This is a genomic window from Winogradskyella sp. PG-2, assembly GCF_000828715.1.
Classification (GTDB): Bacteria; Bacteroidota; Bacteroidia; order Flavobacteriales; family Flavobacteriaceae; genus Winogradskyella.
In genome coordinates, this window is record NZ_AP014583.1 from 2,352,472 (window position 1) to 2,813,844 (window position 461,373).

Annotated in this window: 435 protein-coding genes, 5 tRNA genes, 1 other RNA gene and 3 pseudogenes (2 of these 444 cut by a window edge); 158 read left to right on the forward strand and 286 right to left on the reverse strand. The window is 31.9% G+C overall.

From position 1 onward, the window contains the following. The 13 genes from WPG_RS17470 to WPG_RS10500 form a co-directional block, all read right to left on the reverse strand. Positions 1 to 203 carry the 5' portion of a S8/S53 family peptidase gene (locus WPG_RS17470; protein WP_171817174.1) on the reverse strand. It extends 1,354 nt beyond the left edge of the window, so 203 of the gene's 1,557 nt are visible here — the first part of the coding sequence; its start codon is at positions 201 to 203; its stop codon lies off the left edge, out of view. 459 nt (positions 204 to 662) lie between these two features. Next, positions 663 to 1,427 (reverse strand): DUF3667 domain-containing protein, encoded by a 765-nt coding sequence (locus tag WPG_RS10445; RefSeq protein WP_052471223.1) that lies wholly within the window; start codon positions 1,425 to 1,427, stop codon positions 663 to 665. Positions 1,428 to 1,866: 439 nt separating this feature from the next. Beyond that, complete coding sequence (locus tag WPG_RS10450) at positions 1,867 to 2,718, reverse strand: IS3 family transposase (RefSeq protein ID WP_045472254.1); 852 nt, start codon at positions 2,716 to 2,718, stop codon at positions 1,867 to 1,869. After that, positions 2,718 to 3,089 carry a transposase gene (locus WPG_RS10455; RefSeq protein ID WP_045472257.1) on the reverse strand — a complete coding sequence of 124 codons (372 nt, stop codon included), beginning with the start codon at positions 3,087 to 3,089 and terminating at the stop codon, positions 2,718 to 2,720. Before WPG_RS10455 ends, WPG_RS10450 begins: the two co-directional genes overlap by 1 nt. Before the next feature lie 356 nt (positions 3,090 to 3,445). Continuing rightward, positions 3,446 to 4,852, reverse strand: coding sequence for a DUF1254 domain-containing protein (locus WPG_RS10460; RefSeq protein ID WP_052471224.1), 1,407 nt, complete (start codon positions 4,850 to 4,852; stop codon positions 3,446 to 3,448). A 280-nt stretch (positions 4,853 to 5,132) separates the two neighbouring features. Then, the gene (locus tag WPG_RS10465; protein WP_045475451.1) at positions 5,133 to 5,984 is read right to left on the reverse strand and encodes an IS3 family transposase; all 852 of its coding nucleotides are present in this window, start codon (positions 5,982 to 5,984) and stop codon (positions 5,133 to 5,135) included. Between the two features lie 13 nt (positions 5,985 to 5,997). Further along, on the reverse strand, positions 5,998 to 6,354 hold the full coding sequence (locus WPG_RS10470; RefSeq protein ID WP_045472260.1) for a transposase: 357 nt from the start codon (positions 6,352 to 6,354) through the stop codon (positions 5,998 to 6,000). 197 nt (positions 6,355 to 6,551) lie between these two features. After that, entirely contained in the window at positions 6,552 to 8,291 is a 1,740-nt protein-coding gene (locus WPG_RS10475; RefSeq protein ID WP_045472263.1) for an amidohydrolase family protein, read from the reverse strand. Between the two features lie 179 nt (positions 8,292 to 8,470). Continuing rightward, complete coding sequence (locus WPG_RS10480; RefSeq protein ID WP_171817175.1) at positions 8,471 to 9,217, reverse strand: trypsin-like serine protease; 747 nt, start codon at positions 9,215 to 9,217, stop codon at positions 8,471 to 8,473. 298 nt (positions 9,218 to 9,515) lie between these two features. Next, positions 9,516 to 10,175, reverse strand: a complete 660-nt coding sequence (locus WPG_RS10485) for a hypothetical protein (protein ID WP_045472265.1) — start codon at positions 10,173 to 10,175, stop codon at positions 9,516 to 9,518. A 4-nt stretch (positions 10,176 to 10,179) separates the two neighbouring features. Next, positions 10,180 to 10,686 carry an RNA polymerase sigma factor gene (locus WPG_RS10490; RefSeq protein ID WP_045472269.1) on the reverse strand — a complete coding sequence of 169 codons (507 nt, stop codon included), beginning with the start codon at positions 10,684 to 10,686 and terminating at the stop codon, positions 10,180 to 10,182. A 119-nt stretch (positions 10,687 to 10,805) separates the two neighbouring features. Beyond that, entirely contained in the window at positions 10,806 to 11,267 is a 462-nt protein-coding gene (locus WPG_RS10495; protein ID WP_045472272.1) for a hypothetical protein, read from the reverse strand. Between the two features lie 483 nt (positions 11,268 to 11,750). After that, the gene (locus WPG_RS10500) at positions 11,751 to 12,299 is read right to left on the reverse strand and encodes a hypothetical protein (protein WP_045472275.1); all 549 of its coding nucleotides are present in this window, start codon (positions 12,297 to 12,299) and stop codon (positions 11,751 to 11,753) included. Between the two features lie 345 nt (positions 12,300 to 12,644). On the opposite strand from WPG_RS10500, the pseudogene WPG_RS10505 reads away from it, so the two are divergent. Continuing rightward, positions 12,645 to 13,612: pseudogene (locus WPG_RS10505) on the forward strand (IS110 family transposase). A gap of 144 nt (positions 13,613 to 13,756) precedes the next feature. Here the strand turns inward: WPG_RS10505 and WPG_RS10510 are convergent. Continuing rightward, complete coding sequence (locus tag WPG_RS10510; RefSeq protein ID WP_045472278.1) at positions 13,757 to 15,091, reverse strand: S41 family peptidase; 1,335 nt, start codon at positions 15,089 to 15,091, stop codon at positions 13,757 to 13,759. A gap of 708 nt (positions 15,092 to 15,799) precedes the next feature. Between WPG_RS10510 and WPG_RS10515 the strand changes: the two genes are divergently transcribed. Next, complete coding sequence (locus tag WPG_RS10515; protein ID WP_144374452.1) at positions 15,800 to 16,519, forward strand: hypothetical protein; 720 nt, start codon at positions 15,800 to 15,802, stop codon at positions 16,517 to 16,519. Between the two features lie 777 nt (positions 16,520 to 17,296). On the opposite strand, the gene WPG_RS10520 is transcribed toward WPG_RS10515, so the two are convergent. The 38 genes from WPG_RS10520 to WPG_RS10715 form a co-directional block, all read right to left on the reverse strand. After that, complete coding sequence (locus tag WPG_RS10520) at positions 17,297 to 17,680, reverse strand: hypothetical protein (protein ID WP_045472284.1); 384 nt, start codon at positions 17,678 to 17,680, stop codon at positions 17,297 to 17,299. 214 nt (positions 17,681 to 17,894) lie between these two features. Then, positions 17,895 to 18,722 carry an alpha/beta hydrolase gene (locus WPG_RS10525; RefSeq protein ID WP_045475453.1) on the reverse strand — a complete coding sequence of 276 codons (828 nt, stop codon included), beginning with the start codon at positions 18,720 to 18,722 and terminating at the stop codon, positions 17,895 to 17,897. Positions 18,723 to 19,103: 381 nt separating this feature from the next. Further along, positions 19,104 to 20,396 carry a sensor histidine kinase gene (locus WPG_RS10530; RefSeq protein ID WP_052471226.1) on the reverse strand — a complete coding sequence of 431 codons (1,293 nt, stop codon included), beginning with the start codon at positions 20,394 to 20,396 and terminating at the stop codon, positions 19,104 to 19,106. A 265-nt stretch (positions 20,397 to 20,661) separates the two neighbouring features. Further along, positions 20,662 to 21,831, reverse strand: a complete 1,170-nt coding sequence (locus WPG_RS10535; protein ID WP_045475457.1) for an acyltransferase family protein — start codon at positions 21,829 to 21,831, stop codon at positions 20,662 to 20,664. Between the two features lie 83 nt (positions 21,832 to 21,914). Continuing rightward, positions 21,915 to 22,799, reverse strand: coding sequence for a LytR/AlgR family response regulator transcription factor (locus WPG_RS10540; RefSeq protein WP_045472287.1), 885 nt, complete (start codon positions 22,797 to 22,799; stop codon positions 21,915 to 21,917). Positions 22,800 to 23,204: 405 nt separating this feature from the next. Next, positions 23,205 to 24,116 carry a glyoxalase III HchA gene (gene hchA, locus WPG_RS10545; RefSeq protein WP_084221563.1) on the reverse strand — a complete coding sequence of 304 codons (912 nt, stop codon included), beginning with the start codon at positions 24,114 to 24,116 and terminating at the stop codon, positions 23,205 to 23,207. 8 nt (positions 24,117 to 24,124) lie between these two features. Continuing rightward, the gene (locus tag WPG_RS10550; RefSeq protein WP_045472290.1) at positions 24,125 to 24,754 is read right to left on the reverse strand and encodes a nitroreductase family protein; all 630 of its coding nucleotides are present in this window, start codon (positions 24,752 to 24,754) and stop codon (positions 24,125 to 24,127) included. Between the two features lie 70 nt (positions 24,755 to 24,824). Next, entirely contained in the window at positions 24,825 to 25,400 is a 576-nt protein-coding gene (locus WPG_RS10555; RefSeq protein WP_045472293.1) for a Crp/Fnr family transcriptional regulator, read from the reverse strand. A gap of 387 nt (positions 25,401 to 25,787) precedes the next feature. Further along, positions 25,788 to 26,249, reverse strand: a complete 462-nt coding sequence (locus WPG_RS10560; RefSeq protein WP_045472296.1) for a hypothetical protein — start codon at positions 26,247 to 26,249, stop codon at positions 25,788 to 25,790. 560 nt (positions 26,250 to 26,809) lie between these two features. After that, entirely contained in the window at positions 26,810 to 27,583 is a 774-nt protein-coding gene (locus WPG_RS10565) for a LytR/AlgR family response regulator transcription factor (protein WP_045472299.1), read from the reverse strand. Position 27,584: 1 nt separating this feature from the next. After that, positions 27,585 to 28,616, reverse strand: a complete 1,032-nt coding sequence (locus WPG_RS10570; protein WP_052471229.1) for a sensor histidine kinase — start codon at positions 28,614 to 28,616, stop codon at positions 27,585 to 27,587. A 53-nt stretch (positions 28,617 to 28,669) separates the two neighbouring features. Next, on the reverse strand, positions 28,670 to 29,599 hold the full coding sequence (locus WPG_RS10575; RefSeq protein ID WP_045472302.1) for a DUF6268 family outer membrane beta-barrel protein: 930 nt from the start codon (positions 29,597 to 29,599) through the stop codon (positions 28,670 to 28,672). Further along, positions 29,584 to 29,949 (reverse strand): DUF2147 domain-containing protein, encoded by a 366-nt coding sequence (locus WPG_RS10580; RefSeq protein ID WP_045472305.1) that lies wholly within the window; start codon positions 29,947 to 29,949, stop codon positions 29,584 to 29,586. Before WPG_RS10580 ends, WPG_RS10575 begins: the two co-directional genes overlap by 16 nt. Positions 29,950 to 29,982: 33 nt before the next feature. Further along, positions 29,983 to 30,654 carry an ABC transporter ATP-binding protein gene (locus WPG_RS10585; RefSeq protein ID WP_045472308.1) on the reverse strand — a complete coding sequence of 224 codons (672 nt, stop codon included), beginning with the start codon at positions 30,652 to 30,654 and terminating at the stop codon, positions 29,983 to 29,985. A gap of 12 nt (positions 30,655 to 30,666) precedes the next feature. Next, entirely contained in the window at positions 30,667 to 31,905 is a 1,239-nt protein-coding gene (locus WPG_RS10590) for an ABC transporter permease (protein ID WP_045472311.1), read from the reverse strand. 3 nt (positions 31,906 to 31,908) lie between these two features. Next, positions 31,909 to 32,973, reverse strand: a complete 1,065-nt coding sequence (locus tag WPG_RS10595) for an efflux RND transporter periplasmic adaptor subunit (protein WP_045472314.1) — start codon at positions 32,971 to 32,973, stop codon at positions 31,909 to 31,911. A 44-nt stretch (positions 32,974 to 33,017) separates the two neighbouring features. Next, complete coding sequence (locus WPG_RS10600) at positions 33,018 to 34,355, reverse strand: TolC family protein (RefSeq protein WP_045472317.1); 1,338 nt, start codon at positions 34,353 to 34,355, stop codon at positions 33,018 to 33,020. A 549-nt stretch (positions 34,356 to 34,904) separates the two neighbouring features. Then, the gene (locus tag WPG_RS17780) at positions 34,905 to 35,780 is read right to left on the reverse strand and encodes a DUF2867 domain-containing protein (protein WP_084221565.1); all 876 of its coding nucleotides are present in this window, start codon (positions 35,778 to 35,780) and stop codon (positions 34,905 to 34,907) included. A gap of 396 nt (positions 35,781 to 36,176) precedes the next feature. Further along, on the reverse strand, positions 36,177 to 36,971 hold the full coding sequence (locus WPG_RS10610; RefSeq protein WP_045472320.1) for a cation transporter: 795 nt from the start codon (positions 36,969 to 36,971) through the stop codon (positions 36,177 to 36,179). Between the two features lie 164 nt (positions 36,972 to 37,135). Next, the gene (locus WPG_RS10615; protein ID WP_045472323.1) at positions 37,136 to 37,435 is read right to left on the reverse strand and encodes a type II toxin-antitoxin system RelE/ParE family toxin; all 300 of its coding nucleotides are present in this window, start codon (positions 37,433 to 37,435) and stop codon (positions 37,136 to 37,138) included. Continuing rightward, positions 37,428 to 37,679, reverse strand: coding sequence for a type II toxin-antitoxin system ParD family antitoxin (locus WPG_RS10620; RefSeq protein WP_045472327.1), 252 nt, complete (start codon positions 37,677 to 37,679; stop codon positions 37,428 to 37,430). The genes WPG_RS10615 and WPG_RS10620 overlap by 8 nt, the downstream gene beginning before the upstream one ends. 431 nt (positions 37,680 to 38,110) lie before the next feature. Then, positions 38,111 to 38,950, reverse strand: coding sequence for an alpha/beta hydrolase (locus WPG_RS10625; protein ID WP_231850170.1), 840 nt, complete (start codon positions 38,948 to 38,950; stop codon positions 38,111 to 38,113). A 34-nt stretch (positions 38,951 to 38,984) separates the two neighbouring features. Next, the gene (locus tag WPG_RS10630) at positions 38,985 to 39,548 is read right to left on the reverse strand and encodes a helix-turn-helix domain-containing protein (RefSeq protein WP_045472329.1); all 564 of its coding nucleotides are present in this window, start codon (positions 39,546 to 39,548) and stop codon (positions 38,985 to 38,987) included. Positions 39,549 to 39,837: 289 nt separating this feature from the next. Beyond that, positions 39,838 to 40,896, reverse strand: a complete 1,059-nt coding sequence (locus tag WPG_RS10635) for a serine hydrolase domain-containing protein (RefSeq protein ID WP_045472332.1) — start codon at positions 40,894 to 40,896, stop codon at positions 39,838 to 39,840. A gap of 154 nt (positions 40,897 to 41,050) precedes the next feature. Further along, positions 41,051 to 41,785, reverse strand: a complete 735-nt coding sequence (locus WPG_RS18615; protein ID WP_231850171.1) for a helix-turn-helix domain-containing protein — start codon at positions 41,783 to 41,785, stop codon at positions 41,051 to 41,053. 822 nt (positions 41,786 to 42,607) lie between these two features. Continuing rightward, positions 42,608 to 43,129: a hypothetical protein gene (locus WPG_RS10645; protein WP_045472336.1), complete on the reverse strand. Its 522-nt coding sequence runs from the start codon at positions 43,127 to 43,129 to the stop codon at positions 42,608 to 42,610. A 32-nt stretch (positions 43,130 to 43,161) separates the two neighbouring features. Then, entirely contained in the window at positions 43,162 to 43,398 is a 237-nt protein-coding gene (locus WPG_RS18620) for a hypothetical protein (RefSeq protein WP_231850172.1), read from the reverse strand. A gap of 606 nt (positions 43,399 to 44,004) precedes the next feature. After that, entirely contained in the window at positions 44,005 to 45,012 is a 1,008-nt protein-coding gene (locus tag WPG_RS10655; protein ID WP_045472342.1) for a DUF4421 family protein, read from the reverse strand. A gap of 164 nt (positions 45,013 to 45,176) precedes the next feature. Then, positions 45,177 to 45,689, reverse strand: a complete 513-nt coding sequence (locus WPG_RS10660; protein ID WP_052471230.1) for a hypothetical protein — start codon at positions 45,687 to 45,689, stop codon at positions 45,177 to 45,179. A 158-nt stretch (positions 45,690 to 45,847) separates the two neighbouring features. Next, positions 45,848 to 47,080 (reverse strand): S41 family peptidase, encoded by a 1,233-nt coding sequence (locus WPG_RS10665; RefSeq protein WP_045472345.1) that lies wholly within the window; start codon positions 47,078 to 47,080, stop codon positions 45,848 to 45,850. A 167-nt stretch (positions 47,081 to 47,247) separates the two neighbouring features. Then, positions 47,248 to 47,898, reverse strand: a complete 651-nt coding sequence (locus WPG_RS10670) for a hypothetical protein (protein ID WP_045472348.1) — start codon at positions 47,896 to 47,898, stop codon at positions 47,248 to 47,250. A gap of 215 nt (positions 47,899 to 48,113) precedes the next feature. Continuing rightward, the gene (locus WPG_RS17475; RefSeq protein WP_052471231.1) at positions 48,114 to 48,623 is read right to left on the reverse strand and encodes a YybH family protein; all 510 of its coding nucleotides are present in this window, start codon (positions 48,621 to 48,623) and stop codon (positions 48,114 to 48,116) included. A gap of 942 nt (positions 48,624 to 49,565) precedes the next feature. Next, positions 49,566 to 49,937: a hypothetical protein gene (locus WPG_RS10690; protein ID WP_045472356.1), complete on the reverse strand. Its 372-nt coding sequence runs from the start codon at positions 49,935 to 49,937 to the stop codon at positions 49,566 to 49,568. Beyond that, positions 49,937 to 50,122, reverse strand: coding sequence for a hypothetical protein (locus tag WPG_RS10695; RefSeq protein WP_045472359.1), 186 nt, complete (start codon positions 50,120 to 50,122; stop codon positions 49,937 to 49,939). Before WPG_RS10695 ends, WPG_RS10690 begins: the two co-directional genes overlap by 1 nt. Before the next feature lie 456 nt (positions 50,123 to 50,578). Next, positions 50,579 to 51,475, reverse strand: a complete 897-nt coding sequence (locus WPG_RS10700) for a DUF6624 domain-containing protein (protein ID WP_045472363.1) — start codon at positions 51,473 to 51,475, stop codon at positions 50,579 to 50,581. A 1,005-nt stretch (positions 51,476 to 52,480) separates the two neighbouring features. Further along, a complete protein-coding gene (locus tag WPG_RS10705) occupies positions 52,481 to 53,077 on the reverse strand; it encodes a mobile mystery protein B (protein ID WP_045472366.1) in 597 nt (198 codons plus the stop codon). Further along, the gene (locus WPG_RS10710) at positions 53,068 to 53,529 is read right to left on the reverse strand and encodes a mobile mystery protein A (protein WP_045472369.1); all 462 of its coding nucleotides are present in this window, start codon (positions 53,527 to 53,529) and stop codon (positions 53,068 to 53,070) included. Before WPG_RS10710 ends, WPG_RS10705 begins: the two co-directional genes overlap by 10 nt. A gap of 337 nt (positions 53,530 to 53,866) precedes the next feature. Then, entirely contained in the window at positions 53,867 to 54,607 is a 741-nt protein-coding gene (locus WPG_RS10715; RefSeq protein WP_144374453.1) for a DUF6090 family protein, read from the reverse strand. Between the two features lie 302 nt (positions 54,608 to 54,909). On the opposite strand from WPG_RS10715, the gene WPG_RS10720 reads away from it, so the two are divergent. Genes WPG_RS10720 through WPG_RS10730 form a run of 3 tightly spaced genes read left to right on the forward strand, consistent with a single transcriptional unit; the run spans position 54,910 to position 55,696 of the window. After that, a complete protein-coding gene (locus tag WPG_RS10720; RefSeq protein WP_045472375.1) occupies positions 54,910 to 55,134 on the forward strand; it encodes a hypothetical protein in 225 nt (74 codons plus the stop codon). 51 nt (positions 55,135 to 55,185) lie between these two features. Then, positions 55,186 to 55,434 carry a hypothetical protein gene (locus tag WPG_RS10725; protein WP_045472378.1) on the forward strand — a complete coding sequence of 83 codons (249 nt, stop codon included), beginning with the start codon at positions 55,186 to 55,188 and terminating at the stop codon, positions 55,432 to 55,434. A 31-nt stretch (positions 55,435 to 55,465) separates the two neighbouring features. Then, positions 55,466 to 55,696, forward strand: a complete 231-nt coding sequence (locus WPG_RS10730) for a hypothetical protein (RefSeq protein ID WP_045472381.1) — start codon at positions 55,466 to 55,468, stop codon at positions 55,694 to 55,696. Positions 55,697 to 55,895: 199 nt separating this feature from the next. Here the strand turns inward: WPG_RS10730 and WPG_RS10735 are convergent, their stop codons facing one another. From WPG_RS10735 to xerA, 31 genes are all read right to left on the reverse strand, one after another. Beyond that, the gene (locus WPG_RS10735; protein ID WP_144374454.1) at positions 55,896 to 56,567 is read right to left on the reverse strand and encodes a hypothetical protein; all 672 of its coding nucleotides are present in this window, start codon (positions 56,565 to 56,567) and stop codon (positions 55,896 to 55,898) included. Positions 56,568 to 56,932: 365 nt separating this feature from the next. Beyond that, entirely contained in the window at positions 56,933 to 57,970 is a 1,038-nt protein-coding gene (locus tag WPG_RS10740; protein WP_144374455.1) for a hypothetical protein, read from the reverse strand. A gap of 229 nt (positions 57,971 to 58,199) precedes the next feature. Next, the gene (locus WPG_RS10745) at positions 58,200 to 58,946 is read right to left on the reverse strand and encodes a hypothetical protein (RefSeq protein WP_045472388.1); all 747 of its coding nucleotides are present in this window, start codon (positions 58,944 to 58,946) and stop codon (positions 58,200 to 58,202) included. A 219-nt stretch (positions 58,947 to 59,165) separates the two neighbouring features. After that, positions 59,166 to 59,615, reverse strand: a complete 450-nt coding sequence (locus WPG_RS10750; protein WP_045472391.1) for a hypothetical protein — start codon at positions 59,613 to 59,615, stop codon at positions 59,166 to 59,168. Between the two features lie 25 nt (positions 59,616 to 59,640). Next, positions 59,641 to 60,120, reverse strand: coding sequence for an ASCH domain-containing protein (locus tag WPG_RS10755; protein ID WP_045472393.1), 480 nt, complete (start codon positions 60,118 to 60,120; stop codon positions 59,641 to 59,643). Between the two features lie 450 nt (positions 60,121 to 60,570). Next, positions 60,571 to 61,608: a hypothetical protein gene (locus WPG_RS10760; RefSeq protein ID WP_144374456.1), complete on the reverse strand. Its 1,038-nt coding sequence runs from the start codon at positions 61,606 to 61,608 to the stop codon at positions 60,571 to 60,573. 164 nt (positions 61,609 to 61,772) lie between these two features. Beyond that, a complete protein-coding gene (locus tag WPG_RS10765; protein WP_052471232.1) occupies positions 61,773 to 63,209 on the reverse strand; it encodes a serine hydrolase domain-containing protein in 1,437 nt (478 codons plus the stop codon). A gap of 163 nt (positions 63,210 to 63,372) precedes the next feature. Further along, on the reverse strand, positions 63,373 to 64,527 hold the full coding sequence (locus tag WPG_RS10770) for a serine hydrolase domain-containing protein (RefSeq protein WP_045472398.1): 1,155 nt from the start codon (positions 64,525 to 64,527) through the stop codon (positions 63,373 to 63,375). A 161-nt stretch (positions 64,528 to 64,688) separates the two neighbouring features. Further along, positions 64,689 to 65,456 (reverse strand): DUF6090 family protein, encoded by a 768-nt coding sequence (locus WPG_RS17480; protein WP_052471233.1) that lies wholly within the window; start codon positions 65,454 to 65,456, stop codon positions 64,689 to 64,691. Positions 65,457 to 66,301: 845 nt separating this feature from the next. Continuing rightward, positions 66,302 to 66,835, reverse strand: a complete 534-nt coding sequence (locus tag WPG_RS10780; protein ID WP_045472401.1) for a GNAT family N-acetyltransferase — start codon at positions 66,833 to 66,835, stop codon at positions 66,302 to 66,304. A gap of 164 nt (positions 66,836 to 66,999) precedes the next feature. Next, positions 67,000 to 67,629: a hypothetical protein gene (locus WPG_RS10785; protein ID WP_045472404.1), complete on the reverse strand. Its 630-nt coding sequence runs from the start codon at positions 67,627 to 67,629 to the stop codon at positions 67,000 to 67,002. A gap of 145 nt (positions 67,630 to 67,774) precedes the next feature. Then, positions 67,775 to 68,506 carry a DUF6090 family protein gene (locus WPG_RS17485; RefSeq protein ID WP_052471234.1) on the reverse strand — a complete coding sequence of 244 codons (732 nt, stop codon included), beginning with the start codon at positions 68,504 to 68,506 and terminating at the stop codon, positions 67,775 to 67,777. A 287-nt stretch (positions 68,507 to 68,793) separates the two neighbouring features. Next, positions 68,794 to 69,282 carry a hypothetical protein gene (locus WPG_RS10795; protein ID WP_045472407.1) on the reverse strand — a complete coding sequence of 163 codons (489 nt, stop codon included), beginning with the start codon at positions 69,280 to 69,282 and terminating at the stop codon, positions 68,794 to 68,796. 159 nt (positions 69,283 to 69,441) lie between these two features. Beyond that, on the reverse strand, positions 69,442 to 70,173 hold the full coding sequence (locus WPG_RS17490) for a DUF6090 family protein (protein WP_052471235.1): 732 nt from the start codon (positions 70,171 to 70,173) through the stop codon (positions 69,442 to 69,444). A 371-nt stretch (positions 70,174 to 70,544) separates the two neighbouring features. Then, positions 70,545 to 72,728, reverse strand: a complete 2,184-nt coding sequence (locus WPG_RS10805; protein ID WP_045472409.1) for a TonB-dependent receptor — start codon at positions 72,726 to 72,728, stop codon at positions 70,545 to 70,547. A 45-nt stretch (positions 72,729 to 72,773) separates the two neighbouring features. After that, on the reverse strand, positions 72,774 to 73,091 hold the full coding sequence (locus WPG_RS10810) for a DUF6660 family protein (protein WP_045472412.1): 318 nt from the start codon (positions 73,089 to 73,091) through the stop codon (positions 72,774 to 72,776). A gap of 389 nt (positions 73,092 to 73,480) precedes the next feature. Next, positions 73,481 to 74,218: a DUF6090 family protein gene (locus WPG_RS17495; RefSeq protein ID WP_052471236.1), complete on the reverse strand. Its 738-nt coding sequence runs from the start codon at positions 74,216 to 74,218 to the stop codon at positions 73,481 to 73,483. Positions 74,219 to 74,379: 161 nt separating this feature from the next. Further along, complete coding sequence (locus WPG_RS10820; protein ID WP_045472415.1) at positions 74,380 to 75,117, reverse strand: DUF6090 family protein; 738 nt, start codon at positions 75,115 to 75,117, stop codon at positions 74,380 to 74,382. 164 nt (positions 75,118 to 75,281) lie between these two features. Next, a complete protein-coding gene (locus tag WPG_RS10825) occupies positions 75,282 to 75,776 on the reverse strand; it encodes a hypothetical protein (protein WP_045472418.1) in 495 nt (164 codons plus the stop codon). A 157-nt stretch (positions 75,777 to 75,933) separates the two neighbouring features. Further along, positions 75,934 to 76,767 carry a hypothetical protein gene (locus tag WPG_RS10830; RefSeq protein ID WP_045472421.1) on the reverse strand — a complete coding sequence of 278 codons (834 nt, stop codon included), beginning with the start codon at positions 76,765 to 76,767 and terminating at the stop codon, positions 75,934 to 75,936. 641 nt (positions 76,768 to 77,408) lie between these two features. Then, on the reverse strand, positions 77,409 to 78,197 hold the full coding sequence (locus tag WPG_RS10835) for a hypothetical protein (protein WP_045472424.1): 789 nt from the start codon (positions 78,195 to 78,197) through the stop codon (positions 77,409 to 77,411). Positions 78,198 to 78,334: 137 nt separating this feature from the next. Continuing rightward, positions 78,335 to 78,976 (reverse strand): hypothetical protein, encoded by a 642-nt coding sequence (locus tag WPG_RS10840; protein ID WP_045472427.1) that lies wholly within the window; start codon positions 78,974 to 78,976, stop codon positions 78,335 to 78,337. Positions 78,977 to 79,281: 305 nt separating this feature from the next. Beyond that, a complete protein-coding gene (locus tag WPG_RS10845) occupies positions 79,282 to 81,906 on the reverse strand; it encodes a DEAD/DEAH box helicase family protein (RefSeq protein ID WP_052471237.1) in 2,625 nt (874 codons plus the stop codon). Continuing rightward, positions 81,906 to 83,771: a DNA methyltransferase gene (locus WPG_RS10850; RefSeq protein ID WP_045472430.1), complete on the reverse strand. Its 1,866-nt coding sequence runs from the start codon at positions 83,769 to 83,771 to the stop codon at positions 81,906 to 81,908. The genes WPG_RS10845 and WPG_RS10850 overlap by 1 nt, the downstream gene beginning before the upstream one ends. Beyond that, positions 83,772 to 83,975 (reverse strand): helix-turn-helix transcriptional regulator, encoded by a 204-nt coding sequence (locus WPG_RS10855; protein WP_045472433.1) that lies wholly within the window; start codon positions 83,973 to 83,975, stop codon positions 83,772 to 83,774. Positions 83,976 to 84,281: 306 nt separating this feature from the next. Further along, positions 84,282 to 85,007 (reverse strand): hypothetical protein, encoded by a 726-nt coding sequence (locus tag WPG_RS17500; RefSeq protein ID WP_052471238.1) that lies wholly within the window; start codon positions 85,005 to 85,007, stop codon positions 84,282 to 84,284. A gap of 177 nt (positions 85,008 to 85,184) precedes the next feature. After that, entirely contained in the window at positions 85,185 to 86,180 is a 996-nt protein-coding gene (locus WPG_RS18060) for a DUF6090 family protein (protein ID WP_144374457.1), read from the reverse strand. A 193-nt stretch (positions 86,181 to 86,373) separates the two neighbouring features. Continuing rightward, entirely contained in the window at positions 86,374 to 87,096 is a 723-nt protein-coding gene (locus tag WPG_RS17505) for a DUF6090 family protein (protein ID WP_052471239.1), read from the reverse strand. Positions 87,097 to 87,299: 203 nt separating this feature from the next. Beyond that, on the reverse strand, positions 87,300 to 88,376 hold the full coding sequence (locus tag WPG_RS10875; RefSeq protein ID WP_045472439.1) for a two-component regulator propeller domain-containing protein: 1,077 nt from the start codon (positions 88,374 to 88,376) through the stop codon (positions 87,300 to 87,302). Between the two features lie 157 nt (positions 88,377 to 88,533). Continuing rightward, entirely contained in the window at positions 88,534 to 89,769 is a 1,236-nt protein-coding gene (locus tag WPG_RS10880) for a hypothetical protein (protein ID WP_144374458.1), read from the reverse strand. Positions 89,770 to 89,941: 172 nt separating this feature from the next. Further along, on the reverse strand, positions 89,942 to 91,069 hold the full coding sequence (xerA, locus tag WPG_RS10885; protein ID WP_045472444.1) for a site-specific tyrosine recombinase/integron integrase: 1,128 nt from the start codon (positions 91,067 to 91,069) through the stop codon (positions 89,942 to 89,944). Between the two features lie 247 nt (positions 91,070 to 91,316). Here xerA and WPG_RS18890 point away from each other — a divergent pair, with 247 nt between their 5' ends. From WPG_RS18890 to era, 3 genes are all read left to right on the forward strand, one after another. Further along, entirely contained in the window at positions 91,317 to 91,541 is a 225-nt protein-coding gene (locus WPG_RS18890; protein WP_316929937.1) for a hypothetical protein, read from the forward strand. Between the two features lie 235 nt (positions 91,542 to 91,776). Beyond that, positions 91,777 to 92,235 (forward strand): RNA methyltransferase, encoded by a 459-nt coding sequence (locus tag WPG_RS10895; protein ID WP_045472448.1) that lies wholly within the window; start codon positions 91,777 to 91,779, stop codon positions 92,233 to 92,235. Between the two features lie 21 nt (positions 92,236 to 92,256). Beyond that, positions 92,257 to 93,138: a GTPase Era gene (gene era, locus WPG_RS10900; RefSeq protein ID WP_045472450.1), complete on the forward strand. Its 882-nt coding sequence runs from the start codon at positions 92,257 to 92,259 to the stop codon at positions 93,136 to 93,138. On the opposite strand, the gene WPG_RS18625 is transcribed toward era, so the two are convergent. Next, complete coding sequence (locus tag WPG_RS18625; protein ID WP_231850173.1) at positions 93,129 to 93,443, reverse strand: GTP-binding protein; 315 nt, start codon at positions 93,441 to 93,443, stop codon at positions 93,129 to 93,131. The genes era and WPG_RS18625 overlap by 10 nt on opposite strands. A gap of 298 nt (positions 93,444 to 93,741) precedes the next feature. Between WPG_RS18625 and der the strand changes: the two genes are divergently transcribed. The 3 genes from der (at position 93,742) to WPG_RS10920 (ending at position 100,372) form a co-directional block, all read left to right on the forward strand. Further along, positions 93,742 to 95,046 carry a ribosome biogenesis GTPase Der gene (gene der, locus WPG_RS10910; protein ID WP_045475488.1) on the forward strand — a complete coding sequence of 435 codons (1,305 nt, stop codon included), beginning with the start codon at positions 93,742 to 93,744 and terminating at the stop codon, positions 95,044 to 95,046. Positions 95,047 to 95,062: 16 nt separating this feature from the next. Beyond that, positions 95,063 to 97,498 (forward strand): T9SS type B sorting domain-containing protein, encoded by a 2,436-nt coding sequence (locus WPG_RS10915; protein WP_045475490.1) that lies wholly within the window; start codon positions 95,063 to 95,065, stop codon positions 97,496 to 97,498. 90 nt (positions 97,499 to 97,588) lie between these two features. Next, the gene (locus tag WPG_RS10920) at positions 97,589 to 100,372 is read left to right on the forward strand and encodes an outer membrane beta-barrel protein (protein WP_045472453.1); all 2,784 of its coding nucleotides are present in this window, start codon (positions 97,589 to 97,591) and stop codon (positions 100,370 to 100,372) included. Between the two features lie 2 nt (positions 100,373 to 100,374). Here the strand turns inward: WPG_RS10920 and WPG_RS10925 are convergent, their stop codons facing one another. Genes WPG_RS10925 through WPG_RS10950 form a run of 6 tightly spaced genes read right to left on the reverse strand, consistent with a single transcriptional unit; the run spans position 100,375 to position 104,082 of the window. Next, complete coding sequence (locus WPG_RS10925; RefSeq protein ID WP_084221566.1) at positions 100,375 to 100,884, reverse strand: TPM domain-containing protein; 510 nt, start codon at positions 100,882 to 100,884, stop codon at positions 100,375 to 100,377. A 42-nt stretch (positions 100,885 to 100,926) separates the two neighbouring features. Further along, complete coding sequence (locus tag WPG_RS10930) at positions 100,927 to 101,733, reverse strand: TPM domain-containing protein (protein ID WP_045472456.1); 807 nt, start codon at positions 101,731 to 101,733, stop codon at positions 100,927 to 100,929. Continuing rightward, on the reverse strand, positions 101,733 to 102,170 hold the full coding sequence (locus tag WPG_RS10935) for a TPM domain-containing protein (protein WP_045472459.1): 438 nt from the start codon (positions 102,168 to 102,170) through the stop codon (positions 101,733 to 101,735). Before WPG_RS10935 ends, WPG_RS10930 begins: the two co-directional genes overlap by 1 nt. Positions 102,171 to 102,179: 9 nt before the next feature. Then, positions 102,180 to 102,767 carry a LemA family protein gene (locus tag WPG_RS10940; RefSeq protein WP_045472462.1) on the reverse strand — a complete coding sequence of 196 codons (588 nt, stop codon included), beginning with the start codon at positions 102,765 to 102,767 and terminating at the stop codon, positions 102,180 to 102,182. Between the two features lie 12 nt (positions 102,768 to 102,779). Beyond that, a complete protein-coding gene (locus WPG_RS10945; RefSeq protein ID WP_045472465.1) occupies positions 102,780 to 103,109 on the reverse strand; it encodes a MerR family transcriptional regulator in 330 nt (109 codons plus the stop codon). Position 103,110: 1 nt separating this feature from the next. Next, positions 103,111 to 104,082, reverse strand: a complete 972-nt coding sequence (locus WPG_RS10950; protein ID WP_045472468.1) for a M23 family metallopeptidase — start codon at positions 104,080 to 104,082, stop codon at positions 103,111 to 103,113. A gap of 230 nt (positions 104,083 to 104,312) precedes the next feature. On the opposite strand from WPG_RS10950, the gene alaS reads away from it, so the two are divergent. Beyond that, positions 104,313 to 106,928 (forward strand): alanine--tRNA ligase, encoded by a 2,616-nt coding sequence (gene alaS, locus WPG_RS10955; protein WP_045472471.1) that lies wholly within the window; start codon positions 104,313 to 104,315, stop codon positions 106,926 to 106,928. Between the two features lie 35 nt (positions 106,929 to 106,963). Then, positions 106,964 to 107,917 (forward strand): GSCFA domain-containing protein, encoded by a 954-nt coding sequence (locus WPG_RS10960; protein WP_045472474.1) that lies wholly within the window; start codon positions 106,964 to 106,966, stop codon positions 107,915 to 107,917. 8 nt (positions 107,918 to 107,925) lie between these two features. Here WPG_RS10960 and WPG_RS10965 read toward each other — a convergent pair whose 3' ends face one another. The 3 genes from WPG_RS10965 to WPG_RS10975 form a co-directional block, all read right to left on the reverse strand. Further along, positions 107,926 to 108,372, reverse strand: coding sequence for a HEAT repeat domain-containing protein (locus WPG_RS10965; RefSeq protein ID WP_231850174.1), 447 nt, complete (start codon positions 108,370 to 108,372; stop codon positions 107,926 to 107,928). A gap of 167 nt (positions 108,373 to 108,539) precedes the next feature. Beyond that, complete coding sequence (coaD, locus tag WPG_RS10970) at positions 108,540 to 109,001, reverse strand: pantetheine-phosphate adenylyltransferase (RefSeq protein ID WP_045472477.1); 462 nt, start codon at positions 108,999 to 109,001, stop codon at positions 108,540 to 108,542. A 102-nt stretch (positions 109,002 to 109,103) separates the two neighbouring features. Beyond that, on the reverse strand, positions 109,104 to 110,081 hold the full coding sequence (locus WPG_RS10975) for a D-alanine--D-alanine ligase (RefSeq protein ID WP_045472480.1): 978 nt from the start codon (positions 110,079 to 110,081) through the stop codon (positions 109,104 to 109,106). 134 nt (positions 110,082 to 110,215) lie between these two features. Here WPG_RS10975 and WPG_RS10980 point away from each other — a divergent pair, with 134 nt between their 5' ends. From WPG_RS10980 to WPG_RS10995, 4 genes are all read left to right on the forward strand, one after another. Further along, a complete protein-coding gene (locus tag WPG_RS10980; RefSeq protein ID WP_045472483.1) occupies positions 110,216 to 110,767 on the forward strand; it encodes a PASTA domain-containing protein in 552 nt (183 codons plus the stop codon). 5 nt (positions 110,768 to 110,772) lie between these two features. Then, on the forward strand, positions 110,773 to 111,810 hold the full coding sequence (locus tag WPG_RS10985; RefSeq protein ID WP_045472485.1) for an RluA family pseudouridine synthase: 1,038 nt from the start codon (positions 110,773 to 110,775) through the stop codon (positions 111,808 to 111,810). Positions 111,811 to 111,889: 79 nt separating this feature from the next. Further along, positions 111,890 to 112,648: a peroxide stress protein YaaA gene (yaaA, locus tag WPG_RS10990; protein WP_045472488.1), complete on the forward strand. Its 759-nt coding sequence runs from the start codon at positions 111,890 to 111,892 to the stop codon at positions 112,646 to 112,648. Continuing rightward, positions 112,648 to 113,325 carry a uracil-DNA glycosylase family protein gene (locus WPG_RS10995; protein ID WP_045472491.1) on the forward strand — a complete coding sequence of 226 codons (678 nt, stop codon included), beginning with the start codon at positions 112,648 to 112,650 and terminating at the stop codon, positions 113,323 to 113,325. Before yaaA ends, WPG_RS10995 begins: the two co-directional genes overlap by 1 nt. Before the next feature lie 135 nt (positions 113,326 to 113,460). Here the strand turns inward: WPG_RS10995 and WPG_RS18630 are convergent, their stop codons facing one another. From WPG_RS18630 to WPG_RS11010, 3 genes are all read right to left on the reverse strand, one after another. Continuing rightward, positions 113,461 to 114,912 (reverse strand): nuclear transport factor 2 family protein, encoded by a 1,452-nt coding sequence (locus WPG_RS18630; RefSeq protein WP_231850175.1) that lies wholly within the window; start codon positions 114,910 to 114,912, stop codon positions 113,461 to 113,463. A 17-nt stretch (positions 114,913 to 114,929) separates the two neighbouring features. Further along, complete coding sequence (locus WPG_RS11005; protein WP_052471241.1) at positions 114,930 to 115,559, reverse strand: O-methyltransferase; 630 nt, start codon at positions 115,557 to 115,559, stop codon at positions 114,930 to 114,932. A 98-nt stretch (positions 115,560 to 115,657) separates the two neighbouring features. Then, positions 115,658 to 116,533, reverse strand: a complete 876-nt coding sequence (locus WPG_RS11010) for an AraC family transcriptional regulator (RefSeq protein ID WP_144374459.1) — start codon at positions 116,531 to 116,533, stop codon at positions 115,658 to 115,660. A gap of 167 nt (positions 116,534 to 116,700) precedes the next feature. On the opposite strand from WPG_RS11010, the gene WPG_RS11015 reads away from it, so the two are divergent. Genes WPG_RS11015 through WPG_RS11025 form a run of 3 tightly spaced genes read left to right on the forward strand, consistent with a single transcriptional unit; the run spans position 116,701 to position 118,444 of the window. After that, positions 116,701 to 118,002: a DEAD/DEAH box helicase gene (locus tag WPG_RS11015; RefSeq protein WP_045472497.1), complete on the forward strand. Its 1,302-nt coding sequence runs from the start codon at positions 116,701 to 116,703 to the stop codon at positions 118,000 to 118,002. Next, positions 118,003 to 118,218, forward strand: a complete 216-nt coding sequence (locus WPG_RS11020) for a DUF6500 family protein (RefSeq protein WP_045472500.1) — start codon at positions 118,003 to 118,005, stop codon at positions 118,216 to 118,218. 1 nt (position 118,219) lies between these two features. Next, positions 118,220 to 118,444 carry a VF530 family DNA-binding protein gene (locus WPG_RS11025; RefSeq protein ID WP_045472503.1) on the forward strand — a complete coding sequence of 75 codons (225 nt, stop codon included), beginning with the start codon at positions 118,220 to 118,222 and terminating at the stop codon, positions 118,442 to 118,444. A gap of 12 nt (positions 118,445 to 118,456) precedes the next feature. Here the strand turns inward: WPG_RS11025 and WPG_RS11030 are convergent, their stop codons facing one another. The 14 genes from WPG_RS11030 to WPG_RS11080 all read right to left on the reverse strand — a co-directional run bounded on the left by WPG_RS11030 (position 118,457) and on the right by WPG_RS11080 (position 128,835). Continuing rightward, positions 118,457 to 119,341 (reverse strand): alpha/beta hydrolase, encoded by an 885-nt coding sequence (locus WPG_RS11030; RefSeq protein WP_045472506.1) that lies wholly within the window; start codon positions 119,339 to 119,341, stop codon positions 118,457 to 118,459. A gap of 64 nt (positions 119,342 to 119,405) precedes the next feature. Next, complete coding sequence (locus tag WPG_RS18770; RefSeq protein ID WP_262507846.1) at positions 119,406 to 119,540, reverse strand: hypothetical protein; 135 nt, start codon at positions 119,538 to 119,540, stop codon at positions 119,406 to 119,408. 128 nt (positions 119,541 to 119,668) lie between these two features. Beyond that, complete coding sequence (locus WPG_RS18065; protein ID WP_144374460.1) at positions 119,669 to 120,037, reverse strand: hypothetical protein; 369 nt, start codon at positions 120,035 to 120,037, stop codon at positions 119,669 to 119,671. Positions 120,038 to 120,060: 23 nt separating this feature from the next. Beyond that, positions 120,061 to 120,516, reverse strand: coding sequence for a tRNA (cytidine(34)-2'-O)-methyltransferase (locus tag WPG_RS11035; RefSeq protein ID WP_045472509.1), 456 nt, complete (start codon positions 120,514 to 120,516; stop codon positions 120,061 to 120,063). Positions 120,517 to 120,537: 21 nt separating this feature from the next. Continuing rightward, entirely contained in the window at positions 120,538 to 120,900 is a 363-nt protein-coding gene (locus tag WPG_RS18635) for a T9SS type A sorting domain-containing protein (protein WP_231850176.1), read from the reverse strand. A gap of 42 nt (positions 120,901 to 120,942) precedes the next feature. After that, on the reverse strand, positions 120,943 to 121,605 hold the full coding sequence (locus WPG_RS18640) for a hypothetical protein (RefSeq protein WP_231850177.1): 663 nt from the start codon (positions 121,603 to 121,605) through the stop codon (positions 120,943 to 120,945). A 76-nt stretch (positions 121,606 to 121,681) separates the two neighbouring features. Further along, the gene (locus WPG_RS11045) at positions 121,682 to 122,524 is read right to left on the reverse strand and encodes a hypothetical protein (protein ID WP_045472512.1); all 843 of its coding nucleotides are present in this window, start codon (positions 122,522 to 122,524) and stop codon (positions 121,682 to 121,684) included. Beyond that, positions 122,521 to 123,288: a tryptophan synthase subunit alpha gene (gene trpA, locus WPG_RS11050; protein ID WP_045472515.1), complete on the reverse strand. Its 768-nt coding sequence runs from the start codon at positions 123,286 to 123,288 to the stop codon at positions 122,521 to 122,523. Before trpA ends, WPG_RS11045 begins: the two co-directional genes overlap by 4 nt. A gap of 3 nt (positions 123,289 to 123,291) precedes the next feature. Beyond that, entirely contained in the window at positions 123,292 to 124,473 is a 1,182-nt protein-coding gene (gene trpB / locus WPG_RS11055; protein WP_045472518.1) for a tryptophan synthase subunit beta, read from the reverse strand. Then, positions 124,457 to 125,092, reverse strand: a complete 636-nt coding sequence (locus WPG_RS11060) for a phosphoribosylanthranilate isomerase (protein ID WP_045472521.1) — start codon at positions 125,090 to 125,092, stop codon at positions 124,457 to 124,459. The genes trpB and WPG_RS11060 overlap by 17 nt, the downstream gene beginning before the upstream one ends. Then, the gene (gene trpC / locus WPG_RS11065; RefSeq protein ID WP_045472524.1) at positions 125,089 to 125,874 is read right to left on the reverse strand and encodes an indole-3-glycerol phosphate synthase TrpC; all 786 of its coding nucleotides are present in this window, start codon (positions 125,872 to 125,874) and stop codon (positions 125,089 to 125,091) included. The genes WPG_RS11060 and trpC overlap by 4 nt, the downstream gene beginning before the upstream one ends. Beyond that, complete coding sequence (gene trpD / locus WPG_RS11070) at positions 125,871 to 126,863, reverse strand: anthranilate phosphoribosyltransferase (RefSeq protein WP_045472527.1); 993 nt, start codon at positions 126,861 to 126,863, stop codon at positions 125,871 to 125,873. The genes trpC and trpD overlap by 4 nt, the downstream gene beginning before the upstream one ends. A gap of 3 nt (positions 126,864 to 126,866) precedes the next feature. Then, on the reverse strand, positions 126,867 to 127,433 hold the full coding sequence (locus WPG_RS11075; protein ID WP_045472530.1) for an anthranilate synthase component II: 567 nt from the start codon (positions 127,431 to 127,433) through the stop codon (positions 126,867 to 126,869). Position 127,434: 1 nt separating this feature from the next. After that, entirely contained in the window at positions 127,435 to 128,835 is a 1,401-nt protein-coding gene (locus WPG_RS11080) for an anthranilate synthase component I family protein (RefSeq protein ID WP_045472533.1), read from the reverse strand. Positions 128,836 to 129,126: 291 nt separating this feature from the next. Here WPG_RS11080 and WPG_RS11085 point away from each other — a divergent pair, with 291 nt between their 5' ends. The 5 genes from WPG_RS11085 to WPG_RS11105 all read left to right on the forward strand — a co-directional run bounded on the left by WPG_RS11085 (position 129,127) and on the right by WPG_RS11105 (position 133,246). Continuing rightward, positions 129,127 to 129,675 carry a TlpA family protein disulfide reductase gene (locus WPG_RS11085; protein ID WP_045472536.1) on the forward strand — a complete coding sequence of 183 codons (549 nt, stop codon included), beginning with the start codon at positions 129,127 to 129,129 and terminating at the stop codon, positions 129,673 to 129,675. Between the two features lie 7 nt (positions 129,676 to 129,682). Next, positions 129,683 to 130,294, forward strand: coding sequence for a thioredoxin family protein (locus tag WPG_RS11090; protein WP_045472539.1), 612 nt, complete (start codon positions 129,683 to 129,685; stop codon positions 130,292 to 130,294). A 102-nt stretch (positions 130,295 to 130,396) separates the two neighbouring features. Further along, positions 130,397 to 130,708: a rhodanese-like domain-containing protein gene (locus WPG_RS11095; RefSeq protein ID WP_045475503.1), complete on the forward strand. Its 312-nt coding sequence runs from the start codon at positions 130,397 to 130,399 to the stop codon at positions 130,706 to 130,708. A gap of 15 nt (positions 130,709 to 130,723) precedes the next feature. Next, entirely contained in the window at positions 130,724 to 131,134 is a 411-nt protein-coding gene (locus tag WPG_RS11100; RefSeq protein WP_045472541.1) for a rhodanese-like domain-containing protein, read from the forward strand. Between the two features lie 138 nt (positions 131,135 to 131,272). After that, positions 131,273 to 133,246, forward strand: a complete 1,974-nt coding sequence (locus WPG_RS11105; RefSeq protein ID WP_045472543.1) for a protein-disulfide reductase DsbD family protein — start codon at positions 131,273 to 131,275, stop codon at positions 133,244 to 133,246. Here the strand turns inward: WPG_RS11105 and WPG_RS11110 are convergent, their stop codons facing one another. Then, complete coding sequence (locus WPG_RS11110; RefSeq protein WP_045472545.1) at positions 133,247 to 133,975, reverse strand: nitroreductase family protein; 729 nt, start codon at positions 133,973 to 133,975, stop codon at positions 133,247 to 133,249. Positions 133,976 to 134,078: 103 nt separating this feature from the next. Here WPG_RS11110 and WPG_RS11115 point away from each other — a divergent pair, with 103 nt between their 5' ends. After that, complete coding sequence (locus WPG_RS11115) at positions 134,079 to 134,798, forward strand: hypothetical protein (protein WP_045472548.1); 720 nt, start codon at positions 134,079 to 134,081, stop codon at positions 134,796 to 134,798. A gap of 287 nt (positions 134,799 to 135,085) precedes the next feature. Here the strand turns inward: WPG_RS11115 and WPG_RS11120 are convergent, their stop codons facing one another. Further along, positions 135,086 to 136,429, reverse strand: coding sequence for a sensor histidine kinase (locus WPG_RS11120; protein ID WP_045472550.1), 1,344 nt, complete (start codon positions 136,427 to 136,429; stop codon positions 135,086 to 135,088). Continuing rightward, positions 136,419 to 137,768 carry a sigma-54-dependent transcriptional regulator gene (locus WPG_RS11125; RefSeq protein WP_045472553.1) on the reverse strand — a complete coding sequence of 450 codons (1,350 nt, stop codon included), beginning with the start codon at positions 137,766 to 137,768 and terminating at the stop codon, positions 136,419 to 136,421. Before WPG_RS11125 ends, WPG_RS11120 begins: the two co-directional genes overlap by 11 nt. Before the next feature lie 207 nt (positions 137,769 to 137,975). On the opposite strand from WPG_RS11125, the gene WPG_RS11130 reads away from it, so the two are divergent. The 12 genes from WPG_RS11130 (at position 137,976) to WPG_RS11185 (ending at position 160,146) form a co-directional block, all read left to right on the forward strand. Then, positions 137,976 to 139,226 (forward strand): efflux RND transporter periplasmic adaptor subunit, encoded by a 1,251-nt coding sequence (locus tag WPG_RS11130; RefSeq protein WP_045472556.1) that lies wholly within the window; start codon positions 137,976 to 137,978, stop codon positions 139,224 to 139,226. Positions 139,227 to 139,253: 27 nt separating this feature from the next. Next, entirely contained in the window at positions 139,254 to 139,931 is a 678-nt protein-coding gene (locus WPG_RS11135; RefSeq protein WP_045472559.1) for an ABC transporter ATP-binding protein, read from the forward strand. Between the two features lie 134 nt (positions 139,932 to 140,065). Further along, the gene (locus WPG_RS11140) at positions 140,066 to 142,468 is read left to right on the forward strand and encodes an ABC transporter permease (RefSeq protein ID WP_045472562.1); all 2,403 of its coding nucleotides are present in this window, start codon (positions 140,066 to 140,068) and stop codon (positions 142,466 to 142,468) included. Positions 142,469 to 142,512: 44 nt separating this feature from the next. Further along, positions 142,513 to 144,927, forward strand: coding sequence for an ABC transporter permease (locus WPG_RS11145; protein ID WP_045472565.1), 2,415 nt, complete (start codon positions 142,513 to 142,515; stop codon positions 144,925 to 144,927). 28 nt (positions 144,928 to 144,955) lie between these two features. Next, positions 144,956 to 147,388 (forward strand): ABC transporter permease, encoded by a 2,433-nt coding sequence (locus WPG_RS11150; RefSeq protein ID WP_045472568.1) that lies wholly within the window; start codon positions 144,956 to 144,958, stop codon positions 147,386 to 147,388. Positions 147,389 to 147,420: 32 nt separating this feature from the next. Next, positions 147,421 to 149,805, forward strand: coding sequence for an ABC transporter permease (locus tag WPG_RS11155; protein WP_045475505.1), 2,385 nt, complete (start codon positions 147,421 to 147,423; stop codon positions 149,803 to 149,805). A gap of 28 nt (positions 149,806 to 149,833) precedes the next feature. After that, entirely contained in the window at positions 149,834 to 152,239 is a 2,406-nt protein-coding gene (locus WPG_RS11160) for an ABC transporter permease (protein ID WP_045472571.1), read from the forward strand. A 64-nt stretch (positions 152,240 to 152,303) separates the two neighbouring features. Then, positions 152,304 to 154,706 carry an ABC transporter permease gene (locus WPG_RS11165; protein WP_316929938.1) on the forward strand — a complete coding sequence of 801 codons (2,403 nt, stop codon included), beginning with the start codon at positions 152,304 to 152,306 and terminating at the stop codon, positions 154,704 to 154,706. A gap of 173 nt (positions 154,707 to 154,879) precedes the next feature. Beyond that, a complete protein-coding gene (locus WPG_RS11170) occupies positions 154,880 to 157,237 on the forward strand; it encodes an ABC transporter permease (protein WP_045472579.1) in 2,358 nt (785 codons plus the stop codon). 45 nt (positions 157,238 to 157,282) lie between these two features. Beyond that, complete coding sequence (locus WPG_RS11175; protein ID WP_045472582.1) at positions 157,283 to 158,026, forward strand: GIN domain-containing protein; 744 nt, start codon at positions 157,283 to 157,285, stop codon at positions 158,024 to 158,026. Positions 158,027 to 158,039: 13 nt separating this feature from the next. Next, the gene (locus WPG_RS11180; RefSeq protein ID WP_045472584.1) at positions 158,040 to 158,714 is read left to right on the forward strand and encodes an ABC transporter ATP-binding protein; all 675 of its coding nucleotides are present in this window, start codon (positions 158,040 to 158,042) and stop codon (positions 158,712 to 158,714) included. Between the two features lie 13 nt (positions 158,715 to 158,727). Continuing rightward, a complete protein-coding gene (locus tag WPG_RS11185) occupies positions 158,728 to 160,146 on the forward strand; it encodes a TolC family protein (protein WP_045472587.1) in 1,419 nt (472 codons plus the stop codon). Positions 160,147 to 160,152: 6 nt separating this feature from the next. On the opposite strand, the gene WPG_RS18775 is transcribed toward WPG_RS11185, so the two are convergent. The 17 genes and pseudogenes from WPG_RS18775 to WPG_RS11255 all read right to left on the reverse strand — a co-directional run bounded on the left by WPG_RS18775 (position 160,153) and on the right by WPG_RS11255 (position 173,332). After that, positions 160,153 to 160,275, reverse strand: a complete 123-nt coding sequence (locus tag WPG_RS18775; protein ID WP_262507847.1) for a hypothetical protein — start codon at positions 160,273 to 160,275, stop codon at positions 160,153 to 160,155. A gap of 24 nt (positions 160,276 to 160,299) precedes the next feature. Next, positions 160,300 to 161,640: a hypothetical protein gene (locus WPG_RS11190; protein ID WP_052471242.1), complete on the reverse strand. Its 1,341-nt coding sequence runs from the start codon at positions 161,638 to 161,640 to the stop codon at positions 160,300 to 160,302. A gap of 36 nt (positions 161,641 to 161,676) precedes the next feature. Continuing rightward, a pseudogene (locus WPG_RS18990) lies at positions 161,677 to 161,889 on the reverse strand (DUF5060 domain-containing protein); the annotation flags it as partial. Between the two features lie 233 nt (positions 161,890 to 162,122). After that, entirely contained in the window at positions 162,123 to 162,287 is a 165-nt protein-coding gene (locus WPG_RS18390; protein ID WP_197539913.1) for a hypothetical protein, read from the reverse strand. After that, entirely contained in the window at positions 162,278 to 162,763 is a 486-nt protein-coding gene (locus tag WPG_RS18395) for a Kelch repeat-containing protein (RefSeq protein WP_197539914.1), read from the reverse strand. Before WPG_RS18395 ends, WPG_RS18390 begins: the two co-directional genes overlap by 10 nt. Beyond that, positions 162,764 to 162,940: a hypothetical protein gene (locus WPG_RS18400; protein WP_197539915.1), complete on the reverse strand. Its 177-nt coding sequence runs from the start codon at positions 162,938 to 162,940 to the stop codon at positions 162,764 to 162,766. Between the two features lie 298 nt (positions 162,941 to 163,238). After that, positions 163,239 to 164,195 (reverse strand): aldo/keto reductase, encoded by a 957-nt coding sequence (locus tag WPG_RS11205; protein WP_045472592.1) that lies wholly within the window; start codon positions 164,193 to 164,195, stop codon positions 163,239 to 163,241. Continuing rightward, a complete protein-coding gene (locus WPG_RS11210) occupies positions 164,174 to 164,422 on the reverse strand; it encodes a glutaredoxin family protein (RefSeq protein ID WP_045472595.1) in 249 nt (82 codons plus the stop codon). The genes WPG_RS11205 and WPG_RS11210 overlap by 22 nt, the downstream gene beginning before the upstream one ends. Continuing rightward, a complete protein-coding gene (gene msrA / locus WPG_RS11215) occupies positions 164,422 to 164,970 on the reverse strand; it encodes a peptide-methionine (S)-S-oxide reductase MsrA (RefSeq protein ID WP_045472598.1) in 549 nt (182 codons plus the stop codon). The genes WPG_RS11210 and msrA overlap by 1 nt, the downstream gene beginning before the upstream one ends. Next, positions 164,970 to 165,422, reverse strand: a complete 453-nt coding sequence (gene msrB / locus WPG_RS11220; protein ID WP_045472601.1) for a peptide-methionine (R)-S-oxide reductase MsrB — start codon at positions 165,420 to 165,422, stop codon at positions 164,970 to 164,972. The genes msrA and msrB overlap by 1 nt, the downstream gene beginning before the upstream one ends. A gap of 196 nt (positions 165,423 to 165,618) precedes the next feature. Then, entirely contained in the window at positions 165,619 to 165,870 is a 252-nt protein-coding gene (locus WPG_RS11225) for a hypothetical protein (protein ID WP_045472604.1), read from the reverse strand. Positions 165,871 to 165,909: 39 nt separating this feature from the next. Beyond that, a complete protein-coding gene (locus tag WPG_RS11230; protein ID WP_144374461.1) occupies positions 165,910 to 166,677 on the reverse strand; it encodes a DUF6252 family protein in 768 nt (255 codons plus the stop codon). Between the two features lie 18 nt (positions 166,678 to 166,695). Further along, the gene (locus WPG_RS11235) at positions 166,696 to 167,757 is read right to left on the reverse strand and encodes a DUF6252 family protein (protein ID WP_045472610.1); all 1,062 of its coding nucleotides are present in this window, start codon (positions 167,755 to 167,757) and stop codon (positions 166,696 to 166,698) included. Between the two features lie 298 nt (positions 167,758 to 168,055). Continuing rightward, positions 168,056 to 168,598, reverse strand: a complete 543-nt coding sequence (locus tag WPG_RS11240; protein WP_045472613.1) for a hypothetical protein — start codon at positions 168,596 to 168,598, stop codon at positions 168,056 to 168,058. 157 nt (positions 168,599 to 168,755) lie between these two features. Beyond that, a complete protein-coding gene (locus WPG_RS11245) occupies positions 168,756 to 169,220 on the reverse strand; it encodes a hypothetical protein (protein ID WP_045472616.1) in 465 nt (154 codons plus the stop codon). A gap of 385 nt (positions 169,221 to 169,605) precedes the next feature. After that, positions 169,606 to 170,481 carry an alpha/beta hydrolase family esterase gene (locus WPG_RS11250; RefSeq protein ID WP_045472619.1) on the reverse strand — a complete coding sequence of 292 codons (876 nt, stop codon included), beginning with the start codon at positions 170,479 to 170,481 and terminating at the stop codon, positions 169,606 to 169,608. Between the two features lie 439 nt (positions 170,482 to 170,920). Further along, on the reverse strand, positions 170,921 to 173,332 hold the full coding sequence (locus WPG_RS11255) for a beta-glucosidase (protein WP_052471243.1): 2,412 nt from the start codon (positions 173,330 to 173,332) through the stop codon (positions 170,921 to 170,923). 91 nt (positions 173,333 to 173,423) lie between these two features. On the opposite strand from WPG_RS11255, the gene WPG_RS11260 reads away from it, so the two are divergent. Further along, positions 173,424 to 174,140, forward strand: a complete 717-nt coding sequence (locus tag WPG_RS11260; RefSeq protein WP_045472622.1) for an NUDIX hydrolase — start codon at positions 173,424 to 173,426, stop codon at positions 174,138 to 174,140. A gap of 471 nt (positions 174,141 to 174,611) precedes the next feature. Here the strand turns inward: WPG_RS11260 and WPG_RS11265 are convergent, their stop codons facing one another. The 19 genes from WPG_RS11265 to WPG_RS17515 form a co-directional block, all read right to left on the reverse strand. Further along, a complete protein-coding gene (locus tag WPG_RS11265) occupies positions 174,612 to 175,697 on the reverse strand; it encodes a serine hydrolase domain-containing protein (RefSeq protein WP_045472625.1) in 1,086 nt (361 codons plus the stop codon). Positions 175,698 to 176,160: 463 nt separating this feature from the next. Beyond that, positions 176,161 to 176,826, reverse strand: coding sequence for an NmrA family NAD(P)-binding protein (locus WPG_RS11270; protein WP_316929940.1), 666 nt, complete (start codon positions 176,824 to 176,826; stop codon positions 176,161 to 176,163). 27 nt (positions 176,827 to 176,853) lie between these two features. Continuing rightward, the gene (locus tag WPG_RS18895; RefSeq protein WP_316929941.1) at positions 176,854 to 176,997 is read right to left on the reverse strand and encodes a hypothetical protein; all 144 of its coding nucleotides are present in this window, start codon (positions 176,995 to 176,997) and stop codon (positions 176,854 to 176,856) included. A gap of 11 nt (positions 176,998 to 177,008) precedes the next feature. After that, complete coding sequence (locus WPG_RS11275; protein WP_045472628.1) at positions 177,009 to 177,494, reverse strand: DUF1772 domain-containing protein; 486 nt, start codon at positions 177,492 to 177,494, stop codon at positions 177,009 to 177,011. Next, a complete protein-coding gene (locus tag WPG_RS11280; RefSeq protein ID WP_045472631.1) occupies positions 177,491 to 177,886 on the reverse strand; it encodes a DUF5367 family protein in 396 nt (131 codons plus the stop codon). The genes WPG_RS11275 and WPG_RS11280 overlap by 4 nt, the downstream gene beginning before the upstream one ends. Positions 177,887 to 177,977: 91 nt before the next feature. Continuing rightward, on the reverse strand, positions 177,978 to 178,829 hold the full coding sequence (locus WPG_RS11285) for a helix-turn-helix domain-containing protein (protein ID WP_045472634.1): 852 nt from the start codon (positions 178,827 to 178,829) through the stop codon (positions 177,978 to 177,980). 442 nt (positions 178,830 to 179,271) lie between these two features. Next, positions 179,272 to 179,931 (reverse strand): hypothetical protein, encoded by a 660-nt coding sequence (locus WPG_RS11290; protein ID WP_045472637.1) that lies wholly within the window; start codon positions 179,929 to 179,931, stop codon positions 179,272 to 179,274. Positions 179,932 to 179,935: 4 nt separating this feature from the next. After that, positions 179,936 to 180,202, reverse strand: a complete 267-nt coding sequence (locus WPG_RS18780) for an RNA polymerase sigma factor (protein WP_316929992.1) — start codon at positions 180,200 to 180,202, stop codon at positions 179,936 to 179,938. Further along, positions 180,160 to 180,444, reverse strand: coding sequence for an RNA polymerase sigma factor (locus WPG_RS18785; RefSeq protein WP_262507848.1), 285 nt, complete (start codon positions 180,442 to 180,444; stop codon positions 180,160 to 180,162). The genes WPG_RS18780 and WPG_RS18785 overlap by 43 nt, the downstream gene beginning before the upstream one ends. Positions 180,445 to 180,459: 15 nt before the next feature. Next, positions 180,460 to 181,500, reverse strand: coding sequence for an alpha/beta hydrolase (locus WPG_RS11300; protein ID WP_052471244.1), 1,041 nt, complete (start codon positions 181,498 to 181,500; stop codon positions 180,460 to 180,462). A gap of 65 nt (positions 181,501 to 181,565) precedes the next feature. After that, positions 181,566 to 182,027: a hypothetical protein gene (locus WPG_RS11305; RefSeq protein ID WP_045472640.1), complete on the reverse strand. Its 462-nt coding sequence runs from the start codon at positions 182,025 to 182,027 to the stop codon at positions 181,566 to 181,568. Between the two features lie 226 nt (positions 182,028 to 182,253). After that, positions 182,254 to 183,105: an IS3 family transposase gene (locus tag WPG_RS11310; protein WP_045472642.1), complete on the reverse strand. Its 852-nt coding sequence runs from the start codon at positions 183,103 to 183,105 to the stop codon at positions 182,254 to 182,256. Continuing rightward, the gene (locus WPG_RS11315; protein WP_045472257.1) at positions 183,105 to 183,476 is read right to left on the reverse strand and encodes a transposase; all 372 of its coding nucleotides are present in this window, start codon (positions 183,474 to 183,476) and stop codon (positions 183,105 to 183,107) included. Before WPG_RS11315 ends, WPG_RS11310 begins: the two co-directional genes overlap by 1 nt. 208 nt (positions 183,477 to 183,684) lie before the next feature. Then, complete coding sequence (locus tag WPG_RS18215; RefSeq protein ID WP_171817176.1) at positions 183,685 to 183,855, reverse strand: hypothetical protein; 171 nt, start codon at positions 183,853 to 183,855, stop codon at positions 183,685 to 183,687. Positions 183,856 to 183,900: 45 nt separating this feature from the next. Continuing rightward, positions 183,901 to 184,956, reverse strand: a complete 1,056-nt coding sequence (locus WPG_RS11320; RefSeq protein WP_144374462.1) for a DUF6090 family protein — start codon at positions 184,954 to 184,956, stop codon at positions 183,901 to 183,903. A gap of 496 nt (positions 184,957 to 185,452) precedes the next feature. Continuing rightward, on the reverse strand, positions 185,453 to 188,092 hold the full coding sequence (locus WPG_RS11325) for a CHAT domain-containing protein (protein WP_045472648.1): 2,640 nt from the start codon (positions 188,090 to 188,092) through the stop codon (positions 185,453 to 185,455). Next, the gene (locus WPG_RS18220) at positions 188,040 to 188,216 is read right to left on the reverse strand and encodes a hypothetical protein (RefSeq protein WP_171817177.1); all 177 of its coding nucleotides are present in this window, start codon (positions 188,214 to 188,216) and stop codon (positions 188,040 to 188,042) included. The genes WPG_RS11325 and WPG_RS18220 overlap by 53 nt, the downstream gene beginning before the upstream one ends. Before the next feature lie 177 nt (positions 188,217 to 188,393). Further along, a complete protein-coding gene (locus WPG_RS17790; RefSeq protein WP_084221568.1) occupies positions 188,394 to 188,915 on the reverse strand; it encodes an IS30 family transposase in 522 nt (173 codons plus the stop codon). Next, a complete protein-coding gene (locus tag WPG_RS17515; RefSeq protein WP_052471246.1) occupies positions 188,894 to 189,397 on the reverse strand; it encodes an IS30 family transposase in 504 nt (167 codons plus the stop codon). Before WPG_RS17515 ends, WPG_RS17790 begins: the two co-directional genes overlap by 22 nt. Positions 189,398 to 190,080: 683 nt before the next feature. Here WPG_RS17515 and WPG_RS11340 point away from each other — a divergent pair. The 3 genes from WPG_RS11340 (at position 190,081) to WPG_RS11350 (ending at position 192,675) form a co-directional block, all read left to right on the forward strand. Further along, positions 190,081 to 190,566, forward strand: a complete 486-nt coding sequence (locus WPG_RS11340) for an RNA polymerase sigma factor (protein ID WP_045472653.1) — start codon at positions 190,081 to 190,083, stop codon at positions 190,564 to 190,566. A gap of 4 nt (positions 190,567 to 190,570) precedes the next feature. Then, positions 190,571 to 191,179, forward strand: a complete 609-nt coding sequence (locus WPG_RS11345; RefSeq protein ID WP_045472656.1) for a hypothetical protein — start codon at positions 190,571 to 190,573, stop codon at positions 191,177 to 191,179. 98 nt (positions 191,180 to 191,277) lie between these two features. Next, positions 191,278 to 192,675, forward strand: coding sequence for an alpha/beta hydrolase family protein (locus WPG_RS11350; RefSeq protein ID WP_045472659.1), 1,398 nt, complete (start codon positions 191,278 to 191,280; stop codon positions 192,673 to 192,675). Positions 192,676 to 193,371: 696 nt separating this feature from the next. On the opposite strand, the gene WPG_RS11355 is transcribed toward WPG_RS11350, so the two are convergent. From WPG_RS11355 to WPG_RS11370, 4 genes are all read right to left on the reverse strand, one after another. Next, on the reverse strand, positions 193,372 to 194,103 hold the full coding sequence (locus tag WPG_RS11355; RefSeq protein ID WP_045472662.1) for a CPBP family intramembrane glutamic endopeptidase: 732 nt from the start codon (positions 194,101 to 194,103) through the stop codon (positions 193,372 to 193,374). A 124-nt stretch (positions 194,104 to 194,227) separates the two neighbouring features. Then, positions 194,228 to 195,040: a LytTR family DNA-binding domain-containing protein gene (locus tag WPG_RS11360; RefSeq protein WP_045472665.1), complete on the reverse strand. Its 813-nt coding sequence runs from the start codon at positions 195,038 to 195,040 to the stop codon at positions 194,228 to 194,230. A 137-nt stretch (positions 195,041 to 195,177) separates the two neighbouring features. Continuing rightward, positions 195,178 to 196,359, reverse strand: coding sequence for an integrase core domain-containing protein (locus WPG_RS11365; RefSeq protein WP_045472232.1), 1,182 nt, complete (start codon positions 196,357 to 196,359; stop codon positions 195,178 to 195,180). Positions 196,360 to 196,583: 224 nt separating this feature from the next. After that, complete coding sequence (locus tag WPG_RS11370; RefSeq protein ID WP_045472667.1) at positions 196,584 to 197,096, reverse strand: DUF6933 domain-containing protein; 513 nt, start codon at positions 197,094 to 197,096, stop codon at positions 196,584 to 196,586. Positions 197,097 to 197,287: 191 nt separating this feature from the next. Here WPG_RS11370 and WPG_RS18070 point away from each other — a divergent pair, with 191 nt between their 5' ends. Further along, positions 197,288 to 197,473 (forward strand): hypothetical protein, encoded by a 186-nt coding sequence (locus tag WPG_RS18070; protein WP_144374463.1) that lies wholly within the window; start codon positions 197,288 to 197,290, stop codon positions 197,471 to 197,473. 582 nt (positions 197,474 to 198,055) lie between these two features. Here WPG_RS18070 and WPG_RS17795 read toward each other — a convergent pair. The 29 genes from WPG_RS17795 to WPG_RS18225 all read right to left on the reverse strand — a co-directional run bounded on the left by WPG_RS17795 (position 198,056) and on the right by WPG_RS18225 (position 228,156). Beyond that, positions 198,056 to 201,553, reverse strand: a complete 3,498-nt coding sequence (locus WPG_RS17795; protein ID WP_084221569.1) for an adenylate/guanylate cyclase domain-containing protein — start codon at positions 201,551 to 201,553, stop codon at positions 198,056 to 198,058. 275 nt (positions 201,554 to 201,828) lie between these two features. After that, a complete protein-coding gene (locus WPG_RS11385; RefSeq protein WP_231850178.1) occupies positions 201,829 to 202,335 on the reverse strand; it encodes an acyl-CoA thioesterase in 507 nt (168 codons plus the stop codon). 498 nt (positions 202,336 to 202,833) lie between these two features. Further along, on the reverse strand, positions 202,834 to 203,787 hold the full coding sequence (locus WPG_RS11390; protein WP_045472672.1) for a Fic family protein: 954 nt from the start codon (positions 203,785 to 203,787) through the stop codon (positions 202,834 to 202,836). A gap of 439 nt (positions 203,788 to 204,226) precedes the next feature. After that, positions 204,227 to 204,754 (reverse strand): hypothetical protein, encoded by a 528-nt coding sequence (locus WPG_RS11395; protein WP_045472673.1) that lies wholly within the window; start codon positions 204,752 to 204,754, stop codon positions 204,227 to 204,229. 342 nt (positions 204,755 to 205,096) lie between these two features. Then, entirely contained in the window at positions 205,097 to 206,773 is a 1,677-nt protein-coding gene (locus WPG_RS11400; protein WP_052471247.1) for a MutS-related protein, read from the reverse strand. Positions 206,774 to 207,273: 500 nt separating this feature from the next. Next, positions 207,274 to 207,999, reverse strand: a complete 726-nt coding sequence (locus tag WPG_RS11405) for a hypothetical protein (protein WP_045472676.1) — start codon at positions 207,997 to 207,999, stop codon at positions 207,274 to 207,276. A 371-nt stretch (positions 208,000 to 208,370) separates the two neighbouring features. Next, entirely contained in the window at positions 208,371 to 209,618 is a 1,248-nt protein-coding gene (locus tag WPG_RS11410; RefSeq protein WP_144374464.1) for a metallophosphoesterase, read from the reverse strand. A gap of 281 nt (positions 209,619 to 209,899) precedes the next feature. Beyond that, positions 209,900 to 210,439, reverse strand: a complete 540-nt coding sequence (locus tag WPG_RS11415) for a hypothetical protein (protein ID WP_045472682.1) — start codon at positions 210,437 to 210,439, stop codon at positions 209,900 to 209,902. Positions 210,440 to 210,587: 148 nt separating this feature from the next. Further along, positions 210,588 to 211,199 (reverse strand): hypothetical protein, encoded by a 612-nt coding sequence (locus tag WPG_RS11420; protein ID WP_045472686.1) that lies wholly within the window; start codon positions 211,197 to 211,199, stop codon positions 210,588 to 210,590. Between the two features lie 184 nt (positions 211,200 to 211,383). Then, positions 211,384 to 211,926: a hypothetical protein gene (locus tag WPG_RS11425; RefSeq protein WP_045472688.1), complete on the reverse strand. Its 543-nt coding sequence runs from the start codon at positions 211,924 to 211,926 to the stop codon at positions 211,384 to 211,386. A gap of 211 nt (positions 211,927 to 212,137) precedes the next feature. Further along, complete coding sequence (locus tag WPG_RS11430) at positions 212,138 to 212,671, reverse strand: GNAT family N-acetyltransferase (protein WP_045472401.1); 534 nt, start codon at positions 212,669 to 212,671, stop codon at positions 212,138 to 212,140. A gap of 163 nt (positions 212,672 to 212,834) precedes the next feature. Continuing rightward, positions 212,835 to 213,791 carry a hypothetical protein gene (locus WPG_RS11435; protein ID WP_045472691.1) on the reverse strand — a complete coding sequence of 319 codons (957 nt, stop codon included), beginning with the start codon at positions 213,789 to 213,791 and terminating at the stop codon, positions 212,835 to 212,837. Between the two features lie 154 nt (positions 213,792 to 213,945). After that, entirely contained in the window at positions 213,946 to 214,575 is a 630-nt protein-coding gene (locus WPG_RS11440) for a hypothetical protein (protein ID WP_045472404.1), read from the reverse strand. Between the two features lie 143 nt (positions 214,576 to 214,718). After that, a complete protein-coding gene (locus WPG_RS17520) occupies positions 214,719 to 215,402 on the reverse strand; it encodes a DUF6090 family protein (protein WP_171817136.1) in 684 nt (227 codons plus the stop codon). 204 nt (positions 215,403 to 215,606) lie between these two features. Further along, positions 215,607 to 216,059 (reverse strand): YybH family protein, encoded by a 453-nt coding sequence (locus tag WPG_RS17525; protein ID WP_052471249.1) that lies wholly within the window; start codon positions 216,057 to 216,059, stop codon positions 215,607 to 215,609. A gap of 203 nt (positions 216,060 to 216,262) precedes the next feature. Continuing rightward, positions 216,263 to 216,982 (reverse strand): DUF6090 family protein, encoded by a 720-nt coding sequence (locus WPG_RS17530; RefSeq protein ID WP_144374465.1) that lies wholly within the window; start codon positions 216,980 to 216,982, stop codon positions 216,263 to 216,265. A gap of 165 nt (positions 216,983 to 217,147) precedes the next feature. Continuing rightward, positions 217,148 to 217,603, reverse strand: a complete 456-nt coding sequence (locus WPG_RS11460) for a RidA family protein (protein ID WP_045472694.1) — start codon at positions 217,601 to 217,603, stop codon at positions 217,148 to 217,150. Then, positions 217,603 to 218,346, reverse strand: coding sequence for a methanethiol S-methyltransferase (gene mddA, locus WPG_RS11465; protein WP_045472697.1), 744 nt, complete (start codon positions 218,344 to 218,346; stop codon positions 217,603 to 217,605). The genes WPG_RS11460 and mddA overlap by 1 nt, the downstream gene beginning before the upstream one ends. Positions 218,347 to 218,357: 11 nt before the next feature. Next, on the reverse strand, positions 218,358 to 218,936 hold the full coding sequence (locus tag WPG_RS17535; protein ID WP_052471251.1) for an OsmC family protein: 579 nt from the start codon (positions 218,934 to 218,936) through the stop codon (positions 218,358 to 218,360). 105 nt (positions 218,937 to 219,041) lie between these two features. Then, positions 219,042 to 219,908, reverse strand: a complete 867-nt coding sequence (locus WPG_RS11475) for a helix-turn-helix domain-containing protein (RefSeq protein WP_045472700.1) — start codon at positions 219,906 to 219,908, stop codon at positions 219,042 to 219,044. Between the two features lie 624 nt (positions 219,909 to 220,532). After that, on the reverse strand, positions 220,533 to 221,357 hold the full coding sequence (locus tag WPG_RS11480; RefSeq protein ID WP_045472703.1) for a formyltransferase family protein: 825 nt from the start codon (positions 221,355 to 221,357) through the stop codon (positions 220,533 to 220,535). 83 nt (positions 221,358 to 221,440) lie between these two features. Beyond that, positions 221,441 to 222,139, reverse strand: coding sequence for a hypothetical protein (locus WPG_RS11485; RefSeq protein ID WP_045472706.1), 699 nt, complete (start codon positions 222,137 to 222,139; stop codon positions 221,441 to 221,443). A 786-nt stretch (positions 222,140 to 222,925) separates the two neighbouring features. Further along, positions 222,926 to 223,879, reverse strand: a complete 954-nt coding sequence (locus tag WPG_RS11490) for a Fic family protein (protein WP_045472709.1) — start codon at positions 223,877 to 223,879, stop codon at positions 222,926 to 222,928. Between the two features lie 242 nt (positions 223,880 to 224,121). Continuing rightward, on the reverse strand, positions 224,122 to 224,538 hold the full coding sequence (locus WPG_RS11495; protein ID WP_144374466.1) for a hypothetical protein: 417 nt from the start codon (positions 224,536 to 224,538) through the stop codon (positions 224,122 to 224,124). Positions 224,539 to 224,840: 302 nt separating this feature from the next. Next, positions 224,841 to 225,452: a hypothetical protein gene (locus WPG_RS11500; RefSeq protein WP_045472715.1), complete on the reverse strand. Its 612-nt coding sequence runs from the start codon at positions 225,450 to 225,452 to the stop codon at positions 224,841 to 224,843. 173 nt (positions 225,453 to 225,625) lie between these two features. Further along, on the reverse strand, positions 225,626 to 226,195 hold the full coding sequence (locus WPG_RS11505; RefSeq protein ID WP_045472718.1) for an RDD family protein: 570 nt from the start codon (positions 226,193 to 226,195) through the stop codon (positions 225,626 to 225,628). A gap of 967 nt (positions 226,196 to 227,162) precedes the next feature. Then, complete coding sequence (locus tag WPG_RS11510; RefSeq protein ID WP_052471252.1) at positions 227,163 to 227,483, reverse strand: peroxiredoxin family protein; 321 nt, start codon at positions 227,481 to 227,483, stop codon at positions 227,163 to 227,165. Then, positions 227,483 to 227,716 (reverse strand): hypothetical protein, encoded by a 234-nt coding sequence (locus WPG_RS11515; RefSeq protein ID WP_045472721.1) that lies wholly within the window; start codon positions 227,714 to 227,716, stop codon positions 227,483 to 227,485. Before WPG_RS11515 ends, WPG_RS11510 begins: the two co-directional genes overlap by 1 nt. 293 nt (positions 227,717 to 228,009) lie before the next feature. Further along, on the reverse strand, positions 228,010 to 228,156 hold the full coding sequence (locus WPG_RS18225) for a hypothetical protein (RefSeq protein WP_171817178.1): 147 nt from the start codon (positions 228,154 to 228,156) through the stop codon (positions 228,010 to 228,012). A 186-nt stretch (positions 228,157 to 228,342) separates the two neighbouring features. Between WPG_RS18225 and WPG_RS11520 the strand changes: the two genes are divergently transcribed. The 9 genes from WPG_RS11520 (at position 228,343) to WPG_RS11560 (ending at position 236,629) form a co-directional block, all read left to right on the forward strand. Beyond that, on the forward strand, positions 228,343 to 229,353 hold the full coding sequence (locus WPG_RS11520; RefSeq protein WP_045472724.1) for a transporter: 1,011 nt from the start codon (positions 228,343 to 228,345) through the stop codon (positions 229,351 to 229,353). Then, positions 229,298 to 230,731, forward strand: a complete 1,434-nt coding sequence (locus WPG_RS11525) for a DUF1254 domain-containing protein (RefSeq protein ID WP_052471253.1) — start codon at positions 229,298 to 229,300, stop codon at positions 230,729 to 230,731. The genes WPG_RS11520 and WPG_RS11525 overlap by 56 nt, the downstream gene beginning before the upstream one ends. Positions 230,732 to 230,750: 19 nt before the next feature. Continuing rightward, the gene (locus tag WPG_RS11530) at positions 230,751 to 231,830 is read left to right on the forward strand and encodes a DUF1254 domain-containing protein (protein ID WP_045472727.1); all 1,080 of its coding nucleotides are present in this window, start codon (positions 230,751 to 230,753) and stop codon (positions 231,828 to 231,830) included. 19 nt (positions 231,831 to 231,849) lie between these two features. Next, on the forward strand, positions 231,850 to 232,392 hold the full coding sequence (locus WPG_RS11535; protein WP_052471254.1) for a glycine zipper family protein: 543 nt from the start codon (positions 231,850 to 231,852) through the stop codon (positions 232,390 to 232,392). A 25-nt stretch (positions 232,393 to 232,417) separates the two neighbouring features. Continuing rightward, a complete protein-coding gene (locus WPG_RS11540; protein ID WP_045472729.1) occupies positions 232,418 to 233,470 on the forward strand; it encodes a BamA/TamA family outer membrane protein in 1,053 nt (350 codons plus the stop codon). A 170-nt stretch (positions 233,471 to 233,640) separates the two neighbouring features. Further along, complete coding sequence (locus tag WPG_RS17540) at positions 233,641 to 234,234, forward strand: outer membrane beta-barrel protein (protein WP_052471256.1); 594 nt, start codon at positions 233,641 to 233,643, stop codon at positions 234,232 to 234,234. An 18-nt stretch (positions 234,235 to 234,252) separates the two neighbouring features. After that, positions 234,253 to 234,930, forward strand: coding sequence for a hypothetical protein (locus WPG_RS11550; RefSeq protein WP_045472732.1), 678 nt, complete (start codon positions 234,253 to 234,255; stop codon positions 234,928 to 234,930). Positions 234,931 to 235,011: 81 nt separating this feature from the next. Further along, entirely contained in the window at positions 235,012 to 235,566 is a 555-nt protein-coding gene (locus WPG_RS11555) for a Crp/Fnr family transcriptional regulator (RefSeq protein WP_052471257.1), read from the forward strand. Between the two features lie 49 nt (positions 235,567 to 235,615). Beyond that, the gene (locus WPG_RS11560) at positions 235,616 to 236,629 is read left to right on the forward strand and encodes a DUF481 domain-containing protein (RefSeq protein ID WP_084221571.1); all 1,014 of its coding nucleotides are present in this window, start codon (positions 235,616 to 235,618) and stop codon (positions 236,627 to 236,629) included. A gap of 95 nt (positions 236,630 to 236,724) precedes the next feature. Here the strand turns inward: WPG_RS11560 and WPG_RS11565 are convergent, their stop codons facing one another. The 3 genes from WPG_RS11565 to ssrA all read right to left on the reverse strand — a co-directional run bounded on the left by WPG_RS11565 (position 236,725) and on the right by ssrA (position 239,149). After that, positions 236,725 to 237,618, reverse strand: coding sequence for a hypothetical protein (locus WPG_RS11565; protein WP_045472738.1), 894 nt, complete (start codon positions 237,616 to 237,618; stop codon positions 236,725 to 236,727). Between the two features lie 121 nt (positions 237,619 to 237,739). Then, positions 237,740 to 238,357, reverse strand: coding sequence for a porin family protein (locus WPG_RS11570; RefSeq protein WP_262507868.1), 618 nt, complete (start codon positions 238,355 to 238,357; stop codon positions 237,740 to 237,742). Positions 238,358 to 238,754: 397 nt separating this feature from the next. Next, positions 238,755 to 239,149, reverse strand: a transfer-messenger RNA (tmRNA) gene (gene ssrA, locus WPG_RS17805). Between the two features lie 127 nt (positions 239,150 to 239,276). Between ssrA and WPG_RS11575 the strand changes: the two genes are divergently transcribed. Together WPG_RS11575 and WPG_RS11580 are read left to right on the forward strand one after the other, a co-directional pair. Next, entirely contained in the window at positions 239,277 to 240,482 is a 1,206-nt protein-coding gene (locus tag WPG_RS11575; RefSeq protein WP_045472741.1) for an NAD(P)-dependent oxidoreductase, read from the forward strand. Beyond that, positions 240,469 to 241,263 (forward strand): SDR family NAD(P)-dependent oxidoreductase, encoded by a 795-nt coding sequence (locus WPG_RS11580; RefSeq protein ID WP_045472744.1) that lies wholly within the window; start codon positions 240,469 to 240,471, stop codon positions 241,261 to 241,263. Before WPG_RS11575 ends, WPG_RS11580 begins: the two co-directional genes overlap by 14 nt. Positions 241,264 to 241,267: 4 nt before the next feature. Here WPG_RS11580 and WPG_RS11585 read toward each other — a convergent pair whose 3' ends face one another. Genes WPG_RS11585 through WPG_RS11630 form a run of 10 tightly spaced genes read right to left on the reverse strand, consistent with a single transcriptional unit; the run spans position 241,268 to position 249,422 of the window. Further along, complete coding sequence (locus WPG_RS11585; RefSeq protein ID WP_045472747.1) at positions 241,268 to 244,015, reverse strand: MSEP-CTERM sorting domain-containing protein; 2,748 nt, start codon at positions 244,013 to 244,015, stop codon at positions 241,268 to 241,270. Between the two features lie 19 nt (positions 244,016 to 244,034). After that, entirely contained in the window at positions 244,035 to 244,484 is a 450-nt protein-coding gene (gene xrtK / locus WPG_RS18995; RefSeq protein WP_084221572.1) for an exosortase K, read from the reverse strand. A 48-nt stretch (positions 244,485 to 244,532) separates the two neighbouring features. Continuing rightward, entirely contained in the window at positions 244,533 to 245,204 is a 672-nt protein-coding gene (locus WPG_RS11595) for a DUF1361 domain-containing protein (protein ID WP_045472753.1), read from the reverse strand. Beyond that, the gene (locus tag WPG_RS11600; RefSeq protein ID WP_052471259.1) at positions 245,167 to 245,565 is read right to left on the reverse strand and encodes a DUF2809 domain-containing protein; all 399 of its coding nucleotides are present in this window, start codon (positions 245,563 to 245,565) and stop codon (positions 245,167 to 245,169) included. Before WPG_RS11600 ends, WPG_RS11595 begins: the two co-directional genes overlap by 38 nt. Beyond that, positions 245,562 to 246,185 carry a vancomycin high temperature exclusion protein gene (locus WPG_RS11605; protein ID WP_045472756.1) on the reverse strand — a complete coding sequence of 208 codons (624 nt, stop codon included), beginning with the start codon at positions 246,183 to 246,185 and terminating at the stop codon, positions 245,562 to 245,564. The genes WPG_RS11600 and WPG_RS11605 overlap by 4 nt, the downstream gene beginning before the upstream one ends. After that, positions 246,182 to 246,703: a Coq4 family protein gene (locus WPG_RS11610; protein ID WP_045472759.1), complete on the reverse strand. Its 522-nt coding sequence runs from the start codon at positions 246,701 to 246,703 to the stop codon at positions 246,182 to 246,184. The genes WPG_RS11605 and WPG_RS11610 overlap by 4 nt, the downstream gene beginning before the upstream one ends. Beyond that, positions 246,700 to 247,032, reverse strand: coding sequence for a hypothetical protein (locus WPG_RS11615; RefSeq protein ID WP_045472762.1), 333 nt, complete (start codon positions 247,030 to 247,032; stop codon positions 246,700 to 246,702). Before WPG_RS11615 ends, WPG_RS11610 begins: the two co-directional genes overlap by 4 nt. Position 247,033: 1 nt before the next feature. Continuing rightward, on the reverse strand, positions 247,034 to 248,419 hold the full coding sequence (locus tag WPG_RS11620; RefSeq protein WP_045472765.1) for a DUF4153 domain-containing protein: 1,386 nt from the start codon (positions 248,417 to 248,419) through the stop codon (positions 247,034 to 247,036). A 54-nt stretch (positions 248,420 to 248,473) separates the two neighbouring features. Continuing rightward, the gene (locus WPG_RS11625) at positions 248,474 to 248,767 is read right to left on the reverse strand and encodes a winged helix-turn-helix domain-containing protein (protein ID WP_045472768.1); all 294 of its coding nucleotides are present in this window, start codon (positions 248,765 to 248,767) and stop codon (positions 248,474 to 248,476) included. A gap of 43 nt (positions 248,768 to 248,810) precedes the next feature. After that, positions 248,811 to 249,422 carry a hypothetical protein gene (locus WPG_RS11630; RefSeq protein ID WP_045472771.1) on the reverse strand — a complete coding sequence of 204 codons (612 nt, stop codon included), beginning with the start codon at positions 249,420 to 249,422 and terminating at the stop codon, positions 248,811 to 248,813. Between the two features lie 108 nt (positions 249,423 to 249,530). Between WPG_RS11630 and WPG_RS11635 the strand changes: the two genes are divergently transcribed. Together WPG_RS11635 and WPG_RS11640 are read left to right on the forward strand one after the other, a co-directional pair. Next, positions 249,531 to 249,893, forward strand: a complete 363-nt coding sequence (locus tag WPG_RS11635; protein WP_045472774.1) for a hypothetical protein — start codon at positions 249,531 to 249,533, stop codon at positions 249,891 to 249,893. Between the two features lie 5 nt (positions 249,894 to 249,898). Beyond that, positions 249,899 to 250,285 carry a DUF1801 domain-containing protein gene (locus tag WPG_RS11640; RefSeq protein WP_045472777.1) on the forward strand — a complete coding sequence of 129 codons (387 nt, stop codon included), beginning with the start codon at positions 249,899 to 249,901 and terminating at the stop codon, positions 250,283 to 250,285. Here WPG_RS11640 and kdsA read toward each other — a convergent pair. The 3 genes from kdsA to WPG_RS11655 form a co-directional block, all read right to left on the reverse strand. Continuing rightward, the gene (gene kdsA, locus WPG_RS11645; protein ID WP_045472779.1) at positions 250,275 to 251,087 is read right to left on the reverse strand and encodes a 3-deoxy-8-phosphooctulonate synthase; all 813 of its coding nucleotides are present in this window, start codon (positions 251,085 to 251,087) and stop codon (positions 250,275 to 250,277) included. The two genes, WPG_RS11640 and kdsA, sit on opposite strands and share 11 nt — an antisense overlap. A 94-nt stretch (positions 251,088 to 251,181) precedes the next feature. Continuing rightward, positions 251,182 to 251,721, reverse strand: coding sequence for a hypothetical protein (locus WPG_RS11650; protein ID WP_045472782.1), 540 nt, complete (start codon positions 251,719 to 251,721; stop codon positions 251,182 to 251,184). Between the two features lie 39 nt (positions 251,722 to 251,760). Further along, positions 251,761 to 252,120 (reverse strand): hypothetical protein, encoded by a 360-nt coding sequence (locus tag WPG_RS11655; protein ID WP_045472785.1) that lies wholly within the window; start codon positions 252,118 to 252,120, stop codon positions 251,761 to 251,763. A 192-nt stretch (positions 252,121 to 252,312) separates the two neighbouring features. Between WPG_RS11655 and typA the strand changes: the two genes are divergently transcribed. The 4 genes from typA to WPG_RS11675 all read left to right on the forward strand — a co-directional run bounded on the left by typA (position 252,313) and on the right by WPG_RS11675 (position 257,296). Continuing rightward, the gene (typA, locus tag WPG_RS11660; RefSeq protein ID WP_045472788.1) at positions 252,313 to 254,112 is read left to right on the forward strand and encodes a translational GTPase TypA; all 1,800 of its coding nucleotides are present in this window, start codon (positions 252,313 to 252,315) and stop codon (positions 254,110 to 254,112) included. Positions 254,113 to 254,227: 115 nt separating this feature from the next. Further along, on the forward strand, positions 254,228 to 254,437 hold the full coding sequence (locus WPG_RS11665; protein WP_045472791.1) for a hypothetical protein: 210 nt from the start codon (positions 254,228 to 254,230) through the stop codon (positions 254,435 to 254,437). Continuing rightward, the gene (locus tag WPG_RS11670; protein WP_045472794.1) at positions 254,427 to 255,806 is read left to right on the forward strand and encodes a hypothetical protein; all 1,380 of its coding nucleotides are present in this window, start codon (positions 254,427 to 254,429) and stop codon (positions 255,804 to 255,806) included. Before WPG_RS11665 ends, WPG_RS11670 begins: the two co-directional genes overlap by 11 nt. 59 nt (positions 255,807 to 255,865) lie before the next feature. Continuing rightward, positions 255,866 to 257,296 (forward strand): sulfatase-like hydrolase/transferase, encoded by a 1,431-nt coding sequence (locus WPG_RS11675; RefSeq protein WP_171817179.1) that lies wholly within the window; start codon positions 255,866 to 255,868, stop codon positions 257,294 to 257,296. Here WPG_RS11675 and WPG_RS11680 read toward each other — a convergent pair. Beyond that, positions 257,293 to 258,450, reverse strand: coding sequence for a glycosyltransferase family 2 protein (locus WPG_RS11680; RefSeq protein WP_045472800.1), 1,158 nt, complete (start codon positions 258,448 to 258,450; stop codon positions 257,293 to 257,295). The two genes, WPG_RS11675 and WPG_RS11680, sit on opposite strands and share 4 nt — an antisense overlap. Beyond that, a complete protein-coding gene (locus WPG_RS11685) occupies positions 258,440 to 259,741 on the reverse strand; it encodes a hypothetical protein (RefSeq protein ID WP_045472803.1) in 1,302 nt (433 codons plus the stop codon). The genes WPG_RS11680 and WPG_RS11685 overlap by 11 nt, the downstream gene beginning before the upstream one ends. 311 nt (positions 259,742 to 260,052) lie before the next feature. Between WPG_RS11685 and WPG_RS11690 the strand changes: the two genes are divergently transcribed. From WPG_RS11690 to WPG_RS11710, 5 genes are read left to right on the forward strand one after another with little or no spacing between them, the layout of a single operon-like run. Next, positions 260,053 to 260,961, forward strand: coding sequence for a hypothetical protein (locus WPG_RS11690; RefSeq protein WP_045472806.1), 909 nt, complete (start codon positions 260,053 to 260,055; stop codon positions 260,959 to 260,961). A 15-nt stretch (positions 260,962 to 260,976) separates the two neighbouring features. Next, positions 260,977 to 261,951: a GNAT family N-acetyltransferase gene (locus WPG_RS11695; protein WP_045472808.1), complete on the forward strand. Its 975-nt coding sequence runs from the start codon at positions 260,977 to 260,979 to the stop codon at positions 261,949 to 261,951. Further along, the gene (locus WPG_RS11700; RefSeq protein WP_045472810.1) at positions 261,944 to 263,047 is read left to right on the forward strand and encodes a DegT/DnrJ/EryC1/StrS family aminotransferase; all 1,104 of its coding nucleotides are present in this window, start codon (positions 261,944 to 261,946) and stop codon (positions 263,045 to 263,047) included. Before WPG_RS11695 ends, WPG_RS11700 begins: the two co-directional genes overlap by 8 nt. Beyond that, positions 263,048 to 264,358 (forward strand): O-antigen translocase, encoded by a 1,311-nt coding sequence (locus WPG_RS11705; protein ID WP_045472812.1) that lies wholly within the window; start codon positions 263,048 to 263,050, stop codon positions 264,356 to 264,358. A 10-nt stretch (positions 264,359 to 264,368) separates the two neighbouring features. After that, positions 264,369 to 265,649, forward strand: a complete 1,281-nt coding sequence (locus WPG_RS11710) for an O-antigen translocase (RefSeq protein WP_045472814.1) — start codon at positions 264,369 to 264,371, stop codon at positions 265,647 to 265,649. On the opposite strand, the gene WPG_RS11715 is transcribed toward WPG_RS11710, so the two are convergent. Both WPG_RS11715 and WPG_RS18645 read right to left on the reverse strand, forming a co-directional pair. Next, on the reverse strand, positions 265,646 to 266,434 hold the full coding sequence (locus WPG_RS11715) for a glycosyltransferase (protein WP_231850181.1): 789 nt from the start codon (positions 266,432 to 266,434) through the stop codon (positions 265,646 to 265,648). The two genes, WPG_RS11710 and WPG_RS11715, sit on opposite strands and share 4 nt — an antisense overlap. Positions 266,435 to 266,619: 185 nt before the next feature. Then, positions 266,620 to 266,790, reverse strand: a complete 171-nt coding sequence (locus tag WPG_RS18645) for a hypothetical protein (protein WP_231850182.1) — start codon at positions 266,788 to 266,790, stop codon at positions 266,620 to 266,622. 44 nt (positions 266,791 to 266,834) lie between these two features. On the opposite strand from WPG_RS18645, the gene WPG_RS11720 reads away from it, so the two are divergent. Beyond that, positions 266,835 to 267,929: a glycosyltransferase gene (locus WPG_RS11720; protein ID WP_045472816.1), complete on the forward strand. Its 1,095-nt coding sequence runs from the start codon at positions 266,835 to 266,837 to the stop codon at positions 267,927 to 267,929. A gap of 10 nt (positions 267,930 to 267,939) precedes the next feature. Next, the gene (locus WPG_RS11725) at positions 267,940 to 268,350 is read left to right on the forward strand and encodes a sugar 3,4-ketoisomerase (protein ID WP_045472818.1); all 411 of its coding nucleotides are present in this window, start codon (positions 267,940 to 267,942) and stop codon (positions 268,348 to 268,350) included. On the opposite strand, the gene WPG_RS17545 is transcribed toward WPG_RS11725, so the two are convergent. From WPG_RS17545 to WPG_RS11740, 3 genes are read right to left on the reverse strand one after another with little or no spacing between them, the layout of a single operon-like run. Beyond that, positions 268,330 to 269,271 (reverse strand): glycosyltransferase family 2 protein, encoded by a 942-nt coding sequence (locus WPG_RS17545; RefSeq protein WP_052471260.1) that lies wholly within the window; start codon positions 269,269 to 269,271, stop codon positions 268,330 to 268,332. The genes WPG_RS11725 and WPG_RS17545 overlap by 21 nt on opposite strands. A gap of 1 nt (position 269,272) precedes the next feature. Beyond that, complete coding sequence (locus WPG_RS11735) at positions 269,273 to 270,577, reverse strand: hypothetical protein (RefSeq protein ID WP_045472820.1); 1,305 nt, start codon at positions 270,575 to 270,577, stop codon at positions 269,273 to 269,275. Between the two features lie 24 nt (positions 270,578 to 270,601). Beyond that, positions 270,602 to 271,285: a cell division ATP-binding protein FtsE gene (locus WPG_RS11740; protein ID WP_045472823.1), complete on the reverse strand. Its 684-nt coding sequence runs from the start codon at positions 271,283 to 271,285 to the stop codon at positions 270,602 to 270,604. Between the two features lie 100 nt (positions 271,286 to 271,385). On the opposite strand from WPG_RS11740, the gene WPG_RS11745 reads away from it, so the two are divergent. From WPG_RS11745 to WPG_RS11765, 5 genes are all read left to right on the forward strand, one after another. Further along, the gene (locus WPG_RS11745; RefSeq protein ID WP_084221574.1) at positions 271,386 to 272,984 is read left to right on the forward strand and encodes a right-handed parallel beta-helix repeat-containing protein; all 1,599 of its coding nucleotides are present in this window, start codon (positions 271,386 to 271,388) and stop codon (positions 272,982 to 272,984) included. Positions 272,985 to 273,088: 104 nt separating this feature from the next. After that, a complete protein-coding gene (locus WPG_RS11750; protein WP_045472827.1) occupies positions 273,089 to 276,112 on the forward strand; it encodes a tetratricopeptide repeat protein in 3,024 nt (1,007 codons plus the stop codon). A gap of 59 nt (positions 276,113 to 276,171) precedes the next feature. Next, positions 276,172 to 277,899 (forward strand): TonB-dependent receptor, encoded by a 1,728-nt coding sequence (locus tag WPG_RS11755; RefSeq protein WP_045472829.1) that lies wholly within the window; start codon positions 276,172 to 276,174, stop codon positions 277,897 to 277,899. A 114-nt stretch (positions 277,900 to 278,013) separates the two neighbouring features. Continuing rightward, a complete protein-coding gene (locus WPG_RS11760; RefSeq protein ID WP_045472831.1) occupies positions 278,014 to 279,630 on the forward strand; it encodes an amidohydrolase in 1,617 nt (538 codons plus the stop codon). A gap of 5 nt (positions 279,631 to 279,635) precedes the next feature. Beyond that, positions 279,636 to 280,055, forward strand: a complete 420-nt coding sequence (locus tag WPG_RS11765) for a hypothetical protein (protein ID WP_045472833.1) — start codon at positions 279,636 to 279,638, stop codon at positions 280,053 to 280,055. Here the strand turns inward: WPG_RS11765 and WPG_RS11770 are convergent. Beyond that, positions 280,006 to 280,686 (reverse strand): class I SAM-dependent methyltransferase, encoded by a 681-nt coding sequence (locus WPG_RS11770; protein WP_045472836.1) that lies wholly within the window; start codon positions 280,684 to 280,686, stop codon positions 280,006 to 280,008. The two genes, WPG_RS11765 and WPG_RS11770, sit on opposite strands and share 50 nt — an antisense overlap. A 60-nt stretch (positions 280,687 to 280,746) precedes the next feature. Here WPG_RS11770 and WPG_RS11775 point away from each other — a divergent pair, with 60 nt between their 5' ends. The 5 genes from WPG_RS11775 to WPG_RS11795 all read left to right on the forward strand — a co-directional run bounded on the left by WPG_RS11775 (position 280,747) and on the right by WPG_RS11795 (position 284,485). Further along, positions 280,747 to 281,241, forward strand: coding sequence for a YkgJ family cysteine cluster protein (locus tag WPG_RS11775; RefSeq protein WP_045472839.1), 495 nt, complete (start codon positions 280,747 to 280,749; stop codon positions 281,239 to 281,241). 52 nt (positions 281,242 to 281,293) lie between these two features. Then, on the forward strand, positions 281,294 to 282,193 hold the full coding sequence (locus WPG_RS11780; protein ID WP_045472842.1) for a hypothetical protein: 900 nt from the start codon (positions 281,294 to 281,296) through the stop codon (positions 282,191 to 282,193). Between the two features lie 3 nt (positions 282,194 to 282,196). Then, positions 282,197 to 283,039 carry a sterol desaturase family protein gene (locus WPG_RS11785; RefSeq protein WP_045472846.1) on the forward strand — a complete coding sequence of 281 codons (843 nt, stop codon included), beginning with the start codon at positions 282,197 to 282,199 and terminating at the stop codon, positions 283,037 to 283,039. Positions 283,040 to 283,067: 28 nt separating this feature from the next. Further along, complete coding sequence (locus tag WPG_RS11790) at positions 283,068 to 283,889, forward strand: glycerophosphodiester phosphodiesterase (RefSeq protein WP_045472849.1); 822 nt, start codon at positions 283,068 to 283,070, stop codon at positions 283,887 to 283,889. Between the two features lie 167 nt (positions 283,890 to 284,056). Then, positions 284,057 to 284,485 carry a hypothetical protein gene (locus tag WPG_RS11795; RefSeq protein WP_144374468.1) on the forward strand — a complete coding sequence of 143 codons (429 nt, stop codon included), beginning with the start codon at positions 284,057 to 284,059 and terminating at the stop codon, positions 284,483 to 284,485. Between the two features lie 3 nt (positions 284,486 to 284,488). Here the strand turns inward: WPG_RS11795 and WPG_RS11800 are convergent, their stop codons facing one another. Beyond that, positions 284,489 to 285,751 carry an exo-beta-N-acetylmuramidase NamZ domain-containing protein gene (locus WPG_RS11800; protein ID WP_045472855.1) on the reverse strand — a complete coding sequence of 421 codons (1,263 nt, stop codon included), beginning with the start codon at positions 285,749 to 285,751 and terminating at the stop codon, positions 284,489 to 284,491. Positions 285,752 to 285,759: 8 nt separating this feature from the next. Between WPG_RS11800 and WPG_RS11805 the strand changes: the two genes are divergently transcribed. Then, positions 285,760 to 286,983, forward strand: a complete 1,224-nt coding sequence (locus tag WPG_RS11805; RefSeq protein ID WP_045472859.1) for an ABC transporter permease — start codon at positions 285,760 to 285,762, stop codon at positions 286,981 to 286,983. Positions 286,984 to 287,123: 140 nt separating this feature from the next. Continuing rightward, entirely contained in the window at positions 287,124 to 288,104 is a 981-nt protein-coding gene (locus WPG_RS11810) for a PLP-dependent cysteine synthase family protein (RefSeq protein ID WP_045472862.1), read from the forward strand. 83 nt (positions 288,105 to 288,187) lie between these two features. Here the strand turns inward: WPG_RS11810 and WPG_RS11815 are convergent, their stop codons facing one another. Then, positions 288,188 to 288,598, reverse strand: coding sequence for a hypothetical protein (locus WPG_RS11815; RefSeq protein WP_045472865.1), 411 nt, complete (start codon positions 288,596 to 288,598; stop codon positions 288,188 to 288,190). Between the two features lie 188 nt (positions 288,599 to 288,786). Between WPG_RS11815 and WPG_RS11820 the strand changes: the two genes are divergently transcribed. The 25 genes from WPG_RS11820 to WPG_RS11935 all read left to right on the forward strand — a co-directional run bounded on the left by WPG_RS11820 (position 288,787) and on the right by WPG_RS11935 (position 313,170). Continuing rightward, positions 288,787 to 289,914: an FIST signal transduction protein gene (locus WPG_RS11820; protein ID WP_045472868.1), complete on the forward strand. Its 1,128-nt coding sequence runs from the start codon at positions 288,787 to 288,789 to the stop codon at positions 289,912 to 289,914. 20 nt (positions 289,915 to 289,934) lie between these two features. Further along, positions 289,935 to 291,638, forward strand: a complete 1,704-nt coding sequence (locus WPG_RS11825; RefSeq protein ID WP_171817180.1) for a PAS domain-containing hybrid sensor histidine kinase/response regulator — start codon at positions 289,935 to 289,937, stop codon at positions 291,636 to 291,638. Positions 291,639 to 291,659: 21 nt separating this feature from the next. Further along, positions 291,660 to 292,931, forward strand: a complete 1,272-nt coding sequence (locus WPG_RS11830) for a DUF2851 family protein (protein ID WP_045472870.1) — start codon at positions 291,660 to 291,662, stop codon at positions 292,929 to 292,931. A 13-nt stretch (positions 292,932 to 292,944) separates the two neighbouring features. Further along, complete coding sequence (locus tag WPG_RS17815; RefSeq protein WP_084221575.1) at positions 292,945 to 293,172, forward strand: PspC domain-containing protein; 228 nt, start codon at positions 292,945 to 292,947, stop codon at positions 293,170 to 293,172. Positions 293,173 to 293,174: 2 nt separating this feature from the next. After that, positions 293,175 to 294,206 (forward strand): potassium channel family protein, encoded by a 1,032-nt coding sequence (locus WPG_RS11835; protein ID WP_045472872.1) that lies wholly within the window; start codon positions 293,175 to 293,177, stop codon positions 294,204 to 294,206. Positions 294,207 to 294,293: 87 nt separating this feature from the next. After that, positions 294,294 to 295,910 carry an alanine/glycine:cation symporter family protein gene (locus tag WPG_RS11840; RefSeq protein WP_045472874.1) on the forward strand — a complete coding sequence of 539 codons (1,617 nt, stop codon included), beginning with the start codon at positions 294,294 to 294,296 and terminating at the stop codon, positions 295,908 to 295,910. Positions 295,911 to 295,927: 17 nt separating this feature from the next. Beyond that, on the forward strand, positions 295,928 to 296,803 hold the full coding sequence (locus WPG_RS11845) for a ComEA family DNA-binding protein (protein WP_045472876.1): 876 nt from the start codon (positions 295,928 to 295,930) through the stop codon (positions 296,801 to 296,803). Positions 296,804 to 296,816: 13 nt separating this feature from the next. Continuing rightward, complete coding sequence (locus WPG_RS11850) at positions 296,817 to 297,983, forward strand: acyl-CoA dehydrogenase family protein (protein ID WP_045472878.1); 1,167 nt, start codon at positions 296,817 to 296,819, stop codon at positions 297,981 to 297,983. 104 nt (positions 297,984 to 298,087) lie between these two features. Further along, the gene (locus WPG_RS11855; RefSeq protein WP_045472881.1) at positions 298,088 to 298,978 is read left to right on the forward strand and encodes a tyrosine-type recombinase/integrase; all 891 of its coding nucleotides are present in this window, start codon (positions 298,088 to 298,090) and stop codon (positions 298,976 to 298,978) included. A gap of 73 nt (positions 298,979 to 299,051) precedes the next feature. Then, positions 299,052 to 299,354: a ribosome hibernation-promoting factor, HPF/YfiA family gene (gene hpf, locus WPG_RS11860; RefSeq protein WP_045472884.1), complete on the forward strand. Its 303-nt coding sequence runs from the start codon at positions 299,052 to 299,054 to the stop codon at positions 299,352 to 299,354. Between the two features lie 114 nt (positions 299,355 to 299,468). Further along, positions 299,469 to 299,542, forward strand: a tRNA-Thr gene (locus WPG_RS11865). Between the two features lie 28 nt (positions 299,543 to 299,570). Continuing rightward, a tRNA-Tyr gene (locus WPG_RS11870) sits at positions 299,571 to 299,653 on the forward strand. Positions 299,654 to 299,811: 158 nt separating this feature from the next. After that, positions 299,812 to 299,884, forward strand: a tRNA-Gly gene (locus WPG_RS11875). Positions 299,885 to 299,941: 57 nt separating this feature from the next. Further along, positions 299,942 to 300,013, forward strand: a tRNA-Thr gene (locus tag WPG_RS11880). 69 nt (positions 300,014 to 300,082) lie between these two features. Continuing rightward, the gene (tuf, locus tag WPG_RS11885) at positions 300,083 to 301,270 is read left to right on the forward strand and encodes an elongation factor Tu (protein ID WP_045472888.1); all 1,188 of its coding nucleotides are present in this window, start codon (positions 300,083 to 300,085) and stop codon (positions 301,268 to 301,270) included. Between the two features lie 64 nt (positions 301,271 to 301,334). Further along, positions 301,335 to 301,407: transfer RNA gene (locus tag WPG_RS11890), tRNA-Trp, on the forward strand. A gap of 66 nt (positions 301,408 to 301,473) precedes the next feature. Then, complete coding sequence (gene secE, locus WPG_RS11895) at positions 301,474 to 301,668, forward strand: preprotein translocase subunit SecE (RefSeq protein ID WP_045472890.1); 195 nt, start codon at positions 301,474 to 301,476, stop codon at positions 301,666 to 301,668. Between the two features lie 14 nt (positions 301,669 to 301,682). Continuing rightward, positions 301,683 to 302,228: a transcription termination/antitermination protein NusG gene (gene nusG / locus WPG_RS11900; protein WP_045472893.1), complete on the forward strand. Its 546-nt coding sequence runs from the start codon at positions 301,683 to 301,685 to the stop codon at positions 302,226 to 302,228. A gap of 67 nt (positions 302,229 to 302,295) precedes the next feature. After that, entirely contained in the window at positions 302,296 to 302,736 is a 441-nt protein-coding gene (gene rplK / locus WPG_RS11905; protein WP_008270923.1) for a 50S ribosomal protein L11, read from the forward strand. A gap of 10 nt (positions 302,737 to 302,746) precedes the next feature. Further along, on the forward strand, positions 302,747 to 303,436 hold the full coding sequence (gene rplA, locus WPG_RS11910) for a 50S ribosomal protein L1 (protein ID WP_045472897.1): 690 nt from the start codon (positions 302,747 to 302,749) through the stop codon (positions 303,434 to 303,436). A gap of 19 nt (positions 303,437 to 303,455) precedes the next feature. Then, positions 303,456 to 303,977, forward strand: coding sequence for a 50S ribosomal protein L10 (gene rplJ, locus WPG_RS11915; protein WP_045472898.1), 522 nt, complete (start codon positions 303,456 to 303,458; stop codon positions 303,975 to 303,977). A gap of 60 nt (positions 303,978 to 304,037) precedes the next feature. After that, a complete protein-coding gene (rplL, locus tag WPG_RS11920; RefSeq protein ID WP_045472900.1) occupies positions 304,038 to 304,415 on the forward strand; it encodes a 50S ribosomal protein L7/L12 in 378 nt (125 codons plus the stop codon). 121 nt (positions 304,416 to 304,536) lie between these two features. Then, the gene (gene rpoB / locus WPG_RS11925; protein ID WP_045472902.1) at positions 304,537 to 308,349 is read left to right on the forward strand and encodes a DNA-directed RNA polymerase subunit beta; all 3,813 of its coding nucleotides are present in this window, start codon (positions 304,537 to 304,539) and stop codon (positions 308,347 to 308,349) included. A gap of 78 nt (positions 308,350 to 308,427) precedes the next feature. Next, the gene (gene rpoC, locus WPG_RS11930) at positions 308,428 to 312,729 is read left to right on the forward strand and encodes a DNA-directed RNA polymerase subunit beta' (protein WP_045472905.1); all 4,302 of its coding nucleotides are present in this window, start codon (positions 308,428 to 308,430) and stop codon (positions 312,727 to 312,729) included. Between the two features lie 123 nt (positions 312,730 to 312,852). Next, positions 312,853 to 313,170, forward strand: coding sequence for a DUF3467 domain-containing protein (locus tag WPG_RS11935; RefSeq protein ID WP_045472908.1), 318 nt, complete (start codon positions 312,853 to 312,855; stop codon positions 313,168 to 313,170). Between the two features lie 142 nt (positions 313,171 to 313,312). Here the strand turns inward: WPG_RS11935 and WPG_RS11940 are convergent, their stop codons facing one another. The 6 genes from WPG_RS11940 to WPG_RS11970 form a co-directional block, all read right to left on the reverse strand. After that, positions 313,313 to 313,543, reverse strand: coding sequence for a (4Fe-4S)-binding protein (locus WPG_RS11940; protein WP_045472912.1), 231 nt, complete (start codon positions 313,541 to 313,543; stop codon positions 313,313 to 313,315). Between the two features lie 192 nt (positions 313,544 to 313,735). After that, positions 313,736 to 315,607 (reverse strand): OmpA family protein, encoded by a 1,872-nt coding sequence (locus WPG_RS11945; RefSeq protein ID WP_045475538.1) that lies wholly within the window; start codon positions 315,605 to 315,607, stop codon positions 313,736 to 313,738. 10 nt (positions 315,608 to 315,617) lie between these two features. After that, a complete protein-coding gene (locus WPG_RS11950; protein WP_045472915.1) occupies positions 315,618 to 316,550 on the reverse strand; it encodes a type IX secretion system membrane protein PorP/SprF in 933 nt (310 codons plus the stop codon). Next, a complete protein-coding gene (locus WPG_RS11955; protein WP_045472918.1) occupies positions 316,550 to 319,630 on the reverse strand; it encodes a gliding motility-associated C-terminal domain-containing protein in 3,081 nt (1,026 codons plus the stop codon). The genes WPG_RS11950 and WPG_RS11955 overlap by 1 nt, the downstream gene beginning before the upstream one ends. A gap of 226 nt (positions 319,631 to 319,856) precedes the next feature. Next, positions 319,857 to 321,533, reverse strand: coding sequence for a LysM peptidoglycan-binding domain-containing protein (locus WPG_RS11960; protein ID WP_084221576.1), 1,677 nt, complete (start codon positions 321,531 to 321,533; stop codon positions 319,857 to 319,859). Positions 321,534 to 321,835: 302 nt separating this feature from the next. Next, on the reverse strand, positions 321,836 to 323,422 hold the full coding sequence (locus WPG_RS11970; RefSeq protein WP_045472927.1) for a peptide chain release factor 3: 1,587 nt from the start codon (positions 323,420 to 323,422) through the stop codon (positions 321,836 to 321,838). A 492-nt stretch (positions 323,423 to 323,914) separates the two neighbouring features. Between WPG_RS11970 and WPG_RS18075 the strand changes: the two genes are divergently transcribed. From WPG_RS18075 to WPG_RS12000, 6 genes are all read left to right on the forward strand, one after another. Beyond that, positions 323,915 to 335,833 carry a T9SS C-terminal target domain-containing protein gene (locus tag WPG_RS18075; RefSeq protein ID WP_045472930.1) on the forward strand — a complete coding sequence of 3,973 codons (11,919 nt, stop codon included), beginning with the start codon at positions 323,915 to 323,917 and terminating at the stop codon, positions 335,831 to 335,833. Between the two features lie 34 nt (positions 335,834 to 335,867). After that, positions 335,868 to 336,794: a type IX secretion system membrane protein PorP/SprF gene (locus WPG_RS11980; protein ID WP_084221578.1), complete on the forward strand. Its 927-nt coding sequence runs from the start codon at positions 335,868 to 335,870 to the stop codon at positions 336,792 to 336,794. Between the two features lie 10 nt (positions 336,795 to 336,804). Further along, on the forward strand, positions 336,805 to 338,787 hold the full coding sequence (locus tag WPG_RS11985; protein ID WP_045475539.1) for an OmpA family protein: 1,983 nt from the start codon (positions 336,805 to 336,807) through the stop codon (positions 338,785 to 338,787). Positions 338,788 to 338,845: 58 nt separating this feature from the next. After that, the gene (idi, locus tag WPG_RS11990; protein WP_045472936.1) at positions 338,846 to 339,370 is read left to right on the forward strand and encodes an isopentenyl-diphosphate Delta-isomerase; all 525 of its coding nucleotides are present in this window, start codon (positions 338,846 to 338,848) and stop codon (positions 339,368 to 339,370) included. Next, positions 339,370 to 339,780, forward strand: coding sequence for a 6-pyruvoyl trahydropterin synthase family protein (locus WPG_RS11995; protein WP_045472939.1), 411 nt, complete (start codon positions 339,370 to 339,372; stop codon positions 339,778 to 339,780). The genes idi and WPG_RS11995 overlap by 1 nt, the downstream gene beginning before the upstream one ends. A 176-nt stretch (positions 339,781 to 339,956) precedes the next feature. Continuing rightward, positions 339,957 to 340,226 carry a hypothetical protein gene (locus tag WPG_RS12000; RefSeq protein ID WP_045472942.1) on the forward strand — a complete coding sequence of 90 codons (270 nt, stop codon included), beginning with the start codon at positions 339,957 to 339,959 and terminating at the stop codon, positions 340,224 to 340,226. 89 nt (positions 340,227 to 340,315) lie between these two features. Here the strand turns inward: WPG_RS12000 and WPG_RS12005 are convergent, their stop codons facing one another. The 9 genes from WPG_RS12005 to WPG_RS12040 all read right to left on the reverse strand — a co-directional run bounded on the left by WPG_RS12005 (position 340,316) and on the right by WPG_RS12040 (position 348,798). Beyond that, entirely contained in the window at positions 340,316 to 341,029 is a 714-nt protein-coding gene (locus tag WPG_RS12005; protein WP_084221579.1) for a DUF4369 domain-containing protein, read from the reverse strand. Positions 341,030 to 341,081: 52 nt separating this feature from the next. Further along, positions 341,082 to 342,392 carry a DUF819 domain-containing protein gene (locus WPG_RS12010; RefSeq protein WP_045472946.1) on the reverse strand — a complete coding sequence of 437 codons (1,311 nt, stop codon included), beginning with the start codon at positions 342,390 to 342,392 and terminating at the stop codon, positions 341,082 to 341,084. A 69-nt stretch (positions 342,393 to 342,461) separates the two neighbouring features. Next, on the reverse strand, positions 342,462 to 344,651 hold the full coding sequence (locus WPG_RS12015; protein WP_045472948.1) for a DUF5916 domain-containing protein: 2,190 nt from the start codon (positions 344,649 to 344,651) through the stop codon (positions 342,462 to 342,464). 56 nt (positions 344,652 to 344,707) lie between these two features. Further along, positions 344,708 to 344,887, reverse strand: a complete 180-nt coding sequence (locus WPG_RS12020) for an Arc family DNA-binding protein (RefSeq protein ID WP_045472951.1) — start codon at positions 344,885 to 344,887, stop codon at positions 344,708 to 344,710. Beyond that, the gene (locus WPG_RS12025) at positions 344,880 to 345,395 is read right to left on the reverse strand and encodes a DUF1648 domain-containing protein (protein ID WP_045472954.1); all 516 of its coding nucleotides are present in this window, start codon (positions 345,393 to 345,395) and stop codon (positions 344,880 to 344,882) included. Before WPG_RS12025 ends, WPG_RS12020 begins: the two co-directional genes overlap by 8 nt. A 1-nt stretch (position 345,396) precedes the next feature. Then, positions 345,397 to 345,555: a DUF4177 domain-containing protein gene (locus WPG_RS17905; protein WP_084221580.1), complete on the reverse strand. Its 159-nt coding sequence runs from the start codon at positions 345,553 to 345,555 to the stop codon at positions 345,397 to 345,399. Between the two features lie 182 nt (positions 345,556 to 345,737). Then, on the reverse strand, positions 345,738 to 346,598 hold the full coding sequence (locus WPG_RS12030; protein WP_045472957.1) for an SPFH domain-containing protein: 861 nt from the start codon (positions 346,596 to 346,598) through the stop codon (positions 345,738 to 345,740). Positions 346,599 to 346,893: 295 nt separating this feature from the next. Then, positions 346,894 to 347,820 carry an alpha/beta hydrolase gene (locus tag WPG_RS12035; RefSeq protein ID WP_045472960.1) on the reverse strand — a complete coding sequence of 309 codons (927 nt, stop codon included), beginning with the start codon at positions 347,818 to 347,820 and terminating at the stop codon, positions 346,894 to 346,896. 372 nt (positions 347,821 to 348,192) lie between these two features. Next, positions 348,193 to 348,798: an alpha-ketoglutarate-dependent dioxygenase AlkB family protein gene (locus tag WPG_RS12040; protein WP_045472963.1), complete on the reverse strand. Its 606-nt coding sequence runs from the start codon at positions 348,796 to 348,798 to the stop codon at positions 348,193 to 348,195. 32 nt (positions 348,799 to 348,830) lie between these two features. Between WPG_RS12040 and WPG_RS12045 the strand changes: the two genes are divergently transcribed. Continuing rightward, positions 348,831 to 349,511, forward strand: coding sequence for a M15 family metallopeptidase (locus tag WPG_RS12045; RefSeq protein WP_045472966.1), 681 nt, complete (start codon positions 348,831 to 348,833; stop codon positions 349,509 to 349,511). Between the two features lies 1 nt (position 349,512). Here the strand turns inward: WPG_RS12045 and WPG_RS12050 are convergent, their stop codons facing one another. The 3 genes from WPG_RS12050 to WPG_RS12060 all read right to left on the reverse strand — a co-directional run bounded on the left by WPG_RS12050 (position 349,513) and on the right by WPG_RS12060 (position 352,266). Then, complete coding sequence (locus tag WPG_RS12050; protein ID WP_045472969.1) at positions 349,513 to 350,694, reverse strand: MFS transporter; 1,182 nt, start codon at positions 350,692 to 350,694, stop codon at positions 349,513 to 349,515. A gap of 154 nt (positions 350,695 to 350,848) precedes the next feature. After that, complete coding sequence (locus tag WPG_RS12055; protein WP_045472972.1) at positions 350,849 to 351,823, reverse strand: hypothetical protein; 975 nt, start codon at positions 351,821 to 351,823, stop codon at positions 350,849 to 350,851. 95 nt (positions 351,824 to 351,918) lie between these two features. Further along, positions 351,919 to 352,266, reverse strand: a complete 348-nt coding sequence (locus WPG_RS12060; protein ID WP_045472975.1) for a DUF6249 domain-containing protein — start codon at positions 352,264 to 352,266, stop codon at positions 351,919 to 351,921. A 144-nt stretch (positions 352,267 to 352,410) separates the two neighbouring features. Here WPG_RS12060 and WPG_RS12065 point away from each other — a divergent pair, with 144 nt between their 5' ends. Next, the gene (locus tag WPG_RS12065; RefSeq protein ID WP_045472978.1) at positions 352,411 to 352,995 is read left to right on the forward strand and encodes an RNA polymerase sigma factor; all 585 of its coding nucleotides are present in this window, start codon (positions 352,411 to 352,413) and stop codon (positions 352,993 to 352,995) included. Further along, positions 352,982 to 353,386 carry a hypothetical protein gene (locus WPG_RS12070; protein ID WP_045472981.1) on the forward strand — a complete coding sequence of 135 codons (405 nt, stop codon included), beginning with the start codon at positions 352,982 to 352,984 and terminating at the stop codon, positions 353,384 to 353,386. The genes WPG_RS12065 and WPG_RS12070 overlap by 14 nt, the downstream gene beginning before the upstream one ends. On the opposite strand, the gene WPG_RS12075 is transcribed toward WPG_RS12070, so the two are convergent. Continuing rightward, positions 353,383 to 354,705 (reverse strand): hypothetical protein, encoded by a 1,323-nt coding sequence (locus WPG_RS12075; RefSeq protein ID WP_045472984.1) that lies wholly within the window; start codon positions 354,703 to 354,705, stop codon positions 353,383 to 353,385. The two genes, WPG_RS12070 and WPG_RS12075, sit on opposite strands and share 4 nt — an antisense overlap. A 119-nt stretch (positions 354,706 to 354,824) precedes the next feature. Here WPG_RS12075 and WPG_RS12080 point away from each other — a divergent pair, with 119 nt between their 5' ends. The 4 genes from WPG_RS12080 to WPG_RS12095 are packed head-to-tail and all read left to right on the forward strand — an operon-like array spanning position 354,825 to position 357,667. Further along, positions 354,825 to 355,373: an RNA polymerase sigma factor gene (locus WPG_RS12080; protein WP_045472987.1), complete on the forward strand. Its 549-nt coding sequence runs from the start codon at positions 354,825 to 354,827 to the stop codon at positions 355,371 to 355,373. Next, complete coding sequence (locus WPG_RS17550) at positions 355,357 to 355,872, forward strand: hypothetical protein (protein WP_052471263.1); 516 nt, start codon at positions 355,357 to 355,359, stop codon at positions 355,870 to 355,872. Before WPG_RS12080 ends, WPG_RS17550 begins: the two co-directional genes overlap by 17 nt. Next, the gene (locus tag WPG_RS12090; RefSeq protein ID WP_045472990.1) at positions 355,856 to 357,037 is read left to right on the forward strand and encodes a hypothetical protein; all 1,182 of its coding nucleotides are present in this window, start codon (positions 355,856 to 355,858) and stop codon (positions 357,035 to 357,037) included. Before WPG_RS17550 ends, WPG_RS12090 begins: the two co-directional genes overlap by 17 nt. Before the next feature lie 3 nt (positions 357,038 to 357,040). Further along, positions 357,041 to 357,667 carry a hypothetical protein gene (locus WPG_RS12095; RefSeq protein ID WP_045472993.1) on the forward strand — a complete coding sequence of 209 codons (627 nt, stop codon included), beginning with the start codon at positions 357,041 to 357,043 and terminating at the stop codon, positions 357,665 to 357,667. 29 nt (positions 357,668 to 357,696) lie between these two features. On the opposite strand, the gene WPG_RS12100 is transcribed toward WPG_RS12095, so the two are convergent. The 15 genes from WPG_RS12100 to htpG all read right to left on the reverse strand — a co-directional run bounded on the left by WPG_RS12100 (position 357,697) and on the right by htpG (position 372,630). Beyond that, positions 357,697 to 358,932, reverse strand: coding sequence for a DEAD/DEAH box helicase (locus WPG_RS12100; protein ID WP_045472996.1), 1,236 nt, complete (start codon positions 358,930 to 358,932; stop codon positions 357,697 to 357,699). A gap of 15 nt (positions 358,933 to 358,947) precedes the next feature. Next, entirely contained in the window at positions 358,948 to 359,337 is a 390-nt protein-coding gene (locus tag WPG_RS12105) for a hypothetical protein (RefSeq protein ID WP_045472999.1), read from the reverse strand. Positions 359,338 to 359,373: 36 nt separating this feature from the next. Next, positions 359,374 to 360,333: a 23S rRNA (adenine(1618)-N(6))-methyltransferase RlmF gene (gene rlmF, locus WPG_RS12110; protein ID WP_045473001.1), complete on the reverse strand. Its 960-nt coding sequence runs from the start codon at positions 360,331 to 360,333 to the stop codon at positions 359,374 to 359,376. A gap of 45 nt (positions 360,334 to 360,378) precedes the next feature. Continuing rightward, a complete protein-coding gene (locus WPG_RS12115; RefSeq protein WP_045473003.1) occupies positions 360,379 to 361,170 on the reverse strand; it encodes a class I SAM-dependent methyltransferase in 792 nt (263 codons plus the stop codon). A 2-nt stretch (positions 361,171 to 361,172) separates the two neighbouring features. Continuing rightward, positions 361,173 to 361,808: an MOSC domain-containing protein gene (locus WPG_RS12120; protein ID WP_045473005.1), complete on the reverse strand. Its 636-nt coding sequence runs from the start codon at positions 361,806 to 361,808 to the stop codon at positions 361,173 to 361,175. Positions 361,809 to 361,811: 3 nt separating this feature from the next. After that, on the reverse strand, positions 361,812 to 362,987 hold the full coding sequence (locus tag WPG_RS12125) for an NAD-dependent epimerase/dehydratase family protein (RefSeq protein WP_045473007.1): 1,176 nt from the start codon (positions 362,985 to 362,987) through the stop codon (positions 361,812 to 361,814). 292 nt (positions 362,988 to 363,279) lie between these two features. Continuing rightward, positions 363,280 to 363,861: a Crp/Fnr family transcriptional regulator gene (locus WPG_RS12130; RefSeq protein WP_231850183.1), complete on the reverse strand. Its 582-nt coding sequence runs from the start codon at positions 363,859 to 363,861 to the stop codon at positions 363,280 to 363,282. Between the two features lie 402 nt (positions 363,862 to 364,263). Further along, the gene (locus tag WPG_RS18650) at positions 364,264 to 365,337 is read right to left on the reverse strand and encodes a glycoside hydrolase family 2 TIM barrel-domain containing protein (RefSeq protein ID WP_316929993.1); all 1,074 of its coding nucleotides are present in this window, start codon (positions 365,335 to 365,337) and stop codon (positions 364,264 to 364,266) included. A 152-nt stretch (positions 365,338 to 365,489) separates the two neighbouring features. Next, positions 365,490 to 366,077 (reverse strand): sugar-binding domain-containing protein, encoded by a 588-nt coding sequence (locus WPG_RS18655; protein ID WP_231850184.1) that lies wholly within the window; start codon positions 366,075 to 366,077, stop codon positions 365,490 to 365,492. Between the two features lie 67 nt (positions 366,078 to 366,144). After that, positions 366,145 to 367,224, reverse strand: coding sequence for a serine hydrolase domain-containing protein (locus tag WPG_RS12140; protein WP_045473010.1), 1,080 nt, complete (start codon positions 367,222 to 367,224; stop codon positions 366,145 to 366,147). Positions 367,225 to 367,327: 103 nt separating this feature from the next. Continuing rightward, complete coding sequence (locus WPG_RS12145; RefSeq protein ID WP_045473012.1) at positions 367,328 to 367,678, reverse strand: LytTR family DNA-binding domain-containing protein; 351 nt, start codon at positions 367,676 to 367,678, stop codon at positions 367,328 to 367,330. Continuing rightward, positions 367,669 to 368,079 carry a hypothetical protein gene (locus WPG_RS12150; protein ID WP_144374470.1) on the reverse strand — a complete coding sequence of 137 codons (411 nt, stop codon included), beginning with the start codon at positions 368,077 to 368,079 and terminating at the stop codon, positions 367,669 to 367,671. Before WPG_RS12150 ends, WPG_RS12145 begins: the two co-directional genes overlap by 10 nt. Positions 368,080 to 368,186: 107 nt before the next feature. Further along, positions 368,187 to 369,842 carry a serine hydrolase gene (locus WPG_RS12155; RefSeq protein ID WP_045473016.1) on the reverse strand — a complete coding sequence of 552 codons (1,656 nt, stop codon included), beginning with the start codon at positions 369,840 to 369,842 and terminating at the stop codon, positions 368,187 to 368,189. Positions 369,843 to 369,976: 134 nt separating this feature from the next. After that, positions 369,977 to 370,612, reverse strand: a complete 636-nt coding sequence (locus WPG_RS12160; protein WP_045473018.1) for a hypothetical protein — start codon at positions 370,610 to 370,612, stop codon at positions 369,977 to 369,979. A gap of 107 nt (positions 370,613 to 370,719) precedes the next feature. Continuing rightward, positions 370,720 to 372,630 carry a molecular chaperone HtpG gene (gene htpG, locus WPG_RS12165; RefSeq protein ID WP_045473020.1) on the reverse strand — a complete coding sequence of 637 codons (1,911 nt, stop codon included), beginning with the start codon at positions 372,628 to 372,630 and terminating at the stop codon, positions 370,720 to 370,722. 207 nt (positions 372,631 to 372,837) lie between these two features. Here htpG and WPG_RS12170 point away from each other — a divergent pair, with 207 nt between their 5' ends. The 3 genes from WPG_RS12170 to WPG_RS12180 all read left to right on the forward strand — a co-directional run bounded on the left by WPG_RS12170 (position 372,838) and on the right by WPG_RS12180 (position 375,578). Next, positions 372,838 to 373,836 (forward strand): 3-oxoacyl-ACP synthase III family protein, encoded by a 999-nt coding sequence (locus tag WPG_RS12170; RefSeq protein ID WP_045473022.1) that lies wholly within the window; start codon positions 372,838 to 372,840, stop codon positions 373,834 to 373,836. Between the two features lie 166 nt (positions 373,837 to 374,002). Next, positions 374,003 to 374,983, forward strand: coding sequence for a hypothetical protein (locus WPG_RS12175; RefSeq protein WP_045473025.1), 981 nt, complete (start codon positions 374,003 to 374,005; stop codon positions 374,981 to 374,983). A 121-nt stretch (positions 374,984 to 375,104) separates the two neighbouring features. Next, positions 375,105 to 375,578: a hypothetical protein gene (locus WPG_RS12180; RefSeq protein WP_144374471.1), complete on the forward strand. Its 474-nt coding sequence runs from the start codon at positions 375,105 to 375,107 to the stop codon at positions 375,576 to 375,578. A gap of 479 nt (positions 375,579 to 376,057) precedes the next feature. On the opposite strand, the gene WPG_RS12185 is transcribed toward WPG_RS12180, so the two are convergent. After that, positions 376,058 to 378,502 carry an outer membrane beta-barrel family protein gene (locus WPG_RS12185; RefSeq protein WP_045473032.1) on the reverse strand — a complete coding sequence of 815 codons (2,445 nt, stop codon included), beginning with the start codon at positions 378,500 to 378,502 and terminating at the stop codon, positions 376,058 to 376,060. Between the two features lie 101 nt (positions 378,503 to 378,603). Between WPG_RS12185 and WPG_RS12190 the strand changes: the two genes are divergently transcribed. Then, positions 378,604 to 378,966: a CoA-binding protein gene (locus WPG_RS12190; protein WP_045473035.1), complete on the forward strand. Its 363-nt coding sequence runs from the start codon at positions 378,604 to 378,606 to the stop codon at positions 378,964 to 378,966. A gap of 3 nt (positions 378,967 to 378,969) precedes the next feature. Here WPG_RS12190 and WPG_RS12195 read toward each other — a convergent pair whose 3' ends face one another. The 3 genes from WPG_RS12195 to WPG_RS12205 all read right to left on the reverse strand — a co-directional run bounded on the left by WPG_RS12195 (position 378,970) and on the right by WPG_RS12205 (position 385,158). Then, positions 378,970 to 380,298, reverse strand: coding sequence for a vanadium-dependent haloperoxidase (locus WPG_RS12195; protein WP_045473038.1), 1,329 nt, complete (start codon positions 380,296 to 380,298; stop codon positions 378,970 to 378,972). A gap of 3 nt (positions 380,299 to 380,301) precedes the next feature. Further along, the gene (locus tag WPG_RS12200; protein WP_045473041.1) at positions 380,302 to 383,553 is read right to left on the reverse strand and encodes a VCBS repeat-containing protein; all 3,252 of its coding nucleotides are present in this window, start codon (positions 383,551 to 383,553) and stop codon (positions 380,302 to 380,304) included. Positions 383,554 to 383,688: 135 nt separating this feature from the next. Then, positions 383,689 to 385,158, reverse strand: a complete 1,470-nt coding sequence (locus tag WPG_RS12205; protein ID WP_045473045.1) for a sodium:solute symporter — start codon at positions 385,156 to 385,158, stop codon at positions 383,689 to 383,691. 76 nt (positions 385,159 to 385,234) lie between these two features. On the opposite strand from WPG_RS12205, the gene WPG_RS12210 reads away from it, so the two are divergent. The 4 genes from WPG_RS12210 to WPG_RS12225 all read left to right on the forward strand — a co-directional run bounded on the left by WPG_RS12210 (position 385,235) and on the right by WPG_RS12225 (position 391,008). Continuing rightward, a complete protein-coding gene (locus WPG_RS12210; protein ID WP_045473048.1) occupies positions 385,235 to 387,766 on the forward strand; it encodes a T9SS type A sorting domain-containing protein in 2,532 nt (843 codons plus the stop codon). Between the two features lie 84 nt (positions 387,767 to 387,850). Continuing rightward, the gene (gene recR, locus WPG_RS12215; RefSeq protein WP_045473051.1) at positions 387,851 to 388,468 is read left to right on the forward strand and encodes a recombination mediator RecR; all 618 of its coding nucleotides are present in this window, start codon (positions 387,851 to 387,853) and stop codon (positions 388,466 to 388,468) included. A gap of 24 nt (positions 388,469 to 388,492) precedes the next feature. Next, the gene (locus tag WPG_RS12220) at positions 388,493 to 389,575 is read left to right on the forward strand and encodes a glycosyltransferase family 2 protein (RefSeq protein WP_316929994.1); all 1,083 of its coding nucleotides are present in this window, start codon (positions 388,493 to 388,495) and stop codon (positions 389,573 to 389,575) included. Positions 389,576 to 389,667: 92 nt separating this feature from the next. Beyond that, positions 389,668 to 391,008 (forward strand): dihydrolipoamide acetyltransferase family protein, encoded by a 1,341-nt coding sequence (locus WPG_RS12225; protein ID WP_045473057.1) that lies wholly within the window; start codon positions 389,668 to 389,670, stop codon positions 391,006 to 391,008. A gap of 171 nt (positions 391,009 to 391,179) precedes the next feature. On the opposite strand, the gene WPG_RS12230 is transcribed toward WPG_RS12225, so the two are convergent. The 7 genes from WPG_RS12230 to WPG_RS12260 all read right to left on the reverse strand — a co-directional run bounded on the left by WPG_RS12230 (position 391,180) and on the right by WPG_RS12260 (position 394,579). Next, complete coding sequence (locus WPG_RS12230; RefSeq protein WP_045473060.1) at positions 391,180 to 391,386, reverse strand: hypothetical protein; 207 nt, start codon at positions 391,384 to 391,386, stop codon at positions 391,180 to 391,182. Between the two features lie 61 nt (positions 391,387 to 391,447). Continuing rightward, on the reverse strand, positions 391,448 to 392,311 hold the full coding sequence (locus WPG_RS12235) for a pyridoxal phosphate-dependent aminotransferase (protein WP_045473068.1): 864 nt from the start codon (positions 392,309 to 392,311) through the stop codon (positions 391,448 to 391,450). A gap of 26 nt (positions 392,312 to 392,337) precedes the next feature. Further along, positions 392,338 to 393,018 (reverse strand): pyridoxamine 5'-phosphate oxidase family protein, encoded by a 681-nt coding sequence (locus tag WPG_RS12240; RefSeq protein WP_045473071.1) that lies wholly within the window; start codon positions 393,016 to 393,018, stop codon positions 392,338 to 392,340. Between the two features lie 2 nt (positions 393,019 to 393,020). After that, positions 393,021 to 393,536: a GNAT family N-acetyltransferase gene (locus WPG_RS12245; RefSeq protein WP_045473073.1), complete on the reverse strand. Its 516-nt coding sequence runs from the start codon at positions 393,534 to 393,536 to the stop codon at positions 393,021 to 393,023. After that, positions 393,529 to 393,765 carry a hypothetical protein gene (locus WPG_RS12250; protein ID WP_045473076.1) on the reverse strand — a complete coding sequence of 79 codons (237 nt, stop codon included), beginning with the start codon at positions 393,763 to 393,765 and terminating at the stop codon, positions 393,529 to 393,531. Before WPG_RS12250 ends, WPG_RS12245 begins: the two co-directional genes overlap by 8 nt. Before the next feature lie 3 nt (positions 393,766 to 393,768). After that, complete coding sequence (locus WPG_RS12255; protein ID WP_045473079.1) at positions 393,769 to 394,059, reverse strand: DUF1272 domain-containing protein; 291 nt, start codon at positions 394,057 to 394,059, stop codon at positions 393,769 to 393,771. A 1-nt stretch (position 394,060) separates the two neighbouring features. Beyond that, on the reverse strand, positions 394,061 to 394,579 hold the full coding sequence (locus WPG_RS12260; protein WP_045473082.1) for a DinB family protein: 519 nt from the start codon (positions 394,577 to 394,579) through the stop codon (positions 394,061 to 394,063). Positions 394,580 to 394,658: 79 nt separating this feature from the next. On the opposite strand from WPG_RS12260, the gene WPG_RS12265 reads away from it, so the two are divergent. Next, positions 394,659 to 396,161: a PLP-dependent aminotransferase family protein gene (locus WPG_RS12265; protein ID WP_045473085.1), complete on the forward strand. Its 1,503-nt coding sequence runs from the start codon at positions 394,659 to 394,661 to the stop codon at positions 396,159 to 396,161. Positions 396,162 to 396,275: 114 nt separating this feature from the next. Here WPG_RS12265 and WPG_RS12270 read toward each other — a convergent pair whose 3' ends face one another. Genes WPG_RS12270 through WPG_RS12280 form a run of 3 tightly spaced genes read right to left on the reverse strand, consistent with a single transcriptional unit; the run spans position 396,276 to position 397,469 of the window. Then, the gene (locus tag WPG_RS12270) at positions 396,276 to 396,527 is read right to left on the reverse strand and encodes a hypothetical protein (protein WP_045473088.1); all 252 of its coding nucleotides are present in this window, start codon (positions 396,525 to 396,527) and stop codon (positions 396,276 to 396,278) included. Further along, positions 396,520 to 396,918, reverse strand: a complete 399-nt coding sequence (locus WPG_RS12275) for a hypothetical protein (RefSeq protein ID WP_045473091.1) — start codon at positions 396,916 to 396,918, stop codon at positions 396,520 to 396,522. The genes WPG_RS12270 and WPG_RS12275 overlap by 8 nt, the downstream gene beginning before the upstream one ends. Before the next feature lie 5 nt (positions 396,919 to 396,923). Further along, positions 396,924 to 397,469, reverse strand: a complete 546-nt coding sequence (locus tag WPG_RS12280) for an RNA polymerase sigma factor (RefSeq protein WP_045473094.1) — start codon at positions 397,467 to 397,469, stop codon at positions 396,924 to 396,926. A gap of 196 nt (positions 397,470 to 397,665) precedes the next feature. On the opposite strand from WPG_RS12280, the gene WPG_RS12285 reads away from it, so the two are divergent. The 9 genes from WPG_RS12285 to WPG_RS12320 all read left to right on the forward strand — a co-directional run bounded on the left by WPG_RS12285 (position 397,666) and on the right by WPG_RS12320 (position 404,275). Next, positions 397,666 to 398,442: a 3'-5' exonuclease gene (locus WPG_RS12285; RefSeq protein WP_045473097.1), complete on the forward strand. Its 777-nt coding sequence runs from the start codon at positions 397,666 to 397,668 to the stop codon at positions 398,440 to 398,442. A 30-nt stretch (positions 398,443 to 398,472) separates the two neighbouring features. Beyond that, complete coding sequence (locus tag WPG_RS12290; RefSeq protein WP_045473100.1) at positions 398,473 to 399,084, forward strand: fumarylacetoacetate hydrolase family protein; 612 nt, start codon at positions 398,473 to 398,475, stop codon at positions 399,082 to 399,084. Further along, complete coding sequence (locus WPG_RS12295; protein WP_045473103.1) at positions 399,085 to 399,426, forward strand: hypothetical protein; 342 nt, start codon at positions 399,085 to 399,087, stop codon at positions 399,424 to 399,426. Position 399,427: 1 nt separating this feature from the next. Beyond that, a complete protein-coding gene (locus tag WPG_RS12300) occupies positions 399,428 to 400,675 on the forward strand; it encodes a competence/damage-inducible protein A (protein WP_045473106.1) in 1,248 nt (415 codons plus the stop codon). A 114-nt stretch (positions 400,676 to 400,789) separates the two neighbouring features. Continuing rightward, entirely contained in the window at positions 400,790 to 401,026 is a 237-nt protein-coding gene (gene rpmB, locus WPG_RS12305; protein WP_045473109.1) for a 50S ribosomal protein L28, read from the forward strand. A 26-nt stretch (positions 401,027 to 401,052) separates the two neighbouring features. Then, entirely contained in the window at positions 401,053 to 401,235 is a 183-nt protein-coding gene (rpmG, locus tag WPG_RS12310; RefSeq protein WP_008271040.1) for a 50S ribosomal protein L33, read from the forward strand. 51 nt (positions 401,236 to 401,286) lie between these two features. Beyond that, positions 401,287 to 401,439 (forward strand): DUF4295 domain-containing protein, encoded by a 153-nt coding sequence (locus WPG_RS17910; protein WP_008271041.1) that lies wholly within the window; start codon positions 401,287 to 401,289, stop codon positions 401,437 to 401,439. A gap of 140 nt (positions 401,440 to 401,579) precedes the next feature. Next, positions 401,580 to 402,554: a signal recognition particle-docking protein FtsY gene (gene ftsY, locus WPG_RS12315; RefSeq protein ID WP_045473112.1), complete on the forward strand. Its 975-nt coding sequence runs from the start codon at positions 401,580 to 401,582 to the stop codon at positions 402,552 to 402,554. 50 nt (positions 402,555 to 402,604) lie between these two features. Further along, a complete protein-coding gene (locus tag WPG_RS12320; protein ID WP_045473115.1) occupies positions 402,605 to 404,275 on the forward strand; it encodes an amidase family protein in 1,671 nt (556 codons plus the stop codon). On the opposite strand, the gene WPG_RS12325 is transcribed toward WPG_RS12320, so the two are convergent. After that, complete coding sequence (locus tag WPG_RS12325; protein WP_045473118.1) at positions 404,272 to 405,351, reverse strand: serine hydrolase domain-containing protein; 1,080 nt, start codon at positions 405,349 to 405,351, stop codon at positions 404,272 to 404,274. The two genes, WPG_RS12320 and WPG_RS12325, sit on opposite strands and share 4 nt — an antisense overlap. Positions 405,352 to 405,432: 81 nt before the next feature. On the opposite strand from WPG_RS12325, the gene rimO reads away from it, so the two are divergent. Next, on the forward strand, positions 405,433 to 406,737 hold the full coding sequence (rimO, locus tag WPG_RS12330; protein WP_045475546.1) for a 30S ribosomal protein S12 methylthiotransferase RimO: 1,305 nt from the start codon (positions 405,433 to 405,435) through the stop codon (positions 406,735 to 406,737). Positions 406,738 to 406,788: 51 nt separating this feature from the next. Here rimO and WPG_RS12335 read toward each other — a convergent pair whose 3' ends face one another. The 6 genes and pseudogenes from WPG_RS12335 to WPG_RS12360 all read right to left on the reverse strand — a co-directional run bounded on the left by WPG_RS12335 (position 406,789) and on the right by WPG_RS12360 (position 413,982). Further along, positions 406,789 to 407,331 carry a DUF4287 domain-containing protein gene (locus WPG_RS12335; protein ID WP_045473121.1) on the reverse strand — a complete coding sequence of 181 codons (543 nt, stop codon included), beginning with the start codon at positions 407,329 to 407,331 and terminating at the stop codon, positions 406,789 to 406,791. Between the two features lie 170 nt (positions 407,332 to 407,501). Beyond that, the gene (locus WPG_RS12340; RefSeq protein WP_045473124.1) at positions 407,502 to 407,828 is read right to left on the reverse strand and encodes a hypothetical protein; all 327 of its coding nucleotides are present in this window, start codon (positions 407,826 to 407,828) and stop codon (positions 407,502 to 407,504) included. A 3-nt stretch (positions 407,829 to 407,831) separates the two neighbouring features. After that, a pseudogene (locus WPG_RS12345) lies at positions 407,832 to 408,205 on the reverse strand (VOC family protein). 45 nt (positions 408,206 to 408,250) lie between these two features. Beyond that, on the reverse strand, positions 408,251 to 408,610 hold the full coding sequence (locus tag WPG_RS12350; RefSeq protein WP_045473127.1) for a bleomycin resistance protein: 360 nt from the start codon (positions 408,608 to 408,610) through the stop codon (positions 408,251 to 408,253). Between the two features lie 38 nt (positions 408,611 to 408,648). Further along, positions 408,649 to 411,477: a M16 family metallopeptidase gene (locus WPG_RS12355; protein ID WP_045473130.1), complete on the reverse strand. Its 2,829-nt coding sequence runs from the start codon at positions 411,475 to 411,477 to the stop codon at positions 408,649 to 408,651. Positions 411,478 to 411,501: 24 nt separating this feature from the next. Beyond that, positions 411,502 to 413,982, reverse strand: a complete 2,481-nt coding sequence (locus WPG_RS12360) for a M14 family metallopeptidase (protein ID WP_045473133.1) — start codon at positions 413,980 to 413,982, stop codon at positions 411,502 to 411,504. Positions 413,983 to 414,097: 115 nt separating this feature from the next. Between WPG_RS12360 and bshC the strand changes: the two genes are divergently transcribed. Next, a complete protein-coding gene (gene bshC, locus WPG_RS12365; protein WP_045473136.1) occupies positions 414,098 to 415,699 on the forward strand; it encodes a bacillithiol biosynthesis cysteine-adding enzyme BshC in 1,602 nt (533 codons plus the stop codon). Positions 415,700 to 415,792: 93 nt separating this feature from the next. Here bshC and WPG_RS12370 read toward each other — a convergent pair whose 3' ends face one another. Further along, a complete protein-coding gene (locus tag WPG_RS12370) occupies positions 415,793 to 416,725 on the reverse strand; it encodes a cadherin repeat domain-containing protein (RefSeq protein WP_144374472.1) in 933 nt (310 codons plus the stop codon). Positions 416,726 to 416,912: 187 nt separating this feature from the next. Here WPG_RS12370 and WPG_RS12375 point away from each other — a divergent pair, with 187 nt between their 5' ends. From WPG_RS12375 to WPG_RS12405, 7 genes are all read left to right on the forward strand, one after another. Further along, positions 416,913 to 417,926, forward strand: a complete 1,014-nt coding sequence (locus tag WPG_RS12375; RefSeq protein ID WP_144374473.1) for a T9SS type A sorting domain-containing protein — start codon at positions 416,913 to 416,915, stop codon at positions 417,924 to 417,926. Continuing rightward, positions 417,923 to 418,249 carry a hypothetical protein gene (locus WPG_RS12380; RefSeq protein ID WP_045473143.1) on the forward strand — a complete coding sequence of 109 codons (327 nt, stop codon included), beginning with the start codon at positions 417,923 to 417,925 and terminating at the stop codon, positions 418,247 to 418,249. The genes WPG_RS12375 and WPG_RS12380 overlap by 4 nt, the downstream gene beginning before the upstream one ends. Beyond that, complete coding sequence (locus tag WPG_RS12385) at positions 418,194 to 418,625, forward strand: hypothetical protein (RefSeq protein ID WP_045473145.1); 432 nt, start codon at positions 418,194 to 418,196, stop codon at positions 418,623 to 418,625. Before WPG_RS12380 ends, WPG_RS12385 begins: the two co-directional genes overlap by 56 nt. A 106-nt stretch (positions 418,626 to 418,731) precedes the next feature. Beyond that, on the forward strand, positions 418,732 to 420,267 hold the full coding sequence (guaA, locus tag WPG_RS12390; RefSeq protein WP_045473147.1) for a glutamine-hydrolyzing GMP synthase: 1,536 nt from the start codon (positions 418,732 to 418,734) through the stop codon (positions 420,265 to 420,267). 59 nt (positions 420,268 to 420,326) lie between these two features. Next, positions 420,327 to 422,231: a LysM peptidoglycan-binding domain-containing protein gene (locus tag WPG_RS12395; protein ID WP_045475548.1), complete on the forward strand. Its 1,905-nt coding sequence runs from the start codon at positions 420,327 to 420,329 to the stop codon at positions 422,229 to 422,231. 68 nt (positions 422,232 to 422,299) lie between these two features. Next, positions 422,300 to 422,845, forward strand: a complete 546-nt coding sequence (locus tag WPG_RS12400; protein ID WP_045473150.1) for a DUF922 domain-containing protein — start codon at positions 422,300 to 422,302, stop codon at positions 422,843 to 422,845. Between the two features lie 52 nt (positions 422,846 to 422,897). Next, on the forward strand, positions 422,898 to 423,131 hold the full coding sequence (locus WPG_RS12405) for a DUF3820 family protein (RefSeq protein ID WP_045473153.1): 234 nt from the start codon (positions 422,898 to 422,900) through the stop codon (positions 423,129 to 423,131). Positions 423,132 to 423,190: 59 nt separating this feature from the next. On the opposite strand, the gene WPG_RS12410 is transcribed toward WPG_RS12405, so the two are convergent. Genes WPG_RS12410 through WPG_RS12420 form a run of 3 tightly spaced genes read right to left on the reverse strand, consistent with a single transcriptional unit; the run spans position 423,191 to position 427,762 of the window. Beyond that, positions 423,191 to 424,006, reverse strand: coding sequence for a hypothetical protein (locus WPG_RS12410; protein WP_045473167.1), 816 nt, complete (start codon positions 424,004 to 424,006; stop codon positions 423,191 to 423,193). Positions 424,007 to 424,066: 60 nt separating this feature from the next. Further along, on the reverse strand, positions 424,067 to 424,555 hold the full coding sequence (locus WPG_RS12415) for a YdeI/OmpD-associated family protein (protein ID WP_045473170.1): 489 nt from the start codon (positions 424,553 to 424,555) through the stop codon (positions 424,067 to 424,069). A 6-nt stretch (positions 424,556 to 424,561) separates the two neighbouring features. Then, positions 424,562 to 427,762, reverse strand: a complete 3,201-nt coding sequence (locus WPG_RS12420) for a WD40/YVTN/BNR-like repeat-containing protein (protein WP_045473174.1) — start codon at positions 427,760 to 427,762, stop codon at positions 424,562 to 424,564. Between the two features lie 123 nt (positions 427,763 to 427,885). On the opposite strand from WPG_RS12420, the gene WPG_RS12425 reads away from it, so the two are divergent. Further along, entirely contained in the window at positions 427,886 to 429,022 is a 1,137-nt protein-coding gene (locus tag WPG_RS12425; RefSeq protein WP_045473177.1) for a vWA domain-containing protein, read from the forward strand. Positions 429,023 to 429,024: 2 nt separating this feature from the next. Next, positions 429,025 to 430,488 carry a hypothetical protein gene (locus tag WPG_RS12430; RefSeq protein WP_045473178.1) on the forward strand — a complete coding sequence of 488 codons (1,464 nt, stop codon included), beginning with the start codon at positions 429,025 to 429,027 and terminating at the stop codon, positions 430,486 to 430,488. A 1-nt stretch (position 430,489) separates the two neighbouring features. On the opposite strand, the gene WPG_RS12435 is transcribed toward WPG_RS12430, so the two are convergent. From WPG_RS12435 to WPG_RS12510, 16 genes are all read right to left on the reverse strand, one after another. Beyond that, complete coding sequence (locus tag WPG_RS12435) at positions 430,490 to 431,062, reverse strand: YdeI/OmpD-associated family protein (protein WP_045473181.1); 573 nt, start codon at positions 431,060 to 431,062, stop codon at positions 430,490 to 430,492. A 2-nt stretch (positions 431,063 to 431,064) separates the two neighbouring features. Beyond that, a complete protein-coding gene (locus WPG_RS12440) occupies positions 431,065 to 432,717 on the reverse strand; it encodes a M1 family metallopeptidase (RefSeq protein WP_045473183.1) in 1,653 nt (550 codons plus the stop codon). Beyond that, on the reverse strand, positions 432,686 to 433,054 hold the full coding sequence (locus WPG_RS12445; RefSeq protein ID WP_144374474.1) for a hypothetical protein: 369 nt from the start codon (positions 433,052 to 433,054) through the stop codon (positions 432,686 to 432,688). Before WPG_RS12445 ends, WPG_RS12440 begins: the two co-directional genes overlap by 32 nt. Before the next feature lie 49 nt (positions 433,055 to 433,103). After that, a complete protein-coding gene (locus WPG_RS12450; protein ID WP_045473188.1) occupies positions 433,104 to 434,450 on the reverse strand; it encodes a M28 family peptidase in 1,347 nt (448 codons plus the stop codon). A gap of 14 nt (positions 434,451 to 434,464) precedes the next feature. Next, positions 434,465 to 435,616, reverse strand: a complete 1,152-nt coding sequence (locus tag WPG_RS17915; protein WP_084221582.1) for a DUF6265 family protein — start codon at positions 435,614 to 435,616, stop codon at positions 434,465 to 434,467. Between the two features lie 96 nt (positions 435,617 to 435,712). Continuing rightward, positions 435,713 to 435,904 (reverse strand): hypothetical protein, encoded by a 192-nt coding sequence (locus tag WPG_RS12460; RefSeq protein ID WP_045473190.1) that lies wholly within the window; start codon positions 435,902 to 435,904, stop codon positions 435,713 to 435,715. A gap of 85 nt (positions 435,905 to 435,989) precedes the next feature. Further along, positions 435,990 to 437,249, reverse strand: coding sequence for a nuclear transport factor 2 family protein (locus WPG_RS17555; protein ID WP_052471266.1), 1,260 nt, complete (start codon positions 437,247 to 437,249; stop codon positions 435,990 to 435,992). 525 nt (positions 437,250 to 437,774) lie between these two features. Then, positions 437,775 to 439,583, reverse strand: a complete 1,809-nt coding sequence (locus WPG_RS12470; RefSeq protein WP_045473192.1) for an acyl-CoA dehydrogenase family protein — start codon at positions 439,581 to 439,583, stop codon at positions 437,775 to 437,777. Positions 439,584 to 439,610: 27 nt separating this feature from the next. Continuing rightward, positions 439,611 to 440,804 carry an acetyl-CoA C-acyltransferase gene (locus WPG_RS12475; protein ID WP_045473194.1) on the reverse strand — a complete coding sequence of 398 codons (1,194 nt, stop codon included), beginning with the start codon at positions 440,802 to 440,804 and terminating at the stop codon, positions 439,611 to 439,613. Positions 440,805 to 440,808: 4 nt separating this feature from the next. Next, positions 440,809 to 443,217 carry a 3-hydroxyacyl-CoA dehydrogenase/enoyl-CoA hydratase family protein gene (locus WPG_RS12480; RefSeq protein WP_045473197.1) on the reverse strand — a complete coding sequence of 803 codons (2,409 nt, stop codon included), beginning with the start codon at positions 443,215 to 443,217 and terminating at the stop codon, positions 440,809 to 440,811. A 1-nt stretch (position 443,218) separates the two neighbouring features. Further along, complete coding sequence (locus tag WPG_RS12485; RefSeq protein WP_045473200.1) at positions 443,219 to 443,674, reverse strand: MarR family winged helix-turn-helix transcriptional regulator; 456 nt, start codon at positions 443,672 to 443,674, stop codon at positions 443,219 to 443,221. Positions 443,675 to 443,811: 137 nt separating this feature from the next. Next, positions 443,812 to 444,078: a hypothetical protein gene (locus tag WPG_RS12490; protein WP_045473202.1), complete on the reverse strand. Its 267-nt coding sequence runs from the start codon at positions 444,076 to 444,078 to the stop codon at positions 443,812 to 443,814. Between the two features lie 235 nt (positions 444,079 to 444,313). Then, on the reverse strand, positions 444,314 to 446,089 hold the full coding sequence (locus WPG_RS12495; protein WP_045473205.1) for an AMP-dependent synthetase/ligase: 1,776 nt from the start codon (positions 446,087 to 446,089) through the stop codon (positions 444,314 to 444,316). Positions 446,090 to 446,189: 100 nt separating this feature from the next. After that, positions 446,190 to 449,846, reverse strand: a complete 3,657-nt coding sequence (purL, locus tag WPG_RS12500) for a phosphoribosylformylglycinamidine synthase (protein WP_045473208.1) — start codon at positions 449,844 to 449,846, stop codon at positions 446,190 to 446,192. Between the two features lie 144 nt (positions 449,847 to 449,990). Further along, complete coding sequence (locus WPG_RS12505) at positions 449,991 to 451,058, reverse strand: endonuclease (protein ID WP_084221583.1); 1,068 nt, start codon at positions 451,056 to 451,058, stop codon at positions 449,991 to 449,993. A gap of 28 nt (positions 451,059 to 451,086) precedes the next feature. Beyond that, a complete protein-coding gene (locus WPG_RS12510; protein ID WP_045473211.1) occupies positions 451,087 to 452,298 on the reverse strand; it encodes an RsmB/NOP family class I SAM-dependent RNA methyltransferase in 1,212 nt (403 codons plus the stop codon). Positions 452,299 to 452,727: 429 nt separating this feature from the next. On the opposite strand from WPG_RS12510, the gene WPG_RS12515 reads away from it, so the two are divergent. The 12 genes from WPG_RS12515 to WPG_RS12565 all read left to right on the forward strand — a co-directional run bounded on the left by WPG_RS12515 (position 452,728) and on the right by WPG_RS12565 (position 460,212). Next, entirely contained in the window at positions 452,728 to 453,306 is a 579-nt protein-coding gene (locus tag WPG_RS12515) for an RNA polymerase sigma factor (protein WP_045473214.1), read from the forward strand. A 39-nt stretch (positions 453,307 to 453,345) separates the two neighbouring features. Beyond that, positions 453,346 to 453,654, forward strand: a complete 309-nt coding sequence (locus WPG_RS12520; RefSeq protein WP_045473217.1) for a hypothetical protein — start codon at positions 453,346 to 453,348, stop codon at positions 453,652 to 453,654. A gap of 2 nt (positions 453,655 to 453,656) precedes the next feature. Next, entirely contained in the window at positions 453,657 to 454,160 is a 504-nt protein-coding gene (locus tag WPG_RS12525; RefSeq protein ID WP_045473219.1) for a hypothetical protein, read from the forward strand. A gap of 128 nt (positions 454,161 to 454,288) precedes the next feature. Next, positions 454,289 to 454,585, forward strand: coding sequence for a hypothetical protein (locus tag WPG_RS12530; RefSeq protein WP_084221584.1), 297 nt, complete (start codon positions 454,289 to 454,291; stop codon positions 454,583 to 454,585). 162 nt (positions 454,586 to 454,747) lie between these two features. Then, on the forward strand, positions 454,748 to 455,671 hold the full coding sequence (locus WPG_RS12535) for a YHYH protein (RefSeq protein ID WP_231850185.1): 924 nt from the start codon (positions 454,748 to 454,750) through the stop codon (positions 455,669 to 455,671). 123 nt (positions 455,672 to 455,794) lie between these two features. Continuing rightward, on the forward strand, positions 455,795 to 456,034 hold the full coding sequence (locus WPG_RS18405) for a hypothetical protein (protein ID WP_197539918.1): 240 nt from the start codon (positions 455,795 to 455,797) through the stop codon (positions 456,032 to 456,034). A gap of 154 nt (positions 456,035 to 456,188) precedes the next feature. Next, positions 456,189 to 456,839: an SCO family protein gene (locus WPG_RS12545; RefSeq protein ID WP_045473222.1), complete on the forward strand. Its 651-nt coding sequence runs from the start codon at positions 456,189 to 456,191 to the stop codon at positions 456,837 to 456,839. Positions 456,840 to 456,985: 146 nt separating this feature from the next. Further along, the gene (locus WPG_RS12550; RefSeq protein WP_231850186.1) at positions 456,986 to 457,627 is read left to right on the forward strand and encodes a YHYH protein; all 642 of its coding nucleotides are present in this window, start codon (positions 456,986 to 456,988) and stop codon (positions 457,625 to 457,627) included. A 132-nt stretch (positions 457,628 to 457,759) separates the two neighbouring features. Next, positions 457,760 to 458,077, forward strand: a complete 318-nt coding sequence (locus tag WPG_RS18660) for a hypothetical protein (protein ID WP_052471270.1) — start codon at positions 457,760 to 457,762, stop codon at positions 458,075 to 458,077. Further along, positions 458,043 to 458,369, forward strand: coding sequence for a toxin-antitoxin system YwqK family antitoxin (locus WPG_RS18665; protein ID WP_052471271.1), 327 nt, complete (start codon positions 458,043 to 458,045; stop codon positions 458,367 to 458,369). The genes WPG_RS18660 and WPG_RS18665 overlap by 35 nt, the downstream gene beginning before the upstream one ends. Positions 458,370 to 458,678: 309 nt before the next feature. Beyond that, positions 458,679 to 459,038, forward strand: coding sequence for an SCO family protein (locus tag WPG_RS18670; protein WP_231850187.1), 360 nt, complete (start codon positions 458,679 to 458,681; stop codon positions 459,036 to 459,038). 91 nt (positions 459,039 to 459,129) lie between these two features. Then, positions 459,130 to 460,212, forward strand: a complete 1,083-nt coding sequence (locus WPG_RS12565; RefSeq protein ID WP_045473225.1) for a WD40/YVTN/BNR-like repeat-containing protein — start codon at positions 459,130 to 459,132, stop codon at positions 460,210 to 460,212. A 30-nt stretch (positions 460,213 to 460,242) separates the two neighbouring features. Here the strand turns inward: WPG_RS12565 and WPG_RS12570 are convergent, their stop codons facing one another. From WPG_RS12570 to WPG_RS12580, 3 genes are all read right to left on the reverse strand, one after another. Then, positions 460,243 to 460,695: a hypothetical protein gene (locus tag WPG_RS12570; protein WP_045473228.1), complete on the reverse strand. Its 453-nt coding sequence runs from the start codon at positions 460,693 to 460,695 to the stop codon at positions 460,243 to 460,245. A 10-nt stretch (positions 460,696 to 460,705) separates the two neighbouring features. After that, positions 460,706 to 461,212, reverse strand: coding sequence for a hypothetical protein (locus tag WPG_RS12575; RefSeq protein WP_045473231.1), 507 nt, complete (start codon positions 461,210 to 461,212; stop codon positions 460,706 to 460,708). 72 nt (positions 461,213 to 461,284) lie between these two features. Further along, positions 461,285 to 461,373, reverse strand: partial view of an RNA polymerase sigma factor gene (locus WPG_RS12580; RefSeq protein WP_045473233.1) — the 3' portion only. 454 nt of this gene lie beyond the right edge of the window; only the last 89 of its 543 coding nucleotides appear in the window; its start codon lies off the right edge, out of view; it ends in the stop codon at positions 461,285 to 461,287.

The window sequence follows — 461,373 nt, forward strand, 5'->3', positions numbered from 1 at the left end:
TATAGCTCAATCAATTCTTCAATCTGTTTATCTGATTCTAAATTAATGATATATGTATCTTCCATTTTTTTATTTCCAGTTAATATGATAGATTTTAAACCATTATTGGTATTTAGTATATCTATTTTGGAATTTTGGAATTTTTGCTGATTTTGAACAAAAATTCTATTCGGTTTATTTGTAGTTTTAAATTTAATTATCAAACTCTTTTGTGTTTGACAGAATAAAAAGCTACTCATTAAAAGGCTGATTATGAATAAAGTATTTTTTTTCATTTTCTTTGTTTTTAATTGTTTACAACGCCCACTGTGTATGTCGTAGTGAGGCGCGCCTCACGGAAAGCCGTTGTTGCGCCTGATTAGCTATACACGCTGTTGTGTGTAGTATCGTTCGGAGTTTTCGTAGACTCGACGAAATATACATAAAATTGGCGAGGTGCGACAAACAGTGGGCGTTGGTATGTAATTAGTAGAAGGGCAGCGTTTGGAAAACGCGATTCTACGTGCCGTAGGCAATTATATACCAACGGAATTGTGTATGGTTAGTTGCGTGGCTAAGCAACTAATTTAGCAAATAAATCACAGATAGAATATTCCGAAGGAATGTTCGTAAATCGGCAGTGACCAAGCAATTAATTATACACGTTGTTGGCATTTCGTTGTTTATTTAGTATTCAATAATATCATATCAATTGTTGTACCTATAATTATTGAGATAAAGTAAAAAGTAATCATTCCTAACATATTTGCTATTACTCCTTTTATATAATTTATGGCTTTTCTACTAGAGTAAAACTGGCCTAATGCCCAAGATGAATATACAAATCCGATTATTCCACCTAAATATAAAAGCCTATAACCTGTTAAAATATCTAAGACTATAAATAATGAATAAATTAAGGTGCTTATTCCTAGAACATATAGAAGGAATGTCAATATTTCGTAAAAGTTATAATTGGATTTTCTAAAAAATAATTTAACCCATAATGCAGTGAATACTGACATTAAGATATTTGTATATCCATAGTTCTTTTTCACCCATTCAAAAATACTAACCAGAGCTGAATTTTTTAAGCCAAGTGTATTTGTGTAGCCGCTTCCAAATTCGTCAAGAAAGTCATTATTTATTAGATGTTGTTGGGCAATAGTATAAATCAGAGAGCAAAAAACGATGAATGTAATAGGTTTTACTATCTTATTCCTATCATTTTTAATGAAATGTTGTACACTTTTTCCAGGTCTGATTAATATTTCTTTAACGGTATAGAAAATTCCTTTATCTAAATTTAAAATACTCACTAATTCTGATAAAATATATTTTCTGTCAATTCTTTTAGGAACTTTTAGTTTGCCCTTCTTATCTAGAAAATCATCTTTAGTTTTAACATTAAAATTTTGAGATGCTTTAGTGCTCTTATTTTTACTCATTTTTGTTTAGTAAATTGTTTTGATGATTTAATTAATCATTGGCAATACAAATTCTTTAAAAATATAAAATAATAAGGCTCCAACTATCATTCCAACAAGGAAGTTTCTTTTTTTATTTTTTTATTTTTTTGCTTTTTATTGGTTATAATTTAATTTTTTCGATTTCGTTCAGCAATGAATGCCAACGCCCACTGTGTATGTCGTAGTGGGGCGCGCCTCACGGAAAGCCATTGTTGCGCCTGATTAGCTATACACGCTGTTGTGTGTAGTATCGTTCGGAGTTCTCGTAGACTCGACTAAATATACATAAAATTGGCGAGGTGCGACAAACAGTGGGCGTTGGAATGTAATTAGTAGAAGGGCAGCGTTTGGAAAACGCGATTCTACGTGCCGCAGGCAATTGTCTTGTCCTGAAATATGGCTACAGGTTAAAATTGAATTAAGCTGATAATTTATATACCATATTTGGTATTTTATAATCTAAAGATAAGTGTAATCTTATTTCGTTGTATAAATTAATTGCACTTTTTGTGGCTCTTTTCGGGTGAGCGACGTCTGTAAAGGTTTGATCAAGATAAAATTCATCTTTTAAAATCCCGTTAACTCTTTCTGCCATTGCGTTTTCATAACAATGATTTTTCTCTGTCATACTAATGTCTATTTTTTTTCTTTTAAGTATTTGTGTGTATACATTGCTACAATATTGAATACCTCTGTCTGAATGATGAATAAGTTGTTTAATATCTTTCGCTTGATATATAGCTTTATTAAGCGCTCTAACACATCCTTTAAGTTCTAGGCTGTCACTAAGGTCGTATCCTACTATTTTACGAGAATACATGTCCGTAATTAGTGCCAGATAACAAAATCCTTTTACGGTTCTAATGTATGTAATATCAGAAGCCCAAACTTGATTAGGTTTTGTGATTTCTATATCTTTTATAATGTTCTTATACTTATAAAAACGATGATACGAGTTGGTTGTTTTAGCACTAGTTTTCTTTCTAAGTGTTAGCATTTGGTGTTTTCTAAGCACACTAAATAAAGTATCTCTACCAACCTTAACATTGGCTTTATTAAAATCTATGTTTAATGATTTCACAAGTTTACGCACGCCTTCTCTAGGAAGAGATTTGCGTCTTTTTCGGACTATGTTAATAATCTTTTGTTCTAGTTTTAAACGGTTGTCAGCTCTAGATTTGTATTTATAATACGCATCACGTTTAAGTCCGAAACAATGAGTTATAGTCGTTAAAGAAGCAAATTCCTTAGATTTTTCTTTAGCTTTGATTAGGGCTTTATACTTAACTTTTTTTTTAGTTCAGCGATAGATTTGTAACCTAGATCTTCAGCTGCTACTTCAAGATAACAATCCTTTACCATAGCATCGAGATCCTTTTTAAGTAGTAGCTTTTTAAGCTGTTCAACCTCTTTTTGAAGTGCCTTAATTCTAGATATTTCGTCTTTTGTTTCCACTTTTACTCTGGTGTTCATTAAGTCTTTACGATTATACTTTTTAATCCACACATTTACTGTTGTAGGTGCAATAGAGTAGAGTTTACAAAGTTCGCTTTTTGTGTGTTTTCCGGTTGTAAGTTCGGCTAAAATTTTCAGTTTAAAAGGTTCTGAATACCGTCTAATTACTTTGTCATTTTTATACATAATGTTTAAAATTATGTAGCCTTTATTCAGGACGGGTCACAATGCCACACAACGCCCACTGTGTATGTCGTAGTGAGGCGCGCCTCACGGAAAGCCATTGTTGCGCCTGATTAGCTATACACGCTGTTGTGTGTAGTATCGTTCGGAGTTCTCGTAGACTCGACTAAATATACATAAAATTGGCGAGGTGCGACAAACAGTGGGCGTTGGTATGTAATTAGTAGAAGGGCAGCGTTTGGAAAACGCGATTCTACGTGCCGCAGGCAATTACATACCAACGTTTTGGCTAAACTGCGTTTTAATGCAGTTTAGGTTTTGTTAGCAAATGCTTTTTTTCTGATTCAAAATAATCTCGCTTAATTTTTTTGCACTCCTATTATTTCTGGCAATTTATATGCTCCATTTAATACGCTGTCATCGGGCCCATAAATGCGTAATACAGTGTAGAAAGGACCTTCAGGAATAGGCAACCAATTACCTTCTCTATCTTTGCCGGGAGAGTCCGTTTGAAAGTAAATGGTCATCGAACCGTCTTTATGCTTTTTCAATGATTTAGTTTGACTACCTATGCTGTATCTGTTTATTGAGTTTTCAACCAAAAATCGATTTGGAAGATCGTACATTGTAAAAGACCAGAAATAGTCAGATTTTGGTAATTGATCAGCAGAGAAAGTTATTGAATAATTCTTTTTACTTCCATCAAGTAATTCGCCATTAATGTCCGTTTTAAAGCTAGGATACATGGCCTGAGAAGGGTAATTTCCAAATTGTCCAACAACTACACCAACAGTTCTATTTAAATAATCTTCACCTATAACTTCTCTTGTGTTAAATAGCTTTTTACCGTCATTTGTAATAGCTATCTGCTGATCAATTTCTCTAAGAGCTTCTTCTATACCAGCATTAATCGCCTGCACAAATGAACTGTCCATTTTATTAGGTTGCCAATTTCTACCAGCTTCAACACCAATTTTTTTTGCATTTTCAAGCATCATTTGATCTGCTTTATTTGGAACGATATAGTCTAGCATAAAATTTGCGTACCTAAAGAAATTGATGTTCTTTAAGTCATTCGATTGATAGCTAATCCAATTTATATTTTCTGATATTATTTTAGGTTCAGATCCAATGTATGAACTCAATGGTTGCAAAACATATCCGTTTTGTATATACTCCATCGCTGGGATGTCATCTTGACCATTTACTCCGGTTCTAGTTAAAGTCCCAATAAACTGAGTTTCCGAATAAATTGCACGCTTAATACCTTTCGGAATTGGTCCGTCAAAGTCTTTCGTAGTTAATAGGTAATGCCCTCCATCTTGTCCATCGATAATAGATCCAGGTGCATCAATTACATACCCCCACATATCGTCCCATTGACAAACATAATACCGATTACCATCTGAAGGAGGCATGGTCAATACCCACGGTTCAATGCGCAAATCGACCCATGCCCAAGAATAGGGCGTATTATTATTTGGTGTTGGAATGTCCTTATTATCTGGGGTAGATAAGCCATAATGTTTGTATACTCCAAAACCTCCTATGTATTCTGGTGCATTATTATTAATTGCCTGATTGTACATCGTGCCATAATTATATACAAGTGGAAATAAGGCAATGTAAGTTTCTTTTGCAATGAGTTTTATTTCATTTTGATCCATTGTTTTCTCATTTTGAGTTACTACCTTTTTTTCTCCTTCATTCTTACATCCTAACAGAGAAAATAGGACAATAGAAATAGTCATTATTTTATATTTCATTTTGGTACTATTTGTTTTTGCTAACGCCCACTGTGTATGTCGCAGTGAGGCGCGCCTCACGGAAAGCCATTGTTGCGCCTGATTAGCTATACACGCTGTTGTGTGTAGTATCGTTCGGAGTTCTCGTAGACTCGACTAAATATACATAAAATTGGCGAGGTGCGACAAACAGTGGGCGTTGGTATGTAATTAGTAGAAGGGCAGCGTTTGGAAAACGCGATTCTACGTGCCGTAGGCAATTGTCTAGTCCTGAAATATGGCTAGAGGTTAAAATTGATTTTTAAGCTGATAATTTGTATACCATATTTGGTGTTTTATAATCTAAAGATAAATGTAATCTTACTTGATTGTATAAATTAATTGCATTTTTTGCAGCTCTCTTAGCGTGACTCACGTTATCAAAGGTTTGGTCTAAATAAAATTCATCTTTTAAAATTCCATTTACACGTTCTGCCATTGCATTTTCGTAACAATGATTTTCTTCGGTCATACTAATATCTATCTTTTTTCTTTTGAGTATTTGTGTGTATACATTGCTACAATACTGTATTCCTCTGTCCGAATGATGAATAAGTTGTTTAATGTTTTTAGCTTGATAAATAACCTTATTTAACGCTCTCACGCATCCTTTAAGTTCTAGACTATCACTGAGTTCATAACCTACAATTTTTCTGGAATGCATATCTGTTATTAAAGCCAAGTAACAAAAGCCTTTTATTGTTCTAATGTATGTGATGTCGGATACCCAGACTTGGTTTGATCTTGTAACTTTCATCTCTCTTATAATGTTATTATATTTATAAAACCGATGATAAGAATTAGTTGTTTTGGCACTAGTTTTCTTTCTAAGTGTAAGCATATTGTGTTTTCTAAGGACATTGAATAGTGTATCTCTACCGACTTTAAGGTTGGCCTTTGTAAATTCCTTATCTAATGATATCTTAAGTTTACGTACGCCTTCTCTAGGAAGGGATTTACGTCTTTTACTAACAATTTCAATAATCTGTTGTTCTATTTTTAAACGCTTATCAGCTCTAGATTTGTATTTATAATACGCATCTCGTTTAAGTCCAAAACAATGGGTTATGGTAGTTAAATCTGCAAATCCCTTAGATTTTACTTTAGCTTTCACTAAGGCTTTATGCTTAACTTTTTTTTTGTTTCGCAACAGACTTATAGCCTAAATCTTCAGCAGCTACCTCAAGGTAAGAATCAAGAACCATAGCATCTAAATCCTTTTTAAGTAATAGTTTTTTAAGTTGCTGAATTTCGTTTTGAAGTGCTTTAATTCTAGATATTTCGTCTTTAGTTTCCACTTTTACTCTGGTGTTCATTAAGTCTTTACGATTGTACTTTTTAATCCACTCATTGACTGTTGTGGGTGCAATAGAGTAGAGTTTACAAAGTTCGCTCTTTGTGTGTTTACCTTTACTAAGTTCATCAAGAATTTTTAGTTTAAAGGGTTCTGAATACCTTCTGATGACTTTGTCATTTTTATACATAATAATTAAAATTATGTAGCCTTTTTTTAGGACGGGTCACTATTACTTATAACGGTCTAGTGTATGAGTAACGTATTCTAAATTACTACTTTTTAGAAAGCTATATACTTCATTTGAAATAAAAAAACGGTTTGAATATTAACTCAAACCGCTATTACTTACAAATAATGCTATGCTGATTTTTATACGAATTCTTTTTATTCAATAAAATACACTTTTTTAATTTTGTCTTTTTCAATATGATAAATAGCTATTGCTTCAATTGTTTGATCTCCAAATTGAACACGTTCTTTATCAATAACAATATTACCTTGTACAATTCTTTCCTTAAGCTCACAATGTAGGTTTGGGATTTTATTAAACATTTCTGAGTATTGTTTTCTCATTTTTTTCTTACCTGTATAAAGCAGCTTGTTAGGATATGAATATACTTCAACATCATCTGCATAAGGCTTTAAAAAAGCGTCAATATTTCTAAAGTTATAGGCATTTAATTGTCTTTGCACTAAATCAGTTGGCGTGCTTTTAATAATCGCATCTGGTTTAAAGACAATTCCTTTATTGATAATAGTATTTATTTTAGTGAGGTTTTCAATGTCTTCAATTGGATTTTTATCTAATAAAACAAGATTAGCTTTCTTTCCAGTAGTTACCGAACCAAATTCATTTTCTTTATCAAAAACTTTTGCGCCATTTATAGTTGATGCTTGAATAATTTTCCAATTGTTCATTCCACTTTTTTGCATGGCTTTTAATTCTGTTAAATAAGATGAGGCATGTAAAGTTCCTATATTTCCAGCATCTGTACCAGTTGCTATTAAAACTCCAGCATCAGATAGTATTTTAAGGTTTGCCATACTAATTGAGTCCGTTTTATTTACAACCAAAATGTTTTCTGGAGCGTTTGCGTAATCTTGATATGCTTTAACAAGATTATTTTCAGATAAGTGTTTCAAATCTAATAAAGATCCTAATTGGTATGGGTCTGCTTTTTGCAACTCATGATTACTCATTTTTATTCTTTGACCGAATGTATTTAAATATGCGCTATGCGTTATTAATGTTGGACTAAGAATGATTTTGTTTTTCTTCATTAACTGTACAAAATCATCTTTTAAAATTTCGTCATCTATACTATGTACTAAAAAATCTGCACCATTTTCAACAGCTAATTGAGCCGTAATCCTTTGAGTTGCATGAACAGCTACTTTTAAATTGTTTTTATGAGCTTCATTGATAATAGCTTTAATAATTGGAAGATTTTTACGTGCACTTTTTTCAACACTTAAACCGTCTTCTCCTGCGATATACCAGATTTTTATTAAGTCTGGATTATATTTCAATTGTTCTCTAACGCCATTAATACCATCTTCCACAGTTTTTGTTAAAGTAAAAGGTTCGTCTTCTCCTAAGCCTTCAAAGACTTCTGGTTCATAGGTAGTCAATAAAGGACCAGTAATGAAAATATAAGGCGAAAATGATTTATTAGTAAAATCATTTCTTTGTTTAAGAAAATGATATGTTGCACCTACATCAACCACTGTTGTAATGCCATTTTGAAGATATCTTCTTAATTTGTTTTCCATGTCAGTTTTTGCATAGGTAATTTCTTGTTCATAGCTTTTGTGTTTTCGTAAATCAATAGCATCTGGGCGCGTATACAATCCTCCATTTTGGAAAAAATGTATATGTGAATCTATTAAACCAGGAATAAGATATTTGCCTGTTCCATCTATTACAATGGCATCTTTAGGTAGCTTTTTGTTTTTGTGATTTTGAATATTTGTTATCAAATCATCAGTGACTACTACTGTTTGGTTGGGACTTAATTTTTGTTGCTCTACATCAACTATAGTTACATTTTTGATATAGGTTTGAGAAAATATAAGGTTTGAAAAGATAAAAACTGATGAAACTAAAAGATATTTATTTTTCATGTTTTTTTAAAAAATTTGTGTTTTAATAGATTATTTGGTATTCATCTAACGTTTGTGTGTAAGAATAGTTGCGGGTTTTTACACAAGAATTTTTGAAAGTAAAAGTAGAAGTTACAAACATGCAAGATCTTGTGATTTAGCACTAAATCGGAATTGTTTTATACAATGTTATATGCTGATTACTCTATACTTTTCTCAATCCACTCTTTATAATAACTAATGCGAGCATAATATTCAGTTACTCCGTAAACACCTTCTTTTCCGTTATTTTGTTGATATGAACTAACGCCTACGATATATCTCACATTATCTATGTCAATAAAAGCAGGTCCACCACTATCTCCAGGTCCACTTACGCCTTCTAGTTCAGTTGTGTTTTCTGATTCAGGATGGTCAAAATTAAAAGTTATCCATTGATCATGAACTTCATCTATCCTATTGGTTGCTGCTCGTGTAATCTTATCCCAATTTTGAGGACCTGTTAATCCAGTTCCAAAATCGCCTCTACCTACAATGGTTATTTGTTTCCCTTTTTCGTTTTGCTTATCGTATAGTTTAGCAAAAGGAATAGTTGTTATATTTCCTTTAATTTGAATTAAGGCTATATCATTTTCTATAGACGTTTCATTTATTTGAAAATTTGGGTGTAAAATTACTTTCTCTACATCATATTTTTTATTATCAATACTCACTTGAGGTGTTTTTCCATTTTCCAATTCTTTATTTAATAAAATAGCTGCATGTGCTGCTGTTACAGCCCAATTTTCTTTAATAAGTGTAGACTCACCATCAGATAAATGACAAACTTGAGGATATGCTTTTCCTAATGCAATAAATCGTTCATCTGGCACATCGTGACGAACTATTAAACTCATTAATGAGAATGGCATAATTAGAATTAGTAGGATTGAGCTTAGTTTTTTCATTTTCATATTAGTTTAAATTTTAAAAACTCAAAACTAGAGTACTTTTTTACGCTTCTATGTTAATCAATGTTATTTGAAGTTAATGAGTGTTGTTTTTCAAATTTGACTACGTCTGCGGTTTGTATATGAAAAGTAGCAGGTTTTTAAGAGCTACTTTCCCGCTAGTAATAAAGATAGTAGAAAACAAACAAACTTTTAATTTAACCCTTAACCGCTATTTTTTATATACTTTGTTGGCTGTTCGTTCTCTTATTAGAATCTAATAAGAGTATCAAATATATTAGTACATATCAAATATTTAATTTTCAAACTTCTCAATATCATTTAAAAACTCTAAAGCTTTCATAGTTTTTGACCCTGTGAATAACCTTATCGTTTTTTTTACCCATTTAATATGTAGGTTTTTGTAGGTCAAATTATTTAAAAACCAAACTAACGGGATAATTAATAAGGAATTAACCATAAGGTATTTTAACACAAAATCAGCATCCATATTTGCATATAAGTCAATATTAAATAAAAAGTCGCTAACAACCACTACATATGACCACCATATTGGAGTAGATAAAAACATTAATTTTAAAAATAACAATCCGTGAGCATTTACTAATTCTACTTTTTTTCTTATATCAACTATTGGTTTTGCAAAGTCAATTTGTTGTAATAACGTAACTTGTCCTATGCTACCTGCTAATGCAATCAGTATGAAAATATCAACAATAATTCCACTTATCGCTAAATGTGTTTGGCCCCAATTATTTGCAATATAATTTCCCATAAATAGTGCTAGTAGAGAAAAAACTACAATTTCTATAATTCTGTACCTAAGAATACTCTGTGTGCTCTTTTCTGATTTGTCTAAATTGATACTTTTAAAAGAGGCTAGATTCAAACTTAATTTTTCATTTAGCTTCGTATCGTAAGCTGCTAATATTTTTTTTAATTCCTTTGCTTCCATGATTCTATATATTTTGAAATTGTTTTTTTAATTTTAATTTAATTCTACTAATTTTTGTGGCGACATTAGTTTTAGAAATACCAAGTATTTCTGAAATTTCCTCATAACTTTTTTCTTCCAAATACAACAGCATTAGTGCTTTATTTAGTTCGTTTAAATTATGAATGAATTCTTGTAATAGTTTTAGATGATAATTTAATTCTGATTGCTCTTCTATAGGATCTTCTTCAATTTTGAAGATAGATTCTTCATTGTAAAAATCATTTTTCATAGACCACTTTTTTTCTTTTCTATAAAAAGAGATCGCAACGTTTAAGGCAATTCTGTACATCCAGGTTGAATATTTATATTCGCTATTATAGTTATCAAACGAATTCCATAATTGGATAATAATTTCTTGTTCTAAATCCTTTCTATCTTCTTTATTTTGGCAATAAGAGTTCACAATTTTATAGATGATTTTTTTATGCTCATCTATAGTTTTTATGAAATGTTCTTTTTTAATTACCATTATTTATACGTGATTTTACTCTTGTCATGTATAAGCATCCACTCATTGTGAAACTAAATCTCTTTGTTTTATATATTATTCGAAATGCATGTGAATAAATCACACTTTTATAGGATAAATTATAACCAATTAGAAAAAGCTGTGATTGTAGTTCCTAAAATTAAACTAGAAACACCTTCTTTTAATGATAAATGTTTTTGGTTGATAGTGTCTGAATAAGCAATCCATAATGCAAGTAATGCACTGGAAAAAAATATTACGACAATATAAGTTGGGAAATTAATAGAAGTTATACCAAACCAACTCAACACAATTTCTTCCAGTACTGCAAATCCGAATACGGCTAATATTGGGTTTGATTTTGTAGGTTTTACTAATAACAATATGCCACCATAGAGCAGAATTAAGCAAATAATTAGCGGTAAAATTTGATTAAAATAGGATAGACTGAAATAACTCTTAAAAGAAAAATCAAAATATTCTTTCAAATTAGTATTTATGCCTGATTCGAATAGGAAGATTATACTAAATAGTATACCTATAGATGAAAATGCAATACCGATAATTTTTCTAGCTGTCATATTATAATAAGTTAGTTTAAGTATTATTCGCAAACTTTTGAAAAAGTCACACTTCCTATAATTTATTTTCCAGGGTGATTAAACTAACACGGTACCGGGATGAAACGCGTGAGTGACAGCCAACGCCCACTGTGTATGGCGTAGTGAGGCGCGCCTCACGGAAAGCTATTGTTGCGCCTGATTAGCTATACACGCTGTTGTGTGTAGTATCGTTCGGAGTTCTCGTAGACTCGACTAAATATACATAAAATTAGCGAGGTGCGACAAACAGTGGGCGTTGGTATGTAATTAGTAGAAGGGCAGCGTTTGGAAAACGCGATTCTACGTGCCGTAGGCAATTACATACCAACGTGTTCGTGTATAATTTCGTTGCGTTTTTAAGCAACTAAATTAGTAAATACAAACTGAATAGAAAATCCGCGAGGATTTTCGTAAGTAGGCTATATCTAGCAATGAATTATACACGGTGTTGCCAGTAGTTTTTTATTCCTTTTTGTTCAGTTCAATTGGGTTTGGGCTTTCAGGTAATCCGATTAACTTGTCATCATAAAAGTACATTTCTTGGATTTCCCCATTCCACCATTTCAACACAATACTATCTCCTCTTTTTTCATTCATTCCCATTTCAATTATTTTCAGGGAATCCACAGGATTTGGGTTTAATTCATAAATCCCATATGTGTTTGGGTTTTCTGAAATTCTTAATTGAATATTTCTGTTCTCAATTTTAAAATCATATCTAGTTTGCGAGTAAGGATTATTTTCCAAATAGGAATTCCAGAAAAATGAGAATATCCAATAACAGACTATTGTGTTAACAAAGAATAAAATTGAAAGTCTTTTTTTAATGAAGAAAACAATAATTCCAATCAGAATATTCACTCCAAATATTTCAAGTCTGTGCGATTCAACTCCGACAGACATAAATGGGTCAGGTTTAATATTACTAACCCAATATTTCATAAGTAAAATATCGATTAGCAAAATCAGAATTCCAATTCCGACTAATAATTTCGTTTCTGATTTCGTCATTCTCAAATTACCGGCAACGTGTTTGTATATGGTTTGTTGCGTGTTTAAGCACTAAAGTTAGCAAATAAAACACAGATAGAAAGTCCGCTAGGACTTTCGCAAGAAGACACTAACTAGCAATGAATTATACACGGCTTAAGTTTGTCTTTTAATAAATTTGATACTTAATCAGAAAGAATAAAAGAGAGAATTAAGGTTACTATACACGGTGAAGCTTTTGACTTCGACAACATTGATAATCCTCTCTTTTTTCTACTTTTATCACGTTCAGTTCTGTGAGACTTTAAATCTCGATTTCAAGTTGTTGTGAGTGCAAGTAGATTATTCTTTCATAAATCAGTTCTTATGAATAAATATAGTGAAACTTTTGGAATCGATATTAGTAAAGATGTTTTTGATTGTTATGGCAGTACACAAGGTCATTTACAGTTTAAAAATACAGAATCAGGTTTTAAAAAGTTTCAGAAATTATTACGTAAAGATAGTTTGGTAGTTATGGAAGCTACGGGTTACTATCATTACAGATTTGCTCAGTTTCTTTATCATCAAGGCTTTGTAGTTTCTGTAGTAAATCCTTTATCTATAAAGCGTTTTATACAAATGAAGTTAGCAAAAGTAAAGACAGATAAGAGTGACGCTAAAGCTATTTGTAACTATGGTTTAAGTCAAGAAGTTCCTTTGTATAATGCTTTAACAGAAGTTCAAAGCGAGTGTTTACAGTTGTTTAGATGGATGGATAGTTTATTAAAAAAACGAACAGCTACTAAGAATAAGATCCATGGAGAAAAGTTTTAGGGATCCCATCTAAATATGTTTACCATTCTTTGAGTAGAACCTTAAAGCATTTAGATAGAGAGTTGCAAGGAATCGATAAGAAACTATTAAGTTTAGAAGAGCAAGATCAACAAAAACAACTTACTTTGTTAAAAAGTATACCAGGAATAGGAGTAAAGACAGCTTTGTTTTTAATAGTAATTACAGATGGGTTTAAAAAATTTGAAACGGCATCACAGTTGTGTAGTTATTCAGGAGTAACGCCCACAATAAGAGCGTCTGGAAGTAGTGTTCGAGGTAGGTCAAGAATAAGTAAAGTAGGAAATCGAAAATTGAGAAATTTATTATTTCTATGTGCTTTTAGTGCTTATAAGTATAATAAAGGATGTAGAGAACTTTACGAACGAATTGTAAACAAAGGTAAAAGTAAAAAGTTAGCCATGTTAGCAGTTTTTAATAAGCTATTAAAACAAGCCTTTGCTATAGCAAAATCTGGTATTCCATATGATGAAACTCACGTTTCATTATTACCTAAATAGCATATAGTAAAATAGAATAATAAAAGCTCAAAAAACTAGCGTTTAGAATTTTGAGCCTAGCATAAAATTGTAAAAATTTAACGAAGAATTTATTTGTTTTTTAACTCAGTTCTTTGTTGTGTAACTGGCTTTATTTCCGATTGTTTATTTTTTCAAAATATAGTTCAATAAAGGGTCATCGCCGTTTATTATATTAAATAGCTGTAATTTAATTTCTTTATCTGGAATTATGCCTTTATCTAATTTCAATTCAGGAACATTGACAGATTCCCTTTCTGTTCCTATTTGCAAACCAAGTTTTGTGTATTTTAGTGCTGTTGCTCCTCTACCTGGATGCGTACTGTATGTACCTCCTGTTTCTTCTCCAATTATCATGGCTAACTCATTATGTTTTACAACTGCTAACATTTGCCCTGTTGCAGATGCACAACGTCCATCAGTTAACATATATGTTTTAATATCACTAATATTATTGGTTGTTTTTGGTTTTACAGTTATTGGCCTATTTCTACTTTTATTCAAATCATTGCTTTCATAAAAATTAACTTCTTTATTAATAAGATAAGATAATATGTGTTTGGTGCATTCAGGATTTCCACCTCTATTTCCTCTTAAATCAAATGCTACTTTACTTATATTTTCATCTTTTATTTTTTTCATATAAGTATCTATCTCCTCCTTGAAAAAATCGATATTTTGCCTACCTCTTGGGAAGTAATTGAAATTTTTAATCTTGATAATAGCAGTTTTATTTTCTTTATTCATCACTATCCCTAATCTTGGCTTATTGTTTATTTCTACTTTATAATTAAGGGCTGGTTCATTAATAAGAAATGATGTTATGAATATTTTTTCAGAATTATAAGGCTTAAACTTTATTTTGTATTCAGAATCAAAACCAAAATAAGTGTGGTAGTAATACAGAAAGTTTATATTCAAATCTCCTCGATAAAAACTTTCATTAAAGGCATCAGCAGAAATTGTTGATTTTAAAGTTTTTAAGATTTCGCTTGATGAAATTCCGTTAATTTCTATTATTTCAGAGCCTGGATTCATTTCAATATTTTCAACACAATTGTTTGTTGCATACATTTTTTCGTTTTCAAACCATACAATTAATGGTAACCAATACTTATATGGTGTTCTGAAAAAGCGAGTATCGACTATTCGTGTGTGTAAACAGCCTAAACTTGCAACTATAGGGGACGTTACTTGATAAAACTCCTTAACAGTCATTGAATCTTTTAATTTATTCCGTTGAATATTTACAAGTTTCTCATAAGAATCTTTACTAATAAATTCAAACTGTGATGGATGTTCTTCTAGTGTTTCTAATAATTGATTAAAATCTTCTATAAGTTTTTCCTTTTCAATCTTAGTATTATGCTTTGTTATGATTGAATCCTTTATGCTTATGTTTTGAGCTTCCGTAAGTAAACTACACGATAAAAAAACTATAATTAAAAGAAAATTTCTCATAGAATGGAATATTAAGCGAAAGACAAATATAACTAAATATTTAGTTTAAACTAAATATTTAGTTATATTAAAAATGTTGTTGATTTATCTCAATATTTTAATAGTTACCAAAGATTGATAACTAATTGATGATAATACTTTATTTCCTTGTCTTAAATATAAAGGTCAAAAGTTTTTTTAGCTTGTTGCCAACGCCCACTGTGTATGGCGTAGTGAGGCGCGCCTCACGGAAAGCCATTGTTGCGCCTGATTAGCTATACACGCTGTTGTGTGTAGTATCGTTCGGAGTTCTCGTAGACTCGACTAAATATACATAAAATTGGCGAGGTGCGACAAACAGTGGGCGTTGGTATGTAATTAGTAGAAGGGCAGCGTTTGGAAAACGCGATTCTACGTGCCGTAGGCAATTATATACCAACGTATTGGTGTATGATTTCGTTACGTAGTTTAAACACTAAATTTAGCAAATAAAACGACGGTACACGAACTAGCAATGTCTCGAGCGCAGCGAATGGGTGAAATAATCATACACGGTGTTTGCTAACGGTTTATTTCCTTTTCAATTATTTGTATTTTTTATTTGAGGGTAAGTCGTCCCATTTTTATTCGTACCATGATAGCAAATCTATGACTTTCGATTTGTATAGAATTAGTTTAATTTGTAATTTCGCACCACAATTAAATGTCTTTAAATTATATGTCTTTTCCATGAAAAAAATTTTATTATTACTCGCAATGCTTCCTTCATGCCTTATGGCCCAAGAAAAAATAGGAAATAAAATCTATAAATATGGTGATCTTTACCATGCCATAGAGGGTACTTCACTAATATCATTTGAGAAAGCTGACGCAAAATCAATGAGCAAAACCCTTGACTATTTCGCTAAGGCTAGGGCAAATGTAAAATCTATGAATTCTCTTTTTCTACCAGGTTCAGATGTGAGTGAGGATGAGTTTAGTAGAGTACTCGATGAAAATAAAATTGAAACGTTAATAGTAATTGAAATTATTGATTCTTCAGAAGCCAATATGATTAGAACAACGTCCTCTGCTTATGCCGTGGTCAACAAGAAAAAAGAAATATCTGGCTCTTCATCCAGTGAAAGATCTGGCTCTTCATCTAGTCAAACATCTGGTTCTTCATCTTATGGACGTTCTAGCTCTTCAGGTAACGCTTCATATAATGCAAAAGCCAAGTTAAAGTCTACCTCTTCATCTGGCTCTACGAGTACCACAAAAAATAGTAATTATACTACTGAAATGAGTTTGCGTTTAACTATTTTCTCTAAAAAAGATAGTTTTAAAGCACCTGTTGCTGTGGTTGAAGGAAGAGCAACCAATGGCAGTCCAGACACCACTGATGATCAAATTGCGAGACGAATTGTTAGAAGAATGGTAAAAGCTTTAGACGAGCAGAGAGCCTTTTAGATATAACGGTGGGGCTAAACAAAAAATAAGTCATTATTAAAATAGCCCTCCCAACCGCATCCTGTTATCTTTTGCCAAAATAGGCTTAAAACATTTGTCTTTTTGATTCAATCATTCTGGCGTACACTGCTATAAACTGAATGCTTTAACCTTAGATTGATACAGTCTAAAGAACAGAAAAACAAACCCTATAAAAAAGTGTTATCTATAGGTTTGCCAACGTATTGGTGTATGACCGCGTTGTGTGGTTTAAGTACTAAATTTAGTAAATAAGACGCAGATAGACCGCCTGCGAGGACTTTCAGACTTAAACACTAACTAGTCTAGTAATGACCCGAGCACAGCGAATAGGCTTAGCCATGATACACAGTTTTAGCTGGCTTTTATTAGCTTTTAATGGTGTCAGGCGTTCCGTTTTTCTCCGTCAGATCCCCAAAGATTTCCATTTGTTTCTAGCCTAAAATTACCTTTTTGGTCTTGATATGGCTATCAAAACCCTATTATCACTTAATCTGTAAGTATTCAAACCCTTAAAAGTATCACCATCAAGCACTATCATCAGTGGCATGAATCTCAATTTGCACCTTATTTAATCTTATCGATATAACCTTTTCCAAATTGTTTATTGTAGACACGCATTTCTTTCATAGTTATAGGAATACACCTTATAGAACTTTGTTTTATGAGCATCATTCCTATAGGATCGGTATTTGGTATTCGTACAGTGACCAGTGTAATCCATTCCTCGTTTTCTTCTAATATATAGGCTGGAAAACACTAATCTCCTTTTAAAACTAAAACAGGTTTCCAATTTAAATCTATATCATCTACTTTCAATCGTTCAGTAGCCATAAGTTCTAAATAGTTTAAGGACGGTATAAATTTTAGAACTAATGATTCCACCTCAGCTCTTATGTTTGCGATCAATTTTATTCGCATTAATAGACCAAGTAAGAAAGCAATAGCAAGCATAGCTAATACCGTAAAAAAAGTAAGTGTAATTTCCCCAAAAACATGTTCTATTTGAAATTTTTTGGCAATAGGTTCTATAAGTTTTTCAAAAATCTTCATGAATTTATATAACACATAAAGGACTACAGATAGTGGTAATGCTAGGGCAATACCTCGAAAGATGGTTGACTTTAATGAAAATTTTGTCATTTTATTTATTTTAAATTAGGACCGTATTCATTTTTTAATTTTTGTATTTTTTGGCTTTAGCTAGCGTATTGGTGTATACTCTCCTTGAGATGTTTAAGCACTAAATTTAGCAAATAATTCACAGATAGAAAGTCCGCTAGGACTTTCGCAAGTAGGCGAGTACTAGCAATGAATTATACACGGTGTTACCAAACGTATTTTTCTACAATAATTATTAATTCTCTTGATTAATGTAGAGTAAACCTTCGTACAAAGCTATTAATGGCACAGAGCGATGGTTTTCCTTGTCAAAATACTTTATTTCGATGTTTGTAGGTTCTTTCGTTTTCTTTGTGATTAATTTATAGAGATGGTCGTGTCTTTTTTTATTCCGCTCATAATTAGTATCTCCTTGATTGGCAGTAGCGATATAAAGTTTTTTACCCAATGATATTTTTGAAATAGAATCAACTTTGTTTTTCATCATCTCTTCGCTCCACCAAATACTTGGATCTATAGAAATGTAAGCATTGAAAACACTACTTTTATCTAAATAAGAATTTAATGTAAGTAGGCCTCCTAAAGAATGTCCAATAAGAGTTTTAGATGGTTTTGTTCTATATTTTTTATCAACATAAGGTATTAGCTCTTTCTCAATGAAATTCAAAAAATTCCTTCCTCCACCCATAGTATTTGGTCGTTTGGTCTTAATTTTGGTAAAAGTAAAATCTCGTTCGCGATCAACATTTTCTATGGCTATAATAATACTTTCTGGCATTAAATTGTTTCGGTTCCTATTGGAACTCATAAAATGCACTATTCCAGATGCTGTTTTAAAATGAGTATATCCATCCAACAATATGATAATAGGATATTTTTTCGCCACTTGAGTTGAATCATTATATGAATCAGGAATACTTATTAAACAAGTTCTTTCTTCATCTAAAATAGTTGATTTAATAATGAACTGACTTCCTATTATAATATCCCTTTTATTTTGTCCGAACGCGGTTTGTGCTCCAAAAAGTAGAATACATAATGCTACAAATGTTAAAGTTCTCATAGTTGGCTTTATATGTTTGTTAACGCCCACTGTGTATGGCGTAGTGAGGCGCGCCTCACGGAAAGCCATTGTTGCGCCTGATTAGCTATACACGCTGTTGTGTGTAGTATCGTTCGGAGTTCTCGTAGACTCGACTAAATATACATAAAATTGGCGAGGTGCGACAAACAGTGGGCGTTGGTATGTAATTAGTAGAAGGGCAGCGTTTGGAAAACGCGATTCTACGTGCCGCAGGCAATTACATACCAACGGTTTTGTATATGAAAAGTAGTGGATTTTTAGCACGTACTTTTTGGTTCATAACCGATCTTTATTGTATTCAGTATCTTTAATTTAAGCACTGAAGCCGCTATTTTTTATATACGTTGTTAGCAACTTTATTCATCCTTTTTTTTGAATTTCAAGAGGAAGATCGATATTAAAATGAACGCCTTTAGCAACCTCAGAATGCATTAGACGAATATGTCCTGATAATTTATTTAGCACTGCTTTTATTGTGGCTAAACCTATTCCGGTACTGTTTTCTGACTTTGCATTGAGTGTTTCAAATATTTCAAATATTTTATTCGCATACTTCATGCTGATCCCAGGACCATTATCTTTATAATCTATGACAAGTCTATTGTTTTCTATCTTTGATGAAATAGAAATGATGCATGTATCCTTATCATTAAATTTCAGACTATTAGTCATCAAATTTTGAAAAACCACTTGAATCACATGTTTTGATGTAATAACAATCTGTTTGCAATTCATAAGCTCTAACTTAACATTATCTGTATTTGCCAAATTAGCAAAAACAAATTTAGCAGTGTCTTCGAGTTTAAACTCACTAAAAACAAGATTTGCTTTTGAAACCCTAGCATAATCAATAGTCCCCTGAACAAGAGCTAATCCATACTTAGCTCTATCTTCAATTTGGTCGATCTTTTCTCCGAGAGAAATAGAAATTTCATCGGCATCTTCTTTTTTCAAAAATTCGATTATGGATAAAATTCCCCTTATGGGTGTTTGCATGTCATGAGATAATCTATAGGAAAATGCATCAATATCATGATTGAGCTGCTCTATGATTTTTATCTTCTCGATTAAGATTAAGTTTTTTCTTCTTAATTCAAACTGAGCAACTACCTGATTTGCAAGTGCTGTTAAGGAAGTTTGTTGAGTTTTACTCAGCTTTTTAGGCTTATTGTCAATAACACATAAAGTTCCTAAACAAAATCCTTCTGATGTATTCAATGGTGCTCCTGCATAGAATTTGACATTCGGTGCCTTAGTGGATAATGGATTGTCATGAAAACGCTCATCTTTCGCAGCATCTTCGACAATGAGTATTTCCTCTGGTTTGTTTATGGCGTGAGCACAAAAAGCAATATCCTTAGGTGTTTCTCTTACATCTAATCCATGATGAGATTTAAACCATTGCCTGCTAGAATCAATCAAAGAAACAAGAGCAATAGGAACATCACATATTTGAGAAGCAATAAGCGTTAGCTGGTCATATGCATCTTCTTCTAAAGTGTCTAAAAGGTTTAAATTCTGAAGTGCTTTAATCCTTTCGTTCTCGTTATCTGGTATGTCTGGTTTTATCACAGCCCTTATGGATTTTATTTTTTTATTGTTGCTAACGCCCACTGTGTATGGCGTAGTGAGGCGCGCCTCACGGAAAGCCATTGTTGCGCCTGATTGGCTATACACGCTGTTGTGTGTAGTATCGTTCGGAGTTCTCGTAGACTCGACTAAATATACATAAAATTGGCGAGGTGCTACAAACAGTGGGCGTTGGTATGTAATTAGTAGAAGGGCAGCGTTTGTAAAACGCGATTCTACGTGCCGCAGGCAATTACATACCAACTGTTTTGTATATGAAAAGTAGCGAATTTTTAAGGACTAATTTTCGGTTTATTACTAACTATAAATTTATAAAATTAAATTTTGTTTAAATTTTAAAACCGCTATTTTTTATATACGTTGTTGGCAACTGGCTTTTGTTCAGTGGTCTTTTTCGTGGTTTCATTCCGAAAAGCACTCTCATAACTCTAAAAGGGTAAATGGCAAAACGGTAAATTACCACAATAATAAAAAATGAAATAACTAAAAGAATTGTAAACTTAGCAGGAATATTTAAGTCGAGTTGAATGATGTAATATGCACAAATTACAATTACTGTTTGATGTAAAATATAAAACGGATAAATAGCTTCGTTCATCCATTTAAGGTAGAGACTAGGTTTATTAAAGTAAACCTGTCCATATCCCAATATGGTCAAAACAAAACACCATCCCAACAGACAGCATAAGGTATGCCATATATCCCAACGAGCAGAAAGGGTTAAATAAGGTTCTACCATAGTATTCGGTATAAAATAATAACCATAAAATAATAGTGTGCTAATACTAAAACCAATAAGATGGAAGTGTCTAAATCTTTTCAAATTGTCCCAAAAAATTTGTGAAGAAGCAAATAAAATACCAGAGATAAAAAAGTAAGTATAAAAGAATGTTTCTGAAAGATTTGCCAGTGAAGATGACCCAGTTGGATAATACCTTTTAAGTACAACTGTAAAAATGATAAGAGGAAGTCCTCCCATTAAAAAACCTAATTTATAAGAAGATATTTTTTCAATTCGATGAATAAATTTCTTAGATTTTTTGGATTTAAGAAAAATAATTAAAGGAATTACAATTACAGAAATCACATAAAGGTTTTCTATAAACCAAAGGTGATTAGTTTCAAATCGTCCTTCCGTGTAAATCTGCCAATAGGAATTGAATTCATTGATGTATTGATAATAAGTTTGCGGTGGTACAATAAAAAGCACACCAAAAATGAGTGGAATTATAAGTCTTCCTGTACGTTCTTTAAAAAAATGCTTCCATGTCCGCTTAGAAAATGCGAGAACTGTTCCCGTTCCCGATATTAAAAAAAGTAAAGGAAGTCTAAATTGCTCAAAGTAAACCATAATATCATCTAACAGTTTACTAGATTCAGCATTCATAATATGAAAATCATCTCCATTAAAAGGCATGCCTAAATGATGAAAATAAACAGCCAAAATAGCAATAACTCTTAACCAATCTAAATCGTATCTTCTTTTTGAAATATTCATTAATTCTGTTTTTTTTGGCAATGATAAAAACAAAAACAGCACGGTTTTTAGTTAAGTGATGAATAACAATGGGCAGGGACGAATTACAAGGTAAATTGTTTTTTTAGGCTCTTGTAAGCTTGGTTAAATTCTTCAACTTTTGAGCGAGAAACTGGGATTGTTCTTTTGGAATAGTTTTTTAAATAAAGTACATATCCTTGTGCATTTCCAGAAACAGATTCAATCGCGTTAAGGTTTACAACATAAGAGCGATGAGTTTTAAAAATAAACGGATACGACTTTAATTGATCCAAAAATTCTTTTAGGGTTAATCTTTTTAAGTCTTTTTCATTAGTATTTGAATAGTCATAAAATATTTCTAGATAATTACTATCCACTTTTGCATAAAGAAAAGTTTGAATATTTAACTCAAAATTCTCCTCTTTTATTGGCGTAACAATTTGAACTGTTGTGTTGACGTCATTTATATATTGTTGCGTAACGGTTATTTTTTTTAAATCATTTGAGTGCTTAATAATCAAACGATGAAGATTTAATGGTAAAATAATTAACAGCAATAAAATACCTATTAAAAACGTATTTCTAATTTCTTCCCATAAGTATCGAAAAGACCAGTTATCGGGGTTTGTATAAATAAAATCTCGAATTAAGAAACTAGCTAAACCTATAAGAAGTAGGATTACTGCTAAATGCAAAAATTCCTTGCCTAATGTCCAATTTTCGATATTTTTTACCGTTTTTTTGAGCAAGAAAAAATAGGCAAAAGCAACAGGAATTGGTATAACAGAATGTAATACCATAATCCAAAAAATATCTATTTTATGTTCTTCAATATTTACAACAAAGGGTTCAAATAAATAGGTAAAAATAAAACTTGCCATAGCAATAAAGCAAAGCAAAAGGAATACTCTTTTTAATTCCTCATAATAAAAAGGATAAGGTTGTTTTATGTAGGCTTTAATTTGCATTAAATTTATTCGGTCAAGTTCGGATATTCAGTTCAGCTTGTTGCCAACGCCCACTGTGTATGGCGTAGTGAGGCGCGCCTCACGGAAAGCTATTGTTGCGCCTGATTAGCTATACACGCTGTTGTGTGTAGTATCGTTCGGAGTTCTCGTAGACTCGACTAAATATACATAAAATTAGCGAGGTGCGACAAACAGTGGGCGTTGGTATGTAATTAGTAGAAGGGCAGCGTTTGGAAAACGCGATTCTACGTGCCGTAGGCAATTACATACCAACGGTTTTGTGTATAACTAGTAGCGAAAAATAAAATTCTACTTTTCCGTGAGAATTTACAAAATAAAAAGTAATAGCGATTTGAATGATAACTCAAATCGCTATTACTTATACACGTTGTTGGCGGTAGTTTTTTATTTGTTTACCTCTTTAAGTAATTCGGTTGCGGCTAATTTTCCAAAATCATTGGCAGCTAAAGGACTAGCTCCTGTTATTAATTTTCGGTCTTTATGAACTGTATTATCAGCTTCTTCGTTGATGATTGTAACTCCTAAGTTGTTTAACTTTTCTCCATACTTGTAAGGCATATGACCAGGTGTATAACCAATCATTAGTCCTTGCTCATCCACAGCATCTGGAAATGAAGCGATTTTATAGCCTTTAAAGACATAAGTATCTTTTTTGCTATCTAAACCTGCTGCTAATAATGCTGCTGGACCATGACAAATAGCTAGTGTAAACATATCATTTTTGTGCGACCAGTTTATTAGTTTGTTCACATCTTTGTTTTCTGGTAGTCCAAGCATTGCTCCATGACCTCCTGGAATAAAAATAGCAGCATAATCTGAGCTTTCATTCATAGTGTTAGCAACAAAATCAGATAAGTTTCCTGGATTTTCAAATATCTTTTTGAATTCAGCATATATTGCTTTTATATGCTCATCGTCTTCTGGCATTGCCCATTGCTCAATAACAACAGGTTTTCCATTAGGTGTTACAACATCTACATCAAAGCCAGCATTTTTTAAATGTAGCACAGGTAAAAGTATTTCTACAGGATGATTTCCAGTTGAGAACTTTTTACCATTAGCCATGGTCATATTTTTCTGCTCCGTGCATATCATTAGCACCTTTTTATTTCCTGTGTACTTATTTTCATAAACAGTATTATCAAAATCTGTAGTTGGAGATGTTGCTAATTTTAATGCTAATGGCGACGGAATATAAGATCCGTCTTCAGTTTCTATTGGTCTTGATGTAAAGTATAAGACAATAAAAGCTAGTAAGATGATGCTTGCTATTGTTAATATTATTTTTTTCTTCATGATTTGATTTATATGAATGTTACTAATTTATCCATTGGTTTTCTAACTTTTACAAGGTTGACTAACCAATCTTTTTCTGCGTCTTTATAACCTATAGGTAATAAAAGTGTACTTCGTAATCCTTTTTCGCGCAATCCTAGAATTTTATCTAAAGCTTCAGGATCAAATCCTTCCATTGGTGTACTATCTAAACCTTCATATACAGCTTGGGCAATGGCAGCCATAAATGCAATATAAGTTTGCCTTGCAGCATGTTCAAAGTTCGTTTCAGGATCACGTTTAGGGTAGCCATCTAACAACATTTGACGATAGTTTTCCCAACCTTCATTTTTAAATCCTCTTATTTCGTTTGTTAAATCGAACATATAATTAATACGGTCTGCCGTATAATTATCCCAAGCTGCAAACACCAATAAATGGGAGCAATCTGTAACTTGTGATTGATTCCAAGCAATTTCTTTGATACTAGATTTAGTATCGTCATTTGTAACTACAAAAACTTCAAAAGGTTGTAATCCACTAGATGTTGGTGCTAACCTTATGGCCTCTAAAATGTTATCTATTTTTTCTTGAGGAACTACTTCGCCATTCATTGCTTTAGTAGCGTATCGTTCATTTAATTTGTCTATAAAACTCATTGTCATATGTTTAATTATCGCACAAAAGTAAATGATAATCAAAATGTAAATATGAATCTATGGTAATAAATTAATTTTTGATTCTTTCTTTTCTAATTCTGCTTAGACTTTGAGGAGTAATGCCTAGATATGAGGCAATTTGATAGTTAGGTATTATTTTTTCGAATTCAGTATAATTCTCAATAAACTGATTATATTTTTCTGCAGCAGTTAAGGCTAATAAGCTTAAAATTCGTTTTTGAAGTGCAGAAATACGCTTTTCAAAATTCTTACGCTGAATGATTTCAAATTGAGGAAATTCTTTATAAAATTTTTCAACTTTAGAATTGTCGATTATTAAAACCTTAGAATGGGTTAGGCTTTCGATGGAGACAACAGATTTGTTATCCGTATAAAGTGTTATGTAATCGCTTATCCACCAGTTCTTAATGGCAAACTGTATGGTGTGTTCTTTTCCGTCTTCCGTTTTGAAAAAAGAACGCAAACAACCACTTACAACAAAAATATGCTCTTTTTTAATAGAGTTTTCAGCTAGGATTTGTTCTCCTTTTATTAAATTTTTTTCTTTGATTATTTCATTTAGTTTACTTTCTATTTCAGGTGAAATTGAAATCGTATTTTTAAAATAATCTAAAAGTTCATTCATATTTTCAAATTACCGCCAACGCCCACTGTGTATGTCGTAGTGAGGCGCGCCTCACGGAAAGCCATTGTTGCGCCTGATTAGCTATACACGCTGTTGTGTGTAGTATCGTTCGGAGTTCTCGTAGACTCGACTAAATATACATAAAATTGGCGAGGTGCGACAAACAGTGGGCGTTGGTATGTAATTAGTAGAAGGGCAGCGTTTGGAAAACGCGATTCTACGTGCCGCAGGCAATTACATACCAACGGTTTAGGCTATGATTTCGTTGTGGAATCATCCGCAGGATTATTCCGCCTATGAAATCAGCAGTTTTGGTTTTTAAATTTATTCTTTTTTACTCAATGCCACAATGAATTATAGCCAGTGTTAGCCACTGTATTTTTCAGTTTAAGGTATCGTTTCAATTCCAGCAAATTTGAGTTCTCCATTTATCTTTTTTAAATAAATTCCTAATTGCTCTCCTTCGTGGTTTTCGGCTAATTCTCCCTTTTCCCAAGTTGTAAGATAAGCCGTAATATCACTTTGTTTATTGTTCTCGTTTATTATTATAAGTTCTGAAGATGTTTTTGCTTTTTTAAAACTTTCAAACTTGTTAATTTTCTCAATGAAATTTTCAAAAAAGTGTTTTCGGTCAGTCATATATGGCTCTTCCGTCAAATTGGGGTTTGAAAAGCAAATTATACAGTAGATTTTTTCCGTTGAAATTCTCTCAAAAGTTTCAAAATTCGGGTTTTCAAAATTCTCAAATATTGATTTCAAAGCCAATTCAACTTTTTCTTTTTCCGAATATTCTTTTTGAAATCCTGATATAATCGTAAAAATTAGAATAGACAAAAGTATCTTTTTCATATTGTGGCTAACGCCCACTGTGTATGGCGTAGTGAGGCGCGCCTCACGGAAAGCTATTGTTGCGCCTGATTAGCTATACACGCTGTTGTGTGTAGTATCGTTCGGAGTTCTCGTAGACTCGACTAAATATACATAAAATTAGCGAGGTGCGACAAACAGTGGGCGTTGGTATGTAATTAGTAGAAGGGCAGCGTTTGGAAAACGCGATTCTACGTGCCGTAGGCAATTACATACCAACGGTATTGTATATGGCAAGTAGGGCAGTAGAAAGTACTAAACTTTCAGGCTGGCACTTACTTTTGTTAAATGTATAAAATTTTAATTTAGCACAAATTGCCCTATTTGCTATATACCGTGTTGTGCATAGTGCTTTTCACGTTTTGCTTAGTTTTCCGATGTTTTTTATTTAGTTCGGAATTGAGCGTTGGCAAGACATACTCTTTTGCAATTTTTGGCGTAGCGTTGGCTGTAGCGAATTGCGAATGTGTATGACTTATGCGTTGGAAAACTAATAAAAGTGCTTACAATCTGAAGAACAATTTTTTTTCTACCACTTTTGTTTATCTATCCATCCATCGTTTAAAGGCTGCTGCCTTGTCCTTACCAACTATTATATCCTCTGTGTGTGACGGTTTTATTTCGAGTTTTAGTTTCCCATTAAAATAAGAATGAACTCTTTTAATAGCGTCAATATTTACTATAAATTGACGATTTATTTTAAAAAAAATGTCGGGATTTAATTGTTCTTTTAAGCTCTCTAGTGAAAAATTAACTGGGTATTCTCTTTTTTCGAAAGTAACAGCAAAAGTAATGCCTTGCATACTGTAAAAGAGTGCAATGTCTTCAACAGGCAAATGAAAAAACGATTCATTGGATTGTATCAGAAAGCGGTTACGGTATTCAGTCTTTTCACCTTTAATTAAAGAAGCAAGTTCGGAAAAATCAATATTGGAATTCTGTTTCTGAATAAACTGTTTGTTGTAGTTATGATATTTTTCAAAGGCAGTTTTTAACTCATCTTTTTCTACTGGTTTTAACAGGTAGTCAATGCTATTTACTTTAAAGGCTTGTATGGCATATTCATCATAAGCAGTTGTAAAAATAATGGCACTTTCAACTTTTGCCTGCTTAAAAATTTCAAAGCTAAGGCCATCAGATAATTGAATATCCAACAAAACAATATCGGGATGTGGGTTGTTTTGAAACCATTCCACGGCAGATTTTATACTATCCAAACACCCAATAACTTTCGTATCAAAATTTATTTCCTGCAAGGTTTCTTTTAGCAAGCGTTGTGCTGGTAATTCGTCTTCTATTATTACTGCTTTTATCATTTTATTCTTCGATTAAAGGAATCGTTACCACAAATTTCGCCTCTTGTTTACCATAAGTAAAACCCTCTTTTTTAATAAGCTCAAATCGCTTGCTTAAATTAGCTAAACCAGTGTATGTTGAATTGACCGTATCAATAATTTGTAAGTTATTACTAACGGTTAAAGTGTTATCACTACCGCTTTCAATTGAAATTTTCAACACGTTTTCCTCATTAGCTACATTGTGTTTTATGGCATTTTCAACTAGAATTTGCAGAGTTAAAGGTGGTAGTTGCGTTTCTAAAGCTTCATCTGAAATAGTCGCTGAATATTCTAATGCATCACCAATTCTGACTTTATGTAAAAAAATAAAGGACTCGATAAATTCAATTTCTTTTTTCAATGGAATTAAATCGTGATTTTTACTTTGTAAAACATAGCGATATACTTTTGATAGTTTGCGTGTAAAATCTTCTGCAGTTTTTGGATCGTGTTTTATTTCTGAAATTAAAACATTCAAACTATTAAACAAAAAATGTGGATTTACTTGATTTTGCAAAACCCGATAATTGGCTTTTAGTTTTTCCTGTTTGTAATATTCGGCATCCAATAAAGAACTATTCCATTGCTTGAAAAAGTTGATGGTCATAGAAATAACAATAAAAACCAATAAAAAAACAACGGAACCTATAAATATAATAACGGGTGCACGTGGATAGATTAATGACTGTTCATTTATAAAATACCAAGCAATAAAAGGGATTCCAATAGAAATAAAAGCCCAAATCATAATTAAAACGAACTGAATAACAATTCGTTTTTTAGGAAAATTAAACCAATGGATTTTTTTATTTAAGTAGCGGTCAAAAAATAAGCTGCCTTCTACATTCAAATTGAAAAAAAGTAGGTAGAAAAATAAAAATACTTGTTTAGGAATCGGTGAATTATATTCGATATCATTCGGCATAACGAAGGTTACTAATCTTATTACGAGAATAGCATATAATGACACCAAAACAATTCTAATTACAGTATTTTTAATATTTTTTGACATTTCTAATTACAGTAAATTACAGATAGTAATATATTAAATTAAAATTAACGCTATTATTTTCTTTTTGGCGGAACCAACACAATTCCTACACTAAAAAAAGGTGCTGATTCAGAGTCAAAATCATAAGTCGTATCGTCTGTGTCAATTAAACTGTATTTTCTACCTGCACTTAAGCCTCCAAAAGCTTCTAAACGAAGTATTTTAGTTAGTTGATAATTGGATAATACTCCAAAATTTACTCTCGAATAGTTTATTTCATCAATACTATTGTCTTCAGAATACACATTAAAATTTCCTCCGTTAAGATTATACTTTACACCTAATTCTAATTTATTACTTGGCAATAATGAATAGGTATAGTTAGTATTTATAGGAAATAAAGCATTTATCTCGTGCCTATTTTTTTTATACTGCAGATTAACCAAAGGAATTAATCTCGGACTCCCCAAACGTGCACCATAAGCTAAACCTCCTCCTATTTTAAATGTAGAACTTAATTTTCTTGTAGCTGTAACTGCTCCTTGAAAAATAAAATCGTCAGAACTTAATTTTGCCTCAAAATCTGATGCTAATGTGGGTTTTAAATTGACAAGAAGATTCCATTTTTCGTTCCATTGATGTAGCAAAGTTATTTGGTAATAAAACATTTGTAACTTTTTATTGTTATCATCAAACCAAAACAATGGATTATCAAATGATGCTTCCACAAATCCATAACCAAACCCATTAACTAAAACAGTTTTATCGTTTTTTAATTTCTTCGGAAAGTTTACAAAAGCACCAAATTCTTGAAATGAAATTTCTTGGTTTCCTGAATCATTTTTTATTTCTGATTTTGGGTAGTTTGCATATTTGATTCCTGCTAATTTAAAATCCTGTGCATAACTTGCTTTCAGAAAAATAAAGAAGAAAAAAATACCTAAACTTGCTTTTTGCTTCGCTGTATTCTTATTAGAATATCGCATAATTACTTTCTTACCCATTCTATCGTTTTACTAAAAAACCCAACCTTTATTTTAACATCAAGCGTATTTTCTTTTGGAATAAATTCTGCATCATACCATTCTTTACGTTTTGGCGAATATGTTTTTCCTTTCCATTTTCCTTTCTTTACCTTTAGATCTTTAACCATTAGTTTTCCAATTTCAGCTTTAGGATTATCCGAAGAAATAATTGTTCCACAATAAATACCATCATTTTGTTCAATTTTTATAACCGTGTTTTGTTTTCCGACAACCCAATCGCCTGCTACTTCAGATTGCGATTGTGCATAATTAGTGATACTAAATAATGTCATGAATACTACTGTAATTACATTTTTTAAATTTTTCATTTTGTTGTTTTTATTTGTTTAACTTATTTATTGTTATCGAATTAATTTACCATCAGACAGTTCGATAATACGGTCGCAATTGTCTGCAAACTCATCATCGTGAGTAACAGCTATAATGGTTTGCCCGCGTTCTTTTGCCAGTTCTTTAAACACATCAAAAACAATATTTGTGTTTTTAGAATCGAGGTTTCCTGTCGGTTCATCTCCCATAATAATAGATGGCGAATTGATTAGTGCTCTTGCAATGGCAACTCGTTGTTGTTGTCCGCCTGATATTTTAGAGGCTTTTTTATGTTCATTGCCTTTCAAACCTAACAAGTGAAGTGATTCGATGGCTTCTGCTTCAATTTCATCTTTAGGTCTTTTATTCAGTTTTAAAGCTGGTAACATTACGTTGTCTAAAACGGTAAATTCTGGTAACAAAAAGTGAAACTGAAACACAAAACCGATTTGTTCGTTTCTAAACTTTGCTAGTTCATTTTGTGATAAACCGGTGACTTGCGTGCCGTTAATGGCAATGTTTCCGTTGTATTTTGTATCCATTGTAGATAGCAGATACAGTAAGGTAGATTTACCTGAACCCGATTTTCCGATAATGGAAACAAATTCGCCTTTTTTCACATCAAAAGAAATATCTTTTAATACTTGAAATTCTACTGGATCGTAAAAATGTTTGTTTATATTTTGTATAGAAATTGCATTCATTTGTTGTTGTTTTTAACCTCTTAATATTTCAACTGGATCTACTTTTGATGCTTTTCGGGATGGAAGATATCCTGCTATTAGTGTGATAATTGTACCAAAAGAAAATGCCAATATGTAATCCTTTGCATTATATACAACAGGTAATGTGTTGTGTGAAGCAATTTTAAAGGGCACAATGTCCAGCATTTGTACAATCATATTTCCTAAAAACAAGCCAACCAAGCCACCGATTAAGCCTATGGCTACCGACTGTGTTAGGAAAATTTCAATCACATCTTTTCCATTAAATCCCATTGCTTTTAAGATGGCTATCTCTTTAATTTTTTCGTTTACGGTCATATTCATAATGTTGTAAATTCCAAATCCTGCCACAATCAGTATGGTTAGAGAAACTGCAATTGCCAATATATCTCGCAATAAACTGGAAGACACCAGTTGACCGTTTCCTTCTTGCCAAGATTCAACTTTATAGTCTGTAAGTTTGCGTACTTTTTCAGCAACTTCACTGGCATTATTATAGTCATAGGTGTTTACCAAAATATCAGTTGCATAACTTTTATTTTTAGAAAAAAATTGTCTAGCGGTTTGAATAGAAATCAATGCTCGTGTTCTATCTGCTCCTTTAGAACCAGATTCTAAAAGTCCTATAATTTTGAAGGTTTTAGATATTCCTTCAGATGTTGAAACTGAAATGGTATTACCTGTTTTTACGCCAATGGTTTGTGCCAATCCAACGCCCAAAATAATACCATCAGAGCGTTTGTCTAATTCACTTAAATTACCTTCTACAATATATTTTGCGGTTTCAAAAAGTTTGTTTTCATTAACTGTTTCAATACCTGAAAGCGAAGCACTTGTATTTGAAACGCCATTTCTAATAAAAACTTTCTCATTGAGTTGTAGTGCAACACCATTGATTTCAGGCAAATTCAATAATTCATTTTTAATTGCATCTGCGTTTTTAATGCCTTGTGTATATTGAATATTTCTGGCATTATTGACCATTAAAACCGTATTGCTATCTTTCGGTTTTGGTATTATTGGCGCTATCTTTTCCGATAAATCATTATAAATTTTAATGTGCGACATTGAGGTGAAAGTAATTTCCGTTTGTATATTATTTACACCTGCCATAAAACTGTTCATTGCGATGTACATAGAGATACCAAAGCTTACACTTAATATCGCTACAAGTAGTTGTCGAAACCTTGACGTAAGATGTACTTTTGCAATTTTCTGATTAGTATTCATCGTTTACATTTTTGATTTTACAATGATGTCTTCTTCTGAAATTCCTGAAATTACTTCCGTCCAATCACTATTTTTTCTTCCTGTTTTAATAGCTATTTCTTCATCATTTTCAAGGATTACATAATTTTCTCTTATAAGATATGCAGTTGGAATAACCAATACATTTTTACTACTGCCAGTTTCAATATTTGCTTGTAGTTGAGAACCTGAAAATATTTTATTGGGTACTTGGTCAAACTGTGCTTCTACCACATACGATTGTTCTGTGGTGTTAAATGAAGGATAAATTTTTGAAATTTTTGCTTTAAACGTCTCGTTAGGATTGGTGTTTAAATGCACCAAAACTAGCTGATTGTTGTTTACTTTTTTAATATCATCTTCCGCAACAAATAGTTTGATGATAAACGCACCACTTCCAATTTCTGCAATAGCTTCGCCTCTTTTAATGAGTTCGCCTTGTTTTTTAAACACATTGATAACCGTTCCAGAAATAGATGAATTTAGTTTGTAATCATCTAAGATGGCTTTTTGCGTTTTAACTTGCACTAAGCTTCGTTTTTCATTTAGTTTTAAATCAGATTCAGTTGACTTGTAACTGTCTTGTAGTCCTAAAAGGTTATTTTTTGAAGCTTTGTACTGTAATTCGGCTTTTTCAAAATCCAATTGTGATACCGAATTTTTTGCACGTAAATCCTTGTAACGCTGGTAATTTGTTTTGTCTAAGGATAATTGTGTTTTTGCTTGATTAATGTTTGTTTGAATTTGCTTTAATATAGAAGCATTTGCAGAAGCATTGGTTACCGCATTTTTATAGACCACTTGTGCATCTGCAAGCTGGTTGTTTTGCACATCACTTTTTATAACAGCAACCGTTGTGTTGTTAGTTATAATATCGCCTTCACTTACTGGTATTGTGGTTAAAATTCCATCTGCATTAGCAGATACTGTATATTGATTTTCTTGTTCTATAAAACCACTTGCAAAAACTGCATCTTCAATATTTTTTCGTGTTGGTGTTGTTGTTTCTTTGTTATTACACGATGACAATAGCGATAGTGCTACTATCATACATCCCAAAAAAGTTATTCTGTTATATTTCATTATTATGTTAATTAATTGTTGGATTTTAAATCTAGTTGTCTGATATACATTTTATACTTCGCCAATGTGTATGATGCCAAACTTTGCAGATACGTATTTTGTGCATTTAGCAAATCTTCATAACTGTCTAAACGTTCGTTTAAACTTGTAATACCGCTATTGTATTTGTTTTCTGCGTGTACATCATTTTTTTGTCTGAGCACCATAATTTTGGTGTATTCTGCTAATTCTTCTTCAAATTGATTGACATCTAAAAGCAATAAATCATCTTCCTTTTGCTTCACCAATTTTGTGTTTTCCAGTTGCAACTCTTGTTGTTGCAGTTCTAATTTTGATTTCTTGATTTTTGAGCGAGAAGAAAATCCACTGAAAATTGGGATATTCAGCTTTGCACCAATATATTGTTGTGGTAATTCGTTAGCGTTTGAAAAATCTGTAAATCCATCGGTAGCCCAACTCGTGTTGTATTGATAGTTAAGACTTAGATTAGGCAGAAGCAATGCTTTCTTTTCTTTTAGAAGCGATTTTTGTTTATCGACTTCCATTTCTTGCCAAGTAATTTCAGGATGTATGGTTTCAAAATTTGTATTAGTTAAACTGAAATTTTGAGGTGAATCTGAAATTATAATTTGTTGGCTAGTATTTAGCTGACTTTGCAATTGCGTATAAAATCTGCTTCGATTACTTAATGCTTGTTGTAAAGTGTTACGGTTTTGTAACTGTTTAATTTTAGCTAAATTGAGTGCTTCCTCACTTGCGATTCCTTTTTGAAAATTTTCATTTGTACTCTTATAAATCGCTTCTGAAACCTTTAGGTTTTCTTCATAAATAACAATAGCTTCTTGTGTTAGCAAAATGGAATAGTACGTTGAAGCCAAAAGATTATAGGTGCTAAGCTTGCTTTTTTGTGTGTTAATTTCGCTTTGTTCAGTTACTATACCTGCTGTTTCCGAAGCAAATATTTTTTGAAAATTTAGAATATTCCATTGTGCTTGAATTCCCGTAGAATAAACGTGTTGTTGTCCAAAGGTTAATTCTCGAAAACTGCCTTCAGTAGCGTTTGGATTAAAAAATTGTTCAGGAACCAAAGTGGGTTGCAAGGTTAGGTTGTTGTTATATCCTGCACTAGCATTTACAGAAGGATATAAATAGGATTTTGCACCCTTTTTATTGGCACTTGCTATTTGCTCGCCAATAAGGGCATTTTGTATTTGTATGGCGTGTTCATCAGCGTATTTCAGCAACTCTTGAAAGGACTGAAACTGAATTTGCACATCCATTTCATTGCTTTGCGCAACTACAAATGTTGTGCTTAATGTTATTAAAAAGAGTATTAAAATTCTGTTCATTACAAAAAATCTGTTTTAAATTCTTTGCAAAGATGTAGAGCTATGTCTTCTTTTTTAGAAATTAGTTATTGAAGTCGAATTTTGGGCATTGAGGTCGAAAAGGAAGTTATGAAGATAATTTGGTAAGTTGTGCGGAGGGAAAAGGCAAGCTCTTTTTATTTTTTGAGGCACGAAAAAAATGAAATGTGCTTGACTGTGCGGTTGGATTTTTTAGTTTAAATGTTGATGGTTTGCTCGGTTTTCAGCATTATGCACAACGCCCACTGTGTATGGCGTAGTGAGGCGCGCCTCACGGAAAGCCATTGTTGCGCCTGATTAGCTATACACGCTGTTGTGTGTAGTATCGTTCGGAGTTCTCGTAGACTCGACTAAATATACATAAAATTGGCGAGGTGCGACAAACAGTGGGCGTTGGTATGTAATTAGTAGAAGGGCAGCGTTTGGAAAACGCGATTCTACGTGCCGTAGGCAATTATATACCAACGTTCAGTGTATGGTGACGCAGCATCCCGAAGGGTGCAATGCACCATACACATTGTTGTGTTTTCGTTATTTTTCTTGATATGCATTTTTAACCATCCTTCTGACTATTTGTCTGTGAAAAGGTTTTATGAAACTCATATATATTTTCCCTTTAAGATTATTGTATTCCACCAAAGTAATTACTTTAATGTTGTACGAAGCAGATTTATCATCACTTATCAATGCACGAAAGTTTAAATGTGAATCATCTGCGCCTAAAATCACTTCAGAATCTGAGATCGAGTATATTTTAAAAAATTTCACATATCCTCCAACCTTGAAGTTTTCAATATAGTCATCGGGTATTTCTGTTTTCAAACCAAACAAACCTGCAATTTTATTTCGTAGAACGAATAATGAATTAACCCACTTTGGAGTTGTATTAAAAATGAGATTTGTAATTTCTTCAACATTATTTGTATGATTGGTCGTAGAGAAAGTATCAACAAAGTCTATTTTTGTCAGTAAACCTTTTTGATTGTCATTTAATCTGGTTTTTTCTTCGATTACTTTTCTGTTTAGTTCCTTTTTAACAATTATAAAACATAAAATAGCAGAAGTCAATGTCAAGAAAGTTCCTAGGATTAATTCTATTATACTTTTCGAAAATAGATTACCAATAGTGTTTAAAGCGAAAAAAACTGAGAAAATCCAAATTAGAATATCAATAACTTTACTATTTACTCCTTTCACTAGTTGTCTGTATTTGATATACAATACTGTTAATATGAAGGCATTCAGTAGTATTGAAAATGTTTCAAAAGATTTCATTTCCTCAACTGAATTAAGTTTTCCTGCCCAAACTTTGTCATAAGGAATTTGCTCTGTCAAAATCAAAAAGTGAAACAGCAGAACTATTCCAAGTATAAAAAACATGATAATTAAAGCTACTTTCTTTTTCATATTTAATGTCCTATTTTTTCTAATGAAATACAACGCCCACTGTGTATGTCGTAGTGAGGCGCGCCTCACGGAAAGCCATTGTTGCGCCTGATTAGCTATACACGCTGTTGTGTGTAGTATCGTTCGGAGTTCTCGTAGACTCGACTAAATATACATAAAATTGGCGAGGTGCGACAAACAGTGGGCGTTGGTATGTAATTAGTAGAAGGGCAGCGTTTGGAAAACGCGATTCTACGTGCCGCAGGCAATTACATACCAACGTGTTTGTGTATGATGTCGTTGCGTTGGTTAGGTTAAATTTAGTAAAAGAAACTAGAACAGAGGAGGAGTCGATGCTTTTTCCGAATAATCACAGAACAAGCAATGCGTTATACACGTTGTTGTGACCTGTGCTTTTTACTTTCCTAGTTTCAAAATTCTAATAGCACCTTGAATAACTAACGTAAAGACTATTGTTCCAATAATTAAATCAGGTTTACTTGAATTTAACCAATTTACTAGAACTCCTGCGATTATAATTCCTAAATTTATAATTACGTCATTCGAAGTAAATATCATACTTGCTTTCATGTGAGCTTCTTCTTTACTCTTTGATTTTTGTAAAATATAAAGACAGATTCCGTTTGCAATAAGTGCAAAAATCGAAACGATAATCATAGTCGAAAAATCAGGAAGTTTCTCGTCTCCAAAAAAACGTCTCAGAACTTCTAAAAATCCAATAACGGCAAGTATAATCTGAAAATAACCAGCAAGCTTTGCAATCCGTTTTTTTCTTATTACTGTTCCTCCAACGGCAAACAGGCTAATTCCATAAACAAAACTATCTGCGAGCATATCCAAACTGTCAGCTACAAGTCCCATTGATTTTGATATCAGACCTGTTGTCATTTCGATTATAAAAAAAGCAAAATTGATTAAAAGAACAGACCAAAGAAGCCTTTTCTGGTTTTTATTTTCTTCAAATTCTGTCTGTTCAGATTGTTCGGTAGATATTTTCTTTTCGCCTAGTTTTAATTCTGAGATAGATTTTTCTATTTGTTGAATTTCCCCGTTATGAAAGACTGTCAATATTCGGTTAGGAATATCAAATTCTAAATTCGCAATACTTGAGATTCCATCCAATTTCATTCGGATTAGGTTTTCCTCTGAAGGACAATCCATTTTGGTGATTTCAAATATCGATTTTTGCATTCAATATCGAATTTTAAGCATTGGTTACAACGGTTTGTGTATGATCTCGTTGCGGTGTTTAAGCACTGAAGATAGCAAATAAAATACAGATAGAAAGTCCGCTAGGACTTTCGCAAGTAGACACTAATTAGCAATGAATTATACACGGTGTTCTACGCAGTTTTTTATTCAGCTATTCTTTTTTTTAAATCCATTCTTTCGTGTAATATTCTCGTAATCTCAACATAATCTTCGTTTAAAGTTCTGTAGAATATTATATGACGATTTGATTTTATTCCTAAAAGTTGCTTTGAAATTCCTTCATAATTCTTTCCAAAATCTGGATTTTCAGCAATTTCCTCACAATTTGAGATTAGTCCATCGTAATATTTATCGGCTTGTTTTTCCGACCAAACCTCAAATGTATATTCCCAAATTTTTGATAAATCCGCAACAGCTTTGTTCGTCAGTTTATATTTAGCCATTCGAGTGCTTTTTCGCTTTTAGAGATTCAAGATGCTTTTTCGGGTCAAAATCGTCCGCTATTCCGCTGTCTATTCCTTCTTGAATTGCTTTTTTCAATGCAATTACTTTACTTTCTTCTTCTTCTAAAAGCCTTAATCCTGCTCGTATAACTTCGCTAACGTTTTTAAATCTTCCTTCACTAATACTACTTTGTACGAATTGGTCAAAATAATTTCCGAGTGATATTGATGTGTTTTTGTTCATTTTGATTCTATTTATATCAAATGTACCAAAAATTGGTATTTTTGCAAAATTTTTCTCAAATTGCGTAGAACGCCCACTGTGTATGGCGTAGTGAGGCGCGCCTCACGGAAAGCTATTGTTGCGCCTGATTAGCTATACACGCTGTTGTGTGTAGTATCGTTCGGAGTTCTCGTAGACTCGACTAAATATACATAAAATTAGCGAGGTGCGACAAACAGTGGGCGTTGGTATGTAATTAGTAGAAGGGCAGCGTTTGGAAAACGCGATTCTACGTGCCGTAGGCAATTACATACCAACGGAATTGTGTATGATCTCGTTGCGGTGTTTTAGCGTGGAAGATAGCAAATATATCACAGATAGAAAGTCCGCTAGGACTTTCGCAAGCAGGTACTAACTAGCAATGAATTATACACGGTGTTGTGAGCTGTGCTTTATTTTAATATTCTACTCGTTACTTCAATAAATTCTATTTCCCAAAATTTGTCGTTATGTTTACCTTCAAATTCTTTCACTTCTATATTTGAATTTGATTCCTTGTATTTAGATTTTAAAAATTCCACATCTCCTTCCAGAAAAAATTCTTCACTTGCATATCTGTAATATAAATTTGGATATTGAGTTCCTATATTCCAACTTGTATTTGATTGAATGTCTCCTGCAAATGGCGAAAAACAAAGATAAGTCCCAATTAATTCAGGTTTGATATTTAATAAACTCAATCCAAATCCAGCACCATTAGATGCACCATAAAAATACCTGTCATTCCGAGTTGTTGATTGTTCAAGCTCTTTTTCGACATATGGAATCAATTCTTTACTGAAATAATTCAAGTGATTTTTAAAAGTATCTTCTAAATGTGGGTATTTGTTATCTTCTGGAAACTCTTGGTTGACATATTCGAAATATCTATAAGCCAGATTATGTTTTTTTCCATTGCCAATTGTCATACTTGTACTATCTGCAATCTTTCTATTTGCAAAACTTGCTACTAAAATTAAAGGTTTAATTATTTTATTGTTAATTAAGGAATCTAATAATGTTTTTTTATCCGTCAAATTACTATTTCCATCAGTAGCATAAATAATAGGATACTGTTTTTCTTTATTGAAGCCTTTTGGTAAATAAACATTGTACTTTCTGTATTCGCTTAAATTTTTGCTGTAAAGTGAATCAGTTAAAAATTCAGATTTTTCTAGTGTTTTTGTTTTATTAGATTGACACGATATTATCAAAATTCCTAAAAAACCAAAGAAAATTATTTGAGATTTCAATTTGATTCGAGTTTTATGCATATTGCTCATTATACTATTTTATTATTCTTATTAAATTTGGATACATTGCTTTTGGTTCCTCTTTTTTTGTTCGTAGAGCAAATACAATTGGTAAAATAATATTTAGAAGATAAAGTCCTATAAATAAATAGAATAAGAAGTCGTGCTTTCCATAGTGCATAATTTTAAAAAACCCATAGGCAGTTATAGATAGAAAAGCAAAAACTGACCAAATTATTTGAAAGTTTAAAAGGTTAACTCCAATTTCCTTAAGTCCAATGATTTTATCTTTTTTGGTCATCCATAAAATCAGTGGTAGAATAATATTTCCGACAGGGATTACTAAAAATATTATAACAGATAGATGAAATATAGCTAGGTAACTTTGGTCTGTTTTTTTTCCGTAATCCAAAATATCTTCTGCATTAATATCAAGAACATCGCAAATTAAATTCAGAGTTTTTCCGCGAGGTTCACTTTCGTTATTCTCAATCCGTTGAATAGTCCTTAAATTTACTTTAGCAGATTCAGCTAGTTCTTCTTGTGAAAGACCTTTTTTCTTTCTTAACTCTTTTATTTTTTTTCCGATTTCATTCATAATTAATTTATTTTAATATTTCTACAAAAGTATTTATGAATCTACCATTCTGGTAACGGTTTGTTTGCGACATTTCTACGACATTTTTGTCAATCAGTTGATTTTATAAGGATTTTGTGCATTGCTCACAACGGAATTGTGTATGGTTAGTTGCGAGTTTAAGCAACTAATTTAGTAAACAAATACGAACCCGAGAAAATTCCGCAGGAATTTTCCAAATAAGCACTTGCCAAAGCAATTAATTATACACGGTGTTACCTTCAGGCTTTTCTATTCAGTTCCTAATAAATTATTTCAATATTTTTTCATAAATTTCATTCAATAAATTCTCTCTCATTTTTGAATTTCTTTGATTTATGAAGATTATAATACCCCAGTTTTCAATTCTATTGTAACAAATAAAAGAAGATTGACCCAAAGAATCACCCGATTTTAAAAAAAATGTATTTTTATCATCAGTTATTATGTTTAAACCCATTCCCATTTTTCTATTTTTATCGGTGTAAAATATTTGCTCAGTTAAAATTGCAGCCTTTGATATTGGGTTATCTTTATTTAAAATTGCTTTCAAAAATGTTATCATATCAGAAGCATTAGATTTTACCAATCCAGCAGGTGCTGTTATATTCCAATTAAAAAACTCTTGAATTTCTCCATTTGGATTATACCCTGTAGTTTTATTCTTCACATTAAACTCTTTAGTTAATGTATTGGTCATTTGTAACGGATCTAAAATTTTTTCTTTTATAATTTCATCATAACTCTTTCCATAGACGTTTTCTAATATTTGCCCAAGCATTATATATCCTATAGTAGAATATCGATATTGTCCATAATCGATTAAACTATTACAGTTATTAATTATTTCTGTTAATGTATCCATCGTAACACTACTAACAGGTTGCTGTGGATTTAACGCGATTAATTTTCCAAAATCTAAATCTGGCAATCCAGATTGATGTGAAGTTAAATCAGTTATTTTAATTTTTTCTCGAAGATTGATTTGTAAATTATATCCTTCTGGAAGGTAATCTTCAATAAATGCATCTGGTTTTATTTTATTTTCAAAAATAGCTTGTGCAATTAAATTTGAAGTTAAAATTTTAGTTATTGATACAATTTCAAATATTGAATTTTTATTAATTTTTATTTGACTCTCTTTATCCAAATTACCATAAGAAGTATAATATTCTTCATTATTTTTAATAAAACCAATACTAATTCCAACCTCTGGATTATTTAGATAGTTATTTTTTACTAGTGAATCAATCTTTTGAGAGATTTCTTGTCCAAAAGAAAAGCTACTTATTAATATAAGTAGTATTAAATTTTTTATTGAATCTTTCATTGTATCTTGTTTTAAGTTAATAATTATTTTCGATACAAATATGTGGAAGAAAATATCCTTAAGCGACCGAATGAAAATACTCGAACGCATTTACTTTAAAAAAATAAGTATGAGTACTTTAATGATCTAGTACGAGTAATCACAAATCACTGATTTATATGATTTTACGATATTCGGTAGGTGTGGTGTTAGTGTGTTTTTTAAAAGCTGTATTAAAAGAAGATTTAGAATTAAATCCAACTTCATACAGAATTTCAAGAATTGTTACTTTACTTTTTGAAGGGTCTTTTAGAATATTCTTAGCTTTTTCAATACGATAAGTATTTATAAAATCATAAAAATGTTGATTTAGTTTATGATTAATCAAAAGAGATAATTCTCTAACTGGGATTTCGATTTCTTTGGAAATATCTTGAATTGTTAAAGAAGGATTAAGAAATGGTTCATCTATAACCATATAAGCTTTTAATTTCGATAAAACCTTGGCATATTCATTCTGGTCAAATTGATCATTCTGTTTTTCTTCAGAAACTATTTCATTTACAAGCTTCAGTTTTGAATCAATTGCACGAAAAAGATTTGGATTGTTAAGTGCTTTAAACAAATACCAACTTATAATAAACAGTTCAAATATGAAAAGTCCTATCATTAACCATTCAGAAATATTTGTATAAATAGAAAATTTAAATATATTTTTTAAAAAAGCTATAAAATAGAAAAATGTAAGTGCCAAAGTAAATTGAAACAACCAATTAAGTGATTTAATACTTGCTCCTGCATAATTTTCGAGGTATATTTTCTTTGCTTTTTTTAATGTTATAATGACAAGAATTATATAAAATACAATTTGAACATGAATGAATATATGATTAAACTGTATTTCTATCATACTACTACTATTTTCAAGAAAACTAATTTTTGAATTGAGATTAACTGAATAAAATCGAGGTAACAAAATTAAGTTTGCAATTAAAAAAGGAATTATATGGATTAAATGTTTGAGTTTTAGTTTGAAATCACAATAACAAATAGATAAGACGTATAAATAAAAAGTTGGAAGTTGTAAAAAGATAAATAAGTTTCTAAACATTCCGATATTTGAAGGATTCTGATTTAATAAGTAGAATAAACTTCCGCTAATATCAATTGTAGTTAAAACTAAAAAAAAGCAAAAAGACGATTACTTAATTTATGCTTTGTTTTTACCGTAAACAAAAATAATGACAGAATTAATGAAATGAATATTGTAATTACTGCAACAGTAATTAATAAATTTACTTTATCCATTATTTATCTTTTTATTTTTCATAATCTCTTTTTGGAAAGTTGGTTTTTCAGCTTGCAGGTAACGCCCACTGTGTATGGCGTAGTGAGGCGCGCCTCACGGAAAGCTATTGTTGCGCCTGATTAGCTATACACGCTGTTGTGTGTAGTATCGTTCGGAGTTCTCGTAGACTCGACTAAATATACATAAAATTAGCGAGGTGCGACAAACAGTGGGCGTTGGTATGTAATTAGTAGAAGGGCAGCGTTTGGAAAACGCGATTCTACGTGCCGCAGGCAATTACATACCAACGGTCTTGGCTATGGTTTCGTTACGGAATGGTACGCGAGTATCATTCCGCCGTAACCATAAATTTAGCAAAAAGGCTTGAAATTCCGATTAGGGATTTCAGCCGTAATGAACTATAGCCGTTGTTGTGCATAGTTTTTATTTTGATATTAATAAATAATGGGTGATAATTCCTGCAATAAAAGTTCCAATAGCTATTAACCATCTAAATCTTATATCCCAATTATTCAATCTTAAGTTATCTCGTGTTAAATTTTGGATTTGCTTTTCTAATTCAATTTTTGAGTTCTGATATTCTAAATTTTCAGCGGTTAGTAAATCAATCTTATCCTTAATATTTTCTCTTTCTGTTTGCTTTTCAATCTTTGCTTGTTCCAGTTTTAAATTATTTTCTAAAACTTTTAACCAACCACCATTTTCAATAACCTCAAATCCTTTTTTAGTTAATTGGCATATGTCTCCACCATCCGAAGGGTAGGTTATTAATCCATAATCGTAATGCATATAATTAACCAAACTTTTTGAATCAATTTCTGAATATTCGTCTTCAAGTCTTTTGCCATCTTCTTTAATAAAGTTGTAATAACTTACCCAATTATTTTCTTTTTTGATGTGTTTAAGATTTATATCAGTTAGGATATCAAATCGATTATGTTTCATTTCAGTTTTAAGATTTTAGATTCGCAAAGAATTTATTCCTCCACAACTCCGATAAATATTAAATATTCAATTTCGGTATCATAGATTTCGGTCAATTCGTCTTTTGTTAGGTCAACTTTTTCCTCATTCAGAGCATATTCCACCATTTCGTTAATATCCATTTCTGCATTCGATTCCGAGTCGCTTTCTGGATTAGGGTTTTCGGAAATCAGTCCGATTTTATTCATATAGTTTTCTTCTGCAATTAGAGCACTACGAATCAAATTCAAGTCCGATTTTTTCTTATTCAACTTCAATGCAATGAAACAAGTCGCTTCGACCAAATCATATATTTGTTTTCCAGCGTTATTTTCATTCACAGTGCAAAACGGTTCGCTTTTACAACCGAAAAAAGAGAGTAAAGTCAAGATAAATATTTTTTTCACGTTTCTGATTGGTTAAATTATGCACAACGCCCACTGTGTATGGCGTAGTGAGGCGCGCCTCACGGAAAGCTATTGTTGCGCCTGATTAGCTATACACGCTGTTGTGTGTAGTATCGTTCGGAGTTCTCGTAGACTCGACTAAATATACATAAAATTAGCGAGGTGCGACAAACAGTGGGCGTTGGTATGTAATTAGTAGAAGGGCAGCGTTTGGAAAACGCGATTCTACGTGCCGTAGGCAATTACATACCAACGGCTCCGTATATGAAAAGTAGCGTTGAAAATAAGCAATAACTTTTCGGATTAGCATAAGCCGAATTTTTAAATTATACTATTTATTTTTGGGAAATCGTCAAATTTAAAAATTTGGCGACTTTCCAAAAATACCCAAGCCTTAGTATTAGCAACTACTTGCGCTATTTTTTTATATGCATTGTTAGCATTTGTTACTTATAATCCAACTTTATTATTTATCCAGTCAAATGAATTTTTTACAAATTTAGGTGCATCAAATCGATAGCCAAAATAGATTTTAGCAAAGGTTTTATCGTTATTTATAACACTTTGAGCGTCTTCATCATACCAATTGCTATCAAAATTTATGTTTGCTCCAAATATATAGCGTGTAGAACTATATCCCAATTGCAACCCTCCACTTAATCCCAAAGGGTAATAAGTGTTATGTTCAGCTATATTCTCTCCTTCAATTTCTTCTTTGGCAAAACGAATTCCGAATGAGGGGGATAAAAATGGGGTGACAAACCAGTTTTTGTCAATAACAAATGAGAAATAGTAGTCTGGTGAAACTCGAATTTCGTAGCTATTTTCAAAAATTTTGGTAGAGTCAATCTTTACTGATATATAATTATATCTATAGCGTAAAGTAGGAATTAAACTCCCGGCACTTTTAAGCTGCCATTCGGTATTATATAAAACATTTCTCAATGAAAATTTATTATTAAGAACGTAAGAAGTAGCCCCTTCCCAACGCGTTACTTTAATATCAGGAAATTGGACGTAGGAGTCTTGTCCTTCTATCCAATCTTCTACAAAGTCTGAAGTATTTTCAATATAGAAACCTTGAACCCTGCTATAGCCTATTTCCTGCGTCCATTTCTTCAGAAAAAAGCGGAACCTGTAATCAGTGAATGATGATTTACCTTTTAACTCATCATCATTATTTCCTGGCAAAAATTTAGGTGAAAACTCATAGCTAAAGCCTAAAAATTGATATTCAAGAGATAATGAAAGACGGTACTCATTGTTGGTAAGCAAATTAAAATCGCTTTCATTTGTTTGAGTCGTGTTAAACGATTCTGATTTTGTATCGATACTTGCCTCAATAATTATCTTATCAGCAAAAGAAATAATTGGAATAGAATCTTTTTGATTATAATCTTGACCGCTTAAATTGAAAGTGGCAAATAGAAAGAGTAATAAAGATGCAATTTTTTTCATTGTTATATTTTGTTCATAATGAATGCTAACGGTCTCGTATAACCGTCAGTTACGGGTTTTAAATTACTGTTTTTCGATTAAGTACTAACGCCCGCAATTCCGAGTGGATTCGGACGTAGTCGAATCCGCCGTAATTGCCGTTATACATTGTTAGCAAAAGGTTTTTATTCGCCATTTAAAAAGTCTGTCACAATATTGTTTTTATCAGATTCCATTTCACAAATCCAACTGTCAATAAACCATCTTCCATTTTCGTAATGAAGTTGAATGCTATTCAGTCCTCTAATATTAGATTCCGTATTTGGGGCAGTTCGTATTTCAAATGCACTCCAAACTTGGGCAATATTTCCATATTTGCTTACTGTTCTTTTAAGTTCCTTTTCGTAAAAATCCTCTTTCGGTGATAATCCGATTGGTATATATTCCGCCTCAAGAGTATGTGATTCCGCTTTTCCATTTTCGTTCAGTCTCGTGATTACAGCAGTTTCTGAATGAATAAATTTATCTCTTTCGAATTCCCAAGGGTCACTACTCGAACCTGAAACAACATCATAATATGCATTAATTATTGCATCTATTGATTGAACATCTTTTGCGTATTTTACTTTGTTCGTTTGTCCAAAAATTGAGTTACAAGTAAAAATTATACTTAATGATGTTAGAATTATTTTGTTCATTTCGGTCGATTTTAAATTTTTGCTAACGGTTTAGACTATGATTTCGTTGTGGAATCATCCGCAGGATTATTCCGCTGAGAAATCAGCCGTTGATTAACACTTTTATTTTGGTGTGGCACAAAACCACAATGAATTATAGCCATTGTTCTACGCAGTTTTTATTTCGTCATTTTATTAATAAGTTCAATTCCTTTTTCAAGGGTTTCATCCTTTTTAGTTGTTGTTTGTTTCACATAATTAGTGGGTACATACTTTTCTCTTGGTGTTCCATTAATATGAAAAAGTTTAGCTGTTGAAAGGCGAAAACCAAAACTTTGATGTTTAAATGAAAACCCATACATTTCTCCTGCTAAACGCTCCATTTCCGTGCCTACGACTTGTCCTCTTTCCATTCCCTCAAAACCAATTGCAAGTCCTTCTCCCATACTACCTGTCCATCTGCCAACTAAAATCAGGACTGGATTTTTGTATTGCTCTTTTCTTGGGCTTACGTATTCAATCCAACTTCTTTCAACATCTGGGTTTCCTTCTGATTTTGCCATAAAAGAATGTCTTTGATATGGTTTGGGTTGATTAATAAACCGACTCATTATACCACGTGCCTCATATGAATCGCCACCATTTACAGTATTTCTTAAATCAATAATTAACCCTTTAGTATTGAATAGACTATCGAGTGCATTATCAAATTCATTGATAATTTCGTCTTTCCCAAGTGAATTATTTATCCGGATAATACCAATATTATCTATTTCATCAACTGTTAAAAGATTTTCTTCTTCTCTAATTTCTAATTTGTCTAAATCAAAATCAATTATGCTCTTGTTTTTTAATTTTAATTTTAAAACTCTTGGTTGATTGTAACGACCTGCTAATATTTTATTAGAAATCCACTCTTTGACATTTATAGCTTTTTTGTCATTACAATGAGTTGGGAATTGTTCTATAGCTTTATCAAAATCAATTTCATTTATCATTAGTAATTCAGCACCAATTATGTCATATTTGAGGTTTTTTATTTGTGTTTGCCAAACATTTGAAACAATGATTTTATCCTCTTCTGCCGTTACATAAACTGGTGAAGAAAGACGAAAAGAAGAATTATACGCTGTGTTTAAATGGACGTGACTATCATAAAACTCATCTAGTAGATATTCAAAAAAAAGCACAATTTCTTCTTCTGATTTTATATTAGGAATTAATGCTTCGTAATATTCTCTGATACAGTTTAGATCTACGTTTTTTTCTTGTAGATAAACGTAATTATATGAAATGCTATTTAAGATTCCATTTAAGTCTTCCTCTATTTTAACAGGGTCAATATTACTTTCTTGAGATTGGGTGCAAGAAAAATTGAAAAGAAGAATTAACAATAAAGTTATTTGTCTCATAATTTTTTCGAAGGTTGTTTTTAAATTGCGTAGAACGGTCTTGTGTAATGTTTGTGCGGCTTAAAATCCGAAGGATTTTCCGCCAGTTACAATTTTGTTAAGTTGTTGTTGTTTTCAATTCTTGTTTAAATATAGCATGAATTTTACACGGTGTTGTAAGTAGTTTTTTACCTTTTCTTCTTAACAGCTTTCCAATATAAATCATAAAATTCATTATTAGAAGTTAAATTCTTAATTCCATTAGAAAAATATTCAATTATTGATTTTTTTAAGACTTGATTATCATCACTTAAACAATCTTTCCCGCTTGAGTCAAGAACAATTATAGATGCATAAATACCATGATTACTTCCTTTAACTTGTTTGTGATAACGATTACTTTTCACTTGGTTCCCATCACCTTTACTGTTCTCAAAACCTGTTGCATAAACAGTGTAAAGATTATCATTATTAAATAGTTTGACATTTTTCCAAATTAAAACCGGATGTTCCTCTCTTTTTACTCTAAACTTTTCACTCCATAATCCAAACTTTTCATACATAACCTTTTTAGTGTAAAATGATGAGTATGTAGCGTTGAATCTTAACTCTTTAGCAAATGATGAATTTTTATCTTTAATTAAATTTGAAGAATTAATTTCAAAATCTTTAAACCCATTTATATGTATGAAGGGATATTTTAAAGTTTGATCGTGAGTTTTTACTACTTGAGGGGTTACAATGTGATATTTCTGGTTCGTTTTTTGTTTTCCTACTGTAATTTTTTTAGTTGAACAACTAACAATAATTAACAGAGAAAATAGATAGATTTTTTTCATATTTTTTTAAAAACTAAAGGGTTTTTTAAATTACTTACAACGGAATTGTGTATGGCTCGTTGCGGGAAATCAGCTATGATTTTCCGCCGTAACCGAAAGATAGCAAATTGCAATGAATTCCGATTAGGAATTCAGCCGCAATGAGCTATACACGTTGTTGGTGGTTCGTTTTTCCTCTCTGGATTTTAAATAATTTAGTTTTGATTTATGCAAAATTAACGATATTCAGAACTTACTACATTTGATGGATGAATATGCACTATTTTCCATGTATCATTGTTTTCCCCAAGAACAATAGTTCTCCTTGAAAGTGATTTACCATTTTCTAAATGAAAAGTTACTATTGCTGCTTCTTTAAGTATTGTAATTTTTAAATCTTTAGGTTCGAGTTTCATAAAAGGTGGTTGTTTTCCACTTTCACGTATGCTATTTATAACCTGTTTCATTTGAGGGTCAAGCCCATTCATTCGCCTATAATTAACATTATCAATAGGTCCTAATGAATCATTTGACATTATAGCTCTAGGAAAAATATAGGCGTCATTAGTCATTAAAGCTTCCATTGTTTCAAAATCTCCATTTTCAAAAGCACGAAGAAATTTATTTAGTGTATTCACTACTTCTTTTTCCTCATCTATGTCTTGTTGAGTTGAATTACAAGAAGTTTGAGAGATACTTATTGTAAACAATGCACTTATTAGTATCAATATTTGAATTTTATTCATAATTCTACTGTTCAAATGACTTTTGAGTTTTATTATCTGTTTCGTTTTTTTAAATGACCACCAACGGTTTTGTGTATGGCTCGTTGCGGAAAATCAGCTATGATTTTCCGCCGTAACCGAAAGATAGCAAATTGCAATGAATTCCGATTAGGAATTCAGCCGCAATGAGCTATACACGTTGTTGTAGCACGTTTTTATTTTATAATTTATTTAGTTTCCTATGGTAATAAAATCCAATTAGGCTGACTATAACTTGAGATGGAATAAATACTTTCCATAAAAATTTATCCATCAGATTCAGTTGAGTTCCAATTAGGCTTATAATTCCAATTATCGCTACAGAAGAAAAGAAAGTTATTCCAATTTTCTGCGGATATTTCAAAGACAGAAATTGAGTCAGATTACTTATTAAGTAGATAGGAATGTAAAATATTCCTCCAATGACAAGTAAGACAAAACCCTTTCCCCAAAATCCGCTATTAAAGAGCATTTCTATTGTACCAAACATAATGAAAGTCAAATATCCAACTACTATACTCAATAAATAAACTCTTTTAATTTTCATTTAGACTTTTCAAATATTTTCTAAACTTCAACATTTTTATTCCTGGAAAAACCATAAATACAATTCCGAAAACACATCCAAATAGACTAATTGTTTGTGGTGTTGGTCTTTTACTTCCTAATTTGTGGAACAAAATAGACACTATAAAAACTACAATTCCAATTATAAATGGCGTTAATAAATTCCGCCAAGATTTTTTAATATTTTCTTCTGTCATTTCAGTTTTCTCAAATGTGCTACAACGTGTTTGTATATGGTTTGTTGCGTTGTTTAGAACGTAATTTAGCAAATAAAAACCGAATAGAAAATCCGCGAGGATTTTCGTAAGTAGGCTAGAACTAGCAATAAATTATATACGGTGTTGGCAATAGTATTTTTTATTCAGTTAGATTTTCTGTTATAGATTTCAGCGTTTCAATTTTCGGCATTTCTATAATTTCAGATTCTCCGTCTATTGAGTAAAATTCCAATTCAGTCGGCATTTGGTCAGTTCCGAATACAGATATTCCAATCAATTCTCCGTTTTTACTTTTTCCAGCGTAATCTATTATTAAATTTCCTTTTTGAATTTCCGAGTCAAATGTTTTTCCAAATATGATAGTCGGACAATTTCCGCAACCACATCTCGCAATAACTTTCAGGTTTCCGATTAAATTAGTCCATTCCGATTTTTCTTTTCCAAACAGATAAGTCAGAAATTCAATTTCGGATTCTGTTAATTCTCTTTTATCTGGAATACTGTATTTCATTAATCTTCTGTCTCTTTATTTTTGCTTAAACTTTTAAATAATTTCAAGGCATAAAGAACAGCAATTAAAGACATAATTCCGAAAATCCAATATTCTCCTTTTGAATAATAGTTTAATCCGCCAATAATTCCGAAAGCAGTCCACAAAAGATTTGTCAGAATTTCACTTTTAAGTAATTTGTTCATTTTTAAGCGTTCAGTTTATATTATTGCCAACGCCCACTGTGTATGGCGTAGTGAGGCGCGCCTCACGGAAAGCCATTGTTGCGCCTGATTAGCTATACACGCTGTTGTGTGTAGTATCGTTCGGAGTTCTCGTAGACTCGACTAAATATACATAAAATTGGCGAGGTGCGACAAACAGTGGGCGTTGGTATGTAATTAGTAGAAGGGCAGCGTTTGGAAAACGCGATTCTACGTGCCGCAGGCAATTACATACCAACGGTCACGTATATGAAACGTAGCATGTAAATAGACGCTTACTTTTCGGATTATACACAAGCCAAATTTTTATGTTTTGTTTTTATCTTTTTATTCTAAAAGCCAAATTTAAAAATTTGGCGGTCTTGGCAAACACACATAAACCTTTCGGAAAGCCTATATTAGCTATGTTTTATATACATTGTTGTGCCTCGTACTTCCTCATAGATTTTTAAGCATATACTTTTTATACATACCAATTGGCATCATTCCAATTTTCATTCTTCGCTTATCCAAATCCTCAACATTTTCCGTATCTGCTAATTCTACCGTTTTATTTACTGGGTCAACATTTGAAAATTGAGTTCCGTAAAATTGCTTTTCTCCACTATTAATTTTAATTCTGTCATATAAATAAGCATACTTTTGACCTTCTAAATCTCCGTTTTCTACTGTTCTTTCTATATTTGGCAGTTGAGATTTCTGCCATTCTTTATCTCCATCACTATGCTGAATAATAAAAAACACTCCTTGAATAGCATCTTTTCCAACTAATTTTTTGGTAGGAAAACCAAACTCTCCAATAATTTCTTTAAGTCTATTTCTATTTCGTTCATCAACTTCAACTCCACCATCTTTGGTAATCTCTGTTGTGTCAATGTTATATTTATCAATAATGTTTTGCATTAGATTATTTCTAACAGCTTGGTCATCTACATACATTTTAATTAGTTCATTTTGCAAATTTTCGTTCTCTACTTTTTCTTTTGGAATACTATTGCAAATTTCAAAATTTGATAGAAATTCGGATGCGCAAATTTCTCTCAACATATTTTCATTTTGGGTACTTAATATTTGAATTATTTCGTCATTCTTACCAATTTTATTTTTTGATTTAAGACCTGTTAAAAGATATTTTCTGTCAATTTTATCAGTAATATTCCTCAATGAATCGAATTGTAAATTTGCAATTTCATAATTCTCTTCCATTGAATTTTCTATCATCCGCCAACCTAATTTCCAGGTTTCAATCTCGGATATTTGAGAGTTTTCTTTTTGTTTACAAGAGATTATTACACTAATTCCTAAAATTAAAATTATAGTTTTTCCTTTGTTCATTGGTTTTTTTAGTATGAGGCACAACGCCCACTGTGTATGGCGTAGTGAGGCGCGCCTCACGGAAAGCCATTGTTGCGCCTGATTAGCTATACACGCTGTTGTGTGTAGTATCGTTCGGAGTTCTCGTAGACTCGACTAAATATACATAAAATTGGCGAGGTGCTACAAACAGTGGGCGTTGGTATGTAATTAGTAGAAGGGCAGCGTTTGGAAAACGCGATTCTACGTGCCGCAGGCAATTACATACCAACGGTCTTGTGTATGAAACGTAGCGTTGCCTAAAATTAGTATATTATGGTTAAACAATGAGCCGAGTTTTTATATTTTGTGCTTGTTTATCACGTTTTATGCTTAAAAATCTAAAAAATTGGCGGTAAAAGCAAGTAAACACATACCTTATGATAAGCCAAAACTAGCTATGTTTTATACATGGTGTTGTGCGGTCGTTATTTCTTATTCAGCCTGATTTATCCGTTAGTCTTTATCCGTCGTCCTGATCCGTTTTACCTCAAACCTGAACCTAATCTTTGCGAAAATCCGTGCGCTCTGTACCAGATTTATCCATCAAAAAATGCGATTCGTTTTAGTGATTAGTATCTGTTTTATTTTGAGTGATCGCGAGTGCATTTTAATGACGCACAACGCCCACTGTGTATGGCGTAGTGAGGCGCGCCTCACGGAAAGCCATTGTTGCGCCTGATTAGCTATACACGCTGTTGTGTGTAGTATCGTTCGGAGTTCTCGTAGACTCGACTAAATATACATAAAATTGGCGAGGTGCGACAAACAGTGGGCGTTGGTATGTAATTAGTAGAAGGGCAGCGTTTGGAAAACGCGATTCTACGTGCCGCAGGCAATTACATACCAACGGAATTGTGTATGGTTAGTTGCGTGGCTAAGCAACTAAATTAGTAAACAAATATGAACCTGAGAAAATTCCGAAGGAATTTTCCAAATAAGCACTTGCCAAAGCAATTAATTATACACGGTGTTGGCTTTAGTTTTTTAGTTTTCTGCAAATTTTATTAATGGTTTTATATTTCCATTGTCAGCTTCTCTTAATGCTATGATATACTCTTTTCTTGTTTCATCCGCTCTAACCATATTTGACTTGTGCCAGCTGAAAATTTCTTTTCCGAAAATAGATTCAATAATTATATCAGCCATCATTCTTGAGTGTCTACCATTTCCATTTGGAAAGCAGTGAATTGCTACGATTCTATGTTTAAATCTAATAGCAATTTCTTTAGGTTGATAAGTCTTATTTTCTAACCAATATTTAGTGTCATCAATTAGATTTTTCAGTTCTATTCCGATTTGAGTCCATTTTATTCCAATGTTTTTGTCAGTCTTTCTAAATTCACCTGCCCATTTCCAAACATCGCTGTACATTTTTTTGTGTAAATCTTTTATAAACTTTTCAGTCAATATTTTTTCAGGTTTTAAATTAGCACGAATAGTCCATTCTACAGCTTTTTCAATATTTAACTGTTCAAATTCATCGAGTTCTTTTTGCGTTGTTATTGATTTTATTTTTAGACCTTTTTTTTCGTCTTCATCTAAAGGTGTTTGGCCATCTGCGTATTTTAAATCTAATCCCATAATGACTTTCTCATTTCCCTTTTTATTTCATTAGCCAAGTCATTTATTGAATGATCAATTTTATCTTCACTGATTCCTTGGTCCTCTAATTTCATATTTTGATTTGTCCTTAAAACAATTTTTCGGGCCAGTTTTTCAGCCTTTAAGTTGATTAGACTTTCGATGGTCCCATCTTTAGGAATAAAACCATAGATAAATTTCATATTCAAGGCATTGCCAACATCCTTTAGTTTATTGATGGTTATCTGACCTGTAGCTTCACGTTCCTCAATTTTTTGAATAGCTCCTTTAGTCAAGTCAAGTTTGTTTCCTAATTGGTCTCTTGTCATATTAAGAGTAGTTCTAATAGTATTTACCCATCCTTTTTGTGGGACCAGGACCATTCCTGCATCTTTAAAATTAGTCAGTTTTTGGTCTAATTGTTCTATGAGTAGTTTTTTCTTGTTTCTCATTTGTTAATATTTTATACATATAAGTATGTAAATTAAAGCAAAAGTATACAAATATGTAGAAATAAAAAAATAAAAGAATACTTATATGTGTTCTTTTATACAAATAATCATACACTTATGTATGAATAAGTTTGTCTAAAAGGTTCTGATTTAAATTAAAGCCAACGGTCTCGGCTATGATTTCGTTGTGGACATTTCCGAGAGGAAACTGTCCGCCGAAACCTAACCTTGGCTTAAAGTTAAGAATTTCCCGTTAGAAAATCCTGCCACAATGAATTATAGCCATTGTTGTGCTTTCGTTATTTTTATTTAGTTTTCTTGTTCATTTTTTAAGAATTTATGGTTCTGTTTCCAAAATGATTTTATCAATAATTGTCAGTAATTCTTTAAGGTTATTTCCCGCTGATTTTACTCTATATAAATAATCATCCATAATATTTTCAAACTGTATATCTTCAAATATGTATAGCTTATCAATATTCAATAGTGTTTTGCTTTTCCATTGTAAAGTACCATACGCATCAATATCTTTCATAGAGTAATGTTTTGATAGATAAGGTACTAATTCATTATCAATTTTTAATTCAGCTCGATTAAAACTGACATCAGTTTTTTTTAGGTTTCTTGTCCATTTATAAAGTAGATTTTTTAACCTTTCATTTCTTATTAATTGTAATTTACCTGATTGTAACAAGTCAGAAATTGTGTTTTCTGAAGGTCTAAAAGAGCCAGTTTCTAGCATTACATACATTAAACTATCCAAATTATGTTGTTGGATAAATTCTCTTTTTTGACCAACAAGATTTAATAATGTTATGGATGCGTTGGAACCTTGATTGTTTTCTTCAAGTCCTAACTTTAAAGCAATTTTATTTTCTGAAAATTCGGTGTGAATGTTTTTTAGAATAATTTTTTCTTCATTTGAAAACAGTCTTTCCTGATTCCAATTATTAATTTGAAGTGCTATCAAAATTCCGATAACGACAAGAATAATCTCGCCAATTGCGTATTTAAAATACTTTCCAGTTTTATTTTCCATAAGCAAGTTTTGCCTAATTTTTCTAAAGAATTTTATCATTGGTTAGCGGTTTGTCATAATGAAGCACAACGCCCACTGTGTATGGCGTAGTGAGGCGCGCCTCACGGAAAGCTATTGTTGCGCCTGATTAGCTATACACGCTGTTGTGTGTAGTATCGTTCGGAGTTCTCGTAGACTCGACTAAATATACATAAAATTAGCGAGGTGCGACAAACAGTGGGCGTTGGTATGTAATTAGTAGAAGGGCAGCGTTTGGAAAACGCGATTCTACGTGCCGTAGGCAATTACATACCAACGTTAAGGCTATGCGTAGTGGTACAAACTGAATAGATAAAAACAATATGGCTAAAAAGGAAACGCTAAAAGATATTAATGAAGCATTACGCATAGGTAGTGTTATGCTTTGTTTTCATTTACAATTAAATATAGAGCATTGGGGGACATATAGGAAGGGGGATATTCTCAAAACATATATCAATCTATTGGATGAAGATAATGGACTAGCAAGGTTTGGGATAGAAAAGCATTGGACTATAATAAGTTGTGAGTTTGTAAATAAAGCATAACGCTGAGTATATCATTCGTTATTTTTAGCGAATTAACTTAAAACATAAATTATGACAACAGATGAACAATTAGATGCACTTATAGAAAGAATAAGTGAACATAAAAATATTAGTGAAAAGGATAAAAAGCCCCTAATAGATAATATACTATGGATACAAGCAGGAATGTCAGCTAAAAATAATGAAATGATATATAATGTTAGGAAGTCTGTTTTTAGAGAAGTTTTAGAAGACTATAATGACTATGATTCTAAATCTGATTTTGTTGAGTGGTTAAGAGATGAGGCAAATGACTCCTAACGCTTGTGTAAACCTCGTAAACTAAATAATTATGAAAAACAGAAAAGATTTTATAACAGACAAGCATCAAAGATTAATAAATGATAGTGATGAGGTTTTACACCTTGTTATGCGTAGTTTTTTAGAGCGTAAAGCTGAGGAATTAGGCACTAATTATGAAAGTTTATATGTTCAAATAACCTTTGATAGTATAGAAATATTAAAAGATGAAGGGGTTTACAGTGAATCAATAGAAACGATTCAAAGTATAACAGTAAGGTAATTACGCATAACGTTTGGGCTATGGTTAGTACGGGAATTAAAAGTAGTGAATTTCCGATTAAGCACTTAGCCAAAACTTTTTTATTTTGTTTTATATTTTCTATTTTAAAGCCAAATCAAAAAGATTTGGCGGACTTTATAAAAATACACTAAACTTTGGATTAAACACCAAAACCCGTATTAATTATAGCCATTGTTAGCTACTGCCTTTTATTCCATTCAGAGTTAGAAATAATTTCAGTCAATTCCAATGTTCGTTTTGTTCCGTCAGAATATTCCTTTTCCATTTTCACAAGCCCAAGTCCTTTTGCGTAATAACTAAACTGACTATATTCATATTTTTGGTTGGTTTTCGGAACTTCTGTTTTATAGAATCCCTTAAATTTTAAAGCTTTATATTCTCTTCCGAGTACATTGACTTTTACCTCTCCGATAAATTCTCGTCTCTTCTCAAACATTACTTTTCCATAAAATTCCTCTGTTGCTTCTGAAGAGTAACGATATGGATTATCAGTTTTCCATTTGAAAACATCTAATTCAATTGGTTTGTTAATTATTTCTTTTTCTTTCTGTCCATTTTCATTGGTTCTATAACTTATAAATTCAAGTAATTTAGAACCTTCTTTAGTTAGTTCCTCTTTAAAGAATTCGTATTGTATGAATTCAGAGTTGAACGCCTCTGTAATAATCGTGTTTTCAGTCAGATTGGAAGTTAGTTTCCAATATTCCGTTTTTGATGGTTCAGATTTGCATTCATATTTATACACTTTACCTTTAGTCAATTCAGACATTGGGAAGTAATAATCTTTTATGGAACATCCTGATAAAATCAGAATTATGATAAAAATTGTAATTAGTTTTAGGTATCTCATTTCCCAGGTTGTAGCTAACGCCCACTGTGTATGGCGTAGTGAGGCGCGCCTCACGGAAAGCCATTGTTGCGCCTGATTAGCTATACACGCTGTTGTGTGTAGTATCGTTCGGAGTTCTCGTAGACTCGACTAAATATACATAAAATTGGCGAGGTGCGACAAACAGTGGGCGTTGGTATGTAATTAGTAGAAGGGCAGCGTTTGGAAAACGCGATTCTACGTGCCGCAGGCAATTACATACCAACGTGATTGTGTATGGTTAGTTGCGTGGTTAATCATCTAATTTAGCAAATAAATCACAGATAGAATATTCCGCAGGAATGTTCTTAAGTCCGCAGTGAACTAGCAATTAATTATACACGGTGTTAGCCTTTCGTTTTTTCATAAATTGCACTAATATTTCCACCCCAACTTAAATATAATTCTCCTTTTTTTGATCGATTAAAAATCACTAAGAGCGGACTACTTTTTCTCTTATCAACGAAAATTGAATTGTCGTACCATAAAATCTCTACATCATCAAAATCTTCATTAGAAAGAAATAATTGACCATTTACTTCTTTAATTTCAATAGTCTTATCCCAAGAATTATTCACAGTTTCTTTTAATTCATAATTCCCTACAACTTTATTTAAACCCAAAGAATCCTTAATTGAGTTATACGTTACATTTTCAGGAATAGAATCTTTACTTTTAAGTAGTTCAGCTATTTTATTATACAAACGAATTGCGTCTATTTTATATTTTTTACTTTGACTAAATAAATTTACTCTATCATTCATATATTTAATCACCATATTTTTATAATGATTATCAGTAAGGACATAGTTTATTAGCTCTTCTGAAACTAATCCTTTTGCTTGTTCTTGATACCAATTAAAATTTGATAACTCATCGAGATTTTTGTAAACAGTTGAACGAATTCTTTCATTATAATTATCAAGAGTAGTTTTATCGGTTTCGTATAAATTTTTCAAATCCTTAATTATATAACTATACTTTTCTGGCACATTATCAATATTTCTTTTAAAATTATCATAACCATTCGAAATAGTATTGAAAGAGCGATAATTATAGCCTATAGTTACATAGTTTTCTGTTCTATAATCTTCGTAGGTATACTTATCATTCAATATTAGTTTTGCAATTGAATCTGTATAAATTTGATAATCAAAAATCGTTTTTGAATTCTCAATATCCTTCACTAAATCATTTTGAACCTCTTTTAAGATACTTGTTATTTTGTCCTCATTAATTTTTTTCTGATTACTATTATTAATATTTAGCGCAATTAAAATACCAATAACAACTAAAACTATTTCTCCAATAGCATATAGCAAATATTTACTGAATTTGTTTTCAGTAAGTAAATTTTGACGGATTTTTCGGAAGAATTTAATCATTGGTTTCTTGGTTGATCTTAATGAAGGCTAACGGTCTTGTGTATGAAACGTAGCGTGTAAAAAGACACTAACTTTTCGGATTAACACAGAGCCGAATTTTTATATTTTGTTTTAATTTATCAATCTTAAAAGCCAAATTAAAAATTTGGCGGTCATTGCAAATAAGTACAAACCTTTCGGTTAAGCACTTATTAGCTATGTTTTATACACCGTGTTACCAACTGGCTTTTTACAGTTCATTTTCATAACCTATTTCATTCAAATCGCTTTTAAGTTTTTCAAAATCCTCAAACTCTGGATTTATTTCGAGAACTAAGTCTTTTGATATAATTATTCCAGAATAAATTTTTTCTACTAATTCTAATTTAAGGTCTCTATTTTCGAATTCTTCTTCATAATATTCTTCAGCCCAATTTTTATAAGTCAAAGGCTTTCCGTCTAACAACTGTAATAAATCGCTTGAACCATCTTTATATTCATCATTAGGTAATTCAATTCCTCCTATTTTCCAGTTATCGTCAGTTTTCATTTGCCAAATACAAAAAGTTGTTCCAATACTTTTGACAGGTTCTCCAAAGATAAATTCGTTAAATTCTTTTGGTAATTTATCAAGAATTCCGTCTGCAATTTCTTGAGTCAATTCCGTTTTTACTTCTTTTTTTGAGTCAAATAGCTTTTCGAAAACCGATTTTTTTTCTTCTACAGTAATATTTTTCCATCCATTCAGTTCACTCCCTTGAGCAAATCCGTTTATACAAGTTCCATCTTTGCTAAAAACGATTAGCATTTGGTCTCCTTGCCCATTTCGCATTTCACAAAATTCTTCTGTTTCACTCCAATGTTTTTGATAAGAGTAATATCTGTATTCCCATTCAGGACAAATGATTGCTTCTAAAGCAGAAATTGATTTACAAATCCTTTTTAATTCACTTTGAGAGGGAAGAAGCTTTAAATTTTCAGTAGAAATTTGTTCCATTTACAGATTTTTATTCGGCTTGTTGGTAACGTTTGGTGTAAGGAACGTAGGGCAGAGGATAAGCACTGTCTTTCGAATTCTCACTAAGCCAAATTTACATATTTTGCTTTTATTTTTCTCTAAATGCCAAATTGGAAATTTGGCGACCACATAAAGAAACCCAATCCTTTTGTACAAGCCCAAATGGCCCTATGTTTTTTACACGTTGTTGTAATGCGTTTATTTAGCAAGCTCAATTTTACATTCATCTCTAAGACAGAATTCTCCTTTTAGTTTACTTAAAATCAAATCGCCAAATGTCAAATCTATTTTTTCGTTTATTCTATCATAGAGAATATTATCAATCGTATTATATGTATTTAGTGAAATGTACTTTATAATTAAACTGTTTATTATCAGTAATGGTAGCTTTAAAATTCCAAGTGTCAAATTTTTTAATCCTATAAATTCACCCTCAGAGTCAAAGTGTTTGTCATACTCAAAATTTTCAAAATTCAAATTGTATTTCTCAATAAATTCAATCAGCAAGAAATAATTGTCATCTCCCCACAACTTTAAGTCATCAACAATTTTAGTATTCAGGTTATTTATTTTCTCTCCAGAAGCGTGTTCAAGAAATTTTTTAACCTCCAAATAAGCATCTTTTATTTCAGTGTATTTAAATTTCATATTTTACGATTTTGGTAATGCGCTTTTATTTCAGGTAGATTGTCTTAAATTGTTCGCACACTATTATCATATTTTCGTCAAATTGTTCATTAAAAGGTTTCATTTCTCTTGTATAATAATCTTTATGAACTCTTTTCCAATATTCTAATGATTTGTCACCTTCTCCTTCAATTTTGGCAAATTCAGATGTGATTTTATTGTATGGGATTTGCTCTATTTTAGTAGTTTCAATTATAGCTTTAGCATTACCATTCCAATCTGTTACAATATACTGGTCTCCAATTTTTGGCAATTTTTCATTATTTTTTTCAAACCACCACAGAGAAGTTGCTGTTGCTCGTTTTATTCCTTTTACAACCAATTCAGCGCATTCATCCGCGTCTTTTTTATTATCACAAAAATAAAATGAAATTGGTACTTCTTTATTTTTATTGTCAGGATTCTTTTCAAGGAAACTACTCCATAAGGCTTTAACAGAATGTTTTCCTATTTCTTTTTGATTCATTTTGCTATTATCCGAGTCAGTTTTACAACTTATTATTGTTAAAATGAATATGATATAAAATATATTTGATTTAATATTTATTGTTTTTTTTAATGCATTACAACGCCCACTGTGTATGGCGTAGTGAGGCGCGCCTCACGGAAAGCCATTGTTGCGCCTGATTAGCTATACACGCTGTTGTGTGTAGTATCGTTCGGAGTTCTCGTAGACTCGACTAAATATACATAAAATTGGCGAGGTGCGACAAACAGTGGGCGTTGGTATGTAATTAGTAGAAGGGCAGCGTTTGGAAAACGCGATTCTACGTGCCGTAGGCAATTATATACCAACGTGTTTGTATATGGTTTGTTGCGTGTTTTAAGCACCTAATTTAGCAAATAATTACCGACCAAGAAAGTCCGCGAGGACTTTCGCAAGTAAGCTAGAATTAGCAATAAATTATATACGGTGTTAGCCTTTCGTTTTTTCATAAATTGCACTAATATTTCCACCCCAACTTAAATATAATTCTCCTTTTTTTGATCGATTAAAAATCACTAAGAGCGGACTACTTTTTCTCTTATCAACGAAAATTGAATTGTCGTACCATAAAATCTCTACATCATCAAAATCTTCATTAGAAAGAAATAATTGACCATTTACTTCTTTAATTTCAATAGTCTTATCCCAAGAATTATTCACAGTTTCTTTTAATTCATAATTCCCTACAACTTTATTTAAACCCAAAGAATCCTTAATTGAGTTATACGTTACATTTTCAGGAATAGAATCTTTACTTTTAAGTAGTTCAGCTATTTTATTATACAAACTAATTGCGTCTATTTTATATTTTTTACTTTGACTAAATAAATTTACTCTATCATTCATATATTTAATCACCATATTTTTATAATGATTATCAGTAAGGACATAGTTTATTAGCTCTTCTGAAACTAATCCTTTTGCTTGTTCTTGATACCAATTAAAATTTGATAACTCATCGAGATTTTTGTAAACAGTTGAACGAATTCTTTCATTATAATTATCAAGAGTAGTTTTATCGGTTTCGTATAAATTTTTCAAATCCTTAATTATATAACTATACTTTTCTGGCACATTATCAATATTTCTTTTAAAATTATCATAACCATTCGAAATAGTATTGAAAGAGCGATAATTATAGCCTATAGTTACATAGTTTTCTGTTCTATAATCTTCGTAGGTATACTTATCATTCAATATTAGTTTTGCAATTGAATCTGTATAAATTTGATAATCAAAAATCGTTTTTGAATTCTCAATATCCTTCACTAAATCATTTTGAACCTCTTTTAAGATACTTGTTATTTTGTCCTCATTAATTTTTTTCTGATTACTATTATTAATATTTAGCGCAATTAAAATACCAATAACAACTAAAACTATTTCTCCAATAGCATATAGCAAATATTTACTGAATTTGTTTTCAGTAAGTAAATTTTGACGGATTTTTCGGAAGAATTTAATCATTGGTTTCTTGGTTGATCTTAATGAAGGCTAACGGTTTTGTATAAGATTAGTTGCGTATTTTAAGAACTAAAGTTAGCAAATAAATCACAGATAGAAAGTCCGCGAGGACTTTCGTAAATAGGCTAGAACTAGCAATTAATTTTATACGTTGTTGTAGGTAGTTATTATTCTATTTTTTTAAATTTATAGTTATTGTTTACCATAAATCCATCTACTTTTTTATCAACTGAAAATTCAATTGTAGTACCACTTTCTAAATCTATGAATTTGGTATTTGTCATAGGAATAAGTTTTAAGTTACCAAAAGGGGTATTAGGTACAAAAAGTTGATTTTCTTTATATTCCACTTTAAGAGTTGTATCATATTTTTTAAGTTCATATTTCCCAATATATTTTTTTAAAACAGAATCTTCTAATTTTATAAGTTCGATTGTTCTAGGCTGACTTAGTGACCAATTATAATAATTAGAGATAGCATTTTTAATTTCTGATATTAACTTGCCTCCATTGTCAGCGTTTGTCATAACTATTACTGCATTACCTTGATAAGCATATGCTTTCATATCATTAGTAAAGCCAGCATTTTTACCACCATGTCCAAAAATTAAAGAATCTTTCTGGTTTTGTAAAGAAGGACCAAGTCCCCAATCATTTTTATGTTTTGTGAGCATTTTGTCAACAGTTTTTCTTGTTAAGACACCATCTTCTTTACCTTGTACTATATTCTGTATTTCTATACAATACATTGCTAAATCTGAAGCTGTAGTCCATAAACCCGCTGCTGCTTGTTCTGGATAATTGTTCCATAAGCCTTTAATTAATTTGCCATTTCCGTCGTAAGCAGAACTAATATTGTTTTGCCATTCTTTAGTTATTGGTTGTAAATACGTGCTGTTTTTCATTCCAATTGGAAGCAGAATGTTTTTAGACATGTATTCATCAAGAGTTAATCCACTGACATCTTCAACTACTTTTTCCATTACTGTATAACCACCACCAGAATATCTCCACATACTTCCAGGGATAGTATCGACCAATATTTTTGCTGTATTTCCATTACCATTTAAAACATCAATGATCTCAGGAAATTCATCTGTTTGTTGGTAACCGGGAAAGCCATGAACTGTCATTCCTGCTGTATGCGTTAATAGTTTTTCAAGCGTTACTTTTTCAGTATTAGTAAACTTGTTTTCTGGAATCTGCCAATTTTTTAAGTAAAAGTTCACATCTTTATTTAAATCAAGGCTATCATTCTCATAAAGTTTTAAAGCCGACAAAGCAGCCAGAGGCTTACTTATAGAACCTGCTTGGAATAGAGTATTCTCATCTACTTTGGTTCGAGTATCTGTATTTGCAAATCCGTATCCTTTTGCCCATTTAATCTTTCCGTTTTCGACAACTGATATACTAACACCTGGGACTTTGTAATAATCCATCCTTTCTTTAATGTTGAATTTCTGGATTGAATCTCCTTCTATTTGAATATTCTTTATCAATCCATTTTCAATAGCACTTATTTCTGCTTGAATTTGGCTATCTTTTTGAGCAAAGCAATTGCTTATTAGGCTTAATGAGAAAATTAGATAATAGATGTTTTTCATAATAGTGGCTTTAATTACCTACAACGAGTTTGTGTATGATTTCGTTGCGTGTTTCAGCAACTAAATTAGCAAATACAAACCGAATAGAAAATCCGCGAGGATTTTCGTAAGTAGGCGAGTACTAGCAATGAATTATACACGGTGTTACAGGTCGTTATTTTTTTCATTCAGTTTTTTTTGATATCATATTATATATTCCGCTGGAAACATTTTTAGGATTGTTCGAGACATTGTTATTAAATACAAGAACCTTAATGCCGTTATTTGTATCTACAATAAAATGACTTCTAAATCCAACAATATATCCTGGATGACTAATTATTCCGTCTGTAAGGCTTAATCCATAACCATACCATGGTCCTTTTTCTTTAAGAAAAGAAAAGTCATTTTTAATGTATGGTGTAGTCATTTTTTTTATGGCAATGTCATCTATGACTTTTTGGTTATTGTTGGTGTAGATACTAGTCCATTCTAGAAAGTCATTTAGTGTGGTTACTAAATTCCCATCTGGCTCTGTAACAGGTAGACTAATAATATCATCAGGCACATGTTTGTTCAACTCATCATCCCATCGATAGCCCATGGCTTCATCATTTGCCACAGTATAATTCGAAGTATTATGAATAAATGAATTATGCATACCTATAGGTTCAAAAATGTGCTTTTTCATATAACTGTCATAAGGTTCTCCAGAAGTGTTTTCGATTATTTGGCCTAGTAAAGTATAGCCAATATTAGAATAAGAAAATTTAGAACCTGATGGAAATTTTAACTCCTTTACCATTGCTTCTTTTATCATTCCATCTACCGTATTTCCTAAACAAAAACCTTTTTCAACCTCATAATAATTTCGAGTCAACCCATAATCTTCAATGCCACTTGTTTGAGTTAATAAGTTATGTATGGTAACATTGTGCCATTTGTCAGAACGATATTGAGTAGGTAAAAATTCATTGATAGATTCTTTTAGATTAATTTTCTTCTGTTCCAATAGCTGCATTATTGCTGCTGCGGTGAATTGTTTGGTGATTGAGGCAACATGAAACTTTGTGTTGATACTATTCTGAATTCCATCTTGAGCCATTCCGTAGCCTTTAGCATGAATTATTTTATCGTTCACAGCGACAAGGACAACGCCTGTGAAATGCTCCTCACCAATCTTGTTATTAATCAATAATTCTATTTCAGAATGCGTAATCTCTTTTGAAAGATTAATTTCTTCTGTGATGATTTTATTTCCTGTTTCATTTTCCTTGTTCTTGCAGGAAAAAAGAAGAAGCAAAATGAAAATAATGTTTAATGCTTTTATATATTTCATTGGTTTGTTTTAATGACCTGTAACGGTTTTGGCTATGATTTTGTTACGGAAAAATCAGGAGGATTTTTTCGTCATAGCACTTACTATAGTAAATATACAAGGATTTTCCGATTAGGAAAATCCGCCGTAATAAATTATAGCCATTGTTGTGCTTTCGTTAATTAATAATTTTTTAATTCTGATTTAATTAGATTTCTCAGGCTATTATTTTCTTCAATTACAATTTTTATTCGCGTGTAGAAATCATTCCATTTTACATTAATCTCAAATAAAAGTTGTTGAAATTTATCTGTTTTTGCTAATTGAATTAATCCATTTTTATCAAGTAAATTTTTTCCATTGAGCTGTTTATATGAATAATCTTCAAAATTTTTATCTTTTAGATAAAACCAATTTTCAGTATTGTAAAGTTTTTCTTCTGCAAGTAAGGGCTTTAATTTATTTTCAATTAGAGGGGTGAGTTGGCCTAAATAAATAGACTCCATATCATCTATGCTTCTTGTATATGTGATTAATGCTTCTTTAATTTTTGTATTATTTATGGTTTCCGCTTTTTCACCAAAACCAGAATTAATAAGTTGTTTAAAATACAAAGATCTTCTTATTAGAGTTGGCTCTGAAATTGAGTCTAAAGATTTGTTGTCTACTCCCACTTTAAATAGCTCTAAATGTAGTTTTTCAATCTGTTTAAACTGTTGAGTGTAATATTTAAACTGTATGGAATCCGTACCTAAATTTTTGTAAATATTGGTTAAGACATTTTTTTCTACATTCTTAAATTTTCGATTTTCATTCCAATTATTTATTCCCAATGCAATTAAAATACCAATAACTACAAGAAGAATTTCGCCAATTGCGTACTTAAAGTACTTCCTGGTTTTTCCTTCTGAAAGTAAATTTTGTCTAATTTTTCTAAAGAATTTTATCATTGATTAATTGTTGGTTATAATGAAGCACAACGGTCATGTGTATGAAACGTAGCGTTGCTTAAAAGTAGTATATTCTGGTTAAACAATGAGCCGAGTTTTTATATTTTGTGCTTATTTATCACGTTTAATGCATAAAAATCTAAAAAATTGGCGGAAACAACAAGAAATCACAGACCTTATGATAAGCCAAAACTAGCTATGTTTTATACATTGTGTTGTGCGGTCGTTATTTCTTATGCAGCATGATTTATCCGTTAGTTTTTATCCATCGTCCTGATCTGTTTCGCCTCAAACCTGAACCTAATCTTTGCAAAAATCCGTACGCTCTGTACCAGATTTATCCATCAAAAAAATACGATCCTTTTTAGCGATTACTACCTTTTTTATTTTGAGTGATCACGAGTGCATTTTAATGACGCACAACGCCCACTGTGTATGGCGTAGTGAGGCGCGCCTCACGGAAAGCCATTGTTGCGCCTGATTAGCTATACACGCTGTTGTGTGTAGTATCGTTCGGAGTTCTCGTAGACTCGACTAAATATACATAAAATTGGCGAGGTGCGACAAACAGTGGGCGTTGGTATGTAATTAGTAGAAGGGCAGCGTTTGGAAAACGCGATTCTACGTGCCGCAGGCAATTACATACCAACGGTTTGTGTATGGACAGTAGGGCAGATTCGAAGCACTTCACTTTCGGTTTACCACAAAGCCAAAACAAACGTTTTTACTTTTAATTTTCTTTTTTGTTAAACGTCAAAACTTTGTTTTGGCGTTGCCTGCTCAAAGAACAGGACTTTCAATTTATCTCTAAATGCCCTATTGGCTATACACTTTGTTACCACACGTTATTTTTCAATTTCATAGAGTACACATTTTTCCAATTCCTTATATTCTGAAAGTAAGGGATGATTAAAACTTTTAGTCTTTTTCATTCCGATTTTTTTCATCACTTTTTTAGATTTATCATTTGTTTCTGGACAAATCGATTTAATATTCTCTAATCCAATTTCGTTAAATGCAAATTCAAGGCATTTCTTCGCACCCTCTGTTGCAAAACCTTTTCCCCATTCTGTTTTAGCTAATCTCCACCCAATATCCACACAAGGTGTAAAGTCAGATTCAAAGTTCTGTTCGGCAATTCCTATGAAACCAATAAACTCTTTATTGTCAAGTTTGTCAACAGCAAAATAACAGAATCCATTTTTAGAAAACTGAGTTTGCATTCTCTCAATGAATTCATCAGTCTGTTTCTGTGTTGGAATAGCAGGAAAATGCTCCATAACTTTAGGGTCAGAATTTATTTCCCCCATTTTAAGTTTGTCATTTTCATTCCAATTTCTAAACCCCAATCTTTCGGATTTGAAAATATAGTTATTCATTCGGTTTTGAGTTTTTTTCTAATGTGTGGTAACGGTCCAGGCTATGAGTAGTTGCTTGGTTTAGCACTTAACTTTGCAAGTACACACCAAGCTGAAAATCCGCGAGGATTTTCAGAAGTAGGCGAGAACAAGCAATTACTTATAACCATTGTTGTAAAACGTATTTATTTATTCATTATTTGAGTTGCTTCCCAAACATATTCTTTTCCAAATTCTCCAAAGTAACTCATATAATCACCATTTTTAGAAATTACAACAAAACTGCTACATGGATAATGATGTTCAAAAAATAGTCTTTCAATAGTCCCTTCTGGGTCTTTGTACCAAGTCAAAACTCCATCATATTTTTTCAATCCATCATTCTCTTTGTAAATATAAATAGGTTTAGTTTGAGCAACTTGATTGATACCATCTTCTAACTGTCCAAACCAAATCTTTCTTGATTCTTTTGTAGCTGAACCGCTAGAATTACAAGGGTCTTTTCCAGGGTAATATATTATAACTATTGGCTTAGTAGAATCCAATTCAAGATTTGTAGCTTTCTCAAGTAATAATTCAAGACTTTTTCTATCATTTATTTTCCCCCGTTTTTCTCTTAAAGTCAATTTTCTATGATTAATTGAATCTCCTTGAACGTTTAACAATTTATTCGTTGAGCGAATTCGGTTAAATTTAGATTTACTTATTTCTACATTATTTTTATCGAAATATCTTGTTTTGTCCTTTCCAATTTTAGTCGCTGAACAAGAGCAAATTAAAATTCCGATTATAAATGTTAGCAGGATTTTTTTCATATGTTTTACAACGGTCTCGGCTATGAGTAGTTGCGTGGGTTTGTATTTAACTTTATTAGGACACACCAAGTTGGAAATTCCGCAGGAATTTCAAAAGTAGGCGAGAACAAGCAATTACTTATAGCCATTGTTGTGATTTCGTTATTTAATAATTTTTCAATTCCAATTTAATTAATTCTCTCAATTTATTATTTTCCTCAATCACAGTTAGAAGTCGAGAATTAAATTCATTCCATTTTATGTTGAGTGCTAATAATATTTGCTGAAACTTCTTAGTCTTTGCAGATGCAATCAAACCATGCTCATCAATAATATTCTTCCCTTTTGTTTCTTTAAATTCAAAGCCACTGAAGGTTTTATTTTTTAATTCAAACCAACTTTGAGGGTTGTAAAGTTCTTGTTCAGCTAAATAAGGTTTTAATCTTTGTTCTATAAGTTTCTCAACTCCATTTAAATAGATATCATTCATAGAGGTTATACTCTTTGTGTACAAGATTATTGCCTCTCTAACCTTAGAATTATTTATTTCTTTTGAATTTTCATTGAAATCAGAATCAATTAATTGTTTAAAATGTAATGTTCTCCTTATAAGAATAGGTTCTGAAATTGATTCTATAGTTTCATCTTTAAATCCTATATCATATAATTCTACATGTAATTTCTCAATCTTTTTATATTGACTTTTATAATAATCGAATTGTATTGAATCACTGCTCAAATTTTTATAAATATTATTTAGTACAACCTTTTCTACTTGAATATTTTTTCTGTTTTCGTTCCAGTTATTAATTCCTAATGCAATTAAAATTCCAATTACAACAAGAATAATTTCGCCAATGGCGTATTTAAAATACTTTCCAGTTTTATTTTTTTCCATAAGGTCATAGCGTATTTTTCGAACGAATTTTATCATTGGTTAGCGGTTTCTGATAATGAATCACAACGGTCTCGTATAACCGTCAGTTACGGATTTAAAGTTACGTTTTTTTCCGCTGTAATTAGTTTTATTAATTTGTAAGAAGTTTCATATTTTTAACCAGCTGCGCCGTAATTGCGGTTATACATTGTTGTAAAGCGTTTTTTATGAAATCCAACTACTTATTATTTTTTCAAATTCCCATTTTTCATTAACTTTTCTATAGACACAAGTATATCCACCGCCACTTAAATATACCGTTTTTTATTGTGTTTACTAACTACCCAACTATTGTCAATTTTTACAGTTGCTTTATTTCCTTCTATTTTTATTAGGCTAAATGAAATATGCAGAAAATCTTCCCAAGTTCTATCAGCTATATTTTGTAATTCCTCTTTTGATTTTAAACAATAGCTAACGCTCTCTATTTTATTCGGAATATCATTTGGATTTAGAAAACTCAAACTTTCATTCCAATCCTCTATTGAAACAAAATCTGTCTTGTCGGTTTGGTATTCATTCAGAACGTAAATCCGATGTTTTTTCCATAGCAGTTGATAATCAGGAATATCTTTTTGGGTAACGGTTGCTCTTTTTAATGATTCATAAATCAATTCTTTCAAGTCAGAGTCCATTTCATACTCCTTTTGTATGCAATTAAAATGTCTGTCTTTTATATAAAGAGGTCTTGAACAACTTGATAAGACAATAATCAAAAGAAATATAATTTTTTTCATCTGGTTCGGTCTCGAAATGCTTTACAACGTTGTTGTGTATGGCTCGTTGCGGAAAATCAGCTATGATTTTCCGCTGTAACCGAAAGATAGCAAATTGCAATGAATTCCGATTAGGAATTCAGCCGCAATGAGCTATACACGTTGTTGGCAACTGTTTTTTTATTCGGTATATTCTATTAATTGGTTTAACGTTACCTTGATTTGTTTATACCTATTGTATTTATGTGTCTCATATATGTTTAGGTCATTCACGCAATTTTCAAATTCAGAGCTCAATAATAAGTGGTCATTAGATTGTAAAAGTTGAGAACCTTGAACTCTTTCTAACATATATTTATCTATTTCTCTCCAAGAACCATTTTTTTTAATGAAGTCCACGTAGTATTGAAAGGAATAATCGCTTCTCTTTTCAAGTGACTCTAGGTCTTCAATCAAGCTCAGCCAATCATAAATTAATCTCTTTAGCTCATTATTTTCAACTGAATTTAATTCGCCAGAATTTTCGAGAGATTTTATATTTAAATTAGTTCTCTTCCATTGAGAAAATCCAAACTTTGACAATAAACTATCTAACTTTTCACCTTTAAATTTGTTACTTGCTATATTATTCATCGATAGCAAAAGATGTTCTGATGAGTTGATATAGGATTCAGATAATTCAATTGCTGAATTCAGATTTTTTAGATTATTATTTAGTTCTAAAGTTAAGTTTTCAAAAATTAAATTCTGTTGCTTAATTTCAGCTTGATTTTCTTTCCAGTTATTTATTCCTAATGCAATCAATATTCCTATTACGACAAGAATGATTTCTCCGATGGCATAAATCAGATACTTGCTGAATTTATTTTCATTGAAAAGTTTTTGTCTGATTTTTCTAAAGAATTTTATCATTGTTTTAGTTTGGTCAAAATTGTTGCCAACGGTCTTGTATATGGCTCGTAGCGTGTAAATTAGCGATTATTTTCGGATTAAGCACAAGCCAGATTTTTAAATTTTACTATTTATCTTTTTTATTGGAAATCGTCAAAATTATAAATTTGGCGACTTTCCAAGTATGCATTAACTTCGTTTAAGCAACTAATTAGCTATGAGCTATATACGTTGTTGTGCATAGTGCTTTTTACGTTCAGCTTTGGTTTCCAATGTTTGTTTTTAGTTCGGATTAGAGCGTTGGAAAAGCCATACTCTTTTACAGTTTTGATAGTGTGCTGGCTGATGCGACTGTAAATGTGTATGGCTTTGCGTGTAGGCATTTTAATTACTCAATGTTCCTCGTTTCCAAATGGTTTAATAATAATACCAACGCTAAATATAAATCCATCTGTTGGTGCGTAAATTTCAGGGAATTCTGGATTTTCGTGTGGTGGCAACACCAATGGTGAAAATCGGCTTTGTCTTCTATCGGTAAAGTTTTCAAAATTCACGAAAACACTACCAAATTTAAAGTTACGCATTGCCAATAATCCCATTGTTACAAAATCTGTCGTTTCTGTTCCATTTGATAAGAATTGTTTTCCCTTATAAAACGTTTCATAACCTATTCTCCATTTTTCAGATTCGTACATTAATACACTTCCCGCATTATGTCTTGCTGTTAACGGTTTTTGCGGATTGCCTGGTAAATAATTCAAACGTGTGTCGATAAAGGCGTAGTTTAAAAACCATCTGAAATCGTTGTAAGTGAATTTGATGTTTGTTTCTGCTCCTTTGCTTAAAATTTCGTCAGTTGCATTTGAAAATTCAAACAAACCCGTATCTGTACTATTTAATAATAAACCGTTGTTTATTGCAGTAACATAGAACAATTGATTTACAGAAAAACCAATCTCATCAGTTAAACGTATTTGATAATTAAAATCAAGATTTATACCATAAGAACGTTCTGCCTCAATTGAAGATTTATCAATGCCGAGAACATTTTCAAAATTGATGAATTCTGCCTCTTCTGTAAATATATCTGGAATTTTGTACCCTAAACCACCACCAATTCTACTTGAAAATCCTTTATCAGTTTTATATAATAATGAAATTCTTGGAAGTGGAAAAAAGCCAAAATCAGTATGGTAATCGGCTCGTAAACCAGTTTCCAAAATCCATTTATCTGAAATATCGAAAATATTGTTTGCAAATATTCCATACGTTACATCAGTTTGGTCACGTTGCAAAGTTGAATTATCATTTTCATTAAAGTCTGAAGTATATAAGTTTGCTCCAAAAATCCAATCTGCTTTTGATGAATCTCTTTGATAGGTGATTTCAGTAAATGTGTTTATTTGTTTTCCATCGAAACTGAAATCTGGTATTGTCAAATTTCTATCAAAAAACGAAACGCTATTTTTAATGTTGAAAGAGTTTATAGAATCTAATTGAGTTTTGTAAACTGCTTGACTACTTAACCTTTTTGAAATGTTTTCCTCTGCATATTGATGAATTCCATTTGCTCCACTTTCTATTTTTGTAATGTCTCCACCAATTCTATCATCATACGTGCCGTTAAGGCCTATCCAAAATGTTGTTTTATCTGATGGGTAATAAAAGAATTTTGGATTGAACGAAATCGAAGTTGTTTGTGGTAAATTACTAAACTCATCATCTTCTGGGTCGAAAGCCTTTTGATAATGAGCAGAGCCGTACAGTGAAACACCAAACTTCTCATTCCGTTTGCTGTAAAACACGTTGACGGTACTTCCCAGCGCTTGTGTTTGCGTTAGCATAATATCTAAAGCTTGTTCATCGTCTGGTGTTTTTGAAACCATATTTACTAAACCTGCAATTGCTCCACCTCCATAAAGTGTTGATGAACTTCCTTTTATGATTTCAAATTGTTGTAAGTCCAAAGGCGGAATTTGTAGAATACTCAAACCACTCGAAAAACCACCGTAAAGCGGAAAGCCATCTCTTAAAAGTTGTGTGTAACGTCCATCTAAACCTTGTATTCTAATGTTTGTATTTCCGCTACTTAAAGAAGTTTGTTGCATTTGAATTCCTGTACTCTCACGAAGTACCATCGAAATATTTGTCGGGTTCATAATGGCTTTTTCGCCTAATTCCTCAACTCCAATAAATTCTATTCTTGTTGGTATTTTCTTTACGGTTCTTGTACTTCTTGAAGATTGCAATACAACTTCGTCCAATTCGTTTCCTCCAGTTTTTAATTTGAAAATTAAATCGAAACTATTCGGAATTTGTATTGTAGTTTTTATAGTTTCATAGCCTAAATATGAAATTATGATACTGTGTTCTCCGTTAGGGATTTCTGTAAAAGTTGCTATTCCATCAAAATTGGTTACTGCTCCTTTTTCTAATTCCTCAAAATATACTGTTGCTCCAAACAAAGGTTCATTTTCGGCTTCTGAAAGGACTTTTGTTTGAATATCAGAGGTTTGTGCTTTAACAAAAAAGCACACTATAATTGTGAGCGTTGCGCTCAATATGTATTTATTCATTGAAAATTATAATTGATTAACTAAAAATTGACTTTCTGTCTTTTTTTAGGTCATCAATTGTGGCGGTTGCCAAATATTGGAAAGAAAATCAAATCGATAGATTGATTGATAATCAGATATTATTTCTGTAGAAATATGATTGTTAATACCTAATTCAAAAGTTTGAATTGGTTGATATGTAATTGTCATTCCACAACAATTACAAACGCAAGTTATAGGGCAAGAATCATCACTATCTTCTTGATGGCTGTGATTTGCACTAATCTCATTTTGATGCAAATCTTCCGCATTGTTTCCATCTGAACAAGGTTTTACAGATAGAACCAGAAATAGAATGGATAATATGACTGCGATGTTTTTCACTTATGCAAAGGTAAAATTTTTTCCGTGCAATGGTGTTGCAAAAGTCGTTTCCTAACTTTTTTTGTATTCGGTTTTTGAGCGTTGGCAAAAAACAGCTCTTTTATTTTTTTAAGCATTGGCTTTTCGCTTTGGCAGAAAAAATAAATGTGCTGTTTGTGCGGTTGTTTTTTTTAGTTTAAATGTTGATGTTTAACACGATTTTTTGCATTATGCACAACGTGTTTGTGTATGATTTCGTTGCGTGTTTCAGTAACTAAATTAGCAAATACAAACCGAATAGAAAATCCGCGAGGATTTTCGTAAGTAGGTGAGTACTAGCAATGAATTATACACGTTGTTGTGCTTTCGTTATTTTTCGTTATTTTTCGTTATTTTTTAGTCGAAATATGTTATTCATTTAGCGTCTTTATCTCTTTATCTAATTTGATAATAATCTCATTTATTTTTTTTTGAGTGTTAGAATAATTTGAGATTGCATAACTTCTCATAGCATTAACCATTGAAATTATATTGGTGGTTTTATTGTTGCTTAATAAATCTTGATAGTTATTTGGTTCTGCGCTCATATACTTTTCATTAGAAACAAATTCAAAATTGTCACTAAAAAAAGGATTTATTACTCCACTTAAATAATTCTCAAATTGGTTTGCAAATATATTTTGAATATACTTTAATTCCTTGTCATAAATATTTATGATTTCAAATTTTAGATCATCATTGGAAATAAAAGATAGGCCATCATTTTTTAGATTTTCAAATGCTGCGATATTGAATGAAATCATTTGGTCATTTAGAAGAATAACTAAAATTCGTTTAATTGAATCATTAAGCTCTTTTTTAGCATTAAAGTGGTTATATAGCTGGTCTCCAAATTTTAATGTTCTTTCATCATTTACAATTCTTTCTTTTAAAATTAAGTTATTCTCTTGAAGTGATTTTCTAATTTGATTAAGATATTTCAATTCAGCCTGTTTATCTTGTTTATCATTATTCCAATTATTAATAGATAGTGCAATTAAAATTCCAATTACGACTAGAACAATTTCTCCGACTGCATAAGTCAGATATTTTCCAAACTTGTTTTCAGTCAACATTTTTTGTCTAATTTTTCTAAAGAATTTTATCATTTGTTAGTGGTTGGTTATAATGAAGCACAACGGAATTGTGTATGATCTCGTTGCGTTGTTAAGCACTAAAGTTAGCAAATAAAACACAGATAGAAAGTCCGCTAGGACTTTCGCAAGTATGCACTAACTAGCAATGAATTATACACGTTGTTGTGCTTTCGTTATTTAATTTTATTAGCTAAAATATTTAACACTAATTGGGTTTGTTGCAATACATTGTCAGTTAGTTCTATATATCTTGAAATGGTGTAATGTTCTTGTTGCAAATAATTCACTATATCTTTTGGTAAATCATTTACATCTACATTTTTCCATAGGATTTGGTGTTTTGTATTTTGAGCTAATCGATTTCCCATATTTGGATATTTACTTCCAAGGTTTTGCATATAGTTTAAGAGCAGACCTTTATTGCCATCTTGTACAGTTTTTTCAAAAGTTTGAAGTCTACCTAATTCCATAAGCTCATTTCTTAGGTCTTTATCAAACAAATCAATTTTTCCACTTGAGACGAGTAAATTAAAACTATTGGTATTGTAAACATTGGTCACTCTAATTCCAACAAATTGATTATTGTAGAGTTTATAATAACTATCTAGATTATTAAAATACCCATTTGCAAGACTATCAGTAATTGAATTAATCCTTTGAATTCTAAGTTTATTTCTTAAAAGTCGATCATTAATTTGAATCGTATCTTTTGTGAAATCATTAATTAAGGCTGCTTTGTATTCGTTTCTTAGAGTTTCTTTATTTACGTTTTCTTTCCAATTATTAATGCTTAAAGCAATTAAAATCCCAATAACGACTAGGATAATCTCTCCGATTGCGTAAATCAGATACTTACTGAATTTATTTTCAGAGAGTAACTTTTGTCTAATTTTTCTAAAGAATTTAATCATTGGTTAGTGGTTTGTCATAATGAAGCACAACGGTCTCGTATAACCGTCAGTTGCGGGTTTAAAGTTACTGTTTTTCGGTTAAGCACTGACTTTTGCAATTCCGAGTGGATTCGGACGTAGTCGAATCCGCCGTAATTGCGGTTATACATTGTTGTAGCACGTTTTTATTTGATTTTTAATATTCCGTTATCTTTCAATTCTTTCCGCCATTCACTTATGTATTCCTGTTCAACGAGTTCCATTTTGAGTAAATTCAATTCGATTCCTTTATTCAACTTTTGTTTTTTTTCGGTTACTCGGTATAAATCAGAAATTGCTGGTGGTTCAGCCCATTCCAATGTGTATTGAAATCCGTCAACAATCAATTCCGTTTTCGCGTCAACTTTTAAAATCAGATAGTCGTGAAAAGTTTTGCGAGTTCCATCAAATGAATCTCCTTTATATTCCGCAATGAAAAAGTAAACATCAAAATCTCCTTTTATTGGTTCAAATGCTTTTTTCAGTCCTTCATTTTTGTAGATTTCAAAATTGTTAAAATTCTTAAATGCAGTATAATTCACATCTGCGTTTTCCTTTTTAGAAATCAGTCTGTAAATTTTTTCCTGTCCAAAAGTCAGATTGCATATTAGTACAAGAATGATAGTTATTAATTTCTGCATTTTTTTTTATCAAATGTGCTACAACGTCTTGGCTATGAGTAGTTGCGTGGTTTAGCGATTAACTTTGCAAGTACACACCAAACTGAAAATCCGCGAGGATTTTCAGAAGTAGGCGAGAACAAGCAATTACTTATAGCCATTGTTGTAGCCAGTTTTTTTAATTTATATTTAGTTTCAATATTGTTGATTTTGGCACATCACAATTGTATTTCTGTCTAATGATTTCCGTAAACAGGTCAATTTTAGTTGCGATTAGAAACTTTCTATTATTGGTTGGCCATTCAGTCATAATTGCAACTAATCTTTTTTCAGGTTGTCCTTTAGTAAGGATCTCTTTCGGTGGTGTAAACCACAATCCACATCCACTAATTCCGTATAATTCTGGTCCGATTTGAGTCTTTGCTTTCTTAAAGTTATAAACTCGTTTACGGTCATAATTAAGAGCAATATTGAAATCCTTATTGCATTTTAAAGTTTCGTAATTTTCTTCTTTTGCAGGACTTGTTATATATCTCCAAGCTTTGCTTTTAAGTTGTTTTTTAAATTTGTTGTACTTGGATTTTGTTGCAGGAAATCCAACAATTTCATACATAGGCAACTCTTTAGAAATATGATTAATTCCCAACTCACTTTTATCTAAAAATTCATATGAATTTTTTATTGTTTCTACAGTTTCATCACAGAGTTTAAGTACACATAAATCGAATCTATCATTTTCACGCTGTTCTTCAACATTGTTTGTAACTATATTGCCTCCTAATCTAAATATTGTGTCATTATCGATTCCGACAAATAACTCATAATTTAATCCTTCAGCAACGTGTGCGGCTGTTATTAAAAAATGATTTTCATCTACTTTTACAAAAACACCAGAACCAAATGATTCAGCTATAGATTCACTTGATTTTAAGATATGACAAGTAACCTTATAGGCACTCCAACTTGTTTCAGTTTGAACTTCTCGATATTTTTCTAAAATTTTCTTTTTCAAAATTGGCTACAACGTGTTTGTGCATGATTTTGTTGCGACGTTATTGGACTAAAATACTAAAAAAACAACCAACATTGGAAGCGTCCAAGGATTTTCCGCAAGGAAAATCCACCAGCAATAAATTATGCACGGTGTTGCCCACTGTAGTTTTTAATATTTCAATCAAATTTTTGTCATTATTCGTGTTTGTTTAAAATCAATCAGTCAATTTTGTATTTCGCAATTTTTAAACTCCGCCCGAATGAGAAATTCCGCCCGAGTATTTTTGGCACACAGTTTTTTTATTTTTTTCAAATCCGCAAACAAGCTAAAAAATCCGCCATAATTTTCTAATATCAGAGTCAAATTTCAATCCGTTTTATCTTAGATCTTACCTATTTAAAAATCCACATTTCAGTTCCCAAATCGATATCGTCTGAGTGATTTCGGCTATAGTGGGCAACGTTCTGTGTATGGACAGTAGGGCAGGTTCGAAGCACTTCACTTTCGGTTTACCACTAAGCCAAAACAAACGTTTTTACTTTTAAATTTCATTTTATTAAACGTCAAAACTTTGTTTTGGCGTTGCCTGCTCCAAGAACAGGACTTTCTATTTATCTCAAGTTGCCCTATTGGCTATACACCTTGTTGGCAACTGCCTTTTATTCTTTAAAGAGCTTTGTTATTGGGTTAAAATACGTTTCAAAATACCCGTTTGAATCTGTATATGTCAGGTAGGCCATTGGTTCATAGGTTAAAGTTGTATCTATTTTATTCGTTTTGAAGAAACGCTCATAAATTCTAAGGTTTTCATGAGAGCCCCAAAGGACTGGGATGAGATGTACTTTGTCGGCATATTCACTGTCTCCCGTTTTGCTTTTTCTTTTGTCGTTTAATCGTTTTTCTAAAAAAGTTTTAATCTTATTCGGATCATCTTCTGTTTTTTGTGGGTCCAAATGAATATTAACAACTTCTATAAGAACTCTCATTCCATTTTCGGGAAAGATCACGTCAAAGTCGATCGATTTTTTGTTGTCAAGCGATACCTCACATTTGATCAGTTCGACAGTTTTAGATTTCAAAAGATTATTCAAAACGGCCAATTCACCTATATAATTAAGGTATTTGCTGTCAAAGGAAATTAGCAAGTTCCAAACAGTCGTCTTGATTACTGCTCTTGTGTTGTCCTCTGTGTTTTTGATTAATTCTTCAAATAGGCTGTTGAAAAAAAACAATAACCCCTCGTAGTCTTTCAATCCTTTCTTACAGGCGATAATGATGTCGTAAATAGAGGCTTCAACTGTGAATGTTTCTCCAGTCGCTTCTTCGATTCGCTTTTCAATTTTTTTATTGAAACGAGCATTAACCTTTGTCCATGGAAACTCCTGCTCGCCAATAAATTCAACAATAGAGGGTAGATAGTAACGTAAATTTTCTTTGACGTGGTTCATTTTCAGCTTGTTGCCAACGGTCTCGTATAACCGTCAGTTACGGGATTAAAGTTACTGTTTTTCGATTAAGCACTAAGTTTGCAATTCCGAGTGGATTCGGACGTAGACGAATCCGCCGTAATTGCGGTTATACATTGTTACCACACGTTTTTTATTTCAGGTTGATATTTATATGGATTTTCAAATTCAGTTTTTCCGTCGTGATAGATTAAAAATTCCACGTTATTTTCTTTAAATTCTAAAGTCTCTATTTTATCGATTCCAGTTACGCACGAGTTATTTCCAACGTATTGTTGCTTGTCCAAAATTCCGAATTGTGATTTTGTAATTACTAAACTTTCTCCACAAGCGAAAAATCCGCCAACTCTAACTTCCACATTGTGATTTTCATTAATTTCAGATTTTGCCATAGGTGATTGAAAAGGAAGAGTTATCAAATAGAAAAAGACAAGTCCTACTTCCGAAAACAGACTTAAAATTCCAAAAACAAACATCGGTAATGTCAAAATTCCGCTCAATACTTTAGTCAGGCTTTTTTTAGTTAATCCGAAAAGCAAAATTGTAGACAGCAAGAAAGTCAGTCCGATTATAGTGGTCGTGTATTTTCCTTTTATCCGGAAGTCAAAAACCAAAAGTATTGCACAGATTAAAATTCCGATTAATGAGTAAAATGAGATTTTTCTAATAACTTTTTCCAATTTCGGAAAGTCATATTTTTTAAAAATCAGCACTAAACTAATTCCTGAAAATATTGTTATTAAAATTATAAATGTCGTCATTTCTCAAATGTGTGGTAACGGTTAGTATATGAAAAGTAGGGCAGTTGATAAGCACTAACTTTCGGATTTACACTTAGCCATATTTTTTGTTTTATTTTTATCTTTTTACTAAAATACAAATTAAAAATATGGCGGACTTCATAAATAAGCACAAGCTTTCGGTTTATAACTTTCCGCCCTATTTTTTATATACATTGTTACCTGCTGGCTTTTTCTTTCCTCAAACTTGCTAGCGTTGGCGTGAAAGCTCTTTTAAATTTGAGAGGCACGAACAAACTTTAAATGTGCTTGCACTTGCGTTGGCTTTATTCGGCAATTTCATTCAGTTTTGTTTCAAATATTTCCTCTCTATTCACTTTGTTATAAAATGGCATTCCAATTAATCTATATTCTTGATTTTGGTATAATTCAATTATATTTTCCTTTTCAATTTCCATTAAAAACTGTTCTTTCCACTCGTCTTGCATTAATAAATGGTCTCCTTTTGGTTCTATGAACAGTTGATAAACTATCTCTTTGTCTGAAAATTTATCACTCATATACAAAACAAAGTCTGGTTCTGTTGCTTTTCCATCACTAAAACGGAATAGTTTAAAGAATCTTTCGTTTCTAAGTAGATAAATATCTTTGAATTTTTCTTTTAAATTTTCAAGATTGTTATGGAAATATTTTATTAAAAATTTCTCCTCAGACGAACCATAATTTTCATTGTAAGCATACCAATCTGCTTGATTTAAGTCTACAAAATATTCTTGTGGAATATCATTACGCATTGTTGGTTTTCCTGTCTCAGCTGTTGAATTTTGATTTACAGAAAAAGAAAGTTTCTTGTTTTTAAAATACTTTCTAAGTGGTTCTCTGTAAAAAGATTTTGTACCTCTGTAATCGCCAAACATTGTAGAAATTTCATTAGCTATTTTTGTTGCAATAGTAATTACAACATCTAATTTTTGGTTTACAGATAGTACTTTCGTGTCTTTTTGTAAACCTGTTACTTCAACTATTATTCCTCCAAAATAATTGTCATTCGTAATAAAATATTCCATTGATTTTACACTTGGAAAATATTTACGAATATTACTAAATTGATAAAAAGGTAATTTATTTAAACCTTTGTGAATTAAGTTTTTATCCCAGTTTCTAAATGAATGGCTATTCATAAAATTGGCTTGTACTTTATTTCTTTTAACCGAAGTGTTGTCTAAAATGGTTGTACTTGCAGAACGGTTTGTTCTTAAAGCATATGTATGTTTTTTTACAATAGTTGGTTCTTGATATTCTAAAAGTGTTTTAGGGTTGTTTCTAACCTTTTTATTTAAGAAGATAAATCCATTTTTATACAATGAAGTTTCTTTAAACTCGTCTTTTAATATTAAATCTACTTCTACTTTTTCTTCTGGAAACAAACCAATTTCACGTAAAGCAGAATTTAATTCTTGTATATATCTTGGATTGTGTGAACAATGATAATGTAAGGTTTCGCAATTGCGTAAAATGTTATCTAAATCATTATCGTATTTACGCTTGTCAATTTCGTGGTGTTCTTCTAGTTTAAAAGGATAGTATCTTGCTCCACGACCAATTAATTGAGCTTCTGCAACTGTCGTTTTTCCTGGTTTGTTACCACTAGCATCACGAGTATCGTATAAACGAACTATATCGTATAAGTTTAAAACATCCCAACCTTCGTTTAGTTTGTCTACTGCAAAAACAGCTCTGTATTCGTTTGATTTGTCCTCCAAACTGTTTATTACAATTTGTTTATCGTCAGTATCATTTTTAGAGTTTACCGATATGATTTTATCTTCCGAAAAATCTTCTCGTATTTCATCTATCAAACCTTGTGAAGTAATTCCTAAACTTTTGAAATAGCTTATTGCTTTGTCTAAAATTTCATTATCTAACTGAATTAACTTTTCTAGTTTAGAAACCGTAATATTTCTTATTTCCTCTAAAAATGCCTTTTCCATTATGGCACTATCTTTTGTAGTTTTAGACTTAAATAAAATAACAGGTTTTGCTATAATTCCGTTACTAGCAAATATTTTCTTTTTGTACTGACTTATCAAAACAGCAACAACTGCGCGTTGTATTGGTTCGTAATCTACTTGATTAGTTTGTACCTCTTTACTATAACCGTCTTCTCTAAATTCTGCTAACGGATAGTTGTATAATAGTTTATTAGCGTATTTACTGGCAACTTTTGGATGGCTTAACTCTAGAGTAGCAGTAAATTCCATCATTACATTGTTTGGGTTGGCTTGTAAAATACGTTCTACTGTGTATTCCCAACTTGTTAAATTTTCTTTTTCTCCTGCTGAATGTTTCTTTTTAGTTAACGCATTAATATGATGCGCTTCATCACTTATTAAAACAGTTTCTTTATTTGTAAAATCATCAAACGTAATGCTGTTTTCTCTTGGTGCATTTAGTTTGGTGTGTAAACCTTGAATAGTAGAAAATAGAATATTTATATCTTCTGTATTGGTACTTTCAAAATTATCAACGCTTGTAATGGTTACGTTTACACCATCAATATTTATTTGGTCTTTAAATAAGTATTTGGAGCTATTTGCATTTAAAAAATTCTCTTTGGTTTTACGGATAATCGTATCTGTATTTACAAAGAAAATAAAGTTACGATAGCCTTGTTTGTACAATTCTAAAATAGCACCTGCCATTACTAAAGTTTTACCACTACCTGTTGCCATATGAAACAACACTTGCGTAGGTTTTGCCCTTAATTTGGGGTTGTTCATATAATAATTAAAAGCAGTAAACGCTTCTTCTTGATATGGACGTGGTGCAAACTTTAAATTGTTTTTTATAGTTGCAGATAACTGTATCTCAATATCGCCATCTTCTATTTTGTTGGCAATACGCTTGTCTAAACGCTGAATATTTGCTGTTGGGTTAAATAAATCTGCCATTAGTTATTCGCTTTGTAAAATGAATAATTAAGAGCTTTATCTTCTTCGCTAACGGCAAAATTTTCGTCTTCTATTTCGCTAAAGTTTACATACAATTGGTTTTTATCTAATATTTCTATTAAATAATGTTGCATTGTTTCTAGAGTAGCAGTTTTAAACGCTTCTAAACGCTCATTAAATATGTCTATATTGAATTGAAAAGATAAAAATGCTTTTTCTTCCATTTCTTGCCAAACTTTTAAAACATCTTCTTTTGTTTTAGCTTCTTGTATTTGGGAAATATATTTTTGGTTGTATTCTAATAATTCTGCAAAGACAAATGAGCCACCACCTTGCCAATTTATATCTTTACTAATACCACCTTGTTCTCCTTCAATTACTTTTTTTAATCGTTTTATTGTTACAGTATTAATGTAGTTCATTTGTTCTGAAGTTATAAAACGTCTATTCATTTTATGTGCTACACTTGCTGTTGTGCCACTACCTGCAAAAAAGTCAAGAACAATATCATTTTTGTTCGTTGCAATGTGTATTATTCTTTTTAAAAGTTGTTCCGGTTTAGGTGTGTCAAAGACAGATGACCCAAATAATTCTTTAATTTCATTATTAGCTGTTCTCGTTGTTCCTACTTCATCTGCGAACCATAAAGTTTCAGGAACTCTTCCGTCTTGGTCTTTAAGATATATTTTATATTTAATTTTAGTTTCGTCTTCATTAAAATATACCTGACCTGTACCTATTTTATCAAGCATTGTTTCTTTGCTAAACCTCCAACCTTTTTCAGGTGGTGATATTAATTTACCATTAGGTGTTTCTACATCATAAATTAAATTAGGACGATAAAGAGCATTTCTTATATCGCCTGAACGCCATTTTCCATTTGGGTCATTATCAGGGTTTTTATAATTTACATTGTGCTTCTCTGTTCTTTCCATTTGACCAAGTACAAATTGTTCTGACTTTGAATAACATAAAATGTAATTATGATGAAGGGAAAATTTACCTGAATACCCTTTTGCTTGAATACTGTGTTGCCATACGACTGACCCTAAAAAATTTTCTTTTTTGAAAATTTCATCAGCAGTAACTTTTAAATAATGAGATTCATAATCATCAATATTAATCCATATCGAACCATCTGGACTTAATAATTCTTTAGCTAGTTCTAGACGGTTTTTTATAAAAGTTAACCAAGCAGAATGATTAAAATTATCGTTATAATTGAAGTCATCATTTCCTGTATTATATGGAGGGTCAATATAAATGAGCTTTATTTTTCCTCTGTGTGTTTTTAGTAAAGAAGATATTACTAAAAGATTGTTTCCTTTTAAAATTAGATTTTCGTTTCCTGTTAGTTCGGTTACGTTATGTTCTCCGTCTTTATCGTATTTTTTAAAGTTGGTAAATGTTTTTGCATCTAATAATCTGTCTACATTATCAGGTGCAAGTGTTTCGTTCCAAAATATTTCGTTACGTTTTTGGTCTTCCTTTGTTTGTCCGCCTTCTAAAACACAATCTTTGTGTGGCCAAGCCAACACAACATCATTTTTTGCTTTTATAAAATTATCTGTTGTATCATCATTTATTGCTAAGCCAATTTTATTTTTAAAAGCAGTGTAACTGTCTGGTAAAAAAGATTTATTGTTTACAAAACGTTGAAACTTAATTTTATCAAAAACCAATACACTTTCTACTTCTGTAAAAAAGTGTTTTTTAAAAGTTGGGTTTTTAATCAATAATCCAATTAGTTGCGGTTCTACTTTTAGTCCTAACTCAATTATTTTGTTTTTGTTAAGTTGTCCGTCAATTACTAAATTATCTTGTGTTTTTAGTAATTCTATGAGTTCGTTTTGTAGGTTCTGCATCTAATTGTTTTCTTTTTTATTGGCTATTAATAAATCAGAGATATTTACGTCTAAAATATCTGCAATCTTGTATAAGTCTTCCAAACTAGGTTGTCTTTTGTTTCTTGCGTACTCGTTAATAGTAGGATAACTTTTCTCCATTTTCTTAGCAAGCCAAGTTTGACTTATTCCTTTGTTTTGTAGTACTTCTTTTATTCGGTTCATTTGAAACCATTTTTATTACTCCGTAAACTTAATAAATATTCATTGTTTTATAATGACATTTGTCGGTTTATTTTAATGGGTGGTGGTGGGGAAGGGCAAGCTCTTTTGTGGCGGAGGCACGGAGCTACAAATGTGCTTGACCGTGCGGTGGTCTTTTTTTTCAGCTTGCAGGTAACGGTCTTGTGTATGATTAGTGGCGTGGTTAAGCACCTAATTTAGCAAATAAAACACAGATAGAATATTTCGAAGGAATGTTCGTAAGTCGGCGAGAACTAGCCATTAATTATACACGTTGTTAGCCTTTCGTTATTTATTCAATTCTAACTCCATTAAGTCAATAATTTCAATCTGCAATTCTTCCATTCTAGAGTTTGCATTCACTAAATATTTATTAAAGTTTGTTAGATATTTAAACCGCATTAAAACAACATGGTCTGCTTTTAGTTCAGGAATATTTATCGGTATATTAGATAGAACGGATGGTGTCAAATCCCAATTTTCAAAATAATTAATTGCTGAATCAAAAAGTTTATCGCCATGTAAATAATACATTGAAAGCACGTCCTCATATTGCGGATATAAAACATCGTATAATCTAATTATTTTATGTTTTATAGAATCATTTGAAACTCTGTTCAATCCAAACTCTTTCAACGATTCAAAAGGTGCTTTCGAAACCATAAAGGAAGTTCTTTTTGTTGCCATTGAAAATTGATAGGCGGTAGAATCATTAAATTTTAAATCACCTTGCAACCAATCAATAACTTTGTATTGACTTTTAAGAATTTTTTCATGATAGTGATAATTTTCTTGTACGTCAATTAAATCACTTTTAATACCATTTTGAATTTCTTTAATCAATTTTATTTCTAGTTCTTGTTCAGTTTTGACTTCCTTCCATTTATTTGCTTGAAAGGCAAGCAGAATTCCAATCATTACAAGTAAAATTTCACCAATGGCATATATCAGATATTTACTGAATTTATTTTCAATCAGTAATTTTTGCCGAATTTTTCTAAAAAACTTTATCATTTGTTAATAGTTGGTCATAATGAAGGCTAACGCTTTTGTGTATGGCTCGTTGCGGAAAATCAGCTATGATTCTCCGACGTAACCGAAAGATAGCAAATTGCAATTAATTCCGATTAGGAATTCAGCCGCAATGAGCTATATACGTTGTTGTGCTTTCGTTATTTAGTATCTAAATATTTAATCATTTTCTGGTATTCTTTTAAAAACGGGTTTGTTTGCTTCCATTAAAAAGTAAAATTCAGATTTATCGTCATTAAATTCTAAATAGGCTCCAACAAAATTTAAGGTGGTAGCATCTTTCATATTTAATTGATTAGATGACTTAAATTTAGAATAGTACCCTAAAAACTCTTTATTATTATAATCAATACTAATGGTATCAATGGTATTTGTGTAATTGCCAACGAAGGATTCTGCTACTTTTGGTGTAACCTCTTGGAACATTGTTTTTAGTATACCGTTATCATTATTAGGAAACCCAAGTCCTACCATTTGATTATAAACTGTAATGGCATTGTATTTTTTATCTACGAGTGCTAATGCTAAATCATCTAGGGTCCAGCTAAATCTTGCCAATTTATTTTTATAACCTTTATTAGTTAGCATAAACTGATAAAAAGCGTCATAATCCTCACGATACATTGATTCAGAAAACTCTGATATAAAGTCGAAGTATTTAATATCTAACATACCTAAATTAGCAAGCGACTTTTCAAATCTTGAATGGTTATAAAGATTCTTTAATTCTACTACTAACGGTTTATATTGGTCTGGTAAATTATCGGCATTTTCTGCGAGTTTGTTAAAAGCCTCATTTTGTGTTAGTATAGTTCGAGAAGTGGTCATAATATTCCGTAAGGTTCTGCTTTTTTGGTAATCTTCTATCGTTAGCGTATCAGAAAATACACGTCTTACATCGCTTAATTTTTGAAAATAATAAGTACCTGTTTCATCAAACGCTACAATATTGTTAAGGACTTCTTTTTGGACTTCTAACAATTGGTTATAGGCTTGTTTTTCATTGGCTTTGTTAGCGTTCCAATTATTAATTTGTAGAGCGATTAAAATACCAATAACCACAAGGATGATTTCGCCAATGGCGTATTTGAAGTATTTACCTGTTTTGTTTTCCATTAGCAGGCTTTGTCTAATTTTTCTAAAGAATTTTATCATTGGTTAGCGATTTGTAATAATGAAGCACAACGGTCTGTGTATGATTTCGTTGCGTGTTTCAGCAACTAAATTAGCAAATACAAACCGAATAGAAAGTCCGCTAGACACGAGCGAAGCGAACTGGCGTAAGCAATTTTCTTAATTAAACGAGTACTAGTGATGAATTATAAACGGTGTTGTGCTTTCGTTATTTTTATTCTTTTAATTTCTCTTCTAATTGTTTTAGAATGACCTGTGCTTCCGAATTAAAATTTTCTAGTTTCGGGATGTAAATCGTGTAATTTATCAAATAATAATTTGCTACTCTATTAGTATAATCGTGATTATTTAATGCATATTCTATAAATCCATTATTATTACGGGCGGTTATATAATCTGAATACCACTTATAATTGTTCTTCCAATCATTAACATTATTTGCAATATCCTTTGCTCTTAAGTCATCGTCAACCGTAATTTTGGTAAGTTGTTTTGTGTAAAATTGTACAATTTTAATTGTTAAACTGTCCATGCTTATTTTCGAAGAGCTAAAACTATTTAAGAGATTATAGCCGCGTTTTTCAATTATGAGGTCAGGACTACCAATTATGAGGTATTCACATCCAGCGCAATTTTCATAATCTTCTTTGGTCATTAAACCATCCAATACTTTATTAAAAACAGGTTCTGCTTCTTTTTTCGATTTTAATATGAGATTAATGTCGGCAATATCATTTTTTAAATCTTCAGCGATAATTTCATACGTGCTTTTTAAGGTTAGTTTTTCTAAGCGTTTGTCATTCCAATTACTCACTTGTAACGCAAGTAGAATACCAATCATAACGAGTACAATTTCACCGATAGCATATTTGAAATACTTTCCAGTTTTACCTTCTGAAAGTAAGTTTTGTCTAATTTTTCTAAAAAATTTTATCATTGGTTAGCTGTTTCTCGAAAGGTAGGACAATTAATTCACTCAAGTTTTGGATAATGAAGCACAACGGTCTCGGCTATGAACAGTTGGGGATTTTATGCCCCAACTTTTCGATTTAGTACCGAACTTTGTTTTTTATTTATAGTTTCGTTTTATCACTTTCACCCCAATTGTCTATAGCCAATGTTAGCTGCTACCTTTTTTATTCAAGAAGTAGTCATTTCGGTTACTTTTTTCCCGTTAAATTTCCAAAGTCCATTCTTGCCTCCAAACCAAATATTTTCTTTGGAATCTCCAATTATAAATAAAATCCTATCATAAGTTTTTCCTTTTTCGTCTTGGAATGCCGTAAAATGATTTCCGTCAAAAGTTGATAATTCTGTTATTCCACTGCCTAACCAAAGTTTACCCAATTTGTCTTGGTAAATCCAACGGACATTATTGTTCTCAAACCCGTCTTTGGTTTTATAATAAGAAGTAAATTTTTTACCATCATATTTGTCAAGTCCACCATCTCGACTTCCGTGTGTACCAATCCAAATGTTTCGATTTTTGTCACAGAATGCAACTCTTACGAAGTTATCACTTAATTCTTTATCGTAATGAGTGAACTTTTCTCCGTCAAAAACGCTTACGCCACCGTGACTTAAAGATGTAAACCAAATGTTGCCTTTTAAGTCCTCAATAATACTCAAAACGATATTATGTTGCAAGCTATCTTCGTATACTTTACCAATATTTGATAAGTGTTGGGTAAATGATTTTCCATCATATTTATAAACACCTTGACCATTAGTTCCGAACCAAAAATTTCCTTTTGAATCTTCCAAAATTGACATTACCTGATTTGGATTTATAATTGGGTACATTTTATCAAGCCAATTGCTGGAACTGCTTTGTTTTGGAATGTCTAAATGTGAAAATGTTTGTCCATCAAATTTGCAAATTCCACTTGTTGTACCAAACCATAAATTTCCTTCTGTATCTTCGGTAATACAGGATATGTCATTTTCGCATAGCCCATTATCTGTTGTGTAGTTTTTAACTGATTCGCCATCGTACTTAAAAACTCCGTTTCCTCTGCTTCCAAACCATAAGTTTCCTTTACTATCTGTTAATCCACAATAAAATCCTTTTTCGGGAAGTGGAATTTTGATAATACTTTCATTTTCTATTATTTGGCTTGAAATATCTTTCTCGTTCTTTTTTTTATTCTGTCCATCGCAAGAAGCAACTATCAAAGTTAAAATCAGTAAGAATGCTTTCTTAATTAAATATTTCATTTCGTTTTTTTAGGTTGCAGCTAACGTGTTTGTGTATGATTTGTGGCGTTTTCAAGCACTTAATTTAGTAAATAAAAACCGAATAGAAAATCCGCGAGGATTTTCATAAGTAGGCGAGAACTAGCCATTAATTATACACGGTGTTGCCAGTAGTTTTTTATTTATCTATTATTTCCTTTTTCGTAATATCCTTTTTGATTGTTTTCTTTTTCTGTTTAGAAATAACTTTTGCTCTTTCTACAATCAATTCTTCAAGAGGTTTTTCAGGTATTTCGAGTACAGTATATTCTTCTCCAAATAAATCTTTAAAAATATTCTTAAACTCTTCAGTTTTTCTTAATTCAGTGAATAAAGGCCAAGTCATATAATTTTCTTTATTAACCTGTCCATCAGAACCTATTTTCTTCATTAAAGCAAAACATTCCTCAAAATCATCATTTAAAGTCAAATGCGCTAATTTGAAATTATCACTACTTGCACTCCAATCTTTTGAGTTAATAATTTCTTTCGCTTTCTTTTTATCTTTTTGAAGATATTTTGACAGTGATTTGTTTACAGTAAAGACATTACTTATTGAATCATTGAAGTGTTTTGTTTGAGAACAAGAGAAATCAAGCATTATATCGGCTAACTTGTATTGTTTGTTTGTCATTAATTCATAACAAGTTTCATTCAATTTATCGTCTGCGGATTCTAAATCCTCTTTTATTAACTTTCTCCAAAGAGTATGAGTTAATTTTGTTGCTATTTCATATAAACATTGATAAGATTCATTAAAGTAATCTAATGGGACTGATAGTTTTTCATTGACTTTAATATCTCCAATTTCACATTTATTTTCGTTACAGACTTTTACGTATTGTGAAGAAACAATTCCATCACAATGGACAAATAAGTTTCTTCTTTCGGTAATTTCAATAAATTTCTGCCATATTGGTAATTTCTTTCTTAATGTCATTGATAATTTAGATTCTAAATATTCAAAATGAGCACTATGACTTTTTCTTAATACAGTTTCTACTTCTTTTTCAATAACATATTCACGAGCATCTCCAATAGAATCAAATTCCACTAATTGCGAGAAATTTATTGTTCTTTCAGAGTTATTTAAGTATTCTGGTTGTAATTCAAATAAAATTCTTAATAAGCGATTTAAAAAAGCATCGTATTGAGATATTAAAGAGACAAATAAACTTTCTGGAATTATTTTTGCTGCTAAAAGCGACGTTTCAGCATTTTTGGTAAGGTTTTCATACAATCTATGTTTTTCATAATCGATTGCAAATGCTTTTTTTCCTTTTTCATCTTCTACCTCTTCAACATTTTCTTTCATAAACTTGACTCTTTTTTCGTTAGCCCTTTTTTGGTAAGGATTTAGAAGTAATAAAGTCATTGGATACGTGTCTTTTATCGAATCAATATGTCTAATAAATTGATGTAAATTTTCGTGTAATTTTTTTCCTTTCATAAATTTTGTTAGTAGAATGTTGATTTTTACGGAATGATTTTTAAATTACTGGCAACAATTGGATATACGTATTAACTATATCCACATTATATGTTGACTAAGATAACAAATCTTTTATACCCGAAAAGGTACTGTTTGCAACATGGGTATATATTTCTGTTGTTTTAGTAGAACTGTGTCCCATAAGCAATTGGATATGTCTAAGATCGGTTCCGTTTTCCAGAAGATGGGTGGCGAAACTGTGCCTGAGCATATGTGGTGTCACTTTTTTATGGATTCCCGCCTTTCTAGCTGCAGATTTCACGATATTTAGAACACTAGAGGCACTATATTTTCCTCGCATTTGACCTTCAAAAAGATAATTTTCAGGTCGATATTTTTTATAATAAATCCTTAGGTCTTTCAAAAGATTAGGACTCAAAACCGTAATCCTATCTTTATTGCCTTTTGCACTTTTTACGGTAATCACCATACGCTTACTATCAATATCCTTTGTCTCGAGATTTAAGATTTCACTGCGTCGAAGCCCAGAAGAGTAGAGTAGTCCTACGATGCATTTGTGTTTTATATTATTGGTGCAATCGATTATACGTAAAATCTCTTCTTTTGATAGGACATCAGGAAGCAACTTCTTTTTTCTTGGTCTCTCAATAGAGTAAAAACGGTTTGGCATACCAAGTACGGTTTCATAATAGAATTTTATGCTATTGATTGAAAGATTCACCTGCGAATTAGAAAGACCATCCTTAATAAGAAGCTGAAGGTATTTCCTTATGTCCAGATCGTTAATTTCGCTAAGTTCTTTATCCTTGTAATAGTTAATAAACGACTCAAAGCTCGATACATAATTTTTAACGGTATTTGCCGAATATCTTTTTAGTTCAAGTTTAAGAAGGTAAGACTCAGGACAGCCTCTATATCCTTTCTCAAGATTCCGTTTCCTATATTTGTCGAGCTTAATTACAGGATTATCCTCATTGACAACCTTTTCTTGAAAGAAGTAGTTACCATTTACCCAAGCTACACCATGAAACGTTTTGAATATTAGATCAAGATTAGTTTTAAGATTAGGAAGATAGTACATACCAAACTCACCACTCCATGATATATTCGGAAGACCTTCTGTGAGAGCCTGGAGAACCTTATCAGAATTGAACTGGATACCAATGCATTTATTCTGATTTATCAGAAGATGTTTTAGAGTTATACTTTTATTGAGTTCCATCTTTTTTTTGTCAAATTATATAATTTTAAAAACTTAACCGTACTTTATTCGAATAGCTTTCGAATAATATACACTTAAGTTAAAAAAAATGAGAAGATTATATCAAAATTGCCTGAATTGTGGCAAAGAACTAAAGGGAAGATCGGATAAAAAGTACTGCGATTCACTTTGCAAGAGCTCTCAACAGTATCAAAAAGCCAAAGAAGAACCAGAACGATTTTACAATAAGGTGGACAACCAATTAAGGATGAACCGCAGAATATTAAAAGAGTACAATAAAGCAGGAAAGGCTGTTATCAGAAAAACGATCTTGATTAAAGATGGGTTTGACCCAAATTTCTTTACTCATTATTGGAAGAACAAAAAGGGAGATGTTTATCTGTTTGTCTACGAATATGGGTTTCTGAAAAGAACTGAACGCAACATAGAGAAATTGGTGCTCATAAAATGGCAGGATTACATGTCGAAATAGATATATATTTTTTTTTGAATTAAAAGATGTAATGTTTAACCACAACATCAAACTGCATACGATTTGCATACGTAAGTGCAAACGTTTTTGTAAAATTAATAGCTGGGAAAGCTTATAAATAGGGAGTTGAAGTTTCAACCTTCGAACTCATAACCCGAAGGTCACTGGTTCGAGTCTAGTTTCCGCTACAAAGAAAAGTCTTTCATTTAATGAAAGACTTTTTTAGTTTTATGCAATGAATGATAACTTAACAAATGAATTCTTTGGAATAGGTATCCAAAATAGTAAAACACCTAAGAATCTCGGTGTATTATGGAGATCCGCTCAAAACCTTGGAGCTAGTTTTATTTTTACTATAGGAAATCGGTATGCTAAGCAAGCATCAGATACTCACAATGCAGTGAAATCAATGCCCTATTTTCATTATGACACATTTGATGATTTTTTTAATAATTTACCAAAAGGCGCACGATTAGTTGGAGTAGAGCTAACAGAAAACGCTGAGTCTTTAGAAACATTTAATCATCCAAGACGCTGTGTCTACTTGTTAGGTGCTGAAGACCATGGTTTATCAAAACAAGCTATTGATAAGAGTCATTTTTTAGTAAAATTTCAATCGCATTTAAGTCTTAATGTTTCTGTTGCTGGCAGTATTGTGATGTATGATAGAGGAATTAACAAACCAAGGTCGTAACTTTGCAATAAATTATATTGTATGCACAAAGCAGGTTTTGTAAATATTATTGGTAATCCTAACGTTGGTAAGTCCACGTTGATGAATGCATTTATAGGTGAAAAATTATCTATAATTACATCTAAGGCACAAACCACAAGACATAGAATACTTGGTGTTGTAAATGGTGAAGATTTTCAGGTTATTTTAAGCGATACACCAGGAATAATAAAACCAGCGTATGAGTTACAAGCTTCAATGATGGACTTTGTAAAGTCAGCTTTTGAGGATGCAGATGTGTTGATTTATATGGTTGAGATTGGAGAAAAAGAGCTTAAAGATGAAGCATTTTTTAAAAAAATCACTAATTCAAAAATTCCAGTTTTACTACTCTTAAATAAGATTGATAACTCTAATCAAGAACAATTAGAAGAACAGGCTGAACTTTGGCAAAGCAAAGTGCCAAATGCGGAGTTTTATCCTATTTCGGCTTTAAACGGCTTTAATGTTCAGAATGTATTTGATAGAATTATAGAATTATTACCAGAATCTCCAGCATTTTATCCTAAAGATCAACTAACAGACAAACCAGAACGATTTTTTGTTAATGAAGCTATTAGAGAAAAAATCTTAATGCACTACAAAAAAGAAATCCCTTATGCAGTTGAGGTAGATACTGAAGAGTTTTTTGAGGAAGACACTATTATAAGAATGCGTTCGGTAATTATGGTAGAGCGCGAAACCCAAAAAGGAATTATTATTGGTCATAAAGGTTCTGCTTTAAAAAGAGTAGGTGTAGAAGCTCGAAAGGACTTAGAAAAATTCTTCGGAAAACAGGTACATTTAGAATTATATGTTAAGGTGAATAAAAACTGGAGAAGTAACGAAAGACAGTTGAGACGTTTTGGTTATAATCAACGGTAACTTCTAAGCGTGTCTTTCATAAATCTTTGTAGTTTATACATTTCTGGTTTCCCTTTAGTTTTAACCATTCTTCCTGCAATGTATAGTACAAACCAAATTAATACCATAAAAAATGTTAGTAATAATTGTATTGAATAAGAATTTCCTAAAGTTACATTGGTATATGTCCATATTCCGAAACAAATAAAAAGACCTGCTACTATAAAGTGAAAAAACATAAACATAGTCCAGACGGTTGGATTAGGCCCATAAAGCCCATGAACAGTTGCACTTTTATTGTTTTTTTCGTTAATCTCTAAATGCAATTGAGGTGACCAAAAATGTTAAGATTGCTTCGGGAATTTTATAAATACGTGGTCATCTATCCTCGAAACAATAAAATCTGATTGGGAGGTTTTAGTTTTTTCAAATTCTTTTAAAAGTTTTTCATTGACGGTATCTATGTCAAACTTAAAACGTGGTCTTAAATCGATTTCATTAGAAAGCTCCATAATGCATTGTAACTGACTTCAATTTACATATTTTCTTTTAATCTATTTCTAAGATTAAACACTACCTTTGCAAACGCTTACGGGATATGTAATGCAGATTAAATATAAGAATATGGGAAATATAGTTGCTGTTGTAGGAAGACCAAATGTTGGAAAGTCAACGTTTTTTAATCGTTTAATTAAAAGACGAGAGGCTATTGTAGATGCTGTTAGTGGTGTTACAAGAGATCGTCATTATGGAAAAACAGACTGGAATGGAAAAGAATTTTCCTTAATAGACACAGGAGGTTATGTTGTAGGTAGTGATGATGTTTTTGAAGCTGAAATAGATAAACAAGTTGAGCTTGCTATTGATGAAGCAGATGCCATTATTTTTATGGTAGATGTAGAATCTGGTATTACTGGCATGGATCAAGATGTTGCTAACCTACTTCGTAAAGTGAAGAAGCCTGTCTTTTTAGTGGTAAATAAAGTAGATAATAATAAACGTGCTGAAGATGCTGTAGAGTTCTATTCTCTCGGATTAGGAGATTATTTTACTGTAGCAAGTATTAACGGAAGTGGTACAGGTGATTTGTTAGATGCTGTTGTTGAGGCTTTACCAGAAGTTGAAGAGGTTGAAGAAGAAGAATTACCTAGGTTTGCTGTTGTAGGGCGACCAAATGCCGGTAAATCATCATTTATTAATGCCTTAATAGGTGAAGATCGCTACATTGTTACAGATATTGCAGGTACTACAAGAGATTCTATAGATACTAAGTACAACCGTTTTGGTTTTGAGTTTAATTTAGTGGATACGGCTGGTATTCGTCGTAAAGCAAAAGTTAAAGAAGATTTAGAGTTTTATTCTGTAATGCGAAGTGTTAGAGCTATAGAACACTGTGATGTGTGTCTAGTTGTTTTAGATGCTACACGTGGTTTTGATGGTCAGGTACAAAATATATTTTGGTTGGCAGAACGCAACAGAAAAGGTATCGTAATCTTAGTTAATAAATGGGATTTAATAGAAAAAGAGACCAAAACGGCTAAAGAATTTGAAAAACACATTCGTAGTCAAATAGCTCCTTTTACAGATGTTCCTATTGTTTTTATTTCGGTATTGAATAAGCAACGTATTTTTAAGGCTATAGAAACTGCTGTCGAGGTCTATAAAAATAGAACGAAGCGTATTAAAACAAGTGTTCTAAATGATACCTTATTACCAATAATTGAGCACCAACCACCTCCAGCTTATAAAGGTAAATTTGTAAAAATAAAATACATTATGCAGTTGCCAACTCCGCAACCGCAGTTTGCTTTTTTCTGTAATTTACCGCAATATGTTAAGGACCCTTATAAACGATTTTTAGAAAATCAATTAAGAGATCATTTCGATTTTAATGGTGTTCCAGTCAGTGTGTATATCAGAAAAAAATAGTACTTTTAGTCTTGCTATGGTAAGATTAAAAACAATTTTAGTCTCTCTTTTTTGTACTCTAATTTTTAGTTTAGGTTACGCTCAAAGTCCTCCGCAAATTGTTGCGGAAGGCGATCAATTTTTCTGTAGTGAAACTGCAATGTCTGTTGTGACCGATATTAGCATTTCCAATGGCGAAGGTGCTTTAGATGTTATCTATATTCAAATAGCTACAGGTTATTCAATAGGACGAGATTTTTTGTTTCTTGATGGTTCACATCCAAATATTACTCCTTCATGGTCTATAAGTGAAGGTCAGTTAACACTATCTGGTCCTGCTTCTTATGCTGAATTTGAAAGTGCTATAGCTGATGTTAAATTTCAAACGACTCAAAGTAATTTTACTCAGGATAAGTTCTTTTCAATTAATTTGGGAGAAGCAAATTTTCTTCCTGTCACAGGACATTATTATTTTTATGTCCAAGATTTGGGTATAACTTGGTCAGAAGCAAAAACTGCCGCTGCTGCTCAAACTTATTTCGGATTACAAGGTTATTTAGCAACCATTACAACACAAGAAGAAGTACAATTAACTGGTGAACAAAGCACTGGAACTGGTTGGATCGGTGCCTCTGATCAGACAAGTGAAGGTGTTTGGATATGGGAAACAGGACCAGAAGCTGGTCAAATATTTTGGAATGGCGTCTCAAACGGAAGTGCACCAGATGGTATGTTTTCATTTTGGAATACTAATGAACCAAATAATTGTTGTGGTGGCGAAAACTATGCTCATATTACCGATCCAAGTATAGGGATTCTAGGCTCATGGAATGATTTACCAGTAACAGGTGAACCAAATTCAGCAAGCCCTTATCATCCAAAAGGCTATTTGGTAGAGTTCGGTGGTATGCCTGATGATCCTGATATTAATGTATCTGCAAGTACAGTTATCGTAACTCCAAAGTTAGACATAGCTAGTAATAATATTTGCGATAATGGTTCTACCCAGATATCATTAACAACAAACACAGATATGGTGCTTTGGTATGCATCCTCTACATCTACAGAAGTTATTAATTCAGGTCTTTCTTATGAAAGTAATTTAGATGAAACAACAACATTTTGGTTAGAACCTCTATTTAGTGGTTGTACTCAAAGCAATCGTATAGCTGTAACTATAAATGTATTTGATTCTCCAATAGCTAATAATATAACTATAATTCAATGTGATGATGCGATTAGTGATGGATTATCAACTTTTAACCTTAGTAACTACACAGATGATATTATTAGACGTCCAGATGGATTCGTAATACCTATTTGGGATGTTTTCTTTTTTGAAGACCCTTTATTAGAAAATCCAATTGATGCAACTAATTATATAAATACTAATAATAACCAGGTCATATATGCATATGTATTTGATGATATCACAAGTTGCTTTGCTGTTTCGGAAGTAACGTTACAAGTTAATACGTCAGATGGTATTACTGCAAGTCTCGAAGTATGTGATGATTTTGTTGTAGATGGTTTTGTGTTCTTCGACCTAACTCAAGCTGACAATCAAATACTTAGTAGTTCACCTGTAAATGCATCAGTAGCTTATTACGTGTCATATAATGATGCGCTTTTAAGAACAAATGAAATAATAGGTGAGTATTTTAATGAAGAGCAATACAATCAAGTAGTTTATGCACGAGTTGATATAGATGATAACTGCTATTCTATAAATGAAGTTAATTTATCAGTGAAAGATATTCCAAACCTTTCGCAATACGAAGAAATCTATTATTGCTTAAATGGATTTCCAGAAACCATATCTTTAGATGGTGGAATTATTGATGATATACCAAATAATTATGCTTATGATTGGTCAACGGGTGAAACTACTATAAATATAGATATTAATGAAATAGGTACTTATACTGTTTTTGTAACTAGACCTGCTGGTTGTACCAATAGAAGAACGATTTCAGTTTTGCCGTCCAGTTCTGCTACTATAGAAACTATCGAAGTCACTGATATATCAGAGAATAATACAATAACTATTTTGGTTAGTGGTGAAGGAGACTACGTTTACGCTCTAGATGATGAAAACGGAATTTATCAAGAATCAAATAGTTTTGAAAATGTTTCTGCTGGTATTCACACTGTTTTTATAAAGGACATAAAAGCAGATTGTGGTATTGTTTCTGAAGATATTTCTATTCTAGGCTTCCCAAAATTCTTTACTCCCAATGGTGATACAGAAAACGATACGTGGCAAATTTCTGGATTTTCCTCTCAATTTCCTTTGACTGCTAGTGTAGAGATATTTAATCGTTATGGAAAATTGATTACAGTACTGAATTCAAATAAACCAAAATGGGACGGTTCTTACAATGGTGACATTTTACCAACTGATGATTATTGGTTTATTGCAAGTTTACTGGATGGTAGGACCTTTAAAGGTCACTTTACGTTAAAAAGATAATTTTATAATTCTTTTAAGAAAATTCATACGAATTCTTAGTTACTTGCGTTCTAGTTATTAGCTATTTATTTAACCATCAATCAAATCAATATGAAGAAACTATGTTTAGTTTTTACATTACTCTTTGCATTATATTCGTTTTCTCAAGAAAAATCATTCGAAATTACTGGAAGGCTTACCGCAGAAGACACCAAAACACCATTAGAGTCTGCAACTATATATTTAGAACGTGTTAAAGATAGCAGTGTTGTTTCCTATACGATTTCTGATAAAGAAGGGAAGTTTAAGTTAGAAAGTACAACCTACGATGCGAATTTAAACTTCTTTATCTCCTATGTAGGTTATAAAACTTATTTTAAACTATTGCCTATTGATAAAGAAAAGATAGATTTAAAAACAATTAGTCTTCAAATTGACGATAATACCTTAGGAGAGGTTTTAGTAAAATCTACAGCTCCAATAACAATTAAAAAAGATACTTTAGAGTTTAATGTTAAGTCCTTTAAAACTAAAAAGGATGCTAACGTCGAAGACTTACTTAAACTTCTTCCAGGTGTTGAAGTTGATGAAGCAGGAGCGATAACCGTTAATGGGAAAAGTGTTAATAAAATATTAGTTAATGGTAAGCCCTTTTTTGGAAACGACCCAACCATAACAACTAAAAATTTAACAAAGGATATTATAGAAAAAATTCAGATTGTGGATACAAAAACCAAGGCTGAAGCTTTTACAGGTGAGGTTGGTGATAAAGAAAACAAAACCATTAATCTAACGATAAAAGAAGAAAACAATAAAGGAGTATTTGGTAGAGTTTCCGCAGGTGCTGGTACAGATGAACGTTATGAGTTTGCAGGAATGGTTAATTTATTTGATAACGATAGAAGAATAAGTATTCTTGCAGGAGGAAATAATACGAATACACCAGGTTTTAGCTTTGGAGAAATCTCTAAAATGTTTGGTAATAGTGGTGGAATTAGTTTTAATAGTAACGGTACTTTTGCTGTTGGTGGTAGATCATTTGGAGGTGGTCAAGGTATTACAGCATCACAAAATGCTGGTATGAACTATGCAGATAAGATAGGTGAGAAGACAGAAATAGCTTCAGATTATTTTTATTCATCTAGCAATTCTGAAAACGAAACATCATCGGAACGAGAAACGATTTTAGCGGATTCTAGATTTTTTACGAATTCAAATTCAACAAATTTAACGGATACCGATAGTCATTCAGCCAATCTTGAATTTGAAATAGAAACAGATTCTACATTTCAATTAAATATTGAACCCTCTTTTAACTACTCTAAATCTAGAACACGTTTTAGGAGTAATGATGAAACTTTAGATGAAGATTTAGTATTAACCAACCAATCAGAAGTAGATTCTGAAGTTGAAAATTCTGCTAGAGAATTTGTTAATGAGATTTCTGCTACAAAACGCTTTGGTAATAAAGGGGCTTTCTTTAGAGTGCAATTACAAACTGGAGTTAGTCAACAAGAGAGTGATGATTTTTTAAATTCTACAGCCGAAATATTTGGTGATAATCCAGATCTTATTGTTAGAGATCAATTTACGGATAGTAAAAATAGTAGTTATAATATAACGACAGAATTAACATATAGATTACCCATAATTGCTAAAAAATTCTTTTTAAACTTTGAGTATGAATATGCCTTAGATAAAGATAATAACAGAGCGAGTACGTTCGATTTTAATGAAAGCACTCAAGATTTCACAGACTTTAATACAGATTTAAGTACAGATTTTGAGTATAGAGATTCAAGAAGCATTCCTACTTTTGGATTAACATATAGAGGAGAAAAATGGTCAACACGATTTAATATAGGTTATAACATTAGAACACTTAAAAATGACGATTTATTAAGATCTCAATTTAATGTAGAGCGCCAATTTAAAAATATTGAGGCGAGCTATAGAATTAATTATAGGTTTAGCCAAAAATCTTCAATTTATGCTAATTATCGCTTAAGAAATAATCCACCAGGAATAAGACAATTACAAGCGTTTACTGATGTGTCAGACCCTTTGAGAACAGTTATCGGTAATCCAAATCTGGGGCCATCTAATAGACATACTTTTTATGGAGGATATAATGCCTTTGATTGGCAAAAACGCACAGGGTTTTATGGTAATGTAAATGCCAATTTCACAAATAATCAAGTCATTTCTAAAACCGTAGTTGATCCAGAAACATTAACAAGAACAACAACGTATGAAAATGTAGATGGTAATTATAGTTATGGGGTTTCTGGTAGCTATTCTAAAGAGGTTAAAATAGATACGCTACGTTCTTTGAGATTAAGTATGAGAGCACGTTATAATTTTTCAGAAAACATAAATTTTAATAATGATATTAAATATGCTAATAATGTAAAGACCATATCTCCGCGTCTTGGTGTTGATTTTATTTGGAATAAGGTGATGGAAATTAAGCCGTATTACGAGCTTAACTTTACTAATAATGCTTTTGATATTGACTCTTTTGAAGATAGAGAATTTACTAGGCATAATGCAGGAATAAGAACGGCCACATTTTTACCAAAAAAATTAGAATGGAGAAACGATGTTAATTTTAATTACAATCCAAATGTGGCAGAAGGTTTTCAAAAATCTGCTTGGTTTTGGAATTCAACATTAGCTTATTCTGTATTAAAAGATAAAGGAGTTATAACTTTAAAAGTATATGATTTGTTAAATCAAAATACAAATGTAAGACGAATAGCTACACAAGATTATATAGAAGATTCTCAAAGTACAGTATTAAGGCAATATTTTATGCTAAGCTTTAGCTATAAATTCAATAGCTTAGGAAGTAAAGGCGAAACCAGAGGTGGAGATGTTATCTTTTTTGATTAGGTTTAATCCCAAAGCATAAACAAAGAATCAAGTGCTTTTATTACCCCTTCATAATAGCTGCCATTTTGAAAATTTGGAACCATTATATTATCAATGATAACTTTACACTCGTAATCAGAGATTGTTTTTTCAGTACCTAAACCTGTGCTGATTGATATTTTTTTGTCATATTTTGACATAGTGATTAACAAGCCATTATTCTTTTCTCGCTTTCCAATTCCCCAAGTATTGGCGACTTGTGTTCCGAAATATTGAATATTTTCACCACTAGTTAATGAATCAATAGTTAGTAAGCCTATTTCATTAGTTGTTTCTTTCTCATAAGCCATTATTTTTAATGTCAATGAATCATTTTGAATTTTAGAAAATAAATTGGCCTTATCTACAACAATAGCTTGAGATTTATTTGGTGGAATATTATTTGACAAAGATAAATTTGAAGCTGTTTTGTTTTTACAATTCGAAAACAGAATCAACAAACAAATGATCTTAAGTTTAAGTTTTACTGACATTAATACATGTTAATATTGAAAGAATCTATTCAAGGTTCTGAATTACCAACCTCCTGAAGCTCCACCACCTCCAAAGCTTCCACCACCGAATCCGCCTCCAAACCCACCTCCGCCAGAAGATGAGCCTCTGGAATAACTCCCACGTCCCATGTTACTTAGGATTATGGCTTCTAAGAGACTTCTACTGTCTGAGTCATTGCGACGATTTCCACCTCTTCCTCCACCTCTTCGATTTTTAGAAATGGCGATTATAAAAATGATGAATATTATGAACAGAAAAATAAAAATTTCAAAAGGAAATCTAACCCCATTTTGCCTTGTGCCTTGATACTCACCACTCATTACCTCAAATATAGCATCAGAAGCTCTGTTAAGGCCACCATAATAATCATTCTGTTTAAAAAACGGAATGATATCTCTATCGATAATACGTTTACTCATTGCGTCGGTCAACAAATGCTCCACTCCTTTACCAGTGCTAATACCAATTTTGCGATCATCTTTTGCCAGAAGTATAAAAATACCGTTATCCTTATTTGATTGGCCAATTCCCCATTTCTCACCCCATTGTGCTCCGAGATAATTTATATATTCACCTTGTGTTGAGCTGATAATTCCAACAACCATTTGTGTTGAAGTCGTGTCTGAATAGCGTATTAATTTTTGTCTTAGCTGTTCTTTTTCTAAAACTGTTAATAATTTAATTTCATCATAAACAACATAATTTTTCTTTATATCATCTGGATTTGTTGGTCTTGGAGGAATTTTATATTGCCCAAAAATATTAAGTGTATTAAATAAGCAAAGTAATACGACTAACCTAAACACTATATGTTTTAATATATGCATTAGCCTTTTGAAATTGTATTATCTAATTCATCATTATCACCCTGTTCCCATGGAAAGTGACTAGAAAGAACTTGTCCGGCTTCTTTTATACCTTCAATAATACCTTGCTTGAAATGCCCAGATTTGAATTGCGAGCCAATCTTATCTCGTGTAGAATTCCAAAAGTTTTCGCCAACACTATTGTTGATGCCTTGATCACCGAAAATAACGAAGGATTTATTATCTACAGCCACATAAATAAGTACACCATTCTGTTGCTTAGTATTGTCCATTTTTAAAATATAAAAAACATCTAGTGCACGTTCATAAACATCAGTCGCACAATTTTGCTCAATATGTACGCGAATTTCTCCAGATGTATGACGCTCAGCAATACGAATAGCTTCTACGATTTCCGCTTCTTCTTTTGCAGAAAGGAAATCTTCAATATAAGGCATAGTTATATTTTAGTTAAAGTCGAATTCTACGTCTGGTGCATTTTCACTTCCAGCGTCAGCTTTATAATAACCCATTTCGTCAAAGCCTAATATACCAGCTATTAATTTATTTGGAAAAGTTCTAACATGCTTGTTAAAAGGCTCAACAGCATTATTGAATTTATCTCTCGATATATTGATTCTATTTTCGGTACCCTCTAATTGACTCTGTAATTCAACAAAGTTTTGGTTTGCTTTTAGTTCAGGATAACGCTCTACCGTAACTAAAAGACTTTTTAGAGCTCCAGATAAACCTCCTTGGACTTTATTAAATTGTGCCAATTGATCTGGTGTTATGTTGGTAGGATCTATACTAACTGAAGTTGCTTTTGCTCTTGCTTCAATTACGGCAGTAAGTGTTCCTTTTTCAAAATCAGCAGCGCCTTGTACAGTTTTTACTAAATTTCCAATAAGATCATTTCTTCTTTGATAAGTGCTTTCAACATTCGCCCAAGATTTACTTGCTGTTTCTTCTAAGGTTACTGCTTTATTGTTAACATTAACGCCCCAGATTGCAAGCAATAGGATAATAACTATTGGTATAATCCATTTTTTCATAATAAATATGTTTTAAAGTTGAGTTTTTATTTTAATAAGCTGCGCTTTTATACCTTCTAGTTTTTCTATGATTTCAAATTTTTCTAAGGCTTGTTTTTTTTCTTCCTTAAGATGAATTTTAGCTCCTTCTAAAGTGAAACCACGCTCTTTAACAAGATGATATATAAATTTTAAGTTTTTAATGTCCTCTGGAGTAAATTTACGATTCCCTTTAGCATTTTTTTTAGGTTTAATGGCATCAAATTCTTTTTCCCAAAACCTAATCAATGATGCATTAACTTTAAATGCCTTGGCAACCTCGCCAATTCCATAATAACGTTTTTCTGGTAAGTCTATATGCATCTTAATCGAGGGATTGATTTTCTAATGACGCTTTCTTTAGCAATACGTTAAACTCATCTGCAGATAAATTGCCATAGTAGAAATTGATAGGATTAATACGCTCACCATCTTTATGTACTTCATAGTGTAGGTGAGGAGCTTCAGAACGACCTGTGCTACCAACAAATCCAATTAAATCACCACGCTTTACACGTTGATTTACTTTGACGTTATATTTATATAAGTGAGCATACAAGGATATGTAACCATAACCATGGTCTATACGAATATGATTTCCATAGCCAGTAGAGCTATTATCTGCACGTTTTATAATACCATTACCAGAAGCATAAATTGGAGTTCCGCGTGGTGCAGTAAAATCCATTCCGTAGTGGAATTTCCTAATCTTTGTAAAAGGGTCTGTTCTATAACCATAGCCAGAAGCCATACGCGTTAAATTTAAATTATTTATAGGCTGAATTGCCGGTATAGCTTCTAGGAATTTTTCTTTGTCTTCAGCTAGTTTTGCAATTTCATCTAATGATTTAGATTGCACTACAATAGCTTTCTCTAGGATATCTAAACGCTTATTAGTTTCCGAAATTAATTGCGTATTGTCAAATCCTTCAAACTTTTTGTAACGATTGACACCTCCAAATCCAGCTCTTCTTTGTTCATCTGGAATTGGATTAGCTTCAAAATAGAGTCTGTAAATAGCATTGTCACGCTCCTCCACATTTTCAAGAGCGGCTATAGCATGATCCATACGTTTATTTAGTAATTGATATTGTAGGTCCATATTCTGCAATTCTCTCGCCATTTGACGTTCCTTAGGAGATTCAATATATTGACTTACAATAAAAAAAGAAAGGAATCCAAATAAGGCAGCACCAACTAAGAATCCAAGTGCGTACTTAAATGTAGTCGCTTTTTTACGCTTTATTTTACGATAAGAAAGCGTTTCGGAATCATAATAATATTTTACCTTACCCATGTTTGAATTTATGCTATTTTTGCATTCATAAACACATAAATGTGTCTTGTTTTATTAGTAAACAACCAAATATAAAGATTGTTTTGCAATTGTGGTAATTAAAACGAAACCGACATGATTAAAATTATTTTTAAAATGTTAATACAATAATAATTTTAGTCATCAATGATTCTATCTGATAGATAGTAAGAATAAAAATAAACAGATAAAACAAGCTATAATTTCAGTATATGACGTCTCAAGATATTCGTGCAAAATTTTTAAATTTCTTTGAAGGGAAGAAACACCTCATTGTGCCATCCGCATCTATGGTTTTAAAAGATGATCCAACGCTAATGTTTGTTAACTCTGGTATGGCACCTTTTAAGGAGTATTTTTTAGGGAATGCAGATCCTAAACAAAACCGAATTGCTGATAGTCAAAAGTGTTTACGAGTTTCTGGTAAACACAACGATTTAGAAGAAGTTGGATATGATACATATCATCATACGCTTTTTGAAATGTTAGGCAACTGGAGCTTTGGAGATTACTTTAAGAAAGAAGCTATTGCTTGGGCATGGGAATTATTGACAGAAGTTTACGGCATAGATAAAGATATTTTGTATGTTACTGTTTTTGAAGGAAGTGATGATGCTGATAATTTAAAAATGGATCAAGAAGCTTACGATTTATGGAAACAATATATTTCTGAAGATCGAATTCTTATGGGTAATAAGAAAGATAACTTCTGGGAAATGGGAGACCAAGGACCTTGTGGTCCATGTAGCGAAATACATGTTGATATTCGTTCAGCTGAAGAGAAAGCTAAGGTAGATGGAAAGTCTTTAGTTAATATGGATCATCCTCAGGTTGTAGAAATATGGAATCTTGTTTTTATGCAGTACAATCGTAAGGCTAATAAATCTTTAGAAGCCTTGCCAAATAAGCATATTGACACAGGAATGGGATTTGAACGTCTTTGTATGGTATTACAAGGTGTACAATCTAATTACGATACAGATGTGTTTACACCAATTATCCGAGAGATAGAAACGATTACAGATAAGGACTATGGAAACAACGAAAAAGCTGATGTAGCGATTAGAGTAATATCCGATCATGTTAGAGCAGTTGCATTTTCTATTGCCGATGGTCAATTGCCAAGTAATAATGGTGCAGGATATGTAATTAGAAGAATTTTACGTAGAGCAATACGCTATGGGTTTACATTTTTAGATAAGAATGAACCATTTATTTACCGTTTGGTTGATGTGTTAAGCAAAAAAATGGGAACGGCTTTTCCAGAATTGAAAGCACAGAAACAGTTAATTGAGAATGTGATTAAAGAGGAGGAAACGTCTTTTTTAAGAACATTAGATCAAGGTTTGGTGCTGTTAGATAAAATTGTTCACACATCAGAATCAAAAGAAATTTCTGGTTCAAAAGTATTTGAACTTAAAGATACTTATGGATTTCCTGAGGATTTAACGGATCTTATTCTACGCGAAAAAGGGTTTACCTATAACTCTGAAGAATTTAAGAGTGCATTAAAAGCACAGCAAGATCGTGGTCGCAAAGCATCAGAGCTAAAGTCTGATGATTGGACCATTTTACACCATGATGAGATTGAAGAATTTATTGGATATGATACATTAGAGGCACATGTGAAAATCACACGTTATCGTAAAGTTGTGTCTAAAAAGGATGGGGAAATGTATCAACTAGTATTTAATATCACGCCATTTTACCCAGAAGGTGGAGGACAAGTTGGTGATAAAGGGTATTTAGAAGATCCGCATGGAGATGTAGTGTACATATTAGACACTAAAAAAGAAAATAATCTTATTATTCATTTTGCGAAAAATTTACCAAAACATAGTGATGAGGTATTAAAGGCTGTTGTTGATTCTAAACAGCGTTATAGAACAGAGTGCAATCATACTGCTACACATTTATTACATCAAGCCTTGAGAGAAGTTCTAGGTACACATGTTGAACAAAAAGGGTCTGCTGTACATTCTAAATATTTGCGTTTCGATTTTTCTCATTTTTCTAAATTAACGGTTGAAGAATTGAGAGATGTTGAAAATTTTGTTAATGCACGAATTGAAGGAAAATTACCATTACAGGAAAATAGATCTGTACCAAAACAGCAAGCCATTGCAGATGGGGCTATGTCTTTATTTGGTGAAAAATATGGAGATGCTGTACGTACGATTCGTTTTGGTCAGTCTATAGAACTTTGTGGAGGGACTCATGTTAATAATACAGGAGATATTTGGCATTTTAAGGTTACATCTGAAAGTGCCGTAGCTTCAGGAATCAGACGTATTGAAGCTATAACCCATGATGCAGTAAAGGACTTTTATTTTGAAAATAACAGAGCTTATTTTGAAATGAGAGATTTATTAAATAATGCAAAAGAGCCAGTGAAAGCACTTCAGAATCTACAATCTGAAAATGCAGACCTTAAAAAGCAAATAGAAAATCTACTTAAAGACAAGGCTAAGAATATTAAAGGCGAACTTAAAAATGAATTAACCGAAATAAATGGTGTACAGTTTTTAGCTAAAAAATTAGATTTAGATGCTGGTGGCATAAAAGATGTTTGCTTTGAACTAGGAAGTCAGTTTGATAATTTGTTCTTATTATTTGGTGCTGAAAATAATGGCAAAGCGATCTTGTCTTGTTATATATCAAAAGAATTGGTAGCTAGTAAAGATTTAAATGCAGGAACTATTGTAAGAGAATTAGGCAAATATATCCATGGTGGAGGTGGTGGTCAACCATTTTTTGCAACAGCTGGTGGTAAAAATTCTGCTGGCATTGAACAGGCTTTAAATGCATCTAAAATATATTTGGAATAATTTTGTTATCCTGAATTGGTTTCAGGAACTCATTTATGAATCTACAAACCGAAATACAATTACATTCGCAAAAGCATAATCAAATAGATTATAGTTCTAAATTATTGCTTTTAGGTTCATGCTTCTCTGAAAATATTGGTAATAAATTTCAGTATTATAAGTTTCAAAGCTCATTAAATCCATTTGGTATTCTATTTCACCCATTAGCGATTGAAAATTTGATATCTCGTTCTGTAAATAAGGAATATTATATAGAGGAAGATTTATATTTTCAAAACGAACAATGGTGCTGTTTAGATGCACATTCAAAATTAAGTAGTACTTCAAAAGAGGAATTGCTAGCAAGACTGAATAGACAGATAGATAACACAAATAATTATTTAAGTACAGCAACTCACGTAATTATTACGCTAGGAACAAGTTGGGTTTATAGACACATAGCATCAGATGCAATAGTTGCTAATTGCCATAAGTTACCTCAAAAACAATTTTTAAAAGAATTACTTTCTGTAGAACAAGTTTCAGAATCATTTGAGGCTACTATCAGTTTAGTTAGGAGCGTGAACCCAAAAGTGAGTTTTATTTTTACAGTATCACCTGTAAGACATCTAAAAGATGGTTTTATTCAAAACACACAAAGTAAATCACATTTAATTAGCGCAATACATAATGTTGTTGAGCCAAGAAAGCAGCAATATTATTTCCCATCTTATGAAATTATGATGGACGAATTACGTGATTATCGCTTTTATAATGAAGATATGTTACATCCTAATAACCTTGCTATAAATTGTATTTGGGATAAATTTAAAAATGTCTGGATTTCTGAAAACACTGAACTTACTATGCAAGAAGTAGATGTGGTTCAAAAAGGTTTAAAACACAAGCCTTTTAATATAAAATCGGAAGCACATCAATTGTTTGTAACCAAACTTCAATCTCATATAAAAGACTTGTGTAATAAATATCCTCATTTTAGTTTTGATTAATATGCTATTTAGCGAATAGGTCTTTTGAGACGTTCTTTAACAAGCTCAAAAGATTTTTTACTAGCACGTTCCCATCTATGAATAGTATACTTTCTCTCTTTTTTAACTCTTTGTTTTTCCTCCTTGTCTCGAATTTCTTTAACCCAATTAAAGCGCTTCCTAGTAATTGAGATTACTAAATCATTTGTGCATCCAAGTGCTTCAAGAGCATTTAAAGCAGCAATAGATACTTTCTGAATCTTATCGTTCATAGCATTAAGTAAAACAGGAATGGAGGAAGGTCTGCCAACATGTTCTAAGGCTTCAGCAGCCAATTGACGTGTTCTATAATCACCATGTATAAGAGCGTATTCTATTTTGTCGATCGCTTTAGTAACTCTCCAATCCATAATAGTATCTTCTGAAGGTTGAATCAACTTCATTTTGAAGAGTGTATATGTAAAGAAATGTGCCATAAATGGTGATTGAGTCCATTTATATGTAACTAAATATTGAGTTTTGTTACAGTAATTTTCTGAAAAATAACTTTGATTTGAATAATCAAAAAAGCACATTATATAAAAGATAACTCGGTTATGTTTTACTTTTAACTGAAACTATATCAGATCTTAAAGGAATAACATTATTTAGAGTTTATACTTACACTGTCAGGAACTAATTTCGTATAGTCACCATTGTTTCTAATCACATCTCTTACAATAGAAGACGAGATATATGAAGTACTAGCGGCTGTTAAAAGAAAAACAGTTTCAATAGGAGCCAGATCTCTATTAGTATGTGCAATGGCTTTTTCGAATTCGAAATCTGCAGGATTTCTAAGCCCTCTTAAAATGAATTCTACATTATTTTTTTGGCAAAAATCTACAGTAAGACCTTCGTAACTTACAACAGTTACTTTGGATTCATCTTTAAAAGCGTCTTCGATAAATTTTTTACGTTCCTCAAGCGAGAACATATATTTTTTATCTGCATTGATGCCAATAGCCACAATCACTTCATCAAAAAGCTTAACGCTACGTTTAATAATATCGTAATGTCCTAATGTAATTGGGTCAAATGAACCTGGAAAAATTGCTCTTTTCATCTTTATTGCCTTCGAATGCAGGAATCTTTTTAAATTAAACTATAACAAAGATAATGATTAATGAATTGTGTGAGTTATTCTGAAATAGTCAATCAAAAATTATTAATCTTTAAGTGCTTCTTCAATAGCATTATCAAACAAATTCTCCATGCTAATTCCTGCTTCTGCAGCTTGTTGCGGTAAGATGCTTTCGTTAGTTAAACCAGGCACAGTATTAACTTCTAATAAATAAGGTTCGTCATTTTTAAAAATAAATTCACTTCTAGAAAAACCTTTCATGCCAAGAGTTTCGTAGATTTTTTTAGCTAAAATCTCCGTTTTTAATTTGTAATCTTCAGAAATACGGGCTGGGGTAATTTCTTGAGATTTGCCTTCATATTTAGCTTGGTAATCGAAGAAATCATTCTCAGATACAATTTCGGTAATAGGCAATACTTTGGTTTCACCTTTATATGAAATCACACCTACAGATACTTCTACACCATCTAAAAATTGCTCAATAATAATCTCATTATCTTCTTTAAAAGAGTTGTCTATTGCAGCCTGTAGATCTTCTTTTTTATAGACTTTAGAAATCCCAAAACTACTGCCTGCTTTATTTGCTTTTATAAAACAAGGTAAACCAACTTTTGCAACGATCGCATCTTCGTTAATGGCATCACCAAGGTTTAAATAATAACTCTCTGCCGTTTTAATGCCATGAGGTTTAAGTGTTGACAATAAATCACGCTTATTAAATGTCAATGATGCTTGGTACATACCACAACTCGTCTGAGGCATGCCAATTAATTTAAAATACGCTTGCATAAAACCATCTTCTCCAGGAGAACCATGTATAGCATTAAATACACAATCAAAAGTAATTTTGGTTTCATTTATTAAAACAGAAAAATCATTTTTGTTAATAGGGAATTCTTTATCCATATCATTTACATAAACCCATTTGTCCTTAAAAATATGTACGCGATATGCATTGTATTTTTCTTTATTTAGAGCGTTATAAACAACATTACCGCTTTTTAGAGAAATTTTATATTCACTAGAATAGCCTCCCATTATGATTGCAATACTTTTTTTCATTCTTTTATTTAAAAGCTGTAATGTAAAAGTATCATTTATTTTAATAAACTAAATCTCTACTTCATACGTATTTTATTTGTGTGACGTTATTATAACGTTATAATTTCTTAGTTTTGTCATCAATTATTCAGCTTATGAGTTTTGTTAAGTTTCTTGCTAGTAAAGTGTTTTTTAAACAATTAGGATTAGCTATTGTGGCTATTATAGTATTGTGTTTTATAATACTTAAGTGGTTGGATATAACAACTAATAATGGGGAATTTATTGTAGTACCAGATTTAAAAGGTAAGTCTATTGAAACAGTTAAGATAGAATTAAAGGATTTAGATTTAGATTTTAAACTTCAAGATTCTGCAAATTATAATCCAAGCTATCCTAAATATGCTGTAATTGAACAGAATCCTGTTGCAGGTGCTGAGGTAAAAGAAAATAGAAAAATATATTTAATTACAAATCCATCTGGTTACCGAAAAGTTGAAGTTCCTAATATTCTTAAGCGCACGTTTAGACAGGCAAAACCACAACTACAAGCTTTAGAGTTTAAACTAGGAAGTATTACTTACATAGATAACATAGGAAAAGATGTTGTTTTGGGTATGAAGCACAATGGAAAGACTCTTAAGCCAGGAACACAACTGCCACTAACATCTACAATAGATTTAGTACTAGGTAATGGTAAGCGATAAATAAAATGCCAAATATTCCTGATATTCCCGAAGAAGAAAATGTGCTTTATGAGCATCATTCTTTTAGAGTCGTAAATGGTCAACAACCGCTTCGTATAGACAAATACTTAATGAATTTTATCGAAAATGCTACGCGAAATAAAATTCAAGTTGCAGCTAAAGATGGAAGTATTTTTGTGAACGGTAAAGTTGTTAAATCTAATTATAAAGTAAAGCCTAATGACCATATCACCGTAAAATTTGAGCATCCACCTCATGAGAATTTATTGATTGCAGAAGACATCCTAATAGACATTGTTTACGAAGATGATGATTTGTTAGTGGTGAATAAACCTGCTGGTATGGTGGTGCATCCAGGTCATGGCAACTATTCTGGGACACTAATAAATGGGCTAATTTATCATTTTGAAAACTTACCAAACAATTCAAGTGATAGACCAGGTTTAGTGCATCGAATTGATAAAGATACAAGTGGGCTTTTAGTTGTTGCGAAAACTGAACAAGCCATGGCGCATCTCTCTAATCAGTTTGCAAAAAAAACAAGCGAACGTGAATATGTAGCTTTGGTTTGGGGAAATATGAAAGAAGATGATGGCACTATTGAAGGTAAAATTGGTCGTCATCCTAAAAATAGATTGCAAAATACGGTGTATTTAGATGACGAAGATGAAAAGGGGAAGCCAGCAGTAACGCATTACAAAGTTATAGAACGTTTAGGTTATGTTACTTTGGTAAGTTGTAAACTCGAAACTGGTCGTACACATCAAATACGTGTGCATATGAAGCACATTGGACATACACTTTTTAACGATGCACGTTATGGAGGAGATCGCATTTTGAAAGGGACAACCTTTTCTAAATATAAGCAGTTTGTAGATAATTGCTTTAAGATATTACCAAGGCAGGCCTTACATGCAAAAACTTTAGGGTTTCAACATCCAACTAAAGGTGAATTTTTAAAATTTGAATCGGAAGTTCCAGAAGATATTGTACAATGTATTGAGAAGTGGAGACATTATGCAAAGCATCAAGATAATTTATAGTACTATTAGTATTTTTTGTTAAACCACGTTTAAAATATTCTTTGTAGTTCGTAAATTTGAATAGAATTAAAATTGAACTATGAAACTCGTACTATCACCAGCTAAATCTTTAGATTTCGAAACTAAACTACCAACAACTAAAACTACAGAAGGTTGTTTTTTAGCAGAAGCTGAGCGCTTAAACAAATTATTAAAGAAAAAGTCTGCTAGAAGTTTATCTAAGCTGATGAAGATTTCAGATAATTTGGGGCAGTTGAATTACGAGCGTAATCAAAATTGGCAATTGCCATTCACGTCTGAGAATGCAAGACCTGCGATTTATGCATTCAGTGGCGATGTTTATAGAGGTTTAGATGCTTACACTATCGATACTAAGAAATTAGATAAAGTAGAAGATACAGTGCGTGTTATTTCTGGTTTATACGGTTTATTAAAACCATTAGATTTAGTGCAACCTTATCGTTTGGAAATGGGAACGAAAATGCCTGTTGGAAAGAACAAGAACTTATATGAATTCTGGAAAAAGAAAGTGACTCAGGCACTTAATGATGAATTGGAAGACGATGAGTTGTTTTTAAACTTAGCTAGTAACGAGTATTTTAAAGCGATAGATGCAAAAACTTTAAAAGTACCAGTAGTTAAGGTAGCGTTTAAGGAATTTAAGAATGGTGAGTATAAAATGATAGCCATATTTGCAAAATTAGCAAGAGGATTAATGACACGTTATGTTATAGATACTGATGCTAAAACTATAGATGATATAAAAGGCTTTAATTACGATAATTATGGCTTTAGTGAAGACTTATCTTCTGAAAATGAGCTCGTCTTTACAAGATAGTGTTTTTTCATAAACATCCATACGCTCCTTTTATTCAAGAGGATACCAAAAAACTTATAGTTGGGACTTTACCGCCTCCTAGATTTTCTTCAGGTGAGTTATTAGAAAAGGATGTGAATTTTTGTTACGGAAGTTACTACAATTCGCTTTGGTTATTTATAGATAAAATCCACAGTCTCAATTTAAGATACGACAATTCGCAAGAAGCTATTGAAGAGCGTAAAGCTTTTTTAATTAAAAATAATATAGGCGTTTGTGATATTGTAGAAAGTGCAAAGCGAGAAAAAGTCGATGCTTCAGACTTGGGAATGCAAAATATTAAGTTGAGAGATGTCGTTGGTTATATAAAACAATATCCAAGTATAAATACCATTCTTTTTACAGGAGGAAACAGTAAAAATGGACCAGAATACTTTTTTAGAAGGCATCTAAAAGATTATAATTTAAAACTAGAATTAGTAAATAATGAAGTGCCAAGAATTCATAAATTCACTCTGCCTAACCCTGAACTTCAATTAGAGTCTGACAGAATAATAAAAACAGTATCACTAACTTCAGGATCTGGAGCTGCAAACATATCTATAAGTAGATTGCCTCTTTACAAACAACTCAAAGCTAAAAACCCAAAATTCAATACGTTTGATTTTAGAGTGATGCAGTATTCAGAGTTTATTTAAAAAGATATTTAGAGTTTTATTAAAGGATTAAAGATTATAAAGAAAAGCGCAAGCATTTATACTTGCGCTTTACAGCTATTAATCAATCAAAATCAAATCAAAATTATACAGAATAGCACTGTATTTTTTTAAATATTAGAATTTACCGTTGGTATTCTTCCAATTTTCTTCAGAAGGAATTGAAGAAATAACATCCCAATGCTCAACGATTTGACCATCCTCTAGTCTAAATAAGTCATAAAAAGCTGTATGTTCTCCTTTACCAAATTTACCTTCACTAATTGTTAATACAAAGTTACCTTGACCTAATACTTTATGAAGCTTTGTATATTCCATAACTAATCCATTTTCAGCAAAGTATTTCATAGCTGCTCCAAATCCATCTAAACCATCAGCTACAGCAGGATTATGTTGTACGTAGTTTGATGGATTAATATATGTTGTTAATTTATCCATTTCATGTCCTAGCAAAACCTTTTCAATAAAGTCTTTAACGGTATTTTTATTGGCTTCAGTTTTATCTAAATCTGTTATCGCTGTTGCACCATCAAATTGTGTTCTATCACTTGGATTTGGCTGTTGTACTTCCAATAAGTTATCCCAATGCTCTACGATAAGTCCATCCTCAAATCTAAAAACATCAAATGCTGCTTTTGGACCGAAGAAATCATATTCGGTATGTGTAAATACATAATCACCATCTTCGAATGCTCTTATAACATTTGCTTTAAATCCACCTTCTGGTGCGTGGTGCATTACTTCTCCAAAATCTGCAAGACCATCAGCTACATCCAAATTATGCTGAATGTATTTATTTGGATTAATGTAAGAAATTGGTGTTTGGTCACCTGTGTTAAAACTGTTTAGTAAAGCAACTACTTTGTCTTTTTTTAATAATTCCAATGTGTTGTTTTTTAGTGATTTAAGGGTTGTATAGCGTCCCATATTTATAGAAGATTGATCCATCATTCCCATAAATTCTTTAGAAACCGGAGCTTCCATAAAGGGTTGTAATGCAACATCTGAGTTACTTTTATTATCCCAGTATACAGCTACGATTTGTTCTCCTTTTTCGTTACTTCCTGTAATGCGTTGTTCATACCCTTTTTGTTTTACTGTAAAACCAGTTTCAACGCTTTTATTTGCTTTATTGAAAGCATCTATATTTATATCTGCTTTTGTATTAAAAGACATCACTTCAACAAATTTACTAGTGTTTGCATTAAAGCTATCACTAATAGTATAGCGAGACATATTCATTGTTGAATCATCAATCATTGATGCGTATTCTGTAACTGATGGGTCTGACATAAACTTTGTCATTGATACTTCTGCATTTTCATGAGTATCCCAATAGACCAAGACTACATAGTTGCCTTTGTCGTCAACACCACTTTGTCGCTTAATAAAACCAGGTTGGTTTATTGTAAAATTTCCTTCAACTTCTGCATCTAATTTGTTAAAAACAGAATTGTTAATAGTTGATTTCGTTTTAAAAGTAGTGACTTCTAAAACTGTTTGTGTTTTGGAACAGCTGGCTGAGCTTATTACTACAGCAAGAATTCCGATTACATTTTTGATTTTCATTTTATATAGTGTATTGGTTATAAATATTTAGTTAAATATGCTTTTCCGTTATGTATAGATTTTGTGGAATAAACGTTTCCTTTCTCTAGAACATAACTAGCATAGTTATGCGTGCCAGACATATCCATGTTATCAGCATAGATTAATGTGTTTTTATGAAAACGTGGTTCTAATAATTTAAAAAGTGGTAAGTAAAGATCTTTCCAGCCATCAAGAAATAGAAAATCTATAGGCTTATCAAAGTGCTTGAGTGTTTCCATGGCATCTCCAATTCTCACATCAACATAATCGCTCAGTCCAGCATCTTCAATATTATGAGTGGCTTTTTCGGCTTTATTTTCTAATAACTCTGTAGTAACTACTTTTCCACTAGTTTGTCGAGCTGCATCAGCGAGATATATGGTAGAAATTCCGAATGAAGTACCAAATTCCACTATGGTTTTACAATCATTTTCTACAATTAATTGCCGCATTACTTGTCCTTGTTCTCTTGAAACAGGAAGATATGTGTGCTTAAAGTCAATAGGTTGCATTGGACGAAAAGCAGATTTTACTAAGCCTTTTCCAATACGTATAAAATCTTTTTTTGCATCATTATTTAGTATATCTAATGTATGCTCAGTAGTATTTATTTCGTATATATTCATGTCAATATTTTTTAATTTAATAATGACACAAAAGTATAGGTGCAACTAAATTAATAGACTATAATAAAGAGGCTAATAACTGTAAAAATGAGAAAGTGTTAGTTTTCTAATCGAAATTGTTCTGGTGTGGTTAGAGTTTGACGTTTGAAATATTTGTAGAAATTAGTAGTTTCTTCAAACCCAGATTTATAAGCAATCTCTTTGATAGATAACTTGGTATTGAGCAATAATCGTTTAATCTGTTTAGTGCATATTTCATCAATAAACGCTTTGGCAGATTTATGAACAATATGTTTTGTAACTGTATTTAGGGTTTTTATGCTAAGACCCATTTGGTTCGCAAAGTCTTTAACTTTAGTGGTTTTGTTTACATTTTTTTCAACCAAGTGTTGGAGTTCAATAAACTCTTTTAGGTATTTTTTTTCAAAATTGAGTTGCTCGTGTTTTGCCTTTAGTCTCAATAACTGTGTCGTTAAAATATGAAGCTCATTTCTAATAACACTTAAGGAGTGGTCATCATTTATAGTAAAGTATTCATTCTCTATCCGCTTGATAAGTTGATTGATACTATTAAAATTAGTATTATCTAACTGTAATTTTGGAACACTTAAAAGTTCATTGAACAAAAGCATTGTTTTTTGTGCTTCTATTTTTTCGAGATAACTCACTAAAAATTGATTAGTAAAAGCGAGTAAAACACCCTTTAAAGATTTGCTTTTAAAAAACTTATGAATTTGGTCTTTTCTAATGGTGAGCAATGTGCCTTTTTCACATGCGTAATCTGTAAAATCGATGGTGTGATAGCCTTGCCCTTTTTCTATAAATAAAAGAATATAAAATTCGACCTTGTGATGTGCTTCAATAGAATGATCTAAACCAGTTCGCTGATATAATTCTTCTAATCTGATAATATCAAATTGAGATTTTAAGTTTTGCTGATTTTGAAATTTTATGCGTTTAGTTTTCTCGTTCATTTTAGAATCACACACAGCATTTGTACATGTATATAGTACTAAACGAAGTTACCTAAAATTTCCAGAAAGTCAAGTAAATAGAGCTTATCGAATAAATTAACTGTACCTTCGCTGAAATTATAAGAGGTGAGCTTTAAATAGATATTCATCTTAACTAAAAACGATGTATGTCATTTAAATCATTAGGCCTATCTGAGCCTTTACTAAAAGCTATAAGTAAAAAAGGATACGAAACACCATCTCCAATTCAAGCTAAGGCAATTCCGCCTGTTTTAGAAGGGAAAGATGTTTTAGCTTCTGCGCAAACTGGAACTGGTAAAACAGCAGGTTTTACATTGCCAATGTTGCATTTACTTTCAAAAAATCCAATTCAAAAACACAGACCAATACGAGCATTAGTGTTAACGCCTACTCGAGAATTAGCAGCACAAGTACATGCTAATGTAAAAGAGTATAGCGAATTTTTAAATATAAGAAGCACAGTAATTTTTGGAGGAGTCAATCAGAAACCACAAGTTGCTAGGATTAGACAAGGTATTGATATTTTAGTAGCGACTCCAGGTCGTTTAATTGATCTAGAAAGCCAAGGAGTGTTATCTTTAAAACGTGTTGAAATATTTGTTTTAGATGAAGCCGATCGTATGCTCGATATGGGCTTTTTGCGTGATATAGAACGCGTGATGAAGTTGATACCGAATAAGCGTCAGAACTTAATGTTTTCGGCTACATTTTCTAAAGATATTAAGAAACTTGCCTATTCGATTTTAGATAATCCGGTACACGTTGAAGCGACACCAGAGAATACAGCTGTTGAGATTATTGACCAAAAGGTACATCGTGTTGCTAAGGGTAAAAAGACAGGCTTAATTATTAAGTTAATTTCTGAAGGTAATTGGAAACAGGTATTAGTTTTTACTAGGACTAAACATGGAGCCAACCGTTTGACTAAAAAAATGATTAGTGCTGGCATTACAGCTGCTGCTATTCATGGCAATAAAAGCCAAGGGGCCAGAACCAAAGCTTTAGCCGGATTTAAAAGAGGAACAGTTCGTGTATTAGTAGCTACAGATATTGCTGCAAGGGGCTTAGATATTCCGTTGTTACCTCATGTTATTAATTTTGAGATCCCTAATATATCCGAAGACTATGTGCATCGGATTGGTAGAACAGGTAGAGCCGGAGCTAGCGGACAAGCCATTTCTTTGGTAAGTGCTGATGAGATTAGCTATTTACGTGGTATTGAAAAATTAATTGGGATGAAAATTGATGTTGAAATCATAGAAGGTTTTGAGCCAGATCCTAATGCGTCAACAGAGCCAATTAAGCCAGGACAGAATAGAAATAGAGGTAGAGGTGGGCAGCGAAACAAGACTTCTAATTCTAGAAACTCTGGAGGCGGTAATAAAAATGCTAATCACAACCGTAATAAAAATCGTAATCGAAGACGCAATAACGAAAATCGAAATTAAATGACACCAAATCTAAAAGCCAAAATCATAGAAGTTTGCGATAAGAAAATTGCTCAAAAAGGGCCTAAGGTTGGTGTTTCATTTTATGCGTTTTTTAAAAATAAAAATGATAATCCAGAATTATTAATGGAAGCAGCTACATGGTGGATAGAAACTCATCATTTAGATCATTTTGAGAAAGCAGTGAAGATTAAAGAATTAGTAAAAAATTTATAGTTTGTCAATTCAACCAAACAACCCATTACACGGAATAAAGCTAGAACAGATTATTACTGAGCTACAAGCGCATTACGGATGGGAGTATATGGGTTATCAAATCAATATTCGATGTTTTACTCATGATCCTTCTGTAAAATCGAGTTTAAAATTTTTAAGACGCACACCTTGGGCACGCACTAAGGTTGAGCATATGTATTTAAAGATGTTAAGCAAAAAACGATAGCTCTCTAGACAATTAATTATCCTTATGCATAGATTCACTAATAAATTCTAAGCCAATTGGTAATGAGTCTATCCAAAAATTCCATGTATGGCCACCGTCTCTTACCCTATACTCATGCGGAATACCTTTTTTTGTCAATTCTATATGCATTGTAGAATTACCAATAGTTAAAAAATCGTCATCACCACAATCAAAATAAATATCGACAGTTTTTAATAGCTTAGGATCTTTTTTTTCTATGAGTTCGAATAAATTAAACTCCTTTATGGCATCAGTAAGTCTAACTTTACCCTTTTCTCCTTTTACCTCCGGTGAAATACGACCAAAGTAGTTATCAAAATGTTCTTGACTATCGTTAATAATTTCTTCATCAGTTTTTAAACTAGAACTAAATGAAGCACAAACTCCAAATAGATTATGATGCTTAAGTGTGAGTCTTAAACTTCCATTTCCTCCCATAGAAAGTCCACTTATTCCACGATATTTTTTTTCATCTTTCACTTTATATTTAGCTTCAATGAAGGGTAAAAATTCTGTAATGAACATATCTTCATAAGGATAGGTGCCATCTCCTTTATTAATATATAACCTGTCATCACCATCTGGCATTACAATAATCATTGGTTCAATTTTTTTGGCTTTTATAAGTAGATTCACTATGTCTGTTAATAAGCCCTCCATATGCCAATCGGTTTCATCACCAGTAAACCCATTAAGTAAATACACTATTGGATATTTGTCTTTGGAATCATCGTAGCCATCTGGTAAATACACAGAATATTTTACAGATGTATTTAGAAGATTACTATCCATGTTGAGGCTTTCAATAACCTTACTTTGAGCATTAGAGATTGAAATTGATATAAAAATTAATAGCAGTGATTGAATTTTTTTCATGGATAGATATTTTAAAACTAAGTGAATAGTCAAAGTGATTTCTCAAATATATTAAATATGTATCTTAAAAAATCTCTTTTAATATATCGTCTTCATCTTCTTTATCTTTTTTTTCTACATTCTCAATAAGGTTTTTAGGTAAATTATCCTTTGATGAAAATTGTAAAGGAAATGGAACTAAACAGGCTAGGAAAATCATAAATATTAAGGCAATTAACCTTAAGGTTTTTTTTAACTTCATATATATAACGGCGTATAGCACCTCTAGAATTTGAGATGCAATTGACAATAGGTAATGGTTAGCCAATAAAGGCTACTATCTAATAATTATGATACGACGCTGTTATAATTCGTCTGGTATCTAGATTTACTGTAGTGCTTAGTATGGAGTTGATCTGCTCTAACCGAAAGAGTTTTGTAGATATAGATTTTAAAAGTTGCACTATTTTTTAAATCGTAATAATTTAGAAACTCTTTAAAAGTATGTAGTGAGAACTCTGAAAAAGAGTTAAACCTTGGTTTAATTACATTTTTAAAGGATATAGAAAAACGCGTATTCTCATTATAATCACCTATAACGAAAGCTGTCTTAATGGCTTCACGAGGTAAGTGATTAGTAACTCCAGTAAATGAGACTAAACTTAAGATAAGTGATAGTCCTATTAATATGAGATTACTGTTTTTTGCAAGTTTCACGTTCAAAGATAATGAATATATAACTATAGATTGAGTTGCCTTAAACCTTCATAGACAATAATGCCAACAGCATTGGCAAGGTTGAGACTTCTAATGTCTTTACTATAGAGAGGGATTTTAAAAAGTTGATTTTGGTATTTTTCTAATAACGATTTTGGTAAACCTACAGATTCTTTACCAAAGACTAGGAACATTTGATCAGTAAACTTAATATCCCAATGCGATTGTTTACCATGACTTGATAAGAATACCATTTTTGCATCCTTATTTTTTACAAAAAAATCATCTATAGAATCGTAATAGATTACTTCTAAGTGTTGCCAATAATCTAATCCTGCACGTTTGAGGCGTTTGTCATCGATTTCAAATCCAAAGGGTTTTACTAAATGTAGCCGAGAACCTGTGGCTAAAGCCAAACGGCCAATGTTACCTGTATTGTTTGGGATTTCGGGTTCTATAAGGACGATGTTAAGTGACATTATTTTAAATATACTTTAAAACTAGTCAATTAGAAATTTTTTATTGGCAATCGTAGAGTTTTTGTTTTTAAATAGGATAAAATAGAGTCCAGTTGTAAGCGATGAAACACGTATTGAGGTTTTTGGTAACTCTTTATCATAACTCATTATTAATTTAGCATGGCTATCATAGATTTCTATTTTGTCGTATACTAAATCGTCTTTAAGTTTAAAGCTTAGCGAGTCTACAGCTGGATTTGGGTATATACTAATATTATTTTCATTGACTTCAGAGATAGATAAACTGCTAACTTCCTGAACACTAAAATCTGAAAATAATACATCTTCATCTCTTAAATCGCTTGCCGAATTTAAGCTTCTGTAAATTCCCCATTTTGGTCTCACAAAATCTGCGCCAGCTCTCCAATTAATGATAGAATTATTAGATTACTCAAATAATATGGAATCATCACTCTCTTTCTTAATTACTATTTCGTATGTGCCAGAAGTACCATAAGTAATAGTTTCAGTAACGTTTAACCAATGTCCTTTAAAAGGTGCTAAATCTGTTTGTAATAGTGTTATTTGGTCATCAGTTTCGGCATATCTTAGTTCAATACGATCAGGATTTGATTTTCTTGCTGTTAAGGTATACATAGGCATCGAAGCTAAACTACCACCAACAGATTTTAATTGATGTAAGTGTGTAAAGCTAGGTGATACCTGAAAATCAGTATCGAGTTTAAATTTCCATTTATATATTACAATTTCATCTTCTACTCCTAATAAATTATCTGGTGACTGATTATAAGATTTTATTTCGTTTCGCTGTCTATCAAAATTTATACAACGATCATTATCTGGTGTGGTATGCATTGAGAATCTAAACACATTTTTATTTAGGTCTGCATCAAATATTTCATCTATGTGTCTGCCAAAAGCTGAGTGATTACAATCAGGAACTTCTATTGGATTATATCCAGGTGCTAATACAGAAGTAATTAGTTCGTAAGTATTGCCCGGTCCATCTGCATTCAAAGTCACTTGACCATAATTTAATAAGTGAACTAAACTAAGAAATATTGTTAGTTGAAGTTTGATGTTTTTCATAGCATCTAAAAATGGTTAACCAAACTGGTTACCCAAAAACACAAAAATATTGACACTTAAATATGACAAATTGAGATTAATTAGAATACTTATAATTTGTCTTTCCAAGAAGACCTAGGCCTTCAGAGGTAGCTCCATCTTCAATTAAAGTTGTTGGATTGATACTCCATTGTTCTGCGATTTTGCATATGTAAAATCTATTTGGCCACGGAATGGTGTATACTTCGTAAATTTCATCATCAAAGCCAATTATATATTCATCATTACCTAGGAGATTTTTAAAATTTGAAGGACTTTGTTTATAGGCTCTTGTTAGTTTTTCGCTATACCGAGATTGTTCCAAATCTCCTATAAGTTGAGTGGTTTTCTCGGCATTAGTTTTATTACCTTTTTCTGTAATAGTGCTATTGTCATTATAATAAATATAACGTTCTAATATACCATTATTGGCTTTAGCTAGGCCAAAGGTTTCTCTACCAATGTAATAGTAACTAAAATGATCAAAGGTTTTACTTAACTCTTCAGCAAAATCTTCGAAATCTTTACTTACAATGGCTGGTAAATCAAAACCCGTTACTAAAATCCATTCGTTATTGATTATTGGTGTTATAAAAACACGGCTGCTAAATTTATTTTTTCCTACTATTTTACTGAAACCTGTTTTCCAATTTGTTAATTCAAATTTATCCAAGCCAATTAATTCAGCTACTTTTTTCTGATCAGTAGTCTTTAGTGCTATCCAAATTCTTCTTCCTTGTGGGAAGTTGATAATACTATCAGCTTCAACTTTAGGTGTTTCTTGTTTTATTTCATTTACTGTGTTTTCATTTTGTTTATCCACTGATAACTTTTTATCAGAATTACATGCAGTAATCCCAATGCTGATGGTTAATAAATAAATGAGTTTTTTAAATATCATGGATTGATAATATTTTTCGTAAACTCATTTATATTTTCAATAGGGTTATTAGTAACATACTTTACAAAGGCAGAGCCAATAATAGCTCCTTTAGCATGTTTAGTGGCTTGTGTAAAGGTCTCACTATTTGAAATACCGAAACCAACAATTTGAGGGTTCTGAAGTTTCATATTAGCTATTCGTTCAAAGTATTTGGTTTGAGTATCACCAAAACCAACTTTTGCACCTGTTGTACTCGCAGAACTGACCATATAAATAAATCCATCAGAGACAGAATCAATATAATGAATACGTTCGTCAGAAGTCTGAGGTGTAATTAAAAAAACATTGATTAAGCCATACTTTTCAAAGGTAGCTTTATACTCAGAATGATAAACATCTACTGGTAAATCTGGTATAATTAAGCCATCAATACCAACGTCTTGACATTTTTTACAGAAGGCTTCAATACCATATTGTAACATTGGGTTAAAGTAACCCATAATGATTAAAGGAATAGAAACGGATTGACGAATATCTTTGATCTGCTCAAATAAGAGCTCGCTAGTCATGCCGTTTTTTAAAGCTTGAGTAGAACTTGCTTGTATCGTTGGTCCATCAGCTAAAGGATCACTAAATGGTAATCCTATTTCTATCATATCGACACCGCTATTTTCTAAATTTTGAATAATGGTTGCTGTATCATCTATATTAGGATAACCCGCTGTAAAGTATATAGATAAGAGTTTCTTGTTTTCTTCTAACTTTTGATTTATTCTGTTCATTTTCTATAACTTAAAATAATCAATATAATTCTGTAAATCTTTATCACCACGACCCGATAAGCTAATCACAACTATATCATTTGGTTTAAATGTTTTATGTTCAAAAATTGCTAGTGCATGACTTGTTTCAATCGCTGGAATTATACCTTCTAACTGCGTAAGTTCTAATCCAGCAGTCATGGCTTCATCGTCTGTTGCAGAATAAAACTCACCACGACCAGATTTATACAAATGTGAATGTAGAGGTCCAACACCAGGATAATCTAAGCCAGCGGATATAGAATAAGGTTCGGTAATTTGTCCGTCTAGCGTTTGCATTAATAATGTTTTGCAACCATGAATTATACCCTCTTTGCCAAGTGCAGAAGTTGCAGCACTTTCACCAGAGTGAATACCTTTTCCTGCAGCTTCAACAGCAATAATACCAACATCTCTATTATTTAAAAAGTGATAATAGGTACCTGCAGCATTACTACCACCTCCAATACAAGCAACAACATAATCTGGATCTTCTTTGCCTTCTTTTTCCTTTAATTGCCATTTAATTTCCTCTGAAATAATCGATTGAAATTTGGTTACCATATCTGGGTATGGATGAGGTCCAATCGCTGAACCAATAATATAATGCGTGTCTACAGGGTTATTAATCCAATCCCTTATGGCTTCATTAGTAGCATCTTTTAATGTTCTACTACCAGATAAAGCAGGTCTAACTTCTGCTCCTAGCATTTTCATTCGGGCAACATTTGGTGCTTGTCTAGCAATATCTATTTCTCCCATGTAAACGATACATTCAATTCCCATTAGAGCACAAACCGTTGCTGTTGCAACACCATGTTGTCCAGCACCAGTTTCGGCAATAATACGGTTTTTTCCAAGGCGTTTTGCCATGAGAATTTGACCAATCGTATTATTAACTTTATGTGCTCCAGTATGGTTTAAATCTTCTCTTTTTAGGTAAACTTTTGTATTGTATTTTTCGGAAAGGCGTTTGGCAAAATAGAGTGGTGAAGGACGACCAACATAATCTTTTAATAACGCGTGAAACTCTTCTTGAAAAGAAGGTTCCGCCATTATTTTTAAATAATTTTGGCGTAACTCTTCAACATTTGGATATAGCATTTCTGGAATAAAAGCTCCACCAAATTTTCCGTAATAACCTTTTTTGTTAATGTTGTAACTCATGTTTAAACTTTTCTAATTCTTCAATATTTTTTAGACCAGACTCAATTTCAAATTTACTGTTCACGTCAATGGCATAGCAGTATTTTGAAGCATGACTTTCTTTAAACGTTTTAATTTTTTCTAGTTCGCTTAATCCAATACCACCACTCAAAAAGTAAGGTTTGGTTGATGGATAATCTTTAAGTACATCCCAATTGAATGTATATCCATTACCACCTGGTAATTTTCCTTTGGTATCAAATAAGTAGTAGCTAGCTATATCTTTGAATGGTTTTAATTGAGAAAAATCGAAGTCATCTTTTATAGAGAAGACTTTTATAATTTCAGGGTAATTGACAGCAGAATCTGTTAATACTCTCAATAGATCTTTTGTGTATTCTGGTGATTCTTTTCCATGAAGTTGAATGACATCTAAACGATAATAATTTACCTTATCTAAAACCGTCCTAATCGGTGCATCTACAAAAACACCAACTTTTTTTATCCTTTTTGGTAATTTGGGAATGACATCATCAAAATCTCTTGGGGAATTTTTATAAAATATAAAGCCAAGATAGTCTGGTTGCAACTTTGCAACTTCAGCAGTATTATATTTCATGCCGCAGACTTTTAATTTCATGATTCTAAGTTTTTAATAAATTCTGTAGCACTTTGCCCAGGATTATCAGTTTTCATGAAATTTTCACCAATTAAAAATCCTTTATAACCATAAGGTTGAAGCTCTTTAATTGCGTCTATTGAGCTAATACCACTCTCAGATACTTTTACAAAATCATTTGGTATTTGCTCACTCAATGCTTTTGAAGTTTCTAAACTCACTTCAAACGTTTTTAGATTTCTATTATTAACTCCTAACATATCTAAAGACGGCATAATAGATTTATGTAATTCAGCTTCGTTATGGACTTCTAATAAAACATCTAGATTAAGGCTATTTGCTAATTCTGAAAACTGTTTAATCTCGGCTCTAGATAATATAGCTGCAATCAACAAAATGACATCAGCTCCATAGGCTTTAGCTTCTATGATTTGATAAGGGTCAATTACAAACTCTTTTCTTAAAAGCGGAAGTGCACAACTTGCACGAACTAGTAATAAATCGTCAAGTGCTCCACCAAAATATTTACCATCAGTTAAAACAGACATGCCGCAAACGCCAGCCTCTTCATAACCGCTTGCCACGTCTTGGACATTTAAATCTTGGTTGATTACAGATTTTGAAGGAGAACGTCTTTTGTGTTCTGCAATAATACCAGATTGACTAGTGCTTAAGTTTTGCGATAGGGAGTTTGTTTGCCGATCAAATAAAACAGATTGTTCTAATTGACTTACTGGAATTAATGATTTACGTAAATCAACTTCTTTACGTTTATCTATTACTATTTTATCTAAAATGTTCATTTACTTAATTCAATAAGTTTACTTAAACTCTCTTTTGCTTTTCCGCTTTTTAGAGACTCTTTAGCTAATTTAAAGCCTTCTATATGTGAAATTTGTTTAGAAGTTGCTATAGCCAAACCTGCATTTGCACATACTACATTGTTTTGAGCATCAGTTCCTTCCCCATCTATAATTTTAGTAAAAAGCCTAGCGGCTTGTTTTACAGTATTACCTCCAAATATTTCTTTTTGTTCTACTTTATTTACGCCTAATTCTTTAGGGCTGAATAAAGTTTCGGAATTATTAGACATCACTTTAGTTTTTCCAGTTAATGAAATCTCATCATAGCCATCTAAAGCATGTACTACAGCATAATTTTTATCCGTTTCTTGATATAAATAACCATAGAGTCTCAATAATTCGAGATTAAAAACTCCGACCATTTGATTTTTTGGAAATACTGGATTTACCATTGGTCCTAGCATATTGAAAAAGGTCTTCACTCCTAATTCCTTGCGGATTGGTGCTACATTTTTCATTGCTGGATGAAAGAGTGGCGCATGTAAAACACAAATACTTGCTTCGTCTATACTACGCTTTAAAAAATCAATATCGTTAGTGAATTTTATACCTAAATGTTCCATAACGTTAGATGATCCACAAGCTGAAGACACGCCATAATTACCATGTTTGGATACATTAACACCTGCACCAGCCGTTACAAAAGATGATAAGGTTGAAATATTAAAGGTGTCTTTGCCATCTCCACCTGTACCACACAAGTCAATCGTATTATAACCGTCTAAGTCTACGGGAATACATAGTTCTAAAAGCGCATCTCTAAATCCTCTAAGTTCTTCTAAGGTGATACTACGCATCATATAAACGGTAAGAAAAGCTGCAATCTGGCTTTGATTGTATTTTCCTTCTGATATATTAACCAGTGCATTCTTAGCTTCTTCGCTTGAGATACTTTCTTGGTTTATTAGTCTGTTTAAAAGTGCTTTCATGTATTAAGAATTAACCCAGTTTTTAAGAATAGTTTTACCATTAGGAGTTAGTACGGATTCAGGATGATATTGTACTCCTTTAACATCATAAATTCTATGTCTTAAGGACATAATCTGTCCATTCTCATCAAATGACGTAGCTTCTAGGCTGTCAGGCAAATTGGTGTCTACAACCCAAGAATGATATCGACCAACTTCAAAAGTTTTGTCAAGACCTTTGAATAAAGTTTCATCATCAACAGATAGTGTAATATTTGTAGCAACACCGTGATAAACGCTGTCTAGATTTTCTAATGTACCACCAAAAACCTCACCTATGGCTTGCTGTCCTAAACAGACACCTAATATGCTTTTTATCGGTGCGTACTCGGTAATAATTTCCTTAAGTAAACCAGCTTCGTCTGGTATACCAGGACCAGGTGATAAAACAATTTTATCAAATGCATCGACTTCTTCAATGGTTAGCTTATCATTTCGTTTTACTGTGACATCACAATCTAAGTCTTCTAAATAGTGGACTAAGTTGTATGTAAAACTGTCGTAATTATCAATTACTAATACCTTTTTCATATCATATATCTTTTGCTTGCTCTATTGCATTAGTTAATGCTCCAAGCTTATTGTAAACTTCTTGTAGCTCACTTTCTGGATCAGATTTAGCTACTAATCCTGCGCCAGCTTGCCAGAATAGTTTATGATTTTTACTTAAAAAGGTTCTAATCATTATAGCATGATTAAAATTGCCTTCAAAATCCATAAATCCTATAGCACCTCCATAATAACTTCTACTTGTTTTTTCGTATTTCTCTATCAGTTGCATTGCCATATGTTTTGGCGCACCACTTAGTGTGCCAGCAGGAAATGTATCTGCAACAATTTGCATTGTATCTGTGTCTTTATGCTTAGTGCCTATAACTTTACTTACTAAATGAATCACATGAGAAAAGAATTGAACTTCTCTATAATTTTCTACTGTAACATTGCTTCCATGTCTGCTTAAGTCATTACGCGCTAAATCTACAAGCATTACGTGCTCACTATTTTCTTTATCATCTTTGATGAGTTGTTCTGCTAACTCAGCATCTTTTAAATCGTTTCCACTTCTTTTAAAAGTACCAGCTATAGGATGAATTTCGGCTTTACCATCACTAACAACCAATTGCGCTTCTGGTGAGCTTCCGAAAATTTTAAAACTTCCATAGTCAAAATAGAATAGGTAAGGAGATGGATTGATACTTCGTAAAGCTCTGTAAACATTAAACTCATCACCACTAAAATTTTGAGAGAATTGTTTAGATAATACTAACTGAAAAACATCACCTCTGGCACAGTGTTTTTTTGCAAGTTCAACATGCTTTTTGTATTCATCATCACTGAGGTTTGATTGAATATCACCTTTAGTATCAAAATCGTAAGAGGCATATTGCCTTGTTTGAATCAGCTGAAGGATTTCGTCAATATTATTTTCCGTATCAAAACAGTGCGCAAAAATATAAGCTTCATTTTTAAAGTGATTGATAGCAATGATATTCTGATAAACCGCATAATAAATCTCTGGAATTTCTACTGAATTCTCTTTTTTTGAAACCTCAATATCTTCAAAATATTTTACAGCATCATAGGTTGTGTAACCAAAGATTCCGTTATTAATGAATTTAAAATCCTCATTAGAATCTACTTTAAAGCGTTGAGTGAATTTGTGAATTTCATCAACAACTCCCACTGTATCTACAAAATTGTTTTTAGAGCTACCATCTGGATATGTCTGAGAAATGATATTTTCATTTACTTGTATTGAAGCAATTGGATTACAACATATATATGAAAAACTATTATCATTTGCATGGTAATCGCTACTCTCTAATAAGATACCATTAGGAAACTTATCTCTAATTTTAAGATAAATGCTCACAGGTGTAATAGTATCTGCAAGGATTTTTTTATAATGTGTGTATAGACTAAATGTTTTCATCAATTTTAAATTAAAAAAGGCTTGTCGTGAATGACAAGCCTTTTTCTATATTTTAAATACCAAGGATTATTTCACGAACATAAGTTTGAGAAATTCCACCACCAAGTATGATTTGTTTTTGTTTTCATTTGAATGTCAAATATAGAAATGAAATTTTTGATTTCAAACTATAATAATGAAAAAGATTGACGTATTTGAAATATTTATGAAGTTGACAATTTTATGACATGTTTTGCATTAATTTTTTGTTAATTATAGGCAAATCAATAAACAGATTAATAACTTTATGGCATGAAGCAAATACTACTTTTGTGTTTATTGATAATTATGTCTTGTGAAAATGAAGTTACTGATGTTGCAGTATCTCAGTCCAATGTAACAATTGAGGAGAAAAAAGAGGTTGCTATAGATGTTTCAGACATAAATTTTGAAGTCTATGACTATGATGGATTAGAGCCATTAATAAACAAAAAGGGTGATAAAGTTTTTGTAGTAAATTTTTGGGCAACATGGTGTGCACCTTGTGTAAAAGAATTGCCTTATTTTGAAAACATAAATAAAACTTACAAAGATAAAAACGTCGAAGTACTATTAGTAAGTTTAGATTTTCCAAGATATTATGATACTAAGTTGAAACCATTTATAAAAAAACACGATTTAAAATCTGAGGTTGTAGCTTTTGATGATACGGATCAAAATAGATGGATTCCAGCAATTAATGAAGATTGGTCTGGAGCTTTACCAGCTACAATAATATATTGCGGAAATAAAAGGCAATTTTACGAAAGATCATTTACACAAGAAGAATTAGAAACTGAATTAAAACAATTTTTAAAATAGATTTAATATGAAAACTTTAAAATTACTCGCAGTTATGGTGTTAGTATGTACACTTTCTGCTTTTACTATAACTACAGAAGATAAAGGTTATGAGGTAGGTGATATAGCTACAGATTTTAGCCTAGAAAATATTGACGGAAATATGGTTTCTTTATCAGATTATAAAGATGCAAAAGGCTTTATTGTCATTTTTACATGTAATACTTGCCCATATGCAGTTGCTTATGAAGATAGAGTAGAAGTGCTTAACAAAAAGTATGCAGCTAAAGGATATCCAGTAATTGCTATAATGCCAAATAATACTAATGTTAAACCTGGTGATAATATGGAAGCGATGAAAGCCAGAGCTAAAGCAAAAGGATTTACTTTTCCTTACCTAATGGATAAAGGTCAAGAAGTTTATCCTCAATATGGTGCTACAAAAACACCACATGTTTATATTTTAGAAAAAACTGAAAAGGGTAATAAAGTACAATACATTGGTGCAATTGATGATAATTATAAAGATGCTAGTCTAGTAAAAGAGAAATACGCTGAAAATGCTCTAAATGCATTAATAGAAGGTAGAGACGTTGAAGTAAATAAAACAAGAGCAATAGGATGTTCTATTAAGGTTTAAATTACCTAAATGTTAAATATTGAATCCGGAGTGTAACACTTCGGATTTTTTTTCGTCTATATCATAAGGAAATGTTAATTTTGTGGAAGCAAAATGGTAATTATGGCGGATTTATCGCAGAAAGATTGGACAAAACAGTTAGAAGAAGACAATAATTCTATTGTTTTAGATGTTAGAACACAAGATGAAGTTGAAGAGGGAGTGATTCCTAATTCAATTCATATTGACATTTACAGAGGACAAGGTTTTATTGATGACATTGAAAAATTAGATAAAACCAAGAACTATTACGTGTATTGCAGATCTGGCAACCGAAGTGGGCAAGCCTGTGCAATAATGAACCAATTAGGTTTTGATAGCGCCTTTAATTTAGAAGGTGGCTTTAATGAGTGGGAAGGTGAAGTTTCCCATTAGAGAATAGTAAAAATTATGAAAAATTTATTGAGAGTTGTTTTCCTTTTTATGGCTTTGAGCTTATTTTCAAGTTGTATCGATAATAAAATAGATAACGCTGAAGTGAAATTAGTCACTGCTGAAGAAATGCAATCTATTTTAGAGTTAGAAGATGTACAGTTGGTTGATATACGCTCACCAAAAGAACATGACGAAATACGTATAGCCAATTCTCAGAACATAGATTTTTCATCACCAACCTTTGAAGAAGATATATCTAAATTGGATAAAGCTAAACCAGTTATCCTTTATTGTAAAGGTGGTGGAAGAAGTGCTAAATGTGCACAAAAACTTAAGAGCGCTGGATTTGAAAAAATCTATGATTTAGAAGGAGGTATTTCAAAATGGAAACATTCCGATAAAATAAAGATTGAAGTCAAATCTTAAAACACAAATACCGAGTTTAGTACTCGGTTTTTTTATGCCAAAAGCTAGCCTTAGTTTCTTAAGGTTTTTATAACTTACACGACTTTAAAACTGTAATTCAACCACATCGCTTACATTTGTGGTTTAAGGCTTTATTTTATGATATTTAAAAGAGTATTTCTTTATTGCTTTTTAGCACTTAGTTTTTTGTTTAATACACACTCACAAGAGTTAGAACCTGTTAAATGGGATTCTAAAGTTGTAAAGATATCGGACACAGAATATGAATTGATTTTTACTGCAAATATTGAAGAGGGTTGGTATATGTATTCTCAAATAGAATCAGAGGGTATTGGTCCATTACCTATTTATTTTGAGTATAAAGAACAAGAAGAAAATTATAAATTAATTGGTAAAACAACAGAGCCAGATGTAAAACCTAAGTTTGATAAGGTTTTTGAAATGGATGTGAAAAAGTTTGATAAAAGAGCGCAGTTTAAACAACGTATATCTATTATAAATTCAAGCTATAATATTATAGAAGCAAGTGTGAACTTCCAAGTGTGTGATGACGCTAAGTGTATAATGCAGGACAAAACATTCAACCTTTCTCTCGATGGGTCAGTAGTAGAAAAAAAGGAGATTATTATTGATGAAGTTAGTAAGAAACTCTCTGAAGAGCTGAATTTAAATGTTACTGGTTGGGATAAATATGAAAAACAAACTATAGAAGAACAGAGTAATTTCTCCATATTTTTGTTAGGTTTTCTAGGCGGTTTAATTGCATTATTGACGCCTTGTGTATTTCCCATGATACCTTTAACAGTATCATTTTTTACCAAGAGTGCTAGCGACTCTAAAAAGGGTTTATTTAATTCTATTTTGTATGGCTTTTTTATCTTCTTAATTTATGTATTGTTAAGTATTCCTTTCCATCTTTTAGATTCATTAGATCCAGGAATTTTAAATAACATATCTACAAACGTTACCTTAAATATTATATTCTTTATCATTTTTATAGCCTTTGCATTTTCGTTTTTCGGTTATTTTGAATTAACCTTACCACAATCTTGGAGTGCTGCAATGGATAGTAAAGCAAACAAAATTGGTGGGTTTATAGGTATTTTCTTTATGGCTTTAACCTTAGCAATTGTTTCATTCTCTTGTACAGGTCCAATATTAGGAACACTATTAGGAAGCTCATTAACTGCAGATGGAGGTGCAATGCAACTCACTATGGGAATGAGTGGTTTTGGTTTGGCTTTGGCATTACCATTTACCTTATTTGCAATGTTTCCAAAATGGTTAAATTCATTACCAAAGTCTGGTGGATGGTTAAATACTGTAAAAGTTGTATTAGGTTTTATAGAACTAGCTCTAGCGCTTAAGTTCTTGTCTAATGCAGATTTAGTTGAGCATTGGGGACTTTTAAAGCGTGAAGTTTTTATAGCTCTATGGATTATTATAGGAATTGGATTGGCATTGTATTTATTTGGAAAAATTAAGTTTCCGCATGATAGTCCACTTCAAAAGTTAAGTAAAGGAAGAATTACTTCGGGTATTTTCGTAATAGCTTTTATTATATATTTAATTCCTGGAGTTACTAATACCAAATATGCTAACTTAAAATTGTTGAGTGGTTTTCCACCACCAATGTTTTATAGTTTATATGACAAAGCATCTGAATGTCCTTTAGATTTAAATTGTTCAAAAGATTTAGAAGAGGGTATTGCAATGGCAAAACTTGAGAATAAGCCTATTTTACTAGATTTTACAGGTTGGGCTTGTGTTAATTGTAGAAAGATGGAAGAACAAGTTTGGAGCACGTCTGAGGTTTATGATATGTTGCAAGAGAAGTACATTATTATTTCCTTGTATGTAGATGATAAAAAGGAGTTGCCAGAAGCAGAGCGATTTCAGTATTTGAGATCAAATGGCACTGTAAAAGATATTGAGACTATAGGTGATAAATGGGGAACACTTCAAACTATAAACTTTCAAAATAATTCTCAACCTTATTATGTAATAGTCGATCATGATATGGAGTTGTTGAATGTAACAAATGCCTACGAACCAAATGCTGAAGCGTATTTAGAATGGCTTAAAACTGGTTTAGAAAATTTTAAAAAATAACTATACTTCAAAATAGACATCTTCAAAAGGAACTCTAAAACGAGGACCGTAGATACCTTTTTGATCTCTGATACCACAACCAATAACCATATTAATTTCTGCGCCTCTAGGGAGTTTTAAAATCTGTTTTACTCTAAGTGTATCACTACCTTCCATAGGGCAAGTATCATAGCCTATGCCTGCCATGCTTGTCATAAAGTTTTGTGCTGCTAAACCAGCACTTTTATGAGCAACAATGCGCATATCACTCAATCTTGTTTGTCTATAAATTGGTTTAAAAATACCAACGATTTGAAATACAAAGAATTTGATATATCCAAGAATACCTAAGAAATCTGTATAAATTGTAGGAATTAATTTTTTGTAATAGCTAGTCGCCATCTTTTTGCGTTTTAATTCACGTTCACTTAAATCAGGTTTGTTATATACTTTATTAAGAAAATCAATATTTGCTTTCGCTCGTTTTCTCCAAAGGTCTTTTCTAGTAACTACAACTATTAATTGCTGAGATGTTTTTGCAGCACTTTGGTTAAAACAGGCTTTTGCTAAACTTTTTAATTTATTTTTATCAGTAACATGATAAAACTCCCAAAGCTGTAGATTGCTACTTGTTGGTGCTAAAGATGCATTAACTAAGCATTGTTTTACTTTATTTGAGTCGATAGGATCATCCTTATAAATTCTTGTAGAACGTCTATAAGCTATTGCTTCCGAAACTGTTTTTTCCATTATTAATTTTTATGATTTAACTGCTAGGAAAATAAATATAATTAAAACTACCCAAGTTGTGTAGTATGTAGTATTTGTTTTAATACTATATTACTGCTTTGTTATGAAAAATAAAATAATAGATCATATAAATATTTGGCTACTCATTATATCATTTTTGGTTGCTATTTATTTACCTTTTGAATTATTTTTATTTTCCTATGCCTTTTTAGGTCCACTACATTACCTTACTGAAATTAACTGGTTGGACGACAAAAAGTTCTTTCTAAATTCTAAATATAAAGTTTACAAGGCATTCTTAGTATTTGCTATAATTATAGCTGTATTTCCTTTATTAAAATATTTAGAGTCTATTGAGTTATTTAAATATTGGTTAGATTCGTTAGGACCAAATAGAAATTCTATTCTTTTGTTATCTGGATTCATATTTTCGGTATCTCTTATATTCCTAAAAAAGATTAAGCATATACTTTTGGTCCTTCTTTTAAGTATTATATTTTCTGTGGTTTGTACATTTTATATACCTAAAGTGGCTATCATTATTGGTGTTTTTCTACCAACACTTGTACATGTCTATATTTTTACACTGCTTTTTATGATTTATGGGCAATTAAAGAACAGAACTAGACCAGGTTTGATAAGTGTTCTATTACTTATTCTAGTTCCTATTATTATAATTTTTTTAGACGTAAAGCCATCGGCTTATGTAGTTTCGGACTACACAAAAACATCTTATATTGATAGTGGTTTTATACCTTTAAATATCTCTATAGCTGATTTGTTAGGTGTTGATAATAAAGCCTTTTTTTATTTTCTTCGTTAGGTGTTAAGATTCAAATATTTATAGCTTTTGCTTATACTTACCATTATCTTAATTGGTTTTCTAAAACTTCTATTATAGGATGGAAATCTAGCTTAACCAACAAGCGAACTAAATATATCATAGTGCTTTGGTTGTTGTCAGTAGGATTGTATTTGTATGATTATACAACTGGTATAATTGCTTTGTTCTTTTTAAGCCTTTTACATGTTGTTTTAGAATTTCCACTTAACATAACTACTGTAAAAGAATTAGTAAGAGCTGTATTAAGGGCGTTAAGTTTAGAAAAATTAAAACACTAAACTAAAAACAGAGCCCTCTCCTTCTATACTCTTTACAATTATCCGTCCTTTATGCAGTAACATAATCTGTTTACATAAGCTTAAACCGATACCACTTCCAGTAGCTTTGCTAGTAAAAAATGGCACGAATATATTCTCAACAATATCTTGAGGGATTCCTGAACCATTATCAAAAACTTTAATCACGATGTCTCTATTAGGATTTTGAGATGCTAGTATTTTGATTTCTGCATTATCTTGATTCTTACAAGCATCAACAGCGTTCAATAAAAGATTAATCAATACTTGTTCAATAAGATGGGTATCTATATCTAACTCTAATTTTGGGCCTGAAATCTTAAATTCTATGTCAATGTTTTTAGCTTTTATAGAAGGTTCCATGAGTCGCTGGATATTATTAAATAATTCAGAAACTTTAACCCGTTGTAAATTAAGATTAGTCACTTTACTTAAACTACGGTAGGTTTTAGCAAATTTTAAAAGTCCTTCACTTCTGTTTTTAATGGTTTTTATTCCAGAGTTAAGATCTTCTAATTCTAAATGAGATTCTTCTGGTTGTTCAATAGCAACTTGTATGTTTTTTTGAAGTGTATCTGCCAAGGATGAAATAGGTGTAATAGAATTCATAATCTCGTGTGTCATTACACTTAATAATTTCTTCCAAGATTCGGACTCATTTTTATTTAAAGTATTATCAATATCCTGAATAACTATTAATTTAAAAGCGTCTTCATCTACCTGAAAAATCGTATCAGAGATTAAAATTTTAATACTTTCATTTTGTAAGGCTATAGAAATTGAATTGGGTTCTCTATGATAGGTTTCAAAAACGGTATTATATAATTCGGTTTTTCTATTCTCTACAAACCGTATATTTTTAAATGATGGTACATCTAATATTTCACCAAAAGAATCGTTGCTCCAAAGCACATCACCAGATTCAAGATTATAGGCTATGATACCTATATCTACCATTTCTAAAATCTTCTGTAGATAAACATACTGTGCTTCATTTTGAGAGTTAATTTCTTTAATTGTTCTATTGATTTCGTTAAACCCTGTATATAAAAATCGAATATCTTTTGGACCTCGATCTTCTGGAAACCATCTTGAAAAATCACGGTATTTCACAGCTTCAAAAAAATCATCCATAGCGACGAAGCGACGTTTTATAAAACCATATGTATTAATTAATAAGTAAATTAGGCCCATACTTATAATTACTGTATTAGCAGTATTATCTACATAAATTGTGTAAACTAAACCTAGTATTGTACTAACGATAAGTAGAATTCTAAAAAAGAGTCTAAAGATGTAAGCGCTAAAGTTCATATTTTTCTAGTCGTCTATATAATGCAGCTCTTGTAATTCCTAATTCTTTAGCAGATTTAGAAACATTTCCTTTGTTCTTTTCTAATACGGTAAGAATGGTGTTTTTTTCTATATCATCTAAATTTGTTGTAGTAGAAACACTATCTGAAGTTGTAGACCTTTCAATAGAAGAGAACACTAAATCTTCTGGCTCTAAAATACTTCCATCCGTCATAATAACTGCACGTTCTAGGACGTACTGAAGTTCTCTAACGTTACCTGGAAAGTCGTGCTTTTTTAATTTTGAAATAAATCCAGTATCAAAGCTGAAAGAATTCTTGTTATATTTTTCAGCATATAATGATACAAAATGGCGAGATAATTCGGTGATATCTGTGCCACGATCTCTTAGTGGCGGTACAATAAGATCAACCGTATTAATTCTATAGATTAAATCTTTCCTAAATTTCTTTTCATCAGCTAGTACTTTTGGATCAATGTTAGTTGCACAGATTAATCGAATATCAATAGGGATTGATTCGTTAGAACCTAGGGGTGTCACTTGTCTATTCTGTAGAACAGTCAATAACCTTACTTGTTGACCTAAACTAATATTACCAATTTCATCTAAAAATAAGGTTCCTCCATTAGCAGCTTCAAATCGCCCTTTACGATCTTCTCTGGCATCAGTGAACGCTCCTTTTTTATAACCAAATAATTCGCTTTCAAAAAGTGAAGATGTAAGAGCGCCTACATCAACTTTTATAAAAGGTTTATTTCTTCTGTTAGAATTATCATGTAGTGCTCTCGCAATTAAATCTTTTCCTGTTCCGTTTTCACCAAGGACTAGGACATTAGCATCCGTTGGTGCTACTTTCTTTAATTTAACGAAGAGATCATTCATTATATCACTATCACCAATAATTTCAATACTGTTAGAATTGAGATGCTCTTTTTTAGAACTATTAGATTTTTTAGTGCTTAGAATGGTAGTAATGGTTTCTACAATTTTTTCATTCTTCCATGGCTTCATTAAAAAGTCTGAAGCACCTTCTTTTAGTCCTCGTATCGCCAAATCTATATCAGCATAAGCGGTCATTAAAATAACGGAGGTTTCGGGTTTTTGCTTTCTGATTTTATTTAGCCAAAAAATACCTTCATTACCAGTATTCACTAGCCCATTAAAGTTCATGTCTAAAATGATGATGTCATAATTTGTATGTTTTATTTGTGCCGAAATATTACTAGGATTTTTCTCAGTTACAACTTCTTTTACAAGTGGTTTAAGGAGGAGTCGTAATGCAGTGAGCACATCAACATCGTCATCAATTACTAATATTGTAGCGTTTTTTATTACCATCAATACAATATTACGATTTTATATTAAGCTATTTTAAATTCAAAAACTAAAAATTTTGAGGTAATAAATAGTGTACATTTTCGGACATAAAGTGTATCAAAACCGAACACTTATATTTTTGAATAAAATTATAAACACCTGATTTAAAGTTGTTTAAATATTTGGCATCATCTTCACTATATAATATGTATAAATAAAAAATCAACAATGGACGTTCCAATTCAAAAGAAAAAATTCTCAAACCAAAAGTTAGGCCTTGTACTAGGTGTACTTGTAATCCTTGCGTTGATTGTTTATGTTATTATGCAAACTTCTGGTGGTTCAAAATTGAATGTTGAAAAAGAACGTATTTCAATTCATACGGTAAGTAATGATGTGTTTCAAGAGAATATTCCTGTTAACGGAATTGTATTGCCAATTACAACAATTTATTTAGATGCTTTAGAAGGTGGTCGTGTAGAAGAAAAGTTTGTTGAAGATGGAGCAATAATGAAGAAAGGAGAACCAATTTTACGTTTATCAAATACAGATTTAGAGTTAAGTTTAGTGAATCAAGAGACGTCAGTTTACAATTTACTAACCCAAATGCAGATTTCTCAGAATGCAGCACGACAGAATACTATAAATAGACAAAACCAATTTACAGATGTAGAGAATAATTTGATTGAAGCAGAACGAGTCTATACTTTAAACAAGCGTTTGTATGATAAAGGTGCGATTGGAAGAATGGATTACGAGTCATCTGAAAATAATTTTGAGTATCAAAAAGAACGCATGAAATTAGCTAAGCAGGTTTTATCTGAAGATTCTGTGTCTTCAAAATTAGAAGTAAATCAAGCAAAAAATTCATATGCAAGAACTCAGAGCGCTTTAGAGTTGATGCGAAAAAAAGTAGGTGATCTAGTAGTACGTGCACCTATTGATGGTCAGTTGACTTCTTTGGATGCAGAAATTGGTCAGTCAATTAATAAAGGGACGCGATTAGGACAGGTTGATGTAACAAGTGCTTATAAAGTTAGAGTTGATATAGATGAGCATTATATTTCTAGAATCTATAATGGCCAAACAGGAACATTTACGCTTAATAATAAAACCTACACATTGGCAATAAAGAAAGTATTTACACAAGTGACTAATGGCCGTTTTCAAGTAGATATGAAGTTTGAAGGTGATGTGCCAGAAGGCATCAGAAGAGGGCAAAATTTGCAAATTCGTGTGGCGTTAAGTGCCGAAAAAGAAGCATTGTTAGTTGCTAAAGGCGGATTCTTTCAAAAAACAGGAGGTAACTGGATTTTTAAAGTAAGCGAAGATGGAAACACGGCTTATAAAGTGAATATTAGATTAGGAAGTCAAAACACTGAATATTACGAAGTGATTGAAGGGTTAAATCCAGGGGATAAGGTAGTAACATCGAGTTACGATTCTTTTGGAGATGTTGAAGAACTAATTTTAAAATAAAATACAATCAATAAAAAATCGAATACGATGATACAAATTACAGACTTAGAGAAATTTTACAAGACTGAAGAAGTCCAAACCATCGCACTTAACAAGTTATCCTTTGGAGTTAAAGAAGGAGAGTTTGTGGCTATAATGGGACCTTCTGGTTGTGGTAAATCAACATTATTAAACATACTAGGTTTACTAGATGATCCAGATGGAGGAAGTTTTGTTTTTAACGGAACAGAAGTAGCAGGTTATAATGAACGTAAGCGTTCAGAATTACGAAAACATAATATTGGTTTCGTTTTTCAAAGCTTTAATCTTATCGATGAGTTAACTGTTTTTGAAAATGTAGAATTGCCATTAATTTATACAGGTGTAAAACCAGCTGAGCGTAAGAAGCAAGTTGAAGCAGTTTTAGAAAAAATGCAAATAATGCATCGTCGTAATCACTTTCCGCAGCAATTATCTGGTGGTCAACAGCAACGTGTTGCTGTAGCACGTGCAGTAGTAAACAAACCAAAATTAATTCTTGCAGATGAACCAACAGGTAACTTAGATAGTACAAATGGTAATGATGTTATGGATCTGTTAATTGACCTTAATGAAGCAGGAACAACAATTATCATGGTAACACATAGTGAACACGATGCTAAATACAGCCACAGAATAATAAGAATGTTAGATGGTCAGAAAGTCACCGAAAACATTTTAGGATAAATCGACTTTCATCAATCAAATCAATCTGGCGGAACGCACTTCAGTATAAGATCAATCAACCAAAAAAACCAATCAATTGTACTGAAGTGTTGAAGCTAAATCAATCAAAAAACGAACAGTAATTTTCAGAAACTATGCTCAAAAACTATTTCAAAATAGCGTTAAGAAACTTATTGAAAAATAAGGTGTACTCATTTATAAATATTTTTGGTTTAGCCATTGGTATGGCTGTTGCCATTATTATTGGATTATGGATCAACGACGAGTTAAGTCATAACGATTACTTTAACAATAAGGCAAAAATGGCTCAAATGTTTCAAAGCCAAACTTTCAATGGTAATACTGGTTCTGGGCCAGCAATACCAAGACCTTTAGAGTTTGAGCTTCGTCAAAACTACGCGGATTATTTTAAGCACATAGTTATGTCCTCTTGGAATAATTCAGTGTATTTAAAAGTTGGAGAAAAAAGCTTATCACGGACAGGAAATTTTATGCAAGAAGATGGACCAGCTCTGTTGGATTTAAAAATGCTTAAGGGAGAGCATAACGCATTAAAAGAGGTTAATTCTATCATGTTATCTGAATCTTTGGCAAAAGATTTATTTGGAGATGATGACCCAATCGGTAAAGCTGTTGTCGTAAATAATGAAGGTAATTTAATGGTTACAGCGGTGTATGAAGATATACCCGAGAACACTTCTTTTACTGATTTACAATATATAGGAAATTGGGAGATGATGGTTCAAACCTATGAATGGATGCGAAATGCAAAAGATTCTTGGGGAAACAATTCTTTTCAATTATTTCTTCAAATTCATGAAAACACAACGATAGAGGCAGTATCTACTGTAATTAAAGATGCTAAGAAGAAAGTTGCTGGGGAAGATATTGAGAAATTCAATCCGCAGTTAATGTTGTTACCAATGAAAGATTGGCATTTAAGAAGCAATTTTGAGAATGGTGTACAGACTGGTGGACGTATAGATAATGTATGGATGTTTGGTATTATTGGAGTATTTGTATTGCTTTTAGCTTGTATCAATTTTATCAATTTAAGTACCGCACGTTCAGAAAAAAGAGCGACAGAAGTTGGTATTAGAAAATCGATTGGGTCTAACCGTAGACAGTTGATTATCCAATTTTTAAGTGAATCGTTTTTAGTCGTTTTATTCGCTTTCGTATTGGCCATAGGTATTGTATTATTATTTTTAAATGGCTTTAATGATTTGGCGAGTAAGGTTATTGTTTTTCCATGGACTAGTCTAAGTTTTTGGTCAGTATCATTACTGTTTATAGCATTTACAGCACTCATTTCGGGTAGTTATCCAGCATTATACTTGTCATCTTTTAACCCAGTTACTGTATTAAAAGGAACTTTTAAAGCAGGACGTTATTCAGCTCTACCACGTAAAGTTTTAGTAGTAATGCAGTTTACTTTTTCGGTAGCATTAATTATCGGAACGCTAGTAGTAATGAACCAAATTCAATACAGTAAAGATCGACCTATAGGCTATAATAAAAATGGCTTGGTGCAACTTCCTGTGATGAGCCCAGAGTTTGAAGGGAAAGCGGATATAATAAGAAACCAGTTTTTAGAATCTGGTGCTATTACTAATATGTCAACCTCTAGTAGTCCAACAACACAAGTTTGGTCTAATAGAAGTGGTTATACATGGGATGGTAAAACAGAAGGATTTCAAGAAGATTTAGCATACACCTCAGTATCATATGAGTTTGCAGAAACCATGGATGTAGAGTTGATTGAAGGTCGTGGATTTTCAAGAGAGTTTGCAACCGACAGTAATGCTGTTATTCTCAATGAGAAAGCTGTAAAATATATGGGTTTAATAAATCCTATAGGAAAGCTTATCAAAGATTCAGATACTGAAGACCCTTCACCACCATTAAAGGTCGTAGGTGTTATTAAAGATATGATTGTTCAATCAGCTTACGAGCCTGTTAAACAAGCAATGTATGTTTTCGACAGACATGAAAATGCTAGCTATTATAATTTGCGATTAAACCCTAATAAGAGCGTGAGTGAAAGCTTAGCCTTAATAGAAAAAGTATTTAAAAATAACTTTCCAAGTATTCCTTTTGATTACCAGTTTGTAGATAAGGAATATGGGAAAAAATTTGAAGCCCAAGAACGCGTGGCAAGTTTGGCAAAGGTCTTCACTATTTTGGCAATCCTTATAAGTTGCCTTGGGTTATTTGGCTTGGCATCATTTGTTGCTGAACAACGCACCAAAGAAATAGGGGTTAGAAAAGTTTTAGGAGCATCCATAAGTCAACTATGGTTGCTACTTTCAAAGGATTTCATCACACTTGTGATAATTGCACTTTTAGTGGCATCGCCATTAGCATATTATGTTATGGGAGAATGGTTGCAAAAATTTAGTTACCGAACTACAGTGGGTTGGGATGTATTTGCAATTGCCTGTGTTGGCGCGTTAATAATCACATTGATAACAGTAAGTTTTCAGGCGATTAAAGCAGCAACAGCTAATCCAGTAAAATCATTGCGTACGGAATAAATCAATCAAAGTCAATCAAAAACAAATAATAAATATTAAAAATCATGAATCTACTGTATTTAAAAATAGCCTTTAGATACTTACTTAAAAACAAGTTGTATTCCTTTATTAATATTATTGGGCTTTCTTTAGGTATCGCTGCTTTTATAATCATATCACTTTATGTGAGTTATGAAAAAAGCTATGATACTTTTGAAGGTTCTGATACTGTATATCGTGTGTATATGGATTATATGAAAGGTGATAAATTTGAAGATGGAGACGCACAAACTTATAATTTATCGGGACCAACGCTTCAAAAAGAATTTCCTGAGGTTATAGATAATGTGAGGCTTTACAGGTTAGATAAGGTAACTTTTGTCGATAAAGAAAAGATTATAGAACAGCCAAATGGCGCGTTAGTAGATGCATCCTATTTTGATATTTTTAACACCAAACTATTAAAAGGAAATAGTAATAATTTCAATAAACCGAACAACATTGTTTTATCCGAAAGTCTAGCACAAAAATTATTTGGCAACGAAGATCCACTTTCCAAAACCGTTTCTTTATTCTACGGATCCAAAGTGCTTTTAAAAGTTGTAGGTGTTATGCCAGATATGGCAGAAACCACACACATGAAACTTAATTACCTTATGTCTTTTGAAACACTCGAAACTTGGGATGCATTAAAAAGTCAGGCAAAATTAAATTGGAATCAAAACAATTTTTTCTCCTACATAAAAGTAAATAAAAAAATTAATTTTGAAGACCTACAACAAAAAATAACAAGCACAGATATTGAAAATGATCCAGATGAAAGACATAATATTGAACCCCTAACAGATATTCATTTATATTCTGACAAACCTTATGAGGCTGAAGCAAATGGTAGTAGTAGCCGTGTAAAATTTTTAACGGTTATTGCTATAATTATATTAATTCTATCGTGGTTAAATTACGTAAACCTATCAACAGTAAAATCTTTAGAACGTTCTCGCGAAGTTGGTATTAGAAAAGTTGCTGGTGCGCAACGCTCTCAACTCATTTTACAATCGCTTGTAGAGTCTGTATGTCTATTTTTTATAGCACTCATAATTGCTATAATATTAGTAATTATTTTTCTACCAATCTTCAATAGTTTTGTTGGTAAGTCATTGGTTTTAGGCATGTCTAATATAGAATCTCTAATACCATTTACAGGTTTAATGTTATTAGGCAGTTTATTGGCTGGTTTTTATCCAGCTCTTGTTTTAAGTAATTTTTCGCCATTAAAAGCTTTAAAAGGTAAGCTTGTCACTTCCTCTAGTAAGCTAAATATCCGAAAAGGATTAATTGCGGTACAGTTTTTTGCAACAATAATTCTTATTGTTGGGACTTTGGTTGTGGCAAAACAAATTAATTTCTTAAAGGAACAACCTATTGGCGTAGAACTTTCTCAAGTTTTGGCACTTAAAGGTGAAATATTAGAAGCAATACCAGACTCTTTAATTATGACAAAGTCTAAAGTGTTTGAAAATGAGTTGAAAAAGTTGTCTTATGTTGAAGGTGTAGCGCGGTCAAAAACATACCCTGGGGATGGCTATGATAATTTGTCTTCAACAGTTGGCATAAAGTATCCAAATGGTAAGGAAAATGACAAAGATGTTTTTTATATCTACCAAGCATCACCAAATTATTTTGATGTACTTGGTATTCAATTTGTGGCTGGAAAAACCTATAAAGAAATACCAAAAGGCGGTTTAAGAACTATTGTGCTTAACGAGAAATTTGCTGAGCAAATGGGCTATTCAAATCCAGAAGATATTGTTAATAAGCAAGTTGTTTTTTGGGATGTAAGTTGGACTGTAACTGGTGTGATGAAGAATTACCATCATTTTGGATTAAAAACTAAAATAGAACCTCTTATTGTTTTTAAAGATGAAAGCTTCGAAAACGTTTTGGTAAAATTGAATGCATCGTCAGGTTCTGTTGCAGGCATGCAAAATAGTTTAGAAGAAATTGAAACTTTATACAAATCTGTTTTTCCTAACAGTACATTAAATTATACGTTTTTGGATAAAAAATTTGAAATTCAATATACCGAAGACAAAAAATTTGGAATTGCTTTTCAGATTTTTACGGTACTAGCAATTTTTATTGCAGCCTTAGGCTTATTTGGTTTAACCTCTTATATGTGTTTACAAAGACGTAAAGAAATTGGGATTAGAAAAGTAACTGGTGCTAGTATTTTTCAAATTTTAAAATTGCTGAATCGGGATTTTATACTATTGGTTGTTTTTGCATTAATTATAGCTATACCAGTAGCTTGGTGCATCATGAATCATTGGCTTCAAGAATTCGCCTACAGAACAGAATTAAGCTGGTGGATTTTTGCTATAGCTGCTATAACGACATTATGTATTGCACTGATTACAGTAAGTTTTCAGTCTGTAAAAGCAGCCACAGAAAACCCTGTGAATTCACTAAGAACAGAATAATCATCATCAATCAAAAAACGAAGAAATCATGATTAAAAATTATTTTAAAATAGCATGGAGAAACCTTTTGAAGAATAAAGGTTTTACTATCATAAATATTATAGGTTTATCATTAGGTATTGGTTGTTTTATAATGATTTCAATGTTCGTTATAGATGAATTGAGTTACGATCGTTATCATGAGAATGCCGATCGTATATATAGAATTAATTCTGATATCATTTTTGGAGGAACAGAAATGAGTATGGCGGTAAGCTCAGATCCTATGGGTGAAACTTTGAAAAGCGATTATCCAGAAGTTGAAGAATATGTGAGGTTTTATGCTTCAAGCGGATCTAAGTTAATAAAAAAAGGAAACGAATATATTAATGAATCTGCAGTAGCGCATGCCGATTCTACTTTGTTCAAGGTTTTTACTTTACCTGCTATAATCGGTGATACATCAACAGCGCTAAACGAGCCAAATACCGTAGTAATTACAGAAACGGTTGCTAACCGTTATTTTGGAAGTCCAGAACTAGCAATTGGGCAATCACTAGAAACTGATGATGATGAACGTACATTATATAAAGTAACTTCAGTTGTTGAGGATATGCCAAAAAACTCTCAATTCAATTTTGGCTTCTTTTTCTCAATGGCTAATGTAGATTATGATTTTGGAAATTATTTAAGTCACAATTTTCACACTTATGTACTATTGAAAGAAGGTACTGATTATAGAGCTTTTAATAAGAATTTTATAGAAGTTATTGATAAATATTTAATTCCACAAGCAGCTCAATTCATGAAGGTTGATAGTGTGGAAGATTTTGAGGCCAGCGGTAATAAATTAGAGTATTCTTTAATGCCATTAACAGATGTTCATCTTCATTCCTTTAGGGGCGTTGAATTAAGTGCAAATGGTAATATTCAATATGTCTATATTTTTTCTGCTGCTGCATTATTTATATTATTAATTGCCTGCATCAATTTCATGAATCTTACTACAGCAAGATCTTCTGGTAGAGCAAAAGAAGTTGGTATTCGTAAAGTTCTAGGTTCAGAAAAGAAAGCACTTATTGGACAATTTCTAACAGAATCAACTTTAATTGCCGTTCTGGCACTTTTTGTAGGTTTAATATTTGTATGGCTCTCTCTAGATTGGTTTAATGGTATTTCAGGAAAAGAAATGCTAATGAGTTCCTTGTTGAGTCCAAAATTTCTAATTTTTATTTTTGTATTACCATTTATAGTAGGTGGATTAGCAGGAACATATCCAGCATTCTTCTTATCTTCATTTAAACCTATTAAAGTTTTAAAAGGCAAATTATCAACGGGTAATACTAAAAATACGTTACGAAATTTTTTAGTCGTGTTTCAGTTTGCAACGTCTATTATCCTAATTGTTGGTACAGTGGTTATTTATAAACAACTAAACCATATTCAAAACTCTAATTTAGGATTCAATAAAGATCAAGTATTGGTAGTGAGTAATAATGGATTACCTCGTGAAACAAGACAATCTTTAAAAAACGAAATTGAGCAATTAACTGATATAAAATCGACATCCTTTGCAGGGTATTTACCCGTAGGAAGTTCTTCGCGCTCTGATACAACATTTTCTACAGAAACCGTCATGACAGAATCTAACGGATTCAATATGCAATATTGGAGAATAGATTATGGTTACATGGAAACTATCGGTATGGAAATAAATGAAGGTCGTAATTTTTCTAGAGATTTTGGTTCAGATTCAACAGCTGTAATATTAAATGAAACGGCTGTTAAATTAGCAGGCTTTAAAAGCCCTATTGGGAAAAAATTATATTCATATGATCAGAATAATAATCTACAGGCATTCACAATTATTGGTGTGGTTAAAAATTTCAATTTTGCCTCTCTAAGAGAAAATGTAGGAGCATTAAGTTTCACATTAGGAAATAATAGTTGGGAAACAGCATACCGATTTAATACAGCTGATGTCAGCGGTTTATTATCTACAATTGAAAATAAATATAGAGCCGCTGCTCCAGGAATGCCATTTAAATATGAGTTTTTAGATGAAGCGTTTGATAATATGTACCGTCAAGAAAGACGTGTTGGTAAAGTTGCACTTGCCTTTGCATTATTGGCTATAATTATTGCTTGCCTCGGATTATTTGGACTGGCAACCTACATTGCAGAGCAACGCACTAAAGAAATAGGAATCCGTAAAGTATTAGGAGCTTCAGTATCTAATATTGTTAGAATGCTATCTACAGACTTTGTGAAATTAGTAATGCTTGCCTTTATAATTGCAGCACCTATTGCATGGTGGTTTATGAGTAAATGGCTAGAAGATTTTGCATTTAGAATTGAACTCAATTGGTGGATTTTTGTAGTAACAGGAATTGTTGCGTTATTAATTGCCTTAATAACGCTAAGTTTTCAAGCAATTAAAGCCGCAATAGCGAATCCAGTTGAGAGTTTAAAAACTGAATGAATCAATCAAAAAAAATCAAAAATCTAATCATAATGATTAAAAATCACATTAAAATATCGCTACGTAACCTGTGGAAAAACAAATTACTTTCCTCTCTTAATCTATTAGGTTTAAGCATAGGTGTTGGTGGTGTTTTGACTTTGATTTTCTCAGTCTATGCTTATTATAATGCAGATTCAAATATAGAGGATCAAGAAAATATTTATTATTTAAAAACGACAACCACTGGAGGTGATAGTTATTTTGAAACTCCATACCCATTACTAAAAGAAGTTGTTAAATCATCACCAGAGGTTATTGCAGCTTCACACTTGCAGGGTTGGAGTCAACCATGGTTAGAGTATAATGAATCTGAGTTTCAGGAGCGTACAAATTATGTAGAGCCCGAATTTTTTGAGGTTTTCTCATTACCATTAAAATATGGTAATACTGAAACTGCTTTTGAGAAAAAGTATTCCATAGTGCTAACAGATCTTGTTAGTCAAAAAATATTTGGAGAAGAAAATCCTGTTGGAAAAACATTAAGGGTAAATGACAGTCTCAACTTAAATATAACAGGAGTTCTAGCACCTATAAGCCCGTATTCTGCATTTCGTCTAGGTGTTTTAATGCCTACTGTTTTGTTAGAGGATAATCCGGATTTTGCTAATCGAGCAGATTGGGGGGATAGTTTTGCTGTTAACTATTTAAGGTTAAGGCCTAATGCAGATATCATGCAGATTGAAAGTCGTATTGAAGAATTGGTCAAAAATAATTATGCAGATCCAAGTGTAGTTGCTTCAATTAAACTAATGCCCTTTGCAGGAATGAGAACGGATTCTATTCCAGTAGTAGATACTATTATCAGTGGCTCTATTGCTGCATCAGTATTTGTATTACTAATTGTGCTTATCAATTTACTTAATTTAAATGCGTCAACGATGTATCGACGTACTAAAGACATCGCAGTTCGTAAAATATTAGGGGGTCGTAAAAACAATATAATTGTACAGTTTTGTATTGAAAATGGGATTTTGGTATTTGTATCTATTGTAATTTCAGCTTTGTTGTTTTTAGGTTTTTTGCTACCAAAATTGAATAACATATATGGTGCAGATTTCGGTAGGATCTCTTTTAATCTATCCAATGATTATCCAGTTGTTATTTTTGCTATAGCATTAGGTCTTTTAGTGACTTTGGTGGTAGGTATACTACCAACTTTGCGGTTTTTATCAGTGCCAATATCAACAGGGATAAAAGGAAGGATAGATGCAATTAAAAGTAATCTTTTAGTTCGTAATTCATTTATAATTCTACAATTTACTATAGCTATTCTTTTTATCTGTGTGGCAATTATTTTGAATAGCCAAATTAGTTTTATGAAGAATGCTCCTTTAGGTTTCAATAAGGATAATGTCATTGTTGGAAACATAGATTTAGAATTTAAAAATGAAGAAGCTGCTTCTTCTAAACTCATCGGTTTACTAGATGAATTGGATTCTAATCCCTATGTAAAAAGTTATACATTGAGTGAGGCTGTGCCTTCGGATTATTATTTTAATTATACAGAATTTTATGATCCTGAAAATGATAGAGATGTTCGTACGCGTTATGCTAGAACTGACGATGGTTATCTAAAAACGCTTGAAATTCCATTACTAATGGGAAGAGATTTTAATCAAAACATAGATAATGCAGAAGATCGACCTGTAATTATAAATAGAACTGCGATGAAAGCTTTAGGGTGGATATCGATTGAAGGTAAACGATTAAAAGGGAGAGATGAAAGTTTACTAGGTTATCCAGTTGTTGGTGTCATGGAGGATTTTCATTATCAGGATATGCAGAATGCAGTAGAGCCCTTAGTTCATTTTTATCGTCACAGTAATAATCTACTATACCATCGTTTTCTTTCAGTAAGAGTTGCCAAAGGCCACGAGAAAAGTGTTCAAGGATTTATTGCTAATAGATTTGAAAATATTACGTCTAGAAGGGACTATGATCAAGCATTTTTAACAGATAAAGTTAGTGCACAATATCGATTAATTGAAGGGATGTTAAAAACTGTAAATATTGTAGCTATGTTAACCATCTTCATTTCTTGTTTAGGAATGTTTGGCCTTATATCTTTTATGGCAAAGCGGCGTATAAAAGAAATAGGAATTAGAAAAGTTTTGGGATCTGGAGTAATGAACATAATTGTTTTATTATCTAAAGATTATATACTACTTGTAGGATTAGCATCTATTATAGCTTTCCCAATAGCTTGGTATGTTATGAACGCTTGGCTGAGAGATTTCGCTTATAGTATAACGCTTCAGTGGTGGATGTTTGCTGTCAGTGGATTAATTGCATTATTGATAACGTCTTTTACTGTTGGAATACAAGCTGTAAAATCAGCAACCGTTAATCCAACTAAGAGTTTGAAAACAGATTAAATTTAATGCTTTTGAAAAAACATAAATAATGCTTAAAAACTATTTCAGAATAGCTTGGGGAAGCCTCAAAAAAAAGCGGCTTTACACTTTCATTAATGTTGTGGGTCTATTTACAGGAATTAGTTTTACATTATTGATTGCAGCATTTGTATGGCAACAGTTACAAGTCAATACCAATTTAAAAAATTCAAATTCTCAATACATTCTTACGAGTCAATGGAAAGACCCAAATATGGGAGTGGATTTTGCAACACTTGGTCGAATGGCAGAGCGATTAAAGGATGGCTATCCACATTTAATAGCTAATTATTACCGTTGGGATGGTATAACAAGTATTGTTTCTAAAGGTGATAAAAACTTTAGAGAAGGCATTCAATTCGGAGATGAGAGTTTATTAAATATGTATGGTTTTAGTTTACTCCATGGTAACGTTGATACAGCATTTAAAGATCCATTTTCAGTAGTAATAACTGCAGAAAGAGCAATAAAGTATTTTGGGAAAACGAATGTCATAAATGAAACTATAGCTATTCAGAATTTCAGTGGGGATAACCAACAATTTAAAATAACTGGAGTATTAGATAAGACCTCTGAGAACACGATTACAAAATTAACCAAGCAAGCGGATAACGGGTTTTTCATTGCTAAAAACTCGGCGACGTATTTTGATCGTGCTAATTTGGAAGCTTGGAATCTTCCTATTTTTTTGGCATTTTTAGAACTTCAACCTAATATTTTTGCTCATCAATTGGAAGAGCCACTCAATCGATTGATACAACAGCATACACCTGAAACGTTTCGAAACAATCTAAAAGTTGTTCCAGTAAAGCTCACGAATTATTATTTAAATAAAAATAATGCGAGTTTAAAGCAAATGCTTTTAACGCTATCACTTGTAGGACTTTTTATCATCATTATGGCAATGATAAATTTTATAAACATAGCCATAAGCCATTCAGGAAGTCGATTAAAAGAGATTGGAGTTCGGAAAGTTTTAGGAGGACAACGGAAACAACTCAAGTTTCAGTTTTTAACAGAATCGTTTGTTTTGGTAAGTGTTTCAACAGTTTTGGCTTGTGTTTTATATCCGTTTTTGAGTCAGTGGTTTGCGCAACTCGTAGGTAAAGAACTTATTGTCCTTTCTCAATTTCCTGTTTATTTTCTATTATTGCCTTTATTTTTTATTGTAGTTATAAGCTTATTGGTAGGCTTTTATCCTGCATTTGTATTGTCTTCTTTTAAATCTGTTGATGCTATTAAAGGTAAATTAGAAACTGGAATGCGAGCTGTTTTATTAAGAAAGTCTCTTTTAGGATTTCAATATGTTACAGCACTTGTAGTGTTAATTGCAGCGCTTTTAGTCACACAACAGTTAGATAATTTTTTTGGTAAAGGTTTGGGTTATAATAAAGACTATGTTGTAACTGCGAGTGTGCCGAGAGATTGGACTCCAGAAGGTGTAGACAAGATGCTCACCATAAGAAATGAGTTTTCTAAATTGCCTTCAGTCGAAAGTGTGAGCCTTTCTTATGAAATTCCTAATGGTAATAATGGGTTTCAGGTAACAGTTTATAGAGCTGGCGAAAACCCTGAACAAGCTTTTGCATCACAAGGTTTTGTTAGCGATGATGCTTATTTTAAAACCTATCAAATTCCTTTACTAGCTGGACGATTCTTAGAAGCTGGGGAAACAAATCCGCAGACGGTTGTTATTAATGAAAAAGCATTAATTACCTATGGATTTAAAAATGCTGAAAAGGCCATCGGTCAGCAACTAACTATTGTAGGAGACACACAACCTTTAATTGTACAAGGAGTGGTTGCAGATTTTCATTTTGAATCTATGCAACAGCATATAAAACCACAAGTGTTTTTTAGCGTGAATAGTAGTACTAATTACAGGTTTTTGTCTTTTAAATTGAAATCGGGAGATGTAAATAAAAGTATTGCTGCAATTCAGCAAAAATGGAAAAGCTTAATGCCTAGTTCGTCATTTGAATACAAATTTATGGATGATACTTTGACTGATCTTTATGAAAGTGAAATACAATTTAAAAAGGCAACTTATACATCGGCTTTATTGTCATTGATCATTGCGCTTCTTGGTATTTTTGGTATGGTTTCATTAAGCATTCATAAACGTGTAAAGGAGGTTGGAATTAGAAAGGTTTTAGGAGCTTCAGCATCACGTATTAGCTTCTTATTTATTAAAGAGTTCATCGTTATTTTAGGAGTGTCTATACTAGTGGCTTGTCCATTGGCATATTTACTAATGGATTCATGGTTATCTAATTATACTTATAGAATTACTATTGGTTTTAATCCATTTTTAATCGGAGTTCTATTAATAGGAAGTGTAACGGTATTACTTATTTTATTTCAAACGTTGAAAGTAGCCATAACCAATCCAATAAAGAATTTAAGAACAGAGTAGTGCATCAATCAAAATAAAAAAAATCATGATCAAAAATTATATCAAAATAGCATGGCGAAACATTATGAAGCATAAGGTGTTTTCTCTAATTAATGTTATTGGTCTTACCATAGGATTAAGTGCTTCATTTGTAATCGGTTTAATGATTTTTTACGATTACACTTTTGATGATTTTCATAAAGATGGAGATCGGATTTATAGAGTTGTAACTGATTTTGAAGCACCAGAAGGTGAGTTTCATAATCCAGGTGTAACACTAGCATTAAAGGATGCTGTGGTTGAGAATTCTAATTTTGAGGCTATCAGTGAGTTTTATAGAGAACGACCATTGAAAGTTGAAAATAGAGCAAGTAATCTCGAATTCAAATTACCAAAATTTGTCATTTTTGCAGATAAAGACTATTTCAAAATTTTTGACTACAAGTTTGTCGCTGGTGATGCTAATAAAACCTTATCTAACCCTAATGAAGTTATACTAACAAAAGAACGTGCAACCAAATATTTCCCTAGTATAAACCTTTCTGAAGTGATTGGCAAAACTTTGGTATATAATGATTCTATCAATGCTAGCGTAACAGGTGTGGTAGAGAACCTTGATGGTAGAACAGATATTGTGTTTCAAGAATTTATATCTCATCCAACAATTCTTCAAACTCGAATGCGAGGAAATATATTGGGGAAGAATTGGAATAATACTAATTCTAGTTCGCAACTATTTGTGAAATTAAATACTAATGCAGACATACCAGCAATCAAAAGTAGATTTAAAGATTTAGCTGCAGAACATGCTGATGAAGATGATATAAAGTATGGGGAAGAACGCATATTTCAGCTGCAGCCATTAAGAGATATTCACTTTAATGAAAATTATGGAGTTTATGATTATACAAAAGGGCAAGCCAGTAGGTCTTTGTTAAAGAATTTAGCTTTAGTTGCGTTATTCTTATTGTTACTCGGTTGTATTAATTTTATAAATCTTAATACTGCACAGGCATCGCAACGTGCTAAGGAAATAGGTATTAGAAAAACGTTAGGAAGCTCAAGGAAACAATTGATTAATCAATTTATGGGAGAAACATTTTTACTAGTAATTGTATCCGCGTTATTGTCTTTGTTACTTTCTAAATGGTTAATCAATGTGTTTTCGGATTTCGTTCCTGAGGATTTGAGTTTTGAATTGTTTAAAACACCAATAGTATTAGTTTGCATTATAGTTTTATTACTCTTAGTTGCATTTTTATCAGGATTTTATCCTGCTATGGTCTTGTCTAAATTTAATACAGTATCAGTTTTAAAAAATCATTTAGCAGTAGGTGAGAAAAAGGTAAAATTAAGAAAGTTCTTAACTGTTTTTCAATTTACTATTGCTCAAGTATTTATTATAGCTACACTCTTGGTTGGTAAACAAATTAACTATTTATTAAATAAGGATATGGGTTTTAAAAGTGAAGCTGTAGTAACGGCATTTAGACCATTTGGAGAAGATGGGTTGGAGAAAATGCAATTACTTTCTGAACAGCTAAAATCTATACCTGAGATAAATGCAATCAGTCTTGGTAATTATACACCTGCTTCTTTTAGCACTAATACAACTACAGTAAGACGTTTTATTGATGATAAAGAAATACATGGCGATATGCAATTATTACATGGTGATACTAATTATTTAAATCTTTTTGAAATCGAGCTTTTGGCTGGTAGAGCAAGACGAAATGATACAGTTAGAGAACTTATCATTAATGATGCAGCTCGTAAGTTTTATGGTTTTAACTCGCCAGAAGAAGCCATCGGACAAACGTTACTTTACGAAGATGACCCACTTCCTATAGTAGGTGTAATGGAAAATTTTCATCAGCGATCATTAAAAACTGAAATTAAACCAATGAGTTTGTTGGGGGATTTTTATAGAGAAAATTGGACCTATTTCACACAAGCACATTTAGCTCTAAACACCTCTTCTGGGAGTTTAGAAACAGCAATTTCTAAAATTGAGAATGCCTACAACTCAATTTATCCAGGTGAAGAATTGAGACTAGAATTTTTAGACGAAACCATTGCCAAGTTTTATAAAAGTGAGAGAAAAATATCTACACTTTTAAATTGGTCAACAGGCTTATCAATATTAATTAGTTGTCTTGGTTTACTTGGTCTTGTAATTTACACTACAAACCGTCGTGTCAAGGAAATTGGAGTACGTAAGGTTTTGGGTGCTTCATTATTACAAATCAACAAGCTTTTAAGTAAAGAATTTTTAATTCTTGTTGCTATAGCTTTTATAGTTGCTGCACCAATTGCTTATTACGGAATTAATAATTGGCTACAAGATTTTGCCTATAAAACTAGTATTAGTTTTTGGGTGTTTTTGATGAGTGGTTGTGCTATGATTTTCTTTGCTTTATTAGTGATAAGTGCTAAAACGCTTCAAGCCGCAAATGCAAATCCGGTAAACTCACTACGCTCGGAATAAAGTGTTTAATTACTCAGTTTTTAAGTGTACGATTACGAACAAGAAGTGTATCGAAATCGTACACTTTTGTTTTTAATAAAAACTATAAAATACTGTTTTTTAGACACTTAAATGTTTGGCATCATCTTCTCTGTATAATTGATGTAGTTATTAAATTCAATCAAAAAACAATCATGATTCTAAATTATATCAAAATAGCATTCAGAACTTTACTAAAAAATAAAGGCTATAGTTTTCTTAACATTTTCGGATTAGCCATTGGTATTACATGTGCAAGTTTAATCTTTCTTTGGGTTGAAGATGAAATGAGTTTTAATGAATCTTTTGCTAGACAAGAGCATATCTATATAGTGCCAACTAACCAAAATTATGAAGGAGAATGGCGAACATTTTACTCGTCACCTGGACCTTTAGCAAAGGATATGAAGAATGATATTCCTGGGATTATAAAATCTACTACGTCTAGTCAAGAAACTCGCTTATTAGCTATTGGTGATAATTCAATTAATAGAACAGGGCGTTATGCTAATGTAGATTTCTTAGATATTTTTAGTTTAAAATTTATTGAAGGCAATCGAGAAGATGCATTTAAAAACCCTGAGGCTATTATATTGACTCAAGAAACAGCAGAACAACTTTTTGGTAATAACGAAAAAGTAGTAGGTAAGGTTGTTAAAATGAATAATAGAGATAATTATCTAGTTACTGGAGTAGTTGAAAACTTGCCAAACAACGTCACCTTTTCTTTTGACTGGGTAGCACCATTTGAACGTTATAGAGATGGTGCTGAATGGATGACAGAATACGGTAGTAATTTTTCGGATACGTTTGTAGAATTAGCGCCAGAATCTAATTTTGAAATCGTAGATGCTCAAGTGAGATCACTTATAGGTAAGAAGGAAGAAAATACAACTGATTACGCCTTTTTGCATTCAATGAAAGATTGGCATTTACGCTCTAAGTTTGAAGGTGGTAAGATTGTTGGTGGTCGTATTACTTATGTAAGTTTGTTTACAATCATTGCTTTTATAATTTTATTGATTGCCTGTATTAATTTTATGAATTTAAGTACTGCTCGCAGTGAAAAACGTGCCAATGAAGTTGGAGTGCGCAAGGCAATGGGATCTGGTAGAGGTAGACTAATTACACAATTTATATCTGAAGCTTTAATATTATCATTTATAGCGACACTATTTAGTGTAATACTTCTTGCAATTTTATTACCACAGTTTAATCTTATTATTGATAAGACGTTAACATTGAGTTTATCGAATTCAACTCATATTTTTAGTCTTATTGGTATAGCAATTACTTGTGGCCTTTTTGCAGGTTTATATCCAGCATTTTACTTATCATCTTTTAAACCAGTAGAAGTTTTAAAGGGCTTAAAAGTTACTGAAGGTTCAGCTACATTAATACGGAAAGGGTTAGTTGTAGGACAGTTTACAATTTCAATAGTTTTTATAATTGTTACCATTTTAGTCTACCAACAAATTCAACATGCCAAAAATAGGGATTTGGGTTATGATAAAGATCAGTTAATATCGATGCGAATTAATAGAGGAATTATAGATAAGTTCAATGTAATTCAGCAGGATTTGATTAGTTCAGGTTCAGTTTATAATGTTGCTTTGTGTAATTCACAACTATTATCAGGAGGTAATAATGGATCAGGTTTTAATTGGAAAGGAGGTACAAATGCAGAAGACGTTTTAATCTCTTTTAGAAATATTTCAGAAGGATTTTATGATACTACTGGCATGGAAATTATTGAAGGTCGTAGTTTTAGTAAAAATATTGATGCAGATAGTACTTATGCAATGGTGTCACAGTCTCTTGCAAAAATGATGGGAGATGAAAACCCAATTGGAAATATTGTTACTAGAGGGGAAGATACTTATGAGGTTATAGGTGTCGTTAAAGATTATCAATATGGAAATATGTATGAATCTAGTAGTGACCCAGTTTTATTTTTTAACTATCATAACTATGCACGTTATATGTATATAAAAACAAAAGATGGAATTCCAATTAATAAGGCTTTATCTAGTATTGAAGCTGTGTTGAAGAAACATAATCCAGCTTTTCCTTTTGAATATACGTTTGTTGATGATGTTTTTGATACTAAGTTTAAGAATGAACAATTGGTAGGTGAACTATCTCAAATATTTGCAATTCTCGCTATACTTATTTCTTGTTTAGGTCTTTTTGGATTAGCAGCTTACACTGCACAACAACGAAGAAAAGAAATTGGAGTACGTAAGGTTTTAGGAGCAAGTATATCTGGCATCGTAAAGCTATTATCAAAAGATTTTTTAAAGTTAATTGGCATTTCAATTGTAATTGCAATTCCTATAGCGTGGTATTTTATGCAAGATTGGCTTAAAGATTACGCATATCGCATAGAAATTAATTGGTGGGTTTTTGTAATTGCAGGTGTTGTTGCTATTTTAATAGCCATGCTTACTGTAAGTTTTCAGGCTATTAAAGCCGCGATTGCAAATCCAGCGGATAGTTTAAAAACGGAATAAAAGCAATAAAATAGAGCTCATCAATAAATCAAAAAATAAAACATCATGAAAAATTTAAAACAAATTACAATAATTGCATTGATTTTTATAAGTCAAATACTAATAGCACAAACAAAGAGGGTCGTTGAATCTTTTAATAAGGTTATTATAAGTCCACATATCGAAACCACTTTTGTACAAGGGGATGAAGAGTCTGTTACAATTCTGAAAAATACATTGACAGATGATAAAGTAAATATTGAAGTGAATGGGGAAACACTTAGAGTCTATTTAGATGATGCTAAAGAAACCACTAAACATGAGAGTATTGTAAAGAATGGAGTAAAAATGAAAGTGCCAATTTACAAAGGGAAAGTATTAACTATTCTAGTGACCTATAAACGCATAGATAACCTATCATTAAGAGGTGAGCAAAGAACGATTTGTGAAAGTTTAATTGAAGTGGGGAAATTTAAACTTAAGATTTATGGTGAATCTCAAGTGACGTTTAATGATGTGAATTTCAAAGAATTTGAAGTTGATGTTTATGGTGAAAGTCAATTAACTATAAAAAATGGCATTACTGAAAATCAGAAAATTACAGCTTATGGGGAAGGTGAAATTAACCTTGTTGGCATAGATAATAAAACTTCAAGACTTAAAGCTTATGGTGAGGCAGAATTTAGAGTAAAATCTTCAGAGCGAATCAAATTTACAGCTTATGGCGAAGCTGAGCTTTATTATAAAGGTGACGCTAAAGTAAGCAAAGGTTTAAGCTTTGGTGATTCACAAATTAATAGAATAGACTAAAAAAATTAAATAAATGGCTAATACATTATTAAGTCTTAACGAGGCAACTAGAACAGTTAATTCAGGAAGTAACAAGGTTACTTTGCTAGATAATATCGATTTACAAGTTAAGGAAGGCGAATTTATATCCCTTATGGGACCATCTGGTTCTGGTAAATCTACATTACTAAATTGTATAGGTATGCTAGACAGTTTTACAGGAGGCGGTTATACCTTTTTAGGAGAACCTGTCCATAGTATAAAAGAAAAAAGCAGATCTAAGTTGTATAAGGAATATATCGGATTTGTATTTCAAGCTTATCATCTTATTGATGAGCTAACCGTTTTTGAAAATATTGAAACACCCTTGCTATATAAAAATGTGAAATCGTCTGAGCGTAAAGCACTAGTTGCTGATATGTTAGATCGATTTAATATTGTAGGTAAGAAGGATTTATTTCCAATTCAATTAAGTGGTGGTCAACAACAATTAGTTGGTGTTGCTAGAGCTCTAATCGGAAAACCAAGGTTGATTTTAGCGGATGAACCAACAGGGAATCTAAATTCGAAGCAGAGTACAGAAATTATGGGGCTGTTTTCTCACTTGAATAAAGAAGGTGTGACGATTATTCAGGCCACGCACTCTGAAAAAAACGCCTCTTATGGCTCTAGAATTATCAATTTATTAGATGGGAAGATAGTCTCATAATAAAAAAGAAATCATGATATATAAATACATTGTTTTTACACTCATACTTTTAATGGGTTTAGTGGGATACACTCAAGATTTAAATCAAAAAAGCTATTCGCTCGAAGAGTGTATATCTATTGCATTAGAGAATAATTTCGATTTAAAATCTGCAGATTTAAGAGCTAATTCTGCAAAAGTGAATCATCAACAATCCAAAGCAAATATGTTGCCAAGTCTCAACGGAAGTTTTAATCTAGGTGTTAATGACGGAAGAAGTATAGATCCATTTACCAATGATTTTATAAATCAGGAATTAACATTCTCGAATATGAGGTTAAGTTTGGACATGACCATTTTTAATGGATTTAGATTGTTAAATTCTGCAAAACAAAATCGTTTAAATAGAAAAGCTTCAGAATTAGAAAAAGAAGCTGCTCAACAAGACTTAGTGTTAAATGTCACTTTAGCTTATTTACAGGTTTTAAATAGCAAAGCAGTTCTAGACTTAACAAACCAACGTTATGAAACCACAAAAAAGCAATTAAAGATTCAAAAAGATTTTTATGAAAATGAATCAGGAAATCCAGCGGATTATGCAGATATTTTAGGACAAATTGCTAGCGATGAAACAAGTGTTCTAAATTCTAAATCCAATTTAAATAATGCAAGATTAGCACTTGTAAGATTGATGAACCTTTCTGATAATGTAAATATTGATGCGGAATCCATACTGTTAGATTTTGAAAAGTATAGCTTATCCGCAGATGAGGTTTATAATGAAGCGCTTCAAAATTTAGCAACATTTAAAGCAAGAGAAATGCGTATAGAAGCAGCTGAAAAAGGGGTAAGTGTAGCAAAATCTCAATTCACACCAGAAATATCTGTTTTTGGTGGTGTAAACACTAATTATTCTAGTGCAGCACAGCTTTTTAATTCAACAGGAACAAGTATTGTAGAGACTGGTGATTTTGTAACTGTTGGAGGTCAAGATTTAGCTGTGATGACAGAACAAACCAATTTTGAAGCTGAAACAATTGGTTATGAAGATCAATTAGATAATAATTTAAATACTGTAGTTGGCGTAGCTGTTAATGTTCCTCTTTTTAATGGTTTTAGAGCTAAGAATAATGTAGCTCTAGAAAAAATTAGAGTAGAAGAATCTATTTTAGAATTAGAGCGTACGCATGTAGATATAAAAAATGCAATTGCTCAAGTACATTTTGATATGGAAGCGGTTTATAATCGCTATTTGAGTTTATTGAAACAAGTTGAAGCTTATGAAGAATCGTATAGAATTAATGAAATACGATTTAATAGTGGTGTCTCTAATTTCTTAAACTATGTTACAAGTAAAAATAATTTAGATAACTCTAAAGTGAATTTGACTAATGCTAAATATGAATATTTATTACGGGTAAAGGTTTTAGATTATTACAGAGGGAATATTTAAAATTATTTAGTCAATTCTCTTTACTAATACTACCCAATCCTGATTAGGTGAATTATTGAGTTCCTTTGGTGGATGCCCTAATGCTTTAATAGCTCCACCTCTAATCGTTTTTATAGAACCTTTTTGCAAATTATCACCAGTAAGAGGATTAAACTATTCCACGCTGAATTTACCTTTAATTCCTTCTAAATTGATAGTGTATTTTCTCAATTTCGGTACATAAACAGCATAAATTTCACTTGGTTTACTTAGGCAATAAGCATCTTCTGAATTTATAAGTTTATGGCTAGGTTGCATTTCCCAGTAATGTAAATGTGAATTAAAAAAATCTTTTGCATAATTAGTAATTTCCCAAAGGCGGTCTCTTTGACGCCAATCTTCAGAAGTTAAATCATTATGTGGGTGTTTTGCGCCAAAATACCATTCTACGCCAGCTGAGCCAGACATTAATGTTCCCCAGAGCGCATAACGTCTTAATGTATTATGATTTGGATCTTGAGCATCTGTTAAGGCAGCTGTGTGCCACATACCTATTTCATCCATAGTAATTAACCATTGGTTACCAGATTTTTTTGAATTGTTTTTCCATGTTTCTACTATTGTAGCTGCTTCTTCACGTTCTGCCTGTTGCAATGATAGTCCGTCAAGATCTTTGAAAGTTAAAATATCATTTAGAATATCAGATCTCAAAGGGTCTTCAGAATGAGTATGTAATAAGACAGGATGTTTATAAGGGTCATTCTGTTTTATATATGTTATCATCGCTTTTCGTTGTAAATCATTTTGACCAAGTGGTGTCCAAGACGCAGGTCCATTTTCTTCTCCAATATTCCAAACCAATCCTAAATGATGACTAAAACGTGCAATAAGCTCGTTAATATATAATTGACGGAGTACTCCAGTATTTCCATTATCTAGCATAGTTTCATTTTCAGTTTCTTGAAGAACCATGTGTAATAAAATACCTTTCGATTGCATGTGTTGAAATAGAATTTCCCATTGAGCTAACTTACTTACATCAAAACGTGTAAAATCATCAGCATTTAGATATGGCCATACATCTTTACCGTCTCCTAAAATATTCATAGTTAAAAAGTAGGACGTATTCATACCTTTTGAAGCTAAATAATTCATAGCTCCAATAATAGATTTGCCTTTTCCACCTTTCCATGTAGGATTTCCCGTTTTCCAATCTTTGAGATGTGGAGTATAGGTGTGTATATTTTCTGTGGCAGATGCTTCTCCATCTCTTTCTTCTGCTTTGATACGATAAGTGTTATCAAAATCTAAATAGCCTAAAAGGTTTTCGGGACTATTTGCACCTGCTTTTAGCCAATAGTTGTCTGTATCACGAAATTTAAAATAGCTTTTATATGCTTCTAAACGACCATGAGCTCTAAAATCATTATTCTCTTTATCGGACTCTAAAACAATAAAATTGCCTTTAGTATTAGAAATATCAATGATTTTTCCAGTTTTAAAATTACTTCTCAAAGCAATACTATCTCCTTTGTAAAGTGTTGCCTTATAAGACCATTTGCCTATTTTATTTGGTGTAAATCTAGCTTTCCAAATATTTCCTGAGTTAGCACTAGTTTCTGCAGCATTTCCATCAGTTGCATAAAAACCACGGATAATTTGTTTTGTTTCATCGTGTTTAAAAACAACATTTAATCTGTAGTTTAAAAAAGGGTTTTCGGAAGCAGTTTCAGAAGTTTCTGGTCCAGAGAATGGTAGTGTAATTGTATGCCATTATTTATATATTGGTATCTCGTCAATTGTTTTGCTATCCGACTTCACATGTCCTTTAGGTAATTCTAGACGTTCTAAACTAGTTAATTCGGGTTCGCCTCCTCTATTTCCGCAACCAGATGCCGTGTAGACATGGTTTTTAATAAATGCAAACCCAGTACCATGTCTTCCTTGGTTTAGAGCTGGCCAATTACTCCATAAACCTGTAGCTGTATTAAAAGCTTCTACTTCATTATGAGCGACTTTATGAGCTGTACTTTAACAGCATTATTCCATACAAAAGCGGAATTACCAGCTCGTTCAGTAGGAATTTCTAGGTTGTTATTAACCATTTCCCATCTTTGTTCTTCAAAATTATAAACATTTCCATGGCTTATTGTTAGAGCCATATCCTCATTTGTTTTTTTGAAGTTCTACGTCCTGCAAAAGCATAAAGTTTGTTATCCGCAACCACTGCCTGAAAATGGTCACGAGCATTAGGTGCATCCTCAAGAGCTTTCCATTCTCCAGTTTTAGGATTGTATTCATCGAACCAAGGTTTGTAACCATTCATATGTCCTTTAGTTATTCCGCCAACGATATAGATTTTGTTATTATAAGTAGCAACACCAGCATCACCTCTTTGACGATGCTTTGGGATTTGATGACTAAATACATATTCATCACGTTCGAGATAATAAATTATTACATTGTCTACAGGTTTTTCGTTTGGCCATTCTCCTGTCATAGCACCTACTATGTATATAGCATCGTCAAAAACTATTGGCTGAAAATGATGCAATTCTATAGGTGTAGGTAATTTTTCAGACCATCTATTCGTATCAGAATTATATACAGACGTAGGATTTATTCGACGACCTCCCATTCAATACAACTTGTCTTTATAAGCAACAAGACCAGCTTCATGACGAGCAGTTGGTTGATTTTCTGTGTCAATCGTTTCCCAATACCAATTATCTGGAATATCTTTTTTGCAACTTTGAAATATCAATATAGTAACAATAACAATTAGTTTTAGTCGCTTTAATGAAATGTATTTCATAATATTTAGGATATTGTATAATTATTAAATAGTTGTATTTATTAATCTCAATTAAAAAATAATTGATGAGTCTTATCTCCAATCCAATAACCAAAGCCTAAAACTAACGGATAGCCAAGAAATAGCCATATATAATCTACTACTGATAATTTGATGAAAGCTGAGGTGCAATTCGCGGTGAGTAAGTTTATAAAATCATACCAAGATTTGACTTCTAATTTCATTACACAGACATTTGCTATAATCGCAATGATTAAAATGGTTAAGCCAATTATATATAATCGTATCATAATGAGTATTAATTCCACACTAAGTTACTTCTTTCTTGCCAATAGAATTCTGATGTAACTACTAATGATTTCAATTTGGAAATTTCAACTGCATTTAATTTAAAATTCAATGCTTTTAAGTTTTGTTTTAAATGATTGGTATTTGAAGCTCCACTAAGTAGAAGTGTTGGTTCTAAATTATCCATAACAAAGCGTAAAGCAATAGCATCGATACCAACCTTGTATTTTGCTGATAAAGAGTCTAAGTAATTATAAATAATTTGATAATTATTAAATTGACTATTTTTAAATACTCGTCCATTTGCTAATGCTTCTTTGATAATAATCGTTTTATTTTTAGTTAATAAGTGCTTTAAAATACAATAACAAGACTGCTCAAAAATATTGAAGGTAACTTGATAGCTATCAAATAAATCTTCATCATTATAAGCAACTTTACTTGCTTCTTCAATAATTTTAACTTGTTCCGTTCCGCTAGAGCTAATCCCTATTTTTAAGCCATATTCTTGTTTTAATTCATTTAATCTAGATAAGACTTTATGATTAGTTAAGACACCACTGTCTAATGTTGCAGAATGGATTTGATAGATTTTTAAATTTGGTAACAAGGCTTTCGAAGCTTCCCATTGTTCATTCAGTTTAGTTAGAGAATGCTCTTTAATCTCATGCTTACCTTCAAATCCGATTTCCCAATTGGCTACATAGGTATAACCAAATTTTGTAGACAATCTAACATCATTATAACCTCTAGAGTCATTCCATTCTAATAAAAATTGTTCGCCTAAACCATAGGATGGAGCTACATCAAAATCTCTAATACCTAGTAGATAACTTTCATCTAAAACCTTAAAAGCTTCTTTTTTAAATGCACCAATAGATTTATCAATAGTATTTGACCTAATATTGATGTAATCTGGTCGACCTAAAGCAGCCATACCCAATCCTATCTTAGTTTTTTTAACCATTTTAGTAATTCATTATCAGAAGGATTTCTTAGCTTCTTTTTTCCAATCGTAACTGTAGGGAAATTTAACCTTCTATTTTCATATAAACTTCTTAATTCTTCAGCATAATTAGAATTTATTTCTACATCTAAGAATTTATATTCTAAACCTTGATGATCTAAAAAGGTTTTATAATATTGAGATTTATGGCACCTTTCGGTGCCATAAAGTTTAATTTCTTTTGTCATTATTTGGCACCCTTTAACTTATCTGAATGTAGTTTTCTAAGCTTTGCCAATTTTGGGTCAATAACAAATCCGCAATATCCATAATCAGGGTTATTTTTATAAAAGTCTTGATGCTCTTTTTCAGCTTCATAAAAAGTAACAGCCTCTGAAACTTCAGTTACTATCTGGTCTTCATAATATGAAGACAACTCCTTAATTATAATTTCAGCGATTTCCTTTTGTTTGTAATCATGATAATAAATTACTGAGCGATATTGAGTACCACGATCTGCACCTTGTTGATTAAGGGTTGTAGGATCGTGAGTGGTCATAAAAATGACTAGGATATCCTCGTAAGTAATCACGTTAGCATTAAAAGTAACTTGTATAACCTCTGCATGACCAGTTAAGCCAGAACAAATTTCTCTGTAGGTTGGTTTTCCAGGTACATTACCACCAGAGTAACCTGAGATTACTTTTTCTACTCCTTTTACTTCTTGAAATACTGCTTCTGTACACCAAAAGCAGCCTCCACCAACTGTGGCGATTTGTAAATTTTTAGCTGTCATTAGGCTATCTCCTTATCTAAAGTCATGGATTCTGAATTAATACAATAGCGAAGCCCACTTGGTTCTGGACCATCTGGGAAAATATGCCCTAAATGGGCATCACAAGTATTACACATTACTTCGACGCGTACCATACCAAATGTTGTATCTCTTTCGTACTTAATTGCGTTTTCTTTTATTGGCTGTGTAAAACTTGGCCAACCAGTACCCGAGCTAAACTTAATGGTAGAATCAAACAAAGGAGTATCACAACATACACAGTTGTATTTACCTTCATCATAGATACTACAAAGTGCTCCACTGTGTGGACGTTCTGTGCCTTTTTGTCTTGCAATTCTGAATTGTTCTGGAGTTAATTGAGTTCTCCATTCTGCTTCTGTTTTTTCAACGCGTCTATCTGGTGTTGGATTTCCTTTTCCAGAAAAATTGATAACGTCTTTCCAAGTTAGCATACTGTTTTTGTCCTTTCTTTTCTAGTTAATAATATGCTTTTATAAAGATATAAATATAGTCGTGATATTTGTCATTTCCTTACATCTGTAGTAGAATAGAACCCTTATTAATTTATGGTGGCAATATTTAACCTAGAAGTCAGAGAATCATGTGTAAATTTACGTAAGGATAGTTAGTTATTTAAATTAATTATCACTAAAAATAATTAAGACAAAAACGCCCCTCAGTAATAATATATGATTCTGGTGTAGCACCATCAAACTCAGCTATCAATTCAAAAGTTCCCATAACGAAGCCTTCATTGCTATTATGTGATGTTATAGTTACACTTCCTTGAGCATGATAGTAGTAATCTGGGTTAGATGTATAACCAGCTCTTGGTAACTTTGGTGTAGGTCTAAATGTATAAAAGCCAGGTGTAGTATTAAAATGGAAAGTAAAATCCATATCTGCACTGGCACCTTCACTTAGAAATATAAAACCAAACTATTCAGCTTGTTCATTAACATATGGAATAAACTGAGTTTCTTCAAATTCTACTCCATCTACTAAAACAAAAAATTCGTTGTCTTTTGTTAAAGGAATATTTATAAAAATACCATTTGTAAAAGCCTTGGTTTCATTATTATTTATACCTGTAAAACTAAATGTGCCAGAAATACTTAAATTAGAGTAGTTTATTTCCGAAACAGTAACTTCTCCCATAATTTCATTACCATCATTTAACGATACCCAACTTTCATTTGAAGTGACATCAGGAAAGTAACTTACCGTATTAATGTCACCTCCTGAATCAACCAAGCCTAATTGGTATGTCCCTTCTGTGGTTTGGTGTAATATAATCTGAAAATCTTCATTATCTCTTCTGCCAGTAATTGTGAGTTGACCATTACCAATATGAGCTTCTGCAGAAAGTGAAAAGTAAGTGTCATTATCAAAATCAACTTGAAAAAATGAACTAAACTCATAATTATTTAGATCATTAATCAGTTCTGAAATTTCATCAGATGACTCTGGGCAAACTAATAATTGTTCCTCTAATGCTACTTTATATGCCAAACAATTGTCTGTAAAATTACTTGAATCTGAATCTAAAAAATTATTAAGAGCTGTATCTACTAAATCACTGGCATCAGAACAAGATAATTGAGTGTCAAAAGTTAAAGGACCATCATAAGGCTCGTTTTCACAACTATAACATAGAGCGATGAGGATATAACCAAAATACAATATGGAATTATTGAACGCACGCATCTAATTTATTTATAATCGTTATAATCCATAATTAATACAAAAGCGACCTTCAGTTATAGTATACGATTCTGGTGTTGCATTTTCTAATTCTGCAATAAATTCAAAAGTTCCCAAAATAAATTTTGCATCTACATAATGTGCTGTGATAGTTAAGGTTCCATTACCGTAATAATAAAAATCGTCATTACCACTAAAACCAGCTCTTGGTAATTCTGATATAAGCCTAAGATTATAAAAACCTGGTGGTGTATTTACATCTATATTAAAATCCATATTAATACTATCAATTTCACTAAATATTATGATTACAAGGGTCATTTCATTTTCAATAAGAATACCTAGAATAGAAGAGTCGATATACTCTTCACCATCATACAAAGCAAAAAATTCATCGTCTTTCGTTAAAGGAATATTTATAAAAATACCATTTGTAAAAGCCTTAGTTTCATTGTTATTTGTACCTGTAAAATTGAACGTGCCAGAAATTCTTAAATCAGAGTAGTTTATGTACGAAACAGTAACTTCTCCCATAATTTCATTTCCATCACTTACCGATACCCAGCTTTCATTTGAAGTGACATCAGGAAAGTAGCTTGCCGTATTAATATTACCTCCGAAACCTTCTGTACCTAATTGGTATGTTCCTTCTGTGGTTTGGTGCAATATAATCTGAAAATCTTCATTATCTCGTCTACCAGTAATTGTGAGTTTGCCATTACCAATATGAGCTTCTGCAGAAAGGGAAAGGTAGGTGTCATTATCAAAATCAACTTGAAAAAATGAACTGAACTCACAATTATTCAAATCATTAATCAGTTCAGAAATTTCATCAAATGACTCTGGACAAACTAATAATTGTTCCTCTAATGCTGCTTTATATGCTAAACAATTGTCAGCAAAATTACTTGAATCTGAGTCTAAAAAATTATTAAGTGCTGTATCTACTAAATCACTGGTGTCAGAACAAGATAATTGAGTGTCAAAAGTTAATGGACCATCATAAGGTTCGTTTTCACAACTATAATATAGAGCTATGAGAATATAACCAAAACACAATATGGCATTTTTGAATGCACGCATCTAACTTGTGATTTATTCTTCTGATATAGCAATAATAAAAAAAAGCTCTATAAAATTAAACCTACAAGACCTTTATCAAAGACTATTAAAACGACTACAAAAGTCTAAAGGATTTAATATTGAAGGTTTTTAAGAAAATATAGATATTAAAGCATCAACCACATTGTTAATTGCAATAGTTTTTTTGTGTGTTTTAAGGAAACAGTGAACTTGTTCGTCATAGTTAGTTGAAAGGCAGAAACTAAGTTGGTAAAAGAAATCGAGCACATACAGAATGAGCAATTAATTATACACTGTGTTACCTGCTGGCTTTTTTTATTTCTTCAATCAATTTGTTTTCATTCTGCCCATTCCTGCCCATTGAAACTAATGAACTTTTTTTATCAAGGTCGCATACGCTATTTATTAGTACTTTTTTGTTGTCAAATAATATTGTAATCTGTTCTCCCCAACTACCAGATAAAAACCCTGGATGTGTTTTTGCAAGAATTACTTTTGAATTTGATTTATATATATACCATTCCAATTCTTCTGCAACTTTATCTATGATTTTTTTTAATTGCGATTTGTTGAGATTGGTATTTACTTCTTTAAATTTCAATCTGCTTTTTTGCAAGTAGAAAAATATAATTCCTAATAATGCTGGTATAATTAAAAACCAAATTTCTCCTGATTTTATGGGTTTATGTGAGTTCTCAAAATAATCTTTCAGATACATAAAGGTTAATGTAGCAGGTATTATAAAACAAAAGCCTACAATTCCATAATGCTGAACCTTTTCCCAAAAGCTCAATTTAAGTTCTCGGTTTTCTAATCCATATTTTACTTTCTCGCTAGTCATTTATCGTTGGCTTTTTTCCAATTCAATTTATTTTATAAATCATTTCATAATCGTGAGCAGTCACGAACATTGGATAATCACTCCATTTCTTTCCGCTTACTTTAGCGCTTTTATATGTTTTCCTAAAAAGCTGTTGCAAACGTAAAATGACTAATAATTACGCAACTTCATAAGCTTGCTCAATTTCAGGAATGTCGAATTTTTGATTTTTATAAACATCTTCGTAAACTTTTTGAAGGTTTTCAAATCCTGTTATTGTCAAATCTTTATTCGCGCTATGCTCAAAATCCGCTAACCATTCGTAATCTTCTTGTCCGATTTCGCTAAATGAAAATAGGTCTATAAACCATCTGTCATAATTTATAGTAAACCCGTTCATTTCGCAGTAAAAGGCTTTGAGTTTTTTTGTAAAACTAAAAGTGTATTTCAATTTTACACTTGAATAGAATTTGGAAATAAATTCACTCAATTCCCATTCCAAATGCAGAAGATTCATTCCAATAAGTTGATGAAATTCCGTTTGAGGAATCTTGCTCAATTCCGATTCCGCTATTTGTATTTCAGAATCCAAATCATTCCGCTTTATATATTCGTTAAGTTTATCTTCTAAATCGAAGTTCATAGGTTTGTTCAGCTTGCAGGTAACGCCCACTGTGTATGGCGCAGTGAGGCGCGCCTCACGGAAAGCCATTGTTGCGCCTGATTAGCTATACCCGCTGTTGTGTGTAGTATCGTTCGGAGTTCTCGTAGACTCGACTAAATATACATAAAATTGGCGAGGTGCGACAAACAGTGGGCGTTGGTATGTAATTAGTAGAAGGGCAGCGTTTGGAAAACGCGATTCTACGTGCCGTAGGCAATTACATATCAACGGTTAGTGTATGAAAATCAGTCGATTACGAAGCACGAAACTTTCGGTTAAGCACTTAGTTTGATACGAGGCAATAGCCTTGAATTTACTACTGTTTTGCCTATTTTTTATATGCATTGTTATGCACTTTTATTCCTTATCTCAATCCATTAATATCATATCTGGATACAAAATTCCAAACCAATTCAGATGTATTCTGACCTTGAAAAGTTGCGCTAAACCAAACATGTTCTCCTCCTATAAATTTATAATGCTCAACAGAAACTGAGCTATCTCCTTGGTCATAGACATAACGTTCAATATTATTATCACTTGTTACGGTTGGGGTTAAAACTGTATTATTTAAGTTAATCCAATGGTCTAATGTACTTTGTACAGAATTCCAATCAGTACTCCCATTATAGGAAACAACACCATCTGAGGTTCCATGAAGATGTACTACTGGCATAGGATGAATGTTAGATTCTGTACAGTTTAACATTGTTCCAGAAACAGATGCCACCGCAGCAATTAAATCACTTTTATAATTCGCAAGCCCGTATGCCATCATGCCCCCGTTTGAGTATCCCGCAGCATAAATTCTTTCCATATTTACATTATACTGAGACGAAATCTCACTAATCATAGATTCAACAAATCCTACATCATCAGCAGTACTTTTATTGTCTCCACCTGTTGGGCAAGGATTCCAATGGGAAGAGCCATCTAAGCAACTACCTTGAGGATAGATTAAAATAAAAGTGTCAGCTTCTGCCAATGAGCGCATATCTGCTTCTTGCATATAATCACTTGCACTACCACCAAACCCATGAAAATTCAGCATTAGTGGAACAGAAGATATTCCATCATAAGAGTTTGGTATATACAACACATATTCTCTGTTGAGACCGTCATGAACTATAGTTTGTGCATTAGTATTTGAGTAACACTCCTCTAGATTTTTATTATCATCTTTTTTACAACTGCTTAGAATTGATAATAAAATGGGAAATAGTAAAATTGATTTTTTCATTGTTCAGTCTTTCTTTAAGATGCTATCTTTTTATTGTGCCTAACGCCCACTGTGTATGTCGTAGTGAGGCGCGCCTCACGGAAAGCCATTGTTACGCCTGATTAGCTATACACGCTGTTGTGTGTAGTATCGTTCGGAGTTCTCGTAGACTCGACTAAATATACATAAAATTGGCGAGGTGCGACAAACAGTTGGCGTTGGTATGTAATTAGTAGAAGGGCAGCGTTTGGAAAACGCGATTCTACGTGCCGTAGGCAATTACATACCAACGTATTCGTGAATGAGTAGTAGCGAATTTAGATATACTACTTTTCAAAAAGAAATGAACGAAATAAAAAAGAATAGCGATTTGAATTAAAAATCAAATCGCTATTACTTATAAACATTTTTGCCTGCTGCTTATTCATCAACCTGACTTTTTAATGTTTCAATTATTTTTCTAATTTATTTCAACATCCATGGACAATGCAATATCCCTTGATGAAGTTCCTACTTGTATAGAATATAAACCCTTTTCCAAACGCCATTGCGATGCTTCTTCTGACCAATAACTCAATTCCGAAACAGGGATTTTAAAACTAATAGTGGCGGCTTCTTCTGGGTTGAGGCTTTTCGTTTTTGTGAAAGTTCTCAATTCTTTTAAAGGACGATCTATCTTGGTATCTGTTTTTGAAGTATAGACTTGAAGGACTTCTTTTCCTGCTATACTACCAGAATTTGTTACAGAAACTGTTACTTCGATGATGTCATTCTGCAAAGTCAAATTCAAATTGCTTAAATCGAATGTAGAGTAGGATAGGCCAAATCCAAATGGATATGACACATCTATATTTTCTTTATCAAAATGACGATAGCCTACATAAATTCCTTCCTCGTAATTGGTGTAGTCTTTGTTTTTAATCTTTTCGTTCTCTGGTTTTTCATCACGACTACCAAAAATAAGATTTATAACATCTAGCTTACCTCCTTCTAAAGGAAAGTTAGCATTAGAGGCGTGGTCATTTAAATTTATAGGGAATGTCATTGGTAGTTTTCCACTTGGATTGGTCTTACCGCTGAGAATATCTGCTACTGAATTTCCACCTTCTTGACCACCTTGCCAAGCCAATAAAATGGCATCTGGATGCTCTTTCCACGAATCCGTCTCAATAACACCTCCAATATTCATGACAACCACAACTTTTTTACCTTTTGCATGAAAGGCCTTACATACCTTGGCAATCATATTTTGCTCTATTTTAGACAATAAAAAGTCATCTTTTTCTACTCTATCACCACCTTCACCGCTATTTCTACCAATTGTAATAATTCCTATATCTGAACTCGATACGATTTCTTTCAATTCATCATTTGCGTAATTCATTCTAGGCGGAAAATATTGGGTAGTCAATGCGCTATAACCTTCCGGTTTTATGAATTCTTTTTCGTTACTGGCTTTATGTATTTCAAATGCTTTTTTTGCTTTTTCATTAATTTCAAAACCTGCATTTTTCAGACCTTCTTCTAATGAAATAGTGTATGCCTCATTGACATCTCCAGAGCCAGTTCCACCAGCGATGAATTCAAATGAAGTTACACCCATTAACGCGACATTTTTATTTTTTTGTATTGGTAATGTTTGCTCATTTTTTAACAATACCATTCCTTCTGCTGCTGATGTACGTGCAATTTTTGCGTGAACATCAAGTTCGGGATTATTGCTGTATTGATAGTTCTGCATTTTTTTCGATTGAAGGATTAATCTTAAAATACGTCGTGCCGAAGTATTGATTTCTTCCTCGGTAAGTGTACCATTTGCAGCAGCTTTTTTAAGTGCTTTCCATTGCTTATTGGTGCCAGGTTCTAGGAGGTCGTTTCCTGCCTTTATCATTGTAGGTGCATTATTACCACCAAACCAGTCAGTCATTACCAAGCCTTGATATTTCCAATCATCTCGAAGTATGTCCGTTAATAAATCTTTTCTTTCAGGAACGTAGATTCCATTGACTTTGTTGTATGATGACATTATTGTCCATGGTTGTGACTTTTTTGCAATGATTTCAAATCCTTTAAGGTAAATTTCACGCATTGCTCTATCCGAAACAATAGCATCATTGGAATTACGATCAGTTTCTTGATTATTTGCCACAAAGTGCTTTACTGAGGTTCCTATACCTTCAGATTCAATACCATTTACCATAGCAGCTCCAATATAACCTGTCAGAACAGGATCTTCAGAATAGTATTCAAAATTACGTCCACATAGCGGATGACGATGAATGTTTGCACCAGGTCCCAAAATAACATCAATGCCATATTCTTTGGCTTCGTTTCCCATTGCAGTTCCTACTTCGGTTACCAAGTTCGTATTCCAAGTAGAAGATAATAAGGTTCCAATAGGAAAAGCTGTACAGTAATATGTGCGATTTTCACCATCTCTATCGGGTGCAATTCTTAAACCTGCAGGACCATCGGACAAGTAAATTGTTGGAAGGCCCAAACGAAGTGTTGGTACAATTGTACCAACTGCACCAGGAACAGCGGTCTTGCCCATACCCATAGCAGAGCCCATTCCTGATCCTTTAAGAATATGAATTTTTTCTTCTAAAGTCATTTGATTCAATAAATTCTCTACTCGTTCATCGGTAGTTTTTCTATCGTCTTCGTAAATGTCTATTTTGCCATTGCCGTTTCTATCAAAAAATGTGTACCCATCAATGGTCAATTCCTTTATGTCGATATTTTCGGCATAATCTGTTTCAAAAGAAAGGAAGGCTGAATTGATGAACCACCATCCTCCAAGTCCAAGGATAACTACTAATAAAATGATAATACCTACTACTTTTAATGAGCTCTTAAGAACCTTTTTCATTATTTATACTTTTAATTGTGCCAATACGACACAAATATAATAATTTTTTTAATTGTGGCAATGTGACACAAATATTATTTATATTTGTGATATGGATGTTAAAGAAATATTAGAACAAGGAAACAATTCTTTTTTACCAAACTTATCAATTGATATGGTAATAATTGGCTATAAGGATGACGCCTTGAAATGTCTTTTATTAAAAATTGGCGAAAAATGGCTCCTTCCTGGTGGTTACGTTAGATTGGATCAATCTGTTGATGAAGCTGCCGAAAACATTTTAAAGCAACGAACAGGACTTGAAAATTCTTATTTAAAGTTTTTAGCTGTCTTTGGCGATAAAAACCGTCAGTTTAAAAAGGTGATGAAAGAGTTTTTGGAAAAAATGAAAATTGAATGGCGAGAAGATTATTGGTTTAATAATAGATTTGTGTCTTTATCGTATTACGCTCTTGTAGATATTGATAAAACACATCCGAGTGTGAGTCATTTTGATGAAGCTTTTGCATGGTTTGATTTTGATGAATTGCCTAAAATGTGGATGGACCATAAATCTATTGTAAACAAGGCCAGAGAACGCTTAAAGGAAGATATTCGTCAAGAACAAATGACATATAACTTACTACCAAAAAAATTCACTATGCCCGAACTTTACAAATTACATCAAGTAATTTTAGAAGAAAATATTGAACGTAGTCGTTTTCAAAAAAAAATGATAGCTACAGGAATGTTTGAACGTTTGCCGGAGTTGGAGAAAAGTACTCCAGGACGAAATCCTTATCAATATCGGGTTAAGACAGATTTATAATTCAACATAACAGATTGATTATCAATAATAAATTTTTACAATTACACTTGTAATTTTGATATTTTGCATTTAAAGTTAAAAGTGCAGATTCATATTATTCAAGTTGCAGGCAACGCCCACTGTGTATGTCGTAGTGAGGCGCGCCTCACGGAAAGCCATTGTTGCGCCTGATTAGCTATACACGCTGTTGTGTGTAGTATCGTTCGGAGTTCTCGTAGACTCGACTAAATATACATAAAATTGGCGAGGTGCTACAAACAGTGGGCGTTGGTATGTAATTAGTAGAAGGGCAGCGTTTGGAAAACGCGATTCTACGTGCCGCAGGCAATTACATACCAACGTGTTCGTGTATAATTTCGTTGCGTTTTTAAGCAACTAAATTAGTAAATACAAACTGAATAGAAAATCCGCGAGGATTTTCGTAAGTAGGCTATATCTAGCAATGAATTATACACGTTGTTGTACTGCGTTTTAATCTAATGACTTGGACGCTAATTCAGCTATTTCTCTAGTTATTTTTGTTGGTGAATTGCAATCGCAATTATTTAATCCAACAACATAAATATCATAGTCAGGAAGATATAGACCCATTGATTTGAATCCAAAAAAGTGACCACCATGTTCTCTTGTAGAAATTCCATTTCTTACTTTAAGATGCCATCCATATCCATAGTTAATATAATCTCCATTATTCAATCTATAATTTGTAAATAATTTTTCAGTCGTTTCTTTACTAATTAAAAGGTTGTTTTTTATAGCTTCTTGCCACATAAACATGTCATTTACAGTAGACATCAATGAGCCTGAAGCATAAGGTATAGTATAACTAACTTGTCTACTATTTATATAGCCATCTTTATTATGGTAACCAGAAGCTCTGTTTTTAATAATTTCTTTGCGACTTGCATATTGTGAAGATGTCATTCCCAGTTCTTTAAAAATTTGTTCTTCGACAAAATTACCATAGCTCTGTTCAGTTACTTTTTCAATTATGTACCCTAATATTACATATCCAGAATTACAATATTTAAATTTTTCTCCAGGAACAAAATCTATAGGCTCGCTTTTAAAAAAGTCTATTAACTCTAAAGGTGCTAAATCTTTTGTCGAAATTGCATTTAACCCCTTAACTCTGGTAAAATCTTTAATTCCAGATGTATGTGTTAATAAGTGATGAACAGTTATTTTATGACCGTTTGTAGGATAGTCTGGAATGAACTTAGTAATTTCATCATCCAAATTCATTTTCCCTTTTTCTACAAGCATTAAAATAGATACAGCTGTAAATTGTTTTGTCATAGAAGCTATTTCGAAAACATTTTCAGTATGCATTGAAAGATTTAATTCAAGATTTGAAAGACCAAAAGCCTTTTTATAAACGATATTACCATTTTTAGAAATCAAGAATGTTGCTCCTGGTGCATCGGGTTGGTATTTTTCTTGTAATAAACTATCAATTTTAGATTCAAAATTTTGTGCAATAACTATAGATTTCGAGGTAAGAAATAATAATATAACTAAGAATAATAAGGACTTTGAATAATTTACTTTTTGCATTTTGTACGTCTTAAATGTTATTAGCTCGTTTGACGCTAAATGACACAATTAGGTTACAAAATGTGTATTGAATTTTAATTCGAGGATAATTCTTAAATGCTGTACAACGCCCACTGTGTATGGCGTAGTGAGGCGCGCCTCACGGAAAGCCATTGTTGCGCCTGATTAGCTATACACGCTGTTGTGTGTAGTATCGTTCGGAGTTCTCGTAGACTCGACTAAATATACATAAAATTGGCGAGGTGCGACAAACAGTGGGCGTTGGTATGTAATTAGTAGAAGGGCAGCGTTTGGAAAACGCGATTCTACGTGCCGTAGGCAATTATATACCAACGTGTTCGTGTATGAGTAGTAGCGAGCTTATATGCCATACTTTTCGGAAAGTAAAGTACAAAATAAAAAAAGAATAGCGACTTGAATTAAGATTCAAATCGCTATTACTTATAAACGTTGTTGGCAATAGTTATTGTACTTCAACTTGACTCCAAATTCCAGTTTTAGCAGTTTCTTGTGCATACTCTAGAAATGTTTTTGCTTTTCTGCCTAGAACTCGTTCAATATCATTAACTACTAGTTGATTTTTTGGATTGGTTAAAACATGACTAAATAAATACTCAATTAACCATACTACATCATTTGGTATTTGCATTTGCTTCATACCATCAATATACTGTTCTAATGTGATGTCATAGAAGTTTAATTTTCTGTTACTAGTTTTTGAAATTATATTGATAATATCCTTGTAGGTGATTAATTCTGGACCTGTTACCTCAATAATTTCTACGTTATAAGTGTCATCAAGCAAAACAGTTGCAGTTACTTCTGCAATATCATTGGCATCTACAAATGGAATTAAAACATCAGACATTGGTAACGCCACTTCTCCAGATAATATAGGATCCAAAAAGAAACTTTCGCTCCAATTCTGATTAAACCAAGATGCTCTAACTATTGTATAATCCATACCAGAATTCATCACAATTTTTTCACAAGCTTCAGCTTCAGTTTCACCTTTTCCAGAGAGCAGCACCATTTTTTTAACACCTAATTCTTTTGCTAAATAAGTTAAACTCTCTATAGCTTCTTTGGCGCCTGAAACAGCAAGATCAGGATAATACGTAACATACATTTTTTCGATGCTGCTTAAGGTTTCTATTCATGTTTCTTTATTATCCCAATCAAAGCTTGGTGATGAATTTCTTGAACCAATTCTTGGCTCAATTCCTTTGTTTTGTAATTGCTCTACTACTCGGCGACCAGTTTTTCCAGTTCCTCCGATTACTAAAATGTTTGTTTTCATAATGAATTGTTTTAAAATGTTTTTTGAATAAATATTGATATTAGTAATAGTATGAATGAAACCATACTTGAAATGGTTCTAATACCATGGTAATGATTCCATGCACTTTCATAATAGATTCTAAAATCCTTTAGTTCTATTAAGTTAAGCTTGGTAATGTTTAATGCTTCTAATTCATTGTTTAAGGGAACATTTCCAAAAGCAGTAACTCCAAAAGTGCCAATTAAAAAAATGATTGTTGATGCCAACACTAACACAAATACGGTTTTGTTGTTGAACTGTAAATAAGTAGTTGTCGACAACGCGATTAAGCTTCCAAAGAACACAATGAAGAACAATGGATTCAAGATTTCTCTATTAATGTTTTGCATTGTTTCTAAATACTCCAAATGGCCTACTTTTTTTGTTCCCAATATGACAGAAACAGACCAGGCGAAGAAAAAACCTGTGGAAAGTGCGTTCAATAAAACCGTTATAAAAAGTATAATAGTTTTCATGCTTTGATTTTTTTATTGGTTAAATGATTTCCGAAATAGAATACAATGAAATAAAACTCAATTACAATTGTGTAAAACATTGGATCTCCAAAAAATTCTGAATAGCTTCCACCATTTGGAATTATAAATACTGGAACTGTGATTATTACATCTAGAAGCGTAGCTACAATAATAAATGTAAGTCCCAATGTAGATGGTTTTATGTAACTTTTTGTATAGAACAGATATGTTCCTATACATGCGCTAGGTATGATACCTAAAGCCAACGCGATATTAGATTGTAGTTCTGGATTTTCTAATATTGGGACATAAAATGATAAGAGGTAAAAGCCAACGCCTAAAATCCAAACGAGTATACCACATACAATGCTAAATAAATTTTTACTGATCATAATCTTTAATTTTTAAATTATGATACAAATCTATATCAGCTGTTTTCCAGCGACTTATTCCAAAAGAATTATGATTTATTCGAAAAGAATTTTACACTTGACTAGGTCTGTAGCCAAATTTTTTTTCAAAAGCGTTAGAGAAAGAACCTAAACTATCGTAACCTACAGCCCAAGCGGCTTCTTGAATTGTTTTCTGTTCGTTTTTAATTAAATTGTAGGCTTTTTTTAAGCGTTCGTTTTGTAAATATTTGAAAACAGGAACGCCAAATTGTGCTTTAAATTCTATTTTAAGCTTACTAGTGTTTGTTCCAATTCTGTTGGCCAATTCTGTTAATGAAGGTGGATTTTCTAAATCGGATAATAAAATTTCTTGAGCGAGATTGATTTTTTCTATTTGCGAAGTATCTAGTTTTGTGTTTTGTTGTTGTGCCAATTGTCCAAAATAATGAGAAAGTAAAGCTGTGATATGGCTTTTATAAAACATCATTTTAATCTCACCTTCGTAAGTATTGCTGAAGAACTGTTCAACTAATTGAAACATTTCTGGGCTCATATTAAATACAGAACCTTCAACATAATGGTCTTTTGGGTGAATTAATTGGTATAAAAATTGTTCCAAGAATTGACCTTCACCATTAGGCAATTTGTCTATGTTTCTTATTGTTGTAGCGATTACTAGACATTGCAGCGATTTTAGTTTGGAAACATGATGTTCAAATTCTACCATATTATCTGCATAAAATGATAGTACCATACCTTTAGTGTGATGGAATTCTTTGGTTTTTCCATCAAATTTTACATTAAGACCAACATCACCTGCACCATAAAAGGCGATAGCTATTACTGGCTCGTCAAAAAAACATGAATCTATTAAATTATTTTCGGCAGAAGCCTCTTCCAACAAGATTGTGTAATCATTTATATCTATTATTTCACGATTCATTCTTATGATTTATCTCAATCGAGTTTAATTATTGCCAACGCCCACTGTGTATGGCGTAGTGAGGCGCGCCTCACGGAAAGCCATTGTTGCGCCTGATTAGCTATACACGCTGTTGTGTGTAGTATCGTTCGGAGTTCTCGTAGACTCGACTAAATATACATAAAATTAGCGAGGTGCGACAAACAGTGGGCGTTGGTATGTAATTAGTAGAAGGGCAGCGTTTGGAAAACGCGATTCTACGTGCCGCAGGCAATTACATACCAACGTGTTTATGTATGATTTCGTTACGTGTTTCAGCTACTAATTTAACAAATACCAACCGTATAACTTATCCTCACAGATTTTAGTAAGTAGTCGAGTAGTAGCAATGAATTATACACGGTATTGGCTGTTCGTTTTTTCTTTAAAAAAGATGATTCTACTTTGATAAAATAAATGATGTTTATCTTTCAAACTCCTCAATATCCTTTAAAAAATTTAAGGCTTTCATTGTTTTTGTTCCAACAAAGAATCCTATAGTTTTTCTTACCCATTTAACATTTAAATTTTTATAATTTAATTTATTTAAAAACCAAATCATTGGAATAATTAATAAAGAATTAACCATTAGATATTTTAAAACAAAATCGGAATCCATATTATTATATAAATCAATGTTGAATAAATAATCACTTCCAACAACAAGATAAGACCACCATATTGGCGTAGATAGAAACATTAATTTTATAAATAACAGTCCGTGTGTATTTACCAGTTCTATTTTTTTTCCAATATCAACTATTGGTTTTGCAAAGTCAATTTGTTGTAACAAAACTACTTGCCCGATACTACCTGATAAGGCAATTAATGTAAAAACACCAACAATAATTCCACTAATTGCTAAATGGGTTTGACTCCAATTTATTGCAATGTAATTCCCTATAAAAATTGCCAATAAAGAAAAAATTACAATTTCAATAATTCTGTAGTTAAGAATACTTTGTGTGCTCTTTTCTGATTTATCTAAATTGATACTTTTTAAAGAGGCTACATTTAAACTTAATTTTTTATCTAGTTTAGTATCGTAAGCTGCTAATATTCTTTTTAATTCTTCGGCTTCCATAATGTTATATGATTTGAAATTCTTTTTTCAATTTTAATTTTATTCTACTAATTTTTGTGGCGACATTCGTTTTAGTAATACCTAGTATCTCTGCAATTTCTTCATAACTTTTCTCTTCTAAATACAATAGCATTAAGGCTTTATTTAGCTCGTTTAAATTATGAATGAATTCTTGTAATAACTTTAAGTGATGATCTAATTCTGTTTGCTCTTCACTTGTATCTTCTTCTATTTTAAAAATAGATTCTTCATGATAAAAGTCATTTTTAATAGACCATTTTTTTCTTTTCTATAAAAAGAGATCGCAACGTTTAGGGCAATTCTATACATCCAAGTAGAGTATTTATAATCGCTATTATAATTATCAAATGAATTCCATAACTGGATAATAATTTCTTGTTCTAAATCTTTTCTATCCTCTTTGTTTTGGCAATAAGAGTTCACAATTTTATAAATGATTTTTTTATGCTCATCTATAGTTCTTATGAATTGTTCTTTTTTATTTACCATCATTTTTAAGTGATTACACTATTGTAATTTATGATTTTTTGTCCAAAGTGAAATTACTTCCATTGTTTTCTTGTTATGACAAACTCCATTATGAGTTTCACCTTCTATAATAGCTACTTTTCCTTTACTATTTTTGGTTACTGCTGATGTGAATTTAGTCGTATCGAAAGCTTCATCTTTACTTCCAACAACAACCAATAAAGGTTTGTTTATGGCATTTAATCCTTTTTTATAATCTAATGGCGACATACTTTCGTTTGCACGATAACTATATTTTGTAACTGGCATGGATTCTGGAAGATTAAAAAACAATACTGGAAGATTATTATGTGTTGTATCTCCAATAGCATTCATCATTTTTAATCCAATAATTCTATTTATATGTAGTTTGATAAAAGCTTGTTCTTCTACTGAATTTGTTGCCTTTAAAGTTGGAGAGTTTACACCTAAATGAGGAGCAAATAAAAGATATCCATCAATTTTAGGATTAGTTTGTTTCATAGCATATCGCAAAATTATTCCGCCACCCATTGAGTGTCCTGCAAGAATTATTTTTTGATTCGGTTTTTCTTTTTTAATCGCCGAAATAACATCTTCTAAATCATCTGCATATTGATTGATATAATCTACATCGCCAGGTTTTCCATCTGATTGTCCGTGACCTCTAAAATCTAAAGCTACAACTTCACTATTCGTTGCTTCTTTTAATAATCCAGCCGTTTGGTTCATTAAATATGAGCTAGAAAGGATTCCGTGAAGTAATATGATTGTTACTTTACTTTTATTTTTATAGACATAAGAAAATAATTTCTTTCCGTCTCTCATACTAAACTCCTGAGGAACGTTTTTATAAGTCTGTTCAAATCCTAAATCAGCAATTGCTTCTGGCGTCATAGGATTAGGAACTATATCTGGACTAAACGTTGGATTTGGTAAGTTGATAAGGTTTATAATTTCATTTTGAACTTTCTCAAATTGCTTTGAATCATTTTGTGCTATGCCAGAATTACTTGTAATATAAAGTGCTACTAAAATGATTTTAAAAAATAGCGTTTTCATTACTTTGATTGTTTTATATATTATTCGCAATGCAGGATAAAAAATCACACTTTTTTAGAAAAAAATTATAAATAATAAGAAAGAGCATTGATAAGAGTTCCCATAATTAAACTAGAAACTCCTTCTTTTAGGGATAAATGTTTTTGGTTAATAGTGTCTGAATAAGCAATCCATAAGGCTAGTAATGCAATAGAAAAAAATATTACGACAATATAGATTGGAAAATCAATAGAAATTAAACCAAACCAACTGAACACAATTTCTTCAAGTACAGTAAATCCGAATAAGGCTAAAACTGGATTAGATTTTATTGGCTTTATAATTAATAAAACACCTCCATACAAAAGAATAAAACAAAGAATTAGAGGTAATATTTGATTAAAATAGGATAAGCTGAAATAACTCTTAAAAGAATAATCAAAATATTCTTTTAAATTAATATTTAAGTCTGATTGTATTAAGAAGATTATGCTAAATAGAATTGCTATAACTGAAAATACAATTCCGATAATTTTTCTAGTTGCCATATTATAATAAGTTAGTTTACTTATTATTCGCTAACTTTTTAAAAAATCACACTTTCAGGAATTTTTATTCAATTTTTTTATTTTTTGGTTATTGCAAGAAGGAGAATAAGAGTTTTGAACGAAATGTTGGAATGTAATTAGTAGAAGGGCAGCGTTTGGAAAACGCGATTCTACGTGCCGCAGACAATTGTCTTGTCCTGAAATATGGCTACAGGTTAAAATTGAATTAAGCTGATAATTTATATACCATATTTGGTATTTTATAATCTAAAGATAAGTGTAATCTTATTTCGTTGTATAAGTTAATTGCATTTTTTGTGGCTCTTTTCGCGTGAGCGACGTCTGTAAAGGTTTGATCAAGATAAAATTCATCTTTTAAAATCCCGTTAACTCTCTCTGCCATTGCGTTTTCATAACAATGATTTTTCTCTGTCATACTAATGTCTATTTTTTTTCTTTTAAGTATTTGTGTGTATACATTGCTACAATATTGAATACCTCTGTCTGAATGATGAATAAGTTGTTTAATATCTTTCGCTTGATATATAGCTTTATTAAGCGCTCTAACACATCCTTTAAGTTCTAGGCTGTCACTAAGGTCGTATCCTACTATTTTACGAGAATACATGTCCGTAATTAGTGCCAGATAACAAAATCCTTTTACGGTTCTAATGTATGTAATATCAGAAGCCCAAACTTGATTAGGTTTTGTGATTTCTATATCTTTTATAATGTTCTTATACTTATAAAAACGATGATAAGAATTAGTTGTTTTGGCACTAGTTTTCTTTCTAAGTGTAAGCATATTGTGTTTTCTAAGGACATTGAATAGTGTATCTCTACCGACTTTAAGGTTGGCCTTTGTAAATTCCTTATCTAATGATATCTTAAGTTTACGTACGCCTTCTCTAGGAAGGGATTTGCGTCTTTTTCGGACTATGTTAATAATCTTTTGTTCTAGTTTTAAACGGTTGTCAGCTCTAGATTTGTATTTATAATACGCATCACGTTTAAGTCCGAAACAATGAGTTATAGTCGTTAAAGAAGCAAATTCCTTAGATTTTTCTTTAGCTTTGATTAGGGCTTTATACTTAACTTTTTTTTTAGTTCAGCGATAGATTTGTAACCTAGATCTTCAGCTGCTACTTCAAGATAACAATCCTTTACCATAGCATCGAGATCCTTTTTAAGTAGTAGCTTTTTAAGCTGTTCAACCTCTTTTTGAAGTGCCTTAATTCTAGATATTTCGTCTTTTGTTTCCACTTTTACTCTGGTGTTCATTAAGTCTTTACGATTATACTTTTTAATCCACACATTTACTGTTGTAGGTGCAATAGAGTAGAGTTTACAAAGTTCGCTTTTTGTGTGTTTTCCGGTTGTAAGTTCGGCTAAAATTTTCAGTTTAAAAGGTTCTGAATACCGTCTAATTACTTTGTCATTTTTATACATAATGTTTAAAATTATGTAGCCTTTATTCAGGACGGGTCAAATTACATACCAACGGTCTCGTATAACCGTCAGTTTCGGGATTAAAGTTACTTCTTTTAGGTTAAGCAGGAACGCTCGCAATTCCGAATGGATTCGTGCGTAGTCGAATCCGCCGTAATTGCGGTTATACATTGTTGTGCTTTCGTTATTTTTGCGTAAGATTACTTATTTAATAAAACAACAGCCTCACGCGATAAGGCATTAATACCTCGTCAGGATGATTTGAATTGAATGGTTCAAAATAGCTAGAGAGGTCTACAGCTGAAATAAATACAGTATTCTCTTCTAGAGATGGGTCATTTAATTCCTCTAGAGAGCAGGAAATTAGTGTCAAACTCAAAAGGGATAAAGTAAAGCTCTAAATAAAGTATTTTAGATAATTTTATTAGTCATTTACTTTGGTATAATAAGCATAAGCGCTTTTACTTCCTGATACATAAAACTCTATATTTTTTGATTTATTAAACGTGATATTAGTCAGCACGTTATTAGTCTCCAACACACCCAAAAAAGTGTTTTTATCATGCCAATAATATTTAAATTCAGGAAAGTTTTCTCCATAAACTTTCAACATATTGTCATTTTTCCTGAGTTCTATGATTTTTGGAGATAAAGGACTAACTGATTCCTTTAATTTGTATTTTCCAAGAATATTCATTCCGTCTATAGAATCTATAGCAGATTCGAAACTAGGGGTATAGGGTATATAATCATCAATATTCAGAATTTTGGAAATTTCATTGTGTACATAAATAGCTTTTCGTTTGTAGCCTTCAGTCGCAAAAAAAACATTTTTAATACCATTCATATACTTTAATAATTGTTTTTTAAACTCCAAATCTCGCATGTAATAGTTCTTTGCTTCATCTGGTAACCCCATTTTTATACTCTCTACATGCCAATCAAAACTATTGACCTCATCGAGATTTTCCAAAACAGTTGATTTTATCCTTGCATTATTATCTTGGACCTCCATTCTTCTTTTATCATATAAAACTTTTAAATCATTTGAAATAGAATTGTATTTAGTTGGCATGTTGTCTAGGTTTCTATTAAAATTAATATAGCCATTATTAGAGGTTTTGAATGTTATCTCATAATATACAATTTCGAAAGGTTTCCTCTTGTCAGGGAAACCAAACATTTCATAGGGAGTAAGCTTATTCCATAATAATAGCCTAGCAATTGAGTCACAGGTGATAAATGTATTAACAACCTCTTTAGATGATTCAATATCTTTTTTCAAATCCCTTTGAATTTCCTTTAAAATAACCTCTGCTTTTTTCTCGTAAATTCTTTCTTGATTCTCATTATTAATCCAAAGTGCAATCAAAATTCCAATAACCACAAGTATGATTTCGCCGATTGCATAAATCAGATACTTACTGAACTTGTTTTCAGAGAGTGATTTTTGTCTAATGTTTCTAAAGAACTTTATCATTGGTAAACGATTTGTATTAATGTCTAGTCCTGAAATATGGCTACAGGTTAAAATTGATTTTTAAGCAACTAAATTAGTAAACAAATACGAACCTGAGAAAATTCCGAAGGAATTTCCAAGTAGGCGAGTACTAGCAATAGTTTTTTATTTTTTGTCATTTACTTAATATTCCAATATATAGTGGGGTAAAGAAAAATATATTAAATTTCTACGTTGCTATTGTTACATTTTAGGTGTTTTATACTCTATTTGCAATACACTAAAACACACCAAAGAAAACTATCTTGTAAATTATTATTATGGAAATTTAAGCATGTAAAACATTTCTGTAATGTAAAGTGTTTGTTTCATAATTAATATTAGATAACATTGTTCATTTCATATTTAAAGTATGATTAGAATTTCAATTATTAGGGGGCAAATTTGCCAGTTTTTTTTAAAATATTTCTATCATTTTCGCGTTAGATTGGTATTTGTTTTATGTTTATTTATAAACTTATTCAAAATATACAAAAGCAGCCCATTTTTCAGGTTCATCTCTGTATTTAATCATCATTTGCTGTTGTGCTTCTTTAAAAGCTTTGCTAGGACTGTTGTAGATTTTCCAATTGGTATAAAATAGGTTCATAAACTCAGCAGTTTCTGCATCTGAGACAGGCCATAAACTCATAATAATGGTTTTTACACCTGCCATTTTAAATGCTCTTTGTAAACCATACACTCCTTCAGATCCGTTAATATCTCCTAACCCAGTTTCACAAGCACTTAATATAATAATATCTGTGTTTTTTAAATTGAGGTTAGAGATTTCTAAAGCGGTTAAAATACCATCATCTTCTTCATATGGATTGTTGCCATATTGCCAAGCATAATTTGCATTTGAAAAAAGCAAGCCAGATCTTAATAAAGGGTTTTCATAATTTTGATAATTATTTTGCTGATCTAATGTCTCATTTTTTTTTGGTTTTGTAAAGAAAAATCCATGAGTAGCAATATGTATTACAGAAGGACTATTGCCACTCAATTTTTTAAAAGCAGTTTCAGTGGCATTATACCCAGAAAGTTGTTTAGAGTTGCCTAATAAGTTATTAATATTCTTTATTTCTAATTCTGTTCCTTTTAAATACGCAAAACCATTTCTATAAATCTCTCTCTTTTGCGTAGAATCCAATAATTCTTTTTTTTCTAAATAATTATTGATAAACTTCTTTTTCTGTTTTGTGGAATCTACATTGTAATTATATTTTACACCACCAATTAGTAAAATGTCATTTAGGTTAGGTTGTTTCTTATTAGTGTTAATGTCTGCGGTATTTCCCATTTGTTTTAAATCATACAATTCTCCAATTAACTTATTATCTTTATTTGGTAAAGCAGCAAAAGGTATTCTATGCAACAAACCATCAGGAGAAAAATAGATGGTACTGCTACTATCAATATATTTTTCTAAAGGTTTCCAAACCAAATTATAGATGCTATCTGCAACGGCTACATCGGTTTTGTTAGATGTAGCGATGGCACCTCTAGTTTTGTATAAATTATTAGGGTTGTTAGATATAGAAAAGTGTTTTTTGAGTTGTTTTTCTTCAAAAAGATTGACCACTTTTGGGATTTTCCAGTTTTTTTTATAGAGGTACGCGACATACATTGTGCTGTCTGTTAATTGTTTTTTATGGAGTTTGAAATGTGTAAATTCTATAGCAATATCATTTTCCTTTAGTTGTGTTTTCTGCCAATCTTTTACATAATTTATTTCTTCTTTAAAATTTGTGGTGTAAAGTGTAATGATTTCTCTTTCTAGTTCTTCTAAACTGTCTTTTTGTTTTGTAAAGTTGTTTGCACGTTCACTTATTGGTAACTGTAGTTGCGAATTAATAAAAGTTCTTTTAGATCTAAATTGCAATATTTTATCATTAATACTTTCGTCGTTTAAAGTTTTTAATTGATTTAAAATATTTTTAATTGCATTTAACAATAACCCTTTACTGGTGAGAATGTTATTCATGGAATGGATTATTCCCTTATCATATTTGTTATTAGTAGCATAATTAAAGTTTGAAAATTGGTTTAAATCATTATCTAAAATATTGACTACAAAATCAGATTTATTCTTTTCTGTTTTAAACATTAAATTATTTGAAATCTTATCATTAATGTATTTATTATAATCAACTAATTGTTCAAATAGTTGATTGTATTTGTAGGTTGCATAATATAGTTTAAATGATTGTTTTAGTCTGGGGTAATACTCGCGTGATACATTATAATTTGTTAGGCTTTCTTTTTCATCTTTTAAAATTTTTGATAACATAGTTAATGATAATTCATAATTTTCATTGGCAAAATACGTGTCACTAATCACTTTATAAAAATGAGGGTAAAAAGTTATGATATCTTTTTTTCTATCAAATTCAAATGAATCTATGAGGTTTTCAATTTTTATGACATAATCTAGTGATGATTGTGACTCATTGAATAACATTAATTCTAATTTGTCAATATGAAGAGAAATAATTTGATACATTTTTGTGTTTAATGTATTTTGAAATACGCTTTTATTTTTGTGTAATAAGGTTAATTCATTTATATGTTTTTCAATTAATTCGTCAATAACTTTATTAGAAACAAAGATCATTTCGAAATAACTTTGTTCATTTCCAATCGCTTTTTGTAAAAGAAGAATTCTTTTGAGATATAAAACGGATTCTAAATTATATTCTTTGTAACCATTAGTAGTTTCGCGTAGTAATTCTTCGTAGGTTAATAAAGCATTTTCATAATCTTCAATCAAAAAATAAGTTTCCCCTAATTTTTTTAGATATTGTAATTTGTATTTGTGATTGATCTCTTTTAATATATTATATATCTGAATTGTTTTATCATAATTGCCATTTAGAAAATTCAATTTGGCTAATTCTTCTTTAACATTAATTTCTAATTCAGGGTAAGCATCTCTTTTAATTTCTTTATCAATCTTAAAAGCAATGTCAAAGGCAGTATTGTAATCTTCTATTTCAGAGTAAATTAATAATAATTCATACTTTCCATTTAATTCACATAATTTTAAATCTTCATCTTCTAAATCAAGTTTGCATAATTCTATGGCGTTTTTTTTGAGTTTTAATAGCTTCCTCAAACATTCCCCATTCTAAATATCTATGTGCCATATATGATTCCGAACTATAAGCAGAAGTTACTTGTTCTGTTTCTTGAGAAAATCCAAAAAACGGAATGAATAAAACTATTATTATATTTTTCATCATCATTAATTTCTCAAAATAAAACATATTAGCTCTCCTTTATTTTTTATCTGTTTCAAGCTGTTTTTTGAAATTTAAAAGGATAAATTTTTTTAAAGGGATTAAAACTTATAATTTAAGAGACCAAGCTGCATTCAAGGTTCTAACGCAACAAAAGTTGCTTTTTTTTTGTTGCTACTAAGCTACCTTTTTTAGTTCAGAATCCATAATTTCTTGGGGTGTTTTAAAGCCTATAATTTTTCTTGGTCTGTTGTTAAGTTTTTCTTGAATTGACATGAGTAATTTTTCATCAATTTGGTTAAAGTCTGTTCCCTTTGGAAGGTATCTTCTAATGAGTCCGTTTGTGTTTTCATTAGTACCTCTTTCCCATGAAGAATAGGGATGAGCAAAGAAAATTTTCATGCCGGTATTTTGAGTTATTTTTTCGTGTCTTGCCATTTCTATTCCGTTATCGTATGTCATTGATTTTTTAAATATTTTGTTTAATTGATTAATTTTAAGCGAAAACATTTTAGCAACTTCATCGGCTTTTTTAGCGTTTAATTTTATAATAATAGTATATCTAGCTTTTCGCTCTACTAGGGTTCCTATAGCACTTTTATGGTTCTTGCCAATTATTAAATCTCCTTCCCAATGTCCAATTTCAATTCTGTTTTCAATATGCTTTGGTCTATTGTCTATACTGACTTGGTTGCTAATTTTACTTCCAGTTCCCCGTCTTTTTTTAGGCGGTCTACGTCTTGTTTTTTACGAACGAGTAGTTTGATAAGCTTTTTGTTTAGACTAGCTTGTGGTTGTGTATAAATGTATCTGTATATGGATTCATGAGAAATAGACATTATAGGATCGTTCGGATATTCTTCTTTTAGTCTACCCGATATTTGTTCTGGAGTCCAGTCTGATAATAGCCCTCTGAAAACATAAATTCTAAGTTTTTTATGAACAGATATTTTATCGGTATTTCTTTTGTTTAGGTAGTCGTCTTTAGCATTCCAATTAGCTAATTCAGCGGAGTATTTATCCTTGTCATTTTGTACCCATTTATTAATTTCCCTAGTGATTGTAGAGCGTGCTCTTTTAAGAGTTTTGGCGATGTAAGCTTTTGACTTATTTTCATTTAAAAGGGTCTCAATTTGTATTCTTTCTTTGAGGGTAAGTCGTCTGTGTTTTTTTACTTTCATGATAACAAATCTATGATTTTAGATTTGTTGCGTTAAGTTATTGAATAGAGCCAATACAATTTTTAATTATTGCTAACGCCCACTGTGTATGGCGTAGTGAGGCGCGCCTCACGGAAAGCCATTGTTGCGCCTGATTAGCTATATACGCTGTTGTGTGTAGTATCGTTCGGAGTTCTCGTAGACTCGACTAAATATATATAAAATTGGCGAGGTGCGACAAACAGTGGGCGTTGGTATGTAATTAGTAGAAGGGCAGCGTTTGGAAAACGCGATTCTACGTGCCGTAGGCAATTACATACCAACGTTTTTGTGTATGGCTCGTTGCGTGTAAATTATAAAATTATTTTCGGATTAAGCACAAGCCAGATTTTTAAATTTTACTATTCATCTTTTTTATTGGAAATCGTCAAAATTTAAAAATTTGGCGACTATCCAAATATGCTATAACTTCGATTAAGCAACTGAATAGCTATGAGTTATATACTGTGTTACCCACCGTTTTTTACAGAAGTTTTTTAGTTTTTCGTAATGTATAAACTTCAATTATTTCGGTGATTAGTAAATGCAATATATCAATTTTTCTTCTCTCTTTCTCATTGAGAATTTTTAGCCAACTAAAAAAAATGAAATATTTTGTGCTTTTTTAAAGTAAGTATATACTAATAGAGTATAGCGAATAATTTATGACACAAGAAAACAAATTTGTAGAAGTAATTCAAGATAATGAAGGAATCCTATACAAAATGACAAGTTTATATGCCAATGATAAGGATGACCAAAAGGACTTATATCAAGATATCGTATATCAATTATGGAAATCCTTTAGCACATTTAAAGGTGATGCAAAACTAAGTACTTGGATATATCGCATCGCACTAAATACATCGCTGTTATTTCTGAAGAATAAGAAAAGAAAAGGATACAAAACATCTCTGGATGGAATAGTATTGATAAATGAAAATTACGATCCAGTTCTTGAAGAACGCCTTAAAATATTATACGCTCACATTAGAGAACTCGGTGAGGTTGATAAAGGAATTGTCTTTCTTTATTTAGAGGGAAAAAAGTATGAAGAAATATCGAAAATAACAGGTATATCCACTAGTAATATTGGAACTCGTATGGCAAGGATAAAAGAAAAATTGAACAAACAGATAATAAAAAAATAAACTTATGGAATTCGAAGAAATGCAAGCGACTTGGACTCAAATGAGCAACCAACTGAATAATCAAAAAAAACTAACGGATAAGTTAATTATGGAAATGACCAAAGAACGTTATAAAAATAAAATAGGTATACTGTCAAAGTATGAAGGTATAGGTGCTGTCATTTGTTTTATAATGGCTATTCTGCTTATTTCGCGGTTTTCTGAGTTGAATACTTGGTATTTATTGGTCTCTGGTATTTTTACTGTTTGTTATTTGATTGTACTTCCATTAATCGTGTTGCGTTCCATTAGAAGTATGAATAGTATAGACTTAACGAATAATAATTATAAGGAAACCCTTATAGCTTATGCTAAAAAGAAAAGACAATTCCTGTTAACACAAAAAGTTGGTGTTTACCTTAATTTTATTCTTTTGGTGGTTAGTTTACCAGTTATTATTAAAATATTTAAAGGAAAGGACATATTTATTACAAATATCAATTTGGTTTACTGGTACATTCCTGTAATGGCAGTTTTTCTAATTTTATTTTCTATTTGGGGATATGGCAAATATAAAAACGTAACGGATTCTGCATCTCAAATCCTGGAAGAGTTTGAAGATACATCTTCTTAAATACTAATCAAAGACCAATTTTATTAAAAATTCAATTACAATTTTATGCTGAAAATTTCAGCAAGCAATACTCTATACTAATTGTAAAAATTAAAACTATGAAAACAAGCATAATCACAATTTGCCTATTTTTTCTAACATTAACGGCACTTTCACAGAATATCACAGGTATATGGAATGGTACTATTGAAGTTGATAAAGATACGAAATTCAATTTTATATTTAATATTGAAGAAGATGGAAAAACATATCAAACTACAGTCGATATGCCAACACAAAGGGTCAATGGAATTAAAGCATTAAAGACATTAGTCACAGCCGATAGTTTAATAATAGACTTTTCAAATGTGGGAATGAAATATAGTGGGAAACTTAATGCCAATCGTACTTTAATTAACGGTAAATTAGTTGAAGGCTTAAATTTCTTTTCCCTAAATCTCTCAAGAAATTTGGTGTTAGAAACACCAAATGTGAATAGACCCCAAGAGCCTATAAGACCCTATTCCTATTTTGAAGAAAATATAAGTTTCACCAATAAGGATGCCAATATAACGTTGGCTGGTACATTTACTCGTCCTAATGGGAGTAAAAAATATCCTGTAGCAATATTGATAAGTGGTAGCGGTCCGCAAGACAGAGACGAAACTATATCAAAGCACAAACCTTTTTTGGTTTTGGCAGATTACCTTACTAAGCAAGGAATTGCCGTACTGCGCTATGACGATAGAGGATTTGGTGCATCAACGGGCAATCATTCTAATGCAACTACTTACGATTTTGCTTTAGATGTTATTCGTGCTATGGATTATTTAAGAACAAGGGACGATGTTGATGCAAATAAAATTGGTTTGATAGGGCATAGTGAAGGTGGTATCATTGCTCCTTTAGTAGCCAATAAATCCAAAGATGTTGCTTTTATCATTTCTCTTGCTGGAACTGGAATTTCTGGAACAGAACTCTCTGTCATTCAGTCCAAAACGATGCGTCCATTCCCTGTTCCTGATGAGGTAGTTTACGAAAAGGCAATTAGAGAAGCAATTGAAATTGCAAAACAGAATAAGGATGTTTCAGAAATAAAACCTGAATTAAAAGCACACTATAACGAAACTATTGCTCCCATACTCAAAAATCTTGGTGTGCCAGATGGTAAAATGAATGAAATTATTACGAGCTTGGTAGCGATGCGAACCACAAAATGGGTACGGTATTTTTATGATTATAATCCAGCAAATGAATACGAAAAAGTGAATTGTCCTGTCCTTTCATTAAATGGTAGCTTAGACACACAAGTAGAAGCAAAGATTAATCAAGATGGTCTGCGCGAAGCATTAATCAAAGGAAAAAATAAAGATTATCAAATCATTGAAATCGAAGGTCTTAATCATTTGTTCCAAAACGCTAAAACTGGTAAAATGGATGAATATTCTGATATTGAAGAGACGTTCTCTCCAAAAGTTCTCAATTTAATTTCTGATTGGATTTTGAAACGTATATAACAGGAAATGAAGTTTTTTGCATTGTATTGGTGCTAATAGTATCCAAAAATCATAAGATAATTGGTGTGCAGGATGTTTTTTTGAAATGGTGGGTAACCACTGTGTATGGCGTAGTGAGGCGCGCCTCACGGAAAGCCATTGTTGCGCCTGATTAGCTATACACGCTGTTGTGTGTAGTATCGTTCGGAGTTCTCGTAGACTCGACTAAATATACATAAAATTGGCGAGGTGCGACAAACAGTGGGCGTTGGTATGTAATTAGTAGAAGGGCAGCGTTTGTAAAACGCGATTCTACGTGCCGCAGGCAATTACATACCAACGGTTTGTGTATGGTTAGTTGCGTGTTTAAGCAACTAAGTTAACAAACAAATCACAGATAGAAAATTCCAGCGGAATTTTCGTAAGTCCGCAGTGACCTAGCAATTAATTATACACGGTGTTGGCAATAGTTTTTATTATCTCATTACCATTTAAATAAAAGTTCAGATTCTGTCCAGTTTTTTTTTCCAATTATCTATCGTTTGTTCTTTAAAGAGAATATATTTATTAATGAACTTACATTTAAAATCGAAAAATATTTACAAATTACATATGTTTTTATACATTCAAGCCATTGAATTGTTACCGTAACATCATCAATTTCTCTATTTATAAAAACTTATAAGATTTAAATCAAACTAAAAATCACCTTTTATTTTAAATTAAATACCCTACAACATTGATCCATCCATGTAAAATTATTGGAAAAACAAGACTACCTGTTGCAAGACGTATATACATTAATAATAGACCATAAAAACCAGGTAAGAAATCTCCCCAAATGATAACGGTATTCCAATTAGAATCTACATGGATAACATGAGTAAAATAGAACATACCAATCATAATGATAGCTCCCCAACTCCAATTTACTTTAGCAAATTTCCATTTTTGAAGGAAAGCTCTATCTAGTATTAAAAGCATAATACCACGATAATAGATTTCTTCTTCAATGCCCGGCATACTTAACTGATAGAGCCAGTCACTTACATCTCCTTTTTTTATTCCGCTAAAATAAAACCAAGCCAGACCAACTGCAATTAACGCAGTGAATATGGTTGCAACTATGCCTGCTTTTTTAGCAATCCCGTTTTGTGATAGTCTTAAACCCCATTCCCCATGCTTTTTTGGAAAAAGTATGTAAGAGCAGAAAATTAAAAATATAATGGCTGCAATTTTGCCTTCCCAATTATACCTACCTGGAATAAGGTCTGGATATGTGCCATCCACACCCAAAAAAAGAACAATTTTATGAAGTAGAAATATTCCAACTGCTAAGCCTATCCATTTCCAATTCACTTTGTTTCTGTAAATAATAATAGGGATGAGTATAAAAGCTATAAAAATTACCCATTCAACTACAACCTGATTGTAAATTCCAAAATTCATCTTGTCGCTAATCAAAAATTATTTGATTTTGCAAATAAATTAAGCATATGATTATTGACCAAACAATTGTGATAGAACTGAAATTTTTTATTTGAAAATGAACCAATTGGGCTAAAATTGAAACTCAGGGACGATTTTGAAGGTATTTTTTGACTGCAAGAAAATGTTTTGGTGAGATTGGTATAGGTTCATTTAATGATATCATAGATATAATTCCTTTTCTAGTATTTCCTGAAATAGATTCGATTTTTAATGGATTTACTAAATAGGATCTATGAATATGCTGAGCAGATGGGATATTAATAATTAATTTTGACAATGTCATACGAATCATTTTTTTTGTTAAGCTTCCATTATCTATATAATAAATATCTACATAATTAGATTGTGCCCTTGCCATAATAAAATCTTCTTCAAAAAAACTTAATTCTTCATCTTGATTATTACCTTTTATATTTACTATTGGTTGATTTTTTAATCTTAAAGGTTTTATTACAATTTTACTAAACCTGAAACGCAAATAAATCCAGAGTGGCATAAATATTGGGATGAACGGTGCTCCAAATTCTTTCGTCCATTGCAACATGTAATTAGTGTTTATGCTTAAGTCATTAACAATATAGGTGTTGTAGAAATACGAAAATATGGAAATGAAAAATAAACCTATTATTAGTATGATTAATTCCTGAAAAAGAAACCATTTTCCGTTACTTTTTTTAAACCAATATTCTTCAAAAAAATGTAGAATTAAAATTGGTATTATAACACACAATCCATAACCAAAAAGTTTTAAATTTTTATATGGGATGTCATTAGAGTAAGAATCAAAGGGTTCTAAGAAAATTAAAATAAAAACGATAATTATTGCTAAAATACAACTTAAAAAAAAAGTATTTAACCAACTTGCAGTATAAGCAATTGCTCTATTCTGTAACATAAAGTTTTTATAATTAGAACTAATGCAAATTTAGAGCAAATGTTTTTATGAACACCATAAAATAATTACTTTACAAATTTTGATGAGTTAACTATGTTCGTTAAGGGACATCGTTTACACAAGTTAAAGATTAGGGTTTACCCTAAATTAGTTTCTAACCTTGTTGATTGTTCCTTCTTTCTTAATTGTTTTTCATTAAAGTACCCTAAAAGTACATTTCTATAAAATACTTTCCAAATTCCATTACCAAGCTCTTCAATTGCTACATATTTACCTTTAAGCGCAGCAGTTAAATATACCCAATAATATGATTTCCATCTTATGGCTCCATTTTTAGTTACCTTAAGAACTTTATATGTTGCATCGTAATCAAAATGAGGTATTCTTTCTGTAAAAGCTCTTGTAGAAAAGTCATGTATATCTGCAGGTGTTTTCATGTTTAAAGCTTCATGTGGTCTTACATGATTATATTCTTTTACAAAGTGATTTAATCTTCTTTGTTGTGCTTTTAAATCATATGCTGAAGGTTTAGCACAAGCGGCTTTTAAATCTCTATGCATACATTCGTATCTTCCGTTTTGTTCTGGGTGAGCAGGGTCAGAAAATACAGGGCTAATTCCAAGCTCAATAAACCAATAGGAAAGTTGTGTAAAACGTTGGATAGCTCTTACCGAACCAAATGGACTACCATTGTCTGTGTGTATTTGTTTAGGGACTCCATATTTCCTAAAAACCTTTGTAAACTCTGCTTTGGCAGACTTTAGATTTTCTTTATAATGTCCTTTAGCAGTAAATAGAAATCTGCTTTTAGAGTCTGCAATAGTTAGTGGGTGGCAGTATATTTTATTGCCCATTAAAAACTTTCCTTTATAGTCAGCACTCCATACTTCGTTACAGTTTTTAGGATCAAAAATAGGGTATACTGGTTTGATTCTTCTCATCCTTTTTTTAGCACATACTAAACCGTTTTTCTTAAGAATATTATGGACCGTAACCACAGATGGGATTTGTTTTTCTGTAAATTCTTTAAACAATAATATTCTTATTTTTTTTGCTCCCCAACGAGGATATTTTTCTTTTAGCTTTAAGATACCTTCTACGATATTTAGAGGTGTTGCATTAGGATGCTTTGAAGGGGCTCTAGAGTGTTCTCTAAGACCTTCATAACCTTGATTTTCGAACCTATTAATTAACTTATAAGCAGTAGGACGAGAGATTTCAAAGTTTTTGCATAATTCTGTAATGGTATACTTGCCTGTTCTCCATTCACAGATAAATTCAATTTTTTGTTCCATAGTTGTCGTTTCTTTCCAAGGCATAATTTCCGATTTTAATCAGAAATTTAGTCTTTAAAAAGTGTAAACGATGTCCCTTTAACTTTGTAAACGATGTCTCTTTACCATACCAAATTACATACCAACGTCTCGGTGTATGGATAGTTGCGTGTTTAAGCAACTAAATTAGTAAACAAATATGAACCTGAGAAAATTCCGAAGGAATTTTCCAAATAAGGACTTGCCAAAGCAATTAATTATACACGGTGTTATACACTGGTGGTTTTTATTATTTCGCTCATAACTTCATTTGGTAGCTTCCAATTCAATTGTTTAAATGGAGTGATGTTAAGTTTCTTTGTCATTTCTCTAATAACCATTGAGTTGAAAATTTCATAATCGTATTTGAGATAATCTATTTTAGATATATAATAATTTATAATTCCGGTTACTTTTTTATCGTTATCAGTTTGACGAAACCTTAATTCTCCGATGTTTTGTTTGAGTAAATCAAAATCCAAAGATATTTTCTCAAAATTTAATTGTGCGTGAAAATTTTCAAGGAATAATTCAGAAATTTTATCTAAATCTTTAGTTGAGAATTGTGGAATTATAACTGAATAAAAAGTTTTTGCATTCACAAAAATTAGATATTTCTTTTTAGCTATAAATAATACAGAAGCATTCCATTTTCCAAAAATATTTTCAAGTTCAATTGTTTGGCTATCAATCTTTTTTTTAATTATTTTCTCCAGTTTTTTTGTCGTAAAAATTTCTGTCATGAACTTTATGTATCGCGTTTATATGATGATTAGTAGCGGACAATTATACGTTTTATTTTCCGCAACAACAATATATTAAAAAGTGAGTAAAAATTAATATAATGTCGAGCTACAGTTTTTTAATATAGATATTACATCACACTGAAATTATTCTTTACTATGAATACTTTCTTGTCCAAATCAGATTAGTTATGATTATTGGTATCAGTCCAAAAATTGCGATATATCCAACAGGTCCTTTTGGGTTAATTATAAATCCGATTAGTAGTAAAATAGGAATGATTATAAGTTTTATATACTTTAATTTAGTTAGATTCTTTTTGAAAGTGAGTACAGTTCCATTTACCATCGATAAAATCAGAGCCGGTATTGAGTAGATAACCAAAGCTATTGTAAAATGAAAGTCAAAGTATATTTGTTGTAGAAATAAAGCGCTAATTATTATTCCAAAGATTGAAAATAAGAAGCAAATAATTGTAATGTCCCAGAATTTCATTGAACTTGTGTATAACGCCCACTGTGTATGGCGTAGTGAGGCGCGCCTCACGGAAAGCCATTGTTGCGCCTGATTAGCTATACACGCTGTTGTGTGTAGTATCGTTCGGAGTTCTCGTAGACTCGACTAAATATACATAAAATTAGCGAGGTGCGACAAACAGTGGGCGTTGGTATGTAATTAGTAGAAGGGCAGCGTTTGGAAAACGCGATTCTACGTGCCGTAGGCAATTACATACCAACGGTTTCGGCTATGATTTCGTTGCGGGCAGAAAATCAATAGATTTTCAACCGCACTAAATCAGCCATTTTTAAAAATACGATTTTTACTCGAAGTTCAATCCTAGCAATGAATTATAGCCGTTGTTGGCTACAGTTTTAAAATGCAAACTAGTTTTTGTAACACAGTAATAGTCATTATTTCCAAAAGATCATCTTGAACCCTCAATGAAGTTTATTTCATCTTATTTTACAAAGTACATGTCTAATTCACCTTTACCCTTGGCATGGATTTTTCCTCTACACTCGCATTTGACGGCATGCTTGACAAGCTGATAAGTGGAATCTGAAATATTTATTCTACCTGGCTCACCTGAAGATTCCATCCTACTAGCCGTATTTATGGTATCGCCAAAAAGGTCATAGTTGAATTTCTTCTTCCCAACTACTCCAGCCACTATTGGACCAGAGTGTATTCCAACTCTCATATTCCATTTTAGCTTATGGTCCTTATTTCTCTTCTCTAGATAGGATAACATTTTTTGTGCGGCTATGATACAATTAATAGCATGCTCTGCCGTCTCCTCTTCAAGCCCGTATGCAGCAACATAAGCATCACCAATTGTTTCAATTTTTTGAATACCTGTCTCCTCAACGATTTCATCGAATCGTCCAAAAATATCATTGAGTTCATCGACCAGAGTAATTGCCGGGATGGATGCTACTAGCTCAGTAAACCCTTTAAAATCAGTCATGAGAATTGTGACATTCTTATGTCTTTTTGGAATTACGCTACCGGTTTCTTTTAGTTCTTGAGCAATTTCTTTGGGTAGAATATTGAGTAAAAGATTGTCTGACTTCTTTTTTTCTAGAATTAATTCATTGGTCCGTTCCAGAACGGTTTCTTCCAACTTTTCCTTTTCAGCAATAAGTTTTCGTTCCCTGTATTTACTAAAGCTCCTGAAGCCAACAAGAAATATAAGTATATAGGATATATAGGCCCTGAGTGTTCTATACCAAGGCGGTAGCACAGTAAATGAATACGTTAATGGTTCCGACCAAACCCCACCAGTAATTTGAGAACGTACGTAAAATGTGTAATCCCCTTCAAAAATATTTCCGAAAGTGGCAGAGGTCTGGTTTGACGGAGGGCTCCAAGAGTCGCTGTATCCTTCCAACTTAAATTGATAATTAACAAGTTTTGGGTCGGCAGGCTCGATGGCGCAAAATTCTACGGTTAAATTGTTCTGGGAGTGGGGTAAGACCAAGTTTTGCGGAATGGAATTAAAAGGGCTAACAGTATCAAATGCTAAGTCCTTAAATTTTGACCTCAACTCTAATCTTTCTTCACTACTTAATGGTTTTCCATAAGTGGAAATCTCTTCAGAAATGGATGCATCTACCGTATATGAAGAATCGATGGTATTTTCTTGCTTGTCCTTATCCAACGTTAAACTTCGCCAGGAAATGTTTTCGTTATTAATTTTAATGGCTGTAAGTGTATTTTTAGGTGCACCTTTATTTTTAGATAGTTCTTTGTAATCCATTCGAACTAAACCACTCTTTTCTGAGCCCGTAGCTATCCATAGCATACCTTTTTTATCTAAATAGATGCCACGTTGTCCTCGGTTAACATCTTTAATCTGATATCCCGTACTGGTGTTGTAAATTTCAAATTTAGGTACGTACTTGGATAATTCACTATTTGAAATTTTGTTATTCACATTAACATGAAGACTTTCTGAGTTTTTTTGAAAGTCACTTAACTTCCTTTTTTGATCAAACCCCTTAAGTATAGCAATACCATTATTGGTTCCGATTACGATGTCACTTTCCTCTGATAGGGCCACCTGTGTGATGACATCATCAGTTAATCCATCCTGCATTGTAAATTGATGAAAAGAATCTCCATCAAATCGGTACAAGCCCTTCCCGTAAGTGCCCAACCAGAGATTCCCTTCTTTATCCTCAACGATGGATTTAATATCTACATCATCTGGTACGTTCTCCCCAGAGTAGTTGACAAAGGATTGACCATTAAACTTGCTAATACCACCTGCCGTACCAAACCAGAAATCTCCATTTTTAGCTTTTGTTATGCAAAATACGTGCTTGTTGACTAGTCCATTTCTGTCCGAAAAATTAGTAAACGACTTTCCATCGAATATGCTTATTCCGGCAGACGTGGCAATATATAAGGAGTCATTTTGGTCATGATAAATGAAATAAACCTGGGGGGAGGCCAATCCTTGATTCTTTGATAATATAGTAAAAGACTCTTTATCAAACTTTATGAGACCACCATAACCAATATTAGTGGTGCCTAACCAAATATTGCCTTTACGGTCTGTTTCAATTGCCCAAAAAATTTGTGTGGGCAATCCTTGTCTTATGCTAAAGTTCAAAAAATGAACACCATCAAATCGACTTATTCCTTCTGAGTTTCCGGCAAACCAGAGATTACCTTCATCATCTTGAACAATACTTCTAATACTCCTGTCAATGATTCCTTGTTCTCGTTTGATATTAAGAATTGCATCTCCTGCATATTTGATTATGCCTGCATTTGTTCCCATCCAAATATTGCCGCTTGCATCTTCTACAATATTTTCTATTTCATTATTTTCTGTTTCTCTCGAGGGATTGATTGAAGTGAAATTTGAACCATCAAAGCGAAGTATTTCTTCTCCCCGAATTACAAGCCAAATATTATCTTTACTATCTAAAAATGTATAAGTTTTCGAATATTTATTGAATTTTTTATTGACAGGATAATAACTGATTTTCTCTTTGGTAACTTTTGCAAGGCCAAAGGGTGATCCTATCCAGATATTTTGATTATTGTCAATAATAATTTGTCGGATGGGCCTGTACTTGGGATCGATCTCATCGGTTTTATGAGTGAACTTCTGACCATCGTAAATGCTTATTCCATTTTCATTAGCTATGAATAATTCACCCTGTTCATTCTGGACTACTGTATGTAAGCGATTAGAGGAAAGACCGTTATTTTTTGTATAAAGTGTGTTGCCATTAGTAGTGTGATGAACAAGGCCTTTATAAGTGGAAAACCAAAATGTCTCATCCCTGTCTTGAAGAATGTGAGTTACCTTACTTTGATTATATACAGTTGTAAAACCTGCCCCATCGAATTTGGAAACGCCTTTGTCTGTGGCTATCCATATATTTCCTTGATTGTCTTCTGTAATGTTAGAAATTTCATTACTAATTAATCCTTGTGCTGTTGTATATTTAGTGAAATCTTTTCCATTGTATTTACTCAGGCCTGCAACAAATGTTCCGAACCAAAGGTTGCCTTTTGAATCTGCAAATGAGCAAGAGATTAGGTCAACAGCCACACCTTCCTCAGTAGAATAATTTTGGAATATCGTTGAGAATTCGGCCTCGACTTCAACAGGAGGTTTCAGTCGGGCTTTTTTAAAGATTGGGTGAAACTCAGCGCGGCCGGATGAGCCTGTTTTTGGAATTTTAATTTTCAATGGTGTTGGCTTGTTTTCTAGCCATATGGGTTTGGGCCGTAGACTGTCCGGTAGATCAGCGAGGAGAATGGTGTCTGGCGAGACTATATTAACTTGAATGGATTGTTGTTTACCTACAAGTTCAAACTCTTCATGGTCTTGCTTACATCCTACAAGAACTATTATGGCGATACAACCAGACAGACGATACCATAGCTTTGATCTAAAAAAGAGCTTATTCCATAGCATTCTTACCAATATCATTTGTGTTTTAATCGGTATTTATTTGGTTTAAAATCTAAGCAATTTACTAGAAAGTTTTGAATAGACCTAAACTTAATTTTGATTGTAGCCAACGTCTCGGCTATGGTTAGTGCGGGAATTAAAAGTAATTAATTTCCGATTAAGCACTTAGCCAAAACTTTTTATTTTGTTTTATCTTTTTTGTTTCAAAGCCAAATCAAAAGATTTGGCGGACTTAGATAAAAACCGCTAAACTTTGGGTTAATCACCAAAACCCGTATTAATTATAGCCATTGTTAGCTATAGTTTTTATTTGCGTTTGCTATAATGTCTTTATCGTCTTCAAAAAGTTTTAATACCCAATCTGGTGCTTTTGTTGTTTCAGTAGCCCCAACTTCTTCCATAATCTCTGAAAGAGCTGTTGGAATGCTCTTTTTCCAAACTAGCGTGCGAACAATGCCCACAGCCTTTATTTCTTTTTCTTGCTCAAAATAATGTATATAGTAAACCCATTTATCATCCATTCCAGAAAATTCTAATATAACGTCAAATTTTGTCCAAATTTTTAGAGGTCTGCGATATATCAATTTTTGAGAACCTAATGATGGTGCTAATTTTCTTTTAACTATAGCCTTATATAATTTAGATCTAGCGATTAGTTCCCAACGAATGAAGTCCATGTATACTGGATACTTTGCAGCTGTCATAACTCTTAATCCATCACAGTCAAATGGTCCTACTCTGAAGGTCCTTCTTATTGTTTGATTATAATTCACTTCACTTTGAAAATTCTTGAGAATCAATATTTTCAAAATAGTATACCAGTAATAAATCATATATTTTTAGATCAATTTTGTTTTGAGTAATCAAATTATAGCCAACGCCCACTGTGTATGGCGTAGTGAGGCGCGCCTCACGGAAAGCCATTGTTGCGCCTGATTAGCTATACACGCTGTTGTGTGTAGTATCGTTCGGAGTTCTCGTAGACTCGACTAAATATACATAAAATTGGCGAGGTGCGACAAACAGTGGGCGTTGGAATGTAATTAGTAGAAGGGCAGCGTTTGGAAAACGCGATTCTACGTGCCGTAGGCAATTACATACCAACGGTTTGTGTATGAAACGTAGCGTCCAAAGAGACACTAACTTTTCGGATTTAGCACTAGCCGAATTTTTATATTTTGTTTTTAACTTATCAATCTTAAAAGCCAAATTATAAAAATTTGGCAGACTTGGCAAATAAACAATAACCTCTGATTAAGCCTATAATAGCTATGTTTTATACACGGTGTTGTGCCCAGTTATTTTAGTCGATACATCGTTTTATTTTTTTCTCCGATTTTTTCAAATAAACCGATTTCAGCTCCTTTTTTCAAATCTCTACTAGCTGTTGCAGAAGAAATATCCTTAAAAATATCCATATAATCTTTTCTTGTAAATTCAGTTTTATTCAAGGATATATAATATTCTAACCGGTCTTTTTCACTTAAAGTTCTATTATTGAATTCTAATAATTGGCTTATTGAAATGTCAATTACGTTTAGCATATATTGGATAAATTTAGTTGATTTTCCAGATTTATCACTTTCAGCCAAGGCTTTATAATATTTTTCTTGGTCGTTGCTAATTAAAGTTTCAAATGGTAGAAACTCAAATATTGGATATTTTTCCATTAAAATTAAAGTTTGCCATAATCGTCCCATTCTGCCATTTCCATCTAAAAAAGGATGTATAAATTCCATTTCGTAATGAAAAACACAACTTTTAATTAACTCAATTTCATCTGACTTTTTTAAATATTCAAAAAGGTCTTTCATTAAGTATGGCACATTTTCAAAAGGTGGTGCTAAATGCTCAACTTTAGAGCCTTTAACGATTCCTACACTTTGATTTCTATATTTGCCAGAATTTTCAATTAGATCTTCCATTAAGTTTTGATGTGCCTTTAAAAATGATTTTTCATTAGAAGGATTGTATTCTTCTAAATTTTCATAGATTTTAATAGCGTTTAAAACTTCAAGAACATCTTTTTCAGGACCAATAACTCTTTTGTTTTCAAGAAGTGCTGTTATTTGTTCTTCCGTGAGTGTGTTTCCTTCTATTTTTAATGAAGAATGAATAGTTTTAATCCTATTTTGTTTTCTGAGTTTCGGTGAAGGTTTGTTTAATAAATTAGCATTTACTTCTCCTATTTTCTCAGAAATAGAAGTTATTAATTTTAAAATCGAAGATGTTATTTCGTAAGGTGGTTTCATTATGATACTATCATTTGATACTATCAAAGATACATTCATTTCCTTTAATTATATAATAGAACGGATTTTTTAATTGGGCACAACGCCCACTGTGTATGGCGTAGTGAGGCGCGCCTCACGGAAAGCCATTGTTGCGCCTGATTAGCTATACACGCTGTTGTGTGTAGTATCGTTCGGAGTTCTCGTAGACTCGACTAAATATACATAAAATTGGCGAGGTGCTACAAACAGTGGGCGTTGGTATGTAATTAGTAGAAGGGCAGCGTTTGGAAAACGCGATTCTACGTGCCGTAGGCAATTACATACCAACGGTCTTGTGTATGATTTCGTTGCGTGTTTAAGCACTAAAGTTAGCAAATAAATCACAGATAGAAAGTCCGCGAGGACTTTCGTAAGTAGACTATAACTAGCAATGAATTATACATGGTGTTGGCAGTAGTTACTTTTTCCAAAATTCATACCATTTATTTGTTTTAATTGATTCGTCAGAAATTAATTGAGCTCCATTATTCATCTGGTTAATGTATTTCTTTTGGCAAGAGTCATATTTCCAGTAATTGTTAATATCAATACTTGTTTTGTCAAATTCTTCATATCCATTTCCAGAAACTTTTCTATTTATAAAATTAACAGAGTGACTATACGTTTTTATGTCAACTTCCTGATAGTGGTATATTAAAAAATCATTCAGTTTTAGCCGCATAGCGAACTCAACTAACAAGAGAGACTTATAATCAGCAATTTCAGCAGACTCTCCAAGTATACCATCATCCCAGAAATCATCAAGATACTTATCAAAAATCTCTTTGAGTGATTTATATGATTTAGATAAGTCTTCTATTTGGCTAATTTCACTGCCATCATCATCAAAAGGTATAATTAGATATCCGTTCTCATAGAAATGAGGGATTTCTGAATCTATGCTTATTGATTCTTTTGTTATTATTAGTGTTATTCGATGTGCCATCTAAAATTACTGCCAACGCCCACTGTGTATGGCGTAGTGAGGCGCGCCTCACGGAAAGCCATTGTTGCGCCTGATTAGCTATACACGCTGTTGTGTGTAGTATCGTTCGGAGTTCTCGTAGACTCGACTAAATATACATAAAATTGGCGAGGTGCGACAAACAGTGGGCGTTGGTATGTAATTAGTAGAAGGGCAGCGTTTGGAAAACGCGATTCTACGTGCCGCAGGCAATTACATACCAACGGTCTCGTATATAAAAAGTAGCGGATTTTAAGCACTAATTTTTTAGATTATAACAGACCTTTAATTTATTCATTTTGTTTCGATTAAGCGATTAGACCGCTATTTTTTATATACGTTGTTGCCAGTAGTGTTTTTTGTTAAATATGTTTGGTCTAATTCTTTGGCTATTCCAATTGCTTCTTTCACAACTTCTTTCGGATAATCGTTAATTTCAAGTATTCTAATGGCATTTCTGTTTTTTAGTTTTCCTTCTTTCAGTTTATAATCAAATCCTATAGTCTTCTCGTTTACTGTTTCACTAAAGTGATATAGTTCATATTCATCTGACAGCATATCGGTTAATTCTATGTCGTGAGTTGAAACCAATATTTTATTGTTATTCTTTGTTAAAGCAGATAAAACAGATTTTCCAGCAGAAATTCGTTCTACGGTATTTGTGCCTTTAAATATTTCATCCAAAAGGAATAAATTTTTGTTTTCGTTTTTACTCTCTTTTAGCATTTCTTTTATGGTTAATACTTCTTCAAAATAATAACTTTTATTGTTCATCAAATCATCACTTATTCGGATAGCTGAAAACACTTTTAATAAATGAAAAGTCATAGATTTAGCAAAACAAGTATTAATGGTAAGACCTGTGATTACATTTAGTCCAATTGCACGAATAAAAGTGGTTTTTCCAGACATGTTTGAGCCTGTAAGAAGTATCGATTTTTCCGCTATTTCAATGGTGTTAATTGTGCAATTAAAAATTAAAGGATGACTTATATCTTGAGCAATGATTTTATCTTCATCATTAATAATTGGCAAACAAAATGTTTTAAGTCCTTTTCTTAAAGATGCTATGGAAATTAGCATATCAATATGACCAACAAATTTAAAAACGTTTTCTATTTCATCTCTTTTCGTATTGAGCCTTTTTAAAACACCAAATAATAATAAAGGCTCAAGTAAAAACATTGTTTTAAAAATCTCAAATATAAGCCAAGCTATGATTTCAAATTCTCCTTGAAGCTGAGCTTCGAGTGAGAAAAAAGACATTCTGTTTTTAACCTCATTTATTAGTTTAATTGACTTTGGTAATTCAGGATTTAATTTTTTAAATAATGAGCTGGTAAATAAATGAGAAGCGACATTATTAAGCTTTAAAAGCGGTGGAATTGAACCTACATATTGTACTAAATTATTTTTATTCCAATAATGAAGCACAAAATTCACGCAAAAAACTCCTAGTAGAACAATGAAAAATATAGGGTTGAAAAAGCCTAAAATAAGAGAAACTAAACTTGCAAACGACAATAGTTTTATTACAATAAACCATTTTGGTGGATTAAGATGCTCTTCTTGAAATAAAGAAGATATATAATAAGCATCTTTATGTTTTAGCTTTTCAAGTTTTTTTTGAACCGAAATTCTCAATTCGGGATTTTCCGATAATTGAGTTATTATTTCTTCGTTTAGCTTGGTTTTCTTTTCATTTACTTTTATAGTACGAAGATGATTGTACAGGTATTGTTGCCCAACTTTTGAATGAGTTCGGTCAAGTAGCATAAACAAATCGTCAAAATCCAAGTCGTTATAGGTTTTGTCTGATAATATTTGATAAGCTCTTGAGTTGTCTTTCTTTCTGAAGTATTTTTCAATACTGTCAAAGTCAAAGGAATCATCTTTCAGTTTTCCGAATGATTCTTTCAGCCTTTGATTTAACTCTTTTTTTCGGTTGAATTTTATTTGAGAGAAGGTGTATTTTATTTGAAATATTATGTCTTTAATCATTAAACAATTGGTGTTGAAATACTCACAAATGTTACATTAAACTTTTGTTTGAATTTTGGTTTTTTTAATTAAAAGGATTAACATTATTGGATTTCAGACATTACTGGCAACGCCCACTGTGTATGGCGTAGTGAGGCGCGCCTCACGGAAAGCCATTGTTGCGCCTGATTAGCTATACACGCTGTTGTGTGTAGTATCGTTCGGAGTTCTCGTAGACTCGACTAAATATACATAAAATTGGCGAGGTGCGACAAACAGTGGGCGTTGGTATGTAATTAGTAGAAGGGCAGCGTTTGTAAAACGCGATTCTACGTGCCGCAGGCAATTACATACCAACGGTCTTGTGTATGATTTCGTTGCGTATTTCAACAACTAATTTAGCAAATAAATCACAGATAGAAAGTCCGCGAGGACTTTCGCAAGTAAGCTCTACCTAGCAATGACCCGAGCGCAGCGAACAGGCGAAGCAATTATACACCGTGTTGTACACAGTGCTTTCCTCAATGATATTCAATTTCGTATTCATAAATATCAGTTGAATTCAGCTTATAATCTATATTTTTTCTATCAATTTTCTGTTGTAGTTTGGTGTATTCAAAACTTAGAATTGTGTCTCTTGCAGTTCCAATTATTTGATAAGTATATTTGTCTTTTGAATAAACATATTTCTCAATATATGGTTCTTTAGCTCGATTGTTATAACTCACCCGTTTTGTTAATCTGTTCTTTTTGTCAAAATATGAAGTATCAGTCAAAACCAATGCTTTTTCAAAATCTGGTTCTTTGATAGGAATAAACTCCCAAGAATTAGTTTTAGAAACACGTATTCTTTTTTGTTGTTTAACTTCTCGAATAAATCTTATTAAACTGTCCGTTTCGTATTTCGTTTGTTTTTCAATTTTTGTTTTAGGGTCAAATTCGTAAGTCGAAAATGAACGAATAATACAAGTATCTTTCGCGACAAATTCCTCACAATTATATTCTGAAGTTTTATTTCCGTTGTGATACTTTATAATTCGGTTTTTATTTCTAAATGTTTTTGAAATTCCGTCATAACCTCCAAATCTTACTTCTTTAGTTAAATTTCCTGTCTTGTCAAATTCAGTTTTTCGTGTTTTGACTAGACTATCACTTTCTTTTTTATATTCAGTTATTGTCTTGATTTTTTGACCAAAACTTACTGAACTTATCAGGAATATTAATATGTACGTAATTTTTTTTTGCATTGTGTACAACGCCCACTGTGTATGGCGTAGTGAGGCGCGCCTCACGGAAAGCCATTGTTGCGCCTGATTAGCTATACACGCTGTTGTGTGTAGTATCGTTCGGAGTTCTCGTAGACTCGACTAAATATACATAAAATTGGCGAGGTGCGACAAACAGTGGGCGTTGGTATGTAATTAGTAGAAGGGCAGCGTTTGGAAAACGCGATTCTACGTGCCGCAGGCAATTACATACCAACGCCGGTCTTGTATATGAAAAGTAGCGGATTTTATGCACTAACTTTTCGGATTATAACTGACCTTTAATTTATTCAATTTGTTTCGATTAAGCGATTAAACCGCTATTTTTTATATACGGTGTTGTAACACGTTTTTTATATCCTTTTCTTTTCACCTAATCCATTAACTCTGTACTCAATACCATTTTCTATCAGTAACCCTTCTGTTTTTATACTGTTTTTCTTCAATCCGTGCTTTACATCAATTTTAATAACTTTTCCATTATAATCAGCTGATACGTTATCCACCACAGAGTGACCAATTACTATTTTATTAGTTTTATAAAAATTTAATATTGAATCTAATTCTGTTTGAGAAGTCTTTTTTAACGAAGCCCCATTAAAGAAAAATACTGTTTTATTGAAAATATTAGTAGCCAAACTTCTGTCCCAATACGGACTGCTTTGGGATTGAACTACTAATTTTTCTTTCAAATTATGAGTATTGTTTTCAAACTTTTTCCCATAATAAGCTTTTGCAATTTTATTTATATCGTTTATTCTTAAATCTGCATCTATAATTTTTTTATTTAACCCACCGTGAACGAATATATATTGTCCTATTTTCTCAATTACGTTTTTTGTCCTCAACCATTTTCCTAATTCTGATTTTTCTGAATAGAGGAATTTTGAAGCTTCGTCCCAATGTGTTTCCTTACTAATTCGTTTTGCAACTTCTACATAACGATGTAATGAATGTGACATATCTCCATTTAGGTTCATTATTTCGTGATTTCCATTTATAAAATGAACTTTGCCGTTTTGTTCTTCTGCTTTTTTTTCCAATGAGTATATTAACCACAAAGTTTGGGTTACACTTTGTCCTCGGTCAAAAAAGTCTCCGTTAAGAACCAAATGACCTTCTCCGAAAATCCAATTGTAACTTTTATCAATTACTTTATTATTTATTAAAAAACTATGTAATGCATTAAAATTTCCTTCGATATCAGAAATAGCAATTAACTTGGGTGGAAAATCATAAAATTCTGGTTCGTTTTGATGAGAGTTTTTAAGTGTGATTTCAAATTTATCGTTGACTTCATTGTTTACAGTAACTTCAATTGGTTTTTGTCTATCGAATTTCTTCTTTTTTAATTTATCTTCATCGTTGACCCAATATTTAATATTGTCAAAAATATATGGGCCATCTGCTCCGTCTAAATTAGTTTTGTATGGTTCGTCTATAAAAAAACCAAACTCTTGCTCTGAAAATAATGCATCTAGACCTGACCATCCAAAACTTTGAATGCCCGTTTTAGTATTCAATTCCGTATGTCCAAAAATTAAAGTTGTTAAGAACCAATATCCGAATATTAATTTAGCACCCCATTTGAGAATTTTCAATAATTTGTTTTTGTATTTTTTCATTTATTCTATAATGATTATTCAATTCTGATTGTTTGTTGCAAATGTGTTACAACGTGTTTGTGTATGATTAGTGGCGTGTTTAAGCACCTAATTTAGCAAATAAAAACCGAATAGAAAATCCGCGAGGATTTTCGTAAGTAGAGTAGAACTAGCAATTAATTATACACATTGTTGGCAATAGTTTTTATTCTCAAACTTAATTATTCGAAGTTAAAGATTGTATGCACGTATACTTAAAATTCTCGTATTTATCTAAATCACTTTTTCCATTTACCACCTCCAATATAAAAACCAATACTAGCTCCGAAATAACTATTTTTCATAGACTTTCCTATTGCTAAATCTGATTTGGGTATGATATTATACTCAAGAGCAATTCTGAATTTACTTAATTCAATCCCACCTCTAACCATTCCACCAATTTGAGGTCCAAATCCCTGTTCATCAATATTATCACTACCACTACCTATTACATAAACACCTAATCCACCACCTAAAAACGGTGTATAAGTCTTATTTTTATTGAAATAATAATCATAGGTTCCTAATATATTAGCATTAAAATCTGCATCAAGAGAGTCTTCAAGATCACCTACGCTAGCGGCCACACCAATACGTATTCCAACATTTGAATTATCTGTAATATTCAACTTTGGCTCTACGTCAAATAGCAGTCCACCTCCACCAGTTGCGAAAACATAGCCTAGGTCTATACCAAATCTAAATTTATCTTTTTCTTGTGCATTTAAAGTAAAACCAAATGTTGCAATAGTAATAACTAGTAATAATTTTTTCATTTTGTAATTAATTTTAAGATTAGTCAGGTAATTATCAAATAATGTGCCATGATATATTTTAAAAACTGTGTATTTGTAGATTATTGCCAACGGTTTGTGTAAAATGCGTTTTAATGCATTTTTACACCTTGTTAGAGTTCGTTATTATTCACAATTTATATTTTTTATTAGTCAATAAGTGTGCTGCTCTTTTTTGCACTTTAAGAAAAGGACTTTCTTCTTTAAATCGCAAGATGATATTCCTATTCAAATCAGGATGTAGAAGCGCTATATTTTGTACTTTTTTATTTCCATTTAACAATATATTATTCATTAACTTTTCATTGAATCCGTTTTCTTCCAAATCAATCCTGTATGATTCTGAGGGCTGGTCAACAAGCCCAGGACCTTTTAAAATCCTAGGATCTTCGTAGTGAGGTAGTTTCCACATTAGGTCTTCTTCAAGCTTTTCCACAATTTCTAACCTGTCTCGACTTTCAAAAACAGTATGGATTTTTTCAAATTTCAAGTCCATACTTTTGGTTTTAGAACAATACACTTCCAGTGCGGGGCGTACTTCGATATGATAGTATCCGTTTACATCAAGCGTGGGTGTCCACCACATAGCTATAAATTGATTCCGTAATTTACTATATAGTTTTAGTTGAAAATCAGTGTCCACCCATTCAATGTTTTCTTGGGTTATTTCATCTATTTCGTAAAATTGATTGTACAATACTTGCCAATCAGGATATACTCTTAAAGGTTGGTGTTTATACATGAAATAGTTTATTTAGAATGAACTCTAACGTTAACTGTATGGTTAGTTGCGTGGTTAAGCAACTAAATTAGTAAACAAATACGAACCTGAGAAAATTCCGAAGGAATTTTCCAAATAATCACTTGCCAAAGCAATTAATTATACACGGTGTTACCAACTGGCTTTTACTATTTTTATAATCCGATTATCCATTTTTCACTAATCGTGTCATTTTCGTTAACGTTGTTTCTAATTCTTGAATAGAATTTAAATTTTCTTTACTCGTATCAATTTTTTTAGAAAAAGTATATTTTGAGAAATCAATCTTATCTACTATACCTGAAGGCTTATAAATAATAAATTCCGCAATTTTAGGATTCGAAATATTAATATCAAAAGTAATCTGATAACCATTTATTTCCCCAAATAGAATGTAATCGCTTAAGCCATTATAATTTGGTTTAATCGCTTTTTTGTTAAATCCGATTTTTTCTAATTCATTATATGGTTTTTTATTCAAGATTCGTTTTCTATGCTTTCTTATATTCATTGCATTAGAAATCCAGCCAAAGAGAACTAGTAAAGGTGCAAAAAAGAAAGTTATAGAATAAACTATCAAAATCCATTTTATAGAAACCTCTGAAAAAAAGAAAAACAGATAGATAGAAAATCCACAAGTCAGAATTCCACTTATCCACAAATATCCTTTAATTAGAAAACCTTTATTTAATTCTAACAGTTCGTTCATTCAGCTTGTTGGTAACGGTTTGTGTATGGACAGTAGGGCAGATTCGAAGCACTTCACTTTCGGTTTACCACAAAGCCAAAACAAACGTTTTTACTTTTAATTTTCTTTTTTGTTAAACGTCAAAACTTTGTTTTGGCGTTGCCTGCTCAAAGAACAGGACTTTCAATTTATCTCTAAATGCCCTATTGGCTATACACTTTGTTACCACACGTTATTTTTCAATTTCATAGAGTACACATTTTTCCAATTCCTTATATTCTGAAAGTAAGGGATGATTAAAACTTTTAGTCTTTTTCATTCCGATTTTTTTCATCACTTTTTTAGATTTATCATTTGTTTCTGGACAAATCGATTTAATATTCTCTAATCCAATTTCGTTAAATGCAAATTCAAGGCATTTCTTCGCACCCTCTGTTGCAAAACCTTTTCCCCATTCTGTTTTAGCTAATCTCCACCCAATATCCACACAAGGTGTAAAGTCAGATTCAAAGTTCTGTTCGGCAATTCCTATGAAACCAATAAACTCTTTATTGTCAAGTTTGTCAACAGCAAAATAACAGAATCCATTTTTAGAAAACTGAGTTTGCATTCTCTCAATGAATTCATCAGTCTGTTTCTGTGTTGGAATAGCAGGAAAATGCTCCATAACTTTAGGGTCAGAATTTATTTCCCCCATTTTAAGTTTGTCATTTTCATTCCAATTTCTAAACCCCAATCTTTCGGATTTGAAAATATAGTTATTCATTCGGTTTTGAGTTTTTTTCTAATGTGTGGTAACGGTTTTGTATAAGATTAGTTGCGTGGTTTAAGCACTAAAGTTAGCAAATAAATCACAGATAGAAAGTCCGCGAGGACTTTCGTAAGCAAGCTAGAAACTAGCAATTAATTTTATACTGTGTTGTGCGTAGTTATTTTTTTTCAACTGTTTTTAATTTCCGATTGACATAAATAACATTTTTATTATTTAATTCTTTATCTCCGTATTTTAATGTGATTTCATCTTGTATGTTATAAATTATATTTTCATATTTTTCATCAAATAGTCCGTTTGTTCCTTTTGGATAAGAAGCATATAGGTCTTTGTTTTCTAATAAGTTATTTTTTGATTTCGAAAAGAAATTAATGTATGCTTTTTCGGCATCGTAGTAAATAGATTCTTCGTTTGGTAATTTAAGTAGATTACTATTATTTTCAGAACCATAATCATTTGGACTAATAGTTTTAGCCTCAAGTATATCATTAATTTCAAGTAAGCAGATACAAAGTTCTTTTGAAATTTGCATTCCTTTTTGGATAGGTAATGACGTCGTTAAAATTCTTTGGATATTGCTATGGTTTTCAATCCTTTTCGCTATAAATTGTTTTACAGAATGACCAATATATTTTACATCAAATTCTAAGAGCTTTTTTGTTTCTCCTTTTATATTAACTATCCAATTCTTATTGTAATGGCTTCTTAGTATTCTGTCAGGCGTGATTAATTTAGTGAAATCCTTTTCTTCTGGAATTTTTATTATAATAACATCAATGAAATCATTTAGATTTTCTTCGTTCTTTAAGCTTTTATTGTAACACAATTGAAGCTCAATATTCGATATGTTTTCAGTTTCAATTACGTCTTTCTGATATAATGGTAATTGAAATTTTATATTAATTCCAGTTAAAGGTTGTGAGATTTCTCCAGTAAGAAACTTTGTAGAACATTTTATATTTCTAAATATCAGACAAGGACGTTGAAGAATAAAATATAAAGAAGAATCTTCAGCGATTCTTTTTAGTTCTTTATCATTATATAAATAGCTAAAATCATCAAGATTAAATATTCCTAAAGGATTTTTAAATTCTACTTGAATGGTTTTTCGCATAGTTTGGGTTAATTACGCACAACGGTCCAGGCTATGAGTAGTTGCTTGGTTTAGCACTTAACTTTGCAAGTACACACCAAGCTGAAAATCCGCGAGGATTTTCAGAAGTAGGCGAGAACAAGCAATTACTTATAACCATTGTTGTAAAACGTATTTATTTATTCATTATTTGAGTTGCTTCCCAAACATATTCTTTTCCAAATTCTCCAAAGTAACTCATATAATCACCATTTTTAGAAATTACAACAAAACTGCTACATGGATAATGATGTTCAAAAAATAGTCTTTCAATAGTCCCTTCTGGGTCTTTGTACCAAGTCAAAACTCCATCATATTTTTTCAATCCATCATTCTCTTTGTAAATATAAATAGGTTTAGTTTGAGCAACTTGATTGATACCATCTTCTAACTGTCCAAACCAAATCTTTCTTGATTCTTTTGTAGCTGAACCGCTAGAATTACAAGGGTCTTTTCCAGGGTAATATATTATAACTATTGGCTTAGTAGAATCCAATTCAAGATTTGTAGCTTTCTCAAGTAATAATTCAAGACTTTTTCTATCATTTATTTTCCCCCGTTTTTCTCTTAAAGTCAATTTTCTATGATTAATTGAATCTCCTTGAACGTTTAACAATTTATTCGTTGAGCGAATTCGGTTAAATTTAGATTTACTTATTTCTACATTATTTTTATCGAAATATCTTGTTTTGTCCTTTCCAATTTTAGTCGCTGAACAAGAGCAAATTAAAATTCCGATTATAAATGTTAGCAGGATTTTTTTCATATGTTTTACAACGTGTTTGTGTATGATTTGTTTGCGTTGATTAAGCGACTAATTTAGTAAATACAAACTGAATAGAAAATCCGCGAGGATTTTCGTAAGTAAGCTAGAACTAGCAATTAATTATACACGTTGTTGTGCTTTCGTTATTCTGTTCTAATGTTAATATCTTCAATTATTTTAAGGGCATCCTTTTTGTAGTTTACTAATTGGTTTAAATAAATTTTATAATGAAGTATATAAGCTGCGGATACTCTATTTCTATAATCCCAAGAATTCAGCATATAGGATATGAGGTCATCGTTTTTTACTCGATTATAAAAATCAGAGAACCATGGTTTATTATTTTTCCAATAAAACCAATTATCTTGAAAATCCGTTGACATTTCTTTTTTTGAAACACCAATTTCAGTATTGTAATAAGAATAAAAACTATTGATATCAATAAAAAGGCTGTCTTTTTTGGCATCAAAGAGATCACCATTATCCGTCAATAATTTGAAACCACGCTCTTCCACCTCAATATCTTGATAGCCATCGAGTAAGTACACGCAATCCGGACAATTCTGATAATCTTCCAAGGTCATCTTTTTTTGAATAATTTTTTTAAAAACCGTATCCAACGAAGTCATGCTATTAATTATTTTATCAAACTTTTCTATATCATTTGTTAAATCACTTTTAATAATTGAATAGACGCTTTTTATTTTATTCTCTTGTCTTCGTTTTTCATTCCAATTATTGATTTGTAAAGCAATCAAAATTCCAATTACGACAAGTACAATTTCTCCTAGGGCGTATTTAAAATATTTTCCAGTTTTGTTTTCCATTAATAAGTTTTGTCTAATTTTTCTAAAGAATTTTATCATCGGTTAGCGGTCGGTTATAATGAAGCACAACGGTCTTTTGTAAGATTAGTTGCGTAAGCATCTAAGATAACAAAAAGGTGAGTGGTAAGGAAATCCGTTAGGATTGCCGAGAGTTTGATTAAACAACGTAGCAATTAACTATACACGTTGTTAGGGCATAGTCCTTTAATTTTCTGATAGAGTTACAAAAAGTTGAGATTTAATTTTCCAGACACCAGATTCTTTAGTCCACATCGCTGAATAATTCCCATTGATAATAGAATCATCACTTTTTTCTGGGTCGTATCCATTCCAAATTCCATTTTCCCAAGCTAAACCTCTTTTTTCATTAACTTTAATTTCTTTGGTCTGGCGAATCCAATACATCTTACTTTTTCCACCATCAGATATGTATTTTTCTAATTCTTCTTTTCCACATAATAAAGTTCCATTTCCAGTAGTAATTAAAACATCATCCGTTAAAAATGAAAGTACTTTTTCATTCTGATAAGACTTGAGTGCCGTATTTGATTCATTTCTAATGGCAGATATTTGTTCTTTATCAGTTTGAGAGTATAATTCCGATGTAACAAATAGAGTACATAGAATTCCAAAAAAAATGTATTTAGTTTTTTTCATTTGTTATCTGAATTTATTCCTGCAATCATAATTTTGATTTATGGCATTTGCCCTAACGTGTTTGTGCATGATTTCGTTGCGTGTTTCAGCAACTAATTTAGCAAATACAAACCGAATAGAAAATCCGCGAGGATTTTCGTAAGTAGGCGAGTGCTAGCAATGAATTATACACGTTGTTGTGCATTCGTTATTTTAGCATTAGATTACTTATTTAATAAAACAATAGCCTCACGCGATAAGGCATTGATACCTTGGCCACGTGATTCTATATAATCATACAAATTTTTTAATGCTTTTAAATGTAGATGCCTATGAAGTAAACCTTGAGTTTTCCGTTCAATATTTGTTTCTATTTTTAATTTACTATAAAAATTTGATGGAATTCCAAGTAACTGTTCACTAGCTTTTCGTTCATCTATTGCTCTATCTAAAAACTCACGATTTATAATTTCAAATTCATCTTGTTTCGAGAGTAATTCTATAAGAAAATCACGTTGTACCTCATTAAGTAAACTTCCGTTTTCTGAAAATTCCATATTCTTGAATGCTTGATTTACAGGGTGATATTTCAGATACATAGCTAGAACATCTGAACTATCGATTAGTTCATCAATTGAAGATTGAGAAATGTCATTTGAATCAAAATAGTCAAAGTAATTATCAATATTCTGTTTATAATCGGTGGTTTTAATAATGAGTTTGTTAATGTTTAAAGTATCGACGGTAAGATCATTTATTATTTTATCAATATAACTTTGAGATTTAAACTTTATTTTTCTTCGCTCATTCCAATTATTAATTTGTAGGGCAATCAAAATTCCGATAACCACAAGAACTATTTCACCAAAAGCATATTTAAAATATTTTCCAGTTTTGTTTTCCATAAGCAAGTTTTGGCGAATTTTTCTAAAGAATTTTATCATTGGTTATTGGTTGGTTATAATGAAGCACAACGGTCTAGTGTATGATTTCGTTGCGTGTTTAAGCACTAAATTTAGCAAATAATTCACAGATAGAAAGTCCGTGAGGACTTTAGTAAGTAGGCTCTAACTAGCAATGAATTATACATATTGTTAGGCATAGTTTTTTTAATCCTCAATTTCGACTATCATATAAACCGAAGCTGCAATATTATGAGGAACACTTACTCCAACTGCTGTTCGAGTATGCTTGCCAATTTCGCCAAATACTTCAACGATAAAATCGGAAGCACCATTCATAGCATCAGCTTGTTCAGTATTTTCAGAGGTCGAATTCACTAATCCGTGTACCGCAACAATACTAGTTACTTTATCAAGTGGACAAATTGTTTTTATTGCGGCTAAACATCCAATGGCACATAATTTTGTGGCATTCTTGCTTTCATTTAATGTAATATCTTTTCCAAGTTTACCTTTCTGAACAATTCCATTTTGAATGGGAATTTGTCCTGCGATATAAATAAGGTTATTGGTTCGCTTTGCTGGAATGTAATTTGCAACAGGTTTTGGTACTTCTGGTAATTTAATACCCAATTCAATTAATTTTGATTCAATTTTACTCATCAACCTTTGATTTTAATTTTTGTAAAAGGTACAATCATAGGTACTTCTTTCTGGTACGTTTCATATTTTTCTCCAATAAATTTACGCAGGTCTTTTTCCTCTAAATATTTTACAGCTATAAAAATGTACATAGTAGTTACTAAAGAAAATAGTAAATGCCCAACTGTCATAGTTGGTGTTGCCCAAAAGGCAATTATAAAACCTAGCATTATAGGATGTCTAACAATTTTATATAAATAGTTGGTTTGAAATTTCGGGTTGGCAGTTTGTTTGTTTGTTAGATTATCGAAAATTTGGGCTAATCCAAAAAGCTCAAAATGATTAATCATAAACGTAGAAAGTAAAACAATAAGCCAACCTAGAAAAAATATTCCAGTTATAATACCTGAAAGAACTGTGTTTTCAGTTTCCCAAATTATAGTTGTTATTGGTTGCCATTGCCAATAGATTAAAATTAGAGCTAAACTAGAAAGTAAAATATATGTGCTACGTTCCATAGCTTGACTAAAAATGGAATTAAACCATTCTTTAAATTTTGGTCTCGCCATTATACTATGTTGTAGAGCAAAAACACTTAATAAGATTACATTGATAAATATAGAATAAAGCAATGTGGTCTCCGAACCAGAATCTATTGATTTTGGAACGATAATATTACTTACAAAACCAATGGCGTATAAAAATGCAATTAGAAATACCAAATAGGCAACAATTCCATAAAATAGGATGATATATTTTTTCATAATTTATGTTTTTAGTTTTTGATTTTATCTTCGGTATTTAAAGTAATTGGGATTCCTTTTTTTATAGTTTGATAAACAATGCAACTATGTTTTGCTCCGTTTATTAATGTGTGTAATAGCTTTTCATTTGTGTTTTTGGCAATAATTAATGCATCAATATGCATAGATTGAAATTCAACGGGAACAGATGTATCAATCATTAATGTTCCTCTTACATCAACTTGAGCCGTTGTGTATATTTTTGTTTCAATAAGTTCTATTTTCAATTTATTAGCAATGAGTCTAATCGTACTTTCGAAACAAGAAGCTAATGAAGCACAGAGTAAATCTCCAGGATTTGGAAAATCGTGGTCGCCTCCAACTGCTTTATGAACTCCAATTTTAAATGGAATCTTCATTTTACCATTTATGGAAACCGATGTTCTAAATGGGTCGTGTAAATTCATTCCAACAACCTCCGCTGAATCAGTAATCCAAGCAGATGTGGAATCATTTTGATATTTTTCATAAAGAACTAAATGTCTTTGATGAACAATGGAATAGTCTTTAATGGATTTTGTACTCTTGGATGAAAAATCTTGATTAGGCATCACATCATTTTTTTAATTTAATAATGATGTAAAGGTTGTATTTATATTTCCAATCAGGATTTCTTAAAAGTCCAAATAATGTTCTTAAAAGCCCAATAAATATAGTTACGTTTCTTTTTTAAGTATTCTAAATCTACGTGGCGTTACTTTTGCTTTCTTTTTAAAAGCTTGAATGAAATGGGAATTATTTTTAAATCCACATTCACAACCTACCTCACTTACGGTTAAATTTGTCCCTAATAATAGTGTTTTAGAGTAGTCTAATCTTTTGTTGATTAACCACCTACTTGGTGTTTTGTTAAATTTACTTTTAAATTCACGCTTAAAAGAAGATAGGCTTTTTCCACAAAGTTTTGCAAAATCAGCTATTTTTAAATCGTATTGAAAATTTTCCATCATTATATTTTCAATAGTTGATTTAGTGTTTTGTGTTATTGAATTAAAGAAAACTAGCAGTTCGTTATTATTTGAATTAAGTACGATATTGAAGAGTAATTCTTTAAATTTAATTTCCACTAATTCTTTAGGCATTTCCACTTCTTGGTTTAAATATTGGAATATACTTTTTATTAAAGTTTTAAACACGTCATTAGTAGTAATGTCGAAAATTTGATTATGCTCTTTCTTATGATTGAAGTCTTTTTTAAAAGTTGGATTCTCTGAAATAAACTTTTTTATAAAATCATCATTAATAAAAAATAGCATTACGCAATACTCGCTTTCTAAATATTGTTTTGTAGTATAAACACCTTTTCTAACAAAAAGAGTATCTCCCGCAGTAAGTTTATGGGTGTTTTTTGAAGTAATCCAATCCTTTTTTCCGCTAATGACATAAGTGATTAAATGATTCTCAATCCATAACTGATACTCTTCAATATTGAGAGGGCATTTATATTCTACGAATAAGAAATCATTGCCAACAAGTTTGTTGAATTTTGGATGATTTTTAAAGTATTCGTATGCATTAATCACTATGTTGTTTTCAGTTTTTTAAATTATGCCTAACGCCCACTGTGTATGGCGTAGTGAGGCGCGCCTCACGGAAAGCTATTGTTGCGCCTGATTAGCTATACACGCTGTTGTGTGTAGTATCGTTCGGAGTTCTCGTAGACTCGACTAAATATACATAAAATTAGCGAGGTGCGACAAACAGTGGGCGTTGGTATGTAATTAGTAGAAGGGCAGCGTTTGGAAAACGCGATTCTACGTGCCGTAGGCAATTACATACCAACGATTAGGCTATGGGTATTTGCTTAAATCACTAAGATAGCAAAAAGGCACAAAGTGAGGAATATTCGAAGAATATTCCGATTGGTACTTACTAATCTCAAGCAATTACCTATAGCTATTGTTGTAAAACGTTTTAATTCTCCGTTTCTGGTGGTGTTGAAATTGAGTAAATTTTAAGTCTTCTGTTAAAAAATATTTAAGATTATTAAATTATTTAATTTTCATTAATTTTATTGTACTCTAATTATTCTAAAACTTATTTATGTCTAAAGTGTAGTTTAAAAATGGATAATAACCTTTTAATAAATCTATTAACAAGGTCAATTTTATTCTCTTTTTTTAGAATAACAAAAATTTCATCTGAAGTTATAAACCAATTTTTTTTTGTTTTTTAAAAATTTTAGTTTCAACTTTAAATTTAGTTGCTCTAACATAATTTTTGCTAATCATTATTTTTAATGAACCAAATGAATCCATTCTATGCTGCAATTCATCTAATGTATGATTTGATGGGTTCTTAATTGTAGTTATATCAATTAAATCCTTTCTACTAAAATAATTTTGTTTGCCTTGTTGAGGACTTCCTTGAACCTTATTAATAAAATCAATTATAACTTTATTTAAATTTAATGAGGCTAGTTTCGCCTTTTCAAATTTAATTTTCCTTAAGTTTTTGTTGTCAATTTGAATTGATTCTGACAATAAAATAGGTCCATGATCTATTTTTTCTGTCATATAATGATAAGAATAGCCTGTTTCTTTTTCTCTATTATAGAGTGTCCAAGGTGTTACTAGCCAACCTCTATAAGAAGGTAATATACCATTATGATTATTTAAACCAGATTTAAAAACATTGAGTAATTCGATACTAAATATTTGATCACAGCCAAAAGAAAATGCATAATCTGGTTGAATTTTGTTTTTTAAAAATTTAATAAATTTCGGATGATTAATATTGTTGTTTTCCGGAATAATTATTTTTACTCCCCTTAGACTACAAAACGTTTGAATATTCCAAAATATTTTTCGGGTTAATTTGGACTTATTAGAGCTTGTATCGCAAATTAGTAAAACTTTTATTTTATTTATTTTTGATGCTATGCGAATTGCTTCATTAGTTAAGATGATACTTTTTATACTAGCATAATTGCCAAAAATTACTACGGAATTTTTTTTTGAATTTAATATCATTAACTAGAGTCAAATGTTTTACAACGGTTGTGTATAAAAATAGTGGCGGTTTAGGACCACAAACTTTTCAATTTAGATCATAGTTAATTATTGTTTCTGTCTTTTGTATTGGTAGATTCTTCGCCATTATTTTTATACGTTGTTGGGCGCAGTAATTCTCTTTCTACACCACTAATACCGGTTCTTGCCCATACCGCATCATCCTCATTCATGGCTTTGTCGGGTCTGAAATAGAATTCCAAAAATTCTTTGCTTTCAGTAGGGAATTGACGATAATCCCAAGCCCCGTCAGTTGATGAAAGAATTCCCGATGTTAATTCCGCAATTGAAGCACTGATGATTCCATACCCAATATTTATAATTCCAGGTTGACCTGCTGAGCGTCTAAAAGACCACATTCGGTCTAGTTTTTTAGACTTTTCTAACTTTAGGTCAATATTACCGATTGTTTTGTGACCCTCTAGAAAGTCAGTTAGTTTCCACCAAGGGTCGTCAGAGTCGTCAGGGTCTACCACTGATTCACAGTAAGCATCAGTACCACCCGCAATTCCTTTTATTGTAAACCAAGCGTATTCATTCTCTTTCCATTGAAATGTGTCCGATAATTCAATATCAAACATATATTTCTCATCTTTATCACGAATAGTAACATTTAATTCAATCTCTTTTTCAATTCCAACTGATTTTAGAAAAGAATGAATATGCTTTTGAGATAGACTTATTACTTGCCCAAAAGTTATTTCAGTCGATTCAACTGGTAATATGTCTATTGTAGTACTCATTTTTTACTTATTGCGCCCAACGCCCACTGTGTATGGCGTAGTGAGGCGCGCCTCACGGAAAGCTATTGTTGCGCCTGATTAGCTATACACGCTGTTGTGTGTAGTATCGTTCGGAGTTCTCGTAGACTCGACTAAATATACATAAAATTAGCGAGGTGCGACAAACAGTGGGCGTTGGTATGTAATTAGTAGAAGGGCAGCGTTTGGAAAACGCGATTCTACGTGCCGCAGGCAATTACATACCAACGGTCTTGTGTATGAAACGTAGCGTTGCTTAAAAGTAGTATATTCTGGTTAAACAATGAGCCGAGTTTTTATATTTTGTGCTAATTTATCATTTTTAAAGCTTAAAAATCTAAAAAATTGGCGGAAACAGCAAGAAAACACAGACATTTTGATAAGCCAAAACTAGCGATGTTTTATACATTGTGTTGTGCGGTCGTTGTTTCTTATCCAGTATAATTTATCCGTTAGTTTTTATCCGTTAGTTTTTATCCGTGGACCTGATCCGTTTCGCCTCAAACCGGAACATAATCTTTGCGAAAATTCGTACGCTCTGTACCAGATTTATCCATCAAAAAAATACGATCTGTTTTAGCGATTAGTACCTTTTTTATTTTGAGTGATCACGAGTGCATTTTAATGACGCACAACGGAATTGTGTATGGTTAGTTGCGTGGCTAAGCAACTAAATTAGTAAACAAATATGAACCTGAGAAAATTCCGAAGGAATTTTCCAAATAAGCACTTGCCAAAGCAATTAATTATACACGGTGTTGTGCCCAGTTATTTTAGTCGATACATCGTTTTATTTTTTTCTCCGATTTTTTCAAATAAACCGATTTCAGCTCCTTTTTTCAAATCTCTACTAGCTGTTGCAGAAGAAATATCCTTAAAAATATCCATATAATCTTTTCTTGTAAATTCAGTTTTATTCAAGGAAATATAATATTCTAACCGGTCTTTTTCACTTAAAGTTCTATTATTGAATTCTAATAATTGGCTTATTGAAATGTCAATTACGTTTAGCATATATTGGATAAATTTAGTTGATTTTCCAGATTTATCACTTTCAGCCAAGGCTTTATAATATTTTTCTTGGTCGTTGCTAATTAAAGTTTCAAATGGTAGAAACTCAAATATTGGATATTTTTCCATTAAAATTAAAGTTTGCCATAATCGTCCCATTCTGCCATTTCCATCTAAAAAAGGATGTATGAATTCCATTTCGTAATGAAAAACACAACTTTTAATTAACTCAATTTCATCTGAATTTTTTAAATATTCAAAAAGGTCTTTCATTAAGTATGGCACATTTTCAAAAGGTGGTGCTAAATGCTCAACTTTAGAGCCTTTAACGATTCCTACACTTTGATTTCTATATTTGCCAGAATTTTCAATTAGATCTTCCATTAAGTTTTGATGTGCCTTTAAAAATGATTTTTCATTAGAAGGATTGTATTCTTCTAAATTTTCATAGATTTTAATAGCATTTAAAACTTCAAGAACATCTTTTTCAGGACCAATAACTCTTTTGTTTTCAAGAAGTGCTGTTATTTGTTCTTCCGTGAGTGTGTTTCCTTCTATTTTTAATGAAGAATGAATAGTTTTAATCCTATTTTGTTTTCTGAGTTTCGGTGAAGGTTTGTTTAATAAATTAGCATTTACTTCTCCTATTTTTTCAGAAATAGAAGTTATTAATTTTAAAATCGAAGATGTTATTTCGTAAGGTGGTTTCATTATGATACTATCATTTGATACTATCAAATATACATTCATTTCCTTTAATTATGTAATAGAACGGATTTTTTAATTGGGCACAACGGTCTCGTATAGCCGTCAGTTACGGGTTTAAAGTTACTGTTTTTCGGTTAAGCACTGACGTTAGTAATTCCGAGTGGATTCGGACGTAGTCGAATCCGCCGTAATTGCGGTTATACATTGTTGTGCTTAGTGTTTTATTCATCGTGATTGTCCAATTTCTAGTTTTTATTCGGTCTGATTTTTTTCCAGTCCCAATATTTAGAATACAATTCATCGTGCAGCATTTCAGTATTTTCAGCTAACTCACTTGTTTTATCTACAAAACTAATTTCAGTCCATTTCCCAAGATTTTCATCTGGGTCCGAAGTTCCGTCAATAATATTTAGCAGTTCAAATAAAACTCCGGCAGAGTTATCTGCTAAAACTTTTCTCAATGCACCTTTTAAAATAGGGTCATTTTTTAATTTTTCCAGAGAAGATTTTTCCATTTCGGTTAAACCTCCATTTGGTGGATAAGTCAAAAAATCAGTCGAGTTTCCTTTTTCCAATTCGTCAGCTGCGTATTCTGCATTTTCCTCAATTTTTTGTTGAAGAAAAAGCATTAAAGTATTGATATTATATTCTGATAGTTTCATTTTTTCCATTAAGCACAACGCCCACTGTGTATGGCGTAGTGAGGCGCGCCTCACGGAAAGCCATTGTTGCGCCTGATTAGCTATACACGCTGTTGTGTGTAGTATCGTTCGGAGTTCTCGTAGACTCGACTAAATATACATAAAATTGGCGAGGTGCAACAAACAGTGGGCGTTGGTATGTAATTAGTAGAAGGGCAGCGTTTGGAAAACGCGATTCTACGTGCCGTAGGCAATTACATACCAACGGTTTGTGTAAAATGCGTTTTAATGCATTTTTACACATTGTTAGAGTTCGTTATTGTTTACAATTTATATTTTTTATTAGTCAATAAGTGTGCTGCCCTTTTTTGTATTTTAAGAAAAGTACTTTCTTCTTTAAAACGCAAGATGATATTCCTAGTCAAATCAGGATGTAGAAGCGCTATATTTTGTGCTTTTTTATTTCCATTTAACAAAATATTATCTATTAACTTTTCATTGAACCCGTTTTCTTCCAGATCAATCCGGTATGACTCTGAGGGCTGGTCAACAAGCCCAGGACCTTTTAAAATCCTAGGATCTTCGTAGTGAGGTAGTTTCCACATTAGGTCTTCTTCAAGCTTTTCCACAATTTCTAACCTGTCTCGACTTTCAAAAACAGTATGGATTTTTTCAAATTTCAAGTCCATACTTTTGGTTTTAGAACAATACACTTCCAGTGCGTGGCGTACTTCGATATGATAGTATCCGTTTACATCAAGCGTGGGTGTCCACCACATAGCTATAAATTGATTCCGTAATTTACTATATAGTTTTAGTTGAAAATCAGTGTCCACCCATTCAATGTTTTCTTGGGTTATTTCATCTATTTCGCAAAATTCATTGTACAATACTTGCCAATCAGGATATACTCTTAAAGGTTGGTGTTTATACATTAAATAGTTTATTTAGAATGAACTCTAACGGACTCGTATAACCGTCAGTTACGGGTTTAAAGTTACTGTTTTTCGGTTGATCACTGACGCTCGCAATTCCGAGTGGATTCGGACGTAGTCGAATCCGCCGTAATTGCGGTTATACATTGTTGGCAAATCGTTTTTTAATTCATTCATGGCATTAATAAACTTAATCCGTAAAAATATAGTCCGCCAATTATTAAAATTCCGACAAAATTTATTTTCAATTTCGTGTTTTTTAAATCAGTCCAAATCGATTTAAATTTTTCTTTTTCCGACACAATAACTTTCGTGTTTGCAAGAAAGTCGCCAATTCGTCTTTCAGGATTTATTAGTCCAACAATAACTTCTAATGGCCAAGCAACACAAATGGTTAAATTCCGTACAAAGCATTGTAATTCATTCGCTGGTTTATTCGTTTTTCGGTCAATAACTTGAAAACCTAAAATCCGTTTTGCTGGACTTTTTGCATTGAAAAAGTCTTTATTTAAATAAATAAAAAAAGGAATAAAAACTAAAACTATTCCAATTCCGTTATTCAGACTGTCTTTCATTAATGCTCCTAATCCAAAAATTAGAAATCCCAATGGAACAATTAAAAGACACATAATACAATGGTCTAAAAACATACTTAAAATTCGGTTAATTCTTGGGTTATTATTCGCAACTTTAGAAATTTCTCCGACTATTATTCCATCGCTATTGTTATTTGTTTCTGTCATTTATCAAATGTTTGCCAACGCCCACTGTGTATGGCGTAGTGAGGCGCGCCTCACGGAAAGCCATTGTTGCGCCTGATTAGCTATACACGCTGTTGTGTGTAGTATCGTTCGGAGTTCTCGTAGACTCTACTAAATATACATAAAATTGGCGAGGTGCGACAAACAGTGGGCGTTGGTATGTAATTAGTAGAAGGGCAGCGTTTGTAAAACGCGATTCTACGTGCCGCAGGCAATTACATACCAACGTTTAAGCTATGGTTTCGTTACGGAATGACACGCAGTGTTATTCCGGTTAAGCACTAAAGATAGCAAAAGTGCAGGAATTTTCCAGCGGAAAATTCCCCCGTAATGAATTATAGCTGTTGTTAGCGACAGTGATTTATATTATTTATACACCATTAGCCGCTCCGCTATTCAGTCCAGCGTAGTTAAGCTGAAGAGCGACGCAGATACCAACGGCACAAATAGGGCAGACGCGGAACAAGTCCAAAGTCAAACGTAGTTTTTATAATTCCAGTTTTGCAGTTTTATCTTGCTTAAAAATCAAAAAAAAATCGCTGCGCGAGAAGGTTGGGAAAGTGTGCGAAAGTACATTGTCGCTAACGCCCACTGTGTATGGCGTAGTGAGGCGCGCCTCACGGAAAGCCATTGTTGCGCCTGATTAGCTATACACGCTGTTGTGTGTAGTATCGTTCGGAGTTCTCGTAGACTCGACTAAATATACATAAAATTAGCGAGGTGCGACAAACAGTGGGCGTTGGTATGTAATTAGTAGAAGGGCAGCGTTTGGAAAACGCGATTCTACGTGCCGCAGGCAATTACATACCAACGGACTTGGCTATGAGTAGTTGCGTGGGTTAGCACTTAACTTAGCAAGTACGTACCAAACTGAAAATCCTCGTGGATTTTCAGAAGTAGGCGAGAACAAGCAATTACTTATAGCCATTGTTGGCAAATCGTTTTTATATTATAATAGTTTGTTCATTTTCCGTTCAATTTTTTTAATAAGATTTAAGCTTAATACATCATTCACGTATTCAACTTTTCCTTTTTTATCAATTATTATATTGTACGGATAATAAGGGATTTTGAATTTGTCAATCAATTTACCATCTGGCACTACTGTAAAATCAAGCTTGGTTGTTTCTAAAAACTTAATTAATGAATTTTTATCGTTCCAAGTGACAGCAAAAAACTCTACCGATTTATCTTTGAATTTCATCTTTAACGCATTTAAATCAGGAAATTCTTTAACACAAGGTTTGCATTGAATAAACCAAAAATTCATTACAATAATTTTCCTTTTAAAGATTCTAAAGTATGCTTATTACCATTGATGTCCTCAAAGCTTAATTCATTCAATATAGAACCATCTATTTGCTTTCTTAATTCTTTTTTTTCTTTTTCAATGGCTTTATATTTCTCATTTAATTCCTTTTGTGATATTGATTTTTTCTCTTGACTAAAAGTTTTCAGTGAGACTAAAGCCAATATTATAAGAATTGAGGTTTTAAACTTCATATTTTAATTTTATTTAGAGATTCTCAAATGTTTGCCAACCGCACTATATACATCTGTAAATTTATATAATTTTAGTAAAATTCAAACTTTAGATCGTTTTATGTTTTGATGGCAACTAGCACTATGTTAATATAGGAAGAGTAATTAATATCAACTTTTTTATCAACCAAAAAATAAAACCCTTGTATTTAAAATACATACAAGGGTTTATGGTGGAGCCAAGAGGAGTGAAGTCGAACTTTTTTGGGGAGGATTTAGCTATTTTTTAAATCAGTTATTTTATAATAGTACAATTATTTACTATTTATAAAGTTGTTGAATTCCGTCTTTGCAGTTAGACTTTCAAAAAGAGAGACATGTCCACCACCAGTAATTTCAACAAACTGTCTGTTTTGACAGGTTGAGCAACTTAATACGTCTTGTTTAAAAGTTGGCCACATGTTAAATATTCTATTTTTTTAACATGGGGTAAATTTTTTTTGGTACATTAACTGTAATTTTGATTTTAATCGTTATGATATCTTGTAAAATTTATTAAAAGTAAGATGAACATTTCATTAAATATCTATTAGCTCATTTCAAATTCTCAAGAGTTTCCCTAAACGTTAAATTTAATAAATACAAATATGAAAATTGCATTAAAAATTTCGTTTTTACTTTTCTTTTTTATCAGTTATTTGACTTATGCTCAAGGAGATGGGCCAGAAAGTCATTTTCTAAAACCACAAAAAATGTGGGGTTTAAACATAAAATATCTAAACCTAAATCAGAACATGTCTGTAAACGGGGATTTACTGACACCGAATCTAAACCTAGAGATTAATTCCTTTCCCATAACACTTTTTCATGTCTTCTCAATTAAAGGGCAACATGCCGAAATTGTAGCTATGATGAATCCTACATCTATATCGTCAACCTTAGATTTACCAAATCCACTTGAGGACAGAGTTTTTGATAAAACAGCTTTCTCCGACGGATTTATTGGGTTAAAAGTTGGAATGGTTAATGGTAAAGCAATAAGCCTAGAAGATTATATGAAAGGTAAGATAAACTTTACAATGATGAGTTATTTTAGAATATGGTATTCTGGATCTTATGACAAGGATGAATTGGTAAATATAGGTACAAATAGAACTACTTTTGAATATGGGATCCCCACAACAATGTCTCTTTGGTCTAAAGGTAATTCCTCAACAAACCTCGAACTATTTCCAAGCATACGATTTTTTACAAAAAATAAAGATGTGTTAGTTAATCCTGTTTCAAATGCAAGTGTAGAAAGAACTCAAGCTCCTTTATTTGTTTTTGAGAATCACATTATACATAACTTTAATAAAAAGTTACGTGCCACTTTAAATGGAAGATATCAGGTTGGTGGACAAACCACAACTGATGGGAGTAAAGATGGCAATTCTTTCAATAATTATGGAGCAACAATTGGTTTAGGTTATCAATTACATCCACTTATTTATTTACATGCAGATTATGGTGGCATTGTATTCGGAGGTGGTGAAGCAGAGTCTAACATGTTTAGATTTAACTTACAACTAAATTATTTAAAAATTAAAAAAATAAATAGTCATGAACAAGCTAAAATTTATAACCATTTTATTATTAATCTTTTTCGTTTCATGTAATAATGAAAAAAATAACAATTCAAGTACAAAGGAAATTTCAATTTCAAAAGCAGATTCAACAAAAGTAGCTTTAGTTACTCAAGCATACATTTATGGTTATCCTATGATGACGATGGATTATACCCATAAAATATCATCAAATGTAGCGTCAGATAACGGTATGGGAAAAGGCCCTATGAATCAATGGGGGAATATGCATAAATTCCCGAAAGCAGGCTTTACAGAAGTGGTTCGTCCTAATCTTGATACCTATTACAGTGTTATATATGCAGATTTAGGTGAAAGCCCTTTATACTTGCATATACCAGCTACAGAACGGTATTATCTCATGCCAATATTAAATGCTCATGGTGATGTAATTAAGTCTGTAGGATCAAGAACAACAGGGCAAGGTGCTGTAGATATCGCTTTGGTAGGTCCAACATATGATGGTGAAATTGATGATGATTTAACAGTAATTAGATCTACAACAAATCTTAATTGGATGTTAGGAAGAGTAGCTGTAAAAAATAATGAAGATGGTAAAGTTGAAATAGCAAATTTTCAATCTAAATTAATTGCTCGTCCTCTTTCTGAACGTAACAACAAAAATTATGTAAATCCTAAAGGAATAATTAACCCTGATTATTTAAATAAAGTTCCTATGGATGAAGTAGATAATAAAGATATTACCACCTATTTAAATGAAGTCATGCAATTAATGATAGATAACCCCGGTTATGCTACTGATAAACCTTTACTAGAAAAATTAAAAACCATTGGATTTGAGCCTGGAGGTGATTTTAAATTGGATCAATTTAATTCCCAAACACAAGAAATGGTAAAGAAAGTACCTTCAATAGTCCAAGGACTATTTTCAAAAATGACTGCAAATCCACCCTCAGAAAACCTTCAAAATGGATGGAATGTAATTACATCTGGTTTAGGAGAATATGGTACAGAATATTTTTTAAGAGCTTATGTTACAAAAATTGGTTATGGTGCAAATCAGTCTGTAGATGCTATATATCCAAACTCTGCAGTAGATTCTGAGGGGAATAATTATAATGGATCCAATAAATATGTATTACATTTTAATGCTGACCATATGCCTCCTGTAAACGGGTTTTGGTCTTTAACCATGTATGATAAAAAAGGATTTTTAGTTGACAATGCTATTGATAGATACAACTTAGGGGGTATGAAAGACCTTACGTATAACAAAGATGGTTCTCTAGATATATTTATTCAAGCGGAAGAACCTGAAAAATTAAAAACAAACTGGTTGCCTAGTCCACAAGCCGGTGAAGCATTTGAATTAACGTTTAGAATGTATTACCCAAAAGAAAATGTTATAGACAGATCCTATAAAATGCCTGGAGTTAAAAAAGTTAAATAGGATATTAAAGTAAATAATCATGAAAAAACTGCACATTATTATGATTGCTGCAATGACAGTAACAATATTTTCTTGTAAGAATGACAAAGCTACAGAGACAAATACAGATGAAGTAAATGAAACAGTAAAAGAAGTTGTTTCTGAAAAATCAACAACCATTCTGACAGATGAAAACTTTGGTCTAGCAGAATCACAAATGATTTTTGCAAAATATGTAAAAGACATTGCTGCAGTCACTAAAACAAAAGGTGTAGGAGTTTTTATGCACAATAAAAAGGCTGCAGATCCAAAAGACAAAACGGTTGTAAGAATCAATTTTGATACACAATACTCAATTGCAATTTTAGATTTAACAGAAGAAGCTACCTTAACCATGCCCGAGACCAATGGAAGATACCAGAGTGCTTGGCTTATCACTGAAGAGCATTATAATCCAATGGCAATTAATAAACCTGGAACCTATAAAATAACCCAAGAAGATATGGGTTCTAGGTATATTATGCTGGTGATTAGGACTCAGGTGAATATGACTGATCCAGAAGATCTTGCAAAAGTATCTGCATTACAAAATCAGTTACAATTAAGTCAAAAAGATAGAGGATCTTTTGTAATTACTAATAATTGGGACAGACCGGAAGTTTTAAAAATGCGAAAGAAATACCAAAAAATAGCAAAAGAAAAAGGTATTGTTTCAAGTGTTATGTTTGGTAAAAAAGGAGAAACAACTTTAGAAAATCACAATGCTGGTGTATCCACAGGTTGGGGAGGTATGACCTCTAAACAAGCGGTTTATCCTAATTATCAACCTAAAAATTCAAATCCTGCAACGTTAACTTTAAAAGATGTTCCTGTCGATGCTTTTTGGTCTATTACCGTTTATGATCAAGGAGGATGGGTTATTGGAGAACATTTTAATGTGAATAGTTCTTTTGCAAAAACGAACGAAAATGGGGAATATATCATACATTTTGGAGGTGATAAAAATGCTGACAACTATCTTGATACTTTTGAAGGATGGAACTTTATTTTACGCATGTATCAACCTACAGAAAAATATTTTGATGGTTCTTGGAAAGTCCCAGAGTTAGTGCAATTTTAAAATTTAAAAACAGATAATTATGAAAGCTTCAATAAAAATTTACGCAACACTACTACTATTTTTTCTAACCTTTACGCTTGCTTCTCAAGAAACAATAACAATCACAGAGGAGAAAAAAACGACACTTAAGCTACCAAAAGATTACTCCAAAACACTTGGCTTGTTTATTTTTCCTTCAAAAAATCAAGACAGTTTACAACAGCAAAAAGATTTGAAAGAATGTTATTCTTGGGCATACAATCAAACTAAATTTGACCCAATGAATCCCACAAAAGTTACAGTTAAAGAAGCTGAAAAGGTAAAAGGCGGAGCCGTTGCAGGAGCCGCAAGAGGGGCTGTTGCAGGAGTGGCTATAGGCGCAGTTGCAGGAGATACTGGAGATGGCGCTGCAATAGGGGCAGTAACAGGCGCAATTAGAGGAAGAAGAGCCACTAGAAGAGCGCAGAGTATTCAAAATGCTCAGAATACTCAAAAAGCTAAAAGTATTGAAAGCGAAATAAAAACGAGTTTCGTAAAAGCTTTTTCAGCTTGTATAAAAGCAAAAGGATATAGTATAAACTAAGTATATTCAATTAAAAAACTAAGAAATGAGAGTTGTTCTAACATGTTTGGTGTTTTTAAGTTTTTTAAATTTTTCTTACGGTCAAGAAAAGGAAGAAACAGAAACCAAGAAGGATAAAAAATTAAAAGTTGTCCCTTATATAAGTTACAACAGAACATACGAGTTTATGTTTGGTGCTGTTCCTATGTTGATGTATAAAGTTAACAAAAAAGACACCATATCTCCAGAATCCATTTCGGGTCTTATGGGCATATATACCACTAATAAAACTTGGTTTGCCATAGCTTTTTCCAAATTATATTTAATGGAAGATCATTGGAGAATAACAATAGGAGCTGGTTTAGGAAATGCAAATTCACAGTTTCTTAGCGGTGGTACTAGTTCAAGTTTTATAGATTATCAAACAGGAGCAGATTTTTTTAAATTAGAAGTACAACGTAAAATAGGAGAAGATTTATATTTTGGAGCCAACTATATGTACACTAAATTTAATAATGAGTTTAATTTTGATACACCGGTAAATGAAGAAGTAAGACTTAATGGTTTAGGATTTGTATTTCTTAGAGATAAAAGAGATAATGTTTACTATCCAACAAAAGGATCCGAATTAAATATAGATTATACAGGATATCTTGGTTTTATGGGTAATGATGATGAATCAAGCAAAATTGAATTGCAGTACAATCATTTTTTTAAAGCTAAAAGAGGCAAAGATGTAATTGCTATTCGAGGTTATGGAGGTTTTGGTTTAGGAAACATACCATTTAATAATTTACTTGTTGTTGAGGGGACAGACTTAAGAGGGTATTCTATGGGTGAATATAGAGGTAAACAATTAGTAGCTTTACAAGGTGAATATAGATATAACTTTAAAGGAAACATGGGTGTTGTAGGTTTTGCTGGTTTAGGTTCGGTTTATGGCTCAGAAGTTGAAGCCAATAACGGTAAAATATTACCAAGTATAGGTATGGGATATCGTTATACTGTATTTCCAAAAAATAAAATGAATATTGGTATAGATGTTGCCGCAGGAAGAGACGATTGGGGAATTTATTTTAGGATTGGTGAGGCTTTTTAAATTATTTTTATTGCTTTAAAACAATATGATGATAACCAGACACAAACATTTTATAATAAACAATACCTTTGATTTTAGAATGAAAATTAACCATTTAATTTTATAAAGTATAGCCTATGAAAACAATTACTAAAAGCTTATTTCTTCTATTTTTTTGTTAATTGGTTTCGGTGTCGTCTTATACTCAGATTGAAATTACACCTCAAGCAGGTTACCAGGTAGGTTCTAAATATAATTATTATGACGGTTATATGAAACTAAAGTCTTCCGGGCACTTTGGTGTAACTGTCGATTTTGATGTAAACCCTATTGGCGCTCAAGTTGAGTTAATTTATGCTTTTCAAAATACAGATTTAAATTTCAAAGATTATTATTTTTTTCCGTACGAAACCTATATCACCCAGTTTAATGTGCATCATATTCAAGCAGGATTTATTCAAAATTTTAATTATGACGAATCATTTCGCCCTTTTGCTGGGATATCCGCAGGGGTCGTAGTTTTTGATCCTCAGTACAATAAAAATAACGGAGGAATCCCGGATTATGATCCTGGCAACAGAACAAAATTTGAGTTTGGATTTACCGGTGGTGCGAAGTATTTTTTTACAGATATAATTGGTGTGAGGCTTCAAGCTCAACTATTAGTCCCGTTGGAATGGGGAGGAATTTATTATGGCTCAGGTGGTGGAGGTATCTATACCTCTGGAGGTTCTCTTTTACAACTTAACTTTACAAGGGGGCTAATATTTAGATTGGGGGATTAATTATTTAAAAAACTTATTATGAAAAAAACTTTGTATTCTTTTTTATTGTTAGGATTTGTATTATTAAGCAGTTGTTCAAGTGTAAAAGTGTTAGATTCTTGGAAAGGAGAAAACCTTGCAACCATGTCAGACAAAAACATCCTTGTAATTGCCAGGACTGATAATCAACAGGCTAGAATAGCTATTGAAGAGGCTATGGCAAATGACTTAAGAAAAGCAGGTCTGAAGGCCACTGAAAGTTATTTAAAGTTTAACAGCATGAATCCTAACAAAAAAGTTGATCCAGGAACAGTCCAAGCGTTGATAGAAAAAGCAGGCTTTAAAGGTATTGTTATGAATGTATTAAAAGACTATAACGAGTCTATGGTTACGGAAGAATCTGGAGGTTATTATGCAGGAGGAACCAGATATTATGGTGGATATCCTGGGTATTATGGAGGGTTTTATGGATATTATCACAATCCATATTCTTATTCAACTTACGGAAATTATGTGCCAAGTACTAGTAACACAAGAATTTCTAAATCTTATATCTTAGAAACCCTGATTTACAATTTAGACGAATCCGAGGGGAAACAACTCGTTAGTGTTGTAACTACCCAGATTATCGATCCTGGCAGTGTCACTAAGACTGCAAAAGATTATTCCAAGCTAGTATTTAATAGTCTTAAGAAAAAAATAAAACAGGAAAAATAAATTTACTTAAAGCTTTTTTGTGGGATTAATATCAAATTGAACTTGAAGAGAAAAACTGAAAACTTGAAATAATTTTTTAACATGATAAAATTTAACCCCGTAATTTTAGAGTCAAAACCTTTTGCAGAATTAATAGAACAATCAGAATATTTTACTTTTGAAAAAAAGGAAATTATTGTTCAGGCAAATCATGTATGTAACTATTTATATTTGATAGAATCAGGACTTTTAAGAAGTTATTATCTTGATTTAAAAGGAAACGAAATTACACATTGGTTTGCATCTGAAAGTATGTTTATGACCATTCCTCCAAGTTTTTTTAACCGAGAAGAAAGTCAATTTAATATAGAAGCTGTGGAAAAAACAACCGTTAGAGCTTTTTCTATAGATCTACTAGAAAATGCCTTTGAAAAAAATAGAGTTATTGAAACATTTTGCAGGGTAATTGTAACACAAGTAATGATTTCTTTGGGTAAAAAAGTAATTGACTTGAAAACAAAAACTGCGGAAGAGAGGTATAAAGAGTTAAAAGTTATTTATCCTAACATTTTCAAAAGAGCCAGTTTAGGACAAATTGCATCCTATTTAGGAATTACGCAACAAAGCCTTAGTAGAATCAGATCAAAAAAGAAATGAGTCCTATATTTGTGATAATCAAATTAATATTTAATCCTGCAAAAAGGATATGAGATTTCATTTACTTTTTTTATTGTGCGCTATCAGCTTTTCATTGTATTCTCAAAACGATACAATTGCCCTAAAAAACGGTAAAAAAATATATGGTGAAATAAAAAACATTCAATCAAATGTACTTACCCTAGAAACTTCATACAGCGATAGTGATTTTAAAATAAATTTTAAAGAAGTTATAGGAATTAAAATACAAAAGATTTGTTTTGTATTACTTACAAAAGGGATAAGAAGAACAGGCTATGTCAAGTCAAATAAACCCAATTACTTTACAATTACAACAAAAGATAAAGTTAAGGAAACTTTTAAGCTAACAGATTTAATTTCTTTGGATGAATTATCAGAAGAGTATTGGGATCGGTTTAAATTTAATATTGATTTAAACTATACTTTAACAAAAGCAAATAAGGCAAGTCAGTTTGTAATTGAAGGAAATTTAAGCTACCGAGATTTAAAATGGATTTCAAATTCATCATTTAGTGCTTTAAATGCTAATCAAGATAATACAGAAGACATTCAAAGAACTGAGGTGAAAGCAGATATAAAACATATTCTCCCAAAAAAATGGTACTTACTAAGTAATTTGGGGTTCTTATCTAATACAGAGCAAGCAATAGAATCTAGATATACCATAATTACCGGAATTGGTAGGTATTTGCTGTTTACTCAGCAACTTTCTTTAGGTTTTAATTTTGGTCTAAATTTTAATATTGAAAAATTCAATGATGCTACAAGCAAAAATTCATCATCAGAACTTTATTTTGGTTCTGAGTTTGATATGTTTGATTTCAATGATTTTAAACTAATAACCAATTTTAATTTATTTCTTAGCAAAGGAGAATTAAGAAGAGTTAGAGCAGACTATACTATTAATATTCAATACGATTTACCTTTAGACCTTTATATCAAAACCGGGTTTAAATTTAATTATGACAATCAATCAGCAATTACAGGAAGTAATTCTGATTATCTGTTTACTTCAGGTATTGGTTGGTCTTTTAATAAGTAATGAAAAATTTAACTCAAGCATCAATGAATTTAAATTTAATTTGCTTTCATATTGCCTTTTATCCATATTATATTAAAAAAGGATTGATTTTTGAATTAAATATTTAGGTTAATACTTAGCAAAGGTCCTTGAAATATTAGACTAAATTTACCATCCCAATTGGACTTGTCAATAGTTGCTGTAAAATCAAAATAACGATAGTTAATTGCTACTCCTACGTTTTTATGAAACTGGTAATTTAAACCAGCTCCTAAGCCCCATAAACCACCAGAATATTCGCCAATGGTTAAGGCAAACCAATCAACTCTTGTTGTAAGCATCCATTTTGGATGTGGTGCATAAAAATACCAAGCACCTATATTGGGTAGGGGAGCAACTACACTCACCGAATTTCGTTTAAACTCAGTAGTTGCATTTTCTCCTGTATCATTATTGTTTAAGTATGCATATCCTTCAATATAGGTTTTTACATCTAAAACATGTGCGCCAAGCCCCATGCCTAATTCGTGCTTTTGCCCCTTTGAAATTGTTCTTCCAAACAAAAGACGAAACATTGTTAAATTTAATCCTAGTTCGAGTCCAGCGCCACCATCGTATAGTTGATCGTTCCATTCAATTTGATCGTCAATGGTTCTTTTAATTCCGTTTCCATCAGCAAAATAGTCAGCACTTAAAGACCACTTTCGAGAAAATCTCCAATTGAAATTTAAAAAAAGTGTCAATTCATTTTCGTTAAAATTAGCCTTTTCGCTAAAGTCAATAATTTCATTCTCAGAAGAACCATTCACCAAAACTTTAATTCCTTTATTAGAACTATATAAACCAGCTTGAACACTAAAACGATCTTTTAGTAGGGAGTGTTTATCTTGAGTATGGGTATTTGTTAGGGTATCTAAGTTTTTTTTAGGAGTATTTTCTTGAGCGTGGACGAAGTCATTAAAATTTAAAAAAATAAATAATATTAAAGTCCAATTCCAAAATTGTTTCATTAGTAAAGATTTATGGTGCAATCTAAGTTAATATTAATTTATGAAAATTATAAAAAAATTACAGGATTATTAAAACTCAACTCAAAATAAAATACTCATTAAAAATTACATAAAAATCAAATTATGATAAGTAGCTTTTTATTATAAATTGTGATTTAATGAGTATTTTTTTTGACTTACGCACTTCTTTTCTTTCCATTTTCTTTTCCCTGTTAGCATCTTTGATCGTATCAATTGCGGCTTTTTTGTCTTCTGAAACTCCAATAGGAATATTAACTTTTAAGAATAACGAACTGTTTTTAGCACTGAAATTATTTTTGTAAACATTGGTAAATCCATAATGATATCTTACCCCAATAGTCCATCCTAGACCTTTTAATAATCGATAGCCCATACCTGCTACGGCTCCGACTTCCATACGATTTATAAAATCTTTGTTGTCCTCTCTAATTCGTGCTGAATTTCCATCAATATCATAATTGTATTCAATAAATGCTTTATACATGACCCCAAATTGAGGCCCTCCTTCAACATAAAACTGATTTTTAAATCGGTATTTTGCTAAAGTTGGAACCAAAAAATAACTAATTTTTTGAGTAAAATCACCGCTGTCAGCATTTACCAGATTTGAAAAATCTCCCCCTAACTGCGCTACATCTGCAGTGGTTAATTGATCAACACCAAGGGACGATTTCACTAACACTCCAGTATTAAAATACCAATGGTCTTTTAATTTGATATCAAATTAAAAACCTAGATTAAAATCACGTTTAAAATTATCGGTTTCTAAACTCGAAATAGAGGAATAATTTAAACCACCATCCAATCCAAATTCAATTTTTCCACTATTTAGTTTATCGCCTAGTAGCAATGCAATAAGAACTTGAGATTGAAGATTGTAGGTAAATAAAATAAAAAAAGCGCAAAAATATAGTTTTTCAAGTCAAGCGAATGAATTCTGTTTTTTAAGTTAATAGGCTGGGATAAACTTGACATTATTACTTGTATTTATATTTATTTTAGTTGTTATTTTAATCAACATCAATTAATGTTATATTAATTTTGACTTAGGTCTGCAAATGACGAATATAAATAAAAATTATTACCTAAAATAAATTTTATTTTAGGTAATAATGCCGTGGAGTCGGAGAGAATCGAACTCTCGTCCAAACAAGTAACTAAAGAGCTTTCTACACGCTTAGTCTATTCTTAGATTTTAGATCGTAAACTAGTTAAAGACAACCTACTTACAACTTAGCTTCTTAATCTCGAAAAGGCATCAAAGCGCTACCTAATCTTAGTTAATATTTACGATGTCTCAAAAAAGAACGCCATTAACCAAGGCTTTCTGGAGACATAAAGCTTGCTCACCTAGTGAGCCGAGGCTTAATCTTACTATAATTCAGATTATGCAGCTAAAGCGTAGTTATTCTCGCCGTTTAAAATTTAGTCTAGCCTTTTACGTGTTTCAATACCATTACACGACGTGCTTACTATTTAATTAATCTCGCTGTCAAAACCAGTCGACCCCAAAATTTAATTAAAAGGACGACGAAGTTACAAAAAAAGTTGTGCAACCTCTTAAATCCAGTTATTTTAGTGCAATAATTATTCCATATTAAAACTGGCACTTTTGTCAGTTTCTAAAACATATTAGCATGAAATTCGCCATTATAAAAGAACGTAAAAATCCGCCAGATAGACGTGTGGTGTTTTCGCCAGAAACTTTAGCAGAAGCCAGAACTCAATTTCCTGATGCGGAATTTGTAGTTGAATCTTCGGATATTCGTGTATTTTCTGATGATACATATGCTGCTTTAGGTTTTGAAGTTACTGATGATGTTTCTGATGCAGATGTAATGATTGGAGTGAAGGAAGTACCAATTGAACATTTAATACCTAATAAAAAATATTTTTATTTCTCGCATACCATAAAAAAGCAGCCATATAATAGAAAGTTGCTCATTGCCATGTTGGAGAGAAATATAGAGATGTACGATCACGAGACTATAGTTAGAGAAAATAATTTACGCTTAATAGGTTTTGGTCGTTATGCAGGTTTAGTTGGTGCATATAATGGGTTTAGAGCTTTAGGTTTAAGAGATCATCTATTTAATCTGCCAAAGGTAGAAACCTTAGCAGACTTAGATGAAGTAAAATCTGAATTGGATAAAATAACAATCCCTAACATTAAAATTTTACTATCAGGTACTGGTAAAGTCGCTCTGGGAGCAAAGGAAATATTAGATCACTTAGGTGTAAAAGAAGTCAGTGATGCTTTGTATTTAACATCAGCGTTTACTGAACCCGTTTATTGTATGGTAGATGTTATGGAATACGCAAAGCGTAGCGATGGAAAAGTAGGAGATAAGTGGGAGTTTTACAAAGATCCAATTGGTTATGAAAGTAACTTTATGCCCTACGCTAAAGAAACCGATTATTTTATTACAGGTCACTTTTATGGTAATAATGCTCCTTATTTATTTACACGAGAAGATGCAAAGAAACTAGATTTTAGAATCAATTTAGTCGCGGATATTTCTTGTGATATTGATGGTCCTGTGGCAAGTACTATAAGACCTTCTACAATAGCTGATCCATTTTATGGTTATAATAGTATAACAGAACAAGAAGTTGCCTTTGATGATAAAGATGCAATTACTGTTATGGCAGTAGATAATTTGCCTTGTGAATTACCTAAAGACGCTAGTGAAGGATTTGGATCTACTTTCTTAGAGCACGTGATTCCAGCATTTTTTAGTAACGATAAAGAAGGTGTTTTACACAGAGCGAAGATTACTGAAAAAGGTAAACTAACAAAACGATTTAGTTACCTTCAGGATTATGTCGATGGACAAACATAACACGAAAACTGCTTTAGTAACTGGATCAGCATCTGGACTTGGATACGAGTTAGCACTTCTGCTAGCTAAAGATAACTATAATTTAATTTTAATAGATATAGATTCTGTAAAATTAGAGCAAGCCAAAATAAATATTAATAAAACTTATCAAACTAAAATTGAGATATTAGCTAGAGATTTATATGTGGTAAATATTGCACAAGAGATTTATAATCATGTCACTAATACTGAAATTGATGTGATTATAAATAATGCTGGTTTTGGTTTGTTTGGTACGTTTCACGATACAGATTGGGAGCGAGAATCAGAAATGTTGCACTTACATATTATAACAACAACGCACCTCATAAAGTTATTTTTACCAGATATGGTAAAACGTGGATCTGGAAGAATTTTAAATTTATCTTCTTTGGCAGCCTTTCAGTCAGGTCCATTAATGGCATTGTATTATGCGTCTAAGTCTTATTTATTATCTTTCTCACAAGCCATAGCTAACGAATTAAAAGGAACTGGAGTTACCGTTACGGTGTTGTGTCCTGGTCCGACGAGAACAGCATTTCAAGACCTTGTTTCCGAAGGTTGTAATAAAAATAAAATTGCCTTTAATATGGCATGTCCAAAAGAGGTTGCAACATATGGCTATAAAGCCATGCATAATGGTAGAGTAGTAGCAATTCCTGGACTTTTTAATAAGTTTTTGTCCATATTACCAAGAATGCTGACTCGAAATAGAACCACAAAAATTGTTCGTCAAATTCAAGATAAAAATAGAGATTCTTAATCTTTTAAAACACAGTTCGTTTTCTTTTATAGAGTAAAAACACTCCAAATAGAATAAGTAAAATAAACAACTCTGGCTCAGACATACGTTGCGTGTCTTCGTTTAAATCTAGTGATTTTTTACCCGAAAGTACCTCTTCTTGTTTCTTCTTTAATATTGCTTTTTGCGCTTCATTTTCTACTGCAATATATAATGTTAAAGGAGTCATTATTTTTGACATAAAGCTGTATTTAACTTGGTTATTCCATTCGTTTTCCGAATACTCGGGATGTAATATGTTAGACATCCATTTGCCTTGTAATAAAAGTCCGCTATTCCAGTTTTTAGATTTGATGTCAGCTTCATCAATTTCGAAAATTGAAGATTTTAAAACAATGTCAGCTTTGTTGTTATTTGGTAAATATGCCAGTGGTTGTGATGAGTTTGGCCATGGTAAAACAGAATGATTAGTTTTAAGTTTAATACTATCATTTACAAATTGTTTTGGTTTGTTTGTTAGGTCATGAGATGCTATATAGCCAATAGTATTTAGGTGGTAAAATAAGTTACTTTCAGGGAAAGTCATTTTAAAATCTTTAAAGTCTTTAGAAATTATAGAGCTGTACATATTGTCCGTAACGACAACAATTATAGGATACGTATTAGTTTTAATGTTATGGTTTTCAAATAATACTTTTTTGATTGCACGTTCTAAGTAAAAGCCTCCATCAAAGTATTCTCTATTGATGCTTGCTTTTAAATCGTTAAAATCTATAGTACGCGAATAGGTATTTGAAAAACTAACCTTGTGATTAGATTGTAATGGATTATCTTTTAGAAAATTATCAATAACCTTTTCATAAGTCGCTTTTAAGCTATCCTTTTCAGCCGATGCATCAATAATAAAATGATAATATGGTGTTCGCTCAACTTGAGTTAAAGTTTTCTTTTCGGCTACAGAAACATAAGCTATATGTTCGTTTTGGACTGAACTTTGAGTCGCTTGTGTAGATGATTTACCTAAAGTTAGTTTATGTTCATCAATAGTTATTGAAATTGGTTCTTTATGAATGAACTGAATACCTGTTTTTCTTACTTCATCTTTTGCAAAAGGAAATATTCTAAAGGATACTTTATTACCTGTTAAATAATGTAATAATCCAGGATCTCTATTTTCATTTCGTATTTCATTAAAAACCCACATTGCAGATTTCTTTTCGGCTAAAATCCCCATTTCTTTTTTAACGCCAACATAGAGATAGTAGTCATTAATCCAACAACCGTCTGGTAAGTCTATAGTAGTTGCATATTCTGATCTAAAGGCATTGTCATTGGCATTTGTAATTTCTATATCTATCCAACTCGTCCATTGCTTTTCGTTACTATCGTATTTACTTGTGGAATTAATATCGTTAATTTTTACATTACTATTTCTAACATTTTCTGATCTTAGATTAAATGACTCAGCCTTGAAGAAGATGCGTTCTATAGCGTTAATTTTTGCATGAGACAATGTGAGGTTGTCTAAAACCATCCATTTAAAAAACCGAGATAAGTAAGGGGTTTGATTTCCTAAGAAAAAATCTCCACGACTTTCTTTATTTCCTACGACTACATCTAGAGTTTTCTTTAATGATACCTTGTCAATAGTGTAGTCTTTTGAGTAATCTGGGTTATAGATATAGTCTAAGGTTTCGTGTAACACAATTTTATCTTTATGATAAGAAAGTGTTATGCCAATTGGTATTATAAGAAAACCGATTAGAGCAATGGTTAGAAGTAATTGCTTTGAAAAAAACGACTTTAAAAACGCATAATCCGATATTAATTCTTGAATATGAATTACAAAAAGTACTAAAGGTGCGAGCATTAAAAACCCAACACCAATAGCAATAATTGCAATCACAGAAAGGGGTAAAAAGGGCAAAAAGACAATAAAAAAGTAAAATGTATAAGCTAAAGTAATACTACGACCTGCATATAATAATAATCTAAGTTTCTTATTTTCAGTATTTGGTAAACAGATTAAAATACCATTGATTATAGCAATAATAAAAAACCAATGCGAACTAAAATCACCAAATACTCCTGTGTCTTGTCCTGTAAAACCATTTATTAAGAATCCGGAATTGACTAAAAGTCCAAGAAGCGGAAATAGTATAGCGATGGGTACTTTCCAGAAGAGTTGATATTTTTTCCATTGTTTTCCTTTTTTTATTGATAGAATATAAACAGTTCTAATTAGAAAAAACAGAAAAATTATAACACCAACTACCCAAAAAATGATTAAAGCATGCTCACCATACTTTGTGCCTACGAGTCTCCAAAACGGTGTTATAACCTGAAATAAAAGATACCATGTTAATGGCACTGAGAGTGATATTAAAAAATTTTGCCAAGCTTTGTAATTTTTATCTTTAGAAGTGAGTTTAATGACTATTATAAACAGTGAATGAATTAATGTTGGCATTAAAAATGTGCCAATATACATTAGCAAATCACCTGATAACATCCATCTAGGAATGCTCCAGGGCAAAATATAGCTCGAATCTATATTGTATTTGTAAATGAAGAGTATATAAAGAAATAAACTAAAAAATGCATAGTAAATAGAAAGGTCTTTTTTCTTAAAAATACAATATAATGTGTAAATTAAATTTAAGACAGCTAGCATAAATAGAGTAAATCCATAACTTTTCCAATAACTCAAATTTTCTTCTGTCAATAAGGTCTTGATAATATTATTGGTAGTGTGTTTATGACTAAAAGCCATCTTGGATTAAGTAAATTTTTCATACGTAACTATTGAATTTAGATAGTGAACGATTAACTATAGTATAAACCAGCATTAAAAGCGATAAATAAATAAAGACACCTTCTGCCTGGTGTAACCAAGGATATTCGAAAGCTGTTTGTTTTGCTATAAACATGGACGTTAAAATCCGAGAAGTATTTGCGATAAGAGTTAGTACAAAAGTTGCAACTAGCACTAGTGGAATAGATATTGTTTTTTGAAAATGAGATTTGCATACTTTCAAAATTAAAAGTGAAAAGGCTGCAAAGCTGATAATCCAAAAGTTAATACCAGAACAAGACTTGTCTATAGTGATATTTAGGTTTTCAAAATAGAAACCTGAGTCATTAGAATAGCTAAAGCCAGAGTCGACAACTAAAGAAATTATTCCGCTTAAAGGCTTCAGAATAAATGTTAAGCTATCATTTGTAGCATTTACATATAGTATTTTGCTAGGATAATACTGCTAAAAATGATGATATAATAAACTGTGTTTTTAATATTCATGCGGTGATAATTGATTTAAATTCTTGAACATAAAATAACCAACCACTAAGAATCCACCAAAGCCTAATGTAAATAACCAAGCTTCTGAATGCTGGAATGGAGAAATTAAGATGTTAATAACATCAGAAATTAAAATATGAGGATTGCTTATTATTTCCCAAGAATTGTAGCGAAGAAACCTTCCGAGATAGACACCAAATCCACATAAAAATAAAATGACTAATGTCAATGATGTCGTAGGGATTTTTCTAAATCTTGATGCTAATAATCGTTGCATATCATGTATAGACAAATAAAATAGAAATAAACCACTAAGCGCAAATGATAGAACAACTAAAACATCTAACCACAACATATTATCATTACTTATTCTAAAATGAATTAGATCTGTAACTATATATGGCGCATTTGGTAAAAAGACTAACCAAGCAAAAAACCAAAGCCCTAATTTGAGTCTGCTAAGATTTTGTTTAGAATTTAGGTACATGGTTATTACAAAAGGAATAATTGCTAGAAAGACATTCCAGATTAAGAATAAGTAGAAAAAAGACTTATTCAATTTAATACGTACCATAAGAACAATAACACTAAATGTTATAGCAATAGAAACTAATAAGAGGGTTTTAAACCTTGATTGTATGAGTGTTTTTAATCTTTCCATAATGTTGTTCTATTATTAATACGGTTATTATTCCTAATGTGTAAGCAATTAAATCTCCTATTTGGAACGTGTTTCCAAAAATGAGTGAAGCTGTAAAGCTATCTTCTAAATTAAAGTAAGTTAGGAATGGAGTGAGTTGAAGTATTTCAATGCTATAAGCAATAAAGAGGACGACAATAGCTGAGGCCCTCACACTCAAGTTAGAGCACCCTCTTAAAATTGCGTATAGTAAAATAACACAGAGATAATCGCCTACTGTATAGCGTATAAATCCTGTTTTTATAATAAAAGCGATTGCTAATTCTATGAGAAACAGAGAATGGGCAAGTACTAAATAATTTTTATTGAATTGTAATATCATTGTATTGTTATTTTTTCTCCTAAGAATTTGGGTTGTACATTAAATATTAAATCTATGAAAGCTTTAGAGCGGGCTAAATATTCTCTCAGGATAACAACATTTCTATCTTTAACAGGTTTTGCATTGAAGGCTATGGCTTTAATATTGAAATGATCTGCTATATAAATAGCACGTTGGTTATGAAATTTTTGAGATATAACTGTAATTTCATTCTGACCGAAAACTTCTTTAGCTCTAATCACTGAATCTAGTGTTCTAAATCCTGCAAAGTCTAGGAAGATTTTATCAGAAGGAATGCCTCTAGCAATTAAATCATTTTTAAAGTTTGTAGGTTCGTCATAGTTTTCTCTACTATTATCTCCACTAACTAAAATATACTCAATCTTACCTGCTTTGAAAAGGGCAACCGCTGCATCCAATCGATATTTATAAAAAAGGTTGACATTGCCATGGTAAGTAAATTTATTTACGCCAAGTAATAGACCAACTTTGTTTTTAGGAATTTTGGTCACGTTTTCATACAAGTTGTGTTTGGCTTTATAACTTACCCAATGATATATTGTAAAAACAGTTAAAGCTGCAAGCGCTAAAAGTGATAATAAGATTTTAAGTTTTTTCATTTTGAAACAACTAGATAATATTTAGATAACTCAGTTGATGTAAAAATAATGCCTCTTAGCTCATTAATAGATACGTTTAAAAATCTTTTGTAGTCGAAATGATGAAAAGGATTTGCACGTTTTCCTATTTTATATGATTTATAGTAATAATTGTAATAATCTGGAAGAATTGCAACTCCGAGAATAATTGCACCATACAAATATGGACTACGTTTTCCGTTACCATAGCAAAGACATTGTAAAGCAATTTCATCTTCAACTTTAGTGCTGTAATTGCATAGTACATGGTAACAATCGTGACGTTCAACTTTTGGTATTAATTCAAAATTGTTTTTATCTAAGAATTCGCCTAAGTGTCTTCCAAAACTAGGTTGTGGAAGTTTTAGTAAATCCGTTTTTGAAATATTCCAAGACTGATGTCCTTTAAATAATTTTGTATACATACCTTGCGAATGCTCAAACAACCATATTATAAGTTGTTTTCTTAAGTGTTTTATTATATGAAATAGGTTTTTCATGGTAGATTGGGATGATTTGGTTCAACGGCAAAATTGTTATTATGCATTTTTCTTCTACTAGATTTAATTTCACTTCTCCAAATGAATAGTGCTACTAAATAAACCGCAGCGAAGTAATAAATGGCTAATAAGCTTTTATCAAACTCAATAATGAATGCTATGCATAATGTAAATAAGATGATAATGTAATACGGGAAGTAAACTTTAAATACATACGGTTTATCTTTAGGATTTTTAGAAGCCCAAAACAAACAGGATATACTTAGTTTAATGATTATAAATGTTATTAACCCTATAAAAAAGAATCCAAATAGTATTAAGGCTATCATCCTATTTTATTTCAAGTTTTAAATTATCATACTGTAATTCTTGCCATGAGTTAGTTCTTAATTCATAGACGTATTTATTATACTTTTTATTTATTTCTCTTATTGAATCTTTACCTAAGTCTTTTTTTATGACTTGCTCTTTTAATAAAAATGTATTGTTATTAGATAAATTAATGAGATACTTAAAGTCCATAGACTTAGCATAATTGAAATTGTAATTGGTAATATGATAATCCCAATTCACAGTGCTTGATATAATAAGCACTATAAAAGCAGCTTTAGTATTGAGTCTTATTAAATACCAGATGTTTTTTACCTGATCAATCTTTAGAAGTGTAGTGATAAGACCAGTAATGGCTAGAGTAAGGTAGACTAGAACTCCAATACGCTTGTATGTAAGCCCAAAGTAATATATGTATTGACCATTTTTAGTTGCAATGCTAAGAATTAAAATGATATTTAAAATGATCCAAGTAAAGGCTAATCGTTTTAATGTTTTGTTCTCTTTGTAAAAATTAATATCTCCTCTAAATACATAAAGTAGAATTATAATGGCTATTACTATAGAAGCAATTAATGCATCAATACCACTGTGTACTTGCTCTGAAAAAACAGAGCCTCGAATTTCTTCATTAGTTACAATAAACGTAATATCTGTAATTAAGAATAGTATGATTAAAGCATTTAATAGCGAAATAAGTATAACACCTAACTGGTTCTCTTTTTTTAGGTTAGGGATTGAAAAGCTATCAGTTTTACTTAATGAATTTCCTGTTTTTAGATCAATAGAAGTTGCTGGTTCAACTTCGACAGGTTTATGAATGTTAGAAAATAAATAATAGCCTAAGCCAGCAAATAATAACCACTGAATATTAATAAAACCTAAATCGATCTTATCAATGATATTGCTAAATAATGGATTTCCATTTTGATACAAAGCAATAAATATGATAACGATTATTGCAGGAATGAAAATGATTTTAAACAAATGAAGATAATCTACATCTTTTTTTGGCTCTACTTTTTGGGTAGTTTCATTGATTGAAAAGTTACGATGAAATAAACCTGCTATAGTGGTATATAATCCATTAAGCCAATTGATGAAAATTGATGATTTGTGTTCAGATAACAAGCCTATCAATGTAAAGAAAGCTACAAAATTGGCAATAACCGCAACTAAAGAATCATGAAAGAAAACTGACAAACCTGTAATAAGGTATAAACTAGAATAGAGTATGGTTTGTTTGTTCTTAAAATGATCTCTGTTGTTAGCAACAAGAACAACTAGTGTGATGATACTAAATAGAAATAGATTTAGCCCAATACTTTTGCCATAAAACAATGTGCTAAATAAAAATGCTCCGATAAATAATAATAGTTTTTTCATAATGTGTATATTAAAAGTACTTTGTATTTCAAAGTAAAAGATTAAAAAAAATGTTTACGTTTTCTTAATTAATTTTTCAAGGGCTTCGATATGTTTTCTAAATTCTGCTTTTCCAAGTTTTGTGACACTGTATCTAGTGTTTGGTTTTCGTCCTATAAATTGTTTTTCTACTAGTATGTATTCTGATTTTTCTAATGCCTTTGTATGGCTTGCTAGGTTTCCATCAGTAGCTCCTAAAAGCTCTTTTAGCATATTAAAATCCGCATATTCGTTTACCATAAGAATGGACATAATGCCTAGTCTAATTCTGTGATCAAATAGTTTATTTATGTTAGTAATTATACTCAAATCAAAATTTTAATTCAAAGTTACTGAAAACTGTTACTGTCAACTATTTCGTATCATATTTAAAATGCATCCAAGCACCATAAACAATATGCATAATTCCAAAACCTATCACCCAAAGCCAAAAACCATAGCCAGGATAATAGCTTGCTATTAAACCTAAAACAATTTGAATATATCCTAAATATTTTATGTCTCCTAAACTGTATTTTGAAGCGCTAACTAATGCTAAACCATAAAAAATTAACATTAAACCACCAGTTTGGCCATATCTTCCATGACTTAAAATGATTGTGCAATAAATACCACCAACAGTTAAAGGCACTAAAAAGTTAAATAAGAGTCGTTTTGATGAATTATCCCAAATCTTTTCGCCATTCTTTTTTGCTTTTTGTGTTGTAAGTAACATGCCAGTGACGGCACTTAACAATGCTATCATTAGAAGAATAGCCATACAAGTCCAAAATACCCAACCATGAAAAATATATAGCTTACCATCACTATGTGTATCAACCAACCAGAATGCAATAGCAGCACCAATTAAAGCATAGATACCTGCTAGTACACCAGATAAACCACTCAATGAAATAAAACGAGATGATTTATTCATTAAATTTTTGATCTCGCTGATGTCTTTTAAATAATCTTCGTTGCTCATAATAAAAAGTACTTTGAAATACAAAGTAAATGAATTTATTTCAATACAGCAAAACTATTTTAGAAGATAATAACTAAATTTATCACTTAAGAACAAAAAAATTAAATTATGATAGTATTACTTTTAACAATTGCGAATTTAGCAGGTGGTTTGTTACTAGGATTAGCAACACTAGATAAATGGGATGGTGAACGCAATTTCTTTAATAAAATTGCTGGTATTTTAACTCCTTTTCAAACTGTGATTGGTGGAGCATTGGTTATACTAAGTTTAATTAGAATTATAGGAGGGCATAATTGGTCATTTAACTTTACAAGTCTTGTTGGAGGTATTTTATTATTAACACATGTATTTGGTAAAGTACCTGCGTTAGAAAGTAGTTTACGAAAATTGTCAGATAAATTGATGCCTTTTAAAGCTATAATCGGAATTGCATTATTGGTTATTGGCATACTAAATCTTATTAATTAAAAGAGTTGAACCCTGCCGAAGCCTATATACTAAAACAGCCAGAACCTTATAAATCTATTTTACTTCAACTTCAGGCAATTGTAGAAGCCGTTGCTCCAGATTCTGAATTATTATACAAATGGCGAATTCCGTTTTATTACTGTAATGGTATTCCGTTATGCTTTCTAAATCAATCAAAAGATTATGTCGACTTGGCATTTTGGCATTTTGATAAAATGGATCAGTTTACTGAACATTTTACTGATGCTAAAAGAAAATCAATACGATCACTACGTTATAAATCTGTAGAGGATATAAAGGACGAGGTTGTAGTATATGTTTTAGAAAAACAATTAGAAATAAATACTAATCCCTTTAAGCTGATTTTAAAACCTAAAAAGCCTAGAACTTAGAAACTAACGATCTAATCGCCACTAAATTAGTCAACAAACCCTCCAGTTTATCTAAATGTAGCATATTAGCACCATCACTTTTTGCGTTGGCAGGATCAAAGTGGGTTTCAATAAATAAACCATCTACATTATTTACAACACCAGCTCTTGCAATAGTTTCGATCATATCTGGTCGTCCACCTGTAACACCAGCACTTTGGTTAGGTTGTTGTAAAGAATGTGTAACATCTAAAACCGTAGGAGCATATGCTCTCATCGTAGGAATACCTCTAAAATCTACAATCATATCTTGGTACCCAAACATAGTGCCTCTATCAGTAATCCAAGCATTTTCATTACCTGCATCTTTAACTTTTTGTACAGCATGTTTCATTGCTTCAGGACTCATAAATTGTCCCTTCTTAAGATTTACTACTTTTCCTGTTTTGGCAGCAGCAACAACTAAATCGGTTTGGCGAACTAGAAATGCTGGAATCTGTAATACATCTACATATTCTGCAGCCATTGCAGCATCAGAAGCTTCGTGTATGTCAGTAACTGTTGGAACGTCAAAAGTTTCAGAAACTTTTCTTAGAATTTTTAAGGCTTTTTCATTTCCAATTCCTGTAAAACTATCAATTCTACTGCGATTAGCTTTTTTAAAACTACCTTTAAAAACGTAAGGAATATTTAGTTTATCAGTTATTGTAACTACGCTTTCAGCAATTCGCATTGCCATATCTTCACCTTCAATGGCACAAGGACCACAAAGTAAAAAGAAATTATCAGAATCGGTGTGTTTTAATTTTGGTATGCTATTCATAACTTAATAATTCTTTACAGTTAACAATCATACTTAAAATTATGATGCTATGTGCTAGTTTAAATCTTCTTTTTAAAAATATTTAGAAACTATTTTAATTTGTTAAAATATATTCAACATTTATTATTTCAAAAACATCAGATGCAATGCCAACATCTAAAGAGCTTTCTTGGTCATAAGTTAAGATACAACTAGAATTCGCTAGAATTTCATAACAAGGGATACTTGCATTATCTGAATAAACAGCAGAAAATTGAAGACCTTCAGTCATTACTGTTAATCTAGGAACACCGTTTACATCAAAATTACTGTGATTATTTAGTTGAATTTCAAACTGAAGTCTTGTTGTATTATTACCTGTATCAGATTGATAATTAAAACTTAATATTTGATAAGTAAAATTTTCTAGAATAGGAGCTTCGATAATTTCTGGTTCTGATGGTTCTGGGAAGTCACAAGGTACTTCTTGTTCTATTTCGTTAGTGTAACTTTGATTACCAACAAAATAAGTCTGAGGTATTGTAATTGTTTTTATACACTCATCATCAGAAGGACAACTACATAATATAAGTAGTATCGATAAGTAAAAAAATACTTGTAGTTTCTTATAATTTATATTAGGTAATACAATCAAAGCTTATGGCTTAAATATTTAAGACGCAAAGATAACATTTTAAAACTCTTCTTTAATACTATTTCTAACCATCCACAGCGACATTACAAAGTTACCAATGACAAGCAAACCTCCATAGAGCAAGAAACGTTTAGAAGATTCTGTCCAGTTAACAATATCAAATAAATCTGATAAATAGGCGAGAATTAAATAAGAAGAGAGACAAACAAAAATAATACCCAAAGAGAAATTTAATTTTTGACTTGGTTTAATAAGTTGCCATAAAAAAGGAATACCAAATAATAAAATTGGGTAAGCAGAAATGCCATCACTTTTCTTAATATCTGTAAACCAATATGTGATTATAGATAGAAAATATAGATAAGGAATAAACTTTGATAATTTACTAATAGTCTTCATCCGCTTTTGTTTTAGGGTTTATAAGCAAATAACCCAATTAGCGGTTTGGTTTTAGAATAGGCTTCTTTGCTATTAATCAACTATTTAACGTAAGATACGAACTCAAATTGTCAGAAAATTAAATTATAACATATAATTAACGAAGTGACCATAAATAGATGTACCTTTGCAGGCTTAAAATCAGCACTCATTATGGCTAATATTAAAAATATTGCAATCATTGCACACGTAGATCACGGAAAGACAACATTAGTAGATAAAATTATGTATCACTGTCAGTTATTTCGTGAAAATGAAAACACAGGTGATCTTATTCTAGATAACAATGATTTAGAACGTGAAAGAGGAATTACAATTACCTCTAAAAATGTTTCAGTAGTATATAGAGATACAAAAATAAATATAATTGATACTCCTGGTCACGCCGATTTTGGCGGTGAAGTAGAGCGTGTATTAAATATGGCGGATGGTGTTTTGCTATTAGTTGATGCTTTTGAAGGACCTATGCCACAAACCCGATTTGTTTTGCAGAAAGCAATAGACTTAGGTTTAAAACCTTGTGTGGTTATTAATAAAGTTGACAAAGAAAATTGTACTCCAGATGAAGTGCATGAGAAAGTTTTCGATTTAATGTTTGAGCTTGGAGCAGAAGAATGGCAATTAGATTTTCCTACAGCTTATGGTTCAGCAAAGCATAATTGGATGAGCGAGGATTGGGAAAAGCCAACCGATAATATAGAGCCATTATTAGATATGGTGATTGAACATATACCAGAACCAAAGATTGAAGAAGGAACAACTCAAATGTTAATTACATCCTTAGATTTTTCTTCTTTTACAGGTCGAATTGCTATTGGTCGTTTAACACGTGGTAATTTGAAAGTAAATCAGCAAATATCTTTGGTAAAAAGAGATGGTTCTATAGTGAAGAGCAAGATTAAAGAATTACATACGTTTGAAGGATTAGGCCGTAAGAAAGTTGAAAGTGTGCAAGCAGGTGATATTTGTGCAATAGTTGGGTTAGAAGGTTTTGAGATTGGTGACACTGTTGCTGATATCGAAAACCCTGAAGGTTTAAAAACCATCGCTATAGATGAGCCAACGATGAGTATGTTATTTACTATTAACGATTCGCCTTTCTTTGGTAAAGACGGTAAATATGTGACTTCTCGTCATATTAAAGATAGATTAACTAAAGAACTAGAAAAGAACTTAGCGCTTAGAGTTGAAGAAACTGATAGTGCAGATAAGTTTATGGTTTTTGGTCGTGGAGTATTACACTTATCGGTTTTAATTGAGACGATGCGTCGTGAAGGTTATGAATTACAAATAGGACAACCACAAGTAATCATTAAAGAAATTGATGGTGTTAAATGTGAACCTTTTGAAGAAATGACGATCGATTTACCAGAGCATGTTTCTGGAAAAGCTATTGAAATGGTAACGATGCGTAAAGGAGATATGTTAAGCATGGAAGCCAAAGGGGAGCGTATGGTTTGCGAATTTTTAGTACCATCTCGAGGTATTATTGGGTTAAGAAATCAACTATTAACAGCTACTGCTGGTGAGGCTATCATGGCTCACCGTTTTAAAGAATATTTACCAATGAAAGGTGGAATTCCGGAACGTCAAAATGGATCGTTAGTATCTATGGAAAACGGTAGCGCTATACCTTATTCTATCGATAAGCTACAAGATAGAGGTAAGTTTTTTGTAGATCCAGGTGAAGACATTTATGAAGGGCAGGTGATTGGAGAAAATTCTCGTGGTGATGATATGACAGTGAATGTTACTAAAACTAAAAAGTTAAGTAACGTACGTTCTTCAGGTGCAGATGATAAAGCTAAGATTGTACCTGCAATTAAATTTTCTTTGGAAGAAGCTTTAGAATATATTCAAAAAGACGAATATGTTGAGGTAACTCCTAACCATTTAAGATTGCGTAAAATTTTCTTGAAAGAAGTTGAGCGTAAGCGTAATAAGCATATCTAAAGATTAGATAGATAATTATAAGTTTAAGAGAGAAATATGTAAAAGTATTTCTCTTTTTTTATTCTATCAAGAGTGATAACGATTACTAATTTTTTATATTTACCAAAACACCATTATGATAAGTCTTTATTTTGATCCAGGTTTAGGTGCCATGATAATTCAAACCATCATTGCAGCAGTTGCTGGGGTCATTCTGTTTTCTAAAAATCTAATTTATAAAATCAAGGTTTTTTTAGGCATTACTAAGTCCAATAAAGATGATGTTTTTGATGACATTGATATTAATGACTCGGATATAGAAAATAATAAATCTAGTGAACGTTAAAGACGCACATTCTTCATCATTCAGAGATCCTTCAGGTTACATATTTGTTGAAAATAATGAGATAAAAAGACTTATTACTCCAATTTATTTTGAGCAGTATGAAGCTTTAAATTCTTCAGGTTTTTTTGGTAATTTAATTAAGAATAATCTTTTGGTTACACATCAAGAGCTATCAAAAACTGATGAACAGATTGTTATTAAACCAGAGAAAATTCCATTTTTCACATATCCCTATGAGTGGAGTTTCAATATGTATAAGGAAGCGGCATTGCTGACTTTAAAAATTCAAAAGTATAGCATAGAGCATGGATTTTCATTAAAGGATGCTTCGGCTTTTAATATTACTTTCCATAAAGGCAAAGCAATTTTTATAGATACTTTGTCTTTTGACTTTTATAAAGAGAATACACCTTGGCGAGCATACAAACAATTTATAACTCATTTTCTTGGACCTTTAGTTTTAGCACATTTTCACGGAGCACAACAGCTTAAATTAATGAGCAATTTTATTGATGGAATTCCTGTAAAAATGATGAGCTCTTTGTTGCCATTTAAGACCAAATTAAGTCCTATATTGTATTCAAATGTTCACCTTTTAGCTAAGTTGGAGGATAAACATAATGAGGATTATAATGGTGAAGCTAAAGAAGCTTCATTGTCTAAAAAGGGTCAACTTAATATCATAAAAAGCTTGTATGATTATATAAAAAAGTTAGAGTTAAAGGAACATTCTGAATGGGGGAATTATTATGATAAAATCAATTATACAGACAAAGCATTTATAGAAAAATCTAATATTATTAATCAATGGGTTATTGATTTAAATGCTAAAACTCTTATAGATATTGGTGGAAATGATGGCACATTTGTGAGAAAGCTAAAAAGCGAAAAGGAACTCACTTTAGTTTGCGATATAGATAATAATGCAGTGGATTATAATCATAGAACAATGAAACAAAATAAAGAAGATCACATGCTTCCTTTTGTACTCGATGTTTTAAATCCCTCTCCTGCAATTGGCTTGAATAATAAGGAGCGTGATTCGTTTATAGACCGTGTAAAAAGTCTTAATTTAGATGTAACTCTTGCTTTAGCCGTAATACATCATATGTCTTTATCAGGTAATGTTCCGTTTAGTGAATCTGCTAAATTTTTCAGTTCATTTTCTAAGCATTTAATTATTGAGTTTCCAAAGCGAGAGGATTCTTGGGTACAACGAATACTAAAGTCAAAAGGTGAGTTCGAAGACTATTTTAATTTTTATAATCTTGAGACTTTTGAAGCTAATTATATCCAATATTTTGACATCCTTCAAAAGAAACCTATTGAGAATTCTGAACGTGTAATGTACTTGTTAAAGAGAAAATGATTGCTAGATTCAGAAATTTTGTTCTAAACTATTTGAATAGCGATAAGCTATTTCCAACTGTGATCGCAATAGGGTCTGGTTTATATCCATTACTTTATCGCTATTCTAGAAACTTTTCTTTAGTTAATTCAGTATCACATTTATTGTTTTTTCTTACCGTTTTTATCGCTATACCCATCATTGTATTTAATATAAGTCATTGGTTGCTAAAGAAGTTAAAATTAGATAGATTCAGTCTAGGTGTTTTAGCATTATTTAATGTGTTTTTGTTTTTATTTTTTATAAAAACAATTCATTATTTTGGGTTACATCCGAAGAAAACAGTGCTAGTGATTGTACTAGCTATTCTATTTTCAGTTTTTTTAAAAAAGCATTTAAAAAAAATAGTAATTCTTCAATATATATTAGCATTCATAGGTATATTAAATTTAGGATATATTATATATGAGACTTTTAAAATTTCGGATACTTGGCAGCAGCAGCCAGATACTATTGTTGAAGCTAATTTTAAGAAAAAACCTAACGTTTATTTTATTGAACCAGATGGATATGTTAATTTCTCTGAGATAGATAAAGGCTATTACAATTTCGATAACTCAAGTTTTAAATCGTTCTTAGATGAAAATAAGTTTACAACCTATCCCAATTTTAGAAGTAATTATTCAACAACCTTATCATCGAATTCATCTGTATTTATGATGAAGCATCATTTTTATAATAATAAGGTGACTTCATTTGAAATGTTTAATGCTCGAGATATGATTGTCTCCGAAAATCCTATTTTGAATATTTTTAAGAACAATGGTTATAAAACTTACTTTTTAACAGAGACTCGTTATTTACTATTTAATAGACCTCAAATGGGTTTTGATTATTGTAATATAGATTATGCAGATATTCCGTATTTAAATATTGGGATTACTGAACCTCAAGCTATTAATGCTGAATTAAAGACAGCAATAGATAGGCAGACTAATGCACCTAAGTTTTTCTTTTTGCAAATTTTGAAACCATGGCATATTGGTGTGAGAGCATCTAAAACGAGCAACAAAGAAATCGAAAAACAAAAATGGTTAGAAAGCCTTGATGAAGCTAATAGAAAACTAACAGAAGTAATTAAGGTCATTAAACAGAAAGATCCAGATGCACTTATATTGATAATGTCTGACCATGGAGGTTTTGTAGGTATGGATTATGGTGATCAAAGTGAAGAAAAATCGCAAGACAGGGATTTTATATATTCTATATTTAGTAGTCAACTTGCAATTCATTGGCCTCATAATGAAAAGCCAATGTTTAATGATAAATTTAAATCTTCTGTCAATACTTTCCGATTATTATTTTCTTACTTGTCTGAAGATGAAACCTTTTTAAAAAACCTACAGCCTGATGAAAGTTATATGGTATTAAGAAAAGGTACAGAACCTGGGGTATATAAGTATATAGGCCAAAATGGTGAAATTACTTTTGAAAAGTATTTAGAAAATTAATTTTTCTGTTTTAATCCAAGCACACTGAAAAATAAGCTAAATAAAATTGTTTGAACTCCAAGCTGAATAGCAGTTATTGCAGGTATAATTAATCTTAATGTAGTATTTGTATTTAAATCTCCAAAGTTGCTTGCTTTCCAAGTTGAAAGCCCTTTGTAACTTAAGAACAAGCCTAAAAAAAGTATTATAAAACCTATGATTAACCCTTTTTCAAGATTTATAAATTTAAAGAGTTTATTATAACGATTAGATTTAGGTAGTAATTCATTTTCGACTGCAAATATTTTTGTTAATCCATAAAAAATAATAAACTGAAAACCTACTAGTAAGAATGCAGAAGTATATAAAAGAGTGTGCACATCTAGGGTGAAATTTTCAAATTCAATTGGATTTATTACAAGTAATATAGAAAGTATAAGCCCTAAAAGAGCTAGTAAAATTCCAGGATAAAGAAATAGCCAATTTGGTGCATAAAGCATTAAAAAACGTAAATGTCTCCAGCCATCCCTCCATGTATTAAGGTGTGGAGGTCTTGTTCTACCGTCTTTATGTAATTTAGTAGGTACTTCAGTTATAGATAAATTAATCAGCTTAGACTTTACAACCATTTCTGATGCAAACTCCATTCCTGTAGTTTTTAGATTCATTTTATTATATGCTGCTTTAGAGAACCCTCTTAATCCACAGTGAAAATCACCAATATTAACTTTAAAAAATAATCGCCCAATAAATGATAATACAGGATTCCCTAAATATTTATGCAGAAATGGCATAGCACCTTTTTCTAAACCACCTTTAAAACGATTTCCCATCACTAAGTCATGTCCATTTCTTAATTCTTTAAGATATGGCATGAGGTTAGTGAAATCGTAACTATCATCGGCATCTCCCATGATAATGTATTTACCTTTTGCTTCATCAATTCCCGCTTTGAGTGCACTGCCGTATCCTTTTTGTTTAATATTAATTACTCTCGCATTATGAGATTTAGCTATAGCAATTGAGTCATCTATACTTCCATTATCTGCAATAACAACTTCTCCATTAATTTTATTTTCTATTAAAAACCGCTTTGCTTTTGTAATACAAATTGCTATAGTTTCTGCTTCATTTAAGCACGGCATTACTATAGAAAGTTCCAGATTAAAGTTCACGCTTAAATAGTTTAATGGTTGAAATGAAAATTAAAAATAATAAGGCGTAATTATAAAACAAATAGCGCATAATAGAGTGACTAGCAAAAGCAACTAACATAGCATTAGATAATACTAGACTAGATAATAAAAATAACAACGCATATTTTTTTTGATATGAAAAGATAGTTTTTATAAAGCTAAAAATCATAATGAATATGATAAAAAATAAAACAACAGGAGAATAGAATCCGAAACTAATATTTTTATAATATAGAGGGATCCACTTATTAAAATTATTAGATATTAAAGTAATTGTGATGTCTTTACATGCAGCTTCAATATCAAAATAAGCTCTAGCTACATCATACTTATAATTGTTAGAAGTTGGATTTTTAGCTTGTAAATATGCTTTGCCAGAAGCATGAACAGTTTGATTACATATCATAGGTAAGTTGGTGTGAAAAAAACGATAAGCATCTTCAGTAGAGGTGTTAGAGTTTAATAACAAACCTTTTTTATCTAATTCTTCAATACATAAGTTAAAAATAGCTTTATTGTTTTTATTTTTAATGAGTAAACTATCAGAAGCATTTGCAATATAGAATTGAATAGTAGAAGCATTAACAAAACTAAAAGGTGTGGGTTTGAAAATACCATCTTTTAACTTATGATATGTACGTTCACCCAAACTGATTATTATTGGAATACATATAAAAATAATAATGTTGATACAGTGTTTTTTCTTTAAAATTGTTTTTCTATAAATTAAAAAATAAACCGCTGCAAATATTAAAGTGGAAAACAAAAATTGACCTCGTACAAATATCATAGCTACATATACAATTGCAAAATATAAGATATTTTTAAATTTTTGATTAAAAAGAATATCTATACCAATTGAAATAAATAATAAGTATAATCCATAACTAAGACCTTCTGTACAGATGTTATTAGCAATACTTAAAGGTGAGAAAAAAGGTAATAATAAAATGACAATTAAGACTAGGCTTAATATTAGGTTTAAATCAAATAAAGATTGTGTTTTTTTATAAAAATAGTTTACGGATAGGAGGCTGAATAGTGTTTGAAATAAAACAATGGCTATATTGAAAAAGCTGCCAAAAATAAAGCTAAAAGCCTTTACAAAAATTACATAACCTAATTGTCTGTAAGGCATAGCTTTTAAATAATCGTAGGTGTCATATGAGTAAATGGCCTCATTAAATAAACAAAAAACAAACACAAAACCATAAACTATTAATAATAGAATATTTTGAGTGGTAACACGTTTTAATTTATTAATTATCATTACTTGTTGCAAGACGAAATATGATGTAAAAGTAAATCTAAATATTTTAACAGATATTTTCACAAGCATAGAAAATTGTAACAAGTGTTAAAATTAGATTTAGAGTGTATTTAAAGAAATTTATTCTGGTTGTTACTATGAATTGGTATAGTAAACAATACATTATAAGTTTTATATCTTTACACTGAATAGAAATATAATCTATTTATTAAGCCAATATTAAAATATGCTCTACAGTATTTATCATAAAAAATAATAGATACATTCTTTTGTTTGTAGTGTAACGGTAATTAGAATCATTTAGATACTTGATGAAATTATTTTTAAGACGTATTTTTTTTCTTATTGTTCCAATTGCATTTATATGTTGTGTAGTTGAATATGCGATTAGACAAATTCCTAATGCTTATAAAATTAAAGCTGAATATTTAAGGGAAAATTCAAATGCAATAGAAACTCTAATTTTAGGAAGTTCTCATACTTTTTATGGTGTAAATCCAATTTTTTTTGAATCTGAAACTTTCAATGCGAGTAATATCTCTCAATCACCAGATGTAGATTTTGCTATTTTGAAATCTCAAGGGAATAAGCTTAAAAGCTTAGAAGTAATAATCTTAAGATTATCTTACGACACTTTATTTGAACAACTTAAAGATTCACCTGAAGATTGGCGATTAAAAGATTATAATCTCTATACAGATGTGAATTTCGATTATTCTTTAAAACATAATTCTGAATTACTTTCATCAGGTGCACGGCAAGCATTGAAAGTCTTAAAAGGATACTATATAGATAAAGAACCTATACTTAATTGTGATAATTTGGGATGGGGAAATGACTTATCGAAAAGATTAGAAGTCAATTTAAATAATGCAGGCAAACTTGCAGCTTTAAGACATACCATTGAAGACTGGGAACTTTTGGATGAGAATATCAATGTTTTTAGAGATTTGATTAAATGGAGCCAAAACAAAGGCATCAATATTATCTTAGTTACACCACCAGCCTATAAGAGTTATAGAGATAATCTTAATAAGGATCAGTATAATGAAGTAATTAGAGTGGGTAAAGTTCTCGATTCAGAATTTACCAATTGTACCTATTATAATTACATGTCTCATCCAGGTTTTAGTGCAGATGATTTTTATGATGCAGATCATCTAAATAGTCTAGGAGCAAAGAAGTTTTCGTTAATACTTAATGACTTAATAGAAAATTAAATTTATTTTTGGTTGATGTCAGATTTTAATATCAAACCATACAATTCATCAGATAAAATTATTTGGGATGACTTTGCTTCAAAAAGTAATCAAGATACTTTTTTGTTTCAACGCGATTTTATAGATTATCATAGCGAAAGATTTCAAGATTTTTCTTTAATGATTTATAAAGGAGATAAGCTTATCGCATTATTACCAGCGAATGTAAAGGATAAGATTTTATATTCTCATCAAGGATTGAGTTATGGTGGTCTAATTATATGGTCACAAACTAGGTTTAATGATTATGTAAATATTGTACAAGCCGTTCTAAAATATATAGATAGCAAGTCTATCGAACAGTTTTTTATTAAAGCTTTACCTTCTATATATAATGAGCTTATAAGTGAAGAGTGGAACTACATTGCAAACAGTTTAGATGTTAAAATAGAAACTACAGACAGCTATTTTATAATAGATAATTCAAAAGACTATGCGCCAAATAGAAATAGAAGGAGAGCTTTAAAAAATGCTGAATCACAATCAATTGAAATTGTTGATGATGACATTGATTTTTTTTGGGAATATATACTATCCAAAAACCTAAAAAATAAATTTGGCATTAAACCAGTTCATACTATTGAAGAAATAAAACTTTTAATAAACCGTTTTCCTAATAACATTAAGTTTTATGCAACAAAAATCAATGACACTTTAACAGCTGGAGTTGTACTGTTTGAAACAAAGCATGTGGCACATTTTCAATATAGTTCTGGAAATGAAGAGTGTTCTGAAACAGGTTCTTTAGATGTTTTGTTTCATCATATTATTGAAAAATACCAAAACAAAAAATATATTAGTTTTGGAAGCTCTTCCACTGATAAAAGCTTAAAAGTTAGTAAAGGATTAATGTATTGGAAAGAGAGTTTTGGAGCTAGATTAATTACACAAAACACTTATGCTATTAATCCATGTAACCGTGATAATTTAAAAGCAATTTTTAATGATTAAGTTTTTAGATCTACATAAAATCAATCAACGGTTTCAAGACGAATTTCAAATTATATTTAGTAAGTCTCTAGAGGATTCATATTTTATTTTAGGTAAAAACGTTACAAGATTTGAAAATGAATTTGCTGACTATTGCGGAGCCAAACATTGTGTAGGTACCGCAAATGGATTAGATGCGCTAACGTTGATTCTAAAAGGCTACATTCAACTAGGGAAATTAGAAAAAGGAGATAAAGTTATTGTGCCTGCAAATACATTTATTGCTACAATTTTATCTGTGATACACGCTGAGTTAGTTCCTGTTTTAGTTGAGCCTAATCCAGTTACTTATAATTTATCTTCAGAAAGTGTTATAGAACAACTTCAAGATGATGTAAAAGCAATTGTTATGGTGCATTTATATGGGCAAATAGCAGATGTTGAAGGCCTCAATCAAATTGCAAAAGAACATAATTTACTCTTATTAGAAGATGCAGCTCAGGCACATGGAGCCGTTGCTAATTATAAAAATAGTAAAACAGGTAATCTTTCTCATGCTGCAGCATTTAGCTTTTATCCCAGTAAAAATTTAGGCGCATTGGGTGATGGTGGTGCTGTGACTACAAATGATTCAGATTTATTTGAAGTTATTAAATTACTCCGTAATTATGGAAGTAAAGAAAAATATCAAAATGAAATTATTGGTTATAACAGTAGGTTAGATGATCTTCAAGCTGCTTTTTTGAGTGTAAAATTGAAAACCCTAGATACAGATAACCAAAGGCGAAGAGTCATTGCTAATGCGTATTTAAATAAAATTGTAAACGCAAGAATTAAACTGCCATTTTATAACGGTTCTAAAAATCATGTGTTTTATGCTTTTGTAATTGAAGTTGAAGATCGTGAAGATTTTATTCAATTTTTAAATAAGCATAATATTCAATTTTTAATTCATTATCCAATTCCTCCACATCAGCAAAACGCATTGTCTAGTTTGTCGGTTTTAAGTTTACCAAAAACGGAGAGAATACACAAAAGAATTATAAGTTTACCTATTAGTCCAGTAATGGCAGATAGTGAAGTGCAAACCGTTATAAACGTTTTAAATACCTACTAATTGAAAAAGTTTTTTAACTATATAAATAATGAGGTTCTGGTAAAAGCTGCGAGTCTGAATACTGCTAATATTAGTGTTAAGATTATTGCAGGAATTTTGATTTCTAAATTCATAGCGGTACATATTGGTCCACAAGGTATGGCACTGATTGGTAACCTAAGAAATTTTGTAAGTTCAGTACAATCGGTTGCTATTTCTGGACTCTATAAAGGTGTTGTAAAATATATAAGTCAATGTAAAGCTAATGTTGATGAGCTTACTAAAACATTGTCCACGGTATTTTATTTTGGTTTTTTCTCATCTTTATTTTTAGCTTTTTTATGCTATTACAATGCTGAGTTTATTAATGATTTTATTTTCTCTACCAACTATAATTATGCCTATATTATTGAGACTTTGGCACTAGTATTACCATTCTATGCCTTAAATATGTTTGCCTTTTCTATAATGAATGGGTTTGCTAAGTATAAAATTCTGTTGATTATAAATATTACCGGACAGATTTTAGGGCTTTTGGTGACTTTACTTTTGATATGGCAAGAGAACATTGATGGTGCTCTAATAGCTGTAGTTATTACTCCAGCGCTTAATTTATTAATTACATTAGTTGGTATTGTTTTTAGACAGAATTTAATGTCTTCACTTAAGATTACTGATATAAGCATTTCTATATTAAATAAATTGAGTCCTTATATGATTATGGCCTTAGTTTCCGCAATTGCTTTACCAATTGTAATGATAATCATTAGAAATTACCTTATTTCTGAAATAGGTATTAAAGAGGCTGGCTATTGGACGGCTATGACTAGAGTTTCTGATTATTATTTAATGTTTATCAACTCTTTAATGGTACTATATATATTACCGCGGTTTGCGGAAATCAATTCAAGGAAAGAGTTTAGAAAAGAAGTTTTTAACTTTTATAAAACTGTAATGCCAGTTTTTGCAATAATTTTAATTATTATTTATCTAAGTAGGTCTATATTGATTAATATATTATTTACTGAAGATTTTAGACCAGTTGAAGATTTGTTTGGCTACCAAATTTTAGGCGATTTTATGCGAGTTCTATCTATGGTTATTGCTTATCAGTTTTTAGCAAAAAAGATGTTTGCGCACTTTATAATTTTAGAAGTCTTCCTTTTATTAATTATGTACTTTTCTAGTATTTATCTTATTGATGTTTTTGGACTTAAAGGTGCAGTAATGGGACATTGTTTAAGTTATGTCATGCACTTTGGAATAATAGTACTAATTTTTGGAAGTTCTTTATTTGGAGTTCTTGGAGGAGAAGGTATGGATGATTATTAAATAAGTAGACGTGAAACTTCCAAAATTTATAAGTAATAACCTCGTATTAAAAATCACTTCTGTTAATGCTGTAGTTATTGCAATTAGACTAATTGTTTCTGTTTTTATTCAGCGTATTTTGGCGCTTACAGTTGGTGAAGCAGGTATTGCAAATATTGGCCAAGTTCGTAATTTAATTGCAATGTTATCGAGTACTACAACGCTTGGTGCGTTTAGTGGTGTTGTGAAATATGTTGCTGAATTTAAAGAGAATAGACCTGAAATTTCTAGACTTTTTTCTACTGCAACTTTATTTCTTTTAATAGGCTCACTTTTATCAGCTGCAATATTATTTTTTACTGCAGAATTTCTGTCTTCTTATATTTTTAATTCTAGTGATTATGTTTATGTATTTCATTTGTTAGCAGTAGTTGTTCCTTTTATTGGATTAGGAAGGCTTATAAATGGCGTTGTAAGTGGTCTGTCAGATTATAAAAAATATGCTAAAATTGAACTTATAGGTTACCTACTAGTTACAGGCTTGCTTGTATTTGGTTTATATACTAATGAATTAAAAGGTGTAATTCTTGCTATAGCCTTAGCACCAATTATTCAGTTATTAGTTTTAATTTTTGTATTTGGTAAAACTTTAAAGACCTATGTTAAACTTAATTCAATAAAACTTAATCTCAGTTATAAAAATCAATTATTGGCATTTACATTAATGTCTTTTGTTTCTGCTTTTTTAATCAATTTTGTAGAGTTAGATATTAGAACCGTTATTACAGATGAAATTAATATTAACGAAGCTGGTTACTGGACTGCGATTACATTTATATCTAAAAATTATATGGTGTTTGCTACAGGTATGTTCACATTATATGTATTGCCAAAATTTTCGAGTATTAAAACCAAAGAGGAATTTAAACAAGAAGTTTTACATATTTATAAATCTATTTTGCCAGTTTTTGGTTTAGGCATGTTATTAGTTTTTCTTTTAAGGAATTTAATTATCGAAATTGTTTATCCAGAATTTAAAGGCATGGAACCACTCTTTAAATGGCAGTTACTTGGTGATTTTATTAGATTGGCTGCTTTGGTTTTATCATATCAATTTTTAGCAAAACGGATGGTGAAGAGTTTTGTAATTACTGAGCTCATCTCTTTGGCTTTATTTTATATTTTTACTACTGTTTTTATAAAGATGTATGGTACCGAAGGTGTTGTTATCGCTCACTTTGTAAGATATATTCTTTACTTTATTGTTGTTGTCTTTTTTGTACAGTATAATTTTAAAAGCTTAAAAAGCTAAGATGATTTAGAGTTCCATAATTTTAAATAGTTTTTTGCACAATTGATATGATCGTGGTGTTGCTCTACAAATTTTCTTGCATTAATCGAAATTTCAGTAATTTTTTCAGGATTAGTAATTAAAGTTTCAAGCTTTAATGCGATGTATTTTGCATTAGGTAATGCATTTATTGCTACTGAATCTTCTTTTAATTTAAAATAATCTAACCATTCTTTTTCTGCGCCAGTAAACACTACCTTACCTTTTGCCATAGCTTCTAACGCATTAAAACCTTGATCGTAAGCATAGATCTGATCTAATAGTATATGAGCTTTGTCAAAACTAGTTATGTAGTCTTTATATGGTAGGTTTTTAGCAGTAATGATTTCAATTTTGTCTGCATATTTGTCTGCAATAATATTTAAAGCTAATTCAAAAATATCATTACCTTTCTTATAATAGTTATAGGTGTTAATACCATGAAAAATAACAATTTTGCCTTCAATATTTGAGGTTTGATAAGGAAGTTCACTAAGATTAATAGCGTGAGGAATCATACCTAAATATTTCGGATGATTTTCTAACGGAATGTGGTAATCTAAATCATTGGCAATAACACCTTCAATAGTTTTAAATATATGCTGGTGCAATTTTATATGCTCATTAGATAAATAGCTCAAAGCAGGTGAGAAGTCTTTTTTAGAGCCTTTATTTTCAAAGTAAGGTGTTAAAATATCATACCTAAATTTTTTGTCATAGGCATAAGAAACACTTGGATAGTCTAATCCTGCTGAGACTAAAAACATACTCTTATTCCAGTCTGTTAACCAATCAAATATTTGTCGCTGATGTTTTCGTTCAAAATCAAAAGGTGCTTCATTAATAAATTGAACAATATCATAATTAGATAGTAAATCTCTTTTAGATTTAATTTGGCGCTTAATTGCAACAGCAGAAATATCTATACCAGTTACCCTTTTAATTAATGACCTTATTTTTTTAAAAGAAAAGATGTAAAGTAATCTTTAAACTCAATATCAACATCTACTTTTTTAAATCCATCTCTGGTACTTGCAACTACGGCAGTATGATTTAGCGATTCTAGCCCTTTTTTAATATTCCAATGCGCTCTATTAAATTCACCAAAAAGTAAAATCTTCATCTGTTGAGGTTTCATTTAATATATTTACCAAGTAATTAAGAGGTATGCAAAGTAAACATAAAAAAAGAATCTGTATTGTATCTCGATCATTAAGTGAGGGAGGCGCAGATAGAGTTGCTGCAATGCAATCGATTTTTTTAAGTGATTTAGGTTATCAGGTTTTTATTGTAACTATTCTAGATGGTATTGCTTACCCTTACAGAGGTGAATTGTTAAACTTAGGTAAAATTAAAAAGCGAAATGATACCATTATTGGACGTTTTAAGCGTTTATTGTTATTTAAGAATTATTTAAAATCTAATAAAATAGATATTATCATAGATCATCGTGTGAGATCTAAACCATTTTCAGAATATATAATCTCAGGTTTCATATATCCCAAAAAGGTAATTTACATGGTACATAATTATGCCATCGACTTATACTTTCCACCTTTTAAATGGCTGACTAAACTGTTTTATAAAAATTCTAAAAGTATTGTATCCGTTTCAAAAGGTATTGATACTTTAGTGAAGAAAACTTATGATTTTAATAACCAAACAACGATTTATAATCCAATAGACTTTAACTACATTAATGATCTAAAAAATGATGAAATTAGTGAATCTTCATCGTTTATATTTTGGTATGGTCGTTTTGAGGAAGAACAAAAAAATATGTCTTTGTTAGTAGATGCGTATCAAAAATCTGAATTACCAAGAAAGAATATAAAACTCATTCTCATGGGTAATGGAAAAGATAAAGAGATGATAAAATCCAAGATATCAAGTTTCGATAATAATCATATGATAGATATTATTCCATTTTCAACAAATCCTTTTGCCTATATTAATGCATCAAAATTTACAGTGTTATCGAGCCGATTTGAAGGTTTTCCAATGACGGTTTTAGAGTCTTTAGCTTGTGGAATTCCTGTTGTAAGTGTACAATATCAAAATTATCAAGATGGTGTAATTGTTAATAATATTAATGGTTTACTAGTAGAGAATGACAATCCCGAAATACTTGCTGAGGCATTTAATCGTTTTATTAATGACGAAAAATTATATCTTAGCTGTAAAGCTAATGCAAAGCAAAGTGTAATGACCTTTGCGGTAGATAATATTGCTGAACAATGGAAAGATTTAATTGAAGCATAAATGAAGAGTAATGAAAACAAATATTGAAGATGTTTCAGTAATTGAAATTCCTAGGGTACATGATGAACGTGGACTTTTAGCCGTAATTGAGAATGATATAATTCCTTTTGAGATTAAAAGGGTTTATTATTTGTACGATGTGCCTAGTGATGCTTTTAGAGGCGGACATGCACACAAGAAATTGCAACAATTAATCATTCCACTTTCTGGAAGTTTTGATGTCCTTATTAAGGATGGTGAAAATGAACAGACCATTAATTTAAATAAACCTCATAAAGGTTTACTAATAGTACCAGGAATATGGCGTGAGATTGATAATTTTTCTTCTGGTTGTGTTTGTTTGGTTTTAGCGTCTTCGGTTTATGATGAATCTGACTACATAAGAGATTTTAATGATTTTTTAATTTTTAAAGAGTCTTAAATACAATGGATTTTTGATAAGGTAAGGCCTTATTTTATTAAGTAATTGTAAAAGAACTGATGGTGTGCTTAACAGCATCTTCTGCTTAAAATTCAAGTTTTTAAAATCTATAGTTTTAATCGTCTTTTTAGAAATTTGTGATTCACCATTAATTTTTGTTCTTAAAGCCAAACCATAACGTTTAATATCTAAATATTTTTTTAGGTAAGTATTGTTTATTTCAAATTTAGAGAACGAATTGAAAAGTATAAATCTTGCTTCATTATCTTCATATTTACCTAAACTTCCCTCAATTGAATTATCATAAATCATAGTCGATTCTGGATGAAACACAATGACTTCTTTTAAAGCAACTCTAATCCATAAATCTAAGTCTTGACTGCTTAAATAAATAGGGTTAAACATGTCGTAGTCTATAAATTTATCTTTTTTAATTGCGGCTGCTGAAGTCCAAACTAAAGTGTTTTGTAAGCTAGCTTTAAAAAAATCTTCTACAACTAGAGGTTTTGACTGGGATATGTCAATATCTAGTTTTGCAGGTAAAATAGCGTGTTCACTGTGTTTAATATGGTAATTAGTTGCATAGATACCTGCATTTGGTGAAAAATCGATACACTCTTTTAAACTTTCTAAGTGCTTAGGTTTCCATATATCATCTGCATCTAAGAAAGCTATGTAAGTACCTTTTGCAAAGGATGATCCATTGTTTCTAGCTTTACTTGCACCTTGGTTATCTTGATGAAATAATTTTATTTTCTCTGAAGAAAAGGTTTCAACTATTGATACACTATTGTCTGTTGAGCCATCATTTACTATAACTATTTCGTAATCTTTAAAAGTTTGGTTTAATGCACTTTTTAAACATTCAGAAATATATTCTGCTTTGTTATATAATGGAATTATGACTGAGAAAAAAGGCATATTAGCGATGATCTAGTATATGATTGGCAATATACTGAGACGATTTTAAATCTTTATCTGTAATTGAACCTTTTAATAAAGCAGTACTAAATAACAAGTTTTTAAAATTGTCTATACTTTTTATATTTGGTGAATAACTTAATGCCTTTTCTAATAGTAATGCTACCTCATCCTTGTTTTTAAGTTTTAAGCAAATATTTGTCCAGTCATAAAAAGAATTACCTAAGACTACAACAGGCTTGTAATTTAAAATCGCTTCAACGCCAACTGTAGAATTGTTTACAATGATAACATCTGAAGATTCTATAGCAATATTGAGTGAAGTCAAATTATCAATTTTAATTTCATTTTCGATCGAAAAATCATAAAAAGACTTTTCGTATTTATCAATAAATAAAGGGTGTTCTCTAATTATTAATTCTACGTTTTCAGGAAGATTAGAGTATATGCTTTTAATAATTTCTGTGTGTGATTTAAAAAAAGGGCTATGATAAATCATATTAACATCTAGTGGTACTTGTAAGACTAGAAGTACGATTTTATGATTTGTGTTATAATTGATTAACGGGTTTGTAGCCTTAGTTGTCTTAAGTGTAGAAGTGTTTATATCTGCAAATTTTAAATCTGGTGGATAAAATTTACTACGCTTAAAAAGTGCAATTAATAGCATATCGAAACCTCTATAAATTGGAGATCTTTTATATTTAGTTGTGTTATGATTTAAATCAAACCCCGAATCTGAATATGTTTTTGAAGTACCTAATTCGTTCAGTTTTCTAATACTCAAATTAGCGTTTACTCCGCTTTCATCAAAGAATGTTGTGTTGAATGGACCTTGTTCTATAAAATAAACCTTGATATCATTTTGTTTAGCAAGAGCAACTGCAATTTCAATACTCATACGAGAATCACCAACACAAATAAGATAATTAGGTTTTGATTTTGTAAAGATCGAATCAAAAATATCAATATATGCCAAGGCTTGTAATTGTAATGCTAATTTTGAAATATACTGATTTAAGCCGAGATGAAATTTAGTGTAATCATTATATGGAAGATTTTTGTAAAGCTTTGTTTCATTAATAATACCAATATAACTTGCCTTTTTTCGTCGCACTAGAAATCTAGCTTTTAAAGCAATCCAAGAGCTGAATTTTAATCGTAATAAGGTGTATAAAAAGCCACTAAAATGAATACTGTAAACTTTAAAATCTAGAGGTTGACTCGAGCCATTTTGGAGGTTCTTTTTAATGTCGAGAAAGAATCTCGAAAATTTATCAAAATAGCCAAGACAGAGTACAGTCATTTGTTTTATTTAGAAAAAGCAGACTTAAGTCTTACGTTGCACAACTTCAAAAACTTTGTTTTCGTCACACTTTAAGGTTTTACTTGGATATTTTAAAAGTAGTGCATAATCGTGAGTTGCCATTAAAATGGTATTACCATTCTTATTAATGTCTTGCAACACTTCCATAACTTCAATACTAGTTTGTGGGTCTAGATTTCCTGTTGGCTCATCTGCTAAAATTAACTCAGGATCATTTAATAAAGCTCTGGCAATGGCAATGCGTTGTTGTTCTCCACCAGAAAGTTCATGAGGATACTTAAACCCTTTAGTTTTCATTGCAACTTTATCTAAAACGGTTTCAATACGCTCTTTTATTTTTTCTTTTTCTTTCCAGCCAGTAGCTTTTAATACAAACTCTAAATTTCCATTAATAGTTCTATCTGGTAGTAATTTAAAATCCTGAAAAACAACACCCAATTTTCGTCTTAAAAACGGAATGTCTTTCTCTTTCATGGTTCTAAGATTAAAGTCAACAACAGAGCCTTCGCCTTCTGTTAACTCTAAATCACCATAAAGCGTTTTCATAAAACTACTCTTTCCACTTCCTGTTTTACCGATAAGATACACAAAATCACCTTTTTGCATTTCAAAATTCACATTTGAAAGCACCATGCTTTCTCCTTGGTATATGGTAGCATTTTGAAGTTGTAAAACCGTTTCGGACATATTTTTTTATAAAAATTTAGGTATGTGTAAAAGTATCGTTTAAAATTTCAAATCCCAAATACTAATTTTACCTTGGCATAGTAATTGAAAAGTTACATATATGAGATATTTAATTAGCTTATTAATCTTATTGTTTTCAATGATTTCGTTTAGTCAAAACGAGTTTCATGTTTTTCCTAACGATGGAAATATAGTGCAAGGAACTAAAACAGGTGACGGAAGTATAGATAAACCTTGGGATTTACAAACTGCACTTTCTCAATCTTCAGAACGTGTAAATGGTGGTGATATTATATGGATCCACGAAGGTGTTTATACTGGTAGCTACAGAAGTGAACTACAATCTACAATTCTTAATAAATATATTACAGTTTCAGCATATGAGAATGAAAAGGTGATTCTTAATGGAAATAAAGGTAGGAAACTAAACTATGTATTAGAAGTCAATGGATCCAAGGTGATTTATAAAAATTTTGAGATTACTTATTTAGGCGACTTTTCTAGAATAAAGGGTGAAGATAATTTTATAGCTTCAACTGGCATAAATCACCGAAAAGGTGAAGACTGTAAATTTCAAAATTTAGTTATTCATAATATTCCGGGTTCTGGTATTGGCTCATGGAAAGCAACTGGAGGAACTGTAATAGAAGATTGTACTATATATAACAATGGTTATAAAGGTTCTCGCGGACATGGAGTTGGTATTTATATTCAAAATCAAAGTGACAAGACACGATTAATTCGTAACAATATCATTTATAATAATTACTACAAAGGAATTGAGGTTTGGTCAGCAACTTCTGGTTCTAAGTATGAGTTTGTGAAAAACATAACGCTTACTGATAATATTATTTTTAACAATGGCTCACCTTCTAAAAAGTATGTAGATAATTTAATAATTGCATCTAAGGACGCTGAAGGAATTAATGTAGCTAAAGATATTAAGGTAATAAATAATATTTTATACCATAACGTAGATTTTAACGATATGAAGAACTATGGTTATGGTTCTTCTTTAACCTTGGGTTATTCTAGCGAGTCTCCTGTAGAAAATATCTTTATAGATAATAATATTATTATCGGAAAGAATAATGCTTTAAACATTTCGCAGGCAAAGTCTATTGTATTTAAAAATAATATTACATACGCAGGTTATATCCATTTTAATACTTCAGTTATAGAAGCACTAAAATCTGGTGAATTAGACATGAACAATAATTCTTATTTCACAAGACCTTTAAGTGGATTTAGAGTAAATAAATTAAAAGATTATAAGTTAGACCAATGGCAAACGGAATTCAACGTAGAAAGAAATAGCATACTAAGTCAATTGAAAGATTTTGATATTAGCCCATATATAAAAGTGCAGCGCTTCAATACAAACTCAAATCATTTTAATGTAGCACTTTTAGATAAAGATGGTAATAATAATATTGTGGATTTTAGTCATTGCAATGTTGAAGAGGGTATGACCTTTAAAATATATGATATTGAAAACAGAACTGTAATTATAAAGTCTGGAAACATTTCTAGTGACTTAAAAATTAGACTTCCAATGAATTTAAATCAACTAGAAATGCCATTACACAATAAAGATGCAACCAAGTCTGCAAATAATTTTGGAGTATTCAGGATAGAATTTACCGAGAAGCCTAAACACAAAACATTCTTTGGCAGACTGTTTGGGTGGCTATTTTAACATTTAATAAGTCAGTTTATAATTATACAGAATTTCTACCGTTATAGGTTTTGTATTGAATTATATTTGATTCATCAAAAGATAATAATCAAAAAGCGAAACAAATGCTATTTTCAAAAAGACAATTAATCATCGTTTTTCTTACCTTTTCTTTACTAGGTGTAGCTCAGAAATCAGCAGTATACACAAGTGATTTACAAGATTACCAGAAAGCATTAACCTTATATAATAATAAACAATATAAAGCTGCTCAGTCCTTGTTTGACGATATAAGGTATAACACTAATGATATTACTATAAAATCAGATTGCGCTTATTACATAGCTAATTGCGCAGTGCGATTGAATCAGAATAATGCAGATGATTTAATTGCTGAGTTTGTTGAAGAATATCCAACAAGTACCAAAAGGAATACAGCTTTTTTAGATGTTGCAGATTATTATTTTGAAAACTCAAAATACGCTTATGCGCGCAAATGGTATCAAAAAGTAGAAGAAGTTAGTATTGCACGTTCAGAAAGAGATCGATTCAATTTTAATTATGGTTATTCACTGTATTCTACAAAAAGTAAAAAACAAGCTACTAAGTATTTAAATCGAGTTATTGATTCTAAGGAGTATGGATCCCAAGCCAAGTATTATATTGGTTATATGGCTTATGAAGGAGATGATTATGATACTGCTAATGAATATTTTGATCAGGTTAGAGATAACGAAAAATACAAAGAGAAGCTATCTTATTACCAAGCGGATTTAAATTTTAAACTTGGAAAGTTTGAAAAAGCTATAGAATTAGCTGAAGAACAACTACCAAAAAGCAGAGGTGATGAAGAATCAGAACTTTCAAAAATAATTGGTGAAAGCTATTTTAACCTAGAGCAGTATTCTGAAGCTTTACCTTATCTAAAAGCATATAAAGGTAAACGCGGCAAATGGAATAATACAGATTACTATCAATTAGGCTACACGTATTATAAGCAAAATGACTTTGAGTCTGCCATTTCGGAATTCAATAAAATTATAGATGGTAATAATTCAGTAGCTCAAAATGCCTACTACCATTTGGGTGAGAGTTATATCAATTTAGATAAAAAACAAGAAGCTTTAAATGCTTTTAGAAATGCATCAGAAATGGATTATGATGGTAAAATTCAGGAAGATGCTTGGTTGAACTACGCTAAGATAAGTTATGAAATAGGGAATCCATATCAGTCAGTACCTCAAGTGCTGGCAGGTTATTTAGATAAGTATCCAGAAACTAATTATAAAGAGGAAATAGAAACCTTATTAATCGATTCTTATATTACATCAAAAAACTACAAGGAAGCCTTAGAACTTTTAAAAGGAAAAAATAGTTTCGAAAATAAAGTAGCTCATCAAAAAGTAGCATTTTTTAGAGGTATTGAATTGTATAATGAAACAAGATATAGTGAAGCCCTAGATTTATTCAATAGTTCATTAAAAGAACCAAGAGAACCATTTTTTGTTGCGAAAGCTACATTTTGGAAAGCTGAAACAGAATATAATTTAACGAATTATAATGATGCTTTAATTGGATTTAAACAATTTAATGGAATTTCAGAAGCTTCTAGTTTACCAGAATATGAAAACTTAGATTATAATTTGGCTTACACTTATTTTAAGTTGAAGGATTATACAAATGCTTCAAAATACTTTCAAAAATTTATTGACGCAAATTCTAGTAATCGCTTACGTAGAAACGATGCTTATTTAAGATTAGCAGATGGTTATTTTGTGTCTAGTAAATATCAAAATGCGATAACAGCTTATAATAAAGCCATTCAAATTAATGAGATTGAAACTGATTATGCAGCATTTCAAAAAGCAATGAGTCAAGGCTATTTAGGCAAGGTTTCTAACAAAATATCAGAATTAAAAACATTTATTGAGGGCTATCCAAAATCTGCATTGCGAGATGATGCAATGTACGAGTTGGCAAACTCTTTCGTGAAATCAAATGATACTGATAAGGCTATGCAGATGTATGATAGGCTAAATTCAGAATACAGACGTAGTGCTTTTACATCTAAAGCCTTATTGCGTCAAGGTTTAGTGTATTATAATGGTAATGATAATGAACGTGCATTAACAAAATTCAGAAAAGTTGCTAAAGAATTTCCTGGTTCTGGTGAGGCAGTCCAGGCCGTTTCTACTGCTCGTCTAATTTATATAGATGTAGGAAGAGTAGATGAATATGCACGTTGGGTAAAATCATTAGATTACGTTGAGGTGACTGATGTAGAATTAGACAACACAATGTATTTAGCCGCAGAAAAACCGTATTTAGATAATGATACAGATAAAGCGATTCGTCAGTTTAATAAATACTTAAATCAATTTCCTAATGGAATACATGCTTTAAAATCACATTTTTATCTAGCACAATTATATTACAAAAAGGATTTATTTGATAATGCACAGCCACATTATAAATATGTAGTTGAAGCTTCAAAAAGTGAATATACAGAGCAGGCAACAGTGAAGTTATGTGAAATATATTTAACTAATTCTAATTGGTCTAGAGCAATTCCTGTACTTAAAACATTAGAAGAAGAGGCAGATTATCCGCAAAATGTATTGTATGCGCAATCTAATTTAATGAATGCCTATTATCAAACAGAAGATTACTTATCTGCAGAAACATATGCTGAAAAGGTGTTGACCAATTCTAGTTTAGATAATAAAGTAAAAAGTGATGCGAAAATCATTATTGCACGTTCTGCGATTAAAACAGGTAATGAATCTAAAGCAAAAGAAGCATATGCAGATGTAGAAAAAATTGCAACAGGTAGTGTCGCTGCTGAAGCATTGTATTATAACGGATATTTTAAAAATAAAGAAGGAAACTATAAAGCGTCAAATACTGCAATACAGAAGCTGGCTAAAGACTACAGTAGTTACAAGTATTATAGCGCCAAAGGATTAGTAGTTATGGCAAAGAATTTCTATGCTTTAGGTGACGCGTTTCAAGCGACATATATCCTAGAGAGTGTAATTTCTAATTTCCCGGATTTTGACGATGTTGTACAAAAAGCAACATTAGAATTAAATACAATAAAAGCAGAAGAAGCTAAAACAAATTCATCAATCGAGACCGACGATAATTAAATTCTTGCAACAGGAAGAGTCTTATGAATTGTCCAATATTTTTAATCAAAAAATTAAATATGAAAATCAAATTTTTAATTTTTATAATCACAATATCAAGCAGTATTACATTTATTAATGCTCAAGAGCATACCAAAGACACTATTGATGATCAAGTGGTAAATGTTGTGAAACCCTATACACCTACAATTTCTGATGCTTTCAAAATAAAGAATGTTCCGAAGCTGAATGATTCTAATTCTGTGAAGAAAAAAGAAGTGAAGTACAATATATTTTCAATTCCTGTAGCATCAACATTTACACCTGCAAAAGGAAAAGCTGCAAAAGTAGATAAGGCTAAAGCTGTAAAGTTATATGATAATTATGCATCAGTTGGTTTTGGTACTTATACGACCATTTTAGGTGAGATATATCTTAATCATGAATTAAGTAATGATGAGAGTGTTGGAGGTTATTTTAGTCATCATTCCTCTGCTGGTGGAATAGCTGATGTGTTATTGGATGATGATTTTACAAAGACAAGTTTAAATGCGCATTATTCTCAAAAGTTGAGAGATTTTTCTTGGAAAATCGATGGTGGTTTTGATTTACAAACCTATAATTGGTATGGATTACCTCAAATATTTTTTGATGTAACAACTGCTGCAATGATAGATCCAGGGCATTCTTTTAATAGTTTCAACATTGGAGGAAAATTGAAGTTCGATGATGCCATTATTAAAGATGGTAGTGTTCGTTTTAGGCGCTTTGGTGATGACCAAGATTCAGGAGAAAATAGATTTTTGGCAACGACTAATTTTAGTGTTCCGGTTCAAGGAGAAGAAATAAATGCAGAATTTAATATTGATTATATAGGAGGAAGCTTTGATCAAGATTTTAATGGAAATAGTCAAATTAAGTACGGCAATGTTATATTTGGTTTAGCACCTTCTTATCAGTTAAAACAAGACGATTTAACTGTAGATTTAGGTGTGAAATTGACATATCTAAATGATACTGAATTTGGTGATAACAAATTCTTTATCTACCCAAATATAGAAGCTTCCTATCGTTTAGTTGATGAGATTTTGATTGCTTATGGTGGAATTAAAGGAGACTTAATTCAGAATTCATATTACGATTTTGTAAATGAGAATCCGTTTGTATCACCAACATTATTTATAGCTCCAACTGATCAGCGCTATAAAGGAAGTTTAGGAATAAAGGGAAAACTATCTAATAATGTGAGTTATAACATTAAAGGTAATTATTATGCAGAAAAAGGTAAAGCGCTTTTTAAAGCTAATGAAGCACAAACCTTCGCCACTGAAAATTATCAGTACGGCAATTCATTTGGTGTAGTTTATGATGATGTCACTACTTTTTCTGTGGCTGGTGAGCTAAATATTGATGTTAATAGAAATTTCACGTTAGGCATTAAAGGAGAGTATTTTAATTATAATACAGATATGCAAGCAGAACCATGGAATTTACCTGACATCATAGGCTCTATATTCTTAGATTTTCAGATTTCAGAAAAATGGTATGCTGGTGCTAGCACTTATTATGTAGGAGAACGTAAAGATCAAAGTACACTAGTTGATGCATTTATACAAGATGCTCCAATTACAATAACTTTAGATAGTTATTTTGATGCCAATGCACATTTAGGTTATAAAATTAATGATCAGCTATCAGTTTTTGGTAAGGTTAATAATATTGCTAATCAAGATTACCAGCGTTATTTAAAGTTTCCAGTTCAGGGGATTCAAGCATTAGCAGGTGCTACTTATCAATTTGATTTTTAATGTAATTTGCATCCTAAAATTCGTTTAGATTTTTAGTCTAGAGATACAAGATATTTTAAAGCGTTTCGATTCGGAACGCTTTTCTTATTTTTACATAGCTTTTAAACCAATATTATGAAAAAACTAACCTTACTTTTATTTCTAATAACAATAGTTTCTTGTCAAAAAGATAAAGAGCAGACAGACTTAATAGTTACAAATGCAAATATCTACACTGTAGATTCAGACTTTAATACGGCAGAAGCTTTTGCAGTGAATAATGGAAAAATTATAGCAGTTGGAAGTCAAAATGAAATTGAAGGCAAATACAAGTCAGTAAATACTATAAATGCAGAGGGTAAAACTATTGTGCCTGGATTAATTGATGCTCATTGTCATTTTTTAGGTTTAGGGTTTAATCAACAAGCTGTTGATTTAGTTGGAACAAAAAGTTTTGAAGAAGTAGTGCAACGTGTTACCGATTTTCAGAATTTAAAGAATAGAGACTTTATACAGGGACGAGGTTGGGATCAAAATGATTGGGAAGACAAAAAATTTCCGACTAAAACACTTTTAGATAAATTATATCCAGATATTCCAATAGCATTAACTCGAATCGATGGTCATGCAATATTATGTAATCAAGCAGCTTTAGATTTAGGTAATGTTACTGCAGATAGTAAAGTCGATGGAGGAGAAGTGGTGATTGAAAATGGCGAGTTAACAGGAGTATTGGTAGATAATGCAGAATTGTTAGTGATGAATTATTGGCCAAAGCCTACAAAAAAAGATAATATAGAAGCTTTGTTAGCAGCACAAAAAATATGTTTCGATTTAGGGTTGACAACTGTAGATGATGCAGGTTTAAGTAGAGCATCTATTGAACTTATCGATAGTCTTCAACGATCGGGTGATTTAAAAATGCGAATCTATGCCATGATCTCAGCATCAGAAGATCATCTTGATTATTATTTAAAAAGAGATGTTTTGAAAACCGAGCGCTTAAATGTTAGTTCATTTAAGTTTTACGCAGATGGGGCATTAGGATCTAGAGGAGCTATGTTACGAGAGCCTTATAGTGATAAACCAGGTCATTTGGGTCTATTGGTTACAGATATAGAAACTTTTAATATTGCTGCTGAGCGTATCTCTAATTCAAAATATCAAATGAATACGCATGCAATTGGTGATTCAGCAAATCATGCAGTTTTACAAACCTATAATAAGGTTTTAGAAGGAAAAAAGGATAGAAGATGGAGAGTGGAACATGCGCAAGTGGTCTCACAAGAAGATTTTGAATTATATAAAAATGTATTCCCATCTATACAACCAACACATGCAACTAGTGATATGTATTGGGCAGAAGATAGAGTAGGAGAAGAGCGAATAAAAGGTGCTTATGCATATAAAAAATTATTAAATGCATATGGAAAAGTCGCATTAGGTACAGATTTTCCTGTAGAACGTGTTAGTCCGTTTTTAACCTTTTATGCAGCTGTATCTAGACAAGATTTAAAGCAATATCCTGAAGGAGGTTTTCAAATGAAAGATGCATTAAGTAGAGAAGAAACTTTAAAAGGAATGACCATTTGGGCAGCCTATTCTAATTTTGAAGAAAATGAAAAAGGAAGTATAGAAGTCGGTAAGTTAGCAGACTTTATCATCTTAGATAAAGATATTATGAAAGTTGATGTTAATGAAATCCCTAATATAAATGTGTTGAAGACTATTGTTGGAGGAGAAGAGCAGTAGTTTTCATGAAAATTAATTTTAAAGAGATTGCGATATTTATATATTTAATAGCGTTAATAGTTCCCAGTTTTAAAGGAGCTTCAGGTCTTTATGGTTTTTTTGCTCTCATTCTAGGATGGATTGGTATAGCTGATTTTAATGTTTTTATTGCTTTTCCATGGTTTGCTAATATCTTATTTTTTATTGTATTAATATTTTATAAAATGAAATGGAAATACAAACTAACATTAACTATCCTAGCAATAATTTTTGGGTTATTTACTTTTGGAATACAAAAAATTCCAGCTGATGAAAGTGTTGGATATTATACAGTTTCAGTTGGATTAGGGTTTCTTTTTTGGATGTTCAGTTTCCTTTTATTACTTATTTCGATAATTAGAGATAAGTTAATTTCGCCAAATAATCAAAATGCTCTCCATCTATAACTTTTTCACATTTTAAACCGACAACTTCACAAGCTGTTTTTAATGTTTCAAAGTCAAGGTACAACCATTTCATTGGGACTTCCCTTTCTCCTTTATAACTGATATAATAATCGAGTTCACCAAAATAACGCTCAGAGAAGTACTCATCATACATGTAAGAGATGTCAGAAGAATCTAAAAGGATTTGTCCATTAGGATTTAATAATGATTTTAAATGCTTTAAGTATTTAGATGTCTGAGTTAATTCTTGAAAGATTCCAGTACCATTCATTAAGAGGAGGATAGTATCAAAAGTTTCAGTTTCATTGAGTAAAGGTGATAATTCAACATTTATAACTCCACGTTTTTTTGCAACTTCAATAGCACCTTTAGAACTGTCAATTGATTTTACTTTAAAGTCTTTATTCTGCAACCATAAAGAATGACTACCAGTACCACAACCAATATCTAAAACCTTTCCTTTGCATAATTGCAACGCTTTCTGCTCTAATTTTGACATTTCAGAATAGGCTCTAAACAAATAGTTAAGTGGTAATTCATCCTTATCTGAAATATTAGTCCAAGTAATAATATCTTCGGAATAATTTCCTGATTGGTAATCTAATAGTGCTTTTCCAAAGATGTCTTTCATGTTTAATTTCTCTATAATTATCTCGGTTCAACATCATATATAAATCCTTATTTTTACAATATGCAAAACCAAATCGATAATCTGCCAAAGTTAGCCAAAGATAAGCACAAGGAGAATAAAGCTTTCTTTACTAAGCTTAAAAAGAAACAGCCTAAGCAATTAGATTATCTAATGCAAGAGTTGCATGAGGAAGAGTTTGACCGCACTGATTGTTTAGAATGCGCCAATTGTTGTAAAACTACAGGGCCATTATTTACTGATAAGGATATTCAACGTATTGCAAAATCTTTCAAAATTAAAGAACAACAGTTTATTGAGACCTATTTACGACTAGATGAAGAGAATGATTATGTTCTCCAATCTGTACCATGTACATTTTTAGGTGCAGATAATTACTGTTCTATATATGATGTGAGACCTAAAGCATGCAGAGAATTTCCACATACAGATAGAAAGAAATTTCAGCAAATATCTAATTTAACATTAAACAATGTAACTATTTGTCCTGCAGCATATAATATTGTTGAAGAAATGAAAAAAAGAATTCAGTTATAATAATTTAGTTTCGGAATAATTTTTGATTCACTACAGAGTAAAAATATAAAAAATGAAAAACCACCTTCTAAAAACGTTATTTATTCTATTTACTATTAATATATCCTTTTCTCAAGCATGGATGACTGATTTAGGAATTGCTAAAAAGTTAGCTTTAGTTCAGGATAAAATGGTGTTAATGGTTTGGGAGGAATCAACAAAATATCAATATTCTGTTTTAGTAAATGACGATAAGGGAAGAACAGTTTTTATTCAGAATTTATTTGAAGACGAAAATGTAAGTCCATTAATCTGGAAACATTTTATTCCAGTTATTGTAAACGAAGATCAGTATGCTGATCTCTATTACGAAATTAAAGGAAAGCGAAATCAAAATTATATGGATAAGTTTAACGACGAATCCATTAAGATATTAGATGTTAATGGCAACATTTTAAATGCTAACGATTTCTCTGAAGATTACCAAAATATTACCAAACTTATTAAAAAATATGCTTTAAATACTGAACTTTTAAAGCCTGAGCTATTAGGTTATAGGAAAGAAAAAAACTTTTATTCAGCTTACTATTTAGCATCAAAGTATTTGGATTTTGCTCTTTTCGCCAGTCCTAATATTAGACCATCAATTATTGCATTATCAAATATATATTTAGAAGAAGCTAAATCTTTTTCAGAACAGAATACTGACGAAGATGAAATTGTTTTAAAACAAAGAAGTGACCTTTTGAAAATCCAGGAATCATTAATATTAAAACGACCTAGAAAAGTATTGAGACAGTTAAAAAAAATAAAAGCAGATACTATAGAAAATAGTAACGAAAATTTTATTGCGTTTTTATATTACACTGCTTATATGAGTTTGGAGGATTCTGAAAATGCTGAGTTATGGAAATCTAAAGTTTCTTTAGTAAATTTGAAGAAAGCTAAACTCATCATTAATCTTAATACATAATTTTTGGAAACGATTATAAACTATTTTGAAACGATTCCACCACATCATCGTGGTATCATAATTGTTAGCGGAATTACATTCTTTTGGTTATTAGAAGGTGCAATTCCTTTATTTAAATTCGATTATAAAAAATGGAAACATGCACTTCCTAATTTATTCTTTACGTTAACAACTATTATCGTTAACCTAGGTTTAGCTTGGATGTTTTTGATTGCTGCAGATTGGACACAGGCAAATGATTTCGGGATTATAAATTGGTTACTAGAAATGCCTTTATGGCTTTATGTTTTAATCGGAGTTTTACTTCTTGATTTTTTTGGTGCTTACCTAGCACATTTTGTAGAGCATAAAGTAAAACTACTATGGATGGTACATTTGGTGCATCATACAGATCATAAGGTAGATACTACAACTGCAAATAGACATCATCCTATTGAGAGTGTTATTAGATTTTCTTTTACTTTATTAGGAATACTAGTAGTAGGTACTCCTATTGCGTTGGTGATGCTGTATCAGGCTATGTCTCTAGTATTTACCCAATTTACACATGCTAATCTTAAAATGTCTAAAGGATTAGATAAAGCATTAAGTTATTTTATTGTCTCTCCAGACATGCACAAAACACATCATCATTATAGACTACCTTATACAGATTCTAATTACGGAAATATCTTCAGTATTTGGGATCGTATCTTTGGAACTTATATGTACTTAGATAGAGAGAAATTGATATATGGTGTTGATGTATTCCCCGACGAACAAAAAAATAGTAGTATTAAAGAGTTATTAAAGCAACCGTTTCAGAAGTATGAAAAACCTACGATTTCGGCTGATGTTGAAGACTAATCTTTTTATTCTCTTAACGCTTTTTTTAATGAGTTGTAATACCGAAAAGCAAATTGATATACAAGGCCACAGAGGTTGTAGAGGCTTACTGCCAGAAAATTCTTTACCAGCTTTTGAGAAGGCTATTGATTTAGGTGTAACAACTCTAGAGTTAGATATTGCAATTACAAAAAACAACAACGTTGTCGTGTCTCACGAGCCCTATATGAATAGTACAATTTGTTATAATCCTTTAGGCGAAGAAATTCCTGAAGCGATGGATAGTAAATACAATTTGTATGAAATGACACATGAAGAAATAAAAACTTTTGATTGTGGCTCAAAATTTCACCCAACCTATACTAATCAACAAAAATTGAAAGTATATAAGCCATTATTATCTGAAGTTTTTGATTTAGTAAAATCTAAAAATTCTGATGTAAAATTTAATATAGAGATTAAGTCTATGCCTGAGTATTATGACATTTATACACCAATTCCTGAAGTATACGTTGCATTAGTTTTAGGGGAAATAAAAGCGCATGGTATGTTTGAAAAGGTGAACCTTCAATCATTTGATTTAGAGGTCTTAGAAAAAATCAGAGAACAATCTGTTGATATGGAAGTTGCTTTATTGGTTGATGAGAATGAAACTATTAAAAGTAAGCTCAAAAAACTATCCTATAAACCAGAGATTATTAGCCCTTATTTTAAATTATTAACAGCAGAAAAAGTTGAGTATTACCACTCTGAAGGATTCCAAATTATTCCATGGACGATTAATGAAGTTGAGGATATAAAAAAAATGATGTCATGGCAAGTTGATGGTATTATCACTGACTATCCCGATTTGCTTATTGAACTTCTCTAGAATTACAGTTATCAATAGCTTATTAACAATTTAATGTATTTCCACTAATATTTCTGTATTTCATAGATTTTCTATTATATGTAAGTGAGAAACTACTTATGTTTATTTCGGATTAATTAATTACTGTTGAGCTAAACACCCTCATGTTTAACTTAAGGTAAAATTGTGTGAAAAATTTAATCCGTATTTGTCTCGTTCTAATTCTTGTCTTTTTATTGAGTTTCACTTTACGAGCTCAAGAACATTTTGCTAAACTAGAGCAGAATAAGAATATTCAAGCAGAAGGTTTAATTCATAAATTGAATAAAACTAAAGATACACTCATCCTTCAGAGCGACAAAAAAATCAATTATCTATATTCTATAAATAAAGACTATGGTAGAGATTTTGACTTTTATGTAGATACAACCTCTTATAGATTACCATTAAATAAATTTCCAATCGGAAAACATGTTTTAGTCGCTGTACAATCTCCAAAACGTATTGTATTTGTAGTTAAAATTTTGAAAGAGATTCCAATAGAACAACCCGCAAAAATAATATCAGAAAAAGTTGTTGCCATTGAGCCAACAAAGGTTGTACTCTCTAACAACTAGATTTTAGTCATATATCATATACTGACTTCGCATTTTTTTATAAGTTTTTAAATCTTCTTGCCAGCTTAATTTAATTTCAGCTTCCGTTAAACCAGCTTGTATTTGTTTTTGTAGTTTCTCTGTACCAGCATGAGTTGTAAAGTTTGAGGTATTAAAAACTTTAGATTTATCAGTAGCATTCTTGTAAGCATCCATAATATAGCTTAATGTAAAGCTTCTATCTACTTTTGTTTCAGATAAATCAACTCCATAACAAATTGTATTCTCATGTTTTGGATATTTTGATCCAAAATTAGCTGTAGGAGTATAACTAAATTTATAGTAATTCTCATCTAAAAAAGGTGCGCCATAACGCTGAAATTGAAATTCACTACCTCTACCTGCGTTAATATTAGTACCTTCAAATAAACCTAAACTAGGATATAATGTTATCGATTGATCGTTAGGTAAATTTGGTGAAGGTCGTATAGGTATACTGTAAGTAGATTTGTGTGTGTAATTTTTTATTTCAATAATAGTAATGTCACAAGTTACGCCGTCTGAAAGCCAAGCTTCACCATTAATCATTTTTGCATACTCGCCAATAGTCATTCCATGAACTAAAGGAACAGGATGCATTCCTAAAAAACTTCTATGTTTGGTTTCTAAAACTGGCCCATCAATATAATTACCATTTGGGTTTGGTCGATCTAAAATTAGAAGTGGAATATTATTTTCCGCACAAGCTTCCATCACATAATGTAATGTTGAAATATAAGTGTAAAACCGAACACCTACATCTTGAATATCAAAAATCATGATATCTAAGTCTTTTAACTGTTGTTTCGTTGGTTTTTTGTGTTTGCCATGCAGTGATAAAATAGGTAAGCCAGTTTTGGTGTCTTTACCGTCTTTTACCAATTCACCAGCATCAGCTTTACCTCTAAAACCATGTTCAGGGGAAAATACTTTAACCACATTTACACTCTTATTGCTGTTTAGGTAATCTACTAAATGATAATTTGTTTCTTCAATGATTTCAGGATGATCTACTTTTTGTAGAGAGTGGGTAACAATTGAAGTCTGATTAGCCACAATACCAATACGTCTACCTTGTAATAATGGTAAATAAAGCTCCGTTCTGTTGGTGCCAACAACAATATGTTCGTTGTCCTTAGCTTGTTTTTGAGGCTCATTATTAGATAAATCATTCTTAGTATTAGAGCCACAAGAAATCGCTATAAAGACAAATAATAAAGCTGTATTTTTGAAAACCTTAAAACACATATCTGAGTTTGAATTTTGAGTTGTTTATAGCTAAACGCATTATTGGTAACAAAGCGTATAAAAGTAGTGTTTCAGCACCAATAATTAAAATTGGCATTGCTGCAATTGCTATAGGAATTATTGTGATGCTTATTGCTATAGCTTCAGGAATAGGTTTGCAGCAAAAGATTAGAGATAAAGTTGTAGCCTTTAATGGACATATCGAAATTACCAATTACGATACTAATGCATCGGATGAGTCGCAAGTTCCGATTTCTATTAATCAAGAGTTTTATCCTAATTTTAATAATATTGAAGGTGTAAAACATGTGCAAGGTGTTGCAACAAAATTTGCAGTTATACGAACTGAGACTGACTTTGAGGGCATTATTGTAAAAGGTGTGGGTGCAGATTATAATTGGGATCACTTTAAAGAGTTTTTGGTGGAAGGACGATTACCAGATTATTCTCAAAAACGAAATGAAGAGATTCTAATTTCGAGATACATAGCAAACCGTTTAAGATTCAAATTGGGTGAAAAGTTTCAGACACTTTTTGGTAAAGAGCGTCCAAGAATTAGAAATTTTGAAATTGTAGGTATCTATAATTCAGGTTTTCAAGATTTAGATGAAAAATACTGCATAGCAGATTTAAGACATATTCAATTTCTTAATAAATGGGAAGACAATCAAATAGGCAATTTTGAGGTTTTTATTGAGGATTTTTCGGATTTAGAAGAAAAGACACAACAGGTTTATCAAGAAGTTCCGTCGCTATTAAATGCTATACCTATTACTCAAAAATATTATACCATTTTTGAATGGATAAAAATATTTGATAATAATACATATGGCATTATTGCTATAATGATATTAGTTGCAGGTATTAACATGATTACTGCTTTACTTGTTCTTATTCTTGAACGTACTTCAATGATCGGTATTTTAAAGGCTTTAGGAAGCTCTAATTGGACGATAAGAAAAGTTTTTCTATACAATGCATCATATCTTATAGGTCTTGGTTTACTTTGGGGAAATATTATAGGTTTAGGTTTATTGTTTTTACAAAAATATTTTAAACTTTTCCCACTTAATCCAGATACTTATTATGTGAGTAATGTTCCTGTTTATATCCATTGGGATTATATTTTGTTATTAAATATTGGAACATTTGTAGTATGCCTATTAATGCTTCTTATTCCCTCAGTTATTATTTCTAAAATTTCGCCAGTCAAGGCTATTCGATTTGATTGATATGTTGTCTTTAGCTTTTAGGTTATTTTATTTTAGTCAATCTTGTCTTTATTAAACACCAAAGACGACTTAGAAACATAACTTACTTTTAACTTTCTATTCTTTACAATTCACGTAAATTTGCACCTCATAAAATAACTATGGATTACGCAGAAAATATATTAGGTACAATAGGAAATACGCCTTTGGTTAAACTAAACAAGTTGGTAGAGGATTTACCTTGCTTAGTACTTGCTAAATACGAAACTTTCAATCCAGGAAATTCAGTAAAAGATAGAATGGCATTACAGATGATTGAAGATGCAGAGGCTGATGGGAGGTTAAAACCTGGTGGCACTATAATAGAGGGAACTTCTGGAAATACAGGAATGGGTTTAGCATTGGCAGCTATCGTAAAAGGTTACAAATGTATTTTTGTAATTAGCGATAAACAGTCTAAAGAAAAAATGGATATATTAAGGGCAGTAGGAGCTGAAGTTGTGGTTTGTCCAACTGATGTTGAGCCAACAGACCCTCGTAGTTATTATTCAGTGTCTAAGCGTTTAGGTGAAGAGACTCTAAATTCTTGGTATGTAAATCAATATGATAATCCGAGTAATGCTAAAGCACATTATCAAAGTACTGGACCAGAAATTTGGAATCAAACGGACGGAAAAGTAACTCATTTTGTAGTTGGAGTAGGAACAGGTGGAACAGTTTCTGGAGTGGGCAAGTATCTAAAAGAACAAAATCCTAATGTTAAAGTTTGGGGAATTGACACTTATGGATCTGTTTTTAAAAAATACCACGAGACTGGTGTCTTTGATGAAAATGAAATCTATCCATATGTTACTGAGGGAATAGGTGAAGACATTCTACCAGAAAATGTGGATTTTAGTCTCATTGATGGTTTTACAAAGGTTACAGATAAAGATGCGGCAGTTTATACTCAAAAGCTTGCTAAAGACGAAGGTATGTTTTTAGGAAACTCCGCTGGTGCTGCTATAAAAGGTGTATTACAATTAAAAGAACATTTTAAACCAGAAGATGTGGTTGTCGTATTATTCCACGATCATGGTAGTCGTTATGTTGGTAAGATGTTTAATGATGATTGGATGCGTGATATGGGGTATATTGAATAATGTATCCCTTTTTAGAAAAGTGAATAATAAAAAAATCCTGAAGTATGCTTCAGGATTTTTTTATTTCTACCATTGCATTTTATTTATTCAATATAATTACTCGTCTTAATCCAAATTTCCTTAATCACATCTCCATTTTCATTCGTTCCACCAAGAGTAAGTGTTATAGTCCTAAGATCAAATTCATAAGAAAAAGTTGTACCATTTGAGGTCTCAAAATACATCACATTACCTTGTTCAGTAATATTAAATGTTCCTGAAGATGCCTCTGAAGATTCTAATGTAAATAGGCCTTTAAAATCTCTAATATCATCATCATCTCTAAAAATAAATTTCTCATTATCTGTTGACTCGGGAGTAGTGTCATTTAAAATTCTACTTTGTAGTTCCCATTGTCCTATAAAACTCTCTAAAGCAGAATAATTTCGGTCTTCATCTCTACTGCAACTATATAAAGTTGCAAGGACTGCTAAGGTTAAAAGTAATCGTTTCATAACTTAAATTTTTATTTTAAAAATAGTTAAAAAGCTATAGAATCTGAAAGTTATTACTATCATTATTAACTTTTTTGCATTCAATATCAAATGAATAAGTTTTGTAATTTCAACATTTTGGTATATATTCGCTGAAATACATATTTATTCGATAAAGTGTATTTCTCCAAAATTTAACCTACATTATTATGAGAGTAGAGCAATTATCTCTTAAGAAATCTGCATGGTACGAAGCTATTTCAGAAATAACTATTTCTCCTGATATTTTCATGCTTTTTGTTTCTCCTTCATTTGATATGAAAGAGGAGTTGGTAAAAGAATTACAAATACTTTATCCTAATATAACAATAGTTGGCTGTTCTACGGCAGGTGAGATTTCAGGAATAACAGTATCAGACGCATCTGTATCACTTACAGCAATTCAGTTAGAAAAAGTAAAACACAAATTGATAAGAGTAGACATAGAATCTATGGACGAAAGTTTTGATGCAGGTATTTCTATGGCTCAAAAATTAGATGATGAATTACTAAAGCATGTCTTAGTTTTTAGTGATGGACTTAATGTTAACGGTGCGGATTTAGTTTCTGGTTTAAGGAGTATACTTCCAAATACTGGTATCACTGGTGGATTAGCTGCAGATGGTGCGGATTTTAATAAAACTTTTGTAATTGCGAATAATGATATTGATGACCGCATGGTTGTAGGTTTAGGATTTTACGGTGATCAATTAGAAGTTGGTTATAGCTCTAGAGGAGGTTGGGATAGTTTTGGTATCGATAGATTAGTTACTAAGTCCGAAAAAAACAAATTATACGAGTTAGACGGTTTACCTGCGCTAGAATTGTATAAATCTTTTTTAGGTGATAATGCTAAAAACCTTCCAAGTTCTGGCCTTTTATTTCCTTTAAATATGAGAGTCAATGAATATGACACTCCAGTTGTTAGAACAATATTAAGTATTGATGAAAAGGAACAGAGTTTAACTTTTGCTGGTAATATACCGGAAGGGTCATATGTGCGTCTTATGAAAGCTAATGTTGATAGGCTTATTGGTGGCGCAGAAGATTCTGCTAAGAATGCATTTAAATCTACAGAGAATAATACTGAGTTAGCAATTTTGATAAGTTGTGTTGGTAGAAGATTAGTGCTAAAACAATTAGTGGAAGAAGAAGTTGAAGTTGTTCAAGAAATTATAGGTGATAAACCTATGATTACGGGATTCTATTCCTACGGTGAGATTTCACCTTTTGAACCTTTTTCACCATGCGAGTTGCATAATCAAACCATGACAATCACAACGCTATCAGAATGTTAGATGTGAACCAACATAGATTGTTGCTTAGACAAATACGCAATGCTGGCTTTAATGAAGCCGATATACTAAAATTTAAGAAATTTTTTAGTGTGGTTAATGATGCATATAAAAGCTTTGATGATGATGTTAAGCATATAGAAATTATTTTAGAACAAAGTTCTAACGAGTTATATAAGGTAAATCAGACTTTAAAATCTCAGGTAGATAATGTTGAGAATGAATTAAATACAATTGTTAACACTATTGATGATGTTATCTTTAAAACTGATATGCAAGGTAATTTTAAATACCTGAATAAAGCATGGGAAGATTTATTTGGAGTAAAAGTTGAAGAAGCTATTAATAGAAATTATAGAGATCTTTTATTTGGTATTAATAAAAAGGAAAAAGTAAGGATTAGTAAGTTTTTGAGCGAAGAACATGATGGTTATGAAACATTATTCGAATTTTATAAGCCTTCTGGAAAAAAGATATGGGTGCAGTTACGTTTAGCTTTAACTTATAATAGTAATAATAAAGCGGATGGTACAATTGGAACTATGTCTGATGTGACTCAGCTTAAAGAAACAGAAATAGAATTAAATAATGCTAACAAAATAAAAGATGAGTTTGTTTCAACAATGTCTCACGAAATAAGAACTCCTCTCAACGCGGTAATGGGTATGTCTGATATTTTATTAATGGAGACATTTTTACCAGAACAGTTAGAGAACTTACAGGTATTAAAATATTCAAGTGAACATTTATTAACTTTAATAAATGATCTTTTAGATCTAAATAAATATAAATCTAAGCAAATTAGATTAGTAGAGGAAGATTTTAACCTCTCAGAATTAATACAAAATATTCAATTACATTTTAAACAGGCAGCTTTAAAAAAAGGACTTAGTTTTGATACTGTTTTAGATAGTGAAATGCCAAATATACTTAAAGGGGATAGTTTAAAATTATCTCAAGTGCTAAAGAACTTACTCAGTAATGCATTTAAATTTACGCATGAGGGAGGAGTAAGTTTTAGAACAGAAGTAATTGATAAAAAAGTTGAGAATACAACAATAAGGTTTCTTGTTGAAGATTCTGGGATTGGAGTTTCATATAATAAACAGAAAGATATATTTAAAAGTTTTGTTCAGGCTAGCGTAGATACGTCAAAATTATATGGTGGTTCGGGATTAGGGTTATATATAAGTAAAGAACTTTTAAAAATTCAAGGTAGCGATTTACAATTAGATAGTGTTGAAGAAGAAGGTTCTTTATTTTGGTTTGATATTACTTTCAAACATTCTAATACAGTTTCATTAAAAAGAGAAAATAATAAATTAAACATAACTCCTATTAATTTGAATGTACTCGTTGCAGAGGACAATAATCTTAATGCCATGTTACTAAAAAAGTTATTCAAAAAGTGGGGTATTAATTATATTATCGCCAAAAATGGACAAGAATTATTAGATGTATACAAGGATAGAGATTTTGATATAATTCTAATGGATCTACAAATGCCTGTTTTAGACGGTTATGATACTACAAGGATAATACGTAAAATGTCAGATAGTGGAAAAGCCTTAATTCCTATTGTCGCACTTACAGCATTTTCCGAATCAGAAGTTGGTGACAAAATAAGGCGTTACAGAATGAATGGTTATTTAAGCAAACCTTTTAAGATTAATGAACTTCACGATTTGCTTAATTTTTATTGCAAGAAGAAACAACAAGTTGTTTAAAGATTTTAGTATTTTCGATAGATGCAAGAAGATTTTCTTCATTACATCTGGAAATACAAAGCATTTTCTCTAAAATCTCTAAAAACTACTAGAGGAGAAGATGTTATTATTAAAAGTTTAGGGGAACATAACTTAAACGCAGGACCAGACTTTTTTAATGGACAATTAATTATTGATAATCAACTTTGGGCAGGTAATTTAGAGATTCATATAAAGTCATCTGACTGGTATTTACATAATCATGAGAATGATAAAGCATATGACAATGTTATCTTGCATATAGTTTGGGAGCACGATACTGAAATCTTTAGAAAAGATAATTCTGAAATTCCAACTTTAGAATTAAAACATTACGTTGACAAAAGCCTACTAAATAATTATCAAAAACTCATACAGTCTAAATCTTGGATTAATTGTGAAACTGATTTTCCTGTGGTAGTTGATTTTCTACTGAATAATTGGTTAGAACGCATGTATATAGATCGTTTAGAGAATAAATCAGAGCGTATTAAAACGTTATTAGATGCTTCAAATAATGATTGGGAAGCAGTTCTTTTCAAAATACTATTGAAGAATTTTGGGTTAAAAGTTAATGGTGAATCATTTTTAAGTTTGGCAAGTTCATTCGATTTTTATTTGATTAGAAAACTTCAAAATGATGTTTTAGATATTGAAGCTTTACTGTTCGGACAGGCTAATTTATTAGATGGCGATATTCAGGATGTTTATTTTTTAGATTTAAAGAAACGTTACCAATTTCTACAACAGAAATTCAGACTGAATAATCAAGGAGTACTTCGAGTTCACTTTTTTAGATTAAGACCTCCGAATTTCCCAAGCATTCGTTTTTCTCAGTTTGCTAATCTTTATGCTTTGGAGCAAAATTTGTTTTCTAAAGTTATTAGTTTAAAAACCAAAGAGGATTATTATAAATTATTTACAAAAAGCGTTACTAATTTCTGGGAGACGCATTACACATTTTCAAAAATATCAAGGAAGACTAATAAAGCTTTAACCAAGTCTTTTATCGATTTACTTATTATAAATACAATTATCCCTATAAAATTCAGCTATGCTAAATCACAAGGAAAATCTATTGATGATGATTTGTTTAAACTTATTAAGCAAATAAAAATGGAAAAAAATAGTATTGTGTCTAAATTTCAAGACTTAAAAAAGATGGAAAAGAATGCCTTAAACTCTCAAGCATTATTGCAATTAAAGCAACATTTTTGTGATAAAAATAAATGCCTGCAATGTGCTATAGGTAATAGTCTAATCACTAAAAATTGAGTAACTTGCATTTATGAAAGGGTTCTATGTGTTGTTACATTATTTTCAGAAACGTGGCTACTATGTTTGCCAACGTATAGCAGACCGTTTGGGTATTAGAGCAAAGATTGTAAGAACCTCGTTTATGTATTTAACATTTGTAACTGTTGGATTTGGATTCGCTTTATACTTATTCTTGGCATTTTGGATTCGGATTAAGGATATAATTTACACAAAGCGCTCTTCGGTTTTTGATTTATAACTATGAATAACCCTTTAATCAGACTTTTTAGATCCAAGATTTACACGGCATTCGTAATGCTTGTAATTTTAATATTCTTTGGTATTATTGGTTACAGATTTATTTCTGGTTTAAGTTGGATTGATGCTATATACATGACAGTTATAACAATAACGACTGTTGGTTTTGGTGAAGTACAGCCACTTGGCGTACCAGCAAAAATATTTACCATATTTTTAATTTTAACAAGTGTCGTTATTGTTGGTTACGCAATTTCAATAATAACCGAATATATTCTAAGCAGAAATAATTTTGAAGACATAAAACAACGTAAGATGCAAAAGAAAATAGACGCAATGTCAAATCACATCGTTATATGTGGTTTTGGTCGTAATGGAAAGCAAGCGGCAAAAAAATTACAAGCTTATAACAAGCCTTATGTGATTATAGAACGTAGCAAAGAAATTATTGAAAAATTACAAGAGGATCATATTCCTTATGTATTTGGTAATGCAAACGAAGATGAAACATTATTAGAAGCTGGTATAGAAAAAGCTGGTACATTAATTTGTGCTTTACCTAGTGACGCGGATAACTTATTTGTAGTTTTATCTGCAAGACAAATTAATAATAGGATGACTATTATAAGTAGAGCATCACAAGAAACGTCTTATAATAAATTAAAATTAGCAGGTGCTAATAATGTAATTCTTCCAGATCGTATAGGAGGTGATCATATGGCCTCTTTAGTTGTTATACCAGATTTAGTAGAGTTTATTGATAATTTGGGTATTGTAGGAGAGCGAAACATTAATGTTGAAGAAGTAAAAGTAGAACAACTCTACAATGCTAAGAATACAAAAACAATAAGAGATCTAGATTTAAGAAAAAATACAGGTTGTACAGTCATTGGTTTTAAGGATGATAAAGGAGAATATATTGTTAATCCTGAGGCAAATACCCAGTTAGTGCCAGGTTCAAAAATTATTGTTTTAGGACGCCCAGAACAAATAGAACGCTTAAATTCTAAATACAATATAGAACAAGAAGCATAGCCATTTTAACGTCTCTGACTTTAGAAACTCATTTTTTTTTAGCATCTTGTCACCTGTAAAAACAATAACTAACTAATAACTACACTCATGAAGAAATATCTTCTATCCCTTATTGCATTACTATTACCATTATTAAATTTCGCTCAAGAAGCAGAAAAAGGACTTGATCAAAAAATTGATGAGGCATTTCAGCCAGTAGCTGATGGATTTTTTGATGCAATTTTCTTTCCAATATATAAAAGCGAAACAATGGAAATTCCATTTGTTCTTGTTTTATTAGTTGGTAGTGCTCTATTTTTTACACTCTACTTTAGGTTTCCTAATATCCGATTTTTTGGAAAAGCTATTAATGTCGTTAGAGGAAAATATGATGATATAGATCATGCAGTTGTAGAACCAGCATATGGCGACGTTACACCTGGAGGAGATTCAATAGAGACTATTAGAGATGAGAGCGAAGAAGGAGAGGTAAGTCATTTTCAAGCATTAGCTACTGCAGTTTCAGGCACAGTTGGTAATGGAAATATAGCAGGTGTAGCTTTAGCCATTGCTTTAGGTGGACCTGGTGCAACATTTTGGATGATTGTCTGTGGTTTACTCGGTATGTCTACAAAATTTGTAGAATGTACATTAGGTGTTCAATTTAGAGATGTAGGTGAAGATGGAGTAGTTTACGGAGGGCCAATGTACTATATTAGTAAAGGTCTAAAATCTAAAGGATTTAAAACATTAGGGAAGGTTGCAGCCGCAATTTTCGCTGTATTTTGTATAGGTGGATCTTTTGGTGGAGGAAACGCAGCTCAGTCTAACCAAGCTACAATCGTAATTAAAGAATTATTTAACTGGGAAAGTACAGCAGCAGGTGCAATTGTAGGTGTGGTTTTAGCAGCTTTAGTTGGAATTATAATTATTGGTGGAATTAGACGTATTGCACAAGTAACAGAAAAGGTTGTACCATTTATGGCTGTAATGTATGTTGCTGCTTGTTTATATATTATATTAAGTAATTTTAGTTTAATTGATGATGCTATTGGTCTTATAGTAAGAGAAGCTTTTAACCCAACTGCATTTGGTGTTGGTGGATTAATAGGTGTTTTATTAGTAGGATTCCAAAGAGCAGCATTTTCAAATGAGGCAGGTGCTGGTTCAGCTTCAATTGCACATTCAGCTGTTAAAACTAAATATTCTGCTTCAGAAGGTTTAGTAGCGCTTTTAGAACCTTTTATTGATACTGTTTTAATCTGTACAATGACAGCGTTAGTAATTGTTATTTTTAATTTCGGAGGTTTCTTCGAATATGGAGGTGATGGTTCTGGAGTAGTATTTATTGATGGTGTTGGTTACGAAGGAGCTGGTATAACGTCTAAGGCATTTGCACAATACATTCCTTACTCTAATATTTTCTTAACTATAGCAGTAGTATTGTTTGCTGTGTCTACTATGATATCTTGGTCATACTACGGTTTACAATCTTGGAAATTTTTATTCGGTAGAGGAAAGACAGCAGATATGGTTTATAAGGTATTATTCTTACTTTTTGTGGTTATTGGTGCAGCAGCAAGTATGGGATCAATCTGGAAATTCTCTGACGCAATGATTTTTGCAATGATTTTCCCTAATATGGTTGGTTTATTCTTCTTGTTCCCAATAGTAAGAAAGCAATTAACTAGATATTTAGATGCTATCAAGGCTAGAAAAGCATAAACGATATAATTAACATTATGAAATCCCATTTCCAGTTTTCTAATCAGCAACGGAATGGGGTTTTTTTATTATTAGCAATTATGATTATTACTCAATGCCTTTATGTATTTGTTGATTTTTCTAAAGATGAAGTTCCTATAAATCCAAATGAATTAGATGCTTTCAAAAGGGAATTAGATTCACTTCGTTTAGTTGAGATTGAAAATAGTAAGCCAAAGATTTATCCGTTTAATCCAAATTACATAACAGACTATAAAGGTTATACATTAGGAATGTCTAATGAAGAAATAGATAGACTTCACAAGTTTAGAGAAACTAATCGTTGGGTGAATTCAGCAAAAGAATTTCAAAATGTTACAAAAGTTTCAGATTCGCTCTTAGGAACAATGTCTCGATATTTTAAGTTTCCAGACTGGGTGACTAATCCAAAACCCCAATCGAACTACTCTAATAATTCTTATTCAAATTCTAAGACACCAAAAACATTCTCTCAGAAAATAGATTTGAATAAAGCTACAGCCAGTCAGTTACAAAAAGTATATGGAGTTGGTGAAAAGCTTTCAGTAAGAATTATAGAATACAGAAATAAATATAATGGTGGATTTATCTCTGATATTCAGCTTTCTGAAGTTAGGGGTTTAATGCCAGAAGTAATTGAGCGTATAAAAAATGATTTCACAGTAAAAACTCCAAGAGCAATTACAAAGTTTAATTTAAATACAGCAACAAGAGATGAGTTGGTTACAATTCAATATATAGATTACGAAGTTGCTAATAGTATTATTGAAGAGCGAACTTTGAGAGATGGCTTTAAATCTTTAGAAGAATTAACAAAAGTTGAGGGTTTTCCAAACAAAAAATTCGAGATAATTAAGTTATATTTGCATATGTAATAAATAACAAAAGATGTCCGATTTATATTTCACAGAAGAGCATAATTTATTCAGAGAAAGTCTAAGAGATTTTCTGCAAAAAGAAGTTGTTCCGCATATTGAAAAGTGGGAAGAAACCGGAAATATTGAACGCTTCATTTGGAAAAAATTTGGTGATATGGGCTACTTTGGTTTAGCTTACCCAGAACAATATGGAGGTTTAGATTTAGACTTATTTTATACAGTTATTTTGCTTGAAGAATTGCAGCGTATTAATTCTGGCGGATTTGCAGCTGCAATATGGGCTCATGCTTATTTGGCAATGACACACCTTAATAAAGAAGGTGATGAAGCAATTAAAGAAAAATATTTAGCAGATAGTATTTCTGGTGATCAAATAGGTTGTTTATGTGTTACAGAACCTTTTGGAGGAAGTGATGTTGCAGGTATGAGAACTTCTGCTGTAAAAGAAGGTGATCATTATATTATAAATGGTTCTAAAACCTTTATTACTAATGGTGTTTATAGTGATTATATGATTGTTGCTGCTAAAACCAATCCAGAAATGGGTAACAAAGGTATAAGCATATTTGTTTTAGATAGTAAAACAGAAGGTGTATCAGCTACTAAATTAGATAAATTAGGTTGGCGTGCTTCAGATACCGGAGAAATCGCTTTTGATAATGTCAAAGTTCCTGTGAGTCAACTTATGGGTGAAGAGGGTAAAGGATTTCCTTATATTATGCAGCATTTTGCTTTAGAGCGATTAATCATGGGTATTAATGCTCATGCAAGAGCAGAGTACGCATTAGAATATACATTACAGTATATGTCTGAAAGAACAACATTCGGAAAATCCTTAGATAAATATCAAGCATTACGACATAGGTATGTAGATATGCATGCAGATATGCAGATATGTAAGTATTATAATTATATGGTTGCAGACCAATTAAATAATGGGGCATATGTTGTTGAAGAAGCAACAATATCAAAATTGAAGTCAACAAAAATGGCAGACGAAGTTGCTTATAACTGTTTACAATTTTTAGGTGGTTATGGTTATATGGAGGAATATCCATTGGCGAGAATTTTTAGAGATAGTCGTCTTGGGCCTATTGGTGGTGGAACTTCGGAGATTCTTAAAGAGATACTTTCGAAGATGATTATTGATAAAAAATCATATAAACCGGTAACTTAATCGAAAAACGCTTTTTAATTACATCTAATGTTTAGAGTATTTTAATTCCTAAATCAATATTAATCATAACAATTCGTTATCTTTAATAACGTGATAAAAATTAAATGAGTCTTAAAGCATTTTCAGAGTATTTATTATTAGAAAAGAAATATTCTAAGCATACAGCACATGCTTATGTTACAGATATTGAAACATTTCAAGAATTTTTAAATGATTTTTATGACAGTCAAGCTATTTTAAAAGTTGGTTATTCAGAGATAAGACAATGGATTGTAGAGTTGGTTAATATTGGTATTACTAACAGGACGATCAATAGGAAAGTTTCTTCACTAAATTGTTATTACAAATTTTTGCTAAAAACGCAGTGTATAAATGTTAACCCTTTAAAGAAACATAAAGCTTTAAAAGTAGGTAAGAAAGTTCAATTACCATTTTCGGAGCAAGAGTTAAAAAGTGTCCTAGAAAACTCTGCTAATATTGTTGATTTTGAAAGTGCGAGAAATTATTTTGTAATTGAATTGTTTTATGCTACAGGTATAAGACGCATTGAATTGGTTAATATTAAGTTGTCCGATATTGATTTTGGTAATAATCAGTTGAAAGTACGAGGTAAACGTAATAAAGAACGTTATATACCTTTAATTAGGTCTTTGATGCATACAATAAAAACTTATATTGAATATCGTAATCAATTGCCTGTTATTGATGATAAAGATGTATTGTTTCTAACCCAAAAAGGTTTTAAAATCTATGAAAAACTTGTTTACAGAATAATAAATAAGTATTTTAGTGAAGCATCTTCAAAAGCAAAATGTAGTCCTCATGTATTACGACATTCATTTGCTACCCATTTATTAAATCAAGGTGCAGATTTAAATGCAGTAAAAGAACTTCTTGGGCATACCAGTTTAGCCGCCACTCAAGTTTATACACATAATAGTATAGCTGAATTAAAAAAAGTGTACGCGAAATCACACCCAAGAAATCTTCGTTAAGTTTTCTTAACATTAATTAGCCTGTGTGAAACGAACCTCGTTTTATACATATGTTTAACTTAAAATAAAGTATATGAAAGTAAACACACAATCCGTAAATTTTAATGCTGATAGTAAGCTGATTGATTTCATTCAGAAACGAATGGATAAATTAGATATGTTTTACGACAAAATAATACAATCTGATGTGTATTTGAAAGTCCAGAATACAAGCGATAAAGAAAATAAAATTTTTGAAGCTAAAGTCAGTGTGCCAGGTGATAGTTTTATAGTGAAAAAGCAATGTAAAAGTTTCGAAGAAGGTGCTGACATAGCTATTGCATCATTAGAAAGACAAATTAAAAAAAGAAAAGAAAAATTAAGAGCTAGAACTTGATTAAAATTTTTTCAAAAATGTTTTGAATAAATAAATAAAACACTACATTTGCAGTCCGTTAGAAATAGCGGGCTTTTTTATGGTTAATTTTTGATGGTAAAAAAGTAAGAAAAAGCCGATGTAGCTCAGCTGGCTAGAGCAGCTGATTTGTAATCAGCAGGTCGTGGGTTCGAGTCCCTCCATCGGCTCTTTTAAAGTTCATTTTTATTATGATTTGGGGAGATACTCAAGCGGCCAACGAGGACAGACTGTAAATCTGTTGGTTTTCACCTTCGCAGGTTCGAATCCTGCTCTCCCCACAAATAATTTTTAATAAAGAGCTGTCAAAAACGAGTTTTTGAAAATTGTATGGATTGAGTCATCAATCCAAGATCGTTAACCTAAGGAAGGGCGGTCTAAAAATAAATATGAATTTGAAATATTGAAAACCTTTAATTAAGGTAACTTAATTATAAATGCGAGAGTAGCTCAGTTGGTAGAGCGTCAGCCTTCCAAGCTGAATGTCGCCGGTTCGAACCCGGTCTCTCGCTCTAAATTTTCTGCGAAGGCAGAATCTCATTATAAGTAATGAGACTTAAACACTTTACGCCGGTGTAGCTCAGGGGTAGAGCGTTTCCTTGGTAAGGAAGAGGTCACGAGTTCAAATCTCGTCATTGGCTCTTTTTTCTAAGTAGTTTTAGAATTAACAATTGAACACTAATAATAAATAAGATTAAAATAAATTAAACATGGCAAAGGCAACTTTCGATCGTTCAAAACCACACTTAAACATTGGTACCATTGGACACGTAGATCACGGTAAAACAACTTTAACTGCTGCTATTACTAAAGTATTAGCTGATGCAGGTTTATCTGAGGCAAAAGATTTCGATCAAATCGATAACGCACCAGAAGAAAAAGAAAGAGGTATAACAATCAATACGTCTCACGTAGAATATGCAACTGCAAATCGTCATTACGCACACGTTGACTGTCCAGGTCACGCTGATTATGTAAAGAATATGGTTACAGGTGCTGCGCAAATGGATGGTGCTATTTTAGTTGTTGCTGCAACAGATGGTCCTATGCCACAAACTCGTGAGCATATATTACTTGGTCGTCAGGTAGGTATTCCTCGCATTGTTGTATTCATGAACAAAGTGGATATGGTAGACGATGAAGAATTGTTAGAATTAGTAGATATGGAAATCAGAGATTTATTATCATTCTACGAATATGATGGTGATAATGGTCCTGTAATTGCTGGTTCTGCTTTAGGTGCACTTAACGGTGAGCAAAAGTGGGTGGATACAGTTATGGAATTAATGGAAGCTGTTGATACATGGATTGAAGAACCAGTTCGTGATATGGATAAGCCTTTCTTAATGCCAATTGAAGATGTATTCTCTATTACTGGTCGTGGTACTGTTGCAACTGGTCGTATTGAGACAGGTGTGGCTAACACAGGTGATCCAGTTGAGATTATTGGTATGGGTGCTGAGAAGTTAACTTCTACTATCACTGGTATTGAAATGTTTCGTCAAATCTTAGATAGAGGAGAAGCTGGTGATAATGCTGGTATCTTATTAAGAGGTATTGAGAAATCTCAAATCTCTAGAGGTATGGTAATTACTAAGCCTGGTTCTGTAACACCACATGCTAAATTTAAAGCTGAGGTATACATCCTCAAGAAAGAAGAAGGTGGTCGTCACACACCATTCCATAATAACTACCGTCCTCAGTTTTATGTACGTACAACTGATGTAACTGGAAACATTGCGCTTCCATCTGGTGTTGAAATGGTAATGCCTGGGGATAACTTAACAATTACTGTTGACTTAATCAACACAATTGCAATGAACGTAGGTTTACGTTTCGCTATCCGTGAAGGAGGTAGAACAGTCGGTGCTGGTCAGGTAACTGAGATTTTAGACTAAACAATATATAGTTAAATAGTTAATTAAGGTGTTCCGATAATTCGGGATGCCTTGATTGATATTTACGGGTTTAGCTCAGTTGGTAGAGCACTGGTCTCCAAAACCAGGTGTCGGGAGTTCGAGTCTCTCAACCCGTGCAATGAATAAAAACGAGTAAAGAAAAGTTTTTTAAACTCTTCTTAATTTGATAAAATATAAACCAAATGGCAGGATTAATAACATATATAAAAGAATCGTTTGAGGAGTTAAAGAACAATGTGTCATGGACACCTAGGCCAGAGGCTCAAAGATTAACGGTAATTGTAGCTCTGTTCTCAATTATATTTTCATTAGCTATTTGGGGAGTGGATACTGTTTTTAGTAGAGCGGTTAAAGCTTATTTCGGATTTATTAACTAGCAGCAAATAAGATTATGTCAGAGAAGAAATGGTATGTTGTTAGGGCAGTAAGTGGTCAAGAGAACAAAATCAAGACTTACATTGAAAACGAAATTTCAAGGTTAGGTTTAGATGATTTTGTAGATCAGGTATTAGTTCCAACAGAAAAAGTAATTCAAATACGTAACGGAAAGAAAATAAACAAAGAAAAAGTTTATTTCCCAGGTTACATTATGGTTCAAGCTAATTTGAGTGGTGAGATTCCACACATTATAAAATCAATTACAAATGTAATTGGTTTTTTAGGCGAAACCAAAGGTGGAGATCCTGTGCCTTTAAGACAGTCTGAAGTTAACAGAATGTTAGGTAAGGTAGATGAGTTAGCAATTGAAGCAGATGCAAATGTTGCAATACCATTTACAAAAGGAGAAACTGTTAAAGTTATTGATGGTCCATTTAATGGTTTTGATGGTACTATTGAGAAAATAAATGAAGAAAAGCGTAAGCTTGAGGTAATGGTGAAAATTTTCGGAAGAAAAACACCATTGGAATTAAGTTACATGCAAGTAGAGAAAGTTTAATAATTGTTACAATAAAAGAGCGTTCTATTTATGCTTCCAATATAAATAGTCGCACAAACATTAAGAAATGGCAAAAGAAATAGACAAAGTAGTTAAGCTACAAGTTCGGGGAGGTGCTGCGAATCCATCGCCACCGGTAGGACCCGCTTTAGGTGCCGCTGGAGTTAATATCATGGAGTTCTGTAAGCAATTTAACGCTAGAACTCAAGATAAACCAGGTAAAGTTTTACCTGTGGTAATCTCTGTTTACAAAGATAAATCGTTTGAATTTGTAATCAAGACTCCACCAGCTGCAGTACAATTATTAGAAGCGGCCAAAGTAAAGAAAGGATCAGGAGAACCAAACCGACGCAAAGTAGCAAAAGTAACTTGGGATCAAGTTAAAGCGATTGCTGAAGACAAAATGGTGGATTTAAACGCTTTTGAAATCGGATCAGCTATGAAAATGGTTGCCGGTACAGCAAGATCAATGGGTATCACTGTTAAAGGAGGAGAAGCTCCAAACTAAATTTTTAGAAATGGCAAGATTAACAAAAAAGCAAAAAGAAGCACAAGCAAAGGTAGATAATAACAAAATCTACTCTTTAGAAGAAGCTTCAGCTTTACTAAAAGAAATAACTTATACTAAGTTTGATGCTTCTATAGATTTAGCAATCAGATTAGGTGTAGATCCACGTAAAGCCAATCAAATGGTTCGTGGTGTAGTTTCATTACCACATGGTACAGGTAAAGATATGAAGGTGCTTGCGCTAGTAACTCCAGATAAAGAAGACGAAGCTAAAGCAGCTGGTGCTGATTATGTTGGATTAGATGAATACTTACAGAAAATTAAAGAAGGTTGGACAGATGTTGACGTAATTGTCACTATACCAAGTATCATGGGTAAGTTAGGACCATTAGGTAGAGTATTAGGACCAAGAGGTCTTATGCCAAACCCTAAGACAGGTACAGTAACAATGGATGTAGCAAAAGCAGTTTCAGAAGTAAAAGCTGGTAAGATAGATTTTAAGGTAGATAAAACAGGTATTGTGCATGCGCCAATTGGTAAAGCATCATTCAGTGCTGAAAAGATTATTGGGAATGCTCAAGAATTGTTATCTACAATTATGAAGTTAAAGCCAACGTCGTCAAAAGGTACTTATGTAAAGAGTATTTACATGTCTAGTACTATGAGTCCAAGTATTTCAATTGACACAAAAATAGGATAGTAGTTAAACTTAGAGTATTATGACAAGAGAAGAAAAATCCCAAGTAATTGAAGAGTTAACTGCTCAATTAGCAGAAAATGCTAATATCTATTTAACAGATATGTCTGGATTAGATGCATTAGCAACTTCAAATTTAAGAAGAGCATGTTTTAAGTCTAACATTAAGTTAGCTGTAGTTAAGAATACGCTTTTAGAGAAAGCTATGGAAGCATCGGATAAAGAGTTCGGTGAGTTACCTGCAACTTTAAAAGGAAATACATCAGTAATGTATTCTGAAACTGGAAACGCTCCAGCCAAAGTAATTAAAGAGTTTCGTAAAAAATCTGAAAAGCCTTTATTAAAAGGTGCTTTCATTGAAGAAGCAATTTATGTTGGCGATGATTTATTAGATACATTAGTAGATATTAAGTCTAAAGAAGAACTTCTTGGTGAGATTATTACAATATTACAATCTCCAGCTAAGAACGTTATTTCAGCACTTAAATCTGGTGGTGGAACAATCGCTGGAATTGTAAAAACATTATCCGAAAGAGAAGGGTAATCTTAACAAGAACACACATTAAAAAAATATAAACACACACATTATTAAAACAATAAAAAAATGGCAGATTTAAAAGATTTCGCAGAACAATTAGTTAACTTATCAGTAAAAGATGTTAACGAATTAGCAACTATATTAAAAGAAGAATATGGTATCGAGCCGGCAGCAGCTGCAGTAGCAGTAGCAGCAGGTGGAGGTGCAGCAGGTGATGATGCCGCTGAAGAAAAAACTGAATTCGATGTAATCCTTAAAGCGGCAGGTGGTTCTAAATTAGCTGTAGTAAAATTAGTTAAAGAATTAACTGGTTTAGGTTTAAAAGATGCAAAAGGTTTAGTTGATGATGCACCAAGTGCAATCAAAGAAGGCGTATCTAAAGACGAAGCTGAAGGCTTAAAAACTTCTTTAGAAGAAGCTGGAGCTGAGGTTGAGCTTAAGTAAGCTTACCTAACCTACAATATATGGTTTAGGTCTGGAGTAGTGCTCTAAGACCTAAACCCTTTTGTGTATATAAACGTTATATACATTTATTAGTATTTTTTAATAAAAATCTCGTTCATCAATGTTAGCAAAAAAGGCTGAAAGAATTAATTTCTCTTCTATTGTAAATAGGACAGATTACCCAGACTTTTTGGATATCCAAATTAAATCCTTCCAGGATTTTTTCCAGTTAGAAACAAAGTCAGAAGAAAGAGGAAATGAAGGCTTGTACAATACCTTCATGGAAAATTTTCCAATTACAGACACACGTAATCAATTCGTATTAGAATTCTTAGATTACTTTATTGATCCACCAAGATATTCTATAGAAGAATGTATCGAAAGAGGATTAACATATAGTGTGCCTTTAAAAGCAAGATTGAAACTATATTGTACAGATCCGGAGCATGAGGATTTCGAAACTATCGTTCAAGATGTATATTTAGGGACAATACCTTACATGACACCTAGTGGGACATTTTGTATTAATGGAGCAGAACGTGTTGTCGTATCTCAGTTGCATAGATCACCTGGTGTATTCTTTAGCCAGTCTTTCCATGCAAATGGAACTAAATTATATTCAGCAAGAGTAATTCCTTTTAAAGGCTCTTGGATTGAATTTGCTACAGACATTAATAGTGTAATGTATGCATACATTGATAGAAAGAAAAAATTACCAGTAACGACACTTTTCCGTGCTATCGGATTTGAGCGTGATAAAGATATTTTAGAAATTTTTGACCTTGCAGAAGAAGTTAAAGTTTCTAAGTCTGGTTTAAAGAAAGTTATCGGTCGTAAACTCGCTGCTCGTGTACTTAATACATGGCACGAAGATTTCGTTGATGAAGATACAGGTGAAGTTGTATCTATTGAGCGTAACGAAATTGTATTAGATCGTGACACAATCATAGACAAAGAAAATATTGAAGAGATTCTTGAAGCTGAAGTGAAAACTATTCTTTTACATAAAGAAAGTGCACAGCAAGGGGATTACGCAATTATTCATAATACTTTACAGAAAGATCCAACAAACTCTGAAAAAGAAGCTGTTGAGCACATCTATCGTCAATTACGTAATGCTGAGCCGCCAGATGAGGAGACAGCACGTGGTATTATTGACAAGTTATTCTTTTCTGACCAACGTTACTCTTTAGGTGAAGTAGGTCGTTATAGAATGAATAAAAAGTTACAGTTAGATATCGGAATGGACAAACAAGTTTTGACCAAATTAGATATTATAACTATTATAAAATATTTAATTGAGCTTATCAATTCTAAAGCAGAGATTGATGATATTGATCACTTATCTAATCGTCGTGTACGTACAGTAGGTGAGCAGTTATCATCTCAATTTGGTGTTGGTTTAGCACGTATGGCACGTACTATTCGCGAACGTATGAATGTTCGTGATAATGAGGTGTTTACTCCAATAGATTTAATTAATGCTAAGACTTTATCCTCGGTAATTAATTCATTTTTTGGTACAAACCAATTATCTCAGTTTATGGATCAAACAAATCCATTAGCAGAGATTACACACAAGCGTCGTCTATCAGCTTTAGGACCTGGAGGTTTATCTAGAGAAAGAGCAGGTTTCGAGGTTCGTGATGTTCACTATACACATTATGGACGTTTATGTCCTATTGAAACACCAGAAGGACCAAATATTGGTTTAATATCGTCTTTATCTGTTTTCGCCAAAGTGAATTCTATGGGATTCATTGAAACGCCATACAGAAAAGTAGAAGAGGGTGTTGTAGATATTAAAAACACGCCAACATATCTAAGTGCTGAAGAGGAAGAAGATATGTTAATTGCACAGGCAACAATTGAGGTTGATGAAAAAGGGAAAATACTTCCTGAAAAAATTATTTCTCGTCAAGAAGGTGATTTCCCAGTAATTGAGCCATCAAGTGTAAATTATACAGACGTTGCGCCTAATCAAATTGCATCGATTTCTGCTTCGTTAATTCCATTCTTGGAACATGATGATGCCAATCGTGCATTAATGGGATCTAACATGATGCGTCAGGCTGTACCTTTATTACGTCCTGAAGCACCTATCGTTGGTACTGGTTTAGAACGTCAGGTAGCATCAGACTCAAGAGTATTAATTAATGCAGAAGGAGCTGGTACTGTTGAATATGTCGATGCTGAAAAGGTGACTATTAAGTACGAGCGTACTGAAGAAGCTGCAATGGTTAGCTTTGACAGCGATACTAAAACGTATCCATTAGTTAAGTTCAGAAAGACAAACCAAGGAACATCAATTAACTTAAAACCAATCGTTGAGAAAGGTGATAAAGTTGCAAAAGGACAAGTTCTTTGTGAAGGTTATGCAACACAAAATGGTGAGTTAGCTTTAGGTAGAAATATGAAAGTAGCCTTTATGCCTTGGAAAGGGTATAACTTTGAGGATGCGATTGTAATTTCTGAAAAAGTAGTAAGAGAAGATGTATTTACATCTATTCATATTGATGAGTATTCATTAGAAGTTAGAGATACTAAATTAGGTAACGAGGAGTTAACGAATGATATTCCTAATGTTTCGGAAGAAGCTACTAAAGATTTAGATGAGCATGGTATGATTCGTATTGGTGCGGAAATTAAGCCAGGTGATATCTTAATCGGTAAAATTACACCTAAAGGAGAATCTGATCCTACACCAGAAGAGAAATTATTAAGAGCTATCTTTGGTGATAAGGCAGGTGATGTAAAAGATGCATCTTTAAAAGCATCTCCATCTCTTAATGGTGTTGTCATAGATAAGAAATTATTTGCAAGAGCAGTAAAAGATAAACGCAAAAGAGCACAAGACAAAGAAGATATTGAGAAGCTAGAAGATGCTTACGATAATAGATTTGATGATCTTAAAAATGTACTTGTTGAGAAGCTTTTTGCTATCGTAAATGGCAAAACTGCTCAAGGTATATATAACGATCTAGGGGAAGAAATTATTCCTAAAGGTAAAAAGTATACTTTGAAGATGTTAAATGCTGTAGATGACTACACGCACTTAACTTCAGGAAAATGGACAACTGATAATCATACAAATGAACTTGTTGCAGATTTAATCCATAACTATAAGATTAAAGAAAATGATCTACAAGGTTCATTAAGACGTGAGAAGTTTACAATCTCTGTTGGTGATGAATTACCTGCAGGTATTATCAAATTAGCTAAAGTTTACATCGCTAAGAAACGTAAACTTAAAGTTGGTGATAAAATGGCAGGTCGTCACGGAAACAAAGGTATTGTTGCACGTATTGTTCGTCAAGAAGATATGCCTTTCTTAGAGGATGGAACTCCAGTTGATATTGTATTAAATCCACTTGGTGTACCTTCTCGTATGAATATTGGTCAGATCTATGAAACCGTTTTAGGTTGGGCTGGACAAGATTTAGGAAGAACTTATGCAACACCAATTTTCGATGGTGCTACATTAGATCAAATTAATGGATATACAGATGAAGCTGGTATTCCAAGATTTGGTCACACCTATTTATATGACGGTGGTACAGGTGATCGTTTTGATCAGGCCGCTACGGTTGGTGTAATCTATATGATTAAACTTGGTCACATGATTGATGATAAGATGCACGCACGTTCTATTGGACCGTACTCATTAATTACGCAACAGCCTTTAGGTGGTAAAGCACAATTTGGTGGTCAGCGTTTTGGTGAGATGGAAGTTTGGGCACTTGAGGCTTATGGAGCATCGAGTACTTTACGTGAGATCTTAACTGTAAAATCAGATGATGTTATTGGTAGAGCGAAAACTTACGAAGCAATTGTTAAGGGTGAGCCAATGCCAGAACCAGGACTACCAGAATCATTCAACGTACTTATGCACGAATTGAAAGGTTTAGGATTAGATATTAGATTAGAAGAATAAAAATAGTATGACGTTTCAGTATTCAGTTTGGAATAAGCTAACTGAATATTGGGACTGAGACTGAATACTAAAAAGAACATGGCAAGAAGACAAGATAAGAATACAATTCAGAAATTTAACAAGATTTCTATCGGTTTAGCATCACCTGAATCTGTTTTAGCAGCATCTCGTGGTGAAGTATTAAAGCCAGAAACTATTAATTATCGAACTCACAAACCAGAGCGTGATGGTTTGTTCTGTGAGCGTATTTTTGGTCCTGTAAAGGATTTTGAATGTGCTTGTGGTAAATATAAAAGAATACGTTACAAAGGTATTGTATGTGACCGTTGTGGTGTTGAAGTAACAGAAAAGAAAGTACGTAGAGATAGAGTAGGACACATCAACTTAGTTGTACCTGTAGCTCATATCTGGTATTTCCGTTCGTTACCAAATAAAATAGGTTACCTTCTTGGATTACCGTCTAAGAAATTAGATATGATAATCTATTATGAGCGTTACGTAGTTATCCAGCCAGGTATAGCTGTAAATGCAGAAGGTGAACCAATTCAAAAAATGGATTTCCTTACTGAAGAAGAGTATTTGAATATTTTAGATGCAATTCCTCAAGAGAATCAATATTTAGATGATACAGACCCAAACAAATTCATCGCTAAGATGGGTGCAGAGTGTCTTATTGATTTATTAGCAAGAATTGACTTAGATCAGTTATCATATGATTTAAGACACAAAGCAAATAACGAAACGTCTAAACAACGTAAAACTGAAGCTTTAAAACGTTTACAAGTTGTAGAAGCTTTTAGAGATTCTAACTTAAACAGAGAGAACAGACCAGAATGGATGATCATGAAGGCCGTTCCTGTAATTCCACCAGAATTAAGACCTTTAGTGCCTTTAGATGGTGGTCGTTTTGCAACTTCAGATTTAAATGATTTATATCGTCGTGTAATTATTCGAAACAACCGTCTTAAGCGATTAGTTGAGATTAAAGCACCAGAAGTGATTTTACGTAATGAGAAACGTATGTTACAAGAATCAGTAGATTCTTTATTTGATAACACACGTAAATCGTCAGCAGTAAAAACAGATTCTAATAGACCATTAAAATCATTATCGGATTCACTTAAAGGTAAGCAAGGACGTTTCCGTCAAAACTTACTTGGTAAGCGTGTTGATTATTCTGCACGTTCTGTAATTGTTGTTGGACCAGAATTAAAATTATTCGAATGTGGATTGCCAAAGAATATGGCAGCAGAACTTTACAAGCCTTTTATTATCAGAAAACTGATTGAAAGAGGTATTGTAAAAACTGTAAAATCTGCAAAGAAAATTATAGATAGAAAAGAGCCTGTAGTTTGGGATATTTTAGAGAATGTTTTAAAAGGACATCCAGTTCTTTTAAATCGTGCTCCTACATTACACAGACTTGGTATACAAGCATTCCAACCTAAGCTTATCGAAGGTAAAGCGATTCAGTTACACCCATTAGTGTGTACTGCATTTAATGCCGATTTCGATGGTGACCAGATGGCTGTGCATTTACCGTTAGGACCGGAGGCGATTTTAGAAGCACAACTTTTAATGTTAGCATCACATAATATATTGAACCCAGCAAATGGTTCTCCTGTTACTGTACCTTCTCAGGATATGGTACTTGGTTTATATTATATGACTAAGCTTAGAAAGTCTACTAAAGAAGTGCCTATTAAAGGTGAAGGATTAACGTTCTATTCTCCAGAAGAAGTAACAATTGCATATAATGAAAAGCAAGTTGACTTAAATGCTGGTATTAAAGTAAGAACTATCGATTTTAATGAAGAAGGTGAACTTACGAAGCAAATAATAGAAACTACTGTTGGTCGTGTACTTTTCAACGAAAAAGTACCAGCAGCAGCAGGTTATATAAATGAGGTTTTAACTAAAAAATCTTTAAGAGATATTATTCATGGCATTCTTAAAAAGACTAGTGTACCTGAAACAGCTGAGTTCCTAGATGAAATTAAAACACAAGGTTACAAGTTTGCATTTCAAGGTGGATTATCATTTCGTTTAGGTGATATTATTATTCCTGCTGAGAAGCAAGGAATGATTGATGCCGCCAATACTAAGGTAGATGGTATTATGGGTAGCTATAATATGGGGCTTATTACCAATAACGAACGTTATAATCAAGTTATTGATATTTGGACATCTACTAATGCTGAATTGACAGAATTGTCAATGAAGCGTATTAGAGAAGATCAACAAGGGTTTAATTCAGTATTTATGATGTTAGATTCTGGTGCTCGTGGATCTAAAGAACAGATTCGTCAGTTAACAGGTATGCGTGGATTAATGGCTAAGCCTAAAAAATCTACTGCAGCTGGTGGTGAAATTATTGAAAATCCAATTCTTTCTAACTTTAAAGAAGGACTATCAATTTTAGAATACTTTATTTCTACTCACGGTGCACGTAAAGGTCTTGCAGATACAGCGCTTAAGACTGCCGATGCAGGTTACTTAACACGTCGTTTAGTTGATGTTTCACAGGATGTAATTGTTTATCAAGAAGATTGTGGAACATTAAGAGGAATCGAAGTTTCTGCACTTAAGAAAAACGAAGAGATTGTAGAAAACTTAGAAGCTAGAATTGTGGGTAGAACATCGCTTAATGATGTTTATAATCCATTAACTGAAGAACTATTAGTTGAGGCTGGTGGTCATATAGATGACGTTATTGCTAAGAAAATTGGTGATTCTCCGGTTGATTCAATAGAGGTACGTTCACCATTAACATGTGAAGCCAAAAAAGGAATCTGTGTGAAATGTTACGGTCGTAACCTTGCTACAGGTAAAATGGTGCAACGTGGTGAAGCTGTAGGTGTAGTTGCCGCACAATCTATTGGAGAACCAGGTACGCAATTAACATTAAGAACATTCCACGTAGGTGGTATTGCAGGTAACATTTCTGAAGAGAACAAACTATCAGTGAAATTTGATGGTGTTGCTGAAATAGAAGATTTGAAAACTGTTAAGACTAAGGATAAAGAAGGTAAAGATGTTGATGTTGTTATCTCTAGAACTTCAGAATTAAAATTAGTTGATACCAAAACAGGTATTGTTCTTAGTACAAATAACATTCCTTATGGTTCTTTCATATATGTTAAAAATGGAAGTAAACTTAAAAAAGGAGATGTAGTTTGTGAATGGGATCCATATAATGGTGTAATTATTTCAGAATTTGCTGGTAAAGTAAAGTATGAAAATATTGAACAAGGTGTTACTTATCAAGTAGAGATTGATGAACAGACTGGTTACCAAGAAAAAGTAATTTCAGAATCTAGAAATAAGAAGTTAATACCAACATTATTAATTGAAGATAGTAAAGGTGAAGTAATACGTTCTTATAACTTACCTGTTGGAGCTCATATAATGATTGATGATGGTGAGAAAATTGACATAGGTAAGATTTTAGTTAAGATACCTCGTAAATCTTCTAAAGCTGGCGATATTACTGGTGGTCTTCCTCGTGTAACGGAATTATTTGAAGCTCGTAACCCTTCTAATCCTGCTGTTGTAAGTGAGATTGATGGTGTAGTTTCTTTCGGTAAAATTAAGCGTGGTAACCGTGAAATTATAATCGAATCTAAATTAGGTGAGGTTAAGAAATACTTAGTAAAATTATCTAATCAGATTCTTGTACAAGAGAATGATTATGTAAAAGCTGGTATGCCTTTATCTGACGGTTCTATTACACCTAATGATATTTTAAATATCAAAGGTCCATCTGCAGTACAACAATATTTAGTAAATGAAGTACAGGAAGTATATCGTTTACAAGGTGTAAAGATTAATGATAAGCACTTCGAGGTTGTTGTAAGACAAATGATGAGAAAAGTTAGAATCATTGATTCAGGTGATACGATTTTCTTAGAAAACCAATTAGTTCACAAATCAGATTTCATTGAAGAAAACGATAAGATGTTCGGAATGAAGGTTGTTGAAGATGCTGGAGATTCTGAGAATTTAAAATCAGGTCAGATTGTATCAGTTAGAACACTAAGAGATGAAAACTCTAGCTTACGTAGAGAAGATAAGAATCTTGTGACAGCAAGAGATGTAAGTCCTGCGACTGCAACTCCAATATTACAAGGTATTACTAGAGCGTCATTACAAACTAAGTCATTTATATCTGCAGCATCGTTCCAAGAAACAACAAAAGTTCTTAACGAAGCAGCTGTAAATGGTAAGGTAGATACTCTTGAAGGGCTGAAAGAAAATGTAATTGTTGGTCATAGAATTCCAGCAGGTACAGGGGTGAGAGAATACGAACACATCATTGTAGGTTCTAAAGAAGAGTTTAATGAAATGATGAAAGCTAAAGAAGAAATGAATTTCAATTAATTCAAACTTTTTAAGCATATAGAATAAAAATAAAAGCCTTCAAGTTAATAACGAGAAGGCTTTTATAATTTTTAATAATAATTAATTAGACTTCCATTTTTTTGGAGGCTTAAAAAAGATAAGATGGCAGACGAAAAAAATAATCCTAAAAAAGGACAAATTAATATTGAGTTAGATGAAAAAGTTGCTGAAGGTATATATTCTAACTTAGCAATTATTAACCATTCAGTATCTGAATTTGTAGTAGACTTTGTAAGTATTATGCCAGGTACACCAAAGAGTAAGGTGAAATCTAGAATTATACTAACTCCTCAACATGCTAAACGTTTGGTAAAAGCATTGGCTGATAATGTTACACGATTTGAAAAAGCTCATGGTGAAATTAAGGATTACGAACAGCCACCGATTCCGTTGAATTTCGGACCAACTGGTCAAGCTTAATTTATAGAATTAGTTGTGCTCGATATTTTTTTGACGAGCAACCTCAAACTCGTTAAATTTCTAGAACTTATTAATATAGAATAAAAAACCCTTCGGAATAACTTCTAAAGGGTTTTTTTAAGCCATTCAATATTGCTTTAAGTTACGCAACATCTTTTTGATTATAATAGAATTGTAACGCACCAGATGGGCATTTATTAACTTGATTAATAATAGCTTCGGTTTGTGCTCCTTCTAAATCTATCCAGGGAATCACAGAATTTCTAAATACATCTGAAAGTTGTTTTGCACAAATACCAGCATTTGCACAACAGCGAGGTTGGTAGGTTACAGTAATTTCTTCATTACTGAAAACGTTTGAGTTAATATCCATAATAAGTAGATTATTTGGGGTTAATCTTGGGTTCAATTTATAAATTGAAATTTAATAACGATTAAAATATCGATAAAATACTTAAAATATCGATAAAATGATGATTTTTATAATGATAATCGATGAAATGCATAGTAAATCAGTTATAATGGAAGTCTAATAATGTTACGAAAAAACAACTTTTTAATATTATTATTTTATAATTATAAATTCACATCTTCTATTTACCGCATGTTCACTTTCTGTACAATTATCATTACAATTAACTAATAATTGACTTTCCCCATAACCAATAGCTAGTAATCTCGAATTTTTAATTCCATTTGATATAATATATTCATACGCAGCTTTAGCTCGATTTTCTGATAAAACTATATTGTAATTTTCATCACTCCTGGTATCAGTATGTGCACCAAGTTCAACTTCCATTCTTGGGTATTTCTTCATCAAATTTATTAATACGTCTAGCGTGTTTTCAGCTTGTGGTTTAATATCCCATTTATCTAAATCAAAGTATATGTTTTCTAATTCTATATATACGTAACCATCTTCTTTTTCTACTACAATATCCTCAGCATCATCATAAGATTCAATCTCTAACTCAATATTTAACTCAATACGACCAGAGTCGTCCGTGTCAAATGAAACTTCTTTTGGAATATATAGTGGTTTAAAACCTTCTAAAAAATATTTAGAATTGGGTATTGTGCGGAATTTGTAACGACCATCTATACCAACCTTAACTGAGTCAATTGGTTTGCGTAATTCATCGAATAGAGTTACCAAAGTGTTTGGTAAAATTTCTTCAGAGTTAATATCTCTGACTGTCCCTTCAACTATAAAAGTTCTATCGTTTTCCTCTCTTTTATATAAGTAAATATTATCACTTCCATCTCTATTAGAAGAAAGATACCCTTTATTTGTATTAGCATCAACTATAAATGAAAAATCATCTAGCTCAGTATTTAAACTCGAACCTAAATTTAGAGGAGTGGACCAGCCCTTATCTAATGTTTCGCTCATAAATATATCTAATCCTCCTAAACCTTGATGACCTTCAGAAGTAAAATATAAGGTACTATCTAAAGGGCTTAAATAAGGAAATTGATCTCTGTAAGGGGTATTAATTACTGGTCCTAAGTTTACAGGTTCGCCAAACGTATCTTCTACTATATCGACATAATAGATATCAAAAGAGCCATAACCACCAGGCATATCACTTGAAAAATAGAGTCTTTTATTGGCAGTGTCTATCGTTGGATGTTGAGAAGAATATATATTGCTAGAGAATGGTAAAAGTTCTACATCTTGCCACTCGTTATTCTTTAATTGGGCTTTATACAATTGTACTGTAGCTATTTTTTGATCACCAACTTCATAACGTTTTTCATTTGTTCTTGAAAAATATATGGTTTTTCCATCTGATGAAAAAACGGCATTACTTTCATGTTGTTTTGTATTTATAGTTTTTGGTAAAATTTCAACACCTATTAAATCACCTTCTTTAGTAATTTGTCCTTTATATAAATCTAAATAAGGTTGTCCATTCCATGAATAAAGATTCTTGCTTTCTGCTCTGACTGAAGAAAATGTAATTGAATCTCCAAAAAAGCCAACCCCAAAATCACCAGATATACTTCCTGATTTAATTTTCTTGACATCATAAATATATGGCACACCATCTTCTAAAATTTCAATAAATTTTTCGGTATTTAAAGACTCATTTTTTAAAAGCCCCATGATAGAATCAGCTAACTTAGCATTCTTTGATCCATATAAGCTTTGAGCAAGTTTAAATCTTATTTGATCTGTAAATAGAGTATCATTAGTATTTGCTACTTTTAAATATGAGTTACTAGCTTGTTTCATTAAACCATTAAAGTAGTAGCAATCACCTAATTTAATTTTAATATCGTTAGATTGAGGTAACTGTTTATATAGCTCAGCAGCCTTTACATAAGAGCGTTGCATAAATAATTTATTGGCCTTTTTCAGTTTAGAATTTTGGCTTGTAATTATTTGTGTTGAAACAATAAAAAACAAAAATAAAATCTTATGATACATTTCAAATAATTTAAAAGAATCTTGGTGACTTATCATAACCATTTCCTTTTTTTGATAAATCGAATAAAAACATGATTTCGTGTGTTCCTGAATTAAATCTACCTAAGTTAGAAACCGTATAGTCATAAGCATATCCAATTCTTAATGATTCAGCTACTCTTATGTTAAATAGTCCGCTAATGCCATCATCAATTCGATAACCAATACCTAATTCAAATTTTTGATTATATAATGCATTAGTTGTAATATCTATACTCAAAGGCGCTCCTGAAACTGCCTTAGTCATAAAAGCAGGTTTTAGTTTTATTTTTTCGTTTATATCAAAAACGTAACCACCCGTTGCAAAAAAATGTGTTTCTTCTGATCCTTCAATTACAATTCCACTGCCTTCTTCTAAGTGTTTTGATTTTAAAAGATTAGGTGCAGAAATCCCTAAATAAAATTTATCGGAAAAATAATAAGCACCACCACCAAAATTTGGAAACACACGATTTATATTTTCTGCAAACGCAGGATCTGGTAAAGGGTCTGAATAAACAAAACCATTAAAATCCGTAGAATAGAATGAAAGACCAGCCTTAATTCCTAGAGATAATTTAGTGTTCTCAGAAACTGGAAATACATAAGCCGCATCAAAAAATATATTTGTGTCTTTTACAACGTCACCAATTTGATCGTGTACGATAGAAATACCACCCTCTATATTTCCAAATTTACTATGAGCAAAAAATGATCCAGTTGTAGGCGATCCTACAGCTCCCACCCATTGAGATCTGTATATGAGTCCAAAGTTAATAATGTCATTATCATCTGTAGCATATGCAGGATTAATAACATTCATATTATACATGTACTGTGTATATTGGGCATCTTGCTGACCAAAGGAAAATATAACCTTAAAAAAGATTATAAATGATATTATAATATTGAATTTACTTTTCATTATCTACTTAAATACACACGTCCTTGTTTTGGGTCTTTAACACCGTCTTTGAATTCTAGAATATAGAAATATATTCCAACTGGAAGTTTGCTATTTCCAAATCTATTTACTGAGGTTCCATCCCATTCAGGTGAATTAATGTTTCCTTCATATAATTTATTGCCATTTCTATTAAAAATCGTCAATTTAAAATTTGGAAATAAAGTATCTAGATTAACTATATGGAACGTATCGTTAATTGAGTCACCATTTGGGGAGAACCCATCAGGTATAATAAGTTCATCATTGCAATCTTCAATTGAAACAGTAACTTCTAATCTAATTTCACTAATACATCCATTACTATTGATTAGAGATGCATAATACGTTTCTCCATCTACTAAATCAGTGTCAATCGGTAAAGGGGTACTAGAATTTACTGAGTCAAACCATTGGATACCTGTAGTATCTATAAGATTATTTGTTAAATCGTTTAAAGTAGGCGTGTCATCTATACAAAATGTGTTGCCGTCTGCAATAATTTGAGGTTCAGTGCTCTCAAATATTTCGAAGTTAATAGAATTAATACCTGCAAGATTAGCAGGACATAGACTATTAGCATTTAAAAATGAAATAATACTAAATGTATGCACTCCAGTCTCAGTAAAAAGATTAGCAGGAATGATTATTGTAATTTCACCATTACTAATAGATTCTGTAACCGTATTGGAAAATGAACTACCAGAACTAGTTATTTCAAATGTTATAGTGTAGCTGTCGTCAACTAAAGAAGAAATATTAAATAATAAAACTGAAACATCACGACCAACACATACATTAGGTATTTCTATTTCTAAACCAGATAGATCAGGATTGTCTGTAAAACTTAATATAATTTCTGAAGCATCTTCAGGTCCACAATTATTTGCATTAACGGTATAGGTGTAAGTTCCAGCTGGATCAATAGTAGGATCAAATACTCCAGTACCACTATTCAGAGCAGGTGACCATGTGCCTCCAGTGTCAGGTGTACCACCAAGGCTATTAAATAGATCCACAGTATTGGTATCATCCTGACAAATATTGAGCACACCATTGCTACCTGCATTAGGTGGATTAACATTAGTTATAGTTACTGTCGCAGAATTATCAGGACATGAGTTAGTATTATCAGTCACAGTATAGGTATAAGTTCCTATAGGATCAACAGTAGGATCAAAGATTCCTGTTCCACTATTCAGAGCAGGTGACCATGTGCCACCAGATTCAGGAGTGCCACCAAGACTATTAAATAGATCAATTATATTAGTATCACCAACGCATAAATCCACTGTGGCATCGGTACCAGCATCAGGAGGTGGTAATAACGATATAGTAACATTAGCAGAAGCGTCAGGGCATGTATTATTAGGATCATTTACAGTATAAGTATAAGTTCCTATAGGATCAACAATAGGATCAAATATTCCAGTACCACTATTAAGAGCAGGTGACCATGTGCCTCCAGTGTCAGGAGTACCACCAAGGTTATTAAATAGATCTACGATATTGGTATCGTCTTGACAAATACCGAGAGTACCATTGCTACCTGCATTAGGTGGATTAATATTAGTTATAGTTACTGTCGCAGAATTATCAGGACATGAGTTAGTATTATCAGTCACAGTATAGGTATAAGTTCCTAGAGGATCAACAGTAGGATCAAAGATTCCTGTTCCACTATTAAGTGCTGGTGACCATGTTCCACCAGATTCAGGAGTACCACCAAGACTGTTAAATAGATCAATTATATTAGTATCACCAACGCATAAATCCACTGTGGCATCGGTACCAGCATCAGGAGGTGGTAATAACGATATAGTAACATTAGCAGAAGCGTCAGGGCATGTATTATTAGGATCATTTACAGTATAAGTATAAGTTCCTATAGGATCAACAGTAGGATCAAATATTCCAGTACCACTATTAAGAGCAGGTGACCACGTGCCTACAGTGTCAGGAGTACCACCAAGGATATTAAATAGATCTACGATGTTAGTATCGTCTTGACAAATATTAAGATTACCATTACTACCAGCATTTGGCGGGTTAATATTAGCTATTGTTACCGTAGCAGAAGCATCAGGGCAAATGGGATTATTACTAGTCACAATGTACGTGTAAGCACCAATTGTATCAATTGTAGGATCAAAGATTCCAGTGCCACTATTTAAAGAAGGTGTCCATGTGCCACCAGATTCAGGAGTACCGCCTAGAATACTAAATAAATCAATAATATTAGTATCACCAGCACACAGATCTAAAGTAGCGTCCATGCCTGCACTAGGTTGAATTAAAAATTCAACAAGTACCTCTAGGCGATTTGAGCTTTCACATGGGAGGTCTATCACTGTCGCATAGTAAGTTTCTCCATTGACTAAAGGTGTGTCTTCATCAAATGGTGATGCAGACGAAAAAGACGGGTACCATAAATTTGTACCACTTGCCACTAAATCACTTACTGTAGGTATATTATCAGGTGTAGCACAAAATTCTTGAATATTATTTCCGGTGGGTGGGGGTACTAATCCAATATTCACAAGCACTGCTAAACGAGATGTTCGGCAACCAGTTTCAGAATTTGATTGATCCGCATAATATATAGTATTATCTAGTATAATTTCAGTTACATCTAATGCAATACCACCAGAAGGGTCTATATACCAATTAACATCATTACCTATTGCTTCCAAATCAGCAATAGTCGCTTCAGAAGGATCTTCAACACATACACCTTGAAAACTTAAGCCAGTTGGTGGTCCGATTATTTCTACAGTAACTTCAATTCGTGATCCGCAATCGCCAGATGCATTATCTAAAAAATAACTTTGTCCATCTATTAATGAAATGTTATTTGCTAATGGTGTAGTTGAAGTTGATGAATCAAACCAACCAATACCTGCTCCTTGATCACTTGCTTGTAAATCTGAAATAAACAAAGATTCAAGATCACAAAAAGATTGAGAATTATCATCTACTGTAGGGCACTGAGTCCATCCAAATAAACTAGATAGAAAGCAAATAAATATTATTATAGCTTTAGAGGACTTAGGGTTATTCATTTATACAATTGTTCTTAGAAACACTATGTTATTGAATTAAGTAATAATTCATAACTCAATGTTTTAATATTAGTTTTCATCATATAAAATGATTAATTTGGACATAAATAATTAAAAATGCGTAATCAAAGGTATAAAAAAATATTTCGACAAAAAGATTATTTTTTCAGATAAAAAGTAGCTTTTTTAAGTTTTTCTTTTTTTGACCTTAAAATAAGTATTTCATCTAGTAAGTTATAATACGTTTAGTATTAGATTTTTCATCATATATATAAATTGAAACAGCTTCATTTTTTATTGAATTTCCATCTGAATTATACTTAAAATAAACTCCAGAAATTTCTGATTCTTTGTCATTAAAACCCATTATTCCATTATTTATTAATCTATTTAATACATCATAAGTGATGGAATAAGAGATATCTTTTATTGTATCAATACTTGGTGTCGAGCTAGGGCTAAAAGCCATAGGATATATCATTTTTAAAACTTTGAATCTATTCGAAGAAACTTCAGATTCATCAGGAATATTTTTGTAATCCAACACGGCCAATTGAATATCATAGTTACTAATCTCTCTGAGTAAAGTGTTTGAAGCACTTAAGAAAACACCAGTTTTATTACTCTCTATTAAAACATAATTTTTTCTATTCTTATCTAAAGAATTTACAAGTTCATTTGATTTAAAAGTGTTTTTTCTGTTCAGCTTAATCATATTAATATTAGGTATCATTTGTTGAATGACCCTAATATTGTTTATATTTTTATCGTTATGTAAACAAATAATATTTGCATTTTCGGAATTTAGAAAAGACAGCATTTTATATCTTAATATAGATTTAGTAGGTAATGTATTTAAATTGATTTCTTTTATTTCATCTCCTTCAGTGTAACTAATAGTATATTTACCATAATCTTCAGTATCCAATGAATTTTCAAAATTCACAATTGGTTGTATTTGATAAGAATTATTGTTGTTATCTGAATTAATTGTGATGTTTAGATTTGGATTTTCGGTTGATAAAGTATTTAAAGCTTTGTTCAATCCCTGAAAATATGATATTGATTTTTTTTGATTCTTACTACTAATATTAGATTGTCTCCAATCTATATTTGCGCTAAAAATGATTTTGTTAGTCGTTTTTTTAGAATCGTTTGTTGTTATTCCTATTGTTGACTTAATTTTAATACTATCACCTGCTATAACGCCATTTTTTAAATTTGGATTTAATTCAATTAATTTAAAATAAGATAGATTAGTTTTTTTTGATAGACTAAAAAGTGTTTCTTTAGGTTTAATTATATACCAATTATTTCCTTTCATTAAACTACTGTCATTATCACTAATGTTTATTGGTGTTTCTTCAGAATTATAATTTTTTGTATTCTTGATTAGAGAAATTTTATCTCCTGCTATTAGAGTATTAATTATTTTCGGGTTTATTTCTTCTAATTCTGATATAGATATATTAAATTTTTTAGATAGGCTAAATTTTGTATCGCCTTTTTGAATAATGTAAGTACTATCGTTTTTTACTAGATTCTCTTTTTTATCGCTTATATTCAAAGTTTGGTTAATGTAAATTATATTACCTTTAACATAGGGATTGAGTGCTCTTAAATTTTGTAATGGTAAATTATATAGTTTAGAAATACTCCATAATGTTTCTCCCTTTTTAACCTTATGTCCGTTATTGTTTATTGATTTTTCTTCAGTGATACTGTTAGATGGAAGTTTTAATTTATGTCCAGCCTGTAATCCATTTTTTATAATAGGATTAGAGTTTTCAAGCTGATTTATCGAAATTCCAAATTTTCTAGATATTCCAAATTTAGTTTCCCCTTTTTTTGACAACATATAAATTTGAATCGATTGAGTCATTGTTTTTGTAGCTAGCCTCATTGCCTGTCGGTATAGAAAGAATTTCACCAATTTTAATAATAATTCTAGAATTAGGATTTAACTTGTAAATTGCGTCAATAGTTGTATTGTATTTTAGTGATAATCGATATACATTTTCACCTCTTTTTACAGTGTGTTCAATCGTCTCATTCTGACTGTTCAATGAGAAAGAGATAAAAAATGCTATTAATAAGACCCTGCAGGAATTAACCATAAAATAATAATATATTCTATAAAAATATCTAATTACCTTTGGATTGTGTCCTAATTAGATTCTATTTATTAAGAGGTTATGAACAGTTTTAAAATTCTGAAGTCATATGAAATGTAATACTAGGATATTTTTGTTGAGACATTTGTAAAGAAAACATAGAGTCTGCTAAAAATACCAGTTGATTTTGTTTGTCTCTTGCTAAAAAACGTTGTTTAACTCTCAAGAATTCTTTAAATTCATCACTCTTTTCATTATCCGTATGTATCCAACAAGCTTTGTGTACGTTTAAATTTTCATAAGTACACTTTGCACCATATTCATGCTCTAATCGATATTGAATCACTTCATATTGAAGCGCCCCAACAGTACCAATAACTTTTCGACCATTAAGATCTAAAGTGAATAATTGTGCTACACCTTCATCCATTAGCTGGTCTATACCCTTGTATAGTTGCTTAGCCTTCATTGGGTCTGCGTTATTGATGTATCTAAAGTGTTCTGGTGAAAAGCTAGGTACTCCTTTATAATTTATAATTTCACCTTCAGTCAACGTATCACCAATTTTAAAGTTTCCTGTATCTTGAAGCCCAACAATATCTCCTGGATAAGAAATATCTACAATTTCCTTCTTTTCGGCAAAAAATGCATTTGGACTAGAGAATTTTAGTTTTTTGTTATGCCTTACATGGAGGTAGGGAGTATTTCGTTTAAATTCACCAGATACAATTTTTATAAAAGCTAATCTATTTCTATGATTTGGATCCATATTTGCATGTATTTTAAATACAAATCCAGTAAACTTTTCTTCATCGGGCCTAACTAAACGCTCTTCACTTTGTTTTGCTCTTGGTTTAGGTGCAATTTCAACAAAGCAATCAAGTAATTCTCTAACACCAAAATTATTTAAAGCTGAACCAAAAAATACAGGTTGTAAGTCACCGTTTAAATAGTCTTCCTTGATAAATTCAGGATAAATACCCTCTACAAGTTCTATTTCATCTCTTAGTGTTTGGGCAGCGATATCTCCAATTAAATCATTTAATTTTGAAGAGGTTAGATCATTAATCTCTATGGTATCATTAATATCCTTTTTACTATCGCCACTAAAAAGATTCACGTTCTTTTCCCATAGATTATATATACCTTTAAAGTCATAACCCATACCAATTGGAAAACTCAGAGGTGTAACTTTCAGACCTAACTTTTGTTCTACTTCATCTAAAAGATCAAAAGCATCTTTACCTTCACGATCAAGTTTATTTATAAAAACTATCATTGGAATGTTACGCATTCTACAAACTTCAACTAATTTTTCAGTTTGCTCCTCTACACCTTTCGCAACGTCTATAACAACAATAACGCTATCTACAGCAGTTAAAGTTCTAAATGTGTCTTCAGCAAAATCTTTGTGACCTGGAGTATCTAAAATATTAATTTTAATACCATTATATTCAAAAGCTAAAACAGAAGTGGCAACGGAAATTCCACGTTGACGTTCTATTTCCATAAAGTCACTGGTGGCACCTTTTTTAATTTTATTGCTTTTTACTGCTCCAGCCTCTTGTATTGCACCACCAAATAAAAGTAGTTTTTCGGTTAATGTTGTTTTACCAGCATCTGGGTGAGATATAATACCAAAAGTGCGTCGTCTTTCTATTTCTTTTAAAAAACTCATGAAGCATAATTATTAAGCGATTGCAAATATAATGAGTTCAAGAGTATTAATAGATTTAATTCAATAGTATGTTATAAAATTTAAAGTTATCAATTTTGATAGTAAATACATACATATTAATCTTTTTCGTATTTTTACATTAAGAAAATTTTAAGACTAGTTTTCTTATTGTTTTTTGTGGTTGATTAATAGCAAATCTCTTCACAATATAGTATTAAGTCTGATTATTTTTAAATTTTTAATGTGACATTAAGACACTTCAAGGTGTCTTACAATGTAGATTGTGTTTATAAGATATTCTATAATTGACATTGAATAATCTTACAAAAAATTTGTTTTTTACACTTTAACGAATATATTTGCACTTTATCGATAAGAATAATTATCGTTTATATGTAAATTTGAATTATACATCAACTATATAATACTATGAAAATCTCTACGCGATTCTCTGTCAAAAAGAACACTATTTATAATTTGCTTAAATATCGAGTGTTAAATAATTTATTTCAATTAGATATAAAAGCCTATTTAGTATATGGTTTTTTCTTATCATTTCTAATGATGAGTGCCCAAGAGGAAGTAACAACAATATATGGTGATCAAGGAGGTTTTTTTACATCTTCAACTGTTACACCTCTTACAGCAACAGATTCAAATAACCTACTAGGCTTTACAGCGGACGGAGTAACCTATTCAACTGGGGTTGATGATTCGGTTTTAACCTCCAATGGCATAACATTTACAGCTGCTAACTTTTTTGCTTTTCCTATACCAGGTGTAATTAATTATAATACACTGGAATTGTTAGGGGTAGCTTATAATTGGGGTGGTGTAAATCAAACTAATCTCCCTACAGATTACATTAACAGTTTCTCGCCAATAGTACCTACTAATTTTGTTAAGGATGGAACTAATGGTTTAGAAATGAGTACTAATTTTTTCAACATTAATGCTCAAGATATTGAGTATGATGATTTAACAGTACTTTCAACAGCAAACATTAATGATAATATACCAGATATAATTGTAAATCAAACAGGGGCGCCTGGAAGTAGCAGCGATACATTTAGATTTGTAGATAACCTTGGTAATACTGTAGGTAATTCAGTTGTTGTAGATTTTTCATCTACTCCTGTTGTGGCAGGTGTAGATTGGACCATTTACCGTGTAAATACTAATACAGGTTCGGTAGATAGCGCATTTGGCGTAAATACCTTCAGAGATTATAGAGTTTTATCATTTTTATTGAGTGATTTTGGAATTACAGTAGTAAATTCACCACAAATAGTAGGATTTGTTCATAGTACATCTGGTGGTACTGATATTGCTTTTACAGCATATAATTCTGATACTTTAGGTTTTGGTTCTTCTGTAGATTTAAATATAACCACGAGTATACTGTCTTCAACAAGTTTGTGTGCAACTACTGTAGTAGATTTAGTTTCTACGGTTACAAATGCTAGTGGTAATGATAATAATGGTTTTGTCGTAGAAGCACCATTACCTTCAGGATTAAGTTATGCAAATAGTACTGCGGTTTTTTCATCTGGTTCTGGATCAGCTACTTATGATACGATTTTAAATGAATGGGTGATTTTTGGCTTACAAGCAGGTGAGAGTGTAATTTTAACTCTACAAACGTCAGTGTCTTCGATAACATTGCCATTGTCATATAATGCTCAAATTACGAATTTGTCTCAGACAGATACTGATCTTAGTAATAATACATCTAGTATTTCTGAGAACGATATTGATTGTGATGGTATATATGATTCAGGAGATGTAGATAATGACAATGATGGTATTTTAGATACCGTTGAAGATGAAAATTTAGATTTAGATAATGACCCTTTGACTAACCCAACTGATACAGATGGTGATTTAATACCAGATTACCTTGATTTAGATAGCGATAATGATGGTATTTATGATGTTGATGAAGCAGGTAATACAGCATTAGATACAAATAATGATGGTGTGGTTGATACTAATGATGCAGGCTTTACAGATTTAGATACAAATGGAGCAGATGATGATGCTGAAGCTACAACACCAATAGATACAGGTATTGATGGAAGTTTCGATTTTCAAAATACAGATAGTGATGGAGATGGATGTAGTGATGCAAATGAGGCGTACAATAATGCTAATGCAGATGGTAGTGACGGAGGTCAATTTGGCACTATCGATCCAGCTACAGTAAATCCAACAAATGGTTTAGTTACCGAAACAGGAGTTGATTATACTCTAGGGACAAACGCTTCTGTAATTGATGATTTGATATCAGTATGTATTTGTGATATCACGAGTATATCTTCGTCTAATATCGATGCATGTAATGATAACGGTACTACATCTAATATAATAGATGATACTTTTACAGCTGATATAACTGTTGTTTTTACCAGTAAGCCAGGTTCTGGAACTTTAGATTTAACTGGTGATGGTACAGCATCAGTTTCAATAATTGGTTTAACATCACCACATACTTTTGTGGATGTTGTGTTGCCAGCAGATGGCAGAATTATAGATTTAACAGCAACATTTTCGGCTGATGGCGCATGTACATTTACTAACACAAATGTATTAACGGCCCCATTTGAGTGTAGTGATGATGCATGTCCAGATATAATTCCAACAGGAAATCCAACGACAGCTATAACAACAGGTGTAACTTTTGATATTACGGGAACTGGTCCAGCTTCAGGTGCTATTTTGAATTCTATATCAGTAGCAGGAGAGCCAAATCCATTTACGGAGTATTACATACCTACAGCAGTAAGTTATGGATTCACAAATGAGGATGCATTAAATCAGTATATTTTAGACGGTGTAACAGCAGGTCCTACAATTGATGATGGTCCAGGAGTATTTGATCCAGCATTATTAGCAACATTTTCAGATAGAGATTTAACAAACTACTTATCGACAAATAACAGTATTGATCCTGCTGATTTCACTGAGATTTATTATGATGCACCAATTAGTGCCGCATCGAATAGATACCTTGTTATGACGGAACGTGATGGTAATAACACGTACGAAGTTCAAGCCTTAGATGCTGCAGGAGATCCTACAGGATCAGTAAGGACAGCATTTATACCAAACTATATAGATACAGGAATTACTACTACTGTGCCTGGTCAAAACATATTTGCAAATATTTATCCTTTAACTGCATTTGTAGGATCTGGTAATGATATTCATGGCTTTAGAATTACTTATAGATCAAGTAGTGTTGGAGATGGTGGTGATGGGAAAGCTTTTATTTTTTATGATCCGTCTTTCTTAACACCTCCACCGACAATAGAACCGACAACGTCTGCAGTACAGCCAACGTGTCCATCTAATGAGGGCTCAATAACAATTGATGCTACAGATAATGGTGGTGGAACAATAGAGTATAGCGTTAATGGTGCCGCAGGTCCATGGCAGACGTCAAATGTATTCAACAATTTAATACCAGGAACTTATACACCAGCTGTAAGATATCAATCAACAATAACATGTTTGGCAGTGTCTAACAACCCAATTACTTTAGATGGTTTAGATTGTCCAAGTATCGAAGCAGTCAAGACTGTAGCGATTACTAATGATGTAGCGCCAGCTGGTGCGAGTTTAGGGGATACAGTCACTTATACAATTACTGTAGCAAATACAGGAAATGTAACCTTAGATGGTGTTGGTATTGTAGATACGTTTGAGGATGCTAATGGAAATACTTTAACCTTAGCTACAGGTCCAACGTTTGTAAGCACTAACCAAGTAGGTGGTGTAGATGGTACTTTACGAGTAGGGGAGATAGCGACTTATACAGCGACTTATGTTATTGAGCAAGATGCAGTAGATGCAGGAGGCTTTAGTAACAGTGTATTAGCAGATGGTGATAGTCCAATGGATACTAATGTCGATGACACGAGTGATGATGACGATGATTTAGATGGTAATACGGATGATGATCCAACAGAAACAACAATATCAGAAGATCCAAGTATCGAAGCCGTTAAGACTGTAGCGATTACTAATGATGTAGCGCCAGCTGGTGCGAGTTTAGGGGATACAGTCACTTATACAATTACTGTAGCAAATACAGGAAATGTAACCTTAGATGGTGTTGGTATTGTAGATACGTTTGAGGATGCTAATGGAAATACTTTAACCTTAGCTACAGGTCCAACGTTTGTAAGCACTAACCAAGTAGGTGGTGTAGATGGTACTTTACGAGTAGGGGAGATAGCGACTTATACAGCGACTTATGTTATTGAGCAAGATGCAGTAGATGCAGGAGGGTTTAGTAACAGTGTATTAGCAGATGGTGATAGTCCAATGAATACTAATGTCGATGACACGAGTGATGATGACGATGATTTAGATGGTAATACGGATGATGATCCAACAGAAACAACAATATCAGAAGATCCAAGTATCGAAGCCGTTAAGACTGTAGCGATTACTAATGATGTAGCGCCAGCTGGTGCGAGTTTAGGGGATACAGTCACTTATACAATTACTGTAGCAAATACAGGAAATGTAACCTTAGATGGTGTTGGTATTGTAGATACGTTTGAGGATGCTAATGGAAATACTTTAACCTTAGCTACAGGTCCAACGTTTGTAAGCACTAACCAAGTAGGTGGTGTAGATGGTACTTTACGAGTAGGAGAGATAGCGACTTATACAGCGACTTATGTTATTGAGCAAGATGCAGTAGATGCAGGAGGGTTTAGTAACAGTGTATTAGCAGATGGTGACAGTCCAATGGATACTAATGTCGATGACACGAGTGATGATGACGATGATTTAGATGGTAATACGGATGATGATCCAACAGAAACAACAATATCAGAAGATCCAAGTATCGAAGCCGTTAAGACTGTAGCGATTACTAATGATGTAGCGCCAGCTGGTGCGAGTTTAGGGGATACAGTCACTTATACAATTACTGTAGCAAATACAGGAAATGTAACCTTAGATGGTGTTGGTATTGTAGATACGTTTGAGGATGCTAATGGAAATGCTTTAACCTTAGCTACAGGTCCAACGTTTGTAAGCACTAACCAAGTAGGTGGTGTAGATGGTACTTTACGAGTAGGAGAGATAGCGACTTATACAGCGACTTATGTTATTGAGCAAGATGCAGTAGATGCAGGAGGGTTTAGTAACAGTGTATTAGCAGATGGTGATAGTCCAATGAATACTAATGTCGATGACACGAGTGATGATGACGATGATTTAGATGGTAATACGGATGATGATCCAACGGTAACAGTAATCTTAGAAGATCCAAGTATCGAAGCCGTTAAGACTGTAGCGATTACTAATGATGTAGCGCCAGCTGGTGCGAGTTTAGGGGATACAGTCACTTATACAATTACTGTAGCAAATACAGGAAATGTAACCTTAGATGGTGTTGGTATTGTAGATACGTTTGAGGATGCTAATGGAAATACTTTAACCTTAGCTACAGGTCCAACGTTTGTAAGCACTAACCAAGTAGGTGGTGTAGATGGTACTTTACGAGTAGGAGAGATAGCGACTTATACAGCGACTTATGTTATTGAGCAAGATGCAGTAGATGCAGGAGGGTTTAGTAACAGTGTATTAGCAGATGGTGACAGTCCAATGGATACTAATGTCGATGACACGAGTGATGATGACGATGATTTAGATGGTAATACGGATGATGATCCAACAGAAACAACAATAGGAGAAGATCCAAGTATCGAAGCCGTTAAGACTGTAGCGATTACTAATGATGTAGCGCCAGCTGGTGCGAGTTTAGGGGATACAGTCACTTATGCAATTACTGTAGCAAATACAGGAAATATAGTCTTAGATGGTGTTGGTATTGTAGATACGTTTGAGGATGCTAATGGAAATGCTTTAACCTTAGCTACAGGTCCAACGTTTGTAAGCACTAACCAAGTAGGTGGTGTAGATGGTACTTTACGAGTAGGAGAGATAGCGACTTATACAGCGACATATGTTATTGAGCAAGATGCAGTAGATGCAGGAGGGTTTAGTAACAGTGTATTAGCAGATGGTGATAGTCCAATGAATACTAATGTCGATGACACGAGTGATGATGACGATGATTTAGATGGTAATACGGAGGATGATCCAACAGAAACAACAATATCAGAAGATCCAAGTATCGAAGCCGTTAAGACTGTAGCGATTACTAATGATGTAGCGCCAGCTGGTGCGAGTTTAGGGGATACAGTCACTTATACAATTACTGTAGCAAATACAGGAAATATAATCTTAGATGGTGTTGGTATTGTAGATACGTTTGAGGATGCTAATGGAAATGCTTTAACCTTAGCTACAGGTCCAACGTTTGTAAGCACTAACCAAGTAGGTGGTGTAGATGGTACTTTACGAGTAGGAGAGATAGCGACTTATACAGCGACTTATGTTATTGAGCAAGATGCAGTAGATGCAGGAGGGTTTAGTAACAGTGTATTAGCAGATGGTGATAGTCCAATGGATACTAATGTCGATGACACGAGTGATGATGACGATGATTTAGATGGTAATACGGATGATGATCCAACGGTAACAGTAATCTTAGAAGATCCAAGTATCGAAGCCGTTAAGACTGTAGCGATTACTAATGATGTAGCGCCAGCTGGTGCGAGTTTAGGGGATACAGTCACTTATACAATTACTGTAGCAAATACAGGAAATGTAACCTTAGATGGTGTTGGTATTGTAGATACGTTTGAGGATGCTAATGGAAATACTTTAACCTTAGCTACAGGTCCAACGTTTGTAAGCACTAACCAAGTAGGTGGTGTAGATGGTACTTTACGAGTAGGAGAGATAGCGACTTATACAGCGACTTATGTTATTGAGCAAGATGCAGTAGATGCAGGAGGGTTTAGTAACAGTGTATTAGCAGATGGTGATAGTCCAATGAATACTAATGTCGATGACACGAGTGATGATGACGATGATTTAGATGGTAATACGGATGATGATCCAACAGAAACAACAATATCAGAAGATCCAAGTATCGAAGCCGTTAAGACTGTAGCGATTACTAATGATGTAGCGCCAGCTGGTGCGAGTTTAGGGGATACAGTCACTTATACAATTACTGTAGCAAATACAGGAAATGTAACCTTAGATGGTGTTGGTATTGTAGATACGTTTGAGGATGCTAATGGAAATACTTTAACCTTAGCTACAGGTCCAACGTTTGTAAGCACTAACCAAGTAGGTGGTGTAGATGGTACTTTACGAGTAGGAGAGATAGCGACTTATACAGCGACTTATGTTATTGAGCAAGATGCAGTAGATGCAGGAGGGTTTAGTAACAGTGTATTAGCAGATGGTGATAGTCCAATGAATACTAATGTCGATGACACGAGTGATGATGACGATGATTTAGATGGTAATACGGATGATGATCCAACAGAAACAACAATATCAGAAGATCCAAGTATCGAAGCCGTTAAGACTGTAGCGATTACTAATGATGTAGCGCCAGCTGGTGCGAGTTTAGGGGATACAGTCACTTATACAATTACTGTAGCAAATACAGGAAATGTAACCTTAGATGGTGTTGGTATTGTAGATACGTTTGAGGATGCTAATGGAAATACTTTAACCTTAGCTACAGGTCCAACGTTTGTAAGCACTAACCAAGTAGGTGGTGTAGATGGTACTTTACGAGTAGGAGAGATAGCGACTTATACAGCGACTTATGTTATTGAGCAAGATGCAGTAGATGCAGGAGGGTTTAGTAACAGTGTATTAGCAGATGGTGATAGTCCAATGGATACTAATGTAGATGACACGAGTGATGATGACGATGATACAGATGGTAACACAGAGGATGATCCAACGGTAACGACTATAGGAGAAGATTCAAGTATTGAAGCCGTGAAGACTGTAGCGATTACGAATGATGTTGCACCAGTAGGTGTAAGTTTAGGGGATACGATGACTTATACAATAACAGTTACTAACACAGGAAATGTAACATTAGATGGTGTTGGTATTGTAGATACGTTTTTAGATGGTGATGGAAATGCACTGACTTTAACTTCAGGACCGACCTTCCAAGGGCCATCAAGTTTAGGTAGTTTAGAAGGTGATTTATTAGTTGGTGAAGTAGCGACTTATACAGCGACATATGTAGTAGCTCAAGATGCAGTAGATGCAGGAGGGTTTAGTAACAGTGTATTAGCAGATGGTGACAGTCCAATGGATACTAATGTCGATGACACGAGTGATGATGACGATGATTTAGATGGTAATACGGATGATGATCCAACGGTAACGACTATAGGAGAAGGTTCAAGTATTGAAGCCGTTAAGACTGTAGCGATTACGAATGATGTTGCACCAGTAGGTGTAAGTTTAGGGGATACGATGACTTATACAATAACAGTTACTAACACAGGAAATGTAACATTAGATGGTGTTGGTATTGTAGATACGTTTTTAGATGGTGATGGAAATGCACTGACTTTAACTTCAGGACCGACCTTCCAAGGGCCATCAAGTTTAGGTAGTTTAGAAGGTGATTTATTAGTTGGTGAAGTAGCGACTTATACAACGACATATGTAGTAGCTCAAGATGCAGTAGATGCAGGAGGCTTTAGTAATAGTGTATTAGCAGATGGTGACAGTCCAATGGATACTAATGTCGATGACACGAGTGATGATGACGATGATACAGATGGTAACACAGAGGATGATCCAACGGTAACAGTAATCTTAGAAGATCCAAGTATCGAAGCCGTTAAGACTGTAGCGATTACGAATGATGTTGCACCAGTAGGTGTAAGTTTAGGGGATACGATGACTTATACAATAACAGTTACTAACACAGGAAATGTAACCTTAGATGGTGTTGGTATTGTAGATACGTTTTTAGATGGTGATGGAAATGCACTGACTTTAACTTCAGGACCGACCTTCCAAGGTCCATCAAGTTTAGGTAGTTTAGAAGGTGATTTATTAGTTGGTGAAGTAGCGACTTATACAGCGACATATGTAGTAGCTCAAGATGCAGTAGATGCAGGAGGCTTTAGTAATAGTGTATTAGCAGATGGTGATAGTCCAATGAATACTAATGTCGATGACACGAGTGATGATGACGATGATACAGATGGTAACACAGAGGATGATCCAACGGTAACAGTAATCTTAGAAGATCCAAGTATCGAAGCCGTCAAGACTGTAGCGATTACGAATGATGTTGCACCAGTAGGTGTAAGTTTAGGGGATACGATGACTTATACAATAACAGTTACTAACACAGGAAATGTAACCTTAGATGGTGTTGGTATTGTAGATACGTTTTTAGATGGTGATGGAAATGCACTGACTTTAACTTCAGGACCGACCTTCCAAGGGCCGTCAAGTTTAGGTAGTTTAGAAGGTGATTTATTAGTTGGTGAAGTAGCGACTTATACAGCGACATATGTAGTAGCTCAAGATGCAGTAGATGCAGGAGGCTTTAGTAATAGTGTATTAGCAGATGGTGACAGTCCAATGGATACTAATGTCGATGACACGAGTGATGATGACGATGATACAGATGGTAACACAGAGGATGATCCAACGGTAACGACTATAGGAGAAGATTCAAGTATTGAAGCCGTTAAGACTGTAGCGATTACGAATGATGTTGCACCAGTAGGTGTAAGTTTAGGGGATACGATGACTTATACAATAACAGTTACTAACACAGGAAATGTAACCTTAGATGGTGTTGGTATTGTAGATACGTTTTTAGATGGTGATGGAAATGCACTGACTTTAACTTCAGGACCGACCTTCCAAGGGCCGTCAAGTTTAGGTAGTTTAGAAGGTGATTTATTAGTTGGTGAAGTAGCGACTTATACAGCGACATATGTAGTAGCTCAAGATGCAGTAGATGCAGGAGGCTTTAGTAATAGTGTATTAGCAGATGGTGATAGTCCAATGAATACTAATGTCGATGACACGAGTGATGATGACGATGATACAGATGGTAACACAGAGGATGATCCAACGGTAACAGTAATCTTAGAAGATCCAAGTATCGAAGCCGTCAAGACTGTAGCGATTACTAATGATGTTGCACCAGTAGGTGTAAGTTTAGGGGATACAGTCACTTATACAATTACTGTAGCAAATACAGGAAATGTAACCTTAGATGGTGTTGGTATTGTAGATACGTTTGAGGATGCTAATGGAAATACTTTAACCTTAGCTACAGGTCCAACGTTTGTAAGCACTAACCAAGTAGGTGGTGTAGATGGTACTTTACGAGTAGGAGAGATAGCGACTTATACAGCGACTTATGTTATTGAGCAAGATGCAGTAGATGCAGGAGGGTTTAGTAATAGTGTATTAGCAGATGGTGACAGTCCAATGGATGCTAATGTCGATGACACGAGTGATGATGACGATGATTTAGATGGTAATACGGATGATGATCCAACAGAAACAACAATATCAGAAGATCCAAGTATCGAAGCCGTTAAGACTGTAGCGATTACTAATGATGTAGCGCCAGCTGGTGCGAGTTTAGGGGATACAGTCACTTATACAATTACTGTAGCAAATACAGGAAATGTAACCTTAGATGGTGTTGGTATTGTAGATACGTTTGAGGATGCTAATGGAAATGCTTTAACCTTAGCTACAGGTCCAACGTTTGTAAGCACTAACCAAGTAGGTGGTGTAGATGGTACTTTACGAGTAGGAGAGATAGCGACTTATACAGCGACTTATGTTATTGAGCAAGATGCAGTAGATGCAGGAGGGTTTAGTAACAGTGTATTAGCAGATGGTGATAGTCCAATGAATACTAATGTCGATGACACGAGTGATGATGACGATGATTTAGATGGTAATACGGATGATGATCCAACAGAAACAACAATATCAGAAGATCCAAGTATCGAAGCCGTTAAGACTGTAGCGATTACTAATGATGTAGCGCCAGCTGGTGCGAGTTTAGGGGATACAGTCACTTATACAATTACTGTAGCAAATACAGGAAATGTAACCTTAGATGGTGTTGGTATTGTAGATACGTTTGAGGATGCTAATGGAAATACTTTAACCTTAGCTACAGGTCCAACGTTTGTAAGCACTAACCAAGTAGGTGGTGTAGATGGTACTTTACGAGTAGGAGAGATAGCGACTTATACAGCGACTTATGTTATTGAGCAAGATGCAGTAGATGCAGGAGGGTTTAGTAACAGTGTATTAGCAGATGGTGATAGTCCAATGAATACTAATGTCGATGACACGAGTGATGATGACGATGATACAGATGGTAACACAGAGGATGATCCAACAGAGATTGTTATTGTTTCTAACCCGAGTATAAGTTTGATAAAAACAGCACTTCCACTAGAAGATACTAATGGTGATGGCATTGCAGGAAGTATTGATGATTTTATTACATATGCTTTTACCGTAACTAACACAGGTAATGTAACATTAACTAATGTTCAAATACAAGATACTTTACCTGGTATTAACTTAATGGGCGGTCCAATTGCAGTTCTTTTACCAAATCAACCTGATAGTTCAACATTCACAGCAACGTATCAAATTACACAAGCTGATCTTGATACAGGGTTTGTTATAAATTCTGCTACAGTAAGCGGAGAAGCACCAGGTGGAGATACAGGTGATCCATCAGATGATATAACTGATACGAGTGATGATCCAAATGATAATAGTAATACCGATGATAATGGTGATGGTGAACCAGATGATCCTACAATCACTGAAGTTAATTCAATCTATGACTTAGAAGTAACTAAAGTTGTAAATGAGTTGACACCAGTTGTAGGTGATGAAGTAATTTTCACTATTGAAGCAGCGAATATTGGTAATGTTACTACAACAAATATTGTGATAAGTGAACAAATTCCAAGTGGATATGTTTATGTGTCTCATATTGTAACAGCAGGAACTTACTCTGAGTTTGATGGTGAATGGACTATTACCCAATTAAATCCAGACCAAGTAGAAATACTTGAGATTACGGTGGAAGTACTTGGATTTGGTGACTATTTGAATAGTGCTTTTGTTAGCAGTTCTTTAGGTGGTACAGATGTAAATCCAGGAAATGATGAAGGTAATGCCATAGTTGATCCAATATGCTTAACTATCTATAACGAGTTTTCACCAAATGGTGATGGAGTTAATGAGACATTTGTAATCGATTGTTTAGAGAGATATACTAATAATAAATTAGAAGTGTACAATAGATGGGGTAATATAGTTTACTCAAAGAATCGTTATTTAAATGACTGGGATGGTACTTCAAATGGAAGAGCAGTAATTAATCAATCTGATAAGTTACCAGTAGGTACATATTATTATGTTCTGGACTTAGGAGATGGCTCAGAACCACGAGTTGGATGGTTATACATAAACAGATAAGATTAATTAACACTGAATTATAAAATATATTAAAATGATACATAAATCATCACTAATAAAAGGATTAATAGTTTTAGTATTTACGATACTTAGTGCTAATAGTTTTGCACAACAAGATCCTCAGTATACACATTATATGTATAATACATTAAGTGTTAATCCAGCATATGCAGGCCAAAGAGAAACACTAAGTGTTGTAGGTTTGCATAGATCGCAATGGGTTGGTATAGATGGCGCGCCACAAACACAGTCCTTAGGAATTCATTCACCATTACGTAATGAGCGTATTGGTTTAGGATTAAATATTGTAAGTGATGCCTTAGGACCGGCAAGAGAAACTTTTGTAGATGCTAATTTTTCATATACAATTCCATTAAATGCAAATGATTTAAAATTGTCTTTTGGTGTAAAAGGTGGATTACATATGTTAGATACAGATTGGAGTAAAGGCCGTTTTCAAGATCCTGACGTTGTTTTTAACAATAATTTAAATCTTATTTCACCAACTATTGGTGCAGGTTTATACATGCATACTCGAAAATGGTATTTAGGTTTAGCAGTTCCTAATTTTTTGGAGACTGAACATTATGATGACTTCCAAGAGTCTATTGCTACAGAGCGCATGCATTTTTATGCTATTGGTGGATATGTATTTAATATTAGTGAAACGACAGAGTTAAAACCTGCCTTTTTAATTAAAGGTGTGAGTGGAGCTCCATTAATTGCGGATGTTTCTGCTAATTTTTGGTTTCAAAAGAAACTTACAGCTGGTTTAGCTTGGAGATGGGATGATTCTGTAAGTGCTTTAGTTGGTATGCAAATAACACCTGGCATGTTTATTGGATATAGTTATGATATGACAACAACAGGTTTAAGTAATTACAATAGCGGTACACACGAACTTACTTTAAGATTTGAAGTTAAAAAATTAGGTAGAATATTATCACCACGTTTCTTCTAAAAATATGATTATGAAAACACTATCAAGATATATATTATTAACAGTCGTATTTGTTACATCTTCAGTTGTATATGCTCAAGAAGGGAAAATACGAAGTGTCAAAGATGACTATAGAGAATTCGCTTATGTAAAAACAAGTGAGGTCTTACTAGAAGTGGCCAATAAAGGTTACAGGTCTGCAGATTTATTTCAGAAGTTAGGAAACTCATATTATTTCCAAAATAAAATGGAGGATGCTGCCAAATGGTATGGTGAATTAATAACTATGAATGAAGTTATTGATCCTGAATATTATTTTAGGTATGCACTGGCTCTCAAAGGAATTGAGAATTATGAAGAATCCGATAAATGGATGACAAAGTTTAATAAACTTAAACCACAAGATTCTAGAGGTAAAGCATTCTTATCTAAAGTGGATTACAAATCTGATATTGAGGAATTAAGCCGAAATGATATTGAAATTGTTAATCTTGAAATTAATACAGAGTTATCGGATTTTGGAACAACAGAGTATGAGAATGGAATTGTGTTTGCTTCTGCTAGAGGGGGAGGACGAAAATATAGATGGAATGAACAACCTTATTTAGACATATACTCGGTAGAAAAAACTGATGAAGGTTCTTTTAGTGAAGTCAATGAAATTCAAGGTAAAGTTAATACAAAGTATCACGAATCTAGTGCAGTGTTTTCACCAAATGGTCAATACATGTTCTTTACAAGAAATAACTATTTCAGAATGAAATATAAAGAAGATGAATCAGGAATTAATAGATTGCAATTATATAGAGCAACGTTAAGTGAAGATGGTTCATGGGATGAAATTCATAAAATTCATTTTAATAGTGAAGATTATAGTGTGGCACATCCTGCTTTAAATCTTACAGGTTCTAGACTATATTTTGCATCGGACATGCCTGGGACTTATGGACAGTCTGATATCTTTGTAGTAGATGTTAATGATGATGGTACTTTAGGTGAACCTGAAAATTTAGGAGCAGGGATAAATACAGAAGGACAAGAATCTTTTCCTTTTGTGAATACAAGTGGAGATTTATTCTTTTCATCAAATGGTTATCCCGGTTTAGGAGGATTTGATGTATTTAAGTCTGAAGGTTTAGATCAAAAAGTACAGGCTGGTTCTAATAGAAATTTCCCAATAGAGAATATCGGTAAACCAGTAAATAGCGCTTTTGATGATTTTGGATATTATGAAAATTTGGTCACTAGACGTGTTTATTTCAGTTCTAATAGAGAAGGAGGTAAAGGAAGTGATGATATATATACTTTTGAAGTTCCTGAATGTGAGCAATTAGTTGAAGGTACAGTTCAAGATAAAAAGACAGATGAGTTAATCCCAAATGCAACTGTAGTTTTATTTGATGGTGAAGGAAATGAGATAGAGCGAACAACTGTAGGTGCTGATGCTACTTTTGAATTTAATCTTGACTGTGAAAAAGAATATTTAATCAGAGGAGAAAAGGAAACGTATGCTTCAGATGAAAAACGTTTTACAACACCAGATCGAAAACAAGAATTACAACTTCAATTATTACTTGAAAAAGATGAAGTTATAGTAGAGCCTTGCTCTGATTTGGCCAAATTATTAGATATTCCAATTATCTATTTTGATTTTGATAAGTTTAATATTAGATATGATGCTGAAGTAGAATTACAGAAGGTATTAGCTGTGTTGAATAAGTATCCTTCAATGACTATTGATGTGAGATCTCACACAGATTGCAGAGCAACTATGGTTTACAATGAAAGATTATCTGAAAATAGAGCGCAATCTACACGACAGTATCTTATAGATAATGGCATAGATGCAGCTCGTATTACTGCTAAAGGATATGGCGAGTCTAGATTGGTTAATGACTGCGGTTGTGAACCAACAAATGAATCAAGCTGTTCTGAAGAAGAACACCAATTAAATAGACGAAGCGAATTTATTGTGACGAGTTTTAAAGGTCAAAAGTGTCCAGAACAAAACTAAATTTAGTTTTTATGAATTCCTTTACCTTTTTTTAAGCTTTAGGTGTTAATTTTGTTTTATGACAGAAGAACAAGTCATCTTAGTCGATGAAAATGATAATCAAATTGGTTTAATGCCAAAAATGGAAGCACACGAAAAAGCAGTTTTACATCGTGCTTTCTCAGTATTTATATTTAATAATGAGAATGAATTAATGCTTCAGCAACGTGCATTACATAAATACCATTCACCAGGCTTATGGACTAATACATGTTGTAGTCATCAGCGTGATGGTGAAAGTAATATTGAAGCTGGTAAAAGACGCTTGCAAGAAGAGATGGGTTTCGTTACAGATTTGGATGAATCTACGTCATTCATTTACAAAGCGTCATTTGAAAATGGATTAACTGAGTACGAATATGACTATGTAATGGTAGGTCTTTATAACGACGAACCTATTATAAATAGCGAAGAAGTTGCAGATTGGAAATGGATGCCATTAGAGGGGGTTAAAGTAGATATGGCTTTAAATCCTGAAAAATACACAGCTTGGTTTAAAATTATATTTGAAAAATTCTATGAATATATAAATATCAATAAATAATGAGAGTAACTGTACATAGAAAGGCACATTTTAATGCAGCACATAGATTGTATAGAAAAGACTGGAGTTTTGAAAAGAATGAAACTGTCTTTGGGTTGTGTAATAATCCTAATTTTCATGGACATAATTACGAACTAATTGCAAGTGTTACTGGCGAAATTGACCCTGAAACAGGCTATGTTATTGACGTTAAAATTCTAAAAGACATTATTAAAGCAGAAGTTGAAGATGCCTTTGATCATAAAAATCTAAATATTGAAGTTCCAGAATTTTATAATTTAAACCCAACTGCAGAAAATATTGCAGTTGTTATTTATAATAAAGTAAAAGCAAAATTAGACTCTAAATTTCATTTAGAAATTACACTCTATGAAACACCTCGAAACTTTGTGACCTATTCTGGTCACTAATTTAAATACAAAGTATTACCCCTGTATAGTTTAAACATTTTATAAAGAACAGAATGTAGGTAAGACAAAAAATGATTGTTTTGAATCTCTTTCCGTTTATGTTTAAAACTTCAAAACTTAATGTTATTAATTAACTTGTGGATTCCTTATTTTTGCAACACTAAATATTTGTAATCATGGCTAATAAAAGAGATTTAAAAAAGGATATTAACTACGTCTTTGGCGATATAATTGAAGCAGTTTATTATTGGGAATTAGAAAACACTCAAAAACCAACTAAAGAGAGTGATGCAATCATTGATGATGCCTTTGCTGGATTTGATGAGTTAATTGCTCGTGTAAATGATAGAAGTGTGGAAGATACTAGAGCCCATTTTAAAGCTATTAATAAAGATTTAGAATCAAAAGGAAGAGCTTTAATAGAAAAAATAAATAAGCTCAAGTAGACTAAATATATAATACTTTTACGTTTTTAAACAATAAATCCAATCTTAATTTAAGATTGGATTTATTGTTTAAATCAATGAAAGTTCAATTATTCAATGGCTTCTCTGCTATTTATATATTCGTTTAGTTTCTTACCGTAAAATGATTTTTTTATAGAGTCAGTTAAACCATTATAAACTGAATCTATATAAATAGGATTTGCAGCCGGAAGTTCGTATAAAGCTAAATAAGGCGCAATTTCACTATCATTATTATTCAAGGCAAATTGAATGGAGTAAGAGTATTTTCGTTTTAAAAGTTTTTGAGATTGTATATTTAAAGAATCTGATGTAATTGAGTCTTTTGCTTTTTGAGCTAAGAAGTTGGCTTCAATCAATTCTAAATTTTGATTATTAAATTTAGACATGATACCTGTATACTCATCTAATAAAACTTGTTGTTTAGATCCTATAATTTTAGCATCAAAATTAAAATTCTTCAATGATGTATTTATTTCTGTAAGACCTTTATCTGCAAAAAATGGAATGTAATGCTCCTCACCATCATTCTTAAACAATTTTAGGTATAATAAAATAGGTTCGTCGATGTTAGTTTTTAAGGTGAACTCTGGTTGGCCAGTAATAACCATGGAATCTAAATCTATAATAGAAGTAGAATCTCCATTCTTTTGGAGATAAACAATTCCCTTTTTTAATCCTTTTACACTGCCTTTTAATGTGAAATTTGCTTCTTTTTCTTTACCACATGAAACAAGTATTAATAGTATAAAAATGAGGCTTAAGGCTTTATTTAATGTCATCATATTTTCTTTAAATAATTTGGTGTGCAAATATCTTATAATAGTTTTAAAATAACTAACCTCCAGCTGCTATTTGCATTAAAACAGTGCAACCAATTGCAGCTATAGTACCTACGGCATAACCTAAAACTGCTAATAAAACACCAACCGTAGCTAAAGATGGGTGAAATGCAGATGCTACAATCGGAGCAGAAGCAGCACCACCAACATTAGCTTGACTACCCACAGCTAAAAAGAAATATGGCGCTTTTATGAGTTTAGCAACACCGATAAGAAGTATTGCATGTATGCACATCCAAATAAGACCTACAATGATGAGACCAGGTGATTCAAATACAGAGCATATATCAATTTTCATTCCTATGGTTGCTACAAGTATATAAATAAAGACACTTCCAAATTTACTTGCTCCAGCGCCTTCGTAATTTTTCAATTTAGTATAAGATAATAATATAGCAATCAGAGTTGCAATACTTATCATCCAAAAGAATTTTGACCCTAGAAATGTTAACATGTTTTTAATCCGCATGGATTCAATATTCGCAGTTACACTATCAAAGTAAGGTCCAAAAAATGAAGCTCCAAGATGTGCAATACTTACTGCACCAAATGCTATTGCTCCAATAATCATAATATCTGTCAATGAAGGATTTCTTTTAACACTTTCAGAAAATGTTGATACTTTATCTTTTAATTCTTCAATTGAAGAAGTGTCAGCTTTTAACCATTTATTTATCCTTTTGCGTTTTCCTATTCCGATTAATAATAACGCCATCCATACGTTGGCTACAAAGATGTCAACAAAGACCATCTTTCCATATTCTGCTTGGTTATATCCATAAATTTCGAGCATTGCAGTTTGGTTAGCACCACCACCAATCCAACTACCAGCTAAAGTAGAAAGTCCTTTCCAAACAGCGTCTGCACCAGCACCACCAACAACTTCTGGAGCAAAATAAGCTACAATTAATATTGCAATTGGTCCACCAATAATAATTCCTAAAGTACCTGTAAAAAACATAATTAATGCTTTCCAACCTAAGTTAAAAACCGCTTTTAAATCAATACTTAATGTCATTAAAACCAATGCAGCTGGTAGTAAGTATCGACTTGCTACATAGTATAAGTTAGAATTTTGTTTTACAATTTCTCCAGATTCAGAAACTGTTTCCCATTCGCCAGCGATTAAGCCAGAAGTTGTTAAAAGCGCTGGTACCATGTATGCCATAAATAAACCAGGAACTATTTTGTAAAACTTTTCCCAAAATCCTCCTTTGATGGATTCAGTATAAAAAACAAAGCCCAAAGCGAGCATAAGAATTCCAAAAATAATAGTATCATCAGTAATAATAGGAGAAGTGTCCATGTTATGATTTATTTAGTGTTTGCAAAATACCAAATTAAAAGCGCATAAAAAAGCATCGTTTTTTTGTGCTTAAATATTAAGCCAATACGTCAATTTTACATTTAGAGAACGGACTCTAGGTGCAAAGACATTGTCTGTGAAATAATTGTCATTATATACTATAAATAAATCAGATAAAGGTGCAAACCTCCACTGAAGTCTTGTATTTACACTAAAATTATCTTGCTGATTGTTATATTGTACAAAGGTAGCCCAGAATAAATTTTTATTAAATGTTACATCTATTCTAGGACCAATGAGCCAGAGCTTGGCATCAGAATAAGGATCTGGCAAATTAATATTGTTATAATTAAGTTGAATAGATGTTGAAAAATGAGGTTGTATTCTATAATTAAGGTTTGCATTTACCGAAAATATATTGCCATTATAAAAACTTCCAAATGAAGGGTTTAAGGAGTAAGAAAATAGTTTTCGCCTATCTGATCTATAGTTTGCTCCAATTGTAGAGTAATAATAATTACCTATGGGTAAAGCCGTTGCATCATCTACACCAGTGGGTTCAAACTCTTCATAAAGGTGTGTGTATCTGTTAAACATTTCAAAATTTAAATTCGATGTGTTTTTAAAAGAAGCGTCCCATCTTGTAATAATTGCATAATCAGAATTTTCAAAATCTAGATCTGGTTTCCAAATAAAAATTGGTGTTACTGATAAATTGTGTTTTTGGATTTGTCCTTTTTCGGGCCAGAAGTTTTTAGTGAATTTAGGATTTACTTTTACAATATCTGTTCGTCTTATAAAACCTAAATCAGATCTAAAGTTGTCTCCAATATAGACACCACTTAATCTAATATTATAGTTTCTAGAATTATATTCTGTTGAAGCACCTGCAGATATCTCTTTATTTTTAACATTAGGGGAAAATGATTTATGAAAATAATATTTGCCATTCCATGTGTTATCTTCAGAGGCTAATCTGTAATCTATGCCGAATACACGATTATAACGATCTTCATCTACTGTAAAATCATAATCTTTGGTAGCTTGTTTATTTATAAACATAAAACTAATATTAGAACGACTAAACAACTTATATTGAGCAGTTAGTAACGCATTATTAGTTGTGGCTATCTCATTTGTTTTATCTTCTGCTGTCTGCATATTAAGTAAACCAACTCTAAGTTTGTTATTTACTTTTCCGCTTAGTCTTACACCAGCAATGATATCATTTTCAATATTATTTCCATCTAAGTCACTGGCAATACCAATACGTCTAGAAAAGAAAGGATTTGAATCTCTATTGTTACCAAAATCATTAAAGAGATCACTGTTTTCAATAAAAAATTGACGCCTTTCAGGTAATGATACTTCAAAACGTGTTAGGTTAGTAACTTGTTGATCTACTTCAACTTGAGAAAAATCTGGATTAATAGTTAAATCTAAATTTAAACTATTGTTAATCGTCATTCTTGCATCTCCTCCATATTTAAAATCTGAAGTTGATTCGTCGGTTTCATAATCTTTGCCCACAAGTGTATTTACATATGGGATTAAAGAAATTGGTGATTTTGATTTACCTAAAGGCTTTTCAAAAATCATATCTCCCATAAATGCTAAGTTAAATATAAACTGATTTTGAGGAATATTTACCCAAGTATTATTCTCGTTATCCTGAGTATCAAAATGATAGCTATTAAATCTCCATTTTGTTTCTCCTTCTCTATATTTAAAAGCTGAAAGCGGAATTATCCATTCAACGATATAATAGTTATTATGAATAACAGTTTCGCTTTTCCATTTTGTATCCCAAGCCATAGTAAAACCTCTCAATTCAGTTCCACCACCAGATAATAGCATTTCGCGTTGCACTCCTTCAGGATTTGTACCAAAGATGAAAGCATTGGTTCCGTCATTGAAAGTATCAAAAAGTAAGGTGATATTGTCGCTTCCACCTGCTCTAAAATCGCGACGTAAAGATGGAATAATGAAATCATTTCCAGGCGCATTTACTTTAATACCAACATATAAATTAGTATCATCAAATAGCATTTTTATTTCGGGTTGTTGCTTAGCTTGTAGCGAATCGTTTGGGAAATAATTCCAGAAATTTGTTGCAGATTCAGCTTCACTCCATGAGGATTCGTTTAAGTTACCATCTAAAACAATTGTTTCGGTAATATATTTAACATATACTTCTTTTTTCTGAGCAAACAATAAGTTAGTTATGCAAAAAGAAGCTAAGATGAGTAATCTTTTCAATGATGGTTGGTTGGTGTTAACCAAAAATAAAGGAAATATTTATAATTCATTTAATTTTAGTCTTTTTCAGGCGATTTTTTTGGCTTTTTTGGCTGTCTTTTATTTTCTTTTAGATATTGCATTAACATCCATTCTATTTGACCATTAGTACTACGAAATTCATCTGAAGCCCATTTTTCAATGGCTTTCAGCATCTCTTCATTAATTCGTAGTGCAAAGGCTTTTTTCTTAGACATTATCTTGTTTTTTCAATTTTTGTTGGTAAACTAGTATGAAAATGGGTAGTAATAAACTACCTCCAATAACGGTTATCAAAAACCCAGTACCTAATTCAGTCGTATTGGTTTGAGCTCCAATAATAATTTTATAGTTAATGTATGCTAATAGTAATACACAAAGAAAATTAATTATTCTAAGTATTCTAGTACTAAATCTATACTGTCTAAGTGCATTCTCTTCAGTTATATTAACCATATAGTTATGTATATGTGGAAAGCGATTTAAAATAAAAAGACCTACATAAATTACAGTTGCCAAAATGGGTAAAAACCATAAAAATGACTTCTTACTATAATTATCTGGTTGTCCAGCTGCATTAAAATGAACAGCAATGCTTTCTGGTAAGCCGCTATACTCCATTAATAAATGAATCCACATCAATAGCAATACTGCTATTGATGCTAATTCTATAACGACATCTACAGTTTGAAAAGGAACTTGTATTTTCGGTCTATCTGATTTCATTTTATCTGTTTTTGTCACGCTCTAGTACAACACTGCTCCAGCCTTGTCCAATGAATTTTACAACCCAACCTTCTCGAGCATATTGATTTAGAATATCTTCAAAATTTTGAAACCTATTTCTAAACCCTACTTTTGGTTGTATAACTTTATATTCTTTCATGTTTTTTTTATTTATTGTCTTTAAATACTACTAATGCTAATACTACACCAATACAGATTCCTATTAATGTGCCATAAACTGTGCTTATAGCTACATTGCCTGTAACAGCTCCAACGGTTGTACCAAAGCTAGAGCCTATGGCTGTGCCTATGGCAATACTGTATATTTAAAATTTATTCATATTAATGACTTAAAGTTCCTGTATTTACAATAGGTGAAGCATCTTTATCACCACAAAGCACAACCATAAGATTACTTACCATAGCTGCTTTTCGTTCTTCATCTAAATCTACTACATCCTTTTTGTTTAGTTCTTCTATTGCCATTTCAACCATACTTACAGCACCTTCGACAATTTTATGTCTTGCTGCAACAATTGCTGTCGCTTGCTGACGTTTTAACATGGCATTTGCAATTTCTTGCGCATAAGCTAGATAACCAATACGTGCCTCTAACACTTCGATACCAGCAATTGATAAACGTTCATCAATTTCTTTTTCTAATGCTGTACTCACTTCATTAACACTAGAGCGTAACGTTATATCTTCATCATGACCTTCATCAGCAAAGTTATCATATGGATACATGCTTGCTAATTTACGCACTGCGGCATCAGTTTGTACACGTACAAAGTTTTCGTAGTTATCAACATCAAAAGCTGCTTTGTAAGTGTTTTGAACACGCCAAACTAAAATAGTACTAATCATTACAGGGTTTCCTAATTTATCATTTACTTTAAGACGTTCACTATCAAAGTTGCTTGCTCGTAATGAAATTTTCTTTTTGGTAAAAAAAGGATTAACCCAATAGAAACCGTTTTTCTTTACAGTGCCAACGTACTTACCAAATAATAGTAATACGCGAGAACCATTAGGTTGCACCATTAAAAATCCGAATGCTAATATTAGTGCTGCTACAATTCCAAATGCAGACCATCCTGTTCTAGTTATGGGCATGAGCGCAATACTTCCAAAAAATAATATTAAAAATAAAAATAGCATTAAGTAGCCATTAGCTGGAACAATGATTTTCTCTTCTTTCATAATCTTGTAATTTAATTGGTTTATAATTAGTAGAACTCAATATGATATTAAAATGATATCATAAAGATATAAATCATTAGTATATGATTTAATGTTTTTGTTACATTTTTATTAAAAAAGATTGAAAATAAAGTTTGGCACGCCATTTGTTTTATACTACGTGTAATGAATATTGCGATAGTTGCCAAAGCGTAACACACTAAAAAATCGTATCATTACGTTTGGTTGGTTAGTTAGAAAAAAGCATCTCGTGGTTGGGGTGCTTTTTCATTTTTTGAGTATACTATCTTCAGAATTATGACCTTATGAAATCTGTAATACTTGAAATAAGTTGAGAAGAGATTGTTCTAAATGATTCATTATAGGATTTTGAATTTTCTAAATCACCACCTTCGATTTCAAAAAGAACATGATTCATGTTTTCTATAATTTTTAGCTCTGCTTTTTCATTAGCCTTTTTAAGTAGTTTTGCCTCATCTTCTGAAACTTGGAGATCTTTTGTTCCATTAACAAGAAGAATAGGCATTTCTAGTTGTTTAATAATTTCGGTTGGATTATACTTCATCCAGTTAATCATAAAAGGTTGAATATCTGCATTAAATACAGAGGATAAAGCATAAGGATAGTCTTTTACTCTTTTTCCTTGTTTTAATTTTTCTATAACAGGTTTGGTTTTTTCACCAAGTTTTGGATCCATTCTAGTGGCTTGTTCAACTAGGACATCTCCAATATTTTGTCCGGCTCCAGCTAAAGATATAAATCCATCTGCTTTATCCTTTGCGGCTAACATGCCAACCAAACTACCTTGACTATGACCAATGACATATATTTTAGAATACGTGTCTTTTTCTTTAAAATAATCAACAACATCTGAAGCGTCATCCACAAAATCATCGAACATCATATTTTTATCTACGCTACCTTGTTGTATTTGTTTTACGATGCGTTTGTCATATCTAAATGTAGCAATACCATTTGCTGATAGATTTTCAGCAAGCTTTTTAAGCGAGTTATTCTTTAAAAAATTCTGATTTCCATTTCTGTTTGTAGGACCAGATCCTGCAATAATTATAGCTAAATTTGGTTTTTCAAAAGCGTTGGGACTTAATAACGTACCATCAATCCATTTAGTAATTGATAATTCTTCTTCGCTGTATATTTTTTCTTGGGAAAAACTAACGGAAGTAACAAAACAAAAAACTAGAATTAAATAATGCTTCATTTTAAATTTTTTAATGACGATAAAGTTAATTCATATTGAAATGAATCTTAAACTTTGAAACAATTTTTATGCCGTTTTATTGTTAAAGCTAAAACAAATCTTTTAATTTTAAACATGTATTTCATCGATGAAATACATTTTTTTGTCTTAAAATGTTAAAATTAAATGCATTTCATCGATTAATAGTGTTTTTAGGCGATGTATTTAAAATTGAATTATATATTTGAAGTGTACTAAAATTTAGTTTTTAGTTCAATGGATTAATTAATTAATATTTGCATATGTTATGAAGAATTAGAGACCCTGAATCTATTGACATATAAAAAAGCAAATTAGAAAAGCCGAGATTGAGGGATCTCGGCTTTTTATTTTTTATTTACTAATTAGTTTTCTAAAAGTAAGATTAATTCTTGGCTGAATATGTCTTTTAGTCTTTGCAATTTGATGTAACCAATACTTTTGCATTTCACCTTTCATAATTAATAAACTGCCATGTTCTAAATTTAGTTTGTAACGTTCTTCTTTAATTTTTCTATGTTTAAAATGAAAAGGACGCACTTCTCCAAAACTCACAGAAGCAATTACCGGATTTTCACCTAATTCTTTCTCATTATCAGCATGCCAACCATTACTGTCGTTGCCATCTCTGTAAAGATTTATTAATAGTGTATTGAACTTTATTATAGAAAGATCTTCAACTTTAGCCTTTATAATCTGAAGTGTTTTAGAAAATGGTTTTGGATGCATGGTAATATTTGAATACCCATAAGGCTGATTAGAATCACCGAATAAAGCTGTTAATCTAGGTTGCTTATGCGTCTTTCCGAAAATAGTAATATCATCGTGTTGCCAATTGGTTTTAGTTTCAATAATCTTAAAATATAAATCCGCTTCTTCTTTTGTGAAGAAATTAGGAATGTAAATGAGCTCTGCATTAGGTAAGTTAAATTGTTGTTTCTTCTGCGAAAACAAGTCCATCGTATAATTTTTCTCTAAATTAGTACTTCGGTATGAATTACAAAACACTCTTATACATAATTATATTTGGATTAGTTGTTTTCGGTTTTAATCAAAAACAAAGTTTGCCTGAAGGTTTTGTGTATGCAAAAACTGTGATACCCGATTTAGATGTTGAATTACGATACTATAGTACAAATAACTTTGTAGGTGATACCATTGATGACTACAATACAAATAAACTCATCATTACTAAGGTTACTGCAGAAAAATTAAAACGCGTACAAGAAGAGTTGCAACAACAGAATTTATGTTTAAAAGTATATGATGGTTACAGGCCACAAGGTGCTGTTAATCATTTTATCCGTTGGGCTAGGGATTTGAATGACACAATTAATAAACAGCAATTTTATCCTAATGTAAAAAAACGTAACCTGTTTAAAGCTGGTTACATAGCATCACGATCTGGTCATAGCAGAGGAAGTACTATAGATTTAACTATTGTTTGTGGCGAAAATGGTGAACCATTAGATATGGGAAGTCCTTTTGATTTTTTTGGTGAGCAATCTTGGGTAGATTATAATGATATAAGCGAACAGCAAAAAGCAAACCGTCAGTTACTACAAACCATGATGCTAAAACATAACTTTAGAAATTATCCAAAAGAATGGTGGCATTTTACCTTACGCTGGGAACCTTTTCCGGATACTTATTTTGATTTTGTGGTGGAATAATTCATGTTTTTTTTAAATAAATTAAACCAATAATAGGACCCAAGGCCAATATTAAAAATGCGAAGGGTGTTGCGTCGTAACTAGCTATGAAAAAATTCAGTATCTGAATACTTACAATTGTAATAGCAAAACCAATACAATTTACAATAGTTAATGCTGTACCTTTTGATTGGGCATTACTATTTTGTGCAATTAAGGTAGAAAATAATGGAGAGTCAGCGATAACAGTCATTCCCCAGATTATAAGAAAGGTTATGAAAATAATACTAGAGTTTATGAAAAAGAATAAAGGTGACAGTAAACAACATAAACCAGAAATACTTAAAGCTATTACAGCTGTTTTTTTTGCGCCAATGCGACTAGAAATATAACCTCCTATAATGCATGCTATTGTACCAGGTGCAATAATAATAAATGAAAATAAAGAGATGTTTAGTTGGATATTATGTGTTTGAGAATATGTTAAAAGAAGAATAGGGATAAATGTCCAAAAGGCATAGAGTTCCCACATATGGCCAAAGTATCCAAAAGCCGCAGATCGGAATAAAGGATTTTTAAAAACCTTCAAGATTTTTGAAGCATCAAATTTATCAGCTAATTTCTGATAAGGTCCATTTTTCACATATACTAACATTAATAAACCTCCTAACAAGGTTAATGTAGAAGTAACCCAAATAACCGATTCCCAATTAAGATTTACTCCGATAGATTTAATAAGATGCGGAAATGCTGTGCCTAATACCAATGCTGCAACTAAAAAACTAAGTGATTTCTTCAACCCTTTTTCAAAATGATCGGCAGCAATTTTCATTCCTACAGGATAAATTCCAGCCAAACTAAAGCCAGTTAAAAACCTAAAGCATAATAGGGTGGTAATAGTATTATTTGAATAAAGCATACCAAGATTAAAACCAGCACCCAGAACAGCACAGATAAAAAATATCTTGGATGGCGAAAAGCGATCACTCAAAGTTAATATGGCAAATACTAATGTCCCTAATATAAAACCGAATTGTACAGAACCACTTATGTATCCTAATGATTCAGTACTAATATTGAATGCAGAGATTAAATCTTCAATAATTGAATTACCTGCAAACCAAAGCGAAGTGCAACAAAATTGAGAAAAAATAATAATTGATAGAACCCATTTAGCTGAATGAGATGTCACTTTAACTTTCAAGATATTTATATTTTATTTTAAATAAATCTAATCCCAATACATCAAATTAAATTAAATAGGAATTCGTAAAATTAATATCCAATTAGGTTCAATAAAATACATTATATCAGTAACAATGTAGATAGCAGCCATAATAAAAAGACTATTTGGTTTATTAATCCTTAAAAGTTTTATAAGTAACTCCTATACCATAATTGTATAACTCTCTTTTTAATAAACTTGATTTTAAACCGTTTCCTTTCTCAAACTTCACCCAATTATTTCCACTGATAAAGACACGTTTTATAAATGTGTTTTTAGTCTTAATTTCATTAGTAAAAGGTAGCAATGGTCTAAAATTGGTAGGTATTTTAATGACACCACCATCTTTTCCTTTTATTTCCTTGTACTTTTTGTTTGGTAATAATTTTCCAACTTTGTCGGTATAACCCAAAACTTGGATGGATACAAAAAAACCATTTTTTGGAATGTAAATATCGTTATCATCAACAATAAGCGTATAGAAGTCTCCTTCTTTTTCAGTTGCTCTAAACACAATTGTTTCATATGTAAGGACTTTACCAGGAATACCTTTATTATTTGCATAAAAATTTATCTTAAATAAGGTTGAGAATTTTTTCTTATCACTATTGGAACGATTCCGTTTTTTCCAATCTTTAGATTCTAAAGCAATCGGAAATGTAACGCTTGCTACTTTTTGATCTTTAATTGTAGTTTTAGGAAAATATACTGCGATTTCAGATTCTATAGTTGGCAACCAGCAATTATAATAGTCGTCATCTACATAAGGTTTAAGTGTTTCTTTTTTAAATTTTCTATTGAGTTTTGCTCCAACTATGACTTCGTCTAACTCATCTACTTGTGGTTGTAAAAATATTTCTGTTCCAATATTTTGAGTAGAGATGTTATGATTCTTAAATCCTAATGCAGAAATGTATAAAGAATCAATATCTGGATAGAGTTTCTTTGTAAAATAAAACTTGCCTTCGTCATCAGCAAAAATGCCATTTCCGTTTCCAAATGATATTGTTGCATAACTAACAGGATAATTAGTAATACTATCCTTAATTGTTATTTGGGAGAAACTGAGTTGACTTGTAACTATTAAAAAAAATAAAATCTTATACATGGTTAAGCTTATAGATTTTAAAGATACATTATTTGTGCCATAAAAAAACGTCCCATAAAATGAGACGTTTTTCTATTTGATTGATGTGTAATTGATTAATCTTCTAGTGCTTTTTTAGTTTGTGTAAAGCCTACATATAGACCAGCTCCAGCCATAAGAAATATCATTGAAGGATACACAGCATCATCTTCTAGTCCTGTATAAGTATCCAAGATATTAGCAATTAATACTCCAAGACCTATACCCATTAATAGGAATGCTAAATTTAAGACAATAACTTTCCAAGAAGATCCCGAACGTTTGCCAATGTTAAAGATACTTGCATCTGCTCCTTTTTCGATAAGTGCAAGTCGTTCTTTGTTTCGCGATGAGATGTAAAGATAAAATACACCAAAGATTGCTGCGAATAATGATAGAGGTATAATAATTGCTCCTGCGTCCATAATTGTTTGTTTTTAATTGATTATTTTTAATTTGTTCTTAGCTTATGACGACAGCTTTTTAATTTAGGTTACAACTTTCTTCAAAAAAAATATTTTTTTTCAATTTGTGTAACCTTATATACATAATAGTCGTCTTAAATAAAAATGACCACCAACAACGATAACATATTAATAGAAGCTATTAAAAATGGCGATACTAAAGCTTATGGGCAATTAGTGGATCGTTATAAAGACTTGGTGTATACTTTGGCGATACGAATGCTAAAGCATAAGGAAGAAGCAGAGGAAGTGGCACAGGATACTTTTATTAAAGTGTTTAAATCCTTAAACAAGTTTAAAGGAGATTCAAAATTCTCTACTTGGATATATCGAGTAGCTTACAATACATGTTTAGATAATATTAAAAAGAATAAAAAGCATTTAAATAATGTCGCTATAGACGAATACACGTTTAATAAACTAGATACAATAGACAATGCTTTGGATAATATTATAAAAGAGGAAAAAAGTATTTTAATTAAAAACTGTATTGATAAACTACCAGAAGATAGTAGTGCATTACTGACACTGTTTTATTATGAGGAGTTATCTCTTGATGAGATATCTAAGATTATTAATGTTGAAGCTAATACTGTAAAAGTGAAGCTTTTTAGAGCTAGAAAAAAATTAGCTTTTATTTTAGAACAGTATTTGCAACCACAAAACAAATTAAGCTATGGAAAAGGATGATAAAAGAATAAAAGATTTAGTTAATAAATTAATGACTGCAGATAGTTTAGAACAAGCGCCTATGAATTTTACTGATAGTGTGATGTCAAAAATTGAAGCTATATCGACCTCTAAAACTATTGTTTACAAACCATTAATACCTAAATATATCTTATGGTTAGTTGGTACTGGTTTTATTGCAGTGGTTGGGTATATTCTTTTTAAGCAACCTACAGGTAATAGTACATTTTTAGATAGATTTAATTTACCAGATCTATCTTTTAATCCTTTTGAAGGTTTATCATTTGAGTTATCTAATACTCTAATGTATGCCGTGGTTTTATTTGCTATAATGTTAAGTATTCAGATACCTATTTTAAAACAATATTTTAATAATAGAATGTCGTTTTAGTTAGGGTAATACCAAAAAGGAATTTTCTTTAGACTGCGATAGATTGTATCATTATTTTTATTTAATCCTATTCTTTTAAATTCGAGTAAATGTTTACCTTTAGATAAATTGTCCGTTGGTAAGAAAGTCTCAAACCCCATCGTTCCTTTCTTAGTATGACTTACAATAAATTCTGATTCTACGACGGTTGTATCTATCTTAGCGTAGTAGATTTTATTAAACGTAGATAAATACGCTCTTCTTAAACTATCTCTATTAACATTATTATTATTTCCAGTAATAATAATATCACTGTCTAATCCACGGATGTCTTTTTTTGGTTTTAGCCCTTCATTAAAAGAAAAAACTCTGTCTTCAATGCTCTCGGAATATGGTACAAATAATTTGATATAATTTTCTTTAATAACTTTAGACTGTATTACTACATTATCAATAAAGCCAGATTTTTCATCTATTAAATTTTCATAATTTTCTCGATTAGAAACGTAGTCATTAGACTCAATTTCTAAGTTGAAATAATTTGAAAAATTATAATGTAAGGAAAAAGAAATTGCAACTCCAATAAATAATGGAAATAAAAGCATAGTAAAACGTCGTCCGAATTTATTATCTAAGAAATTGTATACAATTGGTCGGTATAAAAATGACAATGTGATAAAACTAAATACCCAATAGAATGGGAAATAGATTTTTGATAGCCATTTTTTTCTTTTTAAGAACCCTTGAGTTATATAGTCAATAAAGGTTAGAAACATTCCAACGACTATAAAAATCATTAACGGTATACCAAGCCAAAGACTAAGCCATTCTGGTAACCAATCACTACCAATTATATTATTGCCAATAAAACCTATGGTGATTATAATACAGGTCATCGCCAAAACATAAAAAATTAATAAGAAAGACGATGCAAAAATAATACTGCAATAATTTTCTAAAGTCGCGATGTATTTATCAAAAGAACCAACCTTTTTTTTAAGATATCTTGTAAATTTTTCGCTGTAGTTGAGTTCTTTATAATCTATTTCTCCTGAGACATAACGTAAACCTAATGCACCAATCCATAAGCCTCTAAGTAAAACATGTACTAATAGACTAAATATTAATATGATACAAGATATTCGTATTACTGTAAATGCAACTCTTTGATAATCTTGACCAGTTGCAACAGCTTCATTAAAGTGCATTACAACAGAATCATAGGCTGTAAAAAGACCAAAAATAGCAAAACCAGATATCAGCAATTCTAATTGCCAACTTTCTTCTTGTAATTTCTCTAAAAGTTTTTTAAAAGCAGGATTATTATAATCTTTACTCATCGCTAATCAAATTTCCTATAAATTTAGTCATATTCAATTAATTTCTATTTTTTTATTTAAAATTTGAAACCCTTTTTATTTTTTGTCGTTTTTAAATACAGAGATACTAACCAAACACAATGCAAAACCAAATTAATAGTTTAATACAATCTTGTAAAAAAGGTAACCAAGTTGCCCAGATGCAGATTTATGATAGCTATTGCCAAGCGATGTTTACAATTGCATGCCGTTATTTAAAAAATGATGAAGATGCAAAAGATGCTATGCAAGAAGGGTTTTTAAAAGCATTCACAAATATTGAAAGCTATAAACCAGAAGCGACATTCGGAGCTTGGTTAAAGCGAATTATTATCAATCAATGTTTAGATGTTATTAAAAAACGGAAGCTTGAGTTTAGTAATGATGATATAGGAAATTTACAAATTGTTGAAGATGATAATTGGGATTTTGACAACACAATATCTAAAACAGAAATTCTTGAAGCTATAGAACAACTTAATGAAAAACATAAAATAGTGGTGAAGCTATATCTAATTGAGGGCTATGACCATCAAGAAATTTCAGAGATATTAAATATACCCATTAAAACCTCTAGAACACATTTAAGTAGAGGGAAAACAAAATTAAGAGACCTTTTAAAGCCAAAGTATAATGAAGCGAGATATTAGAGAATTATTTTCAGAAGAGAAGGATTTAAAAATACTTCCAGAGAATCACAGAACTGAGTTTTTAGATAAACTTAAAAAACAGCTAAAGAAAAAGTCAAATTCATTCTTTTGGTTACGCATTGCAGCAGTTGTTATAGTAGCATTAACAGTTGGGTTTAATGTGTTTTATAACAAACCTGTAACAGAAGAAATTTCACCAATGATTGCTCAGATAGAAGCTGTAGAGTCTAAATATTTAGAGGATATTGAGAATGAGTGGGAGAGCTTTGTAGCCATTACTAGTGACGAACTACTTGTAGCTAGATATAAGAAACGGCTTGATGAATTAGACGAGGATTATCAAGAAATCTCCAATCAATTTAAGGTAGATTCTAATAATATATTAGTGATTGAATCTTTAGTAGAGAACCTAAAAACTAGGCTTCAAATATTAAAAGATATTCAAGAGCATATTAAAATTTTAAATCAAAACAACGAACAATATGAAAAATCAATTTAAAATCTTAATGCTGATGCTCATCACATCAGTAATGAGTTACGGACAAAGACATCAGGTCTTAAAGAAAAGTGTTGAAGTAGATAAAAATACTTCAGTAGTATTAAACTTTCAAAACATCTATTTGGCAATAGAAGAATCTACGGATGGTAAAATTCACTTTGATTATGCCATGGAGTTTGAAGGCTATTCTAAAAAAGAAATACAGAAAAAGCTTAACGAATTAGTAGCTGAGGTTTCAAGTTCAGATAATCATGTAACACTAAAAGCAAAAAGCATAAATCAGATTACCTTTTCCTATTTTGAATTGAAATCTGATCATGGTTTATACATAGAAGGTGATTTTTTTGACATGAAAAAAGATTCAGTAATACGAAAATCTAAAGATTCATTACTAGGACAAATTAAGAATAATAATAGAACAAAATGGTCTAAAAATCCTCTAGAGTATATTAATGGACGATTTAAAAAGATGGATAAGGATGGCAAGCTCTCAAATATTAGAAAAGGTAATGTTGATATAATGCGAAGTCAATTTGTAATTAAAGTTCCTCCCTTTGTGAAGCTAAATATTAATGCACAAAATTCTGGTGTACATTTTAGAATTGATATGCAGAACGAGTTATCCATATCCATTAAAGAAGGAACTTTAAAAACCAAAGCATTAATGAACACATATAATGTCATACGTATAGATAATGCCAATTTTGAAGCCGAAGCTATTTCAGGCGGTGCTTATAATTTTAAAAACGTAAAAAATGGGAAGATTGGTAGTGTTCAACAAGTAAAGATTGATTCAGAATTTTCAAAACTAGAGATAGGGGAAATAGGAAAGAATATTTCAATAACAGACTTTAATAGCGAATATTGGTTTTACAACTGGTCTGATTTTTTTGATAGGTTTAATTTATATTCAGAATATTCTAAAATACATTTTTGGTATCCTAGAAAAAACCACAGCATAAAGGTGATAGGGAATAATACGATAAACCTGTTAGGAAATAATAAATTTGAGATTAATATGCAACCAACCAGCAAAGGAGAAAAGTATACCATGATGACAAAAGAACCTAATCCAGGTGAAACATTATCAGGTAGAGTCTTCTTTGATATAGTCCATGGTATCATATACTCACACAACGATTCAATCAAAAAAATAAACAATTAAATTATGAAAACAATTAAAGTTTTAGCCTTAGTGTTAAGCTCCTTAGGAGCATTACAAGCACAACAAGCTGAAGTTAGCTTAAAACACACTTCAGACTTGAAAATGGAAACGGAATACTCATCAAATGACGAAGAATTAAGTGATATTCTAAACTTTGAAGGAATTGATTACATGAAAATTAAGTTTTCAGGCGATGAGCTCAAAGGCAAAAGTTATAAACTTGCAGTAAAAGAAATTTGGGATGGTAAGGTGAAATCTGAGACAATTGTTGTTGATAGCAAAAATTCAGGTATTAAACAGTTTGAAACAGTTAATGATTCTGTTCTTAGAATTAAGGTAATTTCAAGATTGACAGCAGATAATCAACTGAAGATGACTTTTAGGTTTCCTAGGTTTGGTATTACTAAAAAATATGATGCTATTAAATCTGACAATTATAGTTTAAGAAACTTAGCTGCTGAAAGTAATTTAGATATTGGATATAATGAAAAATTCTATATTCTCCCTTATGAAAGGGAAGATGGATCTAAATCTTGGTGCGAAGTAGGTACGGCTGGTGCTGATGTTGAAAAATGGGGAGACAAATTTGGAATAAAGCACTATTTACTCTTCGAGATGAAATTTGAATAGATAATTGTTATAGAACAAAAAGCGTTGTGTTAATACCAACGCTTTTTCTTTTTCTTTGAAGCCACACTTTTACGGCCTTTTTTGTATTTACTACCTTTCTTTTTGTGAACAATAGGTTTTGCTTTAGGATCTAAAGGATAAGGATGTTCTGTTTCAATTGGGATTTGAACATTAATATACTGTTCAATAGTTTTTACATAACTTTTTTCGTCAGCAGAACACATCGCATAAGCTTTTCCCATATTTCCAGCACGACCAGTTCTACCAATTCTGTGTACATAGGTTTCAGCTTGGTTTGGCATATCAAAATTAAAGACATTATCGAGTTCATTAATATCAATACCTCTAGCGGCAACATCAGTTGCTATGAGCACTTTTACATAACCGTTTTTAAATTTATTAAGTGCAGTTTGTCTATCACTTTGATTTTTATCTCCGTGAATGCTATCCACAGTATGACCATTCTTTAAAAGTGTTTGTTCTAATTTATTTACACCAAATTTGGTGCGTCTAAAAATAAGAACGTTACCTTTTATTGTATTTCGCATTAAGTGTAAGCACAGTTCTATTTTATTACGTTTTGGTACATAATATAGCACTTGGCTAACATCTTTAGCGACAGATCGTGTAGGCGTCACATCAACTCGCTCAGGATTTTTAAGAATACCATTTGCTAATTGCTCAATTTTATATGGAATAGTTGCAGAGAACAATAGGGTTTGCTTCTCTTCTGGACACAGCCTTTCAATCTTTTTTACATCATCAATAAAACCCATGGCTAACATTAAATCAGCTTCATCTAAAACAAAGGTTTCAATATGATCTAGGTTGACGTAATCTTGTTTGTGTAAGTCGAGTAGACGACCAGGAGTAGCAACTAAAATATCAACACCTTTTTTTAAAACATCGATTTGTGGCTCTATAGATGTACCTCCAAAAACCACTAAAGATCTTAAGTTTGAAAACTGCGCATAGGTTTTAAAATTCTGCTGAATTTGTACTGCCAATTCTCGAGTTGGACTTATAACTAATGTTCTTATTTTCTTGCCACGTTTAGGAGCATCTTGTTTATCGAATAGTTGTTGTAAAATCGGTAAAGCAAAAGCTGCTGTTTTACCAGTACCAGTTTGTGCAGATACAATGACATCTTTACGTTCTAGGATCAAAGGAATTGCTTTTTGTTGCACTAGAGTTGGTTCTACATAACCAGAAGCATCAATAGCTTTTAAAAGGGGTTTAATAAGTTTTAAGTCTTTAAATGACATATGGTGATGAATAAATTATACTTTTCCAAAAAGCTGTTTTACTTCGGGTTTATTTAATTCTATTAAGGTAAAAACACCAAGCAAAATCCCTATAACACCTGTTAAGCAATTAACGATAGCCATAGCAAAAATAAAATTATAGTTTTTCTGTTCTCTTATATATTTTGAGACTAATAATGTTAAGATACCAAGTGTCACACAGAATATAATCCCAATAATTCCAATAACTATAAATATTAAACCAGGATTAAATGGTGCATCATTGGTTGGGTCTAATTCAATTACAGTTCCAAAAAAAACTCCCATACCTGCATAAAGCATAAAGAATATAGAAAAACACAATGTCAAAATACCTTTAACTAAAAAAAGAGTTTTAAATGTGCTTAAGTTGTTATGAAATTGCATTAATACTACTATTTAATTGCAAATATAGTAAAGGCTTTAAGACATTAAGCGATGGGACCATTCCTTTTGTTCTTGTTTAGATAAAAACGTCCATGCTATAAAACGACTCACTTTCTGTCCTTGTCCCATAGTTATAGTTTTTACATCTGTAGCTTTTACTTTTGTTAAAATTTTATAGGTCGGTTTCAACGTTACTTCTTTAGATATTAAACTTGTAAACCAAAGACATTGTTTACCGAAATTTCGACTTTCGTATATCATGTCTTTTATAAAACGTGCTTCGCCACCTTTAGTCCATAATTCGTTTTGCTGACCGCCAAAATTTAGAACCGCTTGAGATGGTCGTCTCCCTTTTAAGTTTTTTATTTTTTTAAGACTTGCTTTTTGAGCGTCTTCTATTGAAGCGTGAAATGGTGGATTACACATTGTGAAATCTACTTTTTCATCTGGCTTAAGAATGTCTTTGAAAAAGGCATTAGATTGTTCTTGGCGTCTAATCTCAACGTTAGATTTTAATTTAGAATTACCTTGCTCAATAGCTTTTGCTGAGACAATTGCAGTTTCATTAGTATCACTACCTATAAATGACCAACCATACTCGTGATTACCAATAATAGGATAAATACAACTTGCACCTACACCAATATCTAAACCTTTAATGTGATTTCCTTTTGGGATTTCACCTTCGTTTCCTTTTAAAAGATCAGCGATATTATGAATGTAATCTGCACGACCAGGAATTGGAGGACACAAATAATGTTCTGGAATCTCCCAAAATTCAACACCATAATGATGTTTTAAAAGTGCTTTATTTAAAGCTAATACTGCTTTTGGATTAAAAAAATCTACAGAGTCATCTCCATACTTATTTGGCGCAACAAAAGCAGCCAACTTTGGTGAGCTTTTAATAAGTAAGTCAAAGTTGTATCGTTCTCGATGTTGACTACGAGGATGAAGTTGAGATTTTACTTTTGGATGTTCTTTTTTCTTTTGCAATTTTTAAGTTTTTTCTTGTTGCAAATGTAGTGTAAACTTATAGGTTTATTCTTTAGTTTTTTCTCCAATGATATAAAGATAATCGCCGAGATTATTTTCGTAAGAGTTTATAATGGTATTGATTTTACCAGAATCAATATCTTTTCTTAATTGTGCTAGACCAGTTTCTACTTCTTCAAGGTTTGCTAAAGCACTAAAAGAAGAAATGCCATGTCTTATACTGTCATCAAAGTATAGTTCAGGGTTTTGTTTACCACAGTATAAAAACTGATCAACTAAATCAGGTTCTATATTATAGATATTAGTTGATGTGACTTTAAGACCAGATGAATTCATTGCCTCTTCTATAGTTTTAAGCGTTGGCATTTGTACCATTGAATCTTCTAACATCTTTGGGAAGTAATGATTTAGCCAGTAGCCTTCCATTTGTTGTGGAGTAGAAGTGAAGATTACGATTTTACCATCTGGTTTTAATATATATTCTAATTCAGAAAATGCTCTTGCTAAATTAGTCCAATGATGAATAGTTAGCGTTCCAATAATACCATCAATACTGTGCTGAGGTAAATCTGTTTTTTCAGCAGAACCAATTTTCCATTGTATATTATCATTTTGAGTTTGTGCTTTTTGAAGCATCTCTATAGAAGGGTCAATACCAATAAACTGAAACCCCTTTTTTTGTAACTCAGATGTATAATTACCAGTACCACAACCAATATCTAGATATAAATCCTCTTTTTTTGGATTTAGATGTTTTAATAATTGTTCTGTCAAATGCGGATCAGCTTTACGCGTTTGATTGTAGTTAATTCCTATTTGATTGTATTTTGCTGACATAACTATTTCATGAAAAATTTCAAGCGTTTTTTTAGTTTTTTAGGAATTGCTTCGTTATCAATAATTTTAGTAATATTGGTTTTGTTTTTATTTTCAGCATACAATAGTTCAAATAATTCAAAAATTGAAAGACTATCTTTTCTAAGTTCAATTCGTTGAAAATCATCATTAGATTTTACGTAGCCTTCTTCTAAAACTCTAACGTAAGTTCCAGAATAACCATGATCTATAAATTGTTGTAAAACGTCTTCAGTTCCAAACTTATGAGCAAATTTAAAACAAGGCTCTCTTGGTATTGTAACTTGCACTATGGCACTACCAAGTTTATAAATATCTCCAACATATAGTTGCTTCTCATTTAAATTTTCAATAGTCAAATTTTCTCCAAGCATTCCATAGGTCCAATCTAAATTTGGATATAAATCTCTCCAAAATGGATATTGATTTACTGAAAACAAATAGCAAGCTTTAAACTCTCCACCATGTACACGTCGGTCTGAAACTTCATCTCCTCTTACATCTTCTTTACCTAAATAAATAGGAACGTCTGTTGGTTTTTTATAAATACCTGTGGTTACTTCTTTATCATTCCATAGAAAAGTAGTTGGCTGTGCTATGTTAGTAGAAATAACTTTCACAAATTAGGATTGAGTGGCTTTCCAATTTTCTAAAATTGCTTTTTCTTTAACTAATAACGTATTTGGATTATTTTCATACTCTGATCTACGTTCATCAGTTATGGCATTTGAAGTCCACCAATTATAAGTGTCTTTTACAGTGTTCTCTAATGGTCTAAATGTTAGACCAGCTGTAATAGATTTAGAATTTGAAATTCTTGCAGAACCGTAATTTTTTTCACCTCCCATAATCCAAGGTACAGAATAATAGAGTTTGTTTTCAACTAAGAAATCATAGTCATCTACCATTACAAATGATAATTCTACGTCAAAAGTTTTAGCCGCTTCTTTTACAAACTCTTGCATAGTTTGTGCAGATTTAGGACCAACTCCATTGTAAATGCCATGTTGTTTATTTTCGGCTAGACGAATAAACCATTCTGCAATATCTCTTACATCTGCATATTGTATTGGATCTTCCTTTTTACCTGGCACTAATATTTCGCCACCTTTTGCAAGTCTTATTGGCCAATGAATAAAACGATCTGTTTTATCAGCAGGACCAATCATATAAGTTGGCCTTACAACTATGGTGCGTTCTTTGCCAAAAGCTTTTATAGCTTCAAGCTCTGAGTTAGCTTTCATTACACCATATTCTTGTTCATATTGTTCGTTTTCTGTAAGCCCTTCTGGCATACTTAGAACTAACTTTGTGTCTTCAGAGATGTCATCAGTTAAGTATGGGTAATAAACTCCTGTTGAGGACGTATACATGTATATACCTACATTATCTTTTAATAAGTTGGCAGTTGCTTTGGTCCAATCCACATTTCTTCCGGAATTATCAATAACAACATCCCATTTTCTATTCTCGAGAGCTTTAAGATTATTTTCTCGGTCACCAATAAGTTGTTCTACTCGATCAAACAATTCTGCATATACAGAAGGTTTTGTTTTTCCTCTTGTAAAGGTTGACACCTTGTGTCCGCGAGATAATGCATAAGCTATTTGATGCGGACCCAAAAAACTTGTTCCACCAAGAATTAAAATATCTAATTCTGTTTTTGAAGAACCGCTACTTTCAACTTCTTTTTTTACTTCAGATTTGCAGCCTATTAAATGGCTCCCGAGTATTGGAATAGCTAGACTAGCTAGAGCACTTTTTTTAATAAATGCTCTTCGCGTATTTAGTTTTTTCATCTTATTGACTTTAGTTTATAAAGTTATAAAAAATGCACAGTTATGAGAAGTGAGAACTTTTAGTACCTTATTTTTAGTGATTATGTCTATTGAATTATAAATATAATAACCAAATACTTGGCCAAAAAAGTTAAAGATGAATAAATAATAAGAAAGAGCGCAAGCCAGACTTGCGCTCTTATGCTATTAAATAGGGGGATTTTTACTAACTATAATAATTAGGATTAATTAATAGTTAATTATTTAAAATTAAGGTGTTTATGTTAGAAAAAAGTTGATTTATGATAATTAATTAAGTTCTAGAAATCTCTTTCCTAATTCTACTTAAAGTTTCTGTTGTGATGCCTAAGTATGAGGCAATATGATAATTTTTTATGTTTTGTTCTATTTGAGGATACGTATCAATAAACCTTAAATATCTTTCGCATGCACTATGCGATAAGTATGATAATATTCTTTTTTGGAATGACGCGAATGCAACCTCTAATTTACGTCTTACGTAAACTTCTATTTTTGGAATGTGTTTATATAAATAATCTCGGTCTTCTAAACTAATTTTAAATAACTCAGCATCTTGAATAACTTCTACATTCATAATGGCCTTACTACTATCAAAGAAAGCTGTATAATCGCTTATCCACCAATCCCTAATTCCGAACTGAATAGTATGTTCTCTTCCCCTTGAATCAATATGGAACGATCTAAGACAACCAGAGACAATGAAATATTGTTGATCCACAACTTGACCAAAATCTATTAGGCGTTCACCTTTTTTTGCAGTTATACGCTCAAATCTTGATTCAATCAAAATAATTTCATCTGTTGAAAATGTAATTCCAACAAAAATGTTTGATATTGCACTGTGTAATTTCACCTCTCTTATTTTAAGAATTCCTAAAACAAATTAATTTAATTCAGAAAAAAAATACATTAACATATGTTAATAGCTGGCCATAACATTCTTCGATTAACATTATTTTAACTTGAAAAATTAATTTTGGAGGAAAGCTCTACAGAAAAATTTAAACAAGAATTTTAAAATAGAGTTAAGGTTACTCTATTATAAACATAGGGATTAAAATTTAAGAAAACAAAAATAACTTCCTGTTTAACACAAGATTTTGTTTTTTATTACATCTAAAATAGATGAAATGCAAAATAGTTCGTTAAATGCTTATAATCAATGGGTTAAATAAGAGGGTTAAAATATTGAACCTTTATAACGGCGATAATTAAACTCTATCGTTAAATAGGAACTAAGAATTAATCTTTCGAGTCATAAATAAGATTTAAGAATAAAAAAGGCTTTTTTCTTTTCACCATTCTCAGAAATGAGTCCTTTGCGATTCCAGTTATCTTGTATGTCTGGTAATACACGTCTTGGTGAGCGTAAATCAACTAATATCCAAGGTGAGATGCCTCTGAGTTGATTAATACTATCCAACATTTTTAAGGTTTCTCTGTATAGATGTTCTTGGTATTCCTCAGTCCATCTCGTCTCTTTATCTCCATGTAATCCATATTTTGCACCAGCTCCAAATTCTGAAATGACAACAGGCTTGTCTTGATCAATTTTCCAACTTATAGTAGCACATTTTTCAACTAAACCATCATACCATCCTATATATTGATTAAAACTTAGAATATCTACTTTGTTTGCAAATTCATCGCTAATAGTGCGAATAAACTTATTACCATTATAATCACTTTGTTCTAATGCAGCACTTATGAGTCGCGTTGGATCTTTTGTTCGCGTAAAACTAGTAAGTTTGGATAAAAACTCATTTCTCGCTTCACTGGTAGGTGTTTCATTTGACATAGACCAAATGATAACACTAGCTCTATTTTTATCGCGATCAATCACTTCTGAGAGCTGTTGCTTTGCATTTGCAAAAGTGTCTTTGTTTTCCCATTGAATGGTCCAATAGACAGGATTCTCTTCCCAAACTAAAATACCCATTTGGTCAGCTAACCTAAGCATATGTTCATTATGAGGATAATGCGCTAAACGCACATAATTACAACCTAACTCTTTTGCCCATAGTAATAATTGTTTTGCATCTTCTTTTGAATGACCACGACCACCTCTTATTGGACTTTCCTCGTGAATAGAAATACCTTTTAAGAAAATATATTTACCATTTAATAAGATATCAGAACCTTTAGTTGTAATAGTTCTAAAGCCTATTTGATCAATGGTTTGATCTTCAATTGTTTCTATAGTAATATTATATAATTTGGGATTACTTGTGGACCAATAACAAATTTTGGTATGAGTAATGTCAAATTTTACTATTCCATTTTTGTCAGTTAAAGTTTCATAATTAATATTTAACTCAGGAATTGAAATTGTGACATTTTGATTAGCATTTTTTTCCCATTAAGACTTATTTCTCCTTTTATCGATTCATTATTATTTGGGTCTAATTGAATCATATAATCTGCAATAAAAGTGGTTGGTGTTTCAATCAGTTTAACTTCTCTCGTTAAACCACCATAATTTCACCAGTCTGTATTTAGCGTTGGGACACCTTCTTTTTTTCGTTTGTTATCAACCTTAACTACTAAGAAGTTGTCTTTTTCTTTTAGTAGGTTAGTGACCTCAAAATTAAATGGTGTAAATCCGCCAATTTGTTTACCTAGTTTTTTGCCGTTGAAGTATACATCAGTTTCATAATTAGAAGCTTCAAAATATACAAATACACGATTAGAGGATTTAGAAACTGAATAGTCGAATAATTTCTTATACCAAACTGTACCTTCATAATAGAATAGTTTTTCTTTTTGCGTATTCCAATCACTTGGCACAGCAATGGTATCGCTTTTGTCAAAATTATATTCAACTAAATCTGTTTTAGATTTGGCTTTTGCATTATTAAAGAATGCGCCATTTCCAGGATTTTTCTGATTTTCAAAGGGCTCATATCTATAATTATAGAATCCGTTTTCGTATGGATCTACTATATAGTGCCATTGTCCATTTAAAGTAGTTACTTCCCTGTTATAGGCATTTACTATTAAGCTTTCTTGAGCAAATAGGATAGTAGTAAGTAAAAATAGCAGTATCGATAATAATTGGACTCTTTTCATATATTAATGGCTATACTCAAAGATATCATATACTGAGATACGGTTGAAATTTATTTAGACTATTATTTTATTCTTGACGTCGAAATGTATTAAATAATTTACCAGCTACAGTAGATACTTCGGTTATTATACCAGAAGTATTAGCGACTACTATCACCACAGTTTTAATACTTGGTATCACAAATAATTGCGTCGAGGTTCCTCTTTGCGCTCCATTGTGCCCTATAATACCATCCTCTTTTTCTTCACCTCCATAGAGATAGAAACCAAAACCATAGCCATTGTTTATTTTTTCTAAACTATGTTGTTGCACCATGAGCTCATAAGTTTCTTTGCTAACAAGTGTGTTAATCATTAATGCATTCTCGAATTTTATAAGGTCATTTGCTGTAGAGTAAAGACCACCACTAGGAGTTCTATTACTTAAATTAATTTCTTTTGCTCTTTTAATTTTTCCTTTACGATCTCTATGGTATAACGTTGTGGCTTTTTCGCGTTTAACGTCTGATTTCTCTATGCCAGTATTAGTCATTTCAATTTTATCCCAAATATGTTTTTGCATATAATCTTCATAAGACATATTTGAAACTTTTTCTATTAGTATACCTAATACAACATAACCATAAGTTGTATAGTAGAACTCTGTTCCAGGTTCAAAGCTTAGTTTACGATCTTTAAATACCTCATAGGCATCTAATAAAGAACTGTAATTGATTTTATTGTCGGCTTCTTTTCCATTTTTGTATGCACTAATTCCTGATGTGTGAGATAATAAATGTTTGGTTGTAATCTTTGTTTCGTGTTTTTGAACAAATTCTGGAATATATTTGTCAATAGGTAAATCTATATTTATAAAATCTTTTTCTACAAGTTGCATTACTGCAATTGCTGTCATTGATTTTGCAATAGAAGCTGTTCTTACTTCTGTATCTAAAGTAAAATCTTGATTCTTATCTCTATTAGCGTATCCAGCTGTAGCTTCCCAAATTACTTTACCATTTATGGAATAACTGCCCGAAGCTCCAACCGCAAAACCGTCACTTACCAAAGTTTCTAGTAATGCGTTAGAAGTTTCAATTTTATCTTGAGCGTTAATGAAAATTACAAATAGTAATAGAATGATTGCAGAGAAAAATGTCTTATTCATGATGAAATTATTTAAAATTTATTTGAATCAAAAATAGAGATTTCTCTCTCATTAAATACTGTATTTACTGGGTTAGGGATAGACTGTTAGGTTTTAGTGGCGACTATATAACTTCTAATAATGCTGCTTTATAGTTTTTAGAAACAGGAACTTTTATTTCCGTTAATATAATACTGCTAGAACCATTCCATTCCTTAAAGTGACTTGGATTAATTAAATGCGAACGATGTACTTTTAATAAGTAAGGTAGTTCATTTTGTATGCCTTTTAAAGTATTGCGGAGTAACTTTTTATGTAATTTATCTTGTATTAAATAATTAACTTCTATATAATTGTCGGCACTAGAAATACAAACTAAATCTTCTGGTAAAATTTTTAAAACATCTAATTTATTATCCCCTTTTAAAGTAATTGTATTTTTAAATTTATGAGTTATCTTTTTATTTAAAACCACCGTGAAAGAATAATTATTGGTAAAATGATTAGCCCAATAGGGAGGTAAACGAAGAAAACAAATGTTTGAAAATTGTACTCACCATTTACAATTTCGGTTTTGTAGTAAGAATAAGATCCAATAATTTGAATACCATTAAATACAATTATAAAAATCGCTTCTAATGGGATTATCCATTTTTTGAAACGTTTGAAAACCCAGTTCTGAAAAGGAATTAAAAGCATATAAGTTATAAAACTAATCAGACCATACATTGGTAAAATAGCTAACCGTAATCTAAAGTTTAAATCTGATGCATCAAAAGGCGCAATAAAGACTAAAAATAGTACTAACCACAAACTAATAATTAAAGCAACTATAATATGATGTTTATAAGAAGTATTGAGTGTTAATTTGTACATTAATAAATTAATTGATAAAATCGAAGTTAGCTGAAAATTCTTAAAAGTCAAAAAGCAAAAAACCACTTTGATTAAACAAAGTGGTTTCAATTATATATTGTAAAATACTATTCAATTTTTTTAGCGATGGTTTCTTGCCCTCCTTGATAAAGGGTGAAACTTTCTACATTACCTGCAGCATTTTTATTAAACTTTACTTTAAGCTCTGTAACTTTTGCAAAAAAGGTATTTTCATTTTCAGCAAAAACTTCAAATTTTCCCTGACCAGTGGCTTGCCCATATATTTGATTGCCTTCAACAGTAACTTCAACATTGAAATTCGGTGCTAACTCATATTTTCCGACATAGTGTTTTAAGATGTCATTAGAAAGTGTAATTTCCTTACGAGCTGCTGGCATAGCTTTATTAACTTCCTTACCTATATTTTCTGAATCGGTAATAAAGATGGCTTGATGTTTTCCGTCATCAGTTTTTGAAAACTTATACTCAATATTACCTTCTTCAAACATAAAGTGATTTTCGGATAATGGAAAAATTTCAAAAACAGTATTTGTTTCAGATTCTCTCATACTACTTAGTTTTCCATCTTTCATAAAAATATGTCTTATGGCACCATCTTCAAACTCATATGCTCCAACCCATTGTTTTAATTTATCATCTGAAATTTTCACAACATCTTTCATTGTAGGAAATGGTTTTCCAATAGCTGCAGCTGCAAGATTTTGTGTAAGGCCTCCTATATCATTACAGCTACAATTACTTAATCCAATGACATAAACATCTTCCTCTATAAGATAAATACCATTTGTTGATGTGCCAAAAATACCACCACTATGCGTGTAACCTTTAGATTTTCTTAAACTCATTTCTCCAAGACCATATCCATAGCCAATATGCTCACCATTATTAAGCTCAGAACCATTAATGGCTTTTTCTAAAGTTGAGGCTTTTATAAATGTATTATTTGTTAGCGCATTTTGCCATTTTAGCATATCGTCAATGGTAGAGGTTAATGAACCTGCTGCATGTGGCAAGGTCATACTAAGGTAATTTGCATTAACATAACCAGAATCGTCTTGTTCATAACCTTCAACTCTATTTTTAACTAATTCTCTAGTATTTCCATAACTTGAACTTGCCATTCCTAATTGTTTAAAAATTTTATTCTCAATAAAATTTTCATAAGTATCACCAGAAATCACTTCAATGATTTTTCCAAGTAATACATACCCAGAATTGTTATATCTAAATTCTTCACCTGGATCGAAATCCATAGGTTCGTTTTTAAAATAATCGATAAGTTCATCTAAAGTTTTATCATTTCTAGCAACTTCAACTAAATTACCAATACCTGTGTAACTCCTTATACCAGAAGTGTGATTTAATAAGTGATGGACGGTAATCGTTTTGCCAAGTGTTGGGTAATCTGGTATAAACTTGGTAATAGGATCATCTAAACTTAATTTTCCTTGCTCTTTTAACATTAAAATAGAAACTGCTGTAAACTGTTTAGTAATAGAGGCGAGCATAAATACATTCTCAGGAATCATATCCACATCTAACTCTATACTAGATTTGCCAACGGCCTTTCTGTAAATGGTTTTACCATTTTTTGCGACTAAAACTGTTGCTCCTGGTGCATCAGAATTATTATAAAATTGAGATACAATGTCGTCGAATTGTTGCGTGTCATTCTGAGCTGATATAGTGATTGTAAATACAAAGCTTAATAGAAATAATGCAATGGAATAATTAGTTTTCATATGTCTTAGATTGATTAATACTAATGAGACGATTCTCTGGAGAATAAGTTACAAAAAAACCACTTTGAATTAACAGAGTGATTATTAGTTTTCATCTTTTACTTATTAAGCAGTTAAACAAAAGCAAGATTATATTAATTGCAATTAGTGTTATAAGTAGTTGTGTCGTCTTTATTCCAACCACTTGGTATATTAGAAAGTTGATCACTGCTTACTTCAATACAGCTAAGATTATTATTCCGTGTATCTAATATATTTAAACTTGTATTAGTAGATGCATTGAGCTGCGATATGGTATTCCCATCTATCATTAATTGCTGGAGTGTTGTTATAGAATTTACATTAATAGCAGTGATATTATTATTACTTAAGCTTAGTTTTTCTAACATCGGAAGATTTTGAACATTTATTGTGTTAAGATTATTCTCATCTAGAAAGATAAATTTTAGTTTGGTGTTAGAAGATACATTAATGCTACTTATAGAATTTTCATTAGCAGAAAGGGTATACAAATTTTTGAAATCTTGTATACCGCTTAAATCAGAAATATTTTTATCATCAATGATTAAATCTATAACTAGTTCAATACTAGAAGTTAAAACGCTGCCGTTTAATGTATCATCATAACCAAGGTCAATTAATGCTTGTTCAAAGTTAGTATCAGTGATTGTGGTAGTAGATGGAGGTGGTGGATTATTGTCTGATGAGCTATCGTCAGAAGAACATGCTATTATTAATAATGTGACAACACTGTAAAAGAGCTTTTTCATTTTTTTAATTTTTAACTAAATTATGAAATAATTGAGAAAGAAAAAACCACCTTATTTTCATAAAGTGGCTTTAAGAATTAGTTGCTTTCTATCTGAACAGAAATTTATTACTTAATCATATCATAACTACGTTTAATAAAGTTCGTTAACTCTTCACCTTTTAAAAGGCCTTGAGATAAGCGCGCTAAATCTAAACTTTGATTAATTAAACGTTCTTGCTTCTTTTTAGTTTTAGTGTTTAAAATCTCACCAACTAATTCAGAGTTTGTGTTTACGATGAGGTTGTGTATTTCTGGCATATTACCAAACATATTCATTCCGCCACCTCCTGTAGCTTGCATTTCTTTCATACGACGCATAAACTCAGGTTGGGTAATGATAAATGGCGACGCATTACTATCCATGGCTTCTAATTGTATAGAGAATTTCTCAGAAGGTACAACAGCTTTTAAAAGGTCGTCTAGCTTAGTTTTTTCTTCATCAGTTAATTTAGAAATCGCAGTATCGTCTTTCTTAATTAAGTTATCGATATGATCACCATCCACACGAGCAAAAGAAATATTTTCTTTAGTTGTTTCTAATTTCTGAATTAAATGAGACACAATAGGAGAGTCTAGCATTAAAACTTCATAACCCTTAGCTTTTGCAGATTCAATATAACTGTGTTGCTCATCTTTATTAGAGGCATAAAGGATAACCATTTTATCATCCTTGTCTGTCTGCTTTGCTTTAATAGCATTGGTTAATTCTTCAAACGTATAGAACTTACCATCAACTGTTGGGTATAAAGCAAAGGCATCTGCTTTTTCGAAGAATTTCTCTTCAGATAACATACCGTATTCAATAACGATTTTAATATCGTCCCATTTGGCTTCAAAATCCTCACGACTATTGTTAAATAAAGATTTTAATTTATCAGCTACTTTACGTGTAATGTAAGATGAAATCTTCTTTACGTTTCCATCGGCTTGTAAGTACGAACGCGATACGTTTAATGGAATATCTGGCGAATCAATAACACCACGTAACATGGTTAAGAATTCTGGTACAATACCTTCAACATTATCAGTTACAAATACCTGATTTTGATATAATTGGATTTTATCCTTCTGAATATTCAGATCATTCGTCATCTTAGGGAAATACAAGATTCCTGTTAAGTTAAACGGATAATCTACATTTAAGTGAATATTAAATAAAGGTTCTTCAAATTGCATTGGATACAATTCTCTGTAGAAGTCTTTATAGTTTTGGTCTTCTAATTCGGTTGGCTGTTTTGTCCAAGCCGGATTAGGATTGTTTATGATATCATCTACTGTAATCTGCTTATGAGGTTCAGTAGTTTCTTTTCCATCTTTATCTTTAGTTGTTTTTGGAGTAAAGTCAGGATCATTTACTTCTTTAGTTCCGAATTTAATCGGAATTGGCATAAACTTGTTATACTTATTCAGTAACTCACGAATACGAGCTTCTTCTAAAAATTCTAAAGAATCTTCAGCAATATGAAGAATAATCTCAGTTCCTCTATCTTCTTTATCAGCTTCAACTAAAGTGAATTCTGGCGAGCCATCACAAGTCCAATGCGCTGCTGGAGCTCCGGTGTGCGACTTTGTGATAATTTCAACTTTTTCAGCGACCATAAATGCAGAGTAGAAGCCTAGACCGAAATGGCCTATAATACCTGAATCTTTTGCAGAATCTTTATACTGATCTAAAAACTCTTCAGCACCAGAGAAAGCTACTTGGTTGATGTATTTTTCAACCTCATCAGCTGTCATACCCAAACCTTGATCTATAACATGAAGTTTCTTCCCTTCTTTATCAATTTTAATTTCTAATTGAGGATTGCCGTATTCAGATTTAGATTCACCAATACTAGTAAGGTGTTTCAATTTTAGTGTGGCATCTGTACCATTACTAATTAACTCACGTAAAAAGATTTCGTGATCACTGTATAAGAACTTTTTAATTAACGGAAAGATATTCTCTACCGATACATTAATACTTCCTTTTGTCATTTTATGTCGTATTTGTCATTCCTGAATAGACAGGAATCTGATTAATTATTGTTTTAATTTCAATAAACTACTAGACAAATAAAATACCAAGACAACATTTGTGACAAGATGGCATAATTTAAAATACTATGCATGCATAACGAATACAAATAGGAATAAAAGCGATTTGTTTCTTAAAGTTTAAATTAGCAATACTAAATAAATACTATGTACAATTCAAAAATAACAGGCTTAGGTAGGTATGTACCTGACAATGTGGTGACAAACGATGATTTATCTAAGATTATGGATACTAATGACGAATGGATTCAAGAGCGTACAGGCATAAAAGAACGTCGTTGGGTAAAAAAAGATAGCGATGACACGTCTGCAACTATGGGAGCAAAAGCTTCCAAAATCGCTATTGAACGTGCTGGTCTTACTAAAGATGATATTGACTTTATTGTTTTTGCGACCATGACACCAGATTATTATTTTCCTGGTTGTGGTGTGCAAGTACAAGAGCTATTAGATATGCCAACTATTGGTGCCATAGATATTCGAAATCAATGTTCGGGTTTTGTGTATGCCATTTCTGTTGCTGATCAATATATAAAAACTGGAATGTATAAAAATGTTTTAGTCATTGGATCAGAATACCATAACAACGGATTAGATAAAACGACAAGAGGTAGAGGAGTATCTGTTATTTTTGGTGATGGAGCTGGAGCGTGTGTATTATCACGATCTGATAATGACTCTGGTATATTATCTTCTCATTTACATAGTCAAGGCAAGTATGCTGATAAATTGATTGTTAAAGCGCCAAGTATTAGACATTGGGTCCAAGATATCGCTAAAACTGAGAATGATGATTCTTATTTCCCGTATATGGATGGGACGTTTGTATTTAAAAATGCTGTAGTACGTTTTAGCGAAGTGATTATGGAAGGCTTAACAGCAAATAATTTAGCAAAGGACGATATTGATATGTTTATTCCTCACCAAGCTAACTTAAGAATAGCACAATACATTCAGAAGAAATTTGCATTAAGAGATGACCAAGTGTTTAATAACATTATGAAGTATGGTAACACTACTGCAGGCTCTATAATTATTGCATTAACTGAAGCTTGGGAAGAAGGTAAAATTAAGGATGGCGATACTGTTGTATTAGCGGCTTTTGGTAGTGGCTTCACTTGGGGAAGTGTGATTATGAAGTGGTAGTTTAAACACTTGATAGTGTTGTAAGTTCTAAGTTTTTTTATGTTAGTTTTAATAGAATTGATTGAAAACTAATGCTGATATCGACTTTAAACCTTATGTCTGCTTAACTGAAAAATTCCTTAAATTCATAGTCGAGACCATCATACTTAATTGAAAATAAACGATAATGAAAATACCTTTTAGGCAATTCCTTTTATTTTTCTTCATTGTTTTTAGTGTAAATTCTTGTGCTCAGGAAGTAATTGAATATTATGAGCCTGTGAAAAATGATAGTCTTAGAATTGGAAGAGGAGAAAATGACTTTTTGCCTTATATTCAAAGTGGTTACACCTTGATGCTCCCGGAAGATAAAGACGTAAAAGGTGTACTCATTTTTCTCGAAGATTCAGGATACGAAAAGAAGAATTCTAACGCAAAACAGATGTACAATTTAGCATCTAAAAAAGGCTTTGCAGTATTATCAGTTTCAACCGAAATCCCTTTTGATTTTTACTTTTATAAATCATCTATGAGGTCTACTCATAAACTAATTGTAGAAGTATTTAGAAAACAGAATTTGCCAAATGAAAATATTTTCTTTTTAGGCGAAAGTTTAGTAGGCCATAGAGCGATGCGCTACATTAAATTTATGCAAGAGGGTGATTTTGAGTTTCAGCTCAATATAAAAGGTATTGTTATTTGTAATTTTACCTTGGATTGGACAAGAAAATGGTATCAACACGAACGCGATATAAGAATCAATAAAATTAGCTTATGGGAGCCAAAGTTTATAAATTATATGTTGGAAACCCATTTGAATGGCACACCAAAAACTTCTCCAGAGCGTTATCACGAATTTTCACCTTATAGTTACTTAGACGAAAAGAACAGAAATATTTCAGTTTATAAGGACTTGGCTATAAGAGCCTATATTAAACCTGAAATAAAATATAGACTGAAGAAATATCACAGAACCTTGTATGAAAATAACACTACAGATATAGTTGGGTTTTTAGCTGAATTGGAACTCGCAGAAAATGAAAATGCAGACTTAATTGTTTTGCAAGCAGATAATAATCTTTCACAAGAAAAAAAACCACAATCTACTTGGGATGCGATAGATAAGAATGTACTTATGGATTGGATTCATAACAATACTAAAAAATAAACTATATAAACTATGGTTATAAGTTATACCTTGTTTGCCAGTCTATCTGTAATTTATTTTCTAAATTAGTTGCTAAAATGATTAGCTAATCTTGTATAAGACTGCTGACAATAATTTTTAAATGAGTGGACATTATTTCTTTTTTGGAATATTAATGATTTTTCTAATTTCAATGCCAATTTTTTTAATCTGGGATTGGAACAAAAATCGAGAAGCTACTTTAAAAGAATTATTTAAAAATTATTGGAAAAATAATAGAGTTTATTTAGGAATTTTTCTTGGTTTTATAATTTCAGAATTTTTTATTCCCTTAAATACGAATCACGGATTTGAATTTAATACTGAACGTGAAAAACTAGGAATTCCTGAACTAAAAGATGATTGGAAAATAGACGAAGCCCAATCCAAAAAATCCACAACGTATTGGTGGAAACCAGAACCAAGAAATGGGCATTTTAAAAAGGTAATTGAATATGGAGTTTTAAATGCTAAAACCGAAACAGATTACTATCAAAACAAAATCAAAAAGGAACTTTTGCATGGTCTATATTTGATTTCAGAAATGAAACTTTCGAGTATTTTATTGAGAAATTAAATGATAAAAGTACATCGTTTACTAAATCTGGAAAATTGGAAATTGAGGAACGAATAATAATAGAGAAAGTAGAAAAATCGGAATTCGAAAAATACATATCTGAATAATGCTAAAGTTTATATTTTAAAAGATATTAAAGAAATCTTTAAAAATAAAAAAGCCCAAACAATTAACTCGTCTGGGCTTTTCAGCTATTAACCAATTTAACTAACACTATTATAAATTTTCATTTACAATTACTATTACTTAAAACTTATCTCATACTATAGACGTAACTATTTCTATTTTATTACATCACATTATCTATTTAACGTGCATTTAACAAAAACCCTGACGAACAAGATTGTTGTCAGGGTTTTCTTCATTTAATAGTCAAACATTAACACTAACCATCAACTATGTATGCTTCCTATTAAATAATATGTTGTGTCACCTTATTATAAAGACTTACATTTTTTTAAATTGTGACACTTTATATGTTAAAATATTCCTCCTCCTTCTTTTTCATCATTATCACGACGCTTACGAGATTTTGCTCTATACTTTCCGCCACCAAAACGGTAAGATAATCGTCCAGATATTTGTTGACTTTCCCAGTTAAACTGTCCGCGTTGTAAGAATGGTCTTTGCCCATCAAAGCGTGCATACATTGTATCAAAAATATCATTATAGCTTAAGTTAAAGCTGGCACGACCTTCCATAAAGCTGTATCTCATACCTAAGTTCACCATAAGCATGTCGCCCATTTCAAATTGTACGTTTTTATTTTTCCCTCTATACATTCCGAATGCAGAGAAGCTTAAACTTTTACTTACTTTAAAGTTGTTAAAAGCTCTTACGTTATAAGCCACGTTATCAACCTCTACTGTGTTTAGTTGAATATCACCATTAGTATCAAAAGATTCGGCTACACTTTTTTGAGTTTGAGAGAATAAATCGAAACTTGCATTGATACTCCACCATTTTGTAGGACGATAGCTTGATGATAATTCTATACCGTAAGCAGAAGTATTATCAAAATTCAAATTAGTTATAATGAGTCGATTTGTATCTGCTCTGTCAATTAATATGGCTTGTTGTATTTCATCTTCAATGATTCTATAAAATACACCTGCAGTAACACTTCCCTTTTTCAACTGTCTCGTATAGTTTACCTCCATAGAGTTTGTAAATTGAGGTTGTAATTCTTGATTCCCGAACTGTGAAATTAAAGCCGTATTAAATTCTGGTAAAGGATTTACTTGTCCAATACCAGGACGATCAATTCTTCTACTATAACTAAATTGGTAAGAGTTTTTCTCTGAAGGAGAATAGGTAAAGAATGCCGAAGGATACAATTCAAAATAATCGTTTTCAAACGGAATCGTTAATTCTGCGTTAGCCGCTAAATCTCTTCTGAAGGCTTCTGAATCTACAGTTACAGTTTCTGCTCTTAAACCAACTTGGTAATTCCATTTTTCTAATTTCTTACCATATGTGGCATAAGCCGAATAAATGTCTCTTGTATAGTCAAATCTTGTAGTTGTTGGAATGTAATCACCGGCTTCATTTTGTGCACGTCCATCGGATTGATAAAAAATGCTATTGTCAAATAAACGTGCTTGTAAACCCAATTCTAATTTTACGGACTCTGATAAAGGATTAACATAGTCTAAGTTTATAGTTGTTCTGTTTCTGTCTGTATCTGTATCTTCTATGAAATTTGGACGTTGTGCACTGAAAAATGTATTGTTAGTACCTCCAAAACCTTCATAAATATTATGGTCAACTTCTAACTCAATATTATGACCTTCGTCATCAAAATCGTGTTTATAGTTAAAGTTGTATTGTTGAGAGTCATTTTCATTGTCACCTCTAATAGCTTGTGACTGATCTAATAAAGGGTCAGTTAAGTAATTAATATTAGTAGTTACGTTAGTCCAACCATCAAATATATTCTGGTTAGTAAATACAGAAATTATGTTTTTATCATTTAAATAATAATCTAAACCAATCTTAAAAAGGTGTGACTTATTGTTATCTAAAATATTAAACCTTTGATCGATCTGTTGCTCTACTCTATTAATTTTTCCGTAGTTATAGTTTTTTGATATGTTATTACTATAAGAACCATAGAGATTAAACTTGCCATTTCTATAATTAGCATCAATTGAACTATTAAATTTTGGTTCTATGTCATAAGCTAGACCAACATTAATGTTTCCATTAAAACCTATCATAGTATTTTTATGAAGCACAATATTAATTATACCACTCATGCCTTCTGGATTATATTTTGCTGAAGGGTTTGTTATTAATTCTATACTTTTTATAGATGTAGATGGTATTTGTTTTATTAGTTGCTCTGCAGGGATATTAGAGAGTTTTCCATCTACCATTATGCGTACATTCTGATTACCACGCAAGCTAATAGAACCTGTTTGTTGATCTACACTTACTGAAGGTAGGTTATTCATAATCTCACTTGCAGTTGCACCAGCAGTTTGCAAATCCTTACCTATAGTAATAACCTTACGATCTACTTTTTGTTGAATAGTAGAGACATCTGCAACAACAGTGACTTCTTCTAAGTTTGCTGCATCTTCTTCTAAATTAATATCTCCAACATTAATTTTATAACTATTCTTACCGATATTAACTTCTTTTAAGATGGTTTTATAGCCAATAAAAGATATTTCTACTTTTACAAGTCCTTCAGGAATTTTGTCAATTTTAAAAGTTCCATCGTCGTTGGTAATTCCACCAGTGATGATTTTATTAGCAGCATCTTTTATGACTATATTTACATAGGGTAAGGGCTCATTCAGGGCTGCATCTATAACGCGTCCCGTTATGGAACCGCTTTTAATATCTGAATTGGAATTGGGTTGGGAAAATGCTATGACAGAAAAAAGCATAGCAAACATTACAAATAAATGTTTCATTGATTGATTATTTTTGATTGATCGAAAGTTCGTTAAAAGGTAGACGACTATTTTTGTATGATGTTACCTAATTTAACATTACTTAACATCTTTTTAACATTATGACAAAAAAAACATTAGTGCTTGGAGCCTCGCTTAAGCCAGAGCGTTACTCTAATATCGCTATAAATAGACTTAGGAAATATAATCACAGCGTCAAAGCTTTTGGGCTTAGAGGAGGTGAGGTTAATGATGTTATAATAGATACTGAATTGATACATTATGATGCCATTGATACAGTGACTTTATATTTGAATCCTCAACGACAAAAAGTTTATTACGACTATATTATTGCTTTAAAACCTAATCGCGTTATTTTTAATCCAGGGACTGAGAATTCAGAACTTTATAAGTTACTAGATGAATATAATATTGAATATGAAGCAGCCTGTACTTTGGTGCTTCTTGCAACAAGGCAGTACTAAGTTTTATTTTAAAAATGAGACCTTAGAATTTACCAAAGTACCAACGGCAATACCTTGATCAACACCAACTTCTACTGCAGCTCTGTAGTGTATACCACCATATAATCTACTTACTGCGGCTTCTTGTGCTGCTAGTCTAAACGAATTAAAAGATCGCATTGGTAGACCAAAAGGTAATTCTGTGGTGTCATCAAACTGAAAATTATCTCCAAAAATTTCAGTTAATACTTCAGATGATGCACCTGATACAACTGAATGTCCACTTGTGTATTCTGGGAATGGTGGAGTTTGTAGAATCGGAGCCCATTCTAAATCTAAATGTTTATTAATTAAAGTTTCGGGTCTAATTAGATTACTTCTATATTTTTCGTCCCAGCAACTAATAAAAGCATCTGCAATAGCTACAGAAGTTTTTGTATAAGCATAAACTGTTTTTTCAAAATCGGATGTTGTTTTTTTACAGGCAATTTTACAAATACCAATCCAGTGCGCACCAGGAGTAATTTTTTTCTCAGCGAACATAAAATGACCTTTATTTACAGATACAAAAGGATTACAGTCCCAAAAACGTGCAATAGCTACTTCTTCGGAGTCATCTCCATTGGCTCTAATCGTATTGTTTAGATTAAATACATCCATTAGCTCTTTGTAGAATGGTGTGCCTTCTTCTAAAGAAAATTTTGGATGTGGAGTTGGTTTAAATTGCGCGGCAGAATCTAAAACGAATGGTCTAAGCTTATTCCAGTGAGGTTCTATACCTTTCATATAAGCAGGTGGAGTAGGTTCCCATCTCGATGGATCTTCAGTATAGATATTATAATCTGGCATGGTACGCGTTTCAGCGTAACGATCTGCTCCCATCCATGCCTTAATTTGATCAGCAATTCCTAATGCATAAGCTTTAGAATATTTAAATTGGCTTGAGTTTGTTTTTTTCCATTGTGTATAGAGACTATCTCTATAGGCTTCTATTTTATCTCTTGAAAAAACCAGTTCTTTGGCAACATCTATGTATGCAATTATTGATGCTAATTTTAAGTTGATACCTTCAGCTTTTACAACTTCATTTATCTCTAAATAGTTTAATTGCTTGCTTAATGATTTATACGTCGCATTGTCTTGATTTAAAGTTTCGTAAGCTGCAATATTTGGATACACATATATACGACTTGCAACAGGTGGAGAAAATATATCATGAATCATCACTTCAGTCAACTTATCAACGGCATTATGGTAATCTTCAGTTGAAATTTCAATCGATTTTTTTTCTTTTTCGCAAGATAAAATCATTAAAAAAATAAAAACTGATATAGCGATGCGTTTAAGATTCATAGCCTAGTTTTTATAAGAGTATACTTTTAAAACATCATTATTAGAAAGTATAAGAACTAAGTTTTTGTTTTTCATTTTAATAGTTTCAATCTGCTTTATTTGTTTATTAAAAGCTTCCATTCCGTAGTTTGAAACGGATTGGTAATTAGATTCGTCTTTTACCAAAAGTCCTTTTAAAGAACTGTATGAACCATGGTAGGTGTTGACTCTGTAAGAATTGCCACCAACTAAAAGTTGCTTCTCATTGTTCAGAACTATTTCTGAGAATGAAGTTATTGGCGCTAACTGAAAATCATTTTCAAATTCTACAAATTCTGTGAAGCTACCATTGTCGTTTCTCAAATAACCTGAAGCTAAAGTATGAGCTTCATACTTAGTAGCTAAGCTTATAGAGCCTTTGGTCATGACTTCTTCTATCGTTTTACCAGCATAACTTTTATGGTTTTTGTATATTTTATTGATGACATTCATTTGCGCAGCCAATTCATCTTTAGAATTCATTGGATAATACTTACCATTTTTATTATAAGCTATAAGCGTTTCTGGGACTCCGTTTTCATCATAATCCGAATGATACATAATTAGCGGTCCATCAAAGTTTAGGTTGAATTTTGTGTTCAATCCCCAATTTCCTAATAGAATATCTTGGTCACCATCATTATCCATATCAAAGGTACAAATGGATTGCCATAAACCATTTAACGATTTTGGTATTTCGATGAGTTTAAGTTTTCCGTTATTATTGATGTAGAGTTTTGGTGCATCCCATTCTGTAGAGATTAATAGGTCCTTAACATTATCTCCATTAATATCTTTCCAGAATGCAGAAGTAACTTTTGATGATAATTCGAAATTTGAATCTATTGAGAAATTTCCTTTTCCGTCGTTAACCAATAAATTAGATGATACCCGTTTGCCATAGTCATTGGCATCAGCAAGATTACCCACAAATAGATCAATGTCGCCATCACTATCGTAGTCTAAAGCGTTTATTGTTGTTGTTACTAATGGGTTAACTGGGATTTGATTTTCTGATTTTGTAAAAACCCCTTTTTCATTTATATATAATCGATCCTCTAGATAGATTTTATTTTTAGATTCATTAATACCAGATGCAACGTAGAGATCTATATCACCATCATTATCTGCATCAAAAAACACAGCGTCATTATCTTCGTATACTATATCATCTTCAAAAACTGGTTGACTAGAGCGTGTAAATTTAGATCCGGAATTAAGATAAAGTTTTGAAGCTTCACCAGAACTGTTTCCTATAAAAATATCTTCAAAACCATTACCATCAAAATCTGCTTTAGCTAGAGCTGGACCAAATGTTGAAATCTTATATGGAATTAACTTTTCTTCAACAAAGTCATTGTAATTGTCTTCTTTGTGCGTAAAGTCAATAAGATTTTCTTTTTTAAATGTAGACTTTGAATCTAATAGGTAGTTATAATTATAGCTTTCATTCTTAGAGGCATAACGAATCACTAAGTTTTTATTAACCTCAGGATTAATGATAGTTTGATACTCATTATTTGGCCATATAATTTGAATTGAATCAATAGAAGAGGCTTCATTTAAACCAAAATGTAAATTACTATCTAAGGATGATAAGAAGCCTCTAGATTTAAATAATTGTTTCAGCTGATGCTTACCATTATTGTATACAATTGCTTTTAGACCAATACCTTCTATATTTTGACCTTTATATTCAAAATCTAATGCTATATAATTTTTAGAACCATTTATTGTGTTTTCATATAATCCAGCGGTTTCTCCAAAATTATTAGTTACTATATCTAAGTCTCCATCACGATCTAAATCTATGTATATACTTCCATTGGAAAGATTAGGTTTATCTTCTATCCAAACACCAGTTTTACTTTTAAAATTTTTAGAATTTCCTTCAAAGATTTCGTTAGTAACTTTACCACTAGTCATTTCATTAATAGAGTTGAATAACCATTTTAAACCATCTTCTTGAGTTCGACCTTTAAAAGCACTAGACACATATTTTTTAAAATCTAATCCATTAGGACGCCTCAAAATACCATTAGAAATAAATAAATCTTGATGACCGTCGTTATTAAAGTCTGCAAATAATGGTGACCAACTCCAGTCTGTATCTGCAACTTTATTTAAAAAAGCGGTTTCTTCGAAATAGTCGCCAGAATTATTAAGTTGTAACATATTTCGAGAATACTGATCTTTGTAGCCTAACTTTTTAAGATGTACTTGCATATTAAACATGGCGTCATCTCCTTCAGTTTCTTTGAGTACACGCTCATTTTTAGGTAACATATCTAAGGTCATTAAATCTTGATAACCATCTCCATTAATATCAGTAGCATCACTTCCCATTGAAAATCTACTTATGGTTGAGAAGGCTTCTCCTAAACTTTCCTTAAACGTACCATCTTGGTTGTTAAGGTAATAGTAGTCATCTTCATGAAAATCATTACAAACATATATGTCATCCCAGCCATCATTATTAAAATCGGCAATTGAAGCACTTAAACCATAACCATTAACACCTCCAAAAATATTTGCTTTTTCACTGACGTCTGTAAATTTACCATTGCTATTATTGAGTAATACATCACCAACAAGAGGTGCACGTTTATAACGCAAATCTGCTCTACCATGAGAAAGTGTTGTGTGGACTGCGTGATTGACGATATATACATCTAAATCATCATCTTTATCATAATCAAAGAAGTAGGCTTGTGTTGAATAGCCTTCAAAATCAAGACCGTAATCTTTTGCCTTTTCAGTAAAAGTACCATCGCCATTATTGATAAAGAGTTCGTTATGTCCTGTGAAATCTAATAAGCCAGAAACTGCACATACGTAGATATCCATTAAACCGTCATTATTAATATCTACCATGGTAACACCAGTCTGCCAACTTGCTTCACCAGAAATATTTGCCTTTTCAGAGATATCTTCAAATTTTAAATCCCCTTTATTGATATATAATTTATTGTCTCCAGTATTAGATACAAAAAATAAATCTGGATAGCCATCATTATTAATATCACCAGATGCTACACCACCACCATTATAATAATAGATGTAGTTTATAATGCTATGTTCAGCATCTTCAGAGACAAGGTTAGCAAAATCAATCCCAGAATCCTTTTTAGATAATTGGTTGAGAAGAAATGTTGATTTGCTTGTCGGTTTTACTGTATCGTCAGAACAGGCCAGCAATAGAAATATTGCGACTATAGTAACGGTTGTTTTTTTCATTATTAAGCAGCGGTTAGTCAACTTAACAAAAATAATGATTTTTTAACAAATACTTAACACTTTGCCTTTTCTGAAAAACAAAATATTCATCAGAAGTAAGTTAGCTTATTTTGCATTAGTGAATGTCATAAAAAATTATGGATTTACCTTGATGGATTTTTTGATGCATAAAAGCCCAATAAAAGTAATGACTCCATTTAAAGGTAGAATTTCCCAATGAAATTGATAAGCACCAATTATTGATTCTGGTAAAGATGTAATTGAAAAAGTTAAAAGAATAGATACTAAGCCTACAATCCAAGCGTAATTATCTTTTATTTGATATTTGGTTAAAATTCCAAAAGCAAATAAACCTAGCAAAGGACCATAAGTAAATGTTGCAAATTTGAACAGGTTGCTTACTACATTACCTTCAAGCATATTAAAGATAATAACAACTATGATTAACAAAATTGAAACACCAATATGTACTTTTTTTCTTAAAGGTTTTTGCTCCTCTACAGGTTTGTTTTCAATATTTAAAAAATCAACACTAAAAGATGTTGTTAAGGAGGTTAATGCACTATCAGCGCTAGAATAGGCTGCAGCAATTAATCCAATAATAAAGGTAATGGCTAATGCTGAACCTAAGCCTTGATTCATAGCTATTTCAGGAAACAACAAATCTGTTCTTGTTTTACTATCTAACACAGGAATACTGAGATTAAATTTCTCAGCGTAGATGAATAATAAAGCTCCTAAAGACAAAAATATAAAGTTGACAAAGACTAGTAATGTAGCCATACTAAATATATTTTTCTTAGCTTCTTTTTGGTTTTTACAGGTTAAGTTTTTTTGCATCATATCTTGGTCTAATCCTGTCATAGCAATAGCGATGAAAATACCACCAATAAAATATTTCCAAAAATAAGTTACTGCATTAGGATCATCAAAGAAGAAAATTTGCCCTTTTGTTTTAAATTCTGAAGAACTCAAAAACTCAAAATAGGACCAATCTAATTTATTGTTTATTAAAACTATTGTTACAATTACAGAAGTGAGCATGGCAAGCGTTTGTAATGTGTCTGTCCATACAATAGTTTTTATGCCACCTCTATTCGTGTATAACCAAATCAATAAGATAGAAATAACTACGGTGAGCCAAAATGGAACGCCGAGTTGTTCAAAAACAATATACTGCATCGCAAGTGCGACCAAAAATAATCTAAATGAAGCACCAGTAACTCGAGACAATAAAAAGAAAAAAGCACCAGTTTTATAACTCACTTTACCAAAACGTTGTTCTAAATATTGGTATATAGAAGTCACATTTAACTTATAATAAATAGGGATTAAAACGGCTAGAATAAATATGTAACCTATAAAAAAACCAAATACGCCTTGCATATAAGCAAATTGTTGCCCACCAATCATTCCAGGTACAGATATAAAGGTAACACCAGAAAGTGATGCTCCTATCATCCCAAAGGCCACTATATACCAGGGGGATTGTCTTTTTGCCTTAAAGAATACATCGTTACTGTCATCTTTACCAGTGAAGTAAGAAATCAGTATAAGAACACTGAAATAAGCGACAATGAGTATGAGTATCGATGTAGGTGTCATATAAATGAGATTTATTAATAAAATTTTATGAAAAATAGTATTTTTGGTAAAAAAAGAAGCTAAAATTTAAATTATTATGAAAAAGATTTATCTAGCACTATTGTTTTTTGCGTTTTTAATGAATTCTTGGTCTCAAGAATACAGACAAATGATTGCAAAAGGCACTTATTCAGTACAAGAAATTCAAGCAGAAGCAGAAGCTTATTTTGACCAAGTTGGTCGAGAGAGAGGAAAAGGCTATAAACCCTATAAACGTTGGGAAGCTATGGCTAAGTTAATGATGGATGAAAACGGATTACTAAAATCCCCTGAGTATTATTTCAATCAATTAGAAGCATATAATAGCTATCAGAATGAAAACTCAAATTCCTTTGCTAGAACAACCGTTGGTAATTGGGAAGATTTAGGACCAACATCTTGGACAGCAGCTCCTAATGGTTATAATCCCGGAGTAGGACGAATTTCTGCACTAGATGTTGAAACTTCAAATACTAATCATATGATTGTTGGAAGCCCAACTGGTGGAGTTTGGAGAACCACTGATGGCGGAGCTAATTGGACAATACTAACTGATAATATGTCTAACTTAAGAGTTAGGTCATTAACCATTCATCCAACACAACCTTCAATCTATTATTGGGGAAGTACTAGTGGAATTATTTTTAGATCATTAGATTCTGGCGCTACATGGAATGTTTTAGGAGATATTGGAGGCGGTAGCGTAAATAAAATCATAATAGATCCATCAGCTACTACTAAACTATATTGTAGTTCTGAAGGTGGTGGTATTTTTAAATCTACCAATGGGGGTTTTACGTGGTCAAGTATTCATGGAAGTGCAACTAATGGTTATGATGTTGAATTTAAACCAGGCGACCCTAGCGTTATTTATGCTTCTGGGAATTCTTTTTTTAGATCTGATGATGGTGGAACTACGTTTTCTAATTTGGGTGGTTTTTTTAGTTCTGGTCCAAAAATGATTGGAGTAGCAACGGGTTCTACAGATGTAAACGATCAGTCAGTTGTATATGTTGTAGAATCTTCAGGTGGTATTTTTAATCAAGTATATAAATCGACAAACAGCGGTTCGTTTTTTGCTGCTGTAAATACGGAGTCAAAAAATTATTTTGGATATGAATCAGATGGTAGTGATAATTTAGGGCAAGCACCTAGAGATATGGATATTGTCGTTAGCTCTTCTGATGCAGACGATGTTTTTATTGCAGGAATCAATACTTGGTATTCTAATAATGGAGGTGCTACGTTTGCGATAACCTCACAATGGATTCCTGGTGTTGCTACCAGTCAGAATATTGGATATTGCCATGCAGATGTTGATATTTTAAGATATATCAATGGGGAATTATATGTTGGTAGTGATGGTGGAGTTTATAAAGCGGCTAATCCTACTAACATTACTAGTAGTTATTATACGGATCTTACTGATGGTATAAGTAATAGACAATTTTATAGAATTGGTGTGAGTCAAACTAATCCTGTTGTTGTTGCTGGTGGATCACAAGATAATGGTAGCTCTGTATTAAGAGCTGATGGTCAATGGTATGAATGGTGGGGAGCTGATGGTGGTGAATCTTTAGTGGATAAGAATGATTCTAATACAATATATGGTTCAACTCAATTTGGTTCTTTTGTTAAAAGTGTTAATGCTGGAGAAAATCTATTTGGTGTTACTGCACCAGAAGGTAAAGGCGGACAGAATAATTGGAACTTTTTCTCAACACCTTTTGAGCAAGATCCAATAGTTCAAAACACCGTGTATGTAGCTTTTGATGAGGTATATAAGTCGTTAGATGGTGGAGCAAGTTGGAATTCAATATCCCCAAATTTTATTTTTAATATTGATGCCTTAAAAATTGCACCTTCTGATAATGATTATTTATATGTTGCTATTGGTGGAGCTTTTTGGGGATCTATTAATGGTGGAACAACATGGACAGAGGCAACTAGCTATCCTGGAGGTGGTATCAACTCTATAGCTGTACATCCAACAAATCCGGCTAAAGTTGCGGTAACCTCTAGTTTTGGAGATAAAGTTTATATTACAAACGATTCTGGAGCTACTTGGATTCCTTATGGTTTTGATTTGCCTTCTGGATTCACATCACTTACAGTAGTTTGGGATGATAATTCAGACAATGGCTTGTATCTAGGTATGAATTATGGAGTTTATTATACAGACGACACTATAGTAGATGCTTGGATACCATTTAATAACAACTTACCGAATGTTATTATTTATGAACTGGAAATCAATTACGCTACAAATAAAATATATGCAGGTACGCATGGTAGAGGTTTATGGTCTTCAGACACTTACGATTCATCTTTAAGCACTGAAGATTTTGAGTTAAATGACATTGTATTATTTCCAAACCCTGCTCAAAATGAAATTAATATTAAATGGAGCAAACCAGACGATGTTATAGTTAGGATATATAATACATTAGGTAAATTGGTGTATTATGATAAAAATGTAAGTTTGTTAAATGGACATAAAATAGATGTATCTTCTTTTAATTCAGGATTATATTATGTAAAAATGAATAGCATTAAAGGTGAGATTACTAAAAAATTGATTTTAAAATAATAACACTATATAATGTTAAAAAGTCCGATTGTAATTCAGTTATAATCGGATTTTTTATATCTAAAAATCTGTACCTTCGTAGCTATGGAATTTTCATCAAAACTCTTAGAGAATGCAGTTAACGAAATGTCACAATTGCCAGGTATTGGTAAGCGCACAGCATTACGTTTAGTTCTGCATCTACTGAGACAACCAGAGAATCAGACGTTTCTATTATCTGATGCTTTGTCTAAGGTGAGAGCCGAGATTAATTTTTGTAAATCTTGCCATAATATAAGTGATAAAGTTCTATGTGAGATTTGTGAAAATCCAAACAGAAATGAAGAATTAGTTTGTGTGGTTGAAGATATTAGAGATGTAATGGCAGTTGAAAACACAAGCTCGTTCAAAGGATTGTATCATGTGTTAGGAGGAAAGATATCTCCAATGGATGGCATTGGTCCGCAAGATTTAAATATTAATTCTTTAGTTGAAAAAGTGAGGTTAGGGAAAGTAAAAGAATTGATTTTTGCAATGAGCCCAACCATGGAAGGAGACACAACTAACTTTTATATTTTTAGACAAATACAAGACTATAATGTGACCATGTCTACTATAGCAAGAGGTGTTGCCGCTGGAAACGAATTAGAGTATACAGACGAAATAACTTTAGGTCGAAGTATTATTGACCGTGTGCCTTTTGAAGCCTCATTAAAATCTTAAATAGTTCTGAAGCTATCCGTAATCATATTAAACTATAATGTTCGCTATTTTTTAGAATTATGTCTAAAAAGTGCAGAAGGTGCTATTAAAAATATTGAAGCAGAAATTATAGTTGTAGATAATAATTCGCCAGATGATAGTTGTGCTATGGTAAAACAATTATTTCCAACTGTACAATTGATAGAAAATAAAGAGAATTTAGGATTCTCTAAAGGGAATAATATTGGCGTTACAGAGGCAAAAGGCGAGTATATATGTATACTTAATCCAGATACAGTTGTAGCAGAAGATACGTTTAACAAATTAATTGAATTTGCTGGTGAACAGCAAAACCTTGGAATTGTTGGGTGTCAACTTATAGATGGTAAGGGTAAGTTTCTTCCTGAAAGCAAACGTAATATTCCAAAACCTGAAATTGCATTAAAGAAACTTTTAGGCAATGATAAAGCCTATTATGCTAATCAGTTAAAAGTCGATGCTATTGGTGAAGTTAAAGTACTTGTAGGCGCTTTTATGCTAATTAAAAGAGATGTATATAATGTAGTTGGTGGATTTGATGAGGATTACTTTATGTATGGTGAGGATATCGATTTATCATATAAAATTTTGAAAGCAGGTTATAATAACATGTATTATGGAAAAGCTACCGTTGTACATTTTAAAGGTGAAAGTACGTTAAGAGATGCTAATTACGCCAAACGTTTTTATGGTGCTATGCAGATTTTTTACAAAAAACATTTTAAGCAGAATATTTTATTTAATGCAATAGTTTGGTTAGCTATTAAGTCAGCGTATAAACTTAGAAAGAGCTCTAACCCAACTAAAGTGACATCTCGGAATATATTGATATACTCAAATGAAATAGAGGAATCCTTAAAGCAACAACTATCGCAACCTATAGCTATTAGAGCAGAAATTAAAAATAATATACCAAACAACACTTTAGTTATTTACGATTTAGACATACTGAAAACTCAAGATGTTATAGAGGATATGAAGAAAAAATCCAAGCAAGAGAATATGGTCTTTAGATTTCTTCCAAAAAACAGTAAATTTATCCTCGGAAGTGATAGTGCAATAAATAGAGGTGAAGTGGTAAATTTCTAATCGACGTATTAATTGAATTAAAATCAATAAAATATCTGTTTTTTTATTAATTTTGCATCAAATACTAAAATTAAGACCTTCAAATTATAGATATGGCAAAGTTTGAACTTAAGTTACCTAAAATGGGAGAGAGTGTTGCAGAAGCAACTATAACCTCATGGCTTAAAGAAGTTGGTGATACTATTGAAGCAGATGAAGCAGTTTTAGAAATTGCAACAGACAAAGTAGACAGTGAAGTGCCAAGTGAAGTTGATGGTGTATTGGTTGAAAAACTCTTTAATGTAGATGATGTTGTACAAGTAGGACAAACAATTGCTGTTATAGAAATTGAAGGAGGCGATACTGTTGAGATCAAAGCTCCAGAAGTAGAATTTATTGCAGAGCCCGAAGCTCCAAAAGCTGTAGTAGAAGTGGTTCAAACAGTTGTAGCTGCAAAAGCTGTAGTGGAGCCCGTCGTGTCTTCTGAAGATCGTTTCTACTCTCCATTGGTTAAAAATATAGCCAAAGCTGAAGGTATTACGCAATCAGAACTAGATACTATTCCTGGTACAGGTAAAGATGGTCGTGTAACTAAAAACGATATAAAATCATATATAGAGTCTCGTGGATCTGCACCAGTTGTAGCTCCAAAAACAGAAGCAGTTGTTGAGCAAAAAGTTGAAACTGTTCCGCCACCAATGAAGACTGTTGAAAAACCAGTAGCTACTCCAGTAGTTGCATCAGGTGATGATGAAATTATCGAGATGACCAGAATGGGGAAACTCATTTCTAAACATATGGTAGATTCTGTACAAACTTCTGCACATGTGCAATCTTTTATAGAAGCAGATGTAACTAATATTTGGAACTGGAGAAACAAGCACAAAGAAGACTTTAAAAAACGTGAAGGAGAAAACCTAACCTTCACTCCAATATTTATGGAAGCTGTAGCAAGAGCATTGCGCGATTTCCCAATGATGAATATTTCTTTGCAAGGGGATTCTATAGTTAAAAAGAAGCATATCAATTTAGGCATGGCTGCAGCTTTAGCAGATGGAAACTTAATAGTGCCAGTTATTAAAGATGCAGATCAGTTAAACCTTTTTGGTATGGCTAAAAAGGTAAATGACTTAGCTAATAGAGCACGTTTAGGACAATTAAACCCAGATGATATACAAGGTGGAACATATACAGTGACTAATGTAGGTACATTTGGTAGTATAATGGGAACTCCAATAATTAACCAACCTCAAGTAGGAATTTTAGCTTTAGGAGCGATTAGAAAAGTACCTGCAGTAATTGAAACACTAGAAGGTGATTTTATTGGTGTTCGTTATAGAATGTTTTTATCACATTCTTATGATCATAGAGTGGTTAATGGAGCACTTGGTGGACAATTTGTAAAAGCAGTTAAAGATTATTTAGAGGCTTGGGATTCTAACAGAGAAATATAATTCCTTTAAATAAGAATTATATACTAGAAAAGAAAAGAACAGTTTTTGACTGTCCTTTTTTATGGTTTCTTAAGAATTTGTTGGACATTTTAGGTTAAAATTTCTTGTTTTGATTTAGAATAGTACAAAATAAGTACGAAGTTTCACATTTTGTTTTCTTGTTTAACTTAACTATTTATTTACTGCTGACTTTTTTAATATTTCAGTTAGTTTTTCTAGTGTTATAATTAATTTTTTTATTTCCATATAACCAAAACCTAATCTAAAAAAACGTTTAATTTCACCGAACCATTCTCCGTTTGCTATTTGAATTCCGGCTTGTTTTGATAAAGCATAAAATTTTTCTATTTGTTGATGGTCAAATTTTGTTTCTTTCAATTTTATACAACAAAGTGCATCAGCACTTGGTTCATGCCAGTTTATATATTGTGTGTTTAATTCAATCCATTTTTTTTGTGAGTTCTAAGCCTTTTGCTGCATGTATTCTTCTTGCTTTAAATAGTTCAGATTCTTTCTTTAAAACTTGTATAGCAACATATTCATCTAAAACAGAATTAGAGATTACTACATTTATTTTTGCTGTACTTACCTGTTCTATAAAATCAGCATCACTTGAATATAACCATCCAATTCTTAAGCCTGGAGTTCCGTGAGATTTTGATAGCGATGAAACTGTTATTATGTTATCCTTTAATCCTGCAAATGTTGGTATAACCTTGTTATTTCCATAAGTAGCTTCTCGATAGGTTTCATCAATCAATAATCTACAGTTTGGATACTCATTGTTTAAACGAATTGAAATTCTTTCAACTTGTTCTAAACTAAGTGTTGTTCCTGTTCGATTGAATGGTGAGACTAATAGTATTAGCTTCGTTTTTTCAGTGATGATTTTAAATAATTCTTGTTCGTTTAATTGATATTTTTCGCCAAAAGATAGTTTTAGTAATTTCTTTTTGAAACCTAGACCTTCTATCAAGTCCATTGTTGGTGGAAAATTTGGTTGTACCATGACGATTTCATCTCTAATATCGCATAAGCATAGCATAGCTAAATAGTTTGCAAATGCAGCACCATTTGTTATGACAATATTCTTTTTTTCTACGTTTAATTTCTTACTAATTAATTTCCGTAACTCCTCATTTCCTTTAGAAGTTCCATATTCTAATTTTAGTTTTTTTAAGCCTTGACTAAAAGGTTCATCCCAAATTTCTTCTAATATTAAATCTTTATTTGTGCTTTCTGCTAAATTTAGTTCTAGCCTTTCATCTAATAGATCAACTATGTCCTTTAATGGGAATTTCATTTTTTGTTTTAGAATATTATAATTATTTAAATAGTTGTTTTAGTTGGCTCTTTATGCTCATTGTAATAATCTAAAACATGCTTTGGAATTTCCATTTTTTGTGGTAGCCCTTCATCAGGAATAGGATACTCAGCTATTTGTTTTAGGGGTACTAAGCCAGCCCAAACATCTAAATCGTAATCTTCTGGTTCGTCACCAACACCAACATCTCTAATTTTTGCAGAAGCGGTTTCAATTGTCATTTCTACAACCATCGTTCTGTCTAGTTCTTTTTGGTGCATTGGTCTTATACCATCCCAACGTCCTTTCATCATATGTTCCATAAAGCAAAAAAGAGCTTCGTCTTTTTCTTTAGTGTCTTCGAGATTTTTAACACTGCCAAATAAAGTAGCTGAGCGATAATTTACAGAATGATGTAAGCCTGAACGTGCTAATACTAATGCGTCTAAATGCATAATTGTCATGCTCATTTCTTTTGCTTTTAATAAAGCTAGTAACATTCTATTAGCTTGTGAGCCATGTAAATATATTTTATTGTCTTTTCTTCCGTATGCCATAGGTAATGTTATTGCTCTGCCTTTATAGACATAACTTACATAACCAATAAAACCAGCATCAAGGATGGTGTTTATCTTTTCAACATCATAAGTCGCTCTATTTTTTCCGCGTTTAACTCTGTTTAATTTTGATTTTGAATAGTCTTGCATGCTTATATTTTTTTTGAAAAGACAATATTTTCATATGCTTTTCCACTGACAATAAAGTTTATATCTCCAACGTTCTTAAATTCATTTTTTTCATAGAATCGTATAGCTCTGCTATTTTTTATATAAACGGTAAGCCATATAGTATCTAACAATAATTTTTTGGCTTCCTCTTCAACAAAATGTAAAAGTTGTTTCCCAATTTTTAAGGGTATAAAGTCATTTAGGATGAAAATTCGTTCTAATCGACAATTGTTTTGCGAGACAACGCTTTCGTTTTCAGCATTTAGGATTAACTTCGCATAACCAACAGGTAAGTCATTTACATAAACAATATAAAAGATTTGCTTGGGATTGTTTATATCCTGTGTCGTTTTTGAGACTGAAAAATTCTTGTTTAGGTATTTTAATAGGTCGTTTTTATCCTCTATATAGTGACCATGGGATTCTGCCCATGTTAGTCTGGCCAAAAGAGCTAGAACATCTATATCCGCTTCTTGAGCTTGTTTTATTTTAATCATTACTATTCTTATTAATTCGTAATCTTCTTATATGATATCCATGAAGAAATACAGCAATTGTACAGCCTACAATTATTGGAGTAGCAGTAATTAATAGACCATATAATATGTAACCTAAATTTGCAATTAGTGAAATTAGGCGTAGTTTATATTCACCTTTGGTGGACATTGAATATAAATTGATTACTAATGCTGCGTAACCAATACTATCAATTAAAATTGGACTCATATATTATCTTTTTTCTGGTTGAATATTTTTAAATCGTTCTGAATTTTGTTTTGCTTTTTCTAAATCTTTTGGTTTGAATACTCGCTTTGTTGAAGCGGGATAATTCTCAATCTCTTTTTTTGGTCTAATAGGACGTTTAACAATGTTTCCACTGCAACTTGGACATACATTTTCAAAGATTTCTATTGCACATGCTCTACAATATGTACATTCATATGAGCAAATCATAGCTTCAGTTGATGTGTTTGGTAAGTCTTTGTTACAATGTTCACAATTGGGTCTTATGTCTAACATGTTAGAGGTATTTGTTTTTTATGACTTCCATATGCCATATATCATGACCTATAATTGTGAAAGCTGCAGCTCTTGCAGATATTACACCTCTATTAGAATACCCAATAAATGACAGATCCTCATCCGTTAAATTCTTTAGCAATGAAATTGAATGATTACGATTTACTGTAAACTCATTTAATAAATTTTCTATTGATTTATCATTAGCTTTTGATGGTTTAATGTATATGTTATGGTCATAACCAGCTAAAGCAGTTTTATCTCGCCTTGCAATTCTAAAGCATCGATATATAAAAATACGTTCAGTATCTATTAAGTGTTGTAGTATTTCTTTTACACTCCATTTTTTTGACTCATAACGGTAAGTCAATTTTTCTTTAGGAATAGATTTAAAGAAATCAATTAGTGTGTTTTGACCTATTACAAAGCCTTTTTTCAACTCAGTATCGTTAGGTAACTTATAGATATATCTAAAATAGTAGTTATCAAACTCTAAGGGATTTAAATCTAGTTTTGTCATTTTTTTACTTTTCTATTTCAAAAATAGTATATTTATGGACTATCGTTATAATCCAGAATAAATATATTAAGTAGTCCAGATGTTTCCATTTAAAACTAGTATTCAATTTGATAGAAAATGCAATCAGGCATTATACTTGCAATTATCAAATCAAATTATTCAACTCATAAAGGATCAAACACTCGCTCCTAATACTAAACTTCCTGGCAGCAGAACTTTAGCTGAGCAATTAAATGTTCATAGAAAAATAATTGTTGCATGCTATGAAGAATTGTTACAGCAAGGTTGGATAGAGAGTATTCCTAAAAAAGGAACTTTTGTACTTCGAAATTTACCATTACTAGATCAGGAAAAACTTGAGAATAGTGTGACTTTTGACATGAAAAAAAACACAGGCTTTACTTTTTACAAGACGAGTGTTTTACGTGAAAGAATTCCAAAAAAGAAAAATGACTTTATGTACTTAAATGATGGTGTTTCTGATGGACGGCTAACACCTATAAATGAAATTGCAAGAACTTATAGAAGAATTAGTGCTAAAAAAAATGTGTTTGAGCATTTGTCTTATGGTTCCACTTATGGAAATGATACGTTACGAGATGTTTTGGTTGATTATTTGAATACAACCAGAGGTTTACATATTACTAAAGAAAATGTGTTAATTACTCGTGGTAGTCAAATGGGAAATTGGCTATCCTCTCAATTATTACTTCGAAAAAATGATATTGTTGTTGTTGGAAACACTAATTATGATTCTGCGGATTCTACGTTTTTAAATCAACAAGCAAAATTAGAACGTGTTTTGGTTGATGATAATGGTCTTGTAACAGATGAAATTGAAAAGTTGTGTAAACGACAACAAATAGAGGCAGTATATGTGACATCACACCACCATCACCCAACAACAGTTACACTTTCAGCTAAGAGGAGAATTCATCTTTTAAACCTTGCGAAGCAGTATAATTTTGCTATTATAGAAGATGATTATGATTACGATTTTAATTATAATCACGCTCCAATTTTACCATTAGCAAGCCACGATACAAACGGAAATGTAGTATATATTGGTTCGATTTGTAAAACAGTTGCTCCAGTTTTTAGAATAGGTTATTTAATAGCTTCAAAAGAATTTGTTGATGAGTCTTCTAAATTAAGAGGTATTGTAGATCGACAAGGGGATGCTTTGTTAGAGTTGACATTTGCAGATTTTATAAAATCAGGAGATTTAGATAGACATATTCGCAAAGTGATGAAAATTTACAAGCAACGACGCGATTTATTTTGCAAGCTTTTAAAAGATGAATTAAATGATGTTTTTCAATTTGAAATTCCAAAAGGTGGTTTAGCCGTTTGGGCGAAACTGAATTCAAATTATTCTTGGAAAACGCTTTCAGAAGTAGCAAAAATATATAAATTAGATATTGGTGAATGGCAGCGTTATGACAATGCTAAACTAAAACACAATTGTATAAGAATTGGTTTTGCTTCAAATAATGAAGAAGAAATATATGAGTTGATAAATAGATTAAAGAAAACAATGGGTGAAGTTGTAAGGAAAAACACGTTAAATAGTGTTAGTTAATTTATTTAACTTATAAAATGAAAACACAGTACGAATACAGTGTTTTCATTTTATGAGTTTAATTGACTGTAAGCTAAAAAAATAAAGCTTGTGGTGTTGATATATTGAAAGAGATTAATCTAGTACTTCACAATAAAATCCTCTGAATTTTACCATAGAAATGACCTCTTCTTCATTTAGATCTCTATATGATTCAATTCTTAAAACTTTGTCAATATCTTCAAGATCTATAGACCACCTTATTATATTGAGATTTGAGTTTAATAATTGCTTTATAATAAAGAGTTCTTGTTTAGTTTTAATATTTGTTTTAAAAACATGAATTTTTAAAGCATTTTTATGACTTTGGTAAAAAGGACTAATCATTAGTTTCTTCTTTAGTAGTTATACGATTTACATAAGCTTCATATGCATTGTTTCCTTCTTCTTTCCAAAAATCATCGTAATGTTTCCATTTTGAGAATTCTCCTTTGGATTCGATTTTGCAATTAGATTTTTTGGAGTGTTTTTTCTCTTTGCCTCCACAACCTCCACAACCTCCTAATAAAATTTTAAATAGTATGAAAACACCTACTGCTTGCCAGTACGTAAGTGTAGTGAGGCCAAATATCATTGGCATTAACCAATTCCATAGCCACATAATAACGAAGCCAAACAATATGGCTAATCCCGTTATAAAAATGATACCAAATATTATCATTCCGGCAATTTCTCCAGGAGATTTACCTCTCATTTTGTGTTTATAGTAATTTGACATAGTCTTTATGTTTTAAATAATTCTTGTTTTGATTTTAAGTTTTTGTATAAGAGCGAAATAGCTCTATGTCTTATAGACATTAATGTGCCAATTGGGATACCTGTTTCTAGTTCTACCTCTTTATATGTAGAACCTTCAAAGTCTATAGCTATTATAATATCTCTATAATTTGGCTTAAGGTTTATTATTGCTCCTTTTAATTCCTGCTTCATTTGTTCAGGGTATAAATCTGATGGCGCTTCATAAATTATGTTAGCAAACTCAATTAATTTAGCTTCATTTTGCGATTCATAATCAACCTTATTTTTTTTGGAAGCCCTCATAACATCTATAATCTTGTTTTTAATAGCACGATACACAAACCCAGCTACATTATTAATTGGTGAATACCTATCTGCACTAGTAAATAATTTTAGAGCTACATCTTGAATTATATCTTCTGCATCTTTATTGACGCTAGCTTTAAGATTTGATCTCACATAATATTTAAGAGAAGTATATTCCTCGCTAAAAAATGTGTTTAACTTTTTGCTATTTTCTGATTGGTTCATTTAAAAGTGCTTTTTGCAGCTCTCAATTATAAAGACGTAACTTTTTAAATCTATTGCATTTTTTTTCTTACTAATTAATGACGAAGTAGAAATGAATATGTTTCAGAATTTCATTTTAAAAGTCAAGTCAGCTTTTTCATTCCACATAATGCTATTCTATTTATTCTAGTTATCTTTGATTAACAAAATAGAAGCAATGCAACTCAACCTTAACAAGCCTATCTGTTTTTTCGATTTAGAAACCACAGGTATTAATATTTCTAAAGACAGAATCGTAGAAATTTCTATCCTTAAAGTTTATCCAGATGGTAAGGAGGAAACTAAAACTTGGGTTGTAAATCCCGAAATGCCAATTCCGGCAGAAGTTACTGCAATTCATGGAATCTCTGATGCAGACGTAATAGGTAAACCGACATTTAAAGAGCTATCTAAAGAGATTTATAATCTTATAAAGGATTCTGATTTAGGAGGTTTCAACTCTAATCGTTTTGATATCCCTTTATTAGCTGAAGAGATGCTTAGAGCTGATGTCGATTTTGACATGAAAGGAAGACTATCTGTAGATGTACAAACGATTTTTCACAAAATGGAACAACGTACACTAAGTGCAGCTTATAAGGTTTATTGTGATAAAAATCTTGAAGATGCACATAGTGCAGAAGCAGATACCAAAGCAACTTATGAAGTGCTCAAAGCTCAATTAGATAAATATGATACCTTAGAAAACGACACCAAATTTTTAGCTGAGTTTAGTACTCGTAAAAAGTTTGCAGACTTTGCTGGATTTATAATATTCAATAAAAATGGTGAAGAATGTTTTTCTTTCGGAAAACATAAAGGAAAACGAGTAGTAGACGTTTTAGAAAATGAGGGTGGCTATTTTGGATGGTTGCTCAATGCAGATTTCCCACTCTATACTAAAAAAGTGTTAACTGCGATTAAATTACGTCAGTTTAATAATAAATTGAGCTAACGGTTTATCCCAATATTTTATAGTCAATAAATGAAACTTATTTGTATTGGTCGTAACTACACAGACCACATAAAAGAATTAGAAAACGAGAAACCAAAAGATCCTGTTGTGTTTTTAAAACCAGATACAGCGATTTTATTGAAAAAACAACCGTTTTTTATCCCAGATTTTTCAGATGATGTACATCACGAAGTCGAAGTTTTGGTGAAAATTAAAAAAGTAGGGAAGCATATTGATAAAAAATTTGCGCATAAATATTACGACGAAATCGGACTTGGAATTGATTTCACTGCTCGCGATCTTCAAGCCCAATTAAAAGCCAAAGGTTTGCCTTGGGAAAAAGCTAAGTCCTTTGATGGTGCTGCTGTAATTGGGAAGTGGTTACCAAAGACTAATTTCGAAAATATAGATAATATTGACTTTAGTTTAGTGAGGAATGATGAAATAGTTCAACAAGGAAATACAAAACTAATGCTTTGGAAAATTGACGAACTTATAGAATATGTGTCAAAATATTTTACTTTAAAAATTGGAGACATTATCTTTACAGGAACACCTGCAGGAGTTGGTAAGGTTTTTGCAGAAGATCGATTAATAGGATATATTGAAAACGAAGAATTGTTTTCTATTAAAATTAAATAAATGCCACAACATTACAAATTAGATCGCGTACGCGAAATGGCTGATAATGACGAAGATTTTGTCGCAGCACTAGCAGCAGCTTTTATAGAAGAAGTACCAGAAGATGCAGAACGTTTAAGAAAATCTGTACCGGAAGGGGATTTTTATGAAACTTATCAAGCTGCTCACAAAATGAAGCCTACAATAGATTTATTCGAATTAGGCGTATTGGATAAATTAATTGAAGTACAAGATTGGGGAAAGTTTGAACAGTCGGATAATAATATAGAAGCCCAACTACAAATTGTACTAAGCGCAGTAGAAAGCGCTACAAACGAAATTAAAGCCGATTTCGGGTTATAGAATGCAAGCAGAGATTATTACTATTGGCGATGAGATTCTCATCGGTCAGGTTGTTGATACCAATTCCGCTTTTTTAGGTAAGGAATTTAATAAAATTGGTATTTCTATTTATCAAATTACTTCTATTCAAGATGATAAAGCTCATATTTTAAAAGCGCTTAAAGAAGCTGAGGAAAATGCTGATTTCATTATTGTTACTGGTGGCTTAGGGCCAACTAAAGACGATATTACCAAACATACTATTTGCGAATATTTTAATGATACTTTAGTTGAAAACAAGGCTGTCTTGTCGCATGTAGAAAATTTATTTAAGACCTATATTAAGCGACCAATGTCTGACATTAATAAACAACAAGCTTTAGTACCTTCTATGGCAGATGTATTAATGAATGAGTATGGTACAGCACCAGGAATGTGGTTAGAAAAAAATGGAAAAGTGTTTGTGTCTCTTCCTGGTGTACCTTATGAAATGAAATCGTTGATTTCTACTAAAGTTATACCTAAGTTAAGAGCCAAGTTTAAGTTTCCATTTATTAGACATAAAACACTTTTAACAAATGGTTTGGGTGAGAGCGCATTAGCTGAGCGTATTGAGCAATGGGAAGATAATCTACCAGAATTTATAAAATTAGCATATTTGCCTAGATTAGGACGTGTAAGACTTCGATTATCTGGTAAAGCAATGGATAAGGAAGTTGTAGACGCAGAGATAGAAAAACAGGTAGAATTGGTATTACCTCAGATTCAAGATATTTTTGTTGGATTTGAAGATGATAAATCTATAGAAGCTATCCTAGGAGCTCAACTTACAGAATTAGGAAAGACTTTATCAATAGCAGAGAGTTGTACAGGTGGAAGAATTGCCCAAGCATTTACAGCAAATGCAGGAGCATCAAAATACTTTAAAGGTAGCATAGTCAGTTATGCTACAGAATCTAAAGTTAATATACTCAATGTTGCTAAAGCCGATATTTCATCGCATTCTGTTGTGAGTAAAGAAGTAGTAGAATCGATGGCAAAAAATGTGAGGACGTTATTCAATTCAGATTATGGATTAAGTACTACTGGTAATGCTGGTCCATCAAAAGGAGAATCTGATGCTGAGGTTGGAACTGTTTGGATTGCCATTGCAGCAAAGAATAATGTGTATTCAGAGGTTTTTAATTTTAGTAACCATCGTGAAAAAATAATTATGAAGGCAACAAATAAAGCCTTTGAAATGCTTCAAAAAGAAATTAAAAAAAAGTAGAAATATATTTTTGCTAAACATCAAAGTTTTACTAAATTTGCACCCTGTTTAAAATATCCATGTTATGGATTCTGAATAAACAGGAAGAATTAATAGACCTAAAGAAAGAATACAATGTCAAGAGTTTGTGAACTTACTGGGAAAAAAGCAATGGTTGGGAACAATGTTTCTCACGCAATGAATAAAACAAAGCGCAAGTTTAATGCTAATTTAGTAAAGAAGCGTTTTTTCATTCCTGAAGAAGATAAGTGGGTAACACTAAAAGTTTCTACAGCTGCATTAAAAACAATCAACAAGATTGGAATTAGTGCAATGTTAAAAGAAGCTAAAGCAAAAGGATTTTACAAATAATAGCATAGCGCTTAAGTCAATTTATCATGGCAAAAAAAGGAAATAGAATACAAGTAATCTTAGAGTGCACGGAGCACAAAGCTTCTGGTCAGCCAGGAACTTCTAGATATATTACAACAAAGAACAAAAAGAATACGCCAGATCGTATGGAGATTAAGAAATTTAATCCTATCCTTAAGCGTATGACAGTACATAAAGAAATTAAATAATTAATTAGAGATTTTCGTCAACGCGAAAATATCAAATAATCCGAAGGAATTATGGCAAAGAAATCAGTAGCATCTTTACAGACAGGATCGAAGCGTTTGACAAAGGCGATAAAAATGGTGAAATCACCAAAAACTGGGGCTTACATGTTCGTAGAATCAGTAATGGCACCAGAATTTGTCAATGACTTTTTAAACAAAAAATAAGCTGTAATTTTAATATAGCTTTACGGAACTGCTTTCATTTGAAAGCAGTTTTTTTATGGCTATATTTGAGCGTTTATGACAAGTTAGCAGTAACTTATTATAGGCAAGGTTGTTGCAATTAGCTAAGAAATAATAATTACATGAGTTTTTTTAAAAAAATCTTTTCTTCTGAGAAGAAGGAAACCCTAGATAAAGGTTTGGAGAAGTCTAAATCCTCTTTTTTCAATAAATTAAATAAAGCAGTAGCTGGTAAATCTAAAGTAGATGACGATGTTTTAGATAACCTTGAAGAAATTCTTGTGACTAGCGATGTTGGCGTAAATACCACACTTAAAGTGATTGAGCGCATTGAGGAGCGTGTAGCTAAAGATAAATACTTAGGGACTTCTGAATTAAATAAAATACTAAGAGAGGAAATAGCTGCATTACTTTCAGAGACCAAATCTGGTGAAGAGACAGAATATGTTATTCCAGAATTACCAAAGCAAAACGATGGTTCTAAAACACCATATGTTATTATGGTAGTTGGTGTTAATGGTGTAGGTAAAACAACGACTATAGGTAAGTTAGCATATCAGTTTAAAAAACAAGGTTTAAAAGTGGTTCTTGGTGCTGCAGATACTTTTAGAGCAGCTGCTATTGACCAATTACAAGTTTGGGCAGATCGCGTAGATGTACCAATGATACGACAAGAAATGGGATCAGATCCTGCTTCTGTGGCTTTCGATGCTTTGCAGTCTGGAGTTACTCAAGATGCTGATGTTATTATTATTGATACAGCAGGCCGTTTACACAATAAAGTCAACTTAATGAACGAGTTAACTAAAGTAAAACGTGTGATGCAAAAAGTGGTTGGAGATGCACCACATGATGTGTTATTAGTATTAGATGGTTCTACAGGACAAAATGCTTTTGAACAAGCTAAACAATTTACTGCAGCCACTGAGGTCACCTCTTTAGCAGTAACAAAGTTAGATGGAACTGCAAAAGGTGGAGTGGTGATTGGTATTTCTGACCAATTTCAAATCCCAGTAAAATATATTGGTGTAGGGGAAAGTATTGAAGATTTGCAAGTCTTTAATAAGTATGAGTTTGTGGATTCGTTTTTCAAGTAGAATTAAATTTTATAATGTGGTTTTCGTATTTTTATAAAAAATACTAACTTATGCCTCATATTCAATATCTTTTTGTTTTCCTTTTTATTTTTTCTTGTAAAAATTCTAAGTCTCGTGAGGCACGCGAACCTATTTCCCAGTCTGAAACAGTTGAAACTACGAAATCAGATGATTCTGGTTTAGATGCTATTTCAACCAAAGACTTTAGAGAGTTTAAAGTATTAGATTCTAAAAACTTAACAAAAACAGAAATTTGGAGTGGTATTAATCAGCAGCTAGCAGATTTTAATGATGCTGATTATAGTCGATTAAAACCATACATTCTAGAAAAAGATATAACCGAACTTCAAACTAATAGAACTACTAATAAATTTACCTATGAAGAGTTAACGAAGTTCTATTTATATCGTATTAGAAAGTTTGATAGAGAAAATCCGTTATCACTAAACTCGGTAATTGCTATTAATCCTAATGTTATTGAAGATGCTAGACTGAAAGATAGAGATTTTAGAAATAAAAAACTGAAGCATCCTATTTTCGGAATGCCTATCCTTTTAAAGGACAATGTTAATGCATCTGAAATGGCAACTACAGCCGGAGCAGTGGCATTAAAAAATAATTTTACACAAGATGCTTTTATTGTAAGTAAATTAAAATCTAAAGGTGCTTTAATTTTAGGTAAAGCAAACTTAAGTGAATGGGCTTATTTTTTCTGTGGAGATTGCCCAAGTGGTTATTCAGCCATTGGAGGACAAACCTTAAATCCTTACGGAAGACGAGTCATAGATACTGGTGGTTCAAGTTCAGGAAGTGGAGTATCTGTTTCTGCAAATTTTTGTGCGGCTTCAATAGGTAGTGAAACAGCTGGTTCTATTTTATCACCAGCAAGTCAGAATTCGGTTGTAGGTTTGAAGCCAACAATAGGATTGGTTAGTAGAAGTGGGATTGTTCCAATTTCTTCAACGTTAGATACCGCTGGACCAATTACTAGGACTGTAATAGATAACGCAATTGTTCTCGATGCTATTTATGGTTATGATAAATCTGATTCTAAATCAATTAAGAATAATGAATCTCTGACATATTTCCAAAAACCATCATCTAATATTTTAAAAGGAAAACGCTTTGGTGCACCTAAACGATTACTAGAAGACACCTTATATGCAAATGCAATAAAAGTTTTGAAAACGCAAGGAGCAGAAATTATTGAAATAGATGAAGAACCATTGGGATTGCCAAATTTCTTGCGATTACTAAATTTAGACATGAAGAAAGATTTGCCGTCTTATATGGAAAAATATGCGAATAAAACTATTGCATTGAGAACAGTTTCTGACGTTATGGCTTTCAATTTAGAAGACTCATTAAAAACGATGCCTTATGGTCAAAATTTATTCAAAGGTATCGCAAATGATAATGGCGATGAAATTTATTTAGAGCGTATAAAAGACACTTTAAAAACCAACGGTAAAGAATACTTTGATAATCCAATGAATGCTAATAAATTAGACGCATTTTTATCTATTAATAATTATCATGCAGCTTTTGCAGCAGTCGCAGAATATCCTGCATTGACTGTTCCAATGGGTTACACAAACAAAGGTGTTCCTAAAGGCTTAACCTTTATTGGAAAACGACTTCAAGAAAAGCAATTGTTAGAATGGGCTTATGTTTATGAGCAAGCATCAAAGGCTAGAGTTGCTCCAATGGATTATAATTAATCAATTAATGCGTTGATACGTAACCATAATTGGTTGTCAAAATCAGATAATGCAAAAGTTTCATTATTTGCAGCATTTCCCATTCTTATAACGACAATATTTTTGCTTGGAACTACATAAATCTTCTGGTCGTTTTTACCAAGCGCGGCATACATGTCTGAAGGTGCGTTAGGAATTAAAACGCCACTAAATTCGATTTGAGATTGTGGTAATCTGTAAGATGACTTTCCATTTAGCCACCACAAATAACCATAAGATTGGTTTAAGTCTTGCGAAGTATTTACGACATCTTCTAAATAATTTTCTGGAATAATTTGATTGGTTTCCCATTTTCCACCTGTATAGGTTAGTAAACCAAAACGTGCCATACTACGTGTTGTACTCCAGTATACATCAAAATCACCGGTTTGTAACCATGCACCTGTCATTCCAATCCTATCTTTTAATTTTGAATTAAAATAACTGGTCCAAGTTTGATTACTTGCTTCCGCTATTACATTTTGAAGTTTTACATATACATTATGATAAGCCCAACGATCTCCAGTATCAGCGCTGTATTGAAGGTTAGAAGTTGAGACATTATCACCTAAACTATCATCCAAACCAGAATTCATTGATAATAGATTTTTACAGGTAATAAAATTTTCTTTTTCTAGAGAAAGACTGGTCCAACCAGTTCCGATATGATCCGATACTTTATCATTAATATTTAATAAACCTTCATCATGAGCGATTCCTATGATAGCTGTAATTAATGTTTTTCCAGCACTTGCCCAGTACCAAGGTGATGTATTTGTATGATCGTTAAAATAAGATTCTACAACTATTTTACCGTTATGCAGAATTATAAAGCTTTTACTGTTTTTTTCTTCTAAATAATCTAATAAGGGTTGTAACTCAGATGAATTCCAATTTAATTCAGCTATTGTTTTGGTTTCCCATGTGTCAGAATTTAACGGAGGAAAATAAATTTCTTCATTAGTTGGTTCTTCATCGACAACAATTTCATCGTCAGAAGAACAAGACATAATTATTAATAAAACAAAGATAAATGAGGTTAAGCCTAATCGGTTCATGGTATAGATTTGTATTTAAGACCTATAAATATACTAAAGGTTTAATTTACATTGTATCTTTGCAAACTGATTTATATGACCATGCGTACAAAAACTCTTAAGAAAAATAGAATCAATGTTATCACTTTGGGCTGTAGTAAAAATGTTTACGATAGTGAAGTTTTAATGGGACAACTAAAGGCTAGTGGAAAAGATGTAGTGCATGAAGAAGAAGGCAATGTGGTTGTGATTAACACTTGTGGTTTTATAAATAATGCGAAGGAAGAAAGTGTTAATACCATTTTGGAGTACATGCAGAAGAAAGAAGATGGTGATGTAGATAAAGTATTTGTTACAGGTTGTTTAAGTGAACGCTATAAACCAGACTTAGAGAAAGAAATTCCAAACGTAGATCAGTATTTTGGTACTACAGAATTACCAGGTTTATTAAAGGCTTTAGGTGCAGATTATAAACATGAACTCATTGGCGAACGCTTAACAACAACTCCAAAAAACTATGCCTATTTAAAAATCGCAGAAGGTTGTGATAGACCTTGTAGTTTTTGTGCCATTCCATTAATGCGAGGTAAACATAAGAGTACTCCAATAGAAGAGATTGTTATTGAAGCTGAAAAGTTGGCTTCTAATGGAGTTAAGGAATTAATTCTTATTGCTCAAGATTTAACCTATTACGGTTTAGATTTATATAAGAAAAGAAACCTTGCAGAACTCCTTGAGCATTTAGTAAAAGTTGATGGTATTGATTGGATTCGTTTGCATTATGCATTCCCTACAGGTTTTCCGATGGATGTGTTAGATGTGATGAATCGTGAGCCTAAAATTTGTAACTATTTAGATATTCCGTTGCAACATATTTCGGATTCTATTTTGAAGAGTATGCGTCGTGGTACTACAAAAGAGAAAACCACTAAGCTGCTTAAGGAGTTTAGGTCTAAGGTTCCCGAAATGACTATTAGAACAACGCTTATTGTTGGCTATCCTGGTGAAACGCAAGAAGACTTTGAAACCCTTAGAGATTGGGTAAAAGACATGCGTTTTGAACGTTTAGGATGCTTCACATATTCGCACGAAGAAAACACACATGCATATAATTTAGAGGACGATGTACCAGAAGAGGTAAAGATGCAACGTGCCAATGAAATTATGGAAATTCAGTCACAGATTTCATGGGAACTTAACCAAGCAAAAATAGGGAAGGAGTTCAAAGTGGTTATTGACCGTAAAGAAGGTAACTACTTTGTTGGTCGTACTGAATTTGATTCGCCAGATGTAGATAACGAAGTGCTTATTGATGCGACTAAAACCTATCTAAAAACTGGAGAATTTGCAACGATTAAAGTTACTGAAGCTGAGGACTTTGATTTGTATGGTGAGGTAGTAAATTAAGGAAATTAGTTTATACTTTAGAATTAAACATCATAAGCTTTATGAACAAAATTATACTGCTTTTAAATATGCCTCAAGCATCCAGCCAATCAATTCTTTATCAATATCTGCTAAAGAAGTAATTTGAACACGATGTGTACACATGGTTCCAAATGGACCAGAATTACCAAGTCGATCTGTAGTTGGTTTTTCGGGTAATTTTAACCCTAAATCAATTCTTGTTTTTGTGGCTGGTTTGATTAAAACAAATTGTCGTTTTCTAATAATACTTACACTTGTCTTTTTTGGAGTTACAGTGACATCATTACCAAAGTCTTTTAGAATTGGTAGAAGCTTTTGGTAAATAGAGAATAGGCTTTCTTTACCTTTATATTGATTTGATACTAAGTCCTTATCAGAATTGTCTTCCTCTTTAGATAACATTACTATAGTATTAGCAAAACCATGAGTTACTCCATGTTCTTTCTTTAAGAAATTGACTCCTTCAGAATGTTTTGCAAAAGCTTTAGTTTTTATGATAGATTTCCATTGGTCTAATGATTTACCAGTTTTTTCAGGCATATTATTAATCATGGTTTGTAATGCTTTATCCATTTTATTTAATTTTTGAGTGACTAATATAGGATTTTGAGTGTCCTATAATTAAACACTACTATTATTTATGAGAAATCCAGTTAGACATAACAGGTTACAGATTTTTTTGCTATCGTTTTATACTCTAATAAGTGCCATTATATGGTATCTAGCATTTTGAATTTGTAGACTTATTTTGGTGGTAAACTATTAACGTAAGCAAAACTTTGTTCAAAATAGTTAACCATCAATTTTTTATTACTCCAAAGAGACTCAGGAACTAAAACATAATCCTTCATTTTTGCTCCATACGAATAATAGAAACCAGTATTATATGTCTCCATAAATTTTGCAGTTTTCTCTTTTGGTAAACGAATACCAATTTCTCCATCCTTATTGAGTAAAGTGAACATATAACCATTAGATGAGGTGTATATCATCTTTTTTCCTTTACGTTCAAAACCATTACAAGCTTCTGTAATGTCATCGTAAACTTTTAATGCGTCATCCCAAGTCATAATTTAGACGTGTTGATCGATTAGTATAGCATTTCCATCCGGATCTAAAACGACAAAACTAGCAGGTCCAGAATCGGAAGTTTTATCAATCTCACTGGCAAATGCAATGTCTTTAGATTTTAAATGTTTTTGAATATCACGAACGTCATCAAATTGTTCTAACGCATTTGCACTTTGGTCCCAACCAGGATTGAAAGTGAGAATATTATTTTCGAACATACCTTGAAACAAACCTACGAGTGATTCTTCATTTTTCATGATGAGGTAGTTCTTTTCAATATCTCCCGCAAAAACTGAAAACCCTAAAGTCTCATAGAACGCTTTTGATGCCTTAATATCTTTAACGGATAGCTTATAGAAAATGCTCCTAATTTCATAGTTTTTATTTTTAGTTAGCATTTAAAGATAATGAAAACTATACTTTATGAGATACTTTGTCCAAAGGTCAGTAAATTAGAATCAGGGTCAAGTAGAGCAAATTCTTTTTGTCCCCAAGGCTTAATATCTAAATTTCCATTAGGATGTATGGCTATTTTTTTATCTATTAGTTCTTTATATAATTGATCTATATTATTAGTTCTTAGGTAGATTTGTCCATAATTTTCTCTTGGATTTAGTTTTTTGAATTCAAAAAAATGAAGTTCTACATTATCCTTCTTTAGCATTAAATACCCATCATAATCTACAGTGCCCAATTCTTTAAAACCGAGTCCATTAGTATAATAGTCTCTTGTTATTGCCTTATTGCGCATTGGTAATTTTGGATGGATGTCAGTTAGCATAATAATTGATTTAATAATTATAGTATTATCTATTCCATTTATTCAGCGTTCAATAAAACAGGCTTTCCAAAACCTAAATCTTCTAGCTTACCCAATTGTGTTTTTGCATCACCAACAATTAAATAAATCATTTGATTAGGTTTAATGTAATTGTCAATTAGAGCTTTTACATCTTCAACCGTTAGCTCATTAACAATAGACTCGCGTTGTTTTGCATAATCATCTGGAAATCCATAGTTACTAATATTTGTCAACATGTCTAATTTTGCTCCAAGCGTTTCAAAAGCTCTAGCATTACTTTTAATAGTGTAACCTTTGGTAACATCTAAATCAGTTTCAGAATAATTTGTTCCATAATCTTCTAAAATCTGTTTTACTAAACTTGTTGCTTCGTACGTTACATTTGTTCGTATACCACTACTAATAGTGAATTCTCCTTGATGCGAAGAACCAGAGAAACGAGAGCGAATACCGTAAGTATACCCTTTGCCTTCTCGTAATTGCTGTGTTAGTTGTGATGCAAAACTTCCTCCACCTAGTCTATAATTCATCACTGAAGCCTTATAATAATCCTTGTGAGTAGTTTTTAATGCTGGATAGCCAAAACGAATTTCGGACTGTTTAGCTCCAGGAACATCATAAAAATATACTTTTGAAGTTTTAGGATACAGTGGAATTGCTAATTCTGGTAATACAACGTTTTTAGCTTCCCAAGTGTTATTTATCTTTTCTAAAGTAGTAATGACATCAGTTTCTGAAATTGCGCCTACAACATGCATGTTGGTTAACTTTGGTGTAAGATTAGTATTGTAATAATTCTGTAAATCCATTATAGTAATACTATTTACTGAAGTTTCAGTACCACTATTATTATAAGCTAAAATGTTTTGCTCACCATAAAGTAACTTAGCAAATTCATTAGAAGCTATGCTATTTGGATTGGCTTTACTGCGCTGAATACTACTAATGGTACTTTGTTTTAGTAACCCAAATTCTTTTTCGTCCCATCTTGGTTCTAATAGAATTTCTGTGACTAAATCCATTGTTTCATTAAAATGCTTAGACAAGGTATTTCCAGAGATAACAATACTTTCGTCTGTAGCATAGGTAGAAATTCTTGCCCCTAAACTTTCAATAGCATTCTCTAATTGCTCAGGCGTTTTATTTTTAGTGCCTTTAGTCATTAATCTAGCCAAAAGGTTAGAAACACCAACTTTATCTTTACTTTCTAATAAAAGCCCACCATCGATTTGCATTTCAAATTGTACCAAAGGAACTTCAGTATTTTGTATCCCGAAAACGTTAATACCAGAATCTAATTCGTGTTTCCAAACTTGTGGAATATTCAGTTCTGGGCTTTTTCCATAAGGAGGTTCAATACTTCTATCAAAACTACTTGGTGTCTTTTCGTAAGACGCAGCTAGACTTGGGTCAAATTCTTCTTCAGCGCCTTCAATAATTTTTTCTTCAACAACATTAGCTAATTGAGAGTTGTCTAAAACCAAATTCATTTGTCCTTTGGGTACGAAACTCGTTGCTATATAATTTTTGTCTTTTATATACTTGTCATAAACACGCATAACATCTTCTGGTGTCACAGCTAAAATATTTTTAACGTCTTTATTAATAAATCCAGGATCTCCTGCAAAGATTTCGTATTGCGCTAACTGAAATCCTTTTCCTAAAACACTAGAAAGACCATTATAAAACGAGGTTTCTTGACCAGCTTTAATACGGTTTAAATCCGTTTCAGAAATACCATTCACCTCAAAATCTCTGAAACCGTCATTTATTCCAGCTGCTATTGTGTTTAAGTTAGTTTGATTAAAAGCAGTGACACTTAACATTAGTTGTCCAGCAATTTCTGATGAATTTTGAGATAGTCTTACACTACTTGTTAATTGCTGATCTTCAACTAAAATTTTATTTAAAGGTGCCTTTTTTCCTTCTGTTAAATATTGTGACAATACGCTCAAGGCATATGCATCTGGGTGATATTGGTAAACTGATGGCCAAGTCATGGTTAACCTTGGAGCGCGCGCAAAATTATCTTCGTAAAAAAAGCGTTTAGATGCTTTTAAGGACACAGATTGTTTTTCAATTTTTGGAATATCATCACCTTTAGGAATTTCGTCAAAATATTTTTTCACCCATGCTTTTGTTTGTGCAACATCAATATCACCTGCAATAGTTAAGGTGACATTATTAGGTACATACCAACGTTTGTAAAATTCTTTTACATCGTCTAATGTGGCGTTTTGTAAATCTTCTAAAGATCCAATAACCTCCCAACTGTATGGATGACCAGAAGGGTAAAGATTGCTATTAATTACAGATGAATTATGTCCATAAGGTCTATTGTCTACACGTTGGCGTTTTTCATTTTTAACGACTTGCTTTTCTTTAGCTAAAACAGGTTCTGTAACTGTGTTAATAAAGTAACCTAATTTATCTGCTTCAGCCCAAATCATTTTTTCTAAAGCATCTATTGGTACTGTTTGAAAATAATTTGTTCGGTCTCTACTTGTAGAACCATTTGCACCAGATCCACCAATACGAGCACTCATTTGGTCTAAACCTCCTTTACCCAAGTTCTCTGATTCTAGGAATAATAAGTGCTCAAACAAGTGAGCAAAACCTGTACGGCCTTCTTTTTCTCTAGCTGAACCAACATGAGCAGTTAAAGCTACTGCTGCTAAAGGATCTGACTTATCTACATGAAGAATAACCTGTAATCCGTTGTCCAATGTGAATTTTTCAAAATCGACTTTAAACTCTTGTGTAGTTTCTTTTGCTTCGTTTTGTTTACATGCTGAAAATGCTATTAAAATGAATAGACTTAATAATAATGTTTTAAGATGTTTCATAATTAAGATATTTTGATTGATGTATTATAGCTCATAGACATTATTATTCACAAAGAAAATAGAGTTCACCAAAAATAATTTTCCATTTTCCCAAAAGCTTCTAAATAATGTGTTTTCTGCCATATATATAAAGCTGCCATTACCCATTTGTTCTTCCCCAAATACTAAAGTTTGGTCTAAATTTTTTAGTGCATTTTTTCCAGCAAAACCTGAATATACTTTTGTGTCATTTATATACGACACATTATAACCATTGCTTAATAGGCTATATGCAGAGCTACCTCGCTTAAGTGTAAAATAGTGATCGTTATACCCAAAAGCCATAGGATGAGTATTGTCTACTTCAGTGTTAAAAACGGCTCCTGTAATTAAATTGTTGCTATACTCACGTTCACGATCTGCGTAAGGAGTTAAATTGTCTTCGTCTTCATCCCCCTTAGATTTTTTATAATTTAAGCTAAACCCTTCTTTACCAGTAAAACTTCGCAATGCTCCGTCTATAGCTATGACCTTTCCTCCAGCACGAACCCAGTCTTTTAGTTTTTTCATATTTCCTTCATTTAGTACGCTGCCATAATAGCCATTAGGAATTATTAATACATTAAATTTATCTAAGTTGGTTCTACTTAAATGATCTGTATTTATTGAAGTTATTGGGTAATGCAATTGTTGTTCAAAGAAATGCCAGATTTCTCCATAACTTAATGAAGATGTACCTTCACCAGATAATACTGCAATTTTTTGTTTATTAATTAACTTAATATCTGGAGAGCCAATATCTGGTGTGGTCTGAGAAAACCCAGTATTGATTGTAGTCATAAAATGCGAGTGTCTCTGTGCTATTTTATTTAAAGATTTCACAAAATCTTTAATGTGCTTATTATCACCTTTGGTTATAATTAATGAACCACGCTCAAAATCTGATCCGCTTGAGCTAAAAGGTTTTTCTGTAAATCTCACCTTAAAATTATTCTTTAACAAATCCGCTAAAAATTTGGCATCATTTAAGGAGTTCCATTTACTAACGTAACCATAAGCATCATACAATATTTGTAGTTCTTTAGGTTCAAATTTTTTAGTGCTATTTGCTTTAGAAGTACTTGCAATAGCGTCCAAACCATAAGCATAAGGTATTGACCAAGCTGTAATATCATAGGTTAATGAATCTGAGAGTTTAGCATCTGGTTCAAATAGAACTTTGATCATTTTTCCTTTTGGCTGATTAGTATGTATCACCAAAGCATCACTATTAACATTCATGCTGCTTTGTTGGCCTGTCTTGTAGTTGTAACCAGAAACTTTTGACCCATTAGCATTTTCGTAAGCAATTTCATGGGTATTGAGTAGATTTTTTAAACTTTTCAAGTTATCAGAATTACCTTTTAAGACATAACTCTTATATTTTAAGTTAGAATTATCAAAGAACTTTGCAAATTCCGAATTTAATTGTTTGGCATTTTTTGAGGCAATTTCAACTGTTGAAATTCCTGTTGTGGTATGATGAGTAAGCCGTTCTATTAACGTCAAAACATGACCTTCGTCATTCAAAATTCCTAGTCCAGCCATGCCGTGACCACCTTGTTCGTAGGTCATACCAATCGCTCCCATATAAGTAGGATACGTGTCACCATAACTCGGATAGAATAAATCAAAACGCTCTCTTGTAAAAAACAACCAACCTTCGGCATCAAAATACTTTGCATGATTTTTTCCTATTTGTGTTTGAAAATCACGTTGCCAATCACTAATAATTTCATGAAAAGGCTCAGCCGCAGGTGCAAAATAATAAGGCTCATTAATACCTTGTTCATGAAAATCTACATGAATATGAGGCATCCATTTGTTATAAACTTTAAGGCGTAATGCAGTTTCTACTTGTGTTGCCCAAGCCCAATCTCTATTTAAATCAAAAAGATAATGATTAGGACGACCTCCTGGCCAAGGTTCATTATGTTCACTTGCTTTTCTGTCTATATCGTATGGTTGACTTGCAGTTTCATTATACCAATTAACGTAACGATCTCTACCATCTGGATTAATACAAGGGTCTATTATAACTACAGTGTTCTCTAGTAAATCTTGTCGTTCAGTTAGCAATTTGTAAAGCGTTAACATAGAAGCTTCTGTACTAGATGCTTCATTACCATGAACGTTATAACTCAACCAAACAATTGCAGTATTTGTAGATGTTGGTGTGCCATCTATTAAACCTGTATTTTTTAGATTATTCTCACGAATAGTTTCTAGGTTTTTAATATTCTCTTCGCTAGAAACATAAGTTAAGTATAGTTCTCTGCGCTCATTGGTTTCTCCATATTTTTCAAACTTTACTTGATTAGGAAGTACATTTGCAATAGACTGAAAATAATCAACAACTTGGTGATGACGACTAAATTGTGTGCCTATGTCATAACCTAAAAAGTCGCTAGGAGATTGAATACTTTGAGCAATTGATAAGGTTTGAAAACTAAATCCGACAAGTAGTAGAACTAATAATTTTTGCATTTATAAGGGAGTTTAATTGATTGCTAGTAAATATACATAGCATAGGTGAATTAACTAAAAATTAGCAGTTAAAATATAGAAGTACCTTATATTTATACCATAATTTAAGATTTGTATGCCAACCAACTATATTCCTTTTAGAGAAACCAATTACTTCTCTGATTTTATTTGTGATTATTTGGATGAAAAGCCAAAGTTAAAGCCTTTATACAATCGATTTCCAGCAATAGGAAATTTTGAGGCACAGATAGAAGAAAAGCTTCATTCTGAAATTGTTAGGGAACCTTATAGAAAGGTTTTGGTTGATGTACTTACCAAACAATATTCACAAATAAACACATCAGAATTAACACTTCAAAATATTGAAAATTTAAATTCTGAAAATACGTTTACCATTACAACTGGTCATCAATTAAATTTATTTACTGGGCCTTTATATTTTCTATTCAAGATTATTTCTGCCATTAATCTTACTAAACAATTAAAAACATCTTATCCTAACTATAACTTTGTGCCTGTCTATTGGATGGCTTCAGAAGATCATGATTTTGATGAGATCAATTATTTTAATTTTAGAGGCAAGAAAATACAATGGAATTCTAACCAATCTGGTGCAGTAGGGCATTTTAATACTGAAGGTTTAGATGCTGTTTTTGAAGTCGTTTCAGCAGAATTTGGATTAGGAAAAAATGCAGAACAATTAAAAAAATGGTTTAAAGATGCGTATTTGCAACACAATAATTTAGCAAATGCAACACGTTATTTGGCAAATGAATTATTTGGGAAACATGGTTTGGTGATTTTAGATTCTGACCACAAAGATTTAAAACGTTTATTTATTCCTAATATAGAAAAAGAACTCGTTGAACAAATTGGTTTTAATGAGGTTTCAAAGACGAATAGTAGTCTTGAAGATTTAGGGTTAAAAATTCAAGTGAATCCAAGAGAGATTAATTTTTTCTATTTAGATAAAGATTTAAGAGAACGAATCGTTTTTGAAGATAACCTGTTTAAAGTAAACAATACAAATATATCTTGGAGTAAGAGCGAATTATTAAAACACCTCGATGAGATGCCAGAACGTTTTTCTCCAAACGTAATTATGCGTCCATTATACCAAGAAGTTATTTTACCGAACCTCTGTTACATAGGTGGTGGTGGAGAAATGATTTATTGGTTGCAATTAAAATCTAATTTTAAAGTGCATAATGTCACTTTTCCAATGTTATTGTTACGGAATTCTGTATTGGTAAAAACGAAAAAGCAAACGTCTAAATTAGAGAATCTTAATATTTCAGATAAAGACCTGTTTTTAAAGCGTAGTAGTTTTATTAATAAGAAAGTTAGAAAAATATCTAATGTAGATATCGATTTTTCTAAACAGTTAAAATATTTAGAACAGCAGTTTGAAGATTTATATAAGCTAGCTGAGCAAACGGATAAATCGTTTATAGGCGCTGTAAAAGCTCAAGAGGTAAAGCAATTAAAAGGTATAGAGCACCTTGAAAAGAGATTACTTAAAGCACAAAAAAAGAAATTAGCAGACCAAATAAGTCGCTGTACAGAATTACAAGAGCAATTATTTCCTAACCAGAGCTTACAAGAGCGAAACACTAATTTTTCTGAATTGTATTTAGAGTATGGTGATAGTTTAATTGATGAGTTGATAAAGCTTTTAGAACCCTTAAATGGTGAATTTACTATTATCACTATTTAGAGTGCCATACTTAATTAATCCATTATGATAAATAATAAAAAGCAGGCTTTCACCTACCTTTTATTAACCAACTAAATAATTTATATAAAAGTATTAGTCCCATTGCTTTACAGTTGTAGTTAAACCTTGATATAAAGCAATACCTGTGCAATTACTGGTCAAGTCTTCACTATCTCCAAATTTATATTTAAAATTATGATCTGCTACATTTACATATGCTAGTCGACCAGAGATACCTAAGTAAGATGTAGAATCAAAACTTTGTGAGTTTCCTTTTAAAACAAAATATTTATCACCAGCATTATGTTCTAGTAAGGTTTGACCTAAGTCAATAAATCCTTCATCAATATTATTACTAGAAACCTTCACCTTAGCATCAGTTACGCCATCATCATCACCTTTATATTTTATAGCAAATATGTATTGTGAAGGAGCGATGTCAATACCGTTATTGTTTGAGTATGTATAATATCCTGAATCATAGCTTGTTGTTATGTCAATATTATAATGTTCATCTGAAGTGCTAGCTCTTTGAATATCATATAATTTAGTTGCTAGCATATTATACTCATCTTCAGTAACTAGTATCCACTCACCATTCATAGCATTTTGATAAGCTTGTTGTGAGGTACTTAAAAAAGATAAGATATCATCAATATTATTTAATGTAATTAATATATCAGATATGGCACTATCTAGCGAGTTAGTGACTGTAATTGTAGCTTCTATAATAGAGTTTATTTCATAGTCGAATTTTGAACTATCATTTATCGTGATTTCGCCAGTTGCATTATTAATTGCGATGGCACCTGTTGGTGATTGTGAAGAGATACTATAAACTAAGGAACCAGTTAGATTTGTTGCTACATTGCATAATGTTTGGCCATTTGATGGATTCTCATCAATTGTTAATGTTATATCTGAGGCACTTGGTGTGAAATTATCTACCTCTACAGTGTCATCCGCTGAACAAGAAATAATTAATGCTAAGCCGAAAAATAAAAGAAAATTAAATTTGAATTTCATAATGTTTGCGTTTTGTGGTTTAAATTTTTCCTGTTGTAGCGACTTGCTACTGGATGTCTGCAGCCAAATCCAGCACAAGGCACCACAAAACTGGTTTGCCATTTAAAAATGACAACACAAACTTACAAGGATGCGTAAATGAAATAAAAAATGCCTTACGGACAATTAGTGGACAACCCTAAATCTCTTGTTTTGCCAATCTAATTTATTAATTGCTGATCAACTTAATTTGCAAAATGGAAGTAATGAAAATTTAGAACTTTTCAATGCTATAAATAATCCAAATTTAGCATGTATTTTGGTAGATAATCCAGTGGCTGTAATTTCAAATACTGATGGAATATATGACAATTGGTTTAAAGATGATTCGTCTAGTTATAAAACATTTTGTTCTGATGCAGATAATGATGGTATTCCTAATGAAGATGATCTTTGTCCTACAACTGAGTTTGGTGCTGCTGTTGATTTATTTGGTTGTGCTATTCCAAATTTGCCCAATGATAACTTTGCAATTTCAATAACTGGTGAAACCTGTCTTAATAGCAATAATGTTAAAATCACTATTGTAGCACAAGAGTTATATACATATGATGTTTTACTTGAGCGTGAAGATTTTTATGAAGAATACAATTTTACGAACGACATTGATATTTTCAATCTATTGGCTGGTACTTATCAAATGTGTGTTACGATCGAAGAATGGCCAAATTATGAAAGCTGTTATACTATTGTTATAACACAACCAGATCCCTTAGAAATATTTACCTGTCGAGTTATAAATACAAATGATTTTTCGCTAAACATGTCTGGAAGTAATAGTTATAATATTAAATTTAATGGTGACGCATTCACTACACACAGTTCAGCAATTACACTTCAGTTAGAGGAAGGGGTTAATAGAGTAGAAGTGAGTACAGATTTAGAATGCCAAGGTGTTTATAAAGACCTAATTATTTTAACAGACGATTTTCTGGTATACCCAAATCCTTTTAGAGATGAAATTAAGATTAATAATGGTAAAGAAGGCGGTGAAGTTATAGTAAATATTTACTCAACAATCGGACAATTAGTTTTAAATAAAACATATATAAATCAAGGCATAGAGATTCGTGTTGATACCAGTTCTTTACCTACAGGAATGTATTTAATCTCTATACAAACTGAGGCTATAGTGTCTACATATAAAATTGTAAAAAAATGAAAAGATTAACTTATATATTGTTCTTGACCATTTTTATTTGTGGGTGCAAAGATACAACGGATGATGATCCAATAATTGATAGTGGAAATGGTCAAGATGAACCAACAGGTGTATTATTGGTTTTCCCTTATGAAGATGAATTATGTAATGAAGGCGCTAATTTAACACCAACTGAGAGTACTGTTTTTTTTGAATGGCAACCTAATAGTAATGCTGAGGTTTATACATTGTCAATAGAGAATTTAGATACAGGTACAATCACGGTATATGAAACTGAGGAATTTATTTTTTCGAGTAACAATTCCACGTGCAAATGCATTTAGATGGTTTGTCAATTATAATTTTTTAGAACAAACTCAAGAAAGCGCTAGATGGAATTTTTATAATGCTGGCCCAGGAGTTCAAACGTATTCGCCTTTTCCTGCAGAGATAGTTTCACCAACCATGGCCCAAACTATTTCGTCTACAAGTTCAGTTACTTTGCAATGGAATGGTAGCGATGTAGATAATGATATTGTAAACTATGATATTTACTTCGGTGTTAATAATCCACCAAGCATTAATTCCTCTGGAATTTCTGCAGATCAATTAACTGTTTCTGTTGCTCCAAATACTATTTATTATTGGAATGTTGTTACTAAAGATGCTGCAGGAAATACATCAGAATCTGGTGTTTACCAATTTAGAGTATTAGAGTAATTCATTTTTTTTTGAAGAGATTTTTCTCATTTTAATTTGTTAAAAAAATATTCAAAAAATCGTAGAGAGTAAATCATCAATCTGAAAGCAATTGTTATTTTTGCACATGCAAAATAACAAAGTCCTTATTTTAGATTTCGGATCGCAATACACGCAACTTATAGCGCGTCGTGTGAGAGAGTTAAATATTTATTGCGAAATCCATCCATTCAATAAAATCCCCTCAGCTTCCGAAAGCTTTAAAGCTGTCGTTTTATCTGGTAGTCCAAATTCAGTTAGAGGTGAAGATGTTTTACATCCAGACCTTTCAGGAATTAGAGGTGAAAAACCACTGTTAGCAGTTTGCTATGGTGCACAATATTTAGCACATTTTTCAGGAGGAGAAGTTGCAGAATCTAATACCAGAGAATATGGTAGAGCTAACTTAAACTTCGTTAAAGAGGATGAAGATTTCTTTACAGGAATTTCTAAAGGAAGTCAAGTTTGGATGAGTCACAGTGATACGATTAAAAAATTGCCATCTAATGGTGTTTTATTAGCCAGTACTCATGACGTTAAAAATGCAGCTTTTAAGATAGATGGTGAAACAACATATGCTATTCAGTTTCATCCAGAAGTATATCATTCCACAGATGGTCGTCAATTACTAGAAAACTTTTTAGTCCATATAGCTCAAGTTGAACAAGATTGGACACCAGATTCTTTTGTTGACGAAACTGTAAATGCACTTAAAGAACAATTAGGTGACGATAAAGTCGTTTTAGGATTGTCTGGAGGTGTAGATTCTTCAGTGGCTGCAATGTTACTGCATAAGGCCATTGGAAAAAACCTTTATTGCATCTTTGTAAATAACGGCTTACTTCGTAAAAATGAGTTTACCGATGTATTAAAGCAATACGAAGGGATGGGATTGAACGTTAAAGGTGTAGATGCTTCGGCACGCTTTTTGGATGCGTTAAAGGGATTGAGTGATCCTGAAAAGAAAAGAAAAGCAATTGGAGCCGAGTTTATTGCTGTTTTTGATGATGAAGCACATTTAATACAGGATGTAAAGTGGTTAGCACAAGGCACCATTTATCCAGATGTTATAGAGAGTGTATCGGCAACAGGAGGACCAAGTGCAACAATAAAGAGTCATCATAACGTAGGTGGTTTACCTGATTATATGAAATTAAAAGTTGTAGAGCCTCTGAAAGCCTTGTTTAAAGATGAAGTAAGACGGGTAGGTGCTTCAATGCATATGGATTCTCAATTGTTAGGTCGTCATCCATTTCCGGGTCCTGGATTGGCAATTCGTATCCTTGGAGATCTAACTGAAGAGAAAGTACGTATATTACAAGAGGTAGATGCTATTTTTATTAATAATCTAAGATCTTGGGATTTATACGATAAAGTATGGCAAGCAGGTGCAATGTTGTTACCGGTGAATAGTGTAGGAGTGATGGGAGATGAGCGTACTTACGAAAAATGTGTGGCACTGAGAGCTGTAGAGAGTACAGACGGAATGACTGCAGATTGGGTGAATTTACCTTATGAGTTTTTGCAAAAAACCTCAAACGAAATTATAAATAAAGTAAAAGGTGTGAATAGAGTTGTTTATGATATTAGCTCTAAACCACCTGCAACTATAGAATGGGAATAGAATTAGTGACTTTTTTACTGAATTTGTTTCTAAAAATAGGATTAGCTAAAACATATAATATGAAACATATTTTAACCATTATACTAATTGCGTTTACCGTAACACTAAGTGCTCAAAACTATCAAGAACATAAAGTAAAATCAGGTGAAACAATTGAGAGTATTGCAAAGCAGTATTTGGTGACTCCTTTCGATATTTATGCTTTAAACCCTGATGCTAAGTCAAACTTTCAGCCAAATTCCGTTTTAATTATTCCTAACTCCAAAATTAAGAACGAACCTATTGAAGAAGAGTTTCGTGAACTTATTGGTTATAAAAAACATAAAGTAAAGCGTAAAGAAACCTTGTATGGTTTATCTAAAAAATATGCTGTTTCTGAAGAAGAAATAAAGAAAGCAAATCGTTTTTTATATTCTGAAAATCTAAAAAAAGGGGATAGAATAAGAATTCCACGATATAGAACAGTAATATCTAAGCAAACTTATAGCAATACAGTTAAAAAGTATAAAGTACTACCAAGTGAAGGTAAATGGCGAATTGCCTACAAATTCGGAATTACTGTTGCTGAGTTAGAGAATTTAAATCCAGGAATGAGTGAAGTTATTCAGCCAGGTGATGAGCTCAACGTTCCTAATATTAAAGATAAGGAAGAGAAGTCAATTGAAATGACTTCTAATTATTATGAAGTTTTACCAAAAGAAGGGTTTTATAGATTAGAAAAAAAATTAGGATTATCCCAAGAACAATTAGAAGTACTCAATCCAGAATTAAAAGAAACGGGTTTAAAAGCTGGTATGGTTTTAAAAATTCCTTCTGAGGTTGATGTTGCGGGTAATTTAAGTGCTGTAGAGACAACGAGTCTAGCCTCTAAATTGACTAATTTTAAGACTAAAAAGATAGCTTTAATGATGCCTTATCGGTTAAATAGAATTGATGTAGATTCTATTGCCGAGTCAAAGGCTATGATTAAAAATAGCAGATTGCTTTCTGTTGTGTTAGATTTTCATGTAGGAGTTACAATGGCATTAGATTCTGCAAAACAATTAGGAATCTCAACAGACTTAAAAGTATTAGACACTCAATATAATTCTGGTGCGACAGGAAAATTATTAAGTGATAATGATTTTTCAGACTATGATGCAGTAATTGGGCCAATGGAAGAAGGAAATTTCGATCGTGTTGCTTCAGCTTTAAAAAGAGATAATGTTCCTGTTATTGCTGCAATGAAGAAGCCGAAAAAAGTTTATAGTAATGTATTTCAGACCGTGCCTGAAGATAAACTTCTGCGTAAAACGATGATAGATTTTGTTAAAGCAGATAGTTTAAAAACGGAGGTAATTATTATTTCAGATAGAGCTCATAAAGCCTCTAGTGAAGCTTTAAAAGCGGAATTTGATGGTGCAAAATTGATTTTATCGCGTACGAATAAAAAGAACCCAATTGATGGATTTTTTATATACGAAACAGATTTAGAAAATGTATTTAAGGCAGGTAAAACTATTGTGTTTTTAGAGACGAGTAGTAATGCATTTGCATCAAGCGTAATTAGTATGCTTAATGGGTTGATTGTAGATAGAACAGAGATTGTATTAGCAACTTTAGATAAAAACAAAGCTTTTGAAGGTAAAAATATAGATAATAATAATCTCTCTAATTTAAAGTTTCATTACCCATCAGTAAATAAAGATTTTGATGAAAGCAGATCTAATGCTTTTGTAAGGTCCTACAGAAAAGAGTATGGTGTATCACCAAGTAAGTATGTAGCTCGTGGTTTTGATATTACTTTAGACATTCTAATGCGATTAGCTTCTGAAGATAATTTATTTGAAGCCTCTAGTGCTGACATAGAAACTGAACATATCGAAAACAAATTTAGATATAATAAATCTTTATTTGGTGGCTATGTTAATGAAGCTATTTATATTGTTAAATACGATAATTTAAGAATCGTAAAAGCTGATTAAAGCGCAATAATAATTTAGAGATGGCGTTTTAATCTAAGTATATTCAATACGCTATTAACTTGTTCCTTATGCAAATAAAGCATATCATTTTTTGTTTTTTGTTTTTTGTAATTGGTATAAATACTCATGAAGAAACATTGACTTGGAACGAATCGAGGCGTTTAACCTGGGATGATTTTAGAGCTGATGCAGATTCAAATTCTGATGCTGTAGCACTAACAGCTTCTGGTATTACGTTTGGTTATTCTGTTAAGACTTCTGGAGACCGAATTATAGGGTTTTCTGCTTCAGTTGAAGCCCATTTTTACCCAAATAAATCTTGGTATATAGTAGATAAAGAAAATACTTATATACTAGGGCATGAGCAGTTGCATTTTGATATTACTGAATTATATGCTCGTAAATTTAGAAAACAACTAGAGCGTTTGGTTGTGAACCAAAATGTAAAAGAACAAATGAATCGTTTACATGTTGCTATTAATGAAGCACTTGGTGAAACTCAAATACGATATGATACTCAAAGTAATCATTCTATAAATGTTGAAATGCAAAAGCAATGGGAAGCTTTCATAAAAGAAGAACTAAAAAAATTAGATGAATACAAGTCTAAATAAATACCTTGAGCCATTACTACATCATTAAGAATATAATTAGCAATTAAACTAAATGAACATAGAGGGTAGCAAGGAAGCACTTATAGAACTTGCACATTATAAAATGCCTTTTGGTAAATACAAGGACAGGTATTTAGTCGATGTCCCAGAATACTATTATACCTGGTTTAAACAAAAAGGATTTCCAGAAGGTAAACTAGGACGTATGATGCTACAAATGCATGATATTAAAATCAATGGACTTGAAGAGCTAATTCATAGAATCCAAAGGGATTTTAAGAAGTAACATAAAAGTTATTACCCGTAATAATTTTAATATTTGTACTAAAGTGTTTTTACCTCAATCTATAGCGCCTTCAAGGTGACTTTACGTTCAACACTATTGAATGGTCCTGGAAGTATATTTCCTTCAGTATCAACTATTTTAAGGGCAATGCTTACTTCTCCCATCGGTAAGCCAGTTATTACATGTGGTACCCATTGTGTAATTGTAAACTCTTCACCATTAATAGTTGCAATGACTTTATGACCTGTTTCTGACAGTTCAGTATTTAAAACAAAAAAGTCTAAAAGAATATTTTCAGCATCTTTCCCAACGTATGTTCCTTTTGGTCGGCTATATATTAATGTTGGTGAATCCATTTGAAGACCTAAACTATCTTCGGCATTTTCACCAACGACAAGTTTTCTTACCACCATAGAGTTATCATTTTTTACAGACTCATGATACGAACGACTTAAAAAAGCAACTAAATGATGAACACCTGCTGGAATTTCTTTTTTTATGTTAGGTTCATAATGAGCAGAGTAAGGTTGGTTGTTAAGTATAAAATGAATGTGCTGTCCTTTTCCTGAATTTGCTAATTTTTCTTTATTAGGACTATCTGTAATCTCACCAAGAGCATAATTCTCTAATCCAAAGTCGAAATCAACTTCACTTGCTTCAGAAATCACCATTGTTTCAGAAGTATCTAACATCAATTTAGCATCAGCATATGCTGGTGAATCTGTTAGAGGTGCAATAGAAATTTTTACTACTTCATTTTCAGTAGATACTTGTTCGTTAGTATCTTCTGTTTCTTCATTCTCTTTTTTATTGTCTTTACAAGCTGTTGCGAAAACAATTATGAATGCTAGTAGTGCTAATTTTAAATTTTTCATGGTAATAGGATTAGTTTTTAGTAAAGTTAAGTAGATAATTGCGTACACGCAAAAAAGATATTAATTCTTCTTTAACCAAAGTTTTGGATCTGTGATGCCACGTTTTAAGTTTTCTGTGATTAATAAAGCTTTATTTACCCTCATTTGAGCTGATTTATATCTAGAGATTGTATAAATAATACTGCGTTTTCTACCTGGTGTTAAACTCTCGAATATAGTGCAAGCTTCATAATCACTCATAAGAACAGCTTCTAACTCTTCAGACATGTCAACACCATACTTTGAAGTATCTTCAAAAACTTGAAGAGTAAAGTAATCGTTCATAAAAATCCCTAATTCTTTTTGCTTGTTTTTGCTAAAGTAAATCTGAAATAGACCTGTTTTTTCTTTTTTTAATGCTGCATAGAATTCAATATGTTGGTTTTCAAATGTAGCAGTAACTTTTACACGTTTATGATTTTGATCAATAAAAGCTCGAATCGGTTTTTCTGGTAGAATTACACTTTGTTTATCAGCTAAAGTGACTTCAAATGGTAAACTTTTGAGCATGCTTAATCAATCTAAACCAAAAGTCTTAGTCTCTTTAAAAGGATCCATTTGAATTTGTTTCATACTACTTTGGTAATTTTTCCAAGCTGTATTAAAGAAACTATTAGTCTCACCTATCAATTTACCTAAAGCATCTTTTGCATGTTTCATTAAAGTTGTTTCGGTTGAGGTTAATCCTGTCTGACTATTGGATACATAATTATTAGCGAAACGAAGACGTTGTAAAGGTGTCACTTCTGGATTTCTCGTAATTCCTTGACGTTTGTCAACTTTACCTAAATATTTATCTATTAAGCTGTCTATTGATTTTACAATGTCTTTAGAACCTTTAATTTGATCCTTATATTTTTCTTTATCTAGTTTAGATAAGTTCTTTTTATAAGTTTCAGCAATCGTTTTGCTTTCCACTAATTGCTTTACAGCATTTGCAGCCGTTTCTTGCATTTTTTCTAACTTTTTAGCCGCAGCATAAACTTCATCAATATTCTTTTGAGATACTTCTAATCGTGGATCAGATTCTACTTTAATAGTTGTTTCAGACATTTGGTCTCCATAATGTAATTCAGCTTTATAAAATCCTGGCTTAACATTTACACCACCTGGTTCTCTAGTTTGCTTTCTAATTCGACGAGATGGTCTACTCACTCCAGCTTCAGTCATAAACCAAGATAATTTGTGGATGCCGTTTTCTTTAGGAGCTTTTAGCTTTAATGTTCTTATTAAGCGTGCTTCATCATAAAATTTTAAGGTTAGCGAATCCCACTTTACTTTTGACTCTTCTTTTTCAGAACCTGTTTCGTCTTCATCTTTATCCTTTTTATCTGATTTAGGCTGTTCTTTTTTATTGAACATATATGCAAGCTGAGCTCCATATTCTCTATTATCACCATGGTACATGGCATCTGCACCAAAACGACTTCCTGTTGGTTGCTGATAAGCAGCTTGATATGCTGTTGGTGGATCAAATAACATAATAGTTGAAGTTATTACAGATGCGTCGTTAGCGATTGCTCTTAATGGTCTTATATCATCTAAAACCCAAGCAGCACGACCAAAAGTACCTATTACTAAATCGTGTTCTCTTGGTTGAATTACCAAATCTTTTACTGATGTTGTTGGGAAACCTTCAGTCCATTTGGTCCATTTTTTACCAGCATTTACAGAAATATATAAACCATCATCTGTTCCTAAGAATAGTAGATTTGGTTCTACTAAATCTTCAACGATAGCTAATGTATAACTTTGCACATCGTTTTCATCTACAATACGTTCCCAGGTCTTACCATAGTTTTTTGTTCTATAAGCATAAGGCGTATAATTAAAACGTCTATAATCATTGGCGATTAAAAGTGCTTCGCCTTTATTTTTATTAGAGGCTTTTATTTGTGCGATCCAACTACCTTCTGGTAAACCCTTTAAGTTTTTAGACACATCATTCCAATTGTTTCCTCCGTCAGTTGTGTAGTGTACTCGTCCGTCATCAGTACCAGCCCAAAGCATATCTTTTTCAAGTACTGAAGGTTCAATAACTAAGATAGTAGTATGGTTTTCTGCACCAGTAGCATCCATACTTAGACCACCACTTTCAGATTGCTTTTGTTTCTCTGGATCATTGGTTGATAAGTCTGGAGAAATAACCGTCCAAGTTTCACCCTTATCAGTTGATTTATGTACAAACTGACTTCCAAAGTAAAGTGTACTATTATCAAAAGGGTCAATGTTTATAGCAGAATTCCAGTTAAAACGTAAACGTACATCTGGATCTGGATGTGTTGGACGTACACCATAATTATTTCCTGTTTGCCAATCGTATCTGCTGACATAACCTTGTTGACTCATAGACCATCCATAACGCGAATCATCTCTGTCTGGCACCACATCAAAACCATCACCAAAACTGATTTCTTGCCAATAGCTGTTTCTAATCCCTTGAGCACGCCAAACATAAGCTGGTCCTCTCCAAGATCCATTGTCTTGCATACCACCATAGACGTTATAAGGAAATTCGTTATCTACATTAATATGATAGAATTGCGCCACAGGTAAGTTGCCAATAAAGCGCCAAGTTTTTCCACCATCTTTAGTGATATTCATACCACCATCATTGCCATCAATCATAAAGTTTCCATTTTCAGGATGAATCCACCAGGCATGATGATCTGGATGAACACCATTACTTACACCATAAGCAGGCATCAATTGCGAGAAATTTTTCCCGCCATCTTCTGAAACATTCACGTAAGTAAATACAGAATATACACGATTTTCATTTTGTGGATCGACATAGATTTCAGAATAGTAAAATGGACGATTACCAATATCATTTTTATCATTTACCTTTTTCCATTTAGAACCACCATCTTCACTTTTATAGAGTGCGTTCTTTTTTGCTTCTACTAAGGCATAAATAATATTTGGTTTATTTGGTGCGATTGCTATACCAATACGTCCTAAATTCCCTTGAGGGAAACCATCATCTTCTGTTATTTTCTTCCAAGTTTTTCCACCATCATGCGTAATATGCAAACCAGAGCCTTTACCTCCAGAATTGAAGAACCAAGGGTCACGTTTATGTTCCCACATTGCAGCAATTAACTTGTTTGGATTTGTAGGATCCATTATTAAATCTGCAACACCTGTTTTATTATTAGTGAATAAAATTTTATTCCATGTTTTTCCGCCGTCAGTAGTTTTAAAAACACCACGTTCTGGATGTTCTCCCCAAGGGGAACCAATTGCACCAACATAAACTACATCTGGATTTGTTGGGTCAACTACAATACGATGAATATGTCTTGTGTTTTCAAGACCCATTGCCATCCATGTTTTACCTCCATCAAGGGATTTGTATACACCAAAACCACCATTCAATGAATTACGAGGATTTCCCTCTCCAGTACCGACCCAAATCACACTTGGATTAGATTGCTGTATTTCTACTGCTCCAATAGAAGCTGTTAATTGCTTTTCGAAAATTGGTTCCCATGTGATTCCACCAGAATTTGATTTCCAGAGACCACCAGAGGCAGTACCTACGTACATCACATCAGTATTACTGTTTACCACATCTATTGCGGTAACACGACCAGACATGCCACCAGGACCAATATTTCGCGGTGCCATATTTTTGACCATGTCCATTGAAAATTCTTGTGCAGAAACAAGCGTTATGCAGAATAGCATAACAATAGAAAAGAGATTCTTCATTATATTAAGGTTAGTTAAGTAATGCTTAAAATTAAGCAAAAGAAATGATAGAATTCTTAATGAGTTGTTAAGTTGTTCTTAACACTATTTTTTGATTCGAAAAAGCTTTATTTTTACATAACTATGAAGGACAAAAGAAAAACATCGGGTTTTGTGTTCAAGACCTACGAAGCTCCTAATCAATCTCCTTTTGACAAACTCTTTGAGATATTTAAGGAACTCATAACATATACATCTGGTGATTTTGATGAAGCTATAGATTGGCTTCGTCAGCTTGACAAAGAATATGAATTAACAACTCCTGAGTATACTATAGATGATTTTATAGAAGACCTAAAGAATAAAGGTTATATAAGAGAAGAGATTGACCCAACAGGAAATGGTGATGGTAAAGGTAAAACAACCATTACTGCAAAAACTGAGCGTGCGATTCGTCAACAAGCTTTAGACCATATTTTCGGAAAGATTAAACGTAGTGGTTCAGGTAATCATAAAAGCAAAGGAGTTGGTCTTGGAGATGAACATACTGGTAATTTCAGAGCTTATCAATTTGGTGATAATTTAGATAAAGTTTCCATGACTGAAAGCATTAGAAATGCGCAAATTAATAATGGTATAGGTGATTTTAGTTTAACTGAAGATGATTTAGTAGTTGAAGAAACTCTTCATAAAAGTCAGATGAGTACTGTGTTAATGATAGATATTAGCCACAGCATGATTCTCTATGGTGAGGATCGAATTACTCCAGCTAAAAGAGTGGCTATGGCTTTGGCAGAATTAATTACCACACGATATCCTAAGGACACCTTAGAAATCTTAGTATTCGGTAATGATGCTTGGCCTATTAAAATAAAAGAATTACCATATCTTAAAGTTGGTCCATACCATACGAATACTGTTGCAGGCTTACAATTAGCAATGGATATGTTGCGTAGAAAACGGAATACTAACAAGCAGATTTTTATGATAACAGATGGTAAACCAAGTTGCTTGCGTATGCCAGATGGACAATACTATAAGAACAGTAATGGTCTAGATCCATTTATTACTAATAAGTGTTATACGATGGCAGAACAGGCAAGACGATTACATATACCTATTACTACATTTATGATTGCAGAAGATCCTTATTTAATGCGATTTATTAGAGAGTTTACGCAAGCCAATAGAGGTAAAGCTTTCTATACAGGTCTCAAAGGACTCGGAGAAATGATATTTGAAGATTACGAAAACAACAGAAAGAAAAGAATTAAAGGATAAAGATGAATATTCAAAAGATTAAAACATTAGGTGAACTAAAACAATCTGGCTATCAATCAAAATCTATAAAAGATGAATTGAGAGATAACCTTATTGAAAACATAAAAAATAAAGTAACAACGTTTGAAGGTATTCATGGTTATGAAAATACTGTAATTCCTGAACTTGAGAGAGCTATTTTATCTAGACATAATATTAATTTATTAGGACTTAGAGGGCAAGCGAAAACACGTTTAGCACGTATGATGGTGAATTTATTGGATGAATATATTCCTTTAGTTAAAGGTTCTGAGATTAATGATGACCCTTTGCAACCTATATCAAGATTTGCTAAAGAATTAGTAGCTGATAAAGGTGATGAAACACCTATAGCTTGGTTGCATCGTGATGATCGTTTTGCTGAAAAATTAGCAACACCAGATGTAACTGTGGCTGATATTATTGGTGATGTAGATCCTATTAAAGCAGCAAATTTAAAATTGAGTTATGCAGATGATCGCGTGATTCATTATGGAATGATTCCTCGTGCAAACCGCTGCATATTTGTAATCAATGAATTACCAGATTTACAAGCTCGAATTCAAGTAGCATTGTTCAATATTTTGCAAGAAGGCGATATTCAAATTAGAGGTTTTAAACTACGTTTAGCATTAGACATGCAATTTGTGTTTACAGCAAATCCAGAGGATTACACAAATAGGGGAAGTATTGTAACACCTTTAAAAGATAGAATAGGTTCTCAAATCTTAACGCATTATCCAGAAACAGTAGAAACGGCTAGAATAATAACCTCTCAAGAAGCAAAATTAGATGATAGACAAGCAAATTCTGTCTATGTACCAGAATTAGCTAAAGATGTATTAGAGCAAATCAGTTTTGAAGCCAGAGAAAGTGAATTTGTTGATGTAAAGAGCGGAGTTAGTGCTCGTATGAGTATTACGGCTTTTGAAAACTTATTAAGCACTGCAGAACGTCGTGCCTTAATATCTGGTGATGAAACTACTTCAGTACGATTATCTGATTTTATTGGAGTGATTCCTGCAATAACAGGAAAAGTTGAATTGGTATATGAAGGTGAACAAGAAGGAGCTGATTATGTAGCTAATTATCTTTTGGAATCTGCAGTTAAAACTTTATTTCCTAAGTATTTTCCAAAGATTGAAAAATTAGAAAAGCAAGATGAAGAAACACCTTATGATGATTTAATTTCTTGGTTCTTTAATGGAGATGGTTTTGAGCTTTTAGATGATTTTGATGATTCAAAATATAAAGCTAAGTTAGATGAGATATTACCTCTAGATACGTTGATTGCAGATTATCAACCAGATATTGATAATCGTGACGTATATTTTGAAAAAGAATTTATTCTTTGGGGGCTAACGCAGTTTAAAAAATTGAGTAAATATCGTTATTCTGAAGGCTTGAAGTTTCAAGACCCTTATGGAAGTTATATAAGTGGGTTGTAAATTACCAAGTATCACGACTTTTAATATTAGCATCGCAGAGTTTAATAATCTCTGCGATTCTTTTTTGTCTAGTGGCTTCGCGTTTTGCACTGTGCAACCATGATAAATAACTTTTTCTATAACCTTTTGAAAATTTTTGATAGTTCTCAAAAGCACGTTCATTTTTGTCAAATGCATCTTTTAACTCTTTTGGAATTAAACCATTTTCTACATCATCCATTTCGGTCCACTTGCCAGTTTCTTTAGCAAGATTAATGAGTTTCCATCCAGATTCTTGAATTAGTCCTGCTTTATCAAGTTCTATGATATACTTTTTGTTGAGCGCACTCCAGGTACTTTTAGGATTTCTTGGTGAAAAGTATTGTATGCATTTTCTCCCACCTAAACTTTTTACCGTAGAATCTATCCAACCAAAACAAAGGGCGACTTTAACAGCTTCTTCCCAACGCATGGTAGGCATTTTAGTTTCTAATTTATAGAATACAATATATACAGCTTTGTGTATGTCATGATTGGTTAATAACCAATCGTCGAAGTCGATATCGCGTTCAAAATAGAGTTCTGGGTATTCCAAAATTAAAGTTGTTTTGAGTAGATGTAATAATCTCTATCGACTTTAAAGTCTGTACTTTCAATAGTTTTTGTCTTCCATTTAGAATTAGGAAAAATCCACTCTGTTTTTCCGCCAATTTCTACTTCAATAGGCATATCAAAGTCTTTTACAATATTTACATAACGGAATTTAAGTTCACTATTTTCTATTTTATATTCTAAAGTGGGAATTCGTATATCCCTCAAATACTGATTAAAAAAGGCACTTAAGTCTTTCTTAGCTATTTTACTAATATAATCTTCAATCTGCTTAGTAGTCACCGTTTGATGATAAAATTCAAAATTTAAACCTCGAAGAATTTGTCTCCATAATTGATCATCTTCAACAAGTTGACGAAGCGTATGAAGTAAGTTAGATCCCTTATAATACATATCGCTAGAACCTTCTTTGTTTACATCGTAGTAACCAATAAGAGGTCTATCATTTTTAATATTAACACGTGTGCCGATCACATAATCTGCAGAAGCCTCTTTACCATAATAATAGTCTAAAAACAGATTCTCTGAATAGGCTGTAAATCCTTCATGAACCCACATGTCTGCTACATCTTTGTTAGTGATATTATTAGCAAACCACTCATGACCACCTTCATGTACAATAATGAAATCCCATTTTAAACCCCAACCTGTACGCGATAAATCTCTACCCAAATACCCTTTTTTATATTGATTTCCATAAGTGACAGAACTTTGGTGTTCCATTCCTAAATAGGGTACTTCCACTAACTTAAAGCTATCTTCATAGAAAGGGTATGGGCCAAACCAATGCTCAAAAGCTTTTATCATTTTTGGTGCATCTTTAAAGTGTTCTTTGGCTTTTTCAAGATTGTCTTTAAGTACCCAATAGTCTATATCTAGATTGCCTTTTTCCCCTTCATATACCTCAGAAAAATTCACATAGTCACCAATATTTACATTGATTCCATAGTTATTGATTGGGTTATTGACAAACCAGTGTGATTTTAACTTGTCTCCTAAATCCTCTAGTTTTCTTAGTCGACCATTGGAAACATTAGTTAACCCTTTGGGAATAGTTACACTAATCAACATACTATCTACTTCATCGTACATGTGGTCTTTATTTGGCCACCATACACTTGCTCCTAAACCTTGACAAGATGTTGCGATAAAATGTTGTCCATTTTGGTCCTTTTTCCAAGAAAAGCCACCGTCCCAAGGTGCACGCTTAGCTTCCTTTGGGTATCCTTTGTAATGGATTTCGATTGCATTTATATCGCCAACATGTTGTTCACCAAGCATTATATAAAATACATTTCCTTCGCGTTTTATTGCGCGTATTTTTCCGTCTTGGATTACTTTTGTGATTTCCATTGGCTCTTGCAAATCTATTTGCATTACCTCATTTGGTTCTAATACTTTATATTGGATTGTGTTTTTACCATAAATAAATTTTTCATCAGGTTTTACTTCTATATCGAGATGATAATAAGTTAAATCCCACCAAGAACGTTCTGGTGTAATACTTCCCCTAAGTGTATCTTGTCTGTTGAAATTTGTCTTATCTTGAAGTAATTGCGCTTCTACATTGATAGTGATTAAAAACACTAAGAAACCTAATAGATAGTTAAGATATAGTTTGTTGTAATTGTTTTGCATTCGCTTTTTTTAAGTATTTAATTAGCATTAAGAACCCTAAAAGTAAATTTAGTCCTAAATAAATTCCACCGAATAGAAGCATAACTTTGAAATTAGTAGTGACGCTTTCAAATTCTGATAGTTCTGAGATTAAGGCAAGTACCATATATAGATTAAGTATAATAAATATGATTGTGATAATTATACCTGAAGTTATTTTCTGTTTAAAGATTTGAAAACTAATAATCAGTAACAAGACTACTGCAATTGGATTTAACCATGAGGATGCTATCCAATAATATATGATTGAACCAAGAATGAATAATTCTGGAGTTAATGGTTTTAGTTTCTGAATCATATTCATATTATGATTTGTAGATTCTTGTCTTTGCAGGAATGATAATATATTATCTAATTATTTTGTTTGGAAACACTACCATACTTTCATGACCATCTTCACCAACACTAGCAACTCCAAAAAGGAAATTATCAATAACAATACCATTTAACGTAAACTCTGTAACATTTCCGACATAACGACTGTTATCCCAAGTTGGAGAGGTTGTATCTCTCCAATAGACTTTGTAACCTTTTGCTCCTTCAACATTGTTCCATTGTAATTTGGCTGAAGCTTCTACAATACCACCAATACCTACTTCTTTTGGCGAAGGTGGAGCTGAAGCAAGGTTTGCCATTGCTATTGAATTAACAGCTGTCAGTTTTTTACAATATGGAAAATTAACATGCTCAAAGGTGTCTCCATAATTGATTCCATTTTCAGTTCTAATATCCTGATGTTGTTGTGTATAATTTTCATGTGCTTCCATAATTCGGATACCTGCAAAACCAACATCATTAAATGGTCTATGATGTCCACCACGTCCAAAACGATCTAAACGATAGACCATCATTGGATTCATTTCTGGCATATAGGTTTTTGTGGTTGTATATACATATCGTGCTAGTTGACGCGATATGCCATCAACTTCACCACCATAAAAACGACGTGCTCTTGCTTGACGTTTTAATTTTTCAGCATCTTTTTCACCTGTAGTTGTAGGTTCAGAAAATATTCTGAACGTTCGATTATCTATGACACCATCAACTCCAGAAATATTACCTATCATATCATTATTTAAAACACCAATAATGTCCCAATTATTGTCTTGTGCATATTTTGCCATCCCTTGTCCACCAAATAGTCCTTGTTCTTCACCAGATAATCCTAAATAGACAATACTGCTTTCAAACTTATATTTAGATAAAACTCTTGCAGCTTCTATAGCACCTGCCATACCTGTAGCATTGTCATTAGCACCTGGTGAATCTGATGTAAAGTCAGTAGGGTCTGAAACTCTTGAATCTATATCTCCACTCATTATAATATAACGATTAGGATATTTTGTACCACGTTGTATGGCAACGACATTAACCACCATCATATCTTTTATAATACGTTGGTTACGTCCTTTCTCTACTAAATCTTTTTGAAAGAACACTTCTAAGCAATCATTACAATCTTTAGAGATCTTTTCAAACTGTCCTTTTATCCAACGCCTTGCTGCACCAATTCCTCTGGTTTCTGAAACAGTATCACTTAAAGTGTGTCGTGTACCAAAATCAGCCAAAGTTTTTACATCGTTTCGCAAGCGCTCTTCTGAAATACCATCTATGATGTCATAGATTTTTATATCAGTTTGTGCAGAAATTGAAATTGAAAATAGTATTGAAAATAGAAGAATCGTATTTTTCATTTTAGATAGTTTTATTATTTAACAAGTAATAATGTTCCGAATATACCAGCATCAATCCAACCTCTATTTTTATCATCTCCTTGTACTTCTACTGAGCCTATAAAGTTTTCTCTGGTTTTGCTATTATCATTATCGCAATAGGCTAGGGCAAAACCCACATTTCTATTGGCATATAGTTTTAAAGGTGTGTTGTTACCATCATCAGTATAAGTATCATCATAAAGCGAAATTTTAACTTCCCAAATAGATATATTCTCTTTTGTTAAAACCTTAGATGCCACATGAGAGTTATAGAGTTTTCCTTCTCTTTTTGTAGACATATCCACAACATTGCCATCTAATGCAATATGATAGGCAAAAGCATTATGAGTAAACTGATGATGTCCTCCACTATTATCTTCATCAATAAAAACCTCAAGACAATCATCGTCCCACCATGTTGTCAATGGGTCTTCGTAAATATCTATAAGTTTATCATCTTGTATTTCTGCTAATAAGTATAAGGCATCTTCTGTCCATGCTAATTTGTATTTACCTTTAAAATCGTCTTCGGTTGGCTGATTTCCTAACCATGTCTGATCTAATGGTTGCCATTGTGCATTTTGCCAAATTGCCTCATTAGCTAAACCATCTAGAGTAGGAGCAACTTCGGTGTGCTTAACTTTTATAAGTTGCTTAATGGTTTTCTTTTGCTCTATAGTTTTTCTATAAGTGAATTTTGCAGTTTCAACATCGCCTTTGTCATTCTCTATGTCTACATAAACATTCATTTCACTTTCAGAGATTTTCTCGAAATACATTCCTTCAAAAACGACCTTATTTTCTGTAATTTCTTTTAGTGGAAAGTCTACAGTTTCATCTTTATTCTCCCAACCTTTAAGATCTGATCTAAAGTGCTTTAATTGAAGGACTAATGTGTTTTCTAATTCTCTTATGATTTCTATTTCGTAGAATGATACTCTATTATTAATTGTGAATTTAAAAGTTGCCATCATAGAACCGTTAGAAGGTTCGCTCCAAATTTCTTCAGCTTGTCCACCAAAGGCTTCTCCATGCCATGTACCAGCTATCCAAGCTATGTTTTCTAGTTTGGGTTCTAGTGTTTTCTCTTGAGAAAATAAAGCAAGTGTAAATACGCAAAAAGTAAACGTTAGGAATTTAATCATCTTAAAAAATTGAGTTGAAAAGATACGGAATATTTGATATAATGAGCTAAACTACGTTAAGGTTATATCTTATTTTTCTGAAGATTTTAATCCTAGTTATCCTATCTGGCCATCGTCATTGATATCTTTACCAGAACGCTCTTCTAAAACTTTTAAAGTTTTAAGAAGTAGTGCTTTAGTTTTAGTAAGTTCTTCTTCTAATTGTTTTACACGTCCTTCTAAGGATTCGGCTTTGCCTTTTTGTTCCTCGATTTCGCTTTGTTGGATAAGATCCCAAAATAGTCCCATTGACGGTTGGTTTTAAAAAGTAGGGACAGTAATTGTAGTTATGGGTAATTTAACTATGACTATGGATATGTTTTAAAATGTTACATTATCTAATATAGGTTACTTTAGAAATAAGTCCGTCTTCAATTTCATAAATAGCTACTGTGTTAAATACTTTACCGTTAGCAGTTATTTGTTTTTCATCAATGACTTTATTACCAAGAACTATCCTTTTACTTACTGTAGCTTTTATATCTGGTGTGTTTTTAAACCAAGAAATATAGTCTTTACGCATTTGGTCTTGTCCTTTTGATAAGGGTTTGCTAGGGAAATCATATACTTCTACATCCTTTGAGTGTGCAGCCATAAATGCATTAATATTTTTTGCATTATAGGCTTCTAATTGGCTTTGTACTATAGCAACCATTTTAGCATTTTCTTCGGTTAATTGCTCGCTTGTTTGTTCTGTTACTATTTCTGTATTGCCTTCTTTAGGGTTATTTGAGGCAACATCACCAACAATTAGTAGTTTAGAACTAGCAGCATTTACAATAAGTCGTGTTATTTTAGTGATTCCGTTAGACGATAAGTCAGTAACTTTCTTCCAATCATTATCACGTTTTAAAGTTAATTTGTAGAGTACACTATTTTTTCCTGATAGTAAAGTTCGACCATTTAACCAGCATATATCCTCAATTCCTGGCATAGTATAGGCTAATAGTCTGGTTTTACCAGTTGTTGTATTTAACGTCCTTATTTCCCACTGTTTTTCATTCTTTTTAGAAATATAGCTCACTAAGTTAGACTTGGGTATTTTATGAAATGAACGCCCTACTTTAGTATCAAATTTTCTATTAGTACCTTCACTTATATTTGTTACGTATAGATTTAAATCTTCACCTTCAATTACTGCTGATACAACAGTGTTTTCATCTGACCATGTATAATAGGCTACAACTAAATCTTTAATAAGTTGAGTTGATTCACCGTTACTCAAATTATAAGAATATAAACCTTGTTTGCCATCTTTATCTAAGCGTACGGCTGAAACTGCATTTTTGTTTGGGATCTTAATCGGAGAATATTCGCCATCCTCTGTGAAATTAAGCCAAACCTTTGAGCTGTAATTACTAAAATACTGCATGATATCTGTTTGACCGTTGCGCGTGGAAGCATATAAAATGCGTTCGTCATTTAAAAAAGAAGGTTGGTTATCGTACCCTTCGTTACTCGATATATTTTTGTGGTTAGCTACACTAATATCATAGTTTAGTCTGCTTATATCAAACAAATGTACATCAGGATTTGTTTGAGCAAATGTATAAGCAGATAAAGCTAAAATAGCTGTAATAAAAAGTCGTTTCATGTTAATAGCAGTTATTATGCTAAATATAATAATTCTATTATTATTTCTTGATCTTTTTATAGAAGTTAAGTAAAGAAATTTTCGTTTTTGAAAAGCTAAATACTACATTTAAATACACTTTAACGATAAAAAGTTTATTTTTGTCGATTTTTTTATTTATTATTGCACTATCAAACAGTTGAAAATTAGTATAATACTATTCCATCCGGTTTGTAATTACCCTAAATAATGAAAATTAAATTGTGGTAATAGAAGAGATGAATAATGATTTATTCATTGCTCGAGTTCATTTGTAGATATGATTATGAACTAATGAAGTTCTTATACTGAATATGAAAACCTATATCTAAGTAGATTATAGGATGGCCAATAAAAGAATAATCGTGAAGTAATTTTTATTTTTTGATTTATTTAGTTAGTTAGTGAGAAAAGGCTTCAAAACTTTCTGTTTTGAAGCCTTTTTGCATGAACAAATTGAAAATCCAATTGAAATTAATGAATTCGATTTTCTAACTTTAACTTATTTTAAAAGCAGTATTTATTTTCAGCTTTAACTTTTTCAGCTATCTCATTACGTAGGTCAACGATATCTGGATAGTTCTGATATTTAGTAAAACGCTTTAAGCCCATAAGCATCATACGTTGTTCATCACCTTCAGCAAAAGAAATTATACTCTCTTTACCTTTATCTTCAATAATATTTATAGCATTATATAAGTATAATTTAGACATTGCGATCTGAACAGATTGCGCTTCTTCACCAAATCGCTTAGCGTTCTTTTCTGTTCTTAGGATAGCAGATTCAGCCATATATATTTCTATTAATATATCCGCAGCAGCAACTAATAACTGTTGATGGGCTTCTAAATCTTGTCCATATTTTTGAACTGCACCACCAGCAACCATTAAGAAAGTCTTTTTGAGCTTCTTAATCATTTCTTTTTCTTCAGAAAACAATTCTGAATAATCTGGTGTTTCAAAAGAAGGAACTCCCATTAATTCTTCTTGCACTGCTTGGGCAGGACCCAATAAGTCTACATGACCTTTCATAGCTTTCTTAACCAACATACCAACAGATAACATTCTGTTAATTTCATTAGTTCCTTCATAGATACGTGCAATACGTGCATCTCTCCAAGCTGCTTCCATTGGTGTTTCTTCAGAGAATCCCATACCTCCAAAGATTTGAATACCTTCATCAGCACAGTTTTGTACATCTTCAGAAACAGCTACTTTAAGTATAGAACACTCAATAGCATACTCTTCAACACCTTTTAGTTCAGCTTCTTGGTGTGTATTTCCTGCAGCTACTCTTAAAGAAATTCGATCTTCAATATTTTTGGCAGCTCTGTAAGTTGCAGATTCACCAGCATAGGCATCAGCTGCCATTTTAGCTAATTTCATTTTTATAGCACCAAAGTCTGCAATAGGTGTTTTAAATTGCTTACGCTCATTAGCATAATTTATAGCCGTAGTTAAAATACGTCTTTGCGAATCTAAGCACGCAGCGGCTAATTTTATACGACCGACATTCAGCGCATTCATAGCGATTTTAAAACCTTCACCACGACCTGCAAGCATATTCTCTACTGATACAACAGTATCGTTAAAAAATACTTGACGTGTAGAACTTGCTCTAATTCCTAATTTATGTTCTTCTTCTCCTAATGTTATGCCATTTGGATTTTCTGGATCAAATTCAACAATAAAGCCAGTAATGTTCTTATCATCTTCAATACGAGCGAATACAATCATCAAGCTACAAAAACCTGCATTTGAGATCCACATTTTTTGCCCGTTGATTTTATAAGACTTGCCGTCAGCTGCTAATTCAGCAGTTGTTTTACCAGAATTTGCATCAGATCCTGCACCTGGTTCAGTCAAACAATACGCACCAAACCATTCGCCTGTAGCTAGCTTAGGAACATATTTTTGTTTTTGCTCTTCTGTTCCATATAACGTAATTGGCATTGTGCCAATACCTGTATGAGCACCGAAAGCAGTACTAAAAGAACCTGTTCCAGATGAAATGTAATCACATGTTAAACATGTAGATACAAAGCCCATTCCTAATCCTCCATAAGCTTCAGGAACAGCTACACCAAGAAAACCAAGTTCACCAGCTTTGCGCATAACGTCTTCCGTTAAGGCGTAATCTTTTGCCTCAAACCTGTCTTTATGAGCAACAATTTCACGGTCATTGAATTCCATAACCGCTTCTTTCATCATATTTTGTTCTTCCGAAAAATCTTCTGGTGTGAATACATCTTCACAGTTTGTTTCTTTTACTAGGAATTGACCTCCGCGTAGGATATCTTTTTCAGTTGCTTCCATTTTATATAATTATATTTAGTTCTTTATTTAGTTTAAAAATTCAAATAATCCACAAGCACCTTGACCAGTACCAACGCACATGGTTACTGCTCCGTATTTACCTTGCATATTTTGCTTACGCATCTCATCAAATAATTGTACCGAAAGCTTAGCACCTGTACATCCTAATGGATGGCCTAATGCAATAGCACCTCCGTTTACATTAATGATATCTGGATTTAAGTTTAATTCTCTGATTACAGCTAATGATTGAGAAGCAAATGCTTCATTTAATTCAATTAGAGATAAATCATCTTGTTTTAAACCTGCTTGTTTTAGAGCTTTAGGAATTGCTTTTACTGGACCAATACCCATAATACGTGGCTCAACACCTGCAGCAGCATAATTAACCATTCGTGCAACAGGTTCTAGATTTAATTCTTTAACCATATCCTCACTCATTACCATTACAAAAGCGGCACCATCACTCATTTGAGATGAGTTACCAGCTGTAACACTTCCACCAGCAGCAAATACAGCTCTAAGTTTTGCTAAAGCAGCTTTATTAGTACCTGCACGAGGACCTTCATCCTTAGTTACAGTATAAGATTTTGTTGCTTTTTTTCCATTTGCATCGATATAGGTTTGTTCTACATTAATAGGAACAATTTGGTCTTGAAAACGATCTTCAGCCAATGCTCTCAATGCCTTCATGTGAGAATTATATGCAAACTCATCTTGATCCTCTCGAGATACGTTGAATTGGTTAGCAACAGCTTCTGCTGTATTACCCATTCCCCAATAATAATCCTCATGACCAGCTTTTACAATAGCATCGTAGTTTAATTCTGGTTTAAAACCAGTCATAGGTACACTACTCATACTTTCTGCTCCTCCAGCAATTATACAATCGGCCATTCCTGCTTGGATTTTTGCCGTAGCCATTCCGATAGTTTCTACTCCAGAAGAGCAAAAACGATTTACTGTTACACCAGGAACATCAATTACTTCTAATCCCATTAAAGAGATTAAACGTGCCATATTAAGCCCTTGTGAACCTTCTGGCATGGCGTTACCAACGATAACATCGTCAATTCGTTTTGGATCTAAATTTGGCAATTCTTTCATCATATGTTTGATGGTTTCTGCTGCCAATTCATCTGTTCTTTTAAAACGGAATACACCCTTTGGCGCTTTGCCAACTGCCGTTCTATATGCTTTTACTATATATGCTGTTTTCATTTTCTTAGTTTCTTAAAGGTTTACCTTTCGTTAACATGTGCTGTATTCTCTCTAAAGTTTTACGCTCAGTACATAAAGACAAGAACGCTTCTCGTTCAAGATCCAATAAATATTGTTCACTAACTAGAGTTGGTTCAGACAAATCTCCTCCAGCCATAACGTAGGCTAGTTTATTTGCAATTTTCATGTCGTGCTCACTGATATATTTAGAATCTTTCATAGAATCTGTACCAACTAAGAACATTCCTAATGCTTGTTTACCTAATACTTTTACATCAGTTCGTTTTACAGGTTGAGTATAACCCATATCTGCCATAAGTTTGGCATGTTGTTTTGCAACTGCTATTTGACGATCCTTATTAACAACTACGATATCTTTTCCTTTTTGAAGAATCCCTAAATCATACGCTTCATATGCAGAAGTTGCTACTTTGGCCATTCCTATAGTTAAGAAGTATTCTTGAAGCGTGTTTAATTGCACATCTCCTTTTTTAAAGGTATCTGATGCTCTTAAAGCCATTTCTTTAGAACCTCCACCACCAGGAATTACACCAACACCAAACTCTACAAGTCCAATGTATGTCTCAGCGGCTGCAACGACTTTGTCTGCATGCATTGATAATTCACAAGCTCCACCTAAAGACATTCCGTGAGGCGCAGCAACTGTTGGAATAGAAGAATAACGCATTCTCATCATTGAATCTTGAAAGAATTTAATGGCCATATTAAGCTCATCGTATTCTTGTTCGGCTGCCATCATAAATATCATGCCTATGTTTGCACCAACAGAAAAATTATCTGCTTGGTTACCAACAACTAATCCGGCGAAATCTTTTTCAGCAATATCAATCGCTTTATTTAAACCTGTTAATACATCACCACCAATAGTGTTCATTTTAGATCGGAATTCTACATTAAGGATTCCATCTCCTAAATCTTCAACTACAACTCCAGAATTCTTGTAGACTTCAGTTGTTTTTCTAATATTATCTAATATGATAAAGCTGTCTTGACCTGGAATCTTTTCTTGAGATTTCTTTGGAATATCATAGGTATAAGTTGCACCATCTTTCACAGTGTAAAATGAAGTACTACCTGATGCTAACATTTCTGTCACCCAAGCGCTAGGTTCTATGCCTTCAGTCTTCATCATTTCAATTCCTTTTTCAACTCCGATAGCGTCCCAAATTTGGAAAGGACCGTGTCCCCAACCAAATCCTGCTTTCATTGCATCATCAATTTTATATAAGTCTTCTGTAATCTCAGGAATACGATTAGATACGTAAGCAAATAAAGCGGAAAGATGCTTTCTATAGAATTCCCCAGCTTTATCTTTTCCTTTTACTAATACTTTAAAACGATCAGCAACATTATCAATTGTTTTTGTTAGTTCTAGCGTAGCAAATTTTGCACGCATTTTAGATCTATACTCTAAAGTGTTTAAGTCTAGGGAAAGAATTTCCTTTTTGCCTTCTACAGAAATCGATTTTTTATAAAAACCTTGACCTGTTTTACTTCCTAACCACTTATTTTCCAGCATCGTATTGATGAAATCTGGGATATTAAATAAGTCTAACTGCTCATCATTAGGACAATTATCTTTTATTCCATTAGCAACATGAACTAACGTGTCTAAACCAACAACATCTACTGTACGGAAGGTAGCCGATTTAGGGCGACCTATTACTGGGCCAGATAACTTATCAACTTCCTCGATGGTAAGATTTAATTCCTTAACCACATGAAAGACATTCATTATACTGAAAATACCTATTCTATTTCCAATAAAGGCTGGTGTGTCTTTAGCAACAACCGAAGTTTTTCCCAAGAATTGTTCACCATAACCATTTAAAAATTCTAATACTGAAGCATCAGTTTTAGGTCCAGGTATGATTTCGAATAACTTTAAATATCTCGCAGGATTAAAGAAATGTGTACCACAGAAATGCTTCTGAAAATCTTCACTTCTTCCTTCGCTCATAAACTTAATTGGAATACCAGAAGTGTTCGAAGTAATCAAAGTTCCTGGTGTTCTATATTTTTCTAAATTTTCAAAGACTTGTTGTTTAATGTCTAGACGTTCTACAACAACTTCCATAATCCAATCGACATCCTTTACCTTAGCTATATCGTCTTCAAGGTTTCCAGTTGTTATTTTACTTTTAAACGAATTATGATAGAGTGGTGCAGGTTTTGATTTAATTGATGCAGTAAGTGCATCATTAACTAACCTATTTCTGACAACTTTATCTTCTAAAGTTAAACCCTTAGCTTTTTCCTTATCATTAAGTTCTCTTGGAACAATGTCTAATAACAAGACATCAACACCAATATTTACAAAATGACAAGCTATTCCGCTTCCCATAATACCCGAACCAATAATCGCTATTTTTTTAATTCTACGTTTACTCATCTTACTTTAAAATGTGTTCTTTTTGATTGTATATTTTTTTATTAGAAATCATATTATTAATGACTTCTGCAACTTCATAAAAATGATTTAATTTATCCTCAGAAATATTTTGACGAATCGTATTATTAAAAGTTAATACACGTTCTCTTGAGTACTCTCTTTTTTCTCTACCAAATTCTGTTAGAAAGATTAGTACTCCACGACCATCTTCAGGATTTGGTTTGCGTTCTATTAACCCTTTTTCTTCCATGGTTTTTAAAGTACGAGATAAGCTTGTAGCTTCCATTCCCATTTTTGGACCTAAAGAAGTAGAAGGTGTACCATTTTCTGGATCGATGCTTAATAAAGTAAATCCAGTTGCCATAGTACTGTCGAACTTAGCAGCTTCTTCATTATACATTTTATTAACTGCTAACCATGTGGTTCTCAGTATATAATCAATGGTTTTGTCTTTCATAGCTTTTTGTTGGAACCCAAAGATACTAAAAAATACTATGCATGCATAATAAATTAATGAAATTTTGATGCTTTAGTTGAGAACAAATAAAAAGCGCCACATATTGAGGCGCTTTATTATTTTATTTCTGCTTTTTGCTAAGCTAATTTACCATTTAAAGCTCCTACAACACCTCCTACAGCAGTTGCTAGAAGTATTGAAATAATTATATCTACTCCAAAGCTTTCATAAGTCATACTTGTATCCATACCCATTTTAAATAGGTTAGTAATTAAGCCCATGAAAACACCAATGATAGCTCCAGCTTTTGCTCCTGTAGCTAATGTTGTTATGTGAGCCCACTTATTAAAGATATAAGAAATAAAAAAACCAAAAGTTAAACAGCCTAATAGAATTAATACCATTATTTTAGTTGATTCCTCTGGTTGAGGGAAATAATCTTTAAATAAAATACCGTAGCCATCCTAATAGCCAATATACAATGCCGCCAACTAAGCCGGCAACTACAAAAGTTTTTGTTTTCATAATATTATATGTTTTAGTTAGTAAGTCTAAAGATATAATATTTGTATAGAGTGCTATAAATCAGTAAGTAATGACTTACATACTACTTATTTTTTTAACTAGGTACTTAGAATTTTAAGGTCTATAAATTTTCTCATATAGATCCTTATAGATATCTTTTATAATTGCCCGCTTCATTTTCATAGTGGGAGTAAGGTGACCACCATCAATAGACCAGACATCTGGTGTGAGTTCAAAACGTTTAATTTGTTCCCATTTACCAAAATGCTTATTATACTTATCTATTTCTTTTTGAATGCGTTTAACTACAATTTCAGAATTAGAAATTTCAGCTTCAGATAGTCCAATATCATGTTCTTTAAGTTCTATCCAATCTCTCACAAATTCAAAATTAGGTTGTATTAAAGCTGCTGGCATTTTTTCTCCTTCACCAACAACCATAATTTGTTCAATGAAAAGCGATTGTTTCATATCATTCTCTAGCAATGGAGGGATTACATATTTCCCACCAGAGGTTTTAAACATTTCTTTTTTACGACCTGTAATTTTTAAAAACCCATCTTCATCAATCGCTCCTTTATCACCAGTATGAAAATAATCACCAGTCATTACACTGGCAGTTTTCTCAGGATCTTTATAATAACCCATCATTACATTTGGACCCTTTATTAGAAGTTCTCCGTCTTCCGCTATCTTAACCTCTACATTTTTAATTGGCTTACCAACAGTTCCAATTTTATAATGATTATCCCTGTACATTCCAACAGATACTACTGGTGATGTTTCAGTTAAACCATAACCTTCCATAACTTTCATTTTAGCGGCACCAAAAACCCTTGCAAGTCTTGGTTGTAAAGCAGCACTGCCTGAAACCATTGTGTTTAGTTCACCACCTAGTGCTTCTCTCCATTTACTAAAGATTAATTTATTTGCAATTTTTAGTTTAAATTCATAAAAAGCTCCATTAGCTCCATAAGGCTCCCATTGCTCGCCTAATCTCACAGCCCAAAAGAATAATCCTTTTTTTAAGCCTGTAAGTTCTTCACCTTTCAGCATGATTTTATCGAAAACTTTTTCTAGTAACCGCGGTACTACACTCATCAGATTTGGATGAACCTCTTTGGCATTATCACCAATTTTATCTAAAGCTTCTGCAAAATATATCGATGTTCCAGAATGCTGATAAACATAAATTAAGACCCGTTCAAAGATATGGCATATGGGTAAAAAACTGAGAACTTTCGTTTTACCTGTTGCAGGTAATGGCACTCTAGTTGAACTGTCCAAAGCATTGCTAGTAATATTTTTATGAGATAGCATTACTCCTTTAGGACGTCCTGTGGTTCCTGATGTATATATTATAGTCGCCAGATCTTCAGGTTTAACTGCATTTTTGCGTGCTTCTACATCTTCTTGATTACTTTTGTCTTTTCCAAGTTCAAAAAGTTCTGAATAATGCTTACAGCCTTCTATTCTATCGAAAGAATAAACTTGTTTCAATTTTGTATTTTTTTGAACCTTACGTACTTTTTCTAAAACTTCTTCATCTGAAACAAAGCAATAAATAGATTCGCTATGATTTAATACATATTCATAATCTTCAGCACAAATAGTAGGATAAATAGGTATATTTTGAGCACCTGTTTGCAATATCCCAATATCCATAATATTCCATTCAGTTCTATTTGTCGATGAGATAAGAGCTATTTTATCATTTTTATTTATACCAAGATTTAATAATGCACGACTAATTGCATTTGATTTATCCACATATTCTTGAGTAGATATTGGTGTCCAAACCCCATTATACTTTGTTACCAAGGCTTCTGGGTTTGGTTTATGCTTTAATTGGTAATAAGGAAAGTCAAAAAGGCGAGTAACATCTGTCATAATTCTTGTCGGCAAAAGTTAATAGGGTTTTTGCGAAAATAATAAAATTACACCATGTATTACAAATATTGTGTAAAGTCAAGTGGTGATTTTTTAAAATTTAGCAATTTTCAATCCAAATTCTTGCGTTTACAAAAGCCTCTAACCATGGAGATACTTCATCATTTCTGCCTTGTGGATAATTAGCCCAATTCCATTGAAAAGTAGATCGTTCTATGTGAGGCATTGTTACTAAATGACGCCCAGTTTTATCACATAACATTGCTGTATTAAAAACTGATCCATTAGGATTATGAGGATAACCTTCGTAGCTATATTTAGCGACAATATCATATTTATTCTCTGCATAAGGTAAATCAAATTTACCTTCACCATGCGAAATCCAAACACCTAATGTAGAACCTTCTAAAGTAGATAACATTACAGAATTGTTTTTCTGAATTTTTACAGATGTAAATGCACTTTCATGTTTTTGAGAATCATTGTGAATCATTTTACCATGAATCTCATGGTCTGGATTAATAAGGTCTAATTCCATCCACAACTGACAACCGTTGCAAATACCAACAGATAATGTATCTCCTCTTTTAAAGAAGTTATTTATTACTTTATTTGCCTTTTCGTTGTATTTAATTGCACCAGCCCAACCTTTAGCAGAACCTAAAACATCCGAATTACTAAAGCCTCCTACAGCACCTAAAAATTGAATATCCTCTAAAGTTTCACGACCAGATATTAAATCTGTCATATGAACATCCTTAACGTCAAAACCTGCTAAGTACATAGCATTTGCCATTTCCCGTTCTGAGTTACTTCCTTTTTCTCTTAAGATTGCTGCTTTTGGTCGTGAGGCATTAATCTTAGGTAATTTACCTGTAAAATGCTCTGGGAATTTATAGTCTAAAGCTTGATTTTTAAAGTTGTCAAAACGAGCATTAGCTAAGCCGTTTGCTGTTTGTTTACGATCGAGTAGATGAGACGTTTTATACCACATATCCCTTAATCTCGAAACTGTCATTGTAAACACTTGGTTACCATTAATAATGCCTAAAACATCAGAATCTGTAACATGTCCTATTTTATGGAAATCAATATTAGCGTTATATAATTCTGATTCAATAGAGTCATCAACAGATTGGATTACAATACCTGCGTTTTCAGCAAATAAAACTTTGAAAGCATCTTTTTCACCAATATTAGTTATATCGAGTTCTGCACCTAAATTATTATCTGCAAAACACAGTTCTAAAAGTGTTGTGATTAACCCACCCGATGCTACATCATGACCAGCAACAATCTGGTTATTTTTTATCAGTGCTTGTATCGTATTAAACACGCTTTTTACATAATTTGCACTTTTTACAGATGGCGTCGTATTCCCAATTTTATTATTAATCTGTGCAAAAGAACTTCCACCTAACTCGAACGAGTCTTGTGATATATTTATATAATAAATAGCGCCTTTATTTTTCTGAAAAACGGGTTCAACAACATTGGTAATGTCATTACAATTTGCAGCGGCTGAGATAATTACAGTACCTGGTGAAATAACATCTCCATCGGGATACTTTTGCTTCATTGACAAAGAGTCCTTTCCTGTTGGTACATTAATACCAAGATCAATTGAAAACTCTGAAATTGCTTTTACGGCCTCATAGAGTCTTGCATCTTCACCTTCATTTTTACATGGCCACATCCAATTTGCAGATAATGACACACTTTTTAAACCATCTTTAAGTGGTGCCCAAATCATATTTGTTAAGGCTTCGGTAATTGAATTTCTACTTCCAGCTACAGGATTAATTAATCCTGAAATAGGAGAGTGTCCAATAGAAGTAGCTATACCTTCTTTGCCTTTAAAATCTAGAGCCATTACGCCAACGTTATTTAAGGGTATTTGTAATCGGCCAACACATTGTTGTTTAGCTACTTTACCACCAACACAACGGTCTACTTTATTCGTTAGCCAATCTTTACAAGCTACAGCTTCGAGTTGCAAAACTTGATCTAAATAATCGTAAAAGTTATCTGTGTTATATGTAATTCCTGAATAATGTTTGTTTAAAGTAAAATCAGTCATTATAGTTTTTGGAGAGCTACCAAACATGTCTTCTAAAGCCAAATCCATTGGTTTATCTCCACTAGTTTTTGATTCAAACGTAAAACGATGTTTACCAGTTACATCTCCAACATCATAAATTGGGGAACGTTCTCTATCTGAGATTTTATGTAACGTCTCTAAGTGCTTATTAGCAATAACTAATCCCATACGTTCTTGAGATTCATTACCAATAATTTCTTTGGAAGATAATGTTGGATCTCCAACTGGGAGTTTGTCTAAATTAATATGTCCACCAGTATTTTCAACTAATTCTGAAAGGCAATTTAAGTGACCGCCAGCTCCGTGATCGTGAATAGAAACAATAAAGTTTTCTTCACTTTCTACCATACCGCGTACAGCATTTGCAGCACGTTTTTGCATTTCTGGGTTAGAACGCTGTACAGCATTTAATTCGATGCCAGAATCAAATGCTCCTGTATCTGCGGAAGATACTGCTGCTCCTCCCATACCAATACGATAGTTGTCACCTCCAAGAATTACAATTTTATCACCTTCTTGTGGTACATCTTTCAAAGCTTGTTCTGCTTTTCCGTAACCAATTCCGCCAGCTTGCATTATAACTTTGTCGTAACCGATCTTGTTATTTTGTTCCTGATGCTCAAAAGTTAAAACAGAACCACAAATTAAAGGCTGACCAAATTTGTTTCCAAAATCAGAAGCTCCATTACTGGCTTTAATTAATATATCCATTGGTGTTTGGTATAACCATTTGCGTTCAGGAAATGCTTTTTCCCACGGACGTTCATCATTAAGCCTGGAGTATGATGTCATGTAAACGGCAGTACCAGCTAAAGGTAAAGATCCTTTACCACCAGCAAGCCTGTCTCTAATTTCTCCTCCAGATCCTGTTGCAGCGCCATTAAAAGGCTCAACAGTAGTTGGGAAATTATGAGTTTCTGCTTTTAAAGAAATAACAGATTCAAAATCCTTAGTTGTATAGTAATCTGGAATATCAGCTCGACTTGGTGCAAATTGTTCTACAATAGGCCCTTTTATAAAGGCAACATTATCTTTGTATGCTGAAACAATATCATTAGGATTTTGTTTCGAGGTTTCTTTTATGAGTTTGAATAATGATCTTTCTTTTTCTTCGCCATCAATTACAAATGTGCCATTAAATATTTTGTGACGACAGTGTTCTGAATTTACTTGTGAAAATCCAAAGACTTCAGAGTCTGTTAATGGTCTTTCTATTTTCTTTGAAACTCCTTCTAAATATGCAACTTCTTCATCACTTAAAGATAGACCTTCTTGTTGATTATATGCTGAAATGTCTTCAATGTTTTGAATAGCTTCAGGCTCTATGTCAATTGTAAATATGTTTTGATTTAAACTTTTAAATTTTTCTGAAATCATCGGATCATAACCATTGAAATCTTTATTTATTGAAATAAATTCTTCAATTCTAAGAATATCAGAAACACCCATGTTTTGTGTAATCTCAACAGCGTTGGTGCTCCAAGGAGTAATCATTGCAGCTCTAGGTCCAACAAAAAAAGCATCGAGTGATGCTTGTTCTATTTTGGGTTGGTCTCCAAATAACCATGTCAGTTTTGAAATGGTTTCAGTTGATAATTCTTTTGTGGCTTGAACAGCAAAGACTTTGCTATTTTGGTTTCCAAAGAAATGAATCATTTATGTATTGTATTTGATATGAAAAATAAAAACACAAAGTTAATTCATTTTAAGATATTCTGTCTATTTAATTATATTTCTAATTACGAAGTATTCAACAAGTTTTAAACAAAAAAAAGCAACTTGAAAAAGCTGCTTTTTTAATTATTGAACTATAAGTCGCTTTGTCTCTGTATTACCTTTTTGCATAAACTTAAAAATATACATTCCTGTTTTTAGTGAACTTATATCTAAACCCATGGATGTATTTATTTTTCTAACGAAAACACGTTTACCCAATACGTCGTATATCTCTATTCTAGTTTCAAGACCATTAGAGATAGAAATATTAACGCTATCCTTTGCTGGGTTTGGTGAAATACTAAAGGTGGATTCGAGTTCAAATTCGTCAGTACTTAAAATTCCCCAAGTATCTTCTGGCTCAGCAGTTCCACCCCAAATTATTTTTGCTAAATAAGGATTATCAACAAAAGGGTTACGATTACCATAAACTCCTTCAAGGTGATTATTTCTATTGTTTTCAACATCCGAAACTGGGTCGTCTGCGTTCCAGTCTAGGTATATTTGAAGCATATCTGTAAAAGGTTCAACAGCACCATTACCATTTAATGTTGGTAAACATCTATCTCCATATCTTACATACATATACATCATTGAACGTGCAACATCTCCTCGCCATTCGTCTCCAGGATACCAGTTACCGCTTCCTACATCTCCAGAAGTACCAGAACCAGCGGCAAATTTTTTGCTGCCTCTATTTCCATTTCGCTGTACGTCCGTTGGTCTTAAGTTATGAGGATCAGCAACTATACCAGTAAATGAATTGCTAGTAGAACCCATTCCTGGATTGGCATTAGATCTTGCAAAAACATGTTCTCTATTATAATCGCAATTACTACCACCAAAATCATCTTTGTCTCTAATTCGTCTATCAGTTGAAGACGCACAATTTATATCTTCTACACTACCGTAAAGGAGAAGTACATTGTCAGAGTTTGTAGGATCTAAATCCATTATTTTGAAATCATCTCTAACGTCACCATATGTGTAACTTGTATTAAAATTATTACTAACCTTAGTTTGTAGCGCATTGTACATGTTTTGGCCTGTAAGCGTAAAGTCTACATCATTCTCACCATTAGAATAATAGGCTTGTTGAGAATAACTTGACACCGATAATAATAAAAATAGTATCGAATAAAATTGTTTCATAAAATAATATTTAAATCTAAAATTTGGGTTATTTCTTTTCTAATAATGCCATATAAAAGCCATCAAAGCCTGATTTATAGGCCAAGACTTTTTTGTCTTTTATAAAGGTAAATTCTTTTCCTGCTTCCGAAGTTAAGAATTTTTCTACTTGTTTTTGATTTTCGGATGGTAAAATTGAACAGGTTGCGTAAACCATCTTTCCACCAGATTTCACCATTTTTGAATATTGTTCTAAAACCTGTTGCTGTGTTTGTTTAATGCTTTCTACAAACTCTGGTTGTAATTTCCATTTTGCATCAGGGTTTCGTCTTAAAACTCCCAAGCCAGAGCAAGGTGCGTCAATTAATAAACGATCAGCTTTACCATGTAGTTTTTTAATAGGTTTAGTTGAATCTATAACTTTCATTTCAATATTATGAACACTGTTTCTGCGTGCTCTAATTTTGAGTTTCTTCAATTTACTTTTGTAAATATCCATAGCTATGATTTGACCTTTATTCTCCATAAGCGATGCCAAATGCAAGGTTTTACCACCTGCACCTGCACAAACATCTACAACTTTCATGCCCGATTTTACATCTAAAAAGTCTGCAACTAATTGTGATGAAGCATCTTGTACTTCGAACCAACCATTTTTGAAAGCCTCTGTTCTAAAAACGTTTGAACGCTCAACTAATTTTAAAGCAGAAGGATGGTGAGGTAAAAACTCTGTTTCAATATCTTCTGATTGTAACTTGAGTTGCAAATCTTTTTTAGTAGTTTTTAAAGTATTTACTCTTAGAATAACATCAGCTTGCTCATTTTGCTTGGCGATTTCTTTTGTCCATTCAGCTTCACCTAATTCCTTAACTCCAAGTTCGTCCATCCAATCAGGAATCGATTCTTTATACTTCCTAATTTTAGAAAGTTCATCAAAGCGTCCTTTTATTTTTCTTGATGGTGTATCGTTAAAGTATTTCCAGTCTGGTAATTTTATACCTTTAAGAGTCGCCCAAACCGCAAACAACCTCCAAAGATTATCTCTGTGATAAGGGGCTTTTACGTTTGCAATTTCTGCATATAATCTTTGATAGCGAACAATACTATAAACCGTTTCAGCCACAAAGCCTCTGTCGCGACTTCCCCATCGCTTATCGCGTTTTAATAATTGCTGAATTACTTTATCTGCGTATTCACCTTCATTAAAAATGAGGTGTAGTCCGTCAATTACGGCAAAGCATAAATTTCTGTGTAGTCGCATTTCAAAAAATATAAGCGTGCAAAGGTAAGCTAAAAGTTTAAAAGTGTGAGACTTTATTCAAAAGTGTTATCAATTAGATTTAATTGAATAGGCAAGTTTTTATCTAGATTATTTTGCTGCCAATGGATTTAGTAATTAAGATGCAAATATGGAAAGGTATGGTTGGTATATTTTAATCAACTTTTTTCTCAAATAACCTGTTTCGTGAGACTGTATGGTATTTACCAAATCTTCAGTTAAGTTTTCTTTTTAATTTTTTTAGATAAAGGGTTGGGTAGAATAAACCTTCCCACGTATTAATAGTAAATAGGTAAGGTGATTAAAGTTAAACTGATTTATTTAAAGCTTTTAAATGTTTTAGTCTATCTGTAGACTTATAAAACTATGCGAAATAACATCTGAAAAATAGATAATTAATAAATAGCATTTTTGACAGAAATTGAATTTATAGAAGAATTAAAACAAAAAAGCACAATGGCTTTCAGTAAGTTGTTAGATGATTTTCAGCAAAAAGTTTTTAGCACTTGTATTTCTTTTTTGCCTAACAAGGAAGATGCTGAGGATATCGCTCAAGAAGTTTTTATTGAGGTTTTTAATTCTATTGATAAGTTTAGAGGGAACTCAAAGCTCTCAACATGGATTTATAGAATAACAACTAATAAATGTTTAGAGTTTATTAGAAAGAAGAATACAAAAAAGCGCTTTGCTTTTTTACAATCTATTTCTGGGACTGCTATTCCCTTTGACAAGACTAATTATTTTACTGAAATAAATCATCCCGGAATTCAATTAGAAAATAAAGAACTAAATATAACCTTGTTTAAAGCTATTAATAGTTTGCCAGAGAGCCAGCGCGTTGTGTTTACATTGCATAAAGTCGATGGAAAGAGTTATCAAGAAATTACAGAGATTACTGACCGTAGTTTATCATCTGTAGAATTTGTAATGTTCAGAGCTAAGAAGAATTTACAGAACAAACTAGAATATTATTACAAAAATGAACATTAGCGCAAGTCTTTATAAACTATAGCATCTAAATCAATAATTATGAAAACTAATATTAATATAAAAGTGCAGGAGACTTTAAATTCAGTAGAGTCTATAGCCAAAGTGGAAGTTTCTCCTTTTTTTAAGGAGAATGTGATGTATCAAATTAGAAATACATCTGAAGAGATACAAAATACAACTTGGTATTGGTTTACTCCAAAATTACAATTGGCTACTTTATTTTGTGTGATTGTTTTAAATATTATCGCATTCAGTAATTTCAAAACAACAACTTATGACGATAAAGTTGATAGTTTTGCTGAATCTTATGGATTGAGTACTAGAGCTGTATCTATTATTTTAAATTGATTATGAAAAGAAATACAATTCTCTATATTTTACTAGTTTTTTTACTTGTTGTTAATGGATTTTTCTTGTTTAATTACATTGGGAAAGAAAATGGTAATCGATTAAAAGAACCAAGAAGAAATAAAGATTTTATTAAAAAAGAACTTGGTTTTAATGCTTCGCAATTAGAACAATTTAAGGATAAAAGTAAAGGGCATGAAAATACAATGATGCGGTTATCAGATGATATTAGAATGTTAAAAGACCAATTGTTTGATAAAATTGCTGATGCCTCAGTAGAAGAGATCACAATAGATTCTTTATCGTCTTTAATTTGTGAAAAAGAAACTGAAAAGGAAAAAGAAATTTTTTATCATTTTAAAATGATTCAAGACATATTTGATAATACTCAAAAAGAAAAGTTTAAAAGTATATTAAAGGATGCATTGCGCAGAGGAGATAAAGGAAATAGACCACGTCCTCCTAATAGATCAGAGAGGTATAGACCACCACCAAAGCACAACTAAAGTATTAAAAAGTATGCAAGACCTTTAATTTATTTAAGGTCTTTTTTTATACTTTAATTAACACTTTTGGCCACAAGTTATTTAATAATAAAGCATCTAAATGCATATAACATTAAAAAATAGATGAGATGAAAAGCAATAAATTAAAAACAGTAATATTAGTTTTTGGTATAACATTATTTAGTAATAGTTATTCTTATGCACAGTCTAAGAATAGAGAAGAAAGAAGAGAGCCTCCAACATTTAAACAATTTTTAAAAGATATGGATACTAATGAAGATGGAAAACTATCTAAGAAAGAAATAAAAGGACCCTTAAAAGAAGATTTCGAAAAAATTGATACCAATGAAGATGGTTTTATTACACAAAAAGAATTTGAGAATGCACCAAAACCTAAACGTAGAGAAAGAAAACGCAATAAATAATTTTGATTGATTGATTGTTAAAGGCTTCGTGAGAAATTGCGAGGCTTTTAAAAAAAGATAGTATACATATATTTATATCCATCAAATAATTTATAGGAATTATAATATCATTAGCAATTACTATATCTATGATTAGTTGCAAGCAAGTTAAAACATTGAGAGATGAAAGAGAATGATGGTCATTCACCTATGATAGGTTATGCTATGGATGGTTTTGGTATTTATGCACATATTGACGCAAATGGTAATGTCTATGATGATTTGGATGATTGTAATGGACATTATGATGATAGTGGATGTACGGAAATTACATGTTATCAGGACCTTGATGAAGATGGTTTAGGAAATCCAGATGTAACGCAAAGTGCCTGCGAACAACCAGATGGTTATGTTAATAATGATTCTGATGACAATGATAATCCGATGGCTACCAATTATGATATTTCATTAATCCTTCCACTTTTCGATGGTACAGGACTTTCTTATGCAGTTAATGGAAATACGGTAACATTTACAACTCAAGATTTGCCAAATCATACAAGTCCTTATTGGCCAATAAATAATGCACTTTATGAAGTCTATACTGGTAGTAATGCTAACTTTAACCAGAATCCAAATAGGATAATGGTACAAAATATCACATTTACAATAACTTTAAATCCAGAGGAAGCTACTAACCATCAGGACACACCTATGGGGCCAATTGGTATTTCGAGAAATGGAGTTGTGTTTTTTAATCAATATGCAGCAGGTGGTACACCTTTAACAAACGAAATAGATTCTTTCGATCAATGGAATGGTCATCCTGCAGGGGGAGATAATTATCATTACCATATCGAACCAACATATCTAACCCAAGAATTTGGTGAAAATGCATTTTTAGGACTACTATCAGATGGATTTCCAGTTTATGGACCAATGGAAAATGGTGCTACTATTTCATCTTCAGATTTAGATGCTTATCATGGGCATAATGGGGCAACTACACATTTCCCTGAAGGCATTTATCATTATCATGTCACTGCTGATGATCCTTATCTTAATGGAAATGGATTCTTTGGAACTCCAGGAAACGTGACTAACTAGTTGAAATATTTTACACTATATAATCTTATTTTTCTTTGTTTACTGAACTCTTGTCAGAAAACTAAAGAAGAAATAATTGTTGAAAATACAAACGCGGAACTTCAATTGGTAAACGGTATATTAATGTACGGCGAAACACCACTTAATGGTCTTGTAGAAGCACATTTCGATTCTGGTAAAATAAACTTTAAGACTAATTATGCTGAAGGAAGAAAAGAAGGTTTAAAAACAGGAATTCATAAGGCATGGTGGCAAAATGGTAAATCTAAATTTGTGTATCATTTTAATGATAAGGGTGAATATAATGGTAACGTGAAAGAATGGTATGCTTCTGGGTTACTTTTAGAGATTTTAATTATATAAATAGCAAAGAAACAGGAAGTCAAAAACTTTGGTACGAAACAGGAAAAATTAAAGCCAACTACGAAGTGATTAATGGTGAGCGTTTTGGATTAATAGGACTAAAAAAATGTTATCAAGTTACGGTTGGAAGTAACGAGGTAACCAAAACCAATAGATGAAGTCGTTTGTATTTATATTTACTTTTTTGTGCTGTTTTTCTTGTGCTGAAAAGGAAAGCAATAAGCCTGAAGTTGAAGTAAAACAGCCTTTGGTGACTGCACTTCCTTATTTTGATTCACCAGACTTTACATCAAAATGGGAAAAGGTTAAGCATAAAATACCTGAGTTTTCTTTTACTAATCAAGATGGTTTAACCATTACCAATCAAACCTATAAAGGAAAAATATACGTTGCAGATTTCTTTTTTACGACTTGTCCAGGGATTTGTCCGAAGCTGACAAAAAATATGAATATACTCCAAAATACTTATAAGAATAATGATAACATATTACTGTTGTCGCATACTGTAATGCCTTGGGTAGATTCTGTAGAAAAATTAAAAGCTTACGAGGTAAATAATAATGTGGATTCTAAGAAATGGAATCTATTAACTGGAGATAAAGATAAGTTATATGACATTGCTAGAAATGGATATTTCGCAGACGAGGATTTTAAAAAGACCCAAGATGAAAGTGAATTTATACATACAGAAAATTTTGTGTTAGTAGATAAAGAAGGTCATATAAGAGGTGTTTATAATGGTACTATAGAATTAGATATTCAGCGCTTGATGCGGCATATAAAAATATTAGAACAAGACAATTAAATTAATGTGATTAAAATTGATTTTTATCTGAAAAGCTTAGTTGTTAATCGTTAAGCTTTTTTTGTTTCTCAAAATAATTTACAACAAGCACAAGTTTTTTTAAAAAGTTGCATCTAAATATTTAGAACAAGCTAAAAATTATAAAAATGAAGAATCTACTAAAACTAATGTTATTAATTACGGTTGTATTTGCATTTAGCATTGCATATTCTTCTGATGATAGCTCATCAGACGATATGTCTACAACAGATGATGATGGTACAGTATTTCCTACTGAAATGCACGCTGCATTTGAAGATTTTGATCCCGATTATACTGATATATATTTGGACGGTGCTAATGTAGTTCTTGAGACCATCGGTGTTCCTAATCACCCAACACCGTATTACAGTTTAACTCATCCATTGTATATAGCTCCAACGGTTACTAGTGAGGCGCAAATGACACCAACAAGAATTGATACTTCTGGGCGAGATTTTGAAGCTACATTGACAGTGTCCTCTGATCCACAAATGGCTAATTCTACCTCTGCTACACAACTAGGTTCAATTGGTATTGCTGTAAGTGGTGCTTTTATTTACAACGACCAAGAAGGAAATGGGCCTTTAGATTCTGCAGCTGGAAGTTTAGATTATGCAGGTGCTCATATTGGACCGTCAAATTACCACTATCATTTAGAACCATTGCCTTTTTCTGATGATGATGGTAATTTAATAGGTATTATATCTGATGGTTTTTTATTTATGGAAGACTTGATTAACCTTCAAACGACTATCCAACAGATTTAGATGAGTCTGGCGGACATTTTGGGCCAACTCCTCATAATCCTGATGGTGAGTATCATTACCATATGATCAATGAAGTTTATGGTTCACTTGGTCGATATTTAATTTTTGCAGGACCTTATCAAGGCACACCAAATGCGATTAACTAAGACGATATTAATAATTGTAATTTTTCATTTTTTTAGTTGTCATAAGACTTCATATAATGAAAGTAATGACCTTGGAACATCTAAGACTGTAGAAAACATATTCGTTAAAAAAGAGTATTTAGAACTAAATCCATTAAACGGTCAATGGTTTTATGAAAATCAACCATTTAATGGATACTCGATTTTACGTCACAAAAATGATAGTTTAGCGCAGAAAACAGGTTTTTTTAATGGTAAAAGAGAAGGTGTATCCTTTGCATTTTATGAAAATGGTACTATTAAAAAAAAAGGCCTATTACAGTGATAATAAATTACATGGTTTAAAAACGAATTACTTTGAAAATGGTGATATCGTCTCAGAGTTTAACTATGTTAATGGTAAATCACATGGTATTCAAAAAACATGGTATAAAAATGGTCAATTAGCTAAGAAAAAGAACTTAAATAATAATATAGAAGAAGGCTTCCAACAGGCTTGGTTAGAAAATGGGGAACTATATGTTAATTACGAAGCTAAAAATGGACGAATTTTTGGAATGAGACTTGCAACTTCATGTTACAGTTTAGAGAATGAGACCTTGATAAAAACAAATTGACTTTATGAAATACACGGTTTTGATTTTAATAATATTACTAGTAAGTTGTAACAATAAAGAGTCTAGAAATAATAAGAAGACAATTGAGACGACTAGAGTAGAATATTTGCCTTATTATAATGACGAATCTTTTACGTCAAACTGGATAACTCCAGGGTCTAAAGAAGAGAAAAATTTTCATAAGATAAAGGACTATAGCCTTATCAATCAATTAGGTGACACAATTACGAAAGATGCATTTGAAAATAAAATTTTTAAGACTTCTTTTTTGCTAGCTGTCCTGGTATATGCCCTAAAATTATAGAAAATATGGTTAAACTTCAAGAAGAGTTTAAAGAGGATTCAGAAATTTTATTTTTATCTCATACCGTAACTCCGACAAGAGATTCTGTTCTGGTTTTAAAAAATTATGCAGAAATCTATGGTGTAATAGATGGAAAATGGCATTTAGTAACTGGCGATAAATTAGAGATTTATAATCTAGGACGTGACCAGTATTTTGTAGAGAATGATTTAGGTGTACCAAAAGATATTAATGATTTTCTACATACCGAAAATTTTTTATTGATAGATAAGAATAAACATATTAGAGGTATTTATAATGGCTTAAATAGAGCTTCCATGGCTCAACTAATAGTAGATGTTAATGCACTGAAAATAGAAAAATAGAAAAACCTTGATTTGATTGATTGAGATTGTTTACTTGGAAAGCTTTGTGATTACTCGCAAAGCTTTTCTATTTTTATAAAAATTATTTACGATGAGAAACTTAGTGTTTTACATATTACTATTAAGCTTAAGTGCTTGTAAAGATGATTATAAAAGGTCTGCTGATGTATCAACGGTATTTATAGAACCAATTGTAAAAGATTCATTATTAAGTGTCCGAGCCATTGATTATGATAAAGAATATATTTATTATGGCAGCAGTGATCATTTTGGTAAAAGAGGATTAAATAAACAGTTTAAAATAAATATTACCGAATTAGAATTAGACAATAGTAAAGCGCACTATAAAAATGTTTTAACTTACAATGATAAGCCATTACATTTTAGAGCAATAAAAGCGATAAATGGAAATTTATTTGCCATTTCTATTGCAAATCCCACAAGATTATACAAATTACACCTTAAATCCAATAAGCCTAAACTGGTTTATGAAGAAATAAATGAAAAAGCTTTCTATGATTCCATAGATTTTTGGAATGATAAAGAAGGTATTGCTATTGGTGATCCAACAGATGATTGTATAAGTATTATTATTACTAGAGATGGAGGAGAGAGTTGGACAAAACTACTGTGTAAAGATTTACCAAAAGCTAAAGAAGGGGAAGCTGCCTTTGCAGCTAGTGATACTAATATTTGCATAGTTGGTGACCATACTTGGGTTGCTACTGGAGGCAAAACGAGTAGAGTTTTATATTCACCAGATAAAGGAAATACTTGGGAAGTTTATAGTACACCAATTATACAAGGCAAAGAGACTACAGGTATGTATTCCATAGATTTTTATGATGAAGACAATGGTTTTGCTATTGGAGGTGATTACACAAAATCTAATGATACTTTAGCTAATAAAATTAGAACTAAAGATGGTGGGAAAACTTGGGAAATTGTTGCTAATGGAAAAGGTCCTGGTTATAGAAGTTGTGTACAATACATACCTAATAGAGGAGGTGAAGAATTAGTTGCTATAGGTTTTAAAGGTATAGATTATAGTAATGATTCTGGTAATTCTTGGAAGCATCTAAGTGATGAAGGTTTTTATACAATTAGATTTTTAAATGATTCTATAGCTTACGCTGCTGGTAGAGGACAAATTAGTAAACTTATTTTTAGATAATAAAAAAGAAGCCGAAAGGCTTCTTTTTACTTAATTTTTGTTTTTTCGTTTTTCTCTAAACTCACGCAGTCGTTGTAATAGTTTTCGATTAAACTCATCTTCAGCAGCTTTTAACCTTATTATTTTTTTTGAAGAAATTACCTTTTTTAGATCTTTTACTAATTGCGTTCTAGCCTCATGGAGTTCCGTTTCAGCCTTCAAAATTTTAGATAGTAATTCATCAGCTTCAGCATCAGACATGTCTGGATTAGAGCGGATTTTCTTTTTAACGGCTTTTAAATCTTTAGATTTAATTTTGTCTTGTTTTACTTCAAAAGCATTATATATAGGCCAGAATTTTGCAGCTTCATCAGCAGTTAAACTTAATTTATCTGTAATGAAGGCTGTTTTTTGTGCTTTAATACGCTCATTCATCTTACCTCCTCTTTGGGCAAAAGCAGAGAAGCTAATTAATAAGACGAGTATGGTAATTATTTTTTTCATTTTTAGGTCTTTAATATTCTAATATAGTTTCAATATCGGAATTGTCTAAAAGATATGATTCTAAATTTTCTTCCTCATATGGAGTAGTTGCTATTGTGAAATCATCTTCTAATATATCTGCATCTAATAACAGTTGTGCCAATTCATAACTGTTTAAATCTCTATCTTCTAAATAAGTTTCAACCATTTCTGCTGAAATTGAATTCTCTTGTTTTTCAACATTAATATAGATTGAAATCATTAAGATTAAAGATGCAGCAATACCAGCGATATAATAAAACGTTTTTCTTGGGTTTAATTTTACAACCGGTTTCTCATCGAGAGTTACTTTGTTTAAAATGGTATCATCTATTGAATCAAAATAGTTTTTAGGTACTACATAACCAGATGTTTCTACACCTTTAATTAGTGCTTCTTTATTTATCTTTTCAAAGAGCTTGTCTTCAAAAGATTCAAAGTAGTCATCTGGTGTTTTGAAACCAGTTGATTTTATATTATTTAAGTTATTATTTTTCATTTTTAATTCCCTTCTAAATGAGAATTTTTTACATTATATTCTACTTATAAGACTTCAAATTACTAAAATGGTTTAATCTGAGGTTAAAATCGCTTCAATTTTTTTTACCGCAATATGATACGATGCTTTTAATGCACCTTCACTAGTATCTAAAATTTCGG

What these genes read in the sequence shown, in the direction of transcription:
- WPG_RS10445 (WP_052471223.1), bottom strand. Translation starts at nt 1,427, where the DNA reads ATGAGTAAAAATAAGAGCACTAAAGCATCTCAAAATTTTAATGTTAAA.
- WPG_RS10455 (WP_045472257.1), bottom strand. Translation starts at nt 3,089, where the DNA reads ATGTATAAAAATGACAAAGTAATTAGACGGTATTCAGAACCTTTTAAA.
- WPG_RS10460 (WP_052471224.1), bottom strand. Translation starts at nt 4,852, where the DNA reads ATGAAATATAAAATAATGACTATTTCTATTGTCCTATTTTCTCTGTTA.
- WPG_RS10470 (WP_045472260.1), bottom strand. Translation starts at nt 6,354, where the DNA reads ATGTATAAAAATGACAAAGTCATCAGAAGGTATTCAGAACCCTTTAAA.
- WPG_RS10475 (WP_045472263.1), bottom strand. Translation starts at nt 8,291, where the DNA reads ATGAAAAATAAATATCTTTTAGTTTCATCAGTTTTTATCTTTTCAAAC.
- WPG_RS10480 (WP_171817175.1), bottom strand. Translation starts at nt 9,217, where the DNA reads ATGAAAAAACTAAGCTCAATCCTACTAATTCTAATTATGCCATTCTCA.
- WPG_RS10485 (WP_045472265.1), bottom strand. Translation starts at nt 10,175, where the DNA reads ATGGAAGCAAAGGAATTAAAAAAAATATTAGCAGCTTACGATACGAAG.
- WPG_RS10490 (WP_045472269.1), bottom strand. Translation starts at nt 10,686, where the DNA reads ATGGTAATTAAAAAAGAACATTTCATAAAAACTATAGATGAGCATAAA.
- WPG_RS10495 (WP_045472272.1), bottom strand. Translation starts at nt 11,267, where the DNA reads ATGACAGCTAGAAAAATTATCGGTATTGCATTTTCATCTATAGGTATA.
- WPG_RS10500 (WP_045472275.1), bottom strand. Translation starts at nt 12,299, where the DNA reads ATGACGAAATCAGAAACGAAATTATTAGTCGGAATTGGAATTCTGATT.
- WPG_RS10510 (WP_045472278.1), bottom strand. Translation starts at nt 15,091, where the DNA reads ATGAGAAATTTTCTTTTAATTATAGTTTTTTTATCGTGTAGTTTACTT.
- WPG_RS10515 (WP_144374452.1), top strand. Translation starts at nt 15,800, where the DNA reads ATGAAAAAAATTTTATTATTACTCGCAATGCTTCCTTCATGCCTTATG.
- WPG_RS10520 (WP_045472284.1), bottom strand. Translation starts at nt 17,680, where the DNA reads ATGACAAAATTTTCATTAAAGTCAACCATCTTTCGAGGTATTGCCCTA.
- WPG_RS10525 (WP_045475453.1), bottom strand. Translation starts at nt 18,722, where the DNA reads ATGAGAACTTTAACATTTGTAGCATTATGTATTCTACTTTTTGGAGCA.
- WPG_RS10530 (WP_052471226.1), bottom strand. Translation starts at nt 20,396, where the DNA reads ATGGCTTTCCGTGAGGCGCGCCTCACTACGCCATACACAGTGGGCGTT.
- WPG_RS10535 (WP_045475457.1), bottom strand. Translation starts at nt 21,831, where the DNA reads ATGAATATTTCAAAAAGAAGATACGATTTAGATTGGTTAAGAGTTATT.
- WPG_RS10540 (WP_045472287.1), bottom strand. Translation starts at nt 22,799, where the DNA reads ATGCAAATTAAAGCCTACATAAAACAACCTTATCCTTTTTATTATGAG.
- hchA (WP_084221563.1), bottom strand. Translation starts at nt 24,116, where the DNA reads ATGAAGAAAAAAATAATATTAACAATAGCAAGCATCATCTTACTAGCT.
- WPG_RS10550 (WP_045472290.1), bottom strand. Translation starts at nt 24,754, where the DNA reads ATGAGTTTTATAGACAAATTAAATGAACGATACGCTACTAAAGCAATG.
- WPG_RS10555 (WP_045472293.1), bottom strand. Translation starts at nt 25,400, where the DNA reads ATGAATGAACTTTTAGATTATTTTAAAAATACGATTTCAATTTCACCT.
- WPG_RS10560 (WP_045472296.1), bottom strand. Translation starts at nt 26,249, where the DNA reads ATGAAAAAGATACTTTTGTCTATTCTAATTTTTACGATTATATCAGGA.
- WPG_RS10565 (WP_045472299.1), bottom strand. Translation starts at nt 27,583, where the DNA reads ATGATAAAAGCAGTAATAATAGAAGACGAATTACCAGCACAACGCTTG.
- WPG_RS10570 (WP_052471229.1), bottom strand. Translation starts at nt 28,616, where the DNA reads ATGTCAAAAAATATTAAAAATACTGTAATTAGAATTGTTTTGGTGTCA.
- WPG_RS10575 (WP_045472302.1), bottom strand. Translation starts at nt 29,599, where the DNA reads ATGGGTAAGAAAGTAATTATGCGATATTCTAATAAGAATACAGCGAAG.
- WPG_RS10580 (WP_045472305.1), bottom strand. Translation starts at nt 29,949, where the DNA reads ATGAAAAATTTAAAAAATGTAATTACAGTAGTATTCATGACATTATTT.
- WPG_RS10585 (WP_045472308.1), bottom strand. Translation starts at nt 30,654, where the DNA reads ATGAATGCAATTTCTATACAAAATATAAACAAACATTTTTACGATCCA.
- WPG_RS10590 (WP_045472311.1), bottom strand. Translation starts at nt 31,905, where the DNA reads ATGAATACTAATCAGAAAATTGCAAAAGTACATCTTACGTCAAGGTTT.
- WPG_RS10595 (WP_045472314.1), bottom strand. Translation starts at nt 32,973, where the DNA reads ATGATAGTAGCACTATCGCTATTGTCATCGTGTAATAACAAAGAAACA.
- WPG_RS10600 (WP_045472317.1), bottom strand. Translation starts at nt 34,355, where the DNA reads ATGAACAGAATTTTAATACTCTTTTTAATAACATTAAGCACAACATTT.
- WPG_RS17780 (WP_084221565.1), bottom strand. Translation starts at nt 35,780, where the DNA reads ATGAAAAAGAAAGTAGCTTTAATTATCATGTTTTTTATACTTGGAATA.
- WPG_RS10610 (WP_045472320.1), bottom strand. Translation starts at nt 36,971, where the DNA reads ATGCAAAAATCGATATTTGAAATCACCAAAATGGATTGTCCTTCAGAG.
- WPG_RS10615 (WP_045472323.1), bottom strand. Translation starts at nt 37,435, where the DNA reads ATGGCTAAATATAAACTGACGAACAAAGCTGTTGCGGATTTATCAAAA.
- WPG_RS10620 (WP_045472327.1), bottom strand. Translation starts at nt 37,679, where the DNA reads ATGAACAAAAACACATCAATATCACTCGGAAATTATTTTGACCAATTC.
- WPG_RS10630 (WP_045472329.1), bottom strand. Translation starts at nt 39,548, where the DNA reads ATGAATGAAATCGGAAAAAAAATAAAAGAGTTAAGAAAGAAAAAAGGT.
- WPG_RS10635 (WP_045472332.1), bottom strand. Translation starts at nt 40,896, where the DNA reads ATGAAAGATTCAATAAAAAATTTAATACTACTTATATTAATAAGTAGC.
- WPG_RS18615 (WP_231850171.1), bottom strand. Translation starts at nt 41,785, where the DNA reads ATGATAGAAATACAGTTTAATCATATATTCATTCATGTTCAAATTGTA.
- WPG_RS10645 (WP_045472336.1), bottom strand. Translation starts at nt 43,129, where the DNA reads ATGAAACATAATCGATTTGATATCCTAACTGATATAAATCTTAAACAC.
- WPG_RS10655 (WP_045472342.1), bottom strand. Translation starts at nt 45,012, where the DNA reads ATGAAAAAAATTGCATCTTTATTACTCTTTCTATTTGCCACTTTCAAT.
- WPG_RS10660 (WP_052471230.1), bottom strand. Translation starts at nt 45,689, where the DNA reads ATGAACAAAATAATTCTAACATCATTAAGTATAATTTTTACTTGTAAC.
- WPG_RS10665 (WP_045472345.1), bottom strand. Translation starts at nt 47,080, where the DNA reads ATGAGACAAATAACTTTATTGTTAATTCTTCTTTTCAATTTTTCTTGC.
- WPG_RS10670 (WP_045472348.1), bottom strand. Translation starts at nt 47,898, where the DNA reads ATGAAAAAAATCTATCTATTTTCTCTGTTAATTATTGTTAGTTGTTCA.
- WPG_RS17475 (WP_052471231.1), bottom strand. Translation starts at nt 48,623, where the DNA reads ATGAATAAAATTCAAATATTGATACTAATAAGTGCATTGTTTACAATA.
- WPG_RS10690 (WP_045472356.1), bottom strand. Translation starts at nt 49,937, where the DNA reads ATGAAATACAGTATTCCAGATAAAAGAGAATTAACAGAATCCGAAATT.
- WPG_RS10695 (WP_045472359.1), bottom strand. Translation starts at nt 50,122, where the DNA reads ATGAACAAATTACTTAAAAGTGAAATTCTGACAAATCTTTTGTGGACT.
- WPG_RS10700 (WP_045472363.1), bottom strand. Translation starts at nt 51,475, where the DNA reads ATGAACAAAGGAAAAACTATAATTTTAATTTTAGGAATTAGTGTAATA.
- WPG_RS10705 (WP_045472366.1), bottom strand. Translation starts at nt 53,077, where the DNA reads ATGGGATTAGATTTAAAATACGCAGATGGCCAAACACCTTTAGATGAA.
- WPG_RS10710 (WP_045472369.1), bottom strand. Translation starts at nt 53,529, where the DNA reads ATGAGAAACAAGAAAAAACTACTCATAGAACAATTAGACCAAAAACTG.
- WPG_RS10715 (WP_144374453.1), bottom strand. Translation starts at nt 54,607, where the DNA reads ATGATAAAATTCTTTAGAAAAATTAGGCAAAACTTGCTTATGGAAAAT.
- WPG_RS10720 (WP_045472375.1), top strand. Translation starts at nt 54,910, where the DNA reads ATGGCTAAAAAGGAAACGCTAAAAGATATTAATGAAGCATTACGCATA.
- WPG_RS10725 (WP_045472378.1), top strand. Translation starts at nt 55,186, where the DNA reads ATGACAACAGATGAACAATTAGATGCACTTATAGAAAGAATAAGTGAA.
- WPG_RS10730 (WP_045472381.1), top strand. Translation starts at nt 55,466, where the DNA reads ATGAAAAACAGAAAAGATTTTATAACAGACAAGCATCAAAGATTAATA.
- WPG_RS10735 (WP_144374454.1), bottom strand. Translation starts at nt 56,567, where the DNA reads ATGAGATACCTAAAACTAATTACAATTTTTATCATAATTCTGATTTTA.
- WPG_RS10740 (WP_144374455.1), bottom strand. Translation starts at nt 57,970, where the DNA reads ATGATTAAATTCTTCCGAAAAATCCGTCAAAATTTACTTACTGAAAAC.
- WPG_RS10745 (WP_045472388.1), bottom strand. Translation starts at nt 58,946, where the DNA reads ATGGAACAAATTTCTACTGAAAATTTAAAGCTTCTTCCCTCTCAAAGT.
- WPG_RS10750 (WP_045472391.1), bottom strand. Translation starts at nt 59,615, where the DNA reads ATGAAATTTAAATACACTGAAATAAAAGATGCTTATTTGGAGGTTAAA.
- WPG_RS10755 (WP_045472393.1), bottom strand. Translation starts at nt 60,120, where the DNA reads ATGAATCAAAAAGAAATAGGAAAACATTCTGTTAAAGCCTTATGGAGT.
- WPG_RS10760 (WP_144374456.1), bottom strand. Translation starts at nt 61,608, where the DNA reads ATGATTAAATTCTTCCGAAAAATCCGTCAAAATTTACTTACTGAAAAC.
- WPG_RS10765 (WP_052471232.1), bottom strand. Translation starts at nt 63,209, where the DNA reads ATGAAAAACATCTATTATCTAATTTTCTCATTAAGCCTAATAAGCAAT.
- WPG_RS10770 (WP_045472398.1), bottom strand. Translation starts at nt 64,527, where the DNA reads ATGAAATATATAAAAGCATTAAACATTATTTTCATTTTGCTTCTTCTT.
- WPG_RS17480 (WP_052471233.1), bottom strand. Translation starts at nt 65,456, where the DNA reads ATGATAAAATTCTTTAGAAAAATTAGACAAAATTTACTTTCAGAAGGA.
- WPG_RS10780 (WP_045472401.1), bottom strand. Translation starts at nt 66,835, where the DNA reads ATGAATAACTATATTTTCAAATCCGAAAGATTGGGGTTTAGAAATTGG.
- WPG_RS10785 (WP_045472404.1), bottom strand. Translation starts at nt 67,629, where the DNA reads ATGAAAAAAATCCTGCTAACATTTATAATCGGAATTTTAATTTGCTCT.
- WPG_RS17485 (WP_052471234.1), bottom strand. Translation starts at nt 68,506, where the DNA reads ATGGAAAAAAATAAAACTGGAAAGTATTTTAAATACGCCATTGGCGAA.
- WPG_RS10795 (WP_045472407.1), bottom strand. Translation starts at nt 69,282, where the DNA reads ATGAAAAAAATTATATTTCTTTTGATTATTGTCTTATCAAGTTGTTCA.
- WPG_RS17490 (WP_052471235.1), bottom strand. Translation starts at nt 70,173, where the DNA reads ATGATAAAATTCTTTAGAAAAATCAGACAAAAACTTTTCAATGAAAAT.
- WPG_RS10805 (WP_045472409.1), bottom strand. Translation starts at nt 72,728, where the DNA reads ATGAATAAATACATATTGAGCGCAACGCTCACAATTATAGTGTGCTTT.
- WPG_RS17495 (WP_052471236.1), bottom strand. Translation starts at nt 74,218, where the DNA reads ATGATAAAATTCTTTAGAAAAATTAGACAAAAAATGTTGACTGAAAAC.
- WPG_RS10820 (WP_045472415.1), bottom strand. Translation starts at nt 75,117, where the DNA reads ATGATTAAATTCTTTAGAAAAATTAGACAAAAGTTACTCTCTGAAAAT.
- WPG_RS10825 (WP_045472418.1), bottom strand. Translation starts at nt 75,776, where the DNA reads ATGCAGAAATTAATAACTATCATTCTTGTACTAATATGCAATCTGACT.
- WPG_RS10835 (WP_045472424.1), bottom strand. Translation starts at nt 78,197, where the DNA reads ATGAACCACGTCAAAGAAAATTTACGTTACTATCTACCCTCTATTGTT.
- WPG_RS10840 (WP_045472427.1), bottom strand. Translation starts at nt 78,976, where the DNA reads ATGACGACATTTATAATTTTAATAACAATATTTTCAGGAATTAGTTTA.
- WPG_RS10845 (WP_052471237.1), bottom strand. Translation starts at nt 81,906, where the DNA reads ATGGCAGATTTATTTAACCCAACAGCAAATATTCAGCGTTTAGACAAG.
- WPG_RS10850 (WP_045472430.1), bottom strand. Translation starts at nt 83,771, where the DNA reads ATGCAGAACCTACAAAACGAACTCATAGAATTACTAAAAACACAAGAT.
- WPG_RS10855 (WP_045472433.1), bottom strand. Translation starts at nt 83,975, where the DNA reads ATGAACCGAATAAAAGAAGTACTACAAAACAAAGGAATAAGTCAAACT.
- WPG_RS17500 (WP_052471238.1), bottom strand. Translation starts at nt 85,007, where the DNA reads ATGATAAAGTTTTTTAGAAAAATTCGGCAAAAATTACTGATTGAAAAT.
- WPG_RS18060 (WP_144374457.1), bottom strand. Translation starts at nt 86,180, where the DNA reads ATGATAAAATTCTTTAGAAAAATTAGACAAAGCCTGCTAATGGAAAAC.
- WPG_RS17505 (WP_052471239.1), bottom strand. Translation starts at nt 87,096, where the DNA reads ATGATAAAATTTTTTAGAAAAATTAGACAAAACTTACTTTCAGAAGGT.
- WPG_RS10875 (WP_045472439.1), bottom strand. Translation starts at nt 88,376, where the DNA reads ATGAAATATTTAATTAAGAAAGCATTCTTACTGATTTTAACTTTGATA.
- WPG_RS10880 (WP_144374458.1), bottom strand. Translation starts at nt 89,769, where the DNA reads ATGACTTTATTACTTCTAAATCCTTACCAAAAAAGGGCTAACGAAAAA.
- xerA (WP_045472444.1), bottom strand. Translation starts at nt 91,069, where the DNA reads ATGGAACTCAATAAAAGTATAACTCTAAAACATCTTCTGATAAATCAG.
- WPG_RS18890 (WP_316929937.1), top strand. Translation starts at nt 91,317, where the DNA reads ATGAACCGCAGAATATTAAAAGAGTACAATAAAGCAGGAAAGGCTGTT.
- WPG_RS10895 (WP_045472448.1), top strand. Translation starts at nt 91,777, where the DNA reads ATGAATGATAACTTAACAAATGAATTCTTTGGAATAGGTATCCAAAAT.
- era (WP_045472450.1), top strand. Translation starts at nt 92,257, where the DNA reads ATGCACAAAGCAGGTTTTGTAAATATTATTGGTAATCCTAACGTTGGT.
- der (WP_045475488.1), top strand. Translation starts at nt 93,742, where the DNA reads ATGGGAAATATAGTTGCTGTTGTAGGAAGACCAAATGTTGGAAAGTCA.
- WPG_RS10915 (WP_045475490.1), top strand. Translation starts at nt 95,063, where the DNA reads ATGGTAAGATTAAAAACAATTTTAGTCTCTCTTTTTTGTACTCTAATT.
- WPG_RS10920 (WP_045472453.1), top strand. Translation starts at nt 97,589, where the DNA reads ATGAAGAAACTATGTTTAGTTTTTACATTACTCTTTGCATTATATTCG.
- WPG_RS10925 (WP_084221566.1), bottom strand. Translation starts at nt 100,884, where the DNA reads ATGTCAGTAAAACTTAAACTTAAGATCATTTGTTTGTTGATTCTGTTT.
- WPG_RS10930 (WP_045472456.1), bottom strand. Translation starts at nt 101,733, where the DNA reads ATGCATATATTAAAACATATAGTGTTTAGGTTAGTCGTATTACTTTGC.
- WPG_RS10935 (WP_045472459.1), bottom strand. Translation starts at nt 102,170, where the DNA reads ATGCCTTATATTGAAGATTTCCTTTCTGCAAAAGAAGAAGCGGAAATC.
- WPG_RS10940 (WP_045472462.1), bottom strand. Translation starts at nt 102,767, where the DNA reads ATGAAAAAATGGATTATACCAATAGTTATTATCCTATTGCTTGCAATC.
- WPG_RS10945 (WP_045472465.1), bottom strand. Translation starts at nt 103,109, where the DNA reads ATGCATATAGACTTACCAGAAAAACGTTATTATGGAATTGGCGAGGTT.
- WPG_RS10950 (WP_045472468.1), bottom strand. Translation starts at nt 104,082, where the DNA reads ATGGGTAAGGTAAAATATTATTATGATTCCGAAACGCTTTCTTATCGT.
- alaS (WP_045472471.1), top strand. Translation starts at nt 104,313, where the DNA reads ATGACGTCTCAAGATATTCGTGCAAAATTTTTAAATTTCTTTGAAGGG.
- WPG_RS10960 (WP_045472474.1), top strand. Translation starts at nt 106,964, where the DNA reads ATGAATCTACAAACCGAAATACAATTACATTCGCAAAAGCATAATCAA.
- WPG_RS10965 (WP_231850174.1), bottom strand. Translation starts at nt 108,372, where the DNA reads ATGGCACATTTCTTTACATATACACTCTTCAAAATGAAGTTGATTCAA.
- coaD (WP_045472477.1), bottom strand. Translation starts at nt 109,001, where the DNA reads ATGAAAAGAGCAATTTTTCCAGGTTCATTTGACCCAATTACATTAGGA.
- WPG_RS10975 (WP_045472480.1), bottom strand. Translation starts at nt 110,081, where the DNA reads ATGAAAAAAAGTATTGCAATCATAATGGGAGGCTATTCTAGTGAATAT.
- WPG_RS10980 (WP_045472483.1), top strand. Translation starts at nt 110,216, where the DNA reads ATGAGTTTTGTTAAGTTTCTTGCTAGTAAAGTGTTTTTTAAACAATTA.
- WPG_RS10985 (WP_045472485.1), top strand. Translation starts at nt 110,773, where the DNA reads ATGCCAAATATTCCTGATATTCCCGAAGAAGAAAATGTGCTTTATGAG.
- yaaA (WP_045472488.1), top strand. Translation starts at nt 111,890, where the DNA reads ATGAAACTCGTACTATCACCAGCTAAATCTTTAGATTTCGAAACTAAA.
- WPG_RS18630 (WP_231850175.1), bottom strand. Translation starts at nt 114,912, where the DNA reads ATGAAAATCAAAAATGTAATCGGAATTCTTGCTGTAGTAATAAGCTCA.
- WPG_RS11005 (WP_052471241.1), bottom strand. Translation starts at nt 115,559, where the DNA reads ATGAATATATACGAAATAAATACTACTGAGCATACATTAGATATACTA.
- WPG_RS11010 (WP_144374459.1), bottom strand. Translation starts at nt 116,533, where the DNA reads ATGAACGAGAAAACTAAACGCATAAAATTTCAAAATCAGCAAAACTTA.
- WPG_RS11015 (WP_045472497.1), top strand. Translation starts at nt 116,701, where the DNA reads ATGTCATTTAAATCATTAGGCCTATCTGAGCCTTTACTAAAAGCTATA.
- WPG_RS11020 (WP_045472500.1), top strand. Translation starts at nt 118,003, where the DNA reads ATGACACCAAATCTAAAAGCCAAAATCATAGAAGTTTGCGATAAGAAA.
- WPG_RS11030 (WP_045472506.1), bottom strand. Translation starts at nt 119,341, where the DNA reads ATGAAAAAAATTCAATCACTGCTATTAATTTTTATATCAATTTCAATC.
- WPG_RS18770 (WP_262507846.1), bottom strand. Translation starts at nt 119,540, where the DNA reads ATGATTTTCCTAGCCTGTTTAGTTCCATTTCCTTTACAATTTTCATCA.
- WPG_RS11035 (WP_045472509.1), bottom strand. Translation starts at nt 120,516, where the DNA reads ATGTCACTTAACATCGTCCTTATAGAACCCGAAATCCCAAACAATACA.
- WPG_RS18640 (WP_231850177.1), bottom strand. Translation starts at nt 121,605, where the DNA reads ATGAAAAACATCAAACTTCAACTAACAATATTTCTTAGTTTAGTTCAC.
- WPG_RS11045 (WP_045472512.1), bottom strand. Translation starts at nt 122,524, where the DNA reads ATGATATTTAAAAAACTCATTTATTTATTAACCATCAGCATTGGGATT.
- trpA (WP_045472515.1), bottom strand. Translation starts at nt 123,288, where the DNA reads ATGAACAGAATAAATCAAAAGTTAGAAGAAAACAAGAAACTCTTATCT.
- trpB (WP_045472518.1), bottom strand. Translation starts at nt 124,473, where the DNA reads ATGAGTTACAACATTAACAAAAAAGGTTATTACGGAAAATTTGGTGGA.
- WPG_RS11060 (WP_045472521.1), bottom strand. Translation starts at nt 125,092, where the DNA reads ATGAAATTAAAAGTCTGCGGCATGAAATATAATACTGCTGAAGTTGCA.
- trpC (WP_045472524.1), bottom strand. Translation starts at nt 125,874, where the DNA reads ATGAACATTTTAGATAAAATAGTAATAGATAAACGTAAAGAAGTTGAT.
- trpD (WP_045472527.1), bottom strand. Translation starts at nt 126,863, where the DNA reads ATGAAAGCACTTTTAAACAGACTAATAAACCAAGAAAGTATCTCAAGC.
- WPG_RS11075 (WP_045472530.1), bottom strand. Translation starts at nt 127,433, where the DNA reads ATGAAAAAGGTATTAGTAATTGATAATTACGACAGTTTTACATACAAC.
- WPG_RS11080 (WP_045472533.1), bottom strand. Translation starts at nt 128,835, where the DNA reads ATGAAAACATTTAGTCTATACACACATTATAAAAAAATCCTTGCAGAT.
- WPG_RS11085 (WP_045472536.1), top strand. Translation starts at nt 129,127, where the DNA reads ATGAAGCAAATACTACTTTTGTGTTTATTGATAATTATGTCTTGTGAA.
- WPG_RS11090 (WP_045472539.1), top strand. Translation starts at nt 129,683, where the DNA reads ATGAAAACTTTAAAATTACTCGCAGTTATGGTGTTAGTATGTACACTT.
- WPG_RS11095 (WP_045475503.1), top strand. Translation starts at nt 130,397, where the DNA reads ATGGCGGATTTATCGCAGAAAGATTGGACAAAACAGTTAGAAGAAGAC.
- WPG_RS11100 (WP_045472541.1), top strand. Translation starts at nt 130,724, where the DNA reads ATGAAAAATTTATTGAGAGTTGTTTTCCTTTTTATGGCTTTGAGCTTA.
- WPG_RS11105 (WP_045472543.1), top strand. Translation starts at nt 131,273, where the DNA reads ATGATATTTAAAAGAGTATTTCTTTATTGCTTTTTAGCACTTAGTTTT.
- WPG_RS11110 (WP_045472545.1), bottom strand. Translation starts at nt 133,975, where the DNA reads ATGGAAAAAACAGTTTCGGAAGCAATAGCTTATAGACGTTCTACAAGA.
- WPG_RS11115 (WP_045472548.1), top strand. Translation starts at nt 134,079, where the DNA reads ATGAAAAATAAAATAATAGATCATATAAATATTTGGCTACTCATTATA.
- WPG_RS11120 (WP_045472550.1), bottom strand. Translation starts at nt 136,429, where the DNA reads ATGAACTTTAGCGCTTACATCTTTAGACTCTTTTTTAGAATTCTACTT.
- WPG_RS11125 (WP_045472553.1), bottom strand. Translation starts at nt 137,768, where the DNA reads ATGGTAATAAAAAACGCTACAATATTAGTAATTGATGACGATGTTGAT.
- WPG_RS11130 (WP_045472556.1), top strand. Translation starts at nt 137,976, where the DNA reads ATGGACGTTCCAATTCAAAAGAAAAAATTCTCAAACCAAAAGTTAGGC.
- WPG_RS11135 (WP_045472559.1), top strand. Translation starts at nt 139,254, where the DNA reads ATGATACAAATTACAGACTTAGAGAAATTTTACAAGACTGAAGAAGTC.
- WPG_RS11140 (WP_045472562.1), top strand. Translation starts at nt 140,066, where the DNA reads ATGCTCAAAAACTATTTCAAAATAGCGTTAAGAAACTTATTGAAAAAT.
- WPG_RS11145 (WP_045472565.1), top strand. Translation starts at nt 142,513, where the DNA reads ATGAATCTACTGTATTTAAAAATAGCCTTTAGATACTTACTTAAAAAC.
- WPG_RS11150 (WP_045472568.1), top strand. Translation starts at nt 144,956, where the DNA reads ATGATTAAAAATTATTTTAAAATAGCATGGAGAAACCTTTTGAAGAAT.
- WPG_RS11155 (WP_045475505.1), top strand. Translation starts at nt 147,421, where the DNA reads ATGATTAAAAATCACATTAAAATATCGCTACGTAACCTGTGGAAAAAC.
- WPG_RS11160 (WP_045472571.1), top strand. Translation starts at nt 149,834, where the DNA reads ATGCTTAAAAACTATTTCAGAATAGCTTGGGGAAGCCTCAAAAAAAAG.
- WPG_RS11165 (WP_316929938.1), top strand. Translation starts at nt 152,304, where the DNA reads ATGAAGCATAAGGTGTTTTCTCTAATTAATGTTATTGGTCTTACCATA.
- WPG_RS11170 (WP_045472579.1), top strand. Translation starts at nt 154,880, where the DNA reads ATGATTCTAAATTATATCAAAATAGCATTCAGAACTTTACTAAAAAAT.
- WPG_RS11175 (WP_045472582.1), top strand. Translation starts at nt 157,283, where the DNA reads ATGAAAAATTTAAAACAAATTACAATAATTGCATTGATTTTTATAAGT.
- WPG_RS11180 (WP_045472584.1), top strand. Translation starts at nt 158,040, where the DNA reads ATGGCTAATACATTATTAAGTCTTAACGAGGCAACTAGAACAGTTAAT.
- WPG_RS11185 (WP_045472587.1), top strand. Translation starts at nt 158,728, where the DNA reads ATGATATATAAATACATTGTTTTTACACTCATACTTTTAATGGGTTTA.
- WPG_RS18390 (WP_197539913.1), bottom strand. Translation starts at nt 162,287, where the DNA reads ATGGCTCTAACAATAAGCCATGGAAATGTTTATAATTTTGAAGAACAA.
- WPG_RS18395 (WP_197539914.1), bottom strand. Translation starts at nt 162,763, where the DNA reads ATGGGAGGTCGTCGAATAAATCCTACGTCTGTATATAATTCTGATACG.
- WPG_RS18400 (WP_197539915.1), bottom strand. Translation starts at nt 162,940, where the DNA reads ATGAAATACATTTCATTAAAGCGACTAAAACTAATTGTTATTGTTACT.
- WPG_RS11205 (WP_045472592.1), bottom strand. Translation starts at nt 164,195, where the DNA reads ATGGTTAAAAAAACTAAGATAGGATTGGGTATGGCTGCTTTAGGTCGA.
- WPG_RS11210 (WP_045472595.1), bottom strand. Translation starts at nt 164,422, where the DNA reads ATGACAAAAGAAATTAAACTTTATGGCACCGAAAGGTGCCATAAATCT.
- msrA (WP_045472598.1), bottom strand. Translation starts at nt 164,970, where the DNA reads ATGACAGCTAAAAATTTACAAATCGCCACAGTTGGTGGAGGCTGCTTT.
- msrB (WP_045472601.1), bottom strand. Translation starts at nt 165,422, where the DNA reads ATGCTAACTTGGAAAGACGTTATCAATTTTTCTGGAAAAGGAAATCCA.
- WPG_RS11225 (WP_045472604.1), bottom strand. Translation starts at nt 165,870, where the DNA reads ATGGATTTTACTTTCCATTTTAATACTACACCTGGCTTTTATACATTT.
- WPG_RS11230 (WP_144374461.1), bottom strand. Translation starts at nt 166,677, where the DNA reads ATGCGTGCGTTCAATAATTCCATATTGTATTTTGGTTATATCCTCATC.
- WPG_RS11235 (WP_045472610.1), bottom strand. Translation starts at nt 167,757, where the DNA reads ATGCGTGCATTCAAAAATGCCATATTGTGTTTTGGTTATATTCTCATA.
- WPG_RS11240 (WP_045472613.1), bottom strand. Translation starts at nt 168,598, where the DNA reads ATGACTAGCGAGAAAGTAAAATATGGATTAGAAAACCGAGAACTTAAA.
- WPG_RS11245 (WP_045472616.1), bottom strand. Translation starts at nt 169,220, where the DNA reads ATGAACTTCGATTTAGAAGATAAACTTAACGAATATATAAAGCGGAAT.
- WPG_RS11250 (WP_045472619.1), bottom strand. Translation starts at nt 170,481, where the DNA reads ATGAAAAAATCAATTTTACTATTTCCCATTTTATTATCAATTCTAAGC.
- WPG_RS11255 (WP_052471243.1), bottom strand. Translation starts at nt 173,332, where the DNA reads ATGAAAAAGGTTCTTAAGAGCTCATTAAAAGTAGTAGGTATTATCATT.
- WPG_RS11260 (WP_045472622.1), top strand. Translation starts at nt 173,424, where the DNA reads ATGGATGTTAAAGAAATATTAGAACAAGGAAACAATTCTTTTTTACCA.
- WPG_RS11265 (WP_045472625.1), bottom strand. Translation starts at nt 175,697, where the DNA reads ATGCAAAAAGTAAATTATTCAAAGTCCTTATTATTCTTAGTTATATTA.
- WPG_RS11270 (WP_316929940.1), bottom strand. Translation starts at nt 176,826, where the DNA reads ATGTATGTTACGTATTATCCTGATCTTGCTGTTTCAGGCGCCAAAGAA.
- WPG_RS18895 (WP_316929941.1), bottom strand. Translation starts at nt 176,997, where the DNA reads ATGAAAACAAACATTTTAGTAATCGGAGGAACTGGAAAAACTGGTCGC.
- WPG_RS11275 (WP_045472628.1), bottom strand. Translation starts at nt 177,494, where the DNA reads ATGAAAACTATTATACTTTTTATAACGGTTTTATTGAACGCACTTTCC.
- WPG_RS11280 (WP_045472631.1), bottom strand. Translation starts at nt 177,886, where the DNA reads ATGATCAGTAAAAATTTATTTAGCATTGTATGTGGTATACTCGTTTGG.
- WPG_RS11285 (WP_045472634.1), bottom strand. Translation starts at nt 178,829, where the DNA reads ATGAATCGTGAAATAATAGATATAAATGATTACACAATCTTGTTGGAA.
- WPG_RS11290 (WP_045472637.1), bottom strand. Translation starts at nt 179,931, where the DNA reads ATGGAAGCCGAAGAATTAAAAAGAATATTAGCAGCTTACGATACTAAA.
- WPG_RS18785 (WP_262507848.1), bottom strand. Translation starts at nt 180,444, where the DNA reads ATGATGGTAAATAAAAAAGAACAATTCATAAGAACTATAGATGAGCAT.
- WPG_RS11300 (WP_052471244.1), bottom strand. Translation starts at nt 181,500, where the DNA reads ATGAAAACGCTATTTTTTAAAATCATTTTAGTAGCACTTTATATTACA.
- WPG_RS11305 (WP_045472640.1), bottom strand. Translation starts at nt 182,027, where the DNA reads ATGGCAACTAGAAAAATTATCGGAATTGTATTTTCAGTTATAGCAATT.
- WPG_RS11315 (WP_045472257.1), bottom strand. Translation starts at nt 183,476, where the DNA reads ATGTATAAAAATGACAAAGTAATTAGACGGTATTCAGAACCTTTTAAA.
- WPG_RS11320 (WP_144374462.1), bottom strand. Translation starts at nt 184,956, where the DNA reads ATGATAAAGTTCTTTAGAAACATTAGACAAAAATCACTCTCTGAAAAC.
- WPG_RS18220 (WP_171817177.1), bottom strand. Translation starts at nt 188,216, where the DNA reads ATGAAAAATATAATAATAGTTTTATTCATTCCGTTTTTTGGATTTTCT.
- WPG_RS17515 (WP_052471246.1), bottom strand. Translation starts at nt 189,397, where the DNA reads ATGAAAGTAAAAAAACACAGACGACTTACCCTCAAAGAAAGAATACAA.
- WPG_RS11340 (WP_045472653.1), top strand. Translation starts at nt 190,081, where the DNA reads ATGACACAAGAAAACAAATTTGTAGAAGTAATTCAAGATAATGAAGGA.
- WPG_RS11345 (WP_045472656.1), top strand. Translation starts at nt 190,571, where the DNA reads ATGGAATTCGAAGAAATGCAAGCGACTTGGACTCAAATGAGCAACCAA.
- WPG_RS11350 (WP_045472659.1), top strand. Translation starts at nt 191,278, where the DNA reads ATGAAAACAAGCATAATCACAATTTGCCTATTTTTTCTAACATTAACG.
- WPG_RS11355 (WP_045472662.1), bottom strand. Translation starts at nt 194,103, where the DNA reads ATGAATTTTGGAATTTACAATCAGGTTGTAGTTGAATGGGTAATTTTT.
- WPG_RS11360 (WP_045472665.1), bottom strand. Translation starts at nt 195,040, where the DNA reads ATGTTACAGAATAGAGCAATTGCTTATACTGCAAGTTGGTTAAATACT.
- WPG_RS11365 (WP_045472232.1), bottom strand. Translation starts at nt 196,359, where the DNA reads ATGCCTTGGAAAGAAACGACAACTATGGAACAAAAAATTGAATTTATC.
- WPG_RS11370 (WP_045472667.1), bottom strand. Translation starts at nt 197,096, where the DNA reads ATGACAGAAATTTTTACGACAAAAAAACTGGAGAAAATAATTAAAAAA.
- WPG_RS18070 (WP_144374463.1), top strand. Translation starts at nt 197,288, where the DNA reads ATGATTATTGGTATCAGTCCAAAAATTGCGATATATCCAACAGGTCCT.
- WPG_RS17795 (WP_084221569.1), bottom strand. Translation starts at nt 201,553, where the DNA reads ATGATATTGGTAAGAATGCTATGGAATAAGCTCTTTTTTAGATCAAAG.
- WPG_RS11390 (WP_045472672.1), bottom strand. Translation starts at nt 203,787, where the DNA reads ATGAAACCACCTTACGAAATAACATCTTCGATTTTAAAATTAATAACT.
- WPG_RS11395 (WP_045472673.1), bottom strand. Translation starts at nt 204,754, where the DNA reads ATGGCACATCGAATAACACTAATAATAACAAAAGAATCAATAAGCATA.
- WPG_RS11400 (WP_052471247.1), bottom strand. Translation starts at nt 206,773, where the DNA reads ATGATTAAAGACATAATATTTCAAATAAAATACACCTTCTCTCAAATA.
- WPG_RS11405 (WP_045472676.1), bottom strand. Translation starts at nt 207,999, where the DNA reads ATGCAAAAAAAAATTACGTACATATTAATATTCCTGATAAGTTCAGTA.
- WPG_RS11415 (WP_045472682.1), bottom strand. Translation starts at nt 210,439, where the DNA reads ATGAAAAAATTATTACTAGTTATTACTATTGCAACATTTGGTTTTACT.
- WPG_RS11420 (WP_045472686.1), bottom strand. Translation starts at nt 211,199, where the DNA reads ATGTATAAACACCAACCTTTAAGAGTATATCCTGATTGGCAAGTATTG.
- WPG_RS11425 (WP_045472688.1), bottom strand. Translation starts at nt 211,926, where the DNA reads ATGAACGAACTGTTAGAATTAAATAAAGGTTTTCTAATTAAAGGATAT.
- WPG_RS11430 (WP_045472401.1), bottom strand. Translation starts at nt 212,671, where the DNA reads ATGAATAACTATATTTTCAAATCCGAAAGATTGGGGTTTAGAAATTGG.
- WPG_RS11435 (WP_045472691.1), bottom strand. Translation starts at nt 213,791, where the DNA reads ATGCGAAAAACCATTCAAGTAGAATTTAAAAATCCTTTAGGAATATTT.
- WPG_RS11440 (WP_045472404.1), bottom strand. Translation starts at nt 214,575, where the DNA reads ATGAAAAAAATCCTGCTAACATTTATAATCGGAATTTTAATTTGCTCT.
- WPG_RS17520 (WP_171817136.1), bottom strand. Translation starts at nt 215,402, where the DNA reads ATGGAAAACAAAACTGGAAAATATTTTAAATACGCCCTAGGAGAAATT.
- WPG_RS17525 (WP_052471249.1), bottom strand. Translation starts at nt 216,059, where the DNA reads ATGAAAAAAACTAAATACATTTTTTTTGGAATTCTATGTACTCTATTT.
- WPG_RS17530 (WP_144374465.1), bottom strand. Translation starts at nt 216,982, where the DNA reads ATGATAAAATTCTTTAGAAAAATTCGCCAAAACTTGCTTATGGAAAAC.
- WPG_RS11460 (WP_045472694.1), bottom strand. Translation starts at nt 217,603, where the DNA reads ATGAGTAAAATTGAATCAAAATTAATTGAATTGGGTATTAAATTACCA.
- mddA (WP_045472697.1), bottom strand. Translation starts at nt 218,346, where the DNA reads ATGAAAAAATATATCATCCTATTTTATGGAATTGTTGCCTATTTGGTA.
- WPG_RS17535 (WP_052471251.1), bottom strand. Translation starts at nt 218,936, where the DNA reads ATGCCTAATCAAGATTTTTCATCCAAGAGTACAAAATCCATTAAAGAC.
- WPG_RS11480 (WP_045472703.1), bottom strand. Translation starts at nt 221,357, where the DNA reads ATGATATTAAATTCAAAAAAAAATTCCGTAGTAATTTTTGGCAATTAT.
- WPG_RS11485 (WP_045472706.1), bottom strand. Translation starts at nt 222,139, where the DNA reads ATGAGTACTACAATAGACATATTACCAGTTGAATCGACTGAAATAACT.
- WPG_RS11490 (WP_045472709.1), bottom strand. Translation starts at nt 223,879, where the DNA reads ATGAAACCACCTTACGAAATAACATCTTCGATTTTAAAATTAATAACT.
- WPG_RS11495 (WP_144374466.1), bottom strand. Translation starts at nt 224,538, where the DNA reads ATGAAACTATCAGAATATAATATCAATACTTTAATGCTTTTTCTTCAA.
- WPG_RS11500 (WP_045472715.1), bottom strand. Translation starts at nt 225,452, where the DNA reads ATGTATAAACACCAACCTTTAAGAGTATATCCTGATTGGCAAGTATTG.
- WPG_RS11505 (WP_045472718.1), bottom strand. Translation starts at nt 226,195, where the DNA reads ATGACAGAAACAAATAACAATAGCGATGGAATAATAGTCGGAGAAATT.
- WPG_RS11510 (WP_052471252.1), bottom strand. Translation starts at nt 227,483, where the DNA reads ATGAATTTTTGGTTTATTCAATGCAAACCTTGTGTTAAAGAATTTCCT.
- WPG_RS11515 (WP_045472721.1), bottom strand. Translation starts at nt 227,716, where the DNA reads ATGAAGTTTAAAACCTCAATTCTTATAATATTGGCTTTAGTCTCACTG.
- WPG_RS18225 (WP_171817178.1), bottom strand. Translation starts at nt 228,156, where the DNA reads ATGTGGCCAACTTTTAAACAAGACGTATTAAGTTGCTCAACCTGTCAA.
- WPG_RS11520 (WP_045472724.1), top strand. Translation starts at nt 228,343, where the DNA reads ATGAAAATTGCATTAAAAATTTCGTTTTTACTTTTCTTTTTTATCAGT.
- WPG_RS11525 (WP_052471253.1), top strand. Translation starts at nt 229,298, where the DNA reads ATGAACAAGCTAAAATTTATAACCATTTTATTATTAATCTTTTTCGTT.
- WPG_RS11530 (WP_045472727.1), top strand. Translation starts at nt 230,751, where the DNA reads ATGAAAAAACTGCACATTATTATGATTGCTGCAATGACAGTAACAATA.
- WPG_RS11535 (WP_052471254.1), top strand. Translation starts at nt 231,850, where the DNA reads ATGAAAGCTTCAATAAAAATTTACGCAACACTACTACTATTTTTTCTA.
- WPG_RS11540 (WP_045472729.1), top strand. Translation starts at nt 232,418, where the DNA reads ATGAGAGTTGTTCTAACATGTTTGGTGTTTTTAAGTTTTTTAAATTTT.
- WPG_RS11550 (WP_045472732.1), top strand. Translation starts at nt 234,253, where the DNA reads ATGAAAAAAACTTTGTATTCTTTTTTATTGTTAGGATTTGTATTATTA.
- WPG_RS11555 (WP_052471257.1), top strand. Translation starts at nt 235,012, where the DNA reads ATGATAAAATTTAACCCCGTAATTTTAGAGTCAAAACCTTTTGCAGAA.
- WPG_RS11560 (WP_084221571.1), top strand. Translation starts at nt 235,616, where the DNA reads ATGAGATTTCATTTACTTTTTTTATTGTGCGCTATCAGCTTTTCATTG.
- WPG_RS11565 (WP_045472738.1), bottom strand. Translation starts at nt 237,618, where the DNA reads ATGAAACAATTTTGGAATTGGACTTTAATATTATTTATTTTTTTAAAT.
- WPG_RS11575 (WP_045472741.1), top strand. Translation starts at nt 239,277, where the DNA reads ATGAAATTCGCCATTATAAAAGAACGTAAAAATCCGCCAGATAGACGT.
- WPG_RS11580 (WP_045472744.1), top strand. Translation starts at nt 240,469, where the DNA reads ATGGACAAACATAACACGAAAACTGCTTTAGTAACTGGATCAGCATCT.
- WPG_RS11585 (WP_045472747.1), bottom strand. Translation starts at nt 244,015, where the DNA reads ATGGCTTTTAGTCATAAACACACTACCAATAATATTATCAAGACCTTA.
- WPG_RS11595 (WP_045472753.1), bottom strand. Translation starts at nt 245,204, where the DNA reads ATGGAAAGATTAAAAACACTCATACAATCAAGGTTTAAAACCCTCTTA.
- WPG_RS11600 (WP_052471259.1), bottom strand. Translation starts at nt 245,565, where the DNA reads ATGATATTACAATTCAATAAAAATTATTTAGTACTTGCCCATTCTCTG.
- WPG_RS11605 (WP_045472756.1), bottom strand. Translation starts at nt 246,185, where the DNA reads ATGAAAAAACTTAAAATCTTATTATCACTTTTAGCGCTTGCAGCTTTA.
- WPG_RS11610 (WP_045472759.1), bottom strand. Translation starts at nt 246,703, where the DNA reads ATGAAAAACCTATTTCATATAATAAAACACTTAAGAAAACAACTTATA.
- WPG_RS11615 (WP_045472762.1), bottom strand. Translation starts at nt 247,032, where the DNA reads ATGATAGCCTTAATACTATTTGGATTCTTTTTTATAGGGTTAATAACA.
- WPG_RS11620 (WP_045472765.1), bottom strand. Translation starts at nt 248,419, where the DNA reads ATGAAAAAACTATTATTATTTATCGGAGCATTTTTATTTAGCACATTG.
- WPG_RS11630 (WP_045472771.1), bottom strand. Translation starts at nt 249,422, where the DNA reads ATGAGCAACGAAGATTATTTAAAAGACATCAGCGAGATCAAAAATTTA.
- WPG_RS11635 (WP_045472774.1), top strand. Translation starts at nt 249,531, where the DNA reads ATGATAGTATTACTTTTAACAATTGCGAATTTAGCAGGTGGTTTGTTA.
- kdsA (WP_045472779.1), bottom strand. Translation starts at nt 251,087, where the DNA reads ATGAATAGCATACCAAAATTAAAACACACCGATTCTGATAATTTCTTT.
- WPG_RS11655 (WP_045472785.1), bottom strand. Translation starts at nt 252,120, where the DNA reads ATGAAGACTATTAGTAAATTATCAAAGTTTATTCCTTATCTATATTTT.
- typA (WP_045472788.1), top strand. Translation starts at nt 252,313, where the DNA reads ATGGCTAATATTAAAAATATTGCAATCATTGCACACGTAGATCACGGA.
- WPG_RS11665 (WP_045472791.1), top strand. Translation starts at nt 254,228, where the DNA reads ATGATAAGTCTTTATTTTGATCCAGGTTTAGGTGCCATGATAATTCAA.
- WPG_RS11685 (WP_045472803.1), bottom strand. Translation starts at nt 259,741, where the DNA reads ATGATAATTAATAAATTAAAACGTGTTACCACTCAAAATATTCTATTA.
- WPG_RS11690 (WP_045472806.1), top strand. Translation starts at nt 260,053, where the DNA reads ATGAAATTATTTTTAAGACGTATTTTTTTTCTTATTGTTCCAATTGCA.
- WPG_RS11695 (WP_045472808.1), top strand. Translation starts at nt 260,977, where the DNA reads ATGTCAGATTTTAATATCAAACCATACAATTCATCAGATAAAATTATT.
- WPG_RS11700 (WP_045472810.1), top strand. Translation starts at nt 261,944, where the DNA reads ATGATTAAGTTTTTAGATCTACATAAAATCAATCAACGGTTTCAAGAC.
- WPG_RS11715 (WP_231850181.1), bottom strand. Translation starts at nt 266,434, where the DNA reads ATGTTTTTAGTCTCAGCAGGATTAGACTATCCAAGTGTTTCTTATGCC.
- WPG_RS18645 (WP_231850182.1), bottom strand. Translation starts at nt 266,790, where the DNA reads ATGAAGATTTTACTTTTTGGTGAATTTAATAGAGCGCATTGGAATATT.
- WPG_RS11720 (WP_045472816.1), top strand. Translation starts at nt 266,835, where the DNA reads ATGCAAAGTAAACATAAAAAAAGAATCTGTATTGTATCTCGATCATTA.
- WPG_RS11725 (WP_045472818.1), top strand. Translation starts at nt 267,940, where the DNA reads ATGAAAACAAATATTGAAGATGTTTCAGTAATTGAAATTCCTAGGGTA.
- WPG_RS17545 (WP_052471260.1), bottom strand. Translation starts at nt 269,271, where the DNA reads ATGCCTTTTTTCTCAGTCATAATTCCATTATATAACAAAGCAGAATAT.
- WPG_RS11735 (WP_045472820.1), bottom strand. Translation starts at nt 270,577, where the DNA reads ATGACTGTACTCTGTCTTGGCTATTTTGATAAATTTTCGAGATTCTTT.
- WPG_RS11740 (WP_045472823.1), bottom strand. Translation starts at nt 271,285, where the DNA reads ATGTCCGAAACGGTTTTACAACTTCAAAATGCTACCATATACCAAGGA.
- WPG_RS11745 (WP_084221574.1), top strand. Translation starts at nt 271,386, where the DNA reads ATGAGATATTTAATTAGCTTATTAATCTTATTGTTTTCAATGATTTCG.
- WPG_RS11750 (WP_045472827.1), top strand. Translation starts at nt 273,089, where the DNA reads ATGCTATTTTCAAAAAGACAATTAATCATCGTTTTTCTTACCTTTTCT.
- WPG_RS11755 (WP_045472829.1), top strand. Translation starts at nt 276,172, where the DNA reads ATGAAAATCAAATTTTTAATTTTTATAATCACAATATCAAGCAGTATT.
- WPG_RS11760 (WP_045472831.1), top strand. Translation starts at nt 278,014, where the DNA reads ATGAAAAAACTAACCTTACTTTTATTTCTAATAACAATAGTTTCTTGT.
- WPG_RS11765 (WP_045472833.1), top strand. Translation starts at nt 279,636, where the DNA reads ATGAAAATTAATTTTAAAGAGATTGCGATATTTATATATTTAATAGCG.
- WPG_RS11770 (WP_045472836.1), bottom strand. Translation starts at nt 280,686, where the DNA reads ATGAAAGACATCTTTGGAAAAGCACTATTAGATTACCAATCAGGAAAT.
- WPG_RS11775 (WP_045472839.1), top strand. Translation starts at nt 280,747, where the DNA reads ATGCAAAACCAAATCGATAATCTGCCAAAGTTAGCCAAAGATAAGCAC.
- WPG_RS11780 (WP_045472842.1), top strand. Translation starts at nt 281,294, where the DNA reads ATGAAAAACCACCTTCTAAAAACGTTATTTATTCTATTTACTATTAAT.
- WPG_RS11790 (WP_045472849.1), top strand. Translation starts at nt 283,068, where the DNA reads ATGAGTTGTAATACCGAAAAGCAAATTGATATACAAGGCCACAGAGGT.
- WPG_RS11800 (WP_045472855.1), bottom strand. Translation starts at nt 285,751, where the DNA reads ATGTGTTTTAAGGTTTTCAAAAATACAGCTTTATTATTTGTCTTTATA.
- WPG_RS11810 (WP_045472862.1), top strand. Translation starts at nt 287,124, where the DNA reads ATGGATTACGCAGAAAATATATTAGGTACAATAGGAAATACGCCTTTG.
- WPG_RS11815 (WP_045472865.1), bottom strand. Translation starts at nt 288,598, where the DNA reads ATGAAACGATTACTTTTAACCTTAGCAGTCCTTGCAACTTTATATAGT.
- WPG_RS11820 (WP_045472868.1), top strand. Translation starts at nt 288,787, where the DNA reads ATGAGAGTAGAGCAATTATCTCTTAAGAAATCTGCATGGTACGAAGCT.
- WPG_RS11830 (WP_045472870.1), top strand. Translation starts at nt 291,660, where the DNA reads ATGCAAGAAGATTTTCTTCATTACATCTGGAAATACAAAGCATTTTCT.
- WPG_RS17815 (WP_084221575.1), top strand. Translation starts at nt 292,945, where the DNA reads ATGAAAGGGTTCTATGTGTTGTTACATTATTTTCAGAAACGTGGCTAC.
- WPG_RS11835 (WP_045472872.1), top strand. Translation starts at nt 293,175, where the DNA reads ATGAATAACCCTTTAATCAGACTTTTTAGATCCAAGATTTACACGGCA.
- WPG_RS11840 (WP_045472874.1), top strand. Translation starts at nt 294,294, where the DNA reads ATGAAGAAATATCTTCTATCCCTTATTGCATTACTATTACCATTATTA.
- WPG_RS11845 (WP_045472876.1), top strand. Translation starts at nt 295,928, where the DNA reads ATGAAATCCCATTTCCAGTTTTCTAATCAGCAACGGAATGGGGTTTTT.
- WPG_RS11850 (WP_045472878.1), top strand. Translation starts at nt 296,817, where the DNA reads ATGTCCGATTTATATTTCACAGAAGAGCATAATTTATTCAGAGAAAGT.
- WPG_RS11855 (WP_045472881.1), top strand. Translation starts at nt 298,088, where the DNA reads ATGAGTCTTAAAGCATTTTCAGAGTATTTATTATTAGAAAAGAAATAT.
- hpf (WP_045472884.1), top strand. Translation starts at nt 299,052, where the DNA reads ATGAAAGTAAACACACAATCCGTAAATTTTAATGCTGATAGTAAGCTG.
- tuf (WP_045472888.1), top strand. Translation starts at nt 300,083, where the DNA reads ATGGCAAAGGCAACTTTCGATCGTTCAAAACCACACTTAAACATTGGT.
- secE (WP_045472890.1), top strand. Translation starts at nt 301,474, where the DNA reads ATGGCAGGATTAATAACATATATAAAAGAATCGTTTGAGGAGTTAAAG.
- nusG (WP_045472893.1), top strand. Translation starts at nt 301,683, where the DNA reads ATGTCAGAGAAGAAATGGTATGTTGTTAGGGCAGTAAGTGGTCAAGAG.
- rplK (WP_008270923.1), top strand. Translation starts at nt 302,296, where the DNA reads ATGGCAAAAGAAATAGACAAAGTAGTTAAGCTACAAGTTCGGGGAGGT.
- rplA (WP_045472897.1), top strand. Translation starts at nt 302,747, where the DNA reads ATGGCAAGATTAACAAAAAAGCAAAAAGAAGCACAAGCAAAGGTAGAT.
- rplJ (WP_045472898.1), top strand. Translation starts at nt 303,456, where the DNA reads ATGACAAGAGAAGAAAAATCCCAAGTAATTGAAGAGTTAACTGCTCAA.
- rplL (WP_045472900.1), top strand. Translation starts at nt 304,038, where the DNA reads ATGGCAGATTTAAAAGATTTCGCAGAACAATTAGTTAACTTATCAGTA.
- rpoB (WP_045472902.1), top strand. Translation starts at nt 304,537, where the DNA reads ATGTTAGCAAAAAAGGCTGAAAGAATTAATTTCTCTTCTATTGTAAAT.
- rpoC (WP_045472905.1), top strand. Translation starts at nt 308,428, where the DNA reads ATGGCAAGAAGACAAGATAAGAATACAATTCAGAAATTTAACAAGATT.
- WPG_RS11935 (WP_045472908.1), top strand. Translation starts at nt 312,853, where the DNA reads ATGGCAGACGAAAAAAATAATCCTAAAAAAGGACAAATTAATATTGAG.
- WPG_RS11940 (WP_045472912.1), bottom strand. Translation starts at nt 313,543, where the DNA reads ATGGATATTAACTCAAACGTTTTCAGTAATGAAGAAATTACTGTAACC.
- WPG_RS11945 (WP_045475538.1), bottom strand. Translation starts at nt 315,607, where the DNA reads ATGTATCATAAGATTTTATTTTTGTTTTTTATTGTTTCAACACAAATA.
- WPG_RS11950 (WP_045472915.1), bottom strand. Translation starts at nt 316,550, where the DNA reads ATGAAAAGTAAATTCAATATTATAATATCATTTATAATCTTTTTTAAG.
- WPG_RS11955 (WP_045472918.1), bottom strand. Translation starts at nt 319,630, where the DNA reads ATGAATAACCCTAAGTCCTCTAAAGCTATAATAATATTTATTTGCTTT.
- WPG_RS11960 (WP_084221576.1), bottom strand. Translation starts at nt 321,533, where the DNA reads ATGAGGCTAGCTACAAAAACAATGACTCAATCGATTCAAATTTATATG.
- WPG_RS11970 (WP_045472927.1), bottom strand. Translation starts at nt 323,422, where the DNA reads ATGAGTTTTTTAAAAGAAATAGAAAGACGACGCACTTTTGGTATTATA.
- WPG_RS11980 (WP_084221578.1), top strand. Translation starts at nt 335,868, where the DNA reads ATGATACATAAATCATCACTAATAAAAGGATTAATAGTTTTAGTATTT.
- WPG_RS11985 (WP_045475539.1), top strand. Translation starts at nt 336,805, where the DNA reads ATGAAAACACTATCAAGATATATATTATTAACAGTCGTATTTGTTACA.
- idi (WP_045472936.1), top strand. Translation starts at nt 338,846, where the DNA reads ATGACAGAAGAACAAGTCATCTTAGTCGATGAAAATGATAATCAAATT.
- WPG_RS11995 (WP_045472939.1), top strand. Translation starts at nt 339,370, where the DNA reads ATGAGAGTAACTGTACATAGAAAGGCACATTTTAATGCAGCACATAGA.
- WPG_RS12000 (WP_045472942.1), top strand. Translation starts at nt 339,957, where the DNA reads ATGGCTAATAAAAGAGATTTAAAAAAGGATATTAACTACGTCTTTGGC.
- WPG_RS12005 (WP_084221579.1), bottom strand. Translation starts at nt 341,029, where the DNA reads ATGATGACATTAAATAAAGCCTTAAGCCTCATTTTTATACTATTAATA.
- WPG_RS12010 (WP_045472946.1), bottom strand. Translation starts at nt 342,392, where the DNA reads ATGGACACTTCTCCTATTATTACTGATGATACTATTATTTTTGGAATT.
- WPG_RS12020 (WP_045472951.1), bottom strand. Translation starts at nt 344,887, where the DNA reads ATGTCTAAGAAAAAAGCCTTTGCACTACGAATTAATGAAGAGATGCTG.
- WPG_RS12025 (WP_045472954.1), bottom strand. Translation starts at nt 345,395, where the DNA reads ATGAAATCAGATAGACCGAAAATACAAGTTCCTTTTCAAACTGTAGAT.
- WPG_RS17905 (WP_084221580.1), bottom strand. Translation starts at nt 345,555, where the DNA reads ATGAAAGAATATAAAGTTATACAACCAAAAGTAGGGTTTAGAAATAGG.
- WPG_RS12030 (WP_045472957.1), bottom strand. Translation starts at nt 346,598, where the DNA reads ATGAAAGAAGAGAAAATCATTGTTCCAGCTAATGGCTACTTAATGCTA.
- WPG_RS12035 (WP_045472960.1), bottom strand. Translation starts at nt 347,820, where the DNA reads ATGAAGCATTATTTAATTCTAGTTTTTTGTTTTGTTACTTCCGTTAGT.
- WPG_RS12040 (WP_045472963.1), bottom strand. Translation starts at nt 348,798, where the DNA reads ATGGACTTGTTTTCGCAGAAGAAACAACAATTTAACTTACCTAATGCA.
- WPG_RS12045 (WP_045472966.1), top strand. Translation starts at nt 348,831, where the DNA reads ATGAATTACAAAACACTCTTATACATAATTATATTTGGATTAGTTGTT.
- WPG_RS12055 (WP_045472972.1), bottom strand. Translation starts at nt 351,823, where the DNA reads ATGTATAAGATTTTATTTTTTTTAATAGTTACAAGTCAACTCAGTTTC.
- WPG_RS12060 (WP_045472975.1), bottom strand. Translation starts at nt 352,266, where the DNA reads ATGGACGCAGGAGCAATTATTATACCTCTATCATTATTCGCAGCAATC.
- WPG_RS12065 (WP_045472978.1), top strand. Translation starts at nt 352,411, where the DNA reads ATGACCACCAACAACGATAACATATTAATAGAAGCTATTAAAAATGGC.
- WPG_RS12070 (WP_045472981.1), top strand. Translation starts at nt 352,982, where the DNA reads ATGGAAAAGGATGATAAAAGAATAAAAGATTTAGTTAATAAATTAATG.
- WPG_RS12075 (WP_045472984.1), bottom strand. Translation starts at nt 354,705, where the DNA reads ATGAGTAAAGATTATAATAATCCTGCTTTTAAAAAACTTTTAGAGAAA.
- WPG_RS12080 (WP_045472987.1), top strand. Translation starts at nt 354,825, where the DNA reads ATGCAAAACCAAATTAATAGTTTAATACAATCTTGTAAAAAAGGTAAC.
- WPG_RS17550 (WP_052471263.1), top strand. Translation starts at nt 355,357, where the DNA reads ATGAAGCGAGATATTAGAGAATTATTTTCAGAAGAGAAGGATTTAAAA.
- WPG_RS12090 (WP_045472990.1), top strand. Translation starts at nt 355,856, where the DNA reads ATGAAAAATCAATTTAAAATCTTAATGCTGATGCTCATCACATCAGTA.
- WPG_RS12095 (WP_045472993.1), top strand. Translation starts at nt 357,041, where the DNA reads ATGAAAACAATTAAAGTTTTAGCCTTAGTGTTAAGCTCCTTAGGAGCA.
- WPG_RS12100 (WP_045472996.1), bottom strand. Translation starts at nt 358,932, where the DNA reads ATGTCATTTAAAGACTTAAAACTTATTAAACCCCTTTTAAAAGCTATT.
- WPG_RS12105 (WP_045472999.1), bottom strand. Translation starts at nt 359,337, where the DNA reads ATGCAATTTCATAACAACTTAAGCACATTTAAAACTCTTTTTTTAGTT.
- WPG_RS12115 (WP_045473003.1), bottom strand. Translation starts at nt 361,170, where the DNA reads ATGTCAGCAAAATACAATCAAATAGGAATTAACTACAATCAAACGCGT.
- WPG_RS12125 (WP_045473007.1), bottom strand. Translation starts at nt 362,987, where the DNA reads ATGAAAAAACTAAATACGCGAAGAGCATTTATTAAAAAAAGTGCTCTA.
- WPG_RS18655 (WP_231850184.1), bottom strand. Translation starts at nt 366,077, where the DNA reads ATGAAAAGAGTCCAATTATTATCGATACTGCTATTTTTACTTACTACT.
- WPG_RS12140 (WP_045473010.1), bottom strand. Translation starts at nt 367,224, where the DNA reads ATGAATAAGACATTTTTCTCTGCAATCATTCTATTACTATTTGTAATT.
- WPG_RS12150 (WP_144374470.1), bottom strand. Translation starts at nt 368,079, where the DNA reads ATGTACAAATTAACACTCAATACTTCTTATAAACATCATATTATAGTT.
- WPG_RS12155 (WP_045473016.1), bottom strand. Translation starts at nt 369,842, where the DNA reads ATGAAAACTAATTATTCCATTGCATTATTTCTATTAAGCTTTGTATTT.
- WPG_RS12160 (WP_045473018.1), bottom strand. Translation starts at nt 370,612, where the DNA reads ATGAAAAAGCTCTTTTACAGTGTTGTCACATTATTAATAATAGCATGT.
- htpG (WP_045473020.1), bottom strand. Translation starts at nt 372,630, where the DNA reads ATGACAAAAGGAAGTATTAATGTATCGGTAGAGAATATCTTTCCGTTA.
- WPG_RS12170 (WP_045473022.1), top strand. Translation starts at nt 372,838, where the DNA reads ATGTACAATTCAAAAATAACAGGCTTAGGTAGGTATGTACCTGACAAT.
- WPG_RS12175 (WP_045473025.1), top strand. Translation starts at nt 374,003, where the DNA reads ATGAAAATACCTTTTAGGCAATTCCTTTTATTTTTCTTCATTGTTTTT.
- WPG_RS12180 (WP_144374471.1), top strand. Translation starts at nt 375,105, where the DNA reads ATGAGTGGACATTATTTCTTTTTTGGAATATTAATGATTTTTCTAATT.
- WPG_RS12185 (WP_045473032.1), bottom strand. Translation starts at nt 378,502, where the DNA reads ATGAAACATTTATTTGTAATGTTTGCTATGCTTTTTTCTGTCATAGCA.
- WPG_RS12190 (WP_045473035.1), top strand. Translation starts at nt 378,604, where the DNA reads ATGACAAAAAAAACATTAGTGCTTGGAGCCTCGCTTAAGCCAGAGCGT.
- WPG_RS12195 (WP_045473038.1), bottom strand. Translation starts at nt 380,298, where the DNA reads ATGAATCTTAAACGCATCGCTATATCAGTTTTTATTTTTTTAATGATT.
- WPG_RS12200 (WP_045473041.1), bottom strand. Translation starts at nt 383,553, where the DNA reads ATGAAAAAAACAACCGTTACTATAGTCGCAATATTTCTATTGCTGGCC.
- WPG_RS12205 (WP_045473045.1), bottom strand. Translation starts at nt 385,158, where the DNA reads ATGACACCTACATCGATACTCATACTCATTGTCGCTTATTTCAGTGTT.
- WPG_RS12210 (WP_045473048.1), top strand. Translation starts at nt 385,235, where the DNA reads ATGAAAAAGATTTATCTAGCACTATTGTTTTTTGCGTTTTTAATGAAT.
- recR (WP_045473051.1), top strand. Translation starts at nt 387,851, where the DNA reads ATGGAATTTTCATCAAAACTCTTAGAGAATGCAGTTAACGAAATGTCA.
- WPG_RS12225 (WP_045473057.1), top strand. Translation starts at nt 389,668, where the DNA reads ATGGCAAAGTTTGAACTTAAGTTACCTAAAATGGGAGAGAGTGTTGCA.
- WPG_RS12235 (WP_045473068.1), bottom strand. Translation starts at nt 392,311, where the DNA reads ATGAAATTCCCATTAAAGGACATAGTTGATCTATTAGATGAAAGGCTA.
- WPG_RS12240 (WP_045473071.1), bottom strand. Translation starts at nt 393,018, where the DNA reads ATGCAAGACTATTCAAAATCAAAATTAAACAGAGTTAAACGCGGAAAA.
- WPG_RS12245 (WP_045473073.1), bottom strand. Translation starts at nt 393,536, where the DNA reads ATGATTAAAATAAAACAAGCTCAAGAAGCGGATATAGATGTTCTAGCT.
- WPG_RS12250 (WP_045473076.1), bottom strand. Translation starts at nt 393,765, where the DNA reads ATGAGTCCAATTTTAATTGATAGTATTGGTTACGCAGCATTAGTAATC.
- WPG_RS12255 (WP_045473079.1), bottom strand. Translation starts at nt 394,059, where the DNA reads ATGTTAGACATAAGACCCAATTGTGAACATTGTAACAAAGACTTACCA.
- WPG_RS12260 (WP_045473082.1), bottom strand. Translation starts at nt 394,579, where the DNA reads ATGACAAAACTAGATTTAAATCCCTTAGAGTTTGATAACTACTATTTT.
- WPG_RS12265 (WP_045473085.1), top strand. Translation starts at nt 394,659, where the DNA reads ATGTTTCCATTTAAAACTAGTATTCAATTTGATAGAAAATGCAATCAG.
- WPG_RS12270 (WP_045473088.1), bottom strand. Translation starts at nt 396,527, where the DNA reads ATGATTAGTCCTTTTTACCAAAGTCATAAAAATGCTTTAAAAATTCAT.
- WPG_RS12275 (WP_045473091.1), bottom strand. Translation starts at nt 396,918, where the DNA reads ATGTCAAATTACTATAAACACAAAATGAGAGGTAAATCTCCTGGAGAA.
- WPG_RS12280 (WP_045473094.1), bottom strand. Translation starts at nt 397,469, where the DNA reads ATGAACCAATCAGAAAATAGCAAAAAGTTAAACACATTTTTTAGCGAG.
- WPG_RS12285 (WP_045473097.1), top strand. Translation starts at nt 397,666, where the DNA reads ATGCAACTCAACCTTAACAAGCCTATCTGTTTTTTCGATTTAGAAACC.
- WPG_RS12290 (WP_045473100.1), top strand. Translation starts at nt 398,473, where the DNA reads ATGAAACTTATTTGTATTGGTCGTAACTACACAGACCACATAAAAGAA.
- WPG_RS12295 (WP_045473103.1), top strand. Translation starts at nt 399,085, where the DNA reads ATGCCACAACATTACAAATTAGATCGCGTACGCGAAATGGCTGATAAT.
- WPG_RS12300 (WP_045473106.1), top strand. Translation starts at nt 399,428, where the DNA reads ATGCAAGCAGAGATTATTACTATTGGCGATGAGATTCTCATCGGTCAG.
- rpmB (WP_045473109.1), top strand. Translation starts at nt 400,790, where the DNA reads ATGTCAAGAGTTTGTGAACTTACTGGGAAAAAAGCAATGGTTGGGAAC.
- rpmG (WP_008271040.1), top strand. Translation starts at nt 401,053, where the DNA reads ATGGCAAAAAAAGGAAATAGAATACAAGTAATCTTAGAGTGCACGGAG.
- WPG_RS17910 (WP_008271041.1), top strand. Translation starts at nt 401,287, where the DNA reads ATGGCAAAGAAATCAGTAGCATCTTTACAGACAGGATCGAAGCGTTTG.
- ftsY (WP_045473112.1), top strand. Translation starts at nt 401,580, where the DNA reads ATGAGTTTTTTTAAAAAAATCTTTTCTTCTGAGAAGAAGGAAACCCTA.
- WPG_RS12320 (WP_045473115.1), top strand. Translation starts at nt 402,605, where the DNA reads ATGCCTCATATTCAATATCTTTTTGTTTTCCTTTTTATTTTTTCTTGT.
- WPG_RS12325 (WP_045473118.1), bottom strand. Translation starts at nt 405,351, where the DNA reads ATGAACCGATTAGGCTTAACCTCATTTATCTTTGTTTTATTAATAATT.
- rimO (WP_045475546.1), top strand. Translation starts at nt 405,433, where the DNA reads ATGCGTACAAAAACTCTTAAGAAAAATAGAATCAATGTTATCACTTTG.
- WPG_RS12335 (WP_045473121.1), bottom strand. Translation starts at nt 407,331, where the DNA reads ATGGATAAAGCATTACAAACCATGATTAATAATATGCCTGAAAAAACT.
- WPG_RS12340 (WP_045473124.1), bottom strand. Translation starts at nt 407,828, where the DNA reads ATGACTTGGGATGACGCATTAAAAGTTTACGATGACATTACAGAAGCT.
- WPG_RS12350 (WP_045473127.1), bottom strand. Translation starts at nt 408,610, where the DNA reads ATGCTAACTGACATCCATCCAAAATTACCAATGCGCAATAAGGCAATA.
- WPG_RS12355 (WP_045473130.1), bottom strand. Translation starts at nt 411,477, where the DNA reads ATGAAACATCTTAAAACATTATTATTAAGTCTATTCATTTTAATAGCA.
- WPG_RS12360 (WP_045473133.1), bottom strand. Translation starts at nt 413,982, where the DNA reads ATGCAAAAATTATTAGTTCTACTACTTGTCGGATTTAGTTTTCAAACC.
- bshC (WP_045473136.1), top strand. Translation starts at nt 414,098, where the DNA reads ATGCCAACCAACTATATTCCTTTTAGAGAAACCAATTACTTCTCTGAT.
- WPG_RS12370 (WP_144374472.1), bottom strand. Translation starts at nt 416,725, where the DNA reads ATGAAATTCAAATTTAATTTTCTTTTATTTTTCGGCTTAGCATTAATT.
- WPG_RS12380 (WP_045473143.1), top strand. Translation starts at nt 417,923, where the DNA reads ATGAAAAGATTAACTTATATATTGTTCTTGACCATTTTTATTTGTGGG.
- WPG_RS12385 (WP_045473145.1), top strand. Translation starts at nt 418,194, where the DNA reads ATGAAACTGAGGAATTTATTTTTTCGAGTAACAATTCCACGTGCAAAT.
- guaA (WP_045473147.1), top strand. Translation starts at nt 418,732, where the DNA reads ATGCAAAATAACAAAGTCCTTATTTTAGATTTCGGATCGCAATACACG.
- WPG_RS12395 (WP_045475548.1), top strand. Translation starts at nt 420,327, where the DNA reads ATGAAACATATTTTAACCATTATACTAATTGCGTTTACCGTAACACTA.
- WPG_RS12400 (WP_045473150.1), top strand. Translation starts at nt 422,300, where the DNA reads ATGCAAATAAAGCATATCATTTTTTGTTTTTTGTTTTTTGTAATTGGT.
- WPG_RS12405 (WP_045473153.1), top strand. Translation starts at nt 422,898, where the DNA reads ATGAACATAGAGGGTAGCAAGGAAGCACTTATAGAACTTGCACATTAT.
- WPG_RS12410 (WP_045473167.1), bottom strand. Translation starts at nt 424,006, where the DNA reads ATGAAAAATTTAAAATTAGCACTACTAGCATTCATAATTGTTTTCGCA.
- WPG_RS12415 (WP_045473170.1), bottom strand. Translation starts at nt 424,555, where the DNA reads ATGCTCAAAAGTTTACCATTTGAAGTCACTTTAGCTGATAAACAAAGT.
- WPG_RS12420 (WP_045473174.1), bottom strand. Translation starts at nt 427,762, where the DNA reads ATGAAGAATCTCTTTTCTATTGTTATGCTATTCTGCATAACGCTTGTT.
- WPG_RS12425 (WP_045473177.1), top strand. Translation starts at nt 427,886, where the DNA reads ATGAAGGACAAAAGAAAAACATCGGGTTTTGTGTTCAAGACCTACGAA.
- WPG_RS12430 (WP_045473178.1), top strand. Translation starts at nt 429,025, where the DNA reads ATGAATATTCAAAAGATTAAAACATTAGGTGAACTAAAACAATCTGGC.
- WPG_RS12440 (WP_045473183.1), bottom strand. Translation starts at nt 432,717, where the DNA reads ATGCAAAACAATTACAACAAACTATATCTTAACTATCTATTAGGTTTC.
- WPG_RS12445 (WP_144374474.1), bottom strand. Translation starts at nt 433,054, where the DNA reads ATGATTCAGAAACTAAAACCATTAACTCCAGAATTATTCATTCTTGGT.
- WPG_RS12450 (WP_045473188.1), bottom strand. Translation starts at nt 434,450, where the DNA reads ATGAAAAATACGATTCTTCTATTTTCAATACTATTTTCAATTTCAATT.
- WPG_RS17915 (WP_084221582.1), bottom strand. Translation starts at nt 435,616, where the DNA reads ATGATTAAATTCCTAACGTTTACTTTTTGCGTATTTACACTTGCTTTA.
- WPG_RS12460 (WP_045473190.1), bottom strand. Translation starts at nt 435,904, where the DNA reads ATGGGACTATTTTGGGATCTTATCCAACAAAGCGAAATCGAGGAACAA.
- WPG_RS17555 (WP_052471266.1), bottom strand. Translation starts at nt 437,249, where the DNA reads ATGAAACGACTTTTTATTACAGCTATTTTAGCTTTATCTGCTTATACA.
- WPG_RS12470 (WP_045473192.1), bottom strand. Translation starts at nt 439,583, where the DNA reads ATGGAAGCAACTGAAAAAGATATCCTACGCGGAGGTCAATTCCTAGTA.
- WPG_RS12475 (WP_045473194.1), bottom strand. Translation starts at nt 440,804, where the DNA reads ATGAAAACAGCATATATAGTAAAAGCATATAGAACGGCAGTTGGCAAA.
- WPG_RS12480 (WP_045473197.1), bottom strand. Translation starts at nt 443,217, where the DNA reads ATGAGTAAACGTAGAATTAAAAAAATAGCGATTATTGGTTCGGGTATT.
- WPG_RS12485 (WP_045473200.1), bottom strand. Translation starts at nt 443,674, where the DNA reads ATGAAAGACAAAACCATTGATTATATACTGAGAACCACATGGTTAGCA.
- WPG_RS12490 (WP_045473202.1), bottom strand. Translation starts at nt 444,078, where the DNA reads ATGGTATTAATTCTATTAGGCTGTTTAACTTTTGGTTTTTTTATTTCT.
- WPG_RS12495 (WP_045473205.1), bottom strand. Translation starts at nt 446,089, where the DNA reads ATGACAGATGTTACTCGCCTTTTTGACTTTCCTTATTACCAATTAAAG.
- purL (WP_045473208.1), bottom strand. Translation starts at nt 449,846, where the DNA reads ATGATTCATTTCTTTGGAAACCAAAATAGCAAAGTCTTTGCTGTTCAA.
- WPG_RS12505 (WP_084221583.1), bottom strand. Translation starts at nt 451,058, where the DNA reads ATGAAACAATTTTATTCGATACTATTTTTATTATTATCGGTGTCAAGT.
- WPG_RS12510 (WP_045473211.1), bottom strand. Translation starts at nt 452,298, where the DNA reads ATGCGACTACACAGAAATTTATGCTTTGCCGTAATTGACGGACTACAC.
- WPG_RS12520 (WP_045473217.1), top strand. Translation starts at nt 453,346, where the DNA reads ATGAAAACTAATATTAATATAAAAGTGCAGGAGACTTTAAATTCAGTA.
- WPG_RS12525 (WP_045473219.1), top strand. Translation starts at nt 453,657, where the DNA reads ATGAAAAGAAATACAATTCTCTATATTTTACTAGTTTTTTTACTTGTT.
- WPG_RS12530 (WP_084221584.1), top strand. Translation starts at nt 454,289, where the DNA reads ATGAAAAGCAATAAATTAAAAACAGTAATATTAGTTTTTGGTATAACA.
- WPG_RS12535 (WP_231850185.1), top strand. Translation starts at nt 454,748, where the DNA reads ATGAAAGAGAATGATGGTCATTCACCTATGATAGGTTATGCTATGGAT.
- WPG_RS18405 (WP_197539918.1), top strand. Translation starts at nt 455,795, where the DNA reads ATGTACGGCGAAACACCACTTAATGGTCTTGTAGAAGCACATTTCGAT.
- WPG_RS12545 (WP_045473222.1), top strand. Translation starts at nt 456,189, where the DNA reads ATGAAGTCGTTTGTATTTATATTTACTTTTTTGTGCTGTTTTTCTTGT.
- WPG_RS12550 (WP_231850186.1), top strand. Translation starts at nt 456,986, where the DNA reads ATGAAGAATCTACTAAAACTAATGTTATTAATTACGGTTGTATTTGCA.
- WPG_RS18660 (WP_052471270.1), top strand. Translation starts at nt 457,760, where the DNA reads ATGCGATTAACTAAGACGATATTAATAATTGTAATTTTTCATTTTTTT.
- WPG_RS18665 (WP_052471271.1), top strand. Translation starts at nt 458,043, where the DNA reads ATGGTACTATTAAAAAAAAAGGCCTATTACAGTGATAATAAATTACAT.
- WPG_RS18670 (WP_231850187.1), top strand. Translation starts at nt 458,679, where the DNA reads ATGGTTAAACTTCAAGAAGAGTTTAAAGAGGATTCAGAAATTTTATTT.
- WPG_RS12565 (WP_045473225.1), top strand. Translation starts at nt 459,130, where the DNA reads ATGAGAAACTTAGTGTTTTACATATTACTATTAAGCTTAAGTGCTTGT.
- WPG_RS12570 (WP_045473228.1), bottom strand. Translation starts at nt 460,695, where the DNA reads ATGAAAAAAATAATTACCATACTCGTCTTATTAATTAGCTTCTCTGCT.
- WPG_RS12575 (WP_045473231.1), bottom strand. Translation starts at nt 461,212, where the DNA reads ATGAAAAATAATAACTTAAATAATATAAAATCAACTGGTTTCAAAACA.